The following is a 450,614-nucleotide window of genomic DNA, read 5'->3' as shown; positions in this document are numbered from 1 at the left end:
CCACCTTGAGGCCATCGGCCTGAAAATCGCGTCTGATCGTGCCGCGCAGCTCGCGCGTGACATTGAGATCGATCAGCTTGGTGCCGAATCCCGTCCGCGATGGCGCCTCTACCCTCTTCTTCCCCGCCTCCCGCCAGTTCAGCGCCAGCGTCCGCTCGCGCCCCCGCCCTTCCAGCGACCAGTTCACCTTGAGAGCGCCAACGAAATTGCCGGCTTCGCCGTATTTCAGCGCGTTGGTGGCGAGTTCATGAAAGGTCAGCCCAAGCGCCTGCGTCGTTGTTTCATCGAGCAGCACCTCCGGGCCTGACAGGAGCCCGTCCGGCAGTTCCTTGCCGAACACCTGGCCAAGCTCGATGCGCAGCAGATCAGCAAGGTCGGCTTTCTGCCAGCGCGAGCGCGTCAACATGTCCTGCGAGGCGGCCATCGCCTGCAGCCTGGCCGAGAAGGAAGCGGAAAACTCATTGACGTCGGTTGCCCGCGAAGCCGTCTGCCGCGCGATCGCCAGCACCCTGGTGATGGAGTTCTTGATGCGATGCTTCATCTCCTGCAGCATCAGGTCCTTTTCGAGCAGGCTTTTTTCCGTCGTCTCGTGCAAGGCCGACACTGCGTCATAGGCTCGCTCCTGATAGCGCGCCACCAGCGCGATGGCGCCTGCCAGGAGCAGGCCGAACAGCCCCAGCATCACGGGGATGGCGCGCGAAGAGGGTTGCGAGAAGGCGCTGGTTGGCCTGAACAATACCGTCCAAGGGCGTCCCGCCACGGTCATCTTGCGGGTGACCAGCAGCCGGTCTCCCAGGGATGAGGCCGGTGGCGTCTCCGAGCGGAACAACAGGTTGTCGCCGTTCACCGCTCCATCATAGATCTCGGTGTTGACCGGCAGCAGCGGCGCACGGCTGAGCGCGATCTGGAACAGGTCCCGGGCCCGAAAGGCCGCATAGAGAAAGCCGGCGGTCGAGGACCGCGATGCGTTGATGACCTCCGGTGCGGTTTCCACATTGAGCCGCACATAGACCAGGAAGCCCGTGAAAGTCTGCGCCACGCCCGTGCCCTGGCCGAGTTGCACCAGCCCGCTCGCATGCTGCTGGTCATCGGCCATGGCTTTTTCGATCGCCGCACGCCGCACCGGCTCGCTGAACATGTCATAGCCGATGATGGTCTGGTTGGACGGATCGAGCGGCTCGAAAAGCGCGATCGGCGTGCGCCAGGCCTGCGTCGTATCCGGATAGACCGGATGACTGGCGCCGAAATCGTGGAGGGTGTCGCGTTCCACCGCTGCCTCGTCGCCCGTCCTGACCAGCCGCAGGAAGCCGATGCCTCGCAGGCCGGCGAAATTGTTGTCGACATCCAGCGCCTTGAAGAATGCCTTGAACTCGTTCTGGGAAATATCGCCGTTGCGTGCGTCGAACAGGGCCTGTGTCGAGCGCAGCAGCGACAGGTGCAGGTCGATGCGGCTCTCGATCCGGTTGAGGGCGTCATCGGCCGCCCCTTCGAACTTGATGCGGGCGGCTTCCTGCGTCGCGAAATAAGCGAACCCCGCCATGGTCATGCTGATCAGTGCAACGGCAATGAACGCGACGATTGGAAAAAGCTTCTTCAACGGATGATGCGGTCCATGAGCAAAACAGGACCTTTTATGGGCAAGTCGCCGGGCCAACACAATGGTCAGGCCACACCATCGTGATCACTGGCATATCACGTGACCGGCAACGGGGCGTGCCCGAAGCGGCCTGACCGGCCTCAGGCGGCGATCTTCAGCGCGCCCGGCCCCGGTATGGCACCTGGAGGACATTTGCCCAGGATGATCATCCCAAGCACCTCGTCCTGCGTGACGTCAGTCGTGCGGGCGGTACCGACCACCTGGCCATTCTTCATCACGCAGACACGGTCGGCCAGCTCGAACACGTCGTGGATGTCGTGGCTGATCAGGAAGATGCCGATGCCATCGGATTTGAGCTGCCTGACCAACTCGCCGACCTGGGCGGTTTCCTGGGGCCCAAGTGCCGCCGTCGGCTCGTCCATGATCAGGATGCGGGCATTGAACAGGATCGCGCGGGCGATCGCCACCGATTGCCGCTGACCGCCTGACAGCTTGATCACCGGCTCCTTGAAGCGCTGGAAGCGGGGATTGAGCCGCCCCATCACCTTGCGCGCCTCGGCCTCCATGGCGACGTCGTCGAGCGTGCCCCAGGCGGTCATCAGTTCGCGGCCGAGGAACAGGTTGGCGGCGGCATCGACATTGTCGGCCAGCGCCAGCGTCTGGTAGATCGTCTCGATACCGTATTTCTTGGCGTCGCGCGGGTTGGAAATCGCTGCCTCCTCGCCATTGACGAAGATCTGGCCCGCATCGCGCTTGTAGGCGCCGGACAGGATCTTGATCAGCGTCGACTTGCCGGCGCCGTTGTGGCCGAGCAGTGCCACGACCTCGCCGGGGAAAAGATCGATCGAGGCGTCGTCGACGGCGCGGATGCCGCCGAAGGCGATCGAGATGTTGCGCATGTCGACCAGCGGCGTGCCAGTGAGCGCAGTTGTGAGGGCCCTTACGGGAGCGGTTTTGTCAGCCATGGTCGTATCCCTAAACCCGCTTGCGATAGACGGTGTCGAGCCAGACGGCGATGACCAGCACGGCGCCGACGACGATGCTTTGCAACGGCGAATCGACACCGAGCAGCACCATGCCCGACTGCAGCGACTGCATCAGCAATGCACCGAGCATGGCGCCGATGATGGTTCCCGAGCCGCCGGCAAGCGAGGTGCCGCCGATGACGGCCGCGGCAATGACCAGCAGCTCATCCAATGTTCCCAGCACATTGGTGGACGAGTTCTGCCGGGCCGACGAAATGGCGGCGGCGATCGTGGCCAGCACGCCCATGATCATGAACACCTTCATGGTGATCCAGCGCGTGTTGATGCCGGCGAGATTGGCCGCTTCCGGATTGCCGCCGATAGCAAAGACATAACGGCCGAAACGGGTGCGGTTGGTGATGAAGGTCATGACCAGACCGACGGCGACCGCCATCAGCACCGGTATGGCGATGCCGTGGGCGATGAACAGCCCGCCCTCCGGCACGGTGATGTTGTTGGCGGCCGCGTACCGGTTCACGATCCCGATCGGCCATGGATAGGAGTTGGCTAGCCAGACCGCGCCCATGATGACGGCGCAGGTGACGACGCCGAGCAGCGTCTCGGCCCAGATCGGCCGCAGGGGGAAGCGGAAGCGCTTGCGCTGGACCCGCCCGTTGAACAGCGCGAACACGACGGCCAGGCAGGCGACGATGCCGACGACCCAGCTCCAGGTGGCGCCGATCGATCCGGCCGGTCCGCCGCCCATAAGCTGGAACGTGGCGTCGAGCGGTGCCACCGTCTGGCCTGACGTGACCCACCAGGCGGCGCCGCGCCAGACCAGCAGGCCACCCAGCGTGACGATGAAGGCCGGCACTTCGAGATAGGCGATGACGAAGCCCTGGAAGGCGCCGATCAAAAGCCCGAGCGCCAGACCGATGACCAGTGCCAGGACCCAGATCCATGGGTTGCCGAGTTCAAGTCCTACGAACCGAACCAGGAAATGTACCTGCGCAAAGCCCATGACCATGCCGATCAAGCCCTCGGCGGAACCGACGGACAGGTCGATGTTGCGCATGACGATGACCAGCACCATGCCGCAGGCCATGATGGCGACCGCGGACGTCTGCACCGACAGGTTCCACAGATTGCGTGGCGTGAGGAACGTGCGGCTGTCGAAATCGAGCGGATTGACACCAAGACGCAGGCTCGAAATCACATGCAGCGCGACCCAGATCAGCAGCAGCGCGCCGATCATGCCGAGCATGCGGGTATCGATCTCGGTCGCCTTCAGGAAACGCGCGACCGCGCCGAGTTCCGACGCACGCGCCGTATCGGCCTGCGAGGTTGAGGTCGTGTCGGTCATGATGTCCTCCCAGCGGCTTGCCGTCTGACGCGGAGCCGGACCAGAGCCCAGAAGTTAGCCGCCAGCGGCGGAAACACAAATCTTGTCGGGAAAACGCCGCGGCTTGGAAGCAATTCCAGGAAAAGTGCGTAAGGGTTTTTGTCCGGAATTGCGAAGACAAGGAAATTGGAACGGCCAGTGTTCAGAACACTGACCGTTCCACGCCGCGGCGTTTCCGACTTTTCAGGCGATCAAGCTCAGTTGCAGGCCGCGACGCTGCCCGCGGCAACGCCCGTGCAGACTTCGTCCTTCTTGATCCAGCCGGCGTCGATGACGAGGTTGAGATTGTCCTTGGTGATGGCCACCGGGGTCAGGAACAGCGACTTGACGGTGTTGCCGCCAGGCGTCGTGAAGTCCTTCACGCCGGCGATGTCGGTCATCTTCTTGCTGTCGGCGAGTTGCGAGGCGATCTCGGCGGCGTTCTTGCCGAGTTCGCGCGCGTCCTTCCACACCGACACGGTCTGGGTGCCGAGCGCGATGCGGTTGAGCGCGGCGTGGTCGCCGTCCTGGCCGGAGACCGGCACGGTGCCGGCGAGCCCCTGCGCCGTCAGCGCCGCGACGACGCCGCCGGCGGTGCCGTCATTGGCGGCGACCACGGCGTCCACCTTGTTGTCGTTGGCGGTGAGGAACTGTTCCATGTTCTTCTGGGCGTTGGCGGGCAGCCAGCCGTCCGTATAGGCTTCGCCGACATTCTTGATCTTGCCGCTGTCTATGGCCGCCTTCAGCACTTCCATCGAGCCCGAGAACAGGAAGTCGGCATTCGGATCGGCGCCGGAGCCCTTGATGAAGACGTAATTGCCCTCAGGCTTCACCTTGAACACTTCGCGGGCCTGCATGCGGCCAACTTCCTTGTTGTCGAAGGTCAGGTAGAAGACGTCCTTGTTCTCGATCAGGCGGTCATAGCCGACGACCGGAATGCCCTCGTCGAGCGCCTTCTGTACCGCCGGGCCGATGGCCGACGCGTCCTGCGCCAGGATGATCAGCGAATTGGCACCCTGCGAAATCAGGCTCTCGACATCGGTCAGCTGCTTGCCGGGATTGGACTGCGCATCGGCGGAAATGTACTTGTCGCCCGCGGCCTCGATCGCCTTCTTCATGGCCGCCTCGTCGGTCTTCCAGCGCTCCTCCTGGAAGTTGGACCACGACACGCCGATGACCTTGTCCTTTGCCTGCGCGACCGACGCCAGCGTCAGCGACATGGCGACACCCGCCAGAATGGCGACTGTGAATCTCTTCATGATATCCTCCCTGCGCCCGCGTGTGGCGCGACCAAACTGGCCCTAAGGCCGGCACAAAGGCCCTAATTTTTTCGAGCCTCGAAAAAACACTGGTCCATCGCCGGAACACTGTCAACATCGATTCTGACGGATTTTGAGGTGCCGGAAGCCTTTTTTCGAGCCCCGCAATAAATAAATGACAGCCCCAGCCGCTTCTGCCAGTATTCGACCCGTTGCCGGAGGTGTTCGAGGGGGCGTCAAGAACCGCGGCGACGGGGAGGGAAATCATGTCGGTCGGAATCCGCCACGACGATCTGCGCCGGCGCAACCGCGCAATGGTGATTGGAGCCGTGCGCCGGGGTGGCCAGCCCTCGCGCACCGAGATCGCCGCCACCACCGCCCTGAGCCACTCGACCATATCGGCGATATCAGCCGACCTGATCGGCGAAGGTATCCTGAGCGAAGGCAAGCCGAACGAGGCCGGCTCACTGAAACGCGGCCGGCCGCAGGTTGGCCTTGGTCTCAACCCCGAGGCCGCGGCGGTCATGACCGTGGTGCTGTCGCTGAATTTCCTCTCCGTCGCCGTCATCGACTACGCCGGCCAGGTGATATCGGAGGAGCAGCGCCGGCTGGACACGCTGACCATGTCCCGCGAGGCGCTGATCGGCGAATGCGTGGCCATCGTCCGCCGCCGCCTCGAAGATCCCGACCTCGACGTCGCCAGCATCGCCCGCATCGCGCTGGCGATCCAGGGTATCACCGACACCGAGGCGCGCGCCATGCTGTGGTCGCCGATCACGCCGCAGACGGACATTGCCTTCGCCGACATACTCGAAGCCGAATTCGGCATCCCCGCCACCATGGAGAACGACTGCAACATGATGGCTGTGGCGCTGCGCTGGCGCGACCCCGAGCGCTACCGCGACGACTTCATCGCCATCCTGCTCTCGCACGGCATCGGCATGGGGCTGGTGCTGAAGGGCGAGCTGTTCACCGGCACCCATTCCTCGGGCGGCGAGTTCGGCCACATGATCCATCGCCCCGGCGGCGCGCTCTGCCGCTGCGGGCGGCGCGGCTGCGTCGAGGCCTATGCCGGCAACTATGCCATCTGGCGTAATGCAGGACAGCTGGGTGAGGACGCCAAACCGGTCGACGTCAGCGACGCCGACATGCGCGCATTGGCGGCTACGGCGCGCGAAAGAGACGGACCGGAGCGCGAGGCCTATCGCAAGGCCGGCGAGGCGCTGGGCTATGGCCTTGGCAGCCTGTTCGCGCTGATCGATCCGGCGCCGGTTGCGATGGTCGGCGTCAGCGCCGCCGCCTTCGATCTGATCGAGCCGGCCTTGCGCGAGGCCATCGCCCAGACCGCCGGCGGCCAGCATTCGAAATCGATTTCCTTCGATACAGAGCCGAACGAATTGCCGCTGATCCGCGAGGGCTGCGCCATGCGCGCGCTCACCTTCGTCGACCAGGAGATTTTCGCGCCGGGCGTGCAGGTGAGATCCGGCAAGAACGTGGCCTGATCTCAATCCTCGCGGATTGCGTAGCCTGCGCCACGGATGGTGCGTATCACATCGGGCATGCGGCCATTGTTGACCGCCTTGCGCAGGCGGCCGACATGCACATCCACGGTGCGCTCGTCGATGTAGATCGTCTCGCCCCAGACATTGTCGAGCAACTGGCTGCGCGAGAACACGCGGCCGGGATGGCGCATCATGAATTCGAGTAGCCGGAACTCGGTCGGTCCGAGCCGGATCTCGCTCTTCTTGCGATAGACCCGGTGCGATTCGCGGTCGAGCACGATGTCGCCGACCTTGAGCACGCTGGACAGCACTTCCGGTTTGGCGCGGCGCAGCAGCGCCTTGACCCGGGCCATGAATTCCGGCGTCGAGAACGGCTTGACCAGATAGTCGTCGGCGCCGGTCGAGAGGCCGCGCACGCGATCGCTCTCCTCGCCGCGCGCCGTCAGCATGATGATCGGCAGTCGCTCCGTCTCGGGCCGCATGCGCAGGCGCCGACAGAGTTCGATGCCGGAAACCGCCGGCACCATCCAGTCGAGCACCAGCAGGTCGGGCACGTTTTCCTGGAGGCGTATCTCGGCTTCGTCGCCGCGTGTCACCACCTCGACCTGGTAACCCTCGGACTCCAGGTTGTAGCGGAGGAGCACGCCCAGCGGCTCCTCGTCCTCCACCACCATGATGCGTGGCGCGATCATCGATCGATCATCCCTGCCGTCAAGCCGCCGGCACCGACATCGCCGTCTCGTCCTGCTTCGGACGGTTGGCGGGCAGTTGCGTGCCGGTCAGCACATAATACGCATTCTCGGCGATGTTGGTCACATGGTCGCCGATGCGTTCGAGATTCTTGGCGCAGAACAAAAGATGCGTGCAAGCCGTGATGTTGCGGGGATCCTCCATCATGTAAGTCAGGAGTTCGCGGAAGACCGAAGTGTATTTGACGTCGATGCGTTCGTCGTCATTCCTGAGCTTGGCGAGGGCGGCGGCATCGCCGGCCGCATATTCCTCGACGACGCCCTGCACCTGGATCAGCACCAGCTGCGCCATGGAGTCGATGGAATGCGACAAGTCGCGCGGCGTGGCGGTGAGGCCTACCGAGCCGACGCGCTTGGCGATGTTCTTGGCAAGGTCGCCGATGCGTTCGAGATCGCCCGCCATGCGGATCGAGCCGACGACATGACGCAGATCGTCGGCCATCGGCTGGCGCTTGGCGATCAGGGTGATGGCGCGATCATCGAGTTCGCGCTGGCGCGCGTCCATGATGGCGTCGTCGGAGACGACGCGCTGTGCCAGCGCGTTGTCGGAATTCAGCAGCGCCTTGGTGGCGCCGCCGACCATCGTGCCGGCGAGATCGCCCATGTCGCTGATCAGCTTGCTGATCTGTCCGAGATCCTCGTCGAAGGCTGCGACTGTGTGTTCGGCCATGATCCTGGTCCTCGTATGCGTGAGATCAGCCGAAGCGGCCGGTGATGTAGTCCTGCGTGCGCTTCTCGCGAGGCGACGTGAAGATCTTCTCGGTCTTGTCGAATTCGACCAGCTCGCCCAGATACATGAAAGCCGTCTGCTTCGAGACGCGCGCGGCCTGCTGCATGTTGTGGGTGACGATGACGATCGTGTAGTCGGCCTGCAACTCGTCGATCAATTCCTCGATCTTGGCGGTCGACAATGGGTCGAGCGCCGAGGCCGGTTCGTCGAGCAGGATGACCTCCGGCTTGACCGCCACGGTGCGGGCGATGCAAAGCCGCTGCTGCTGGCCGCCCGACAGGCTGAGGCCGCTGGCATTGAGCTTGTCCTTGACCTCGTTCCACAGCGCGGCGCGTTTCAACGCCTGCTCGACACGGCCGTCCATCTCGGCCTTGCCGATCTTCTCATAGAGCCTGACGCCGAAGGCGATATTCTCATAGATCGACATCGGGAACGGCGTCGGCTTCTGGAACACCATGCCGATCTTGGTGCGCAACAGGTTGAGGTCCTGCGAGCGGTCGAGAACGTTCTGGCCGTCGAGCAGCACCTGACCCTCGGCGGTCTGCTTGGGGTAGAGCTCGTAGATGCGGTTGAAGACGCGCAGCAGCGTCGACTTTCCGCAACCCGACGGTCCGATGAAGGCCGTCACGCTGCGCTCGGGCAGCGACAAGGTGATGTCTTTCAGCGCCTTCGACTGGCCGTAGTAGAAATTGAGGTTCTTGACCTCGATCTTCGCCTTGGCGGCTGCCTCTGTCGCAATCGTCATGTCTGGAGACAACATCTGGCTCATTTGTCCTCTCTGCGTCCGGTCAGGCTGCGCGCAAAGATGCTGAGCGCGAGAACCGTCAATGTGATTATGAGTGCGCCGGTCCACGCCAGTTGCTGCCACTCCTCGTAAGGGCTGAGAGCGAACTGGAAGATGGTCACCGGCAGGCTGGCCATCGGCGCATTGAGATTGCTCGACCAGAACTGGTTGTTGAGCGCTGTGAAGAGTAGCGGCGCCGTCTCGCCGGAAATGCGGGCAATGGCCAGCAATATGCCGGTGACGATGCCGGACATCGCCGCGCGGTAGGCCACCGAACGGATCACCACCCAGCGCGGCGCGCCAATCGCCGTGCCGGCCTCGCGCAAAGCGTTCGGCACAAGGTTGAGCATGTCCTCGGTGGTACGCACCACGACGGGAATGACCAGGATGGCCAGTGCCACGGCACCGGCGATGGCCGAGAAATGCCCCATCGGCCGTACCATCAATTCGTAGACGAACAGGCCGATGATGATTGAGGGCGCCGACAGCAGGATGTCGTTGATAAAGCGCACCACGGTGGTGAGCTTCGAAAAGCGGCCATATTCGGCCATGTAGGTGCCGGCCAGCACGCCGATCGGCGTGCCGACGACGATGCCGATAATGGTCATCACGATGCTGCCGTAGATGGCGTTGAGCAGGCCACCGGCATCACCGGGCGGCGGGGTCATTTCCGTGAACACTGAGAGCGAAACGCCCGACAGGCCCTTATAGAGCAGCGCGCCGAGGATCAGCGCCAGCCAGGCAAGGCCGATGCCGGCGGCGATGACGCAGAGCGTCATCATCACGCCGTTCTTGCGCTTGCGGCTCTGGTGAAGCGATGCGGCTGTCGACATCGGTCAGACTCCGGTACGGGCATCGATGCGCATCAGCATGTAGCGGGCGACGGCAAGGATGAGGAAGGTGATGACGAACAGGATCAGGCCGAGCGCCACCAACGAGGAAGTGTAGAGATCGCCGACGGCTTCGGTGAATTCGTTGGCGATGGTTGCCGAGATCGTCGTTGCCGGCGCGAACAGCGAGGCGCTGATCCGGTGGGCGTTGCCGATGACGAAGGTGACCGCCATGGTTTCGCCGAGCGCGCGGCCGAGGCCGAGCATGACGCCGCCCATGATGCCTATGCGGGTGTAGGGGATGACGACGCGGCGTGTCACTTCCCAGGTCGTGCAGCCAATGCCGTAGGCGGACTCCTTCAGCACCGGCGGCACCGTGTCGAACACATCCTTGGTGATCGAGGTGATGAAGGGCAGCACCATGATGGCGAGGATCAGCGACGAGGTCAGCAGGCCGATGCCGTAGGGCGGACCGGCAAACAGGCTGCTAAGGCCGGGAATGCCATGGAACACGTTGATGATGAATGGTTGCACTGTCGTCTGCAGGAACGGTGCCAGCACGAACAGGCCCCAGATGCCATAGATGATCGACGGGATGCCGGCCAGCAGTTCCACGGCCATGCCGATCGGGCGCCGGAGCGGACGCGGGCAAAGCTCGGTGAGAAAAATGGCGATGCCGATACCGAGCGGCACAGCGATCAGAATGGCGATGGCCGAAGTGATGATGGTGCCATAGATCGGCGCCAGGGCGCCGAATTTCTCGGTGACGGGATTCCAGCTCTCGGTGGTCAGAAAGGAGAAGCCGAAGGTCGACAGTGCCTGCCAGGAACCGGCGAACAGCGAGATAGCGACGCCGCCGAGCAGCACCAGCACGAGAATGGCGGCGGCGCGGGTCAGCCCATGGAAGATCGAATCGGTCAACGCGAACCGTCTGACGGTGGCGTCGCGTGAACCTCGAATGGCTGGCAAGGCTTCGTGGGCAGCGCTCATGTCAAGCTCGGCTCTTTGTGTTGATTGAAAAGGAGCGCCGCGGGGCGGCGCTCCTCCAGAAAGATATTACTCGCCGGCGTAGACGGGCTTGCCGTCGGCCTTGATGTCGGCCTTCCACGAAGCCTTGATCAGGTCGACGACGCTATCGGGGATCGACACATAGTCGAGCGCCTTGGCGGTTTCCTTGCCGTCCTTGTAGGCCCAGGCAAAGAACTTGAGCGCTTCGCCGGTGGCCGCGGCATCGTCCGGGGTCTTGTGGATCAGCACCCAGGTCGAGGCAGCGATCGGCCAAGTGGCGTCGCCCGGCTCGTTGGTGATGATGACGTTGAAGTTCTTGGCGCCCTTGAAGTCGGCGTTCGAAGCAGCCGCGCCGAAGGATTCGAGCGACGGCTCGACGACCTTGCCGGCGGCGTTCAGCATCTTGGAGTAGGAGAGATTGTTCTGCTTGGCATAGGCATATTCGACATAGCCGATGCCGCCGTCGGTCTGCTTGACGGTGTTGGCAACGCCTTCGCTGCCCTTGGCGCCGACGCCGGTCGGCCATTCGACGGCCGTATCCGAGCCGACCTTGTCCTTCCAGTCGGGCGAGAGCTTCACGAGGTAGTCAGTGAAGTTGAAGGTCGTGCCCGAGCCGTCCGAACGATGAACGACGGCGATAGCGGTCGACGGCAGGGTGAGCGAGGGGTTCAGGGCCTTGATCGCGGCATCGTCCCAGGTGGTGATCGCGCCGAGATAGATCTGGGCCAGCGTCTTGCCGTCGAGGACGAGTTCGCCCGGCTTGATGCCCGTGAGGTTGACGATCGGCACGATGCCGCCCATCACCATCGGGAACTGCACGAGGCCGTTCTTTTCGAGATCGGCGTCGGACATCGGCTTGTCGGTGGCGCCGAAGGTCACGGTCTTGGCGATGACCTGCTTGATGCCGCCGCCCGAGCCGATCGACTGATAGTTGAGGCCGATGCCAGTATCCTTCTTGTAGGTGTCGGCCCATTTGGCGAACACCGGATAGATGAAGGTCGAGCCGGCGCCGGAAAGGTCAGCTGCCATTGCTGCGGAAAGGGTGAGGGTGGACGCCGCAGCCATTGCAATCGCAACGGCCGCCGAGCGGATGAAATGTCTCATGTGGCCTGCTCCTGTTCGGAAGATGGTCTCTCGGCGCCACTTCTTGCCGGCGCCCGCTGAGGCCAATAGCCTTCGATTATAACAGTCGCATGACAGTTTCATGTCAGCCCGGTAACGCGTTGCCGGTAACGCGAAAGACGCCGGTCTCGGGCGCTCGCGGCGCGGTCCGAGTTTGCCGCCGGAATCAGGGGCTTGAGCCCTCCGACGGCTGGAATCACCCCGGACTCGACCAGGCTTTCCCAAATGAAGAAAATCCGGACGGGAGCGCGTTGCTCGCAGCCAGAGCGTGTCATGGCCGGGCCATCGCCAAAAACAGGTCCGTTGGGGTAGAGTGACACTGTTTCTTGCAGGCGGTCGCTGCTCCCGCCCGTAACTGAGAAGAGCGGAATTCGATTTCGCTATTGTTCCGGCTGGACACCGCCTTTGATATGGCGCGATCGCACCATAGTCATTGCACGCAGCGGTAGCAGCGAATCTCCTGCTGATTCCTTGATTGCCTCGCCGGACCCGCAATCCAGGCGACGCGGGCTCTATCCCGCGTTGCGGTGGACCTGACGGCCGGCGCCGACCCAGCGCTCGACCTTCTCGAGCAGGGCCCTGGGGCTGATCGGCTTGGGCAGATAGTCGTCCATGCCTGCCTCCAGGCAGCGCTCGCGGTCGCCCTTGAGCGCATGCGCGGTGACGCCGACGATCGGCACATGCGTGCCGGTCTCCTGCTCCAGCAGGCGGATCGCGGCCGTCGCTTCGAGACCGCTCATCTCCGGCATCGAGACATCCATCAGGATCATGCACGGATTGAGCGTACCGAAGGCGTCGAGCGCCTTGCGGCCATTGCCGACGATCTCGAAACCATAGCCGGTCTCGCCGAGGATTTGCGTGAACACCATCTGGTTCACCTCATTGTCCTCGGCCACCAGGATATCCAGCCTGTGCCCGCCGGCCGTCGCAGGCAACCTGGGGCGAACCTGTGGCAGCTGCAATTGCGCGCGCTGCTCGGATGGCGCCAGGGGCGGCGGCCGGGAAGCCTCGGACGCCTCGCCCGCGAGCGGTTGAACGGCGTGGCCGCTGGTGGCGTGGCGATGGCGCTGGATGGTCGCGACCAGTGTTTCCAGGAGCACCGAGGAGCGCGCCGGCTTGATCAGCTGGGCGTCGATGCCAAGATCGCGGTAGCTGGTGTTGGCAAGCGACTGGTCGACCGATGTCAGCATGATGATCGGCGTGTCCGCGAGGCCCTCGGTGTTGCGCACGATACGCGCCATTTCGGCGCCGCTCATCTCAGGCATCTGGTAGTCGAGCACGACGCAGTCGACCGCCACGCCATAAGCTGCCGCGGCGATCAGCACCTTGAGACCTTCGGCGCCGCTTTCGGCCGCGCAGGAATCGAACGTCCACGAGGTCATCTGCTCGGTCAGGATGGCGCGGTTGACGGCGTTGTCATCGACGATCAGCACGCGTGCGCCCGTCACGTCCACCGGCGTGATGCGCTGCCCGCTCTGCTGCCCGGCCCCTGGCAACGTTACGGTGAACCAGAAGGTTGACCCCTTGCCTTCGGCGCTCTCGACGCCAATGTCGCCGCCCATCAGGTCGACCAGCCGCGAGGTGATGGCAAGGCCAAGCCCGGTGCCCTCGTGGCGCCTTGTCGAGGACGTATCGACCTGGCTGAATTTCTCGAACACCAGTTTCAGTTTTTCCTCGGGGATGCCTATGCCGGTATCGGTGACCGAGATCGTCAGCCTGGTTCCCGTTGGAACCCGTTCGCCGGTCACGTCGACCAGCACGTGGCCCTCATCGGTGAACTTCACCGCATTGCCGAGCAGGTTGGTGACGATTTGCCGGATGCGGCCGACATCGCCGATGAACAGACTTTCAAGCCGCGGCTCGATGCGCACGATGAGCTCAAGATCCTTTTCCTTGGCCCGTGTCGACACCAACGTCGCCACGTCCTCGATCGCCTCGGCGAGATTGAATGGCGCCGGGTCGAGCACCAGCTGGCCGGCATCGATCTTGGAGAAATCCAGGATGTCGTTGATGATGGTCAACAGCGCGTTGCCCGATTTGACGATGATGTCGGTGAATGTCTTCTGCTTCGGATCGAGATTGGATTTGGCCAGGAGTTCAGCCATGCCCAGTACGCCGTTCATCGGCGTGCGGATCTCGTGGCTCATATTGGCGAGGAACTCCGACTTGGCGCGGTCGGCGAGCACGGCGCGCCGGCGCGCCTCGCTGAGCTCCGCCTCGCGCTGCTTGAGTTCCGTGATATCGGTGGTCGAACCGATCAGGTAGAGCGAACCGTCGGAGGCGATCATTGCGCCCTTGCGGGCGAACTGATGCCTGACGCTGCCGTCTGGAAGGCGCACCGTCTCCTCGATCTCCTGGGTTTCGCCTGTACGCAGCACGGCGAGATCGCTGGCCACGAAGGCCTCGCCATCCGGCCCGAAGATCTCGACGTCGGTCTTGCCGATCGCCTCCTGCTTGCTGAAGCCGGTGAGATCGCACCAGCCCTTGTTGACATAGAATTGCCTGAGATCGGAGCGCTTGGCGTAGATCGACACCGGCACGTTGTCGATCAGGCTGCGGAACACCTCGTTCTCGCGCATGCTCTCTTCCAGAGCTTGCTCGCGCGCCTTGACGTCGGTGATGTCGGTGCTGGAGCCGACCAGATGCACCGATCCGTCCGTGGCCACCAGGCGGCTCTTGCGCGTCATCAACTGCCGCACCGTTCCGTCACGATGAGTGACGGGCTCCTCGACCTCGCGCACATTGCCATTCGTCACGACATCGGTATCGTCCTGGCTGAAGCCCTCCGCTTCCTCGCCGCTGAACAGCTGACGGTCGGTCCGGCCGATGACGTCGTCCTTGGCGAGACCGGTCAGCGCGCACCAGGCCTTGTTGACGAATTCGATGCTCAGGTCCTGCGCCTTGATGAAGGCGGCTACCGGCAACTCGTCCATGACATGGCGGAAGAGATCGATCTGGCGCATCGAGTCATGAAGCGCCGCCTCGCGGCTCTTGAGGTCGGTGATGTCGACGCGCACCCCGATGAACGTGCCGTCGCCTGTGCGCATGTCGTAGACCTGGTACCAGCGGCCATCCGCATTGAGGCGCTCATAGGAGGAATTCGGCAGACGGTAACGCGCCAGGATGCCGTCAAGCCAGCGTTCGGAATCGCCTTCGTACAGGCTGTCGATCCCAGGATCGCCGCTCGAACGGAAATAACCCACCGAATGGCCGAACTCCAGCGCTTCGCGGAAGGTGCGGCCGGGCTGCCAGAAAGGCTTCAGCGCCGGCAAGGTATCCTGCAGCCTGTGGTTGGCGAAGACGAACTTGTCGTCGCGGTCGTAGATGATGACCCCCGCCGGCAGCGATTCCAGCACGCTGGCGAGATGCTTGCGCGCATCTTCGGCTTCGGTCTCGCGCCGTTTCATGTCGGAGATGTCGAACAGAAAGCCGGCGACATAGTCGCGGCCGCTTGCCATGCGGACGCGGTTCTTCCTGACGATACGCGAACGGGTGCCGCCGCCGTCCTCGAAGCTTTCTTCCACTTCGTATTGCTGTCCGCCGGCCAGCACCTCGCGTTCGCTGCTTTCGAACAGCGCGACCTCGTCCGGCCCGAGGAAATCGCTTCCCGGCCTGCCAAGCATGGCTTGCGGCGCCTGCTTGAACAGCGCCGCGAAGGCCTCGTTGACGAAGACGAAGCGCAGATTGTCGTCCTTGACGAAGATCGGATCCTTGACCCCGTTGATTACTGCTTCCGCCAGCCGCGCCTTTTCCAGCGCTTCGGCAAGTTCGGCCTCGCGATCCTTCATGTCGGTGACATCGACATAGGAAATGAACCGCTTGCCGCCGGCCAGCGGCGCCATCGACGAGATCAGCGTCCTGCCGTCATTGCGCGGGAACTGCCTCGCTCCAGCTGTGCCGGCTCTGATTTCAGCCTCGCGTTCGGCGACATGCCGGTGCCATGTCGCGTCGTCCGAACCATACGGGTCGATGTCGCGGCTGGCTTCCATCAGATCGCGGAAGCTGCAGCCGGTCTCGGCGCGCCGGGCGTCGATCTGCCAGAAATCGTAAAAGGCGCGGTTGATGACCTCGGCACGCATGTCGGCATCGAGGACAAGAACACCGATCGGCATCTGATCGACCATGGTGCGGAGATTGGCGAAAGTCTCGGCTATCTTGGCGTTGGCATTCTCGATCTCGGCGTCCCGCCGCTTGACCTCGGTGACCTCATAGTAGGTCAGCAGGCGTTTGCCTCCCGACAGAGCCGTGACGGAGAACATCATGGTGCGCCCGTCGGTGTGGGCAAACTCCCGAGGTGCGACGGTGCCGGCCTTGATCTCTTCGATGCGCGTGGCGAGGTAGCGCTGCCATTGCTCTTCGTCGATGTCGCCATAGATGCCGTTGCGGCGATTGAGTTCCATCAGCAGGCTGAACGGCGCGCCTACCGTCACGGCCCCGTCCGGAATCCTGGAGAGATCGCGATAGGCCTTGTTGACGATGAGCGTATCGAGCCTGGCGTCCAGAAGCACGACGCCCATATGCATGGCATCCATCGTCCGCTCGAGATCGGCGAGATGCTGGACGGCATCGCCGCCAGCCGCCGGCTGCATGGCCTCGAAGGCGCTGGCCAGCGCGGTGACGTTGCGGCCCAGGCCGCGATAGCCGACGAATTTTCCCTCGCTGTCGAAACGCGGGAAGCCTGACGTCAGCACCCAGCGGCAGTCGGGGCGGCCCCCCTTCAGTTCGTAGACGAAGTCGCGGAACGGCCGGTGCGCCTGCAAATCCTCCAGATGCGCCGCCGCACCGCGGTTGCCCTTCAGGACCTGGTTGAGAAAATCGAAGCGGAACCGGCCAAGCACCATTGCCGGATCGATACCGGTTGCCGCCTGGTAATCTTGAGAAAGCCAGGAAAAGCGCAGTTCCGCGTCGGTTTCCCAAATCCAGTCCGAGCCCGTTTCGACGAGTTGGCGCAGCGCGGCGGCGCAATCCATGTCGACGCCGGATGGCCCATCGCCGCCATGCGCGGCTGCCTTGCCGGGCTTGCGCTTGCCGCGCACGCCGATTGCTTCGTCCGATTCCGCCATGCTGTCCCCACCCCGAAAATCAAGGCCGAACCCTCCCTCCGCGGTCCGTCGGCGGAATGTGCCGCAGAAGCATTAACGATCCGCTAACCTTAACGGCGCAACCGGCCTGTTCCTGCTGCGTTATTCCGTCCGGTTGTGGCGCGGAGCAAGGCCGCGCTATAAGCATGCACAGGGGTGTTGCTAATGTACGGACGGATAGGGCCTTTCTTGCTGGGCGTGGCGCTGCTTTTCGGCGGCGGCTGCTCTCGCAGCTATGACGGCACGGTGGTTATTCCGCGGCCGCTCGACGCCAGGCGAATCTGGGACCGGCCGCCGCCCAATGTCGACTACCAGCCGCAGGTCGACAACAGCGCCTTTCCGGGTCCACCCCAGCCTCCTGGGCGGTTTTACGAGCGCAGGGTCGTTAAGCCTGCGCCTCACAGACGGTCTCAGACCAGGGCGACAACGTCCTCTCCTCCGTCATCGGGCCCCGAAAAACAATTGGCATGCAGGAACGTAAGCGCTCCCGGCCAAAGAGTTCGCATGGTTTGCGACTAATGCATAAAAACAAAGACCTAAAGCGCGGCGCCTGAATCCGCTTCGACGCGGCGTGCTTTGGAACGGTTCGGCTCTATAGCGTTGCCGCGCCCTTCCTCGGTTCCTTGGCGCCGAGCTTGTCGAGAGCAAGCCGAACCTGGCGCAGATCGTCCTGCCAGCCGTCATCGTCGCCCATCGGGCTCTCCGACGCCGCCCGTTGCAGCCCGCGCGCCTCGGATTCGATCTTGCGCAATTCAGCGATCTTCTGGTCGGTAGTCAGGGAGCCGTCTTCGACGATCTCCAGTACCCGCATTTCCCTGAACGTGGCCATGGCGCTTCTCCCTGCCTGATATCGACCACAACGCCGGGAAGCGGGCCCCTGTTCCGAAGACGGCCGTTCCCGCGAGAACACTCGTGGGTCATTCAGCCGGGAAAAAGGCGGGGCCGACCACACGCACCGTCCGCTGGCCGGCCTCGATCGACTGGAGCTGGGTGGCCGTCGGCGGGCCGATGCGTCGAGCCTGCGATCAATCAGGCGTTACCGGTGTCCGGCACTGAAACCTTTGCCCGCACTGCCGCGTTGAGGCGCAAAGGAGAACGCGCGATGTCGATGCATTTCACCGTATCGGAGCTGACAAGAAACCTTTTTCACTCCCTCGGGCTGGATCACGGGCGTGCCCCACGGCCGCTCAACCCCGAGCAAAACCTGTTGCTGGAGTGCTATCTGGCCGGGCAGATTCCGGAGTCGGCCTGGAGCGACTACGTCTTCGAGACCCCGGATCTGGCACGGCATGCCGAAGCACGGCGCCTGAGCCATTGATCTGCGGCGATCGGGGGGAAACGACACCCGACCCGGTTCTCCGGTTCGACGAACCACCCGTGCCGATGCCCGTTCTATGGCAGGCGTTTGGGCGTTACCGCTATTGCTTGGGCGAAACGAATTGCTGCGTGAACACGTTGCCGGCAATCCCTTGCGACAGCTCCGGCGATAAACTCAGCGGCGTGCAATTCTTCACCGCCGCTATTGCCGCATCGATGAACGCCTTACGTGCCTTGTCGTCGCCAGCCACCTTGGCGGCGGTTGGTCGCGGCGGCCCTATCAGAGTACCGTCGCGCTTGAAACTGAAACTCAGGGTTACAGTCGAATCTCCGGCACCGGCAGGCGGTGTCCAGCAGGACTGGATCGCGGTCCCGACATCGTCCATGGTGTTGAGCGTTGCGGCAGATGCGCATACGACACCTGCCGACATCACACCCGCAATCGCCAGTTTTGCAGCACGTTTCATCGCAAGCCCTCATCGTCACGACGGTCCGGCAACCCGCCGGACTGCTGTGATCGATGGTAGAGCCGACATGGGCAATGACAATATCCCTTGCCAAAAAGTTGTTCGAAGAAAGCCGACTGCGAAGCCGCCCTGGCGCCTGGCCGATGCGAGCCATGTAGCCCGAAAAAGCAAAAAGGCCGGCACGGAGCCGACCTTTCCTTTCCGCCTCGACAACTGCGCCAGTACATCCGTGGTCGCAGGCTGAAAGCGAATTGTCCCCAGTAGACAGGCTATTGGTAAACCAAACCTTAACCTGCCTGCCGTCCCCACCCGCAAGGCTAGGAATAGATGGCCGCGAACTCCATGATTGTCGCGATATGACGGCCTACGCGACGGCCCTGAACTCGGTTTCTGGTATCGTTCCAAGCCCGGCACACTGCGCGCATATCATGGTCTTTCCCGGGCAACCGCTTTGATGTGTCCCGTGCGGGCAGCAATACCCTTTTGAGGCACGCCATCTCGAGCAGTCGAAAACCTTTCCACCGCCATGGCAGTGCGTGCATGTCGTCCCAACAGAGGCCATTCCAAACTCTACCCGACCCGAAACCCGCGTTGCCGCGAAAGCTATTCCCGCACCGCAAGTATCAGGGATCGCAGTGCTTTCAAGCGTCGCGGCTTGACTTAAATTGGGTGGATTCGGGGTATGGGAAGCCCGGGCTCTCGCAGGCTTTGCGTGCTCTTTCGATGTATGCGGAGCCCATGCGGGACGGGTCCGAAACTGCAGGATTGTCTGGAGGTCAACGACAGGACCGTTGCCTGGTACGCCCAAGGGGAATCGAACCCCTGTTCCCGCCGTGAGAGGGCGGTGTCCTGACCGCTAGACGATGGGCGCGCTCAAGAAGGGGCGATATAGGCTGACGGCCGGGAAAAAGCAACTGGGGTTCGGCGGCTTTGCCGCATCGAATGAAAAGCCGCCCCCGCGTTACCGTTTCGGCTGGATCAGGTCCCACAGATTGCCATGCAGATCGGCGAAAACCGCCACCGTGCCATAGGCTTCGTGACGCGGCGCCTCGCGGAATTCGACGCCCTTGTCCAGCATCGCTGCATGGTCGCCGGCAAAATCGTCGGTTTCGAGGAAGAGAAAAACCCGGCCGCCGGTCTGGTTGCCGATGCTTTTCCTCTGCGTCTCGTCGGACGCCTCGGCCAGCAGCAGCCTGGCGCCCTGCCCGTCTGACGGCGCGACCGTGACCCACCGCTTGCCGCCGCCGAGATCGATATCCTCCGTCAGCGTAAAACCCAGCCGCTCGACATACCAGGCGATCGCCTCGTCATAGCTGGCGACGACCAGCGCCACTGTCGCGACACGACGATGTTCGGCGAAGCCGGTCATGTCCGTGGCAAATGTGTTTGCCGCATTGGCGCCTGCCTATTTGTTGCGGATCGCAAAACGGCCAATCAGGCGGCGCTCGGCGATATCGTAGACGAAGATCGCACGGCTGCCGTCGGCAAGCTCGGCGTCGATCGAAAGGCGGCTGCCCGACAGTGACTGACCGACCACCTTGGCGCCAACCGGCAGCACGATGTCCCCGCTGAGCGGTTCGCCGGCGGGCACCTGGATGTCACCGGCCAGCGGCGGGCTCACCGGCGTTGCCTTGCGTGATTTGTAGACAATCGCCGCGATCACCACCATAAGAGCCAGAAAGAGCAGGCCGAGATTGATGGCCATGAAGCGGATGAGCTTGCCGCGCAGCTTGTCGACTTCGGGGGCGAGCGGCTTTTCCTGCTCTTCATCGGCATCGGGCCGGGCCATGGCAAACATTCCGGAATGGTTTTTCGATGAGCGCTCATAGCGAAGAGGCCTCCGAATTGATAGAGGACCTGTTGATAGAGGCCGCGCCCACCTTGCTGGTCGCCGGCGCGGATGCGGCCGGCCAACGGCTCGATCAGTGGCTGGCGGCAGCCCTTGGCCCGGACATGTCACGCAGTCGCGTGCAGATGCTGATCAGGCAAGGCGCCGTCGTCATCGACGGCAAGCCGGTCGACGAAACCAAGCGCAAGATGCGCGCGGGCGAAAATGTGTCCGTAGCCATGCCGGAACCGGAGCCGGCGCAGCCGCAGGGCGAGAACATTGCGCTCGACGTGCTCTACGAAGACGACGAGTTGATCGTCATCAACAAGCCGGCGGGGCTCGTCGTGCACCCCGGCGCCGGCAACTGGACCGGCACGCTGGTCAATGCGCTGATTCATCATTGCGGCGACAGCCTGTCAGGCATTGGCGGGGTGCGCCGCCCGGGCATCGTCCATCGCCTCGACAAGGAGACCAGCGGCGTCATGGTGGTCGCCAAGACCGACCGTGCCCACAAGGCTATGTCGGAGGCGTTCGCCGACCACGGCCTGACCGGCGATCTCGAGCGCGCCTACCTGGCGCTGGTCTGGGGCATACCGCAGAGGCCGACCGGCACGATCGATGCACCGCTTGGCCGCGCCTCCGACCGGGTTCGCCGCGCCGTGGTGCCGGAAAGCCGCGACGACGCACGCCACGCCGTCACCCGTTTTGCCGTGCAGGAGCGTTTCGGCGAGGGCCAGCGGGAATTCGCTGCCGCTAGCCTCGTCGAATGCCGGCTGGAAACCGGTCGCACCCACCAGATCCGCGTCCACATGGCCCATATCGGCCATCCCGTGATTGGCGACCCGGACTACGGGCTAGCCTTCCGCACCAAGGCCAATCGGCTGCCCGAACCGCTGAAACGCCAGGTCGAGGCATTTTCCCGGCAAGCTTTGCATGCATGGCTCCTTGCATTTCGGCACCCGACTACCCATCTAACGATGAGGTTCGAGGCGCCGTTACCGGGGGACATGGAGGAACTCGTCGGCGGCTTTCGCAAGCTCTGAACCTGCCATCAAAAAACCTGAGTGGCATTGTTCACTTCAGCGTGACACACTGTTTCGTGTTGAACAAATGCCTGTCTTTTCTGGTTTTGTTCCTGTATAAGATCTGTTGTCGCGAGCGAGCCTTTTGGTGTTCGCGTCACATGCCTGCCGCGTTTCGGGGGCATCACTCCAATAGAGAGGGGGCGCTATCATGGCCCAGTCATTACCCAGTATCGTTTCCGGTGAAGGCGGCCTCAGCCGCTATCTGGAAGAAATCCGCCGCTTTCCCATGCTTCAGCCGCAGGAAGAGTACATGCTCGCCAAGCGTTACGCCGAGCATGAAGACACCACGGCCGCGCACAAGCTCGTCACCAGCCATTTGAGGCTCGTCGCCAAGATCGCCATGGGCTATCGCGGCTATGGCCTGCCGATCGGCGAAGTGATCTCGGAAGGCAATGTCGGCCTCATGCAGGCCGTCAAGAAATTCGAACCCGAGCGCGGTTTCCGTCTCGCCACCTACGCCATGTGGTGGATCAAGGCCTCGATCCAGGAATACATCCTGCGCTCGTGGAGCCTGGTCAAGATGGGCACGACCGCCAACCAGAAGCGTCTGTTCTTCAATCTCCGCAAGGTGAAGGGCAAGATCCAGGCGCTGGACGATGGCGACCTCAAGCCCGACCAGATCGCCGAGATCGCCACGCGGCTGAACGTTTCCGAGGCCGAAGTGGTGTCGATGAACCGCCGTCTGTCCGGCGACGCGTCACTCAACGCGCCGATCCGGGCGACGGAAGGCGAGTCCGGCGAATGGCAGGACTGGCTGGTCGACGACCACGAAAGCCAGGAAGAGATGCTGATCGAGCAGGACGAGCTGGAAAACCGGCGCGGCATGCTGTCGGGCGCTCTGGCCGTGCTCAACGATCGCGAGCGGCGCATCTTCGAGGCGCGCCGCCTCGCCGAGGAGCCGCTGACGCTCGAGGAACTGTCGGCCGAGTTCGACATCAGCCGCGAGCGCGTGCGGCAGATCGAGGTGCGCGCCTTCGAGAAGGTGCAGGATGCGGTCAAGGCCGCCGCCAAGCGCCAGATGCAGGCGCTGCGCACCATCGAGGCACAGCCGGCGGCTTAAAGCCGGCTTCGCGCAGGAAATAGCAGGGCGGCGTCAGGAAACTGACGCCGCCTTTTTTGTACGCCGCAGCAGGAGCCACGGTTGCCTCAAAGCGAATCCAGCGGAAATTTGAGGTAGCGCCGACCATTGGCTTCCGGCTCCGGCAGCCGCCCGCCATTGATGTTGACCTGCAGCGCGTGCAGGATCAGCCGCGGCATCGGCAATGTGCGATCGCGCGCCTCGCGTAGCGCCACGAACTCGGCCTCTGTACGCGCGGCGACAAGATGGATGTTGGTCGCCTTCTGCGCCGCGACCGTGCTTTCCCACATCGGTTCGCGCCCGCCGGCCTGGTAATCATGGCCGACGAACAGCCGGGTTTCCTCCGGCAAGGCCAGGATGCCCTGGATCGAGCGCCACAACCGCGCGGCGCTTCCACCGGGAAAATCCGTTCTTGCCGTGCCGCTGTCGGGCATGAACAGGGTGTCGTGGATGAAGCCGGCGTCACCGATCACATAGGTGATCGATGCCAATGTATGTCCAGGCGAGAACAGCACCCTGACCGGAAGGGTTCCGATCCGGAAGGTCTCGCCCTCGGCGAACAGCCTGTCCCACTGTGAGCCGTCTGCCGGAAAGTCCGGCCAGTTATAGATCACCTTCCACAGTGCCTGGACGTCGACGACCTTGTCGCCGATCGCCATCGGCGCGCCGGTCCTCTGTTTCAGGTAATGCGCCGCCGAGAAATGGTCAGCGTGGGGATGGGTATCGAGAATCCACTCGAGCTCCAGCCCGTTTTCCCCAATGAAATCGAGCAAGCTATCCGCGCTCATCGTACTCGTCGCGCCGGATTTTTCATCGAAGTCGAGGATCGGATCGATAATGGCGCATCGCTTCGTCGCCGGGTCAGCGACGACATACTGGATGGCCCCGGTCGGCTTGTCATAAAAGCCGCTGACCTGCGGCTTCGCCAAAGTTATCTGCACGTCCGGCTTCCCCAGACCTAGCCGGCAGGAACGATTTTCTCCGCCGGAACCCACCGTGAGCATGGTTGTCCGCCCCGACGAACCAGTCAAGCATGACTTGGTTCGCAGGAGCGGAAAACGCCGGAAACCATTCCGCGTGCTGGCTCAGGCGGAGGGCTGCTTGGTCTTCCTGAGATAGGGCAGGATGGTCTCGTAGGCGCCGAAGCGCTTGATCGCATCCTCGTTGGAAACGGCGGCGGTGATGATGACGTCCTCACCCTGTTTCCAGTTCGCCGGCGTCGCCACTTGATGCTTGGCGGTGAGTTGCATGGAATCGACCGCCCGCAGGATCTCGTCGAAGTTGCGCCCCGTGGTCATCGGATAGGTCAGCACAAGCTTGATCTTCTTGTCCGGCCCGATGACGTAGACCGAGCGCACGGTGGCGTTGTCGGCGGGTGTGCGGCCTTCCGAAGTTTCGCCGGCACCGCCTGGCAGCATGTCATAAAGCTTGGCGACTTTGAGGTCCTTGTCGCCGATCAGCGGGTAATGCACCGAATGGCCGGTCGCCGTCTTGATGTCGTCCTGCCATTTGCCATGGCTTTCGACCGGGTCGACCGAAATGCCGATGATCTTGACGTTGCGCTTCTTGAACTCGCCCTCGAGCCCGGCCATCGTGCCAAGCTCGGTCGTGCAGACCGGCGTGAAATTCTTCGGATGGCTGAACAGGATCGCCCAGCCGTCGCCGATCCAGTCATGGAATTTGATGGCTCCCTGCGTGGTCTCGGCGGTGAAGTCCGGCGCGATATCGTTGATACGAAGACTCATGACCTATCCCTACCCCTTGTGAATGTGGCCGGATCTTCGCCGCCCGGCGCCCGGCACCTGATCGTAGCACCGCAGCGCGACTGATTAAACGCTGGAGATGACGGCCATTCACTCGATGGGCAAAAATTTTTCCCCACACGCGGGATCAGGCCAAAAAAATACGTCGTGGTATCGGGCATGAGACAAGCGGCAGGGATCAGCGAAGACGCCTCAGGCCTTGTTGATTGCCAGCGTCGCCGACAAATCTTCCATACGCTGCGCCAGGGCGCCGAGCGCGCTGGTCAGCACGCTGTCGCTCTTGTCGGCCTTGGTCAGCGCCTCGTCGCGCGTCTTGCGCAAGGTCAGCACTTCGCTTTCCATGCCCTTGACGCGCTTCTGCAGCTCGGAAAGCTCGTCCATCACCATGATGCCGGCCATGACGGTCAGCCGCTGGTCGCCGATCTCGCCGAAGGAATCCTTCAGGTGCGAGACATAGCGGTCGAAACGCTCGGCGAGATCAATCAGATGCTCTTCCTGGCCCTCGTCGCAGGCCATGCGGTACTGCTTGCCGTCGATTGAAACCGTGACCTGTGCCATCGGGCCAGCTCCTATCTGTCCAACACAGCGCGGATGGTTTCCATCGCGGTCACCAGCCGTCGCGACACTTCCTTGTTGGCGTCTTCCAGCCGTTCGGCGCGCGCTTCGGAATTGTCGAGTTCCTGCGCCAACCGCGAGCGGTCGGCATTCATCCGCTGCACTTCGGCTTCGGCTTCCGAATAGTCGCGTTCATGCTCGAGCTTGGCCGCGACGGCGTTTTCCAGCCCTTCGATGGCCTTGCTCAGCCTGGCGATCACTTCCTTGAGCGTGGTTTCCCCGGTCATGGCTTCGTCCTGTGCCCTGCCCATCACCGAATCGTTCGCGTTCAGAACGCGTTATCCCGGAAACATTAGGCACCGGGTGAAGGCAACGTCAATAAAGCTCTCGCGACTGTCCCCCGCTAACGCTAAAGTAGGTCCACCGCCGACATCACAAGACCGGCAAATCTGCACCCGATTTGTTGACTAAAAGCCCGCGCCTGCTATGTGTCGCGCACCCTTTTCAAGGGCTCTCCCAAGCCCCCAAACCCCCACCCTGGAGGTACCATGACGTCGCGTGAACAACATGACCGGATGGCCAATGCGATCCGTTTTCTCTCCATGGACGCCGTCGAGAAGGCGAATTCCGGCCATCCCGGCCTACCCATGGGCTGCGCCGACATTGCCACGGTGCTGTTCACCCGCTTCCTGAAATACGATCCCAAGGCCCCGCATTGGGCCGACCGTGACCGCTTCATCCTGTCGGCGGGCCATGGTTCGATGCTGCTCTATTCGTTGCTGCACCTGACCGGCTACGAAGACATGACCATCGACCAGATCAAACACTTCCGCCAGTTGGGCTCGAAAACCGCCGGCCATCCCGAATATGGCCACGCCACCGGCATCGAGACCACGACCGGCCCGCTCGGCCAGGGCCTCGCCAATTCGGTCGGCTTCGCGCTCGGCGAGCGTATCATGAACGCCGCCTTCGGCAACGACCTTGTCGACCACTACACCTATGTGCTGGCCGGCGACGGCTGCCTGATGGAAGGTGTTTCCCAGGAAGCCATCGCCCTTGCCGGTCACCTCAAGCTCAACAAGCTGATTGTCTTCTGGGACAACAACAACATCTCGATCGACGGTCCGGTGTCGCTCGCCGACAACACCGACCAGGTCGCGCGCTTCCAGGCCTCCGGCTGGAACGCCAGCCACATCGACGGCACCGATCCGGAAGCGATCGCCTATGCCATCGAGGCCGCCCGCCATTCCGACAAGCCGACGATGATCGCCTGCAAGACGACCATCGGCTTCGGTGCCCCGACCAAGGCCGGCACCAACAAGGCGCATGGCTCGCCGCTCGGCCCAGACGAGATCGCTGGCGCGCGCAAGTTCTTCAACTGGGACTCGCCGCCCTTCGAGATCCCGGCTGACATTCTCGATGCCTGGCGCTCCGCCGGCAAGGCCGGCGTCAAGGCGCGCACGGACTGGGAAGGCCGCCTGGCCAAGGCCGATCCAAAGCTGAAGGCCGAGTTCGAGCGCCGCACCAGTGGCAAGCTGCCGGCGAATTTCGACGCCGTCATCGCCGACTACAAGAAGAAGCTTTCAGCCGACAAGCCGAAGGTCGCGACCCGCAAATCGTCGGAAATGGCGCTGGAAGTCATCAATGGTGCGGTGCCGGAAACCATCGGCGGCTCGGCCGACCTGACCGGCTCCAACAACACCAAGACCAGCCAGACCAAGAACATCACGCCGGACGATTACGGCCAGCGCTATGTCCATTACGGTATCCGCGAACACGGCATGGCTGCCGCGATCAACGGCCTGACGCTGCATGGCGGCCTAATCGCCTATGGCGGCACCTTCCTGTGCTTCTCCGACTACGCCCGCCCCTCGATGCGGCTTGCCTCGCTGATGGGCATCCGCTCGATCTTCGTCATGACCCATGATTCCATCGGTCTGGGCGAAGACGGGCCGACCCACCAGCCGGTCGAGCACATGGCGGCCCTGCGCGCCATTCCCAACCACAATGTGTTCCGTCCGGCCGACGCGGTGGAAACCGCCGAATGCTGGCAGATCGCGCTCGAATCCGAAAAGACGCCGTCGACCCTGGCGCTGACCCGCCAGAACCTGCCGACGGTGCGCACCGAGTTCACAGAAAAGAACCTGAGCAGCCAAGGGGCCTATGAGCTCGCCGCCGCCAGCGGCGAGGCCGCCGTGACGATCTTCGCCACCGGTTCCGAGGTCGAGATCGCGCTTGGCGCACGCGACCTTCTGGAAAAACATGGCCATCCGACCCGTGTCGTCTCGGTGCCTTGCTTCGAACTGTTCGACAAGCAGACCGACGCCTATCGCAAGAAGACGATCGGCGACGCACCGATCAAGATGGCGATCGAGGCCGGCATCCGCCAGGGCTGGGATCATCTCATTGGCTCGGACGGCATCTTCATCGGCATGACCGGCTTCGGTGCGAGCGGTACGATCGAACAGCTTTATCCGCATTTCGGCATCACCGCCGAGGCGGCCGCCAAGGCGGCGGAAGCCCGCCTGCACGGCGGATGAGGCCCCGGCATGTCGCCCAAAAGTGTGTCGCGGTCTTGAGATAACGACATGCACGAAACAAAATACCCGGCGAGATCGCGTGAAAAGCGGTTTTGCCAGGCTGGCCCAACCTAATCGATTTAAATCCAGCCCGCTGCGGCTGGATTCTTTGCCCGTCCGCCGCTATGAAGCTGCGGATCAATCGTCTGCCCTCCAGCTCCCCGGGAGAGAAAAATGACTGTCAGAGTTGCCATCAACGGATTTGGCCGCATCGGCCGCAACATCCTGCGCGCCATCCATGAGTCCGGCCGCAAGGATATCGATGTCGTCGCCGTCAACGATCTCGGTCCGGTCGAGACCAACGCCCACCTGCTGCGCTTTGACAGCGTGCACGGCCGCTTTCCGCATGAAGTGTCGGTCGACGGCGACCAGATCAGCGTCGGCAAGGAGAAGTTCAAGGTCACCGCGATCAAGGATCCGACGCAGCTGCCGTGGAAGGAACTCGGCATCGACATTGCGCTCGAATGCACCGGCATCTTCACCGCCCGCGACAAGGCCGCCGCGCACCTGACCGCCGGCGCCAAGCGCGTGCTGGTCTCGGCGCCCGCCGACGGCGCTGACTTGACCGTCGTCTACGGCATCAACCACGACAAGCTGACCAAGGACCACATCGTCATCTCGAATGCGTCCTGCACCACCAACTGCCTGGCGCCGCTGGCGGCCGTCCTGCATGAGACGGTCGGCATCGAAAAGGGAATGATGACGACGATCCATTCCTACACGGGCGACCAGCCGACGCTGGACACCATGCACAAGGATCTCTACCGCGCCCGCGCCGCCGCCCTGTCGCAGATCCCGACCTCGACCGGTGCCGCCAAGGCGATCGGCCTCGTCCTGCCCGACCTCAAGGGCAAGCTCGACGGCATCTCGATCCGCGTGCCGACGCCGAACGTCTCGGTCGTCGACTTCAAGTTCATCGCCAAGCGCTCGACGACGGTGCAGGAAATCAACGAGGCGGTCATCGCCGCCTCCAACGGCAAGCTGAAGGGCATCCTCGGCGTCACCCATCACCCGAACGTGTCGATCGACTTCAACCACGATCCGCGCTCCTCGATCATGGCGCTCGACCAGACCAAGGTGATGGACGGCAACTTCGTTTCGGTGCTGTCCTGGTACGACAATGAATGGGGCTTTTCCAACCGCATGGGCGACACCGCGGTCGCTTTCGGCAAGACCATCGCCTGATCGAAGATCGATCTTCCCGACACTCGAAACGCCCGGCCTCGTCCGGGCGTTTTCATTTGCCGGAGCAGCAACGCGAAAATCGGCGGCGCCGGGCAAAAAACCACCCTCCCGCCTTGCACTGGTCACGCCTTCGCCCCACTCTGCCGTGAAGCCAGGAGGCAGAGGAATTCGAGGGGCAAATCACGGATGGAGCATGCGATCTATCTCGTTACGCTGGTCGGCACGGCGCTTGTTGTCGCCGCGGCGTTTTCGAGCCTGATCGCCTTTCGCTTCGGCGCTCCGCTCCTGCTCCTGTTTCTGTGCATCGGGCTCGCCACCGGAACCGACGGGCTCGGCATTCAGTTTGACAATGCCCGCATCGCTTATTTTGCCGGCTCACTGGCGCTCGCCGTCATCCTGTTCGATTCCGGTTTCGGCACGCCGCTCAACGCCCTGCGGCAGGCGGCAGGACCAGCCCTGTCGCTGGCGACCTTCGGCGTCCTTCTCACCACCGGCCTGTTCGGCGCCGCCGCCTACTACCTGCTCGACCTCAGCTGGCTGGAATCCTTCCTGCTTGGCGCAGCCGTCGCCTCGACCGACGCGGCGGCGGTGTTCTTCCTGCTGCGCGCCGGCGAGATCAATCTGCGCGAGCGCGTGCGCTCCACGCTTGAGGTGGAATCGGGCACCAATGATCCGATCGCCATCTTCCTGACCATCACGCTGGTCGAGATCATCGCCGCCCACGCCAACCCCGAAGCCAATGTCCTGGTCACCAATCTCATCCTCGGCTTCCTCATCAACATGGGGCTTGGCGCGATCGTCGGCGTGCTCGGCGGCCTCGCCATCGTGCGCCTTGTCGACCGGCTCAACCTCGACCATGGCCTGCTGCCGATCTTCGTGCTGACCCTGTCCTTGATGGTCTTTGCCGCCGCCGGTGCCATCGGCGGCTCCGGCTTCCTGGCGGTCTATATCGCCGGGCTCATCGCCGGCAATTCCGACATCCGCGCTGTCACCATCCTCAAGCGCTTCCAGGACGGCATGTCGTGGCTGGCGCAGATCATCATGTTCCTCATCCTCGGCCTGTTCGCGACGCCCTCGCAGTTCCCGGCGATCATGGTGCCTGCGATAGCGCTTGGCCTGTTCCTGATGTTCGTCGCCCGTCCTGTCGCGGTTTGGCTCTGCCTGGTCCCGTTCCGCCTGCCGCGTCCCGAAGTCGCCTTCGTCTCCTGGGTCGGCCTGCGCGGCGCCGTGTCCATCCTGCTCGCCATCACACCGCTGCTCGGCGGGCTGGAAAACGGCCGCACCATCTTCAACGCCGCCTTCATCATCGTTCTGGTGTCCCTGGTCATCCAGGGCTGGACCGTCGGCCCGCTGGCGCGGCGCCTCGGCCTGATCGTGCCGGCCCGGCTCGGACCGCTGGACAAGGTCGAACTGGAACTGCCCGGCTCCGCGCACCACGAACTCCTTGCCTATCGTGTGGCGCCGGGCAGTCCGGTGGCGCGCGGCGAACGCATCCCGCGCTGGGCGCGGCCCTCGCTGGTGCTGCGTGACGGCCGCTCGATGCGTTTCCAGGACATGGGCCGGCTCGCCGCCGGCGATCAAGTCTACATCTTCGTGCCCGATCGCTATCCCCGCCTGCTCGACAAGCTGTTCGCCAGCCGCGCCGTCGTCGATCCCGAGGATGCCGATTTCTTCGGCGCCTTCGCCGTCGATCCAGCGCGTTCCGCCGCCGAACTGGAAGCCGCCTATGCGCCCGGTCTCAGCGAGGCCGAGCAGAAACAGACCGTCGGTGCGCTGGTCACGGCGCGGCTCGGCGGCCATGCCGAATATGCCGACCGCGTGCTGCTTGGTCCGATCGAGCTGATTGTGCGCGACGTCGACGACAAGGGCAAAATCACCGGGCTCGGCCTGTCCTTCGAGCCGACCGCGCCGGTGGCGCGCGTGCCTGTCTTCCTGAGCGCCGGCGAGATCGGCGACCGTCTCGCCGCCTTTATCCGCAGCTGGCGCAAGCCGGCTGAGGCGCGGGGGGCAACACAGGCGGATGACGCCCCTGAGCCCCCGGTCGAGAAAGCGTCGGCCGAAAGCTGAGGCGGGCGACCGTTTGCCCGCTGACATAGGCCGGGCGGTCTTCACGGACTATGTCCCCGTCCGCCTCAAAATTTCGCACCCGGCCCCAGCCAAAGCCTTGCATCGTCATTGATGCGAGGTATGGTCCCGGCGATTTCAGACGAAAGGGAACCGGCATGGCTGTCTTCAAGACACTGGACGATATCGGCAACATCAGCGGCAAGCGCGTGCTGGTGCGCGTCGACCTCAACGTTCCCGTCGCTGAGGGCAAGGTCACCGACGCCACCCGCATTGAACGCATCGCGCCGACCATCGCCGAATTGTCCGGCAAGGGCGCCAAGGTCATCCTGCTCGCCCATTTCGGTCGGCCCAAGGATGGTCCCTCGCCTGAATTCTCGCTGGAGCCGATCGCCAGGGCGACGGCTGAGGTGCTCGGCCGTCCCGTTGGATTCGCCTCCGACTGCATCGGCGACACGGCAGGCAGCGCTGTCGCCGCAATGGACAAGGGCGACGTGCTGCTCCTGGAAAACACCCGCTTCTACAAGGCCGAAGAGAAAAACGATCCCGCTTTTACCGAACGGCTCGCCGCCAATGGCGACATCTTCGTCAACGATGCCTTTTCCGCCGCCCATCGCGCCCATTCGTCGACTGAAGGGCTGGCGCACCTCTTGCCCTCCTTCGCCGGCCGCACCATGCAGGCCGAACTCGAGGCGCTGGAGAAGGGCCTGGGCAACCCGGTCCGTCCGGTCGTTGCCATCGTCGGCGGCGCCAAGGTCTCGACGAAGATCGACCTGTTGATGAACCTGGTGAAGAAGGTCGATGCTCTCGTCATCGGCGGCGGCATGGCCAACACCTTCCTCGCCGCGCGCGGCACCGATGTCGGCAAGTCGCTGTGCGAGCACGACCTGGCTCCGACCGCCAAGCAGATCATGATCGAAGCGGCGGAGGCCGGCTGCGCCATCATCCTGCCGGTCGACGGCGTCGTGGCCAAGGAATTCAGGGCGGGTGCGGCCTGCGAGACCATCGCCATCTCCGACATGCCGGCCGATGGCATGATCCTCGATGTCGGCGCCAAGACCGTGACGACGATCGGCGAGTGGATCGACCGCGCCGCGACGCTTGTCTGGAACGGACCGCTCGGCGCCTTCGAGATCGAGCCGTTCGATCACGCCACGGTGGCGGCGGCCAAGCATGCGGCGGCGCGCACAAAGGCGGGCAAGCTGGTTTCGGTCGCCGGCGGCGGCGATACCGTGGCTGCATTGAACCACGCCGGTGTCGCCGACGACTTCACCTATGTCTCGACCGCCGGCGGCGCCTTCCTGGAATGGATGGAAGGCAAGCCATTGCCCGGCGTGGACGTGCTGAAGCGCTGAGGGCACCACGGCTCACCGGCAATTCGATCAACTCGAAGGGAGCTGGCGGCAGCGCCGGCCATTTTCGCTCGATTCGAGCTTTCCGGCGTCATTCCTTTGGCGGTAGTGTCCTGCTGGCCGATACCAACCGGTTAGGAGAAGCATGATGAGCGAACGTCTCGAAGACATTGCCGCCGCGATTGTGGCCAACGGCAAGGGCCTGCTGGCCGCCGATGAAAGCTCCGGCACGATCAAGAAGCGCTTCGACGTCATCGGCGTCGAATCTACCCCCGACAGCCGCCGCGACTACCGCGAGATGATGTTCCGCGCCAAGGACGCGATGGCCAAATACATTTCCGGCGTCATCCTCTATGACGAGACCATTCGCCAGAAGGCCGCCGACGGCACGCCGCTGGTCGACATCATCAAGGCGGCGGGCGCAATTCCAGGCATCAAGGTCGATGCCGGCGCCAAGCCGCTGGCCGGCTTTCCCGGCGACACCATTACCGAAGGCCTCGACGGCCTGCGCGAGCGGCTTGCCGACTATTACAAGCTCGGCGCCCGCTTCGCTAAATGGCGCGCGGTGATCGACATCCATATCGGCAAGGGCGTGCCTTCGGTCAATTCGATCAACTCGAACACCCATGCGCTTGCCCGCTATGCCGCACTTTGCCAGGAGGCCGGCATCGTGCCGATCGTCGAGCCCGAAGTGCTGATGGACGGCGCTCACGACATCGACACTTGTTTTGAGGTCTCCAAGGCGACGCTGATAAAACTCTATGACGAGCTCCACGCTGCCGGTGTTGTCCTCGAAGGCACGATCCTGAAGCCCAACATGGTGCTTTCTGGCAAGAAGTCGGGCACGGTGGACAGTCCTGAGCAAGTCGCGGAGAAGACGATAAAGCTGTTCCGCGAGACGGTGCCGGCCGCGGTGCCGGGCATTGCCTTCCTCTCCGGCGGTCAGGAGGACGAGGAGGCGACCGCCAACCTCAATGCCATCAACGCCATCGGCCCGCATCCGTGGAAGCTGACCTTCTCCTATGGCCGCGCGCTGCAGGCCGCCCCGCAGAAGGCATGGAGCGGCAAGGCCTCGAACATCGCCGCCGGCCAGGCCGCCTTCACCCACCGCGCCCACATGAACCACCTGGCGGCACTTGGGAAATGGAAGGCGAGCCTGGAACAGGCTGCCTGAAGCCCCTGCTATCCTTCCCTTCGAACCCGGGCAGACGTGCCCGGGTTTTGTTTGGCGCACCGGCCTTGGGTCAAGGCATTCGAATTCTTATTTTCTCTGAGCATTCCTGACAGCGGCGATGTCGGGGCGAGCCCATCCCGTACGTCCTTGGGGTGCAGACAGGGAGAAGTTCATGCATCGCAACAAGGTCGTTTCGCGCGAAGAATGGTTCGAGGCTCATAAGGCACATCTGGCCCGCGAGAAGGAACTGACGCGGCTTCGCGAGCGCGTCGCGGCCGAGCGGCGCGAACTCCCCTGGTTGAAAATTCGCAAGGACTACGTCTTCGAGACCGAAAGGGGGCCGAAGAAACTTGCCGATCTGTTTGGCGCCAACAGCCAGCTGATCGTCTACCATTTCATGTTCGGGCCGGGCTGCGTCAATCATTGCGAAGGCTGCTCCTTTCTTGCCGATCATATCGACGGTGCCAACCAGCACCTCATGCACCACGACGTATCGCTGGTAGTGATCTCGCGCGCGCCGCTGGACGAGCTTGTAGCCTACAGGCAGCGCATGGGCTGGAAGTTCGACTGGGTGTCGTCCTATGCGTCGGATTTCAACTTCGACATGCAGGTCTCCTTCACCGACAGGCAGATCGCGGCTGGCGACACCACCTACAATTTCGAGACCCGACCCCGGACATCGAAAGAGCTTCCGGGCGCCAGCGTTTTCTACAGGGACGAGAACGGCGATATCTTCCTGACCTTCGTTTCGCGTGCCCGTGGCGGCGAACAACTGATCGGCGCCTACCACTATCTGGACCTGACGCCGAAGGGCCGGGGTGAGACCGGCCTCTACCGCAATCTGATGGATTGGGTGCGGCTGCATGACGAATATGCAGGCGAGCCGCAAGCGGAGCACGATTGCCACGATGGCTGACCAGCAAAAGTGCGGAGCGCCTTCGGAATTGCGTAAAACAAAGGGGTAGAGCGTTCGAGGCGATCCTGTTTTCGCCGGAAATGCTCGTTCACCTCTCTCGCGACATGCGTTAGATGCTGGTCGCAAACCAGTTCAATGGACCAGCGATGCGACGCTTTCCGACCTTCCTCACCTGGCTCGCCTTCCCGATCTATGTCTGGCAGGGCTTGGGTGTCCGCCGCCGCACCTCGCGCATGCTGCCGGCGCGGGGACCGGTCATGCACGAGATCTCGGGCCAGGCTCCGGCGATCTCGCTGTTGGTGCTGGGCGATTCCTCCGCCGCCTCGGTCGGCATCGGCAATTCCGAAAACGGGCTTGCCGCGCAGCTTGCCGTCATGATTGCACAGCGCACCGGCGGCGCTGTGCGCTGGCGTGCCGCCGGCTTCAATTCGGCGACATCTGGTCAGATCCGCGACCATGTCCTGCCCAATCTGTCGGCTGATCCGTGGACGCATATCGTGCTCGCCATCGGCACCAACGACACCAAGAATTTTCATTCCGTGCCGCGCTTCAAGAAGGAGTTCGGCGGCCTCCTCTACGCGCTGCGCGCCAAATGGCCGGAGGCGCGCGTGGTATGGTCGCCGGTGCTGGAGTTCACGCGTGCACCGGCCATGCCATCGCTGCTCGGCAAGATCCTCGAGATCCGCGCCACCGCGATGAACCGGATGGGCGAGCGCCTCTGCCTGGAGCGCGGCGCGGTGCCGGCGCCGCGCCTGCCGATCACCAACCCCGAGGCCGGTTTTGCTTCCGACGGGTTTCATGCCTCGGAGGCCGGCTACCGGGCCTGGGCGGAACATCTCGTCGGCCCAGTGCTTGCCGGCTGAAGAGCGACCGCAGCTGTCGCCAGGCTTATGTCAGGTGCCCGAGCACGGCCGCCAGTGAAATCGCCGCCATGGCGAGCAATGCCAATTTCCAGAAATCGCCGCGGCGCCTGAGCCCCGGCCAGCCGAGCGGCTTGATGAGCTGGATGACCATGAACCCGACGATGACAAGGGCAAGGAGTTTCGTCATGCTGCCTTTGACCAGCAACGCTTGCGCCTGTCAAAGCGGTTCGTTCGGTCTCCGGGAAGAAAAGGCGCCGCGAACCCGAAGCGGAACGCGACGCACGCCTTGACCGCGCAGCAATCTACTTCAGCGGCTTGAGGCCAGCCTCGATCGATGCGCGTTTTGCCTCCAGGAACGGCGGCAGGGCAAGGCTTTCGCCCAGCGTCTCCAGCGGCTCGTCGGCTGTGAACCCTGGCCCGTCGGTGGCAATCTCGAACAGAATGCCGTTCGGCTCACGGAAATAGAGCGAGCGGAAGTAGTAGCGCTCGACCTCGCCGCTTGACGGCAGCCGGAATTCCGCCAGGCGCGCCGTCCACTGATGCAGCGTCTCCTCGTCTGGCGCCCTGAAGGCGACATGGTGAACCGCACCGGCGCCTTGCCTTGCGGGTGCCAGCCCGGGCTGCACGGCCACATGAAGCTCCGCCGCCGGCCCGCCCGCGCCCATTTCGAAGACGTGGACCTGGCCCTCGCCATCAGGCGAGGCATAGTCGCGGACCTTGCGCATGTTCATCACCCCGGCCAGCACCGCCTCGGTGTTGGTGATGTCGGGAACACTGATAACGATCGGCCCCAGTCCGCGGATCTGATGCTCGGCCGGCACCGGGCTTTGCGCCCAGGGATGGCTGCCGCCCTTGCCGCCATCGCTGACGAGCCGCAGGCGCTGGCCTTCGGGGTCCTCGAAATCCAGTGACTTGTAGCCGCCGATATCGGCAATCTCTCCTGTCACGATGCCCTCGCTGGCAAGGTGCTGCTTCCACCAGCCAAGGCTCTCCTGGCTGCCGACCCTGAGGCTGGTCCGCGCGATGCTGTGTGTGCCGCGCCGTTCGCGGCCGATCGGCCAGTCGAAGAAGGTGAGGTCGGTACCCGGCGTTGCCTGAACTCCGGTCACTTCGCTGAAGGCCGCCTATCCCGACAGTCCGTCGCCAAGCTATGAACAATACTGCCTCGATTAGCCCTTCCTTAGTGAACAATCCGCGCTCGCGTGACCCGTCACGACAAGAACGGAACAGTCGCCACACGACCTGCCATCCTCCTGACAGACTGCTGTCAGGAGGGGTGTGCGATAGTGTCTCCGGTTAGAGAGAGGAGATTGGTCATGAACGGTTTTACCATTCTGCGCGGCATGCAGCATTATGTCGGCAAGATCCGCACGATGCGCAACGAGATCCGGACCCAGCGGTTCATGAACGCGCTGCCCGCAGACATTCGCAAGGATATCGGCTGGCCGGACATGTATGCCGAGCGTCGCCATCACGGCAATTGAGACGAAATTTTCAACGCAGCGGTTGGATGCTCACGCGTCAGCACCCAGATATCAAGTCCGGCGCGCGAGGGATGGAGCGAGCTCATGCCCGATCAGAAGACAATCGGCTTTCTGTTCATCGAAGGTTTTGCCGACTGGGAATATGGGCTGCTGGCGGCCTCGGCGGTCGAATGGTTCGGCGCTCGCGCTGTGTCGCTGACGCCCGACGGCAAGCCGGTGACCGGAATCAGCGGTTTTAAGCTGACGCCAGACCGCTCGGCCAGCATCAATGAGAATACCGATCTCGATGCCGTGGCGGTCATCGGTTCCGACCACTGGGCGGACACGGCGCCGCCGGATGCTGCCGAACTGCTGATGGCTGTCGCATCGCGCGGCGGTATCGTTGGTGGCATCTGTGCGGGAACGCTGGCGCTGGCCCGAGCCGGCATGTTCGAGAACGCCAGACATACCAGCAATGGCCGTGACTGGATTAGCCGTCACGAGTCCGGCTATGCCGGCGACGGCAATTATCAGGATGTGCCACATGCCGTGGCCGACGGCAAAATCGTGTCCGCGCCAGGTTCGGCGCCCGGCACTTTCGCCCTTGCCTTCCTGCAGACGCTCTACCCGGAAAAAGGCAGCGAACTCGCGCAGATGCGGACGCTGTTCGCCAAGGAGTATGCTGAAGCCTCCTGACAGCATGCTGTCAGGAGGTGCGTGCGATGGTGAGATAATGCGCATGGCCGGCCGAGGACGATCGATGAAAAACTGGAACGACAGGCTGAACGCGCCTGGCATCAACGGCGTGAAGCCAACGCCGCGCACGGTAGGGGACGTTATCGAAGGCCAGCCCATGCTGGTGCCGACCGCGCGTCAGGTCGACGATTTCATCCGCTCCATCCTCGAAGGCGTCGAAATGGACGTTCTCGCGCTGCGCACGGCCCTTGCCATCGAGCATGGCGCCGAAGTGACATGCCCGGTCACCATGGGCTATCATCTGCGTACGGTCGCCGAGGCTGCCAAGGAGGATCTCGAGCGCGGCATGACGCTCAGCGACGTCGCTCCCTTCTGGCGCGTTCTCGATGCGAAGACGCCGACAACGAGGAAACTGTCCTTCGGCGCGGAATTCGTCGCCGCGCAGCGCAAGCGCGAAGGGCTGAAGCCGTAATGCATGTCATGTGGAAGTGGATCCGGTCAGGGAGCCACGGCATGCATGGGAAAAACACTGGGGAAGCAAACGATGCGCCGCGCCGACAGGCTCTTTCAGATCGTGCAGCATCTGCGTGGTGGCCGCCTTGTCACCGCCCAGAAGCTCGGCACATGGCTCGAGGTTTCCGAGCGAACCATTTACCGCGACATAGCCGACCTGCAGTCGACCGGGGTGCCGATCGACGGCGAGGCTGGCGTTGGCTACATGATGAGGGAGGGTTTCGACCTTCCGCCGCTGATGTTCACGCGTGACGAGATCGTGGCGCTGGTGGCCGGCGCCCGCATGGTGCGCGCCTTTGGCGGCGCCGCCATGGCGCGGGCCGCCGACGAGGCACTGGTCAAGATCGGTGCCGTGCTGCCCGATGCCGAGAAAGACCGCATCGCCCGCACCGAGATCCACACGCCGATGTGGGTGGTCAGCGATGCCGCCCGCGAGGCGATCGACCTGATCGAGCGCGCGGTCGAAAAGCGCCAGGTGCTGACCATCGACTACTCGGACGAAGCCGGCCGCGGTACCGCGCGCGATATCAGGCCGCTCGGCCTGTGGTTCTGGGGCAAGGTGTGGACGCTGGTCGCCTGGTGCGAGATGCGCGATGATTTCCGCGCCTTCCGCATCGACCGCATTGCCTCCGTGGTCATCGCCGGCCGGATCTTCAAGCCGGAGCGCGGCAAGCAGCTTGCCGATTTTTACCGGGCGGTGGAGCGCAGCGAGGACTACGGCATGGCGCCCGACCGCGCGGCGCGAAGCTGAGACTTGCCGGCCGCACAAAATAGCCCGCTCGAAGCGGGCTATTTTGTTGCGTTGGCGAAAAGTCTATTCCTCGTCGTCCGTATCGGTGTCCTTCGACTTCAGCGCCGACAGCTTGGCGAAGACGGCGTTTGCATCGAGCTCCGCGTCCTCGTCCTTCGGCTTCTCCGGTGCAGGCACCAACCGCTCGGTCAATGCCGCCGGCAGCAGCGTGTCGCCGACCGGCTGCGCCTGCTCGCGGCCGCGCGAGGCGCGGTTGACTTCCATGTCGAGGTCGATCTGCGAGGCGAGACCCAGCGTCACCGGGTCCATCGGCTGCAGATTGGCCGAATTCCAGTGCTTGCGTTCGCGGATCTGCTCGATCGTCGACTTGGTGGTGCCGACGAGGCGCGAAATCTGCGCGTCCTTCAGTTCGGGATGATTGCGCACCAGCCACAGGATGGCGTTCGGCCGGTCCTGACGTTTCGACAGCGGCGTATAGCGCGGACCCTTGCGCTTGGATTCGGGTACCCGCACCTTGGGGTCGGAAAGCTTCAGGCGCTGGTTCGGATCCTTCTCGGCGCGCGCGATCTCGTCGCGGGTCAGCTGGCCGGTCATGATCGGATCCATGCCCTTGATGCCTTGCGCTGATTCTCCGTCGGCGATCGCCTTGACCTCGAGCGGATGCAGCCCGCAGAACTGCGCGATCTGCTCAAAGGAAAGCGCGGTGTTGTCGACCAGCCAGACGGCGGTCGCCTTGGGCATAAGCAGCGTATTGGCCATGTGCAAATCCTTCTCGTTCGCCCGCGTTCCCGCGCGGGCGGTGGTTTAGAGCCACCAAAATGGGAAATTCGCGGCCTGTATAACTGCTCTCAGGTCGTTTCGCAACGTTTTTGGAAGAGCTGGGAACGACGTGGCCAACCAAGGCACGCGGTGACGGCTAACGTTTGCCACGGCAGTCCCAACCCTGCCGCCGCATTTGCCGCGGATCGCCATGGCATATCACGCCGAAGCCGAGATGAATCCAATCCCCCCAAAAGACAAAACCCGCCGGACAGGGTCCAGCGGGTTTGGAACCGGCGACGACAAGCGTCTGCGGCGGCTCTGCATTGCGACCCTGCCTTGCGGCGGGTCGCGCTTGCAATCAGATCGCCTGACGGGCGATCCGCTCGATGTCGCCGCGGTTGATGCCGAGGTCGCTGAGCTGACGGGCGTTGAGGCGGTTCAGTTCGCGAACGGTCTCGTTGTACATGCGCCAGTTACGGAAAGCACGGATCGGGTTCATGGTAGTCCTCCTGAATTGGGTTCGTTTCGATGATGCTCAAATAGTGATCATCGGGCGGGACTTGAACAGCCGATTTTGCATAGCAATGATGCAAATGCTGCATTGCACCATTAAGCTTCTGTTCATCTTGTAGGCAGGGGCGAAGGACGCTGGCCAGACCGTGTCGAGATCCGGTCGGGCCGAGCCGAAAATGCTGGCGTCCTAGCCGACGTCGAGCACGATCTTGCCGATATGCTCGCCCTCCTCCATCCGCTCATGCGCGCGCCATGCGTCGGTAAGCGGGTAGATCATGTCCATCACCGGTGCCACCTTGCGCGTGCCCAGCAGAGGCCACACCTGTGCCTCCAGCGCCGCCGCGATCGCCGCCTTGAATTCGACTGTGCGCGGCCTGAGCGTCGAGCCCGTATGGGTCAGCCGCTTGACCATGACCTTGGAAAAATCGGCACTGGCGACAGCGCCTGCCTGAACCGCGATCTGCACGATCCGGCCCTCGACAGCGGCGGCCTCGTAGTTTCGCTGGACATAGTCGCCGCCGACCATGTCGAGGATGACGTTGGCGCCTCGGCCTTCGGTCACCTCCTTGACCGCGGTGACGAAATCCTGCTCGCGGTAATTGATCGCACGGTCGGCTCCGATCTTCAGGCAGGCGTCGCATTTCTCCTGGGATCCGGCGGTGGTGATCACATAAGCGCCGAAGGCCGAGGCGAGCTGGATCGCCGTGGTGCCGATGCCGGACGAGCCGCCATGGACGAGCAGTGTCTCACCCTTCTTCAGGCCGCCGCGTTCGAACACATTGTGCCAGACGGTGAAATAGTTTTCCGGCACCGCCGCCGCTTCCGTGTGGGTGAAGCCCGCCGGCAGTGGCAGAACGCTGCCTGCATGAACCCTGACATATTCGGCATAGCCGCCGCCGGGCGTGAGCGCGCAGACCCTGTCCCCGATGCGCCAGCGCGATATCTGGTCGCCAAGAGCGGCCACTTCTCCCGACACCTCGAGGCCAGGCAGGTCCGATGCACCGGGCGGAGGCGGGTAGGCCCCCTTGCGCTGCTGCACGTCCGGCCGGTTGACGCCGGCGGCATGCACCTTGATCAGGATTTCGCCGGGGCCGGGCTGCGGTACGTCGCGCGTTTCCGGTTTCAGCACCCGTGGGCCACCCGGCTCCGAGATAACGATCGCCGTCATCCGTGCCGGAATTTTCTGTCCGCTCGCCATGAAGTTTTCCGTCTTTCCTCGCCGCACTCTTACCGGCTGTTTGCATCGACGCCCTTGCCCTATGTATGCTCATTGCCAAATCAGGCAAATGGCCAATCTGGTCTGGCGGAGGAGGAGCAGCCATGGCGATCTTCGACGACGAACCCAAGAAGAAGGCACGTCCGCACGAGATCGGGCAAGACCTGTCGCTGCTTTCCGTCGGTGAACTGTCCGAGCGCATCGGCATCCTGCGCGACGAGATCGCCCGGCTGGAGGCCGAACTCAAGACCAAGGACACCACCAAGTCGGCTGCCGAGGCGCTGTTCCGTCGCGGATAAGTTCGCTGAGGTAACCGCCCGCCGCCGAAAACCGAATGCGACTGCCTTCAAACCTGCGTCCCCGCCCAGTCCCCAGCCGGATCAAAAAATGCTCGCAGCCTACAGACCGATCCTTTCCCTGCTTCGCGGCACCGCCTTTCTTCTGGCTGCATCGGGACTGCACGGGCTGCTGCTGCCCTTGCGCGGCCAGGTGGAAGGGTTCTCGACCGCTTCGCTCGGCCTGATGGGCACGGCTTGGGCCGGCGGCTTCGTCACCGGCTGTTTCTTTGCGCCGCGCATCGTGCGCCGCGCCGGACATGTGCGCGCCTTCGGCGCCTTTGCCGCGTCCGGCGCGATCGTGGCACTGCTCACCGGCCTGATCATCGACGAGTATGTCTGGATCCTGCTGCGTGCCTTTACCGGCTTCACCATGGCCGGCGCCTTCATGGTCATCGAAAGCTGGCTGAACGAGAAAGCCACCAACGAGAACCGCGGCACCGTCTTCGGCCTTTACATGATGGTCACCTATGCCTCGATCATGGGCGGCCAGATGATCGTCGCCGGCGGCGACGTGAAATCGGCGTCGTTGTTCATGATCACCGGCATCCTGTTTTGCCTGTCACTGATCCCGACGGCCGTGTCGACCGCCTCGCATCCCAAGCCGCTGCAGGACGTCAAGCTCGACGTCAAGGGACTCTACGCCAACTCGCCGGTGTCGGCGATCGCTTGCCTTTTGATCGGCATCGCCAACGGCGCCTGGGGCACGCTCGGCGCCGTCTACGGCGCCCGCATCGGAATCTCCACCGCCGAGATCGCCTTGATGATGAGCCTGGTGGTCGTCGCCGGCGCCGCCATGCAACTTCCGGCCGGGCGCCTCTCCGACAAGACCGACCGGCGTTTCGTGCTGGCCGGTGCCGCCTTCGGCGCGGCGCTGTTTGCGCTGCTCATCTTCCTGTTCGAGCCGCGCTCGGCGGTCTTCGTCCTCGTCTTCACCGCCGCCTACGGCGCTTTCGCCTACACGCTCTATTCGATCGCCGTAGCGCATGCCAACGACCACGCCCGGTCGGAAGATTTCGTCAAGGTGTCGGGCGGGCTGCTGCTGCTTTACGGCTTCGGCACCATGATCGGGCCGTTGCTGGCCGCCGCCCTGATGGGCTGGATGCGCCCGGAGGGCCTGTTCCTGGCGACAGCCTTCGCGCATCTGTCGCTGGCCGGCTACACGCTGCTGCGCATCAGCCGCCGCGCGCCGGTGCCGATCGGAGATCGCGATGCCTTCAAGACGCAGCCGGCCGACCGTTCGGTGACCCCCGAAGCATTGCGGCTCGATCCGAGAAGAAAAGCAGAAGCAAACAGTTGAGATTTGAAAAACTTTGCCTCACAAATGAGGCATGATGTTTTCCGACGCCTTCATGGCGATCGCCGATCCCAATCGGCGCCATCTTCTGGAAGAACTTCGACGCGGTCCGAAGACCGTCAACGAATTGGCGGCCGGGCTGCCAGTCTCCCGCCCGGCGGTATCACAGCATCTGAAAGTGTTGCTCGACGCCGGACTGGTCAATGCCAAGGCTGAAGGGACGCGGCGTGTCTATACGGTGAGCAATGCCGGCTTCCTCAGACTCAACATCTGGCTCGATCAATTCTGGGAAGCCTGATCCTCTTCGGTCAGCGGCCACAACGATCAGGTTTCCATCCGCAAAAACTTGCCGAGAAGATCGAGCAACACCCCGGTCCCATGCTCGCGTGTGCCGGACGTGTCATGGCCATCCAGGAAAGCGCCCTGCTCGGTCAGCACCAGGCGCGTGCTCTTGTCTTCGGCAAAAAGTTCGATCGTGGCCAGCGACACCGAAATTCTGATATCGCCGAACAGCATGTCGTAGCTGTAGACGATGCGCTGGTCGGGCACGATATCCCAGTAAGTGGCGGTGTAGACGTGGATCGGCCCATCCTTCGGCCCTCCGGCATTGATCTCCTTGCCGCCGACGCGAAAGTCCAGTTCGTATCGGCTGGGCATCGGGTTGCCCGGATCGGTGAACCAGTGCCGCTTGGCGTCCGGATTGCTGAGCGCGAAAAAGACCTTCGATGGCGCCGCGGGATAGAGGCGCTCGATAACGAAGGTGGAGTGGACGACGGAACGTTCGGTCATGGCTTGGGTCCTCGCTGGTCAACTCGATTGGTTCGGCGGAATGAAGACACCGTTGCGATAGGCAGCGCCGAAATAGACCTCGACACTGCGCAGCCGGTCGCCGCGAAACACGTGTAGCTCGGTGTTGCGGAAGGATTTTCCGTCCACCGTTTCGCAGCCATACAGAACGAAGGCGGCAGCCCCGTCTTCGCAAATCCGCTCGATCGTCATCGACCGGAACAGCTTGCCATTCGGCCAGCAGCGCTCGAAATAGGTCGTGCGATCGATGGCGTCGTCATAGGGGCTGGTGAAGGTGAAGTCGCCGGCCAGCGCTGTCTCCATCACGGCGCGGTCGCTGGCCTGAAAGGCCGCGAAATTGCCGCGGACGAGGTCGGATTTGCTCTTTGACATGGCATGCTCCTCTTCAATTCTCCGCAAGAAAATCGCCGAGCCGATCCAGCCGGCGTTCCCATGAGAGGCGCCGCTCGTTGATCCAGTGTTCGGCCGCGCGCAGCGCCTTCGGCTCGATCTGGCAGGTGCGCACCCGTCCGACCTTTTGCGTGCGCACGAGGCCGCTCGCCTCCAGGAGATTGAGGTGCTGGACGACCGCCGACAGCGACATCGCCAGCGGCTCGGCCAACTGGCTCACCGACGCCGGGCCGCGTGATAGCCGGTCGACCATCTGCCGCCGCGCCGGATCGGCGAGCGCCTGGAACATCAGGTCGAGTTGGGCGGGATCGTGCAGCATCGCGATCAGCCGTTGTTGTAGGGAAAGAACTTGAAGTAAGGCTGCGCCTCCTCGATCACCCTGGTGAAGGCGGCGCGCTGCAGCAGGCGGTCGTGATAGCGCTTCACGGCGGGATAGCTGTCGCCGAACGGCTCGACCTTGTTGGCATAGAAGAGCGCCGGAGACGCCGCGCAATCGGCCATGGTGAAGATATCGCCCACAGCCCATTCCCTCGACAGCATCTCCCGTTCGATGATGGCGTAGGAATTGCGCAGCTGGCTCCGCGCCTGCTCGACACCGAATGGATCGGTCTTGTCCTGCGGCCGCAACCTGTCGCCGACGATCTTCTGCATCGGCTCCTGCACATAGAAATCATAGAAGCGGTCGGCCTGGCGGACCGCCAGCGCCAGGTCGATGCCTTCGGGAACGAGGTCAATCGGTCCCGGATAGTGCGCGGCCAGATATTCCACGACGATGGTCGATTCCAGCACCGTCCGGTCACGCGCCTCGTCGCGCAGCGCCGGCATCTTGCCGGTCGGCGAAACCTTCAGAAAGGCCGCGCGCGATTGCTCGTTGCCTAGGTCGACGATGACGGGCGCAAAAGGCGTGGCGTTCTCGTAGAGCGCGATCAGCGGCTTCCAGCAAAAGGAGGCCAGCGGATGGAAATGCAGCGTCAGGGACATTCTTGTGCTCATCTGTTCTGTGGAAAAACTGAAGCATTTACTTAACTATTGCGGCAGGCCTCGCTCGTCAAGGCTCGCCCACGAAGTCTCAGCTGGATCGGACATGCTCGACAATGGCGGCTTCTATATCAGGCCAGTCATCCGGATGCAGTTCGTGACCGCCGCCTTCGACACGAAGGAGTTTCGCGCCGGCAACTGCTTGGGCCAAGGCCTCGCCATGCTCGACCGAAAAGATCGGATCCGACGTGCCGTGGATGACCAGAAGCGGCACCGCCAGTTCGTGCAGGCGACCCTTCCATTGGTCATTGCCCTTGAGCATGAAATGATTGGTGGCGCTGAGCAAGCCGCCGGACCTGGTATAATCCCGCTCGATGAACGCCCTCATCCCGGCCTCGTCGAACCGATGCGCGGTGCTGGCGGTCGCGCGTGCATCGCTGACCATGAAGTCGATGACCTGGCGGCGGTCCGCCCAGTCGACTTTGGCCCCATCGGCCGAATGCTCCATATAGACGTCGGTCGTTTGCGGCAGATGCGACGTGTCGGTCCCCACGGGCGAACTGCTGATCACGGTCAGCGAAGCGACGCGCAAAGGGTGCCGGAGCGCGACGAACTGCGCGATCATGCCGCCCATCGACATGCCCGCGACATGCCCCTTGCCGATGCCGTAACTGTCGAGAACGGTTATCGCGTCGTCAGCCATGTCGTCGAAAGTGTAGGGCGGCTGCCCCACCTGATATTTGGTCGACCGACCGGTGTCGCGATTGTCGTAGCGGATCACGTAAAGGCCGGCATTCGCGAGCTTCCGGCAAAACGCCTCCGGCCACCACAGCATCGAGGCCATCGCGCCCATGATCAGCAGCAGCGCCGGATCCGCCGGATCGCCAAAGGCTTCCGATACGATCTCGGGACGGTCTTTGCTCGTCATTTCATGGCCTCCTCATCTGCTTGCATTTTGCAATCGGTTGCACGATAATAAAACCGATACAATAATGCAACCGGTTTTTGTGGAGAAAATGGAATGACCCTCGATCGCCGGTCCGGCTGCCCGATCAACCTTTCGCTCGAGGTGTTCGGCGACCGCTGGAGCCTGATCATCCTGCGCGATATGATTTTCGGCGGCAGGCGCCATTTTCGCGAGCTGCTCAACGGCTCGATGGAGGGTATCGCCTCCAACATCCTCGCAGACCGTTTGAAGCGGCTGATGGAGCTCGGCATGCTGACCAAGGCGGACGACCCGAGTCATAAGCAGAAGGCGATCTACAGCCTGACCGAGATGGCCATCACGCTGGTGCCCATCCTGGCCCATCTCGGCGCCTGGGGCCGCGTCTGGCTGCCGACAAGCGAGGAACTCTCGATCCGCGCCGAACTCCTGGAAAAGGGCGGACCTCCAATGTGGGAGAAATTCATGGACGAATTGCGCCATGAGCATCTCGGCACCCCCCTCGACACAGCGCCCGGCTCCTCTGTCCGCGCGACGCTGCAGGCCGCCTATGAAGCGGTGGTTGCCGAAAAGGCCCGCAACGCCAGCCCGCCCGCCTGACCAACTATTTTCCCCGTTGAAAGGCCGGCTCTGCTACAAAGGATGGAAATCACACTTCACGGGATTGGATAGGCTCTTGGTTGAGAACTCTAGGGACACTGCCCGCGCGCGTGCCGATCTGCGCTTCAAGAAGCAGGAAGAGGCGGCGACGGTCCGGCAGAAAGCCATGGCCGAATACGTCGCCGAGAGCGATGCCCGCAAGGCCAAGACCGACAAGCTGCGGGCGCTGCGGCTGGCCAAGGAAGCCGAAGATCTAGCCAACGCGCCTGCCGCACCTGCCAAGAAGCCGGCCCGCGCCAAGAAAAAATAACCCCTCGTCTCTCCGCCAATGCCTTGCCCTGGATCGAGCGTCGTGACGCATCCGACAGGCACGCCTTCGTCCCGCTGCTTCGCGGGAAGCAATTTCAACCGAAAGCGGGATTGCCTGGTCCGGCTGGCCGGCGATGATTGGGCTGTTCAACAGGAGATTGCCATGACCGCGTTGCCGCTCGAAAAAGCCGTAGAGATCATCAATGCCGCCTTCGCCAAGGGCGCTGATCTCAAGCTCAAGCCGCTCGGCGTCTCGGTGCTCGACGCCGGCGGGCACCTGGTCGCCTTCCAGCGCCAGGACGGCGCCTCGTTCCTGCGCCCGCAAATGTCGGCCGGCAAGGCTTATGGCGCGCTGGCGATCGGCATGGGCTCGCGCAGGGTCGAGGCCTTCGCCAAGGAGCGCCCGCATCTGGTTGCCGGCATTTCCGACGTGTCGGGTGGACGCGTGCTGCCGGTCGTCGGCGGCGTGCTGATCCGCGACAAGGCAGGCAGTGTCATCGGCGCTGTCGGCATTTCCGGCGACACGTCTGACAATGACGAGGCGGCCGCGATTGCCGGCATCGAAGCCGCCGGCTTCGCCGCCGATCCGGGCTGAGGCTCCGGTCTAATTCAAATTGATGTCGCGGCTGGCCGACCGCATCGACACCGCGAACCCGGCCAGCACGTCGAACAGCGCGATGATCATCAGCGTGAAGAAGATGGAGTGCGCGGCACCCTTCACCAGCAGGAACTCGACCAGGAAAGCAACGAAGACAAGCGTCGACAACAGATGGTCCATGATCGAGGCGGTGGTGGTGCGCGCCGACTTCACCATTTCAAGGAACAGAAAAATCAGCCCGATCAGCACGATCAGGTCGCCGAGCGTCATCGAGAACACCCCGCCCGACATCATGCGGAACGAGAACATCTCGCTCGCCCACGGATCGTCGCCGCCGCCGAATATACCGAGCAGGCCGAGATTGTAGAGCACGAAAGGCACGATCAAAAGCGGGACGGCACCGAACATTTGGCGTCTCCATATGGGGGCACCTTCTGTAGAATGCTCCACAGGCACGGCGTCAAGATTTTTCGTGCGCGGCCGCAAACACGGTCGAATACCGGATGCAACAACCATGTCAGCCGGTTGCCCGGCCGACATGAAAGACGAGACAAAAAAGCTCAGCGCTTGAAGTAGCCGGCGCGCACGGCAAGGCCAAAACGCAAAAAGACCGGCCAGAAGCCGGTCTTTTGTAACTCGGTTGCTTGGGAAAAGCTGGTCTCAGCTTTCCTTGGGCGTCAGCACCTGGCGACCGCGATACATGCCGGTCTTCAGGTCGATGTGGTGCGGGCGGCGCATTTCGCCGGAGTTCTTGTCCTCGACATAGGTCGGGGCCTTGAGGGCGTCGGCCGAGCGGCGCATGCCGCGCTTGGACGGAGAGGTTTTGCGTTTCGGAACGGCCATGGATATGCTCCACTACATGGTCAAAAGCCCCGCCCGCCCTCGTGAAAGGGCCATGTCGGGGCCTAAATCTGAGAAAGTCGGGTGCCTATACACGCCTGACACCGTTTTGGCCAGCACTGTGGTGAATCTTTTTTATACCGGCTAGTCCAGGCAACCGACATAGGCGCCGGAGCGGCCGGCGCGCCGCTCGATCAGATTGGCGAGCCTTCTCAAGCCCGGCCCTGGTTTTGCCGGATTGCGGGCGATCGGATTGGGCAGCGTGACGGCGAGAAGGGCCGCCTGCCGTCTGGACAGCTGCTTTGCCGAAATGCCGAAATGGTGCCGCGCCGCCGCCTCGATGCCGTAGATGCCGGGCCCCCACTCGGCGATGTTGAGATAGATCTCCATAATGCGCCGCTTCGACATCACCGCGTCGAAATAGACGGCCAGCGGCAGTTCGACGACCTTGCGCACCGAGCCCAGCGGCCGCGACCACAGGAAGAGGTTCTTCACCGTCTGCATGGTGATGGTCGAGGCACCACGCGTCGCCTCGCCGGCCAGCGCATCGTCGACGACCCCCCTGAGCTCGCCAAGATCGACGCCGCGATGAAAGCAGAACTGCCCGTCCTCCGACATGATGACCGAATGGGCGAGCACAGGCGCGACATCATCGATCGACACCCAGCGCCGGTCGTAGCCGGAGAATGTCGCGAGATCCTTCAGCATCAGCGTCGACACTGGATGCACGAAGGACGGCAGGTAGAGAAAGGTCAGCACCACCGGGATGAGCGCCAGCACGGCGGCCACGACGATGCCGCGCCGGACCCAGCGCTTGAGACTGCGGCGGCTCACGCCTCGCGATCTCGTCGCCATGTCCAGCTTTTCGGTCTCATGATCGACGATCGGTTCCGCCAAGCCGCCCAACCCATGCCAGAGAACTCGCTTTGAAACTGGCTCCTGTGAGTCATGTGACGGTGTTTTCGAGGACCGGAGCGGAGCGTACCTTCGAGTACGTGAACACCGGAAGCGCGGAAAACGCCTTCAGATGACCGCAGGAGATGAGTTTCCAAACGGGCCCTTACCGCCCCGGCATAATGGCGCTTGCCTTCTTGCGCAACGTCTGAGTGTCGGCTACCGGTCCCGGCCATGACGAATGACGACGAAATGGCGTTCGAAATGGCGCTCATCAGGCGCGCGGCCGCCGTCGAGGTGATGCTGCGTCGCTTGCTCGACGACCGACCGCTTTCGGGTGAGATCGCTCGGCCCGATCGTCTGATGGCGGCGATGCGCCATGGCGTGTTGAACGGCGGCAAGCGCCTGCGCCCCTTCCTGGTCATGGAAAGCGCCGCCCTGTTTTCCGCCGATGGCGAAGCGGCGTTGCGCGTCGCGGCGGCGCTCGAATGCGTGCATTGCTATTCGCTGATCCACGATGACCTGCCGGCGATGGACGACGATGACCTGCGCCGCGGCCAGCCGACCGTGCACAAGGCCTTTGACGAAGCCACTGCCATCCTGGCGGGCGACGCCTTGCTGACTCTGGCCTTCGACATCATCGCCGGCGAAGCGACGGCGCTCCCGGCCGAACGGCGCGCAGCCCTGGTGCTGGCGCTCGCCCGCGCCGCCGGGGCCGGTGGGATGGTCGGCGGCCAGAAGCTAGACCTCGAAGCCGAGCAAGTGCGACCGGACGAGGCCGGCATCATAACGCTGCAGGCGATGAAGACCGGCGCGCTGATCCGCTTCGCCTGCGAGGCGGGTGCGATCCTGGCCGGCGCACAGTCGGATGACCTGGAAAGGCTTGCCGAGTTCGGTTCGGCGATCGGCCTGGCCTTCCAGCTCGCCGACGACCTGCTGGATGTGACGGCCGACGCCAAGCAGATGGGCAAGGCGACCGGCAAGGATGCCGCCGCGGGCAAGGGTACGCTGGTGGCCCTGCACGGCGCGGATTGGGCACGCAAGCAGCTCGACGGCCTCGTCGGCCAGGCGCACGCGCTGCTCGAGCCCTATGGCGAAAAGGCTGCCCTGCTGAAGGCCGCAGCGATCTTCGTCGCAACCCGTAACAGCTGACGGCAGGCTCATGTCGGTTGCGCGGTGCACCTGCGGTCCACCAACGAAATCTTAATGTAAATGAAGCGTAATCCCAATCCTTAGAATGATGCGTATGTGTTGGGGTTGCGCATGCCGGAATATTCTTCCTTTATCCGGTCCGTCCGGATACGTTATCTTTCAGGATTGTTGGTTTTCGCGCTGGCTTCAGCCGCCATCATGGTTGCGCTCAATCGCGTCAATTCCTTGCGCCATGAAATCGATGCGCTGAGCAGCAATCTCGTCATTTTCACCCGCGATCTGCGCAACGCCACCAGCTTCGCCGAGACAACCAGTTCCGCCTGGCGGATCGAGACGCGCGATGCGCTGACGGCTTCGGCGCGCGACCATTCCGAGCGGCTGACCGGCGAGATCGAGGCACTGACCGCCCAGCTCGCCGCGATCCGCCCGCGCCTGTCGGCCAAGACCGTCAACGAGCTCGCGGCCGCTTCGGTCAATGGCGACCTGTTCTGGTCGCCGCGTGACATGGTTCGCAACTTCAACCTGATGTCGGTGGCGCAAAAGACCGATGAATGGAGCACTCGCGAGATCCGCAACCAGAACGACCTGTTCGTTCAGCCCATGCTGGTGCGTGTCCGCACCGCGATGGACGACGAACGCCATCAGGCGGACGCGTCCAGCGACCGGCTGCTTTTGTGGGCAAGCGGCTTGTTGTTTGCCGTCCTAGGCATCGTCGCTTTCTGGATCTTCCGCCCGATGGAACAGGCGATCCGTCGCGCCTTTGCCCAGTCGGCCGAATCCTTGTTCAAGGCAGAGGCCGCCGACCGCGCCAAGTCGGAATTCCTGGCCAATATGAGCCACGAGATCCGCACACCGATGAACGGCGTGCTCGGCATGGCCGAATTGCTGGCCAAGACCGAGCTCAACCCGCGCCAGAAGACGTTCACCGACGTTATCGTCAAGTCGGGCAACGCGCTGCTCACCATCATCAACGACATCCTCGACTTCTCGAAGATCAATGCCGGGCAATTGACGCTCGACCCCGCCCCCTTCCGCCTCTCGGAAGCGGTGGAGGACGTGGCGACGCTTGTCTCGGCGCGCGTCGCCGAGAAGAACCTGGAACTCATCGTGCGCGTCGACCCCAGGCTGCCGGCCTATGTCGTCGGCGACGCCGGCCGCTTCCGGCAGATCGTCACCAACCTGGTCGGCAATGCGGTGAAATTCACCGAGAAGGGCCATGTGCTGATCGATGTCGGCGGCGAAACCGTCAACGACGTCGTCCAGCTCAAGCTGCGCGTCGAGGACACCGGCATCGGCATCCCGGCCGAGAAATTGCAGAACGTGTTCGAGAAGTTCGCTCAGGTCGATGGCTCCTCGACCCGCCGTCACGAAGGTACCGGCCTTGGGCTCGCCATCGCCGCCCGCCTCGTCGACCTGATGGCCGGCAAGATCGGCGTCGAGAGCGAGATCGGCCGCGGCTCCGTCTTCTGGTTCGCCGTGCCGCTGCCGGTCCACCGTGCCGAGGCGCGCGACGCCATCGTGCCGGTCGACGTCACCGGCGCGCGTGTGCTGGTCATCGACGACAATCCGGTCAACCGCGAGATCCTGCTAGAACAGCTCAGAAGCTGGAGCTTCGACTGCGCCGCCGCCGAAAGCGGCGCGGTTGGCCTCGCCTTCCTCGATCGCGCCTGCCAGCTCGGCGCCAGCGTCGACTGCATCATCCTCGATTATCAGATGCCCGGCATGAACGGCGCCGATGTCGCCCGGGCCATCGCCGCCGACAGCCGGCTGTCCACCATCCCAGTCGTTATCCTGACCTCGGTCGACCAGGTCGATTTCGGCAAGATGATCATCGACTTCGGTATATCGGCGCATCTGACCAAGCCGGCGCGCTCGGCGGTCCTGCTCGGCACCGTCATCTCGGTCATCCAGAAGGCGCGCTCGCAGGTCGGCAAGGCGCACTTCATTCGCGAACCGATCCAACCGATGCCTCAGCCGGCTCCGCCGGCCTTCACGGTTATCCGCGGCCCCGCCATGCCGATCGCGGCAGTGCCGGAATCGAATGCCGCGCCGAACAGCCCGATCGACATCCTCATCGCCGAGGACAATGACGTGAACCAGATGGTGTTCGGCCAAATCCTCAATGGGCTGGGCTTGAGCTACCGCATCGCAGGCAATGGCCGCACCGCGGTCGAGATGTACCGGTCGCTGCATCCGAGGCTGGTTCTGATGGACGTCTCGATGCCGGAAATGAACGGCTACGAGGCGACACGCGCCATTCGGGCGATCGAGGCGTCGTCGGGTGGCCACATCCCGATCATCGGCGTCACCGCGCATGCGCTGAAGGGCGACCGCGACAAGTGCATCGAGGCCGGCATGGACGACTATCTGCCCAAGCCCGTTTCGCCCGATCGCCTCGGCGCCAAGATCGGCACCTGGCTAAGCGAGACGGTGGTGGCCAAGACGGCCTGAACTCCGTCCGGCGTCAGACGGTTGCGTCCAGATGGTAGCGTCGCATCCAGTCGAGGCTTGTCGCGTCGGCGAGCTTCGCGACACCCGGTTTCACATCCCCGGCGTTCGGCGACTGTACGCCCAAGGCCTGACAGATGGAAATCAGTGTCGCCGCCGGGCTGCTTGAAAGCCGCTCGTAGCCAATCCGCAGCGGCGTTATGTCTTGCTCGGCGAACCATGTGTTCCACGCTGCGTCATAGGCTTCGAGCTCGGCGACTTCGTCCCTGATACGCTGGAAGTCGTACCGCGGTTCTCCTGGCGATCCGACCCTTTCGATCTCCGTTCCATCGGGAGCGACGTGCCAAAGGCCGGTCTGCTCCGCCTTGACCAGGGAGACAGCCTGCGCAAGCTTGTTCTCACGCGACAGATGCACGTAGAGAACGCGACCGAAAGCCTTTTCGAAACGCGCTTTGCCCGACGCAAGCCCCGGAAAAATCCGGTCGAGGATCGCTGAAAGCTCGTCCAGGTTTTCCCGCATCAGGCGCAGACCGAAGATTTCCGTACCACCCTTGCCGGCATCGATCGCCGCATTGAGATAGGCAAGCTGGAATTCAAGCTCGCCCATCGTGTCGCGAGGCGGCAGGTTCCATTCTTCGGCCCACTCCAACACATCCTCCCGCCGATAGAATGAGTGTGGATCGCCGGTCGTTCCAGTGGCCGCCAGCAATTTGCACAGCAAGGTGCTGCCGGTTCTGGGCGTGCCGCAGATAATGTACGCGTCGAACATCGCTGTCCCAGTAGCTGTCGAAGGCGGGCCAGCCCACCGGCCCGGCGCCGCTATAGCTGAAATCGTTGCTGGATACGATGGGCACATTCCAACGGCGTGTGCCCCGTGCAGCCCAACCCTCCTCGGCTACCGGTTGCGCACCACCACGCAGGCGCCACCGATGCTTTGCAGTTTCTGGCAGATGACATTGGCGGCGGCGCGGTCGTCGACGCCGATCCGGACCGCGTAGATGCCGCGCCGGCCGATCGGCGTACGCACTCGGCTGACCACCGGATCATGCCCGGCAAGCAGGGCTGGAAAACGGCCCCGTACCCTGAGCCATTGGCTGATCGCGGCGCTGCGGCGGAAATTGCCCGCCACCTGAATGCCCCATGGCTTGATGTTGATTGAGGCCATCGCCACGGTTCTGGACATGATCACCGGCAGCTTGCGGCAGGCGACCGCGAAATCCAGCTTGGCGTCGAGTGGCTCGACTTTGCCGGCATAGGCCCGGTCGGTGAACTTGTCGACCGGCTCGCCCATCACGTCGAAGACATAGCTTTCCGTCTCCATCGGCAGGAAGCCACCGGAATTCAGCCAGCGCGACACCCGGCTCTCGCCGGCATTGTAGGCAGCGGCCGCCAGACCGAGATTGCCATAGCCGGCCTTCATTTCGGCGAGATATCTGGCCGACGCCGGAATTGCCTGGTTGATGTCGAAGGAATTTTCCAGCCCCCGCATCTTGGCGGTGCCCGGCATGAACTGGGCAATGCCTTCGGCGCCGACAGGGCTCACGGCGTTGGGATCGAACCGGCTTTCCTTCCAGATCAGGCGGGCGAAGAAATCCCGGGGCAGGCCGTTCTGGTCGGCATGCGCCTGGATCAGGTTACAGACCTTGTCGATCAGCCGCTGCTTGGCCGATTGCGGTGGATCCGCCTGGGCAAGCGTCGACCAGGCCATACCACACAGGAAAATCAGCGCCACCCACGGGAAACGCCGCATCTGGCTTACTCTGCCGCGGCTTTGCCGCCCCGACCGAAGCGCTGGTCAATATAGTCGGCGACCATTTTCTCGAAATCCGCCGCGATCGACGGCCCGCGCAGCGTCGCCGCCTTCTTGCCGTCGACGAAGACCGGCGCGGTCGGCGTCTCGCCGGTGCCGGGCAGCGAAATGCCGATATCGGCATGCTTGGATTCACCGGGACCGTTGACGATGCACCCCATCACCGCGACCTTGAGGTTCTCGACGCCCGGGTATTTCTCCCGCCACACCGGCATGTTCTTGCGCAGGTCCGCCTGGATGTTCTGCGCCAGTTCCTGGAACACGGTGGAGGTGGTGCGGCCGCAGCCCGGGCAGGCCGCGACGATCGGCACGAACTGCCGGAAACCCATGGTCTGCAGCAGTTCCTGCGACACCTGCACCTCGCGGGTGCGATCGCCATTGGGCTCCGGCGTCAGCGAGATGCGGATGGTATCGCCAATGCCTTGCTGCAAGAGGATGCCCATGGCCGCGGAAGACGCGACGATGCCTTTGGAGCCCATGCCGGCCTCGGTGAGGCCGAGATGCAGCGCATGGTTGGAACGGGTCGCAAGCTCGGTGTAGACGGCGATCAGGTCCTGCACGCCGCTGACCTTGGCCGACAGGATGATTTTTTCGCGGCCAAGACCAATTTCCTCGGCCATCTCGGCCGACAGGATCGCCGACTGCACGATTGCCTCGCGCGTCACTTCCTGCGCCGTCAGCGGGAAACCCTTGTCCTGGTTGTCGTCCATCAGCCGCGTCAGGAGCTCCTGGTCAAGCGAGCCCCAGTTGACGCCGATGCGCACCGGTTTGTCATGTTTGATCGCCATCTCGACGATCGCCGCGAACTGCCGGTCCTTCTTATCCTTGAAGCCGACATTGCCGGGATTGATGCGGTACTTGGCCAGCGCCTCGGCGCAAGCCGGATGATCGGCCAGGAGCTTATGTCCGATATAGTGGAAATCGCCGACCAGCGGCACGTTGATGCCAAGCCGCTGCAGCCGCTCATGAATGCGCGGCACGGCGGCGGCACTTTCATCGCGGTCGACGGTGATGCGCACGATCTCGGAGCCGGCGCGGTGCAGCGCCGCGACCTGCGCGACTGTCTGGTCGATATCGGCCGTGTCGGTGTTGGTCATCGACTGAACGACCACCGGCGCGCCGCCGCCGACGACCACGCCGCCGACATCGACGCCGACCGAGGTGCGGCGGGGGAAGGGAGAAGAAAAATATCCGGTCATGCCGGCAGCCTTTTGTCTCTGGAGCGCTATGCGTCTCTCTGAAGCGCGTGCGTCCACCTGGACGCACAAGCCGGGGCCGATGCGTTGAAGTCCGGCATGAGGTGGAGGAGCAAAGATGGCTTGTCAATGGCGACAGGTCGCCACTGGCAGCAATTGGTCCCGGCCGGGACCTGAAACAGCACACGAGCTGGCAGCGGCCAAGCGGGCAAGATGGGTCCGAAGGATATTAGTTTCCGCTTATGGTGCAGCGCTGAAAATCGCAATCACTGCACCGGCGGCTGGCGCCGCCGGCAAGGAAGACCGCCAGTGGTGAGCGGCTATGTCAGGTGAGGATCAATGCGTGGTTGGTTGCGCCCTCAGTTTCTCAATCGCATCCTTGAGTGCCAGCTTGCGTCGCTTGAGATTCCCGATTTCGAGGTCATCAACCGACGGGTGATTCATCGCGTCATCGATTTCGCGTTCGATGTCGCCGTGTTTCCGCTGCAACTCATCAAGATGGGATGCAAGAGACATGATTGGTTCTCCCTTTCATGGTTTCCTCGATTGCAGCCGCCAAGGCACGTCCACCGCAGGTCGTATCTGTGACGGCACAATGACAGTGTGCCACCATCGAGCAGCGATGTCGAATGCTGCGTGGTAGCATTCCACGACAACGTGAAATGTGATATGGGCTGCGCGCCGGTGGCAGAAATTGCCGCCCCCGCCCAACCAGGCCCAGTTTTGGGCGCCGCAGACGTGCAGACGGTAGAGAATGTCCGATCAGGAACAGGCCGATACTCGCCTCGAATTTTCCCGGCTGAAGCAGGAACACGCCGATTTCGATGCCGCGATCAACGCGATGATCGCCATGAATTGCGACCCGCTGCAGATCCAGCGCATGAAAAAGAAGAAGCTGTTCCTCAAGGACCGACTGATGAAGCTGGAAGACAGGATCATTCCAGACATCATCGCCTGAGACGGAATCGCGCCGCCGGCACTTTCCGCCTATGCGCCGATCGAGAGCCCGGCGGCGCGGCCGCGCAGCAGGCCGATGAGATCGGCGGTCCGCTCCTCCGACGTATCGATCGGAACCACCAGGCACATCGTCGCCTCGACCTTGCCTGGCGCTGAAAAGACCGGCACGGCGAGGCATTTCGTATAGGCGTCGACCAGGCCCGAGGTGACGCAGTAGCCGGTCACCCCTGCCTTTGCGATGTCGGCGATGAAATCGTCGAGCCGCAGCTTGCGCCCGTCAGGCAGCACGAGATCGTCATCAGACACCATGGCTTCGATCGCAACTCTATCCAGCCCCGCAAGCAATAGCCGGCCAGACGCGGTCCAGGGCAGCGGTATCTGCAGGCCGGTGGCCGAACTGATGCGGAACGGCCTGGTACCAGGGCTGGAATGGACGATCGTATAGCGGCCGCTCTGCAGCATGCACAATTCCGAGGTCTCGCCCGTCTCGCGCGACAGATGGTCGACCTCCTGGCGCCCGCGCCGCAACAGGTCGTTGCCGCGCACATAGTCCATTCCGTAGAGGTAGAGCTTCTTGCCGAAATAGACGCGATTGCCGTCGCCGGCCATTTCCAGAAGGCCGGCGTCGACCAGCGACCGCACCAGCGTGTAGGTGGTCGAACGCGGCGCATTGACGCCCTTGGCGAGATCGCCAATCCCGATCGCACGCTGCGTCATGTGAAGGAACTCCAGGATCTCCAGGACCCGGTTGAGGCCCTTTTCACGGGACCCCGGCGCCTTCTCGTCGGCCGAAGCAGCCAAAACACTACCATCTTGCATTGTCGATTCCCGGTGCTAGTATCTGTCTTGTACAGGATACATGCGTCTCTTGTAAGAGACAATCTTTGATAATCACTGCCGCGTGTATGGGCTGTGCATAGGGGAACACAACACGAAAGGAGGTCGCCGTGAACGACACATCCGGAAGACGTGATTTTCTGAAATTGGGAATGGCGGGACTTGCCACGGCCGGCGTGCTGGCAGCCGTCGATGCGCAGAAGGCCGCCGCACAGGCCGCATCCGACAGCCTGCTGCGCACCGTGCTCGACAGAGGCAAGCTGATTGTCGGGACCGGCAGCACCAACGCGCCCTGGCATTTCGAGAACGATGCCGGCGAACTGGTCGGCATGGATATCACCATGGGCCGCATTCTCGCCAAGGGCCTTTTCGACGACCCGACCAAGGTCGAGTTCGTCATGCAGGATCCGGCCCAGCGCATTCCCAACGTGACCACCAACAAGGTCGACATCACCATTCAGTTCATGACCATGACGGCGCAGCGCTCGCAACTGATCAATTTCTCCCGGCCCTACTATGTCGAAGGCGTTGCCTTGCTGACCCTGCCGACCGCCGAGAACAAGACCTTCGACAAGCTGCTGGCCGGTGGTTCGGCGACACGCATTTCCATCCTGCAGAATGTCGACGCCGAAAGTTCCGTCCACTACGCTCTGCCGCAGGCCCAGGTGTTGCAGATCGACACCCAGGCGAACGTGCTGCAGGCGTTGGAGTCCAAGCGCGCCGACGCCGCCGCGGTCGACCTGTCCACCGTGCGCTGGCTCGCCTCGCGCAATCCCGACAAGTATTTCGATGCCGGCAAGAGCTGGTATTCGATGCTTTACGGCGCCGCACTGCGGCAAGGCGATTTGGACTGGCTGACCTTCGTCAACCAGACTTTCACCATCGCCATGTTCGGCCATGAATCGGCGCTCTACGACGCCGCCTTCAAGGACTATTTCGGCCAGGAGCCGCCGGCGCGTCACCCCGGCTTCCCGGTCATCTGATCCCGGATTGCGGAAGGGTGGCGTTGTCGCCCTTCCGTTATCGACTCGACGTCCTTCACACCGAGGCGGATGCATGGGCTATGCCCTCAATTTCAACCTGATCTGGCGGCATTTCGACAAGCTCTGGGGCGGCCTGCTGCTCAGCCTCGAGCTTGCCGTGATCTCGATCGCCATCGGCGTTGTCATCGGGCTGGTGCTCGCTGTCTGGTACGTCTCGGCCGGACGCGTGGTGCGGGCGGTGATCGCCGCCTATGTCGAATTCATCCGCAATGTGCCGCTGATCCTGCTGGTTTATCTCGTCTTCTACGGCCTGCCGACCGTGGTCGACCTGGCCTACAGCGCACCAACCTCGTTTGTATTGACCCTGTCGGTCTATAGCGGCGCCTATCTGGTCGAGGTGTTTCGCTCCGGGCTCGAGGCTGTCCCGCGCGGCCAGCTCGACGCCGGCAAGGCGATCGGCCTGACCCCGTGGCAGAGGCTGTTGCACGTGCGCCTGCCGACCATGCTGCGCATCACGCTGCCGGCGCTCTCCAACACCTTCATCTCGCTGTTCAAGGACACCTCGATCGCCTCGGTCATCTCGGTGCCCGAACTCACCTTCGGCGCGCAGTGGATCAACTTCAACACGTTCCGCATCGTCGAGGTCTACCTGGTCACCACGGCGATGTATCTGGTAACCGGCTATGCGCTGCTTTTCGGGCTGCGGCTCGTCGAGCGCCGGTTCAGGGCGGCGCGCTGACATGCTTGGCCAGATCCTCTACGCACTGCCCTTCCTTGCCCAGGGCTTCGCCGTGACCTTGTGGGTCTCGCTGTTGGTGGTGGTGCTGTCGCTCATCGCCGGCGTCCTGCTGGGCGTCGGCCTGGTCTATGGTCCCGCCCCTTTGCGCTGGGCGGTGCGCATCTTCTCGGACACCATTCGCGGTATTCCGATCCTGGTGCTGATGTTCTTCGTCTATTACGGCCTGCCTGCAATCGGGCTGCATCTGCCATCGTTCTGGGCCGCGGTGTCCGCGCTCACCCTGTTCAAGACGGCGCAGGTCATCGAGTATCTCAGGGGCGCGGTCGGCTCGATCCCGAAGGGACAGTCCGAAGCCGCGATGGCGATCGGGCTGACCTTTCGCCAGAGGCTCACCTACGTCATCTTTCCGCAGGCCTTCAGGCGCTTCCTGCCGCCCTGGATCAATGGCGTCACCGACGCGGTCAAGGGCAGCGCGCTGGTGTCGCTGCTCGGCATCACCGATTTGATGCAGGCTATCAACCAGGTCATCGGCCGCACCTATGAAGCGATGCCGCTCTATATACTGGGCGCGCTCCTCTATTTCGCGGTCAACTACGCACTCTCGCTCGCCAGCCGGCGGCTCGAGCGGCGTTTCTCCTTCATCCGGGAATAGCAACGATGTCCGAAGCCCCAAACGCCAGTCCCGCGCTGCTCGACGTGCGCGATGTCTCCAAGGCCTTCGGCGCCGTCGACGTGTTGCGCTCCGTCAGCCTTCAGGTGAAGCGCGGCGAAGTGGTGACCGTCATCGGCCCTTCCGGCAGCGGCAAGACCACGCTGCTGCGCTGCGTCAACTTCCTGGAGAGCTACGACAGCGGCTCGATCCGCATCGACGGCAAGGAGGTCGGTTTTCGCGAAGCCGGAACGCGTCAGCGCCGTAGCGAACGCGATCTTGCCGCCATGCGCGCCGAGACCGGCATGGTGTTCCAGAGCTTCAACCTCTTCCCTCACCTGACGGCGGCCGGCAACATCATGCTGGGTCTGACCAAGGTGCGCGGAAAAAAGGACGCCGAGGCACGATCGATCGCCGAACACTGGCTCGGGCGCGTCGGCCTTGGCCACAAGGCCGACAGCCTGCCGGCCGAACTCTCCGGCGGCCAGCAGCAGCGCGTCGGCATAGCCCGCGCCGTGGCCATGGAACCGAAGATCCTGCTGCTCGACGAGATCACCTCCGCGCTCGATCCCGAACTTGTCGGCGAGGTGCTGGCCGTGGTGCGCAGCCTCGCCGAGGATGGCATGACCATGCTGATGGTAACCCACGAAATGGCCTTTGCCCGCGACGCTTCTAGCCGCATCGTCTTCATGGCCGATGGCGGCGTCAGCGCCGTCGGGCCGCCGAAGGAGATCCTCGCGGCGGAGACCAGCAACGAACGCCTCCGTACTTTCCTGGCGCGCTTCCGAGCCTCGCATTTCTAAACTCAGGCGGCCAAAGCCGCCCAAGGAGCCTTCATCCATGACGCCTTATATCAGGCTCGCCGAACTCGGCCTGACGTTGCCCGAGCCGCCGACGCCGATCGCCAACTTCGTCACCCATGCCGAGAGCGGGCGGCTGATCTTCCTCTCCGGCCAGGGGCCCCTGCGCGCCGACGGCACGCTCTGCACCGGCAAGGTGGGCGAGGACGTGACGGTCGAGCAGGCCTATCAGCATGCCCGGCTGACCGGGCTCAACCTGCTTGCCGTCATGCATGCCGCCGCCGGCGATCTCGGCCGTATCGTACGCGTCGTCAAGCTGCTCGGCTTCGTCAACGCGACGCCGACCTTCAGCGACCATCCGAAAGTGGTCAATGGCTGCTCGGACCTGTTCGCCGATGTCTTCGACAAGATCGGCGGCCATGCCCGCTCGGCGATCGGCGTCGGCTCGCTGCCTGGAAACATCACCGTCGAAATCGAAGCGGTCGTCGAGATCGCCGCCTGACCTGCCACCCACGGGATTAGCTCACATGAAAACCTCTTCCGACACCGGCTCCAACACCACCATCCGCGAACGGCTGGGATTGCGGCCGATCATCAACGTCTCGGGCACCATGACCGCGCTCGGCGCCTCGATCATCGTCCCGGAAGCGATCTCCGCCATGGCTGAAATGGCCTCGCAATGGGTGGAAATGGACGATCTGCAGCGCGCCGCGAGCACGGTCGTCGCACGCCTCACCGGCGGCGAGGCCGGCTTCATCACCGCCTGCTGCGCCAGCGGCATCACCATGGCGATCGCCGGTGCGATGACCGGAACCAGCCTGCTCGCCATCGAGCGCCTGCCCGACGACACTGGCGACCTCAAGTCGGAGGTCGTCATCCAGCTCGGCCACATCGTCAATTACGGCGCCCCGATCGACCAGTCGGTCCGCGTCGCCGGCGCCAGGGTGGTGCCCGCCGGCACGGTCAGCGTGACCCAGGACTATCATGTAAGCGAGGCGATCAACGAGCGCACGGCGGCGGCCCTCTACGTCGTGGCCCACCACACGGTGCAATACGGCATGCTGTCGCTGGAGGAATTCTGCGATATCTGCCACGCCAAGGGCGTGCCGGTGATCGTCGACGCCGCGTCCGAGTATGATCTGCGCGGTTTTCTGGCGCGCGGCGCCGATGTCGTCATCTACAGCGGCCATAAATTCCTGAGCGGGCCGACCAGCGGCATCGTCACCGGCCGCAAGGATCTGGTGCGGGCCGCCTATCTGCAGAACCGCGGCGTTGCGCGCGCCATGAAGGTCGGCAAGGAAAGCATCGCCGGCACCATGGCGGCACTCGAAGCCTGGGAGAAGCGCGACCATGCCGGCATCCGCCGGCGCGAGGAAGCAGCACTGAACCTGTGGAAGGACGCGCTGCAGGGACTGCCCGGCATCGCCGCCATCATCATTCCCGACCCCACCGCCAATCCGCTCGACCGGCTGCAGATATTCGTCACGCCGGAGAGCCGCTTCACCGCCGCCGGTCTTGCCTCGGCCCTTGCCGCCGGCTCGCCGCCGATCATCGTGCGCAACCACGAGGTCGAGCGCGGCCATTTCTTCCTCGACCCCTGCAACCTTCACCCCGGCGAGGCGGAGATTGTCGCCGAACGTCTGCGCGCCGTGCTGACGGCGAAGGAGCGCCCGGCCGACGCGATGAAGGTCGCCCGCAAGGATTCGTCAGGCGTCTTGCGCTGGCCGGATTGATTGCTAAACCGACCATGCCGAAGGCATCGGCTGATCACGCGACTGTGAACAGCCGGAATTTGCCCACGCGGGAATAAATCCTCTCTTCAACAAGTCTCCTCGACATACGCCACGGCTGGCGTGAGGAGACTGGCATGCCCCATCATTGCGAACACAGCGAACACGGCTGCGGCGTCAGCCGCCGTCATGCGCTGCCGAGCATGATCGTCATCAGTCCCTTCTCCATGGCGCCCCTCCTTTTCATAGCGCCCCTCATAGCGCTTGACACTGGTGACGCAGATGAATTCACTTTCAGCAAGGCAGACGACTTTGCCCGTTTCCGGGGGCTTTGCTCCTGCAAGCCAGGCAAAATCGCTGTCGCATCTTGAGGCGGCACGGCCTGTCCGCTCCGGAGGGGATCATGGTGCTGCTTTGAGCGACAAGGCCCTGGCAGAGCGCTTCAACCAGGTGGTGCTGCCGCATCTTGGCGACGCGCTGGCGCTTGCCCGCTGGCTGACCGGCAATGCCGCCGACGCCGAGGATGTCGTTCAGGACGCCTGCATCAAGGCGCATGCGGGCATATCAGGCTACGCCGGCGGCAATGCCCGTGCCTGGCTGCTGACCATCGTGCGCAACACCTCCTACACCTGGATGGCGCGCAACCGGCCGCGCGGCATGATGGCCGTCGGCGACCTCGGCGATCTCGACGACATGGCGGCGGCCCATGGCACCAGCCTGCCGCACGAGGACGGTCCGGAAGCGAGCCTGATCGCCAGGGCCGACACGGCGGCACTGGAGGCTGCGATCGCTGCCCTGCCGCAGCCGTTTCGCGAAACGCTGGTGCTGCGCGACATCAACGGCCTCAGCTATCGCGAGATAGCGGCCATGCTCGACGTGCCGATGGGTACGGTGATGTCCAGGCTGGCCCGCGCCCGCGGCCTGCTGGCGTCCGAACTGGGGAGAGCGCCATGACCGGCCATGACGATGGACTGCCCAATGATCCCGAAGGTGTCAGACTGATGATCCACGCCCTTGTTGATGGCGAGCTTGATGCGGCGGCGGCCCTTGCGGTGGAGCGTCGCATCGCCGCCGATCCCCGGCTTGCCGCCGAACATGCCCGCATCCTTGCCTTGCGAGGCGCGGTCAGCCGCCTGCCGCGCCCCGACGTGAGCGACGCCTTTCGGGCCCGCATCGCGGCGATCGGCATGGCCAGCACCGAGCAGCCGGCGACAGCCGAGGCAGCAGAGCCGCAGCGCGGCACGCCGTCGGCGCTGCCGGGCTTGATTGCCGGCGCTGGCGTCGGCCAGCGGCGTGAAGCCGGGACGCGTCCTTCGCTGGCGCGGAGATCGCCGAGGGCAAGCCGCTTCGGCTCGTTCGACTGGCGCGCCATGGCGGCATCGATCATGATCAGCGCGGTGCTGGCCAGCGGCGCGACGCAATGGGTAATGTTCAACGGCGCCGAAGACGGCTTGGCCGCGGCCGTCGCCAGCGGCCATCGCCGCAGCCTGCTCGCCGCGAGCCCGATCGACATCGTCTCCTCCGACCGCCATACGGTCAAACCCTGGCTGGACGCCCGCATCGGCGTCTCGCCGCCGGCGCCGGATCTTGCCCAGGAGGGTTTCGCTCTTATCGGCGGCCGGGTCGAGGTGATATCGGGCCGGCCGGTACCGGCACTGGTCTACCGCCACCGCGAGCACCTGATCACCCTGATCGCCGAACCGCAGCAGGGCGGCAAGACCACCCAGCCGGACGATCTTTCCTCCGGCGGCTTTTCGATGGTGCACTGGAGCGACGGCGCCTTCTCCTATTGGGCGATCTCCGACATGGAGCGCCCCGAGCTCGACGACTTCGTCGCTCGCTTCCGCAAGGCGGCGGCATGAGCCGGAATGTGGCCGTCGGCATCTCGCCGATGGCCTGAAATCCTTGCGGCCCCGCGCGAATTCCGCTAAGGCGCGCCTTTGTCGCCGGGGAGCAGAAGCTTGGACGATCAACGCGCCGACGTCGCCATCATCATGGGCAGCCAATCCGATTGGGCGACGATGCGCCAGGCAGCGGAGACGCTGGAGGCGCTTGGTGTGCCCCACAAACGGCTGATCATCTCGGCGCACCGCACGCCCGACCGGCTTTACGAATTCGCCAAAGGCGCCAAGGCCGCCGGCTACAAGGTCATCATCGCCGGCGCCGGCGGTGCCGCGCATCTGCCCGGCATGACGGCGGCGATGACACCACTGCCGGTGTTCGGCGTGCCGGTGGAATCGAAGGCGCTGTCGGGCCAGGATTCGCTGCTCTCGATCGTCCAGATGCCGGCCGGCATTCCTGTGGGAACGCTGGCCATCGGCAAGGCTGGTGCGGCCAACGCCGCCCTGCTGGCCGCCGCCGTGCTGGCGCTCAACGACGACAAGCTTGCCCAGCGCCTCGATGCCTGGCGCGCCTCGCAGACCGCCAAGGTCGCGGCCGAACCGACGGATACGCCGTGAGCCTGCCCGCCGGATCGACCATCGGCATCATTGGCGGCGGCCAGCTTGGCCGCATGCTGGCAATGGCCGCCGCCCGGCTCGGCTATCGCACCATCGTGCTGGAGCCTCAACCGGATTGCCCGGCGGCACAGGTCGCCAACCGGCAGATTACGGCCGCCTATGACGATCCGGCAGCACTTGCCGAACTGGCGGCTGCAAGCGCCGTCGTCACCTACGAGTTCGAGAACGTGCCGGTCGCCGCCGCAACCGCGCTTGCCGCCAAAGTGCCGGTCTATCCGCCGCCGCGGGCGCTTGACGTGGCGCAGGACCGGGTGAGCGAAAAGACATTCCTCAACGGCATCGGCATCGCCACCGCCGCGTTCCATCAAGTCGACACCGACGACGAGCTGGCGGCGGCGCTGAAGGCCTTCGGCGGCAGCGGCATCCTGAAGACGCGGCGAATGGGTTACGACGGCAAGGGCCAGCGCGTCTTCCGCAACATGGAAGCCGGCGGTTTCGCCGGCACCTGCGAGGGGATGGGCAATGTGCCGCTGATCCTGGAAAGCTTCGTGCAGTTCGAGCGCGAGATTTCCGTCATCGCCGCGCGAGGGCTGGACGGCACTGTCGCCGCCTACGATCCAGCCTGGAATGTGCACCGCGACGGTATTCTGCACACATCGACCTTGCCGGCCGGCGTTGCGCCGGCGACCGCGCGGGACGCGAAAGACGCGGCGACGAAAATCCTGTCGGCGCTCGACTATGTCGGCGTCATCGGTGTCGAGTTCTTCGTACCGGCCGACGGCTCCCTGCTGGCCAACGAGATCGCGCCCCGCGTCCACAATTCCGGCCATTGGACCGAAGCCGCCTGCATCGTTTCGCAGTTCGAGCAGCATATCCGCGCCATTGCCGGCCTGCCATTGGGAAGCTCGAACCGTCATTCCGATTGCGTGATGGAGAACCTGATCGGCGACGACGTGCTGCGCGTTCCCGCCTTGCTCGCCGAGCCCGACCTGATGCTGCACCTCTACGGCAAGGCCGAGGCCCGGCCCGGTCGCAAGATGGGTCATTTCACCCGCATCAGCCGCCGCGGCTGATACCAGACACGCCTATTGCACCTCGTCGCTGTCCGCGTCGGGGCTGGCGCAACTTGCATCGCCTTCCTCGCAATTGGCGGAGGCGGCGAGCTGCTTGATGCGATCATTGGTCAGCCTGGTCAGGCATTGCGAGACCTCCATCGCATGGATGGACCCGCCCTGGCTGGCGGCGGTGTTATGCGCGCATTCGGCATCCCGGAAGCTGATCCAGGCGCGTTGTGCCACCTGAAGCAATCTCTTGCCATCGGCATCATCGGAGCCAATCAGCGCCTGGTAGGCCGCATTGAGCCTGGCGTCGGCCGCCTGATAGTCCTCGCCGGCACAGATATTCATCATCTGCTGGCTGTCGTCGGAGCGGTCGCATTCTTGCCCTCGGGCAGCCGAGCTCGCCGCCAGGATGACGAGGCAGGAGGAGAGGAATATTCGGCGCATGGTCGTTCCCAAATCGCTTGCGATGGACGACATCATCCCAGCCGGCTCATGGCCGCGCAATGCCACGGGGCCGACATGGCGGATATTTGATGATATCGGGACGCGGAGCGCGCTTGCGGTTGACTTACGGTTGACATGGGCAAGTCTCCTCGTTTATGAGCCACCCACCGTTCAAAAGGCGCGTCTTCTGGCGCGCCTTAAAAATTCGACCCCGAACCGGGTCCAGACCGACAGGCAAGACCATGAAGATCAAGAATTCGCTCAAGGCGTTGAAGGCGCGTCACCGCGACAACCAGCTGGTTCGCCGCAAGGGCCGCGTTTACATCATCAACAAGACCGCCCCGCGCTACAAGGCGCGCCAGGGTTGAGTTTTCGGCCGGAGGCTTTTTCGTCTCCGCCCACTGATGCTTGTCGGCCAGCCGACCTTCCCACGCTAAAATCACTTTGATGTTCCGCCGCCCGGGATTAAACTCGGGCGATGCGGATTCTTTTTGTATTCTTGACGACTTTGCTGGTTTCCGGCGTCATCCCCCTGCCGGCCCAAGCCGGTGATCGGCCGATCGCGGTGGCGGCCGCGGATGGTCAGCCGGCGCCCGCCGATGCCCAGCCAGCGGCTCCGGACACTCCGGCCACGCCGATGACGAAACAGGCCCGGCTCGACAAATTGTTCTCCGACCTGAAGCGCGAGCGCAACGAAAAGGCCGCCGAGCGCATCGCCGGCAGCATCTGGAACGAATGGTTCCAGTCCGGCAGCGCCTCGATCGACCTGATGATGCAGTGGTCGCAAAAAGCGATGAATGATCAGAAATTCGACGTCGCGCTCGATTTCCTGGACCAGGTGGTGACCTTGCAGCCTAGCTACGCCGAAGGCTGGAACCGTCGCGCCACCGTGCATTTCATGATGAAGAACTACGGCAAGTCGATGGCCGACATCGACCGCACGCTGCAGCTCGAGCCACGCCATTTTGGCGCGCTGTCGGGCCTGGCCCAGATCATGGCCGAGACCGGCCACAAGCAATCGGCGCTCGAGGCCTGGCAGAAGGTGCTGGCCATCTACCCGATGATGCGCAGCGCCCAGAACCAGGTCGCGACCCTGTCGGAAGAGCTTGCCGGCGAAGGCATTTGATAGATCAGGAAATAGCCATTAGGCGCTGGCGCTGGAGCCAGCCCTACTGCCCTACCCCACAACTTATCCCCCTCCATCCCCGTATACCTGCATGCACCTGATCTATGCCGCGCTCGCCTTCCTGATGGCGCTTGTCCTTGCCCTGGTCGGCGTCACCCGCGCCGGCTCGTGGCTGATCGAGCGCCGCGGTCCTTCGGTCGGGGCGTTCGCCGACATCGACGGTGCCCGCATCCACTACGTCCACCTCCCCGCCCCAGCCAGTGCGGATCTGCCGCCGATCGTCTTCATCCATGGCGCCAGCGCCAATTTGAAAGACCAGATGCTGCCACTCAGGCCGCTGCTTGAAGGCCGCGCCGAAATGCTGTTCTTCGACCGGCCTGGTTTTGGCTGGTCCGGCCGCGGTCCAGGCAACAATGAGGACCCATCGGCGCAAGCCGCAACCATCGCCGCCCTGATGGACCGTCTCGGCATCAAGAAGGCAATCATCGTCGGCCATTCCTTCGGCGGCGTGGTGACGGCGGCTTTCGGCCGCGAGCATGCGGACAAGACGCTCGGGCTGGTCTTCCTGGCGCCGGCGACCCATCCCTGGCCGGGCGGCGCGACGTCCTGGTACTACGACCTGACCACCATTCCGGTGATCGGCCGGCTGTTTTCCGAGACGCTGACCTATCCTGCCGGGACGCTGTGGATGGCGGACGCCACGACCTGCGTCTTCTCACCCAACAAGGTGCCCGACAATTATCTCGCCGCAACCTCGATCCCGCTGGTGCTGAGGCCGTCGGCCTTTCGCGCCAACGCCACCGACGTTGCCGGCCTCTATCGCTATGCGCTCGCCGCCGCACCGCACTACAAAGAGATCACGGCCCCGACCGTGGTCATCTCCGGCGACCGCGACAAGGTCGTCTATGCCCGGATCCACTCCGTCGGCCTGGTGCGCGACATCCCGGGTGCCGAGCTCGTCTGGGTGCATAATCTCGGTCATAAGCCGGACTGGATCGCTTCCGACCTCGTCGTCGGCGCCATCGAGAAAGTCGGCGGCAAGGATATCGATCTGGAAGCAATCGCCAGGACGGTGGAGGCACGGATTGCCGGCGACACGTATGGCACGGGCAAATGCGCCGACATCAAAGAACCTGAAGCGGAGCTCGCGCCGACCTGATGCGTGCCATCCGAAAACGGCCACCGCAGCCCGCCATTGGGATCAGAGCGGCATGTACGTCCTGAAACACGGCATAAAGAGAAATCCGGAAAAGCGATGGGCGCTGCCGGATCGCATCTTCTTCGGTCACGGCGCATGCGCCATTCTCGCCGGCACCTTCCTCAAGCATCCGCCTTTGGAGGGATTTTACGGCGAACGGATCATTCCTGACGAAGGCTTTTCAGGAAACCATATCTATGTGATGAACGGCCTGATCGCTTTCGACTATCATGGCTATTGCGCCCGAGAGCGGTTGCTCGAACACCATGAAAGAAGCTGGGCTTCGCGCAACGCCGGATGGCGTTGCACGATTGCGAAAGTGGATTTCGATCTGCTCGATAAGACCGAACTCAACCGGCGAAAGATGCTCGGCCCGGATCAGTATCTGCATGACCCCATTCCTCGCGCGCGACGGTTCCTCCAGCGAAAAAACCACGCGGAAGCCGCGGTAAGAGCGCTCAGGACTGCAACGACGCTGGGGGCCGACTACCGGCCGGCTGTTTCCGATCCGACATAGGCGATGCGCAGCATGTTGGTCGATCCCGGAGTCCGCAGCGGCACGCCTGCGGTGATGATGACCCGGTCGCCCGGCTTGCCGAAGTCTTCTTCCAGCGCGATGCGGCAGGCGCGGTTGACCATGTCGTCGAGATCGGTGGCGTCGGGCGAGACGACGCAATGCGTGCCCCATAAAAGCGACAACCGTCGCGCCGTGTTGAGGATCGGCGACAACGCGATGATCGGCACCTGGGGACGCTCGCGCGCGGCGCGCAGGCCGGTGGTGCCCGATGCCGTGTAGGTGATGATCGCCGACAGTTTCAGCGTTTCGGCGATTTCGCGGGCGGCCAGCGAAATGGCATCGGCGCCGGTCGCTTCCGGCTCGGAGCGTTGCGCGTTGATAATGCCGGCATACGTCGGATCGGTTTCGACCTTGGCGGCGATGCGGTTCATCATCGCCACCGCCTCGACCGGATAAGCGCCCGCTGCCGATTCCGCCGACAGCATGATCGCGTCAGCGCCTTCGAAGACGGCGATCGAAACGTCGGACACTTCGGCGCGGGTCGGCACAGGGGCGGTGATCATCGATTCCAGCATCTGCGTGGCGACCACCACCGGCTTGCCGGCGCGGCGCGCGGCGCGCGTGATCTGCTTCTGGATGCCGGGCACCGCCTCCAACGGCATTTCGACGCCGAGATCGCCGCGGGCGACCATCAGCGCGTCGGACAGTTCGATGATCTCGGCCAGCCGGGCCACGGCCTGCGGTTTTTCGATCTTGGCCATGATCAGCGCCCGGCCACGGGCGATCTTGCGCGCCTCGGCCAGATCTTCCGGCCGCTGCACGAAGGACAGCGCGACCCAGTCGACGCCCGTGGCGAGCACCGCGTCGAGATCCTTGCGGTCCTTCTCGGTCAGCGCGCCGACCGGCAGGTCGGTATCGGGCAGGCTGACGCCCTTCTTGTCGGAAATGGTGGTGCCGGCAATAACGGTGCAGACGATCGACTTGCCGTCGCTCTTTACCGCCTTCAGTTCGAGCTTGCCGTCGTCGATCAGGAGGCGATGGCCAGCCTCGACCGAGCTCAGGATTTCAGGATGCGGCAGGTAGACCCTTGTCGAGGTGCCGGGCTCGGGATTGTCGTCGAGGGTGAATGTCTGGCCCAGCGTCAAGACTTCCTTGCCATTGGCGAACTTGCCGACGCGCAGCTTCGGGCCCTGCAGGTCGGCCAGGATGCCGATCGGCCTGCCAACTCTTTCCTCGACCGCGCGGATGCGGGCGACCAGCGTGCGCATCAGCTCATGATCGGTATGGCTCATATTGATGCGGAACACATCGGCGCCGGCTTCGAACAGCTTTTTCAGCATCTCCTCGGAGGAAGATGCCGGACCGATTGTGGCTAGGATCTTGACCTTGCGGCTACGTCTCATTGACTGTTCGTTCCCGGGGCGGCTGGAGCGCCTCCCGTTGCGGGCTCGTCGGTGAGCTGGACCATCCAGCTTGCCTGCTCGCCCGTGTCATATTCCTGGAATCCGGCGCGCTGGAAGCCCCTGGCGACGCAGTCGCTTACGCCGGCAATCTTGAACTCTTTTTCAGCCACGCACATGTTGATCGGGCCGTCCCAGCGTCCACCGCGCTCGGCGTCTTCTGCATAAAGATAGTAAAACCTTGATGACAGCGGTCCTTCGATCAACGTCTTGCAACTCGATCCCTCGATGTGCCACCAGCCCTCGGTGATCCAGCCGGCCTTGGCCCGATAGCCGATACCGACGCCGACCAGGTTCTGCGTGGCGTTGCAGACGCGAAAGTCGGCGCGCGCCGGTGAAGCTGTGACCATCGCTGACAGTCCCACGGCGAGCGTCAGGAGCGGCATGGCTAAGGCAAAGCGCGCGCGCTGCCCGCCGTCGGAACCCATCCTAAAACCCCTCAAGAACCACATCAGCATCTCTCTGCGCCCCTTTTCGGAAAAGTCCGGGCGCATGTCAACGCGCCGTTTTGACCAATTCCAATCGATTTAGGAAGGCTCCCGGCGCACGACCGTCGCCCCGTGCCAGATTTCCCGGGAAACCTTGGCTAAACAACGGCATTGCGTACACGTCGTCTTCGTGGAATGACGATAGCATCCTCCCCGAAGGCCAGCGAACGACCATTTTCCGCCAATGACCCGATCCACAGTTTTCGCGCCCTTCGACATCGTCGAGGGCGACCGCAAGCGAGGCATCGTGCTTCTGGCGGATCACGCCCGCCGCGACCTGCCGGAAGAATATGGCAGCCTGGGGCTGCCGGCGGCCGAATTCGACCGCCATATCGCCTATGACATTGGCGTCGAAGCGGTGACGCGCGAACTGGCGGCCCTGCTCAATGCGCCGGCGGTGCTCGCCAATTTCTCGCGGCTGCTGATCGACCCCAACCGAGGCGAGGACGATCCAACACTCATTCGCCAGCTTTACGACGGCACCATCATTCCCGGAAATTATCCCCTGGCGCAGGAGGAACGCGAAAGGCGGCTCGATCGCTTCTACCGCCCTTATCACGACGCGGTCGGCGCCATGATTGCGTCAGTCGCGCAGGCTTCAGGGCAAGCGCCTTTCATCTTCTCGGTGCATTCCTTCACCCCTGCCATGCAGGGCAAGCAACGTCCGTGGCATGTCGGTATCCTGTGGGACAAGGACGACCGGGTGGCGCGACCGCTGATCGATATGCTGGCCGAGGACAAACAACTCGTGGTTGGCGACAACGAACCGTATGATGGCGCGTTGCGCGGCGACACCATGTTCAGGCACGCCATCGTCAATGGCTATGCCCACGCGCTGATCGAAATCCGCCAGGATCTGATAGCGGACCAGAAGGGCATTGTCGCCTGGGCCGGGCGGCTCGCACCGATCGTTGACGCGATCGACCGCCGTCCCGATATACATGCGGTAAAGATGTTCGGCTCGCGCACCGGGCCGCTATGACGGAGGTTTCGATGACCGAACTCAGCAACGAACAGAAGCGCGACTTCGAGGCCGCCGCCTTTCGGCGACTGGTCGAGCATTTGCGTGAACGGGGCGACGTGCAGAACATCGATCTGATGAACCTCGCCGGCTTCTGCCGCAACTGCCTGTCGAACTGGTACCGCGAAGCAGCCAATGCCGAAGGCGTCGAGCTCGGCAAGGAGCAATCGCGCGAGATCGTCTACGGCATGCCCTATGCGCAATGGCAGGCGCTCAACCAGATAGAGGCTTCGGACGCCAAGAAGGCGGAATTCGAAGCACGGCGCCCCAAGGATCACTGAGCCCGTTTAGCCCAAATGCTTTGCCACAACAGCGCTTGACTGAAAATTGAATCGATCTAATTTGCCGCGCAAAGCCATTTTCTGACCGGATTCGTGCCATGAACGCTTCGAACGCCATGCAGACTGCCATTCGCGGGCGATGGGCCGTGGGGGCCATTTTCCTCGCCAATGGTTTCCTGACCGGCAGCTGGGCGCCGCAGATTCCTGTCTTCCTGACCCGGCTGGACATCTCGAAATTCACGCTCGGCCTGCTGATCCTTTTGTTCGGCGCCGGCGCGGTCACCGCCATGACATGGTGCGGCCACCTGATCTCCAAACACGGCTCGCGCACCGTGCTGCGCTGGTTCGGCCTGTGCGGCAGCCTCGGCCTGCTGGTCGTGGCGCTGGCACCCGACGTGCCGCTGGCGGCCATCGCCATGTTCATATTCGGCGGCTCCATCGGCGGCATGGATGTCGCCATGAATGCGAATGCGGTGGTGGTGGAACGGCGGCTGGGGCGCGCCATCATGTCCTCGTCGCACGGCTTCTGGAGCCTCGGCGGTTTCGCCGGCGGCGCCCTCGGCGGCTTCGCCATCCAGACCTATGGCCACCTCGCCCATGCCGCGGTGGTGACCGTGCTTGCCTTCGCGGCAATCGCGGCGGCGGTGCCCCACATCGTGGCCGAAAACAAACCGCAGGCGGTCGAGCATCATAAATTCGCTCTGCCGGCAAACCCATTGGTCTACCTCATCGGCCTGATGGCCCTGCTGACGATGATTTCAGAGGGCGCGGTGCTCGATTGGGCGGCGCTGTATCTACGGCAGGAACTCGGCGCCGACCTCGCCGTCGCCGGTCTTGCCTATGCCGCCTTCTCCGGCGTCATGGCGATCATGCGCTTTTTCGGCGATGGCGTCCGCAACCGATTCGGCGCGGTGATGACACTGCGCGGCTCGGCCATCGTCGCGGCCGCCGGCATGCTGATCGCCGGCCTGTCACCTTCGCCTTGGCTCGCCATATCAGCCTTTGCGCTTTGCGGCTTCGGCATCGCCAACATGGTGCCGATCATCTTTTCCGCCGGCGGCAACCAGGAGGGCATGTCGTCGGGCACCGGCATGAGCGTCGTCACCACCATGGGCTATTCCGGCATTCTGGTGGCGCCGTCGGCGATCGGCTTCGTCGCCGAGCATTCCAGCTTCGGCCCGATCTTCATCGCCATGTCGGCTCTGCTGATCGTCGTCTTGCTGATGGCCGGTTTGGCTCACCGCGCCGAATTCGCTCCGGATGCCGCGCCTGCCGAATAACGTTTCAATTCCTCGTGGAGAAAATCAGCCACGCGGCGGATGCGCACGCTGGTGCGCACGTCGCGATGCATGGCCAGCCATACCGGCAGGGCAGGCAAGGGCAGGCCGGGTAACACCTTCTCCACCAGCGGATCGCGGTCTGCCAGCGGCTCCTGGCCAAGACCAACGCCGTTTCCCGCCCGCACGGCTTCCCAAAGCACGATCTGATTGTCGGCCCTGAAACGAAAGCTGTTTCGGGTGACCGGGATGCCATACTGGGAAAAGGCCCGGATCATCTCGTCGCTGCGATCGAAGCCGATCAGGGCGTGATTGACGAGGTCGGCCGGCCCCACCGGGCGCCCGCACCTGTCGAGATAGGATATGGCCGCGCAGGCGCAGAGTGCGATATCGCAGACCTTGCGCGCCACCAGTTCGTTCTGCGCCGGCTTGACCATGCGGATGGCAATGTCGGCATCCCTGCGCAGCAGGTTCTCGACCTGGTTCGAGGCAACGATCTCGACCTCGATGCCGGGCTCGTCGACGCCGAGCCGCGCCATCATGTCGGGCAGCACATAGGCCGCTACCACCTCACTGGCCGCGATGCGCACCGTGCCTTCGATCGCCTCGACCGAACCCAGAGCGAGCCGTGAAAAGGCGCTTGCCTGCTCGCTCACCGTCTTGCCGCGCTCGAACAGCGTGGCTCCCGCTTCGGTCAGCGCATAGCCGCTTCGGCCGCGCCGGAAAAGCGTGACGCCGAGCGCCTGTTCCAACTCGCCGATGTGACGGCCAAGCGTCGGCTGGCTTGCCGACAGCTTTCGCGCCGCGGCCGACAGGCTGCCGGTTTCCGCCACGGTGACAAAGCTCTTGATCAGGTTCCAGTCAATGTCTTCCATTCAATAATGAATATCAAAACTGCATTCGTAGTCAATTTTAATTCATCGATGAAGCGATCATATTCACCCTGCAAACACCGATACCGACTGCAACAACCAATCAGGAGTAATCCAATGACCAAGATCGCAATCGCAACCGCCGCCCTCCTCATCGCCGCCAACACGGCTTTCGCCGGCAGCGACAAGTTCGGCTCGGACAATGCCAGCCAGCCAACCGTCGTCACCACCGACAATGTGACCACCACGTCGATCAGCAAATCCGAGGCGACCAATCAGAAGCCAGCCGTCCAGGGCAGCAACCGCGACCTCTTCGGCAGCCGCTGAACGTCGGCCCTCGAAAATCCAGAAGCGGCGGGCTCGTCCCGTCGCTTCTGGGCAAACCCCGCACTTGAAAACAAATAAGGAGACGAAGAATGACCAAGATCGCAATTCTCGGCGCCAATGGCCGGCTCGGTCGCGTGGTTGCCAAGGCCTTCATCGACGCCGGCTTCGACGTCCGCGCCGTCACCCGTACCGGCATGGTGCCGGCCGAGCTTGAGGGCGCCACGGCGGTTGCCGGCGATGCGCTGGACCGTCAATCGCTGATCCAGGCCACCGAGGGCGTCGACATCATCTTCAACGGCCTCAACCCGATCTATACAGACTGGGGCAAATGCCTGCCAATGGCCGAAAATGTCATGGCCGCCTGCCATGCCAACGGTGCGCAGCATCTCTTCCCCGGCACCGTCTACAATTACGGCTCGCCCATGCCGGCGGTGATATCGGAAGACACGCCGTTCCATCCGACGACCGAGAAGGGCCGCATCCGCTGTGCCATGGAGGATCTGTTCCGCCGTGAGGCCGAGGCCAGACGGGTGCGCACCATTGTTCTGCGGGCCGGCGATTTCTTCGGCGGCACCGGCAGCGGCTCCTGGTTTGACCTGATCGTCGCCGCCAAGATCAACAAGGGCATCTACACCGCGCCCGGTCCGGCCGACCTCGTGCATGAATGGGCCTATTTGCCGGATTTCGCCGTCGGTTTCGTCGCGCTGGCCCGCAATCTCGACAAGCTCGGCTTCTATGAGGCGCTGAACTTTCCAGGCCATGCCGTCACCGATCTCGAGATCAAGGTGGCCGCCGAGAACGCCATCGGCCATCAACTCAAGATGACTTCCATGCCTTGGTGGGTGCTGCGCGCCGGCAGCCCGTTCGTGGCGATGTGGCGCGAGATCGTCTCGATGTCATACCTGCGCTTCGAGCCGCACCGGCTGGCCTCGACGCGGCTGGCAGGCATCATCGGCGAAATCCCGCATACGCCGCTCGATCAGGCGGTGAACGAAGCCTTGCAGGATATCGGCATCGCCGTCGCGCCCACCCGTCGCCAGGCCGCCTGATCGAGCTTGCTGGCAGGTGAGAACGGCTGCGCTCGGTAAGGGTCCGGCGGCGGATCGTTGCCGGTCAGATCCTGCCCAGCACAAGCAGGATCAGCACCACGACCAGGATGACGCCGACAATGCCCGATGGTCCGTAGCCCCAGGAGCGCGAATGCGGCCATGCCGGCACAGCGCCGATCAGGATCAGGATCAGGATGATAACGAGAAGTGTGCTGATCGTCATTTTGAGCCCTCGCCGTCTGGTTGCATTCGAGGGAACAATGCAAAAGGCCGCCCGGTTGTTCCCGGACGGCCTTTGTTGCTTGGCCTGCGAAACGCTCTATTCCGCCGCCTTCGGGAAGCTGACTGCCGGCTCGGCGCCGACATCTGCCAGAGGCCCTTGGGACGAGATCTCGCCCTTGCCGCGCCGGAAGAGACGGCTGATTAAGCCGCGTCGCGCGCCGGGTTTGATCTTGGCGCGGGTGAACACCATCAGCATCGACGGCGTCACGACCAGCGTCAGAATGGTGGCGAAGGACAGGCCGAAGACGATCGCCGAGGACAGCGAAATCCACCATTGCGTCGACGGCGCATTGATCGTCGTCTCGTGATGGAAGATTTCGAGCCCAAGGCCGAAGGCGATCGGCAGCACGCCGAGAATCGCCGACACCGCCGTCAGCACAACCGGTCGCGCACGCTCGCGGCAGGTCTGCAGCACCGCGTCCATCTTGTCCCAGCCCTCCTCACGCAACCGGTCGTAGGTGTCGATCAACACGATGTTGTTGTTCACCACCACGCCGGCCAGCGCGATGACGCCAATGCCCGACATGACGATGCCGAACGTCTCGCCCGTGATCAGCAGTCCAAGGAACACGCCGATTGTCGCCATGACCACGCAGGACAGCACCAGCCATACGCTGGTGAACTTGTTGAACTGCGCCAGCAGCACCAAGAAGATCAGGAAGATCGCCGCGCCGAAGGCCTTGCTGAGGAAGGCGCTGGCTTCCGCGCTGTCCTCGTTCGATCCGGCGAGCTTCCAGCGTATTCCGCTGCCCAGATTCATATCGGTGACGGCCTGGGTGACCTGCTGCTGGACTGCCGCGACCTGTTGGCCGGCGGCAACATTGGCCTGCACCACCACGGTTCGGGCACCGTCGATGCGGTTGAGGATGCCGACCGTCGGCTCGGGTTTGCGCACGACGAAGTTCGAGATCGGCACCGACCCTTGCGAGGTCTGCACCCTGAGCTCGTCCAGCGTCGACAGCGTGCGCCGGTCTTCCGGAAGACGCAGGCGGATGTCGACAGCGTCATCGGCACCAGCAGGCCGGTATTCGGAGAGCTTCAGTCCGTTCGTCACCAGCTGCACCACGGTGCCGACCGAAGTCGGGCTGATGCCGTATTGCGCGGCCTTGGCGCGGTCGACCTCGAGAGCCCAGTCGACGCCGGGCGGCGGCAGGCCATCGGAAACATCGATGACGCCCGGCACCTTGGCGATACGCGCCGCGACGGCGCGCGCCTTGTCGTCGAGGCCGGCTGGATCGACGGCCGATAGCCTGATCTGGATCGGCTTGCCGGTCGGCGGACCGGCTTCCGGCACGCGCACCTCGACGTCGACCCCGGGAATGCCGGCCATCACGCCGCGCAGATCGTTCAGGATATCGTTCGCCGATTTGCGTTCGCGCCAGTCGATGAATTCGTACTGGATGACGCCGACGACGTCCTCGGGCACGTCCTGGCCGCCGCCCTGCGTCTTGCCGACGCGGGTGTAGACCGACTTCACGCCAGGCCACCCGAGCAACCGGCTCTCGGCGATCTTGGTCGCCGTATCCATTTCGGCCAGCGAAAGGTTGCCGCGGGCATGCACGTAAAGCAGGCCGTAGTCGGGTTCGACGCTCGGGAAAAACTCGACGCCGGCACCGTACTTTGAATAGCCAACGAAAATACCGGTCAGCAAGACGACGGTGAGCACCATCACGGTGATGGGAAAGCGCACCGCCTGCTTGACGACAGCCATGTACCAGCCGTCGCGATTGCCATCCTCGTGATGCTGCGGCGCCTTGGCGAATATAGCGCCCAGCGTCGGCGCGAAGACCAGCGCATAGAGCATCGAGGCCGACAGCGTGACGATCAGCGTGATCGGCATGTACTTCATGAAATCGCCGATGATGCCGGGCCAGAACAACAGCGGCGAGAAGGCGGCGATACGCGTCATCGTCGCGGCGATGACCGGGCCGGCCATGCGCTTGGCGGCGAGCGCGAAGGCTTCCTGCTTCGGCACGCCTTCGCTCATCCTTCGTTCGGCGAACTCGGTGACGATGATGGCGTCGTCGACCAGCATGCCGACCGCCAGGATGAGGCTGAACAGCACGATCATGTTGATCGTGTAGCCCATCATGGCAAGCAGCAGGATACCGATTAGGAAGGACGACGGAATGGCCAGGCCAATCAGCAGCGAGGCACGGCCGGACAGCGCGTAGAGGATGACGATGAACACCAGGATGACGGCGATCATCACATGGTTCTGCAAGTCCCCCAGCAGCTGGTTGACGAAGACCGACTTGTCCTGCGTGTAGGTGACGTGCATGCCCTCGGGCATGGTCTTGACGAAGGCATCCGACACCTCCCTGACCTTGGTCAGCGTATCGATCAGATTGGCGCCGATGCGCTTTTTGACTTCGATGGCGATGGCCGGCTTGCCGTTGAGGCGCGTGATTGTCGTCGCGTCGGCGAAGGTCGAGCGTATCGTCGCGATGTCCTTGGCCTGCACCACGGCATTGGGCCCGGCGACCACGGGAAGTGCCGCCACATCCTCGGGTGTCTCGATCAGCGACGGCACCTTGACGGCATATTTGCCTTCCGAGCCCTCGATGTTGCCGGCGGCGACCAGGCTGTTGGAAGCACCGACCGCGCCGATCAGCTGGTCGAGCTGCAGGCCATAGGACGACAGCTTCATCGGATCGATGACGACCTCGACCAGATCGTCGCGCGAGCCCTGCAACGAGCCTTCGAGCACGCCGGGCACTTCCTCGATGCGATCACGCAGTTCGCGCGCCGCGGCAGCCAGCACGCGTTCGGGCAGTTCGCCGGACAGCGTGACGACGAGCACCGGAAATTCGGAAATGTTGACCTCCGTGACGACAGGCTCCTCGGCCGCCTGCGGCAGGTCGGCCTTGCCGTCCTGCACCTTGGAGCGTGTGTCCTGCAGTGCCGTCGCCAGGTTCGTCTGCGGCTGGAACTCGACCAGAACGTAGCCGCCGCCCTGGAAGGCGGCCGAGCGCATCTCCTTGAGGCCCTTCAGGCTTTTCAACTTGCTTTCCATCGGCCGCAGCAGAAGACGCTCGGAATCCTCCGGCGAAATGCCTTGATAGATCAGGCTGACATACATCATCGGAATCGGAACGTCGGGTTCCGCTTCCTTCGGTGTCGATTGATAGGCGACCCAGCCTGCAATCAGCAGGAAGACCAGGACCGAGATGGTCAGGCGGGCATTGTTGATTGCGAGTCTGACGATATCCATGACTTATGCCTGCTGTTGCTTTCGGGAGTGGCGAACGGACATGCTGTCGCCGGACAAGGCCCGGCGCCGGCGCCCATGCGCTACTGCGTCCCAGCGGTGGCTTCGCCGATCAGTTTTTTGATGGTCGCCTGGTCGGCCTCGACCGGATGGACCTCGTCGCCTTCCTTCACCAGTTCCTGGCCGGCAACGATGATGCGCGCATCGGCCGGGATGCCCCCAAGCACGAGACCGGTCGGCGTATCGTCGACCAGATCGATCGGGAAGAACGCCACCTTGTTGTCCTTTCCGACGGCGCGGATGCCGAGGTCGCCCTTGTCGCCGAGCGTCACCACCGAGCGCGGCAAAAGCACCGCGTCGGTCGGCAGCGCGCTGAGCTGGATTTCGGCCGTCATGCCGGCCGGCACCGAGCCATCGGCATTGGGGATGGCAATCTCGACACGGAAGGTGCGGGTCGCCGACGAGGCGTCGCGGCTGATATAGCGCACGGTGCCTTCGACGGTCTGGCCGCTGACCAGCCGAACGCTGGCCTTGTCGCCGATCTTGAGATAGCCGAGGTCGCGCTCGCTGATTTCGCCGCGCGCGATCACCGGATCGAGCTTGAGGATCGTCGCCACCTCGCCGCCCTGCATGACGGAGCTGCCGAGTTCCACCGGCACCCGGTCGATGACGCCGTCGAACGGCGCCTTCACTTCGTTGCGGTCGAGCTCGGCCTGTGCGGTGTCCAGCTGCGATTGCGCCTGGGTCAGGTTGGAGCGGGCGGTGTCGAGCTGCAGCTTCGGCAAATTGCCTGTCTTGGCCAGACGCTCGGCGGCGTCGAGTTCGGCCTTGCGCTGCGCCACAAGCTGCTTGGCGTTGTCGACCATCGAGATCTTTTCCTCGGCGGCGAGCATCAGCACCAGGTCGCCGGTCTTGACGTGGTCGCCCTGCTTGACCGGCAGCTTGTCGATGACGCCGGCGACGCGGGTTGCCAGCACCGCGCGCTTGTCGGCTTCGGTCAGCCCGGAAATGCGGATGGCGCGCGCATAGGTCTTTCGCGGCGGCGTCACCACAGCGACGGTACGCAGCGGGGCCTTCGGTTCGGCTTCCGCCGTCTTCGGCTTGCTCGCGTCCGGCGTCTTGCCCTGCTCGGCTTCGGCTGCCTTGGCCTTGTTCGCCGCTACGCTGCCGACCGACGAGAACTCGCCTGTCGCCATCCACGCCGCGAAACCGATGAGCACAACAATGGCTGCAAGCTTGTGAAACCTGATTTTAGGCATCGTCATTTTTCCACTGCGGGTTCGGCCAGCACCGCGTCTGATGACGCGGGCGCGTCGCCGATATGGGTGCGCGCTCGACCGTGTTCAAATTGCCGTGATCGGCGAGCGCGCTTCTACATCAAAGTTGCATCGCAATATAGCCCCAAAGTTGCAGCAGCATTGCGTAGCCGAACAAGGTGTGGCCGCCATGAAACGGTACTTCGTCACTTGCCAGGCTACTTGGTGAAGCCGGCCGCCGGCTCACGATCCGGCTCTGAAACATCGTCCACCGGAGACCAGCGCGGCTCGCCACAGGCCCGCCCGGCCGTCTCCGAAATATAGCCGCGATCCGCATTGCGTCGCCGATCGAAGTGCAGGCACAAACCGACGATCCGCGTCAGTGTGATCGGCGAGGGGCAATGATCGAGACACCATAACACTCGACTAAAGGGCTGGAATTGTTCGAAAAAAAGGCACGGCAACCTTTCAGGTCAGGTTTGCCGCCGCCAAGGCCCCGAGGTCGAACCTGATGCTGAAAAACTCAACGCGCCCGCATTCTTACGCCTTGGACCATCGCGTCGCGATACGCGCGACATAGGGCTCGGCACGAGACAGGTGCGGGAACACCGGGTGTGTTTCGTCCCATTCGCAATTCGGGTCGAGCATTGCGCCCGATCCCTTCGGACGTCTTCCGCCCGGCGTCATCTGACCATTGGTGGCAACAGGCGTCAGCATGATGACGGCTCTTCCGCACGCCAAGGTTGCTGTCACGCCAGCAGCGCTGGACTACGCGCTGCTGCGGAGACCCCGCCATGCCGCCGGCGGGCTCAGGCCCGACGGCGCTCTGCCTCCGGATTCTTGCGAACGGCGAGAAACTCCTTCACGCGACGGCCCGGTGCTGGACCGCGGACCGGCTTGAAACCGTCGTCGAGTTCGCCCGAGAGATCGAGCGTGGCATGCTTGCCGACGGCAGCGTAATTCTCTTCAAGCCAGTCGCTGGCGGCGGTGCGGCCGAGGTCGCGCAGATAGGTCAGGAAGGCCCATTCGGCATTGACCTTCGAGGATGCCGACAGATCCTTGAACGCCTCGTCGGCATCGATGCGGTGCATGCGGATGTCCCGGTATTCGCCATGCGGCAGACGCCCGGCGGCGATCAGTTCCTTGACGAAGGCGATCGAGCGGAATTCGCGCAGCAGCCCGGCATTGAAGGTGATCTCGTCGATGCGGTTCTGGATCTCGTTGGCGCTTCTCGGTGTTCCCTCGCGCACCACCGGGTTGATCTGCACCAGAAGCACGTCCTCGGTCGCCGCCGTCTTGAAGAATGGATAGAGCGCCGGATTGCCGCCATAGCCACCATCCCAATAGGGCACGCCCTTGATCTCGACAGCACGGAACAGTTGCGGCAGGCAGGCCGAGGCCATCACTGTGTCGAGATCGATCTCGCCATCGGAAAACACTCGCAACTGCCCTGTCTCGACATTGGTGGCGGAGATGAACAGTTCCATCGGCTTGCAGGCATGGACATTCCCGAAATCGATCTCCCGCGCGACGACGTCGCGCAGCGGATTGAGGCCGAGCGGGTTGGCGACATAGGGCGAGAATACCCGCGACATGGTGTCGAAGAAGACATAGCCCGGCGTGTTCTCGATCGACCAATTGCCCCAGGCGACATCCCACGGCATGCGTTGCACCGGGCTGAACCGTCCCTTCGCCGCCACCGCGCGCCAGAAATCGTCCAGCTTCTTGCGCGCGCCCTCGACCCCGCCTCTGACAAAACCGTCAGCCAGCGCCACCGCGTTCATCGCGCCGGCACTGGTACCGGACACCGCCGATATCTCCAGCCTGCCATCCTCCAGCAGCCGGTCGAGCACGCCCCAGGAAAAGGCGCCATGCGAGCCGCCACCCTGGAGAGCGATGTTGATCTTCTTCTTTTCCTCCTTGCCGTTCTTCGTCATGGCGTTCCTGTCATCCTGATACGCCAGCCCGCCCCCCAACGTCATTCGAAGGAAGCAGCTATCGCCAGCTTATGTTGCAGTGCAGCATATAAGGATGGGCCAAGGCAAGAACACGAACACGCTCGCGTGATCACATGAAATTTCGGTCATGCGAAAGCCAATCGCTGCATGCGGAGAGACCGCGGCTTTCGAAACAGACATGAAGCCAGGCAAATGGGAGCTAGGCGACGAGGTCCGGCACAGGCCCGATATAGCGTGACTGCGGACGGATCAGCCGTCCGGTGGTCTGCTGCTCGCGCGCGTGCGCGACCCACCCGGCGACGCGTCCGGCTGCGAAGACATTGCTGAACGCCTCGGGCGGAAACCCTGCCGCTTCCAGCACCAGTGCGGTGTAGAATTCGACATTGGTCTGCAGCGAACGCTGCGGCTTGGCGACCCGGAGCACGTCGAGCGCGGTTTGCTCGACCGTCTCGGCGAAAGCCAGCCGCCTGCCGGTGTCGCCCTCACCGCCAAGCTTGCGCACCACCGCTTTCAGGACATCGGCACGCGGATCGCGCACGCGGTAGATGCGGTGACCGAAGCCCATGATGCGTTCGCCATGCGCGATCTCGTCGCGCAGCCAGGTGGCCGCATCGCCATGCGCGGCGATGGCGTCGAGCATCTCGATGACCGGGCCGGGCGCGCCGCCATGCAGCGGCCCCTTGAGCGCGCCAAGCCCGGCCAGCACCGACGATGTCAGGCCCGCCAGGGTCGAAGCGACGACGCGGGTGGCGAAGGTCGAGGCATTGAGGCCATGATCGCAAACGGTCACCAGATACGTGTCGAGCGCGTTTGCCAATGCCGGCGACGGGACCGATCCCCTGAGCATCCGCAACATGTCGGTGGCATGATCCGCCTTGCCGTCGGGTGCGATCGGCTGCTCGCCGCGCCGCAGGCACAGCAGGGCCGGCGTCAGCACCGCCGGCGCAGCGATCAGCCGCAAGGCGTCCGCCAGCGTTTCGCCATCCGGCAGCAAGGCCATGCCGGCGCGCATGGCGCTGTAGATTTCGAGCGGCGCCAGCAGGCGCAGCGAAGGCGCGAGCCGGTCGAAGACCTCGGTGCGTGCCTCGCCCAACCTTGCCGCCAGTTCGGCGTCACCGGGCAGATCGTCGAAGAAGCCGTCCAGCAGCAGGCGGACGACCCGGGCGTAACTCCATCGTCCAGCCAAGTCCCCAAGCGAATGGCCTCGGATCGTCAGGCGGCCGCCCAGGCCATCCACGTCGGACAGCACGGTTTCGGCCGCCACCACATCATCGAGCCCGTTCGCCATGGCCTTGTCTCCTTGAAGCTTTTCCTGGTGGGAGATAAGGATGGGCGCCATAAGCATCAATCTTGATCAATAGAATCAATATCCGAGCTCGATATGTCCGAATGGTTGTCGCGGGAAGAGGCGCTGGAAAGGCTCCGGGTGAGGCCGCAGACGCTCTATGCCTATGTCAGCCGCGGCCGCATCGGCATGCGCCCGGATCGGGCCGATCCGCGCCGCAGCCAGTACCGCGCCGACGACATCGCGGCGCTGGCAACGCGAAGGGCGCGCGGGCGCAGCCCCTCGGCCATTGCCGAAAGCGCGATCGCCTGGGGCGAGCCGTCGCTCGTCACCGCGATCTCGACCGTCTGGCACGGCAACCTCATCTATCGGGGCCGGGATGCCGTTGCGCTGTCCGACCATGCCACGCTGGAAGAAACCGCTGGACTGCTCTGGGCTCTGTCCGGCCCGGTCCATTTCGAAGCATCGCCACCAGATGCGCCGCGCCCGACCGGCCGCGCCCAGGCGTTCGTGCAACTCGCTTTGCTTGCCGGCCAGGCGCGGTCTTCGCTTGGACGAAATGCTGCCTCGCTGTGCACTGATGCCGCACGCGCGATCGGTGTGCTGGCCAGCGCCCTCGGTGCCGAGGCGGGGCCGGAACCGGTGCACCAGCGATTGGCGCGGGGCTGGTCGGTGGACGATGAAGGCGCGGATGCGATCCGGCGTGCGCTTGTGCTGCTTGCCGATCACGAACTCAACGCGTCGACCTTCGCGGCCCGCGTCGCCGCCTCGACCGGAGCCTCGCCCGCCGCTTGTCTGCTGGCCGGCCTGACGACACTGTCAGGTCCCCGCCACGGCGGCGCCGGCGAAGCCGTGATGCAACTCGCCGAAGACGCGGGACGGCATGGTGCCGATGCCGCGATCCGGCGCTGGCTTGGCCACGACCGGCCACTGCCGGGATTCGGCCACCAGCTCTATCCCGAGGGCGATCCCCGGGCCACGGCGCTTCTGGCGGCCTTCGACAACACCGATGAAACATTGCGGTCGCTGGAAACCGCCGCCATGGCGGCGACCGGCGCCCAACCGAATATCGATTTTGCCCTGGCCGTGCTGGCGCGCAGCCTTGGCTTGCCGCGCGATGCACCGTTCCACCTCTTCGCGCTTGGACGCAGCGTCGGCTGGGCGGCACATCTGGTCGAACAGATCGTGAGCGGCAGCATCATCCGGCCGCGCGGCCGCTATGAGGGATTGCTGCCGTAAATCGCGTGAGCGCTATGCGCTCATGACATCGTGTCGAGCTTGCGCTGCATGGCCGCGATCTGGTCCTTCAACTGCTGCAGATCGTCGGACTTCTCCGGCGCGTCCTTCCTGGCCGGCTCGGCGGGGGCCGCTGCCGGTGCCGGGCCCGCGGGCGGAAAAGGCGTGAACAGCCGCATCGCGTTCTGGAACATTTCCATGTTTCGGCGCGTCTGTTCTTCCAGCGCCTTGATCGGTGTCGCCATTTTCATAACGTCCAGTGGCGACTTGCCGATGGCGCCCTTCATCTGCTCGCGGAACCGCTCTTGTTCCTTGGAAAAGGCGATCATCGATTGCTCGAGGAAACTCGGCACGATCATTTGCATCTGGTCGCCGTAGAAGGCGATCAGCTGGCGCAGGAACGGGATCGGCAGCATGTTCTGCCCGTCCTTGTTCTCCAGCTCGAAGATGATCTGGGTCAGCACCGGATGCGTGATGTCGTCGCCGGTCTTGGCGTCCTGGACGGTGAACTCCTCGCCCTTCTTGACCATCTCGGCCAGATCCTCGAGCGTCACATACGTACTCGTCCCCGTATTATAGAGGCGGCGATTGGCGTATTTCTTGATAATGATAGGGTCGTCTTTTGCGGCCATCTGCATCCTCCCCGGACACCGGCGCGCCTGAGTAAGCAGCCGGTAACGATTGCGCCTTTTTCGAGGATATGCGCAAAAGCCTCATAATTCCAAGCAGTTTGTGCACTGCGGGATCACATAATGCTGCATAGCAGGCAAAATATGCTGCGCGGCAGCGACCGGACCGCCGACACCGCGATGCGCGGCCCGCTTGCGGCGCATCGGCGCCATGCCGATTTCCGGTTTGACTTGGGGTTGGGAAAGGGCAAAAAAGTCCTCAACGGCACAACAACACCCTTGAAGTCTGGAGAAGAAAATGTCCGCTTCCATTGTCATTGCCAGCGCCGCGCGCACGGCTGTAGGCTCCTTCAACGGCGCCTTCGCCGCCACGCCCGCGCATGAGCTCGGCGCCGTCGTCGTGCAGGAACTTTTGGCGCGTGCCGGGGTCGAACCGGCCGAGATCGACGAGGTCATCCTCGGCCAGGTGCTGACCGCGGCGCAAGGCCAGAACCCGGCCCGCCAGGCCTCGATCCTTGCCGGACTGCCCAAGGAGACCACCGCCTGGGGCCTCAACCAGGTTTGCGGTTCGGGCCTGCGCGCCATCGCGCTCGGCATGCAGCAGATCGCCACCGGCGACGCCAAGGTGATCATTGCCGGCGGCCAGGAATCGATGTCGCTGTCGCCGCACGCCGAGCACCTGCGCGCCGGCGTCAAGATGGGCGACTACAAGATGATCGACACCATGATCAAGGACGGGCTGTGGGACGCCTTCAATGGCTACCACATGGGCAACACCGCCGAGAACGTCGCCCGCCAGTTCCAGATCACCCGCGACGACCAGGACCAGTTCGCACTGGCCTCGCAGAACAAGGCCGAGGCCGCGCAGAAGGCGGGCAAGTTCAAGGACGAGATCGTCGCCTTCACCATCAAGGGCAAGAAGGGCGATACGGTTGTCGATCAGGACGAATACATCCGCCACGGCGCCACGATCGATGCCATGACCAAGCTGAAGCCGGCCTTCGACAAGGATGGCACGGTGACCGCCGCCAATGCCTCCGGCATCAATGACGGTGCCGCCGGCGCGCTGCTGATGAGCGAAGCGGAAGCCGCAAGGCGTGGCATCACCCCGCTGGCGCGCATCGCCTCCTGGGCGACCGCCGGCGTCGATCCGGCGATCATGGGCACCGGACCCATTCCCGCTTCACGCAAGGCCTTGGAACGGGCCGGTTGGTCGGCAGGGGATCTCGACCTTGTCGAGGCCAACGAGGCGTTCGCCGCACAGGCCTGCGCCGTCAACAAGGACATGGGCTGGGACCCCTCGATCGTCAACGTCAATGGCGGCGCCATCGCCATCGGCCACCCGATCGGCGCCTCGGGCGCCCGCATCTTCAACACGCTGGTCTTCGAAATGCGCCGGCGCGGCGCCAAGAAGGGACTGGCCACCCTATGCATCGGCGGCGGCATGGGCGTCGCCATGTGCGTGGAGGCTTTCTGATAGACTTTGGACGGGCGGCGCAAGCCGCCCGTTTCACATGTGGTGCCTGTAGCAAATCCAGTGCCTGCCAAGCCCGACAACAGGGCAATTTCAAAAAGGGGAAATGCATGACCAAGGTTGCAATCGTCACGGGTGGATCGCGTGGCATCGGCGCGGCGATCTCGATCGCTTTGAAGAACGCCGGCTATTCGGTTGCCGCGAACTACGCCGGCAACGACGAGGCGGCGGCGAAGTTCAAGGCGCAGACCGGCATTCCGGTCTACAAATGGTCGGTCGCCGACTATGACGCTTGCGCGGCCGGTATCAAACAAGTCGAGGCCGACCTCGGCCCTGTCTCGGTGCTGGTCAACAATGCCGGCATCACCCGCGACGCCATGTTCCACAAGATCACCCGCGAGCAGTGGAAAGAGGTGATCGATACCAATCTGTCCGGTGTCTTCAACATGACCCATCCGCTGTGGGGCGGCATGCGCGACCGCAAGTTCGGCCGCGTCATCACCATCTCCTCGATCAACGGCCAGAAGGGCCAGGCCGGTCAGGTCAATTACTCCGCCGCCAAGGCCGGCGACATCGGCTTCTCGAAGGCGCTCGCCCAGGAAGGTGCCCGCGCGGGCATCACCGTCAACGTCATCTGCCCTGGCTACATCGCCACCGAGATGGTCAAGGCAATCGACGAAAAGGTGCTCAACGAGCGCATCATCCCGCAAATTCCGGTCGGCCGCCTTGGCGAACCGGAAGAGATCGCGCGCTGCGTGGTCTTCCTCGCTTCGCAAGATGCCGGCTTCATCACCGGCTCGACCCTCACCGCCAATGGCGGCCAATACTTCGTCTGAGACGTCTGCTCGCGCAGTCCAACGCTGCGGATCCATGCGTGCCCTGCGATAAGCGGACCGGAAAATCGGTCCGCTTCCAAATGGCGCCTGACTCTTGGAAGACGCCGCTGTGACGCAATGCCCCAATCCGGCACGCAAAGGTTAATGCCGGTAGGCGCGTCTGCGCGAACCCTGTGATTAAGCCTGTGGATTCTCGGTGGATAAGCTGTTCACAAGACAAGATATTGAGGGAACAAAAAGAGAAAATACGGCCGGCGCTGCTTTGTCGCCGATTCGTTCCGGCTTTGAGCCCAATGTTAAGATTAATGGCTGGGATAAGCTGCTATTCTTTAACGTCGAGTTTAGAAAGATTAACAGTTTCATAAGTTTAACGGGCGCGCACCGAATCGCCCTCATCGTTCCCGGCGAAAGTTAACGGCAGGACCCGCCCAGCATAAAACGGGCCAGTTCGGTGATTCAGCATGTGGTGAGACTCGTGGTCACGAAATCCATATCTAGCCGTGAACAAAAGCTGAATCTTACGGAGTCGCCGATTCGTCGCTGATTCGTTCCAGACTCGTTCCAACTGTTAAGCAGGGGCTGATTTGCGGAGTGAGGCGGGCGTCTCCGGAACCCTGCCGGAACATTCTGCTTTCGCTTCGCGCCCGAAATCCCTATGTGTCGGCTGTCATACGCGCCGTCCTGGCACGCTCCCGACCACGAGAGGCCAGAAAGCCTTATTTCCGAGCCGATGAACATCCAGCCGAAACACACCGAGCCGCTGATCCTGTCGGGCCGCGACGTGACCGCCGTGCTTGGGCCGACCAATACCGGCAAGACCCATCTCGCCATCGAGCGGATGGTGGCGCACGAAACCGGTATCATCGGCCTGCCGCTGAGGCTGCTGGCCCGCGAGGTCTACACGCGCGTCTGCGAAAAGGTCGGTGCCAACAAAGTGGCGCTGATCACCGGCGAGGAGAAGATCCAGCCGCCGGGCGCCAGATATTCGGTCTGCACCGTCGAAGCCATGCCGCGTGAAACCGACGCCGCCTTTGTTGCCATCGACGAGGTGCAACTGGCCGGCGACCTCGAACGCGGCCATATCTTCACCGATCGCATCCTGCATCTGCGCGGCCGTCAGGAGACGCTGCTGCTTGGTGCCGCCACCATGCACGGTATCCTGCAGCGCTTGCTGAAAGGCGTCTCGGTAGTGACGCGGCCGCGGCTGTCGCATCTGGCCTATGCCGGCTCCAAGAAACTGACCCGCTTGCCCAGGCGCACCGCGATCGTTGCCTTCTCCGCCGACGAGGTCTATGCCATCGCCGAACTCATCCGCCGCCAGCAGGGTGGTGCGGCCGTCGTGCTCGGGGCGCTGTCGCCCCGCACCCGCAATGCTCAGGTGGCGCTGTTCCAATCGGGCGATGTCGACTATCTCATTGCCACCGATGCGATTGGCATGGGCCTCAACCTCGACCTCGACCATGTCGCCTTCGCCCAGAACCGCAAGTTCGACGGCTACCAGTACCGCAATCTGACGGCGGCCGAACTCGGCCAGATCGCCGGCCGCGCCGGCCGGCATCTGCGCGATGGCACGTTCGGCGTCACCGGCCAGGTCGATCCGCTGGACGAGGACCTCGTCCAGAAGATCGAGGGCCATGACTTCGACCCGGTGAAGGTGCTGCAGTGGCGCACCGCCCAATTCGATTTCGCCAGCCTCGATGCGCTGAAGCGCTCGATCGAGACCAACGCCCCGGTCGAGGGCCTGACACGCGCGCTGCCGGCCGTTGATGCGCAAGCGCTCGAACATCTCTCCCGCGACGAAGACATCCGCGCGCTCGCCACCAACGCCAAGCGCGTGGCGCTGCTGTGGGAAGCCTGCGCCCTGCCCGACTATCGCAAGATCGCGCCTGCCCAGCATGCCGACCTCATCGCCTCGATCTACATGGACCTCGCCCGGCAGGGCCATGTCGACGAGAACTACATGGCCGAACAGGTGCGCCGCGCCGACACCACCGAGGGCGACATCGACACGCTGTCGCACCGCATCGCCCAGATCCGCACCTGGACATTCGTGTCGAACCGGCCCGGCTGGCTGGCCGATCAGGCACACTGGCAGGAAAAGACGCGCGAAATCGAAGACAGATTGTCGGATGCGCTGCATGAGCGGTTGACGAAACGCTTCGTAGACCGCAGGACTTCCGTCCTCATGCGGCGCCTTAGAGAAAATACCATGCCTGAAGCCGAAATCAGTCCTACCGGAACCGTCCTTGTCGAAGGCCATCATGTCGGCGAGTTGCAAGGGTTCCGCTTCACCGCCGACCAGACCGCCGGCGGCGAAGACGCCAAGGCCGTGCGCACTGCCGCGCAAAAGGCGCTTGCCGCCGAGTTCGAGGCACGCGCGGAGCGCTTCGGCGCCTGCGCCAATGGCGATCTCGCGCTCGGTTCGGACGGCACGCTGCGCTGGATCGGCGCGCCGATAGGCACGCTGGTCTCGGGCGAAGACGCGCTGAAGCCGCGCCTGGTGTTGCTGGCTGACGAACAGCTGACGGGCCCGGCGCGCGACAAGGTCGCGGCGCGCGCCGAACGCTTCGTCAATTTCCAGATCGAGTCGTTGTTGAAGCCGCTGGTCGATCTGAAAAACGCCGAGCAGATTTCCGGCATCGGCCGTGGCATCGCTTTCCAGCTGGTCGAGAATTTCGGCCTCATCAACCGTCGTGACATCGCCGAAGAGATGAAATCCTTGGACCAGGAAGGCCGCGCGGCGCTGCGCCGGCTTGGCGTCCGCTTCGGTGCCTACCACGTGTTCGTGCCGGCGCTGATCAAGCCGGCACCCGCCGGGCTGGTGACGCTGCTGTGGGCGTTGAAGAACGACGGCAAGGACAAGCCAGGCTTCGGCGACGTCGTCCACGCGCTGGCGTCGGGCCGCACCTCTGTTGTCATCGACCCGGCCTTCGACAAGGCCTTCTACAAGCTCGCTGGCTACCGCAATCTCGGCCGCCGCGCCGTGCGCATCGACATTCTGGAGCGGCTGGCCGACCTGATCCGCCCGGCGACCAACTGGAAGCCCGGCCTTGGCCAGCGTCCGGACGGCGCCTATGACGGCCAGTCCTTCATGGTGACCCCGCCGATGATGTCGATCCTTGGCGCCACCGCCGACGACATGGAAGAGATCCTCAAGGGTCTTGGCTATCGCGCCGAGCCGAAGCCGGCCGCGGAAGTCAAGGCACGGCTGGAAGCGCAGGACAATGCCGCGCGGGAAGCCGCCGCGGCCAGGCAGGCAGCCGAAGAAGCAGCCCGCGCGGAACAAGCCAAGGCGGCGGAAGAGGCGGCTTCGCCGGCCGCCGAGGGAGTTGAACTGGTGCCGGATGCGGCAACCGACGTGGAGACGGAGGTTCCAGCCGAAGTCGCCGCCGACGCGCCGGTGGAAGCTGTCGCGCAAGAGCAGGCGGAAGCCACCGCTGAAGTTGCGGAGGAACCTGTAGCCGAAGCCGCTGTTGAAGCCGCCGAGCCGGCGCCGGTTGAGCCGCGGGCCGAACCTGAAACTGCCGAGCCCACCGAGGAAACCGCAGCGGCGGAGCCCGCCGTCGAAGCCTCCGCGTCGACTGAAGCCGCCGAACCGGCTGCAGTGGCGGAAGCCGCCGGCGAACCCGTGCCGGAAGCCGAAGCGCCAAAGCCGATCCTGCTGTGGCGCCAAGGTCGCTTCGACCAGCGTCCGCGTCATCGCGACGGCCGCAACAACCGGCCGCAAAACGGACAGGCGCGCGGCCGAAGCAACGCGCCGGCCGGCGGCGAACAGGCAACAGCCGCGCCCGCGGACCGTCCCACACACGAAGGACGCCGCGACGGCGCCGGAAAGCCGCGCTTCGACCGCTCGAAGTTCAAGCCCAAGCCGCAAGCTGAGGGTGCTGAGCGCCGCGACGGCCGCCCGCAGGGCGAGCGTCCCGAGCGCCGCGAAGGCCGGCCAGACTGGAAGGGCGGCAGGCCGGAAGGCAAGGGTGCCGATCGCGGCGGAAAGCCCGCTTTCCAGCCCAAGCCGCGCGAGGAGCGCCCGGTGCGTTTCGATCCGGACTCACCCTTCGCCAAGCTCGCCGCCTTGCGCGACCAATTGAAGAAGTAAACTCGCTTCGATGGTTGCTGAAGGCCGTCAGCGCATCGACAAATGGCTGTTCTTCTCGCGCGCGGTGAAATCGCGCTCGCTGGCGGCCAAATTGGTGGTCGCCGGCCGCGTGCGCATCAATCGCGACAAAGCAGCGCAGGCCTCCGATCTGGTCAAGCCAGGCGACGTGCTGACCATCACACTCGACCGGCGTATCTTCGTCTGGAAGGTGCTCGGCGCTGGCGCGCGGCGCGGCCCGTCCGACGAAGCCCGCACCCTTTATCAAGACATGTCGCCCCCGCCCGCACCGAAGGGCGACGCCCCGCCCGATGCTATCGCGGCGCTGCGCCAGGCAGGCAGCGGCCGCCCCACCAAAAAAGAGCGTCGCCAGACCGACCGATTGCGCGACGAAGATTGAGCCTGCCGATCGACGCAGATGTGCGCTCCCGCGGCAACGGCAACCAAAGCGAATTTTGCACCGGCAAACCAACGTCGGTGAGGGATGCGGGACCGTCGCGGCACCGCCGACCTGAAATTCAATTCCCAAACTCTGGCGCCGCTGGGAATGGCTACCCTTGCAAGCAGCCCATAAAGGCGTTACCTCACGGAAAAAGCCAACAAAAACGGGACGTCCCGGAGCCGACCGATGACCTATGTCGTGACCGACAACTGCATCAAATGCAAATACATGGACTGCATCGAGGTCTGTCCGGTCGACTGTTTCTACGAAGGCGAGAACATGCTCGTCATCCATCCCGACGAGTGCATCGACTGCGGCGTCTGCGAGCCGGAATGCCCGGCCGACGCGATCAAGCCCGACACCGAGTCCGGCCTCGACAAGTGGCTGCAGATCAACACCGAATATGCCGATAAATGGCCCAACATCACCGCCAAGAAGGAGCCGCCGGCCGACGCCAAGAGCTTCGACGGCGAGGCCGGCAAATTCGAGAAATACTTCTCCGCCGAGCCCGGCGAAGGCGATTGACAACACCGCTGTAAAGGCTTGTATGACGCAGCGTAACAGGCACGCCGGATTAACCGCCTTGACAGGCGGCGATTGGTTGTGGCCTTCGCTTACGCAGCAAAACCTTGATTCTTCCGACTTTTTGTGTTACATCAGCGAAACATGCCGGTGACACAACGTCGATTTATGGCGCAGACGCCCCAAATCACTGAAAGGTGAAAATCCCATTCCGGACCAGAGCGATCTGGGCCAGGCGGTCGCAATTCTTGCGGTTTGCCGGTCCCGGCTTTTCCGGTGGGTTCATCTGTTGTGCGGCTAATGATCGGTGACCCCGATCACGTGAGTTCAGCCGGCACCGCCGCCGGCCCACAACAAGGAGTTCAGGGCGTAATGGCAACGATCACCCCGCAGAAGAAGTCCACAGCTGCACGTCACGGTTTCAAGACCGGCGAGTTCATCGTCTATCCGGCGCATGGCGTCGGCCAGATCGTCTCGATCGACGAGCAGGAAGTGGCCGGCCACAAGCTGGAACTGTTCGTCATCGACTTCCAGAAGGACAAGATGCGCCTGAAAGTGCCGGTCGCCAAGGCGACCTCTATCGGCATGCGCAAGCTGTCGGAAGAGGATTATGTCGAGCGCGCGCTGAAGGTCGTGCAGGGCCGCGCCCGCGTCAAGCGCACCATGTGGTCGCGCCGCGCCCAGGAATATGATGCCAAGATCAATTCGGGCGACCTGATCTCGATCTCGGAAGTCGTGCGCGACCTCTATCGCGCCGACAACCAGCCGGAGCAGTCCTATTCCGAACGCCAGCTCTACGAGGCGGCACTCGACCGCATGGCCCGCGAGATCGCGGCCGTCAACCGCATGTCGGAAACCGAAGCCGTGCGCCTGATCGAGGTCAACCTCAACAAAGGCCCCAAGCGTGGCGCCAAGGCCGACAATGAGGAAGCCGAGCAGGAAGAAGCTGCCTGAGCTTTTTCGCATTCAAGTTGACGAAAACCCGGCCTCGCGCCGGGTTTTTGATTTCGGGGAAGGCCGCGATTGTCGCGCCTATGCGCCTCCCTCCTTCTCCGCCGCCTCTTGCTTCAGCGTGGCGATAAACCGCTTGGTGCGTTCGCGCTCCGGATTGCCGAACAGCTTGGTGGATGGCCCCTGCTCGACGATGACGCCGGCGTCGAGGAACATCGCCTCCTGGGCGATCTTGGAGGCCAGGCGCAAATCATGCGTCGCCATCACCATGGTCGTTCCCTCGCTGGCGAGCTGACCCAGCACATCGACCACCTCCTGCGCCAGCTCAGGGTCGAGCGCCGAAGTCGGTTCGTCGCACAGCAGCACCTTCGGCGACGGCGCCAAGGCGCGGGCGATCGCTACGCGCTGCTGCTGGCCGCCCGACAGCGTCGCCGGCCAGGCATCGGCCTTATGCACCATGCCGACCTTCTCCAGCAGCGCGAGTGCCCGCTCATGTGCCTTCTGCGGCGACCATTTGAGCACCGTAACCAAGCCTTCCATGACATTTTCGATGGCGGTGCGATGCGGAAACAACTGGAAATTTTGAAACACCATGCCGGTCTGCAGGCGCAGACGCCTTATGTCCGCCGCCGGCACCTTCCCGCCCGGGCGGAACTCAAGCGTCTCGTCACCGATCCGCACCGTGCCCGAGGTTGGGATCTCCAGCAGGTTGATGCAGCGCAGCAGCGTGCTTTTCCCCCCGCCGGAAGGGCCGACAAGCGCGGTGACGCTGCCTTCGGCGATGGCGACAGTCACCCCCTTCAGCACGAGATTATCGCCGAAACGCTTTTCGATGTTGGTGAGGCTGATCATGAGCGTGCCTCCAGGAAGCCGCCATAGCGGTTGAGCCGCTCCTCCAGTCGCGTCTGCAAGGCCGACAGTACCGAACTCATCGCCAGATAGAGGATCGCCGCCTCGACATAGAGGATGAGCGGCTCATAGGTGGTGGCGACGATGCGTTGCGCCGCCTGGAACATTTCCGGCACGGTGATGGCGGCGGCCAGCGACGTGTCCTTGACCAGCGAGATGAAGGTGTTGGAGAGCGGCGGCACCGCCACCCGTCCGGCTTGCGGCAGAATGGTGCGCCGCATCGCCTGGCTCCAGGTCATCCCGATCGAATAGGCGGCCTCCCACTGGCCCTTGGGCACCGAGCCGATGGCCGCCCGGATGATTTCCGACGTGTAGGCCCCGATGTTGAGCGTGAAGCCGATCAGCGCCGCGGTGAAGGCGTCAAGCAGGATGCCGACCGACGGCAGGCCGTAGAAGATCAGGAAGAGCTGCACCAGGAGCGGCGTGCCGCGGAATATCCACACATAGAAGCGCACGAGCGCCACCAGAGGCTTCGGGCCGAACAGCCTGCCGAGCGCCGCGCCCAGCCCTACCGTCAGGCCGAGCACGAAGGACAGCAACGTCAGCGGCACGGTAAAGATCAACGCTGCCCACAGCAGCGAGGGCAGCGAGTCCAGCATCAGTTGCAGCCAGTGCGGCACGAAAGATCCTCCGGAATGGACGGGGAACGTCATCGAAGCGCGAATGCGCCAGCCATATCACGACAAAAGCGGCGAGCCGTCAAAAACGACTCGCCGCTGGATACGTCACAGGGCGACAGCCGGCCCCGCCTAGTGAATTACTTCGAGACGTCCTGGCCGAAATAGGTGTTGGCGATCTTCTGGTAGGTGCCGTCCGCCTTGATGTCGGCCAGCGCCTTGTTGATGGCCGCGACCAGCTCCGGATCGCCCTTGCGCACGATGACGCCGGAGTAATCGGCATTCTCTTCCTGGGCGGCGATCTTCACATTGGCGTCGGGCTTGTGCTTCTTGAAGTCTAGGAACGACAGGCTGTCATTGATGGTAGCGTCCGCACGGCCGGTCAAAAGCAGCTGGATCGACTGGTCGAAGCCGTCGGTGCCGACCAGTTCGGCGCCATTGGACTCGGCCAGCTTGCCGAAATTGGATGTCAGCGACTGCGCCGACTTCTTGCCCTTGAGGTCGGCGAAGGTTTTGATGTCGGTGTTGTCGCCGCGCACGATCAGCACTGCCTTGGACGCGATATAGGGATCGGAAAAGTCGTACTTGGCCTTGCGGGCGTCGGTGATGCCGACTTCGTTGATGACGGCATCATAACGGTTGACGTCGAGGCCGGCGATCAGCCCGTCCCACTTGCCTTCGAGGAACTCAGCCTTGACGCCGAGCTTATCGGCGATCGCCTTGGCGATCTCGATATCGAAGCCAACCAGCGCGCCGGAAGCGTCATGGTAGGTGAAGGGAGCGTAGGTGCCCTCCGTACCGACCTTGATGATTCCGGCCTGCTTGATCTGGTCGAGATTGGCGCCGGCGTGGCCCGATGCGACGGCCAGGGCCTGCAACGTTCCGGCGATGATGAGTGACTTGAGCCATTTCATTTTTCTGTGATCCCGTCCTTGGCCGGTAACCCGGCATGTTGTGAGGGCTGGAAAATGACAGATGCAGGTCGAAAAAATAAGGAATGAAATTTCAAAGAGAGCGTCTTCCAGAAATCAAATTCTCCGGAAGGAATTCATTCGCAGGCTCGGAAGTTGCAGACAGCTGCGCGGACGCTAGCGCTCGCCCTGCCCGCACCGGCGGAACCTTTCTCGCGCATGACAGTTTTGGCTGTTGTAGGGCACGCCGCCGTCATTTCAAGCCGGTGTCTGCCATTTGCCTCGCCGAGCCACGGAGCGCCTTATGATGGAAGACACGGCAGGACGGATCATGGTCCGCGCGGCAATGAAGGCGCCCTATCTCGAGCGCGAGGAGGAGCATCGGCTGGCATTGCTCTGGAAGGAAGACAACGACCAGAACGCGCTGCACAGCATCACCGTCGCCCACATGCGGCTGGTTATTTCCATGGCCTCGAAATTCCGCCATTACGGACTGCCGCTCGGCGATCTGGTTCAAGAGGGCCATGTCGGACTGCTCGAGGCCGCCGCCCGTTTCGAACCGGAGCGCGAGGTGCGTTTCTCGACCTACGCGACGTGGTGGATCCGCGCCTCGATGCAGGACTACATCCTGCGCAACTGGTCGATCGTGCGTGGTGGCACCAGTTCGGCGCAAAAGGCCCTGTTCTTCAATCTCAGACGCTTGCGTGCGCGTCTCGCGAACGGCGCCGAGCCGCTCTCCAACACAAATCTCTACCGCGAGGTTTCGGTTGCGCTTGGTGTATCCGAGGCTGATGTGGCGATGATGGATTCACGGCTGTCGGCTCCGGATTCTTCGCTGAACGTGCCGCTGGCCGATGACGCGGGCGGCACCGAGCGGATGGATTTCCTGGTCTCGGACGATCCCTTGCCGGACGAAATTGTCGGCGACAAGATCGATGTCGCGCGCCGCTCGCTTTGGCTGAAGGAAGCGCTTCACGCGCTCAACGCGCGCGAACTCAGGATCATCGAGGAACGCCGGCTGAATGACGAGGGGGCCACGCTCGAGGCGCTCGGCGAGACGCTCGGCATCTCCAAGGAACGTGTCCGCCAGATCGAGGCGCGCGCCATGGAAAAGCTCAAAGTCGCGCTGGTGAAGCAGAATCCGGAATTCATGGCGACCGCCGCCTGATCTCCCGCTCGGGCTTTTATTTGTCGGTGACGATCTTGACCTTGTCGCCGGCCGAAACCGCGGCCCCCGGCGACAGCGCATTGAGCACGCGGAACAGGTCGAGCTTGCGGTCGACGCCAACCATCTGCGCGGCAAGCGATCCCATGGTCTGTCCCGGCTGCACGGTGAGCACACGAATATGCAGTGGCTTCAGTGCCGCCTTCTCGGCGGGGCTGAGGATGCGGAAGGAGCCGCTGACCGAGCGCGCCACCGTTTCAAGCGAGGTGCTGGCCGAGGGGGCCGCGGTCAGCAATCGGTAGACCTGGCCGCCGGCGCGGATCACAGCGATATCGAACTGCCAGCCTTCGGCGCCTGCATGCGCGGTCGCCGCCTCATTGCCGTTGATGGTTTCCTGCTTGACGGTGCTGTCGTCGAGGCCGGCCACCCAGCCGCTTCTGATATAGTCGGTCAGGGCGCGGTTCTTGTCGATCGAAACGCCGTCGAAGCGGATCGCTATGTCGCCGGGACCGGTCGCCGTCACAGCCGCCGCCGAATTGTCGATGATGAAACCGTCCGGCACCGTGAACGACACGCCCAAGCCTGGATGCAGGAAGGTTTCGCCGCGCACATAGCCTTCTTCCGGCGTGTCGCCGTAAAGCAGGCCGTCTATGCCGGCGAGGAAGGAATCGCGGTCGCGTGTACCGAAGCCGGGCGCACCGAACTGGCGGGCGTGCCGCTGTGCCAAATCGATGCGTTGCGGCGTGTTGGGGTGCGTCGCCAGGAAGTCGAGGCTGGCGTCGGTGGCGCCGCTGATCGAGCGGAAATCGGTATAGGCCGACATCGACTGCAGGAAGCGGCCGGCGGCATAGGGATCGTAGCCGGCTTCGCCGATCGACTTGATGCCGATGGCGTCAGCCTCAAGCTCCTGGTTGCGCGAGAACTGCGCCAGCCTGAGCTTGCCGCGGATGAGTGCAGCCTTGGCGGTCGGGCTGTCGCCAAGCACATCGGAAACGACCTTGGTCGCCAGACCTTCCTCGGCCTCCAACTGCTGGCGCTGCAGCCCATGATTGGCGGTGACGTGGCCCATCTCATGCGCGATGACGGCGGCGAGCTCGGACGAATCATTGGCCAGCGCCAAGAGGCCGCGCGTTATGTAGAGATAGCCGCCCGGCAGCGCGAAGGCGTTGACGTTGGGCGAATTGAGGATGGTGATGCGATAGGTCTGGGTTGGGTTCGCCGACACCACGGTCAGATTGCCGACCACCTTGGCGACCATGCGTTCGAGCTTGGGATCGGAATATTCGCCGCCATAGGTCGCCAGGATGCGCGGATGCTGCGCCTTGGCGAGCTCCGCGAGCTTGTTGTTGGCGGCGACATTGTCGACCGTGATCGGCTTGTCGGATGGCTGGAAGCCTGATTCCTGGACTTCCGGAGGCGTGAACATCTGGCAGCTTGCCAGCGCCACGGCAAAGCCGGCCAGCGCCAGAAAGCGCGCCAGCGGGTTCATTCGTAGCCTGTCAACGCCGATCGCCAGAACGGCTTCCTTTCAGGTCCCTGCGCATGACCACATGCGCAAAACAAACTGCTACAGTATCCGTCACGCGCCCCTCGGAGCATGCGACGGAAGCTGTAGGCAAATCACGGCCTGTGCCGGACCGGTATCGAGCGGACCTAGCCACACTACTCCAGTCATGGCAAGCAAGCGCCACATCGCATCGAGCCGGTTTGAGCGTAAATTATGTCCGCTTCCGGGCAATATCTCGTGATAAGGAATCCCCGGCACCGGCTCCGATATAGCGCCGGAATGCCTCCGGACCAGCCCCGGCAAAGAAATCATCCGCCGTGCCGATAGCGGCGACGGCGCCGTTCTCGAGAAACACCAGCCTCTGACCGATGCGGCGGGCATCTTGCGGCTGATGCGTGACGAACAGCACCGTCATGCCACGCTCGGCATGCAGGCCGGCAACCAGGTCGAGCATATCGTCTCGCAAGGCGGGCCCAAGCGAAGCGAAGGGCTCGTCGAGCAGCAGCACCGGGCGGTCACGCACCAGCACGCGAGCCAGGGCGACGCGCTGGCGCTCACCGCCGGAAAGTTCGCGCGGCAGCCGCTTCTCCTTGCCGGCAAGGCCGGTGCGCGCAAGCGCATCGGCGATCGCAGCGCGATCGGCTTCGGCCAGCCGCAACGATGGCGAACGGCCGAGCCCGACATTCTGCTCGACGGAAAGATGCGCGAAAAGGTTGTTTTCCTGAAAAACCATCGACACTGGCCGCGCCGCCGGTGGCGCGGTGCTGACATCGGCCCCGCCGATCAGCACGCGGCCGGATCGCGGCGGCTCGAACCCGGCCACCAGATTGAGCAGCGTCGACTTTCCGGAGCCGCTCGGTCCCATGATGGCGGTGATTTGCCCCGCCGTGAACTCGGCATCGAAGGCGAACGACGCCTCGCCATAGCTGAACGAAACCTTGTCCAGCCGCACCGAAACCCCTTTGCCGCCAGCCGCCCCGTCAGACATTGCGGGCCGTCTCCTTTCCCAGCCGGTCCGCTGCCAGCACCAGTGCCAGGCAGACAAGGCCGAGCAGCAGCGCCAAGCCGGCGGCGTCCTCGGTTCGGTAGCTGCCCATGCGCGCCAGGAGAAGGTAGGGCAAGGTCTGCACGGAATCACTGCCGAACAGGGCGATGACGCCGAGATCGCCGAGCGACAGTGCCATGGCGAAGGCAAAAGCGGTGGCGAGCGGGCGCCGCAACGTCGGCCAGTCGACCAGCCACAGTCTTGACCAGCCGGAAATTCCGAGCTGCGCGCAAAGCCGCTCGTGACGCTCGCTTGCCGCGTCATAGGCGGGACGGATGGCGCGCAGCGCAAAAGGCATCGCCATGACAGCGTTGACGGTGACGACCATGAGCGGCGCGATGGCAAAGACATCGCCGACATGGCGCAGCAACAGGAACCAGCCGGCGCCGACGACGATCGGCGGCACGACCAGGACAAACCCGGCGCCCGTATCGGTGGCATGTTCGAGCAGTGTCCTTGCCCCGAAGCGGCGGTTCGACGCCAGCGCCCTGCGCGCCATGGTCAATGCCAGCGAAAGCATCACCGAAAGCAAGGCCGAAAGGAAAGCGAGCACGGCACTGGTCAGCGTCGCCTGACGGACAGTGGCCTCGCCGGCAAGCCGGCCGAGGTCGGCGCCAAGTCCGGCCGCCACGGTCGCCGCCATCGGCCCGGCAACGAAGAGCAAGGCCAACACGATGAGCGTCGCGTTCAGCCACGCTTCGGTCCTGTTGACGGAGAGGTAGCGGCGCGGCGCGACCGGCAGGTTGACGTCGCCGACGACGTCGGCTCCGAGCCGGGTCAACCCCAGCAACACGATGAAGGTCAAGGCGATCTGCAGCAGCGTCAGAGCGACAGCCCTCGCGGGATCGAAATCGAAGCGCAATGCCTGATAGATGCCGACTTCGAGCGTCGTCGCGGCCGGCCCGCCGCCGAGCGTCAGCACGATGGTGAAGGATGTGATGCACAGCATGAAGACAAGTCCGGCGACACCGGGCAGCGCAGCACGCAGCGTCGGCCATTCGATCAGCCGGAATGCCGGCCGCGCCCCCATGCCGAGCTGGCTCGCCAGCCGCCACTGGTCGGAGGGAATGGTCTGCAGCGCCTCGAGGAGCAGACGTGTGGCCAGCGGCAGGTTGAAGAAGACATGGGCGACGAGAATGCCGGACAGGCCATAGATGCCCGGCCAACCCTGGCCGCCGACGACGCTGAGAAAGCCGGAGAAATAGCCGGCGCGGCCATAGAGCGCCAGGATGCCGAGCGCCGCGACGATCGCCGGCAGCGCCAGCGGCACGGCGAAGAGCTGCAGGATCAAGGCGCGGCCGAAAAACCGTGGATGCCGCGACAGCGCCCGCGCCACGAGCAGGGCCGGCCCGACCGAGAGCAGCGTCGACAGGGCCGCCTGCCAGAGCGTGAAGCGCACGACCCGGAACAGGTAGGGATCGAACGCAGCCCAAGCGCCGGAAAAATCGCGAGCGCCTTCGACAAGCAGCCCCGCAAACGCGCCGCCGATCAAAATGGCGATGGCGGCGAGCCCTATCACGCCAGCTGTGATGCGGGGATCAGAGCGGGTTTGCACACCGCACATCAACGATTGGGTGAAGCTTAGGGAGCGTCGCCGTAGAGCGTTCATCTCACGAGATTAGCCCACAAAACCTACTTGCTCATCACCGCCAGCCATTCATCGACCCATGCCTTGCGGTTGGCCGCCACCTCCTCCGGGCTGAACAGCAAGGTTTTGGTCGGCTTGACCAGTTTGTCGAAGGCGGGGTTGAGCGGCTTGTTGGTCTTGCCGGCCGGGAACATCCAGTTGGTCTCGGGGATGGCGTCCTGGAATTTCGGCCCGGTCATGAAGGCCATGAACTTTTCCGCCAGCGGATTCTTGGCGCCGGTCGTGGTGATGCCCGCGACCTCGATCTGCAGATATTCGCCTTCCTCGAACGAGGCCGCCTGATAGCGCTCGGTGTTCTCGGCGACCATGTGGTAGGCCGGCGAGGTGGTGTAGGACAGCACCATCGGTGCCTCGCCCTTGGTGAACAGGCCATAGGCTTCGCTCCAGCCCGGCGTCACGGTCAGGACCTTGGTCTTGAGCTTGGCCCAGGCCTCCGGCGCCTTGTCGCCATAGACCGACTTCACCCACAACAGCAGGCCGAGGCCGGGCGTCGATGTGCGCGGGTCCTGGATGACGATCTTGTCGTCGGCGCTGCCCTCGACCAAATCCTTCAGGCTTTTCGGCGGCGATTTCAGCTTCTGGGTATCGTAGACGACGGCGAAGTAGCCATAGTCGAAGGGAACAAAAGTATCGTCGCTCCAGCCACCCGGCACGTTGACGTCCGTTATTGCGCCATGTGGCGCGAACAGGCCCGAGGCCTTGGCATCGGCGGTGAGATTGGTGTCGAGACCGAGCACGATGTCGGCTTTGGTCGAAGCGCCTTCCAGCTTGACGCGGTTGAGCAGCGCCACGCCATCGGCGACCGAGACGAACTCGAGATCGCAGCCGCATTCTGCCTCGAATTCCTTCTTCACCACGGGACCTGGACCCCAGTCGGCGGTGAAGCTCTCATAGGTGTAGACGGTGAGCTTGTCCTTGGCCAAGGCCGGCCCGGACAGGGTCACTGCCGTGGCGGCGATCAGAGAATATAAAAGCGTGCGCATCGGCGCCTCCTTCGTTTGCGTTGAAAGGAATTGAGGCGTCGGAGTGTCCGAAACGTCTAATCCCTCCGCCGGTACAAACCGGATCAGGTTCAGCGGGTTGGCGACACTGCCTCTCAGCCGGCCCGCGAAATTCGCGTCCGGCACCCCGTTAGAGCGTTTCGACACATAGGCCGGGCCGATGACCCGCGCAAGTGGGACTTTGCCGCCTTCCGTTTCCCGTGCCGGGCTGGTAAGGCGACGGGATATGAGCACATTCACCATCCTGCTTGGCGGCGACCTCATCCGCACGCCTCGGCTCGACCGCCAGGTCGAAGGCTCGCGCGTCATCGCCGCCGACGCCGGCATCGGCCATGCGCGGATGCTGGGCCTCGTGCCGGAACTGTGGGTGGGTGATTTCGATTCGGTCCCGGCTGATCTGCCCGCCGACCTCGCCGCCGTGCCGCGGCAAACCTTCCCGGCGGAAAAGGACAAGACCGACGGAGAACTGGCGATCGCGGCCGCACTGGAGCGCGGGGCGACCCGCCTTGTGCTGGCGGGCGCCTTCGGCGGCAAGCGCGCCGATCACGCCTTCCTGCATCTGGCGCTTGGCCTGCGGCTGGCCGAGGCCGGAATGGATGTGCTTCTGACCAGCGGCGCCCAGGAAGGTGTTCCCTTGCCGCCCGGCAGGGCCGGCTTCGATTATGCCGACGGCACGCTGTTCTCGATTCTCGGCTTCTCCGAACTCTCCGGCCTGACCGTCACCGGCGCCAAATGGCCGCTCGACAAGGTCGAGGTGGCGTTCGGTTCGTCGCTGACCATTTCCAACGAGGTCAAGTTCGGCAAGACCGGGGGCCGCCTCGACATCGCGCTCGGCCATGGCCGCGCGCTGCTGCTCGCCCATCCCTATCCATTGCCCGAAAGCTGACATGGCCCCGCCTCTTCTCAATCTCGACGGGATAAGACTGACCTTCGGCGGCGCGCCGCTGCTCGACGGCGCCGCCTTGACCGCTTCGGCCGGCGACAAGATCGCGCTGGTCGGCCGCAACGGGTCCGGCAAGTCGACGCTGCTCAAGATCGCCGCCGGCCTGATCGAACCACAGGACGGCGAGGTGTTCCGCCAGCCTTCGGCGACGGTGCGTTATCTGCCGCAAATGCCCGACATGGACGGCTTTGCAACCGTGCGCGCCTATGTCGAGGCCGGGCTCGGGCCCGCCGACGATCCCTACCGCGCCAGCTATCTGATGGAGCATCTCGGCCTGTCGGGCGAGGAACGGCCTGGCGACCTGTCCGGCGGAGAGGCCAGGCGCGCCGCGCTTGCCCGCGTCATGGCGCCGGAGCCTGACATCCTGCTTCTTGATGAGCCGACTAACCATCTTGATTTATCTGTCATCGAATGGCTGGAAGAAGAGCTCGTCCGGACCTCCTCGGCACTCATCGTCATCTCGCATGACCGCCGCTTCCTCGAGCGCGTGTCGCGCGCCACAGTCTGGCTCGATCGCGGCCAGACGCGCAGGCTGGACAAGGGCTTTGGCCATTTCGAGGAATGGCGCGACCTGGTGCTGGAAGAGGAAGAGCGCGAGCAGCACAAGCTCGGCCGCCAAATCGTGCGCGAGGAGCACTGGCTGCGCTACGGGGTGACGGCGCGGCGCAAGCGCAATATGCGGCGTCTGGGCGAATTGCAGACCATGCGTCAGCGTTTTCGCGGCCATCGCGGCGCCGAAGGCACCGCGACAATGGTGGCAAGCGACGCCGCCGAATCCGGCAAGCTGGTGATCGAGGCCAAGAACATCGAGAAGAGCTTTGGCGACCTCACCGTCGTCAAGGGGTTCTCGACCCGCATCCAGCGCGGCGACCGCGTCGGCCTTGTCGGGCCGAACGGCGCCGGCAAGACGACACTTCTGAAGATGCTGACCGGCGAATTGGCGCCGGACGCGGGTTCGATACGGCTTGGCACCAATCTGGAGATCGCCACGCTCGACCAGAAGCGCGAGGCGGTCGACCCGCAAGAGACGCTGGCGCAATATCTGACCGACGGGCGCGGCGAGAACCTCGTCATCAATGGCGAGCAGCGCCATGTCGTGTCCTATATGAAGGATTTCCTGTTCAAGCCGGAACAGGCCCGCACGCCGGTGCGCGAGCTGTCCGGCGGCGAACGGGCGCGGCTGATCCTGGCGCGCGTGCTGGCACGGCCTGCAAATCTTCTGGTTCTCGATGAGCCGACCAACGATCTCGACATGGAGACGCTGGAACTGCTGCAGGAACTGGTCGCCGGCTTTGCCGGCACCGTCATCCTGGTCAGCCACGACCGCGATTTCCTCGACCGCACAGTCACCAGCATCATCGCGCCGGACGGCGGCGGCCGCTGGGTCGAATATGCCGGCGGCTATTCCGACATGCTGGCGCAGCGCGGCGGCACCAGGCTTGACGACCGCAAGGCGCGCGCCAAGGCGGAAGCCGGCGATGCGCCGGCACCGGGCAAGAGCGATCCGGCGGCGCCAAAAGGGCCGGCGAAGAAATTGTCGTTCAAGCAGAAGTTCGCGCTGGAGTCCCTGCCCAAGAAGATCGAGGCAGTGACCGCGTCGATCTCGCGGCTGGAGAACAACATCGCCGACCCGGCCTATTACGAACGCGACCCGGCCTCGTTCCAGAAGACGATCGCCGCCCTCGACAAGGAGCGTGCGACCTTGGCCGCGCTCGAGGAAGAATGGCTGGAACTGGAGATGCTGCGCGAGGAGATGGAAGGGTGAAGAGCGGTCGGCCGTGGGCGGATCGATCGACAACGATTTGTCGATTGAAGCGACGGAGCGCCCTGAGCCATAGCGGGCGCTCCGTCTGCTGCGCCTGAGCATTGCCTCCACATCGCAATGCGCATACATTATGCGCATTGCGGAGGCCATTATGCGTAAGATTGCCTTGAATGCGATCCGTCAGCCAGCAAATCTGTCGATCGACTCGAACCTCATGCGGGAAGCCAAGGGGCTTGACGTGAATGTCTCGCGCGCTGCGGAAGCCGGCATCGCGGAGGCGGTGGCAGCTGAAAAGACGCGGCTGTGGAAGCTTGAGAACCGTACCACGATGGATGCGTGGAACGACTACATCGACAAGAACGGCATCCCGTTGGAAGAGTATCGGCAGTTCTGATGCCCCGCTATGATGTCTTCGCCGGTCGCGTTGAAGGCAACTATTTGCTCGACGTCCAATCCGACCTGCTCGACAATTTCAAGACGCGGGTTGTCGTTCCGCTTCTGCCGGTCGCAACGGTGCCGCCGCCAATGCGAAAGCTTCATCCGATCTTCGAGATCAATGGACGGAAGCTGGTCATGGCGACACACCTGATCGCCACCGTTCCCGCAAGCGAATTGGTTGAAAGTCGGCTGAACCTGGCGAAGCATCACGATGACATCGTTGCCGCGCTCGACATGCTGTTCCAAGGATTCTGAACGGAGGCGACCGTTACGCCGCCCGTCTCAGCCCGCCGTCTTGGCCTGCCAGGCCTTGATCGCCTCGTCGAACACCTTCTCGCCGGGAATGCCCTTTTCCATGGTCAGCAGTGCCCGCCGTCCGGTCTTGTAGACGACCGGCACGTCGATCCAGTCCTGGCCGCGCAACAGGGTCATGTTGGCGTCTTCGTCGGCCTTGGTGTCGTTGAGCGCGACGAGGAAGAAGCCGTCGGCGATCTTGGCCGGGATGCCGATCAGCGGGCTGCCGGCGTCCTGTTCCGAACTCTTCATGGCAACGCGCAATATATTGTCGACGCCGCCGCCCTCGAACCCGTCTGGGGTCAGGAAGATCATCTCGATGATATGGCTGGCCGGCAGGGTCTGGTCGGTGTTGCGACGGATGGTCATGCGCAACTGGATGTCCTTGCCGGGAATGGTCGCCTCGGCACGGATCGCCGGCTCGGGCGGCAGGTCGCCGCCGGGCGATTCCTGCACCAGCGACCAGACGATGCTGCCGGGCTCGGCTGAACCCTGCGCGGTGCTGGTGCGCTCCTCATAGAAGATCGCCTTCTGGCCGACCGGAACCGAGGTTGGCGCCACAGCCGGTGCCGCCGGCGGCGTTGCGGCTGCCGGTGCGGGCGGCGGCGTGGCTGCGGCATCGGCCAGCGCCGCGGGCGCGGTTCCGTTGGCGGGTGGTGTCGCGGCCGGGGTGCCCGCCGCGGGCGTGGTCGCGGCTGGTGCGCCTGCCGCGGGCGTACCGGCAGCGGGCGCATTGGCAGCGGGCGTATTGGCAGCCGGCGCGGGAGCCGCCGGCGCTGCCGTGGCCGGCGCATTCGTTGCCGTCGGCGGTGTCGTCAGCGCGGCGACGGATTCGCCCTCGCCTACGCCGCTTTGCCCACCGGCTGGGCCGGGGTCGGTTTCGCCGCCTTCAGGCGTCAGCCGCTGCGTGAATTTCGTGCCTTCCGCGCCGGTCGCGAGCGCCGGCGGCGTGGCCGTGGTATCGGTCGCCGGCTTGGCCGGCGTCGTTTTCACCGGTTCGGTCTTGGCAACAACCTTGCTGCTCTCCAGGCCCAGCATCTTGCCGAAGGCATCCTTGTTCAGCCAGATGCCGTAGCCGCCGCCGGCAACGACCAGCAGTGCGACCACGGCGGCGATCAGCCCGCCATAGCTGCGTTTGCGTTCGGCCGGCCGCAAACGCTCGAAAGTGTCGGTGGCGGCAGGCGCTTCGTCATCGGCAAAGACGTCGTCCTGGTCGTCGTCCCGATCCGCGTCCATCCCCGGCAAGGTCTTCTCGGAAAAGTCCGGAGCGGGCTGCACCGGCGCCGGCCTTTGCCAGCCAGGCTCGACCTTGGCGGCTGGAGCGGGCCGGTAGGGCTCGGCATTGGCAACGGGCTGCGCCGGTTTGTATGGCTCCGGGCTGGCCGCGGCAGGAGCGGGCCGATACGGAGACGGAGCGGGAGCCGGTTCCGCCTTGGCCGGCTGCTTGACGTGGTTCGACTGGTTCTTGTTGCGGTCGATGGAGGAAAAGATGTGTTCCAGTTCCGCGAGCGGATCCGGCTCGGGCACACTCTTGACATAGCCCCGCTCGACGCCGGCAATGGCGTCGTCCAGCGCGCGTTTCTGTTTGTCTATGGCCTCGGAAGCCAGCGGCGGCGAATATTCCGCCAGCTTCTTCGCCAGCATGGCGCGCACGCTGTTATAGATGCGCGTACGCTTCTCGGGCGTCTCGTCGCCGTGCTTCTCGAACGCGTTTTTCAGAACAGCAACGAAATCTGCCATGCTTCAGTCGACCTGTATTTTTTGCCTCCGCGCCGGCCCCCGCAAATCAGCCGCGATGCCCGGAAAGGCTTCAGAAACTAGTCTTGAAACGGATCGGTCACAAGTATCGTGTCGTCCCGTTCCGGGCTGGTGGAGAGGAGTGCGACCGGCGCGCCGATCAACTCCTCTATGTATCGGACATATTTGACGGCCTGGGCCGGAAGGTCGTTCCAGCTGCGTGCGCCGGCGGTGGTGCCCTTCCAGCCTTCCAAGGTCTCGTAGATGGGTTCCACGCGAGCCTGGGCGCCCTGGCTTGCCGGCAGATAGTCGATCGTCTCGCCGTCCAGCCTGTAGCCGGTGCAGACCTTGATCTCATCCAACCCGTCGAGCACGTCGAGCTTGGTCAGCGCGATGCCTTTGATGCCGTTGACGGCAACCGCCTGGCGCACCAGCACCGCGTCGAACCAGCCGCAGCGGCGCTTGCGCCCGGTGACGACACCGAATTCATGGCCGCGCGTGCCGAGGAATTCGCCGATCTCGTTCTTCTGCTCGGTCGGGAACGGACCTTCGCCGACACGCGTCGTGTAGGCCTTGGTGATGCCGAGAACATAGCCGATGGCGCCCGGGCCGACGCCGGAGCCGGCGGCGGCCTGGCCGGCGACCGTGTTGGACGAGGTGACGAACGGATAGGTGCCGTGGTCGATGTCGAGCAGCGTGCCTTGTGCGCCCTCGAACAGGATGCGCTCGCCGGCGCGGCGCTTGTCGTCGAGCACCTTCCAGACGCGGTCCATGTAGGGCAGGATGTCGTTCGCGACCGAGGTCAATTCCTGCATGATCGCATCATGCGTGACTTCGTCATGGCCGAGCCCGCGACGCAGCGCATTGTGGTGCGTCAGCAGCCTGTCGACCTTCAGGGGCAAAGTTTCCAAATCCGCCAGATCCATCACCCGCACCGCGCGCCGCCCCACCTTGTCCTCGTAGGCGGGGCCGATCCCGCGTCGGGTCGTGCCAATCTTTGTTCCGGAATTCGAAGCGGCATCCTCGCGAAACCCGTCCAGCTCCCGGTGTACGGACAGGATAAGCGCCGTGTTTTCGGCTATTTTCAGGCGATCCGGCGTCACGTCCACGCCCTGGCCTTTCAGTTTCTGCACCTCGGCGACGAAAGCATGAGGATCGAAGACCACGCCATTGCCGATGATGGACAGCTTGCCTTCCCGCACGACGCCCGAAGGCAGCAGCGACAGCTTGTAGACCTTGCCGTCGACGACCAGCGTGTGGCCGGCATTGTGGCCGCCCTGGAAACGCACCACGACATCGGCGCGCTCCGACAGCCAGTCGACGATCTTGCCCTTGCCTTCGTCGCCCCACTGCGAGCCGACGACCACCACATTGGCCATGTTTCTTTTCCCTTGAGACGCCGCCGCGCGGCTTGGATATGGTTCGAAACGACAGGCCTCTATAACGTCAAGACCTCGCGAGTGCGACCTTTCTTTGCCGCCGAAAATGCCCTGAGGCACAACAATTTTCGGCTTTGACATCATTTACTTGGGCTGACCGGGGCAATAGGCCGGCAAACACCGCGGCCCATCCCGCGGCCGGAAGCCAGCGATGCATCGAAACGCCTACATGTTCCTGCTGCTCACCACCTTGCTGTGGGGTGGCAATTCGGTGGCCGGCAAGCTGGCGGTCGGCCACGTCTCGCCGATGACGCTGGTCTTCCTGCGCTGGATGCTGGCCGTGGCGATCCTGCTGCCGATCGGCTGGCGCACGATCCAGGAGGATTGGCCCGTCGTGCGCCGTCACTGGCTCGTGCTGGCGGCGCTTGGCGCCAGCGGCTTCACCCTGTTCAACACCATCTTCTACACCGCACTCAACTACACCACGGCGATCAATGTCTCGATCGAACAGGCGGCGATGCCGATCCTGATCATGACAGCCAATTTCGTTTTCTTCCGCCTGCGCGTGAACTGGGCGCAGATCGCCGGCGTGATGCTGACCGTCTTCGGCGTCATCCTGACCGCCTGCCATGGCGATCCGCGCCGGCTGCTGACGCTGGAGCTCAATTTCGGCGACGCCATCATGCTGGTCGCGGTCGTTCTCTACAGCAGCTATTCGGTCGGGTTGCGGCTGAAGCCGGCGATGCGCTGGCAAAGCCTGATGCTGGCCATGTCGTTCGCCGCGCTCATCACCTCACTGCCCTTCTTCCTGTGGGAAGCCGCCGCCAGCAAGGTGATCGTGCCCGACGCCCGCGGCTGGGCGGTCATCGTCTACACCGCGATCGGCGCTTCGGTCATCTCGCAGATAACCTATATCAGGGGCAACGAACTGATCGGCGCCAACCGCGCCGGCCTGTTCATCAATCTGGTGCCGATCTTCGGCACGCTGCTTTCGGTGCTGATCGTCGGCGAGACCTTCCAGCTCTATCAGGCGCTGGCGCTGATCCTCGTTCTGGGCGGCATCGGGCTCGCCGAATACAGCGGGCGCAAGATGGCGTCTGGCTTCTGACGCGCGCCGGGATTACTGCACCAATTCCTTGCGCACCACCGCGATATCGTCCGACGAGACCGCCGGAGCGGAATTGCCCCAGCTGCCGCGCACATAGGTCAGCACGTCGGCGATTTCCTGGTCCTTCAGCCGCCATGCCAGCGAGGGCATCGAAGGCGTCGTCGGCGCACCGGCCGTGTGCACCGCCTGGCTTCCGGCGAGAACGACGCGGGCCAGGGTCTCGGGATTGCCCTGCGCGACGATCGAGTTGCCGACAAGCGCTGGGAAAAGCGCTCCGGCCCCGGCGCCATCGCCGCCGTGGCAGGCCGAGCAATTGTCATGATAGATCGCCGCGCCCGCCACCATACGCGCCTCGTCGGGCTTGGGCGCCTGCGCATTGCCGGTGTCCGGCCCCAGGCTCTTAAGATAGACGGCCACGGCCTTGAGGTCGGGATCCGTCATTTTGGAGGTCGAGTTCTCGATCGCCTCGGCCATCGGACCGGATGCGATCGAATGCGCGTTGACGCCGGTCTTGAGGTAGGCGACCACATCCTCTTGCGACCATTGGCCCAGGCCGGATTGAGCATTGTTGGTGATGTCGGGGGCGAACCAGCCCTGCAGCGAGGCGCCTTGCAGGAAGCCGCTGTCTTGGTCCGCTCCAAGGAACGATTTGGGCGTGTGGCAGGTGCCGCAGTGCCCGGCGCCCTGGACGATGTAGGCGCCGCGGTTCCATTCCGCCGATTTGGAGGGGTCGGCCTGGAAGCTTGCCTCGCTGAAGTTGAGGAGGTTCCAGCCCCACATCGCCAGCCGGATGTTCAGCGGGAACGGCAGCTGGTTGGCTTCGACCTTGTTCGAGACCGGGTCGACCGTGGTCATGTAGGCCCACAGGTCGGAAATGTCCTGCTCGTTCATCCTGGTATAGGCGGGGTAAGGCATGGCGGGATAGAGCCGCACGCCATTATGGCCGACGCCGGTCTTCATCATGTTGCGGAAATCGGCCTCCGACCAATTGCCGATACCCGTCTCGTGGTCGGGCGTGATGTTGGGTGGTACCAGTGCGCCGAAAGGCGTTTCGAGCGGCAGGCCGCCGGCCAGCGGCTTGCCGCCCGGCCTGGTATGACAGCCGGCGCAATCGCCGAGCACGGCCTGATATTGGCCACGGATGATCTGGTCGGCCTGGTCGGCGGCGAGCGCCGGCGTGATCGCCAGCACGGCGGCGCCAGCGGCGGCGGCGGCGGCGGCGGCGGCGGCGGCGGCGGCGGCGAGCGTCCTCATGCCTGCACCAAGGGGGCGCCGGGATTGCGCAAATAGTGATTGCGGATGCCGTCAGCGGCGCGGTAGGCGAGCGCGCCGACCGTTCCCGTCGGATTCTTGCCGGCATTCTGCGGAAAGGCCGAGGCGCCGATGACGAAGACGTTGGGCACATCCCAGCTTTGCAGGAAACTGTTGACCGCACTCTTCCTAGGGTCCGTTCCCATGATGGCGCCGCCCGTATTATGGGTGCTTTGATAAGGGACGCTGTCCCAGCCCTTCTTGCGGCGGCCGACATTGTACTGCTTGCCCCCAAGCGTCTTGGCGATCTCCTCCATCCGGTCGCAGAGATAATTCGACATCCGGATATCATTGTCGGGAAAATCGAAGGTCATGCGCATGAGCGGCCGGCCGAAGCGATCCTTGTAGGTCGGATCGAGGTCGAGGTAGTTGGTGCGCGTCGCGTAGCTGCTGCCCTGCGAGGAGAAGCCAAGCGTGCTTTTGTAGCCCGCGACGGTCGCCTTCTTCCAGGCACTACCCCATTTCGGCGTGCCGGGCAGCGTCGGCCTCGTCCCGATCGGACGTCCATTGGTGGGAATGCAGTTGATGCCCGCGCCGCCGACGAAATCGAGGCCGCCATGGTCGAAGGCGTCGCCATTATAGTCGTCGATCGTCTGTCCGAGCGCGCCCGCGGCAATGAATGGGTTGAAGTTCTTGTCGTCGAAGAACACCTGCACGCCGGCATTGGTCTGGTAGCAATAATTGCGCCCGACGGTGCCCTCGCCGGTAGCGGGATCGTAGATCTTGCCGATGCCCGACAGCATCATCAGCCGGGCATTGTGCAGGCCGTAGGCGCACAGAAGCACGAGATCGGCCGGCTGGAAGAATTCCTGCCCCGACGTATCGACGTAAGTGACACCTCGCGCGGACTTGCCGCCGGCGGCGAGATCGACATGCAGCACCTCGCTGTCGGTGCGCACCTCGAAATTGGCCTTCTTCATCAGCACGGGAAGGATGGTGGTCTGGGCGCTGGATTTGGAGTAGTTGGCGCAGCCGAACCGCTCGCAGAATCCGCAGTAGGTGCACTGCCCCATGGTGATGCCGAGCGGATTGACATAGGTCCGCGACATGTTGGCGGACGGTGTCGGGAACGGGTGCAGTCCCATGGACCGGCCGGCATTGGCGAACAGGGTCGGCGCGTAGGTCATCTCCATTGGCGGATTTGGGTAATCCCGGGACCGCGGATCCTCGAACGGGTTGCCACCTTCCTGTATCTGCCCCTTGATATTGCCGGCCTTGCCCGAGATTCCCGCCAGATATTCGAACTGGTCGTAATACGGCTCCATCTCGGCGCCGGTCACGCCCCAGTCCTCGACCTGGAGATCGGCGATCCGCGCCGCGCCATACTTCTTGGTCAGGTTGGTCTTGATCTGGAAGTCGGAGTCCCAGAACCGCCAGGTGTGGCCGTTCCAATGGACGCCTGCGCCGCCGACGCCGTTGCCGGGCAGGAACGAGCCGAAATCGCGCATCGGCAGCGCCGTCTGCGAAGGGTCGTTGCGCATCGTCATGGTTTCGACGGCTGGCTGCAGGAACAGGTCGCGCCGCACGCTGTAGCGCAACTCGTCCTGCGCATAGCCGATGTTGAAATCGGTCGCCGTGTCGCGCCAGGGACCACGCTCGATGGCCAGCACGTCCAGGCCCTGATCGGTCAGTTCATGCGCAAGGATGGACCCCGTCCAGCCGAGGCCGACGATCACGACGTCCTTGCGGGGCAGTATCGTCGTCATGGTCAGCTCCTTTTTACGAGCCATTCCGGGCTGCCCTCGATCGAGACGGGCGGCCGCGGATAGGGCTGATTGTGCTTGCTGACGTGATCCCGGTAGTCATAGCGCGCGCCGGGGAAACCAAGCATGCGCCACGACACCATGTCCTTGTTGCCGCCATACACCGGATCGGCAAAGAACCCTTCCATCGTGTTCTGCAGCAGAAGTCCGAAGAAGCCGGCAGCCTTGACTTCATTGGGCAAGTCGACCTTTCCAGCTTCCATCGCGGCCAGGAACGTATCCTGATCGGCCGGCTGGAGTTCGGCGAATGTCTTGCCATCGCGCTGCTTCAGGAAAGCGTCGATGGCGGCGAGGCCGGAGCGGTAGCGCTGGGCGGGGTTTGCCTCGCCCTGGTAGCCCTGCGTGGGCAATCCCGGCAGAAACGGTCCTTTTGTGTAGAGCCGGCTCGACGTTCCGAACGCGCCCGTCAACTGACGGTCTATATAGACGGCGCAGCCGGCCTCCTTGCCGCCCATCGACAGATCGTCGGCGGGGATGATGCGGTCGACGATAGCCTCGACCAGCGCGGCTTCCTGCGGCGTGAAGAACTGCCAGCCGCCGGACACCACCTGCATCGGAGGATCGGAAGACAGCGGTGCCCAGGGCAGCGAGCCGGACAAGGATCGGGCAAAACCTGCCGATGTTGCCGTCACTGTAAACATCGCAGCCGAAGACAGAAAAAGACGCCGGCTCAGTCGGACAGTATTGCGATGATCCATCGAAGGCACCCCGACAGCAACAGAGGCGCGCCGGATGTTGCGCACAAAATTATGACCAACTCAGTTAAGTTTAGATCGCATCCATCAATTGACCGCAGCGTGCGAAAAGAAACCGGGATCGTCAAGCAGATCACAAAATCGTTAGATTGGGCCAGACCTTATGCTTATCTACATCCGCTAATGTACTGACGGCTAAAAAGGATATCTTGCAGCAGCTTGACGCAAGGACGCCGTTGGCGCGACGCCTGCTGCGGCGCCCGCAACGCCGCAAACCCTCGGGCGGCGCCAGCGGTCGTGGAAACGCCCCGCATGCATGCCGGCAAACGGGGCGTCTGATGTACGGCTTGTCACCTTAGAAGGTGTGGAGAGCTAGATCCCGCCCACATCGAACCGCAGCCGCTTTGCCGAATCGATCGACTTGTGGTCGCGCACCTGCTCCAGCACTTTCTCCGGGAACGGGGCGTCGAGATAGAGCAGTGCGATAGCGTCACCGCCCGGCCGGTTGCGGCCAAGCTGGAAGTTGGCGATGTTGACGTCGTTCTCGCCGCAGACAGTGCCGAGCAGGCCGATAATGCCGGGCGCATCGGCATTGGTCGTATACAGCATGTGTTGGCCGACCTCGGCGTCGAGATTGATGCCCTTGATCTGAATGAAGCGCGGCTTGCCGTCCGAAAAGCAGGTACCGGCGATCGACCGGGTCATGTGCTCGGTCTTGACGGTCAGCTTGATATAGCCGTCGAAGACGCCAGATTTGTCGCGCTTGACCTCGGCGACGATGATGCCGCGCTCCTTCACCATGATCGGCGCCGACACCATGTTGACGTCGGCGACCTGCGGCCGGATCAGTCCGGCCAGGGCGGCACTGATCAGCGCCCGCGTGTTCATCGTCGCGGTCGAGCCGTCGAACAGGATCTCGACTTCGCTGATCGGATCCTCGGTGACCTGGCCGACAAAGGCGCCCAGCACTTCGGCGAGCTTGACGAACGGCTTCAGCCGCGGTGCCTCTTCCGCCGTGATCGAGGGCATGTTGATGGCGTTGGAGACCGCGCCCTTGATCAGGTAGTCGGCCATCTGCTCGGCGACCTGCAGCGCGACATTCTCCTGCGCTTCCGCCGTCGAGGCGCCAAGGTGTGGTGTCGCCACAACGTTCTCCATGCCGAACAGCGCATTCTGCTCCGCCGGTTCGACCTCGAACACATCGATGCCGGCGCCTGCCACCTTGCCGCTCTTCAGCGCCGCGACCAGGTCGGCCTCGACCACCAGCCCGCCACGCGCGCAGTTGATGATGCGCACGCCATTCTTCATCTTGGCGATCGCCGCCGCATCGATGATGTTGCGGGTCTTGTCGGTCAAGGGCGTGTGCAGCGTGATGAAGTCGGCGCGGGCGAAGAGTTCGTCCAGTTCCACCTTGTCGACGCCGAGCTCCTCGGCCCGCTTGTCCGACAGGAACGGATCAAAGGCGACGACGTGCATCTTCAGCCCGACGCCGCGTGTGGCGACGATCGAACCGATATTGCCGCAGCCGATGACGCCCAGCGTCTTGCCGGTGATCTCGACGCCCATGAAGCGGTTCTTCTCCCATTTGCCGGCATGGGTCGAAGCGTTGGCTTCCGGGATCTGGCGGGCGAGCGCGAAGATCATCGCCACGGCGTGTTCGGCCGTCGTGATCGAATTGCCGAAGGGCGTGTTCATCACGATGATACCCTTGCGGCTTGCCGCCGGGATATCGACATTGTCGACGCCGATGCCGGCGCGGCCGACGACCTTGAGATTGGTGGCCGCGTTGATCAGCTTCTCGGTGACCTTGGTCGCCGAACGGATGGCGAGACCGTCATACTTGCCGATCACTTCGAGCAGCTTTTCCTTGTCCTTGCCGAGGTCGGGCAGATAGTCGACCTCGACGCCGCGATCCTTGAAGATCTGCACGGCGGTGGGAGAGAGTTTGTCAGAGACGAGAACGCGGGGCGCCATGGCGGCCTCCTTGAAAATGAAATTGATCCGGGAACGGACGGCCCTCGGGGCCGCCACGGAAACTCTCAGGCGGCCGCTTTGAGCGACGCCTTCTGGCTGGCAAAGGCCCAGTCGAGCCAAGGCAGCAGCGCTTCGAGATCGGAGGTCTCGACGGTTGCGCCGCACCAGATGCGCAATCCCGGCGGGGCATCGCGATAAGAACCGATGTCGTAGGCGACGCCTTCCTTGTCGAGCGTCGAGACCACGCCCTTGGCAAACGCCGCCTGTCCATCAGCGTCGAGCGCCGCGATATCGGGGTCGGTGAAGGACAGACAGACCGACGTGTTCGAGCGTGTCGCCGGGGCCACCGCAAGATGGCCGAGCCAGGATGATCTTTCCACGAACCGATCGAGCACGGCGGCATTGGCATCCGCCCTGGCAATCAGCGCATCGAGGCCGCCGACCGACTTAGCCCAGTTCAACGCGTCGAGATAATCCTCGACGCAAAGCATCGACGGCGTGTTGATGGTTTCGCCCTTGAAAATGCCCTCGATCAGCTTGCCGCCCGAGGTCAGGCGGAAGATTTTCGGCAGCGGCCATGAAGGCTTGTAGCTCTCCAGCCGCGCTACGGCGCGCGGCGACAGGATCAGCATGCCATGCGCGCCCTCGCCGCCCAGCACCTTCTGCCAGGAGAAGGTCACGACATCGAGCTTCTCGAAGTCGAGCCTTTGCGCGAAGGCCGCGGAAGTAGCGTCGCAAATGGTCAGGCCCTTGCGATCGGCGGGAATGAAGTCACCGTCCGGCACGCGCACGCCCGAGGTCGTGCCGTTCCAAGTGAAGACCACGTCGCGATCGAAATCGATCTTGGCCAGATCCGGCAGCGCGCCGTAGCCAGCCTCGATCTTGCGCACATCGGCGAGCTTCAATTGCTTGACGACATCGGTGATCCAGCCGGAGCCGAAGCTTTCCCAGGCGACCATGTCGACGCCGCGCTCGCCGAGCAGCGACCACAGCGCCATCTCGACGGCACCTGTGTCGGAGGCCGGCACGATGCCGATCCGGTAGTCGGCAGGAACCTGGAGTATCTCGCGCGTCAACGCGATCGCCTGCTCGATCTTGGTCTTGCCGATCTTGGCGCGGTGGGAGCGGCCGAGCGCGGCAGCTTTCAGCGCCTCGACCGACCAGCCGGGACGTTTTGCGCAGGGACCAGAGGAAAAATTGGGATTTGCCGGACGGAGTCCGGGCTTCGTAAGCGTCGTCATCGTGGTCTATCCTTCCAGATAGTGGCCCCTCGTTGGGGAGGGGTGGCCCACGGACGGCGATATGCGTTCAGGCTTCGGGCGTCAAGAGGAAAGTTTTTGTCGCTGCCGGGATACCGGATGCATGTCGCCCAAAAGTGCGCGGCGGTTTTGGGGCTACGGCATGCATCGAGAAGAAGGCCCGCAAGCAGTATTTCGTGATTCAAACGCAAACGGCGGACCACAGGGATCCGCCGTCAAAGCCCCGTCTTTCCCAAACCTTACCAGAGGTCGTAGCGTAGCCCGAGCTTGACCGTCTGGTAGTCTATGCCCTTGTGAATGTTGAAGGCGCCATTGTCATAGGCGACATACTTGCCGTCCGGCACCGAGAAATACTCATAGCCCAGATCGACGGAAACGTTCTTGGTAACCTGATAAGATAGCCCGGCGCCGATCGAGTAAGCGAAGTTGAATTTGGCAGCCGTATCGGTTTGGCCATCATACCCTGCGGGATCATTGCAGAAAAACCCGCCAGTTCCGGCGGAGTTGACCGGTGTTTCCACGCAATCCTTCGCGCCGATGCTCTTGTAATATTTGTTGTACGCAAGGCCGATGCCGCCGCCGATATAGGGAGTGATCCCAACATAAGTGCCAAGGTCGACATAGCCATTGGCCATGAGACTGTACGCTTTGTTATTGCCATTGTCGACCTGATCGCACAACTGCGATGCGGGCGCGGAATTGATCGTTCCGAAACCGTCATCTACGAGCGTAGTGCCTTTGCAGGTGGTGGAAAGTTTCTGGTGATCGGCGAATTTATTGGTCGGCAGAATCCCGCCATTCAGTTCCACACGAAGATAGTCGTTGACGTGATAGCCCATGCCGACGCTGCCCGTAAAAAGGCTGCTCTCGGACGTAAAGCTGTTCAGAGGCCCGCTCGAGACCTCCTCGTGATCGAATGGATGGCTGAACGCATATCCTACATCGCCGCGCAGGTACCAGCCGGAGCCGACCTCGACCGGCACATAATCCGGCGCCTGGTCGACATAGATCGGCGGATCGTAGTCGGCGGCGATTGCAGGCGCCAGCGGCAACAGCAGTGCGGCAAGCGCCAGCGCCATACGCGATATTGATATCATGGTCCCCGGCTCCCGAATTCGGCGCCGTCAAACAAGCAACGGCGGCCAACGTTTCATGAGCCATTGTTAACCATAGTGGTTAAGTGCCGGTTAAGGCTAACAGAGGGTTAGCGAATTGATTTCGAACGGGCTGACCTCGGCTCATCTCAAACGAAAACCGCCCGGCTGATGCCGGGCGGTCGACGAATTCCTGGAAACTTCGAAGCGATTACTTGGTGTAGATCGGCTCGGGCTCCGGCTGATAGGCCACCACCGGCGCGGCGCAACCGTTGTTGCCGCCGAACTGGTAACGCAGACCGCCGCGCACCTCGTGGGTGTTGAAGCCGTGATCGAAGCCCGGCCCGGCGCCCGGCGTGGCGCCGGCTGGACCATACTCGAACATGCGACCGCCTTGGATATGGGAGAAACGGTAACCAGCATCGAGGATGACTTTGTCGGTCAAGCAGTAGGAGGCGCCGGCCATTACCGCGTACGCGAAGCGCCAGCTGGATGTTCCGGGGTTGGACTCGGTTGCGCCCGGGGTCGGGTCGTAGACAGTATCCCATTTGACGCGCGCTCCGCCGATACCGGCGCCGACATAGGGCGTGATGCCGTGCCAGGTGCCGATATCGACATAGGCATTTGCCAGAAGCAGCAAGGCGCTCATCTTCGACGACTCGACCGAGACCGTGGTGAGATCCGAGGTGCCGCCGTTGAAGTTCGACTTGAACCAGTAGTCGGCGGTCAGGTCGGTGCGGAAGTGTTCATTGATCTTGTAGCCGACGCCGCCGCCAAGCGAGAAGCCGCCCTTGAGCTTGCCATAGTCGAAGGACTTGCTCCCGGCGACCCCGACAGGAGGCCCGCACGGGCAAGGCGCGGCGCCGTAGGTGATGTAGTCGATGTCACCGACCTTCGACTTGTGATAGTCGAGGTCGCCACGGATATACCAGCCGCCGACATCGACCGGTTGCTCATAGACCGGCGGCGGCGCTTCTTCGACTTGCGGCTCGGGCAGGTCAGCTGCGAACACCGGCCAGGCCAAGCCCGCGAACAGCAGCGCGAACAGGGCCTTTCTTGCTGTATTGAACATGCTTGTCACCCCTAGAAACCTCGGAACGGCGATCGCGTCCGAATAAGATTGGCTTTCAGGCGTGGATAATGAATTGCAAAAGTTAAAAGGCGTTTAACCCTGTCGATTAACCACGAATCTCCAGAATCCCGGAGATCTGGCAAGGATTTCGACAGAAAGAGACCGATCCTTTGCCAACAAAAAAGCCCGCCGGAGGGGCGGGCTTCGATGCAATGAAGGCGGCGGCGTGACGCCTTCGAGGCTGGCGGGGATCAGGCGGCGCTGCTGCGGGTTTCCGAGATGACCCCGACGATGTCGTTGACGACGGCCTCGACCAGTTGCGGATCGTCGCCCTCGGCCATCACACGGATCAGCGGCTCGGTGCCGGATGGACGGATGACCAGCCGCCCGGCCTTGCCGAGACGATGGCGGGCGTCCTCGATCGCGGCCTTGACCGGGGCTTCCTCCAACGGTTTTCCGCCGGCGATGCGAACGTTCTTCAGCAGTTGCGGCACCGGCTCGAACTTCTTCGACAGTTCGCTGACCGGGCGGCCTTGCCGCTTGATGCAGGCCAGCACCTGCAGTGCCGAGACCAGCCCGTCGCCGGTGGTCGAGAAGTCGGACAGCACGATGTGGCCCGACTGCTCACCACCGACATTGAGCCCATGCGCGCGCATATGCTCCACGACATAGCGGTCACCGACCTTGGTGCGATGCAATTGCAGCTTCATGTCGCCGAGAAAGCGCTCGAGGCCGAGATTGGACATGACCGTCGAAACGACGCCACCGCCAGCCAGCCGCCCGCTCTGGTGCCAGGACTCGGCAATCAGCGCCATGATCTGGTCGCCGTCGACGATGGCGCCGTTCTCGTCGACGATGACGACCCGGTCCGCATCGCCATCAAGCGCGATGCCGATGTCGGCGCGCACTTCGTGCACCTTTTTCTGCAGATCGGCGGGATGGGTCGAGCCGCATTCCTTGTTGATGTTGAAGCCATTGGGTTCGACATTGATGGCCACGACTTCGGCGCCCAGTTCCCACAGCGCCTCGGGCGCCACCTTGTAGGCCGCGCCATTGGCACAGTCGACGACGATCCGCAGACCCGAAAGCGACATCGAGCGCGGCAAGGTGCGCTTGGCGAATTCGATGTAACGGTCATGCACGCCGTCGACGCGCTTGGCGCGGCCAAGCCCGTCGGAATCGGCGAGCGCCAGTTCGATATCCTTGTCGAGCATGCTCTCGATGCGCTCTTCGATCTCGTCGGACAGCTTGTAGCCGTCTGGGCCGAACAGCTTGATGCCGTTGTCGTAGTAGGGATTGTGAGAGGCCGAGATCATGACGCCAATGTCGGCGCGCAGCGAGCGCACCAGCATGGCAACCGCCGGGGTCGGGATCGGGCCGAGCAGAAACACGTCCATGCCGGCGGCGCAAAGGCCGGCCACCATCGCGTTTTCGATCATATAGCCGGACAGCCGGGTGTCCTTGCCGAGCACGACACGATGGCGATGGCTGCCGCGCTGGAACGAAAGGCCGGCGGCCATGCCGACCCGCATGGCGATTTCCGCGGTCATCGGAAACTTGTTGGCGCGCCCGCGAATGCCGTCCGTGCCGAAGTAATTCCCTGCCATGCCAGTCAGTTTCCTTGGTTGTCCTTAGCCGGCACGTCATGCCACAATTGGCCGTCGTGCCTCGATCACATTGTGTGATTATATGTTACCAATCCTTAGAAAATCATTGTTGTGCGTTGCACACAACATGGCCGCAGCCTAGCACGGAGACGCTATGGCGTCACATATACCAGTTTTGCCAGCCATTCGGCGCGGATACATCCCGAGAATTCTTGCCTCGGCGGCAGTCAGGCCGAATGATTTCATCACCTTGTCGTTAGAAAGCGATTTCGGCGATATATAAGCCGCCTGGCATCTGGCGCAACCGACCGTTGAGCGTTATTGATTCGCTGGGACGTATAATGGGCTGCAGCCACGGAGAAACGCTATGCTCATCCACCGAATTGCTACTCTGACCGGCCTTGCGGTCGCGACGTTGTTCCTGGCCGCGCCAGCCAACGCGCTGACGATGGCCGAGTGCAGCACGAAGTACAACGCCGCCAAGGACGCTGGGACACTTGCCGGGGCGACCTGGAACCAGTTCCGCAAGGCACAGTGCGGCACCGACGCCGCCGCCACCACCGACACCAAGGCGGCCACGACCAAGGCTGCTGAAACCAAGCCGGCCGAAGCCAAGCCGGCCAAGACCACCAAGGCCGCCGCAGCGGCCAGCGACAGCACGGCCAAGGGCCTGACCGCCAAGGAATGCAGCACCAAGTACCAGGCGGCCAAGGCCGCCGGCACATTGAACGGCATGAAGTGGAACGACTTCCGCAAGGCCGAATGCGCCGCTGGCGCATCCGCCGCCGCCGACACCGTCAAGCCGGCGACCACGACGGCCGCAGCTTCCGGCAAGGGCCTGAGCATGGCCGAATGCAGCACCAAGTACCAGGCTGCCAAGACGGCGAACACGCTGAAGGGCATGAAGTGGAACGACTTCCGCAAGGCCGAATGCGGCGCCAGTGCCTCGGATGACGACAGCGTGCCCGCTCCAAGCGAGGCGAGCTACACCAAGGAACCCGCAAAGCCGACGACGGTTGCCCCCAAGGGCGTCACCTTCCCGTCCGCGATCTCGGCGAAATATGCCAGCGAGACCCCCGGAAAAGGCCGCATGCATACCTGCCTTGACCAGTACTATGTCCTCAAGGACGCCAACGCACTCGGCGGCCTGAAGTGGATCCAGAAGGGCGGCGGCTTCTACAGCCTCTGCAATGCCAAGCTGAAGGGCTGAGCCGCGCATAGCATTCCCCCCGGATCGATGGGGCATGACGGTGAATTGAATTAGATGAAATCTGGCAAGGCCAGGCAAAGGCCCGCGATGCATCTGCTTCGCGGGCCTTTTGTTGCGCACGAAGACGCCAGGGTCTTGCTCGCGTCTGCATATCGCGGAAGCTGCCTGCATCATCAATTCGCTTACACTCCCCGCCGCGAGGCTGATTGGTAACTCATGAAAATTCTGATTGAACATATCAGGAACAAACAGTATACAAAAGACGTCTGAACTTGTCATCAACCAGGAGGATCTTATGCCCAGTTTAAAATTGGCGGTATTGGCTGTGACGGCATTGGTTGCTTGCGGCGTCGCCCCTGCAAGCGCATTGACGATGAAGGAATGTGGCGAGACCTATCGGACAGCCAAGGAGAGCGGCACTCTGAATGGCATGGACTGGGCCGCTTTCCGCAAGGAGAAATGCGCGACGTCGGCTGCGGAGAGTGTCAGCGCGGATAAGGTCGAAACCGCACCGCAGCCGAAAAAGGAAACCAGCGCGGCACTTGCCCCCACCGTAGCGCCAGCGGGCGTAACATTCCCGACCACCCTCGCCGCCGAGTTCGAGACCGAAAAGCCCGCGAAGGCACGGATGAAGACCTGCCTGCAGGGTTACCATGGCAACAAGGAGGCAGGTACGTTGAACGGCCTTCGCTGGATCCAGAAGGGCGGTGGTTATTACAGCCTGTGCAATGCGCGGCTGAAAGCTGAATCATAAAAAGCGATAACGGCGGAAAGCGGTTCACCGTTTTTCCCGCAGACGTGGCCGTTATCCTCAGGCTGTCCCGAGGATCTGCTGCCGGGCGACATCTGGACCTCGGGCTAGCCTGAGGTTGACGTTCCAAATGTACGTCCGGCCAGCCTCCTGATGCGATGTCGCCCAAAGGTGGTTTGGGGGCGACGACATACTTAGAAGCAAAGACTTAAAGCGCGTCGGGGATAGCGTCAAAGAACAGAGCGGTTCTGCGTTCCGTGAAACGGTGAACCGCTCTGGTCTAGCTTGACGGCTGTGGCTCCATGCCGCCTTCGGGCTCGGGACCCTTCTTGCGGCGGCCGCCGGACTTCGGCACGGCCGAGCCACGGCTCGGCGGCGTGTCGTCGCCGAGGTCGCGCGAGGGCTTGTTGCCCGCGATCAGCTGCTTGATCTCCTCGCCCGACAGCGTCTCGTATTCGAGCAGGCCCTGCGCCAGCGCGATCCATTCCTTCTTCTTCTTGGTCAGCACCGACTTCGCCGTCGAATAGGCCTCGTCGATCAGGCGGCGCACCTCGCCGTCGATGATCTGCGCGGTCTCTTCCGAAATGTTCTGCGTGCGCGCCACCGAATGGCCGAGGAACACTTCCTCCTGGTTGTCGCCATAGGCGACATGGCCGAGCTTGTCGGAGAAGCCCCAGCGCGTGACCATGGCGCGCGCCAGCTTGGTCGCCTGCTCGATGTCGGAGGAAGCACCGGACGTGATGTTCTCCTTGCCGAACTTGAACTCCTCGGCAACGCGGCCGCCCATCATGATGGCGAGGCGCGAGACCATGTATTTGTAGCTCATGGAATAGCGGTCGCCTTCCGGCAACTGCATGACCATGCCGAGCGCGCGGCCGCGCGGGATGATGGTCGCCTTGTGCAGCGGATCGGCCGACGGCACGTTGAGCGCCAGGATGGCGTGTCCGGCCTCGTGATAGGCGGTCAGTTCCTTCTCGGCCTGGGTCATGGCCGACGAGCGGCGCTCGGCGCCCATCATGATCTTGTCCTTGGCGTCCTCGAACTCGGCCATGGTGACGAGGCGCTTGTTGCGCCGCGCGGCCATCAGCGCGGATTCGTTGACCAAGTTCATCAGGTCGGCGCCGGAGAAGCCGGGCGTACCACGGGCGACGACCTTGAGGTCGACATTGGGCGCCAGCGGCACGTTGCGCACATGCACCTTGAGGATCTTCTCGCGGCCGACGATGTCTGGGTTCGGCACCACCACCTGGCGGTCGAAACGGCCTGGACGCAGCAACGCCGGATCGAGCACGTCGGGCCGGTTGGTGGCGGCGATCAGGATGATGCTTTCGTTGGACTCGAAGCCGTCCATCTCGACCAGCAGCTGGTTCAGAGTCTGCTCGCGCTCGTCATTGCCACCGCCGAGGCCGGCACCGCGATGGCGGCCGACGGCATCGATTTCGTCGATGAAGATGATGCAGGGCGCATTCTTCTTGGCCTGGTCGAACATGTCGCGGACACGGGATGCGCCGACGCCGACGAACATCTCGACGAAATCCGAACCTGAAATGGTGAAGAACGGCACGTTGGCTTCACCGGCGACCGAGCGGGCAAGCAGCGTCTTGCCGGTGCCGGGAGGGCCGACCAGCAGCACGCCGCGCGGAATCTTGCCGCCGAGGCGCTGGAACTTCTGCGGATCGCGCAGGAATTCGACGATCTCTTCGAGGTCTTCCTTGGCCTCGTCGACGCCGGCGACGTCCTGGAAGGTGACGCGGCCATGCGCCTCGGTAAGCAGCTTGGCCTTCGACTTGCCGAAGCCCATGGCGCGCCCGGAGCCGGACTGCATCTGGCGCATGAAGAATATCCACACGCCGAGGATCAGGATCATCGGCAGCCACGAGATCAGATAGCCGAACAGCGAATTGGAGCCGTCGGTCTCGGGCCGCGCATTGATGGTGACGTTCTTGTCCTGCAGCCGCGAGACCAGCTGGGGATCGCCGGGCGAATAGGTCTGGAAGCCGCTGGAATTGTCGGTGTAGTTGCCGGTGATGCGGGCGCCCGCGATGGTCACCGTCTTGACCCGGCCGGCCGCGACGTCCTGCAGGAACTGCGAATAAGGCACATCGCTCGAAGCCCCGCGCGTCTGCGGCGTCTGGAACAGATTGAAGAGGGCGATGAGCAGGACCGCTATGATCGCCCAGAGCGCGAGGTTGCGATAGTTCGGATTCATCAATTGTCCCGTTGGCGTCCGCGAGCGGACAGCATCATGAGAGGAAACTTGGGCCTAACATAGGGAGAGCGTACCCCCTTGCCAAGCAGAACAGCATGTCTGGGTTAAGCTTTCGCCCAGCATCAACCGGCACTAGGGCCACGCAATGGCAGGGCGGGAAGCGGTGCCGCGCCGATCAACCCGGCGACGGCGCGCGCCGGGGCCAGGTCGAAGGACGGCAGGAAGTGGGCAAAGGGAGCAACGACCGGCGAGGCCGCGAACCCTTGCGATGTCGGCCAATCGGGCTCCGGACCCACCTTCTCTGCGGCTTGCAGCCAGCCTGGTTCCGTCGCCAATGCCGCGCGCACCAGGCTTGGCGGGGTTTCGTCCCGGCCTACAGCCAGCCGCTTCGCCGCCATTGCCCCGAATGGCGCGATCAACAATGCGCCGCCGGCGTCGTTCAATGTGATTTGGCGGCGCCCATCCCAGATGGCGCCGTCGATCGTTGCCGCCGCCGCCGGCAAATCGCGCATCTCCCGACGCAGGAAGATGCCGGCGCGCCGGAAGTCGACCACTGTCCGCGACAATGTGGCGCAAAGAAATCCGGCTTTCAGCCGGGCGAACAACGCCTCGCCGCGGGCTTGGTCCGGCAGGAAGGCAATCCCGCCTGACGTCGCCAGGAGAACGCGCAGTGCGTATATCGCCGCCCGATCGGCGCCGGCGCCGAGCAGGGCCGGATCGAGCCGGATGAGGCCCGCCGCCGGCTGGCTGGCAAAGCGCTCGATCAGACGGGCGGCCTCACCGCCAAGCCGCGTCCGGTCGCCTGCCTGCCGCGCGGCCAACGCCAGCGCGTCGTTCATGCGTTGTGCGCCGGCCTGCCCGGCAAGGGCTGCGCGCATGCGCGGCCGCTCGAAGGCTTCATCGGCATTGGTCGGGTCCTCGGCCCAGCCGACCTGTTGGCGCCGCAGGAAATCGCGCAGCGCATGGCGCCGCACGCCGAGAAGCGGTCGCACGATCCAGTCGCGCCAGTCATGCAGGGTGGCGGGCGCCATGCCGGCGAGGCCCCGCCCCTCGTCGCGGATCGCATCGTTGCGATCGCGCCGCATCAGCACCGTCTCGGCCTGGTCGTCCGCTGTATGTCCGGTCACGATCAGGCCGACGCCTTCCGCCCGGGCGGCGCTGGCCAGCAGCCGGTAGCGCGCCTCGCGCGCCGCCGCCGGCAGGCCGGTCGACGGCTTGGCGCCGGACCAGGCCAGGATGCGGTGGGCGATGCCGCGTTCCGCGCAAAGCTTCGCCACGGTCCGCGCCTCATCGGCCGAACCCTGTCGCAACCCGTGGTCGATCGTGACCGCGAGCAGCTTCGCGGACGGTGCGGTTTTGTCGAGGTGCTGTTTGAGAAGGAGAAGGAGCGCAGTCGAATCGCTGCCCCCGGATACGGCCGCGACGGCGCCGTTGGAAAAATCGATATGCGAAAAGAGTCCGGTCGAAAGATCAGGCCCGGTATCGAGCATCAATCCATGTCGCCAAAAAGCGGTCCCGGTTTTGGGACTACGAGACCCCCAGAAAAAATCAGCACGCAGCCAGGGCCTTCTCCTGCTTGACGCGTTCCTTGAGTGTGCTGGAAATATCGGGATAGCGCTTGCCGACCTCGCTGAAGGTGGCGCAGGCAACATCGTGCTGCTTGAGACCGACCAGCGACACGCCCAGCTTCAACAGCATGTCGGGCGCCTTCTTGGCTTTGGGATAATCCTTGCTGGCGGCGAGGAAGACTTCCGCCGCATCGCGATATTTCTGCTGGCCAAGCAGCGATTCCCCCAGCCAGTAATGCGCGTCCGCCGCCTTGGCGTCCTTGGGGAAGCGCGAAATATGATCGCGGAAACCCTGTTCGGCGGTGCCGTAGTCACCCGACAGGATGAACTGGTAGGAGTTGCGATAGAGCTCTTCGGGATTGTTGGTCGCGGGCAGCGCCGCGACCACCGTGCCGCCGGCCTTGCCGGCCTTGGCCGGCGCGCTGGCGGCTGGTGCCGTGTCCTGTGCCGGCGCGGTTGCCTGCGTGCTGCCGCCGGCATCGATCACATTGCCGTTCTTGTCGACAGTGATGGACCCAAAGGTCTTTTCGGGCGCTCCCTTGCCGGGGATCACCTTGCCGGGGTCACCGTCGGGTGACTCGACGATGACGTCCTCGACCGTCTTGCCGCCTGTGGATTGATCGCCGCCGGGCGCGGCCCCGGCATCGGCCGGCGCCTGGGTTGCCGGGGCCGAGGCCACGTCGGTGTTGGTCCCGGTGGTGGCATCTGATTTCTTCTGCGCCGGCGGTTGTCCACCTTGCGAGCCGCCTTCAAGCTGCTGGAAGCGGAACTCGTTGTCTTCCTGCTGTTTGCGGATCTGCTCCTGCATCTGCAGGATCTGGAAATTGAGTTCCTCGACCTTGCCGGTCAGCTGCCGCATTTGGTCCTCGAGCCCGGTCACGCCGGCGCCGCTCGACTGGGCGAGCTGGACCTGATCTTGCTTTTTCTTCTCGCCGAAAAGGCTGGGCAACTCGAGTGTCGGCAGATGGAAGGAAAAGCCGGTCTCGGCTGTTTGCCCTGTACCGCTCGCCGAAGCGGTTACGCCTGATAGGAGCAGCAGCGCCAGCGTGCCGCTTAGAACCGATCTCAAATGCATGTGTCTCTCGCCGTCCAATCGTTAGCTTGTTCGCGCCTTCCAATCGATGTGAGACCAGCCAAGCGCCCTCGGCTCATAGCAGGGCGCGAGACTTCGGCCAAATTTTGTTTCGGGTGTCAGGATATGAAAAAGGCGGCCCGAGGACCGCCTTTCGCAAAGATGTGTTGTATTTTTGCCATCTGTGCCGTGCGCGCCTTTCGGCGCGCGACGCCTCAGGAACCAGCGCCGCTGAGCGTGGTGACGGCGCGGCGGTTCTGCGACCAGCAGGAGATGTCGTCGCATACGGCGACCGGACGTTCCTTGCCGTAGGAAATCGTCTTGAGACGGCTCGCCGAAACGCCCTTGGAAACCAGGAAGTCGCGCGTGGCGGCGGCACGGCGGGCACCGAGCGCCAGATTGTATTCGCGCGTGCCGCGTTCGTCGGCATGGCCTTCGACGACGATGGCATACTGCTTGTACTGGTTCAGCCACTGTGCCTGGCGCGACAGCGTCGTCTGTGCGTCGGCACGGATCGAGGTCGAGTCCGTATCGAAGAAGATACGGTCGCCGATGTTGACGGTGAAGTCCTGTGCCGAGCCGGGTGTTGCGGCACCCGCGCCATTGAGGCCAAGGTCAGCGGCGCTGTTCGGCGTCTTCTTCGAAGCGCAACCGGTGATGGCGAGCATCGCCACCAGCGCGATCATGGCCGGGTTTCTGGTCAGTGCTGCGATACGGCCCATGCCGCCTCTCCTTCGTATTCGAGTGATCATGTTTCGAGTGATTTCGTTGATCACCCAGTAACCACGTTTGGGTTAACCGGCATTCAAGAAACACGGTTAAAATTTGGTTTAGGCTGCCCGTCCGCAGCTGTTTTGTCATAGGCCACAGTTGGCGCGGACCCTAGGCGGAAATGCGGCCAAAACGCGACAAAGGCATGGAAAAGGGGAATGTAAGGGGGAATTGAAGAGTTGGAGAACTGAAGAATTGAAGAAGGATGTTCACCCTAGCTTCACTCTGAGGTTCACCAGCATTCCGTACACCTGGCCATACGATTGTAGCCACTCGTCCCGTTGCGCCTGCGAGATGTATTCGAGATCGAACGCGTATGAAATCCACGTCTCCACTTCACTGCACGAGCCTATGGCCATCGAAATGAACCGGGCAAATTCAGCTTTGGAGTGGGTCTGTTTGGCAAATCCCTCGGCCAGATTGGCGCAAATCCCTTTGCTGGAACGCCGCAACTGATCGGCCAGCGCGTATTGCTCTATCTTGGGAAAAGCGAGGGTGGCCTTGTGAACCGCCAGAGAGACCACGTAAGCGCGCTTGTAGACCTCTAGATCCTTTGCTCGCTTAACGTAGCCCTCTGCTTTCACCATTTCTTCAATTCTTCAGTTCGCCAATTCCCGTTCTATTCCAGCAGCGGCGACCAGGCCGGATCCGAAGCAAAGTTCGTCGTCGGGATCGGCTGCTCGTTGCGGCCGGTGAGATCGACGGAAACCAGTTTCGGGCCGCCATTGGCGTCGCGGAAGAACATCAGCACGCGGCCGTTCGGCGCCCAGGTCGGGCCTTCCTGCTGGAAGCCGGACGACAGGATGCGCTCGCCCGAGCCGTCGGTCTTCATGACGCCGATCTGGAATTCGCCGCCGCTCTGCTTGGTGAAGGCGATGAGGTCGCCGCGCGGCGACCACACCGGCGTCGAATAGACGCCGTCGCCGAAGGAGATGCGGGTCTGGCCCGATCCGTCGGCGCCCATGACGTAGATCTGCGCGCGACCGCCACGGTCGGAGGTGAACACCACCTTGCTGCCGTCGGGCGAGTAGGAAGGCGAGGTGTCGATGGCGGTCGAGTTGGTCAGCCGCGTCGTCGAACGGCTGCGCAGGTCCATGGCGAAGATGTTGGAATTGCCGTCGTCGCGCAGCAGGCTCATGATCACCTTCTGGCCGTCGGGCGAGAAGCGCGGTGCAAAGGTCATGCCTGGAAAATTGCCTACCAGTTCACGCTGCCCGGTCTCGATCTGCAGGAGATAGACCCTGGGCTGGCCGCTCTCGTAGGACATGTAGGTGATTTCCTGCCGGTTCGGCGAGAAGCGCGGCGTCAGCACGATCGACCTGCCGTCCGAAAGGTAGCGGACGTTGGCGCCATCCTGGTCCATGATGGCGAGGCGCTTCTTGCGCGCGTTCTTGGCGCCGGACTCGTCGATGAACACGACACGCGTGTCGAAATAGCCCTTCTCGCCGGTCAGCCGCTCATAGATGGCGTCGGCGATGATATGGGCGACGCGGCGCTGATTGGCGTCGTTGGCGAAGAACTGCTCACCGGCCATCTGCTGCCCCGCGAATGTGTCCCACAGCCGGTACTGGGCGCGGATGCGGCCGTCTGCTTCCTTGCTGACGCTGCCGGTGACCAGAGCCTGCGCATTGATCACCTTCCAGTCGTCGAAGCGGGGGGTTGCGTCCGGATTGGCGATCTTCTCGATGAAGGCGCTCTTGTCGATCGGCGCGAACAGGCCGGAGCGCTTCAAGTCGGCGGTGACGATCTGGGAAATCTGCGCGCCAAGTGCGTCGCCGCCCTGGAAATCGGTGATGGCGATCGGCAACGGCTCGACATTGCCCTTGTTGACGTTGAGTTCGACCAGCGCCCAGGCAGGCATCGGAACGATGGCCGTCATGCCCAGCGCCATGGCTGCAATGGTCAGGAGCGGCTTGAGGATTGATTTCATGTCTTCTCGCTTCTCATACTGATCTTCGGATATCAGGGCCTAGAGGCCGAGCATCTCCCTTGGGTCGAATGTGACCCGGATGTCGTTCCAGATGTCCTGCTTGCCGGCGGGAACTTGCAGGCCGGCCATGTCGCATTTCTGAACCGCGCGCACCGCGCTCTCGTCGAACTGCCTGTTGCCGCTCGACGTTTCAACGGAAGGACGGCCGTCGAGCTTGCCGGAGTTGTTCAGGTTGAAACGGACGACGACGACGAAATTCTCCGAACCTTCAAGCCCGGCCGGCAAGGTCCAGCAACCGCCGAGCTGGCTTTCCAGGGCGCCCTGCTCCGACTTCGACAGCTTCTGGCCCTGATCCTTGTCGCCGCCGAGCGACGCTTGCTGCGTCGAGCGCTTGGCGCCGCCGCCGGACGGCTTCTGCTTGTCGAGCAGCGCCGAAATCTCGTTGGCGTTGAACTGCTTGTCGTCCGACTTTGGCTTGGACGAGGCTTCCTTGACCGGCTTGTCGGCATCCTTGCGTTCAGGCGCCTTGGCGCTTTCGGCCTGTGCCGGCTGCGGCTTCGGCCGGGCCTCCGGCGCGGGCGCCGAATTCGGCAACTGCGTCTCCTCGGTGGGCGGGTCCTTGGCTATGGCCTCGGCGACGGCGTCGGGCTTGACCTCGGGCGTCGGATCGATGGCGGCGGTCTTGTCCTGCGGCGGCGGTGTCGGCGCGGGCTTTGCCGGAGTGGGCTTCGGCTCGGTCTGCTTGACCGGCTCAGGCTTGACCTCTTCCTTGGGCGTCGGCGCTGGCGCCACTTCCGTCGCCGGAATGGGCTTGGGCTTTTCCTGCGGCTTCGGCACGTCCTCGGTCTTCGGGATTTCCTTCGGGGTCGGCGCGGGCGCCGGAGCCGAGGTCGTGTCGACGGGTTTCGGCTTGGCCTCAGGCGTTATCGGCTTGTCGGTGTCGACGCTGTTTTCGCCGACCTTCTGTGCATTCGGCACGATATCGGGACGCTGCGTCGGCAACGGCGCCGGCTTTTCATGCATCACGGCCTTCTTGTCGCCCTGCAGGGTCTGCGCAATGGCTTCCATCGGCACGATATCGACCGCGACGGACTCGACATCGGCGGACGGAAGCGCGGCCGGCGCCGACAGCGTGAACAGGCCGAAGGCCAGCACCGCCGTGTGCAAGATCACCGATGTGGTGAGGCCGGTCCTCATCGTGCGTCTATTGATCCTGTTCCTGCAGTGAAACCAGGCCGATGTTCTTGTAGCCAGCGGCCGAAATGCGGGCCATCACCTTCATCGCCGTGCCGTAGTCGGTCGACTTGTCGCCTCGGATGAAGATGCGCTCTTCATAGCCGGTCTTCGAGATCGCCTGCAGCTTGGCCACCAGCTCCTCGATCGGAATCTCGGTTTCCTGCAGGAAGATCTTGCCGGTCGCATCGATCGACACGGTGATCGGCTGGGTGTCGGCATTCATCGCCTTGGCCTGCGTGTCGGGCAGGTCGATCGGCACGCCGACCGTCAGCATCGGTGCGGCGACCATGAAGATGATCAGCAGCACCAGCATCACGTCGACCATCGGCGTGACGTTGATCTCCGACATCAATGCATGGTGACGGCCGCGCCGTCGATGACCCCTGCCGCCACGTCCACCACCTGCGCCTACAGACATTCCCATGATCGTCCCTCAGGCCTTCGGCGCGACTTTTTCATCGATTTGGCGCGAGAGTATGGCGGAGAACTCGTCGGAGAACCCCTCCATCCGCACGGCGATCTTGCTCGCATCCGATGACAGCTTGTTATAGGCGATGACCGCCGGAATGGCGGCGAGCAGGCCGATGGCCGTCGCCAGCAGCGCCTCGGCGATGCCGGGCGCGACCACCGCGAGACTGGTGTTCTTTGAGCCGGCGATGGCCTGGAACGAGGTCATGATGCCGATGACGGTGCCGAACAGGCCGATGAAAGGTGCCGCCGAGCCGGTGGTGGCGAGAAAGCCGAGGCGGCCCTCCAGCTTTTCCATCTCACGGGTCAGCGCCAGGTCCATGGCCTTGTCGATGCGGGTCTGCAGGCCGAGCGGCGACTTGGCGCCTTTCTCGAAACTCTTCTTCCATTCGCGCATGGCGGCGACGAAGATGGCGCCCATGCCTGTCGTCTTGCGGTCGGCAAGAGTGCGGTAGAGTTCCTCCAGCGACTGCCCGGACCAGAAAACCTGCTCGAAGCGGTTCAGCGCCAGGCGCATGCGGCCGTAGGCAACCAGCTTGTCGACGATGATCGCCCAGGTCCACACCGAGGCGCAGAGCAGCCCGATCATGACCAGCTTGACCACCCAGCTGGCCTGCATGAACAAGGCCCAAATCGACAATTGCGCGCCCGGTTCGGCGAGTGCGATATTTTCCATCGTTACGTCCTTAAGATTTTCCGGGCGAAGCTGGCGGCTGGCCCATGGCATCCCTTGTGGTCGGTTCGCACGAAGCTACCGGACACCCCAAACCGTGCCGTTAGCGGCCTTTTCGGGGCAAATATTGGTCAAAGGAAGGCGCTCGATAACGCCAATCTTCACCAATCTCTTCATGAACCGTTATGGTTAAGGATGGGTTAGTCCATAAGGCGCGGCGCATTGCCGCGCCCCGGCACCGCGCCGGCGAAGTCAGCACGCGATCCGTCCAATCAGTCCTGGGGAACGACCTTGGGTATGAACGCCGCCACCCATTCCTTGGGAAAACGCCTCGGCCGGCCGTTTTCGCCGATGATCGCCGCCTCGACCTTGGCCTCGACCAGCACCTCTTCGCCGCGCTTGAGCTGCTGCGCCATGAAGATACGCGCGCCGGAAATGGTCTCGGTGCGGGTGTCGACGGTCAGGATGTCATCGATACGGGCGGGGATGCGGAAGTCGATCTCCATGCGGCGCACCACCCACACGATCTTCTCGCCGTGCTTGCCGTCGGCGAGTTCGGTGTGATGCACGCCGGTGAGCCTGAGATAGTCGGAGCGGCCGCGCTCGAGGAATTCCAGATAACGCGCGTGATAGACGACACCCGAGAAATCGGTATCGGCATAATAGACCCGCGCCATCAGCCGGTGGCCGAACGCGGTCAGCGCACCGGAAAGCCCTGCCAGCAATGCCGCGGATTCACCATGATCGCCCATTGCGCTTCCCTTTTGGATGCCGACGCGGCAGGTATTTTTTGGCGCATGAACCCGATGGCACTGTTGACGACGATGATCAAGACCTTGATGGCGGTCGTGCTGGCGCTGGCCGCTTCTACACTCTCGGGCGAGGCGGCGACCTTCTCCATGAAGGGCGGTCTCAATCTCGACCAGTGGGTCACCTGGCCCGGCGAGGACCAGTGGGGTGATGCCAAGGCCATCCTGCCCTACCCGGAATGGCGCAAATTCCTCAACGAGGACGACCTCAAGGCGCTGAAGGATGCCGGCTTCGATTTCCTGCGCATGCCGGTCGATCCGTCGCCTTTTCTCTCGGACAAGACAACGGACCTTCGTGACCAACTCTATGCCAGCGTGCTGGACTCGGCGCGCATGATCAATCGCGCCGGACTGAAGGTCATCGTCGACATGCACCTGATCCCGGCCGGCGGCGGCCGCAAGATCGGCATGGGCGAAGTGATGGACGACCCCGCGACCTTCGACCGCTATGTCGAGGTGGTTCGCGGCATGGCGCGCACGCTGGCCGCCGAAGATCCCGAGAAGGTCGCTTTCGAACCCATGAACGAGCCGATCGTCGATTGCGACAGCGACGGCACCAGCCTGTGGCCCGACCGCCAGCGCAAGCTGTTCGCGGCGGCGCGCGCCTCGGCGACGAAACTGACGCTGATCCTGACCGGAGCTTGCTATTCCGCTGCTTCGTCTCTGGAAAAGATCGACCCCAAGACGATCCCCGACGACAACGTCATCTGGACCTTCCACTCCTATGACCCGTTCCTGCTCACCCATCAGGGCGCGACCTGGGCCGGCGACTTCATTCCCTATGTGACCGGCCTGCCCTATCCTTTGACCGCGGTGCCGAAGGCGCAGCTTGATGTGACGCTGGACACCATCCGCGCCCGGATCAAGGCCGAGGCGCCGTGGACACGGCAGCATGGCCTGCCTGCCTACCTCGACGAGCAGGTCGCCAGCATGGACAGCGCCGACAAGCTGCTTGGCTTGATGGATGCGCCGTTCAAGGCTGTCGAGGCTTGGGCGAGGGCCAACGGCATCAAGCCGGAAGACATCACGCTGGGCGAGTTCGGCATGATCCGCCAGGAGTATGGCAATGCCTACGTGATGCCGGCCGAATATCGGGCCGCCTATGTCAGGGACATGATCGCTCGGGCCGAAGCGCATGGCTTCTCATGGTCGGTGTGGAGCTATGGCGGGGCTTTCGGCATCGTCGACGCATTCAATGGCGACAAGGCCGAGCCTGACGTGCTGGACGCAATCCGAAGCCTGCCATGACCCGAAGCCTGCCATGACGCGCCGGTCAGCCGAGGTCTATCTGCAGGATTTCCGGGCGCATTCCGAAACGGATCGGCAAATTGCTGAAGCCAAGCCCGCCCGAGACGATGAGGTTGCGGTCGTTCTCGACGACATGGCCATAGGCGTAGCGATTGCCGAACTGGGATGGCACGATCGGCGAATAGCCGAACAGCCGCACCTGCCCGCCATGGGTGTGTCCCGATAGCGTCAGCGACACACGCCACGGCACTTTTGGAAAAATGTCCGGTTCGTGCGCCAGCAGGATGACGGGCGCGGCATCGCTGATCTTGGCCAGCGTGCCGTCGAGATCGTCCAATCCCCTGGGAGGCTCGTGTTTCTTTTTCGGCAACAGCGCCAACTGATCGGCGAGGCCCGCGATCCAGACGCTATGTCCGTCCTTTTCCAGACGCACGGCGTCGTTCTCCAGCACCGGGATGCCGGCTTTCTCCAGAGCCTTGCGCGCGATCGTCGGGCCGACTTCGGCACGCTGCGCAAAGCCGTCGGCCCACCAGTCGTGATTGCCGAGGATCGACACCACGCCGAGCGGCGCCTTGAGGCCCGACAGGGCGCCAGCCCATTCCGGCGGCGTCACCCTTTGCGACACCAGGCGCATGCCGGCTATGTAGTCGCCAAGCAGCACGATCAGGTCCGGCTGCAAGGCATTCGCCTCTTCGGCAAGCGACGCGATCCGCTCCGGCGTCATCCACGGCCGGCAAGCATGGATGTCGGCGAGCGCGACGACGCGCAGCTTCAATCCGGCGGGCCAATGCGGTGGCGTCAGCGCATAGCGCTTCACATGCGTCAGCAGCATCGGCTCGATACCGACGGCGTAGGCGCTGAAGGAGGCGACCGACAGGAACGACCCGCCGATAAAGCGCAGGAACCCGCGTCTGGTTATCATCAAGTGGCTCCGGCACCTCATTTCGGCATGCGCTGCTACATGTCGCCCAAAAGCGATCTCGGTCGGGAGGAGGACATGCATGGATGCAGCGAACCCGATACAATCCAGCAATACGCCGGTAAGCCGGCGAAGATGAGGAGAATTTGCGCAGGCCCGTTCACTGATGCTTGATCGCTAGTCCGCGAAACCCGCGCCTGATCGCTTGCGTGGCTATTCTTCCTGGAACAGATTGATCTGCTGCTGCGCCAAATCCTTCGGCGCATCGAGGCCGAGATGGCGCCAGGCATTGGCGGTCAGCATGCGTCCGCGTGGTGTGCGCTGGATGAACCCCTGCTGGATCAGATAGGGCTCGATGATGTCCTCGATGGCATCGCGCGGCTCGGACAGGCCGGCGGCGATGGTCTCGATGCCGACCGGACCGCCGCCGAAATTACGGGCGATCATGCTGAGATAGCGGCGGTCGAGGGCGTCGAGGCCAAGCGCGTCGACTTCGAGCCGGGTCAAGGCCTCGTCGGCGATCAGGCGGTCGACATGGCCGTCGCCGGCCACCGAGGCGAAATCGCGCACGCGCCGCAGCAGCCGTCCGGCAATGCGTGGCGTGCCGCGCGCGCGCCGCGCGATTTCCAGCGCACCGTCGTCGCCGAGTGGCATCTGCAGGATGCGCGCGCCGCGCCGCACGATCTGCTCCAACTCCTCGACGGTGTAGAAGTTGAGCCGCACCGGGATGCCGAAGCGGTCGCGCAGCGGATTGGTGAGCAGGCCGAGCCGCGTGGTGGCGGCGACCAGCGTGAAGTGCGCTAGGTCGATCTTCACCGAACGCGCCGCCGGACCCTCGCCGATGATCAGGTCGAGCTGGAAATCCTCCATCGCCGGATAAAGGATTTCCTCCACCGCCGGGTTGAGCCTGTGGATCTCGTCGATGAACAGCACGTCGCCTTCTTCGAGATTGGTAAGCAATGCCGCGAGATCGCCGGCCTTGGCGATGACCGGCCCGGAGGTCGAGCGGAAATTGACACCGAGTTCGCGCGCCATGATCTGCGCCAGCGTCGTCTTGCCCAGCCCCGGCGGTCCGACGAACAGCACATGGTCGAGCGCTTCCTTGCGGCCCTTGGCGGCCTCTATGAAGACCTTGAGATTGGCCCGCACCGCCGCCTGGCCGACGAAATCGTCAAGCGTTTGCGGCCGCAGGGTCTGCTCGGCATCCTCGCCGCGCTTTTCCGGTGCAATGAGGCGGGGGGAAAGGCTCATGGGACCTTCCTTGCACAGGGCAGCGCCCCGGACAAGCGATGGCTCACCGTGCCAGTTCCTTCAACCCAAAACGGATCAGTTTGGACGCATCGGCGCCCTCGCCCGCCGTCTTCAGCGCTGCTGACACGGCGTTGGCGGCGGTGTCGCGGGAATAGCCGAGATTGACCAGCGCCGAGACGGCGTCGGTGATCGGCGCCGGCGCTACGCCTTCGCCGAGTTCCTGCTTGAGCCCAATGGTGCCGGTGGCGGTGCCCGCATAGGCCGGCGCCTTGGCCTTCAATTCGGTGACGATGCGCTCGGCCACCTTCTTGCCGACGCCGGGCGCGCGGGAAACCATGGCGATGTCGCGCAGTGCAATGGCATTGGCAAGGTCAGCCGGCGCCAGCGTCGACAGGATGGCCAGCGCCACCTTGGCGCCGACACCCGGCACATTGTTCATCAGCAGCCGAAACCATTCGCGCTCGAGCTGCGACTGGAAACCATAGAGCCGGATCATGTCCTCTCGCACATAGGTCTCGATGAACAGCACCACCGCTTCGCCAGGCGAAGGCAGCGCGGCAAGCGTGCGGGTCGAGCAGTACGCGACGTAGCCGACGCCGTGGATATCGACGAGACAATGGTCTTCGTCGACCTCGTCGAGCGTACCCTTGAGCTTGCCGATCATGCCAGATCTTTCATGGGAGATAAGCCCTCATGGGTGCGTTTCCGGAGAGATGATATCGAGATCGGGGAAATAACTGCGATAGCGCGCGGCGTCGCGGGTCAAAAGACGATGTCCGGCAACAGCCGCATGAGCACCAATAAAGAAATCAGGCAAGATGCGTTCCCGAACGCCGCCGGCCCGGCGATAGCGGGAATGCGTGACGCCCGCAAGGAATGCCGCGTCCCAAGGTACAAGTTGGCGATCCATTTCGAGCATGTCGACGGCTCTTCGAAGCGCCGTCTCCGTCGGGATCAGCGGCGCGAGCTCAGACCAGACGATTGTATTGACGACCAATGCGCCGTCGCTACGGCATGAAACGATTGCAGACGCTGACCATTCCGTCAGCGGCCCGGTTGGCCCCCAAACGTCGATGAGGACATTGGTGTCAATCAACGTCGAGATCTTCACGCGGGCCTCTCAACCACTCCATGTAAGCGTCAGCGGTCATGCCTCCCAGATCCAGTGTGCCCGCCATGCCGTGGAGAATATTCCTGAACCTGCGCGCGACTTCTTCATCGGACAGGTTTTCATTGACGGCAACGAGCCGAGCCCCTTCCTCAGTGGCCACGAACTCAACCTCGGAGCCCGGTCCGATGCCCAGATGGTCCCTTATCGGCTTGGGGATTGTGACTTGGCCCTTGGTGGTCACGCGCATGGTAATACCTCTAGGGTATTACTACACGCGCAGCGTGAACAAGTCAAGAACATTGCTATTCGGCAAGCGCCATCCGGTAAGCGGCACTTTGCCGGTGATGCGCGTGACAAATCGCGATGGCCAGCGCGTCGGCGGCATGTTCGGTGTCGAAGATCGCTTTCGGCAACAGCACCTTCACCATCATGTGGATCTGCTTCTTGTCGCCATGACCGACGCCGATCACCGCTTTCTTCACCGCGTTCGGCGCATATTCGGCGACGACGAGGCCGGCGCGCGCCGGCACCAGCATGGCGATGCCGCGCGCCTGGCCGAGCTTCAGCGTCGCCACGGCATCCTTGTTGACGAAGGTCTGTTCGACCGCGGCTTCATGCGGCATGGCCCGGTGCAGGATCTCGGCAAGCCCGTCATGCAGCTGGCAAAGCCGCGTCGCCAGCGCCGCCTTGTCCTCCGAGCGCACGGTGCCCGCAGCAACAAAGCGCAAGGAATTGCCGAGGCTCTCGACGATGCCCCAGCCGGTGCGCCTGAGCCCCGGATCGATCCCGATGATGCGAATCGCGTCCCCCATGCCGTGAGTGTACCTCCGGCGGACAGCGATGCCAGCGAAAAGTGAACAAACCGGAAACATTTGCCCGACCAACCGGGAAGGCCTCGACGTTCTCAGTTTCGAGCGAACGCCGTGTTGAGCAAGCTGATCTGGTCCGATACCGGATTGGGCCGGCGAGCCACGGGCTGCATGTCGACCACGGCGCCTGCGCCATATATCTCTTCGTCCATGCGGCGCACCAATGCCTGCAGGCGCAACGACCGGTTGACGAGATCGAGAAAATCGGTCGGCAGTTCAGCCCAGCCGGCCGCCTCGTCATGGGCGGAAGCGGTGTCGAGACGCACCTTGGATTTTTCCGAAGCGACCTGATCGCGCGTCATCTCGCCGGAATTCGCCGCACGCTGCAAAAGCAGCCACGAGGCAACCTGCATCAGCCTGGTGGTCAGCCGCATCGATTCGGCCGCGTAGAGCGTGGCCGCCAGCCGCGACAGTTTCTTGGCCTCTGCCCGGCCCTTGCCGTCGAGATACTCCGCCGCCTGTTCGACCAGGCCCATGCCTTCCTGGTAAAGCGGTTTGAAGGAGTGCGAAAACACCCGGCGTTCCGCCAGCTTGACGGTTTTCGCAATGCCCTTCGAAGGCTCGTTCATTGATACGCCCCTGCACTTGCGACCGGCCGATTCGGCTCTCTGCCGATACACCCGTGACCCTATAAAACTGAAGCTTGAAAATGCGCTTCGTCCGGGGTGAAGGCAAGCACATGTTTAACAGAAGGTTAACGGCGTTCGGCCGTGCGGAATGCCGCCTGGGTGCGGACAAAAAAAGAGCCGCGGATAAGGCGGCTCTCAGGAGTTTAACAGGGAGGCGTCAAACAAAGTGGCTCCAACCACTCGGTAAGAATCCAGATCACTGGATGGACATAGTAAACGCCTGTAAAGCTTAATGAACCCTTAACGGCTCTGATGTTTTTTTACCCAACACCGTGCTCCTGTGCCGTAACAACACAGCCGCACCGGCTGGGTTTCAGCCTTCACTCAGGCTTTTTTTCCACACCACCGGCAAGGCGATGAAGGCAAACAGCAGCATGCCTGCGTAGAAGCCGATCGAAGATATCCCCAGCAACGGCTCGATCCCCGGATTTCCGGCAAGCAGTATATAAAGGCCGATCATCAGCCCGATGCCGCTGATTGCCGTCAGCCAGAAATGGACAAGGGCCAGCGTCTTTTGCCCGGCAGCCGGAAACAGGTGGTAAAAGAACGCGAAAACCGCCGACATCAACCAACCGGCCACCATCGTGTGGGCGTGGGTCGGCATCTGGCCGTGGTCTTCGCTGATCGCCATGTGGATGCCGAGCGCCATGCCGCACAACGCGTAGATGATCGCCAGCGTGAAGAAATTCCGTGCTACCCCTTGCATATTAGTCCCCCGAATTGCCTTTTTCCCAAGCTGGGAATGGGTTGATCGTCAGGCGAGCGCTGTCGCCGCCGGACTTCCGGCGTCGGCACTAGCATCGGCAGTGTTTCCGGACGATGTCGCTCCCCGACGCTGCCGACGATAGCAGAAAACCGGGCGGTGGGTTCATCATATTAGTCTCTCCTTTCGTTAGCCGGCAGCCTGAAACACAGCCGGTTTTTCCACGACATCGTCCTGAAACAGCCGCGGCGCTAAACGCTGCGGCATCGAAGCGGCGGGCGGGCAATGGCGCGGCCTCGCCAGCAACCATTGGACATCGGGGAAAAAGCCATGGATTGGTATTCCATCATCAAATTGCTGCACATCCTTTCGGCGATGCTTTGGGTCGGCGGCGGCTTCACGCTGATGGTGCTGGCGACGCTGGCGGATCGCGCCGGCAACATCCAGGGAACGCTGCAGGCGATGCGCGCCACTGGCGAACTGGGCAACCGCTTCTTCGCTCCGATGTCGATGCTGACATTGGTCTTCGGATTGATCATGTGCTCGTTCTGGGTCGGCTTCTCCGATCTCTGGGTCCTGATCGGGCTTGCCGGCTACGCCACGACCTTCTGCATTGGCATGTTCGTCTTCAAGCCGACCGCCGACCGCATGGGCGCGATGATCGCCAGGGATGGCGTAACGCCTAAGGCACTTGGCTATGGACAGCGCATCCTGCGGGCGGCGCGCTTCGACTATGCGGTCATGCTCATCATCATCACCGACATGGTTCTGAAGCCTACCCTGCACGACGTCGGGATTCTCGCCGGCATGGTGGTGGTCCTTGCCGCCGGTGCCACAATGGCGCTCAGCCGGCCAAGACGCATGGTGCCCAGCGCCGCCTGACGCGGCTGGAGCGCTACATGATGCCGGCGATCCCGTCCCACAGAAGCTTCACTGCCACGACCGCCACGGTCGCATAGGTGAAGGGATAAAAAATTTCTGGCCGCATCCGCCGCACCAGCCAGGCACCGGCGATGGTCGACAGTGGCGCCAGCGGCATCAGCACGGCGGACGCCGTCAGATTGGCGGTGTCGAACTGGCCGAGCGCGAAATACGGGATGAGTTTCAGCGCGTTGGTAGCGGCGAAGAAGATCGCTGCCGTGCCCGACAACACCTTGGGGTCGAGCCGGATCGGCAAGGCATAGACCTGGAAGGGCGGGCCGCCGACATGGGCGACGAAGCTGGTGAAGCCTGCGACCGTGCCCCATATGGCCGCGGCCACGCGATTAGGTGCGGCCGCATGGTCGGAACCATGACGAAATTGCAGGTAAAGCCAGCGCAGCACGAAGATGATGGCAACGGCGCCGACGATGAGCCGCACCGCTTCCTCGGTGACCAGTGCCGCCGTCAGCCAGCCAAGCCCGATGCCCACGATGGCGCCCGGCATCATGTCGACCAGCATCTTGCGGTCGTACACGCCCCACCATGTCCACACCGAGACGATGTCCATCAGGCACAGGATGGGCAGCAGGATGGCGGCCGCTTGAACCGGCGGCATGGTCAGCGCCATCAGCGGCACGCCGACGAAACCAACCGCGCCGCCGAAGCCGCCCTTGGACAGGCCGACCAGGATGACCGCCGGTATGGCGGCCGCGTAGAACCACGGATCGAGAAGCAGGCCTGACATGAGGAGGAACTGATCTGGAGGGAAAGCGCGTCGACGCCTGAATAGCCCACAATCTTGAGTCGAGCGACAGCAAAAGCAACCCGCGCGCCTCGCCATGCCCCTATTCTATCGGCACGCCGAAACCAGCAGGAACATCGGCCGCTCGAGTTCTTCCGCCAGGTCCGGTCTGGCCGCGATCTGCGCGTCCGTCGGACGGAATTCCTCGACATGCTCGATCGTGAAACCCGCGCGGATCAGGGCGTTGAGCGTGGTGCCGATGGTGCGGTGATGTTTCACCACCCCCTTGGCCAGCCAGTTGGTCTTGCGCGGCCCTTCCACCAGATACTGGTCGACAGGCCAGGTCCTTTTCCCCCCATCGATCGACCAGCCCGGATTGGTCGGCGCCATGTAGATCGGATGCTCGGTCGAGAAGACGAAATGCGCGCCGGGCGACAGGGCTTCGTGCACGGCCCCGAACAGGCGCTCAATATCTTCGACGTAATGCAAGGCGAGCGAACTGTAGGCGAGGTCGAAGCCGCCTTGCGGCAGGCTGAGATGGTCGAGGTCGGCTCTCTCGTAGGTGATGCCGGTGTCCGGGCCGGCCGCTCTCGCACGGGACAGCATCTTCTCCGACAGGTCCAGCCCAAGGACTTCCCTCGCTCCATTTTCATGTGCCCAGCGGCAGAACCAGCCAAAGCCGCAGCCGAGGTCGACGACCCTCAGGCCACCGACATCGGGCAGCATCGCGCGCAACGCCGGCCACTCGGCGGCACCATCCAGGCCTTCGACGGAGCGGCCAAGCTGGCTGTAGCCCGCAAAGAAATCGGGTTGATCGTAAATGTTCTGCGCCATCTTTTTTTGGCTCCTCGGACGGTCATCCGGCGGAAGACCGACATTTGGTGGACTGGCCGCGCCTTCCACCACTGCCATGCCGTGTCAAGCCTACGAGGCCGCCGGCAACCCCAGTGGCGGCGGTCGCCGCCGGATCGGCTGTGCCTTGATAATGGCGGTGCTGGTCTCGGCCTTGTCGGCGATGCGATCGAGAATGCCGTCGAGGTCGCCGATCGAGCGCACGAACAGCCGGGCGACGAAGCAGTCGTCGCCGGTCACCTTGTCGCATTCGCCAAACGCCTCAATCTCCTCGATCAATTTCTGAACGATGTGCAGCTTGCCCGGCAGAGGCTTGATCCGCACGATCGCCTGCAGCGTATAGCCGAGTGCCAGCGGATCGATCTCGACGGTAAACGCCCGGATGACGCCGCGCTCCTCGAGGCGCCGCAGCCGCTCCGAAACGCTCGGCGACGATAGCCCGACCTGGGCCGCCAGATCCTTCAGCGAGGTTCGCGCATCCCTGACCAGGATTTCCAGGAGATTTCGGTCCAAATCATCCAGCATTTTCTATTTCTCGTTGATTTCAAGCGGATGCCTAATTTAATTAGGCACTATCATTATATTGGCTTTCCTAGGAGATGGATAGCCCAGACCTCACATGAGATTATGCCGCCTCAACGGGTTCAGAGGCTTATTATGAACGATACGGTACGAGGCACGGTCGAAATGTCGGCCGCAATGGCGATCCTGGGAACGATCGGCTGGTTCGTCATCATGTCCGGTCAGCCGATCATGGATGTCGTGTTCTGGCGCTGCGCGTTCGGCGCGCTGACGCTGCTCTTCATCTGCGCTTCGCTTGGATTGGTGCGCAACAGGCTGTCGTTGCGCGTCATCGGCCTTGCCGCGCTTGGGGGTGCGGCGATCGTCATCAACTGGCTGCTCTTGTTCAGCGCCTTCTCGCGCGCGTCGATCTCGATCGCCACCGCCGTCTACAACACGCAGCCTTTCATGCTGGTCGGCTTCGGCGCGCTCTTGTTCGCCGAGCGGCTGACATTGACCAAGCTGACATGGCTGGCAATCGCCTTCGCCGGCATGCTGCTGATCGTCGCCGCTGCTCCCGATGCCGCTGATGTCGGCACGAACTATTTCGCCGGCATCCTGATGGCCCTGGCCGCCGCCTTTTTCTGGGCCGTCGCGGCAATCGTCACCAAGAAGCTCAAGGGCACGCCACCGCATCTGATCGCGCTGATTCAGGTCTGCGTCGGCGTCGTCATGCTCGCGCCCTTCGCCAATCTCGCGCATCTCCCCGGCGATCCATGGAGCTGGGCCATGCTGGCAACGCTCGGCATCGTCCACACCGGCCTGATGTACATCCTTATGTACGGCGCCATCCAGAAGCTGCCGACGCATCTGCAGGGGTCGCTGTCCTTCATTTATCCGGTCGTTGCCATCCTGGTCGATGTCACCGCCTTCGGCCACCGGCTGCACCTCAGTCAGGTCGCCGGCGCCGCCGCCATCCTGATCGCGGCCGCCGGCATGAACCTCGGCTGGACATTGTGGAAACCGAGACCGGCCGCCGCGAGCCCCGAGCCGATCAGGTAAGGCGACGCGCCGGCTGTCCGGCGGATCAAAAATCGCGATCCCGGCTGCCCGCCTGTTCAAAGCGGGCAGTTTGCTCTATGCCGCAATCCAACCATCTTCGCCCGGCATAGGCGAAACCCGGGATCGAAGAACCATGAATGACGCAACGCCCCCCAACCGCTGCCGCATCGTGCTGATCGCGCCGTCCGGCGTGTCGGCGGATCGGATCACGGCCGCATTCGACGGCGGCGATGTCGCCTCGCTGATCCTGCCCGAGAACGGCATGGACGAGGCCTCCTTCCAGGCCTTCGCCGAGCGTATCGTGCCGGCCGCGCAGGCCGCCGGAGTGGCCGTCATTATCGCTGGCGACACCCGCATCGCGGGCCGCGTCCAGGCCGACGGCATCCATGTCGAGGTCTCCAAGGCCGAACTCGCCGAGACGATCGAACATTTCCAGGCGAAAATGACGGTCGGCGCCGGCGGCGCCAAGACGCGTGACGACGCGCTCGAACTCGGCGAAGCCCGGCCCGATTACATTTTCTTCGGCCGGTTCGGCTACGACAACAAGCCCGAGCCGCATCCGCGCAACCTGTCATTGGGGCAATGGTGGGCGCAGATGATCCAGATCCCCTGCATCGTCGAGGCCGGTTCCGATCTTGCCTCTGTCGAAACCGTGGCCGCCACCGGCGCCGAATTCGTCGCGCTGTCGAGCGCCGTGTTCGCCGACGGCATCGATCCGAAGGTGGCGATCGCCCGGGCCAATGCGCTGCTCGACGAAACAGCGCCGCGCCTCGAGGACTGACGTGTTCCTGGCAAGGCTTTCCCTTCAGGCCCTGCTCGCGGCGGTGATGATCCAGGCCGCCGCCGCCGAAACCATACCCTTGCCGCAGCCCAAGCCTGAAACCGGCGTGCACACCGACAAGCCGATCGAAAAGCAGCTGCCGCAGCCCGCCACTACATCCGAGCCCGCGCCGTTGCCATCGGCCGACAGCGTCAATCCCGACCGCTTTGGCGCCAAGCCGGCGGACGCTGCCTATGGTGCCTTCCAGCGTGGTCTTTACAAGACCGCCTATAATCTGGCGCTGGTCCGCGCGCAGAATGGCGATCCGGCGGCGCAGACGCTGGTGGCCGAGATCCTGTCGCGTGGGTTGGGCGTGCCGTTGAACGCGGCCGAAGCCGCGAAATGGTATGCGCTTGCCGCCGAGCAGGGTGTGCCGGAATCGCAGTTTCAATATGCGCTGATGCTGCTCGACGGCCGCTACGTCAAGAAGGACGCGAAGGAAGCCTATGCCCTGATGCAGGCTGCCGCCGAGGCCGGCAACCAGCTGGCGCAGTTCAATTTCGCGCAGATGCTGGTCCAGCAGGATCCCGGCAACGCCGGCCTGGCCAAGGCGGTTTCCTACTATGAGCGTGCCGCCGCGACCGGTCTCGCCGACGCGCAGTACGCCATGTCGCAGATCTATGCCAACGGCGTCGGCGGCAAGCCGCGCGACGATGCACAGGCACGGCGGCTGCTGGCGCAGGCCGCCCGTCAGAACTACGACACCGCGCAGATCGATCTCGCCGCCTGGATGATCGAGGGCCGCGGCGGCGCGCGTGACCTGAAATCGGCCTTCGGCTGGACGAAGCAAGCCGCCGAAGGCGGCAATGTCGCGGCGCAGAACCGGCTGGCAAAACTCTATATGCAAGGCATCGGCACCGATCCCGACCTCGTGCTCGCCGGCGCCTGGTACATCGTCGCCCGCCGCGCCGGCCTCATCGATCAGCAGATGGACGATTTCCTGCAAGGGCTGAGCGACGACCAGACCAAGCAGGCCCTGCAGAAGGCCAACCGCCTGCCCTGATGGCGGTAGGCGGAACCGGCCCCGTTGCTCAGCTGCAACCCGCCCTCCCTTGCCTCTCCGGGCGATTTGTGGTCTTGGAGCCTTAAATCGCCTGTCACGGCGAACATCCCATACCAATGGCCCGGCCGTTGGCAGCATCCCGGATCCCATCATCATGGCCAAGATCAATGGCAACGAAATCCGCCCCGGCTACGTCATCGAACACGATGGCGGCCTCTGGGTGGCGGTCAGGACCAACACCGTCAAGCCCGGCAAGGGCGGCGCCTACAACCAGGTTGAGCTGAAGAACCTCATCAACGGCACCAAGCTCAACGAGCGCTTCCGTTCGGCCGAGACGGTCGAGCAGATCCGGCTAGACCTGAAGGACTTCTCCTTCCTCTACGAGCAGGACGACGCGCTGGTGTTCATGGACACCCAAAGCTACGAGCAGCTCGAACTGAACAAGGATTTCGTCGGCGACCGCGCCGCGTTCCTGCAGGACGGCATGATGGTGACGGTTCAGCTCTACGAGGAGCGGCCGATCGGCATTTCGCTGCCCGATTACGTGACACTGACCATCACCGAGGCGGATCCCGTGGTGAGAGGCCAGACGGCGGCATCCTCCTACAAGCCGGCGGTGCTGGAAAATGGCATTCGCGTGCTGGTGCCACCCTTCATCGGTGCCGGCGAACGCATCATCGTCGACACCAACGAAATCACTTACGTGCGCCGCGCCGACTGATGCATGCATGTCGCCCGGAAGCGGCCCCGGTTTGGGTCACCGGCATGCATCGAGACAGAATTTAAAGCGCCGCACCAGGAAGAAGCACTATGGCACGCTCAGCCCTCCTCAACGTCATGGTTCAGGCCGCAATGAAGGCCGGCCGCTCGCTGTCGCGCGACTTCGGCGAGGTCCAGAACCTGCAAGTCTCGATGAAGGGCCCCGGCGACTATGTCAGCCAGGCCGACCGCAAGGCCGAGGACATCGTTTTCGCCGAACTGTCGAAGGCACGTCCTGGCTACGGCTTCCTGATGGAAGAGCGCGGCGCCATCGCCGGCGATGACAGCCAGCACCGCTGGATCGTCGACCCGCTCGACGGCACCACCAATTTCCTGCACGGCATCCCGCTGTTCGCCGTCTCGATCGCACTGGAGCGCCAGGGCCAGATCGTGGCGGGCGTCGTCTACAATCCCGCCATGGACGAGCTCTACACCACCGAGCGCGGCGGCGGCGCCTTCATGAATGATCGCCGCCTGCGCGTTGCCGGCCGCACCAAGCTTGTCGACACGGTGATCGGCTGCGGCGTGCCGCATCTCGGCCGGGGCCATCATGGCAATTTCCTGGTCGAACTGCGCAACGTCATGGCCGAGGTCTCCGGCGTCCGCCGCATGGGCTCCGCCTCGCTCGATCTTGCCTATGTCGCCGCCGGCCGCATGGACGGCTTCTGGGAAGTGGGCCTGTCGGCCTGGGACATGGCCGCCGGCCTGCTCTTGATCCGGGAAGCGGGCGGCTTCGCCTCCGACATGGATGGCGGACAGGACATGCTGGACACCGGCACGGTCGTCGCCGGCAACGAGATCATCCAGCGCGCATTGCTGAAGACGGTGAAAAAGCCGCTCCCGCCGCGCTGAAGCAATTCCGGAAAAATGTTCGCGGTTTGGCATCCAGAATTGCGGTCAAGGCAAAGCGCGCAGTCGTAAAACCGCAAACAAAGCTTGAAATACTGTCCGTCGGTTGCCCAGATATGGGGTGATGCAGGACGATAGATGACCGACACCCCGCCACAGATCGAGATTCCGTTCATCGGACGCTGGCACTATTCGCGCGCCGAGATGATCGCCGACGGGATCGTCCATGCTGTCGGGATCGTGCTGGCGATCGCGGCCGGTTCGGCGCTGCTGGCGCTCGCCGCCTTCCGGGTCGGGCCCGGCGAATATATCGCCGCCGCCTTCTATGTCGTGTCGCTGCTCACCGTGCTCTCGGTATCGCTGACCTACAATCTGTGGCCGGTGACCTCGCCCGCGAAATGGATCCTGCGGCGCTTCGATCATGCCGCGATCTATCTGTTGATCGCCGCCACCTACACACCCTTTCTCGCCCAGTTGGGAAACTCGCCGCTGGCGCGCTGGATGATCGTCCTGGTCTGGGCCGCGGCCGCAACGGGCATTGCCATCAAGGTGTTTTTCCCCGGCCGTTTCGACAGGCTGGCGATCGTCTTCTATCTCGCCATCGGCTGGAGCGGCATCGTTCTCGTCAAGCCGCTCGTCGAGACGCTGCCGACCACGTCGATCGTGCTCATCGTCGCCGGTGGCGTCGTCTATTCCTGTGGCGTGATTTTCTTCGCCTGGAAGGCGCTGCGCTTCCACAACGCACTGTGGCACGGCTTCGTCGTCACCGGCGCCGGCCTGCATTTGGCGGCCATGGTCGACTGCCTCGTCATCAACCGCCTCTGATGCGCCGGCTCCAAAGGCCGCCTGTGGCAATATTGCCAAGCACCATTCAATTTGGTCATAATTCCGTTTAGAGTTGCCAACTACGTGATCGGCGGCAGCGGCAGCGGCATCGGAAACGGGGCACGGATGGCTTTTCTCAGATCCTTCGGCATGGGCAGGCGCTCCGACGTGCTGATCTACGACCCGCATAAACTGTCCAGTCCGCAGGTCTTCCTGCTGACCATGGTCATCTTCCTGGCCATCGTCGCTTTCATCGCCGCCATCCTGACCCGCCAGGTCACCACCGCTTTCGTCACCAACCCCGGCCTCAACGGCCTGATCGTCGGCGTGCTCGTCGTCGGTATCCTGCTGGCCTTCACGCAGGTCGGGCGGCTGTTTCGCGAGGTCCGCTGGGTCAACTCTTTCCGAGCCGGCTCCGAAACCACCGAACCGGTGCTGCTGGCGCCGATGAAGGCGATGATCGGCCGTTCCTCGTCCATGGCCTTTTCGACCTCATCGATGCGCACAATGCTCGATTCCATCGCCACCCGCCTCGACGAAAGCCGCGACACCTCGCGCTACCTTGTGGGCCTTTTGGTGTTCCTCGGCCTGCTTGGCACTTTCTGGGGCCTGCTGAATACGATCGGCTCGATCCGCGAGACCATCGAATCGCTCGATCCCGGCACGGGTGACGCCGCCGCGGTGCTCGATTCGCTGAAACAGGGCCTGTCGGCGCCGCTGGCCGGCATGGGCACAGCCTTCTCATCCTCGCTGTTCGGCCTGTCCGGCTCGCTCGTGCTCGGCTTCCTCGACTTGCAGGCCGGCCGCGCCCAGACGCGCTTCTACACCGAGCTCGAGAACTGGCTGTCCTCGGTCACGGATCTGTCGTCCGACATCGTCGTTTCCGACCCGGCCAAGGCCGACTCTTCCGACGAGATCCGCGTCCTGTCGGAGCGGCTGCGCAGCATGCAGGAGAATGGCGGCGGCTCCAACCCGCGCGTCGCCACCGCCATGGCCAATCTCGCCGACGGTATTTCCGGCTTGGTCAAGAACATGCGCTCCGAACAGCAGATCATGCGCGACTGGGTCGAAGCCCAGTCGGACGAACAAAAGGCGATGCGCAACACGCTGGAAAAGATCGCCGACGCGCTGAAGAAGCCCGGGGTGCACTAGCATGGCGCTTGCCAGGGGCCGGCGTACCGATCGCCGCATCGACTATTGGCCGGGCTTCGTCGACGCGCTGTCGACGCTGCTGCTCGCCATCATGTTCCTGCTCACCGTCTTCGTGTTGGCGCAGTTCCTGCTCGGGCGCGAAATCTCCGGCAAGGACACGGCGCTGTCGCGCCTCAATTCGCAGATCAACGAACTGACCCAGCTTCTGGCGCTGGAGCGCTCGACGGCGCAGGACAAGGACGATTCGCTGGCCAACCTGCAGGCGTCGCTGTCGGCGGCGGAGGCGGAGAAGAGCCGGCTCGAACAGTTGCTGGCGCAAGGCGCGGGTGCCGGCGACGCCGCCAACCAGCGAGCCGCGGCGCTGGGCGGCGAACTGGACAACCAGCGCCAGATCAGCCAGCAGGCGCTGAGCCAGGTCGAGATCCTCAACCAGCAGATCGCGGCATTGCGCAAGCAGATCGGCGCGCTCGAGGATGCCCTCAACGTCTCCGAAACGCGCGACCGCGATTCCAATACCAAGATCGCCGATCTCGGCCGTCGCCTGAACGTGGCGCTGGCGCAGCGTGTGCAGGAACTGAACCGCTACCGCTCCGATTTCTTCGGACGTCTGCGCGAAATCCTGGCCGATCGCGAGAACATCCGCATCGTCGGCGACCGCTTCGTGTTCCAGTCGGAGGTTCTGTTCCCGACCGGATCCGAAGTGATCAACGATGCCGGCAAGGTCGAGATGAAGAAGCTCGCCGACGCCATCATCGAACTGCAGAAAGAGATCCCGCCGGAGATCAACTGGGTGCTGCGCGTCGACGGCCACACCGACAACAAACCGCTGTCCGGCACCGGCCGTTATCGCGACAATTGGGAACTGTCGACGGCGCGCTCGACCTCGGTGGTCAAGTTCCTGATCGAGAATGGCGTGCCGGCCAACCGGCTCGTCGCCGCCGGCTTCGGGGAATTCCAGCCGCTCGATCCCGCCGACACCGAAGAGGCGCGCAACAAGAACCGCCGCATTGAACTGAAGCTCACCGAACGTTGATCCATCATCACGCGAACTCACGCGAAATTGTTCGCCGGCTCAACTCTAGGGCGCAGGCATCCGCCGGCAAGGCCTGAAAAGATTATCTTTTTTTAATTACACTTCGCGCCGAAGCGCTCCTAGCTTGCCGCGCAGGGCCGAGAACCGCCGGCGATGCCTCCCATCGCGACGCGACGGGACTGGACGACCCAAAATGGCCGGAAGGCGAGGCGGCGCGGCCGCTCTCCCTTCCCAGCAGGAGGAAGCGCACCATGCGCTCATCAGCATCTCTCAAGACTGCAACGCTTGCCGCAGTTCTCATTGCCGTCCCGCTCGCCGGCGCCTATGCCGCGGGCCACCACAAGGGTGCTCTCGACGCGACCGCCCCCACCGACATGGCAGGTCCTCGTGTCGAGGCGCTCGTAGAGCAGGTCCAGGGTGTTCATCAGGGCATCGTCGACGCCAGGCAAGCCAACCACATCACCCCGGCCGTCGCGGAGCGCCTGGAAATGCGCACCGCCCGCATCAGTCAGGTCGCCGAGAGGATAGCCGCGTCGGATCACGGCAGGATCCCGGCCGCGCAATACCATGACCTGCTGCGCCGGCTCGACAATGTGGATCAACGTCTGATGGTCGACACCGGCAGCGGTTTCCTGATGGGTGATGGTGCCGACGGCGGGAACTATCCGAACGGCTGAGGGCTATTCCGGCCTGCAAACGTCCTCGGGGAAGGGACCCATTGACGCCTTCGGGACCCCAATCCCGCTGGCGTCCTTTTTCTTTCCTTACCAGCCCATCCTGCCTACCAACCGAGCCAGGCCGCGACCAGGGCGACCACCGCCGGCACGGTCTGGATGTACAGGATCTTGCGGCCGACCGTCGCCGCGCCATAGAGACCGGCAATGGCCACGCACAACAGGAAGAAGGCCTTGACCTGGAAACCGGCGGCGCCGAGGTAAAGCCCCCAGATCAGGCCGGCGGCGAGAAAGCCGTTATAGAGACCCTGATTGGCGGCGAGCACTTTGGAGGCGCCGGCGAATTCCGGCGTCAGGCGGAATGTCTTGTGCCCGCGCGGCGTGTCCCAAAGCACCATCTCGAGATAGACGATGTAGACATGGATCAAGGCCACCAGCCCGACCAGGATGTTGCCGATCATTCTGCTCCCCCTTCATCCATCGCCGGCAGCATTTCATGCCCAACCTCGCTTGCGCAAGCTGCATCTGCCGGATGGTATCCGAGGGTTGCCAATGCTTTTGCGTTGGTGTCTTTTCGCCCCGTCCTCAACCACGGAAGCCGCCATGTCCTTTCACAAACTCGACGATCTCGGCCACAAGCTCGAAGCGCTTGAGCATGCGCTGGCCATCCTCGGCGCCGATGAGGCGACCCACATGGCCGTCGGCGGTGGCGAGAAGCGCGCCGAGGCGATGGCGGCCCTTGCCGGCATGTATCACACCAGGGCGACCGCGCCGGAAATATCGGACTGGATCGCCGCGGCCGAAGGCGAGGCATTGGACGATGAGCAGCGGGCGGCTCTCGCCGAGCTGCGGCGGCAATACACCAACCTGACCTGCCTGCCGGTCGAATTCGTCGAGCGCCAGACGACGGCGCGCATGCGCTGCGAGCAATTGTGGCGTGCCCTGCGCGCCAAGAACGATTGGGCGGGTTTTCAGCCGGCGCTCGAAGGCGTGGTGGCGCTGGTGCGCGACGAGGCGGCCCTGCGCTCGGACGTGCTCGGCCTTGCCCCCTATGACGCGCTGATGGAACAATACGATCCCGGCAATCGCACGGCCGACATCACGCCCGTCTTCGCCGACCTCAAGGCCTTCCTCAAGGGCTTCGTGCCGGAGGCGTTGGCGATCCAGGAAGCGCGGCTGCGCAAGCATCCGCTGAAGCCGCTTTCGGGTACCTATGCCATCGACCGGCAGCGCGAACTCGGCCTTGCCATGATGGCGGCGGTCGGCTTCGACCTGACGCACGGCTCGCTGTCGGTATCGCACCATCCGTTCTGCGGCGGCGTGCCCAGCGACGTGCGCATCACCACGCGCTACAAGACCTCGGATTTCCTGTCGGCGCTGATGGGCGTGCTGCACGAGACCGGTCATGCGCTCTACGAACAGAACTTGCCCAAGGCGTGGGCGCACTGGCCGCTCGGCAAGGCCCGCGGCATGGCCGTGCATGAGAGCCAGAGCCTATTCGTCGAAAAGCAGATCGGGCGCAATCCTGCCTTCTGGCGCTGGGCGCTGCCGGTGGTGGAGAAGCATCTCGGCGAAGCCTGGTCGCTCGACGATATCCTGCCGCATGTGCATCGTGTCGAACGTGGCCTGATCCGCGTCGACGCCGACGAGGTGACCTATCCCTTGCACGTCATCCTTCGCTACGAACTGGAGCAGGAGCTTGTTTCGGGCAGCCTCGAAGTGGCTGATTTGCCCGAAGCCTGGGATGCCAGGATGCGCGACTATCTTGGTCTCTCGACCATCGACAACCCCGCCGACGGGCCGATGCAGGACGTCCATTGGCCGGGTGCCGCCTTCGGTTATTTCCCGTCCTATACGCTGGGCGCGATGATGGCGGCGCAGCAATGGGCCGCGCTGACGCGCGAGCATCCTTCAGCCGACGAAGACCTTGCAAAGGGGAATTTCGAGGCGATCAACGGTTGGCGCCGCGAGAAAATCTGGTCGCAGGGGTCGCGCTGGTCGACGCCGGACCTGCTTGAGCGCGCCACCGGCGAAAAGCTCAACGCCAAGCATTTCGTCAACCATTTGAGGCAGCGCTACGGCGGCTGAGATGCCGCCTGGGACGACAATTGTCCTTACGCCGAGGCGAACTGAACCTACTACTCCGCCGCGCCCCTGAAGGCGCTGGCGCCGGTCTCGAACTGCAGCTTGGCGAGCCTGGCATAGATGCCGCCCTTGGCGACCAGGCTCTGATGCGTGCCTTCCTCGACGATGCGGCCGCCATCCATGACCAGGATCCTGTTGGCCTTCAGCACCGTCGCCAGCCGGTGGGCGATGACGATGGTGGTGCGCCCCCGCATCAGCCGCTCGAGCGCGGTCTGCACCAGCGTCTCGCTTTCGGCGTCGAGGGCCGAGGTGGCCTCGTCGAGCAGCAGGATCGGCGCGTCGCGCAGGATGGCACGTGCAATCGCCACACGCTGGCGCTGGCCGCCGGACAGCGTCACGCCACGCTCGCCGACCTGGCTGTCATAGCCGTTCTCGAGCCTGAGGATAAACTCGTCGGCCAGTGCGTCCTTGGCCGCGGCCTCGATCTCGGCCTCGCTGGCGCCTGGCCGGCCGAAGCCGATATTGTCGCGCGCGCTCGCCGCGAAGATGGTGACGTCCTGCGGCACGATGGCGATGCGCTGCCTGACCACGACGGGATCGGCCTCGCGCACATCGACGCCGTCGATCAGGATCTTGCCGGTTTCCGGATCGTAGAAGCGCAGGATCAGCGAGAACACCGTGCTCTTGCCGGCACCCGAGGGACCGACGATGGCCACCGTCTCACCGGGCATGACTTGAAAACTCAGGTCGTGGACGGCGGCACGATCGGGCCTCGCCGGATAGGAGAAGGACACATTCTCGAAGACGATCGCGCCCTTGGCAACCGCCGGCAGCGGCTTCGGATCGGCCGGCGCCTGGATTGCCGGCGTCTCGGCCAGGATCTCGGTCAGCCGTTCGGCGGCGCCGGCGGCTTGCGCGAGTTCGCCCCAGACTTCCGACAGCGCGCCGAGCGCGCCGGCGGCGAACACCGAATAAAGGAGGAATTGGCCAAGCGTGCCAGGCGATATCGTGCCGTCGAGCACGTCGCGCGAGCCGAACCACAGCACCGCCACGACCGAGGAGAAAATGGTGAAGATGGCAAAGAAGGTGAGGAAGGAGCGCGCGAAGATCGAAGCGCGCGCTGCCTCGAAGGCCGCTTCCACCGCGCCCGAGAATCGTCCGGTGACCAGTCTCTCATTGGTGAAGGCCTGCAGCGTGCGCACCGCGCCGATCTGCTCGCTGGCATAGGCCGTCGCGTCGGCAAGCGTGTCCTGGGCCTGCCTTGACTTGCGCCGCACCGAGCGGCCGAAGGCGACCAGCGGCAGCACGATCACGGGGATCGCCCCGATGACCAGGCCGGAGAGTTTCGGGCTGGTGACGACCATCATGCCCACCGCGCCGAGGCCGAGGATGACATTGCGCAGCGCCACCGAAGCGGTGGCGCCTACCGCCGACTTGACCTGCGTGGTGTCGGCGGCGAGCCGTGACACGATTTCCCCCGATTGGGCGGTGTCGAAGAAGGCAGGCGACAGCGTCGTCACATGGGCAAAGACATCGCGCCTGATGTCGGCGACGACGCGCTCGCCGAGCGTGATGACGAAATAGTAACGGCCGGCCGACGCCGCGGCCAGCACGGCGGCCATCGCCACGAGGGCGCCGAAATATTCAGCGATGAAGGTGGTGCTGGCCGACGAGAAACCGTGGTCGATCATGCGCCGGACGGCCAGCGGCAGTGCCAATGTCGTTGCCGCGGCGATGGCCAGTGAAATAAGGGCGCCGATGACCAGCGTGCGATATCCGGCGATATACGGAAACAGGCGCCTGAGCGGCTTGAGCGAGCGTCGGCGCTCGTCTGCGCTGCTTGATTGCGCCATCTCGGTGTTCCTCTAGCCACTTCAGCCTATGCGCCTCAATATGCGCTTGCCGCGGCCTTGTGATTCAATTCCGGCTGATGTATAGGCACGCCGACCGTTTTAGAAGCCGTGGCTCCTCAATAGCTGCGGCTTCGAGTTTTAAAAAGAGGCGCATCGACGCAGGCTTATGCCCGTCCGCCGCGCCGGCAAGCCAGGAACAGAGCCATGAAGAGCGCAATCCATCCCGACTACCACACCATCAAGGTCGTCATGACCGACGGCACCGAATACACGACCCGTTCGACCTGGGGCAAGGAAGGCGATACGATGAACCTCGATATCGACCCGACCACCCACCCGGCCTGGACCGGCGGCCAGCAGACCCTGCTCGACCGCGGCGGCCGCCTGTCGAAGTTCAAGAAGCGTTTCGAAGGTTTCGGCCTCTAAGGCGAAGAGCTTTTTCGCGGATCAAGAGCCCGCCCTTGTGGCGGGTTTTTTGTTGCTTGGCCGAAGGCTGGGTCTTCGGCCCTATTCGGCCAGCAATTCCCTGAGTGCCATGCGCTTGTAGGCCGCGACCAGCCTGTCGCCCTCCTGCCTGTCGACCGAGATCGCCAGCCGCATGGCCGCCTCGCCCATCTGCCACACCAAGAATGCCGTCGTGTCGAGCGCCACCGGATCGGCATCGGGCCGCAGGCGCTTGAGTACCGCGATCAGAAATTCCGCGTTCGCGCGGCTGTCGGCGAGTTCGAGCTGGCGCAGCGCCTTGTCGGCCTGCGTGCCCGACCAGATGTCGCGCATCACCGGCTCGGCCAGGAACAGCTCGTAGTAAATATCGACCAGCTCCGAGAAAGCCTGCCGCAGGCCTTTGGCGTCGCTGACATCCCTGAGTGCCGCCGAGATACAAGCCTGGCTTTCCGCTGTGTAGCGTTCGGCCAGCGCCCAGACGATCGCCCTCTTGTCCGGAAAGAACTGGTAGAGCGAGCCGATCGACACCCCAGCCCGCTCCGCCACCTCGCCCATGCGCATTGCGTCGCTGCCTTGTTCGGCAATCAGCGCCGAGGCGGCGGCCAGCATGCGCTCGACCCGCTCGCGGCTGCGCTGCTGGCTTGGCGCCCGGCGCGGCGAACCGATCCGCTCATTGGTTTGCGTGCCTTCCATGACCGTCTCCAACAAACGCGCCCGGCAAAATCGCCGGGAACGACTTGACTTACAAAATACGAGGGTTTATCACGTTTTGCAAATGTGAGGTATGCTCACATTTTAGAGAGCAAACCGCCGCAACCGGCGTCTGGAGCAACTGAGATGATCAAGCTTCTTCCAACCCTCACCTTCATTGCCGCGATCGGCGCGGGCGTCGTCGGTGGCGTATTCTTCGCCTTTTCCAACTTCGTCATGGCGGCCCTTGCCCGGCTGCCCGTCCCAGCGGGCATCGCCGCGATGAATTCGATCAATGTCACGGTGATCACCCCGACCTTCATGACAGCGCTGTTTGGCACCGGCCTCATCTGCCTCGTTCTCATTGCCGCCGCTCTCTTGGGCTGGAGCCAGTCCGGCTCGTACTGGTTACTGGCCGGCGCGGTGATCTATCTGGTCGGCAACCCTATCGTGACCATGGTCTTCAACGTGCCGCTCAACGATGCTCTCGCCGCCGTCGACCCGGCCAGCAGCAACGGCGCTGCCGTGTGGGCGAACCATCTGAGCCAATGGGTGATGTGGAACCACGTCCGCACCGTCACCGCCATCGTGGCGATGGCGTGCTTTATCTTCGCATTGCTCTGAAGAGGTCTAACGAGACGCAAAAAACTCCGCTCAGGCGAGGTCTTTCTGCGTGTCACCCTTGTGGCCTTTGCGGTCGGCGTGACCGAGATCCCGATCCGGATCGATCACGTCGCGGACCAGCTGCTTGAGTTTGGCCGCGTCAGGGAAGCCGCCGTCGCGCTTGCGGTCCCAGACCAGCACATCGTTACAGGAGATGGTGAAGATGCCGCCGGTGCCCGGCACCAGCGTCACCTCGCCGAGATCGGTACCGAAGGTGGACAGCAGCTCCTGCGCCATCCAGCCGGCACGCAACAGCCACTGGCATTGCGTGCAGTAGGTAATGCGGATGGCCGGCAACTGAGCTTTGCTCATATCGGACGACCTTCGCTCACGCCGCGCTGAGCTTCGCCATCGTCTCGTCGTCGACTTCGAAGTTGGCGTAGACGCTTTGCACGTCGTCATCATCCTCGAGCGTGGCAACCAGCTTCATCAGCGATTGCGCCCGCTCTTCGTCGACGGGGACATTGTTCTGCGGCTTCCAGATCGCCTTGACCGATTCGGCCTCGCCGAGCGAGGTTTCAAGCGCCTTGGACACCTCGCCGAGAGTCTCGAAGGAGCAATAGATCGTGTGGCCTTCCTCGTCCGATTCGACATCGTCGGCGCCGGCTTCGATCGCCGCATCCATGATCTTGTCGGCGCTGCCGGCCGAGGCCGGATAGTAGATTTCGCCGGCGCGGTCCCACATGAACGACACCGATCCGGTTTCGCCGAGCGCGCCGCCGGCCTTGGTGAAGGCGGCGCGCACATTGGACGCCGAACGGTTGCGGTTGTCGGTCAGCGCCTCGACGATCACGGCGACGCCACCAGGCCCATACCCTTCGTAGCGCACCGCTTCGTAGTTTTCGGCGTCGCCCATCGAGGCCTTGTTGATGGCGCGCTGGATGTTGTCCTTGGGCATCGACACCGCCTTGGCGTTCTGGATCGCCAGGCGCAGGCGCGGGTTCATCGATGGGTCCGGCGTTCCGCTCTTGGCGGCGACGGTGATTTCGCGCGCCAGCTTGGAAAACATTTTCGACCGCACCGCGTCCTGACGGCCCTTGCGGTGCATGATGTTCTTGAACTGTGAATGGCCAGCCATGGCACCCCTGTCGTGTTCGGCTAGAGCGTCTTGCCGCGAGATGCGTCATCTCGCCTTTGCAAAAGGCTCGAATTCAATTTCAGAGCGTCCGGGTGAACGTACGGCGCCCTGTGTCGGAATGGCCGGCTTATAGATAAATCGGCTCAATTCGTCCAGCCGCGCCGCGTTGCCGGGCACTCGGCATGCGGCGGCCCGGCAAGCAGGCTTTGCCCGGCCTTTGTCCTACCCTTAGAGATCGGAGTCCTACCCTTCCAGATCGGACTTCAGCCGGCCGATGATGCTGAGCGCATGGCCGGCATACTGGCTGATCCAGCGGTCGTGTATCTGCTTGATTGGCAACGCATTGAGATGGTTCCAGCGCTCGCGTCCGTCGCGGCGCGCGACGATCAGGTCCGCCTCCTCCAGCACCTTGAGATGCAGCATGACCGTGCAGCGGTCGATATCGGGAAAGGCTTCGCACAGCATGCCGGTGGTCTTTGGCTCGTCTTTCAACCGATCCAGCATTTCGCGCCGGCGCGGATGCGCCAGCGCCTTGAAAACATTGTCGTCCTGCGATCGGCTTGACATGTTATGTTTCTATAACACATCGTCGGCTCATTCAAGCAAGGAGCTGTGGATATGTCTCTTGGATTCAGCGTTGCAGGGCGCATCGGCAAACCGGTCGCCGAAGTCTTCGACGCGGTCGTCAACCCGAAGAAGCTGAGCGGCTATTTCACCACCATCGGCGGTGCGAGCGCGCCATTGGTGGCCGGTTCGGCTGTCGTCTGGTGGGGCAAGGTGCCGGTCGAGGTCGACGAAGTGGTCAAGGACAGCCGCATCGTGCTGCGCTGGGATGCCACCGACGCCGTCGGCAAGCTCGCCTACAAAACCCGCATCGAGATGAATTTCGAGCCGCTCGACGATGGCGGCACCTTCGTCACCATCGCCGAGAGCGGCTGGCAGGAAGGCGCGGTCGGCCTGAAGAAGTCCTACCTGAATTGCGAGGGCTGGTCGCAGATGCTGGCCTGCATGAAGGCCTATGTCGAATACGGCATCAATCTGCGCGACGGCTATTACCGCAGCGAGATGAAGGGCGAACCCGCCAGCGAAAACAACATTTGAAAAACGGAGCCCAGTCATGACCGCGAAGATCACCGGCGGCATCAACATCGCCATGAAGGTGCCATCGCACCAGTACGAAGCGACGATCGCCTTCTACCGCGATGTCGTCGGCCTCAAGCCGTTCACAGCCAAGGCGCCGGCCATCGGTTTCGAGTTCGGTCCCAACAGGCTTTGGATCGACGAGGCGCCGACGATGAGCCAGGCCGAGATCTGGCTGGAGCTTTTCACGCGGGATTTTCCGGACGCCGCGGATCATCTGGCCAAGGCGGGAATTGTGCGTTGCGATGCCGTCGAGCCCTTGGACGCGGGTTTCCGAGGTGGTTGGATCACCAATCCGGCCAACATCATCCATATGGTGCGCGAACCCGACGCCTGGTGAGGGCGTATTCGAAAGGAGATCGCCATGGAAATCCGTGAGACACCGACAGCCGAAGCCGCCATGCTGATCCGGCGGCCGGTCGCTGAGGTTTTCGAAGCCGTCGTCGATCCGGCGATCACGACCAAATTCTGGTTCACCCATGGCAGCGGCCGGCTTGATGGCGGCAAACCGGTTCAGTGGGAGTGGCGCATGTATGGGGTCTCGACGACAGTCGAGGTCAGCGAGATCGTCAGGGACAAGAAGATCGTCATGACGTGGAGCGATCCGCCGACCACGGTGGTCTGGACCTTCACCGAAATGCCTGGCGAAGCGACATTCCTCGAGGTCCACAATTTCGGCTTTGCCGGCAATGGCGACGAGCAGGTGAAACAAGCGGTCGGCTCAACCGACGGCTTTGCGCTTGTGCTCGCCGGCGCCAAGGCCTGGCTGGAACAGGGCCTGACGCTCGGCTTGATGGGTGACCGCCATCCGAAGGGTGTTCCGGGGCACTAGGCTCGCCCCGGCCGACCAGTATCAGTGGCCGTCGCCGGTTTTCGCTTTCTTGCGCCGCCGCGCCAGCATGTTGAGCCCCTCGACCAGCGCCGAAAAACCCATCGCCGCATAGATGTAGCCCTTGGGCACATGATAGCCCATGCCGTCGGCGATCAGCGTCATGCCGATCATCAGCAGGAAGCCCAGCGCCAGCATGACGATGCTGGGGTTCTTGGCGATGAAGTCCGCCAGCGGTCCGGCCGCCAGCATCATCACGGTCACGGCCGCGATGACCGCGATATACATGATGGCGATCTCGTCGGTCATGCCGACGGCGGTGATGATGGAATCGATGGAGAAGACGAGGTCGAGCAGCAGGATCTGGAAGATCGCGCCGGCAAGCGAGATCTTGAGCGTTTCGCCCAGCATCGTGTCCTGATGGTCGTCGGGATCGACCGTGTGGTGGATCTCCTTGGTCGCCTTCCACACCAGGAACAGACCGCCGGCGATCAGAATCAGGTCGCGCCAGGAGAAGCCGTGGCCGAACGCCGTGAAGACCGGCGTCGTCAGTTGGACGATGATGGAAATGGTGGCGAGCAGCACCAGGCGCATGACCAGCGCCGCCGAGATGCCAAGACGCCGCGCGCGAGCTCTCTGCTCCACGGGCAGCTTGTTGGTGAGGATCGAGATGAAGATCAGGTTGTCGATGCCGAGCACGATCTCGAGCACCACCAGCGTCAGCAGCGCGACCCAGGCGGTCGGGTCGGAAACGAATTGAAAATGCGGCGCCAGGAATTCGATAAGCTGCATGGAGGTCGTCCCCTACGATCTAGAGCAGTGTCGCCGGCAATTAGGTACTGCGACCCCCTATATCAATGTCACGCCCAGAAGGACGGAGCCGTTTCTTCCAGCCTTGGCCCGCGACGAAACGGCGCGATCTTCTCGGTCAGCCCCGTGCGGTCGGAAATATCGACGCCGACGCCGCACAACGTCGCCGGTCCCGTCGCTGCCTCGAAACGCCCTTTCGGCACTTTCGACAGGAACCGGTTGAGCGGTTCTTCCTTGTCCATGCCGAGCGAGGAATCATAGTCACCGCACATGCCGGCATCCGACAGGTACCCGGTGCCGCCATTGAGGATCTGGTGGTCGGCGGTGGGCTGGTGCGTGTGAGTGCCGACGACGAGACTGGCGCGGCCATCGACAAAATGCGCGAAGCACATTTTTTCCGAGGTTGCCTCGGCGTGGAAGTCGATCACCACCGCATCCGCCTGCTCGCCGAGCGGACAGGCGGCAAGCTCGCGTTCGCCGGCCTGGAAGGGATCGTCGAGTTCCGGGTGCATGAACACCCGGCCCATAATGTTGGCGACCAGCACGCGCGCGCCGTTTTTGGCGATGTAGACACCCGAGCCGCGCCCGGGCGTGCCTTTGGGGAAATTGGAAGGCCGCAGGAACCGCTGCTCGCGCGGCGCGAAGGCCAGAGCGTCGCGCTGGTCCCAAACATGGTTGCCGGTGGTCACGACATCGCAGCCCGCCGCGATCGTCTCACGCAAGATCTCTTCGGTGATGCCGAAGCCGCCGGCCGCGTTCTCGCCGTTGACGATGACGAAATCGAGCTTGAAGTCGGAGATCAGGCCAGGCAGTTGTTCCCATACCGCGGTGCGGCCCGTCTTGCCGACCATGTCCCCGAGGAAAAGAAGTCGCATCTATGCTGATCCCGAAAAGTTGCATGACTTTTCGGCAAAGATCATGCGTTTCAAAGAACTATCTACAATTTTGGCGCAAAGCGGCGCAACCCGCTCTCGGTGAGTATTTCCGGGATGACGACGTCATGGGGCTCGTCTGGAACTTGCGAAACTTCTTGGCAGTCGAAGGCGATGCCGATCAGCCGGGGCGCGAGCCCCTTGTCGACGAGCTTCGCGATCGCCCGGTCGTAATAGCCGGCGCCATATCCGATGCGGTGACCGCGCGCGTCGAAGGCGGCGAGCGGCACCAGCACGACCGAAGGATCGAGAACTTCGGCCTCAGCATGCGGCCCGACCGTGCCAAAGCCCATGTCGACCATCGGCGCGCCGCGAACCAGTTCGCGAAAGACGATGGTGGTCTTGTCGAGAATGGCAGGCAGGCAGAGCCGTGCGCCCTTCTCTCGCAAGGCGAACATCAGCGGCCTGACATCGACCTCCGAGCGCATCGGCCAGAAACCGGAGACGATCTGACCGGGCCCGATCTCCAGATGGTCGCGCGCCGTCTCCGCCATTTCGAGCGCAGCCTCCACCCGCCAGAATGCATCGAGACCGTCGCGGCGGGCGAGTGCCTCGAGACGCAGCTTTTTTTTCAAGTCTTTGGGAGAGGTCATGCGGCCAAGGTAGAAAAGGTCAGAGCTGTGCGGGGTCTCAAGTGCGACGTTTTCCACCGCATCATCCACCAAGATGCGTGGACACGTTGCGACAAGTGACGATCCACACAACCGGTGGAGAGAGCGATCCCGGGAACCTACAAAGTAGGTGGGCGCCGTGTGAGAAAACCCACGGGTCTTCCCAGGGACAGCTCCCTAAGGATCGTTAAGGCCCCGGGGAAAATGTTCTCCTGCCGGGAAGCACAGACCGTCCTGCCCAATATAGGCCGCTGGTGGCTCAAGCGCCAGTGACGCAGGCAGTCTCGGTGGCTTTATTCGCCATCCGCACCGCACCCTTGCACAGCCGCGGCGGCGTCCTTACGGTCGCGACGACCAACCAAGGAGCAAAAATGCGTTTCGAAGGCACGGCGGCCTATGTCGCCGACAAGGATCTGATGGTGGCGGTCAACGCGGCGATCGCGCTGGAGCGGCCCTTGCTGGTCAAGGGCGAGCCCGGCACCGGCAAGACGGAACTCGCCCGCCAGGTGGCGGCGGCACTCGGCCTCGACCTGATCGAGTGGCACGTCAAATCGACGACGCGGGCGCAGCAAGGCCTCTACGAATACGATGCGGTGTCACGGCTGCGCGACAGCCAGCTCGGCGATGTCAGGTTCAACGACATCAAGAACTACATCAAGCGAGGCAAGCTTTGGGAGGCATTCGCGGCCGACAAGAAGGTCGTGCTTCTGATCGACGAGATCGACAAGGCCGACATCGAATTCCCCAACGACCTGCTGCAGGAACTCGATCGGATGGAGTTCTTCGTCTACGAGACCGGCGAGACCATCCGCGCCGCCGTTCGCCCGATCGTCATCATCACCTCCAACAACGAGAAGGAGTTGCCGGACGCTTTCCTGCGCCGCTGCTTCTTCCACTACATCCGCTTTCCCGACGTCGACACGCTGCACAGAATCGTTGACGTGCACTATCCTGGCATCAAGCAGAACCTGGTGCGCGCGGCCCTCACCCAGTTCTATGAAATTCGCGACGTGCCAGGCTTGAAGAAGAAGCCATCGACCTCCGAGGCGCTCGACTGGATCCGCCTGCTGGTCGCCGACGACATCGCGCCGGAGGATTTGCGCGCCGACCCCAAGAACGCATTGCCTAAACTGCATGGCGCCCTGTTGAAGAACGAGCAGGACGTGCATCTGTTCGAGCGGCTGGCATTCATGGCGAGAAGACAGCAATAGGGCAGCGCTTTCCCCGGCTGTGGACCGTTGCCGCGGGCCGAAGAGAAGGTCAGCTTCGGCCAGAACCCTTCGGAGGAGATAAAATGTCTGAGATCGTTGTCCGCCCGCTCGCGCAATCCGACCACGCCGACTGGCACCGCCTGTGGACCGATTATCTGACCTTCTACGAAACCAAGCTGCCGGAAGAGGTCTATGCCATCACCTGGAAACGGTTATTCACCGAAGGCGAGTTCGAGCCGAAGGGTTTTATCGCCACATCGGGCGGCAAGGCCGTCGGCCTCACCCATTATCTCTACCATCGCTCCGGCTGGTCGGAGAAAAACAACTGCTACCTGCAGGATCTGTTCGCCGACCCGGATGTGCGCGGAAAGGGCATCGGCGCGGCCCTCATCGAGGCGGTGAAGCAGGAGGCCGGCAAAATCGGCGTGAAGAACGTCTACTGGATGACGCACGAAACCAATGCCACCGCCCGCAAGCTCTACGACCATGTCGCGCGCAGGACGGGCTTTATCGAGTATGATTTGCTGTAACCGGCCATGTTCATCCCCTTCTTCCTCGAGCTGAAGGCAGCGCGCGTTCCCGTCTCGCTCAGGGAATACCTCTCTCTGCTGGAGGGGCTGGCCGCCGGGCTGGTCGATTACGACGTCGAGGGTTTTTATTATCTCGCCCGTGCCGCTTTGGTGAAGGACGAACGCCATATCGACCGCTTCGACCAGGTCTTCGCGCATGTCTTCAAGGGCGTCGAGGCACTGGGCGGGCCGGATGCGGTCGACGTCGCCAATATTCCCGAGGAATGGCTGCGCCGGCTCGCCGAAAAGCACCTGACCGAGGAAGAGAAAAAGCTGGTCGAGGCGCTGGGCGGTTTCGACAGGCTGATGGAGACGCTAAAGCAGCGGCTCGAGGAACAGAAGGGCCGCCACCAGGGCGGTTCGAAATGGATCGGCACCGGCGGCACCTCTCCCTTCGGCGCCTATGGCTACAACCCCGAAGGCGTGCGCATCGGCCAGAACGAAAGCCGCAACCGTCGCGCGGTGAAAGTCTGGGACAAGCGCGAGTTCCGGAATCTCGACGATGCGGTCGAACTCGGCACCCGCAACATCAAGATCGCGCTGAAGCGCCTGCGCCGCTGGGTGCGCGAGGGCGCCGAGGAAGAATTCGACCTGCCCGGTACCATCCACGCCACCGCCGAGCACGGCTATCTCGACGTCCAGACACGGCCCGAGCGCCGCAATGCGGTGAAGCTCCTGATGTTCTTCGATGTCGGCGGCTCGATGGACGATCATATCAAGAGCGTCGAGGAGCTGTTTTCCGCCGCCCGCGCCGAATTCCGCCAGCTCGAATATTTCTATTTCCACAACTGCCTCTACGAAGGCGTGTGGAAGGACAATCGCCGCCGCCATGCCGAGACGATCTCGACCTTCGATCTCATCCACAAATATGGCCCCGACTACAAGGTCATCGTCGTCGGTGATGCCTCGATGAGCCCATACGAGATCGCCCACCCAGGCGGCTCGGTGGAACACTGGAACCCCGAGGCCGGAGCCGTCTGGCTCGGCCGGCTGCTGCGGCAATGGCCGAACGCGGTGTGGCTTAACCCCGAGAACGAGAAGAACTGGGGCTTTACTCATTCGATCGCGATAATCCGTGACATCTTCGGCGGCCGCATGTTCCCGTTGACACTGGCCGGACTGGAGGGCGCCACGAGGCAATTGTCGCGCAAACATTGAGATATCCGGAGCGGTCGGACTGGGCAGGTCTGTAACAAACCCCTATCTTGTTGCGAATATCCGGTTGCAACCAAGAACGAGCCGCCAAGGCTGAGGAGATCAAATGGACACCCACACCTACCCCGTCACCCGCACCGACGCCGAATGGCGCGCCCGGCTGACGCCGGAGCAATACGCCGTCATGCGCAACCATGGCACCGAGCGGCCGGGAAGCTGTGCCCTGCTGTACGAGAAGCGTGCCGGTACTTTTTCCTGCGTCGGCTGCGACCAACCGCTGTTCCAATCCACGCTGAAATTCGAGAGCGGCACCGGCTGGCCGAGCTTCAACGATCCCGTGCCGGGCTCGGTCGAGAACACCGTCGACCGCAGCTACGGCATGGTCCGCACCGAATGCCATTGCGCCCGTTGCGGCAGCCATCTCGGCCATGTCTTCGAGGACGGCCCGCCGCCGACCGGCCTGCGCTACTGCATCAATGGCGTGGCGCTGAAATTCGAGCCGGCCGGCTGAACAACGCGTCGTGAATGCTTGCCAAGGGCGGCTCCGGCCGCCTTTTTCGTGCGGGCAGCTTCGTCAGACGACGATCGTGGCGATCAGCCAGAGCGCTGATCCCAGCATGAAGAGGGAAGCCCTGGCACCACCGGCCTTCTCAGCCGTGCGCCAGACCGCCAAAGCCAGGAAGATGCTGTAGGGCACCGGTGCGAAATGCACCGCAAGGACAAGGCCGAGCGGCATCTTCAGCCCAAGCAAGATCAGCGCCCCGGCAGACGACGCAATATTGATCGCGGTTCCGACAAGCATCATGTCGCGCCAGAACAGCCGGTCGATCGGCACCTCGCCAAGCCAACGCGAGCGGAAGAAATCCGCGATCACTTACCCCTGCCTCAGCACTTCGGTCACGGCGCACTCGACCCGCGAGCATTCCGTCACCAGCCAGTCGGTCATGGCAGGCCAGTTGTCCTCGGCAAAGCAGTTGACGCGCCACATCGAATTGATGCCAAGGCCTTCGCAGCTTTGTTCCGGCCTGAGCTTCAGCCTGTCTTCGATCGCTGGTCGGAACGGCTTCAGCCGCGACCAGCTTTGCGTGGCGCCGAACTTCTCGTTGCGGCCGAAGAAGACACCGACATGGTTCTGCGCCGGCGCGACATACATGGAAAGCACCAGAGCGAAATCGGGCAGTCCGCGCTGCCAGAACCAGGGCCCGCGCCGCGCCAGCCGGGCTCTTTCTTCCGGATGCCGTTCGGCAAACAGCAACCAGAAGCCGCGATGGCGGAATTCCGAGGCGCGGCGGCCGCCGAAGTCGAATTCGCTCATGGTTCGAACCGTATCACCGGCAACCGCGTCGGGCACCGGCCGGTTAGTCTTACACCATGCCGAGGGCGGCCATGTACAGATCGAGGATGGCGTCCTCCTCCTGGCGCTCGGCCTGGTCCTTCTTGCGCAGACGGATGATGGTGCGGATTGCCTTGGTGTCGAAGCCGGTGCCCTTGGCTTCGGCGAAGACTTCCTTGATGTCGTCGGAGATCGTCTTCTTTTCTTCCTCGAGCCGCTCGATGCGCTCGATCAAGGCACGCAGCTGGCCGGCGGCAACAGTCTGGCTGGTCTCGGTGATATCGTCGGCCATGTTTTCTCCAAATCGGTTCCGCGCCGCGACTCGGGGAACGTGCCGCGACGAATTTCAGCGGTTCGATGCCCGACCGGAGCCGGCGGGTCAAGCCGTTATCGAACAGCTCGCCAAGGCCTGCCGTCATGAGCCGACAGCCTGCCCGTTCCTTGCGAGCTCTCAGTTGAAGGCGATCAGGAGATCCTTCGCATCGATCTGGTCGCCGGCCTTCACCAGCACCTCGGCGACCGTCCCGTCGCGCTCGGCGTGCAGCGCCGTCTCCATCTTCATCGCTTCGATGGAGAGCAGCACGTCACCGGCCTTGACCGCCTGGCCGGCGGCGACCGAAAGTGCGGAGACCACACCCGGCATCGGCGCCCCGACATGCGCCTCGTTGCCGGGCTCCGCCTTGCGACGCGCCTTGGCCGCCGACGCGCCATGCGCGCGATCGGGCACCTTCACGCGCCGCGGCTGGCCGTTGAGCTCGAAGAACACCGTGACCATGCCCTTGTCGTCGACATCGCCGAACGCCTGGCAACGCACGACCAAGGTCTTGCCCCTTTCGATATCGACGAAAATCTCGTCTTCCGATTTCATGCCGTAGAAATAGGTCGGCGTCGGCAGAACGCTGACCGGGCCGTAGGTCTCCTGCGCGGCGACGAAGTCGGAAAACACCTTCGGATACATCAGCCACGAGGCGAACTCGTATTCCGACAGCTTGCGCTCGAGCTTGTCCTCGATCTCCTTGCGGCTCTTCTCGAGGTCGGCCGGCTTGAGCAATGAGCCGGGCCGCGCCGTGATCGGCTTGTCGCCCTTGAGTGCCTTCTTCTGCAACGCCTGCGGCCAGCCGCCAGGGGATTGGCCAAGATCGCCGCGCAGCATCGAAACCACCGAGTCCGGGAAGGCGATGTCGCGGGCCGGGTTCTCGACATCGGCAACGGTCAGGTCCTGGCTCACCATCATCAGCGCCATGTCGCCCACGACCTTAGAGGACGGCGTCACCTTGACGATGTCGCCGAACATCAGGTTGACGTCGTGATAGGTCTGCGCCACCTCGTGCCAGCGTGTCTCCAGCCCCAGCGAACGCGCCTGTTCCTTCAAATTGGTGAACTGCCCCCCCGGCATTTCGTGCAGATAGACCTCGGAAGCCGGGCCTTTCAGGTCGCTCTCAAAAGCAGCGTACTGATTGCGAACGGCTTCCCAGTAGAACGAGATCTTTCGGATCCATTGCGGGTCGAGGCCTGGATCGCGCTCGGTGCCTTTCAGCGCTTCGACGATTGAACCCAGGCACGGCTGCGAGGTGTTGCCGGAGAAGGCGTCCATCGCCGCGTCGATGGCGTCGACACCGCTTTCCACGGCCGCCAGCACGGTTGCCGCCGACAGACCCGATGTGTCGTGGGTGTGAAAATGGATCGGCAGGTCGGTCGCCTCGCGCAGCGCCTTGAACAGCACGCGGGCAGCACTCGGCTTCAACAGGCCGGCCATGTCCTTGACGGCGATGATATGGGCGCCGGCGGCCTGCAATTCCCTGGCGAGCCCGACATAGTATTTCAGGTCGTACTTGGCCCTCGCCGGATCGAGGATGTCGCCGGTATAGCACATCGCCGCTTCGATCAGCTTGCCCTCGGCGCCGACCGCGTCCATGGCAACGCGCATGTTCTCGACCCAGTTCAGGCAGTCGAAGACGCGGAACAGGTCGACGCCGCCCGACGCCGCCTGCTTGACGAAATGCTGCACGACATTGTCGGGATAATTGGTATAGCCGACGCCGTTGGCGCCGCGCAGCAGCATCTGCAGCAACAGGTTGGGGGCGGCTTCCCGCACCAGCGACAGCCGCTCCCATGGATCCTCGGTGAGGAAGCGCATGGCGACGTCGAAAGTGGCCCCACCCCAGCATTCGAGCGACAGCAACTGCGGCAAGGCACGCGCATAGGTGCCGGCGATGCCGGCAATGTCATGCGTGCGCACACGGGTGGCGAGCAGCGACTGGTGGCCGTCGCGCATCGTCGTGTCGGTGACCAGCACCTCCTTTTGCTCGCGCATCCAGGCGGCGAACTTTTCCGGCCCGAGCACGTCGAGCTTCTGCTTGCTGCCGCTCGGCACATTGCCGTTGAGATAGGGCACCACGGGCGGCGCCGCGTCGGCCTTTGGCGTCGGCCGGCCGCGCGTCTCGGGATGGCCGTTGACGCTGACGTCGGCCAGGTAGTTGAGCAGCTTGGTGGCGCGGTCCTGGCGCTTGACCTGCTGGAACAGCTCCGGCGTCGTGTCGATGAACCTGGTCGTATAGGAATTGTCGGCGAAGCTCGGGTGATTGATGATCGCTTCGAGGAAGGTGAGGTTGGTGGCGACGCCGCGGATGCGGAACTCGCGCAGAGCGCGGTTCATGCGGGCGATCGTCTCGGCCGGCGTCGGCGCCCACGCCGTGACCTTCTCCAGCAGCGGATCGTAGAAGCGGGTGATGACCGCGCCGGAATAGGCCGTGCCGCCATCGAGGCGGATGCCGAAGCCGGTGGCGCCGCGATAGGCGGTGATGCGGCCGTAGTCCGGAATGAAATTGTGTTCGGGATCTTCCGTGGTGATGCGGCACTGCAAGGCATGGCCGTTCAGCCGGATATCCCTCTGCGCCGGCACACCCGATTCCGGCGTGCCGATGGCGAAACCGTCGAGGATGTGGATCTGCGCCTTCACAATGTCGATGCCGGTCACCATTTCGGTGACGGTGTGCTCGACCTGGATGCGCGGATTGACCTCGATGAAGTAGAACTTGCCGGTATCCGCGTCCTGCAGGAATTCGACGGTGCCAGCGCCGATATAGCTGGTCTCGCGCGCGATCTTCAGCGCGTAGCCGCAAAGCTCCTGGCGCAGGTCCTCGCTAAGATAGGGCGCCGGCGCGCGCTCGACGACCTTTTGGTTGCGGCGCTGGATCGAGCAGTCGCGCTCGAACAGGTGGACTGCATTGCCGTGCGTGTCGCCAAGCACCTGCACCTCGACGTGGCGGGCGCGCTCGATCAGCTTTTCGAGATAGACCTCGTCCTTGCCGAAGGCGGCCTTCGCCTCGCGCTTGCCTTCCATGACCTCGCGGGCGAGGTCGGCCTCGGAGCGGATGGCGCGCATGCCGCGGCCACCGCCACCCCACGAGGCTTTCAGCATGACCGGATAACCGACCGTCTTGGCGAGTTCCTTGACCGCCTCCATGTCGTCCGGCAACGGATCGGTCGCCGGCACCACGGGCACCCCGACCTCGATGGCTAGATTGCGCGCGGCGACCTTGTTGCCCAGCCGGCGCATCGTGTCGGGTTTCGGGCCGATGAAGGTGATGCCTGCTTGAGCGCAGGCTTCGGCGAATTCGGGGCTTTCCGACAGCAGCCCGTAGCCGGGGTGGATGGCATCGGCGCCTGAAAGTCTGGCGACGCGGATCACCTCCTCGATCGACAGATAGCTCTCGATCGGACCCATGTCCTTGCCGAGATGCGGGCCGCGCCCGACCTGGTAGCTCTCGTCGGCCTTGAAGCGGTGCAGCGAGTATTTGTCTTCCTCGGCCCAGATCGCCACGGTTTTGAGGCCCAGTTCGTTGGCCGCGCGAAAGACGCGGATGGCGATTTCTGACCGGTTGGCGACGAGGATCTTCGTGATGGCCAAGGACTGGGCTCCAGCAGCGGAAGGAACGGGAAATCGGGGCAATGATTAGCGCGAAAATGCTGCAGTGCAAACAAAATCGATGCTGATTTAAACCGATTTAGATCGATTGTCCGGCCAACACTCGCATGCATCGGTTCGAACGGACGGAACAATGGCGACAATTTCGATCCTGGATGCGATCTTCCTGGTTAAGGAAGGCTCGCCGTGACGTAACCCCGCTGCCGCCGCGCATCAAAAGAAAATGCCCGGCGCGAGGCGCCGGGCATCATTGGTTTCGGATCCGAATGAATTACGACTTCGGGAACCAGGAATACTTCCCGTCGTCCTTCTTCTTCCATTCGTACATGATGTAGCCCGGCAGCTTCGGATCGCCCTTGGCGTCATAGGCGAGATCGCCCAGAACGGTCGGGAACGGTCCGCTTTCATGCATCGCCTTGGCGACCGCCTGCGGATCGTTCGTCTTGGCGGCAGCGGCCGCCTCGGCCACCACCTGCACGGCGGCATAGGCGTAGAGCGTGTAGGCTTCCGGCTCGAAACCCTGCGCGCGGAACTTCTCGACGAGTTCCTTATTGGCTGGGATCAGGCGCGGGTCGGGGCCGAACGTGTTGAGGGTGCCGGCGACAGCGTCGCCCGCGATGGCGGCGAGTTCGTCCGTCACGATGCCGTCACCCGACATCATCGGGGCCTTGAGGCCCTGGTCCGCCGATTGACGGATGATCAGACCGGCTTCGGTATGCAGGCCACCCCAGTAGATCAGGGTGACGCCGGCTTCCTTCATCTTGGCGATCAGCGCCGAGAAGTCCTTGTCGCCGACATTGACGCCTTCATACATCACTTCCTTGATGCCGGCGGCGTTCATCGCCTTCTTGGTTTCGTCCGCGAGGCCCTGGCCATAAGGGGTCTTGTCATGGATCACGGCGACTTTGGCATCCTTGAAGTTCGCGGCGATATAGGCGCCAGCGATGCTGCCCTGCTGGTCGTCGCGTCCGCAGGTACGGAACACATTCCACAAGCCGCGCTCGGTAAACTTCGGGTTGGTTGCGGCCGGCGTGATTTCGACGATGTTGTTTTCGGCGTACACTTCGGAGGCCGGGATCGACACGCCCGAGTTGAAGTGGCCGATCACGAACTTGACGCCGTCGCCGACGAACTTGTTGGCGACCGAGATGCCCTGCTTCGGATCGGAGACATCGTCGCCGACTTCGAGCTTGATCTGCTCGCCATTGATGCCGCCCTTGGCATTGATCTCGGCGACCGCCGCTTCGGCGCCCTTCTGCAGCTGTGCGCCGAAGGCCGCGTTCGGACCGGTGATCGGCCCGGCGACGGCGAACATTACATCAGCCCACGCGTTGCCGCCGAACGCGACGAGCGCGGTCAGGGCCACGGCGGACAAAAGTGACTTTTTCATTTAAACGCTCCCATTAACGGAGTGGGCGTGGATGAAGCTTTCATGCGATGCCCACCCTTATCGCAGAAAGCATAGTTTGCCGATTTTCAGGCACTTGTCACGCCGATTCATCCCTGACGCGGCGTTAATGATGAACGTCAACCTTTCGGTTTCCAGCTCAAGATTGAAGCTCTTTCGTAGAGCCAATTATACTGTGTGACCATCTGGTTGGTTCGTGTGTATTGATAGCCGACGAAGCCCAGTATCATCAGCACGATGGTGTCAACGATATAGTAATGCAGCGAGAACATCGTGCCGTCGAACAGCGCGTGATGGATGAAGCGGATTCCAATGCCGAGCCCGAGCAGATAGGCAAACAGCTGGATGAAGCTGCGCCATGTCTGGGCACTGGCCTTGCCGGTCATCCATGCCGCCCATCCGCCGAGCAGGCAGGTGACGAAGAAGAACTGCCAGATCGACGGTTCCTCGTAGAGAATGCCTTGCATGGGAAGTCTCCTGAACTCAGTGATGTCCGCCTTCGAGATAGGCGGCGCGCACTTCCGGATTGGCGAGCAGCTCCTTGCCGGTGCCGCTCATCGTCACATTGCCGTTGACCATGACATAGCCGCGCGTGGCAAGCTTGAGCGCGCCGAACGCGTTCTGCTCGACCAGGAACACGGTCAGCCCTTGGGTGCGGTTCAACTCGCGGATGGCATCGAAGATCTGCTTGACGATCAGCGGCGCCAGGCCCAGCGACGGCTCGTCGAGCAGAAGCAGTTTCGGCCGCGCCATCAGTGCGCGTCCGATCGACAGCATCTGCTGTTCGCCGCCCGACAGCGTACCGCCACGCTGGGCGATGCGCTCCTTCAGCCTGGGGAACAGCGTGAACACCTTCTCGACGTCCTCGCCATAATATTTGAGGTTGTCGAGGCTGGCGCCCATCTGCAGGTTTTCCATCACCGTCATGCGCGGAAAGATGCGCCGGCCCTCGGGCGACTGGGCAATACGCATGCGCGCGATTTCGTGTGTCGGCAACTGGGTGATATCGGTCCCGTTGAAGGTGATGGTGCCCGTGCGGGCGCGTGGAGCCCCGAAGATGGTCATCATCAGCGTCGACTTGCCGGCGCCGTTGGCGCCGATCAGCGCCACGATCTCACCCTGCTTGACGCTGACATTGACGCCGTTCAGCGCACGGATATTGCCGTAGTAGGTCTCCACGCCCTTGATATCGAGCAGCGTTGTCGTGGCCATCACTTGCCCCCTCCACGCTTGCCCTGAACGGGCTTGGCTGTGCTCGCCTTGGCTTTGCCGGACACATGACTGGTCGCCACCTTGCCTGCATCGACGCGGCGCGAGAATTCCGTATCCTTGCCTTGGCCGAGCAGCTTGGCCTGCTTGACCCACTCCTCGCGCGCGATGCGTCCGTCAAAGGCCAGGTAGGCCTCGACCGCCTCGACATCTGCCTTCTTCCAGGCGCCGATCTGGTCGAAGTGGAAGATGCCGTGTTCGTTGAGCTTCTTCTCGTTGACCGTGCCGATGCCCTTGATGCGGGTCAGATTGTCGGCCTTGCCGCCACGGGGGGCAGCGAGGCGGTTCGAAACGCCTTCGGCCTTCGCGGCGGGCGCCTTGGCCGCCGTTTTCCTTGGTGCCGCTTTCTTCGCGGCGGGCTTGGCCGGCGCCGGTGTCGGGGCAACAGGCCTGCTTGCCACGCTGGCGCCGCGGGCATCGACCTGCGCTGCCTTCGAGGCGCCTTTCGACACGGTTACGCGTTCGCCTTGGCTATGGCCGACGGTGTCGCTCACCGGCCCGGCCAGATACGATGACGATGTCCCCGGGCCATGCGCGGAATCGGGGCCGATGTCGAGCTGTTCGATGACGTCCTCGTCGCCGACTTCGGTAAGTACGGTCTCGACCTCCTCGTCGTCGACGCCAAGATAGGCAGCGATGACGCGCGGGTCGGTGCGCACCGACTGCGGATTGCCGTCGGAGATCTTGCGGCCATATTCCAGCACCACGACATGGTCGGAGATCTGCATGACCACCGACATGTCGTGCTCGATCAGGAGGATCGAGGTGCCTGTCGTGTGCTTGATCCCCATCAGCAGTTCGTTGAGAGCCGCCGATTCCTTCGGATTGAGACCGGCCGCCGGTTCGTCGAGGCACAGAAGCTCGGGACCGGTGCACATGGCGCGCGCGATCTCGAGCCGCCGCTGTGCGCCGTAGGGCAAGTCGCCGGCCGGATCGTCGGCGCGATCAACGAGATCGGCCTTTTCCAGCCAGTGCTTGGCAAGCTCCACCGATTCGGCCGAGGCCTTGCGGTAGCCGCTGAAGCCGAACAGGCCCAGGATCGTATACCCGGACGCCTTCATCAGCTTGTTGTGCTGGGCGACGAGCAGGTTCTCCAGCAGCGTCATGCCCGAGAACAGGCGGATGTTCTGGAAGGTGCGCGCCACCTTGGCGCGCGCCGGGATCTCATGGTTGGGCAGCCGTTCCAGCAGGTAACTGGAGCCGTCGGCCCGGTTGAGCGTGATCATGCCTTCCGACGGCTTGTAGAAGCCGGTGATGCAATTGAACACGGTGGTCTTGCCGGCGCCGTTGGGGCCGATCAGCGCGGTGATTTCGCCGCGCCTGGCGGTGAAGGACAGGTCGCCGATGGCGACCAGGCCGCCGAACTTCATCGACAGATGATCGACCTGCAGGATGGCGTCGTTCATTTGTGCGTTCGCATTCATCAGCCGTGACCCTCCTTGGTGAAGGAGCTTGAGACAGCCCTTCGCTCCTTGAGGAAGGCTGTCGGTTCACGACTGCCGACAAAGCCCCGCGGCTTCCACAGCATGACGATGACCATGGCCATGCCGAACAGAAGCATGCGGTAGAGTTCGGGGGTGAAATCTTGCCCGAAGACCTGTTTGAGGAAGTCGAGTTCGCGCAGTGCCTCGGTGCCGCCGATCATTACCATCGCGGCGACGGCGATGCCGACCAGCGACCCCATGCCGCCAAGGACGACAATGGCAAGGATGATGGCCGATTCCAGGAAGACGAAGGATTCCGGGCTGACGAAGCCTTGCCGCGCGGCGAAGAATGCCCCGGCAAAACCGCCGAACATGGCACCGGTGGCAAACGCCGTCAGCTTGGTCGTGGTGGTGTTGATGCCGAGCGAGCGGCAGGCGATCTCGTCCTCGCGCAGCGCTTCCCAGGCACGCCCGACGGGCATGCGCCTCAGCCTGATGGTGACGAAGGCGGTGAGCATGCAAAGCGCCAGGATCAGGTAATAGAGGAAGATCTTGTAGTAGGCGCTCGAGGTCGCGAGGTGCAGGACCTTGGCGATGTAGTTGGGGTCCGAGACGTTGAAGGTCATCAGGCCGAAAAAGGTGACTTTCGGAATGCCGGAGATACCGGCCGAACCGTTGGTCACATCGCGCCAGTTGATCAGCACCAGGCGGATGATCTCCCCGAAGGCAAGGGTGACGATCGCCAGGTAATCGCCGCGCAGGCGCAGCACCGGAAAGCCGAGCAGCACGCCCCAGAACGCGGCCATGGCGCCGGCCGCCGGAAGCAGGATCCAGAACGACAGGCCGTAGGTTGTGCCAAGCAGCGCATAGGCGTAGGCCCCGACGGCGTAGAAGGCGACGTAGCCCAGATCGAGCAGGCCGGCGAGGCCGACGACGATGTTCAGCCCCCAGGCCAGCATCACGTAGATCAGGATCTGGATGCCGAAATTGTCGACCCATTTCAGCGAGCCCTGCAATCCGGTGGCGACCGACCACGACATCAGCGACAGCACGACGATGACAAGGATCGGATAGAGCACCAGCGCGGCAATGCCGAGCTTGGTGAAGTTGGCGTGGATGAAGCCGCGGTAGTAGTAGATCACGCAGGCCAGCGCATAGATGATTGCGAGCGCGCGCAGGAACTGCAGATAGCCGGCCGCCTCTGCTCCTATCCATCCGGGAAGCGAGCCGTTGAACACGAACAGCAGCACCACCGCGATGATCGCCACGACAAACGCCGGCAACAGGAAGAAGCGCGACGCCGCACTGGCCGGCAACAGGCCGGTGGCGACATCGGCGATCTTCTGGTTGGCCATGAAGGGTTGACCATAGGCGATATAAAGGAAACGGCCGATAGCCGTGGCGATCACCACGGCGGCCAAGAGGCCCCAGCGCTTCACCAGGACCAGTTCATTGGAGATGTTCTGGTCTGTCTTGAGGCCGATGAACAGCACGAACAGGCCAAGCGAGATGGCGCCGGCATAGAAGCCCTCGCGCAGCGCGCGCTGCATGGGGCTGGCGACGGTGTCGCGCTCTGGAGATACGGTCACGGCCATGGTCTCAGACCTTTTCGACTTCTGGCCGGCCCAATATGCCGGAAGGCAGGAAGATCAGCACGATTGCCAGGATCGAGAACGCGGCGACGTCCTTGTAGTCGATCGAGAAATAGGCCGACCACATGCTCTCGATGAAGCCGATCAGGAGGCCGCCCAGCACCGCACCTGGCAATGAGCCGATGCCGCCAAGAACCGCCGCCGTGAATGCTTTGACCCCGGGGGTAAAGCCGTCCGAGAAGGCGATGACGCCGTAGTACATCAGGAACAGCGTGCCGGCGACAGCGGCAAGAGCGGCGCCCATGATGAACGTGATCGAGATGGTGCGGTCGACGTCGATGCCCAGCAGTGCGGCCATCTTGCGGTCCTGCTCGCAGGCGCGTTGCGCCCGGCCAAGCGAGGTCTTGTTGACCAGGTACCAGAACAGCGCCAACAGCAAAGCCGTGACGATGACGATGATGATCTGCTTCAGCGAAACGCTGACGCCGTTGATGTTGTAGACTTGGCTGACCATCGGCGGGATCGGCTTGTTGCGCGGGCCTTGCGTCACCTGGACGAAGTTCGACAGCGCGATCGACATGCCGATGGCGGTGATCAGCGGCGCCAGCCGGAACGAACCGCGCAGCGGCCGGTAGGCCACTTTCTCGATCGTCCAATTGTAGAGGCTGGTGAGCAGCATCGCCACGATCATCATGACCAGCAGCGCGATGACCACGGGCACCGAATAAAACAGCGCGCCGAGTATGAGGAAGACGATCAGCGCCGTGAAAGCGCCCACCATGAAGATGTCGCCATGGGCGAAATTGATCATGCCGATGATGCCGTAGACCATCGTGTAGCCGATCGCGATCAGCCCATAGATCGATCCCAGCGTCAGCCCATTGATAAGCTGCTGGACAAAGTACTGCATGTGTACATGGCTCCCCTGGAATGTCGCCCATGCAGACGCATTCCTTTTCGTATTTCCCCTAGTCGTAAAGTTTCGAGCCCGGATTGCAACGTGATTTTTTTGACCGCTCCGCGTGTTTGCAAGTCACGTCTTCCCGATCGCCCGCTTTTCGCACCCAGCCCCTGGACTATCGCGGACCCTATCATTGGCATAACGCAATGTCTTTGACGATTGAGCCGCATCATGCGCTCCGTTTCGAAGAAATCACCGTCAAAATTAGGTGATGAGAGGAATCGTTGCATTCCTGACACGGTTCGTTTTTTCGTCACACTCCTTTCCGCAGGGTCAGGATTCTCCTACTTGACCACGAAACCATGCGCGAACGGATCGCGGTCGTCGATGAAGATCGTGTTCAATCCAGTCATGCGGGCCCAGCCGCCGATCGAAGGGATGATGGCCGGCTTGCCGGCGACGGTGACGTCCTTTTCAACCTTGCCCTTGAACAGCGAGCCGATGATCGATTCATGGACGAACGCATCCCCCGCCTTGAGCTTGCCCTTGGCATGGAGTTGCGCCATGCGCGCCGAGGTGCCGGTGCCGCATGGAGAGCGGTCGATCGCCTTGTCGCCGTAGAAGACGGCATTGCGGGCATCGGCTCCCTCGACCGTCGGCTTGCCGGTCCACAGCATGTGCGACAACCCGGTGATCCCGGGATTCTCCGGATGCACGAAGGAATACTTCTCGTTGAGCCGCTGCCGCACCACTGGGCTCCAGGCGATGAGGTCGCCGGCGGAATAGTCGGCCATATCGCGATAGTTCGCCTGCGGCTCCACGATGGCGTAGAAATTGCCGCCATAGGCGACATCGACGGTGATCTCGCCGAGCCCCGGACATTCTACCGCCAGTCCTTCAGCATAAAGGAAGGACGGCACGTTGGTGATGCGCACCTCCTCGACATACTCGCCGACCTGCTTGTATTCCGCGATGACCAGGCCGGCGGGCGTGTCGAGCCGCAGCACACCCGGCGTCTTCGGCTTGATCAGCCCATGTTCGATCGCCATCGTCACCGTGCCGATGGTGCCGTGACCGCACATCGGCAGGCAGCCGGACGTCTCGATGAACAGGATGGCGATGTCGCAATCCTCGCGCGTCGGCGGGTAGAGGATCGAGCCTGACATCACGTCATGGCCGCGCGGTTCGAACATCAGGCCGGTGCGGATCCAGTCGTATTCGGCCAGGAAATGTGCCCGTCGCTCCATCATGGTCGAGCCCTGCAGCAGCGGGCCGCCGCCGGCGACCAGCCGCACCGGGTTGCCGCAAGTGTGGCCGTCGATGCAGAAGAAGGATTTCTTGGCCATGTCGCTCCTCGAGATCAAAACCGTTGTGGACTGAAGGGGGCCAGATCAACGGATGAAGTCTGCCCCAGAACGAATTCCCTGATCAACCGCCCGGTTGCCGCGGCCTGCGTCAGGCCGAGATGGCCGTGGCCGAAGGCGTAGATCACGGACTGGCTTCGCGCCGCCTTGCCGACGACGGGCACCGAATCCGGCAGGGAGGGCCGGAACCCCATCCATTCGCGCCCGCCCGAGGGATCGAGCCCCGGCAGGAATTCCCGCGCTTTCCGCAAGAGCGCCTTCGACCTGTTGAAATTGGGCGGCCGCTCGATGCCGCCGAGTTCCACGGCACCGCCGACACGCAGGCCGGTTTCGAGCGGGGTGATGACGAAGCCATGGCCGGAAAAGATCAACTGTCGCCTCACGTCGAAGGCGCTCGTCGGCAGCGTCGTGTTGTAGCCGCGTTCGGTCTCCAGCGGAATGCGATCGCCGAGTTGCCGCGCCAGCAGATGCGACCAGGCGCCCGCCGCGATGACAAGGCGCCTGGCTTGCCTGCTCGTGCCGTCGGCCAGCGTCAGCGTCACGGCATCCTGATCCGCCGCGACGCGGTCGATGCGGGCCATCTCGAAGCGGGCGCCCTTGGACTGCGCGTACGCCCACACCGCCTTGCCGAGCAGTTTTGGATCGGCGACGGTCTTCCATCCAGGCACGAAAGTGCCCTTGACGAAGCGCGGTGACAGCCCCGGCTGCAGGTCCGCCAGGATCTCGCCCTCGACATGGCGGAAGCCGATGCCGAAGCGCTCGCGCGCCGCCCAGCCCGACAGCGAGGCGCGGAACTCGGCCTCGCCTTCGTAGAGTTCGAGCGAACCGTCCTCGCGCAGCATCGGCCGGGTGCCGGAACGATCGAGCAGATCCATCCATTCGGCCTCGGCAAGCTTCATCATGCCGGCCTGCGCCGTCAAGCTCGCCTCATATTTTCCAGGCGCGCCGGCGCGCCAGAACCGGATCAGCCAAGGCAGCAGCTTCGGCAGGTAGGCGGGCGGAATGCTGAGCGGGCCGAGTGGATCGGCGAGCCATTTTGGCAGCTGCCGGATCATGCCCTTGTGCGCCAGCGGCAGCACGTCGGAGAAGGCAAAGGCGGCGGCATTGCCGGAGCTCGTCTCCTCGCAGATGCCCGTGCGGTCGAAGAGCGTGACGTCCAGTCCCGCCTCGGCAAGGAAGGCAGCCGCGCAAATGCCGATGATGCCGCCACCGACGATGGCGATGTCTCTCCCTTCTCCCCGTTCACGGGGAGAAGGTGCCCGCAGGGCGGATGAGGAGCGCCGCCCCTTGTCTGTCGATTTGGACTTTCCTTGCACCTGGGCGCTGCCTCTCATCTGGCTGCCGCCACCCTCTTTAGAACTGCGGCAGTGTCGGCCGCGCCGCCAGCGCATCCTTGATGATCTTCTCGACAGCCTTGCGGCGTTCGCCCGACAGCGGCATGCGCGGCATGCGCACGCGGTCATTGGTGTTGATTGCGAACACTTCGGCAAGCTTGATGTTCTGCACCAGATAGGTCGAGACATCGAGGTCGAGCAGCGGCCGGAACCAGCGGTAGATGGCGAGCGCCTCTTCGCGGCGCCCCTGCTTCATAAGCTGGTAGATGGCGACGGTCTCGCGCGGGAAGGCGGTGACCAGACCGGCCACCCAGCCGATGGCACCCACGGAGAGCGCCTCGAAGGCCAGGTTGTCGACGCCGGTGAACAGGTCGTAGCGGCTGCCCAGGCGGTTGATGATCTCGGTCGAGCGGCGGATGTCGTCGGAGGATTCCTTGATGGCGACGAAGCGCTTGTCCGACGCCAGCTCCTCCATCTGGTCGACGCTTACATCGACGCGGTAGGCGAGGCGGTTGGAATAGATCATGACCGGCAAGTCGCCGGCTTCCGCCACTGCGCGCAGCGCCACCACCGTCTCTTCCGCGTTGGTGTGGTAGATCGGGCTCGGCACCACCATCAGGCCATTGGCGCCTTCCTTGGCGGCGCGCTTGGCGATACTGGCGGCCTCGCGGGTGCCGGCCTCGTTGACCGTCAGCAGCACCGGCTTCTTGCCAGCGATCTTCTGCGCGGTCTTCAGCACCTCGATCTTCTCGTCAGGCGACAGCATCGGTCCCTCGCCCAGCGAGCCGCAGACGATGATGCCATCACAGCCGGCATCCATTTGCAGGCCGAAGCAGCGCTCCATCTCGGCGTGATCGAGCCGGTCGTCGGCGGTGAATTTGGTCGTGACGGCGGGGAAAACTCCGGTCCACATAGTTTATCTCTCCATCTGATATATCAGCCGTATATCTGTTAGGAAAGCTGCTGTCAATGCGGAATCTGTTATGATATATTCTAGATATATCAGGAGAGAGCCTTTGATATCCATGGAAGCAAGCATCGTGTCGGAGCCCGCGGCGACCAAGGCCTATCGCGTCCTCGAAAACATGATCGTCACGCTCGAACTGGCCCCGGCGAGTTTTGTCACCGAGGGGTCCCTGATCGAGCGGCTGGCGCTCGGCCGCACGCCGGTGCGCGAGGCGATCCAGCGGCTGGCCTGGGAGGGATTGCTAGACGTCAGGCCCCGCGCCGGCATCGCGATCGCGCCACTGCACCCCGGCGACTGGCTGCGTGTGCTCGACGCAAGGCGCGGCGTCGAGGTGGTGCTCGCCCGTTCGGCCGCACGCTTCGTCACCCGCGAGGCCGCCGACCTGTTCCACGAGGCGGCGCTCGCCATGCAGAAAGCAGTGATATCAGGCAATGTGCTCGCCTTCATCCAGGCCGACAAGGCGCTCGACGAGGCGCTGGCGCTGGCCGCCGACAACCCGTTCGCCGCCCGGCTGGCCGCCCCCCTGCAGACCCACAGCCGCCGCTTCTGGTTCCGCTACAAGGCCGACACCGGGCTGGCGGAGTCCGCCGAGCACCATGTTGCATTGATCCGCTCGATCCTGGACGGCGATGAGGAAGGCGCCGCCAAGGACGCCAAGAAACTGATGGCACTGCTGCGCGGCCATGCCGAGGTCGCCGCCACGCGCTAGTTGCAAGAGCGCGAAGGCAAATCGCTCAGGCGCCCGGCAAGGCCGCCTTGAGTGTCGGGCTGTCCCAGCCTTCGCCAACCGACAGGATACAACTCTGGCCTTTCGTATCGGAAGCCAAGACCGTCCAGCTGCCTTGTTCCGAAACGAAGACCTCGAGGACCACATTGGGGTTGATCAGGCCGCGCCCGGCTTCGCTTTCGTGGAAGTTCTCGCCGAGCGCCTTCACGATATCGGCGCGTGGCGCGCATTGCCCAGCTGCATTTGCCTGAGCAGCGCACGAGCACATCGCCATCGCCGCAACGAACATTGTCGCCGTAAGACGTCGTGTCATTTGACACCTCCTTGCGCCGGACGATGCAATGCCACCGGCCCGCCGTCGGCGCCCTGGTTGTCTGCCGCGCCTCCTCCACGGCAGGATTGCAGCCCTAAGTCGCGCAATCCCCCACCGGTTCCATCACATTAGCGTTTGCAAAAACAAAAGGCCTAAGTCCGGGGACTTAGGCCTCAGGTTCAATCGATCTTCTCATCCGCCCTGCAGCGAGGAAGACCAGATAAAAAAGCGTCCGGTCAATTCATCGTCGGGATAACGAACTCGGCGCCGTCCTTGATGCCGGACGGCCAGCGCGAGGTAACCGTCTTGGTCTTGGTGTAGAAGCGGAACGCGTCCGGGCCATGCTGGTTGAGGTCGCCGAAGGAAGACGCCTTCCAGCCGCCGAAAGTGTAATAGGCGATCGGCACCGGGATCGGTACGTTGACGCCGACCATGCCGACTTGGACACGGCTGGCGAAGTCGCGCGCGGCGTCGCCATCGCGGGTGAAGATGGCGACGCCATTGCCCATCTCATGATCGTTGGCGAGTTTGATGGCGTTCTCATATGTCGGCGCGCGCACCACCGAGAGCACCGGCCCAAAGATCTCTTCCTTGTAGATGCGCATATCGGCCGTGACATTGTCGAAAAGGCAACCGCCCATATAGTAGCCGTTCTCATAGCCCTGCATCTTGAAGCCGCGGCCGTCGACGACAAGCTTGGCGCCTTCCTTGACACCGGTGTCGACGTAACCCTTGACGCGCTCCAGCGCCTGAGCGGTAACCAGCGGGCCGAAATCCGCTGCCGAATCCGTCGACGGGCCGACCTTCAGGCTTTCGACGCGCGGGATCAGCTTTTCCATCAGCCGGTTGGCGGTGTCGTTGCCGACCGGAACGGCCACCGAGATAGCCATGCAGCGCTCGCCGGCCGAGCCGTAGCCGGCGCCGATCAGTGCGTCGACGGTCTGGTCCATGTCGGCGTCGGGCATGATGATCATGTGGTTCTTGGCGCCGCCGAAGCACTGCACGCGCTTGCCGGCCGCCGTGCCGCGCGAATAGATGTAGTGCGCGATCGGCGTCGAGCCGACAAAACCGATGGCCTTGATATCCGGATCGTCGAGGATGGCGTCGACGACATCCTTGTCGCCGTTGACGACATTGAGGATGCCGGCCGGCAGACCGGCCTCGATGAACAGTTCGGCAATGCGCATCGGCACACCCGGATCACGCTCCGAAGGCTTCAGGATGAAGGCGTTGCCGCAGGCGATCGCCGGCGCGATCTTCCAAAGCGGGATCATCGCCGGGAAATTGAATGGCGTGATGCCGGCGACGACGCCGAGCGGCTGGCGCATCGAATAGACATCGATGCCGGGGCCGGCGCCGTCGGTGAACTCGCCCTTCATCATGTGCGGAGCGCCGATGCAAACCTCGACCACTTCCAGGCCGCGCTGGATATCGCCCTTGGCGTCGGCGATGGTCTTGCCATGTTCGCGCGCAAGAATCTCAGCCAGTTCGTCATAGTCGCGGGCAACCAGTTCGAGGAACTTCATCAGCACGCGCACGCGGCGCTGCGGATTGGTCGCGGCCCATTTGGGCTGTGCGGCTTTGGCGTTCTCGACCGCCGCGCGCAATTCCGCCTGCGAGGCCAGTGCCACCGTGCCGCGCACCGTGCCGTCCATCGGCTGCATGACGTCCTGCTTGCGGCCGCTGGTGCCGGCGACACGCTTGCCGCCGATGAAATGACCGTAGTCGATCATGATTTCTCTCCCTGGGTTGTGATGTCGCATTGTCCGCCTTTGGGCGGCCGATGGCAACGCGAGGGAGAACGCAACCGTTGTGCGCAAAATAGATATCGATTGACGCGCGAGCATCAATTCTCGCAATACTCGCCCGAGATCGCCATCAGGGGAACGCCATGAACTGGGATGACGTCCGCATCTTCCTCGCCGTGGCGCGGGCCGGCCAGATCCTTGGCGCCGCCAGGCGGTTGGAGCTGAACCACGCCACGGTCTCGCGCCGCATCGCGGCCCTTGAAGACGCGTTACGCACGAAACTCTTCCGCCGGCTGACCACCGGCAGCGAACTGACCCCGGCCGGCGAGCGCTTCCTCGACATCGCCGAGCGCATGGAGGGCGACATGATCGCCGCCCGCTCGACCATATCGGGCGAAGGCGACGACGTGTCCGGAACCGTGCGCATCGGCGCGCCTGACGGCTTCGGCGTCGCTTTCCTGGCCAAGCGGCTGGGCGAACTCACCGCCCAGCACCGCGAACTCACCATCCAGCTCGTCCCGGTGCCGCGCTCCTTCTCCCTGTCGCGACGCGAGGCCGACATTGCCATAACCGTCGAGCGGCCGACCGAAGGCCGGCTGGTGGCGGGAAAACTGGTCGACTACTCGCTCGGGCTGTTTGCCTCCCGCGGCTATGTAGACGCGCATGGCCTGCCCAAAACCGCCGCCGAACTTGGCCAGCACACCCTCATCGGCTATGTGCCTGACCTGATCGTCAGCCCGTCGCTCGACTACGCCGCCGAATTCAGCGCCGATTGGCGGACCAGCTTTGCCATCTCCTCCGCACTTGGTCAGGCCGAAGCGGTGCGCTCGAGCGCCGGCATCGGCATCCTGCACACCTTCGTCGCCCGCTCGATGCCGGAGTTGGTCGCCGTCGATGTGGTCGCGCCCATCCGCCGCGCCTACTGGCTGGTCTATCACGAATCGGTGAGACCGCTGCGCCGCGTCCAGATCGTTGCCTCCTTCATCACCAAGGCGGTGGAACGGGAGCGGGGGTTGTTTACCTGATTTCGCCCAGATGCCTGCGGGTTTCGCGCCCTTCAGGCAGGGTGCCGACATCACAATAACGCGGGCCTGGATCACGCACGCCGCCTTTTCCTTGCCACAAAACCGACCAGTGTGGCATCAGGCGTGCGGTCGCCGGCCATGGGACAGGTCGGGTGGGGAAATCTTTCAGAAAGCTGGCGCGGATAGACATGCGAGCCGTTCTTGCCATCCTGCCGCTGCTGTTCGTCTCCGCATGCGCCAACCCATGGACAAAAGTTCCGGAAGCCGAATTGCCGAAACCGATCCGCTACGCAATGGCGCGTCCCTCGCCTTTCGTGATCGGCAATTACTGCGGTCCCGGCACCCGCACCGGCGATCTGTCGGCCCGGCCTGTCGATCGCCTCGACGCCGTTTGCCGAACCCATGATGCCTGCTACATCGCCCGCCGCAACCATTGCGACTGCGACGGCGCCCTTGTCGCCTCGGCGAGGGCGATCCGCGATGACATGACGGCGCCCCGCAAGATGCGCGGCGAGGCGGACCTGCTGATCGCCACCTTCGCCATCCCTGTCTGCAAGGTTTTCCCGCAAGGTTTCATGCCGCCCCGCGACCCGGCGCAGTTGAGCGTCATGAAGGCCGGGGCGACGGGGTGAACATCCGCACGGCCATCCTCGCCCTGTTCGGGCTGGCCGCCCTTGCCGGCTGCGGTGCGGGCCGCAATGCCTGCGAACTATCGGCCGGGCAGGAGGCTTGCGCACGGCCCTCGCTGTCGGCTGGCACGCCCGGGTCGCGGGTCGCGGCTGAGCAGTTCTTCGGCAATGACGGCGGCAGCGACTATGAAAGACGGTTCCTGGCACTGCTCGCCCACAACCAGCTCGGCGCCATGGACCGTGCCAACGGCACCGGCCCCTTCGGGCGCAACCGCCTCGATGTCCAGAACCGCGATTTCCAGGCGACCTATTCGACGCTCCAGCACCTGGCCGGACCGGTCGCCAACGCTCATCTGCCGCCGGTCGGTGGGGGCAGCGGTGACGGTCATTTCGACGGCCGCTGGCGGGTGTCGCGGCAGACGCTCTATATCGATGCGGCGGCGCGGCCCTCGGCCGCCAGGATTTTCGATTTCTCCGGCTTGCAGGCACGCAGCACCGAGATCGTCGTGCGCCAGGCGGGCAAACAGCCGGCCGACATCGAAGGCAGTTGCGACGGCGCAGTGGCGCTCCGCGCTGGCGGAGCCTCACGCACCATCGCCGCCGGCGCGGCATTCCACTTTCACCTCTCCGGCGAGGACGACACGGTCAGCCTGTTCCCGGGCGACGCCCTGAACCGGTGCACGGCGAGGATCCGCTCCAGCCTTGCGCCCACCGGTACACCGCTCACCATCCGGCGTGAAGAAACCGCGGATCCGGCGCTTGCCAGCTTGGACAGCCGCTACCAGCGCTGCCCAGTCCCCGGCGATGCAGGCCTCGATGCGCTCGAGCGCGCCTTCTATGCCAGCCGCTGGCTGTCGCAGACCTGCGCCATGCCGATCGGCGAGCCCAGGCTGCTGCGCAAGTCGCGCGACGGCTTCAACGCCAAGGTCGAGGCGCTGATGGGCGCGCCGCTGTCCAATGCGGCAATAGACAAGGGCGATCCGGAACTGCCGCTCGATTTCTCGAAGGCGCCAAGGCTGAAGCTGATCTATCTGTCCTCGCTGGAATTCAAGGCCGACTTTTCCGGGCGCGTCATCGAACGGCTGATCCGCCATCATGCAGCGCTTGGCACCAAGGTGCGCATCATAGTCACCGACGTGCTGGAGCGCGAAAAGGACGACGCCATGCTGCACCGGCTGGCCGCCGAATTCCCCAATGTGGAGCTGCAGGAATATCGCTGGCGGGCGGACCACGGCGCGCCGATCGACGAGCAGATTTCACAACTGCACAAGGTCCATCATGTCAAGATGCTGGCCACGCTGGCGCAGGACCCCGCGCGCTCGCGCGTCATCATCGGCGGCCGCAACATCCATGACGGTTTCCTGTTCCACCAGCCGATCGATCTGTCGCGCTATCCGGACCTCGAGCAATACGGCAAGACCGACGGGTTTTCGCTGAATTACTACTCGAACTGGAGCGACTTCGACATCGAGTTCGCCGACCGGGCGACGGTCGAGACGCTCGCCGCGCAGCTGTCGACGATATGGCTGCGCGACGCCGACACCAACCTGGCGCGCCCCTTCTCCATCCCGGTCCGCGGAGATGGCCCCCGGGGCAATGCCCGGCATTTCATCTCGATGCCCTATGAGGATGACCATGCGCTGGAGGCCTATTTCGTCGAACTGGTCGATGCCGCCCGGCACCATATCCAGATCGTCAACCCCTACCTCAATCTGACGCCGAGCCTCGCCAAGGCTTTTGACCGGGCGCTCGCCCGCGGCGTCAGGATCGACGTTGTCGGCCGCATCGACCTCAAGGGCGATATCGGGGGCAGGTTTCTCACCGCGCTCAACAAGCTGTTCGTCGAGAAATATGGCGACCGTATCGATATCCGCGAGTTCAAGGCGCCTGACGTGGTGCTGCATTCCAAAATCATGATGATCGATGAAAGGCTGGTTGCCATCTCCTCGGTCAACCTCAACAACCGCAGCTTCTTCCACGATTCGGAGAACGGCATGATGGTGCTCGACCGCGCCTTCTACGCCAGGATGAAGCCGGTCTATGACGACTACCTCGCCCACTCGAACCCGGTCGCCACCAATGTGACGATCCCGTGGGCCTACCGGCTGCTGTTCGACGAGGCGTGGGTCAGGCAGGCGTTCTGATATCGCCCCGGTTCCGGGGCAACGACATAAGCAAAGAATAAAGCGCGAGACGCGCGGGGGCTATTTCAGGTAACGCTCCTGGGCCAAGGCACGCACGTCGATATCGGGCACCCGGTTGGAGATGATGTCGGCCAGAACCTTGGCCGAGCCGCAGGCCATGGTCCAGCCGAGCGTGCCATGGCCGGTGTTGAGATAGAGGTTGGACAGCTCCGTGCGGCCGATCAACGGCGGTCCGTCAGGCGTCATCGGCCGCAGCCCGCACCAGAACGTCGCATCGCGCATCGCGCCGGCTCCCGGAAACAGGTCGCCGACCGAGTGTTCGAGCGTGCGCCGGCGCGATTCATGCAGCCTGAGGTCGAAGCCGGAAATCTCGGCCGTGCCGCCGACGCGAATGCGGTCGCCGAGCCGGGTGATCGCGACCTTGTAGGTTTCGTCCATCACGGTCGACACGGGCGCGGCGGCGGCGTCCTTGATCGGCACCGTGATCGAATAGCCCTTGACCGGATAAACCGGGATCGGTCGCTTCATCCGGCGCATGAAACCAGCCGAATAGCTGCCCAGCGCCATCACATAGGCGTCGGCGGTCAGCCAGCCCTTGCTGGTGCTCATATTGTTGACGCGGTTGCGGCTGCGGATGACGCGCCATATCGTCGTGTCGTATTCGAACTTGACGCCGCGCGCCACGCAGAGCTCGGCCAGCCTGTCGGTGAACATCTTGCAGTCGCCGGTCTCGTCGCCCGGCAGTCTCAGGCCGCCGACGAATTTTTCACGCACCCCCGCCAGCGCCGGTTCCGCCGCGATGCAGCCGTTGGGATCAAGGACCTCATAGGGCACGCCATATTTCTTCAGCACCTCGACATCGCCTGATGTGCCGTCGAGCTGCTTTTGCGTCCGGAACAGTTGGAGCGTGCCCTGCGTCCGCTCGTCATAGGCGATGCCGGTCGCCTCGCGCAGCGCCTTCAGCGTGTCGCGGCTGTATTCCGCCAGCGGCACCATGCGCGATTTGTTGATCGCGTAGCGCTCGGCGGTGCAGTTGCGCAGCATCTTGACCAGCCACGTCCACATATGCGGATCGAAGGCCGGCCGCACCACCAGCGGACCATGCTTCATCAAGAGCCACTTGATCGCCTTGAGCGGGATGCCGGGGCCGGCCCAGGGCGAGGCATAGCCGGGCGAAATCTCGCCGGCATTGGCAAAGCTGGTTTCCAGCCCCGGCCCTTTCTGGCGGTCGATCACCGTCACCTCGTGGCCGGCCTCGGCGAGATAATAGGCCGTGGTCACCCCGATCACGCCACTGCCCAGCACCATGATTTTCATCATTCACTCCTTGCCGCGCCGAGCGTCCTCAGGACGCCCGTGGACGTGGCCGTATTTTTCGATTTGCGCATGATCCCGAGCGAAAATCGATGTCGATCTTCGAGACCACGCGCTGTTGCCCATTCACGCCGCCGAGGGACCGGGGTCGTCGTCTTCTGTCTGCCGCATTCCGGCCGTCTCGCCAAGAGGCCTCCAATCGGCTGCGGCACTGTAGACAAGCCTGAGCCCGTGCGGTCGCTGCGCGTCAGCCTGGTGTTTCTGCCTGACCGTGCGCCGGGCAGCCTCCGGCTGGTAAAGCACGGCCCGGATCAGGATCGACTCCCGCCGGCCGTCGGCGTGTTCGACCATTGCAGTCTGGCCTTGCGCCATGCCAAGCATGCAGAGCCCGCGCCTCGTTGCGACCGACAGGCTGGAGCCGACCGGCCCGCGCACCTCGTGCTGCACCAGGGTTCGCGTCTCCGCGGGACCGGTATCGACGCCGAACACCACCCTGCTGTTCAGCGTGATGATGTCGGGGCCTACCGAATCGATCGGCACGACATCGGCGCATGAAAGCTTGTGTTCGAGCATGCGCACGATCGGATCCGCGAATGCCCGCCGGCGCTCCAGCATGACTTCGAGAACGGCAAAGTCCTTCGTCGTCAGGCAGCAATTCGTGCTCGTCATCACCGCCTCCGCCATCAAGCTCGTTGCGGGCCGGAAGCCGGCGTATCGACGGCCTCGACGGTCACGGACAGTTCCCGACCACCACGACCGCTCCAGCAAACCGCCTGCCCAACGCTCGCGCCGATGAGCGCGGTTCCCATCGGCGTCAGCACCGAGATCCGGTTCTCGGCTATGTCGGCCTCGCCCGGGTAGACCAGCATGATGCGCTGGATGTCCCCGCTTTCGCCGCGCACCATAACCGTCGAGCCCATTCGCACCACACCGGCCGGCATCGCCGCCGCGTTCGTGACGACGGCCCGGTCCATTTCCGAAAGCAGCTCCTCGGCCGTCTCGGGCGCGCGATCGAGCAACGCCCTCGCCAGGCCGGTCAGCCTGTCATGGTCGGCTTCGCTGATCAGAATATGGCTGTTTGGACGCAGTTCTTTTGCATGTTGCATGGCAAACCTCATGGATCGGCGCATCGAACGGATGCGCGCCTGCCGCCGCACTGATGGCGGCGTGATGAAAGGCCGGCAGCCGCGAAGGGCTGTTCGGCTTGCGATTGTGCATGTATGGATGCCCCGGTACGGACGGACGCCAGAAGGCGGCCGCGCCGGGGCTACGATCCCGCGATCGGGCAGACCCTGAACAAGGTTGTGCTATAAGCGAGGTTGCTCATGCGCCGAACCTTGCCGACAGGCGTCCGCTTGTCAAGCGCGGCCAAACCGCTCAGCCGCCGACATAGCGCCGGTGAAACCGCGTTCCGAAGCTGGCCAGGATTTCGTAGCCGATGGTGCCGGCATGGCCGGCGGCATCGTCGACGCTCTGTGAAGGGCCGAGCAGTTCGACGAGATCCCCTTCGCGGAGCCTGCCGGGCGGCAAGGCCGAGATGTCGAGAATGATCGAATCCATCGACACGCGTCCGAGGAAGGGCAGGCGCGCGCCCTCGAACCAGGCGGCCGACGCGGACCGGCGCAGCCAGCCATCCGCGTAGCCGAACGAGATCGTCGCCAGGCTGAGCGGCCCTTCCGCGTGGTAGGTGTGGCCATAGCCGATGCCGGTGCCCTTTTCGACGCCGCGCGTCTGCGCCACCTTGGCCTGCAGCCGCACCACGGGCAGCATCGGGTTGGGTTCGGCAGGCGTCGGATTGATGCCGTAGAGCGCGGCGCCAGGGCGGGCGAGATCATAATGGTAGGACGGTCCCAGAAAGATGCCGGAGGAATTGGCGAGCGAGGCGGGCGCCCCGGGCAGCATGGCACGCAACCGCTCGAAGGCCCGCCGCTGCTGTTCGTTGGCGGGATGGTGCGGCTCGTCGGCGCAGGCCAGGTGGCTCATTACATACCTGATGGCGATGCCATCGAACGCGGCGGTGTCGCCGGCCATGGCCTCGACTTCGGGCGGCGCCATGCCAAGCCGCGACATGCCGCTGTCGATCTGGATCGCGGCCGGAAGTCTTTGGCCAACGCGATGGGCCGCCGCGCGCCAGGCCCTCAACTGTGCGCCACTGTTGATGACCGCGCAAAGACCAGACGCGACCGCTTCCCCCTCGGAACCTGGCGGCAGACCGTTCAGCACATAGATCGCGGGTCCGGCCCCGATCGCCTTGCGGAGCGCGATTCCTTCGTCCAGCAGAGCGACGAAGAAGATGTCGCAGCCTTCTTTCATCAGCGCCGATGCCACTTGGCTCGCACCCAGACCGTAGCCGTCGGCCTTGACCACGCCCGCGCAGCGCACGCCGCCCAGCCGCGCCTTCAGTCGCCGGTAATTTTCACGGATCGCGCCAAGATCGATGGTGAGGATGGCCCCGGCAGCAGCCTCGCTCGGGGCGTCGGCTTCCTCGGGCAGTGATCTTTTGGGGGCGTCGTACATGGCGGCCCTTCTTGTGACGGACAGACATCAAATCAATAAGGCGGTCGAACCGGCGCGGCAACCGCGGGCGTTTGAACCGCGGCCGGAGCCCGTCCAGCTATGGCACAAGGTGACGGAACGCGCCCACCACCTCTTCATAGACCTTGCGCTTGAACGGCACGATCAGGTCGGGCAGGTCTTGCATCGGCCGCCATGACCATTTGTCGAATTCGGCTGTGTGGCCGCCCGGCGGCGGATTGATCTGGATCTCGCTGGCATCGCCGTGGAAGCGGAAGGCGTACCATTTCTGCGTCTGGCCGCGATACCGCCCCTTGAAGGCGATACCGACCAGATGGTCCGGCAGGTCATAGTTGATCCAGTCCGGCGCTTCTGCCAACAGCGAGACGCTGCGCATGCCGGTCTCCTCGTAGAGCTCGCGCTCGGCGGCCCGCAACGGCTCCTCGCCCTTGTCGATGCCGCCTTGCGGCATCTGCCAGAGCTGCGTCGTGCCGGCGAACTCGCTGTCGGGTTCGGCAATGCGATGCCCGACCCAGACCAGCCCCTCGCCATTGAGGATCATCAGCCCGACACAGGGTCGGTAGGGCAGCGTTTCGCGGTCGACTTTTTTCGTCTGCGGCATCACTTAGTCTCTCCAGTCGCCTTCCGAAGGCCTTGGCTAACCCTTTTGCGGATCGACGACCACCGCTGAAATCGGCACGATCTCGATGCCGCGCTTCTTGGCCTCGGCCACCCATGACGAGACCGTGTCGACCGTCAGGTCGAAAGCCGAGCCGATGCCGACGGCCGTGCCTTTGGCACGCGCGGTCGCTTCGAGACTGTCGAGCTTCTTCAGGATGGCGCCGCGATCCTGCACCGCGTCGATCGCCGTGTCACCGGCGACAAAAGGCACGCCATTCCTCAGCGCCATGTCCGGCGCCAGGCTGCGCGCCGACGAGCCGTCGTCGATATAGGCGAGGCCCCTTTTGCCAAGTTCGGCCATGAACGGCTCCATCGCCGCGGAGTCGGCGGAAAACCGCGCGCCCATATAGTTCATGACACCGGTATAGTTCGTCGTCCGCGACAGCGCCCAGTGCAGGTTCTTCAGGTTTTCTTCCGCGCTCGCCGCCACCGTCAGCGTGTTGCGGCCGGGGTTGACTTTGGGATAGTCGAACGGCTCGAGCGGCACCTGCATGACGACCTCGTGGCCGCTCTGCCTTGCAGCCTGCATCCAGCGGCCGATGCTGTTGCCCTGTGGCGCGAAGGCCAGCGTCACTTCCGCCGGCAGCTTGGCGATCGCCGCCTGGGTACCAGTCTGTGAAACCGCGAGCCCGCCGATGATGATCGCCACACGCGCGCCACGCGTGCCGGACCATGGCCGCGCATAGACGTCGAACGGTCGCCTTCCGTCGGCGGAGCGCATCGGCAAGGGCCCGGTTTCACTGGTTTCGATCAGCGCCTTGTCGGGAATATGCGCGATCTTGAGGTTCTGGCCGACGGTCGATGGATCGCGAATGACGATTGCCGCCTTTGGCGGGCCATCGCCTTCTTCGGTCTGCACATGAATGATCTGCGGACCGCCCGTCTTGGCCGGCATCTCCACCTTTGGCGCCGCCGCCGGGGCCAATGCGGGAGGCGACGCGGCGGGCTCGGCCGCCGCGGTCACTTTCGGCGTCGAGACGGCGACTTCCTGCGGCTTTCGAAACGGCTTTTCCCTGAACGCGATCGCGGCCGAGACGCCGACCACGGCAAGCACGATCGCGCTCGCCGCGATCACACCGACGCTGATCTTGCCGGCGCCGCGAGGCGCCCGGACGGCCTGTCCAAGCGGGCGTTCGATGTCCTTGCCGATATCAGCCAAGCCCTATCCCCGATGCACGGTTCCGAAGGCGACCTCCTTCGGCAACACATGCACGAATTGATCAATCCTGGCGCCTGGGCGCCATATCTGGAGGCCTGGTCCTGCCCCCCGAATCAAACTGCCGGAACCTTTCGGTCCCGGCAGCATCGCATTGCTTCGTTCAACCGGCCAGACCGGTTGCCTTACTGGTTGAGCACGGCCTTTTCCGGATTGGGCGGGAAGGCCGGATCGGTCTTCTGGCCGCGCAGCAACTGCTCGGCATAGATGAGCTGCAGGTCGTCCTTCGGATCCGGTGGCACATAGGCCGCGGAGCCCGAGCCGGTCTTGCTCTCGTCGGCGCCCTTGATATGGCCCTTGAGATCGGATTCGCCGCGCGTCAGGTCCCTGCCCTGCAGTTCGGGCGGCAGGGGCTGGTCGACCTTGATGTCGGGCGTGATGCCCTTGCCCTGGATCGATTTGCCCGATGGCGTGTAATAGAGCGCCGTCGTCAGCCTGAGCGCGCCATTCTCGCCGAGCGGGATGATGGTCTGGACCGAGCCCTTGCCGAAGGACTGCGTGCCGACCACCGTGACGCGGCGCAGGTCCTGCAGCGCGCCGGCGACGATTTCCGAAGCGCTGGCCGAGCCGCCATTGACGAGCACGATCATCGGCTTGCCGTTGATGTCGTCGGTCTGCTTGGGCTTGGCGTCGAAGCGGGTGACGTCCTTTGGATCGCGTCCGCGCGTCGAGACGATCTCGCCGCGCTTGAGGAAGGCGTCCGACACGCTCACCGCCTGGTCGAGCAGGCCGCCCGGATTGAGGCGCAGGTCGAGCACATAGCCCTTCAGCTTGTCGTCCGGCACCTGCTTCTTGATGGTCTCGATGGCGTTCTCGAGGTCGTCATAGGTCTTTTCGGTAAAGGAGGTGATCTTCATGTAGCCGATATCGTTCTCGACCCGGAACTTGACCGCCTTGACCTTGATGATGTCGCGCACCACCGTCAGCTCGATCGGCTTGTCGGCGCCCTGGCGCAGGATGGTCAGCTTGATCGGCGTGTTGACCAGGCCGCGCATCTTGTCGACCGCGTCGTTGAGCGTCAGGCCGCGAACCTCCTCGCCGTCGATCTTGGCGATATAGTCGCCGGCCAGCACGCCAGCCTTGGCGGCCGGCGTATCGTCGATCGGCGTGATCACCTTGACCAGGTCGTTCTCCATGGTGACCTCGATGCCGAGGCCTCCGAACTCGCCCTTGGTCTGCACGCGCATGTCCTGCGCCTGTTCGGCGTTCATGTAGGAGGAGTGCGGGTCGAGCGAGGAAAGCATGCCGTTAATGGCGTTCTCGACCAGCGACTTGTCGTCGGGCGGGGTCACATACTGCGCCCGCACCCGCTCGAAGATGTCGCCGAAGATCGCCAGTTGCTTGTAGGTCTCCGATCCCGCAGCGTTCGCCGCCGAGCCGGGTGCGCCATAGACAAGGCTCATGGCGGACGCGCCCATCAGCGCACCGGCAAACAGAAGCGACAGTTTCCGCATCATTTCACGTCCTTCCAGAAAAACGGTCCGCCCACCATGGGGCCGGATCGACGGGTTTTCCATCCTTGCGGAACTCGACATAGAGCTCCGGCGTGGCATTTCCATTCTTCGAAACCGAGGTGCTTGCCACCCGGGCTTCTCCCATCGCGCCGACCGGCTCTCCTGCAAGCACCGACTGGCCAGTCGCGACGCTGATTCTGCTCATCCCAGCCAAGACGACATGATAACCGTCGCCGGCATTGAGGATCAAGAGTTGACCGTAGGAGCGAAACGGCCCCGCATAAAGCACATTCCCATCCGCCGGCGCGGTAACGATGGCTCCCGATTGTGTCGCAACCATGTCCCCAAGCATCAAGGCGCCGTTACCGTCGTCGGCGCCAAACCTGAGTTTGATGCGGCCGGTGACCGGCAGGGCGACCTGCCCTTGCAGCGCCGAGAAAGGCGCCGCGGCGGTCAACCTGTTGCCTTCGGGAACCGGCAGCGATGCCGTCTGGTCGCCACCGGGGTCGGTGCCGCCGGCCTGGCCGGCGGCGGCTGCCTTTGCGGCGTCCGCGGCCTTGCGGTTCTTGTCCGCCTGCGCTTCGAGCGAGGCGATCAGATCCTTCAGGCTGCTGGCTTTGGCCGCCAATTGCTCGGAACGCTGCTGTTCGGCCGCCATCTGCGCCTTCGTGTCGGTCTCGAGCTTCTGCTTGGCTTCGAGCAGCATGCCGAGCCGCTTCTTCTCCGCCGTCTGATCGCCGACCGCCGCCGTCAGCCGCGCCCGTTCGGCCTCGATCGAAGCCGTCACCCGGGTCTGCTCCTTGAGATCGGCCAGCAGGCTGTCGGTCTGCTGGCGCAATTCAGGCACCACGGCGCCGAGCAGGATGGCGCTGCGCACCGACGACAGCGCATCTTCCGGCTTGACCAGGATCGCCGGCGGCGGGTTGAGCCCCATGCGCTGCAGGGCGCCCAGCACTTCGGCCAGCACATCGCGCCGCGCCGCCAGCGAAGTACGGATCTTCTGTTGCTGGCCCTTCAGCCCTTCCAGCTTGGCGCCGATGTCCTCGATGTCCTGGCCGAGCTTCTGCTCGGTCATCGCCGACTGGATGAGTGCCGCGGTGATCGAGGCGTGGTCCTTCTTGACCGCGGCGATGTCGGCGGCGAGCTTGGCCAGCCGTTCGGACGACAGCGTTATTTCCTTCGAAACCTGCTCGTATTCGGCACGGCTCTGGTCCGGATCGGGCGCCATGTCGAGCGTGTTTTCGGCCCGCACCGCATGCAGCGACAGAACCGCCGCCGCCGCGGCGATACCGCAGCGCACGCGCCAGGAGCCCCCCGTCGATGGGCCCGTCGTCGATTTCCAGCCTTCAGACATTCGCGATCGATTCTATCCGCGCCTTCGTTAACGAATCATCAACCATGTTAGCGCCTGTCGCCCAAAGGGTTCGCAATAACGCAATGCAACGGAAAAACAGGCCCACGTCGAATCTTGCGCGGCATTTGGGGCCAAATTCGGTGCGATCCGGCGGCTTTCAGGACCTGTGGTAGGGATGACCCGACAGGATCGTCGCCACCCTGTAGAGTTGTTCACCCAGCATCACCCGCACCAGCTGATGCGGCCAGGTGAGCGCCCCGAACGACATCACCAGCTCGGCCTGGCCGCGCAGCGACGGATCGTGGCCGTCGGCGCCACCAATGGCGAGGACCAGCGCCTTGCGTCCGCCGTCGCGCAACTGTCCCAGACGGCCGGCGAAATCCTGTGAAGACAGGCTCTTGCCTCGCTCGTCGAGCAGGATGAGGGCCGTGCCTGGCTGCAGCTGTGCCTGCAGCCGCGAACCCTCGTCGCGCTGGCGCTCGGCGGCGCTCTGCGCGCGGCCCTCGACGATCTCGGTGATTCCGGCGAATTCGAGCCCCACGCCGGGTCCGCTCTTGGCGAACCGCTCGAAATAGCGGTCGGCCAACTCCCGCTCGGGGCCGGCTTTCATTCGGCCCACGGCATGAACTGAAATCTTCATCCTCGCCTCTATAAGCCCCGCGAAAGGCTTAGTGGAGGGTCTCTTCCTCGAGATCCGGCGCCTGCCACATCTTTTCGAGATTGTAGAATTCGCGGACTTCGGGACGGAAGACATGGACGATGATATCGCCAGAATCGATCAGGACCCAGTCGGCGCCTGACAGTCCCTCGACGCGCGCGGTGCCGAGACCGGCATCCTTGAGCGCCTTGAGGAGATGGTCGGCGACAGCCGCGACATGACGGTGCGATCGGCCCGACGCAACGACCATGTAGTCGCCGAGGCTCGATTTCCCCTGAATGTCGATTGAGACAATATTTTCGGCCTTGGAGTCTTCCAGACTGGCAAGGACTGTCTTGATGGCACGGGACACGGCGTCGTCTACGCTGATCCTGGCCGGCGAAGGCACTATGTCGGCCTTCTTCCGCAGTGCTGTTCTCAGTGTATTTCCTTTCGCAGCAAGAACAACCAAATCACCCCTTAAAGCAGGTGACACCACTTAGATAGGCAGAGTTCCGTTGCAGTTTCAAGACGGAGCCCCGATGGACGCGAACTCGCCGAGTGGAATGTTGTTCCACGGGTGACGCGAAAACATCGGAACCCAGGCCTTCCACAGCGGTTACCGGCTGACCGACCAACCGGAATCCCGCCATGCCGATCGACCCGCAAAACACCCTTCTCACCGTCCAGACCGGCCTCGCGCAGCTGAGTACGCTGATCGTCTCCTATTCCTTTTCCGCCATCGGCGCCGTCATCCTCCTGGTGGTCGGCTACATCGTTGCCAACCTTGCCGAGCGCTCGATCTCGGCTGGCCTCGGCCATATCCATGGTTTCGACGCGACGCTGCGGCATTTCTTTTCAAAGATCGCGCGCTACGCCATTCTGATCCTCGTCGTCATCATGGTGCTCGGCCAGTTCGGCGTGCAGACTGCATCGATCATCGCCGCGATCGGCGCCATCGGCCTCGCCATCGGTCTCGCCCTGCAAGGCACGCTGCAGAACATCGCCGCAGGCATCATGCTGCTCGCGTTGCGGCCATTCCGCATTGGCGAATCCGTTGAGGTCGGTTCCATTGCCGGTTCGGTCGAGGAAATCGGCCTTTTCGCCACCAAGCTCAGGACCGCCGACGGCATCTACATATTGGCACCGAATTCGACGCTGTGGAATCAGCCGGTGCGCAATTTCACCCGCAACGGCGTGCGCCGCACCGACATCACGCTCAGCATCGGCTCCTGGAACGACATAGACGGCGCCCAAAAGACATTGCTTGCCATTGCCGGTGCCGAGAAGCGCATCCGCCGCGAACCGGCGCCGATCGCCTTCGTGGCCGGGCTTGGCGATACGACCGTTTCGCTCACCTTGCGCTACTGGACCGCGGCGGCGGACCATTTCGCCACCCAGATCGACATGACGAAACTTGCCAAGCAGGCCTTCGACAGCGAGGGCATCTCGATCCCGCAGCCGCCTCCGCAGGCACCGCCAGCCGAGGCCCGCAAGCAGTAATCAGTCGCCCCTGTGGCGGATCACTTCGTCCGGCGCGAAGGCGAGTTCGACCGGCAAGGGCGCTTGCGCCGACATCGGCGCGAAACTGCCCGTGGCGGCCGCCGGAACGCGGCCCGCCGCGATCACCCGCCACAGCACGAAAAGGCAGAATACCGAGGCGATGACGATGCCGACATAGATGAAGGTTGCCGTGCCGAAGACGGCGGAAAGCGCCGTGACAATGCCCGGCACGATGAAGCCGGCGAGCGACCAGGCAAACAGCATCGAGCTCGACAGCGCCAGCAGTTCATCCTTCCTGGCGCGGTCGGCGGCATGCGCGCTGGAGAGCGCGTAGATGGATTCCGCCGCCCCGTCCCAGATCAGGTAGATCACCACCAGCGCCATCAGCGCACCGCCGTCGAAGGCGATGGCGAGCACGCTGGCAACGACCGCCAGCGCCGCGGCGCCGGCAAGCACGTAGCGCCGATCAGTACGGTCGGAGAGCCAGCCGAGCGGTATCTGCAGGATCAGCGTGCCGACCGGCATTGCCGACAGCAGCAGCGCGACATCGGCCTGGCTGTAGCCCTTGGCCGTCGCGTGGATGGGCGCGAAGCCGGAAATGATCATCGACAGGCCGCCGACCGCCAGCATGCCGGCGACGCCGACCGGCGAAATCCGCCAGGCTTGGCGCAGGGCCACCGAAGCCGCCTGCGGCGCCGGCGGCTGGGCAAGGCGTGTCATGCCGACAGGCAGGATCGACAGAGCGGTAAAGGCGATGCCGATCAGCGACGCGGCGGCCGTGTGGATGTCGATCACGGCAAGCGTCGCATAGCCGACCCCAAGACCGGCAATGTAGGCGACATAGAACACGGCCATCACCCGGCCCCGTACGGCGTTCGGCAGCGCGTCGTTGAGCCAGCTTTGCGCGACGATGAACAGGCCGCATATGGCAAAGCCGTAAAGCGCGCGCGCCACGATCCACAGCAGCGGGTGCGGTCCGGCGCCGATGGCGGCATTGGACAGCGCGATCAGCGCCGACAGCACCATGAAGGCGCGGGCGTGGCCGACCCGGCGCACCAGCGGACCGGTCAGGATACAGCCGGCGAGGCCGCCGGCCGACAGGCCGGTGACGATCAGCCCTGCCCAGACCGGATCGAACCCTTCGACGCCGAGCCGGACGGGGATATAGGCGAACATCAGCCCGTTGCCGATGGCAATCAGCGCCATCGACACGATGACACTGGCAATCGCGATCAGCGGCGCAGGCGTGCTGCCCTGGTCGGGATCGATCGTGGGATGGGTTTTCTTGTGAATCGCCATGGCTGGTCAGCATCGCCCATGGGTCAGGCGGGCGCCGCTGTAAAAACGACATGGCCGGATGGACGAGACGCTCAACCCTTCGCCATCTTCCGGATCGCGCTCGACGACAGCAAGGAACGCGGACCGTGGATGAAGGTCCAGGCCGGCGCCTTCATCCGCGCAAGCCTTGGCGCGTCGCCTTCGTCGATGCGGGCGTAATCGAAGGTCTTGGCGACAACCGACGACAGAAAGGACAGTGTCGCGCCGGGTCGGTCGATGACCGCGATCGGAAAGGTCATGACGATCTCGCGCCAGCGCTGCCAGCGATGGAAGTCCCGCAGGGAATCGGCGCCCATGATCCAGACGAAGTCGACGCCGGGATTGCGTGCCTTGACCAGCGCCAGCGTGTCGGCGGTGTAGCGCACATTGTGTGCCGCCTCGAAGGCGGTGACCTTGATCTTCGGGTTCTTGGCGATCTTCTCGGAAAGTGCGATGCGCTCGCCCAGCGGCGCCAGTTCGCGCGTGCTCTTCAGCGGATTGCCTGGGGTCACCATCCACCAAAGCTGGTCTAGCGCCAGACGCCGCAAAGCGATTTCGGCGACCAGCGCGTGGCCGGCATGCGGCGGGTTGAACGAACCGCCGAACAGTCCGACGGCCAGCCCCTTCTCGGCATGCGGCATCTTCAGATAGCTGGAGGGTGTCGCCGGTTCGGAAGAGGCCAGCATCGCTTCAGGCTCTGGCGATCAAAAGCTTCAAGGCCTCACCTGTCCCGACCCGCGCACGCGATATTTGAACGAGGTCAACTGCTCGACGCCGACCGGCCCGCGCGCGTGCATCTTGCCGGTGGCGATGCCGATCTCGGCGCCCATGCCGAACTCGCCGCCATCGGCGAACTGCGTCGAGGCGTTGTGCAGCAGGATCGCCGAATCGATCTCGTTGAAGAACCGTTCGACCGCCTTCGCGTCCTCGGCGACGATCGCCTCGGTATGATGCGAGGAGAAGGTTTCGATGTGATCGATCGCACCAGCGATCCCGTTGACCAGCTTCACCGCGATGATCGCGTCGAGATATTCGGTCACCCAGTCCGCATCGGTCGCCGGCTTGGCGTCGAAGAACATTTTCATCACTTCTTGATCGGCATGGATCTCGCAGCCGGCGGCGCGCAGCGCGTCGAGGATCGGCACCAGATGGGTGGCGGCGACCGCACGGTCGACCAGCAGCGTTTCGGCGGCACCGCAGACGCCGGTGCGCCGCATCTTGGCGTTGACGGCGATCCGCACCGCCATGTCGAGCTCGGCTGAGCGGTCGATATACAGATGGCAGATGCCTTCGAGATGGGCGAAGACCGGCACCCGCGCCTCGCTCTGCACCCGCCCGACCAGGCTTTTGCCGCCGCGCGGAATGATGACGTCGAGATTGCCGCCAAGCCCCTTGAGCATCTCGCCGACCGCGGCGCGGTCGGTGGTCGGCACCAGCTGGATGGCATCCCCGGGCAGACCGGCCGCCTTCAGTCCCTCGACCAGGCAGGCATGGATCGCCGAGGAGGAATTGAGTGAATCCGAGCCGCCGCGCAAGATGACCGGATTGCCGGCCTTGAGGCAGAGAGCGCCGGCATCCGCCGTCACGTTCGGCCGGCTTTCATAGATGACGCCGACAACACCGAGCGGCGTACGTACGCGCTCTATGCGCAGACCGTTCGGCCGCTCCCACGCGGCGATGACATCACCCACTGGATCGGGCAGGGCAGCGATTTCGCGAATACCGTCCGCCATGGCGCGGATGCGTGCCGGATCGAGCTTCAGCCGATCCATGAAAGAGCCGGAAAGCCCGGATTCGTGGCCATTCGAGACATCGATGGCGTTGGCGTCGAGAATGTCCCGCTCGCGGGAAATGGTCGCGTCGGCCATAGCGACAAGAGCGGCGTTCTTGGCGGCGGCGGTGGCGATGGCCAGCGGTCGGGCGGCAGCGCGGGCGCGGCGCCCGATATCGGCCATCAGCGCCACGGTGTCGTCCCCGGATTTTTCATGCAGCTTCAGCATGGCTCATCCTCCGCTTGTGTCGCTTCCGGCGTGACTTACGACGAGATCGTCGCGGTGGATCATCGCCGAACGCGCCTCGTAACCGAGCACCGTCTCGATCTCGGCCGTCTTCAGGCCTGCGATCCTTACGGCATCGGCGGCATCGTAGGCAACCAGCCCGCGCGCGATCTCGCGGCCTTCGGGCGACAGGATCGCCACCGTGTCGCCGCGGGAGAAATTGCCGCTGACCAGCTTGACGCCGGCCGGCAGCAGCGACTTGCCCGAAATGAGCGCGCCGATGGCGCCGGCATCGACGGTCAGCCGCCCGGCCGGTTCGAGCTGGCCGGCGATCCAGGTCTTGTAGCCTTTCACCGGATTGGCGCTGGGCTTGAAGAACGTCGCGCGCTCGCCGCGCTCGATCGCCATCAGCGGCGACAGCCTTGTGCCGGAGGTGATGATCATCGCCGTGCCCGCCGCATTGGCGATCTTGCCCGCATCGAGCTTGGTACGCATGCCGCCGCGCGACAGCTCGGACGCGGCGGCTCCCGCCATCGCTTCGATGTCTGGTGTGATGCGGTCGACCACCGGAATGAACTTTGCACCGGGGTCCAACGCTGGCGGCGCGGTGTAGAGCCCGTCAATGTCGGAGAGCAGCACCAGCAGGTCCGCGCCCATCATGGTGGCGACGCGGGCCGCCAGCCGGTCATTGTCGCCATAGCGGATTTCGGAGGTCGCCACCGTGTCGTTCTCGTTGATGACCGGCACCGCCTTCATCTTGAGCAGCGTCGATATGGTGGCCCGCGCGTTGAGATAACGCCGGCGCTCCTCGGTATCGCCGAGCGTCAAAAGGATCTGGCCCGATTTCAAGGCACCCTTGCCGAGCGCGTCCGACCATGCGCCGGCGAGTGCGATCTGCCCGGCGGCGGCGGCGGCCTGGCTCTCCTCGAGCTTCAGGGCGCGCTTGCCAAGGCCAAGGATGGTGCGGCCGAGCGCGATGGCGCCCGACGACACGACGAGGATTTCGGCTCCTCCCTGGGCAAGCACCGCGATGTCGTCGGCGAGCGAGGCCAGCCAGTCGCGCTTCAGGCCGCTCGCGCGGTCGACGAGCAATGCCGAGCCGATCTTGACGGTGATGCGCCGGTATTTCCTGAGCGGCTGCATGACTTTACTTTTCCCAGCGCGTCTCGATCGGCGCGGCGATCCGCGCACGCGCCTCCGCGATGACAGCCATCAACGCCCGCTGCACCGCCTCGACGCCCTCGCCGGTGACCGCCGACAGCAGCATCGGCGCGCGGCCGGCGGCACGCTTCAGCGAGGCAACCTTCTTCTTGCGCGCGTCTGCGTCGAGCGTGTCGACCTGGCTCAGCGCCAGGATCTCGGCCTTGTCGGTCAAGCCGTGGCCATAGGCCTCGAGCTCGGCCCGCACGGTCTTGTAGGCCTTGCCCGGGTTCTCTTCCTGCGCGGAGACCAGGTGCAGCAGCACGCGCGTGCGCTCGACATGGCCGAGGAAGCGGTCGCCGATGCCGACGCCTTCATGCGCGCCTTCGATCAGACCTGGAATGTCGGCGATGACGAATTCGCGCGCATCGATGCGGGCGACGCCAAGGCCCGGATGCAGCGTCGTGAACGGATAGTCGGCGATCTTCGGCTTTGCCGCGGTGACGGCGGCAAGGAATGTCGACTTGCCGGCATTGGGCAGCCCGACCAGACCGGCATCGGCAATCAGCTTCAGCCTGAGCCAGATGTTGAGTTCTTCGCCGGGGAGGCCGGGATTGGCGCGGCGCGGCGCCTGGTTGGTCGAGGTCTTGAAGTGCTGGTTGCCGAAGCCGCCATTGCCGCCCTTGGCCAGGAGAAAGCGCTGGCCGACGACGGTGAGGTCGCAGATCAGCGTCTCATTGTCCTCTTCGAAGACCTGCGTTCCGGCCGGCACTTTCAGCGTCACATCGGCGCCCTTGGCGCCGGTCATGTTGCGGCCCATGCCGTGGACTCCGGTCTTGGCCTTGAAATGCTGCTGGTAGCGATAGTCGATCAGTGTGTTCAGCCCGTCGACCGCTTCCAGCCAGACATCGCCGCCGCGGCCGCCATCGCCGCCATCCGGGCCACCGAACTCGATGAACTTCTCGCGCCGGAACGACACCGAACCGGCGCCCCCGTCACCGGAGCGGACATAGACCTTGGCTTGATCGAGAAATTTCATGGGACTGCAGTTTCTTTTATTGGCCTTGCGGCATTGCTCTAAACCTTGGGCCTTGCTCTAAACCAAGGCGCGGCGAAGGGCGAGGCCGTTTTGTGACGATGGCCGCGCGGGGTTGGCCGGAGAGACGTCGGAATGAAGCTTGTAACCTACAACATCCAGTACGGCATCGGTCTCGATGGACGCTACGATCTCGGGCGCATCGCCGACGCGGTGCGCGGCGCCGACGTAATCGCGCTGCAGGAGGTCACCCGCAACAATCCCCGGAACGGCAGCCGCGACATGGTGGCCGAGATCGGCGAGGCGCTGCCCGATTATTTCGCCGTCTATGGCAGCAATTTCGAGGCCAATATCGGCTCGCGCATCGAGGACGGCCGCGCCATCACCACGACCTTCCAGCTCGGCAACATGGTCTTGTCGAAAACACCCATTCATCTGTCGCGCAACCTGCTTCTGCCGCGCAGCCGCAGCTTCGAGATGATGAACTTCCAGCGCGGCGCGCTGGAAGCCCTGATCGAGACGCCGCTTGGTTTCATCCGCTTCTATTCCATCCATCTCGATCACCGCAGCCCGGTCGAACGCGCCAGCCAGATCCAGTTCCTGCGCCAGCGCCTATTGAACTATGCGCTCGAAGGCGGTGCGCTGTCCGGCGTCGCCGAGATCGGCCTGCCGGAACTGCCGCATCCGGAAGCCTTTGTCGGCATGGGCGATTTCAACATGCTGGCCGGCTCGCCCGAATATGTCGAACTCGCCGGCCGGCCGGACCATGAATTCGGCATGCCGCTGACCGCCGACTTCGCCGTCGATGCCGCCCTGCGCCTCGATGTCGCCGGCGACGATCTCGTCTCCTGGGTCGATCCCAACGACCCCACCAACGCCAGCCGCCACAAGCGCATCGACTATATCTTCACCAGCGCCTCGCTTGCCCGGTCGCTGAAGCGCCTGTGGGTCGATAGACAGTCAGTCGGTTCCGACCACCGGCCGGTCTGGGTCGAACTGGGCTAGGCCCAAGTCTGGTCCCCAGCTGATTTGTCCTGTTCCGCCCCACGCGCCAAGGTGTGCCGATATTCAGGTCAGGCCGGCCCCACCTGAACATCGACGCACCTAGAAGTGGATCCAATTGCGCAGGCTCGTCCAGGTTTTCCTGTCGAGCCGATAACGTTCGACCGGCACCTGGCCGGCGACGATCGAATTCAGCATGCCCTGGCCGGCATATTGGAAGCCGCATTTGTGGATGACGCGGCGTGAAGCCGGATTGATGACCCTGGTCGAGGCCTGCAGCACCTGGATCGACGTCTTCTGGAAGGCGAGGTCGACCAGCGCGTGCGCGGCTTCCGTGGCGTAGCCCTTCTTCCAGTAGGGCTCGCCGATCCAGTAGCCGAGCTCAAGGCCGCGATCGGTGGTGTTCAGCCCGGCGCAGCCGACGAAAGTGTCGGTGCCGGCCAGCGTCAAGGCATAGGCGATGCCGGCGCGCCGCGCCTTGGTCATGGCGAGGAAAGCACGTCCCTCGGCCTCCCCATAGGGGTGCGGCATGCGCGCCAGCATCTCGGCAACGTGACGGTTGTCGGCAAGTTCGACCAGTTGCGCGATATCCCGCTCATCGGGAGCGCGCATCACCAGCCGCTCGGTGACCAGCACCGGGCAATCTATCGCGTAACTTTCGTCTTCTGAATCTTCCGCTTCGGCAACCATTTGAAGTCCTCCAGGCACAAGAAAAAGGGGAGATGGAAACCCATCTCCCCTGATCCTTTTCCTGGTTTTGCCAGACACCGGTCCCGAGATGGGCGCCGGTGTTCTAGTGCGGAACCGGCTACTCCGCGGCTTTGGTAATCGGGTTGACCGATACGTAGGTTCGGCCGTTGGCTTTTTTGTTGAACGTCACGGCGCCGGTTTCGAGCGCGAAAAGGGTGTGGTCCGTGCCCATGCCGACATTGAGGCCGGGATGCCAGGTGGTGCCGCGTTGACGAATGATGATGTTGCCCGGGATGACGGCTTCGCCGCCGAACTTCTTCACGCCCAGACGCTTGGAATGCGAGTCGCGACCGTTGCGCGACGAGCCGCCAGCTTTCTTGTGTGCCATCTAACTAACTCCGATGCGCCCATGGGCGCTTGAATGGTCTTATGAACGCGTTCGCGTTCCGTTTCAAGTCCGATCCGGCGACGTTTCGCGCCGGTTCGCCTTACTTCTTGGCCAGTTCCTTGGCCTGCTCGCGCCAGTCCTTGATCTGGTCGGCGCTGAACGGCATGTTCTCGTCGATCTTGGCAACGTCCTTCTCGGTCAGCTTGGCGAGCTGCGCGAAGGTGATGATGCCCTGCTCGGCGAGATCCTTGGCGGCGACCGGGCCGATGCCCTTGATCACGGTCAGGTCGTCCGGCTCGCCCTTCGGCGCCTTGAACAGCGGCGCGGCGACGGCCTCGGCCCTCGCGTCTTCCTTGGGGGCGGCGTCCTTCTTGGCCTTGGCTTCCTTCGGCGCGGCCTCAGCCTTGGCTTCCGCCTTGACGGCCGCCTTCTTGGCGGGCTTGGCGCCACCCAGCAGGATCTCGGAGATCCGCACGGTGGTCAAAAGCTGGCGATGGCCGATCTTGCGGCGCGAATTCTGGCGGCGACGCTTCTTGAAAGCGATGACCGTGCGGTTCTTGCCCTGCTCGACGACTTCGGCGGTCACCAGGGCGCCATCGACGAACGGCGCGCCGAACGTGACATTCTCGCCCTCGCCATGAGCGAGCACGTGGCCGATCTCGACGATGTCGCCGACATTGGCTTCGACTTTTTCGATCTTCAGGAGATCGTTGGCGGCAACGCGATACTGCTTACCGCCCGTTTTAATGACTGCGAACATTTTTTGCCTTTCGCTGTTCGGTCGGCCTTGATGAACCGCCTCTGGCGGTTCGGCCGTCTTTTTGTCAGTCTGCGGGTTCAAAAAACAAGCGGCGTGGAAGAACCCTCCACGCCGATTGCGCGCTGTCCCTAACCGAAGGTTGCGTGGGAGTCAAGGCAAACGGGCGGGGTTCCCTGCCATGCGGGCCAGACTCCTGCCGAGGACGGAGCGTGGCACTCCGAACGAGGCCCGGACAGGAAGCTGAATTTCCGGTGGATTTGGCCTTGTAACCTGCCCGTTCAGCCGTTATCTAGTGCGCCGCGCCGGCAACGGCCGACCATGACCGCGGAGAGGTGGCAGAGTGGTCGAATGCACCGCACTCGAAATGCGGCATGGGTGCAAGCCCATCGGGGGTTCGAATCCCTCCCTCTCCGCCAAACCATCACGGTAACTTCTTGAAATCACAGCTCTTTTGTGAGATCGATTGAAGACTCCCCATTTTTGTCCCCACTTGTTGTGCGCCTATGGTCTTCTGGTCTTCGATCAAAGGTCGTCAGGTACCCCGCTTTCGATTCTCGTAACATTTGTCTGCCCACCCCCTCCCCACCCCCGCTTATGACCGGGGAGTCTTCAGCCGTTGCAGACAAATCTGAGCGAACGCACGCAAAAAAATTACCAAAAAAATGCGCTGACACCGACCCGCTGTCGGCCCAAGAGCATCCTGCAGAAATTCATATTACAGAGATTGCAACCAATGTCTGTTGGACGTTTTACGACGCAGACGCTACGGCTTAAGGAGTGCCCAGAGAGAGGTGAAAGTCACTGAACCGACCGTGAGGCAACAAGGACAGTCTTCGCTTTTCGCCTACTTGGCTCTGCAAGACCAACCGCAGCTTCTATCACTGGATGCACTCAGATCGGCGCTCCGGCAGGCTTCGTGCGGCTCTTCTGTGACATTACCTCTGAGCAGATTGCTATCGCGGCTTCACACTAGGTTGCGGCGCTCATCTGAGCCCGCTGTAACAAGAGCTGATGCAACGTAATTGCGTAGGCGTGACATCAGCATGCGGCATTGCCATTCCCAATCCGTTCGAGTCTATTGCCGCGAAAAGCAGTGGCAAGGGGGTACCATGGCGGCGGGTCGCGTAACGCAAGCGGAAATCAACAAAGCGGCATGGGCCGCCTGTGACACATTCAGGGGCACGGTCGACGCGTCTGTCTACAAGGACTACGTGCTCACCATGCTGTTCCTGAAATACATTTCCGATGTGTGGAAGGACCATTACGAGACCTACCGCCAGGAGCACGGCGACCATCCCGACCTCATCGAGGCGCTGATGAAGAACGAGCAGTTCGTGCTGCCCAAGGGTGCGAGCTTCCATGATCTCCATCGCGACCGTCACAAGGCCGGCAATGGCGAGCGCATCGACAAGGCCCTTCACGCGATCGAGGAAGCCAACGGCAACAAGCTGCGCGATGTGTTTCAGGACATCTCCTTCAACGCCAACAAGCTCGGCGACGAGGAAGAGAAAAACGATATGCTGAGGATGCTCTTGGAGGATTTCGCCAGGGACAGCCTGGACCTGAGGCCGAGTCGGGTTGGCAGCCTCGATGTAATCGGCGGCGCTTATGAATTTCTCATTGGCGCGTTTGCTGCGTCGGCGGGCAAGAAGGCGGGCGAGTTCTACACGCCGGCCGAAGTTTCCATGTTGATGGCGCGGCTGGTCGAGCCCCAGGAAGGCGACGACATCTGCGATCCGACATGCGGTTCTGGCTCGCTCTTGATGAAATGCGGTCAGGAGATCACCCGTAACACCGGCTCAAGGAAGTACGCCCTCTATGGCCAGGAAGCGATCGGCTCGACCTGGGCGTTGGCCAAGATGAACATGTTTCTGCATGGCGAGACCAACCATCAGATTGAACGCGGTGACACCATTGGCAATCCCAAGCTGCGCACCACGGATGATCATCTCCGCCACTTCGATGTTGTCGTTGCCAATCCGCCATTCAGCCTTAAGAAATGGGGAGTAGAAAAGGCAGCTAATGACCGCTTTGGCCGGTTCCGCCGGGGCCTGCCGCCAACGACCAAGGGCGATTATGCTTTCATCCTGCACATGATCGAGACCATGAAGCCGAAGACCGGCCGTATGGCTGTCGTCGTGCCGCATGGCGTTCTCTTCAGGGGATCGAGCGAGGGCGAAATCCGCCGCAAGCTGGTCGAAGAGAACCTTCTAGATACGGTCATCGGTCTGCCCGAAAAGCTGTTCTTTGGCACCGGCATCCCCGCCGCCATCCTCGTCTTCCGCAAAAAGAAGCCCGACGACACCGTACTGTTCGTCGACGCCAGCCGCGACTACGAGGAAGGCACCAACCAGAACCGGCTTGGTGAGGAGCAGCTACTAAGAATCTTCGCCGCTTTCGATGACCGCGTCTCTATCGACGGGTACGCCCATTTGGCAACCAAGAAAGAGGTCGCCGACAACGACTTCAATCTTAACATCCCGCGCTACGTTGACAGCTTCGAGGCTGAGGAAGAAATCGACCTGAGGGCGGTGCGGGCGGAGCGCCTGAAGCTGAAAGCCGAGATGGCGGAGCTTGAGGCGAAGATGCAAGGCTATCTGAAGGACCTCGGTTATGGTTCCTGAGGGGTGGCAGGTTGAGGCGCTTGGTGAGATTGCAACATTCCGAAACGGACTGAATTTTTTGAAGGACAGTGGAGGTCAAGAGGTCCGCGTCGTGGGCATCCCGCATTTCTGGCAACGTCAGGTCATGGAGTCATTCGATGAGATTCAGCCAATTCCGATCGGGCATCTTGGCAAGGACGATCTCCTCCAATCCGGTGATTTGTTATTCGTCCGATCCAACGGAAACAAAGAACTAATCGGCCGCTGCATGTTCTTCCCCAAAGTTGAAGAACCGGTGTCGTTCTCGGGCTTCACAATCAGGGGCAGGATGAACCCAGCTCGCATTTTGCCGGAATTCGCGGCTGGGATGATGCAAACTCGCCAAGTAAAGGATCAAATTGCTAGGGGCGGAGGTGGGACCAACATCTCCAATCTCAGCCAAGCTATCCTGTCGGCAATCACCATTCCAGTTCCACCACTCCCCGAGCAAAAAAAGATCGCCGAAATCCTCTCGACCTGGGATGCGGCCATCGCGACGACCCGGGAGTTGATTGCAAATGCCGAAGCTCAGAAAAGTGCCCTCATGCAGCAACTGCTTTCGGGTAAGCGGCGGTTGAGGGGTTTCGAGCGACGGGAATGGAGGCTAACAACGTTTGGAGGGGTGTGTCGGCTTAGCAACCAAAAATTCGATCCAAGAACCGCCGGCGACGATGTGCGGTGCATTGAGCTCGAACATATAGAGAGCGGCACCGGGGCACTGCTCGGTTCCATCTCCGCTTCGCATCAATCGAGCATCAAAAACGTCTATGGACCAAATGACGTACTTTTCGGAAAGCTGCGTCCTTACCTTAGAAAATACGTGGGTCCTCAAAGTAGCGGCGTCTGTTCAACGGAAATATGGGTGCTGAAGCCCCGCGAGGGCATCGTCTTAAGAGACTACCTTTTCCTCCTCGTACAAAGTGAAGGTTTCATTCAACAGGCTAACAAATCATCCGGGTCGAAAATGCCTCGTTCAGATTGGAACGTCGTGAAAGACTATGTGATACGACTTCCCGAGATTGCAGAGCAGGCAGCGATTGTCGAAGCAGTCACCGCATCAGCCGAGGAGGGCGCAGGTTATTCAAGACAACGGTTACTTCTCAAATCTGAGAAAACCGCCCTCATGCAGCAACTGCTGACGGGAAAGCGGCGGGTGACGGCGTGAACGCTCCCGAGCGCCCACGCACTGATGAGGAGACACAGGCCAAGGTTCCGGCGCTCGCTTTGCTTTTGAAACTCGGCTGGTCCTATTTGTCGCCGGCCGAATGTCTCGGCCTGCGGGGCGGCGAGCGCCCGGTGTTGCTCGAAGCCGTATTGCGCGACTATCTCTCCGCCTCGCGCTTTTCCTATCACGGCGCGAACCATGCGCTCTCCGCAAGCGGCGTAGCCCAGGTACTGAAGACACTCAACGACACCGGCCTCAATGAGGGTCTGACGCCGGCCAATGAGCGCGTCTGGAAGCATCTTGCCCTTGGCGTGACCGTCGCCGAATTCATGCCGGACGGACACAAGCATTCCGTCACCGTGCCGCTGGTCGACTTCGCGGACCCCGCGAGTAATCGCCTCCAGGTCACCGAGGAGCTTTCCGCCGAACGCGAGGGCGGGCATGGCCGCTTCCGGCCCGACATCGTGCTCTATGTCAACGGCATTCAGCTCGCCATCATCGAGGCCAAGCGGCCGACTGGCAGCCATGCCGCAAAGCTGATGCTGGCCGAGGGCGTCTCGCAGCACCTCCGCAACCAGAAGCCGGACGGCATCCCCGCCCTCTATGCCTATGCTCAGCTCCTGCTCTCCATCTCGGGGCAGGATGGTAAATACGCAACCACCGAGACCCCGGCGAAATTCTGGTCCATGTGGCGCGAGGAGGAAATTCCCGCCGCCGCGATCGACACGATAGTCAACGCAAGGCTGACGGCCCAGCAACACGCCGCCCTTTTCGCCGAGCGGCCAGCCCATATCCGCGCCTTCTTCGATGGCCTTTGGTCGAAGCCCGTCGCCGCGACCGGGCAGGACCGGCTCATCGTCTCGCTGTTGCGGCCCGATCGCCTCCTGGAGTTCGTCCGCTATTTCCTGCTCTTCGACCGCAAGCTCGGTAAGATCGCCGCCCGCTATCCCCAGGTCTTTGGCATCAAGTCGATGCTGGAGCGGATGGAGAAGCGCAACCGGGACGGCGGGCGCGAGGGCGGCGTCATCTGGCATACCACCGGCTCGGGCAAATCCTTCACCATGGTCTTTCTGCTGAAGGCACTGCTGATCCACGACGCACTTGCTCGCTGCCGCATCATCGTCATCACCGACCGGGTCGATCTGGAGCGCCAGCTATCGACCACCTTCATGGCGGGTGGAGCTTTCGGGTCTGCCGTGGCGACGAAGAAGGACGGAGAAAACGCCAAGGCGTCGTCCGGTCGTGACCTGGCGCAGCGCATCGGCTCCGGCACCGAACGCATCATGTTCACGCTGCTGCAAAAATTCAATTCGGCGACACGCTTCAAGGAATGCCACAACGCCTCCGAAGACCTCATCGTGCTGGTCGACGAAGGCCACCGCAGCCATGGCGGCGAAAACCATGAGCGGATGCGCAAGGCGCTGCCCAACGCCGCCTTCATCGCCTTTACCGGCACGCCGCTGCTGAAGGAGAACAAGACACAGAACAAGTTCGGGCCGATCCTTCACGCCTACACCATGCAGCGGGCGGTGGAGGATGGGACGGTCACGCCGCTGCTCTACGAGGAGCGCCGGCCAGTGGTAGACGTGAATGCCGATGCGATCGACAAATGGTTCGACAAGATCACCACGGGCCTTTCCGACAAGCAGCAATCGGACTTGAAGAAGAAGTTCGCCACCCGTGGCAGCGTCTACCGCGCCGGCAACCGCATCGACCTTATCGCCTGGGACATCGCCACGCACTTTTCGCAGAATTTCAAGGAACTTGGCACCGGGCTGAAGGCCCAACTGGCGACCGATAGCAAGCTCTCCGCAATTCGCTACAAGCAGGCGCTCGACGCCACGGGCCTTGTTACAAGCGCAGTCATTATCTCCCCGCCCGACACGCGCGAAGGCCATGAGGACACCGACGAGGCGAAGACCCCGGAAGTCCAGAAATGGTGGGCGGCCAATGTCGGCAACGATGCGGAAGGATACGAGCGGCGAGTCATCGAGGATTTCGCCACGCCCGGCAGGCCCGACATCCTCATCGTCGTCGACAAGCTGCTGACCGGCTTCGACGAGCCGCGCAATGCGGTGCTATACATCGACAAATACCTCAAGGAGCACAATCTGCTCCAGGCCATCGCGCGAGTGAACCGGCTACATGAAGCCAAGCAGTTCGGCTTCCTGATCGACTATCGCGGCATCCTGACAGAACTCGACACGTCGCTGAAGGACTACCAGGACCTCGCCGAGCGCACCCAGGGCGGCTACGACATCGAGGACATCGAAGGCACCTTCGCCAGCGTTGCGACCGAGTACAAGCGCCTGCCTGGCCTCCATGCCTCGCTGTGGGCAATTTTCGGCAGCGTCAAGAACAAGGGCGACCGCGAGCAGTTCCGCCTTGTGTTGACCCCGGACTCGGTTCTTGGCGAAGACGGCGCAAGCTACGATCGCAATCAGAAAGTGCGCGAGGATTTCTATGCTGCGCTGACCGAGTTCGGCATGTGCCTGAAGCTGGCACTTTCATCCCGCGCCTTCTTCGAGGACGGCTCCTTCAGCGAGGCGACGATCGCCGGCTATAAGAAGGACCTGAAGTTCTTCACCGAGCTGCGCATTCAGGCCAAGCAGGACGCCATGGAGACGGTCAATTTCTCTGCTTACGAGGAGCAGATACGCAAGCTGGTCGACAAGCAGGTGGTCGGCGTCGAGGTCAAGGAATCGGAAGGGGTCATCGACCTCACCGGCTTCACCGACAACAAGCAGGCAGGCTATGACGCCGGCTGGAGCGACGACAAGACCCGTGCCGAGACCGATGTCATCAAGACCCGGCTGACCAAGACCATCGAGCAGGCCCTGGCCGACGATCCCTATGCGCAGACCGTCTTTTCGGACCTGTTGCGACAGGCGATCAAGGAGGCGGAATCTCTCTTCGATCATCCGCACAAGCAATACATCCTGTTCAAGGAACTGGAGGAGAAGGCGAGGATGCGGGCCAACCCCCATGTCCCCGACCGCTTCCCGGACAATCCTCATGCGCAGGCCTATTTCGGTCTCTTCCCGATTGTTCTGGGGGAGGTTGCAGCACGGGATCGCGGCGAGGATTGGCTTGTCGGCGAGGCATTCCATATCGACGGGATTGTAAGCAACGCGGTGGCGACATTCTCGATTAACCCGGCCAACATCGAAGCCGACATCAGGAACAAGCTCCTGCCGCGCTATTTCAAGGCGCTGAGCGGGCTGGACAAGGCTGGGGCGCTCGTAGACCGCATCGTCGAGATCGTTCGCCTGGGAGCTTCCCGTGGCACTCTCTGAGCGCAACCTGTCGACGCTGCGCTATGGCGACGAGAACATCGCCTATTCAGTGAGCATCAATCCCGCCCGCCGCGAGCGCATTGCCATCCATGTCCATGCCGATGGCGCCGTCGAGGTCGAAGCCCCCGAGGACGCCAGCGAAGAGGCCATCCGCAAGGCCGTCAGGAAACGCGCCCGCTGGGTCCTCCGGCATGTCGCCGATGCAAGGAAGCGCTTCGCCCATGTCCTGCCCCGGCAATATGTCAGCGGCGAGCAGGCGCTCTATCTGGGCCGCCGTTATGTGCTGAAGGTCATGCAGGTGCCCAAGGCCGAGCGGTCCATCAAGCTGAAGCGCGGCCTCCTCGTCGTCGCGACGGACAACACCGAGAAGGCGGCGCTCAGGGCTCGCCTCCGCGCCTGGTATCGCCTCAGGGCGCGGGACTACTTCGCCGGCCGCATGGAGGTAATTTCAAAGGCGCTGCCCTGGGTCCAGGAGCCGCCACGCTTTCGCCTGCTCGACATGAAGCGGCAATGGGGAAGCTGCGCGACGGGCGGCTCGGTCACGCTCAATCCGTTCCTAGTCAAGGCCCCGCGCGAGGCGATCGACTACGTCATCACCCACGAGCTTTGCCACCTTAGGGAGCACAATCACAGCCCCGAGTTCTTCCGCCTTCTCACCCGCGCCATGCCCGGCTGGGAGGCGATCAAGTCGTGCCTCGACCACAGCGCCGAGATCATCCTGAACGATTAACACGCGCAGATTTGCCAGACTAGGAGCCTTCGGCACCGTTCGGTCGCACGAGCTCCACATGGCTCACACCAAGAGCGTGCGCGAGTTCGAAGAGCGTCACGACTGTTGGGTTTCGCTGACCGCGCTCAAGGCCGCTGAGATATTGCTGGCTGAAGCCTGACCGCTCTTCAATCTGCTCCTGGGTAAGGCCTTTCTCCCGCCTTATACGGGCAAAGTTCTGGCCTACCAGCTTGCGCATATCCATGCGCTGAGGGATCGCAGTTTACAGGTTTTGAGTTTATCAACTAAAGTATGTAAACCGCTCAACTCTCACCTGAGTGTTTCGCGGTTGCAACCTCTTCTGCCGCCGATGAAAGGCAAAGAACCCATGTTGAAGCGGCTTAGCAACCGACTATTAATCCGCTTGGCCCTCGCAACTCTCGCCGGCGTCCTCGTCGAGCTTTCGAGCACCTGGCCCTCGAAGGCTGATTTGCTTATCTCCTGCGCGGACAATGGTGAGGGTGCCAAGGAAGTCGGCAGGTTCGCGTCCGACTACCAATGCATGACTTGCGTCAACGAGAGTGCCATCAAGAAGTTCATGCTTAGTGCTGTCTACGGCGCCGATACCTGCCCCCCACCCGCTTTTTTGGATGTGCACATCATAGGGAGTATCAATTTTGCCGACGCTTACTTTTTCTCCAAGAATGCAGAGTTTACTCAAAAGTCCGGCCGTAGTTTCTTCAGAAGGCTTTTTCTGAATAGCGATGGCGGACAAGTTGATGCGGCACTCCAGATTGGCGCCGTCGTTAACAGCGTCACCGATACCGCGATTGTCAAAGGCCACTGCTATAGTGCTTGTGTTCTAATCCTGATGGCAGCAAACAGGAGAGTTTATATAGACGAGGACGTTGGAATTCATAGAATGTCTGTCGATGAGCTGCCAAGCGATCTGGTCATCAATCAAGAGAATGTGAGCGGGTACTTTGCTAAGAAGTACGAGGAGATAGCTGGCTACGCGGAAAGAAACGGCGTGGACAAGTCAATTGTCGACTCGATGAAGGCGGCGCCATCTACGCAGATCAGGAAACTGACGTACAGACAACTAAAGGAACTTGGTCTTGGCTATATAAACACTACATATGCGGAGATTACCCGATACAGGATTGCTAGACGATACGGCCGGGACGGCGTCATCAAGTACGCGGAACTTCTCTCAAAATTCGAGGCTTGCGTCGAGGACCTCGGGGGCGCTTGCTCGGGGAAAGCTCTGGCTCGGTACGACGAGGAAATCCGCGAGTTGGAAAAGGCAGCTTTCGGCCCACAGTGACGTTCGTGGCGCTCACGTCCAGACTCCTTCTTTAGAGCACCACCGACGGCGAACGTGAAGTAACGTTTGTTCCGCCGGTATCCCTTACGCGTACGGTCAATACCAAGGGAGGCGGGCTTCCGAGCGCCACTGCCAGACCAGTCACGCCCTCGCGTCCGATGACCCCGGCTTCGCTTTGATCCGCCGCCCAGCGTGGCGACCACGGAAGCAATACCCGCCTCTGGAAGATAGACAAATTTGATGGGCTCAACGCAGCGCACTCCGACGTTCCGCTGTTGGCCAAGGGCAAACTTGGTCGGCCTGGGTGGGTGGCGGTCTCGGCGTATCTGGCACGTTGCAGGGCCTTCAGGAGCAGTTCTCGCCGTTGTCATGTGCCAGCGAGTCGATCACCAAGATTGTCGTAATCCTTGCCCTGTTAAGCGCTGCTCCTCTTGGGAGGCGCTGCCGACGGCTGGTACGCCAACCAGAAGACCAAGCCCCTTGCGGCCGCGCTGGGTGGCGAGGTGCCAGCGTGAAGCCGCTTGTCGTCTTCATGCTGGGTGCCGCTGCTGGTGCCGCCCCATCATCTGGGCGGCCATCGCCTTGGCCGCCTCGGGTGCTGCGCTCGGGATCTGTGAGCTCATCAAGCACAAGGGCGCCGACGAGGTTCGCGCCAAGATCGAAAACGAAAATCAGGATGCGATACGCAAGGGCATTGAGGCCAGCCGGAATTTTGAGGACTGCACTTCTGCTGGCGGGTTGTGGGACTTCCGGCGTCAACGGTGTTCCAGCGCTCCGGGCGGCGATCGGTACCAGCCTCGCCGGCGCGCAGGGGAAGACGGTCGCCGATCAGAATAAGATCGACCGCACCATGGCGCCTGGCTGCGCGGTGAAGCTCTCCACGCCGGCCGAATGCGACCGGCACACTGTTGCCAGCGCCGCGCGCCGGCAAGAACTGAAATAGGACGGGTTGGAAGGCAGCGGGGCTGATGGCGGACGATATGGCTGAAGAACAGCGACACTACCAAGATCCGATCCAGGCGCAGCTTGGCGAGCGCGTCACCAACCTTGGCCGGCGGCAGACCGACCTTGAAGCGGAGATGCGATCGGGCTTCCGAAATATCGAGCAGTCGTTCGCCTCGTTCACAAACGAGACGCGCAGCTCGATCGCAGCCTTGGGCACATCGATATCCGAGCGCAGCCGGCCACAGTGGCAGGCGCTCGGGGTCATGGTGTCCGTTATCGTCGTCCTCGGTGGCCTGGTCTATTGGCCGATCCGCGAGAGCACCAATATCTGAAGGCGCAGGACATCGAGACCGGACGCCTGATCCAGAGCCTGACCAACGAGACATCGAAGGCGATCCAGAGCGTCGCCGCCAACACGGTCTCGCGGCAGGAAATGGACTGGCGGGCCGCCCGAGGCGCTGAAGACCGCACGCGCAGGGAAACGGCTATCGGCGATCTGCGCGGCAACACCGTGGCGCGCGCCGAATGGATGGAGCGCAACCGGGCTTCGGATCAACAGGCTACTGAATTCACACACCGGCTTGACGAACTACGGCAGGACTTCGGCGCGGTATATGGGACGCGCGACGTCATCCAAGACATGAAGAGGGAGATTGAGCAGCTGAGGCGCGCCCGGCCCGCAGCTGTAAGCTCCGCCGGCCAATGACCGGCGGAGCCTGTAAAGGTCTACGCGACAGGTCGCGGGAGTTGTTTTCCAGTCTTTCTGAAGAGCTCCAACTGCCCCTTGGCGAACTTGTCGGCATCTGGGCGCCGGGGACCGACGCCGGTATAGCCGGGGAACACCGGGAATTCATACTGCGCGACGAGTTCCTTCAATTTCTCCAGCAGCCGGAGCATTGAGACCTGCTTGCCCTGGATGGCCATCCCCTCGGCGTACAGCAACCAAGCTTCACCAATAAGCTCCATTTTGCGAAGCTCATCCGGCGAGCAGTAGTTTTTCGCCACGGTAACGTCTGCCGCCGTCGGTGTTCGGTTCCCCAAGGCGGTCAGGCCCATATTGGGCTTTCTTGCGTCGGCGCGGGACATGATGATCTGCACAGCTGTCTGTTCAGCTGCCGCAAAATGAAAGGTATCCTGACTGGTCGAAAAGAACCTCCGGGCGGCGGGATCGTCCTTATCGTAGTCGATCGAGCACTCGGCAAACGTCTCGCGAACCTGGGTATAGAGGTTTTTCTCGGAAGTCCGGATCGCCCGAACTTCGCGAGCCAACTTCAGCAACGCTGCGGGGTCGCTGTTGAGCCGTTTGCCATTGAGAGCATAGCCGTCCTGAATAAAGCCCTTCAGGACCGTCGATGCCCACTTTCGGAATTCGGTGGCTCTCTTGCCGCTGACGCGGTAACCGACTGCCAGAATGACGTCGAGATTGAAGTGCTCAAGGGTGCGGCGAACGTCCCTCACGCCCTCCCGGCGAACCACTTCCATTTTGGAAGTAGTTCCGTCCTTCGACACCTCGCCTTCCGCGTAAACGTTGGACACATGCTTGATAATGGCAGGAGTCTGGGTCCCGAACAGCGCGGCCATCTGGTCGTAGGTCGCCCAGACTGTGTCGGCATCGAAATCGATCGGAAAATCGATCTCATTGTTGCCAGACTTGAACCTGGCAAAGGCATCGAACTGGACGGCACCCTTGACTATTTCGACCGCTTTCGCGGCCCCGTCCCGAACCTTTTGAACGATGGATTTTTTCGGCGGCTTCACTGCATCAGTCTGCATAAGACATAATCCTTTTGATATGTCCTTATGCGGTCGGTGCCGAAAAACGCTTGACATGGGGGAATGATACCCCACATATCCGCCAAGTGATCACGACACCCACCGCCAAGGTGGTTTCAATAAAGGCCCGGTCGATGTTACCAGCATCTTCCGGGCCGCTCTGTTTCACCGAGACTCGGTAAACCGACATCATATGTTGACGGACGCGGCATCCTACAAGAGATGGCCGCAATTTTTTTACGCAAAAGTAACCTTGGTCGAAATAATCGACTCAGCAATTCGGATGTACACTAACAATATTTCACGCTGCGGAAGCCGCAACCCCCTCGCCACCCGTTGACCTATGCTGGTTGATCCCAGCGCACTCCAGACCGTCCCGCTGCCGAAAGGTGGCGGGTTAAGTCGTTGCCTTGGTGGAACGGCGCTTTCGCAGGTGGAAGGCTAAACTCCCGAGGAGGATACCCGCCACCAGTGAAGGCAACCAACTCGTCCATAGGAAATAGGCTTGACCGACGGCATACCCCAACTCGAATTCGAACTCGTGCTGGGTTGGAAAGATTGGAACCAATCCCAAGACGTCTATGAGCGTGAGCGCGGCGCCTAGTAACGCTCCATACCTTGGGCCGAGCAAAGCCGTAGAAAGAAGACCGAGCAGAGCCGGAACCACAAACACGACTACGTTTACATAGTTCATTGTCCCGCGCCCGTCTGCTCGCGTGTGAACGCTACCCGTGACCTGTCATTCTAGCAAGGGCGCACAAACGCCGAAAGACAACGAATCCCCGCTGCCGGAAAGGATACCTGGATGTTTCAAGGCTGCGGAACATCTGGCTGCAGCCAAGGTTCGGGAACCGGCCGCACCACTCCCGGCGGCCTTCCCAAGTGGCTTGCCCGCTGGCTCCGGTCAGCGGGCTTTTTGCTTGCGCCAGAAAAGATCGGGCAAGGGGTCTTCTTCCTGGCGCTAATTGCGTCGTTCCCCGGCGGGCTTTTTCCGTTTAGGGTAGCAGAGGCGATTGTCTTGTCGGCGATACAGGCTGGCACCTCTGAGGGCAATTAAGTGGCGCTACCCCTGCCGTAGGCAAAAACGAAGAGGCACTGATATGGTGCACGTCATGAATCAGAAGATCATAGGCTATGGGCGCGGCGGGGCGGTTGGCGTCTTCCTCGGGCATATCTTGTACATGATTTTCAACGGTGACGACCTGCGCAGCATCGCAGCAAGCGCCGCAATGTATGCCGCGATCGGGATATGCATCATTCTGCTTATCGAACGCGGTTTTCGGCGGTGGAGCACCAAGCAGCCCTAGCCTCCACCATGGGCGCTACCCAGCCGTAGAGGAATGGCTAATCCCATGAGCGGAACCTAATATCTCCGGGCGGCTTCTTTGGGCATGAGCCCGCGCGGCGTCAATTTTCTCGACAAGTGGCTGAGCAGCAATGTGTCAGGTCTGGCAAGTTCAGACGTGATTTCGGTGGCGGAGGCTATTCAGAAGCTTTTCGCCGACGCGAAGGCGATCGGGATCAGCAGCACCGAGATCGAGGAAGAGACCGGCAGCGTCTATGAAACAGTGCTCGATGCCATCGTCCACCACGATGCCGGGTTGGCGGACTGAGCGGCCCGCTCACCGCTCTTTCTTATTCCGTTTGGGAAATTGTATCACCTTGGCCTCGGGCTCTGGCTTCATCGGAGCGTGACCCTGTTCTTCATGCCAGAACACCTGGCGGAAATCGCGCTGGTCAACCCGCTGACCGCATGCCGGGCAATTGAAGAAATGATCTTGCTCGTCTTCGAGTTCGGCCCCGTGCACCTTGCCACGAATCGGCGGACCGAAGTCGGCGCTTTCGGCCCATGCCAGGAAATCCGGTCGTTGGTCAGGTCCAACCATGCTGTATCCATATTCGGTGGACCTCTCCTCATCGACCACTCGGAACCAATGATCCTGCAAAACCCCTGGCGACACAGACTGACCGGCCAACGTCTCTGCGGCCCTCCTTGGATCGGTCTCCACAACGTCGCCAGAGACCACGACTGTGTCGCCGTAGATCTCTTCCACCCGGTATTTCGTCATCGTCGCCTCGTTTTCCGGGTGGCAACGCGTTTAGCTTTGTTGCATCGCGCCTGCTATCTGCGTTTGGGAACCATTTTAGCTAAAGCTTATTGAATGATAGGTTTCGTGAGTGAGTTGATGCGTCTGAAGTTCATTAAGCCGATGGAGCCCGAACTGGTCGACACCCCGCCCCAAGGCGATGAGTGGATTCATGAGATAAAATTCGATGGGTACAGGACCCAGGTCATCAAGGATGACGACGGGATTCGGCTGATCACCAAGAATGGCTATGACTGGACCGGGCGCTACATCCAGCTTGCCGGCGAAGCAGCGGCGATCGAGGCGAAAGACTTCATCATCGACGGCGAGGCGATTACCATCAACGAAGCTGGCCTGTCTGACTTCCATGCACTGCAATCAGCCATCACGAGCCGCAAGCCATCGCGCGATCTGTATCTAGTGGCGTTCGATCTCCTGCACCTCAATGGCCACGACTTGCGCGACATGCCGGTGGAAAACCGCCGCGACATCCTTCAGGCATCGATCCCGACCGGTGGTCGTATCCAGTTCAGTGAAGCAATGCCTGGGACCGCCGATGCCGTCTATCACCTTGTCGACCAAGCCGGCCTGGAGGGCATGGTTTCAAAGCGCAAGGACAGCACCTATCGCAGCGGGCCGACGATGAACTGGCGCAAGATCAAGTGCTATGCCGAAAAGGAAATGGACATCATTGGCGTGCAGCGTGAGGCCGGAAAGCCCGCGATGGTCCTCATGGCCGACAAGGGCCGCTACGCCGGCGGCGCCTTCGTCACGTTCAAGGCTCACAAACGGCAAGCGCTATGGGAGCGCGTGCAGGGGAAGGTCGGCGGACCCGTTCCGATAGGCTTGGCCAAGGCAAAGGCAGAATGGCTGAAGCCCGGCCTGGTCGGCCGCGTGAGGTTCCTGAAGGGCGAGGAGAAGCTGCGTCACGCCAAGCTGCTCGATTTCCGGGATAAGCAATAGCCAACGCTTGCCTGCCGTCAGGAAAGCCGAGGCTGTCGGCGAGGGCGACGCGATCGAATAGCCATCCAACTAGGATGGTCAGCTTCGTCTCGGCGAGCTGGGCTTGGTCCCCGATGGGCTCGGGATGGTGGAGGCCGCCTGTCTGCTGTCAGCGCCCACGTAGCAGGCCTTCTATGATACAGTTTCGACCAAGGCGGATCACATGGAGGGCCATTCCAGTGACTGAGCTCGCATCGGACGTTCCCACCCCGGCAGCCCAATACATCCGCATGTCCACAGAGCACCAACGCTATTCGCTGGACAATCAGTGTGCGGCCATAGCGGAGTATGCCGAGCGCCGTGGCTTTGCCGTCGTTAAAACGTATGCAGACGCCGGCAAAAGTGGGCTGAGCCTTAAAGGAAGAGCGGGCCTGAAGCAGTTACTGACCGACGTTGTGGGTCAACCTACCTACTCGGCCATATTGGTGCTCGACGTGAGCCGGTGGGGGAGATTCCAGGATACGGACCAAGCCGCCCACTATGAATTTATCTGCCGCGATGCAGGGGTCGACGTGCATTACTGCGGCGAGCCGTTCGAGAATGACGGCAGTATGGTCGCTAGCATAATGAAGAGCCTGAAGCGGGTGATGGCGGGCGAGTACAGCCGCGAACTCTCTGCCAAACTGTCCCGAGCACACCATCAGCAGGCTCGGCTTGGGTTCAAGCAGGGCGGTCCCGCGCCGTACGGGACCAGGCGCTTACTGGTCAGCGACGACGGAACGCCGCGATGCCTGCTCGAACCGGGCCAGCGGAAGGGATTGCATTCAGACCGGGTGATTTACGTCCATGGCCCTCAGGGTGAGCTTAAGGTTGTTCGCCGAATTTTCCGGATGTTTCTGCAGAAGCGAAGCATTTCGCAGATTGTTGAGACGCTGAACAAAGCCAATATTCCGTCCCCAAATGGCCCATGGAGCTGGGCTAGAGTTAAGGGCGTTCTTCGATGCGAGCTGATGATCGGGAACTACGTCTTCAATCGGACGAGCCGGAAGTTGAAGAAGCCACTCACTCACAACCCTCCGGAACTTTGGATACGCACCAAGGTGATGGAACCTATAGTGGCTCCCAAAACGTTTGCTCGGGCGCAGCGGGAGCTTCATTCGCAACGGATCTATCCCTTGCAGGAAGCGGACATGCTGAAGAAGCTGAAGCGGCTCTTCCGATCGAAAAAGAAGCTCTCACAAGATATTATCAACGAGTGCCCCTACACACCATCCTCGCATGCGTATTCCGCGCACTTCGGCAGCCTCCTGACCGCCTACAAGGCCGTTGGTTTTGAGTGTCCGCCAACTGGCCTACGGGGCAAATACTACTCAGATGATGAACTTCTAGATGGCGTCCGCCGACTGCATGCCGAATTTGGATTCGTCACGATGGCTTTGATCAACGCTGCCAGCGGCCTGCCGAAATACAAGGTTTTCACGAAGCGCTTCGGCTCGATTGTGAATGCCTACGGCCTTGCTGGGTTCCCTACGACGAAGAGCGAGAGGATCGCAGCGGCGCGGCAGCGAGCAAGCGCTAGACGCGAGAATAAGAAGGTTGTCGCAGTATCGGCAGAAGAAGTGCGGCTCCCTTAGAGACCATGTTGTCACTGTGCACAAAGCAGTTGGAACGGCGCCTTTGAGCGCACGCCTAAGACCAGGTCTCGAAGCGATGCGGCAGATTTCGCGCAGTCTGGCCGCAAACCCGCAACGTTTGGTCGGAACCATTTCGATTTCATACTGTCGTCAGATCGCTCTACCTTGTTCGCGGCGTTAAGCGTGAAGGATTTGGTGCCCTCTTCGGTCAGCAGCCCCACCAGGAACGCCGTCGGCATGTCCTTGTCATCCACGTCCAGCGTGCATCCGCGCACCGGTGGCAGCATTTCACAATTCGGTTTCCTAGCCGTCTTACCTCACAAGCAACGCTCGCCATCGGTGTTCGAAACAGAACCAATTGCGGCTCCTGGCGAGATACCTCTGCAACCTGGCTGGCGTGCCTAAAGGCGTCCCTGATGCCCGCAGAGCGCCACTGTCGTGCGCCTAGCACTTCGTAGCGCGTCCGATCTGACAGTGGGTGCTGTTCTTCTGGCCTAATTGCGTGAATGGGGTGCAGCATCTTCTGGTTAACGTGGTGCAGCCCAGTCCTCAATGCTGCCCTAAAGGTAGAAGACGCGACATCGATCGTGGTGAAGGCGGACTTTCGTGTCGACGGTGTGTATGGGGAAAACGGTAGCTCGGTGGACTGACCGCGATGCTGGCCGCACTCCACCTATCTCGGCTATTCCCCATTTATGAGTTCGCGGCCTAATATCAATCGCGCTTTTGGCGTGCGCTGGTCGACGAGCCACGACGTCAGTCACTGTCGTCTAGCTTTCAAGCCCCGTGTCTCGGACCGGGCTATGGTGGTCACCAAGCTCCAGATGGCACCAGGGTTCTTCCCCCGGGGTGCCCGGAAATGCGGTTCGAGGGCTCTGGTGAGGCACCAACCAGATAAGCCGCTGTGTGAGCTGAGCATTTCGGTTGGCTTCGCGAACTCGCAAGCTCTCAAGAGCCCTGCGAGCTACCACTATGTCGCCCAAAGAACCGCAGCCGACTTTTGGCATGCTAATGATGCAATCTAACGAGGCCCGAGTGTCCTTGATTCGGGCGTACTTAGACAACCAAAAGGGCCTCCATTCATAGTCAGTTTGTGCATGGAGGGTCTTCCTGACGACGCGGATACCTAGCCTCGCCAGCTATCGCTATCAGCAGCTCAGCCCGGCCCTGTTCATTGAAGCAAATGCGCCCGGTCTCCTGAAGCGCCGATTCCGCCTGTCCGGCCCGAGTGCCGCCCCAGCCCAGCCGCTGCATCGCCATGCCGTAGGACATTGGCCCGTAGTGGCGCAGGGCATCGGCATACAGGTCAGGGTCGGACGGAATCGGCGGGGTCGGGGCCGCGATCCCCTTGGAGGCTTCGGCATTTGTTACAGTTGCTACGTTTGCTACGTTCTGCCGAGGATCAAGAGAAGGTGTAGCAGATGTAGCATGTGTAGCGGACGCCGGTGTCGTATTCGGCAGCCTGAAGCGCTGATAGGCCACGCCTTCACGTCTCCCTGACAAGCCTGATCTTGCGAGGGCGAGCGGATACTTCCGTGACCCAGCCGTGGGCCGACAGGGTAGACAATGCCGCTTCGGCCGCATTTTTCGTGCGGAACGGGTTCGGGCCGGACTGGACTATTTCCCGGAAAGAGATCGTGGCTTCGTCCCGCGCGAGCATCCAATCGAGAAGCTTCTGCGCGGCCAACAACTTCGGATCGAGGCGATTGACGCGCTGAAGGCGGACGGTCTCGTTCAGATACCAGTCGGCCAGCATCAGGGCCGAGTGCATGGTCTCGATTCCGATCTTGGTGGCGCGGACGTCCTCCACAATCGTCAGCACGCCGGCGATGCGGGCAGCGTGCTCAGCAATCTTGGCCGCGAAATCCTGCACCGGCCACAGATCCTTGCCCGGCCCGCACTGCCCTTCCACATGATCATGGAAGGCGCGCCACGATTTGGCGGCATCGTCGCCAATGGTGAGAGCGCGCGGCTCAAGTTCGTTCTTGCGGCCCTCGGCGAGCGGCCACGGTGATTCGAGGATCGAGAGGATACGCTCGCCATAGGACAGGATGGCGGCGTTGTCCTCGGGCTCCGCATCGCGATAGAAGCGGGTGCCTGCGATGCTCTCCGGCGAGGTCACGAGCACGCGAGACAAAAGACCCTGATCCCGCAACTGCGAATCAGCGAGGAACTGCGCCGCCACCGCGTGCTGCACCATCAGGTGCATGGACAACCGCCGGCCGTAGAGGATCGAGACGCCGTCGAGTGAGCGAATGCGCTTGATCGGGTGCCCGTCCCACATCTGCGAATAGCCGGCGGCGGTGCGAAGCCGGTTGTCCTGAGACATGCCGTGCCCGCCGATGAACATACCACCCTCGGCGGTGAAGATACCCAGCGCCGCCGGCGCTGTAGACCACGCCTTCACCAGGCCCTCGATCGTCGGCTCAGGCGCGGTGAGGAAGGGATGAAGCGGGCGCTTCGGTTCCGGGCCTAGGTTGGTCAGCGCCGCTCGCCGAGCGTCGAAGTCCATCTTGCGGTTGCCCTCAATCTTCTTCTTCTCAGCGTTCCAGGCCGCAATCGCAATCGACCACAGGCAATGCTCGTTCTCGTGCTCTTCTCTCAGCACCGTCTCGCGCTTCCGGATCGGCCAGAGCGCTTCGTTGTCGGCGCTGGACTTCCTATCACCCGACGCGGCGACAGTCACGAAGAAGAGCGACAAGGGCCGCGTTTGGCCGTAGGGCAACATCACGTCGGCGTGGGCCTGCGAAGCAAGCGCCGCGACGGCGAGCACCGATTGCGCGGCGATGGCTTCCGGCACCTGCACCTTGCGGGAGATGGCGGCAGCGGCGCGAGACAGAACAGGGCCAAGCGCCTCGATTGGAAACCGCTCCGCCTCGGGCACCGATGGGAAAAGAGGGATTGGTCCATCGGCCGCCGCAGGCCTGGCCTCTGTGAGGGCGGCGACAACATCGGCGTCGGTGAGGCCAACAGGAAGATCGTCCGCCAAGTCCCACCCCTTGGGCAGTCCTTCGGGCAGGTTTACTGTTCGGACAACGGCCGCACCAGCATTGCGCGCCATGTCGGCAGCCTCAGCAGCATAGGTTTTGCCGGGGTCGTTGTTGTCCGGCCAGATCGTCAGGCGCCGGCCTGCCACGGCCCTCCAGTCCGCCTTACGGGCGGCATTCGAACCGCCGGACGTGGTGATGACGACATGATCCGAAAAACGCCTCTCGGCGGCGTCGGCTGTCTTTTCGCCTTCGACCACGAGCACCGGAGCTTCCGGGCGGGCGGCGAGACGGTCAAGGCCATAGAGAGGGCGAGGGTCGGGGAAGCCCTTGCACCGCCATTCGCGCTTGCCGCCTGGCAATTCGCAAAAGGTGAAAGGCTTCACCTGCTTGTCGGCGGGTAGGCCGTTGGCCGGGCGGTCGTAGCGGACAACATAACCGAGAAGCCGACCCTGGGCGTCAACGTAACGCCAACATGTGTTGCAGACGTATCCCTCCGGCGCGCAGCGGCGTATCAGGTCGGTGGTGAGTGCCGCCGCGTCCGCAGGCACAGGCAGCATCGGGCTCCACTGATTATCACCGTGATTGACCGGGTGGTCGCTGGCCCAGGCCTTTTCGTCACGAGGAGCGAAAGTCTTGTCCATGATCTTTGCGCCTCTATCGGAAATGCCAAGCATCGCCGCGAGGCGGTCAGCGGCCTCGGTTTGAGAAAGTCCGAAGAGGTAGGCCGCCAAGCTGATGGGGTCGCCACCTTTGTCGCCGGCAGCGAAGTCGGCCCATTTGCCGGTTTTCATGTTCACCCTGAACGAGCCTGCATGATGATCAGCACGCGTGGGATTAAGGGCGATCCATTCGTGGCCGCTGCGCCGGCCGCCCTTCAGCCAGCTAGCAAGCAACGAAGGCAGTGCCGACATTGCAGCGGCGTTGATGCTGTCAAAGTCCATCATCAGCGCCCTCTACCGCGAGAGGGCGACTGTGCCCGATCGTGAGGGGACGAAGCGCAGGGGGTGTCTTCTTCCTTTGGGTGCTTGCCGTTCTGCAGACCGGAGCCGACAGGCAAGGACTGAAGCCACCTGTCCGCAACATGCGAGAGAATCAGGGTGCGCCGACCGGCCTTCCTGACTTCGAGATTCCCCCGCGCGACCTCCTTGTAGATGAAGGAGCGGCTGACGCCGTAGATGCGAGAAAACTCTTTAATAGTATAGGCGTTCGGCGAATTTTCGATGGGCTGCATGAAAAGCTCCACGAAGAGGAAAGTATATTTGACCGGACAGCTTGCCCAATTACTGTGAGCAAGTATTGCCATCTCTAGCGTTTGACCGGGTCGAGGAGGAGCAAAGGCTCAAAAATACCTCATTGTGAGGTACTCGGCGCAGGCTCTATATCTGGACGACACCAGGTCGGCCAGGCAGGAAGGGCGTATCCACTGGAATCAACCCTGTCCAACTATACATTATCATGTCCATTGACGGACTGCAAAGCAGTAGAAGGAATAATTACGCCTACTGCTAGTCGGCACAAGAACATATTTGCGAAGTGACCGAATGTGAAGCAACGTAAGGTTAAATACTCAGATTCAGGAATGTACGCCCAGCCTACGAAGTGGGCTGGTGCCTTGTCAGGCAGGACGCTTTAAAATGCATCGACACGACGAAAAGGCCGCGCGTTCGCATGCCGACGGTCCGGGATGGTCGGCGTAGGCAAGCGGCCAATCTGACCGCTGCTTGGTAAAGAGGACCCGCTCCGTACCGCTTGCCATCCGCTTGACCGCAGTTTGCCCTAGGAGCAACCTTGCTATCACCAGCCGGCACGGGAGAGCAAATTATGGGCAAATTCGGTTCGCGTGACAGAGCGTCTTTTGCTTTTATGGCATTCCCACATATGTGCCTGATGAGGGCCGCGCTTCTCGCTGCAAGCTTCTCGGTGTTAGCGGCGACCGCGGCGTTGGGGGCAGAATTGCAGAGAAGCTGCATAGAGCCGCCCGCGACTGTAATTAAGATCACCGGTGTTGACACCAGACACGCACGCGCGTTGGCAAAATTCACGGAGCCGGATATCGTCCAGGCATGCCATGAAGGATATGTAAATCAGGGTGGCTATGCGTCGCCTGAAGAATGCATTCGCGCCACAAAAGCGAGCCTTCTCGGCCACGGCGTCGCTGCGGAAGCAAACTGCAGTAGCGGCATCATCAAGTTGGGGCAAATGTCCTTCAAGATGCCCGTTGAAAACAACTGTGCCTCGGGTGGGATTTTTGCGGGGCCAGCCTTTAAAATGCTCTGCCCCCGATATCGAGGCCGAATTGTGAATGACTGAACAACCATTGGCTGTTGCAGGCTCGGTAATTAGCCAACCAGCGATGTTTGATGCGCCTTAGTGAGCAACGCCGCGCTTGTTCAAAAATTCTGCCCAGGCCGTCATCAATTTACGGCGTCTCTCCACGGCATCGGCCCGCCGATATGCTCGCTCGGTGGCATCACCTATTCGATGAGCCAGCGCAGCTTCCGCTATCTCTCGCGGAAAACCCGTTTCGTCACCCGCCCAATCTCGAAACGCGGACCGGAACCCATGCACGGTGTAGTCAACCTTCATACGCCTCATAAGCATTTCCATCGCAGATGACGACAGAGGACAATCTGTCCGCTGACCAGGGAAGACGTACTTCTTAGACACCCGGCTTTCCTGCAGTGATTTGACGGTGGCCAGTGCTGAATTCGAGAGCGGAACCCGGTGCTCTGCAGCAGCCTTCATGCGCTCTGCGGGGATAATCCATACCCCTTTATCGAGATCAAACTCCGACCATTCGGCACCATAGACTTCACCCGAGCGGGCGGCCGTTAGAATCAGAAATTCCAGTGCCCTTGCTGCCATGGCTTCGGCACTGCGAAGGCGCTTCAGGAAAGCCGGCACTTCGACATAGGGCATGGCCGCATGATGCCCTCTGGAGAGCTTTTGGCGCGCCGGGAGCACGTTCTTGAGATGCCCCCGCCACAAGGCCGGATTTTCACCTATGCGCCACCCCTTGGCCTTTGCGTAGTCAAGAACCCGTTCAATCCGGCCACGAAGGCGAGAGGCGGTCTCAGCTTTGCTGTTCCAGATCGGCTGAAGGATTTCCAGCACATCGTCCGTGTCGATTTCGGAAACCGGTTTTGCGCGAATGATTGAGCAATACTCGGTCAAGGTCATCCGCCACTGCGAGCGGTGCTTATCGTTCCGCCAAGACGCCTCCATCGAAGCGAGAAACTTGTCGGAGCATTCGCCGAACGTGGGCTCCGCCTCCTTGGCCTTCTCGGCAATCGGATCGCGACCTTCGGCAACTGCGGCCCGGTACTCGATGGCTTTTTTTCGGGCGCTGGCCAGCGTAATGCCAGGGTAGGCGCCAAAACCCATTTCCCGCCGTTTGCCTTTCTTCACCCACATGAAAAGCCAGGACTTCGAACCGGACGGCGAGACATTGAGGTAAAGGCCGCCTCCGTCGCTGTGACGGCCCACCTTGAGAGAGTCTGATTTCGCTCTTGTGTCAGAGAGTTTTTGAAGTGTGCGGGCCATTGCTTCCCCATTTCTTTCCCCAATTTTGAGTGGGGATAATAGGCGACAATGGTAGACAATACGGGACAACTTGTAAAGAAAAATGACCTATTTGCAATAGGTTAATAGACACAAGAGGACGATCAGGGACACTGGTTCGGCGGACTCCCTCTCCGCCATTCCCCCAAATAGAAAATGCCGGCGGCATCGGCTACCGCCAATTCGCGGGTTCGTCCCCATCCTCGGCGATGATGATCGCCGACAGGCGCCGGCATGCGTGCGGCGGGACGCGACCGGCTGTCGCGGGTCGGAAAATAAGAAGCGATGCCGAGGAACCAAAGCATGTCCCTCAAGTTCGATATCCGTTTCCAGGGGAGATCGAGTTCAGCATGCAAGGTCGAGGGCCAATCAAGGCAGCACTTCGAGCACAGGCCGATGAGGTACGCATCCGCATCGGCATCCTCCAGCAGGAGTTGACCACCAACCGCAAAAGCATGGGAGGCACATTGCGGTTGGGGTACGAGATAAAGTCGAGGAAAGTCCTTCTGGCGCGTCTGGAAAGGGTACTGGCGCAGTACTCGCCGGGCTGCCTGCTTGACGACGTCCCGACGCTGCGGCGCTCCGAGACAGGCCCGCGATCGCAAGGCTCCCATTGCAGCCTCTGACGCAGCAGCCGTTCGAGACAACGCCCAACCCAGACGAATGGTCAGGGCCTGACGGCGCTTTCTGCAGACAACTGTGCCGCACGGCAGCCTTCGCCGACGCGCTCGCGGGAACCTGCGTTACCGTGGAAAGTTCCTGCTGATGGCAAATCACCCCATTACCGGCGCGCTCACCTCGATCGGCACGTGGACCTCTCGTCCGGCAGCATTCCTGGTCCTGCTGGCCTATGCGATCTTCTGGATCGTTTTCGACCGGCAAAGCTTGAACTGGCATGGCGCGGCTACGCTCCTCACCTGGGCCATGACGCTCTTCATTCAGCGGGCTGAACATCGCGATACCCAGGCCATTCATGCCAAGTTGGACGAAATGCTGAGATCAAACAGTTCGGCTTCGACCATCACCCGCATCGACGATGAAGAGCCCGAGGACATCGAGAAACATCGCGATCGCAAGCAGCAGGGCGACTAACATGCGCGCTGCCGGTCTCGTGGCGTTCCTGAGGGGCGCGAAGCCAACGCGGTTGGATCGAAAATTCAGCCCGCTGCTCAAGGGATTAAGCTATGTGGCCGTTGCGGTTGTCGCCGGTCTGGCCACGTTGGCGGCCATAAACCTGACCCCTGAACCGCGGGTTTTGCGGACGATTGTCCCGCATCGCTTCGACGCATCGGATCCGCAGTTCGCGAGGTCGATGAGCAGCTACTCGCTGGGACAGATGTCAAACGCGAACGCGGTGCAGACCCTTGTGAACGGCGACGAGATTTTTCCTTCGATGCTCCAGGCGATCGGCGCGGCCCGGTCCACCATCGATTTTGAGACCTATATCTATTGGTCTGGGGCCGTTGGATATGAATTCGCACAAGCCTTGGCGGCCAAGGCGCGGCAAGGTGTCGAGGTCCGGGTGCTCGTCGACTGGGTCGGCAGTCTGCCTTTCGATGAAAACTTGATCCATATCATGACAGGAGCCGGCGTGAGGTTCCAGCGCTACCGGCCGATCCATTGGTATACGTTGGACCGCGTGAACAACCGGACCCATCGCAAACTGCTCATCGTCGACGGACGGGTGGCCTTTACGGGCGGCGTCGGCATCGCCGACAAATGGCGGGGAGACGCCCGCAATCCGGATGAATGGCGCGATACGCACTATCGGATCGAAGGGACCGCCGTGCCTGCTTTCCAGGCAGCCTTTGCCGAAAATTGGTTGGAGACGACCGGTGAGACATTGCAGGGTCGGAAGTTCTACCCTCCGCCCGAACCGGCGGGGTCGCTCGGCGCCCAGCTGATACTTTCTTCGCAGCCAAATGGCTCGGAGAACATGGAATTGATGATGCTGGCCGCGATAGCCGCCGCGAGGGATCACCTGCGAATCGGAATGGCCTATTTCGTCCCCGACGACATCGCCCTCCAGCAGATCCTGGACGCCAGGAAGCGAGGCGTGTCTGTCGATGTGATCGTTCCGAATGCGCTCACCGACGTGCCTTTGGTTCGGAAGGGCTCGCGCTATTTCTGGGGCGACTTGCTTAGGGCTGGAGTGCGTATCTACGAGTTTCAACCCACCATGTATCATCCCAAGCTGCTGATCGTTGACGACATCTGGACGAGCTTTGGTTCCACCAATCTGGACGAACGCTCCTTGCGGCTGAACGATGAAGCCAGTCTGAACGTCTACGGCAGGGATTTCGCGAACACGCAGATCGACCTGTTCAACCAAGACCTTGGGAGATCCCGGCAAGTTACCCTGGCCGAATGGGAAGCGCGTCCCCTGCGGGAAAAAATTTCGGACTGGCTGGCCAGCAGGCTGCGCTCCCAACTTTGATGGCCTGGCTTTTACTGCTCATTCGACCAGCCTGATCAGCCCTACCGCTCGCCATCAAGCTTTCAATCAGGCTGTTGCGCGGCGATCGCGGCCAGGAAAACCGCGCCGAACTCCTTGAGCTTGGCCCCTCCCACGCCATTCACTTCGGCAAAGGCGTCGAGGTCGCGCGGGCGGCGGTCGGCCATGTCGATGAGCGTGCGGTCGGAAAACACCACATAGGCCGGGACCTGTCGCTCCTTGGCGAGCCGTAGCCGCAGCGACTTGAGCGCCGCCAGCAGCGAAGCATCGACGCCCTCGGCTCCGGCGGCGGCGCCTTCCCCGGAACGCTTCCTGCCGCGCGCCAGAGGGTCCCGCGTCTCGACGCGATACTGGAATGCAATCTCGCCACGGCCGAGCGCGCGGCCGCTTTCGGAGATGGCGAGACCGCCATGGCCCTCGGGATCCGGCATCAGGAACCCGCCGGCCACCAGTTGCCGGACCAGCGACAGCCACACTGTCTTCCTGTGCGCGGCGCCGGTGCCGAAACTGCTGAGTGTTTGATGAGCTCTCGCCAGCACCTTCTCGGTCTCGTGGCCAAGCAGGATATCGATGACATGGGCCGCGCCGAAGCGCTCGCCGCTCTCTGTGACCGCCGCCAGGATCTTCCGCGCTTCGGCACTGCCATCGGCGCGCGGCGCCTGGTCGAGGCAGTTGTCGCAATTGCCGCAGGCCTGGGCCTCTTCGCCGAAATAGCCGAGCAGCACCTGGCGGCGGCATTGCGCCGTCTCGCAATAGCCGATCAGCGTGTCGAGCCGGCGGTGCGACCGCCTCTTGTGCTCTGACGAGGCATCCTCGTCGTCGATGAACAGCCGGCGCATGCGGATGTCGCCAAGGCCGTAAAGCATATGCGCCTCGGCCTCGCGTCCGTCGCGGCCGGCACGGCCGATTTCCTGATAATAGGCTTCCAGGCTGCCCGGCATATCGGTGTGGAAGACAAAGGCGACATCAGGCTTGTCGATGCCCATGCCGAACGCGATGGTTGCCACCATGACGACGCCGGACAAGGTCATGAAGGCGTTCTGATTGGCTTCACGCGCCTCCTTGCTCATGCCGGCGTGGTAGGCGAGCGCGGTGACACCGTTGCGCTTCAGAAAGGCCGCCATCTCTTCCGTTTTCTTGCGCGACAAGCAATAGATGATGCCGCTCTTGCCCGCATGGCGCTCGATGAAGCCGAGCAGCTGGCGCTTGCTGTCCTGCTTGGGCGCGATGGCCAGCTTGATGTTGGGCCGGTCGAAACCGAGCACCAGCGTTTCGACCTGCTCGGCGAACAGGCGGGCGGCGATGTCGGTACGCGTGCTCTCATCGGCAGTCGCCGTCACCGCGATGATCGGCACATTGGCAAAGATACCGCGCAACCGGGACAGATCCTCATATTCGGGCCGGAACGCCGGACCCCATTGCGAGATGCAATGCGCCTCGTCGATGGCGATCAGGCTGACGTGGAGCCTGGAAAGGGCGCCCAGCATGCGCTCGGTCATCAGCCGCTCCGGCGCCAGATAGAGCAGCCGCGTCTGGCCAGATGCCACACGGCGCCAGGCCGCGACATTGGCCTCGCGGTCGAGCGAGGAATTGATCGTATCGGCCGCCACGCCGGCAAGCCGCAGCGCCGCGACCTGGTCCTGCATCAGAGCCACCAGCGGCGAGACGACGAGGGTGAGCCCGCCCAGAACCAGCGCCGGAACCTGGTAGCAGAGCGATTTGCCCGCGCCCGTCGGCATGACGGCCAGCACATGGCGCCCGCCAAGCACTGTATCGATCACGTCGGCCTGGCCGGGGCGGAAATCGTCGAAGCCGAACACCTCCTTCAGGACGCGCCGCTTGGGATCGTCGGCCCTGATACCCGCCGCCTTCGCCGGCATCAGGCCGCCACCTGGCGGCAAGTGATTTTTCGCGTACGGGAGAGATCGGGCAAGATGGTCAAGGGCGACTCCTTGTGAGGCCTTGGAGTAGCCCACCGCTCATCCCATCACAACAGCCCCTTCAATGCCCTCGGCAACACCGCCGGCACCGCCTTCCCCTGCGGCACACGCACCCCTGATGGATTCCGCCGCGTTGCGATGTAAGCTTGCCCTCGCCGATACGCCACGGAGGGCGCGATGCTGCAGGTGAGACAGGATTTGCTGGGCGAGCGGTTCCGGCTGCAGCGCGCCGCCTTCAAGGCACAACCCTTTCCCGACCTTGGCGCCCGCAAGGACCGGCTGAGGCGCCTGCTGGCGCTGACCGAGCGGCACGAGACTGAAATCTGCGCTGCGATCGATGCCGACTTCGGCGGCCGCTCGGCGCATGAGACCCGCCTGGCCGAACTGTTCGTCGTGCGCGCCGGCATTCGCCATGCGCTCGCCCATGTCGGCGGCTGGATGCGGGAGCGCCGCGTTGCCACCACCTTGCCGTTTCTGCCAGGCCGGAACCGCCTCGTGCCGCAGCCGCTCGGGGTCGTCGGTATCGTGTCTCCCTGGAATTATCCTTTTCAGCTCGCCGTCGCGCCGGTTACGGCCGCGCTTGCCGCCGGCAACCGCGTGCTGGTCAAGCCTTCCGAACTGACGCCTGCTTTTTCCGGGCTGCTGACCAGGCTGGCTGGCGAACATTTCGCCCCGGATGAACTCAGCGTCATCGCCGGCGATGCCGATACGGGGAAAGCCTTCGTCTCGATGCCGTTCGATCATCTGCTGTTCACCGGTTCGACGGCGGTCGGACGCCAGGTTGCGATCGCCGCCGCCGCCAACCTGACCCCGGTCACGCTCGAACTCGGCGGGAAGTCGCCGGCGATCCTCGACCCCTCCTGCGATCTTGACACCGCGGTCGCCAGCGTCGCCTATGGCAAGCTGTTGAATGCCGGGCAGACCTGCATCGCGCCGGACTATTTGCTGGTGCCGAAGGGACAAGCAGGTACGGTCGCCGCGAAGCTCGCGATCGCCATGGCGCGGCTCTACCCCTCGTTGCGCGACAACCCCGACTATACCGCCATCATCAGCGATCGGCATTACCAGCGTCTGCGCGCCATGATCGTGGAAGCCCGCGACGCGGGTGCCGATGTCACCGAAATCAACCCGGCCGGCGAAGACCTCGGCAATGCGGGCCGGAAGCTTTTGCCAACCCTGGTCAGCAACGCCGGCCCGGACCTAAGGCTGATGCGCGAGGAGATTTTCGGCCCGGTGCTGCCGATCGTCGAATACGCCACGCTCGACGACGCGATCGCTTATGTGAACAGCGCCGAACGGCCGCTGGCGCTCTACTGGTTCGGCAACGACGGCGGCAACCGCCAGCGCATCCTGCGCGAGACGGTCGCCGGCGGAGTCACCATCAACGACTGCATGCTGCATCTGGTGCAGGAGAACCAGCCCTTCGGCGGTGTCGGCGCCAGCGGCATGGGCGCCTATCACGGCGAATGGGGTTTCCGCACCTTCAGCAAGGAGAAACCGGTCTTCCTGCAGTCGCGCTTGAGCGCGGGGAGCCTTCTGCGGCCACCCTATGGCAAGACGTTCGAACGGCTTTTCGGCCTGCTCAGGCGCATCACCTGACGCGCATTAAGTCTATCTTCACCATGATGCGGCAGCTTTCGCACCCTGCGGTGATGTTTTGAGTACCGCGGCGCCATTGGCGCCCAGGCAACAACCCGCGCTTCCCTGGAGGCGCGGGTTTTTCGTTGGCCGAGCAATCGTCGGTCAGGCGAGGAAATCGGCGCGGTGCGGCGTAAAACTGTCGACCAGCCGCCCCGCCTCGAGCGCCTTGACGCCGTGCACCAGGCCGGACGGCACGATGAAGCTGCCGCCGGTCTCGACGATTTCGGTCCGGCCGTCGATGGTCACCTCAAAACGGCCTTCGGCTACATAGCTCGCCTGCACATGCGGATGCGAATGCAGGGCGCCGACACCACCCCTATCGAAACCGAATTCGACCATCATCAGTTCGTCGGTGGTGAGGAGAACCCGCCGGCGATTGCCGTCCGGGGTCGGCGTCCAGGCACCCTGGCCGGCATGCGCGAAAATCTTCGGCTCGGTCATCGTCTTCTCCTCATCGCGCCAGCCATCCCCCATCCACCGGCACCACCGCGCCATGCATGTAGTTCGAGGCCGGCGCCAGCAGGAAGACGGCGGCATCGCCAATGTCTCCGGGCTCGCCCCAGCGGCCGGCGGGAATGCGCCCGAGGATGGCCGCGCTGCGGTCGGGATCGGCGCGCAGCGCCTGCGTGTTGTTGGTGTCGATATAGCCCGGCGCTATGCCATTGACGTTGATGCCCTTCGCCCCCCACTCGCAGGCGAGCAGCCTGGTGATGCCGAGCACGCCATGCTTGGACGCCGTGTAGGACGCGACGCGGATGCCGCCCTGGAAACTCAGCACCGAGGCGATGTTGACGATCTTGCCCTGGCGTCCACCGGCAAGGAGGCGCCGCGCAAAGGACTGACACAGCAGGAAGACGGACTTCAAATTGACGTCGATCACGTCGTCCCAGTCGGCTTCGCCGAGATCGATGGCATCCGCGCGCCGGATGATGCCGGCATTGTTGACCAGCCCGTCGATCGGACCGTTTTGATCCCAGACGCGGTCCAGCATCGGTCCGACTGCTGCCGTGTCGGCAAGATCGATGCTCACCGCCTCGAATTGGCCGCCCACAGCGCCTACCTTGCTCGCGGTATCGTCCATCGATGAGCGGCCGACGCCGATCACGGCGCCACCGGCGCGCGCGATCGAGATGGCAATGCCTTGGCCGATGCCGGTGTTGGCGCCGGTCACCAGGATGCGCTTGCCGGCCAGGCTGAAGGCGGAGAGGTCGCTCACCGCAGCATGTCCATCGCCACCGGATCGACATCGGTGTAGTCGACATTGTCGCCGGCCATCGCCCAGATGAAGGCATAGTTGGACGTGCCGGCGCCAGAGTGGATCGACCAGCCCGGCGACAGCACCGCCTCCTCGTTGCGCATGACGATGTGGCGTGTCTCGTCCGGCTCGCCCATGAAGTGGAAGACGCGGGCCGCCTCGGGCAGGTCGAAATAGAGATAGGCCTCCATGCGCCGGTCATGCACATGGCACGGCATGGTGTTCCAGATCGAGCCCGGCGCCAGCTGGGTCATGCCGACGACGAGCTGGCAGGTTTTTGTTCCCCCGGCATGGATGAACTGGAAGATCGAGCGCTCGTTGCAGGCCTCCTTGCTGCCGAGATCGAGGCGCTTGGCGTCATCGAGGCGGATCAGCCGGCTGGGATGAGGCTGATGCGCCGGGGCGCTGAGCAGATAGAACTTGGCGGGGTCGTTCCTATCAGCAGAAGCGAAGGAAACCGTGTCGGTGCCCATGCCGAGATAGAGCATGTCGCGCGCCCGCAGGTCGAAGGACTGGCCGCCGGCTTCGATCGTGCCGGCACCGCCGATGTTGACGGCGATCAATTCGCGCCGGTCGAGAAACCCCTTGGTGCCGGTCGGCTTGATCGCTTCCAGTGGCAATGCCGTTGCCGCAGGCACGGCGCCGCCGACGATCATGCGGTCGTAGTGCGTGTAGGTCAGGCTGATGCGCCCGGGCTGGAAGAGATCCTCGATATGGAAATTATGGCGCAGCTCATCCGTTCCCATGGCGGCGGCGGCCGCCGGGTCGATGGCGAAGCGCGATGTGTAGTCGGTGTGGTTCTGGCTCATTTCTGTCCTGGCTTTCGGTGGATCATTCGCCCGCGGCCGCCTTGACCGAGCTGGCGTAGTAGGCCTGCCGCGCCTGCAGCCGCTCGCGGTAACGCTGCTGGCTGGCGCCGAGATGGGTGCGCATCGCCTCGCGCGCGGCTTCGGCATCGCCCGCCGTGATCGCGTTCAGGATCACCAGATGCTCGCGCTGCAGCCCGCGCTGGTAGCTGTCGGACTGCGCCAGTTCGGTCGACCAGGGCGAGGTCACGTCGCACGGAATGGCGCGCCGGCCGAGCACGTCGAGCATCTCGACATAGAAGGGGTTGTTGGTGGCGCTGGCGATGGCGCGATGGAAGGCGAGGTCGGCCGGACCGGTCGGCTGGCTGCCGAGCAGCAGCCGCTCGAACTCGAAGAAGGCTTCCTGGATCGCCGCCTCCTGCGCGGCGTTGCGACGGATGGCAGCGAGCCCAGCCGATTCGATCTCGATCGCCAGCCGCACCTCGAGCACGTTGAGCGCGACCGAATCCTTGGCTCCCATGTCGGCGGCGAGCGCCCCGAACATGGTCGAAATATGCTCTGTGACGAACACCCCGGCGCCCTGCCGCGGCTCGACCAGACCGTCGGCGGCAAGCTTGGCCAGCGCCTCGCGGATGACGGTTCGGCTGACGCCGAAGGTTTCGGTCAGCTGGCCCTCGGTCGGCAGCTTGTGGCCGGGCGGGATCTCGCCCGCCTGCAACTGCTTGCGGATCGCCCCCACGACGGTTTCCGACAGCTTGGGTTTTCTCTCGACCCTGAGGTCGTTTGCGGTATCGGACACCTCGGTGACCTCCTAGTGCAATTCCACGAAAAGTGCGTAGCGGCTTTCCGCCTGGAATTGCGTAAACACAAAGAGTTAGAGCGGTTCAACGATTCTAACGATCGCCGAACCGCTCTAATGGAACAGGCCCGGCAGCCACAATGAGATTTCCGGCACATAGGTGACAAGCATCAGCACGGCGAAGGCGGCGCCGTAGAATGGCCAGATCGAGCGCATCGCGGTCCAGATCGGAATTCGCCCGATGGCGCAGCTGACGAACAGAACAGCGCCGACCGGTGGCGTGCAAAGCCCGATGCCGAGATTGAGGATGAGGATCACGCCGAAATGCACGGGATCGACCCCATAGGCCATGACGACAGGCAGGAAGATCGGCGTCGTGATGATGATCAGCGGCGACATGTCCATGAAGGTGCCGAGAATGAGCAGGACGACGTTGATCAGCAGCAGGATCACCAGCTTGTTGTCGGACACCGACTGCAGAAAGGCGACCAGTGCCGCCGGTACCCTAAGATAGGCGAGCAACCAGCCGAAGGCCGCCGCGCAGCCGATGATCATCAGCACCATGGCCGTGGTGCGCACCGACGCCGTCGTCGCCGCGACGAAGTCGCCCCAGCTCATCGAGCGGTAGATGATCAGCGTCACCAGGAAGGCGTAGACGATGGCGATGCAGGAACTCTCGGTCGCGGTGAAGACACCGGACCTGACGCCACCGAAGATGATGGCGATCAGGATGAGCCCGGGAATGGCGGCGACAAGCAGTTGCAGGGCCCGGCCGAAGCCGGCGAAAGGCTCCGTCGGATATCCCCGGCGGCTGGCGACCCAATAGGCCGTTGTCATCAGCGACAGCGCCAGCAGCAGACCCGGCAGCACGCCAGCCGTGAACAGGTCGGCGATCGAGATACGGCCGCCGGCGGAGATCGAATAGATGATCATGTTGTGGGACGGTGGAATGAGAAGCGCGATGATGGCCCCGACCGAGGTGATGTTGACGGCATAGTCGACGCCGTAGCCGCGCGCCTTCATCTGCGGGATCATCAGGCCGCCGACCGCCGACGCATCCGCCACCGCCGAGCCGGAGATGCCACCGAACATGGTCGATGCGGCGATGTTGACCTGCCCCAGGCCGCCGCGCAAATGACCGACCAGGGAGCCTGCCAGCGCGACCAGCCGCGCGGCGATACCACCTCGCACCATCAGGTCTCCGGCGAAGATGAAGAACGGGATGGCCATCAGCGAAAAGACGCTGACCCCGGAATTCAGCCGCTGGAACACCACGACCGGCGGCAAGCCAAGCGTGAGGATCGTGGCAAAGCTGGCGACGCCGAGACAGAAGGCGATCGGCGTGCCGATGATCAGCAGGAACACGAAGGTGCCGAAGAGGACGATCAGGGCCATGGTTCAGGGCTCCTCGCCGGTTGCATGGATGTCGGCGTCGACGGGCAGGCCGGCAAAGCGCCCGGCCAGCCGTTCCAGCGAAAACAGACAGACCAGCGCCCCACCCAGGATGACCGGCAGGAAGCTGACGCCGCCCGGCAGGGCAAGTGACGGCATGACCGTGTTCCAGGTCAGCCTGGCCAATTGCACGCCATAGACGATCATGCCGGCGCCGAAGGCCAGCACGACAAGGTCGGAAATGCTGCGCAGTACCGCCTTGGCCGAAACAGGCAGGACATAGAGCAGCACGTCGAAGCCGAGATGGGTGCGTTCGCGCACGCCGACGGCGGCGCCGAGAAAAATGAACCAGCCCATCAGCAGAACCGAGAAGGATTCCGTCCAGCTCGGCGAACGGTTCAGCACATAACGCGAGAAGACCTGCCAGAAGATGATGATCGTCATCAGCGTCAGGCCGGCGCCGCTGATCCAAAGCGCCAGCCTGGCAAGCCCTGACAGGACCCGCTCCGCACCCAGCCAGAATCCTCGCATGGCGGACGCGTCCGAAGGCAGCGCGGGGGCCTCCGCGCTGCTCGATCCATTGCCCCTGCCGTTCATTTCTCGGCCTGTATGCGGGCGGCCAGGTCCTTCAGTTCGGGCGTCGACAAGTACTTGTCGTAGACGGGCTTCATCGCGTCGATCAGCGGCTGTTTGTCGATCTCGCTGACCTTGACGCCCGCGGCCTCGACGATGCCGCGCGACTTCTTCTCCTGCGCGTCCCACAGTTCGCGCATCTTGACGACGCTGTCCTTGGCTGCCTGGCGCACGATCGCCTGGTCTTCCGGCGAGAGCTTGTCCCAGCTTGCCTTCGACATGACCAGCACTTCCGGCACGATCTGGTGTTCGTCCATCGTGTAATGCTTGGCCACTTCGTAGTGCTTGGCGGATTCGAAGCTCGGCCAGTTGTTTTCGGCGCCGTCGATGACGCCGGTCTGCAGCGCCGAATAGACTTCGCCATAGGCCATCGGCGTGGCGTTGGCGCCAAGCGCGTTGACCATGTCGACGAACACATCGGACTGGATGACGCGGAACTTCATGCCTTTCATGTCCGCCATCGAGGTAATGTCCTTCTTGGTGTTGTAGAAGGACCGAGCACCGGAATCGTAGAAGGCGAGGCCGACGAGATCATGCGCCTCGAACGCCTTCAGGATCTGGTCGCCGACAGCGCCGTCCATGACGTGCCGCATGTGCTCGACGGAGCGGAACATGTAGGGCAGCGACGGCACGGCGGTCTCCGGCACGATGCCGTTGAACGGTCCCATCGAGACGCGGTCGAGGTCGATGACGCCGGCCTGGGTCTGCTCGATTGTGTCCTTTTCCTCGCCGAGCTGCGCCGAGTGATAGACCTCGATCGAATAGCGGCCGGCGGTGCGCTGCTTGATCAGGTCGCCCATGTACTTGACCGCCTCGACGGTCGGGTAGCCGTCCGGATGGGTATCCGAGGATCGCAGCACGGTTTCGGCGTTGGCAGCGCCGATCAGCAGCGAACCGATGGCGAATGTCGCCGCCGTCAATTTCGAAAAATGCAACATGACTTCCTCCCTTTGAAAATCGAAACGCCCGGCTCAGAGCCGGTACGCATTCTTGGCAAGCGTGTAGGCAAGCTCCTTCGCGAGTTCATGCGCCTCGTCCTCACGCAGCCTGTGCTCGGCGACGAGACGCGCCAGGAACGCACAGTCGACCCGCCGCGCCACGTCGTGGCGGGCCGGTATCGACGGAAAGGCGCGAGTGTCGTCGTTGAAGCCGACCGTGTTGTAGAAGCCGGCGGTCTCGGTGGTCATCTCGCGGAACCGGCGCATGCCTTCCGGGCTGTCGTGGAACCACCAGGCCGGCCCGAGCTTCAGCGCCGGATAGACGCCGGCCAGCGGCGCCAGTTCGCGCGCGTAGCTGGTTTCGTCCAGCGTGAACAGGATGACGGTCAGGTCGCGCTCAAGCCCGACGCAGTCCAGTAATGGCTTCAACGCCGTGACATAGTCGGTCCGGGTCGGGATATCGAAACCCTTGTCCCTGCCGAATTTCTGGAAAGCAGAAGCCGAATGATTGCGCATGGAGCCGGGATGGATCTGCATGACCAGCCCGTCGTCCCGGCTCATCTTGGCCATCTCGGTCAGCATCTGCGCGCGAAACAATTTTCGCTCGCGCTCATCCTGCGAGCCGGCGCGAACCCGGTTGAACAGCTCCTGCGCCGCCGCATCGGAAAGATTGGCGGTCTCCGCCGTGGGATGACCGTGATCCGACGAAGTCGCGCCGAAGCTCTTGAAAAAGGCGCGCCGCTGGCGATGTGCGTCGAGATAACCGGCCCAGGTCCCGGTGTCGCAGCCGGTGATCTCGCCGAGCCGATCGAGATTGGCCGAAAAGCCTTCGAATTCGGGATCGACGACGGCGTCCGGCCGATAGGCGGTGACGACACGGCCCTCCCAGCCGCTGTCGCGGATCATCTGGTGCCATTTGAGATCGTCGAGCGCGCCTTCGGTGGTCGCGATGACCTCGATGTTGAAGCGCTCGAACAGCGCGCGAGGGCGGAAGTTCTCCCACTGCAGCAGCGTTGCGATCGTATCGTAATGGCGGTCGGCGGTCGCGGCGCTCAACGGCTCTTCGATGCCGAACAGATGCGCAAGGACATGGTCGAACCACAACCGGGTCGGCGTGCCGCGGAAGAGATAATAGTGTTCGGCGAACAGCCGCCAGATAGCTCTGCCGTCGGTCTCGACGGGCGCACCATCAAGGGTCGGCACGCCGAGAGCCTCCAGCCGCACGCCCTGGCTGAACAGCATGCGAAAAATATAGTGGTCCGGCACGATGAGCAGTTGCGCGGGATCGGGGAACGGCTCGTTCAGCGCATACCAGCGCGGGTCGGTATGGCCGTGCGGGCTGATGATGGGCAGGTCCTTGATGCCGGCGTAGAGGGCGCGGGCAATCGACAGCTGACGCGCCTCGGCTGAAAACAGCAAATCCGCATTGGTCAGTGCCACGGCCATCCTCCGGCTCCATGGGTAGGATCGGTCAGAAATAATGTCAACATACAAAAATCGGATTGTTGTATGATGACTCCTAGGCAAAGCTGAGCATTGTCGGCGGACGCCGTCAGTGTTACCCCGCAAATCGTTCCACGAGATGAGTGCCGAACCGATGACAGACCGCCGCCTTTCCAACCGCATGGCGCAGGCATTGCCGGCCAAGGTCGCCGCGCCTCGATATGATCGTGGCGCAATCACGCCGGGCATCGTGCATCTGGGCGTCGGCGCCTTTCACCGCGCCCACCAGGCCGCTTATATCGATGAATGCCTGGCGGCCGGAGAAACGGACTGGGGCATATCAGGCGTGTCGCTGCGCAGCGCGGAAACGCGCGACGCGCTGGCGCCGCAGGACGGGCTCTACACCTTGGCTGTGCGCGGCAGCGGCGGCGAGAAGCTGCATGTCATCGGCTCGATCGGCTCGCTGCTGGTGGCGCCGGAAGACCCGGAAGCGGTGCTGGCGGTGCTGGCCGATCCGCGTACCCGCATCGTGACGCTGACGATCACCGAGAAAGCCTATTTGCGGGCGGCCGGCGGCGGATTGGACGCAGCGCATGCCGACATCGTCCACGACCTGGCCAATCCGCGAACACCGAAGACGGCGCATGGTTTTCTGACCGAAGCGCTCGCCCGGAGGCGGGGCGCTGGCACCCCGCCCTTTACCGTGCTTTGTTGCGATAACCTGCCGGCCAACGGCGCCACCTTGCACCGGCTGCTGATCGAATTCGCCACGCTGCGCGATGCAAGTGCCAGTTCGGCGGGCAATGCCGGAATGGCCGACCACATCGCCAGTCACGTCGCATTTCCCTCAAGCATGGTCGACCGCATTGTGCCAGCCACGACCGACGCCGACAGGGCGCGGATAGCGGGCGAACTTGGTATCGACGACGCCTGGCCCGTGATGACGGAACCCTTCCGCCAGTGGGTGATCGAGGACGATTTCCCGACGGGCCGTCCGGCCTGGGAAAAATTCGGCGTCACCATGGTTGGGGATGTCGCTCCCTTCGAGGACATGAAGCTGAGGCTGCTCAACGGCGCGCATTCGGGCATCGCCTATCTCGGCCTGCTCTGCGGCCACGCGACGGTCGACAGTGCCTTCGCCGATCCGGCGATCCGGCTGTTCGTCGACGCGCTATGGCAAGAGGCCATAACAACATTGCCGGACGATGCCGGCCTCGACCCATCAGCCTATACCGCCGAGCTTGCCGAGCGCTTTTCGAACACGGCACTTGCCCACCGCACGGCGCAGATCGCCAATGACGGCAGCCAGAAACTGCCGCAGCGCATTATCGCCTCGGCTGTCGAGTGCCTCGAAGCCGGCACCGAGCTGGTCCATCTCACGCTGGTGGTGGCTGCCTGGATCGCCGCCTGCGCGGCGCGCGGAAAGACGTTGCCGGAAGGCCATTTCACCGATCCGCTCGATGCGCCGATGACCGCGCTTTTGGACCAGCAGCTGCCGGCGAATGAAACCGCGACAGCGGTGTTTGACATGGCCGGCTTCGCCCGGGATCACGCCGAGCGCCAGACGCTGATCGAACTCGTGGCCGTCCATCTCGTCCACCTGCGACGAGACGGCCCGACTTTGGCCTTCGCCGCGCTCGGCATAGAAGCCGAAGGACAGTAAGGCGCGAGCGGTACAGAACCTTGATGTCGGCGGCGCAGCGCCCCCTCTGTCCTGCCGATGTCGCGCAACTCCGGCACCGCCGCCACATCAACTCTCACGCCATAATGTCCCGACAAACAAAAAAGCGGGGCAATGCCCCGCTTTCAATCCGTTGTCCCGCGACGCGTTTCAGGCCGGCAGGATCGCGCCTTCCAGCGTGGTGAGCTGGCTAAGGAATTGTTCGGCCTTGCCGCGCGCCTGGTCGTCCTTGGCGTCGGCAGCATCTTCCCTGGCTTCCTGGATGCGGCGGGCGAGATCGGCGCGGTCGACATCCTTCACCGCGACAGCCGATTCCGCCAGCAGCGTGCAGCCGGCCGGGACGATGTCGGCGAAGCCGCCGAACACGACATAGCGTTCTTCGCTGCCCGAGGCGCTCTTCACCGTGACGACACCCGGCTTGATCGTGGTCATGACCGGTGCGTGATGAGCCATGACGGTCATCTCGCCTTCGGCGCCTGGAATAACGACGGATTCGACCTCGGCGGAAACCAGCAGGCGTTCCGGGGAAACCAGTTCGAACTTGAAAGCTTCAGCCATGTCAATTTAGTGAGTAGGGAATAGTGAGTAGGAAGTAGGGCGAGAGAACAACTATCCGACTCGCCCAGCTGCTATTCACTACTGACTACTGACTACTCCCTATTCGCTTTATTTACGCCGCTTCTGCCGCGAGGCGCTGTGCCTTCTCGACCGCTTCCTCGATGCCGCCGACCATGTAGAAGGCGGCTTCCGGCAGGTGGTCGTAATCGCCGTTGCAAAGGCCCTTGAAGCCCTTGATGGTGTCGGCGAGGTCGACCAGCTTGCCCGGCGCGCCGGTGAACACTTCGGCGACGAAGAAGGGCTGCGACAGGAAGCGCTCGATCTTGCGGGCGCGGGCCACGGTCTGCTTGTCCTCTTCCGAGAGCTCGTCCATGCCCAGGATGGCGATGATGTCCTGCAGCGACTTGTAGCGCTGGAGGATCGACTGCACCTGGCGGGCGACGCTATAATGCTCGTCGCCGACGACCAGCGGGTCGAGCATGCGCGAGGTCGAGTCCAGCGGATCGACGGCCGGATAGATGCCCTTCTCGGCGATCGAACGGTTCAGCGTCGTCGTCGCGTCAAGGTGGGCGAACGAGGTCGCCGGCGCCGGATCGGTCAAGTCGTCGGCCGGCACGTAGATCGCCTGCACCGAGGTGATCGAGCCCTTGGTGGTGGTGGTGATGCGTTCCTGCAGCGCGCCCATGTCGGTGGCGAGCGTCGGCTGGTAGCCCACGGCCGACGGGATGCGGCCGAGCAGAGCCGACACTTCGGAACCCGCCTGCGTGAAGCGGAAGATGTTGTCGACGAAGAACAGCACGTCCTGGCCCTGGTCGCGGAAATATTCGGCGACCGTCAGGCCGGTCAGGCCGACACGGGCGCGCGCGCCCGGCGGCTCGTTCATCTGGCCGTACACCAGCGCTGCCTTGGAGCCTTCACCGCCGCCCTTCTTGTTGACGCCGGATTCGATGAACTCGTGATAGAGATCGTTGCCTTCGCGGGTGCGCTCGCCGACGCCGGCGAACACCGAATAGCCGCCATGTGCCTTGGCGATGTTGTTGATCAGTTCCTGGATCAGCACGGTCTTGCCGACGCCGGCGCCGCCGAACAGGCCGATCTTGCCGCCCTTGGCGTAAGGCGCCAAGAGGTCGAGCACCTTGATGCCGGTGATCAGGATCTGGGCTTCCGTCGACTGCTCGACATAGGTCGGAGCCGGCTGATGGATCGAGCGCATTTCGATTGCGTCGACCGGGCCTTCTTCGTCGACCGGCTCGCCGATGACGTTGATGATGCGGCCGAGCATGCCTGGGCCGACCGGCACGGTGATCGGAGCGCCGGTGTCGCGCACTTCCTGGCCGCGCACCAGGCCTTCGGTGGAGTCCATGGCAATGCAGCGCACGGTGTTTTCACCCAGATGCTGGGCAACTTCGAGCACCAGGCGGTTGCCGACATTGGTCGTCTCGAGCGCGTTCAGGATCGCCGGCAGGTGATCGCCGAACTGCACGTCGACAACGGCGCCGATGACCTGGCGAACCTTGCCGACAACGCCGGTGGCTTTCGTGGCCATGGCCTGCGTCTTGGCGGCCACGGCCTTGGCCGGCGCCGCTGCTGCCTTGGCCGGAGCAGCCTTTGCCGCCGCTGCCGGAGCCCTGGCCGCTTTCACTGGGGCTGCTGCCTTGGGGGCTGCCGCCTTCGGAGTTGTCTTCTGGGGGGTCGCTGCTTTCGCCATCGTCTTTACCCTTTTCGTCCTTTGTTTCTCACGCGGTCCGGTTCGCGGGACAGTCACCCGCGGACCGCGCCTAGAGCGCCTCGGCGCCCGAAATGATTTCGATCAGTTCCTTGGTGATCTGCGCCTGCCGCTGGCGGTTGTAGGTGATCGATAGCTTGTTGATCATCTCGCCGGCGTTGCGCGTCGCATTGTCCATGGCGCTCATCTTGGCGCCCATTTCGCCGGCGGCGTTTTCGAGCAGCGCCCGGAAAACCTGCACGGAGATGTTGCGCGGGATGAGGTCGGAGAGGATTTCGCCCGGCTCCGGCTCATATTCATAGACGGCGCTGCCGCCATCCACCGCCGCGGCCGGAGCCGAAGCGGTGCTGGCCGGGATGATCTGCTGCGCGGTCGGGATCTGGCTGATCACCGACCTGAACTGCGAGTAGAACAGCGTGCAGATGTCGAAGGCGCCCTCGTTGAAGAGATGGATGACCTTCTTGGCGATCGCATCGGCATTGACGAAGCCGAGCGTCTTGACCTCGCGCAGATCGACACGGTCGATGATCATCGATGCATAGTCGCGGCGCAGGATGTCGAAGCCCTTCTTGCCGACGCAGATGATCTTGACCTGCTTGCCGTCGGTCAGAAGCCGGCGGATGTGATCGCGGGCAAGACGGGCGATCTGCGAATTGAAGCCGCCGCACAGGCCGCGCTCGGCGGTGCAGACCACGAGCAGATGCACGGCGTCCTTGCCGGTGCCCGTCATCAGCGCCGGGGCATCGCCGCCACCGCCGATCGCCTGGGTGATGTTGGCCAGCACGGAACCCATGCGCTCCGAATAGGGGCGCGCCGCTTCCGCCGCCTCTTGCGCACGGCGCAGCTTCGCCGCGGCGACCATCTGCATCGCCTTGGTGATCTTCTGCGTCGCCTTGACCGAGGCGATACGGTTACGAAGGTCTTTTAATGAAGGCATGCTTCAAACCTGATCCCGTCTTGTCTCATCCGGACTGGCGCTTCGCTCAGGCGAAGGTCTTGGCGAAGGCGTCGATCTCGGCCTTGAGCTTGGCGCGCAGATCGTCCGAAAGCGCCTTTTCCTTGCGGATGGCGTCGAGAACGTCCTTGCCCGCCGCACGCATGTGGCTGAGCAGGCCGTGCTCGAACTTGCCGACCTGGTTGACCGGCAGCTTGTCGAGATAGCCGTTGACGCCGGCGAAAATCACCGCGACCTGCTCTTCCGTCTTCAGCGGCGAGAACTGCGGCTGCTTCAGGAGTTCGGTCAGGCGCGATCCGCGGTTGAGCAGGCGCTGCGTGGCGGCGTCGAGATCCGAGCCGAACTGCGCGAAGGCAGCCATTTCGCGGTACTGCGCGAGCTCGCCCTTGATCGAGCCGGCGACCTGCTTCATCGCCTTGATCTGCGCGGCCGAGCCGACGCGGCTGACCGACAGGCCGACGTTGACGGCCGGACGGATGCCCTGGAAGAACAGGTTGGTTTCGAGGAATATCTGGCCGTCGGTGATCGAGATCACGTTGGTCGGGATATAGGCCGACACGTCGTTGGCCTGCGTCTCGATGATCGGCAGGGCGGTCAGCGATCCGCCACCCAGATCGTCGTTGAGCTTGGCGGCGCGCTCGAGCAGGCGCGAGTGCAGGTAGAAGACGTCGCCGGGATAGGCTTCGCGGCCCGGCGGGCGGCGCAGCAACAGCGACATCTGGCGATAGGCGACAGCCTGCTTCGACAGATCGTCATAGCTGATCAGCGCATGCATGCCGTTGTCGCGGAAATATTCGCCCATGGTGCAGCCGGCGAACGGCGCCAGGAACTGCATCGGCGCCGGGTCGGAAGCGGTGGCGGCGATGATGATCGAGTATTCGAGCGCGCCGCGCTCTTCCAGAACCTTGACGAACTGCGCGACGGTCGAACGCTTCTGGCCGACGGCGACGTAGACGCAGTAGAGCTTTTCCTTTTCCGGGCCGTTGTCGTGCACCGACTTCTGGTTGAGCATCGTATCGAGGATGATGGCGGTCTTGCCGGTCTGGCGGTCACCGATGACCAGCTCGCGCTGGCCGCGGCCGACCGGGATCAGCGCGTCGATGGCCTTGAGACCGGTCGACATCGGCTCGTTGACCGATTTGCGCGGAATGATGCCCGGCGCCTTGACGTCGACACGCTTGCGTTCGGTCGCCTTGATCGGCCCCTTGCCGTCGATCGGGTTGCCGAGCGCGTCGACGACGCGGCCGAGCAGGCCGGGGCCGACGGGAACGTCGACGATGGCGCCGGTGCGCTTGACGATGTCGCCTTCCTTGATGTCGCGGTCGGCGCCGAAGATGACGACGCCGACATTGTCGGCTTCGAGGTTGAGCGCCATGCCGCGGATGCCGCCGGGGAACTCGACCATTTCGCCGGCCTGGACATTGTCGAGGCCATAGACGCGGGCGATACCGTCACCGACGGACAGCACCTGTCCGACTTCGGAGACCTCGGCCTCCTTGCCGAAATTCTTGATCTGGTCTTTCAGAATTGCGGAAATTTCCGCGGCGCGGATGTCCATCAGCCGACCTCTTTCAGTGCAAGCTTGAGCGAATTGAGTTTGGTTTTGAGCGACGTATCGATCTGGCGCGAGCCCATCTTGACCACCAGCCCGCCGAGCAGCGACGGATCGACGGTGACGGAAATGGTCACGTCCTTGCCGGCAACGCCCTTCAGCGCCGCCTTGAGTTCGGTCTGCTGGGCCGCGGTCAGCTCATGAGCCGACGTCACGTCGGCGGCGGCCTCGCCACGGTGTTCAGCGGCGATCTGGCGGAATGCCTTGATCATGCCGGGCACCGCGAACAGGCGGCGGTTCTTGGCGACGACGCGCAGGAAATTGCCGGTCAGGCCGGTGATGCCGGCCTTGTCGGCGATCGCCCCGATGGCCTTGGCCTGGTCCTCGCTGGAGAATACCGGGCTGTTGATCAGCCGGGTCAGGTCGGCACTGCCCGCGAGCATGGCCTCGAAACTGGTGAGGTCGGCCTCGACCTTGGCCACGGAATTTGCCTGCGATGCCAGTTCGAACAGCGAACCGGCATAGCGTTCTGCGACACCTGAGATTGGCGATGACGATTGAGCCACGGACCGTCTTTTCTCTTGTCTGACAGGCCGCAGATTGTTGGCGCGAGCAAAAACTCTGGCTAAATCTTTGACCTTACTGCATTTTTCCAAGCACGGAGGCGCGGCTTCCGCTATCCCCGGCCGAAAGTCGATTGCCGTCTAGCACAGGCATTTTAAGACCGCAATGCGTCGTTCCGCATGGTTTTCAGGCACTATTGTCGCATCCGGCGAAAGATCAGCGTCCTGCGCGCCTGAATACCCCAGGATTCAGGGCACAAAGCCGAAGGCAAAGGCGAGCGGCAAGGCCGCGAGCGCCAATTCCACCACAATGGAAACCCAATTGAAAGGTGTATTGGCGCCGTCCGACATCATCGACAGCAGCCGGCCGAAGGCGGTGAACAGCCAGGAAAATCCGAGCGCCATGTAGACCAGCGGCTGCGCGAGCAGGATGCAGCACAGGCCGACTCCGAGATAGAAGCCCGACATGCGGCCGCGCCCCTCGGCGATCGCCGCCGCCTTCTCGGGTTTCGCCTGCAGGCGCAGGATACGGAACGCCAGCCCCGGCGCCAGGAAAAACAGAAGACCGAGCAGCACGGTGAAGACCGCGCTCGACCAGGCCAGCCATTCGCCCTGGCTCGTCGGCCATGGAAGCGCAAAATCCATCGTGTCCCCTCGAAATGCCTGTTTTGAAAAATCGCCGACATTCTAGCGAAGGAAAGAACCGGCGCCAGATGGCTTCAGCCACTTTAGGAGACGCGCATCAACCGAGTGCGAATTCCACCGCCGCCCCGGCATGGATGCGCGTCGTGTCGAAAATCGGGATGTCGAAATCATCCTGGCCGATGAGCATGGTGATCTCGGTGCAGCCCATGATCAGGCTGTCGGCGGCTTCGTCGCGGCGCAAGCGGTTTGCCTCGGCGACATAGGCCGCCTTCGAGGCTTCGGTGACGATGCCCTGACAGAGTTCCTCGTAGATGACGCGATGCACCATGTCGCGCCCGGCCGAATCCGGTACCACTGGCGACAGGCCATATTTGTCGGCAAGCCGGCCCTTGTAGAAGTCCTGCTCCATGGTGAACCGCGTTGCCAGCAGCGCCGGCCGCCGCAGGCCGGCCTGCCTGACCGTGGCCGCGGTGGCGTCGGCGATATGGATCAGCGGGATCGACACAGCCGCCTGCACCTGGTCGGCCAGTCTGTGCATGGTGTTGGTGCACAGAAGCAGGCCCTCCGCACCGCCGGCCTCAAGTTTGTGTGCGGCATCGATCAGCAGCGCACCGGCACCGTCCCAGTCGCCATCATGCTGCCGTTCGGCGATCTCGGCGAAATCGAACGACCAGAGCAGCAGCCTCGCCGAATGCAGACCGCCCAGCCGCTCGCGCACGATCTCGTTGAGCAGGCGGTAGTAGATGGCGGTCGATTCCCAGCTCATGCCGCCGAGCAGGCCTAAGGTTTTCATGAGATCTTCCGTTTCTCTCGTCGAGGCAGCTGTAGCTGAATTTGTGTTCCTACAAAAAGCTCTGCGGGTCGATGTCCACCTGCACCCGAACCGAGCCGCGCTGTTTCGGCCCGTTGGCCAGCATGGTGCGGATGAAGCTCTGCATGTCGGCGCGCCGTTCGCCCTGGATCAGCAGGCGGAAGCGGTGGCGACCGCCGAGCAACGATAATGGCGCTTCCGCCGGCCCGAGCACGAACAGATCCGGCGCCTCCGGTGCGGAGCGGCGCAGGCCGCGTGCATGGCCTTCCGCTTCCGCCCGCGTCACCGCGCTGACGATGACGCCTGCCAGCCGGCCGAAGGGCGGCAAGGCAGCGCGTTCGCGCTCTGAAATCTCGCGCTGGTAGAAAGACTCGGCATCGCCGGAGACGATCGCCCGCATCACCGGATGGTCGGGCTGGAAGGTCTGCAGCAGGCCAAGGCTCTTCTTGCCGGTGCGGCCGGCACGGCCGGTCACCTGGCTGAGCAGCTGGAAGGTGCGCTCGGCGGCGCGCGGATCGCCATTGGCAAGGCCCAGATCGGCATCGACGACGCCGACCAGCGTCATGTTCGGGAAATTATGACCCTTGGCGACCAGTTGCGTGCCGATGACGATATCGGCCTCGCCGTTGGCTATAGCCTCCAGTTCCAGCCGCAACCGTCGTACACCCCCCATTATATCCGACGACAGCACGATGGTACGCGCGTCCGGGAAATGCGTGACGACCTCTTCGGCGATGCGCTCGACCCCCGGCCCGCAAGCGACCAGGTGGTCGAGCGTGCCGCATTCGGGGCAGGCTTCCGGACGGCGCTCATTGTGACCGCAATGATGACACACCAACTGGCCGCGAAAACGGTGCTCGACCAGCCAGGCCGAGCACACCGGGCAGCCGAAACGGTGGCCGCAGACCCGGCACAGCGTCAGCGGCGCATAGCCGCGCCGGTTGAGGAACAGCAGCGACTGTTCCTGCTTCTCCAGCGTCTTGCGCATATGGTCGATCAGCACCGGCGACAGGAAGCCGCCACGGGCCGGCGGCGCGCGGCGCATGTCGATCGACTTGAGATCGGGAAGTGCCGCCTCAGCGAAGCGGGCGGAAAGAACAGCCCTGGCATAGCGGCCCTGGCTTGCGTTGACCCGGCTTTCGACCGACGGCGTCGCCGACGCCAGCACCACCGGAAAGCCGCCAATATGCCCGCGCACGACAGCCATGTCGCGCGCATTATAGAAGACACGGTCTTCCTGCTTGTAGGCCGGGTCGTGCTCCTCGTCGACCACGATCAGGCCAAGTTCCTTGAACGGCAGGAACAGCGCCGAGCGTGCGCCGGCGACGACACGCACGCCCCCTTCCGCCACTTGCCGCCAGACTTTTTCGCGCATCCTGGGCGGCAGATCGGAATGCCATTCCCCCGGCTTGGCACCGAAGCGCTGCTGGAAGCGTTCGAGGAAAGCATGCGTCAGCGCGATTTCGGGCAGCAGGATCAGCACCTGTTTTCCCTGATCGAGCGCGGCCGCCACCGCCTCGAAATAGACCTCCGTCTTGCCGGACCCGGTGACGCCGTCGAGCAGCGCGACATTGAACGCACCGGTCGCGACATTGGCGCGCAGCATCGACGCGGCGTCGTTCTGGTCCGGCATCAGGTCCGGCACGGCATAGCTTGGGTCGGGTGCGGCCACCACCGGGCGCGGCGGGATCATCACCGTTTCGAACACGCCTTGCGCTTTCAGCCCCTCGATCACCGTCGACGACACGCCGGCGGCATGCGCCAGCCCGGAGCGCGTCCAAGCCAGCCCGCCTTCGGCTGTCTCCAGCACCCGCGTCCTCGCATCCGTCATCCGATCGGGCATGACGAGCGTCCGCTGCAGCCCTTCGATCCAGGGTTCGGGATCGAAAGCTTCCGGCGCACGCAACAGCATTCGCGCCACCATGCCCGGCGCCGACAGCGTGTATTGCGCCACCCAGTCGACGAAGCGGCGCATGGCGCGGTCGATCGGCGGACAGTCGAAAACCTGTTCGATCGGGCGCAATTTCCTGGCATCGACCTGCTCGATCACGCCGTCCCAGACGATACCCGCGACCTGGCGCGGCCCGAGCGGCACGCGCACGATCGAACCCGGCACCACCCGCATGCCGTCCGGCACGGCATAGGTGTAGGGGCGTTCGGCCGGCATCGGCACCAGCACCGGTGCGGCTGCGACAAAGGGCGAATCTTCGATCATGAGGCGTGACCTTGCCCCGACTTTGCTCTAGATCAAAGGGCAACGCTGAACGTGCCTTCGCAGGCGCCACGAAATCGTCAGGAGACCGCCATGAAATTTTTTGCCGACACAGCCGATATCAAGGAAATCCGTGAACTGATCGATCTGGGGTTGCTCGACGGCGTCACCACCAACCCGTCGCTGATCCTGAAATCGGGCGGCAAAATCGCCGAGGTCACCAAGCAGATCTGCGACATCGTCGAAGGCCCGGTTTCCGCGGAAGTCGTGGCGACCGAATACAAGCAGATGATGGCCGAGGCCGAGGTGCTGGCCAAGATCGCGCCGAATGTCGCCATCAAGGTGCCGTTGACGCTGGACGGATTGAAGGCCTGCAAGACGATCCGCACCGAGATGAACCGCATGGTCAACGTCACCTTGTGCTTCTCGGCCAACCAGGCGCTGCTCGCCGCCAAGGCAGGCGCCTCCTTCATCTCGCCCTTCGTCGGCCGCATCGACGATACCGGTTCTGACGGCATGGAAGTGATCCAGGAGATCCGTCAGATCTACGACAATTACGATTTCCAGACCGAGATCCTGACCGCTTCCGTGCGCACAGTGAACCACGTGAAGCAGGCGGCGCTCATCGGCGCCGATATCGTCACCGCGCCACCCGCGACCCTGAAGGCGCTGGTCAATCACCCGCTGACCGACAAGGGCCTTGCCGCCTTCCTCGCCGACTGGGCAAAGACCGGCCAGAAAATCGGCTGAGCGAGCTTATGCCCGATACGAAAAAAGGCCGGGCAACCGGCCTTTTTTATGCGTTGCGGATCAAGGGGCCGATCGATCCGTGCCGTCATCCCCCGGGATGGTTACCGGTGGGCGCTTGCCCGCCATGATCTCGCGCTTGCCGACATGGTTCGGTGCGCCGACCAGACCCTCCTTCTCCATCCGCTCGACCAGTGAAGCGGCGCGGTTGTAGCCGATGCCAAGGCGGCGCTGGATGTAGGACGTCGAACATTTCTTGTCGCGCAACACCACCTTGACCGCCTCGTCATAGCTGGAATCGCCGTCCTCGGCGGCAACGGCTCCCTTGTCGAAGACCGCTCCCTGGTCGTCTTCCTCTTCCTCTTCATCCTCGTCGGCCGTCACGGTCTCCAGATATTCGGGGCGGCCCTGCGCCTTCAGATGCGCCACGACATGCTCGACCTCGGCGTCGGACACAAAGGGGCCGTGCACGCGGGCGATGCGCCCGCCGCCCATCATGTGCAGCATGTCGCCCTGGCCGAGCAGCTGCTCGGCACCCTGCTCGCCCAAAATGGTGCGGCTGTCGATCTTGGAGGTGACCTGGAAGGAGATGCGGGTCGGGAAGTTGGCCTTGATCGTGCCGGTGATGACGTCGACGGAAGGCCGCTGCGTTGCCATGATCAGGTGGATCCCGGCGGCGCGCGCCATCTGCGCCAGGCGCTGGATTGCGCCTTCGATCTCCTTGCCGGCGACCATCATCAGGTCGGCCATCTCGTCGACGATGACGACGATGTAGGGCATCGGCGCTAGGTCGATCTCCTGCTGTTCGAACAGCGGCTCGCCGGTGCCCTTCTCGAAGCCGGCCTGCACGGTCATGACGACCGTCTCGCCCTTGTCGCGGGCAGTGGCGGCACGCTCATTGTAGCCGTCGATGTTGCGCACGCCGAGCCGCGCCATCTTGCGATAGCGGTCTTCCATCTCGCGCACTGCCCATTTGAGCGCGGTAACCGCCTTCTTGGGATCGGTGACGACGGGCGTCAGAAGGTGCGGGATACCGTCGTAAACTGACAGCTCAAGCATCTTCGGGTCGACCATGATCAGCCGGCATTCTTCCGGCTTCAACCGGTAGAGCAGCGACAGGATCATGGTGTTGATGGCGACCGACTTGCCGGACCCGGTGGTGCCGGCGACGAGCAGATGCGGCATTTTCGCCAGCTCGGCGATGACAGGTTCGCCGCCGATCGTCTTGCCAAGGCAAAGCGCCAGCTTGCAGCTGGTCTTGCGGAAGCCCTGCGATTCGATCAGTTCACGGAAATAGACGGTCTCGCGTGTCTCGTTCGGCAGCTCGATGCCGATGACGTTGCGGCCGGGCACCACGGCGACGCGCGCCGAGACCGCCGACATGGAGCGAGCGATATCGTCGGCGAGACCAATCACGCGGGAGGATTTGACGCCCGGCGCCGGTTCGAACTCGTAAAGGGTAACGACCGGGCCGGGGCGAACATGGATGATCTCGCCGCGCACGCCGAAATCCTCTAGCACGCTTTCCAGGAGATCGGCATTCTGCTCGAGCCGCTCCTGCGACATGTAGAAGCCTTGCCCTTCCGGCGGCTGCTGCAGCAGCTCCTCCGAGGGAAGCGCGTAGCCTTCGCCCGTCACCGGCTGCACAACCTTTCCGGCCATGGGCAGCGACGGCGAACGCACGGCGGGAACGGTTTCCTCCACGCGTTGCAAAAGTGGCGCCGGGGCGGCGCTGGCTGCGGCAGGCGCCGTCGCGGCTGTTGTCCGACCCAGCCGGGCGGCTCTGCCCGCCGGGACGGCCGGCTCGACCACCACCTTGTTGGAGTTGGCCGGAAAGACGTCCGGCAGGGCAGGTGGAACCTGGCCAGGAAGGCATTCGATGACACGGAACAAGGCGGTGACATCGGCCACCGCCGGTCCTGAGACATCGGCCCGGGCGGCGGCAACCGGCGGAGCCGGCACCGGTGCATGCGGGACCGGGCTGACTTGGCGGGCGGGCGTCACGTCGACCAGAAGCGGCGCCAAGCCCTCGAAGAAGGCGTGATCCGAAAGATAGGGCCGCCGCGCTTTTTCAGCGGGGGCTGCTTTGACCGGCGCGCCATTCCCGCCAACGGGCGCCGGGCGCGTGGCCGCCCGTGCCGTTGCTGGCACCTTTAGAGCCGCCGGGGCAACGCCTTTCGCCGTCTCGCCGCTACGCGCCGGCTGAGCGGGCCCGGCCGGTGCCGGTCCGCGATGCATGACGGTGCCAGGACCGACCTGCTGCGTCGGGAGCGCCTGCCGTGCGTCCTGCTCGGCAACGTCGTCCTGCGGTTGGCGGTGCTTTGGCTCATAGTCCGGCGTGCGTGTAAAACGCACATTGGGCGCAAGGAAAAAATACTCCTGCCAGGCCGGGCTTTCGGTGTCGCCACCCTGCGGGAAAGAAGCGCCGGACTGGCGGACATCGACCTTGCCGCGCGGGCCGCCGGAACGCTCTCCTTGGGGGTCATCGGGCGCAGCTGTGTGCAACGAATTGATCCGAGAAAAACGCCTGGCTTCCATGCTCAAGACTCACTGTGAAACGACTGCCGAGCAATAGGGAGCGAGTGGTTAACAGTTGCTTCCCGTCAGCGTCGCTGGAGCGATCGAGACGCATCTTTCGCGGCGAAGCGCTGGGCTGGAAAGCGGAGCGAACCTTGGTCACGTGAAAAACCCGCGGACAGCATTCACATGGCGCCAAAAGCCCGGCTGCCGGCGCGTTTCCATCGCCGGACACAGCATCAGGATATCGAGAGAATGAGAGAGGGCGTTCGGCCCTCTTTTGAGACGGCGAACGCGCTAGCTGGCCGCCTTGCCGTGCCGGGCCAGATCCTGGGCGATCGACAGCTGCAGGGCTTCAGCCAGTTCGCGCGCGGCGCGGTTCTCGGCGTCGATCTGCGCCCGGTAGGAGGCAAACTCCTGACGCGGCCTGTCGAAGGAGGAAGTGATCGCCCGCTTGCCGACGGCGATCACCGCGCCGGTTTTCACATCGGTCAGCGTGTAGCCTGCGGTCAGCGTCACCGAACCGGCGGTCGGCTCGTCCTGATCGGTTCCATTCTGTACCAGCGCCGAGGATTCAACGCCTTCGCTCACGCCGAGGTCGAGCGAATAAAGCGGCGAGGCGGGCTCGCCGGCGCCGCGCCCGAACCCGAAGATCAGATTGTTACGCACCTGCTGGGCATAGCGCGTCCGGACCGGCTTGACCGCGATCGATGCCATCTCGGCATTGGCGGTCGAGCCCGTCGACAACGGCGCGCTCGAATAGAGCGGCCGCACCTGGCAGGCCGAAATGAGCGCCAGCGAACCGACGAGGCCGGCAAGCGCGATGCGGCGCAGCAGACGGCCCAGCTCTGTCTTTTCCCGATCAGGCAACGACATTGACGATCCTCTGCGGCACGATGATCACCTTGCGCGGAGCCTTACCTTCAAGTGCTTTCTGCACGAAGTCGAGAGCCAAGACCGCTTTTTCGACCGCACCTTGGTCCGCGTCGCGGGCAATTGTCAAATCCCCCCGCTTCTTGCCGTTGACCTGCACCGGATAGGTGACTTCGTTGTCGACGACCAGTGCCGGATCGAAGACCGGCCACGGCCGTTCGGCCACCAGATCGACGCCGCCCAGCGTCTCCCAGCACTCTTCGGCCAGGTGCGGCATCACGGGCGCGATCAGATGCACCATGATCTCGACCGCCTCGCGGCAGGCGCTTTTCAGCGCCGGAACGGCCTTGCCTTCCGCCACTTCGTTGAGCGGGGCTGTCAACGCGTTGGCAAGTTCATAGATGCGAGCAATGGCGCGGTTGAAGGCGAGCTTCTCGATGTCTTCGCCGACCGCCTTCAGGACCTTGTGCGCGGCCTTGGAAACCGCCCCGGCCTCGCCGTCATCGGCCGCCTTGGGCGTGACCCCTGCCAGCGTCTCGGCCGCCGTCGACACCAACCGCCAGATGCGCTGCATGAAGCGATGCGCGCCGGCGGCACCGTCGTCGGTCCACTCGACATCGCGCTCGGGCGGCGAATCCGACAGCATGAACCAGCGCGCCGTGTCGGCGCCGTAGCCATCGGTGATGTCTTCCGGGCTCACCGTGTTCTTCTTCGACTTCGACATCTTCTCGAGCGGGCCGATGGTGACCGCCTCGCCGGTGGCGACGTCGATGGCGCGGCGCTTGCCGTCGACGTCCTCCAGACGAACCTCGGTCGGCGCCAGCCAGCGCCCATTCGACGCCGAGCCGACACGGTAGGTTTCGTGAACCACCATGCCTTGCGTGAACAGGCCCTTGAACGGCTCGGCCAGGGCAACATGGCCGGTCTCGCGCATGGCGCGGGTGAAGAAACGCGAATAGAGCAAATGCAGGATCGCATGCTCGATGCCGCCAATATATTGGTCGACCGCCAGCCACTCGTTCGCTGCCTTGGGATCGGTCGGTTCATGCGCCCAGGGCGCGGTGAAGCGGGCGAAATACCAGGACGAATCCACGAACGTGTCCATCGTGTCGGTTTCGCGCCGCGCGTCCTTGCCGCATTGCGGGCACTTCACATGCCGCCAGGTCGGGTGACGGTCGAGCGGATTGCCTGGCCGGTCGAAATCGACATCGTCGGGCAGCTTGACCGGCAGATCGGCCTTCGGCACCGGCACCACGCCGCAATCCTCGCAATGGATCATCGGGATCGGGCAGCCCCAGTAGCGCTGGCGCGAAATGCCCCAGTCGCGCAGGCGGAAATTCACCTTGCGCTCGGCCATTGGCCGGTTGCCGATGGTCTTTTGCTCCAGCAGCCTGGCGACTTCATCGAAAGCGCTGTCCGGCGTCATGCCGTCGAGGAACCGCGAATTGATCATCGCGCCATCGTCGACATAGGCCTCGTCGACGATCTGGAACGTCTTGGCATCGGCGCCATCAGGCATCACCACCGGCACCACCGGCAGGCTGTATTTGTTGGCGAAGTCGAGGTCGCGCTGGTCATGCGCCGGACAGCCGAAGATGGCGCCGGTGCCGTACTCCATCAGCACGAAATTGGCGACGTAGACAGGCAGCGTCCAGCTATCGTCGAAGGGATGGACGACGCGGATGCCGGTGTCGAAGCCCTTCTTCTCGGCCGTCTCGAGCGCCGCCACCGAAGTGCCCATATGGCGCACTTCGTCGATGAACTTCGCCAGGGCCGGATTGGTCTCCGCGGCCTTCTTGGCCAGCGGATGATCGGCGGCGATTGCCATGAACGAGGCGCCGAAAATGGTATCCGGCCTTGTCGTGTAGACTTCCAGCTCATGCTCGCCGGAGATTTCCGAGGCCAGCGGCCAGCGGATCAGCAGGCCCTCCGAACGGCCGATCCAGTTCTGCTGCATCAGCTTCACTTTTTCGGGCCACTCGTCGAGACCGTCCAATGAATCCAGCAAATCCTGGGCAAAGTCGGTGATCTTGAAGAACCATTGCGTCAGCTCGCGCTGTTCAACCAGCGCACCGGAGCGCCAGCCGCGCCCGTCGATGACCTGCTCGTTGGCGAGCACCGTCATGTCCTCCGGATCCCAGTTGACCTTGGAGGATTTGCGCGTCACCAGCCCCTTCTCGACGAAGTCGAGGAACAGCATCTGCTGGCGGTGGTAGTAATCGACGTCGCAGGTGGCGAATTCGCGCGCCCAGTCCAGCGACAGGCCCATTACCTTGAGCTGCTCGCGCATGGCGGCGATGTTCTGGTAGGTCCATTCCTTGGGATGCACCTTGTTCTGCATAGCGGCGTTCTCAGCCGGCATGCCGAAGGCATCCCAGCCCATCGGATGCAGCACGTTGAAACCCTTGGCGCGCTTGTAGCGGGCCACCACGTCGCCCATCGTGTAATTGCGGGTATGGCCGATATGGATGCGCCCCGACGGATAGGGGAACATTTCCAGCACGTAGTATTTCGGACGCGGATCGTCATTGTGCGCTTCGAAAAGCTTCTTCTCGGCCCAGGCCTTCTGCCATTTGGGTTCTGACGCGCGCGGGTTGTATCGTTCGGTTGCCATGGGACGTTTTTCACTTAAAAGCATACGGACTGCGGGCAAGAGCCCGGCAGTTCATGAAATGTGGTCCGGGTGTTCACCATGGTTTGGCAAACCCGTCAACCATATGGGCATCGCGGCTGACAAAAACGCGGGTCAAAACAGCGGGATTTGCATATGGGCGACACCGTTCAGCAGTTTTTCGCGGTCAAGGCGAAGATCGCCGCCGCCGAGCGGGAGGCCGGCCGTAAAGCCGGCGCGGTGACGCTGGTGGCAGTCTCCAAGACCTTCGACGCCGCCGACATAGGCCCGGTCATCGAGGCCGGCCAGCGCGTCTTCGGCGAAAACCGCGTGCAGGAAGCGCAAGGCAAATGGCCTGACCTGAGGGAAGCTTTCCCCGACATCGAACTGCACCTGATCGGTCCGCTGCAGTCGAACAAGGCGAGGGAAGCGGTGGCTCTGTTCGAGGTCATCGAGACGGTCGACCGCGACAAGATCGCCGCGGAGCTCGCCAAGGAAATTGTCCGGCAAGGCCGTGCGCCAAAACTCTATGTCCAGGTGAACACCGGTTCCGAACCGCAGAAAGCCGGGATCGAACCGAGCGAGGCGGTCGCCTTCGTCAGACGCTGCCGGGAAGTGCACGGCCTCGGCATCGAAGGCCTGATGTGCATCCCGCCGGCGGACGAGAACCCCGGCCCCCACTTCGCCTTGTTGGAGAAACTCGGCAAGGAAGCCGGGGTCGCCAAACTGTCGATGGGCATGTCCGGCGACTTCGAGACCGCGATCGCCTTTGGCGCCACCAGCGTCAGGGTCGGTTCGGCGATTTTTGGAAGCCGGTAGTCCGAATTTCCAGCTTGCCGTGCATATCGCTGGGCCTGATCCACGAGCACCATTATACCAGTGCTTGAAACGAAACGTGCCGTTCCTATTTGCCTTGATGTCACCGCACATCCTCCTGGAGTCTCACGATGCGTTACAATCAGCTTGGAAACACGGGGCTATTCGTCTCCGAACTTTGCCTCGGCACCATGACCTTCGGCGCCGCCGGCCAGAACGCCCAATGGGGCCTGATCGCCAGCCTCGACCAGAAGGGCGTCAACGAGATCGTCGGCCGCTCGATCGCCGCCGGCATCAACTTCTTCGACACGGCCGACGTCTATTCCGTCGGCGAGTCCGAACGCCTGCTTGGTCAGTCGCTTAGGGATCTCGGTGTTGCCCGGTCAAACGTGGTCATCGCCACCAAGGTCCACGGCGCCATGGGTGAGGGACCAAACCAGCGCGGCTCCTCGCGCGGCCATATCATGGATTCGGTCGACGCCAGCTTGGAGCGGCTGCAGCTCGACCATATCGATCTCTATCAGTTGCACGGCACCGATGCGGTGACGCCGATCGACGAGACGCTGCGGGCACTTGATGATCTCGTCTCCAGCGGAAAGGTCCGCTATGTCGGCGTCTCCAACTGGCAGGCTTGGCGCATCGCCAAGGCGCTCGGCGTCGCCGACCGCAAGGGCTTTGCCCGCTTCGAGACCGTCCAGTCCTATTATTCGATCGCCGGCCGCGACCTCGAACGCGAGATCGTGCCGCTGATCAACGAGGAGAAGCTCGGCCTGATGGTGTGGTCGCCGATGGCTGGCGGGCTGCTGTCCGGCAAATATGGGCCCGGCGCGCCGGGCAATGGCGAGGGCCGCCGCGCGTCCTTCAACTTCCCGCCGGTCAACGAGGACCGCGCCTGGGCGGCGGTCGCCGTCATGCGGGAGGTCGCCGAGAAGCATGATGTCGGCGTCGCGACCGTGGCGCTCGGCTATGTCCTGGCCAAGCCTTTCGTGATGAGCGTGATCATCGGCGCCAGCCGCATGGACCAGCTCGAGCAGAACCTTGCCGCCACCAGCCTCAAGCTTGATGCCGACGATCTCGCCAGGCTTGACGAAGTGAGCGCACTACCCGCCGAATATCCCGGCTGGATGGTCGAACGCCAGGGCGCCGGCCGTCGTCCGGGGCCTTTCGTGCCGAAGGCATAGCGCGTACCGCTGGCAAGTCGGTCCTTCAACGCCGCGCGTCTCATCGACGCGCGGCTTCGATTACAGCCGAACGGTCTCGGCAAGAAAGTCGAGAAAGGCCCGCACACGTGCCGGCAGGTGTTTGCCCTGGCCGACATAGACGGCATGCGTCGGCTCTTCGTCGCCGGGGTTGAAATCTTCCAGCAGCGGCACCAGCCGGCCGGCGGCAATGTCGGGTTCGACATGCCAGCGCGCCAGTCGGGCGATGCCGGCCCCGGCGACGGTCGTTTGGCGCATCGCCTCGCCATCGGTCAATGCCAGGTTTCCGACAACCGGGGTGATCACCGGCGCGCCTGCCGTATCGATAAAAGGCCAGCCGTCGATATGCCGCGCGAAACTGAAGGCGAGCATGTTGTGACGCCCGAGATCGGACAGCGTGCGCGGCGTGCCATGTGCTTCGAGATATGAAGGTGCCGCGACCACCACCATTCGGCTTTGACCGAGCTTGCGCGCCACCAGCCTCGATTCGCGCAGCGGCCCGGCGCGGATCGCGACATCGGCCCGCTCTTCCAGCAGGTCGATCACGCTGTCGGTCAGCACAGCCTCGACGAAAATTTCGGGATAGCGCTCCAGAAAGCGCGGCAGCAGTTCCATCAGCCGGTGTTGGCCGAACGGCACGTAGCTGTTAACTCTCAGCCTGCCGCGCGGCGCGGCTCCTGCCGCCGCTTCACGCTCGGCCTTATCCATGTCGGCGAGCACGCGCACGCCGCTGTCGTAGAACGCCGTCCCTTCCGGCGTGAGCTGGAGCTTGCGCGTCGAGCGGCTGACAAGCCGCGCCCCAAGCCGGGTTTCGAGCCGTGCTATCAGCTTGCTCACCGCCGATGGCGTCATCCGCAGCCCCCGCGCCGCGGCCGAAAAACTACCCGCCTCGACGACGCGCACGAAGACTTCGATCTCGCCGGAACGGTTGATGTCGGGCCTAGCCATCTGTGAATCTATTTCACAAGAAGTATGCCTTGGGCAAGTCTGGTTCACAACATCGCGGATCACGATCTTCCGGGCCGGGGCGCGGACTGAGCGTCCTTCGCCGACAGATGGGACCATCGCCATGCCTCTTGCTCTTTATGCCCTCGCCGCCGGTGCTTTTGGCATCGGTGTTACCGAATTCGTCATCATGGGCCTGCTTATCGATGTCAGCAAAGACCTCGGCGTGTCGATCTCCGCCGCCGGCCAATTGATCTCTGCCTATGCGCTCGGTGTCGTCATCGGTGCACCCTTGTTGACCATTGCCACGGGCAACTGGCCGCGCAAAACCGTGCTGCTGGCGCTGATGGCGATCTTCACGATTGGCAACCTCGCTTGTGCGCTGGCGCCCGATTACTGGACGCTGATGGGTGCCCGCATCATCACCGCCTTCGCCCACGGCACCTTCTTTGGCGTCGGCTCGGTCGTCGCCACTGGTCTGGTCGCGCCCAACAGGAAGGCTTCGGCGATCGCGCTGATGTTCACCGGCCTGACCATCGCCAACATCCTAGGCGTGCCCTTCGGCACCTGGCTCGGCCAAGCCTTTGGCTGGCGTGCGACCTTCTGGGCGGTGACCGCCGTCGGCCTGGCGGCCTTCGCCGTCATCCTCGCCCTGGTGCCGCGCGGCCAGGCAGCGCCCGAGAAGAGCGATCTGCGCGCCGATCTCGCCGTTCTGCGCCGCACGCCCGTCCTGCTCGGCCTCGCCACCACGGTGCTCGGCTATGCCGGCGTCTTCGCCGTCTTCACCTACATCGCCCCGTTGCTCACCGAGATCAGCGGCTTCAGCGAAGCCGCTGTATCGCCGATCCTGCTCGTCTTTGGCGGCGGCCTCATCGCCGGCAATCTCGCCGGCGGCAAGATCGCCGATCGCTGGCTGGTGCCGGCGGTGCTCGGCAGCCTCGTGGTGCTGGCGCTGGTGCTTGCCACGATGAGCTTCGCCATCCACAGCCAGGTCATGGCCGTGATCTATGTCGGCCTGCTCGGCGCCGCCGCCTTCGCCACAGTGGCGCCGCTGCAGATGTGGGTGCTGGAAAAGGCGCAAGGCGCCGGCCAGAGCCTGGCCTCATCGTTCAACATCGCCGCCTTCAATCTCGGCAATGCGGCCGGCGCCTGGCTTGGCGGCGCGGTCATCGCCCATGGCCTTGGACTGGGTTCGCTCACCTGGGTCGCCGCCCTGCTGCCGCTCGCGGCGCTCGCCGTGGCTGGACTGGCGCTGCACCTTGATGGTGGCACCACATCAGGTGCGCCTGTCTCCGTCCGGTCGTGACGCCAGCCGGCACCCGAATCCTCTCGACCTCTTTACAAACCACCAGGAGCAAGAAAATGGACTATCGACGTCTCGGCGCATCGGGCCTGAAAGTCCCGGCGCTTTCATTCGGCGCGGGCACCTTCGGCGGCTCCGGCCCGCTGTTCGGCGCCTGGGGCAACAGCGACACGCAGGAAGCGCGGCGGCTGATCGACATCTGTCTCGAGGCCGGCGTCAACCTGTTCGACACGGCGGACGTCTATTCGAACGGCGCCTCGGAGGAGGTGCTCGGCGAAGCGATCAAGGGCCGTCGCGACGCGGTGCTGATCTCGACCAAGACGGCGCTGCCGATGGGCGACGGGCCGGGCGACTACGGCTCCTCGCGCTCGCGGCTGATCAAGTCGGTCGACGCCGCGCTGAAGCGCCTCGGCACCGATTATATCGACCTGCTGCAACTGCACGCCTTCGATGCGGGCACGCCGATCGAGGAAGTGCTGTCGACGCTGGATGACCTCGTTCGCTCCGGCAAGCTGCGCTATGTCGGCGCCTCCAACTTCTCCGGCTGGCAGGTGATGAAGTCGCTCGGCTTGGCGGAGAAGCACGGCTATCCCCGCTACGCCGCGCATCAGGTCTACTATTCGCTGCTCGGCCGCGACTACGAATGGGAGCTGATGCCGCTCGGCCTCGACCAGGGCGTCGGCGCGCTGGTGTGGAGCCCGCTCGGCTGGGGCCGCCTGACCGGCAAGATCCGCCGTGGCCAGCCTCTGCCGGAAAAGAGCCGGCTGCACGAGACGGCTGATTTCGGGCCGCCGGTCGGGGACGAGCATCTCTATCGGGTCATGGATGAGCTCGACGCGGTGGCGCAGGAAACCGGCAAGACCGTGCCGCAAATCGCCATCAACTGGCTGCTGCGGCGCCCGACCGTTTCCTCCGTTATCATCGGCGCTCGCAACGAGGAGCAGCTGCGCCAAAACCTTGGCGCCGTCGGCTGGGCGCTGACACCGGAGCAGGTGAAGAAGCTCGACGCCGCAAGCGAAGTCACCGCGCCCTATCCGTACTTTCCCTATAGGCGTCAGGAAGGCTTCGCCCGCCTCAACCCGCCGGCGGTTTGAGCCGCGCTGGCGTTGAAGCTGCCAATCTCCCCCCTTGCGGGGGAGATCAGCTGTATCACCGCTCAATGCAGCACGAACTCCCCATCCACCTTGCGCCATTCATTCGGCGCGATCAGCTTCTGGTGCGTGTAGACCACCGAATGCAGTGGCCCGTCGAGCTTGGCTTTCCAGAATTCGATGAACCGGATCAGCACCGGAAACCTCGGAGCGATGTCGTAGTCCTGCCAGACGAAGCTCTGCAGGAGATGCGGGTGGTCGGGGAAATGATAAAGAATCTTGGCCGTGGTCAGGCCGTAGCCTTTGAGCATCAGGTCCATTTCAAGATGGTCGTGCATTATGGTCCCCTTGGGCGGTCCCCTGGTTGATTCTCCTTTCCTCCCAGCTGCCAATTGTGCGCGCCGTTACTTAACTGTCTATTGATTTTTGTTGATCTCAAAGGGAAGTTTTCGCGTAAAAACATGCGGTTAGCAGCGAACCGCGTCGAGTGCTGACAGTTCCGGAAAGCGCCCCTGCGGCATCCCGCCGCGCGAATCCAACGTCTAATGTTGCCGTCGCGACGGAACTGGTAATAATGCCGCCGAATTCGCGGCTGCGTCGCCGCGATCCCGCGGGCGTTTCAAGCCGGCGGACTGGTTCGGGAGGAAAGCCAAGAGATGTCCGAGGTTCATGTCCATCGCGTCCAGCCGGCGTGGAAGAAGAACGCCCTGATCGACAATGACACCTACCTCAAATGGTATGCCGATAGCGTGAAGAACCCAGACAAGTTCTGGGGCAAGCACGGCAAGCGCATCGACTGGTTCAAGCCTTTCTCCAAGGTCAAGAACACCTCCTTCGACGGCAAGGTCTCGATCAAGTGGTTCGAGGATGGCCAGACCAATGTCTCGTACAATTGCATCGACCGCCACCTGAAGAAGCGCGGCGATCAGACCGCCATCATCTGGGAAGGCGACAACCCCTACGACGACAAGAAAGTCACCTACAACGAACTCTACGGGCATGTCTGCCGGCTCGCCAATGTGATGAAGAAGCACGGCGTCAAGAAAGGCGACCGCGTCACCATCTACATGCCGATGATCCCGGAAGCGGCTTATGCGATGCTGGCCTGCACGCGTATCGGCGCTATCCATTCGGTCGTCTTCGGCGGCTTTTCGCCGGACGCCTTGGCCGGCCGCATCGTCGATTGCGAATCGACCTTGGTCATCACCGCCGATGAGGGTCTGCGCGGCGGCAAGCCCATTCCACTCAAGGAAAACACCGACAAGGCGATCGACATCGCCGCCAAGCACCATGTCAAGGTCAAGACCGTTGTGGTCGTGCGCCGCACCGGCGGCAAGATCGGCTGGGCGCCGGGACGCGATGTCTGGTATCACGACGAAGTCGCGACGGCTAAGTCTGATTGCAAGCCGGAGAAGATGAAGGCGGAGGATCCGCTGTTCATCCTCTACACGTCGGGCTCGACCGGCAAGCCGAAAGGCGTGCTGCACACCACCGCCGGCTACCTCGTCTATGTGTCGATGACGCACCAATATGTCTTCGACTATCATGACGGCGACATCTATTGGTGCACCGCAGATGTCGGCTGGGTGACCGGCCACAGCTACATCGTCTACGGGCCGCTCGCCAACGGCGCCACCACGCTGATGTTCGAAGGCGTGCCGAACTACCCCTCTCAGTCGCGCTTCTGGGAAGTCATCGACAAGCACAAGGTCAACATCTTCTACACCGCGCCGACGGCGCTGCGCGCGCTAATGGGTGCCGGCGACGCGCATGTGAAGAAGACCTCTCGCAAGTCGCTGCGCGTGCTGGGCTCGGTCGGCGAGCCGATCAACCCGGAAGCATGGGAGTGGTATTTCAACGTCGTCGGCGACGGCAGGGTCCCGATCGTCGATACATGGTGGCAGACCGAGACCGGCGGCATCCTGATCACGCCGCTGCCGGGCGCCACCGACCTCAAGGCGGGTTCGGCGACACGGCCCTTCTTCGGCATCAAGCCGCAGCTGGTCGATAGCGAGGGCAAGGTGGTGGACGGTGCGGCCGACGGCAACCTCTGCATCACCGATTCCTGGCCCGGCCAGATGCGCACCGTCTATGGCGATCACGACCGTTTCGTGCAGACCTATTTCTCCGCCTACAAAGGAAAATACTTCACCGGTGACGGCTGCCGCCGCGACGCCGATGGCTACTACTGGATCACCGGCCGCGTCGACGACGTCATCAACGTCTCCGGCCACCGCATGGGCACGGCCGAGGTCGAATCGGCCCTGGTCAGCCATGACAAGGTTTCCGAGGCCGCCGTCGTCGGCTATCCCCATGATATCAAGGGGCAAGGCATCTATTGCTACGTCACCCTGATGGCCGGCGGGCAGCCGAGCGAGGATCTGCGCAAGGAGCTTGTCGCCCATGTCCGCAAGGAGATCGGCGCCATCGCCACGCCTGACAAGATCCAGTTCGCGCCGGGCCTGCCCAAGACGCGTTCGGGCAAGATCATGCGCCGCATCCTGCGCAAGATCGCCGAGGATGATTTTTCCGCACTCGGCGACACCTCGACGCTTGCCGATCCGGCCGTGGTCGACGACCTCGTTGCCAACAGGCAGAACAAGAAGGGCTGATGCGGGAAGACGCGGTATTGGGCACCGTCACTCAGTTGTGGCGCTATCCGGCAAGTTCGCTCGCCGGCGAGCGCCGGGACACCATACTGGTTGGACCGGCTGGGATCGAGGGCGACCGCCTGTTCGGCCTTGTCGATGCTTCGGACAATGAGATCGCCCGGCCGGATCGCGACGTGAAATGGCACAAGGTGCCGCGCATCCGCACCCGGCTGAGCCGCGACAGCGAACTGGAAATCGCCGTCCCCGATGGCGACTGGCTCGCCGCCCCCGGCGCCGAATGCGACCGCGTCGTGTCGGCCTATCTCGGCTTCGGCGCCTCGATCCGGCCGTTCCACGGGGAGAACGCGGCCGGCTATGCCGGGCCGCTGACCGAGGAGCGCTACCGCAAGGCGCCGATCCATCTCCTGACCACCGCCTCGCTAGCACGGCTGGAGGCGCTCCATCCGGAGGGGGTCGCCGATCCGCGCCGCTTCCGTCCCAACATCGTCGTCGACATGGCTCCGGTCGACGGCTCGTTTCCTGAAACCGAATGGATCGGCAAGAAGCTCGCCATCGGCGACCTCGTCCTGACCATCTCGGAGCCGTGCCGCCGCTGCGGCTTCACCATCATCGCCCAGGATGGTTTCGACCATGACCCCGCCATCCTGCGCAATCTGGTCCGCCACAACGCCCACAATCTCGGCGTCTACTGCACCGTCGACCGGCCCGGTCGTGTCGAGACCGGCGCGCCGATGCGGTTCGTCTGACCTTCCGGCCCAAGCCTATCGATAAAGATCCGCCCGCGTCGGTGGCAGGCCGCTCGGGCCTCGCGCGCGTTTGGTGGCGACAGTCTGGAATATCTGCGCCGAGGCGCGTTCGAAGGTGATGGAGCAGCCGCTCAGGTAAAGCAGCCACAGCCGCGCCTTGGCTTCGCCGACCTCGGCGATCGCCTCGTCGAACCGCGCCTGCAGACGCTCGGCCCACAGCCTGCAGGTGCGGGCATAGTGCTCGCGCAAATTCTCGACGTCATAGACGAGGAAGCCGTGTGCTTCGAGATTGCCTGATGTCATGCCGATCGTGTCGAGTTCGCCACCCGGGAAGATGTATTTGATCAGCGCCTTGTATTCCGGCCCCTTGCGCAGGGTCTTCTTGACGTCGCCCTTGCTGCGCCTTGTGATGGCGTGATGCAGATAGATGCCGCCCGGTTTCAGCAGCCGGTGGACAGCGGAGAAATAAGCGGCATGGTTTGCCAGGCCCAGATGCTCGAACATGCCGATGGACGATATCTTGTCGAAGGTGCCGGTGAGCTCCGCATAGGACTTTATCTCGATGGTGATTTTGTCCTCCAGACCCTCGGCGCGAATGCGCTCGCGCGCTAGTGAGGTCTGGGCTTGCGACAGCGAGACGCCGTGTCCGACGACACCATAGTTTTTCGCGGCGTGGATCAGCATCGCGCCCCAGCCGCAGCCGATGTCGAGCAATCTTTCGCCGGGCTTCAGCCGAAGCTTGCGGCAGATATGGTCGAGCTTGTCGACCTGCGCTTCGTCGATGCCGTTTGCGAAATCCTGGAAATACCCGCAGCTATAGACCATGCGCTCGTCGAGAAAGAGCCCGTAAAAGGCGTTCGAGATATCATAGTGATGCTGGATCGCCTCCTTGCTGGAGCCGCTGACGAACGGGTTGCGCCCGGCGAGATCAACTCGCGACGCCATCTGCTTTCTCGAAAACAGCACCGCCGGCAAGTCACGCAGAAGCGCCCGTTTCGGCAATGCCTTCAGCTTCGACCGCAGCTTGCCCGTCGAAGGCAGGGCATAGAAATCGAACAGCGATCCGTCCTCGATGTCGACGGCCTTGGATATCCACATCTCGATAAGGGTCGACAGGGACGGTCGGCGAACGATCTGCCAGACAATGTCGTGGTCGTTGATGACCAGCACGGGGCCGGTGGCGGGGCCGATCCGCTCGCCGGTCCACAGCCTGATCGCGAAGCCGGGCTTGATCGCCTCGACTACCGTTCGAACGATGCGCGCAGCTCTTTCGGTGGCGTCCATGCCCTTCCCCGCGGTCGATGACGCGATGTTGTCCTTTTGGGCCGCGGATCGCAAGCACGTCACGCTTTTTCCACCCGGCATCTTGTCATTTGCTGCAACGCACCCCATCATGAGTGTGTGTTCAACAAATCGAAAGGAGGTGATCCGATGTCGAGTGATTTCGTTTTCCAGAACGTGGGCTCAGCGGATTGCACTTTCGGGAAGCAGTCTTCCCGTTAAGGCGCGAGATGCGCGGTCGGTGACGTAAGCGTCACCACCATTGAGCCGCGCCATGGACGGAAACACGGAAGGCCGCCGGCTTCGAAAGAAGCGGCGGCCTTTTCCTTTTTACGGTCTATTGGGTCAGTACGACCTTTTCGGTGTTGCGGATGATTTCCTGAAAGGCATTATCCAATTCCAGCCCGGTGGACACCTCGAAATAATGTCTCTCGGCGGCGGAGGCGTCTTTCGAAGAACAATCCTTTAGCACCGCCTTTGCCTGATCCCTCTCGGTTGCCGACATATCCTTTTCGTTGAGGTCGAAGCCGATGGTGAAAATCTCGATGTCGTCATTTTTCATATTGTCGCACAGCGTTTCAGCATTGCCGCGCGCAAGATTGCCCTGGCTGTTGTATCTCCCAGCAACACCCGCGAAGGCGGTATTGAACTGGCCATCGGTCATCAGGATCGCAACCTTGGCGACCTTCTTCGCATCGGCGTTCGAAGCGCCGTTGCCGAGACCGGCATTCTCGATCGCAGCGCGCCATTGCGGCGACAGCATGTAATAGGTCCACTGAATGGCGATCGCGCCGGCCGTATAACCATCGGCCTGGAAGTCGTCGATCGAATCAAGCAATGCCTCCGAATCCGCGGTCAGCGGGATCACTTGCGCGTCAGGACACTTGTTCATTCCCTGGTCGCTGAGATGATCGTCCCGATTCACCAGGGCATAATATTTCTTGCCGTTCCTGTCTGTGCGAACCGTGTCAGGGCCATCGGCGCTCAAGTCGGCATCGCCGTTCTTATTCTTGCGCTCTGTGGCGCAATTATCCGGGTGTGGCATGGCCGCCCCAACTATGGAGACGTAGTCGCTGAAGGTCGGCAGCAGATTTTTGCCCGTCTTGGCAACGAGAAGCGAACTGCCGGCGACGGGTGGCAGTTCGGAACTCCCTTGCTTCTCGGCATAGACGTTTTCGGCCAGTTTTCCGGCGTTCACGCCAGATGCGTAGGGCACAATCGCGACACGGACGCGGGGGTTCTTCGGGTCTTGGTTCTCGAGCATCGTCTTGACGGCGTTCGTCGCAGCGACTTTCAGATCGCCGATCTTGTTGACGTTGCCCCGCTTGGCCATCGATCCCGTTATGTCGAGCATCATGGCCACCTCTATCTGCTTGTCGGAATAGAGCGCTTTGGTGGAAGCGCCGACGCGCTGCATGTCACCGGTGCTGAACAACGGGAAATAGAGGCCGACATCGACGTGGGCATCCGCCTGGACCGTGTTGGCGGTCCTGTCGACGATCAGCTTGTCGAGCACGATCTGGCCAGCGTGCAGAATGCCCCCCGTGCCGTTGGCGTCGAGAAAGGCCTGCACGGATTTGTTTGCGTCGGCCTCCTTGATGGCGCCGGTGGTCAGGTCACGTGCCGTCGATGTCACTGCCGCGTCGAGCACGCCCTGCAGGCTCGATCTGGCGTTGTAGAGCTGCGTGATATTGACCGAGAAGCCTGCGGCCAGCGCCAAGACCGAGGCAGCAAAGCCGAACAGGACCGCGAAATTTCCACTGCGGTCTCTGGCGAAGCCGCCGACCGCGTGAACAAGACCCCCGTAATTCCGCATCCAACAGCCTCCACTTGCCTCGGCCTCGTCGCCGCATCGGGGGCAATGCAGGATTCCAGCCGGAACGGGAGGCGACCCGATCCGCGATCGGGAATTCACCAGCAGAACATTGCTTTCATTGGATTTTCACGGGGTAAGGAGGTGAACGGTCGGTAAACGTCAGCGTGTATCCGCGCGCACCTTTACCGGACGCTTACCATGCCCAGACCGAAGTGCTGGTCCGGTGTCTGGCGACGTCTTGTTGCGGCACAGCATCTCTGTCCCGAAGCGGGCCAACTGTCCCAGGATTGCGAAGCATGTCGAGGCACAAACCCGGCCAGGTGTGTTGAGATTCAGGTCAGGCCAAACCATTTGCAGCCCGGCCTCACCTGAATATCAACGCAGCTAGGCCAGCATCCGCGCGCTGACCGTCCTGTCGATGCCGTGATAGGGTGGATTGAACAGCCTGCCTTCCTGTTCGTAGGTCCATACCTTGAACAAGCTCAGCCGGTGCGGGCCGAAACTGTGCAGCAAGGGAACGTCGGTGGCGTCGCGGCCGCGCGCAATGACAACGCGACCGGTCCTCGGCCGGTTGTGGCGCGGGTCGAACGTATACCACTTGCCGTCCAGGAAGGCTTCCATCCAGGCCGAGAAATCCATCGGCGCGGGATCCGCCGGCACGCCAATATCGCCGAGGTAGCCGTTCACGTAGCGCGCCGGAATGTTCATGCAGCGGCAGAGCGTGATCGCCAGATGGGCAAAGTCTCGGCACACCCCGACACGTTCCTCGTGCGCTTGCGCGGCGGTGCGGGTCGAACGGGCATAGCCGTAGCCGAAGGACAGGCGGTTATGGACATAGTCGACGATCGCCTGCACCCGCGCCCAGCCGGAAGGAAGATGGCCGAAGAGCTGCCAGGCAAGGTTACTCAGATGATCCGTCTCGCAATAGCGGCTGCCCAGGAGATAGAACAGCACCTCGTCGGGCAGCTCGGCGACGGGCATTTCCCGGGCCAGCGTATTGACCTCATCCGTCTCGCCGCTGTCCTCCACGACCGCGTCATAAAGGATGCGAAAGCCGCCGGCCGGCGCCGTGAAGCGGCGGCAGGCATTGCCGTGCAGGTCATGATAGAGTCTGGTCGGCACCGAAGGCGAGGTCAGGACACGCGTCTGCCGCTTGATGTCGGCCTGCCTGTCCTTGTGAATCTCGAGCAGCGAAATCACCGGAGTGGCCTCGGCGCATTCGATGGCAATCTCATAGCCGAGGCGTATCAGCATGGGCGTCGTCCCTTGGTTCGCGTGGTGGGAATTGTACGTTTGAAACGTTGCAAGGTGACGGTGGTTCCCTGGATCGCGCCCCAAATGCGCTCGCGCGCCTTTCCCCAAATGCGCTCGCGCGCCTTTCCATGTCAGCGCCTTGGCGTTACGGTTGCGTCCTCCCTCGACCCCTCCCCCGCACTTCAAGGAAAATCATGTTTGCTGGCAGAAAATTCGCCGCCTTCCTCTTCGATATGGACGGCACGCTCATCAATTCCATCGCCTCGGCGGAGCGGGTCTGGGGCGATTGGGCGCGGCGCCACGGCCTCGATGTCGCGGCCTTCCTGCCGACGATCCACGGCGTACGGGCGATCGAGACCATCACCGCCCTGGCGCTTCCGGGCGTCGACCCGAGACACGAAGCGGATCTGCTGCTGAAGGCCGAGGCCGACGATCTCGACGGCATCGTCCAGATCGCCGGCGCCGTGGCATTCCTCAATTCCCTGCCGCCGGAGCGCTGGGCGATCGTAACCTCGGCGCCACGCTCGTTGGCGCTTGCACGCATGAAGGTCGCCGGCATTCCCGTCCCCGCGGTCCTCGTCGCGGCGGAGGACGTTTCCCGCGGCAAGCCGGCGCCAGATTGCTTCCAGCTCGGCGCAAGACGCCTTGGCTTCGACGCGCGCGATTGCCTGGTGTTCGAGGACGCCCCGGCCGGCATCGCGGCGGCGGAGGCGGCGGGCGCTTCGGTCATGGTGATCAACGCCACGCACCAGCACCCCCTGGCAACACAGCACGCCGCGATATCAGGTTATGACGCAATCGGCATCACCGTCGACGAGCGAGGCTGGGTTGCGCTCGAGCCGCAGCGCAACGCTGCTTGAGATCAGTCGCTAGAAATCACTGGTCAGGCCTTTGACCTCCCAGTCACCATAGCGGCCGGGCTCCTTGCCGCCACGGCCGCCGATCTCCCGCGGAAGTGCTGCTTCCTTGCGGCGGTAGTCCTGCCGCCTTGCCTCGGCTTCCTGCAGCGCGCGGCGGGCGGCGGGCGTCAGCTCCCGTGGCGGCGTGCCATCGTCCGGGCCGGGCGGCGTTTTACTGGTTTCGTCGTTCATGCGATATTTCCAGTGGATTGAAACGGGAACGGGCGTTTCCCATCATATAGCGATGACCTCACGAGGATCGAGCCTTTTTCACCACCATCCGGACAGGAGCAGACGATGAACACCATTCGCACCGCCATGCTTCTCGCCGCCATGACGGCGCTGTTCATGGGCGTCGGTTTTTTGATCGGCGGTTCGGGCGGCATGATGATCGCGTTGGTCATTGCCGCCGGCACCAATTTGTTCAGCTACTGGAACGCCGACAAGATGGTGCTGTCGATGAATCGCGCCGTCGAGGTCGACGAGAAAAACGCGCCGGAATATTACGCCATCGTCCAGGCGCTGGCCAAACAGGCCGGCCTGCCGATGCCCAGGACCTATCTGATCGACAATCCGCAACCGAATGCCTTTGCCACCGGCCGCAATCCGCAGAACGCGGCGGTCGCCGCCTCCACCGGCCTGCTGCAGCGGCTGACCCATGAGGAGGTCGCCGCCGTGATGGCGCATGAGCTCGCCCACGTCCAGCACCGCGACACGCTGACCATGACCATCGTCGCCACCTTTGCCGGCGCCATCTCGATGCTCGGCAATTTCGCCTTTTTCCTCGGCGGCAGCCGCGAAAACAACAATCCGTTCGGCTTTGTCGGCGTGCTGGCGGCGATGATCGTGGCGCCCTTCGCCGCCATGATCGTGCAGATGGCGGTCAGCCGTACTCGCGAGTACGAGGCCGACCGGCGCGGCGCCGAAATCTGTGGACACCCGCTGTGGCTGGCCTCCGCGCTTGACAAGATCGCCCGCGGGGCCGAACGCATTCCCAATCCCGATGCCGAGCGCAATCCGGCGATGGCGCATCTCTTCATCATCAACCCCCTGCATGGCGAGCGCATGGACAGTCTGTTCTCCACCCATCCGAGCACCGACAACCGCATCGCCGCGCTGCAGGCGATGGCACAGCGGATGGGCGAAGGCGCTCCGCCAGCCACGCAGCGCCAAGCGCCGATGTCAACGCAGGCTGACGAGCCGGAGATGACCGGACCGTGGGGCAAGCCAACCGCGCCAGAACGGGCGACCGGGCCGGCCAGCCCAAAATCCAATCCGTGGGGTCGCAATCCGACCGGGCCCAAGGGCCGGTGGTCGTGAGCGTCGCGGGCAGGGCACCTCGACGCACGGTTTCAGGCGATCAGGATCACAATGCCGGCGGCGAATTCGTTGCCGGCCTTGCCGCGCGCAAGGCGGCGGCGCGACTGCTGGCCGCCGTCATCGACGCCCGCACACCGCTCGACGGCCTGACCGATCACGAGAACGGCCATCCGCAATACAAGGCGCTTGATCTGCGCGACCGTGGCCTGGTCCGCGCCATACTGGTCACCGCGCTGCGCTACCGCATGACCGTAGCGGGGCTCCTGGCGCGGCGCCTGGAAAAGCCGCTGCCGCCCAACGCGACCGCCTTGTCGCATATCCTGCATGTGGCGGCGGCGCAGATCCTGTTCCTCGATATTCCCGACAGCGCCGCCGTCGACCTCGCGGTGACCCACGCCAAGTCCGATCCTCGCACGCAGCGCTTTTCCGGCCTGGTCAACGGTGTGCTGCGCACGCTCGCGCGGGCCAAGGAATCCGAGCTTCCGGCCGCGCTTGCCGCCACCGACGAAGCGCCGAAATGGTTTTCCGACCAGCTGAAGGCCGCCTATGGCGCCGAAAAGGCCCGGCAGATCCTGGCTGCCCACCGCCACGAGGCGCCGGTTGATTTCTCGGTCAAGGCCGATCCCGAACTCTGGGCCGAAAAGCTTGGCGGCATTGTCCTGCCGACGGGCACGGTTCGGGTGGAGAAGCTTGCCGGCGCCGTCACCGAATTGCCGGGCTTCGCGGGGGGTGCATGGTGGGTCCAGGACGCGGCGGCCAGCTTGCCGGCAAGACTGTTCGGCGATGTCAGCGGATTGCGCGTCGCCGATCTCTGCGCCGCGCCCGGCGGCAAGACCGCGCAGCTCATTCTCGCCGGTGCCAAGGTCACCGCCGTCGACACTTCGAAGAACCGGCTGGCGCGGTTGACGCAGAACCTTGCGCGCCTCGGCCTCTCCGCCGAAATCGTCCAGGCCGATCTGCTCAAATACGAGCCGGCGGAGTTGTTCGACGCCGTGCTTCTCGACGCGCCATGTTCCTCGACCGGTACCGTTCGGCGACATCCCGACGTGCCGTGGACCAAGACGGCGGCGGACGTCGAAAAACTCGCCGACCTGCAACGCAGGCTGCTCGCCCGCGCCGTGATGCTGGTCAGGCCCGGCGGCCGGATCGTCTTTTCCAATTGTTCGCTCGATCCGCGGGAAGGCGAGGAACTCTACCGCGCCTTCCTGGTCGACAATCCGGGGGTGACCACCGATCCGATCCGGCCGGGTGAATTTGCCTGTCTCGACCCGTTCCTCACATCCGATGGCGCGCTGCGCACCACGCCCGCCGACATGGTGCTGGGCGCACCCGCGATTTCCGGCCTCGACGGCTTCTACGCGGCCCGCATGCGGCGTGCCGGCTAAAGCAATCCCAGGAAAAGCGTGTAACGGTTTTCCGTCCGGAATTGCGTGAAGACAAAGAGCTAGAGCGGGCGGCGATTCCATCGAACGCTGAACGCTCTAAAGCATGTCATCAAGGCTCCAATGATTGCCCCAGCGGGCATCGATTTCGTCGTCGACATTCTGGTAGCGGATATCCGTCGACAGCCGGATCAGCCCATCGAGGCTCTGGTTGGTCGTCGAGGCATGGATCATGTAGGGCGAGTGAAGGACGATGTCGCCCGCTTCGAAATCCGCCATCAGCCAGCGCGTGTCGAACCGCTCCGCCATATCGGGCAGGTCCTTCGACACCCAGCCGCCCTCACTCATGTTGCGATTATAGGCACTGATGCGCTCCTGCGGACTGAGAGCGGAATTGTCCTTGTTGAACTGTCTCTCCAGGGCGACGCCGACGGCGTGTGATCCCTCCAGGTAGACCAGGCCGCCCATGTCGATGGTCGCGTCGCCGATCGGTATCCAGGTCGTCACCACCCGGTTGGTGCCGCCGCGCAGATAAACGAGATCGTAATGCGCCGGCGTCGCGGTGGCCGTTCCAGGCAAGGTGAAGCGCATGATCTTGCGTTTGTGCAGATAGGATAGGCCGCCCACGAAACCATCCATCAAGCGCGACAGGCGCGGCTGCGCGCAAAAGCCTTCATAACCGGTTGACCGGACCACCGACATCAGCCGGCGCTCGGCGAGCTGACGGTCGATGGCACGATCCGAAGCGATGCCGAGCGAGGGATCCGTCCCGGGTTCCAAAAGCCCGCTCTCGGCAAGATGGGAAAGCACCCAGCCACGAAAATCGGTCACTTCCCTGCGGGGCAGAAGGCCCTTCAGCCAGACATAGCCTTGGGTCGCATAAAGATGCCGGATGGCTTCAATGCCGACGGACGGGTCGGTCGCGGAAAGGTATCCGAGCCTGTTCGGCATTGTCGACAGCAGCTTGCCGTCAGCTGTGAGGGCAACCGGCGGGGTGTCCGGAAATGCCTGCTCATCCGTTGATACCGACATTTCAATCACCTGGATCGGTTCGACCTTGGCCGGAGAATATCTTATCATTCGGCCCCCTTCCTATGGATAGGAAACCGACCTCCATTTGCTCACGCCGTTTCAGCCGCGCATCCTGTTCGCGAGGCAATTGCGGCGGCTACCGATTCGATCGAACGGTCGCGACGAGGGTCTATATCGGCGATGCCTTCCGCGTTCCGCGGCCCTTTCGGGACCGCGAAAACTGTTGGCCCAGCGCGTTTGGCCGCCGCCGCAAGAAGACATAAGTCGCAGGAAAACCGGCTGTATGGCCCGGAAAAGACGTGACTTTTTTAGGGGCGACCCGGCCACGGCCCCGTTGCGCGCCTTACCGAGGCGAAATCCGCCTTCGCATAAGTTCTTGAATCATATAAGCTTGTGCTTGGGATAGAGGACGACCAGGAGGGGTTTTGGCACTTGCTGCCGGCAACACGACGCGTCTGTGGACGCTGGTCGCGAAGGAGTTCTGGCGCAAGACGCGCCGGCGCCTGCGCGCCGGGCCGATCTATCGCTGGCGCTATTCGGGCCGCACGCCCGAACGTGTCCTGATCGCACCGCCGGACCTGCGCCTCGCCGATCCGCAGATCGCGCTCGAGATCTACTACGGCCGTTATCCCCTGTCCGGCCACCTGGTCGAGACCGGCGGCAAATCCCCTTTCCAGATTAATGTCCCCAATCACGGTTGGCAGAAAACGCTGCATGGCTTCCGCTGGCTGCGCCATATGCGCGCCGCCGGCACCGAGCTTGCCGCCGCCAACGCCCGTGCCCTGGTTTCGGACTGGATCGCCATGCATGGCAATCATATTTCGGGCGTTGCCTGGGAGCCAGGCACGACCGCCAAACGCATCATTGCCTGGCTGCAGCACTCCTCCATCGTGCTGCAGGGTGCCGAGTTCCCCTTCTACCGCGCTTTCCTGAAATCGCTGGCCATGCAGATCCGCTATCTCAGGTCGATGGCGCGCGAAATGCCCGACGGCAAGGACCGGCTGCGCGCCCGCATCGCGCTGGCCTTCGCGGCGCTGTCCCTGCCGGCGCCGGCCTCGGCGCTGCGCGGCGCCACCCGCAACCTCGCCGGGGAACTCAATCGCCAGATCCTTGCCGACGGCGGTCACATCTCGCGCAATCCAATGGCGGTGCTGGAAATCCTCGCCGACCTCCTGCCGCTGCGCCAGACCTATGCCAACCAGGCCGAAGCGCCGCCGCAGGCGCTGATCGGCGCCATCGACCGCATGCTGCCGGCACTGCGTTTCTTCCGCCACCAGGACGGCAGCCTCGCCCGATTCAACGGCATGGGCGCCACCATCCATGACCGCATCGCCACCATCCTGCGCCATGACGACACCGCCGGCGCACCGCTGCTGCATGCACCGCATTCGGGCTATGAGCGGCTGGCGATGGGCGGCACCACCGTCATCGCCGATACCGGCCTGCCGCCACCGGTCGACGTGTCCAATGCAGCGCATGCCGGCTGCCTTGCCTTTGAACTGTCGTCGGGCCGCCAGCACTACATCGTCAATGCCGGCATCGACACCTACGGCGCCGCCGAGTTCCGGCCGCTGGCCCGCGCCACCGCCGCCCATTCGACCGCCACCATCAACGACACGTCTTCGGCGCGTTTCACCCACGCGCTGCGGGTAAACGATCAGTTGGGTTCACCGTTGATCGGCGGCCCGCAGCAAGTGCAGTGCAAGCGCATCGACCAGAAGGGCGTCCACGGCTTCGTCGCCCGCCATGACGGCTATCTCCAGCGTTTCGGCTTCCTGCATGAGCGCGAGTTGAAACTCTCCTCGGACGGCAATGTGCTGGCGGGCCGGGACCGGTTCCAGCGGCCGGGCAGCACAGCGATCCGCAACAATGGCCGCGATTTCATCACCGTGCGCTTTCACATCCACCCCGACATCAATCTGCTGCAGGACGAGCAGGAGCGGCTGGTCCTGACCGGCGATCAGGCCGATACCTGGGTGTTCACCTCCAGCGAAGTGGTGCCCGAAGTTGAGGAATCGATCTATTTCGCCGGTCTTGGCGGTCCGCGCCGCAGCCGCCAGATCGTGCTCGCCTTCAAGGCGTCCGAAATTGCCGACGTCCACTGGCAGCTGACCCGCACAAAGATCGCCGGTTATTCCGAAAACAATTGAGCTTGCGGCGGCAATGGCATGCCGCGAAAAGCCAACGCTTGATTTCCGAGCCTCATGTGCTACGGCGCGGGCACGCTCCTCCAGACATGAAAGGCCGCCAGCCATGGCCGTTCCTGCCAAGAACATTCCCGCCCCGGACCTCGTTCCGGTCCGCCGTGCGCTGCTCTCCGTCTTCGACAAGACGGGCTTGATAGACTTTGCCAGGGCACTGGCCGCGGCCGGCGTCGAGCTGGTCTCCACCGGCGGCACGGCAAAAGCGATCGCCGAGGCCGGCATGGCGGTGCGCGACGTCTCCGAGCTCACCGGCTTCCCCGAGATCATGGATGGCCGCGTCAAGACGCTGCACCCGTCCGTGCATGGCGCGCTGCTTGGTGTGCGCGACGACCCCGAGCACGCATTGGCGATGCGCAAATACGGCATCGAGCCGATCGATCTCGTCGTCTCCAATCTTTACCCGTTCGAGGAAGTCCGCCGCTCCGGCGCCGACTACGCGGCGATCGTCGAGAACATTGACATTGGCGGCCCGGCGATGATCCGCGCGTCGGCCAAGAACCACGCCTATGTCGCCATCGTCACCGATCCCGGCGATTACGCCGCTGTGCTCAACGCGCTGGAGATGAACATCGGCTCTCTGTCGTTGGATTTCCGCAAGAAACTGGCCGCGAAGGCCTTCGCCCGCACCGCCACCTACGATGCGGCGATCTCGGGCTGGTTCGCCGAGGCGCTGGAAATCGAGCATCCAACCTGGCGCGCTTTTGGCGGCAGGCTGGCCGAGGTGATGCGCTACGGCGAGAACCCGCACCAGGGCGCCGGCTTCTACGTCAATGGCGACAAACGGCCGGGCGTCGCCACGGCGCGGCAGTTGCAGGGCAAGCAGCTATCCTACAACAACATCAACGACACCGACGCCGCCTTCGAACTGGCCGGCGAATTCGATCCGAACCGCTCGGCCGCCGTCGCCATCATCAAGCACGCCAATCCGTGCGGCGTAGCCGAAGGCACATCGCTGAAAGCGGCCTACGCCAAGGCGCTCGCCTGCGACCCGGTCTCGGCCTTCGGCGGCATCGTCGCCTTGAACCGCACCCTTGACGCCGAGGCGGCCGAGGAAATCGTGAAAACCTTCACCGAGGTGATCATCGCGCCCGACGCCACCGACGAGGCCGCGGCAATCATAGCTGCCAAGAAGAATTTGCGCCTGCTGGTCACCAGCGGCCTGCCGGACCCGCGCACGGCCGGCACGACGGTCAAGTCGGTTTCAGGCGGCCTGCTGGTCCAAGGCCGCGACAATGCCGTGGTCGACGACCTCGACCTGAAGGTGGTGACGAAGCGCGCGCCGACGCCGGCTGAAATGGCCGATCTCAAATTCGCCTTCCGCGTCGCCAAGCACGTCAAGTCGAACGCCGTAGTCTACGCCAAGGACGGCGCCACGGTCGGCATCGGCGCCGGCCAGATGAGCCGGGTCGATTCTTCGCGCATCGCCGCGCGCAAGGCGATCGACGCAGCGGAGACGGCAGGCATGGCCGAGCCGTTGACCAAGGGCTCGGTGGTCGCTTCGGATGCCTTCTTCCCCTTCGCCGACGGCCTGCTGTCGGCCATCGAAGCCGGTGCCACCGCCGTGATCCAGCCGGGCGGTTCGATGCGCGACGACGATGTCATCGCCGCCGCCGACGAACACGGCATCGCCATGGTCTTCACCGGCGTGCGGCATTTCCGGCACTAACCTGCCGCTCGGCGGCCAGTGGGGCGAATTATCGAAGCATCTACTCCGGCCGATCCGCCGGATATGGCGTGCGAACCAGGATCGCCATGCCGATGGCCAGGAACAAAATAATCGCCGCCATGCCAAGCCGGGCCGAGCCGCTGGTGGCGGTAATCGTCGCCACCATGAACGGCGCCAGGAAACTGGTCGCCCGACCGGCCAGCGCATAGATGCCGAAATAGCGACCGGATTCGGCTGCGGTCACGCTGCGCGCCATGTAGGAGCGCGACGAGGCCTGCACCGGCCCGAAGGCCAGGCCGATCAGCAGGCCGTACATGATGTAGGCCTTTTCGGCCGCCGTACCGAACAGGCCGCCTGAATCGGAGGTCGAAAGCTGGATCAGGCCGAGCAGCGTGAATCCAGGCCCGGTCGAGACCACGCCGATAGTGGCGATGGACAGCATGACCAGCGAAATCATCACCACCGCCTTGGAGCCCAGCGCGGTGTCCAGGCGGGCGGCGACCCAGCAGCCGAAGATGGCGACGATATTGAGGATGATGCCGAACATCCCGATCTCGGTGATCGACCAGTGGAACATGCCCGCCGCGAAGGTGCCGCCCAGCGCCAGCAAGGCATTGACGCCATCCTGGTAGATCATGCGGGCGACGAGAAAGCGGAAGATGCCGCCGCGCTTGCGCACCTCGGCCAGCGTCGATTTCAGCTCCGACAGGCCCTCGCGCACCGCCGGCCCGATCGGGATGCCCTTGATGGCGTCGGGCGTAAAGAAAAACATCGGCAGGATGAACAGGAAATACCAGCCGGCCGACAGCGGCCCTGTGGCGCGAGCATCCTCGCCCAGCTGCGGATCGAGCCCGAACAGCGGGGTGATGCCGATGATCGTCTTGCCGGTCTCCGGCGAGCCGGCCAGGCAGGTGACGACGAAGATCAGTGCGATCATGCCGCCGAGATAACCGAGGCCCCAGGCCACGTTGGAGATGCGGCCGATCTCGCTCTTCGGGACCAGCCGCGGCATCATGGAATCGTTGAAGACAGTGGAGAACTCCGCTGCCACCGAGGCCAGCGAGAAGAGCGCCACGACCAAGAACAGGTTGGAACCCGGCGCGGCGAACCAGAGCAAGGTGAGACTGGTGATCTTGATCGCCGCGAAAAACGCGATCCACGGCTTGCGCGGCCCGGTCTGGTCGGCGATCGATCCGAGGATCGGCGATAGCACCGCGATGACCAGCCCGGCTGCGGCGATGCCATAACCCCAGACGGCCTGGCCAGTGGTTGGATCGCCCGCCATGCGCGAAACGAAATAGGGGCCGAAGATGAAGGTGGTGACGACCGTGAAGAACGGCTGCGCCGCCCAGTCGAAGAACATCCAACCCCAGATGCCGCGCCCGGATGCCCGCTGCACTGTCTCTACCGCCATAGTGATTCCCCCGGCGTCCGCTCCGCCCATTTCGGGCGCCATGTCTGCATGTTTCGAATGATCATGCAAACGGACAACCGCTGGCTCACATGCCCGTCAGATCGCTCATCAGCCCCGATGCAACCGACAGCCGCGACACGGTGATGTCGCCGCCCTCCGTCAACGCCTGCAGCCGTTCGCGGATGCGCGCCACCCGCTCGCCACCAGCTTCGAGCCAGGCCGCCACCGGATCGGCCGCCTCGGCATGGCCGGTAAGCGCGGCGATAGCGATACCGCGCCGCGCCGCGCCGATCGTGTCGGTGGCGCGGGACAGAGCGAGCTGGTCATAATAGTCCGATGGCGTGATCGAGCGCGCGGCATCCTCGACGCGCGGGATGCGGAAGGCATCGCTGACGGCGAAGAACGCCTTGGCCGCCGCGACGATATCGGCGCCGGCGATGCGGGCCGTCAGCGCGACGTCGGGGATGAGTTCCGCCGCCTCGCTCATCGCCAGCTGCTCGGCCAGCTTTTCCGGTGCGCCCGCCTTGAACAGCGCGTGCCGCTTCTCCTCGATCCGCTCGCGCGAAAAAGCCGGCAGCAGCGAAACGAGCTTGGGCTCCAGCGCCTTGCGCGCATCCTGCAGTTCGGCGATGCGCTGGCCGAGCGGTGCCGTGCCGGCATCGTTCTTCAGATACCAGCCGCTGCTCATGTAGATAAGCCGGCTCACCATCTGATAGAGATCGAGTTGCACCTGGCCGTCGATCTGGTTGTCGAGCGCGTCGATCTCGCGATAGAGCGCGGGCAGCGCAAAGCCATCGCGCACCACGGCGAAGGTGCGCACCACATCTGCTGCGGTTCGCCCCGTCGCCTCCTGCAGCCGGTTGACGAAGGACGGCCCGCCGCGATTGACCAGATCGTTGGCGACGACACGCGCGATGATCTCGCGGCGCAACCGGTGGCCATGGATCTCGGAAGCGTATTTCTTCGCCATCCGGTCCGGGAAATAACCCATCAGGTCGCGGTCGAAATGCGCATCGTCAGGCACGTCGCTGGCGACGATGTCGGAAAACAGCACGATCTTGGCATAGGCGAGCAGCACGCCGAGCTCGGCCCGGGTCAACGGCTCGCCGCGCGCCTCGCGCTCGGCAAGCGCTGCCGGCGACGGCAGTGTTTCCACGACACGATCGAGCAGGCCACGTGCTTCCAGCGCCGTCATGAAGCGGCTCTGATGCGCAATGTCGGCGAGGCCGCGCTTGCGGGCGATCGAAAGCGCCAGCGTCTGCTGGTAGTTGTTGGACAGCACCAGCCCGCCGACCTCGTCGGTCATCTCGGCCAGCAGCTTGTTGCGCGCCGGCCGCGTCAGCGATCCCTTGCGCATTGCCGACGCCAGAGCGATCTTGATGTTGACCTCGACGTCGGAGCAGTTGACGCCGCCCGAATTGTCGATCGCGTCGGAGTTGCAGCGGCCGCCATTCATGCCGAACTCGATGCGCGCCCGCTGCGTCACACCCAGGTTGGCGCCCTCGCCGATCACCTTGGCGCGCACGTCGAGCGCCGTGATGCGGATGGCGTCGTTGGCACGGTCGCCGACCTCGGCATTGGTCTCGGTCGATGCCCTGAGATACGTGCCGATGCCGCCGAACCACAAGAGGTCGACCGGCGCCTTGAGAATGGCGGTCATGATCTCGACCGGCGCGGCGGTCGTCTTGGCAAGTCCGATCGCCGCCGCCGCGGCAGCCGGCAAGGTGATCGATTTCTGGCTGCGCGAAACGATGACGCCGCCATCCGACAGCTTGGTCTTGTCATAGTCCTGCCAGCTCGAACGCGGCAGCGCGAACATGCGCTCGCGCTCTGCCATCGAGGCCGCCATGTCGGGATCGGGATCGATGAAGATGTCGCGATGGTCGAAAGCGGCGATCAGCCGCGTTTTCGGCGACAACAGCATGCCATTGCCGAACACGTCGCCCGACATGTCGCCGACGCCCACGACAGAGAAGGGCGAGGTCTGGATGTCGCGGTTCATCTCGCGGAAATGCCGCTTGACCGCTTCCCAGGCGCCCTTGGCGGTGATGCCCATCTTCTTGTGGTCGTAGCCGGCCGAACCACCGCTGGCGAAGGCATCGTCGAGCCAGAAGCCGTGCTTTTCGGAGATGGCGTTGGCGGTGTCGGAGAAGGTTGCCGTGCCCTTGTCGGCGGCGACGACGAAATAAGGATCGTCCTGGTCGCGGCGCACGACACCTGCCGGTGGAATGACGCCGTCCAGGCCGATATTGTCCGTGATCGAGAGCAGGCTGGAAACGAAGTTCTCGTAAGCCGATGTGCCGGCCTCGAAGATCGCGTCGCGTCCGGCGCTCATCGGCAGTTTCTTGGGATAGAAGCCGCCCTTGGCGCCGACCGGCACGATGACGGCGTTCTTGACCTGTTGCGCCTTGACCAGGCCGAGCACCTCGGTGCGATAGTCCTGGGCGCGGTCGGACCAGCGCAAGCCGCCGCGCGCCACCGGGCCAAAGCGCAGGTGCAGGCCTTCGACCTCCGAGCCGTAGACGAAAATTTCCCGCCATGGCCGCGGCGCCGGCAATCCCTCGACCGCCTGCGACTCGAGCTTGATCGCCAGCGACTGGCCTTTTTCTCTCGTATCGGCAACGAAATGATTGGTGCGCAGCGAGGCTTCGATCAAATTGAGGTAGCGGCGGATGATGGTGTCGTCGTCAATGTTGGGCACATCCTCCAGCGCATCCTTGATCTTGGCCTTGAGGTGCTTTGCCGCTACCACGCCTTCGGTTTCGGCCGTCGGGCCTAGCCGGGCGATGAACAGCGCGTGCAGGCCGCGCGCGATCTCGGGATAGCGGTTGAGTGCGGCGGCGATGAAATCCTGGCTCTGCGGAATGCCGACCTGCTGCAGGTAACGGCCATAGGCACGCAGGATGGTGATCTCGCCCGACCACAGGCCGGCGGTCTGGGCGAGGCCGTTATAGCCGTCATTGTCGACGTCGCCCCGCCACACCGACAGGAAAGCGTCCTCGAACAGCGCGCCGCCGTCGGCGAGGTCGATCGGCTTGCCGTAGCTGTTCTCCAGTTCCATGTCGTGGATGAAGACCAGGCCCGACTGGTCGTCGCCGACTTCGAAAGTCCGCTCGCTGATGACGCGGAAGCCGATGTTCTCCAGCACCGGAACGCGCCGCGACAGTGCCACCGGGCTGCCATGGTGATAGATCTTCAGCGCCGCCTGGTGCGGCTTCTGCTCGGCATGGCGGTAATAATCGATGGCGATCGGATTGCCGGCGCTGATCTTGGCGATTCGTCCGGCATCGGCCAGCGCCACGCCAGCGCTGAACGTATCCCGGTAGCTCTCTGGCAGCCGCGCGGCGATGGCTTTCAACGCCGGGTCGCTGCCGCTGGCTTCGGCCGCATCGGCAAGCGCATCTTCCCAGGTGCGCACGATGTCGCGGATCGCCGCCTCTATCGTCGCCTGCTCGACCTTCGGCGTCTTGCCGCCGGAGCGGCCGATGATGAAGTGCACGCGCGCCAGCCCGCCTTCCGGGAAAGCCGGGTAATAGGCCGACAGCCGGCCCTCGAACGCAGTTTTCAGATAGGTGCCGATCTTCTCGCGCACGACGCTGTCGTAGCGGTCGCGAGGCACGAAGACGAGGATCGAGACGAAACGGTCGAACTGGTCGGCGCGCACCAGCGCCCGCACGCGCGGCCGCTCGACCAAGCCCAGAATGGCAGCGGCATGCTTGCGCAGGATCGGCACCGGAACCTGGAACAGCTCGTCGCGCGGATAGCTTTCCAGCACGTTGATCAGCGCCTTGCCGGAGTGGTCGTGGCGGTCGAACCCCGACTTGGCGATGACGGTTTCGGCCTTGGACCTGAGATACGGGATCTTCATCACCGAGCGCGTGTATGCGGTCGAGGTGAACAGGCCGACGATGCGCAGTTCGCCCGCCAACGTGCCTTTGGCGCTGTAGGTCTTGACGCCGATGTAATCGAGATAGATGCGCCGGTGCACCAGCGACTTGGCATTGGCCTTGGTGACGATCAGCGGCTCCGGTCCGTGCAGGAAAGCGCGGATTTCCGGGGTCGTCGTCACCGCCTCGGTGCCGCGTCTCAGCACCAGCACGTCCGGGTCGGTCAGGATGCCGAGGCCGGGTTTTTCGGCCCGCTCCAAATTGCCGCTTTCCTCGCCGCCGGTGTATTTGAATTCACGCATGCCAAGGAAAGTGAAATTGTCGTCGCGCAGCCACTCCAGGAAGGCGATCGCCTCGGCGACGCTCTTCTTGTCGAGCGGCACCGCCGAATAGCGGAATTCGGAGATGGCCTGATCGAGCCGGGCCAGCATCGGCCGCCAGTCGTTGACGGCGGCATGGACCTGGCCGAGCATCTTGCGCAGCCGCTCGGCCAGGCCATTTGCTTGTTCGGGCGTCAGCCGGGGAATATGGACATGGATCACGCTGAGCCGGTCGTGGCTGCCGTCATCCCTGGCGAAATTGCCATCGCCGAGGATTTCGTCGACACCCGTCTTGCCATGGCGGACCGTAATCACCGGATGGGTGACCAGGGTCGGTTCGCCGGCGGTTTCTGTAACCTCGCCGAGGATGGAATCGAACAGGAATGGCATGTTGTCGTTGACCACCGTGATGACGGTCACCGGACGGCCTTCGCGAACCACGCCCGAATCGGCGTCGACGGCGACGACGCACTCACCCTTTTTGTGGGCGGCGACCGCCTGGCCGGCGAGATCGGCGGCACGCTCGAGGTCGGCCACGTCATAGGCGGCGATATCCTCCGCCGGCGCGCGGGCGAGCAGGTAATCGGCGAGCCTGGCCGGTCTGTCATCGGCCTTTGCCGCAGGTGCCTTCTTCTTCGACTTAGCTGCGGATTTTACGCTGGCCATGACGCTTCTTCCCTCCCGTCGCATGCTTTTGCGGCTATGGTAGCAGATGACCGCTGTTTGGCGACAAAGGTTTGACGGCTTGCCAAGAATTCTCGGAATTCGGCGGCAAGGCTTCGCATGACGAGGAGAAATGACACGATGACCGGCAAAATCACCGCGCTAGACCTGGCCGCCGGAGAGCTGAGCGAGCCGACAAAAGCCTATTTCGCCAAATGCGAGGAAAAGCTCGGCCTCGTCCCCAACGTGCTCAAGGCCTATGCCTTCGACGACAAGAAGCTGCGCGCCTTCACCGACATGTACAATGATTTGATGCTGGGCGAGTCCGGCCTGTCGAAGCTGGAACGCGAGATGATCGCGGTCGCCGTCTCCTCCATCAACCACTGCTACTACTGCTTGACCGCGCATGGCGCGGCGGTGCGCCAGCTCTCGGGCGATCCCCTGCTTGGTGAGATGATGGTGATGAATTTCCGCGCCGCCGACCTTTCGCCGAAGCAAACGGCAATGCTCGAATTCGCCGTCAAGCTGACCGAGGAGCCGGCCACGATCGTCGAGGCCGACCGCGCCGCCCTGCGCCAGGCAGGCTTCAGCGATCGCGACATCTGGGATATCGCCTCGACCGCGGCCTTCTTCAACATGTCGAACCGTGTCGCGGCCGCGATCGACATGCGGCCGAACGACGAATACCATGCCATGGCGCGATAGGGCCACGCGCGTTCCACCATCGGTCCTACTTCGCATCAAGCGTTGACAGGCGAATGCCGCCGGCTAGTTTTCCGGGAAACAAAATTTCCGAGGGGTGAACTTGATGCCCGAGGCCAACGCTTCGTGAATGGGAGTCCCCCTATGCTTGATGCAATTGCCAAACCCGGGGTTTTTCTCCGCGCCCTGACCATGACGCTGGCGCTTACCACTCCACCCGCCCACGCCTTCGAGGCGGTGACAGCCTACCAGCCCATTTTCGAGACAGCCGCGGCCAAGACGATAACGCTGACTGGCCATGACCTGACCGTCGAACAGGTCATCGACATCGCTCGCAACGGCGCCAAGGTCGAGCTCAGCCCCGAGGCGCTGCAACGTTCGGCGGACGCTTATGGCCTGCTGCTCGAAGGTGCTGCCGAAGGTGTCACCATCTACTGGTTCAACCGTGGCGCCGGCGACCAGCGCGAGACGGTGATCTTCTCGGGCGATCCGACGACGCCGGAAAACAGCAAGCTGCTCAAGGATCAGCAGCTCGCCCGCTTCAAGGGCGGCGTCAACAGAGGCTACGGGCCGGAGCTGCAGGAAGAAGCGCTGGTGCGCGCCATCATGGCGATCCGCGCCAACACCATGTCCTACGAGCCTGCCAGCCCGCAGCTGACGCATATGCTGGTCGACATGCTGAACAAGCGGGTGACGCCGGTCGTGCAATCGCGCGGCACGCTCGGCGAAGGCGACCTCGCGACGCTCGGCAATATCGGCGCGGCCATGGTCAGCGAAGGCGAAGCCTATCTCGACGGCGTCCGCATGCCGGCCACACAGGCCCTTTCGCAGGCCGGTCTGAAGCCTCTCGAGCCTTTCGCCGCCGACCAGGCCGCGCTGATCAGCACCAATGCCTACGCACAGGCACAGGCCGTGCTTTTGCTGGAGGACGCCCGAAAACTGCTGGAGTGGACCGACCTCAGCTACGCCATGGGGCTGAACGGCATGAATTCCAGCGTGACGCCGATTTCCGCACCCGTCCAATCCATGCGGCCTTACCCATGGCTGACATGGGATGCCGCGCGGGTCATGGACATGATCAAGGGCAGCTATCTCTTCGACGAGGATCAGGCCCGCATCATCCAGGATCCGGAAAGCATGCGCGCCTCCAGCCAGCGCCAGGGCTCGGCCTGGCAGGCCTGGGCGGATCTGCGCCAATCCGTGCTGCTCTCCATCAATTCGTCGGATCACAATCCGGCCGTGCTGCCGGGCCTGACGCCGCAGAGTTCGCCGGAGCTGAGCACGCCGCAATTCATGAAATATTACATCAAGGGCGGGCCGCTGAGCGGCGGCAAGTCCGGCTACATCTTCTCCAACGCCAACTGGGATCCCTATCCCATGGCCAATCAGGTCGAGGCTTTCACCATCTCTCTCACCAATCTCGGTGTCGCGGTGGCGCAGCGCATCGAGCGCTTCCGCAATCCCTTCTTCACCGTGATCAAGCCGACCGATGCGCTGAAGCCCGACGAGCGCAAGGACATCCCGACCTTCGACGGCTATCTGCCGACCGATCTCTGGCAGGAACTGGCCGACCTCGGCACGCCGGTGACGCCGAATGGCCAGGCGATCGTCGCCACCGTCGAGGACCTGGAAGGGCAGACCCGCATCAAGACGCAACGCGCCCGCGAGGCGGTCGACATATCCTTCCATCTCTTGGCGCAGGACCTGTTGACGGCAAGCTATTGGATGGAAATCCGCAAGGCGCAGAACCCGCAGCGGAAATTCGGCGAGGCGCCAACCGCGGCGCTCGAGGCGCTGCGCCAGGTGATCCCCTGGCACCAGGCGGCATCGGAACGGCAAAAGCGGCCGCTCGGCATGGTCGCCTACGATTTCATGCAGGAGAACCCGGCCTCGAAATTCTATTCCGGCGGACCGCAGGCGCCGAAGGCGGCCGCCATGCCTGCGGCCGGCGTCTTGCCCAGATAGCCTTACCGCGCCGCGATGGCCGCCGCCGCACCGGCCATCGTCGTGGCGCTGACGCGGTTGGCGATCTTCATGGCGCGCTTGCTCCTGAGGAGCTTGCGCGCCTGCGAGGCGGCGAGCACCCAGGCGAGATCGATGGCGATCAGCACCACCGCCATGGTCGCCGTCAGTTCGACCCAGCCGACGAGACTGACCGAAGCGAGGTCGATGATGGTCGGCAACAGCGCCAGGTAAAACATCATGATCTTGGGATTGCCGAGCGTGACGGCCATGCCGGCGAAAAAAAGCTTGCCGGCCGAATCCTCACGCGGCATCTCGCCCTCCTTGGCGTCGACAGGCGCCGTCCACATCTTCCAGGCGAGATAGGCCAGGTAGAGAACGCCGATCCATTTCACAACGACGAAAGCGAGATGGAAGGTCTGCGCCACCACGGCCAGCCCAAACACCGCCAGCGACAGCCAGATGCCTTCGCCAATCCACATGGCAAGCAGGAACGGAAACACATCGCGAAACCCCTTCGAGATAACGCGCGCGACAAGCGCCGCGATCGATGGGCCAGGCGAACCGGCGGCCACGAACAAGGCGGCGGCGAAAATCAGCAGCGAGGCGAGGTGCATGGCGAGGGTCTCCGCGTCAGGGCTTCATCAATCACAATAACCCGACAGCTGCGTCTCTGGCAAAGGCAAGACAATATGAGCCATGGCGCTGACCCCCTCAGCGTGACTTGCGGAGCCCCTTGCAGCCCCAGCGTCACGCCGCTAGAAGGGCCGCCGCGAAACAATTTCGAGCTTCACTTTGCCCCAGTAACCACCGGTCTCGTCAACTCCCCCGACACACCTGCATGGCGCTGCATCAGCGGTGCCTGTTTGTTTTTTTGATGTGTTCCTCTGGGCGGCGGTTCGAGACCGGTTTGGCACTGCTGAACCGCTGTCGCTCGGCTTACCGCCAGCGACACCTGACGTCACAATCTCCGCAGCCGCCCGCCACGCCGCGCCCGCATGGGCATCTCGATAGCGCCGACCGGATGAACTTCCCAACGGGAAGGACTTACCGGCATGTCATCGGCCCTGCGCGTCCACTGGACGATCGCGCCTGAAATCGCACCACGACCCCTGATCAACTGCAATCGCTGCGGCTTCGTGAAAGCCTACCGCTGCAGCGAGAAATTCCGCGTCAACGCCAACGGCAAGCGCATCGACGTGTGGCTGATCTATCGCTGCGTCGACTGCGACAATTCCTGGAATTTCGGCATTTTCGAGCGCTGCAACCGGCGCGATATCGCGCCGGCACTGCTGGCGGCGCTCGAAAGCAATGATCCGGCACTGGTCCGGAGCCATGCCTTCGACATCGTCGCCCTGCGCAACCAGGTGGGACGCGTCGAAGAGTTCCCTGACGCCGTCGTGCGCAAGCAGGTGATCGGCGGGATTAAGCAAGGCGCGACGGTGCTGGAGCTCCGACTTGGTCTGGAAATGCCGGTATCGTTGAGGCTTGACCGGCTGCTCGCCAACGAACTCGGCATCTCGCGGTCGCGCCTTCACGCACTGGACGAGCGGAGGCTGCTGACCATCGAGCCGGATGGAGCAAAGGCCCTGCGCAAACCGGCCCGAGAGGGAGCGACAATCCGCATCGATCTCGCCAGCGAGCCCGACCGGCGGACCATCATCTCGGCCGCTGGTGGATGAACGAAAGAGGGCGGAGAACAAGTGCTCCGCCCCCTCAAACTCTCGGAAAAGGGAAACTTTACGCCGCGCCGACCGCCTTCGACGACTTCTCGAAACGCTTGCGCTCGTTCGGGTCGAGATAGAGTTTGCGCAGGCGAATGGTCTTCGGCGTCACCTCGACCAGTTCGTCGTCCTGGATCCAGGCCAGCGCGCGCTCCAGCGTCATGCGGATCGGCGGGGTGAGCTTGACCGCCTCGTCCTTGCCGGCGGCGCGGATGTTGGTCAGCTTCTTGCCCTTCAGCACGTTCACTTCGAGATCGTTGTCCCGGCTGTGAATGCCGATGATCATCCCCTGATAGACCTTGACGCCGGGATCGATGACCATCGGACCGCGATCTTCAAGGTTCCACATGGCGTAAGCCACCGACTCGCCCTGTTCGTTGGAGATCAGCACGCCGTTGGTGCGGCCAGGCAACTCGCCCTTGTAGGGCTCGTAGGCATGGAACAGCCGGTTCATCACGGCGGTGCCGCGCGTATCGGTCAACAGTTCCGATTGGTAGCCGATCAGGCCGCGCGTCGGCGCATGGAAAACGATGCGCTGGCGGTTGCCGCCCGAGGGACGCAGCTCGACCATTTCGGCCTTGCGCTCCGACATCTTCTGCACGACGACGCCGGCATGCTCCTCGTCGACGTCGATGACGACTTCCTCGACCGGCTCCAGCAATTCGCCATTCTCGCCCTTCTGCATGACGACGCGCGGACGCGAGACGGCGATCTCGAAACCTTCGCGGCGCATGGTCTCGATCAGGACGGCGAGCTGCAATTCGCCGCGGCCGGAAACGAAGAACGAATCCTTGTCGGGCGATTCTTCGATTTTCAGCGCGACATTGCCTTCGGCCTCGCGCAGCAGACGGTCACGGATGACGCGACTGGTCACCTTGTCGCCTTCGGTGCCGGCCAACGGGCTGTCGTTGACGAGGAAGGACATGGTCACGGTCGGCGGGTCGATCGGCTGTGCATGCAGCGCTTCGGTCACCGCCAGGTCGCAGAACGTGTCGGCGACGGTGCCCTTGGACAGGCCGGCGATGGCGACGATGTCACCCGCCTGCGCTTCTTCGATCGGCTGACGCTCGAGGCCGCGGAAAGCGAGAATCTTTGAAATGCGGCCGGTCTCGATCTGGGTGCCGTCATTGTGCAGCACCTTGACCGCCTGGTTGGACTTCAGCGTGCCGCTCTCGATGCGGCCGGTGATGATGCGGCCGAGGAACGGGTTTGCTTCCAGGATAGTGCCGATCATGCGGAACGGGCCGGGATGAACGGTCGGCGCCGGCACATGCTTGATGACGAGGTCGAACAGCGGCGCAAGCTGCTGGTCCTTCGGGCCTTCCGGATTTTCCGACACCCAGCCGTCGCGGCCCGAACCATAAAGGATCGGGAAGTCGAGCTGCTCGTCGGTGGCGTCGAGCGCGGCGAACAGGTCGAACACCTCGTTGACCACCTCGACATGGCGCGCGTCCGGCCGGTCGATCTTGTTGATGACGACGATCGGCCTCAAGCCGACCTTGAGCGCCTTGCCGACGACGAACTTGGTCTGCGGCATCGGCCCTTCGGCGGCGTCGACCAGCACGATGGCGGAATCCACCATCGACAGGATGCGCTCGACCTCACCGCCGAAATCGGCGTGGCCGGGCGTGTCGACGATGTTGATGCGCGTGTCCTTCCAGTCGACCGAGGTCGCCTTGGCCAGGATGGTGATGCCGCGTTCCTTTTCGAGATCGTTGGAATCCATGGCACGCTCGGCGACGCGCTGGTTGTCGCGGAAGGAGCCGGACTGTTTCAAAAGCTGGTCGACCAGGGTGGTCTTTCCATGGTCGACGTGCGCGATGATCGCGATATTACGGAGGTTCATGATTCTGGTCTCGGAAGCGTTGCAGGCAGCAGGCCAAGGGCGCTGCCTCTTTCGGTTGCGCGGCTCATACAGGGTTTTTCGCAGTTGCGAAAGGGGACGCGCGACACCAAATACTCATCAAATCTTAAGCATCTGCGTGTGAAATGATTTTGTTAACCAAGGCGGGAACCTTTTCAGGGCCCGGACAGTTCGAACGTGATGACCGATAGACTCAACCGATTTTGGCCACTTATCGCGTCCGCCGCCTTTGCGATGCTGCTGGCGGCCAACGCCGCGCAGTCGGCCGCGACGCTGAAGGAAACGCGGCCTGCCCTGCCGACCGATGCGCCTTCCGCGCAACAGGCCTTTGCCGACGCGCCCGACGGCGTCGACCCCGTGGTGACCGGGCCGGTCAGTGCCGCCTTCAAGCAGAGACAGGCGAGCGCCAACTGCGACGCGGCGGTCTGGCCCAACATTCCAATGGCCTGCTACCCCGACTGACCGTTCGCGCCCGTTCTTACACGCTGAGGTGTGTTGAGATTCAGGTCAGGCCGGGCCGAAAATAATGGTTTTCGAGAATCCGAGCGGAGCGTACATTTTGTACGTGAGCTCCGTTCTACTGCGACGCAGTAGAACGGAGAAGCGCAGGAATCCGCCGTTTGCAGGCCGGCCTCCCCTGAATTATCGACGCGCCTCAAGCCGCCTGCGGTTCGGGATCGAAGGCCGGCCGGCTGGTGTTGATCAGGAGCGAAATACAAGCCGCCGCGATCGCCGTCATGCCGGCAATCAGGAACGCCAGTTCGTAGTTGCCCTGCAGTTCGCGCATGGTGCCGCCGAAGGCAGCAGCGGTGGCGGCACCCACCTGATGGCCGGCCACGATCCAGCCGAACACGATCGGCCCGCTGCGGTCGCCGAAGGCTTCGTTGGCGAGCCTTAAAGTCGGCGGCACGGTGGCGATCCAGTCGAGGCCATAGAGCACCGCGAAGATGATCAGGCTGGTTGCCGAGAAACCTGAATAGGGCAAATAGATCAGCGACAGGCCACGGATGGCATAGTAGACGCCGAGCAGCTTGCGCGGATCGTAGCGGTCGGTGAGCCAACCGGACAGCGTGGTGCCGATCAGGTCGAAAATGCCCATCATCGACAACAGGCCGGCGGCCTGCACCTCGCCGATGCCCATGTCGCCGCAGAAGGCGATCAGATGGGTGCCGACCAGCCCGTTGGTGGTGAAGCCACAGACGAAGAAGGTGGCGAACAGGTACCAGAAAACCCGCGTGCCAGCGGCGCGGCGCAGCGTGCTGAGCGTATGCGCCAGGAAATTGCCCTGTGACGCGGGCGAAGTCGGCGGCACATCATCCGCCTCGGCGCCATAACGCACCATGCCAATCGAGGCCGGGCGCTCCGGCACCAGCAACCAGACCAGAGGGATCAACGCCGCGGTGGCGATCGCGACAGCGATGACGACAGGCTGCCAGCCGCCTGTCTGGGCGAGCGAGGCGATCAGCGGCAGGAAAATCAGCATGCCGGTGGCGCTGGAGGCCGACATCAGCCCCATGACAAGACCGCGATTGGTCTTGAACCAGCGGTTGACGATGGTGGCGCCAAGGACGCTGGCGACAGCGCCGGATCCGATGCCGGAAAAAACGCCCCAGGTGATGAACAGATGCCATGGCTTGGTCATCAGCAGGCTGAGCGTGGTCGAAGCCGACATCACCACCAGCGACGCCAGCAGCGTGCGGCGCAGCCCGATGCGCTCCATGAGCGCGGCGGCGAACGGACCGGTCAGCCCATAGAGCAGGATGCCGACGCCCGCGGCCAGCGAAATGACGTCGCGCCGCCAGCCGAAGCTGTTTTCGAGCGGCAGCATCATGACGGAAGGCGCCGAGCGCAGGCCGGCCGCGATCAGCAGGCAGAGGAAGATGACGCCCACCACCACGAAAGCGTAGCGCTGGCCAAAGGGACGGGATTGAGCTATCATGTTACTGACCGGTACGTTGCAAGATGGGAGCATGTATACGTACCGATCGGTAACATTGTCAATCGAGTCCCATGATGCCAAGCGACAAAAATATTGAACTGACCATCAGCGACGGTCATGCGTCGGCGCCACCGAAGGCCGCCAAGAAGATCCTCGACGTGGCCTATGACCTGTTCTACCGGCGCGGTATCCGGGCGATCGGCGTCGACGAAATCGTCAAGCGTGCCGGCGTCACCAAGCCCAGCCTCTATCGCAGCTTTCCCTCCAAGGACGAGCTGGCCGCTTCCTACCTCAGGCAATACGATCGTGAATATTGGGAGCGTTTCGACGAGGCCGTCGCCGCCAATCCCGGCGACCCGCGCGCTCAGATCAAGGCTTTCCTGACCCGCATCGGCAAGCGAACGCAGGTGGCGGACTATCGCGGCTGCGGCATGACCAATGCGGCGGTCGAATATCCCGACCACAGCCATCCGGCTCGCGTCGTCAGCGAGGCCAACAAGCAGGAATTGCGCCGCCGCCTGCGCGCCATGGCGGCTGCGATGGGCGCGCAAGACCCCGACACGCTGGGCGACGGGTTGCTGCTGCTTATCGAAGGCGCCTATATCAGCGGCCAACTGTTCGGCCTCGGCGGACCCGCGCAGTCGGTTGCCCGCAACGCCGACCTGCTGATCGAAGCCAGCTTGAAGAAATAGCGATTGGCGATACGCTGGGACGACCTCCAACTGAGATCTCCGCCATGCGCAGCCTGTTGATCCCGCTCACCTTCGCCGGCCTTTGCCAGGCGGCACAGGCCGGCGACATATCCAGCACCTACACCGACCTCGACTGGAAGAAGGACTGCGTGACCTATGCGCAGGCCGGGCAGGGCGACGGCGACTGGGCCGACCTCGCCTGCTCCGGCTATCGCGGCTATCCCGTGCTGGTCGGATATGACGACGCCCGCGAATCGCTGTTCTATGGTTTTCCGCCCGGCGGCGACATGACGTCCACCTGGGAAAGTTTTTCCGCCTTGAATTCGTCCGGAGCCAAGGTCGAGTGGCGCGTCGAAACCAATGGCGACAAAGCCGTGCCGTTCGCGGTCATCCACCGCCGCTCGATCAGCAATGGCGAGGACGAGACCAAGAAGACCGAGGTGCTGCTCGTCGCCAAGGTCGCCCAGATGGACGCCCGGGACGGCTGCACCGTCGGCCTGGTGTTGGCCACCGGCAACCCCGCCGCCAACGACCAGGCGCGCAAGATCGCCGACGAGAAGGCGAAAGGCTTCGCCTGCGGCAAGGACAAGCGCGTGGTGATTGGCGACGTGCCGGCTTTCGGCCGGGTCGATAACTGACCGCTCGAGCTACTTGCTCGCCTTCGCCCGGTCGATCGCGTCCATGATCATCCTCTTGGCGTATTTGGAATCATGCCAGCCCTCGATCTTGACCCATTTGCCGGGTTCCAGATCCTTGTAGTGCTCGAAGAAGTGCTGCACTTGCTGGCGCGTGATGTCGGGCAGCTGCGTGTATTCGGTGACGTTCTCGTAGCGCAGTGTCAGCTTCGGTGACGGCACCGCGATGATCTTTTCATCCTGGCCGGCATTGTCTTCCATGATCAGCACGCCGATCGGCCGCACGTTGATCACGCAGCCCGGCACCAAGGCGCGCGTGTTGCAGATCAGCACGTCAATCGGGTCGCCGTCGCCCGACAGCGTGTGCGGCACGAAACCGTAATTGCCGGGGTAGCGCATCGAGGTGTGCAGGAAGCGGTCGACGAACAGCGTGCCGGCCTCCTTGTCCATCTCGTACTTGATCGGCTCGCCGCCGATCGGCACCTCGATGATGACATTGACGTCCTCAGGCGGATTCTTTCCGGTGGCTATAGCTTCGATGCGCATGTCTTTTGTCCCTCTCTCGGTCGGCAGGAGATAGCGGGCGGCGCAAAATGGTGCAATGCGGCGAATGGTGCTTACAGGCGTCCGGCGAGACGCGATGGCGGTCGACCCGTTCAATCATCGGCACAAGATGTTTCAAGGTCGTGATGTGCGTGAGCCCGGGACCACACCTTCCGCGATTATCCCCAGGCGGTCACTCCCAGACGAAGGCGACCTTCTTCAGCGCCTTCTGCTCGAAAATCTCGACCCCTTCGGCGATGTCGCGGCCGCCGGCCCCGGCATAGAAGGCAAGTGCGTTCTGATTGTCTTCCAGCGCCCACACCACCATGCCTTTCAGCCCATGGTCGGCGAGACGTGCCCTGGCCGCCGAAAACAGCCGCCTGCCGAGCCCGATGCCCTGATATTCCGGGCGCAGGTACAATTCGTAGATCTCGCCCTGCTGCTTGAGTTCCTTGGCGCGGTTCTTGCCGATCGTCGCGTAGCCGGCGATCGTGCCGCCGATCTCGACGACCAGGACGGTGGCGGCGCGGCGGATAGCGTTGGCCCACCAGTCGCTTCCGCGACGGTTGATCATAGATGTCAGCGTGCGGTGCGGAATGATTCCGCTATACGCGCCGCGCCAAGCCTCGAGGTGCACTTCGGCGATGGCGCCGGCATCGCGCGGGTCTGCCTTCCGAATGTCGATCGTCAGCGTATTCATGATTTGTTAACCATAAACCCGCATCGCCCGATTGCAAGAGTCCCGGCGGCCGATGGTCCGCTTTCGCACAGACGATCATGACACTGCCGACATTGGCCAAAGCCAGCCTGAAAACGCGCTCAGCCGAGGCGGATGGCGCGGCTTTCGAGTACCGAAACCCAGCGGACTTTTAGGTCCGTGGGCATCGGAAGCGCAGAAAGCCGCGTCAGGCGTCCGGCTGAGTAGCGTTTGCAGGTAGGGCTTTTCAGATTTCGACCAGATGGTCGTCGAGCTCGTTGGTATCGCCCGAAGTAACCGGAAAGTGCTCGGCCAGCACGGCCCCGACCCCCTCGATCGCCTTGACGAAACCGTCGGCAAGCCGATCGTGGCCGGCATGCGCGGTCAGATCGCGCACCACGCCATCCCAGACATGCTGGCCGACCTTGGCGGCGATGCCCGAATCGGCGACCACTTCGGCGTAGCGCTCGGCGATCGAGACGAAGATCAGCACGCCGGTGCGCGCCGTGGTGCGGTGGACGTTGCGGGCGAGGAATTGCTTGACCGCATTGGCGTGCGCAGCCTGATAGCGCAGCCGACGCGGCACCATATGGATGCGCAGGCCGGGCAGCGTCCACAACAGGGCCAGCACGCAGGCCATGGCCAGCAACTGAGCGGTGATGAAATGTGGCAGGCGGATGGTGAGCCACCAGGCCTCCAGCCCATAGGCGACCGCGAGGCTGACGACCAGCATGCCGAGGGTCGCCATCAAGGCTGCGGGAGCTAAGTAGCCATCGCTGGCATGCGCCACGACGCAGTAGATCTCGCCGTCGGTTTGCGCTTCGGCGGCGCGGATCGCAGCGGCGATGCGCTCATGATCCTGCGGGCTGATCGGTCGTGTCGCCATGATCTTGTCTCACCAGCTTCCTGAAGAACCGCCACCGCCGGACGAGCCGCCGCCACCGGAAAACCCGCCGCCACTGCTTGACCCCGACGACCAGCCACTGCCGGAACCACCCGAGGACCAGCCGCCGCCCGACGACCTCGTCCAGCCGCTGGCTCCGGATGATCCGCCCGCACCCTGGCCATAACGAAACGTCATGCCCAGCCATCGATACACGCCCGGCGACAGCTTTGTGCCGAACATCGGCGGCAGGAAGGCCATTGCCAGGCCACCGAAGAACATCGTCGCCCACAGGATCAGGAACACCGCGACGACCGGATCCATGGGGGTGCTGCTGTCGGCGGGATTGCGCCGGCCGCGCGCCTCCAACTCCTCCGGATTGCCGTTCAGCACCATGATCATGTCGTCGACGGCCTGGGAGATGCCGCCGGAGAAATCGCCGGCGCGGAAGGCCGGCACCATGTCGTTCTCGATGATCAACTTGGTGTGCAGGTCGGTCAGCGTGCCTTCCAGCCCATAGCCGACTTCGATGCGCATCTTGCGGTCGTTTGGCGCGACCAAAAGCAGGACACCGTTATTCTCCTTGGCCTGGCCGAGCTTCCAGAAGCGGAACAGCCGGTTGGCGTAGGGCTCGATCTCCTCGCCGCCGAGGCTGGGAATGGTGGCGACGACGATCTGGTCGGAGCCCTTGGTTTCGAAGTCCGCCAGCTTCTGCGTCAGCGCGGCACGTGTGCCGGCATCGATGATGCCGGCATTGTCGACAACGCGGCCGGTGAGAGCCGGAAGGTCGGCGGCCACGGCGGCGATCGAGGCAAGCAGCAGAGACGCCAGGATGATTAAGGCCAGGCGCAGCCGCGAAGCGCATTGGCCGGGCATTGAAGGGACGGCAGCTCTGGCCATGGCCTTACCAGCCTCCCGAGGAGCCGCCGCCGCCGGACGAACCGCCGCCGCCCGAAAAACCGCCACCGGAGGCCCCTCCGCCGGAGGACCAACCGCCGCCGCCGGACGACCAGCCGCCGGACGATGATCGCCGGTGCGGCTCGAAGGTCATGCCGAGCCAGCGATAGCGCCCGGGCCCGAGTTTCTGGCCGAAGATCGGCGGCAGGACCGAGGCCGCGATGCTGCCGAAGAAAATGATCGCCCAGATGCCGATAAAAATGGCGAAGAACAGGTCGTCGGAATTGAATGGTGCCTGCTCGTTGCGCTTGCCGCGCGCTTCCAATTCTTCCGGATTGCCCTCCAGCACCATGATCATGTCGTCGACGGCCTTGGAGATGCCGCCGGAGAAATCGCCGGCGCGGAAGGCCGGCACCATGTCGTTTTCGATGATCAGCTTGGTGTGCAGGTCGGTCAGCGTGCCTTCCAACCCGTACCCGACCTCGATGCGCATCTTGCGGTCGTTTGGCGCGACCAAAAGCAGGACGCCGTTGTTCTCCTTGGCCTGGCCGAGCTTCCAGAAGCGGAACAGCCGGTTGGCGTAGGGCTCGATCTCCTCGCCGCCGAGGCTGGGAATGGTGGCGACGACGATCTGGTCCGAGCCCTTGGTTTCGAAGTCGGCGAGTTTTTGGGTCAGCGCCGCACGTGTGCCGGCATCGATGATGCCGGCATTGTCGACGACGCGGCCGGTCAGCGCCGGAAGATCGGCAGCGAAGGCGGCGAACGGGAGGAAGAGGATGCTGGCAAGAAGGCCGAGAAAGGAAAGGTAGGCGTTCCGCAGCGCCCCCCTTGAGGAGGAGATGTCCGGCAGGACAGAGGGGGGTGTTTGCACGCCGGCGGTCCGTCTTTTCGGGAATTCGTTCCGAGGACAGTCGCCGTTCACCCGCCCTGCTTCGTGCCGAAATCGACCTTCGGCGGCTGCATCTTGTCTTCGTCGACGGTGAAGTTGGCGAAGGGCTCGTTGCCGCGGAACCAGAATGTCGCCCACAGTACCGACGGGAAGGTCTTCAGCGTCAAATTGTAGTCCCTGACGGCCTGGATGTAGTCGCGCCGCGCCACCGCGATGCGGTTCTCCGTGCCTTCGAGCTGCGCCTGCAGCGCCAGGAAATTCTGGTTGGCCTTGAGGTCGGGATAGGCTTCCGACACCGCGATCAGCCGCGACAGCGCGCTGGTCAGCCCGGCCTGGGCATCCTGAAACTTCTTGAGGGCTTCCGGATCCTTCAGCGTTTCGGGCGTCACCGTGATCTGCGTCGCCTTGGCGCGCGCTTGGACGACGGCGTCGAGCGTGTCCTTTTCATGCGAGGCATAGCCCTTGACCGTCTCGACCAGATTGGGAATGAGGTCGGCGCGGCGCTGATACTGGTTCAACACCTCGCTCCATGCCGCCCTGGCGTTTTCTTCCGCCGTCGGGATCGTGTTGTAGCCGCAGCCGGCAAGCAGCGGCAGCACGATTGCCATCATCAGGAAGGCGGGCAACGTGCGAAATGTCGATGGTCGAGCAAGGCGCTGGGCAAGCATGAAGGGATCCCTCGATAGAAGTTGCATCCGAAGCATTACCACAATCGGCGCGCAAGAAAACGGCCTCGGCCTCTGAAGCAGGCTCGGCATGAATTGTGCCCGCGCAAGGCCCTGTGATTGGCCCGGTGAACGCGATAAGGTTCGATCAGAACGGGATATCATCATGGCGAAACGCCAGGACAGCGACAGCGAATCGCGCCGTATCCTCCAGCGCGTCGCGCAGGAGACCGATCCGGCCGGCAATTCTTTCGTGGCACGGACGACGAAAGGCATGCGCGACCACGTCTCCGCGGCCGATGCCGATCGCACGGATCCGATCGAAGTCTGGGGCACGCGTGTTGGCAGGATACTCGGCCTGCTTCTGGCGCTGGGCCTGATGGTCTGGCTCGTGCTTTTCCTCACCCGGGGCAGCTAGGAATCAAGAGACAATGAGCGCCGAAAAAGCCGACGCGCCGCGCGCGGTCATCGTCATATCCAGCCATGTCGCCCGCGGCTCCGTCGGCAACCGCGCGGCCGTCTTCGCGCTGGAGACACTGGGCTTTCCGGTCTGGGCCGTACCTACGGTCACCCTGCCCTGGCATCCCGGCCATGGCCGCGCGACCCGCATCGTGCCGCCGCTCGACCAGTTCAAGGCGCTGATGGCCGATCTGGAGCGCGCGCCGTGGCTGGGTGAGGTCGGGGCCGTGCTGTCGGGTTATCTCGGCGAGGCCGGCCAGGCCGAGGCGGTCGCCTCGCTGGTCGCCGCGGTCAAGGCGAGGACGCCCGATGCCGTCTATATCTGCGATCCGGTGATGGGTGATTCCGGCGGCCTCTACGTGCCCGAGCCCACCGCCGCCGCCATGCGCGACCGGCTGATGCCGATTGCCGACATCGCCACCCCCAACCGCTATGAGCTGGAATGGATGGCCGGCGCGCCGCTGCCCGATCTGAAATCGGTGATCTCGGCCGCACTCCACGCCGGACCGTCGACCATGCTGGTCACCTCGGCTCCGTCGATGATGTCAGGCGGCACAGGCAATCTGCTGCTCGACGGCACCCAGGCGCTGCTGGCCGAACACCGCCTGATCGACAAGCCGCCGAACGGCCTTGGCGACTTGACGGCAGCGGTCTACCTGGCGCGCATCCTGTCCGGCCAGCCGGCGATCAAGGCGCTGCAGTCGACGACGGCGGCGGTCTACGAAATCCTGGCGCGCACCGCAAAACGCGGCGGCGACGAACTGCAGCTCGAAACCGACGCGCAGAGCCTGTCGCACCCGATGGCCATGGTCCAGCTTCGCCACCTCACGCATCCGGGGCGGGATCGCCGGGCGTGACCCCGGCCAAGGTCGTGCTCGTCGGCGCCGATGGCTGCAAGGCCGGCTGGATCGCCGTGCGGAGCGAACCCGGTTCGACACGTCGTGACCCAGATACGGCGCCTTCGGTCGATGTCTTCCCTTCGTTCGCCGCCCTGCTGGCGGCGATCCCCGATGACGCGATCGTCGCCGTCGACATGCCGATCGGTCTACCGGAATTTTCGCAAAAGGGCGGACGCGGGCCGGAGGCGCTGGTGCGGCCGCTGCTTGGCGCTCGCCAGTCCAGCGTCTTCTCGATTCCGTCCCGTGCCGCGCTCTATGCCGACACCAGCGGCTTCACCACGATCGAAGCCTGGTACGCGGCGCATATCAGGGCAAGCGAAGCGGCCAAGGCCACATCCAACCCGCCGCGCGGCGTTTCCATCCAGGCCTTCGGCATCTTTTCGAAAATCCGCGAGATCGACACATTGCTGATCGCGCGGCCAGAACTGCGCGGCCGCATCTTCGAATCGCATCCGGAAGTCGCCTTCTGCCGCCTGAACGGCGATCAGGCCATGCTGTTGCCGAAGAAGATCAAGGGCAGCGTCAATCTGGCCGGCATGGCGGAGCGCAAGGCGCTGCTTTGCCGGCACGGCTATGACATGGATTTCCTCGACCGACCGCCGCCACGTGGTGCGGCCGCCGACGATTTTCTGGACGCCGCGGCGATGATGCTGATTGCCGGCCGTATCGCCAGCGGCGAAGCGAAGCCGTTTCCCGACCCGCCTCGCGCTGACGGTTTTGGCATACCGGTCGCTATCTGGGCGTGACAATGTCAGCGGGCGTCCCGCTTTGGCGCATGGCATTTATAGCTAGCTCCTACAATTCTGCATTGCTCGTAACGGGCTTTTGCCGTTAGAGGCTTTCCTCGACCGCAACGAGCTGCCGCCTCCAACCCGGAAAGGCCTTAGCCGCCCATGCCTCATCTTCCCGAACACCTCCTCGCCGGCTACCGCAATTTCATGAACGGCCGCTACCTCACCGAGAGCGGCCGCTATCGCGAGCTCGCCCGCGAAGGCCAGGCGCCCGAGACCATGATCGTCGCCTGTTGCGACTCGCGATCCGCGCCCGAGGCGATCTTCGACGCCGGCCCCGGCGAACTCTTCGTCTTGCGCAATGTCGGCAATCTGGTGCCGCCTTACGAGCCGGACGGCGAGTTCCATTCGACCTCGGCCGCGCTCGAATTCGCGGTGCAGAGCCTCAAGGTCAAGAATATCGTTGTCATGGGCCACGGCCGCTGCGGCGGCATCCGGGCCGCGCTCGACACCAACTCCGCGCCGCTATCTCCCGGCGACTTCATCGGCAAGTGGATGAGCCTGATCGCGCCGGCCGCCGAGACGGTGTCGGCCAGCACCTTCATGACGGCGACGGAACGCCAGACGGCCCTGGAGCGCATCTCGATCCGCTACTCCCTCGCCAATCTCAGGACCTTTCCCTGCGTCTCGATCCTTGAGGGCAAGGGGCGGCTGTCATTGCACGGAGCCTGGTTCGACATTTCGACCGGCGAGCTCTGGGTGATGAACAAGGAGACCGGCGATTTCGAGCGGCCGGTGCTGGAATGAACGGTAGGGCGCGCCAGGCGATGAGCGTCCGGCCGGTCGTTTTCACGGCGGCCGCGCTGATGATGGCGATCGTTGCCGCTCGCGCCGACGACCGCGCCGTCATAAGCCGCTGGTATTCGGCGCTGCTGGTCGCCGATCGCACCGAGCTGGCGGACCTGCTCGCCGACGACGTCCGCATCAAGCTCGACGACCTCGGCGTTGTCCAGAGCAAGCAGGAATTCATCGCCTCGCTCGACGAATGGAAAGGTGCGGTTGCGGGAGCTGCGATCCGCCACCGCATCGAGAAGACCGAAGGTGGGGTCATCACCGTGATCGCCTGCTACGACTTCCCCAACAATGACATGCTGATGCAGGAGACCTTCGCGGTGAGCGACAACCGCATCACCGCCAGTTCGCAGGCGGCAATCGCTGAAAACTGCGAGGGCTATTGAGGCGGAGCGGCCAACTGGCATATTGCGGGCCCGCGGACCGCGCCCTACATCGGTGACACCCTCCTTCCTGACGCCAGCGAAAGACCCTCCATGCCCTCTCCGAAAGCCGTCGATCTCGCCGCCCATCCGTTGACCGCGTGGCGAGGGCCGCTCGGCCTGCCCGATTTCGCCCATATTGGCGACGGTGATTTTTCTCCCGTTTTCGACGCCGCGCTGAAGGCGCATGAGGCCGAGATCGACGCGATATCAGGCAACAAGGATGCGCCGAGCATCGAGAACACGCTTGCCGCGCTTGAGCTCGGCGGCGAGGCGCTGGATCATGTCTCATCGATCTTCTGGTGCCGCGCCGGCGCTCACACCAACGAAACCATCCAGGCCCTGGAGCGTGACATTTCGCCGAAGATGTCGCGGCACTTCTCGGCCATCTCGATGAACGAGAAGCTGTTTGCCCGCATCGACGATCTCTACCAGCGCCGCGAGAGCCTTGACCTCGATCGCGAGACGCTGCGCGTCCTGGAGAAGACCTGGAAAGGCTTCGTCCGTTCCGGCGCCAAGCTCGACGCCGACGGCAAGACGCGGCTGGCCAAAATCAACGAGGAGCTGTCGTCGCTCGGCACGACTTTCGGTCAGAACGTGCTGGCCGACGAGCGCGACTGGGCGCTGTTCCTCGACGAGGCCGATCTCGCCGGCCTGCCGGATTTCGTGAAAAGCTCGATGGCCGAGGCCGCCGAGATGCGCCGCCAGAAGGGCCGCTACGCCGTCACCCTGTCGCGCTCGATCTATGAGCCGTTCACAACCTTCTCCGAACGCCGCGACCTGCGCGAGATCGCCTATCGCGCCTTCACCATGCGCGGCCAGAACGGCGGTGCGTCAGACAACACGTCCGTGGTGCGCGACATGCTGAAGCTGCGCGCCGAAAAGGCGAAGCTGCTCGGCTACGCCTCCTTCGCCGCGCTCAAGCTCGACGACACCATGGCCAAGACACCGAAGGCGGTGCACGCGCTGCTCGACCCGGTTTGGGAAAGGGCACTGGAAAAAGCCGCCGCCGACCAGAAAGAGCTGGAGCGTCTGGCGGCCGAGGCCGGCAGTAACGAAAAATTCGCCGCCTGGGACTGGCGCTTCTACCAGGAGAAGCTGCGCGCCGAGAAGTTCGCTTTCGACGAAGCGGAGCTGAAACCCTATCTGCAACTCGACCGCGTCATTGACGCCTGCTTCGACGTCGCGACACGGTTGTTCGGCGTCACGTTCGAGGAGAAGAAAGGCATCGCCGCCTGGCATCCGGACGCGCGCGTCTTCGTGGTCAAAAATGCCGACGGCAGTGAGCGCGGCCTGTTCCTCGCCGACTATTTCGCGCGGCCGTCAAAACGCTCCGGCGCCTGGATGAGCGCGCTGAAGTCCGGTTACAAGCTTGGCCATGGCTCGAAGCCGGTGATCTACAACATCATGAACTTCGCCAAGCCGCCAGCGGGCGAACCGGCTTTGCTGTCGGTCGACGAAGCGAAGACCTTGTTCCACGAATTCGGCCATGCGCTGCATGGCATGCTGACCGACGTCACCTGGCCGTCGGTGTCAGGCACCTCGGTCAGCCGCGACTTTGTCGAACTGCCCTCGCAGCTCTACGAGCACTGGCTGACGGTGCCGGCGGTTCTGGAAAAGCACGCGCTGCATGTCAAGACCGGCAAGCCGATGCCGAAGGCGCTGCTCGACAAGATGCTGGCCACACGCACCTTCGGCGCCGGCTTCGCCACCGTCGAGTTCACCGCCTCTGCCTTGATGGACATGGCCTACCATGCACGGCCCGACGCGCCGGAAGAGCCGCTTCGTTTCGAGGCCGAAACGCTTGCGACGCTGCATATGCCGGATACGATCGCCATGCGCCATCGCACCCCGCATTTTGGCCATGTCTTCGCCGGCGAGGGCTATTCGGCCGGCTACTATTCCTACATGTGGTCGGAGGTGCTGGACGCCGATGCTTTCGCCGCCTTCGAGGAAACCGGAGACCCCTTCAACCCGGCGCTGGCCGAGCGGCTGAGGAAGAACATCTACGCCGCCGGCGGCTCGAAGGATCCGGAAGAGCTCTACACGGCGTTTCGCGGCATAATGCCGTCGCCGGAAGCGATGATGGTCAAGCGCGGATTGGTGTAGGCAATCGCCGAAGTCGGCGCCGACGTTAACCTCGTTATCCTTGGCTGCCGACCCAAGGATCCTTTACCCTTGGCCACACCGGCCGCGTCAGCTTCGTGTAATTCGTCGTCGCCGGATTGCTGGGATAGGAACTCGGCGCCGCGACATAGATGATCTCGGCGGCGATCGGCTCGAAGCCGGCGTAGAAATGGTTTGTCGACTTGATCAGCAAAATGTCTTTCGACAGCGGATCGATGCCGATGTTGGAGAAGACATCCGGCTCGAAGGTCTGGGTGCGGTTGGTGTTCAGGATCACATCGACTTCGGTGCCCTCGATGCGCACCACCGCTGATGGTCCCAATGTCACCCGGCTCGGGCCAAAACTCTGCCAGCCCTCGGCAACCGCTTTCAGTACCTTGACGCGTGCATCGATCGGTTCGCCCGCCTGCGGGCCGGCCTTGCCGCCGAAACGCAGGTCGATGACGGCGCCCTCGCCGGCCGCCTGGCAGAAAGTCACCGCGATCGGATCCCAGATCGTCGCCACGCCGAACTTGTCCAGGCCCCGCGCCAGCATCTGGCGCAGCACGAAGGTGCCGTCGCCGGGAACGCCGCCGCCGGGATTGTCCCAGATATCGGCAATGATCACCGGCTTGCCCGGTCTTTGCTTGCGCACGGCCAGCGCCCGATCGATGCCGTCGGCCGTACTCAGCATCGTCATCGCGGTCGTTTCGCGCATGGCATAGAGCTCGCGTCCAAGCCGCTCCGCCAGCGCATCGCCCTTGGCCTTGTCATTGTCGGTAACGACAAGGATGCGCGTGCCCATTTCGGGCACGTCGGCGGCCATGAAGCCGTGGATGACCGAGACCGACAGCACGCCGTCCTTGCCGTGCAGCGCCTTGATGCGGTCGACGAAGGAGCGCATCGGCTCGCGGCTGGTCGGCAGCACCTGGATCATGCGGCAGTCGAAGGTCGAGATGACCGGCTTGATCTCGCCGCGCGCCGCAGCCAGGCCAAGCTCGACGACATGCTCGCCGCGCTCGTAGAAATCGGTGTGCGGGAATTCGAGGAAATAGGCCATGATGTCGGACGCCGCCACGCGCTTCGGTGTCAGATGGCTGTGCGGATCGAACTCGCAGGCAATCACCACCTCAGGCCCGACAATGCCACGCACGCGCTCCAGCAGGTCGCCCTCGCAGTCGTCATAGCCTTGCGCCACCATGGCGCCATGCAGGCCCAGGATGACGGCATCGACCGGCAATGCAGCCTTGAGCTGGCCGAGGATTTCCTCGCGCAGCGCCTCATAGGTCTGCCGCTGCACGAGGCCGCCGGGCTCGGCCCAGGTGGCGGTGCCCTCGATCACGGTCAGGCTTTCGGCGGCCGCGCGGCGGCGCAGCGCCACGATCGGCGAGGAGCACAGGGTCGGCGTTTCCGGATGCTTGCCCGGCTCGGCATAGAACGCCATCTCGAAAGAGGCCCGGTCCGTTGGCACAGGCGAGAAGGTGTTGGTTTCCGTCGCCAGCGAGGCGGTGAAGATACGCATGAAAACTCCACGGGCTTCTTGTTTTCGCAATTCCGGACGGACAACCGCTGGGCACATCCCCCGGTATTGCTGGGATTGCTATTTGACAGCCCCGAGCGCCAAGCCCCGGACAAGATAGCGCTGCAGCCAGATGAACAGAATCGCCACCGGCAGCGTCGCCAGCAGCGTCGCCGCCATGACATGGTGCCATTCGATCGTGTAGCGCCCGGCAACCAGCGAGAACACCTGGATCGGCAGCGTATAGCTCTCCTGGCTGCGCAGCATGGTAAGCGCCACGACGAATTCGTTCCAGGCATTGATGAAGGTGAAGATCGCCGTCACCGCGATCGCCGGCAGGCAGAGCGGCAGGAACACTTTTCGCAGCGTCAGCCAGCGGCCGGCGCCTTCCATCCAGGCCGCCTCCTCGAGGTCGCGCGGAATGGTGTCGAAATAGCTCTGCAGCATCCACACGGTGAAGGCGACGTTGAAGGCCATGTAGATGAAGCCGAGCGCGGTGGTCGATTCGACCAGTCCCCAGGCAGCCATCAGCCGGAACAGGCCGAGCACCAGCACGATCGGCGAGATCATCTGTGAGATCAGCAGGAACTGGCGGAACGCTCCATAGCCGGCAAAGCGGAAGCGCGACATGGCATAGGCCGCCGGGACGGATATGAGGATGGCGCCAACGGTGGCGATGACAGACACATAGAGCGAATTGGCCAGCGCCCGGCCGAAGCCTGTCGCCACCCACATGTCGGCAAAATTCGACCACCGGAACTCGCTCGGCCACCAGGTCGGCGTCAGCACTTCGGTACGCGGCTTGACCGCTGTCAGGAACATCACCGCGAAGGGAAAGATCGTCACCACGATCAAGGGCGCCAGCAGCAGCCAGGCGATGATGGTGCGCTTCAGCTTGGCCTTCATGCGCGCTGCTCCCGCATCGCAAGGCGCACATAGATCATGGTGAAGATCAGCAATATGGCGAACATCACCAGCGAGACCGCCGACGCCTCGCCGAGTTTGCCGATACGGAATGCCAGCTTGTAGAGGTGGGTGACCAGTATGTCGGTCGAGTTGGCCGGCCCGCCCTGCGTCATCACCCAGATGATCGGGAACGAGTTGAAGACGTAGATGGTGTTGAGCACGATGGCGATGTTGATGAAGGGTTTCAGGAGCGGAAAGGTGATCTCGCGGAACTGCTGCAGCGGCGTTGCCCCTTCGAGCGCCGCCGCCTCGTAGAGATCGTCCGGGATCGACGACAGGCCGCCGAGAAAGATCGTCGTGGTGAACGGCACCGTCACCAATATGCCGATCAGCACCTGCATCGGAAACGCCGTCTCGGCGCTCGCAAGCCACTGGATGTTGTGGTCGATCAGGCCAAGTCCGATCAGCGCCGAATTCAGCATGCCGCTTTCACCGCTCAGCGCCCAGCGCCAGACCACGGCCGTCATGGTCAGCGACACTGCCCAGGGCAGCATGATGATGACGCGGGCAAGGCCACGCCCATAGAAATCGGTGTTGAGGATCATCGCCACCGGGACCGAGAGCAGCAGCGCGCCGCCGACCACCAGCACCGTCCACAGCCCCGTGCGCCAGAGCGCGGCGACGAAGTCGGGATCCGCGGCCAGCGCGGCGAAATTGGCAAGACCGCTGAACTCGCGCAGCTGACCAAAGCGATTGACGTCATGCGTGGCGATCTGGATCAGGTCCCAGACCGGCCAGAAGATGACCACCGCCGCCAGGAACAGACTGGGCAAGGTCAGGAGGTAGGGCAGGAAGCGATTTTGCATCGGCTGATTTTACACCGCGTTGCGAGGCATCAGTAGCACTGGTTGGCCAGTTGACCTGTTCTTCCCAGGCGCTCGGTTTCGAACTCTTCCCCGGCGTCGGCGCCGCCCCTCACCTGCCTGCCGGCATCCTCTCCCGTATAGAGACGGGGAGAGGGGAGCTTTCATTACCGCTTTCGCCAGTCACCAGCGTCCAGAAAGGGCTCCGAGATGCCGGCCGCCCTTTCTCCCCGTCACTATACGGGGAGAAATGCCCGGCAGGGCAATGAGGGGCGGCGCTGACGTCGACAATTCGTCCAAAGTGGTTGCTTGTCAGTCTTCGTTATTTACGTGGAGCGCAGCCAAATGTCTGTTTTGGAAATGTGGCGCGCCCCACCTGAGTCGGGGGCGCGCCACGGGCGCAGGGAGATACGCCCTATTTGTGGGGCGCGGCCCCTACTTCTTCAGCACTGCGTTGGCCTTCGCCGCCGCTTCCTTCAAGCCTGCTTCGGGATCGCCGCCGAGATAGATCTTCTGCATGGCATCCGACGTGATCTGGGCAACTTCTTCCCAGCCTGGGATGACCGGCGCGAAACGGGCATCCGGCAGCAGGGCGGTAAAGGCGGCCAGGTCGGCGTTGTTGACGTAATAGTCCATCTTGGCCTCTTCCTTGTTCACCGGCAGGAAGCCTTCGCCCTGCGTGAACTTGGCGCGCTGTTCCGTGGTGAACAGGAAGTCCATCAGCTTCCAGGCCTCGTCCTTGTTCTTGGAGTTCTTGAACATGATCATGGAGTCTGTGACGCCATAGGTGCCGCGCGCACCGGTCGGACCGGCCGGAATGGCGGCAACGCCATATTTGAGGCTCGGCGCCTCGTCCTTGATCTGGTTGGACAGGAAGGGCGCCGTGATCATCATGCCGACCTTGCCCTGCTTGAACAGGTTCTGCACGTCCTCGCGATTGTTGGAGGTGACGCCGGGCTCCGTCAGCCCCTCGTCGATCATCGACTTGTAGAGCTTGGCCGCTTCGAGCGCGCCCGGCGTGCTCAGGCCCGACGTGCCGTCCTTGTTGAGGATCTCGGTGCCCTGCGACCACATCGCGTAGTAGTAATAGACGTCGGTCTCGATCTCCTTGCCCTGAAGGCCGAAACCGAAGGCACCCTGCGCCTTGATCTTGCGAGCATCCTCCTGCAATTCGGTCCAGGTTGCCGGTGGCTTGGCGATGCCGGCCTTCTCGAACAGCTCCTTGTTGTAATACATGGCGCGCGCCGAGGCGGCGATCGGCAGGCCGTAGGTCTTGCCGCCCATGATCGAGGGCGACAGGAAGGTGTCGATGAAGCGACCCTTGAATTCGGGCGTGATGTAGCTGTCGAGCGGCTCGGCGACGTCCTGCTGGACGAAGTCGATCAGCCAGCGCGTGCCTATGATGGAGAGATCGGCGTTGGTGCCGGCGGTGATGTCGGTGGTCAGCTTCTGCAAGAGCACATCCCACGGCACCACCTCGAACTTGACCGTGATGCCAGGGTTCTTCGCCTCGAACTCCTTCTTGACCTGCTCGAAATACGGACCGGTCTTGGCGCTGTATTCGGCGACGGTAACCCGCACTTCGCCGGCCTCTGCCTGCGCCGCGAAGGCCAGAATGCCCATTCCGGCCATCAGGCCGGCAGTCCATTTCGCAAGGTTCATCCGATCTCTCCCATTGTTTCGCGCATTCGCGCTCCTTGTGCCGGTGCCGGCACAAGATTTATGTGACTTTCCTACATTATCGATGAATTCCCCGCGCGCAAGCGGATTAATATGTTGCTTAATTACATCCTGTTCTTTAGCCTCTCCGGCATGTGCCTGACCTGCGGGAGGAGCAAGCGCCGTGATTTCGAGAGCCGAATTCGAAGGCAGGACCGCCGTCGTCACCGGCGCCGGTGGCGGCCTTGGCTCGGCGATCGTCGCACTGCTGGCCGGCAGGGGCGCGCGGGTGGTCGGCTGCGACCAATCAGAGGAGGCGCTGGCGAGCCCGCACCTTGCCTCGCGGCATGTCTTCGACCTTCTCGACCGGGCTTCCATCGAGGCGGGGATCGCCGCCGTTCTCGACCGGGACGGCGTGCCAGATATCCTGGTCAACAATGCCGGCTGGACGCGCGCCGAAACGCTCGATGCGCTGACGGCGGACACGATCGAACATGAGCTCGACCTCAACCTGACCGGTGTGATGACTTTCGCCGACCCGCTGGTTAAGGCGATGGCTGCACGCGGTTCGGGCAGCGTTGTCTTCATTTCTTCCGTCAACGCCATCGCGCATTTCGGCAATCCGGCCTACGCCGCCGCCAAGGCCGGCATCAACGCCTATGCCAAGTCGATCGCCGTCGAGCTCGGCCGTAGCGGCGTGCGCGCCAATGTCGTCTGCCCCGGATCGATTCGCACCGCCGCCTGGGACCATCGCCTTGCCAAGAACCCTGACATAATCGGCAAGCTGCAGCGGCTCTATCCGCTCGGCCGCATCGTCAACGCCTCCGAAGTCGCCGAAGCGGTGACTTTCCTTGCCTCCGACCGCGCCTCGGGCGTAACAGGCGTGGTGATGCCCGTGGATGCGGGATTGACCGCCGGCTGCCTGCCGTTCATCGACGACATACTGGGAGCGTGACCATGACCGACGTCGAGTTTCGCAACCTCTCGAAATCCTTCGGCCAGCACAAGATCCTCGAGGAGATCAGCCTCGACATCAAAAGCGGCGAGTTCGTCGTGCTCGTCGGCCCGTCCGGCTGCGGCAAGTCGACCTTGCTGCGCATGCTGGCGGGCCTGGAGACCATCAGTTCCGGCGACCTCCTGATCGGTGGCACGCGCGCCAACGAGCTGCCGCCGCAGCAGCGCAACATCGCCATGGTGTTCCAGTCCTACGCGCTGTTCCCGCACCTGAAGGCTTCCGACAATATCGGCTTCGGTCCCAAAATCCGGGGCGAGAGCCGCACCGCCATCGACCAGAAGGTCAAGAAGGCGTCCGGCGTCCTCAACCTGTTCTCCTATCTCGACCGGTATCCCCGCCAGCTCTCGGGCGGCCAGCGCCAGCGTGTCGCCATGGGCCGCGCCATCGTGCGCGAACCCTCGGTGTTCCTGTTCGACGAGCCGCTCAGCAATCTCGACGCGCAGTTGCGCGTGCAGATGCGCACCGAGATCAAGGCGCTGCACCAGCGGCTGAAATCCACCATAGTCTACGTCACCCACGACCAGATCGAGGCCATGACCATGGCCGACCGCATCGTCGTGATGGACCGCGGCAGGATCCAGCAGGTCGGGCCGCCGCTGGAGCTCTATGACAGGCCGGCCAACAAGTTCGTCGCCGGCTTCCTCGGCTCGCCGTCGATGAGTTTTGTGTCCGGGGCACTGAAGACGACGCCCGGGACGACCTGGTTCGAGTCGGTCGGCGGCGGCCGGCTTGCGCTTGCCGGCGACCCGGTGCCGGCAGGCAGTGTCGTTGAGGCGGGCATCCGGCCGGAGCATTTCATCGTCGGTGAAGCCACCGACGCCATGACGCTCAAGGTTGATGTGGTCGAGCCGACCGGTTCCGAAACCCATGTCTACGGCGCCATTGGCACCGATACGGTGCGCGCCGTGTTCCGCGAACGGGTGCCGGTGCGGCCGGGCGACCTGCTGCCGGTCTCGGTCGACCCCGGCAACATCCATCTGTTCGACACGGCGACGGGCCTGCCGCTGAGATGACGGCGGAAACGCGGATATGAAGACGCCGGCCGATATCATCACGCGGCTGCAGCTGATGTCGCAGGACGGCACCAAGTCGGATCGCCGGCTGGCGAGCCTCGTCCTGTCCGACCTCGACTTCGCCTCCAAGGCCGCGATCTCCGAGATCGCCGCGCGGGTCGGCGTCAGCGAACCGACGGTCACCCGCTTCTGCCGCAATCTCGGCTGCGAGGGGTTGCGCGACTTCAAGTTCTACCTGGCCCAGGCCATCGCCATCGGCGGCCAGTATCTGTCGCCGGAGCCACTGAGCCGCGACGCCCGCGAACAGCGCATTGCCTCGACCATCACCGAAGCGGCGGTTACAGCCATCCAGCGCGCCAGCGAGAACCTCGACATGACGACGCTGGTCGACGTCGCCGCGCGGCTTGCGGCATCAGGCAATGTGCTGTGCATAGGTTCGGGTGGCATTTCCTCGATGATGGCGACCGAAATGCAGAACCGGCTGTTCAGGCTCGGCCTGCCGGTTCTGGCACAGATCGACGGACAGTTGCAGCGCATGTATGCCGCCGTTGCCACGCCAGACACCACGGTGGTCGCCTTCTCGGTCTCCGGCTATGCGCGCTCGGTCATCGAGGCGGTGCAGGTCGCCCAACAATATGGCGCCGCCACGGTGGCGGTCACCGCGCCCGACTCCGCACTGGCCAAGGTCGCCGACACTGTCATCCACCTGCAGCCGTTCGAGGACGGCAACATCTACAAGCCGACATCGTCACGTTACGCGTTGCTGGCGATCGTCGACATGATCGTGACCTCGGTCGCCGAGACACGCGGACCGAAGGTGCTGGAGAACCTGCGCCGCATCAAGCAGAGCGTGAACACGCTGAAGGTCGACGACCCCCGTTTGCCGCTGGGCGATTGATGAGCCGGCGCCGAAACCGCCAATTTCTCCCCAAGCGGGGATAAGGAGTGGTCCGCGCAGCGGACGGAAGCCAACTGATTGGCTTCCGAACGACCAATGCCCGGAGCGACGGCGCAGGACCGGGTCCGGCAGGAGAGAGGGGGGCGCTGTCTGCCTGCATCTCAATTTTGGAAAAGCGCTTCGACACCTGTTACCAGCGCCTCCGGATCACCCAATATTCGCAACGTCTTGAGGCGGGCCGTACCGCCGGCGACCGAAACGGCCGATGCCGGAACACCTAGCGCCTTGGCGACCAGCCTCTCCAGCGCTTGATTGGCGGCACCATTTTCCGGCACGGCGCGGACCCGCGCCTTCACGTGACTTCGTCCGTCCGCCAATGTTTCTACAACGTCGAGCCGGTCCACGGAAGACTTCGGCGTCAGCCGCACGAACAGATCGACGCCGTTCTCGCGCATGCGGAACGGCGCGCTCATGCGATCGTCAGGCCAGCAGCAGCGGCGCGACCGTGGTGAGAATGAACTGCCTGAGGAAGAACAGGATCAGCAACAGGATGATCGGCGAGATGTCGATACCGCCAAGATCGGGCATGAAGCGGCGGATCGGCCGCAGCGCCGGCTCGGTCAGGCGGTAGAGCATGTTCCCGATGCTGCCGACGAACTGGTTGCGCGAGTTGACGACATTGAAGGCATAGAGCCAGGAAAAGATCGCCGAGGCGATGATCACCCACCAATAGAGGTCGAGCGCCATGACGATGGTTTGTATGAGGGCGAGCATGCCGGACTCCAATTGTTGCCGACATGTAGCCATTACGCGCCAAACCGGCAAGGGCAGGGTTCCGCCACGCGACCGGCAGCCGGTTTTTCGGTGAAGCGCCGCCTTGACAGGAAACCGCGGCGCCCGATAAATGCGCCATCCGCTGGACGGGGCTGTAGCTCAGCTGGGAGAGCGCGTCGTTCGCAATGACGAGGTCAGGAGTTCGATCCTCCTCAGCTCCACCAGCGGAATAATCGTCCGGCTTTTGACCGTCCCGGCAAGGCGCGGCCGGCATCCGCCACGGCGCGATGCAAGGCGTAGCCCCGATCCCCCCAAAAATGGCCAAATGGCATTTCGCCGTTTCCGAGGCGAAATGGTTGTCAATTGGACTTATGGCGATGGCCGGTGTCCGGTAGGCGCTATTTTTTTTGGAAGCCGCCCCATTAGAGTGGCGTTCTCAAATCAGTTTTTTCTGTGTGTTGTGACAGGGCGTTTCGGCGGGGCCGACCGAAAGCGCTATACGGATTCCGAGTCGAAATGAAGTATCCGCCTGCGAAAGCAAACTAGTGTCCATTCGCCAGAATCTTGCTGCAAATCTCAGGCGGCTCTGCAAGGACCATGCTTCTGTCAGCGCGGTATGCCGCGAGCTTGGCATCAACCGCACACAATTCGAGCGTTACCTGCAAGGGCAGACCGTGCCCAACAAGGCCACCGCCAAGCTGATCTGCGATTATTTCCGCGTCGACGAAGCCGAGCTGTACCGGGACCCCGGCGCCCCCTCGCCCGCGGCTCCCGGTCTGCCGCCGATCTCCGAAAGCCTGTTCACCCAGATGATCCGGCCGCCCGCTCCGTCGATTGCGGGCGGCACCTATTTCACCTATTTTTCGATCCCCGGCAGATCCGATCTGCTGGTGCGGGCGATCACCTTCGTGCGTCGCGAAGCCGAGCTGGTCACGTTCCGCAGGGTCACCGGATGGTCGGAGCATCATGGCTCGACATGGGCGCGGGCACGCGGCAATCATTATGGCGTGGCGATCTCGCGCCTTAACTGGATCTATTTCAGCGGCGTCAACCGCCGCCAGACAGGCGAGCCGTCGCTGATCTCGGTGCAATGGGCGCCTATCTCCGAACCGGTGCTGACAGGCAAGGCCATGCTTCTGACCGAAGCCGGGCCGGCATTCGTGTCGGTCATCATGCGGCAGGATAGGTCCAATATCCGGCCCAGGCATGCGATCCGCATGGCGCATGTCGTCAGGCTCGATGATCCCAGCCTCGACCAGCTCGTCGTCAGCCTCGCTCGGGACGGGCTGGGTTAGCCGCTTGCTTACGCTGAATAAGAACAAGAATATCCCGAAAAAGCGTATGCCAGCGATTGCCTACTCCATATCTGAGTAAAATCGATTTTTTAGACTTTCTAGCCAAGAAAGATATTTTAGCTCATAGCTGATTTACTACAGTTTTAACAAACCAGTAACTCTTCCGACCTTACCTTTCTTCCGCGGATCCCTTTCCGGGATCTTTCAACAGATCCCTGGGGGTCGGGGAAAGGGACGAAAATGACCAAGAAAGTGAACATTGGCCAGAACATGACGTTGGCGGCAACAAGGCACGGCTTGTCGGCCTGCCCCACGGCGGCGCTGAGCCATTCGGCGATCAAGCGCCTTCTGGGCCTCGACCGCCTCACCGACGCGCCCATCTATGCGTTGACCCTCTCAATCCCGGAACTTGATCCGCATTCGGCCGGTCGATCGATCAATTAGCCGGCGTAGTACATCTAGTGCAGCCAGTACGCATTCCCTAAAGTTCCATTCGATGACAGGAGCAGAACATGTCAAATCAGGCCTTACGTCAGTCAGAGCTCGACAGTCTCCAATATATCGCGACGATGACCAATGAGCTGGTGCAGATGGCCGAAGCGAGCCGCTTCCCCATGATCTCCTATCTGCTCGGTATGGCCTATGCCGAAGCCTTCGACGTCTTGCGCGGCGCACGGCCGGCACGACACGCGCAGCTCAGCGGCAATCCGATGCACCCCAAGGCACACCCGAAAGACAACCACGCTCAGCCAAGAACAGCGTAGCGCGATGCAATTGTCGGGCTTGCGGGACGGCTCGCACGGATTTGAGGGGCATTAGTCCCGCAAACTGAACACGAATGGCGCTGTACGGCTGACGCGCGGGCCGAGTTCCGCCGGTGGCGCCGGCACGGTCGCGCCCTGCAGCACCGCAAGTGCTGCTCGGTCGAGTTCGGCATCGCCGGACGAACGGGCGACCCGGGCCGACAGAACCCGGCCGGATGGGTCCATTGTAAAAGTCACGTTCACATTGCCCTGCGCGCGCCGGGATTTCGCGGCGCTCGGATAGCGCTTGTGGCGATTGATCCACGCCGTCAGCCGCGATTCCCATTTGGCCGGGCTGACACCCGAGAACCCGGCCGCCGATCTCGGCGCCGCCGCCTTGGCGGCAGGCTTGGCCTCGGCGCTGGCGGTACTTGCCGTCTTCGGTGGCTCGGCCTTTTCCTTCTTCGGCCTTGGCTTGGGCTTGTCGACCGGCTTTTTGACCTTGGCTTCGGCCGGTTTCTTTTCCTTGCGCCGTTCCGTCGGTTTTGCCCGCGGCAGCGGAAAGACAGCCTCCGGCGCGACGGTCTCGACATCGGGGACGACCTGTTGCAGCGGCGGCTGTTCGACCGGTTCGGCCTTCGTCATCTCCGTTAGCTCGTTCGGCGGCACCATCTCCGCTTCGGCAACAGGCTCCGCTTGCTCGACCACCTTGTCAGGCTCGGGCTCGGCTGCCTTCTCGGTCTGTTCGACTGGCTCGGCCCGGTCGGGAATGGCCGCGTCGGGCATCGCGGCCTGTTCGGGCACCGCCGGCGTCACCATCATCGGCGCCATCTCGACCACTAGGGCCGGCGGCGGTCCGCCATCCGACAGGTCGACTGGATTGAAATTCTGCACGGCATACGCGACCGCGACATGAGCCCCAAGCATCAGCACCGCCGCGCATGCCCATAGGCCAAGGTCGCGCCAGTCGAAGCGCGACAGCACCACCGTGGGCGAGGCGGCGGATGGCGTCATGGAGCGGCCGCTTTGCCTGGCGCCGGTGCGGCGATATCACCTGCCGGCGCGGCCTCCAGGCCGACCAGCGCGATCTTCAGATAGCCGGCGGCCCGCAGCAGGTTCATCGCCTCCATCAGCTCGCCATAGGCGACCGCCTTGTCGGCTCGCAGGAATATCCGCGTCTGCTTGTCGCCCTTGGTGCGGCTGTCGAGCGTGGCGGCAAAAGCCGGGCGCGGCACCGTGTCGTTGCCGATCGCCAGGCTGAGATCGTTCTTCAGCGTCAGGAACAGCGGCGTCTCCGGTCGCGGCGCCGGCGTCGCGGTCGAACCGGGCAGGTCGACATTGACATCCACCGTCGCCAGCGGTGCGGCGACCATGAAGATGATCAGGAGCACAAGGATGACATCGATGAAGGGCGTGACGTTGATCTCGTGGCTTTCCTCGAGGTCGTCGTCCAGGGTCTGTCGAATTCTGCTCCCCATGGCGTCGCTCCCGCTACTCCGCCGCCAAGGCTGTCGCCGGCGCTATCGTGCGGAAATCAAGGTCGCGGCTGACCAGCCGTTCGACGCCGGCCGAGGCGTCGGCGAGGATCTGCCGGTAGCCGGCTATCGAGCGGGCGAAAACGTTGTAGATCGCCACCGCTGGGATTGCCGCGACCAGACCCATCGCGGTGGCCAGCAGCGCTTCGGCGATGCCCGGCGCGACCACGGCGAGATTGGTGGTCTGAGCCTGCGAGATGCCGATGAAGGCGTTCATGATGCCCCAGACGGTGCCGAACAGGCCGACGAAAGGCGCGGTGGAACCAATCGTCGCCAGCAGGCCGGTGCCGCGCGACATGCGCCGCGACGCAGCCGCCTCGATGCGCGACAGGCGCGAGCTGACCCGTTCCTTCAGTCCGTCGCCGCCGACGTGGTCGAGCGCATTGGCCGAAAGCGCGGCCTCTTCTTCCGCTGCCCGCACCAGGAGCGCGCCGGGATCGCCACAGCGGTCGAGCGCGCGGCTCGCCTGCTTCAGCGTGGCGGCATCGCCGATCGCGCGGACGGCACGGCGGAGGCGCAGCTTGCCGCCGAAAATCTCCAGCGATTTGGCCAGCCATATCGTCCAGGTAACGAGCGACGCGAAAGCCAATCCAGTCATCACCGCCTTCACGATGATGTCGGCGGCCTTGAACATGCCCCATGGCGACAGGTCATGCGGCAGGTTCAGGTCCATCGTCCCGGCAGGCGCGACCTCGGCCGGCGTTGTCGCGCTCGGCTGGCCGGCTGGCTGCACGGGCGCCATGGCAGCCGGTGCAGCTTGTGCCGGCGCGGCAGGGGCCTCAACCGCTGGAGAAGAGCCGGCCGGTTGCTCCTGGGCCGTGGCGCCGGTCGCCCCCAGGACAAGCGATGCGACCAACGCCGCCAACAAACCATATCTCGACATGAGCTTCTTCCTTGTTCTCACGGCGGCCAGCCGCTTGCCGGTTCCTGCAACCGCCGGCGACGACTTCACTGCACATAGCCGACGGGTTGGCCAGTGACGGGATGCGCGAACACACCCATCTCGACGCCGAAAATGTCCTTGAGCACATCGCTCCGCATGATCTCGCCCGGTGTGCCGCGCGTCAGCAGCCTGCCGTCCTTCAGCGCGATCAGCTCATCGCAGTAACGCGCCGCCATGTCGGGGTCGTGCAGCACCACGACGACGCACAGGTCGCGCTTGCGGCTGAGCTCCCTGACCAGGCCCAGCACCTCGACCTGATGCGCGATGTCGAGCGCCGAGATTGGCTCGTCGAGCAGCATGACGCCGGCATTCTGCGCCACCAGCATGGCCAGCCAGGCGCGCTGGCGCTCGCCGCCGGATAATTCATCCACCAGCCGCTCAGTGAACCCTTCCATGTCGGTCAGCACAAGCGCCTGCTCGACATGGCGCCTGTCCTCGGCGCCGAAACGGCCAAGCGCCCCATGCCATGGATAGCGTCCGAGCGTTGCCAGCTCGCGCACGGTCAAGCCCGTCGCCGCCGGCGTCGTCTGCGGCAGATAGGCAAGAGCCCGCGCCAGCTCGCGCGCGCCCCATTGCGATAGCGGCCGTGCGGCGAAAGTGATGGCGCCGGAGCTTGCCGGCTGCTGGCGCGCCAAAAGCTTGATCAGCGTCGATTTGCCCGAACCGTTATGGCCGATCAGCCCGTAGACGCGCGCGCGCCGCAATTCGAGCGAGACCGGACCGAGCAGCGTCCGTTCGCCGACGGCGAAACGCACGGCATCGATATCGAATGCGGTCTGGCTATCGGCTTCGGCCATGGTCACGGCATTTCTCCAGCCCCGCCGCCGCATTCCCATCCTGGCTGCGGAGGCAGGTGCCCGGTTGACTATGAAACTTGATATTACTAGTCAAGATTTAAGATGGGAATGCACCGCAAAAACCTGAAACGCTCCGGGGCCGGTGCCATTGTTGCCGCGTACGGGCCCTCACCCGCGCAGCCGGCCGATCCGCGCCGGCGACCTCGGTCCCGGGCCACACGATGTCGGCATCCGGTGTCGCCGCATCGATGCGGACACGCTAGGGTGAGCCGGCGGCAAGGAGCTCCGGATGATCAAGGCGACACCCTTCGACTACCCCTATGACGGCAGGCTGGTTGCCGAAAACACCGCGCTCGTCGTCATCGACCTGCAACAGGATTTCCTGTCGACATCGGGCTATTTCGCCAGGAAGGGGTATGACCCCTCGCCGCTGCGGGCGATCCTGCCCGCCGTGAACCGCCTGATCGCGGCCGCGCGCAAAGCCGGCGTCACGGTCATCCACACAAGACAGGGTTACCGCGCCGACATGGCGGACATGACGCCCTACGAGAAATGGCGCCGCAAGCGTTCCGGCCTCGACGGCACCGACGTCCTGCTGCGCTCAGGCGCTGGGTTCCAGATCGTCCCGGAGATCGACGTCGCGCCGCACGACATCATCGTCGACAAGACCTGCAACAGCGCCTTCACCTATACGGATTTCGAGCTTGTGCTGCGGGCGCAAGGCATCACGCATCTGATGTTTTCCGGATGCACGACGGACGTCTGCGTCCACACCACGCTGCGCGAGGCCTGTGACCGCAATTTCCAGTGCCTGACGGTTTCGGACGCCTGCGCCAGCGGCGACAGACAAGCGCATGAAGCGGCGTTGCACATGGTGACGGTCGAGGACGGCGTCTTCGGCGTGCTGGCCGATTCGGACGCCGTCATTGAAGGCCTGTCGCGGCTTGGCGACAGCCTGAAGCAGCAGACGATTGATGGGCTTCACCCCGCTGCTCGCGTCTCCAATCCTGAGCGAGGCGCGTAAGCTCCAGGCTGGAACTCGCTGGCCTCCCGGCGCGCCAGGGAGTTGCGCAGCAGCGCCAATGTTTCCCGGCCGGCCGTCGCGATTTCGAGTGGCGTGTCGACGCCGACGATCATGAACTCATCGATCCCGAGCCCGGCATAGGCGAGCAGCGACAGCGCGACTTGGGCCGGCGGGCCGGATAGGTCGACCGCCTTGTGGCCGGCGGCGGAAACACCCTGGTGGATCCTGACCGGAAGCGCGAAGCGCAGTTTGCCCGCACGGCCATGTTCGGCCGCGGCGCCACGTGCCCGCTCCATCAATTGCCTGATATCGTCGATCGGCCCCGGCGCCAGTTCGAAGACATCGGCATGCCGGCCGGCCACCTTCAGCGCCGTTCCGGATTGCCCGCCCATGCGGACCACGAGGTCGGCGCCATGCGGGCCCTTGCGCGGCACATAACCACTTTTGATGCTGTAGAACGCGCCTTCGTGATCGAAGGGCCGGTCGTTCGACCATAGCCGCTTCAACAGCACCAGATATTCGTCGATGCGCTGCCAGACGACGCCATGTCCGACCGGCCGTGTCTCGGCATCGTCGTCGTTCAAGGGCTCGCTGATCATCCTGAGCGTCAGCCGTCCGCCGCTCTCCCTGTCGATGGACGCCAGCTGGCGGGCAGCGACCGTGGGTTCGATCACGCCGGCCCAGTGGGTGAGCACCACTTCCAGCGAAGCGGTGCGGTTGAGCACCTGCGAGGCCAGATCCATGTTGGTCAGCAGCCCGGCGGAATCGTCGACGACGATCTTCTGGAAACCGCCGTCCTCGATCAGCCCGAGCTTGGTCGAGGTCTCGGCGAAGTCATAGAAAAACGGAACCGCCGCGTCGGCGGTCTTGCCGGGTACATGCGTGAATTCGATCGGCATTGTCATCTCCTCCATCACTGGAATCACTGATGCTGTGAAATGCGAATCCTCAGGCGCGCGAGACGCTCCGGGATCCGGTTCAACTCCGATTGCCTGAAAGCTGTGGGGCAGCAGCCCCTGTCGATCCCGCGCCTTAGGGAATAAGGCCCAGCACGACTGCCCCGGTGAACACGAACGCAAGGGCAAAGACGAGGTAGGCGAAAGCGCCGGCATAGGCCGGGCGAAAGCCCTGGGCATTGGCCACTCGCTGGCCGTTGCTGTCGGTCTGGGCGTTCTGGAAATAGGACATGTCGACCTCCGTCTCGCCGCTTAATCTATAAAACTTGTAGACTTTGTCGATTGCTATTTTTGGGCAACTGGCAGAATTATTTTCTCGTCGACCGCCAAAAATTGGTGTGAAGTTGCTGGGAGCATGGGGTTCCAGGCAATCGATCGGAAGAGCGCGGCGGTATGATGTGAGCGTCCCAAGGTCCAGGTTCTTTATTCCGGGACAGCTTGACGCCCTTCCTCTCCCCCTCCGGAGGATAGGAAGGACACCAAATCCTACTCGCCTAACGCTCTTCCCTTCGAAACGGCTTGAGCAGCGCCGATGGCGCCACCGCGTTGCGCGACATGACGGCCATGGCGACGATGGTGAAGATGAACGGCAGCATCAGGAACGCCTCATAGGGGATGTGTCCGAGCCCACTCGCCTGCATGCGCAATTGCAAGGCATCGACGAAGGCGAACAGCAGCGCGGCCCCTGCCGAGCGCCAGGGATCCCAACGGCCGAAGACGACCAGCGCGATCGCCACCCAGCCGCGCCCGGAAACGACGCCGAAGGTGAAGGCGTTGAACTGCGCCATCGACAGGAAAGCACCAGCGAGCCCCATCAGGGCGCCGCCGAGAATGACGGCCTGGAAGCGCGTGGCAATCACGCCGACGCCGGCGGAGTCGGCGGCGCGCGGGTTCTCGCCGACCATGCGCACCGACAGCCCCCACGGGGTGCGATAAAGGATGAAGGCCGCCAGAGGAATGGCCAGGATGGCCATGTAGACCAGCGCGAACTGGTTGAACACCGCAGGTCCCAGCACGGGAATGTCCGAGAGCACCGGGATCGGCAGCGTCTGAAAACCCTTGATGCTCGGCGGCACCGATTGCTGGCCGAAGATCAGCCGGTAGAGGAAATAGGCCAGCCCCGACGAGAACAGGGTGACGCCGATACCGCAGACATGCTGGCTGAGGCCGAGCACTACCGTGAACAGCGCATGCAGCGCGCCCATCAGCATGCCGGTCAGCACCGCCACCAGGACACCCAGCCACAGGCTTCCACTGAGGCTGGTGGCGGTGAAGCCGGTCATGGCGCAAAGCAGCATGATGCCTTCGATGCCGAGATTGAGCACGCCGGCCCGTTCGGAGAACATCTCGCCGAGCGTGGCGAAGGCCAGCGGCGTGGCGATGCGGATGATGGCGGCGAGAAAGCCGACCTGAAAAATCTGCTCGAACACCGCGCTCATCCGGCGGCTCCGACGCGGCGGATGCGATAGGCCGTGAACAGCAGCGCCACCAGCATGGCGAGCAGCGCCGTGCCCTGGATGACGTCGCTGAGGAAGGCCGGCACGCCGGTCGCGCGCGACATCGCCTCGGCGCCGGTCATCACGGCTGCAAGGAAGATCGCCGCCGGCACGACGCCGAGCGGGTTGAGCCGCGCCAGCATGGCGGCGACTATGCCGGAATAGCCGTAGCCCGGCGAAATATCGCTCATCACCTGGAAATGCACGCCGCCGACCTCACCGACGCCGGCCAGCCCCGCCAACGCGCCCGACAGCAGCGCCGTCGACAGCAGCACGCGCTCGACATGGATGCCGCCATAGCGTGCCGCTTCCGGGTTTTCGCCGGTGACCCTGATCCGGAAGCCCAGCGTCGTGCGCACGATCAGGAACCAGATAACCGGGGCCGCGATCAGCGCCGCGACGACACCGAGATGCAGCCGTGTGCCTTCGATCAGCACCGGAAAGTTCGCCGAATCCTCGATCGGCGGCGAGATCGGATAGCCGCTGAAGCTGTCCTTCCACGGTCCCTCGATCAGTGCCATCAGGGCATAATAGATGACCGAGTTGAGCAGCAAGGAGCTCACGACATCGTCGACCTTGAACTTTACCCGCAGCGTCGCAGGCACCAGCGCGACCGCCGCGCCCGCGGCCGCCCCCGCCAGCGCCATGAAAAGCATGGCAAGCGATCCTGGCATCGGGATCGCACCAACGAAACAGCTCGCCACCGCGCCGGCCAGCAATTGCCCTTCCGCGCCGATGTTCCAGAACTTTGCGCGGAAGGCGACCGCTACCGCAAGTCCGGTAAAGATCATCGGGGCGGCGCGGACCAGCGTTTCGGTGACGGCGTAGCTGTCGCCAAGCGAGGCCGTGAACATCACGCCGTAGGATTCGAACACCCCGGCCCCGGCCAGCGCGATCAGGCCGCTGCACAGGATGAGCGTGGCGACGATCGCCAGCAGCGGCAGCGCGAGGTTGAACCAGGCGGGCGTGGACGTGCGGACTTCGAGGCGGAACATCAGTGGCCCTCCGCGCCGGTCATCAGCAGGCCGAGCCGGGCGACGGTCGCATCGGCACTGTCCAGCGTGCCGACGATGCGGCCCTCATACATCACCGCGATGCGGTCGCAGAGCACCAGCAGTTCCTCCAGATCCTCGCCGATGACGATGATGCCGCAGCCCTTGGCGCGCATGTCGAGGAATTTTTCATGGATGAAGCGCGCCGCACCGATGTCGAGGCCACGTGTCGGCTGTGAAACGATCAGCACCTTCGGATCGAAAGCAAGCTCGCGCGCCAGAAGCGCTTTCTGCAGATTGCCACCGGACAGCGCGCCGGCGCGCGTCATCGGCCCGGGACATCTGATGTCATAGGCCTTGATCTGTTCCTCGGCGAAAGCGCGGATCGCATCCGGCTTGAGCAGGCCCTTGGCGGAGAAGGCTGAAGTGCCGATGCGCGGCAGCACCATTGAATCGGCGAGCGGCAAATTGGTGACCAGCCCCGTCGTCATGCGATCTTCCGGGATGCGGCCAAGGCCGAGCGCCTGCACCTCGCGCGGCGAGAATTTTGCCACCTGTTTGCCGGCTATCGTCATTCGGCCCGTCTCGGGCGCCAGCACGCCGGAGATCACCTCCGCCAGCGCCCGCTGGCCATTGCCGGAGACGCCGGCGATGCCGAAGATTTCGCCGGCACGAACCGCAAGCGACACATCGCACAACGCCGTGCCGGAATGCTTCGAGGTAGAAATGCCGTCGAGCGTCAGCACATCGGCGCCGGGCGTCGACGATCCCCTTGCCGGCGGCACGATCTCATGGCCGCACATCAGTTCAGCCATTGCAGCCGACGTCGTGTTGGCCGGATCGTCGACACGGCCGGCGACGCGGCCATGCCGCAGCACGGTGCAGCGATGCGTCAGCGCCCGCACCTCGTTGAGCTTGTGCGAGATGAAGATGATGCCCAGGCCTTGCGCCGCCATCGAGCGCAGGGCCGAAAACAGTCCGTCTACCTCGCTCGGTGCCAGCACCGCCGTCGGCTCGTCAAGGATCAAGAGCTTGGCACCGCGAAACAGCGCCTTGACGATCTCCAGCCGCTGCTGCTCGCCGACCGACAGCGCCGAGACCGGCAGATTGGGATCGAGCGTCAGCCCGTGCCGGCTGCTGATTTCGGCAAGCCGCGCCAGCCCGCCGCCGCGGTCGATCCGTCCCGATTTGCCCGGAATACCAATGAGCAGATTTTCCAGCACGGTGAGCCGTGGTGCCAGATGAAAATGCTGATGCACCATGCCGATGCCCGCGGCCAGCGCATCGGCCGAGCTGGTGATCCTGACTGGCTGGCCCTGGATCAGGATCTCACCGGCATCCGGCGCGTAGGCACCGAACAGCACGTTCATCAATGTCGTCTTGCCGGCGCCGTTCTCGCCGAGCAGCCCGAGGATTTCGCCCGGCGCCACGCTGAGATCCACAGCCTCGTTCGCCTTGACGGCGCCGAAGGTCTTGGTGATGCCGCGCATTTCAATGAGAGGGGCGGACAAGAATGCTCCTGATTTTTCCGATCCGGCCTTAGCTGCGGAGGGCGGCGCTGCACCCCCCTCTGTCCTGCCGGACATCTCCCCCTCAAGTGGGGAGATTGGCAGCTTCGCCGACTTCGCTTATGTTTCAAGGTCGGCGATTGGCGAAAGCCGAAGTGACATCTGATCTCCCCCCTTGAGGGGGGAGACGGCCGGCAGGCCAGAGGGGGGCGCCACGCGCCAGCCCCTCAATCATGGCGTCAATCCGAGACCGGCGTATTCTCGTCCACATCCACCCGGAAATTGCCTTCCAGGATCTCGGCCTTCTTCTTCTCGACCAGATCCTTGACCTCGGCGGGCAAAGTCTTGTCGAACTTGTGGAAGGGCGCCAGATACGAACCGCCCTTGGCCATGCGCGAGAAATCGCCATAGTCTTGCGCGGTGTAGACCCCGGCCTTGACCAGCTTGATCGCCTGCTCGACCGTCGGGTACATGTCCCAGACCGGACCGGTGATGACGGTGTCGGGGCCGAGGCTCGACTGGTCGGACATGTTGGAGATGGCGAAGATCTTCTTTTCCACCGCCGCCTCGATGACGCCGAAGCGTTCGGCATAGATGACATCGACGCCGGCATCGATCTGCGCCACCGCGGCTTCCTTGGCCTTGGGCGGATCGAAGAAGGAGCCGATGAAGGCGACCTTCCTCTTGACGTTCGGGTTGACCTCCTTGGCGCCGGCGAAGAAGGCGTTGACCAGCCGGTTCACTTCCGGAATGCCCATCGCCGCCACCGCGCCGACCGTACCCGACTTCGACATCTTGCCTGCGATCATGCCGGAGAGATAGGCGGGCTCGTGGATCCAGTTGTCGAACACGCCGAAATTCGGCTCGGCCGGCCCGGCGCCGGAGCCGAACAGCCAGGCTGTCTTGGGGAACTGCTTGGCCGTGCGGCGCGATTCACGCTCGGCGGCGAAGGCATCGCCCAGCACCAGCTGGTAGCCGCCCTGCGCATATTCGCGCATGACGCGGCTGAAGTCGGCGGTCTGGACCTTCTCCGACCATTTATATTCTATGCCCAGTTCCTTCTCGGCCTTCTGCAGGGCGACGTGGATCTGGTTGTCCCAGGGTTCCTCGATCGGCGTGGCGAAGATCGCCGCCACCTTCAGTTTTTTGCCCGCCGCGAAGGCCGCACCCGGCAGCATCGTCGCGGCCAGGCCAAGCGCGCCCAGCTCCAGCACGTTGCGTCGCGACAGCCCTTCGCGCATCGAATGAGATCTGTTCTTCCGGTCTTCCATTGAAGTGCCCCTCTGTTTGACAGCCGTGTCGAGCCGGCCGTTCCTGAAATCAGACGGGGAACTATGGAACGGGTCCGGACTTTTGTCCACATGGTCAAATTTGGCAGGATCGAGCATATCCACTCTCCTGGCCTGCCAGGAAGAGCGATTGCTCAGGCCCGTTCGAGCGCGATGGCAATGCCCTGGCCGACGCCGATGCACATGGTGGCCAGCGCATAGCGGCCGCCGCGCTCGCGCAGCTCCAGCGCCGCCGTGCCGGAGATGCGCGCGCCCGACATGCCCAGGGGATGGCCAAGTGCGATGGCGCCGCCATTCGGGTTCACGTGCGGCGCATCCTCGGCGATGCCGAGTTGGCGCAGCACGGCGATGCCTTGCGAGGCAAAGGCTTCGTTGAGTTCGATGACATCGAATTGTTCCGGCGTCAGGCCAAGCCGCGCACAAAGTTTCTGCGTCGCCGGCGCCGGACCGATGCCCATGATGCGCGGCGCGACCCCGGCGGCGGCCCCGCCAAGAATACGGGCGATCGGCGTCAGCCCGCATGTCTTCACCGCCGCTTCCGAGGCAACAATGAGCGCCGCAGCGCCGTCATTGACACCAGACGCATTGCCGGCCGTCACCGTGCCACCTTGCCGGAACGGCGTCGGCAATTTGGCCAGCGCCTCGACGGTTGTGCCGGCGCGAGGATGTTCATCCTTGCTGATAGTGACCGCATCTCCCTTGCGCTGTGGGATGGTCACCGGGGTGATCTCCTTCGCCAGCCGGCCATTGGCTTGGGCCGCGACCGCCTTGTCCTGGCTGCGCACGGCAAAGGCATCTTGGTCCGAGCGGGAAACAGCGAAGTCTTCCGCCACATTCTCGCCGGTTTCCGGCATGGAATCGACGCCGTATTGCTTCTTCATCAGCGGGTTGACGAAGCGCCAGCCGATGGTGGTGTCATAGATCTCGGCATTGCGCGAGAACGCCGTGTCAGCCTTGGGCATGACGAAAGGCGCGCGGCTCATCGATTCGACACCACCCGCGATCATCAGTTCCGCCTCGCCGGCCTTGATGGCACGCGCCGCGATGGTCAGCGCGTCCATGCCCGAGCCGCACAGACGATTGACCGTCGAGCCTGGTATCTCCTTCGGCAGCCCAGCTAGCAGCAAGGCCATGCGCGCCACGTTGCGGTTGTCCTCGCCGGCCTGGTTGGCGCAGCCATAGACGACGTCGTCGATCCGCTGCCAATCGATCCCGGGATTCCGCTCGAGCAAAGCCTTCAGCGGGATGGCGGCAAGATCGTCGGCACGAACCGAAGACAGCGAACCGCCGAAGCGGCCGATCGGCGTGCGGATGTAGTCGCAGATGTAGGCCTCGGCCATTTTATGCAGCCTTTGTTTTTCCGGTTCCCTCATGCGCCGCCTTGGTGCGGGCCTGCAGGTCGCGCAATGTCTTCAGTTCGAGTTCGCTTGGCGCGGGTGTTTCGTCAAGCGCCTCGGCGAACTTAACAACCCAGCCACAGCTCTCCTGCACCTGCTGACGGGTTACCTTGGGGTGCAGCGACACGACCGTGAATTCCTTGGTCACCGGATCGGGCTTCCAGATGGCAAGATCGGTGATCAGCAGCGTGGGGCCCGCGGTCTCGATGCCCAACCGCTGTCGATGATCGCCGCCCTCGCCATGGCCGAAGGAGGTGACAAAGTCGATCTTCTCGACCATGCCGCGCTTGGTCTGCGCCATAGTGATGTAGATCTCCTTCGACGATGTCGCGATCTCCGGCGCGCCGCCGCCGCCGGGCAGTCGGGTCTTGGGATGGAAATAGTCGCCTATCACAGTGGTGTTGATGTTGCCGAACTTGTCGAGCTGCGCCGCACCGAGGAACCCGATGGAAATGCGGCCGCCCTGCAGCCAGTAGCGGAACATCTCCGGCACCGCGACGGTGGTGACGGCGGTTTCGCACAATTCGCCATCGCCGATCGACAGCGGCAGCACGTCGGGCGCCGTACCGATCGTGCCGCTCTCATAGATCAAGGTGATGTCGGGCGCATGCGTCAGCCGCGAGACGTTGCATGCCGCGGACGGCGCGCCGATGCCGACGAAGCAGACATCGTCATTCCTCAGCGCCCGGCTCGCGGCGATCGTCATCATCTCGTTGGGGGTGAAGCCCAGCTGATTGTCGCTCATGCCGCGTTCCGCAGATGCGAGACCCGGGCCGCGAAATCGTCGGGACTTTTCTCGATCACGTTTGCCTGCATCCAGGCCCGGAATTTCTCGCGGTCGGCCGCGACCTCGTCCCATTCGATATAGGCGGCATTGTCGCGCGCATAATAGCCATGGGCATAGGAGGGGTGCGAGCCGCCGGGCACGACCGAGATCGCCGCGATCGTCCAGCGGGGCAGCACAGTCAGATTGGGGTGAAGATCGTCAAAATTGTCGACCACCTCCTCCACCGTCACCACCGCGCGCCTCGCCGCCAATACCGCCTCCTTCTGGACGCCGATGATGCCTTCGACCAGCACATTGCCTTTTCGGTCGGCTTTCTGCGCATGGATGAAAGTGACATCGGGCCGGATGGAAGGCACGGCCGCCAGCATCTCGCCGGTGAACGGACAGGTCACCGCTTTGATGTTCGGATTGACATCAGCCAGCCCCGTGCCGCGATAGCCGCGGAACACCGCGCAGGGCAGGCCGGCCGCACCCGCCTCGTAGCCATTGGCCATGCCGGCATGGCTGTGTTCCTCGACCGCGATCGAGCGGGGAAAACCGTTCTCGATCGCATCGCGGGCGCGCCGCAGCAGGCCGACACCGGGATTGCCGACATAGGAGAAGACGATTTTCTGGGCCATGCCCATGCCGATCATCTGGTCGTAGATCAGGTCCGGCGTCATGCGGATCAGGGTCAGGTCGCGATATCCCTGGCGGATCGCCTCATGCGCCGCAGCCGTCGGGATCAGGTGGGTGAAACCTTCGAAGGCAGCGGTGTCGCCATCGTTCAGGTTCTCGGCCACGGCCTGTTTGAGCGGCAGGAACTTGACCATCGCGGCGACTCCCAGAGTCCAAGAGTTCGTATTGCGAACACATGTATTGAATGCGATACTTTCTAAACTCCGTTGAGCCGGGGTGTCAATCGTGGCGAGATCGCCCGGACCGAGAGATGAGATGGACAACGAGACCGTTTCCCGTGATCACGTCGGCTCGCTCGAGCGCGGACTCGGCGTGATGGAGATATTGGCCCGCCATCCCTCCGGCATGACCCTGACCGAAATGGCCGAACAAGCCGGCCTGACCCGTGCCGGCGCCCGGCGATTCCTGCTGACGCTCACCGCTACCGGCTATGCGACGCAATCGGGGCGTGTGTTCTCCCTGTCCCCGCGCTTGCTGACCGTTGCCCGCACCTGGCTCGGCGGCGCCTCGCTGTGGAGCTTCGCCGCGCCGATCATGCGCGCGGTCGCCGCGCAGCTGAACGAGGCCTGCTCTGCAGCGATCCTGTCGGGCCAAGATGTCGTCTATGTCGCCCGCATTCCCGGCCGGCGGATCCTGAGCGTATCGCTCGATGTCGGCACCAGGCTACCCGCTTATTGCACCTCGATGGGGCGGATGCTGCTGGCGGGGCTGACACCGGCGGAATTGGACGCGTTCTTCCGTAAGGCAACGGTCGAGCGGCGGACGCCGAAGACAATTGTTGAAAGACCGTTGCTGGCAAAGGCCATTGCCAAAGCCAGAATGGATGGCTTCGCCATCGTCGACGAAGAGCTGGAACTCGGCCTGCGCTCCATCGCCGTGCCGATCCGCGACCGCGCTGGGCGCACGGTCGCGGCGATCAATGTCTCGACCCAGTCGGCACGGTTTTCCGTCGCGGATATGGAGCGGGAGATCTTGCCTGCGCTGCTTGAGGCCAGACAGCGTGTCGAGGATTTCTTTGTCGTCTGAAAGAGGGCTGTTAGGCTTCCCTGGCGTTGGCCCGCCAGCGTCTAAATAGCGCCCTCAATGCTTGATCCGGTCGCGCATCGCGTACCACAGCATGCCCAGCACATAGAGCGGCCCGCGCAGCGCCGTGCCGCCCGGGAACGGCATTGGTGTCAGCGTCGAGAACAGGTCGAGCCGTGAGGCATCGCCGGTGATCGCCTCGGCCAAAAGCTTGCCCGAGAGCGTCGACAGGATGACGCCCTTGCCTGAATAGCCGTGCGCGAAATAGACCTCGCCATAGTGCCCGACATGCGGCAGCCGCGACGTCGTTACCGACACCAGCCCGCCCCAGGCATGGTCGATGCGGCAGCCCTTGAGTTGCGGAAAGGTGCTCTCCATGTGCGGCCGCACGAAGCCGGCAATGTCGGCCGGCGGTGACGGCGTGTAGCGCTCGCCGCCGCCGAACAGCAGGCGTCCATCGGCGGACATCCGGTAATAGTTGACGACGAAGCGTGTGTCGGACACCGCGACATTGGCCGGGATGACGTTGCGCGCGCCCTCCAGCGGCTCGGTGGCGACAATGTAGTTGCCGACCGGCATGATGCGACTGTTGACGCGCGGCTCCAGCCCGTTGAGCAGCGCGTCGCCCGCCAGCACGACATGTCTGGCCCGCACCGATCCCTTTGCCGTCGAGACCCGGATCGAGGGCTCGCGCTCCAGCTTCACGGCCACCGAGTTTTCGTGGATGACCACCCCGGCCGCGACAGCCGCGCGGGCAAGCCCAAGCGTGTAGTTGAGCGGATGCATGTGGCCGCCGAGCGGCTCATACATGGCGCCATGATAAGGCGCGTCGGCCTTGGCCCGAGCCGCCGCCGCCGAGAGTATCTCGACATCGCGGAATTTCATCACGCTCTCGAGGCACTTGGCCTCTTCTTCCAGATCCCTGAGGTCGGATCCGTTGACCGCGCCGACCAGATGGCCGGTCAGCCTGAGATCGCACTCGATGGCATTGCGTTCGATGATGTCGAGCACCAGGCCGCGCGCCTCGAAAGCGAGGTCGAACAGCACCTTGGCCCGCTCGGCTCCGTAGAGCTTGACCAGACCCTTGGCGCCCTTGCGCAGGCCGGGGATCATCTGGCCGCCATTTCGGCCCGATGCGCCCCAGCCGATCTTGCCGCCTTCGAGCAGCACCACCTTCAGCCCGCGTTCGGCGGCGTGAAGGGCGGCCGACAGCCCGGTGCAGCCGCCGCCGACGACGACCAGGTCGGTTTCGGCATCGCCGACGAGCGCTGGATGGTCCGGCGCCGGATTGGCGGTGGCGACGTAGTAGGATTTGCCGATGTCGAGACCGGAATTGAAACCCGTTGAAGATGCCATGATCACACCTTCAGCAAGAGATGGTCGCGTTCCCAGCTCGTCACCACGCTTTGGAATAGGTCGAGTTCGACGCTCTTGACGCGCAGATAGGTCTGGAAGAAGTCCTCGCCGAGCAGCTCTCGCACCGGGGCACAAGCCTCGAAACGATCCAGCGCCTCCTCCATGGTCTTAGGCAGCGTGCTCCTGATCTTGTAGGCATTGCCCGACGCCTCGGCCGAGCGCGCCAATTTCTGCTCGACGCCCAGATAGCCGGCAAGCAGCGACCCGGCGATCGCCAGATAGGGATTGCAATCCGCCCCAGGCAGCCGGTTCTCCACCCGCCGCGCTGCGCGTCCCCCCGCCGGCACGCGGAGGCCGCAGGAGCGGTTGTCATGCGACCACTCGATATTGGCGGGTGCGCTGTGGTTGGGCCTTATGCGGCGGAAAGAGTTCACGTTTGGCGCGAACAGCGGCATGATTTCCGGAACGTATTTCTGCAAGCCGCCGATGAAGTGGCCGAACATCCCGGTGTCGGCATCGTCGCGGCTGGCGAAAAGCGCATTGCCGGCCTCGTCGACGACCGACATGTGCAGATGCATCGAGTTGCCGGCCTGGGCCGCGATCGGCTTGGCCATGAAGGTCGCATGCATGCCGCATTGCTGCGCGGCCTGGCGCGTAAACCGCTTGAATAAAAGCACCTGGTCGGCAAGCGGCAGGGCGTCGCCATGCAGCAGGTTGATTTCCAGCTGCGCCGTACCCGATTCATGGATCAGCGTGTCGAGCGGCAGACCGGCCGCCGCTGAATAGTCGTAGATGCGCCGGATCACCGGCTCGAATTCTTCCAGCGCGGCCATGTCATAGGGATGCTGCACACCCTCGGCGCGGCCATTGGCGCCGACCGGGGCGGTGAGGGGCTTGTCCGGATCGGGATTCGGTGCGGTCAGATAGAATTCAAGTTCCGGCGCCACCACCGCGCCCCAGCCGCGCTGGCGATAGAGATCGAGCACGGCGCGCAGCACATGGCGTGGCGAGGCCATCCATGGCCTGCCGTCCATGTGGAAGGCGTCGGCGAAGACATAGGCCTTGCCCGCCCCCGCACCCGGCGCCAGGCATAGCGTCGAGAGATCGGGCACCATGCGCATGTCGGGGTCCGAATAAGCAAAACCCTCGTCGATAGAGCCGGAATAGCGACCGTCGATGCTGACCAGGAAGGCGCTGCTCGGCAGGTAGAGCGCGCGGTCTTCCAGCGCCTTGAGGAGTTTGGCGGTCGGCAGCGCCTTGCCGCGCAACACGCCGTTCATGTCGGGCACCAGGCACTCGACCTCGGTGATGCCGTGCTGCGTGAGCCAGGCCTTGGGGTCGTTGATTGCGGTATTCGTGTTCTTATCAAGCATTTCGTTCATGTCCGTATCGGGGAGAGAATGGCTTGCGCGGCCACGTCCGTTCCGGATTTCAGCGCCATCTCGGCTGCTGCATTGTCCCTGAGGCGGGCGGGCGTGGCGTCATCGGCCAGCAGGCCGAGAATGGCTCTCTTCAATCCCCCTTCGGTCCAGCCGTCGCGGCCGATATGATCGCCGGTCTCTCCGGCGCGTTGCGCATTGTCGCCCCAGCAATAGAGCATGATCAGCGACGGCACGCCGAAGCGCAGCGCCTCGCAAAAGCTTTTATTGCCGCCGTGGTGGATGAAGGCTGGGCGCCCCGGGCGCGCAAGGCCTGTGCGATGCCAATGCAGTTCAGCGCGGCGCCAGAGCCCGCCTTGGAAAACAGCGCGATGGTCGGGCTGGCTTTACGCGTCAATTCATCCTCTTCAATCCGGCCGGCTGATCACGCCGAACAGTGCGGCCCCGTGCCTGGCCGCCTGCGGCCGCCGGCTGCGGGAGAGGCGCAGGTGGATGCGAAACAGATCGGCACCCATTTCATATCGCCGGTTGTCGAGATGGTCGAGTGTATTGAGGTGCTCGCGCAACGATTGCTTCGGCCGGAAGACGTTGATGCATGACCCGGAACGGCTCATTGGTACTGCCGCGCTCGCCGGTCCGGTCTTGTCGCCGCATTTCCAGCCTCTCGGCAGGCCCGCCCTGATGCGCTCACCACCGGTCTTGTGGGCCACCAGCCAGTCGACAAGCCGCGCTCGGCTTTTTTCGCCGACAATCAGGTCGAAGCGAGGAGCGGTTCTGCGTTGTGGTTGAACGGAAGGGCTCCAGGAGGAAAACAATGCCGCCGGGCCAAGCCCAGCGGCATCTCCTTTGGTGACTACTGCCTTTTCAGCGACGAACCGCTACGGCGTCGTTCCCGCCTGAAGCTTGGCCGCCGTCTGGTCGATCTTGCCGGCAAGAACACCTTGGGCCCAGGCCGTGACCTCGGCGTCGACCGGCTTGTTGGCCATGTCGGTCAGCGCCGCATCGAGCGATGCATCATCGGTGCCGACCGCTGCCGCCGCAGCCGCGGCCGCAGCCTCATCGGCCGCAGTATTGTCGGCGTCGACCACCGCCTGCTGGGCAGTGATGTCAGCCTGCAGAGCCGATATCTGGCCGGGCAGGGCCGCCTGCTGTTCGGCTGTCATGGCGTCGATTTCGGCCTGAGACAGCGACGTCAGTGCGCTCAACTGCGAATTCAGCGTATCCAGTTGAGCCTGGGCCGCGGCAGCTGTGGCAGCGGCCGCCGCAGCCGCGGTCTGCGCGTTCTTGGCTTTCGCGGACTGCGTCACGAATGCCTGAACGGCGGCGAACTTCTTGCTCTTGGAGTTCATATAGGCGTTGACGTTGCGCTGCAGCGAATTCAGCCGGCCAAGCTTGGCGTGGATATTCTTCTCCTTGGGCACGGACGAGACCTTTGTGTTCGTATCGACCGTGGCGTCGGCCGTTGTGTCCGTGTCCGTCTTGGCTGCCCGTCCCGGTGCCGACGATGACTTGCCGTGCGAAGCACCGCTGTTGCCGTTGCCATTCCCATGGGTGCCGCCATTGCCGCCGCCATTGCCGTTGCCGCCGCCATTGCCTCCAGCATTGCCGCCGCCATTGCCATGCCCATTGCCGGCGAGCGCCGGAGACGCCAGAAGCGCCAATGCGGCCACGGCCGCGAACAGTGTTTTCCGGTTTGTCATGCTAATCTCCTCGGGAATCGCCGCACTCGCCCACCGCTGAACCACCTGCGTATGAGAAATCACTAATCATACCCGGTAAACTTTAGACAAATGCGGTCTCAATCCGAGAGCGCGCGCTGCATCGGATCAATAACCAATTGAAAAGACAAGGAAATATACCGCTTTGACCTGGCTTGGCACTGAAGTCCCATGCCCGCCAGACCATGGTCTTGTGCCGTCCGGCATCCCGCGAAACGACAGAAAAAGCGGGGCTGAACTGGGAAAGGTCGATCGATCAAAGCAGCGTCAGCCGATGCTCTCGCCGCCGTCGATCACCAGCGCTTGCCCGGTCATGAAGGATGAACGGTCCGAGACCAGGAACAGGATCGCCTCGGCGATCTCTTCGGCCACCGCCCAGCGCCCCATCGGGATCTTGGTGCGGACATAGGTTTCGATCGCCTCGCGTCCGCCCATCTGGGCGATGAACGGCTCGTTGAATGGGGTGTCGACCCAGCCCGGGCAAAGCGCGTTGACGCGCACATTGTGCCGGGCATAGTCGAGCGACATCTGCCTGGTCATCGCCACCACGGCATGTTTCGACGTCGCATAGGCGATCATCTCGCGGTCGTAGAACACACCCGAATTCGAAGCCGTGTTGAGGATGACGCCACCGCCTTGCGCGATCATCGACGGCATCACGATCCTCGCCGCGAGGAATTGCGCCCGCACATTGACCCGCCAGGATGCGTCCATGCCGGCGGTCTCGACCTCGGTCAGCGTGCCGCCGACCTGGATGCCGGCATGATTATGCAGGATGTCGATGCGCTGATGTCTGTCGAGCGTGCCGACGATGAGTTGGTCGATCGCATTGTCGTTCGAGACGTCGGTCGCGATCGCCTCGGCCCGGCCGCCCGCCGCCCGGATATCCGCGGCCGTTGCCTCGCCGGCGGTCCCGTCCCTGTCGGCGATGACGACCACCGCGCCTTCCCTGGCCATGATCATGGCGCCGGCACGTCCGATGCCGGAGCCGGCGCCTGTCACCACGGCGATGCGGTCTTTGAGGATCATGGAGCGGCTTTCAGTTTGACGGCTTGCGCTGGCGCAGTTGCCATTGGGCAAGCACCACGAGCAGGACGGAGGCGACGAGCACGATCGTCGCGATGGCGTTGATCTCCGGCGTTACGCCGCGCCGGATAGAGGCAAAGACATAGATCGGCAGCGTCGTCTGCGCGCCGGCGACGAAGAAGGCGACGATGAAGTCGTCGAAGGAGAAGGTGAAAGCGAGCAGGAAACCGGCGACCACCGCCGGCATGATCTGCGGCAGGACGATCGAGCGGAAGGTCGTCAACGGCGTGGCGTATAGATCGCTGGAGGCCTCGACCAGATTGCGATCGAGGCTGCCGAGCCGCGTGCCGACGATCATCGTTACCAGCGCCATCGAGAACAGGCCATGCGCGGCGATGATCGAGCCGTAGCCAAGCGACAGGCGCGGCGGCTGGTCGCCCGGCCAGACCGAGGCGAGGAACGGATTGACGACCGCGAACAGCTGAACGAGCGCGACCAGCGTCGAGATGCCGATGACGACGCCCGGAACGACGATCGCCGCGCCAAGCAGGCCGTCAAAGACGGCGCGGGTTCTGGCGCCGACACGCGCCAGGCCAAGCGCCGCCGCGGTGCCGAACACCGCCGCCAGCAGGGCGCTGGTGCTGGCGATGAACAGGCTGTTCTTCAGCGCCTCGACCAGGAACGGGTTGGACAGGGCCTTGCCATACCACTGCACCGAGAAACCGGTGAACTCGCTGGCATGGTGGCCGGCGTTGAAGGAAAACAGCACGACCAGCACGATCGGCAGATAGAGGAACGCAAAGACGGCAATGACGAAGGCGCGCATCAGATGAGGTCCACCCGGCGAGCGCCAGCAACGCGGTTCGAAATGCGGTTGGCGACAATCAGCACCACCACCGAGACCAGCACCAGCGTGATCGCGATGGCCGACCCGAACGGCCAGTTGCGCGACTGCAGGAAGAGGTCGACCAGCGCGTTGCCGATGAAGAACACCTTTCCGCCGCCAAGCAGCGTCGGGATCAGGTATTCGCCGAGCAGCAGGATCATGACCAGCGAGAAGCCGGTCATCACGCCCGGCAGCGACAGCTTCAGGGTCACGCCGAGAAAGGTCGACAACGGCCTCGCGCCGAGATCGGCGGAGGCCTCCAGCAGCCTTCGGTCGAGCCGTTCGAGGCTGACATAGATCGGCAGGATCATCAGCGGCAGATAGCCGTAGACGATGCCGAGCAGGACCGCGCCCGGCGTGTTGATCAACCTGACATCCTCGATGCCGGCAAAGGCGAGCAGCGCCGGGATGCCGCGTCCACCTAGAATGTACATCCAGGCATAGGTCCGCATCAAAAGGCTGGTCCAGAACGGAATGACGACCAGCGCGAGCAGGATCAGCCGCCAGCGCTGCGGCGCCTGCAAGGCGAGGTAATAGGCGACGGGATAGGCGACGAGCAGGCAGGCGAGCGCGCCCACTGGCGCCAGCACCATCGTGTTCCAGAACGCGGTCGCCCGTGCCGGGAGATTGGCATACTGCGCCAGCGTGAAGGCTGCCTGGTAGCCGCCCTCGGGCGCCCGCTCGCCGACGCTGAACACGGCGATGGCGATGAATGGCAGCACCAGGAAGACCACCAGCCATGCCGTCGCCGGCGCGAGCAGCAAGGCGGTCAGGAAATTACGCCGAAATCTGTTGCCGTGCATCGAAACCGCCCCGGTGCCGGCGAGCATGGGCCCGCCGGTCGATTGTCTTTATCCAGGCCAGTCTCAAGCCGATTTGAAGCGCGCCATCAGTTCGGCACGGCCCGGGTCGGTCAGCGTTGCCGCCGCGCCGAATTCGAGCGGCGTCAACAGCTCCGCCGCCGGATAGAGGATCGGATTGTCGAGCACTTCCTTGGGCAGCAGCTTGTTGACGCGCGCATCCGTCGAAGGCGCGCCGTTGGCGAGGTGCTCCTTCACCGCGACCTGGGGGTTCATCAGATAGTTGAGCAGCGCGTAACCGGCGGGCTTGTTCGGCGCATCCTTCGGGATGGCATAAAAATCGGTCCAGATCTCGCCGCCTTCCTTGCCCAGCACGTAGGCGATCTCGGGAATGTCGCGATGCAGCTGCGCACCGTCATTGGTCCAGCACATCGTCATCCAAGCATCGCCCGCACGCATACCCGGCTGGTAATCGGACGAGACGGCGAACAGATGCGGCTTGACCTTCAGCAGCAGTTCCTCTGCTTTGGCGAGCTCGTCCTGCTTAAGCGAATTGAACGAATAGCCGTAATATTTCAGCGCGTTGCCGATGGTGGTGAGCTGGTAGTCGTGCACCATGGTGCGGCCATCGCCCTCGGCCATGGCGGTATCCCAGAACTCCTTCCAGCTCGTCATCGGCTTGGTCAGCTTCTTGGTGTTCACTGCAAAGCCCGTGGTGCCCCAGTTCTTCGGCACGGCGTAGATCACCTTGTCGATCGTGCCCTCGGAGGTGAAGCGCGGATCTTCCTGGGTGCCGTCGAAATTCGGCAGCTTCGCCATCTCCAGCGGCTCGATGATGCCGAGCTTCTTGTAGGTCGAGATCGTATAATTGGTTGGCACGAACAGGCTCCAGCCCGAGGCGCCGGCCTGCAGCTTGGCCAGCATCTCCTCATTGGAGCCGAACACGTTGACCTCGACGGCGACGCCGGTGTCCTTCTTGAAGTTCTCGAAGGTCTGCGGGTCATGGTAATTCGGCCAGGTGGCGATCGACATGCGGTCGCCAAGGCTTTCGGCGGCGAAGGCAGGGGTCGGCATGATGCCGATCTCGCGCGCCATCACCGCCGTTGCGATGCCAAGGCCGGTGAGGCCAAGGAAGTCGCGGCGGCCGATCGAGCCGCGCTTCAGGCGCATCAGCTGGTCGACGAAATTCTCTGGGCTTATCGGCAGTCCGTCACGATATGATTTCGACATGTTTGTTTACCCTCTGGTTGATCCCGTTGTTCTTGGTTTCCGGAAACGCCAGCGGCGTTCCCATGGCATAGCCGATGGCGACGGGTTCACCCGGCTTGAAGAGATTGCCTTGGCCGATCAGGTGATCAGCCTTGGCGAGCAAAGTGCCGATGCCCTGCACTTCGATCGCGTATTCCGCGGTCGAGCCGAGGAATATCCGGTTACGGACGATGCCTTTGAGCGGACCGCTTTCGGGAGCGCCAAGGCTGAGTGATTCGGGACGCAGACTGACCGAGACGGTCTCGCCTTGTCGAAGCGCGGTTCGCTTGCGCGCCGCGACCACAGTGCCGTCCGCCAGCGCCACGTCCACCAGGTCGCCCGTGTGCCCGGCGACGGTGCCGCTCAAGAGATTGGTCTTGCCGACGAAATCGGCGACGAACAGGTCGGCCGGCTCGTCATAGATCTCGCTCGGCTGGCCGAGCTGGACGATGCGCCCGCCATTCATGACGCAGACGAAATCGCTCATCGACAGCGCTTCCTCCTGGTCGTGGGTCACCAGCACGAAGGTGATGCCGATCTCGCGCTGCAGGTTCTGCAGCTCGATCTGCATGTCGGTGCGCAGCTTCTTGTCGAGCGCCGCAAGCGGCTCGTCGAGCAGCAGCACCGCCGGCTTGTTGACCAATGCACGCGCCAGCGCGACACGCTGCTGCTGGCCGCCGGACAGTTCGTGGATCTTGCGGCCGCCATAGCCGGCGAGTCGCACCATTTCGAGCGCTTCGCCAGCCCGCAGGCCGATATCGCGCGACGACAGCCGTGGCCTTGCCTGGCGCAGCCCGTAGGAAACGTTGGCTTCGACATCGAGATGCGGAAACAGCGCGTATTGCTGGAACACCATGTTGACCGGCCGTCGGTAGGGCGGCGTGCCGGCCATGTCCTGGCCACGGATGAACACCTGGCCTTCGCTCGGCTGTTCGAACCCGCCGATCATGCGCAGGCAGGTGGTCTTGCCGCAGCCGGACGGTCCAAGCAGCGCAACGAAGGCGGAGGGCGGCACGGCAAGGTCGATGCCGCTGACCGCGGTCACCGCGCCATAGCGCTTGGCGACGCCGCGAAATTCGATGTCGGGCACTGCGGTCAAGGCTGCGGGCTCCAGGACGATGCGATTTCAAGACGCTACCAGAGCTAATGGCAGCTAGTATATACCTCGCAGGTGGTATATCTGATCTATTTTCCCGTTTAAGGGGGTATTGGATTGAGCGCTTCCCGCAGCGACGAATACCGCCGGCTCGCCACGCTTGTCGCGGCGACGCGGGAGACGAGCGGGGATGTCTTCGGCCAAGCGATGGTCGATTGGCTGCGGCAGCATGTCGGCTTCGACCATTGCGTGATCTTCGGTTATCGGGGTGCCGCGCGCCCGCCACTGCTGTTCGAGACCTTCACGCCGGCCGAAAGCCACGTCTTCGTCGCGCTCTATCAGGAAGGCCCCTATCTGCTCGACCCCTTCCATCACGCGGCGGTCGAGCGCAAGGAAGGGTTCTGGCGCATGCGCGAACTGGCTCCTGATCGTTTCTACGCCAGCGAATATTTTCGCTCCTATTACAGCCAGACCAGGCTGGCCGAGGAAGTCGGCTTCTTCGTGCCGCTGCCGGGCAAGGATGCGCTGGTGCTGTCGCTGATGCGGCTTAGCGCTTCCGGTCCGTTCGGCACCGCCGATGCCAGGCTGCTGCGCGACATGGCGCCGGCGGTGATCAGCTTCACCAGGTTGCGCTGGCCAACTCTTCCCGCCGACGAACCGGCCGAGACGAAGCAGGACGAGGAAATCACCGAGGTCAACGAGTTCGACCGCGCCCATATCTGGAAAAGCCTGTCGCTGACGCCGCGCGAAAAACACGTCGTCGACCTGGTGCTGCAGGGCCATTCGACGGAATCGATCGCCAGGGCCATGCGCATCGTGCCGGGAACCGTGAAGGTCCATCGCCGCAACATCTACCGCAAGCTCAACATCAAGTCGCAGGCTGGCCTTTTCGCCCGCTTCGTCGAGATCATCGACGCGCGGATCCGGTGATTCCCGCAGGCCGCTGACTACGCCGGATCAGGCTTCCCATGAGCCGGTTTCGGCCATCCGCTCGAGCAAGGGCGCCGGTTTGAAGACATCCTTGCCCGTCTGCTCATGCCAATACCTGAGTCGCCCGACGATCCTGGCCGCGCCTTCGAGGCCGGCCCAGAACATCGGGCCGCCCTTGCCGATGGGAAAGCCATAGCCATTGACCCAGACGACATCGATGTCGGACGCACGACCCGCGATGCCCTCTTCCAGAATCTTCGCGCCTTCATTGACCAGGGGATAGAGTGTGCGCTCGATGATTTCGTCGGCGCCTATCGTGCGCGGCACGATGCCCTTTTCCGCCGCCTTGTCGCGGATCAGCGCCTCGACCTCGGGATCGGGCACCGGCGTGCGCGAGCCGTTCTCGTAGAGATAGAAGCCACGGCCGGTTTTCTGGCCGAAACGCCCCTGTTCGCACAGCGTGTCGGCGATGACGGCCGTCAGGCCCCGCGCCTTGCGGTTACGCCAGCCGATGTCGAGACCGGCAAGGTCGCCCATCTGGAACGGACCCATCGGCCAGCCAAAATCGGTGAACGCCTTGTCGATCTGGCTGGGGGTCGCACCTTCGAGCAGCAGCGCTTCGGATTCCGAGCCGCGCGCGGCCAGCATACGGTTGCCGACGAAGCCGTGGCAGACGCCGACGACGACAGCCACCTTGCCGATCCGGCGCGCAAGGTCGATCACGGTCGCCAGCGCATCGGGCGCCGTTTTTTCAGCGCGCACGATCTCCAGCAGCTTCATGACGTTGGCCGGCGAGAAGAAATGCAGGCCGAGCACATCCTGCGGCCGCGAGGTCGAGGCGGCGATTTCGTCGATGTCGAGATAAGAGGTGTTGGTGGCGAGGATGGCGCCCGGCCTCGCCGCTGCGTCGAGCTTCCCGAAGATTTCTTTCTTGACCGCCATGTCCTCGAACGCCGCCTCGACGATCAGGTCGCACTCGGCGAGATCGGCATGGTCGATCGTGCCTTTGAACTGGGCGAGCCGCTGCCGCTTGGCATCCTCGCTCAAGGAGCCGCGTGCAACCGAGACGGTGTAATTCTTCTCGATCGTCGCCAGCCCGCGCCGCAGCGCCTCCTGGCTGGTTTCCAGCAAGGTGACGGGAAAGCCGCCATTGGCGAAGGCCATGGCAATGCCGCCGCCCATCGTGCCGGCGCCGATGACGCCGACGCGGGCGATCCTGCGCTTGACGACGTCCTTGCCGGGAAGCTTGGCCGCCTCGCGTTCGGCGAAAAACAGATGCCGTTGGGCGCGCGACTGGTCGCTGGCGACAAGCTTGACGAACAGCGCCCGCTCCTCCGCCAGCGCCTCGTCGAAGGGCAGCGTGACGGCATTGCGCACCGCCTGCGCACAGGCAATTGGCGCTTCGAGGCCACGCGCTTTGCGGGCAAGATCCGCAGTCTCCGCATCGAAGGCGGCAAGGTCGGTTTCCTTCAGGACGTCATCGCGGTCGCGCACCGGCGTGAACGGACCGCCCTTGCGGGCCATTTCGCGAGCGAAATTCACGGCGTGGGTGGTCAGATCGCCTTCGAAAACGGCATCCACCAGGCCGGCGCCGTATGCCTCATCGGCACCGATCGGTGTACCGGAAACGATCATCTTCAATGCCTTGGTGGCGCCAACCAGGCGCGGCAGCCGCACCGTGCCACCGCCACCGGGCAGGATGCCGAGCTTCACCTCGGGCAGGCCGAGCCTTGCGCCTTGATCGGCAACCCGGAAATGGCCGCCGAGCGCCAATTCCAGCCCGCCGCCGAGCGCGGTACCGTGGATGGCGGCGACCGTCGGCTTGGCAATGGCTTCCAGCACCGCCACGATGGCGCGCAATTCCGGCTGCTGCATCGGCTTGCCGAATTCGGTGATGTCGGCGCCGGCAACGAAGGTCCGGCCGGCGCAAGCGATGACGATGGCCGCGACCGATGCGTCATCGCGCAAAGCGACCAGAGCCTGCATCAGCGGTTCGCGGACGTGGAAACTCAGCGCGTTTACCGGCGGATTGTCGATGGTGACGATGGCGACGCCACCCTCGTTCGCGACGCTGACAGAACTGGACAAGTGGGGGCCTCCCAAGACCGACTGAGATCGGGGACCGGTTTACAAGGCCACGCCGCGAATGGGAACCGGCTGGTCCAATGGTTGGCGGATAGGCTGCGGTCGCGCCGGAGACGTTGCGGTCAGCGCACCGCCTTCTCGCCGCCCGCAGCCGTAATCACCCCTACGATGATAAGCCCGGTCAGCAGGAGACGCACCCCGGCGCTGACGCCGAATGTGTTGAGCATGGTGAGCAGCAGCACCAGGAACAGCGCCGCGCCCCAGACGCCCGGCACATTCGCCTTGCCGCCCGCCACCGACGTGCCGCCGATGACGACCACGGCGATCGAAGCGAGCAGGTATTCGTTGCCGATGTCGACATTGGCGCCGCGGAAATAACCGGCGAGCAGCGCGCCATCGATGCCGCCGAGCGCGCCCGACAGCGTATAGGTGAGAAAACGGATCCGCCCGACATTGACGCCGGCGAGCCAGGCGGCGCGGATGTTCTGGCCGATCGCCAGCACCGAGCGGCCATAGATCATGCGCTGTAAGGCGATGGCCGCACCGATGGTGAACAGCACAGTGAGGATCGCCAGCACGGGCACGCCCAGCACCTGCCAGTTGGTGAAATCGGCGAAGCCAGGCGGCGGCTTGATCTGCAGTCCGCGCCCATAGCTGATGTCGACCGACTGGATGATGAAGCTCGCCGACAGCGTGGCGATGATCGGCGGAATGCGCAGCGCCCAGATCAAGAGATAGTTGATGGTCCCGATCGCGGCGCCACAGGCGAGCGCCGCCAGCAATCCGACCAGGATCATGGCATCGCTGCCGCCCATCACCTTCATGGCGACCGCGCTGGCGAGGCCGATATTGGCCGGCAGCGACAGGTCGACATTGCCAGGTCCAAGCGTAATGACGAACATCTGGCCGACGCCGACGATGACGGTAAACACGGCAAGCGACAATGCCGCCGTGACCATGCCGCCGCCGCCATAGCCCCCGGTGAAGGCGATCGTCGCCAACCACACCAGCAGCGCACCGACAAACGACCAGATCCAGGGTTTTGTGAGCAGGGTTTTCAGCGAAGCCATCGCTCACCTTTCCCTGCGGCTGATCAGCACCCGCGCCGCAAGCACGATGATCAGGATGGCGCCGTTGGCGGCCACCTGCCAGTCGGGCGGAATGTGCATGAAGGTGAGCAGCGGCGAGGCGGCCAGCGCCAGCGTCAGCGCGCCGATGACGGCGCCGATCGGCGAGACCCGGCCGCCGACGAACTCGCCGCCGCCGAGGATGACGCCGGCGATGGCCAGCAGCGTGTAACCATTGCCGATATTGGCATCGGCCGAGGTGGTGATGCCGATCAGCGCCATGCCCGACAGAACGCCGAACAGGCCGGCCAGCGCAAACAGCACGATCTTGGTCTTGAGCAGCGACCAGCCGGCGCGCTTGAGCGCCGCGGGATTGCCGCCCGAGCCGCGCAGGATCACCCCGTAGGAGGTACGCATCAGGCCGAAATGCACGACGGCCGCGATCAGCAGCGCGGCGATGATCGGAAACGGAATGAAAGGCGGCTTGAACGACATGATCGCCAGCAGCCAGTCCGGCGCCTTGCCGCCCGGTTTTGGCAGGACGAGAATGGCGAGGCCCTGCCAGACGAAGCTCATGCCGAGCGTCACCACGATGGAGGGCAGGTTGCGCAGATGGATCAGCGCGCCGAGCAGCGCATAAATGCCGATCGATCCGGCGAGAATGAGGATGCCGATGAGCGGCGCATCCTTAAGCCAGGTCGCGGTGACGCAACCGACAAAACCGACAAAGGTGCCGATCGAGAGATCAAGCTCGTTGCCGGCGATGACGAACATCTGCGCGATCGTCGCCAGCGCGATCGGAATCGCCAGGTTCAACATCAGGCTGAAGCCGAAATAGCTGATGGCGCGCGGATTGAGCCAGGCGATCGCGAGCAACACCAGCGCCAGCGATAGCGCGGGCAGCAGGCCGCGCAACAGCCGCGCCCGCGCCGCCGCATTGCGTGCCGCCGATCCCTTGAAGCCATTGTCGATTGGCGTCGCCGTCATCTCAGGCCGCATCGCCGAAGGAGGACTGGATGATCTTCTCTTCGGTCAGCTCGTCGCGCGTCAGATTGGCGACGATGCGGCCGTTCTTGAAGACATAGATGTGGTCGCAATTGTCGAGCTCTTCGGTTTCGGTCGTGTACCAGAGGAAGGTGCGTCCGCGGCCCGCCTCCTCGCGCACGAGATCGTAGACCTCCAGCTTGGTACCGATGTCGACGCCGCGCATCGGGTCGTCCATCAGCACGATCTGGGCATCGGAGCCGAGCGCCCTGGCGAACAGCGCTTTCTGCTGGTTGCCGCCCGACAGCGAGAAAATATTGTTGTTCATGTCAGGCGTGCGGATGCCGATCTTCTTCTGCCAGAACGCGGCCAATTCGGCCTCACGCTGGGGTGAAATCAACAGCCCGTTGCGCAAGCGCGCCAGCGAGCGGATGCCAATGTTTTCGGCAATCGACCATTGCGGGAAAATGCCATCGGACTGGCGGTCGCCTGCCACCAGGGCCACCGGCGCCGTCACCTCGATGCCGGTCTTGGCGCGTGCGGCGGCGTCAAAGATGCGCAGCAGCAAGTCGGTCTGTCCGTGACCGGCCAGGCCGGCAAGGCCGATGATCTCGCCCGCGCGCGCGACGAGGTCCTTGCCATCCGCCTGTCCGGCCGGCCGCGCCCGCACGCGCAGCGGATTGGCGCCTGTGTTGGCGGCGGCGGCCTGCGCGGCGGTCTTCGCGCGCGCCTCGGCTCCGCCCATCACGGTCACCAGCCGGTCGCGATCGAAGACACCAGCCGCGTCCGACGCCACCACCTTGCCGTCGCGCATCACAACGATCCGGTCGGCGTTCCGCAGCACCTCGCCCAGCACGTGCGAGATCAGGATGCAGCTTTTGCCACCGGCGACGAAGCGGCGCACGAAGGCCAGCAACTGGCCTGATGTGTGCGCGTCGAGCGACGAGGTCGGTTCGTCGAGGATGACCAGGTCGAGCCTGTCCTGCGTCACGGTGAAGGCACGCGCCACCTCGACCATCTGGCGCCGGCCGATCGACAGATCGCCGACAATGTCCCAGGCCGAGATGCCATGGTCCGGAAAGATTTCATCCAGCTTGGCGGCGATCAGCTCTGCCGCCTTGCGCCGCCAGCCGAAGCCGGTGAGCGAAGCATGGTTGATGCGCGTGTTTTCGGCGACGCTGAGATTGGGGCACAGCGACAGTTCCTGGAACACGCAGCGTATGCCGAGCTGCTGCGCCCGCGACACCGAGTAGTTGTCCTCGATGCCGCCATGCACGGTGATCGTGCCGCTGTCGGGCGTCGAGGTCCCGGCCACCATGTGCATCAGCGTCGACTTGCCGGCGCCGTTATGGCCGACGAGGCCGACGCATTCGCCGGGCCAGACATGGAAATCCACCCCGCCCAGCGCCCTGACGGCGCCAAAATGCTTTTCTGCACCGTCAAGTCTTACGATATCAACACTGGCGGCGCCGAATTGGTTTTCGGCGCCGCCCAGTCTGATGATGTCCGTGTCGCCTGCAGCCATGCTCAACGATATCCGCTCGGTGATGCCCGCGGCAACGCGTCTGCGACTTTCACTTGATATTGGCTTTGATCGCCGCGATGGCATCTTCCTGCGTGTATTCGTGGGTGGCGACACCGCCCTCCTTGATCTTGGGCAAGGCCGCCTCGAAATCGTCCTGGGTGAAGGCCAGATACGGCACCAGCAGATCGTGCGGAATGTCCTTGCGGCCATCGAGCACCTGCTGCGCCACCCAGAAGGCGAGCGTCGAGACGCCCGGCGCGATCGAAGCCGACCAGGTCTGATAGCCGTCCTTGTCCTTCTGTTCCTTCCACCACTTCAATTCGTCCTGCCGGTTGCCCATGATGATGGTCGGGCGCGGCTTGCCGGCGGCGGCGAAGGCTTGCGCGGCGCCATAGCCGTCACCGCCCTGGTCGACGATGCCGACGACGTCGGGCAGCGACGGCAGGATGGTCGCCACCGCCTTCTGAGCCGTGGTCTGGTCCCAGTCGCCGGTGACAGAGCCGACGATCTTGAATTCGGGATGCGCGGCCACGCCTTCGAGGATGCCTGCATGGATGGCATCGTCGATCGAGGTGCCGGCAAGCCCCCGGATTTCAAGCAGATTGCCGCCCTTGGGCTGGAACTTGGCCATATGCTCGACTTCCTGCTTGCCCATGTCCTTGAAGTCGACGACGACGCGGTAGGCGCAGGGCTCGGTGACGGTGCCGTCGAAGGAGACGACAGTGATGCCGGCATCGCAGGCCTGCTTGATGGCGCCGTTGAGCGCATCCGGCGAGGCGGCGTTGATGACGATGGCGTCATAGCCCTGCAGGATCAGGTTCTGCACCTGGGCGGCCTGGGTCGGCACCTCCTTGTCGGCGGTGGTGAAGACATCGGCCGCGCCGACGATCTTGTCGTCGACGGCCTTCTTGGTGACGATGCCATAGCTGTCGAGCATCGCCTGCCGCCACGAATTGCCGGCATAATTGTTGGAGAACGCGATCTTCTTGCCGCTGGTGTCGGCAAAAGCCGTACCGGCCGCGAGCACCGCCGCAAGCGTGCTGAGAACCAATAGTTTCTTCATGTGAGACTCCTCCCGAGAGTTGCTGATCAGTTTGATTGTCGACGAATTTCGCGATTGCGATCCTGTTTTTTATCTATTGTCAGACAAAAGTGCAGAAGGCCGGCGGGCTGTCAACTGCAATCCGATGTGCGCCGCCGATCAACTTGCGGTGCGCTGATTGAAATGGCTTCGTTTGATGGCTAGGCATGCGGGCCAGGAGAGCGAACAAGCATGGCAGTGACGCCGATTGTGCCGCCGGGCGCGCCGGGAATTCCCGCGCGCTGGACCTCAAGCGCCAAGAGCGGAGTCGGCTCGGCGCTTTCGCCGTCCGGCCGCGTCTGGTTCACCACCAGCCACGGCATCCTGAACGAGGTGTACTACCCGCGCGTCGACAGCGCCTGCACGCGCGACCTCGGCCTGATCGTCACCGGCATGGATGGCTATTTCTCCGAGGAGAAGCGCGATGCCTCGCACGGCATAGAGCCGTTCGAGGACGGCGTGCCCGCCTACAGGCTGGTCAATACAGCCGACGACGGCGCCTACCGGATCGAGAAGCGTATTCTGGCCGATCCGGCGCGCCCGACCTTGCTGCAGGAAATCACCTTCAGCCCGCTCAAGGGCTCCGCGGCCGATTACTGCGTCTACGCGCTTCTGGCGCCGCATCTGGTCAATGCCGGCATGGGCAACACCGCCTGGGTCGGCGAGTACCAGGGAAAGCCTGTCCTGTTTGCCTCGGGGCGCGGCACCTGCCTGGCGCTGGCCTCGTCCCTGCCCTGGCGGGATTGCTCGGCCGGCTATGTCGGCTTCTCCGACGGCTGGCAGCAACTCGACAATACCGGCAAGCTCGATACGGCTTGCCGGCGTGCCGAGGACGGCAATGTCGCGCTGACCGGCGAGATCGGCTTCACCGCCGCCAACACAAAAACCGTGCTGGCGCTGGGTTTTGGGACGACACCGGACGAAGCCGCCGAAAACGCCTTCGCCAGCCTGAAGCGGGGCTTTGAGCCGGCGGCGAAATCCTACGTCGAACAATGGCGCAAATGGCAGGCGGGGCTGCTGCCACTGGACCGCCACGCGGTCCCCGGAGTGAACAGCTATCGCGTCTCCACCGCCGTGCTGGCAACCCACCGGTCGTCGGCAATGCCCGGCGCTGCGGTGGCCAGCCTGTCGATCCCGTGGGGATTCAACAAAGGAGACGATGATCTCGGCGGCTACCATCTTATCTGGCCGCGCGACCTGGTCGAAACGGCGGGCGGCTTTCTCGCCGCCGGCGATGTCGCCTCGGCACTGCGGATCCTGGAATATCTCCGCTCCGTCCAGCAGCCGGACGGCCATTGGCCGCAGAACGCCTGGCTCGACGGCACGGCCTATTGGCCCGGCATTCAGATGGACGAATGCGCCTTTCCCTTGCTGCTGGCGGATGCCCTGCAGCGCGCTGGCCACTTGCCGCGTGCCAGGGTGAAGGCCTTCCTGCCGATGATCGAGCGCGCCGCCTCCTATGTCGTGCGCAATGGTCCGGTCACCGGCGAGGACCGCTGGGAAGAAGACGCCGGCTATAGCCCGTTCACGCTGGCCGTCGAGATCGCGGCACTGCTTGCCGGCGCCGACCTGCTCGATGCCTGCGGCAAAGCGGCGGAGGCGGCCTACCTGCGCGAAACCGCCGACTGCTGGAACGACCAGGTCGAACGCTGGACCTATGTCACCGGCACCGCCATCTGCAAGGCCGTCGGGGTCGGCGGCTATTACGTCCGCATTGCGCCGCCAGACGACCCCGAAGCCGGCTCGCCGAAGGACGGCTATGTCCCGATCAAGAACCGGCCACCAGGCGACACCGACCGACCGGCCGAGGAAATCGTCAGCCCTGACGCGCTGGCCCTGGTGCGCTTTGGCCTGAGAGCCGCCGACGATCCGCGCATCGTCGACACCGTCAAGGTCATCGACGCGCAACTGCGCTGCGAACTGCCACAAGGGCCGCTCTGGTACCGCTATAACAGCGACGGCTATGGCGAGCACGAGGATGGCACGCCCTTCGACGGCACCGGCCAGGGCCGGCCGTGGCCCCTGCTGGCCGGCGAAAGGGCGCATTACGAGCTGGCCGCCGGGCGCAAGGACAAGGCGTCCAGCTTGCTCGATGCGCTGGAGCGGTCGGCCGGGCCTGGCGGCCTGCTGCCCGAACAGGTGTGGGACGGCGCCGATATTCCCGAGCGCGAGCTGCTGCATGGCAAGCCATCGGGCAGCGCCATGCCACTGGTCTGGGCGCATTCCGAACACATCAAGCTGGTGCGCTCGCTACGCGACGGCGCCGTCTTCGACATGCCGCCGCAAGGCGTGAAGCGCTACATCCAGGACAAGACCGTATCGTCGTTCAGGGCATGGCGCTTCAACAACAAGATCCGCGCACTGCCCGAGGGCAAGACATTGCGCGTCGAGCTGCTGACGGCGGCCACCGTCCACTGGAGCACGGACGATTGGGCAACCGCCCACGACAGCCGGACAGCGGAAAACGCTTTCGGCCTTCACCTTGTCGATCTGCCCACGGCCAGCCTCCCCAACGGAAGCACGCTGATCTTCACTTTTTTCTGGCCCGGAACCGGCGATTGGGAGAATGTCGACTTCTCCGTCATGTCAGGCGCGCAGGACAGCCAATAGATCCTTCCTCGACAACCCCAGAAAATCTCTAGGAAACAGGGACGAAACCATGCAGATCGGAATGATGGGACTGGGCCGGATGGGCGCCAACATGGTGCGGCGGCTGATGCGCGACGGCCACGAATGCGTCGTCTATGACATCAACCCGGCCAGCGTCGCGGCTCTTGTGAGCGACGGCGCCTTGGGGGCGGCATCCCTCGAGGAATTCGTCGGCAAGCTGGCCAAGCCGCGCTGTGTCTGGCTGATGCTGCCGGCGGCGATCACCGGCAGGATCATCGATCAGGTCGCGACGCTAATGGAGCCTGGCGACATCGTCATCGACGGCGGCAATTCGTATTATCACGACGCCGTCGACCAGGCCGCGAAACTGGCCACCAAGGGCATGCATCTTGTCGATGTCGGCACCAGTGGCGGCGTCTGGGGGCTGGAGCGCGGCTACTGCCTGATGATCGGGGGTCCCGACGTGGCGGTGCAGCACCTCGATTCGGTCTTTGCCACGCTGGCGCCTGGCGCTGATGCCGGAGCGCCCACCCCGGACAAGACCGCCGGCACCGCGCCCTATGGCTACCTGCATTGCGGACCGAGCGGCGCCGGCCATTTCGTCAAGATGGTGCACAACGGCATCGAATACGGCGTCATGGCCGCCTATGCCGAAGGCATGAACATCCTGAAGTCGGCCAATGCCGGCAAACGGCAGCGGACGGCGGACGCCGAGACAAGCCCGCTGGAAAACCCGCAATACTACCAGTTCGACATCGACCTTCCGCAGGTGGCCGAGGTGTGGCGGCATGGCAGCGTCATCGGCTCCTGGCTGCTCGATCTCACCGCCGGTGCGCTGAAGAGCGATCCGGGTCTGGCGCAATTCGGCGGCCGGGTCTCGGATTCCGGCGAGGGCCGCTGGACGCTAAAGGCGGCGATCGACACCGGCGTGCCGGCACCGGTGCTGTCGTCGGCCCTGTTCGACCGCTTCTCCTCGCAAGGCGAATCCGAATTCGCCGACAAGCTGTTGTCCGCCATGCGCTATGCCTTTGGCGGCCACATCGAAAAGCCGAAGGGCGGCAAGTGACGGCGACAGGGGAGACGCACGCATGAGCCAGGAACGGTCCGATACGCTGGTGCTCTTCGGAGCGACCGGCGACCTCGCCCACAAGAAGATATTTCCAGCGCTTTACCAGATGGTCGCCAAGGGCACGCTCACCGAACCGGTGATCGGCGTCGCCTTCGACGCCTGGGATTTGAAGCAGTTGCAGGACCGCGCCCGCGACGGCATCGTCCATGCCCTCGGCGCCGTCGATGAGACGGTCTTCGCCAAGTTCGCGTCGCTGCTGCGCTATGTCAGCGGCGACTATCGCGATCCCACGACCTTCGAGAAGCTGAAGACGGCACTCGGCAGCGCCCAGCGGCCGCTGCATTACATGGCGGTGCCGCCGTCCATGTTCGAGACCGTCGTGCAAGGGCTGGAGCAATCCGGCACCGCGCATGGCGCACGGCTGATGGTCGAAAAGCCGTTCGGCCACGATCTGCAGTCGGCACGCTGGCTGAACCGGGTGCTGCACCTGGTGTTCGACGAACAGTCGATCTTCCGCATCGACCACTATCTCGGCAAGGAGGCGATCCAGAACCTGCTCTATTTCCGCTTCGCCAACTCCCTGCTGGAGCCGATCTGGAACCGCAATTACGTCGAGAGCGTGCAGATCACCATGGCCGAGGATTTCGGCGTCGAGGGGCGCGGGCGGTTCTATGACGATGTCGGCGCCATCCGCGACGTCATCGAGAACCATCTGCTCAACATCCTGCTGCTCCTGGCCATGGAGCCGCCGGTCGGCCGCTCCGCCGACGACCTGATCGACGAGAAGGTGCAGGTGTTGCGCGCTATCCGCACCTTGACGAAAGACGATGTCGTGCGCGGCCAGTTCACCGGCTATCTCGCCGAGCCCGGCGTGGCGCCGAACTCGCCGGTGGAGACCTTCGCGGCGGTGCGCTTCTTCGTCGACACCTGGCGCTGGCAGGACGTGCCGTTCTTCATCCGCGCCGGCAAGAACATGCCGGTGCATGTCACCGAGGTGGTGGTGCGGCTGAAACGGCCGCCGCTCGACGTCTTCGACCCGATCAAGCCCGCCGACCAGAATTACGTCCGCTTCCGCATCGACCCGCAGGTGATGATCGCCATCGGCGCCCAGCGCAAGGCGCCGGGCGACGACATGATTGGCGAGCAGGTGGAACTCACCGCGCTCGACGATTCGAAGGGCGACATGCCGCCCTATGAACGGCTGATCGGCGACGCCATGAACGGCAACGGCCAGCTCTTCACCCGCCAGGACGCCGCCGAACTCGCCTGGCGCATCGTCGGTCCGGTGCTCGGCGACACCACGTCGCCGCATCTTTACGAGCCGAAGACGTGGGGGCCAGCGGACGCCATGGCCGGCTTCGGGCCGCCCAATGGCTGGATCGACCCGGTCGCATGAGTGGAGGGGACGAGATGGCCAAGGTGGTTAAGAAGGCTGCGTCGGACACCGGGCAGGTAGTCCTTTCGATCGATATTGGCGGGTCGCACGTCAAGATCCTGACCAGCGACGGTGGCACCGAGCGCCGGACGGATTCCGGGCCTGACCTGACGCCAAGGCAGATGATCGACAAGGTGAAGAAGCTCGCCGACGGCCTGTCCTATGACGTCATTTCGATGGGGTATCCGGGCCCCGTGCGTCAAAACAAGCCGGTGCTCGATCCCATGAATCTCGGCAAGGGCTGGGCCGGCTTCGATTTCACCGCTGAGTTCGGCAAGCCGGTCAAGGTGGTCAATGACGCGCTGATGCAGGCCCTCGGCAGCTATGAGGGCGGGCGCATGCTGTTCCTCGGCCTCGGAACCGGCCTCGGTGCCGCGATGGTCCTCGACAATGTCGGCCAGCCGATGGAACTCGCCCACCTTCCCTACAGAAAAGGCCAGAGTTTCGAGGACTATGTCGGTGAACGTGGCCTCGTAAAGCGCGGCAAGAAGAAGTGGCGCGGTCATGTCTTCGACGTCGTCAACCGGCTGCGCGCCGCCCTGCAGCCAGACTATGTCGTCATCGGCGGCGGCAATGTCGACAAGCTCGACGAATTGCCCCCCGACTCCAGGCGCGGTGACAACACACGCGCCTTCGAAGGCGGATTTCGTCTGTGGCGCGACAAGGCCCTGATCGTCTGATATTATTAAAACTTAGTATAGTTGTTCAAAATGCCGTGTTATGTCGCGGCGATAGATTGCATTGCGCAGATTTGCCGACTAGGAAGTCAGCCCCACTACATCGCGTCGCGCGCGACGCACGAAGACGACCCACTTTAATTTTGCGCATCATCCCTTTTGAAAACGGCCCCCTTTTCGAGGTTATGCGCCATGGATGGAGGAAATAGATTGACCGACGAAAACAGCCACGCCAGCAAGACCCTCGACCTTCTCGAGCTGACGGCCCATATCGTATCGGCCTATGTCGAGAAGAATCGCCTGCCTGCGTCGGGCCTTCCCGAGCTGATCGCCAGCGTCAGCGCCTCGATCAGCGGGCTCGGCCAGCCGGTCGCCCCGGTGGCGGCACCGCTGGTCCCGGCCGTCAACCCGAAGAAGTCGGTGACGCCGGATTTCATCATCTGCCTCGAGGACGGCAAGAAATTCAAATCGCTGAAGCGTCATCTCGGCGTGCATTTCGGCCTGACGCCGGACGCCTATCGCGCCAAATGGGGCCTGCCTTCCGACTATCCGATGGTTGCCCCCAACTACGCGGCTTCGCGCTCCGAACTGGCGAAGTCGATCGGCCTTGGCCGCAAGGCCGCCGTGGTCGCCCCCGTCAAAGGCAAGGGCCGGAAGGCCAAAGTCCCGGCCTGAGGCTATTTGGACGCTGAGCCAATTGTTAGGACGACTGGAATAGAAGCCTGCCGGCGAATTCGCCTTGGCAGGCTTCGTGCTTTTGTGGCTTGGATAACCTGGGACAAGACGATCTGGGGGAAGCCATGAACTACACCAGGATGGTGATCGAGAAAGAAGCGCCGGAGGAGTACGGTTACGACCGCATCCGTTACAACCTCTCCGAAAGTTCGATCGCCGATCAGAAACTCTCCGACATCGGCCTCTCGCTGCCTGATCTGACCCTCTTCTATGGCGAGCATCGCGGCGACAGGGAATTGCGCGCGCTGATCGCCGCGCAGGATGCCGGCATCGCGCCCGACGATGTGCTGGTCACGGCCGGTGCGGCCGGCGCGTTGTTCATCATCTCCACCTCGCTGCTCTCGGCCAGCGATCACCTCGTCGTCATCAGGCCCAACTACGCCACCAACATCGAAACGCCGCGGGCGATCGGCTGCGCCATCAGCTTTGTCGACCTCGCCTTCGACGAAGGCTTCGCCATCGACGTCGAGCGCGTCAGGGCCGCGATGCGGCCGAACACGAAGCTGATCAGCGTTACTTGCCCGCACAATCCGACCGGCACCATGATGAGCCGTGCCGAATTGGACGCGCTGGTCGCGCTCGCCGAGACCAGCGGCTGCTATCTGCTGGTCGACGAAACCTATCGCGATCTCTCCTATGGCAGGCGCCTGCCTTTGGCGGCCTCGCTGAGCAAAAAAGCCATCAGCGTCTCGTCGCTGTCGAAAGCCTTCGGCATTCCCGGCATCCGCATCGGCTGGCTGATCACCAGGGATGCGGCCCTTCAGGAGACATTTCTGGCCGCCAAGGAGCAGATCGGCATCTGCGGCAGCGTCATCGACGAAGGCATAGCGCGCGGCGTGCTGGAGGGCCGGGACGCTTTCCTGGCAAAGCTGCTGCCCGAAATGGCCAGGCGCCGGGACATCGTCCAGGCCTGGATCGACCGCGAGCCGCTGGTCGACTGGGTGCGGCCCGAAGGCGGTGTCGTCGGTTTCCCGCGCCTCGATGTAGAACCCGGCTTCGACCTCGACCGCTTCTATGTCAGGCTGCTGGAAGATCACGGCACCTATGTCGGGCCCGGCCACTGGTTCGAAATGGAAAAGCGCTTCTTCCGCGTCGGCTTCGGCTGGCCGAGGGAGGCCGAGTTGAAAGGCGGGCTGGACGCGATTTCAGCTGCGCTGCGGCAGTAACTTCCGCGTGCTATCGGTGGTGCGGATCGAAAGTCGCTTGATCCGGACCTGATTTTAAAGCATATCCGCCCCGAACTTTACCAAGTTCCATTGGTCGAACAGCGCCCATTCGGGAAGTGCCCCGCGAGCCGATGCCCACCGCAACGGGGCCTCACTCCATGATACCAGAACAAACCTTGCCGGAGCAGCGCTATGCCGCTTTCCGGCACAGAGCCTTCCTCAGCTACTGGACGGCGCGCTTTCTCACCACTTTCGCGACCATGATCGTTTCGGTGGCCGTCGGCTGGCAGGTCTATGATCTGACGCGCGATCCGTTCGATCTTGGCATTGTCGGCATCGTCCAGTTCCTGCCGTCGCTGCTTCTGGTGCTGGTTACAGGTGTCGTCGCCGACCGTTTCGGCCGCCGGCTGATCATGACCCTGGCGACCTTGGTCGAAGGCGCCTGCGCGCTGGCTCTGCTGTTTCTGACCCTGCGCGGCCTTACGACCCCGCTGCCGATCTTCGCCGTGCTGGTCATGTTCGGCATTGCCCGCGCCTTCTACGGGCCGGCTTCGTCCTCCCTGTTCGCCAATCTCGTGCCGCAGCGCGATTTCGCCAATGCCATCGCCTGGAACTCCTCCGCCTGGCAGACCGCGACGATTGTCGGCCCGGTCGCCGGCGGCTTGCTCTATGGCGTGTCGGCGGAAGTGGCCTATGCGACGGCCGCAGTCCTGATGCTCGCCGCCGCGTTGCTGATCGTCACCATTCCCAAGCCCGCGCAACAGACCGCCACCGACAAGCCGACGATGGAGACGCTGTTTGCCGGCTTCCGCTACATCTGGAGCGAGAAGATCGTACTCGGCGCCATCTCGCTCGACCTCTTCGCCGTGCTTCTGTCCGGCGCCTCGGCACTGTTGCCGGTCTATGCCCGCGACATCCTCCAACTTGGCCCCTGGGGCCTCGGCCTGCTGCGTTCGGCGCCGGGGATCGGCGCCATCTGCGTCGCCGTCTGGCTTGCGGGCCATCCGATCCGCGACCGTGCCGGCAAGATCATGCTGAGCTTCGTGGCGGCGTTCGGCGCCTGCACCGTGCTGTTCGGCCTGTCGACGCTCACCTGGCTCTCGATTGTGGCACTTGCCCTGCTCGGAGCCACCGACATGTTCAGTGTCTACATCAGGGAGACGCTGATCCAGCTGTGGACGCCCGACGAGGTGCGCGGCCGCGTCAACGCCGTCAACCAGGTCTTCGTCGGCGCCTCCAACGAGGTCGGCGAATTTCGCGCCGGCACCATGGCGGCGCTGATCGGCACGGTTCCGGCGGTGGTGATCGGCGGCGTCGGCGCCGTCGCGGTTGCCGGCCTGTGGGCCTATCTGTTCCCGGCGCTGCGCAAGGTGAGGCACCTCAAAGGACGAAACTGACGGGGCAGCGAATCTATGCTAAGCCGCCGCCGAACCAACCAAAGGACGACACAAGTGAGCGAACCGACCGTGGCCGAAGCGACCGAAAACATCTATGCGTCGCTGCGGGCGGACAATGCCGACATCGATGCCCATATCGCGACGCTCAAGGCAGCGCTGGCGCGAGAGGGGATAAAACAGGCGGTGTTCGATCCTGCCAAATTGGCGCAGAGCAACCGCTCGGGCCGCAAGTTGATGCAGGCTTATTTTCGGCAGCGCGGCGTGAGCGTGACGTTTTCGGACTAGTTTTTAGGCTCCGAAAGCCGGTCGTCAGAAGCCGGCGGGTCGGAGCACCGGCCAGGCTCTAACGCGCCACGGGCTCGCCAAAAATCGCGCGCAAAAACTCGTCGAGCCAGCGCTTCAAATGCATGTCCCAGATCAACCGGCCGCCGAGATGGTCGCGGCCGGGCTGCGCACCGGGCAGCTCGAAACGATGGGCGCCGCGCACCACCCAGCGCTGCATCATCACTCGGGTCAGTTCGCCGTGGAACTGGATGCCCCAGGCATTATCGCCATAGCGGAAGGCCTGGTTGGGATAGGTCTCGTTCGTGGCCAGCAGCGTCGCGTCGCTCGGCAGCGAAAAGCCTTCACGATGGAACTGGTAGACCATCTCTGGCCAGTGCATCAGTTTCTTGCCGGCCTCGGTCGCTTTCAGGGGATACCAGCCGATCTCGACCAGCCCTTCGCCATGGCCCTCGACCTTGCCGCCGAGATGATTGGCCAGCATCTGCGCCCCAAGACAGATGCCGAGCAGTGGCCGGTTCTCCCTGAGTGGAATCTGCAGCCAGTTGGTCTCGCGACGGACGAACTCGTCCTCGTCATTGGCGCTCATCGGACCGCCGAAGACGACCGTGCCGGCGTGGCCATCCAGCGTTTCCGGCAAGGCGTCGCCGAGCGGCGGGCGGCGGATGTCGAGATCGAAGCCCTCTTCGAGCAGCATGTGGCCGACGCGTCCGGGGCTCGAATTCTCCTGATGCAGCACGATCAGGACTTTTGGTTTCGACCTCGTCTGGCGCGGCATGGACGGCGAAAATCCTATTCGTCCGAGGATGTTCCAGTGGCGCCCGGAGCGTGCGCCGCCGCCTTGCGGCGCGCCTCGACGCGGTCGTGGCGTTCGACGCCGATCAGCTCGGCGACACGCCACACCGTGTTGTCCTCCAGCTCATGCAGCTCGCCATCGGCATAAACGATCTCCCACATCAGGCCGATGAACGCCTTGCGCCCCTCCGCGTCGAGGTGGCGCTTGAGCACGCTGGTGAAGGCGTAGAGGTCGATTGCCTCGTTGTCGGCCCGCTCGCCGGCGGCGGCGAGTGCTTCGAGTTCGGCGCCGCTGATCGAATAGCTTTGCGCCAGCACCGCCTTGAACCGCTCCCATTCGACATCCTGGCGCACGCCGTCGGCATTCATCACGTGATAGAGCAGCGCCGAGGCCGCGACGCGCGGATCGTCCGTGCTGGCATGGCTGCCGGAGCCGGCCGGCAAATCCCTGAGAAACGACAGAACGCGCTCGAACATCAATTCATTCCCAAACGGCCCAACGGCCTGCCCAAAATCAAAACAGCCGGAACCGGCGGGGCGACTTTTCCGCCTCGTCGTCCGGATCGACGCCTGGATCGTCCGGCAGCCGCGCCAGTTCTGCCGCCGGCTCGACGGCCTCGGCGTCGGCGGGCACCGCGGCAAAGGCGGCGGCCGTGACCGGGGCGACATGATCCTCGCGGCTTTCGGCGTCTTTGCCCGTCGCCTCGTCGCCCGGTGCGGCGTGATCGATCACCTCGACCGGCCTTTCCGGCCTGCCCGGCGCCTCGATGGCCACTGCCGGGGCGTCCGGCTCATCGTGGCTGTCGATCAGCTGGCCAAGCCGCTCCATCGGCGCGCGCCATTCGAAGGCGTCGAGCCGGCCGGTGACCGGCGAGACCGGCGCCCAGCGCTCGGAGATGACGCCGTCGGCGACCCAGGCCGGATCGCGCGGGGCTCGCACCGCCTTGGACAGCAGTTGCCGCACCTTGCCCTGGTCGCCGGTCTCGGCCTCCTCGATGTCGGCGAGCAGCAGATAGGCGCCCTCGCGTCGGTCCATCCGGATCGCGGCCTCTGCCTCGCGGCGGGCGGTTGAAAAATCCTGCGCGTCGAGCGCGGCACGCGCCACCGTCATTGACGATTCAGCGTGGTTCTTCTTCATCTCCTGCAGCTTCTTTGCCCGGTTGAGCCGATCGAGCACGGCGTCACCCGGCCTCGCATGGGTGTAGAGCTCGGCAATCTCGGGATGCGGGTCGGCCTTCCACGCTGCTTCGAGGATCCTCGAACCCTTGCGCACGTCGTTCTGCCTGAACAGCGCCGCGGCGGCGGCAACGGCGGCGGGGGCAAAATCCGGCTGCAATCTGTTGGCCTCGATCGCCGCTGTCCTGGCAGCCGCGGGATCGCTGTCCGCAAGCGACTGCGCCTTGGCGGTCAACAGCACCGCGCGGCGGCGGTTGGCGGCGTCACGCTCGATCTGCCGCGTCGACTTCTGCGCGTCGACCAGTTTCAGCGCGCCATCCCAGTCGCCGCGCGCGGTCATTTCCTCCAGCGTCGATTCGGCCGCCCAGGCCAGTTGCGGCGCCACTGCGGCGGCACGGCCGGCATAGTGCCGGGCGGCGTTGCGGTCACCCAGTCGTTCGGCTTCCAGGTAAAGCCCACGCAGGCCAAGCAGCCGCATTTCGGGATCGTCGAGCATGCTCTCGAATTTTTGGCGCGCGCCTTCATGGTCGCCTTCGAGCAGCGATGCCTGTGCCTCGAGCAGATGGATCAGCGGCTCCTGGTCGGAGCGGATCAGCTTGGCCGCTTCCTTGGTCTTCTTGCGGGCCAGCGCCCCGTCGCCGGCGCCGGCGCCGATCATGCCGGTCGACAGCGCCTGATAGCCACGGTCGCGGCGGCGCACGCGAAAATAGCGGGAGATGGTGTAGGGACTGTTCCACAGCGACTTGATGAGCCACCAGACAATCATCACCGCGGCGACGACAGCGACGACGGCAACCGCCGCCACCATGAGGCTCACCTGGTACTGATAGCCGTTGAAGGTGACGACCATGTCGCCCGGCCGATCGGCCAGCCAGGCAAAGCCCAGCCCGAGCGCGAAGACGACGATGAGGAAGGCGAGCAGGCGGATCATGGTGTTGCCCTCATGCCTTCATCGCGCCGGAGATCAGCGCGTCGACCTGGGTTTCGACCTCGATGCGCGCCTTCAGTTTGCCGGCAAAGTCGGCGCCCGCGGCCTTCGCGGCTTCCGGCAGCGTGTCATATTCGCTGAGTGCCTTGGCATAGTCGCCCTGCGTGACCGCAACCTCCATGCGCGCCACGGTTTCCGGTGCGCCGGGGCCTTCGACGGCACCGATCGGCCGGACCTTGACCAGCGATTCAGCGCTCGACATCAGATTCTGAAGGAAGCCGGCATTCTGATCGACCGGGGTCGCGGCGGCGACCATGGCATTGGCGGCGGCATCCATCTGCGATGCGATCTCGGTACGGGTCGGCACGCCCTTTTCGGCATAGGGCCGCAAGGTCGCGAGTTCAGGTGCATTAGGCGAAATCGCGGCCAGCGTATCGAGTTCGGCTGAAAACGGCGCGCCGCGGTCGAGCGCCGCCTTCAGCGCCGAGGCCGCGATGGCGAGTGCGATCTTTGGCTGCGACGCCTGCGCATCGACCTTGCCGGAAAGCTGCGACACCGACTGCTCCAGCGCGGAGAGACGGCCTTCCTGTGCCTTCGCCGCCTCGCCCGTCGACTTCACCAGCGCATCGAGACCCGCCAGCTTTTCGTTGAGCGGGCCGAGATCGACAGGCGCCGCGCCGCCGGCCTTGCCGAGGGCGGCCACCGAGGTTTCGATCTGCTTGACTTTGTCGCCCATCGCGGCAAGCCCGGCATTGTCGCCCGCGCCACCCTGTTCGACCGCTGATTTCAGCGCCGCGACATCGCTCTTGACCTGATCCAGCGCCGACGACAGGCCGTCGACCTTGGCCGATGCACCGCCGCTGCCGCCGGCTTCCCTCATATCCGCGATTTCGCTTTTCAACGAGGCGATCTCGCCATTGACGCCGTCGAGCGAGACACCGGGAGCGGCACCCGGCGCACCGAGCAGGCCGGCAAATTGCAGGCCACCGGCGCCGACCAGGGCGATGACACCACCGATGATGCCGGCGGCGATGCCGTTGAGGCCGCCCCGCTTCGGCTGCGTGGCCATCGGTTCGCTCCTTGCGTCGGTTTTACCGGAAGCCGCCTTGGTCTCGGCGGTTTTGGCGGTTGCATCCTCGAAATTGTAGTCGGAAGCCTTGGCGCGGTTGGGGGGTGTATCCGAACCGGGATAAAGCATTTCCGGCTCAGTGGATTTGGCCTCGGCTTGCGGTGGTGCGTGGGTGCCAGGCTGCCCGGCGGCTGCATCGCCATGCTCCCAAGGTTCGAGATCCGCCTGATCGGCATGTACCGGCTCGTCCGGCGGCTCTGGCCGCGAGGCGTTCGCCGCTTCCTCGGCCTTCGCCTCATCGGTCTGGGCGGTATTCTTGGCGGCATCCTCGTCGACGATGCGTGAGACGGCGCCCGGATCGAGATCGATGGTCACCGGCTCGCGGCGGCCTTTCGAGTGTCGCATCTTCGGCGTCTTGACCATGCAGGGGCTCCGCAAATTCGCTTCGTCTCAACGCCTGGCGGCGCGTGATGGTTCAGAAAGGGTCTAGCACATCACCAAGCGGTGAAAAGGGGCGGTGTGATGACGCGGGTCAGGGCCGTGCCCGCAAAAGTGCCAGCAGCGCCTCCTCGTCGGGCCGCGCGGCAACGTGCATTGCTTTGCCGGTGCCGTCGCCGAAAGCGGCGGCAATGCGCGCGGAAAGAGCGAAAAAACGGGTCTTTTCAAAGGCCTGCTGCAGGGCAGGTCGCCTGGCCAGTGTCTGCATTTCGGCAGCGGCCATGGCCGAATAGAGCAGCACCGCATCGACGGATTGGCCTGATATCAGAGGAAGGATCGCTTCGTCCGAATAGCTCACCGCAAGCGTGTCATAAGTCTCGACGGCATGGGCCTGGGCGTGAGCTGCTTCCAGCTTCTGCTCGAAGGCGGGAAATCGCACGCGCCCGCAGAAATAGACGATTGTTTTGCCGGAAAACGCGATTGCCATGCCGTCGGCCAGCGCCTCGGCATCGCCGGGCCCCTCGTTGACCGAGAGAAAGCCGGCTTTGCGCGCGGCCTCCGCGGTCCTCCTGCCGACAGCATGACAAGGCAGATTGGACAGCACCGCAATCAGATCTCTGGGGGCGTGGCGCACCGCATTAGCGCTGGTGATGGCGACGACTGCCACGTCTTCCGGAATCGCCTTGGCATCGACCGGCAACGCCTTCGTCTCCGTCAAGGGCAGGAGAAGAGGCTCAAAACCCATCTCCTCCAGCTTTCGCGCGGTGCGCGACGCACCCGGCTCCGGTCTGGTGACCAGCACGCGGAGCATCTTCAGAGCCAGCCGTGGAAGAACTTTTCGCCGGCCTTGGCACGCACCGTCCGCGCCGCTTCATCACCGATGCGGGCGGCGTCCTGTGCCAGCCCTTGTAGCTCGACCGCGTGCGACTGCGTGCCGTCGGGCGAGATGATCAGCCCGGCGAAAGAGAGCTTTCCGGCCTTGATCGCGGCATAGCCGGCGATAGGCGTGCGGCAGGAACCATCGAGCGCCGCCAGGAAAGCGCGCTCGCAGGCGAGTGCCTGCCCTGTCGCCACATCGTGGATCGCCACCAGCATCTTCCCGACATCGCGGTCGCCGATCCGTGTCTCGATGCCGATCGCACCCTGGCCTGGTGCCGGCGGGAAGCTGTCTAGCGGCATCAAATCGGTGGCAACATCTTCCAGGCCCAGCCGCTTCAGGCCGGCATAGGCAAGGATGGTGCCGCTCACGACCTCTTCGTCGAGCTTGCGCAGCCGCGTCTGCACATTGCCGCGGAACATCACCACGTCGAGGTCCGGCCGCATGCGGCGGATCAACGCCTGCCGCCGCAGCGACGAGGAGCCGACTTTCGCCCCTTGCGGCAGTTCCGCGATCGTCTTCGCCGCCCTGCCCACAAAGGCATCGCGCGCATCCTCGCGCGGCAGGAAGGCGGAGAGTTCCAGGCCGGGCGGCAATTGCGTCGGCATGTCCTTTGACGAGTGCACGGCGATGTCGATCGCGCCGGCGAGCAGGGCTTCCTCGATTTCCTTGGTGAACAGGCCTTTGCCGCCAGCCTCCGACAGCGGCCGGTCCTGGATGCGGTCGCCGCTGGTCGAGATGACGACGACCTCGAACGCCTCCGCCGGCATGCCGTGCGCGGCCATCAGCCGCGCCTGTGTTTCATGCGCCTGCGCCAATGCCAGCGGGCTGCCGCGTGTTCCGATTTTCAAGATTGTTTGCATGGCGCGCGGTCCGTGATAACCCCCGGCTGGCTTTGCGTTTCCGGGCACTCTCCTAACGAGGAACGCCCTGACATACAATCTCTGGAGAGAGCGACGAATTGATCCGCGTTCTGGGCATTGAGACGAGTTGCGATGAGACCGCCGCCAGCGTCGTGGCGCTGGAGGGCGATGCCGCGCCGAAAATCCTGTCCAACATCGTGCTCTCCCAGATCGAGGAACATGCCGCCTTCGGCGGCGTCGTGCCGGAGATCGCCGCGCGCGCCCACGTCGAGGCACTGGACGGCATTATCGAGGCCGCACTCGCCGATGCGGGCGTGGCGCTGGCCGAGCTCGATGCGATCGCCGCGACCGCCGGACCAGGCCTCGTCGGCGGACTGATCGTCGGGTTGATGACGGCCAAGGCGATCGCCGCGGCGGCCGGCAAGCCGCTGATCGCCGTCAATCACCTCGAAGGCCACGCCTTGACGGCGCGGCTGACCGACGGGCTCGAATTCCCCTATCTCTTGCTGCTGGTCTCCGGCGGCCATACGCAGATTCTGGCCGTGCGCGGCGTTGGCGACTACCAGCGTTGGGCAACCACCATCGATGACGCGCTCGGCGAAGCCTTCGACAAGACCGCCAAGATGCTCGGCCTGCCCTATCCCGGCGGTCCCAATGTCGAGAAAGCAGCGCTGTCGGGCAATGCATCGCGTTTTGCCTTCCCACGGCCGATGAAAGGCTCGGCACAGCCCGATTTCTCCTTCTCCGGCCTGAAGACCGCGGTACGCCAGGCGGCGACAGCTATCGAGCCCTTGAGCGACCAGGATGTCGCCGACATCTGCGCCTCGTTCCAGGCGGCCGTCGCCGATGCGCTCGCCGACCGTGTTTCTCGCGCGCTGGAACGCTTTCGCGAAACATTCCCTGGCACGAAAAACCCGGCGCTGGTCGTCGCCGGCGGCGTCGCCGCCAACCGCACGGTCAAGACAACGCTGGAGCGGCTTTGCACTGACGCCGGTTTCAGCTTCGTCGCGCCACCACTGAAGCTTTGCACCGACAACGCGGCGATGATTGCCTGGGCCGGTATCGAACGCCTGCGAGAAGGCATGGCGCAGGAGAACGGCTTCGATTTCGTGCCGCGCTCGCGCTGGCCGCTGGACAGCGTCTCGGCGCCAATGGTCGGCTCCGGCCGTCGCGGAGCCAAGGCATGACCGATCGAGCCATGAAGGGTGGGGGTCCGGGCAAAAGCGGCTGGCATGTCGCCGTGCTCGGCGGCGGCGCCTGGGGCACGGCGCTGGCGCTGGCCATGCTGCGCGCCGGCCATACGGTGCGGCTGTTCGCGCGTGACCCTGAAACCGTGGCTGCGATCGGCCGGGGCGAGAACCCACGCTATCTCCCGGGCATCGCCATCGCGCCCGGCATCAAGGCGACGAGCGACATGGAGGCAGCCCTCACTGGGGCCGATTGCGTGCTGACGGTGACGCCGGCTCAGGCGTTGCGGGCCACGCTGGCCGCCGCCAGGGATCATATGCCGGCCGGCATTCCGCTCGTGCTCTGCGCCAAGGGCATCGAGCGCGACACCGGCGCCTTGTTGTCGGCAATCGCTGCGGAAATCTTGCCGCCAAACCCGGTCGCAGCGCTGTCGGGGCCGAGCTTTGCCAGCGATGTCGCCCGCGGCCTGCCGACGGCGGTGGTGGTGGCCGCCGGCGACGAGGCGCTTGCCGCCAACCTTGCCGCCCGATTTTCGGCTGAAAACCTGCGCTGCTATTCGAGCGACGACTTGATCGGCGTCGAGATCGGCGGCGCCTTGAAGAACGTCTTCGCCATCGCCGCCGGCGCTGTCACCGGGGCCGGGCTCGGCGCCAGCGCACAGGCGGCCATGGTGACGCGCGGCTTTGTCGAACTGCGCCGCATCGGTGCCGCCTTCGGCGCCAGGCCCGAGACCCTGATGGGGCTTTCCGGGCTTGGCGACCTGCTGCTTACCTGCTCGTCGGCGCAGTCGCGCAATTTCGCCTATGGGCTGGCGCTCGGACAGGGCAAGGCACTTTCCGGATTGCCGCTGGCCGAGGGCGTGCCGACCGCGGCGATCGCCGCCCGCATCGCCGCCGAGCGCGAAGTCGATGCGCCGATCATCGCCGCGGTCGCCGCCATACTGGATGGCACCATCACCATCGGGCAGGCCGTGACGGCGCTGATGACCCGGCCGCTGAAGACCGAAACCAACGATTGATCCCACACTCTGATCCAATCACCCAGGAGAAAGACCATGCTGTTTGCTCTGATCTGCAAGGACAAGCCCGGAGGCCTGCAGGTGCGCCTCGACACGCGGCCCGAGCATGTCGCCTTTCTCGAAGGGCTGAACGGCGACAAGAAATTGGCCTTTGCCGGCCCGTTCCTCGACGCCGACGGCAAGCCCAATGGCAGCCTCGTGGTGGTCGAGGCGCCTGATCTGGCCAGCGCGCAGGCTCTGTCGGCCGCCGACCCCTATGCCAAGGCCGGCCTGTTCGAAAGCGTCGAAATCCGCCAGTGGAACTGGACGTTCAACAAGCCGGCGGCTAGTTAATTCGCGGCGCCCGCGACTGGGCCGCAAGGAGGAGAGAAAATGAACTACTGGCTGTTCAAATCCGAACCCTCGGTTTTCTCCTTCGAGGCGTTGAAGGCCAAGGGCAAGGCCGGCACCCAATGGGACGGCGTGCGCAACTACGCCGCCCGCAACAACATGAAGGCCATGCAGGTCGGCGATCTCGGCTTCTTCTACCATTCCAACGAGGGGCTGAACGTGGTCGGCATTGCCGAGGTCTGCGCGCTGGCCCATCCCGACACCACGTCGGATGATCCGCGCTGGGAGTGTGTCGACATCCGCGCCGTGAGGGACATGCCGAACCCGCCGACGCTGGAAGAAGTCAAAGCCAATCCGAAACTGGCCGAGATGGCGCTGGTGCGGCTCGGACGGCTTTCCGTGCAGCCGGTGACCCCGGCCGAATGGAAGGAAGTCTGCCGCATGGGCGGCCTGATGCCTGCGCCGTGACGGCACTTACGCCCGATAGCGCCAAGCAATTCATTCTCGACAACACGGCGCTGATGGCGCCGCCGCATGTGCCAGAAATTCGCCTTCACCTCGCCGACGAAGCGCATGATCTCTGGCAGCGAACAGAGGACGAACTTGTCGAGATCGGCCTGCCGCCGCCCTTTTGGGCGTTTGCCTGGGCGGGCGGCCAGGGCCTCGCCCGCTATGTCATCGACAATCCCGATATGGTCCGAGGCAAGCGCGTGCTCGACTTCGCCTCGGGCTCCGGACTCGTCGCCATCGCCGCCGCCAAGGCGGGCGCTGCCGAGGTAACCGCCGCCGACATCGACCCGTTCTGCGCCACCGCGATCCGCCTCAACAGCGAGGCCAACGGCGTCGGCATCGGGTTCCTCGGCACGGACTGTGTGGGCACCGATGCGGGCTGGGACCTGGTCCTGGCAGGCGACGTCTTCTACGACAAACCCTTCGCCGACCGGCTGATGCCGTGGTTTTCGACGCTCAAACGGCGTGGCGCCGACATTCTGGTCGGCGATCCCGGCCGGTCCTATCTGCCGCGATCGGGGCTGGAGCCGCTTGCCGTCTATCAGGTGCCGGTGACAAGGGCGCTGGAGGATGCCGAAGTCAAACGCACCACGGTATGGCGACTGCTTGACGCCATCGCCGAACAGGCGTTTCCATAAAACCGCACAGGAGGGGAACTCATGGATTTTTCAGCGGTGAATTGGCTGGCGGTGATCGCCGCCGCCGTCGTGGCCTGGCTGTTCGGCGCCGCCTGGTACATGGCGTTGAGCAAGCCCTGGCTGAAGGCCGCCAGGCTCGATCCGGCGACGATGAAGAAATCGCCTCTGCCCTTCGTCATCTCCTTCATCGCCGAACTGCTGATGGCCTACATCATGGCCCTGGTCGTCGGCGCGATGACGGGTGGTGAGCCGACCTGGCTGGCCGGACTGATCTTCGGTTTCGTGCTTTGGCTGGGTTTTGTCGCCACGACGCTGTCGGTCAACCATCGCTACGAGAATTTCGGCTGGGACCTGACTGTCATTGACGGCGGTCACTGGCTTGGCGTGCTGTTGATCATCGGCGCGGTGATCGGCTGGTTCGGCGCCGCTGCAAGCTGACGGTGCGTTGACGATGGCGGATAAGTCCGGATTTCCCCGCGACCTGGTGTTCACCAGGATCTGTCACGTCAAGCAGGGCTACGACGACCGGCGCCGGCACATCGTGCGCGAGTTCGACCGGCGCGGCGTGCCGGTCACCTTCTACACCGACTGGGACAGGGCGGATATCACCCCGGAAATCCGTGCTGAATTGGTCGCTCCCGATTTTGTCCACCCGGCGCAGGTCTCGCTGGCGCTGAAGCATGTCGGCATCTGGCGCGACTTCCTCGAAACCGACCTGCCCTATTGCCTGGTCTTCGAGGATGACGTCTTCCTCGCGCGCGACTTCGTCGCCAAATTCCGGCAAGGGCTGGCCGAACTCGGCAGCCCGATGCGCAAGGCCGTCATCTATTTCGGCAACGGCAGCAACTACTACACGCCGAGCTGGAAATTGCGCCGGGGTCAGAGGCTCTACCCGGCACTGCATGCCAGGTGCGCGGATTCCTATCTCATCACCCGTCCGGTCGCCGAAGCGCGCTGTGCCTGGATCGATCAACACAAGATCTACACCGTGATCGACCACCAGATCGAGCAGATGGACGAAAAGCTGGGCGTTGAGATGCTGTGGTTCGAGCGGCCGATCGTCGAGCAAGGCAGCGAAAACGGCGCGTTCCAGACTTCCGTCGCCGGCAAGATGCAGCCGCTGCTCTACAAGAAGCTGAAATGGAACGTGAAGAAATACCGACGCATGATCTTCGGCCACAACGCCCGGTCCTGAAGGTCTAAAGTTTGTCCGTCGTTCGCGTCCTGGAAACTTCCTCGAGGATCCATTCGCGGAAGGCGACAATGCGGGGATCGTCGGCCATGGCCTGGGGATAAACCAGGAAATAGGCATATTCCGGCGCAACCCTGATGCTGAGTTCGAAGGGCCGCACCAGCCGGCCCTCGGACAGGTCGTTTGCCACCATGGCGAAATCGGCGAGCGCGACGGCATTGCCGTCGAGCGCTGCCTGGACCGCATCCGTCGATGTACCGAAGACCACGGTGCGGCTGTCGTCGAAATCGTTGATGCCGGCCGCCGCCATCCACATGCGCCAGTTTGGCCATGTCACGCCCTGGCGAGCCCATTCGATATGGGCAAGCGTGTGGTTGAACAGGTCGCGCGGCTCGCGCAGGGGCGGCCCCGATGTCAGGAGGCCCGGACTGCACACCGGAATGATGATGTTGTCGAACAGGCGGTGTGCGCTGAGCCCCGGATATTTGCCGGCGCCGAAGCGGATGCCGACATCGACGTCATCGAGATCGAAATCGCGCAAGCCATAGGCGATGTCGAACCTGAGTTCGATGCCCGGCCGCTGCTGGCGGAAATTCTCGACGCGCCGCATCAGCCATTTCGCCGCGAACTGCGCGTCCAGCGTCACCTTCAGGAATTCGGTGCCGCGCGCCATCTTGCGCGCCCGCATCACGGCGCGGCCAAGCAGGTCGAGCGTGTCGGTCGCCGCCTCGTAAAGCACCGTGCCCGCCTCCGTCAGCCGGATGGTGCGGCTGGTGCGGGTGAACAGCACGATGCCGAGCTGATCCTCGATTTCCTTGATCTGGTGGCTGACGGCGGCAGGCGTCAGGCCGAGCTCGTCGGCGGCGCGGGTGAAATTGAGGTGCCGGGCCGCCGCCTCCAGCGTCCTGAGCGCCCGCGTTCCCGGCAAGAGCGCTGCCATCAGCGTGCGGCCTGATCGAAGCGGCTCATGGAGCCTTAATCCTCAAATAAAACTTGATGATCAGCCAAGAACTACTCGTTTCCCGTTGGTTTTTCAATACGGCATGATTGCAGCATCAAAGACAGCATCAAACCGGATTTGATCTCCGGGGAATACGGATCACCTCATGTCTCACATCGCTCTTCGCCCTGTATACATCGCCCGGCCAGACTGGCTGTCGGCTGCCCGTACCTGGCTGCGGCAGGCCAGGGTCGCGGTCAACCTTCCTCACCAGAACGTCGAGGACCTCTCCGATCGCCAGTTGCGCGATATCGGAGCCGGCCGCAGGGACATCGCCCGGGCCATGGACCGCGAGACAGGCCGGTTGGGCCTTCTCGACATCGGCTGGCAGCGGAACAGGAAGGGATAAGCGAGCAGGGGAATAGGATGATACAGTTTGAGCGTGTCTGCTGCCGCTGAAGACTTCCCTATTCCCTATTCCCCCTATCTCACCACCCTTACCACCGTCCGGTCCGACAGCAGCGGCAAGAGCCGCGCCATCGTGCGCGCGGTCACCGCCACGCAGCCTTCCGTCGGCGTGAAGCCGGGACGCGCCAGATGGAAGAAGATGGCGCTGCCGCGCCCGCGCCGGCGCGGCGCGATGTTCCAGTCGAGCACCAGGCAGGCGTCATAGAGCCGGTCGTCGCGCCGCATGCGTTCGTGGCTGGCGCCGTAGGGAATCTTGACCGGCCTGTTATAGTTGCGGTCGTCAGGCACTTCGCACCAGCCGAGGTCCGGCCCGATCGACGCCATCGCCAGCCGCGTTCTGCGCCCGGCGGCAAACTGATCTCCCCGGAAATAGCCCGTCAGTATGCGCATCGAAGCGAGCGGCGTGGCACCGTCGCCTTCGCGTTTGCCGGCCGAGATGCCGCCACGCCCCAGCGCGCACGCAAACACCGTTTTGCCGGCCTGCAGCAGGCCCTTGCTTGGATGGCCGGGGCGAGCCCGCACGGTCAGCACGCGCAGCCCTTTTGCCAAAATTGCGCCGGCTGCATTGCGATCGCGTTTTTTCTTGTATGATCGTGCCACGGAACAAATCACTGTGATCGGCTATTGTGCCGGCCAGCTTCCGCATAAATACGCAGCGGTCAACTGAATTCACTTTTCAAAACAACGGATTGATCCATGACCTCACGTACCATCCTGATCGTCGATGACGATGACGACCTGCGCGGCACACTGGTCGAGCAACTGTCCCTCTATGAGGAATTCGATGTGCTGCAGGAAGCGACTGCGGCAAAAGGCGTCACCGCTGCGCGCGGCGGGCTCATCGACCTGCTCATCATGGATGTCGGTCTGCCCGACATGGACGGCCGGGAGGCGGTGAAGATCCTGCGCAAGGGCGGCTACAAGGCGCCCATCATCATGCTGACCGGCCACGATACCGATTCGGACACGATTCTGGGTCTCGAGGCCGGCGCCAACGACTATGTGACCAAGCCGTTCCGCTTCGCGGTGCTGCTTGCCCGTATCCGGGCGCAACTGCGCCAGCATGAGCAGAGCGAGGACGCGACCTTCTCGGTCGGCCCCTACACCTTCAAGCCCAGCCAGAAACTGCTCATCGATCAGCGCGGCGGCAAGGTGCGGCTGACGGAAAAGGAAGCCTCGATCATCAAGTATCTCTATCGCGCCGACCAGAAGGTGGTGACCCGCGACGTGCTGCTGGAGGAAGTGTGGGGATACAATTCCGGCGTCACCACGCATACCCTGGAAACCCATGTCTACCGTCTGCGCCAGAAGATCGAGCGTGATCCTTCCAATGCTGAAATTCTTGTGACAGAAAGCGGCGGCTACAAGCTGGTTCCTTAAACATTTCACCATTCAAATGAGCGGTTCGGGCGGGGCCGCTTTCGGGTACGATCCTGTTGGAGGGGGATTCTGGGACCGTACCGCAGAGGAGGGATTGGACTGACCGTTCGGGGACACAGCTAGATGGCGCTGGATGACGACATCCGCATCCTGTCCGCCGTGAGGCTTTTCGAGGGCTTCACGCAGGAACAGTTGCGCCTGCTCGCCTTCGGTGCCGAGACCACTTTGGTGCAGGCCGACCACAAGCTTTATCGCGAGGACGATGTGGCCGACTCGGCTTATGTCGTGGTCAGCGGGCGTATCGTGCTCTATCGCGAGCAGGATGGCGAGCGCATCCCGATCGGCAAGGTCGGCCCAGGCACGATGCTCAGCGAGCTGGCGCTGATCGCCGATACCAACCGGCTGACCAGCGCCTCGGCCGAAATCGACTCGGAAGTGATAAGGCTGAGCCGCAAGATGTTCCGGCGCATCCTGGAGGAATACCCGGAATTGGCGGTGAAGCTGCATCAGCGCATCTCCGAGGAATTCCACGACATGATCCGCCGCATCGAGGAATTGGCGCCACGATTTTCGGGTTGACCTGGCATTTGACGCCGCAGGTGTCGAGATTCAGGTCAGGCCGAGGCGAAAACGGCGGACTCCGAGAAGCGTACTAAAGTACGTGAGCACAGTTCTACTGCGACGTAGTAGAACTGGGAAGCGCAGGAAGCCGCCGTTTGCAGGCCGGCTTCACCTGAATATCATAAACTTAATCCAGGGCGAACCGGGCAATCACTGGCACATGGTCCGACGGCCGGTCCCAGCCACGGGCGGCTCTAAGGATCTCATAGCCGGCAAAACTGGGCACCAGGTTTGGTGACGACCAGACATGGTCGAGCCGCCGGCCGCGATTGGACGCCTCCCAATCCTGCGCGCGATAACTCCACCAGGTATAGAGCTTCTGTTCCGGTGGCACGTTGTGCCGCATCAGGTCGACCCAGCCGCCGGCGCGCCGCATCGCCTCGAAGTTTTCGGTCTCGACCGGCGTGTGGCTGACCACGTTGAGCAATTGCTTGTGCGACCAGACATCATGCTCCAGCGGCGCGATATTGAGGTCCCCGACCAGCACCGACGCCGATACCTCGCCATGCTCGGCCCGGATGGCGTTCATCTCGGCGACGAAATCGAGCTTATGCCTGAACTTCCTGTTGATCTCGGGATCCGGCTCGTCGCCACCTGCGGGCACGTAGAAATTGTGCACCAGGATGGTCTTGCCGCCGGCCTGTACCGTCACCGACAGGTGGCGGCTGTCCTCGATGTCGCAGAAGCGGCGCTTTTCGACCACCTCGATCGGCCGCCGCGCCACCGTCGCCACGCCGTGATAGCCCTTCTGGCCATGGAACGCGATGTAGGGATAGCCGACTTTGCGAAAGGCTTTTTCGGGAAAGAGCTCGTCCGGGACCTTGGTTTCCTGCAGGCAGAGCACATCGGGCGCGTACTCATCGAGCAGGCGTTCGACGATCGGCATGCGCAGGCGCACGGAGTTGATATTCCAGGTGGCGATCGAAAAGGGCATGCGGAGGGGTCCGGCAAGAGATCGCCATTCTACTGCCAGCCGCGCGCCGCAAAAACAAGCCAGCCCGCTCCGCTAACGGGCCTGGCTCTATCGGCGGGCCTACCGCGTCTTGGTGTTCAGCTCGCGATTGGCCGTATAGTCGATGGCAAAGGTATCGGGCGCGAAGCTGACGCCTTCCTTGGTGTTGAAGATCATCACCGTCGTGTCCTTGCCTTGCGCGTCGGTGATCGTCCACTGCCGCAAATCATAGGTTTTCGGGTCGAACATCATGGTGATCCGCGCATTGCCGAAAACCGACTTGTCGGAAAGCTGGATGGTGGTGAGGTCGTCTTCTTCCTTGACGCTCTTGACGCGGTTGCCGGAGAGGTCGATGCGATCGTCGAGCAGCAGTTTCAGCGGCGTCTTCGACAGCGGATAAAGGTCCGACGTGTTCAGTTTCTTGTTGAGTATGGCGACCGATCTGCCGTCGGAAATCACCCGGAAATTCGAGGACCCGTCATAGTTGAAGCGGATCTTGCCCGGCCGTTCCAGGAAGAATTTTCCGCCGGTCTGCTCGCCCTTGGGGCCGAACTGGACGAATTCGCCGCTCATCGATTTGACCGCCGAGAAATGGTCGGCGATCTTCTGTGCCGCCGCGGGCACGGCCGCCTGCGCCGAGGCCAGCAACTCGAATCCGGGCACCACGTTAAGGGCGGCGGCACCCGCGAAGACCAGGCCGAGGCCAAGCAACTGGCGGCGTGTCGGGGCAAAATTGCTGAGCGCTGAAAGATCGTTTTTCATATCGGTCACTCTCGTCCGGTTCCTGATTTGGTCGCTGTCGTGAACCCCCAGTTGGGCTGAAGTTTGGCGAGGCGATCGCTGCTCAGTCGGTGAACGCGCCAGAAGGTTCAAAGTTGCCGTGAACTCTGCGCTATCAGAACTTGTCGTCTTCTGTCGGCACCAAGATTTCGCGTTTTCCGGCATGGTTGGCCGGGCCGACAATGCCTTCCTTTTCCATCTTCTCGATAATCGAGGCGGCTCTGTTATAGCCGATGCCCAGACGCCGCTGGATGTAGCTGGTCGAGGCCTTGCCGTCGCGCAGCACCACCGAAACCGCCTGATCGTAAGGGTCGTCGGAATCCTCGAAATTGCCACCGCCGCCGCCGCCGCCCGAACCGCCCTTGCCGGACGACTCGTCGTCGTCCTCGCCGTCGTCCTCGGTGATGGCGTCGAGATATTCCGGCACGCCCTGCAGCTTCAGGTGCCCGACGATCTTCTCGACCTCGTCATCGGAGACGAACGGCCCGTGCACGCGCTGGATGCGGCCGCCGCCGGCCATGTAGAGCATGTCGCCCATGCCGAGCAGCTGCTCGGCGCCCTGCTCGCCCAGAATGGTGCGGCTGTCGATCTTGGACGTCACCTGGAAGGAGATGCGGGTCGGGAAATTGGCCTTGATGGTGCCGGTGATGACGTCGACCGAGGGACGTTGCGTGGCCATGATGACGTGGATGCCGGCGGCACGCGCCATCTGCGCCAGGCGCTGGACGGCTCCTTCGATGTCCTTGCCGGCGACCATCATCAGGTCGGCCATTTCGTCGATGATGACGACGATATAGGGCATCGGCTCGAGATCGAGATCCTCGGTCTCGTAGATCGCCTCGCCTGTCTGGCGGTCGAAGCCGGTCTGCACGGTGCGCGAGATCTTTTCGCCCTTCTTCTCGGCCTGCTGCACGCGTGCGTTGAAGCCGTCGATGTTGCGCACGCCGACCTTGGACATCTTGCGGTAGCGGTCCTCCATCTCGCGCACGGTCCATTTCAGCGCCACCACCGCCTTCTTCGGGTCGGTGACCACGGGCGTCAGCAGATGCGGAATGCCGTCATAGACGGAGAGTTCGAGCATTTTCGGATCGATCATGATCAGCCGGCACTCCTGCGGGGTGAGGCGGTAGAGCAGCGACAGGATCATGGTGTTGATGGCGACCGACTTGCCCGAACCGGTGGTGCCGGCGACCAGCACGTGCGGCATCTTGGCGATGTCGACGATGACGGCTTCGCCATTGATGGTCTTGCCCAGCGCCAGCGCCAGCTTGGCCTTGGTCGTCTCGAAGTCGCGGCTGGCCATGATCTCGCGGAGGTAAACCGTTTCGCGCTTGGCGTTGGGCAGTTCGATGCCGATGGCGTTGCGGCCCGGCACCACGGCGACGCGGCAGGCGATCGCGCTCATCGAACGGGCGATGTCGTCGGAAAGGCCGATGACCCGCGACGACTTGATGCCCGGCGCCGGTTCGAGTTCGTAAAGGGTGACGACCGGACCCGGGCGGACGGCAATGATCTCGCCCTTGACGCCGAAATCCTCCAGCACGCCTTCGAGCAGGCGCGCGTTCTGTTCCAGCGCGTCCTTGGAAAGACTTGGGTCGCGCGCGACATTCTTCGGTTCGGACAGGAAATGCAGCGACGGCATTTCGAACGTGTCGGAGCCGATCAGCGAGGTTTGCGCCTCGCGCTGGACGCGGGCGCCCGGCACGGGTCGCGCCGCCGGCGCCTCCACCCGGGTGGCGGCATCGGAGCGGAACTGCTGGACCTTGGCCGTGGGAGCACGCCGCTGCGCGACGGGCTCGTCATCGAAATCCATATCCGCGTCGTCGCGGCCGAAGACATCGTCGTCGTCCGGGTCGACGGAGACGCTGCGGTCGTTGACCATGGCGGCGAAGAATTCCGGTTCGACACGGGCGCGGCCGTCATGGCTCATGCGCTGCTCGGCGTACTCGGCCGACTCGACGCGTTCGGCGGCGCGGCGCCAGGCGCTGGCGCGCGGCTCCATCTCCGGTTCGAACTCGTCGCGCTCCTGCCTGCGGCGCACCGCCCGGCGATGCATCCACGCGCGGAAAGAAAGCCACCAATGGGTGATTGCGCCGAGCGCCAGTATACCCTCGTCGCCGCCGTCCTCGTCATTGTCGAACAGAAGCTCGTCCTCGCGCGGATCCGCGGCGGCCGGTTCTTCCATCACGGCGAAGCCGTTCTTGCGCCCGAGCAGCGCCGCGCCATGGGCGAACAGCCAGAGCGCGGGCGCAGCCAGCACTATGGCGAGCACGCTGGCCACCAGCCCGGTTGGATAGCCGCCGATGAGGACACCGGGGATCTTTAGCACCATGTCGCCGAAGACGCCGCCGAGGCCGGTGGGCAGCGGCCAGGTCTTGGGCGGAACGATGCAGCCGGCGATGGCGGCGGCGAGCAGCGCGAAACCGAACCAGAACAGCCCGCGCCTGGGCAGCCGGTCGACGCCGCGCGCCGAAAACAGGAGGTATCCCCAGATCACTGCCGGAACCAGCGCGGCGACCGCGGCAAGGCCGAAGAACTGCATGGCGAGGTCGGAGAACACCGCGCCGGCATAGCCCATGGCGTTGGTGACGATGTTGGCGGTGGCATGCGAGAAGCTTGGATCGGCGACGTTCCAGGTCGCGAGGCTGGCGACGGCGAAGGCCGTGAACGCGAACAGGCCGGTGCCGATCAGCCGGCCGACCTGGCGCCGCGCGAATGCCTGGATGCCGTGCCCCGTATCGGTCAGCGCGAGCGGTGCTGAAGCCCCTGAACGCATGCTCTTCCCCGTCAGTGATTGCCTGGCCGCAGCGCATGACGCACTCCGGCAGATTCGGATGTCAGACTAGGCGTGGGAAGGTTAAGGGCGCATTAACTATAAGACCGTGGGGGCCGTCCTTTTGGCACCGACATCTACCAGTGACCGCACCATAAGAAAAATGGCGGGCGCCCTGGCCCGCCATCCATTCGTTGGGCTGGGCAGCGTGCTACTTGCTGGCGCCGCCGAGCATCTTCACATTGGCGCAGAACTCGGCGTGCGGCTTGCTCATCGCAGCGTCCTGGCATTCCTTCATCATGGCGTCCTGCTTCTCCTTCGGCATGGCCATGAAAGCTGCCTTGAATTCCTCCATTGGCTTCATGGTCTTCATGCTGGAATCGGTGAAGAACGGCGCCATGTTGTCCGGCTCGTCCAGTGCGCCGGCAAATGCAAAGCCGCTGACCATGGAAAGTGCGAGTGCCCCGAGGCAGATATTCTTGAGGTTCATGAGAAAATTCCTTCCCTGTTTCAAAATCACGAGCGTCAGAACGACGATCGCCTCCTGAGTTCGGCGACAGAGCGGTCGATGTTTCCTCGAAAAGCTTCTTCACGCGAACGTGATTGCGTGGACTCGGACGAAGCGAGAACGAATTTGCAAAAAAAGAGGCCCGGAGCGATCCGGGCCTCAAGGCGTGACCTCCTTGCGGGAGCATCACGACGGGATCCTTTCAAAGCAATTCCAGCAGAAGGGATTCGCGGTTTTCCCTCCGGAATTGCGCGGCAAACATGGGGCCGGCGGGAGGAGGGTTCCGCCGGCCCGTTGGCAAGGATGCCTTACGGCACCACTTCGCCATGCTGGGAGATGTCGAGGCCTTCGACTTCTTCCTGGGTCGTCGGACGCAGGCCGACCAGCGCCTTGACGACGTAGAGGATGACGAAGGTGGCAACCGCCGTCCAGACAATGGTGACGGCGACACCGTAGATCTGCTTGCCGAGAGAAGCGCCCGACGAGAGGCTGTTGATCGCCGGGTCGGCAAGCACGCCGGTCAGCAGGGCGCCGACCACGCCGCCGACGCCATGCACGCCGAAGGCATCGAGCGAGTCGTCATAGCCGAACATGTGCTTCACCTTGACCGCCGAGAGGTAGCAGACGACGCCGGCGACGATGCCGACGATGAAGGCGCCGGTCGGGTTGACGAAACCGGAAGCCGGCGTCACCGCGACGAGGCCCGCGACGGCGCCCGAGATGATGCCGAGCACGGAAGGCTTCTTGGCGATGATCCATTCGGCGAACATCCAGGCCAGTGCCGCGGCGGCGGTGGCAACCTGGGTGTTGAGCATGGCGGCACCGGCAAGGCCGTCGGCCGCCAGTTCCGAACCGGCGTTGAAGCCGAACCAGCCGACCCACAGCAGCGATGCGCCGATGACCGAATAGACGAGGTTGTGCGGCGCCATGTTGGTGGTGCCATAGCCTTCGCGCTTGCCGAGAACCAGTGCACAGACGAGGCCCGCGACACCGGCATTGATGTGAACGACCGTGCCGCCGGCGAAGTCGAGCACGCCAGCCGTACCGAGGAAGCCGCCACCCCAGACCCAATGCGCGATCGGCACATAGACGATCAGCAGCCACAGTGCCATGAAGATCAGCAGTGCCGAGAACTTGAAGCGTTCGGCGAAGGCGCCGGCAATCAGCGCCGGCGTGATGATGGCGAAGGTCATCTGAAACATCGAGAAGACGAATTCAGGGATGTTGGCCACACCCGGCAGCCACAGGCTGGCGGTGGTGATGCCGTGGTGGAAGAATTTCGAGGTGCCGCCGAGATAGGCATTCATGCCGCCGCCGTCGGAAAAGGCCAGCGAATAGCCGAACATGAACCATAGCACCGTCACCAGGCAGGTGATGGCGAAGCTCTGCATGACGGTGGCGAGCACGTTCTTCTTGCGCACCATGCCGCCGTAGAACAGCGCCAGGCCCGGGATGGTCATCATCAGCACCAGCGCCGTGGAGGTCAGCATCCAGGCGGTGTTGCCGGTATCGAGCACCGGGGTGGGCGCGGCGGCAGGTGCCGCGGCAGCGGCAGCGGGTGCGGCTTCCTGCGCGAAGGCGGCGACGCTGCCCAGCGCTGCGAGAGCGAGCGTGCCCAGAAGGGCCGCCCGTCCCGTCGTCTTCAAGGTGGAAGGAATATTCATTGAACTCTCCATTGGAATACGTGTTCGCCGCTCAGAGCGCGTCGCTGTCTGTTTCGCCGGTGCGGATGCGCACCGCCTGGTCGATGCCGAAAACGAAGATCTTGCCGTCGCCGATCTGGCCGGTCTTGGCCGCGGCGGTGATGGCTTCGACGGCCTTGTCGACCATGTCGGCCGCGACCGCGACCTCGATCTTGATCTTCGGCAGGAAAGAGACCGCGTATTCCGCCCCCCGATAGATTTCCGTATGCCCCTTCTGACGCCCGTAGCCTTTGACTTCGGTGACGGTCAGGCCCTGGATGCCGACGGCGGTAAGCGCTTCGCGTACCTCGTCCAGCTTGAACGGCTTGATGATTGCCATCACGATTTTCATAGGTTCACCCTTTGCTGTTGCGGTGCCCCGCGTTTGCACGACTTCACCGATCCCAAAGAGCCGGAGAGTGCCCCCAAGGATTCAAGCTCCGTGCCAAGTGCCGAAGCAGGGCGTTAACCTATTGGAAACAAAGGGAATGGAGCGCCCGCCGCCAATTGCTGTATGCATGTGCGGCACGCCGCATGCTCAAAATTTAAGCAATTTTGTGAAATTGCCTAATTTGCCGGCTTTGAGCATGATCAGGAAAAATGGAATCGGCTTTCGCGAAGAATCTTGCTCAAACAAGACTCGCGAATGCTCAACGCTTGAGCCGGATCAACCCTTCCTGTGCCATCGAGGCGATCAGCGTGCCGTCACGGGCATAGAGCGTGCCGCGGCTGAAACCGCGCGATCCCGAACTCGAGGGGCTGTCCTGCGCATAAAGCAGCCAGCCGTCGAGCGAATGCGGCCGATGGAACCACATCGAATGGTCGAGGCTGGCGGCCTGGATGTCGGGATCGAACAGGCCGCGCCCATGGGCGAAGGTCGAGGTGTCGAGCAGCGTCATATCGGAGAGGTAGGCGAGCAGCACCGACTGCAGCGCGCGGTCGTCGGGAACCGGCCCGGCAAGGCGGATCCAGACGTTCTGCCGGGGCGGCAGCTTGTCGCGGCTTTCATAGTGCTGGAGGTTGACCGGCCGCAACTCCAGCGGCCGCTCGCGCGCCCAGAAACGGCGAACCGCCTCCGGTACCCGGTCGGCCGTTTCGAGCAGCTGGCGCTGCGTCTTCAGCCCTTCCGGCGGCGGCACGTCGTCAGGTAGCGCGAACTGGTGCTCGAGCCCCTTCTCGTCGACCTGGAACGAGGCTTCCAGCGAAAAGATCGCCTGTCCGTGCTGGATTGCCAGCACCCTCCGCGTGGTGAAGGAACCGCCGTCGCGGATGCGATCGACCTCGTAGATGATCGGCACCTTGATGTCGCCCGGGCGCATGAAATAGCCATGCAGCGAATGCACGAAACGGTCGGGCTCCACCGTTCGCTGCGCCGCCACCAGCGCCTGCGCGATGGTCTGGCCGCCGAACACGCGCTGCCACTCCACCTGGGGGCTGCGACCACGATACAGATTGTGTTCCAGCTTCTCGAGGTCGAGAATGCGCAGAAGCTCGTCGATCGCCGCCGTCATGTTTTGTGACCTCGCCGCAAAATTGCTATGGCGGTTTCCGACAGGAAGAACGAGCCGTCAAGGGCGCAAGCCCCGTAGCCGCGCAAGGAGCCAAGACAATGGAACGCAAGGCGGACGCCAAGGCCAGATCCGGGATCGATGTTCTCGTCGCGGGTGCCGGCTATGTCGGCCTGGCCGCCGCGGTCTCGCTGAAACAGGCTCGCCCGGGCCTCGCCGTGGCGCTGGTCGACGCGGCGCCCGCCGGTTCCTGGCAAAGGGATGGCCGCGCTTCCGCCATCGCCGCGGCGGCCTGCCGCATGCTCGACCAGCTCGGCGTCTGGGCCGAGATCGCGCCGAAGGCGCAGGCGATCACTGAGATGATCATCACCGATTCACGCAGCGCCGATCCGGTGCGCCCGGTCTTCCTGACCTTCGGCGGCGAGGTGGCGCCGGGTGAGCCTTTCGCGCATATGGTCGCCAACAGGGCGTTGAACGGCGCCTTGCGGGCCAAAGCCGAACAGCTCGGCATCGACATCATCGAAGGCGTGGCGGTGCAAGGTTTTGAGACCAATGGAGCCGGCATGTCAGTGCATCTGGCGGACGGCGCCACGTTGGCGGCGCGGTTGCTGGTTGCCGCCGATGGTGTCAATTCGAAACTGCGCGACATGGCCGGCATCAAGACGGTCAAGTGGGACTATGGCCAATCGGGCATCGTCTGCACCGTGGCCCATGAACGCCCGCACAACGGCCGCGCCGAAGAGCATTTCCTGCCCGCCGGCCCGTTCGCCACGCTGCCGCTGATACCCGACGAGGACGGCACCAACCGCTCTTCGATCGTCTGGGTCGAACGGGCGGAAGATGCGAAAACGCTCGTCGAAGGCGACGATCTCGTCTTCGAACACGAACTTGAACAACGTTTTGGGCTGAAACTTGGAGAAATCCGCGTCGCCGACAAGCCGCGCGCCTGGCCGCTTGGTCTCACCATCGCGCGCGCCTTCGTGGCACCGCGCATCGCGCTTGCCGGCGATGCCGCCCACGGCATCCATCCGATCGCCGGCCAGGGGCTCAATCTCGGCTTCAAGGATGTGGCCGCCCTTGCCGAGGTGATCGTCGAGGCCGACCGGCTCGGCCAGGACTTCGGCGCGCTCGACGTGCTGGAACGCTATCAGCAATGGCGCCGTTTCGACACGGTGCAGATGGGCATCACGACCGATGTGCTGAACCGGCTGTTTTCCAACGACATCACCCCGCTGCGCACCGTCCGCGACATCGGTCTCGGTCTCGTCGAGCGTATGCCGCGGCTGAAGGAGTTCTTCATCCGCCAGGCATCGGGATTATCCGCGGGCACGCCGCGCCTGCTGAAGGGCGAGGCGATCTGATCGTCTCGCTGACTTGACGTCGCGGCCTGTGGGCTGCGCCGCGTCGCTTCGCTCCTTGCTCCGCCATGGGGATGAGAATGCAGCGGGAGTTTCGCGCCAATCGCCGAGGCTGGCGATCTCAGTTCACTTCAAAACCAAGCTTCTGGCGCAGCCGCAGCATGCGCTGGTCGGGTATCTTCAGGCTCTGCTCTCCGCCCTGAGCCACCCGGTTCAGCATTTGCAAGAGATCGTCCCGTTCGTTCGGGTCGAGGCGTTCGCGCAGGAAGGGCGCCAGCTTGTCGATGACGATGGTGGTGTCGTCTATCTGGGTCGCGGCCCACTTGGCATAGACAACCGCCTCGTCGGTCTTCTTCGGCCCGGCTGCGATCTGCGAAATCACCTCGCGAATGACGGCCTCGCGCCGCGGCAGAACAGGGCCATCTTCCGAAACGATCGCGGTGATCAGCGTCGCTGCCGCCACCACCGGATCATCGATCGCCGTCAGCGGCGAAAGCGCGGCCTGCTTGCGCAGCTTCTTGCGCCGGATGTTGCCTTGAACGCGCCCGACGACTTCGGCGACCTCGCGCGCGGCGTCGTTCATCGCCTTCATCCGGTACCACCACAATGCCGCCGCTCCGAGCACGCCAAGGACAGCAATCAGGAAAGGCATGTCCAAATCCCCCAAAGTCTTGGGCGACGATAGGAGAACTCGTGGCTTGCTTCAACACGCAAGAATTGAGCCCCGGCAAGACGGGACCTTCGCTCTACCGAACGCCCAGGTTTATAAGGGAGCGCAACGCATGACAGGGAATTAAGACCCCGGCACGTTGTAGATCGCACGCACTTCGATCGTACCGATTTCAGCCAGCGGAATCTCGCTGGCGATATCCAGCGCCTCGTCGAGATCCTGCGCTTCGATCATGACGAAACCGAGCAACTGCTCCTTCGTTTCCGCGAACGGGCCGTCGGTGATCAGCTGCTTGCCCTTGCGCCGCCGTACGGTCTTCGACATCTTCACCGATTGCAGTGCCTGCGCGATGATCAGCTTGCCTTGTTGATCCAATGACCTGTCATAGGCCAGCGAGTCGGCATCGAGCTTGGCGGCACCCTCGGCGGTCAGCGCATGGAGGTCTTTTTCCTCACCATAGACCAGGCAGACATATTTCATCTCGAGCTCCCTTCTTGTGACAAATCATAGGCTGCGGCGACAACCATGTCAGCCTTGCCCGAGATCGGTCCCGCATGGTCGAGAAGGCATGCCGCGACCGTGATGATGGCAATCGCCACCAGCAGCCTGCCGAGGCCGGACGCCGGCGGGTCCAGCCAGAAGTCCTCCTGTCGCCCAGGCCCGCGGCCTGGCCTCTTCCACAGCGCGAAAAACAGATTGTCCATGTCAACCTCCATCCGGCCACAAATCCCGTGGCCTCCCGCAGGACGGCCGGCCCGGATGGAAGCCGACATTTTTGCGTGGGTATTTTTTCGGCGGAAAAGGCCGTCATCGTGCCGTGGTCCAAACAGCGCAGTGGTCTTCGGCGACGTCCGCGCTATAGTTGGCCGGACGCTGGCTCACCCAGGACAAGTTCACGACAACCCAGGAGGACTTCATGGACCGCACCGCAAACGCCGTCTGGAAAGGCAATTTGAAAGAGGGCAAGGGCACGCTCGACACGCAGAGCGGGACCCTGAAGGGTACGCCCTATTCGTTCAAGGCGCGCTTCGAGGACGAAAGCGGCAAATCCGGCACCAATCCGGAAGAACTGATCGCGGCCGCCCATGCCGGCTGCTACGCCATGCAGCTCTCGCATTTCCTCGCCGAAAACGGCACGCCGGCGCAAGAACTCGACGCCAAGGCCGTGGTCACGCTGGTTCCCGGCACCGGCATCACCGGCAGCGCCATCACCCTGGTCGGCAAGGTGCCCGGCATCGATGCGGCGAAGTTCAAGGAATTGGCCGAGAAGGCCAAGGCCGAATGCCCGGTCTCTCAGGCGCTCGGCGCGATCAAGGTTTCGCTCGACGCCAGGCTTGGCTGAAGGGCTTGGCCTGAAGCGACAAACGCCGGCTCCAGGGCCGGCGTTTCTGCATCGGAGATTGGCGAAAGCGGTCGCAGATCCAATGTTCCCCTCGTGGGGAGATGCCCGGCAGAACAGAGGGGGGCGCCGTCCCGCCGACGTCTCGGATTGGTGGCCTCAACCCCCCAGCGCATCAAGCCGGGCGCGAAGGGCCGCGACTTCCTGCTCCAGCGCCTCCAACCTCGCTTCCAGATGGGAGGCAGGCGCGGCCGGCGCACTGCGCTGAGCCGAGAGGGCGGCAACATCCACTGGACCGGCGAGCAGATGCACGTAGCGGTCCTCGCGCTGGCCCGGCCCGCGTGGGATTTCCTGGACCAATGGCGGCCGGCGGCCGATCAGCATGTCGAGTTCGCCGCGCAGGTCTTCGATCGATGAAAACCGCGCCATGCGCTCAGCTCGCGCCAGGAGTTCATGTGCCGTCTGCGGTCCGCGCAGCAAGAGCAGACCGAGCAACGCGGTCTGCGGCGTGGTCAGTGAGAAACGCTGCGCCATCTGATGCTCGTAGCGCTCGACGCGCGAACCGAACATCTGCCGGACCAGTCCTTTCTGCTCCAGCAGCTTCAACGCCCTGTGCACCTCCGTCTGTTCCAGCGTCATGACAGGCTCGCGCGCCGTCTTCTGGTTGGCCGCGGCAAGTGCCGCGTTGAGCGTCAGCGGATAGACGTCCGGAGTCAGCTCCTTCTTCTCGATCAAGCAGCCAAGCACGCGGGCTTCGGCGGGAGAGAGGATGGGAAGGTCTTCGCTCATTGGATTGGTTATTTTCTACCGATTCTTGGACAGCATGATTTTGACAGACATCCGAGAAGCGCGACAGAGCAGAACTCTTGATCTCGGCGATCGCCTTGACCGGGTTGAGGCATTGGGCAGGTAGGCGCTATCTAGCATCGAACACATGCAGGCGCATTAACGCGACTCAGCCTCGGACGCCACGACAGTCCGTGTCGGTTTCAACTGCCAGAATGACCTGACGAGCACATCGTCGGCATAGATAGCGTTATCGAACTGGTCCTGTCCAAGTGCCCGGCTCAGCGTCGGTCGATCCCCAAGCAGCGAAACGCCAAGGGCAGCCTGGTCATTCGAGAGCGGCACCCCCAGCGCGTCAAGAATGGTGGGAAATATGTCAATCGTGCCCGCAAGCCCGGTATAGGTTTTGGAAGGAATGCCATCGCCCGACAGCGAGAAGAAGTTGCGGCGTTCATAATTGTTCAAGCGATCCGTTACCGTGCTCGGCGCGCTGAGGTGGTCGCTTTGCAAGGCCAGGACAGTGTTCCTCATCAGACCCGCGGCTTCGGCTTTGTGAATGAAGTCCGCGATGAGCATGTTCGTGCATTTCACGGCATGGAGAATGTTGGGGGTCTGCGGAGGAAGTCCCGTCTTGCCGATGCATTTGTCGGTCAGGTAGCCGTCCATCGCATGCCCGCCGCTGACGGCGATCGTGAGCGAGAACGGTTTGCCGTCCCGCTGCACTCGGCGCAAGACGCCGAAGCTCATATCCAGAACTTCGGCGTCGTCGGCGCCAAAAGCGTTGCCGCGCCCCGCGATGGCGGCCACCACTTCGGATCCCCCAAAAAGCGATGAGTAGCCATGGGTGGAATAGAATGTGCCCTGACCGGTGAAGTTGAGCGGCCAACCGGTAATAAAGTTCTGCTGATAGCCCCGCGCCTTCAGAACGTCGCCCAGGCAGGTCAGTCCTGGCAGGAATTGCGAATTCTCCTCCAGATACTGGCGCGTCGTGAAGAACGATATCAGCAGCGGCGTTCCACAGTTCGCAGCGACCATCCCTGAGATGGAGTTGTTGGTATAGGCAAGTTGCACCATGTTGGTCGCCGAAACGCCACGCCTGTCGAATTCAAGCAGCGGACCCATGACGTCGCCGAACTCCGCCTCGTTCATGTAGGTGCGCTCGGCGCTCTCAATGAAAATATGAATGAGGTTCTTTGGCGCGGCGGTCGCGGACGCTGTTTCAGCCGGCTTTATCAAAGAAGTGACATCGACGAACTGCTTGGACAGGAAATCATGCAGCGGGTTGGGATGGATCGCTGCCGCGATCGGACGTGTCAGCATCGGGTTTGCCGCCAGGAAGAATGCCATCAAGGCAACGTCCAATCCTCTTGTCAGCGTGCCGCGCGCCTTCAGTGCGCCAAGACCGAAAAGACCGGCGGCAATGATCAGGATCGTGCTTCCAGTATTCATCAAATACTCAAGAACGACACTGGGGGTGAGAACTCCAGCGTCGACATGCATGAACATCGCGGCCCAATCGAAATAACCGAAAACATTTTCGAGGTAGACATAGACAAGGAAGAAAAAGCACGGAACGAGCGATAAATAAGCTCTGAACCACCCGCTTCTTGGCTGATCCGTCCTTGCCCCCTGGAGGCGATCCAGCAAGACAAGCGCGATCAAAGCCACTAGGCCGACGACCAGGATCAGCCTCTTCTCCTGAAAATAGACCAGCGAGGTGAGCCAGGTGAGCGATCCCACCGTCGCGGCGCTAACCAACGGTCCTATTGGCCAGTAACGAACCGCAGGAAATCCTCTCATACTCTGTACTCGAGCGACGACTTCCGAAGTATCTATCGAGAACCGCTTAACGCTATACTAACATAATGCCGCGTCATAGTGTATAGATGACAGTTTGCTTATAAGGCGCCTCTAAAGTAAGCCACCCCAATAATCACCTCGGCTTTGGGCGAGCAACGTGCATGATAGCAATGATGGGCGCGTCACATATCCAGGCCATGCCGTGGCGCCTGGTAGCCGCTTCGACGACGCTGAGGTGAGGCGATCCTCCGCCGAACCTAAACCCGCCGCTCCACCATCATCTTCTTGATCTCGGCGATCGCCTTCGCGGGATTGAGCCCCTTCGGGCAGGTCTGCGCGCAGTTCATGATGGTGTGGCAGCGATAGAGCCGGAACGGGTCTTCGAGATTGTCGAGCCGTTCCCCCTTGGCTTCGTCGCGGCTGTCGATCAGCCAGCGATAGGCCTGCAGCAGCGTCGCCGGGCCGAGATAGCGGTCGCCGTTCCACCAGTAGCTCGGGCACGAGGTCGAGCAGCAGGCGCACAATATGCACTCGTAAAGCCCGTCGAGCTTTTCGCGCTCCTCGTGGCTCTGCAGCCATTCCTTGGCCGGCGTTGGCGACACCGTCTTCAGCCATGGCTCGATGGAGGCGTGCTGGGCGTAGAAATTGGTAAGATCGGGCACCAGATCCTTGATCACGGGCATATGCGGCAGCGGATAGATCTTGATCGCCCCCGATATGTCTTCGCAGCCCTTGGTGCAGGCGAGCGTGTTCGAGCCGTCGATGTTCATGGCGCAGGAACCGCAAATGCCTTCGCGGCAGGAGCGGCGCAAGGTCAGTGTCGGGTCGATCTTGTTCTTGATCCACAGCAGCGCGTCGAGCACCATCGGCCCGCAATCGTCCATATCGACGAAGTAGGTGTCCATGCGCGGGTTCTCGTCGTCGTCCGGCGACCAGCGATAGATGCGGTATTCCCTGAGATTGGTGGCACCCTCCGGCTTCGGCCAGGTCTTGCCCTGCTGGACCTTCGAGTTCTTTGGGAGCGTGAGTTCGACCATTACCTCAGGTCCTTTCGGATGACGAGCTTCAGCCCGGACCAGATTTCGTTCACGGCGGCGACCTTGACGTCGACAAGGTCGAGCTTGAGCGCTTCAGCACGGACAACGCCCTCGGTGACGTCGGTGGCCACTTTCGAGGCCTTCTTTGGCCAGGAGACCCAGACCATGCCGTCGCGCTTGATCGCCGCCTCGAGTGCGCCGAGGCGATCCTCGATCTCGGCGCGCTGTCTGGTGAAGGCGTGGACGGCGTCGTATTTCAGCACCGCGCCCGAAATGTCGGACCATTCGGCCAGCCGGTCGGCCTCGGCGAAATCGACGGCCTCGGCGAGGTCCGTGAGTTCCGGCGGCAGGGCGATGAAGGCAGCCATCATCCCATCCTTCAGGCCGAGCTTGGCCGGAAGGGACGTACCGGAATATCCCGCCGCCGTCGCCATCCTCAGTACACCCTGGCCTTCGGCGCTATCTTGGCCAGACTGATGCCGCCGTCCTTTTCGGCCAAAAGCGGCTCGGTGTGCACCGGCCGATAGGTCAGCGTCACCGCGCCGTCCTCGCTGAGATGGGCGAGCGTATGCTTGCGCCAGTTGGCGTCGTCGCGGGCGGAAAAATCTTCCCGAGCATGCGCGCCTCGGCTCTCCTTGCGCGCCTCGGCGCCGTAGACGGTGGTGATGGCGTTGGCCATCAGGTTTTCCAGTTCCAGAGTCTCGACCAGGTCCGAGTTCCAGATCATCGAACGGTCGAAGACTTTGACATCCTTGAGCTCGGTCCAGATTTCCGAAATACGCTTGCAGCCGTTTTCGAGCGATTCCTGCGTGCGGAACACGGCGGCATCTTCCTGCATCGCCTTTTGCATCTTTTCACGAAGGACAGCCGTCGGCGTCGAGCCGTTGGCGTGGCGGAGCCGGTCGAAGCGATCCATGATCTTGTCGACCGAAGCCTGGTTGGGCGACGGGATCGCCGCCTTGCGGTCGATGACCTGGCCAGCTCGGATCGCCGCGGCGCGGCCGAACACCACCAGGTCGATCAGCGAGTTCGAGCCAAGCCGGTTGGCGCCGTGCACGGAAGCGCAACCGGCCTCGCCGACCGCCATCAGGCCGGGCGAGACCCGGTCGGGGTTGTCCGCGTTTGGATTGAGCACCTCGCCCCAATAGTTGGTCGGCACGCCGCCCATATTGTAGTGCACCGTCGGCAGCACCGGGATCGGCTCCTTGGTCAGGTCGACGCCGGCGAAGATTTTCGCCGACTCCGAAATGCCTGGAAGCCTTTCGTGCAAGACCGCCGGATCGAGATGATCGAGGTGCAGGAAGATGTGGTCCTTGGCCTTGCCGACGCCGCGGCCTTCGCGAATTTCCAGCGTCATGCAGCGCGAGACGACATCGCGCGAGGCGAGGTCCTTGGCCGACGGTGCGTAGCGCTCCATGAAGCGTTCGCCCTCGGAGTTGACGAGATAGCCGCCCTCGCCGCGCGCGCCCTCGGTAATCAGGCAGCCGGCGCCATAGATTCCGGTCGGGTGAAACTGCACGAACTCCATGTCCTGCAACGGGAACCCCGCCCGCGCCGCCATGCCGCCACCGTCGCCGGTGCAGGTGTGCGCCGAGGTCGCCGAAAAATAGGCGCGCCCATAGCCGCCGGTCGCCAGCACCACCATCTTGGCCGAGAAGCGGTGGATGGTGCCGTCGTCCAGATTCCACGCCACGACGCCGGTGCAGGTGCCGTCCGGTTCCATGATCAGATCGAGCGCGAAATACTCGATGAAGAACTGCGCGTTGTTCTTCAGCGACTGGCCGTAGAGCGTGTGCAGGATGGCATGGCCGGTGCGGTCGGCGGCCGCACAGGTGCGCTGCACCGGCGGCCCGTCGCCATAGTTCATCATGTGGCCGCCGAACGGCCGCTGGTAGATCTTGCCCTCTTCGGTGCGCGAGAACGGCACGCCGTAATGTTCGAGTTCGTAAACGGCGGCCGGGGCTTCGCGCACCAGATATTCCATGGCGTCGACGTCGCCCAGCCAGTCCGAGCCCTTGACGGTGTCATACATGTGCCACTGCCAGGAATCCGGGCCCATGTTGGACAGCGACGCGGCGATGCCGCCTTGTGCGGCAACCGTGTGCGAGCGGGTCGGGAACACCTTGGTGATGCAGGCGGTGCGCAGGCCCTGTTCAGCCATGCCAAGCGTGGCGCGCAGCCCGGCGCCGCCGGCGCCGACGACGACCACGTCGAACTTGTGATCGACAAAGGTGTAGCCTGCCGCGTTGGCTGATTTCGTGTCCTGGGCCAAGACTTCAGCCTCCGAATGCCAGTTTCAGCAGGGCGAACAGCGAAGCGACGCCAACTGCTATGGTGAAGAATGTGTTGAGGGCGATCAGCGCCAGCTTCATGCCTTCGCCATGCACATAGTCCTCGATGATCACCTGCATGCCGATACGCATATGATAGAGCGGCGAGATGAGCACCAGGGCCATCACCAGCGCCACGAACGGGTTGGCGAGCGCTGCCCGCACCTGTGCATAGCCGGCGCCGTTGAGCGCGATCAGGAACCCGGTGAAAAACAGGATCAGCGGGATGTTGGCGATCGCCGTCAATCGCTGGCGCCAGAAATGCCCGGTGCCTTCGCGGGCAGAGCCCAGGCCGCGCACCCTGGCCAGCGGGGTACGCATGTCGGTGTTCTTCGCACTCATCACAAGGCTCCCCGCGCCATGGTGCCGGCGACCCAGATCAGCAGGGTGAGCAGAACCGAGCCGGCAAGCGTCGCCCAGGCGATCTTCGAGGCGGTGTGTTTTTCCAGCCCGGCGCCGGTGTCCCAGATCAGATGGCGGACACCGCCCAGCATGTGATGCATCAGCGCCCAGGTATAGCCAAACAGGATCAGCCGCCCGAGCCAGGTACCGAAGGCCCAGTTCACCCAATCGAAAGCCGGCTGCGAGGATGCCGCCGCCATCAGCCAGACGGCAACTAGCAGCGTGCCGAAGTAAAGCGCGCCCCCGGTGATGCGATGGATAATCGACATCGTCATGGTGATCGGCGGCCGGTACACGCTCAGGTGCGGCGAAAGCGGCCTTTCGCGTCTGGCTTGGGTGGCTGGTGATTTGCTCATGGCTGCCCCAGTTCGGCGTCTGCCGCCTCAGGTGGAAATGCGGCAATGCCGCTTCCGGTTGCGACTTCGGACAGCCGGTTTCTAATGCTCTTTTTGCACCGCGTCAAAGCCAGAAAACCGTTTCGAAAACGTAATTTAGTCTGACTAAAAGCCCGGATGCGGCTTCAATCGATTAGCGGGCGAACGGCCGAAGCCGGCTTGATATCGCTGCAGTGCAGCATGTCTCGCCAGGGGCGCGGCCGTGTCGAGATTTGGCTCACCGGGTGCAGGTCTGCGGCGTCGATCCCTTCTTCATCACCAGCGCCTCGCGTCCGTCGATCACGATTGCGTCATGCGTGACCGCCTGGTAGCGGCTGCTCTGGTTTGCCGGTGACGCCGCGAACTCCTCGGTGGCGCCTTCCTGGCCGACCACGCGCAGCGACGTGCCGAGATTCTGAATGGTGATCATGCCGCCATTGCCGCATCTGTAGGTGGCCGTGCCCGTGGTGAAGCGTGGGGCGGTGAGGTCGGTGGTGATCTTGGTCGCCAGTCGCGCGGACTGTTGCTGGACGGGAGCAGCAGGCGCCACCACGGGTGTCACTGTGTTGGCGGCCTTGGGCGCGCCGTCCTCCGGCACACAGGCGCCGGCCGCGAGAAGCAGCGGAATAGCGAACGACATCCGAAGCGTTCGGTCAAACATCATGTGCTGCCCCCTCATGGCTGGGCACGCTAGCCACGCGGCGCGCCAAGATCAAGTTCACCCCGGATTCGAGCGGCCATGTCGTCCCGTTGGGACATCGGCGGCGACCGCGAAATTAACCATCTTCATTAAGAAACGGCCGTCGGGCCGCTCCTCCCCTTAACAAAGGTTAAGAAAGGGTTAATTTCCGATTCGGACCAGATCGGGGCGCGATCTCTCTCGCGCCGACAAAGGGAGAGCGACATGCGTTCTAAATCAGTGCGGGCTAAATCAGTGCGGACAGGCCTCGCGGCCCTCACGCTGGCAGCGCTTGCCGTCACGGAGGCCGCGCCGGCCGAGGCCGGCTTGCGCCATCATGACCGCGTCTACGCCGATTCGTTCGGCAATCTCGTCATCGACAGCGCAGCCGGCTACAAACGCATCATCGTCGGCGAAGGCAAGCTGGCCAGGCAATTGTCCGACTACACCAGCGCCGGCCAGCCCAAGGTGATCTACCAGAACGAATCCGACGACATATCGGGTGAAGGCGACTGCTATCGCCCGCCGGTGTTCGTCAAGGGCCGCTCCTATATGTACGGCCTGTCCGACGGCGAAATGCCTGAGCTCAGCCCCTGCCGTTGATGCGGGCCTGGCCGATTTTGAACACGGCCAGCCCATCGGCCGGCCCGGTGGAGACACGCACGCAGTCGCGCCCGGCATTCTTTGCCAGGTAGAGCGCTTCATCCGCGCGCCGCATCAGGTCGGAAAACCCCTCGCTCACGTGGAGCTCGGCAATGCCAAAGCTCGACGTGCAGCGGTTGTCGGCCGGCAACCCGCTGATGGGCAATGCGCCGAACGCGTGGCGGGTGCCTTCCGCGAACAGCCGGGCGGCTGCAAGGTTGGCGCCTGTCAGGATAACGGCGAACTCCTCGCCGCCGATGCGGCCAACCACGTGATGGTCCTCGGCCGCTTCTCGCAGCAGACCGGCAAAGGCCTCGATCACCCGGTCGCCGGACGCATGGCCGAAGCTGTCGTTGACGGACTTGAAATGATCGAGATCGGCAATGACCATCGCCACCGGCACGCCCAGGCGCGTGGCGTCGTGTACGGCCAGCTCCGCATGACGCGTGAAGCCGCCACGGTTGAGCAGGCCCGACAGCGTGTCCACCTCCGACTTCGACGTCACTTCGGCAAGCACATCGCGAACGAGAATGCCCAGCGTCAGCAGCGCCAGTGCCAGGGCAAAGACAGTGCCCAGCGACTGCGACACCAGCGCGTAGCTGCTTTGCAGATAGGCCTGCGGATTGGCGCCCCAGCCGCCGAGCGCATGCGCGATGAACGGCTTTGAGGCAAACTGCAGGCCGCTGGCCGCCACCACCGCCATCAGGATCAGATCGAGGCGACCGCGGCTTTGCCTAGACGCCCAGACGATGCCAAGGCCAACGAACTGCATGGCGGCGTAGGGAAGCTGGTAGGCCATGATGCGGGTGAGCGACTGGCGCGGCAGATCCTGCACGAAATAGACCGCGATGGTGGTTGCGGCCAGGAAGAACAGCATCGGCGTCCATGGCGGCGCCACGCCATATTTGCGGGCAAGTCCGCCGTTGAAGGCAATGGTGGCGCCGAGGAAAACGGCAAAGGCCGTAACCACAGGAAGCCGCGCATCGTTGAAGGCCGGAATGCTGAATTCGATCGCTGAATAGACCACGCCCAGGACATAAGCTGACGCCATCCAGCGTGCCGGCGCGCGGCCGGCATCATGGAACGAGACAGCCATGAAGGATGCCGCCAGCAGGGCGGCAACCGCCAGATTGATCAACAGGATGAAGTTGGCGCCGCTCATCTATCCTCAAACCCCCGCCGATAGCTAAACATCGACGGGCGAAAAAGACGTTAACGCGAAGCGCGGACGCGGCGGTCAGCTGGCCCTGAGCGGCTCCGGCACGAACACCGTCTCCGGTCGCTCGTAGGAGAGGCGCACGCTGTCGCGACCATTTTTCTTGGCCTTGTAAAGCGCCTCGTCGGCCCGTCGCATCAACGGTTCCAGCGTCTCGTCGCCGCTGCGGGCCGCCACGCCGAAGCTGGCGGTAACCTTGGTGCCGGCGGGAAGCCCGTCGACGCCGCCGGCCGAATAGAGTGTGCGCACCGCCTCGGCGAAGAGCCGCGCCGCGGCGAGATCGGTCAGCGGCAAAAGCACGGCGAATTCCTCGCCGCCGATGCGCCCCGCGGCACCTCGCGCTCCCGTGGCCGAGCGCAGCTTCCCGGCGAAATCCGCGATCACGCGGTCGCCGGCGGCATGCCCGTGCATATCGTTGAGCGCCTTGAAATGGTCGAGGTCCGCCAGCACCAGCGCCACCGGGAATTTGGCCACGGCGCAACGCTGCAGCAGCATGGCGGCCCGCTCCTCGAAACCCCGGCGGTTGAGCAGCCCCGAAAGCGGGTCGGTGTGGGTTTCCGTCTTCAGCGCCTTCATCACGTCGAGCGCGGCGGCGGTGAAGAGGCAAAGCGCGATCAGCAGCGACAGCAGCGCGTGCGACAGCAGCGCCGTCGTCCAGTAGGACGAGCCGTAGAAGCCGTCATAGCCGGCGAAGGGCCCGTGCGCGATGACGACCGCCAGGGTGCGCACGAAGAAATTGACGCTGGACAGCAGCGACAGCACGAACAGGATCTTTTCCGTCGGACCATTGTTGCGCACCGGGCGCAGTTCGGCGGCGACGAGCAGGCTGACGCCGCCGAAACCGAAATTCATCGCCAGGATGCGCCAGGTGAGATCCGGGGTGACGAACAGGAACCACGCGAATGCCGCAAGGCCGCCGCCCGCCAGCACGGCGATCCCCACGCCGGGCACCTTCCGGCCGTAGCGGGCGATAATGGCGCCGGACAGGCAGCAGGCAGCGATGGTGAAGCAGATGTTCGACACCAGCTTGGTCAGCGTCACACCGATGGGCAAGGTGAAATATTGGAACAGGAAGCCGGGCGCCGAGACGCAGTAGCTGAGCGCCAGCACCGCCAGATAGGGGCGATGGCGCTGATGGAACCACAGCATGAGGAAGGCCGCGCCGAGCGCCAGCGCGATCGTCGGGTTGAGCAACGCAATGAACAGGCCGGTGTCCAAGGGACTGTGACTTCCCCTCTGTTGACGTCGCGGAAGACCTTAGAGGGCAAGCCCAAACAAGCCGTTAAGCCTGGGCTGTCGGCGCCGTATGTTTGCGGGAACCCGGTGCTGTCGGAAGCGTTCCTGAATTCACAATCCAGGAGCAGGCCATGGCCGACACGATCACATTGACCGACCACGATGCAATCCGTTCATGGGCTGCCGGGCGTGCCGGCTTTCCCGCGATCGTCGACATATCGCCCGAGGCTGGGACGCAGCCCATGCTTAGGCTGGTCTTCGGCCAGCACGCCTATCAGGATCAGGACCAGCCGGAACGGGCCGTCAACGCCGGCGGCTATGAGCTTGTCGAATGGGACGAGTGGTTCAAGCTCTTCGACGAAGAGCAGCTGGCGCTCGTGGTCGCGGCGGACGAACCTGGGCGCCGCGAGGAATTCCATGAACTCATCCGGCGCGACAGGAAGGCCTGACCCGAGCCCCGCAAAGGCTCGGGTCAACCCCAGCGTGGCTTATTTCCAGTCGCGAATGTCGACGAAGTGGCCGGCAATCGCCGCCGCCGCCGCCATGGCCGGCGATACCAGGTGGGTGCGGCCCTTGAAGCCCTGGCGGCCTTCGAAATTGCGGTTCGAGGTCGAGGCGCAGCGCTCATGCGGCTTCAGCCGGTCGTCGTTCATGGCCAGGCACATCGAACAGCCCGGCTCGCGCCAGTCGAACCCGGCGGCGCGGAAGATCTTGTCCAGCCCCTCGGCTTCGGCCTGCTCCTTGACCAGGCCGGAGCCCGGCACGATCATGGCATCGACATGCGGGCTGACTGTCTTGCCCTCGACCACCTTGGCGACGGCGCGCAGATCCTCGATACGGCCGTTGGTGCAAGAGCCGATGAAGACGCGGTCGAGCGTGATGTCGGTGATCTTCGTCCCCGGCGTCAGGCCCATATAGTCGAGCGCGCGCAGCTTGGAGGTGCGCTTGTTCTCGTCGGTGATGTCTTCCGGGTTCGGCACGATGCCCTGCACGGAGACGACATCCTCGGGCGAGGAGCCCCAGGAGACGATCGGCGGCAGCTTGGCCGCGTCGAGCACGATCACCTTGTCGAAATGCGCGCCTTCGTCGGTCTGCAGCGTCTTCCAGTATTCGAGGGCCGCGTCCCAGGCCGCGCCCTTCGGCGCGCGCGGCTTGTCCTTGACATAGGCGAAGGTGGTCTCGTCGGCCGCGATCAGGCCGGCGCGCGCGCCGCCCTCGATCGACATGTTGCAGATCGTCATGCGGCCTTCCATCGACAGCGCACGGATCGCCTCGCCGGCATATTCGATGACATAGCCGGTGCCGCCGGCGGTGCCGATCTCGCCGATGATGGCAAGGATGATGTCCTTGGCGGTGACCCCTTCCGGCAGCACGCCATCGACGCGCACCAGCATGTTCTTGGCCTTGCGCTGGATCAGCGTTTGCGTCGCCAGCACATGCTCGACTTCGGACGTGCCGATGCCATGCGCCAGCGCGCCGAAAGCACCATGGGTGGAGGTGTGGCTGTCGCCGCAGACGATGGTCATGCCGGGCAGCGTAAAGCCCTGCTCGGGGCCGATGATGTGGACGATGCCCTGGCGGATATCGTTCTCCGAATAATATTCGACGCCGAAGTCCCTGGCGTTCCTGGCCAGCGCTTCGACCTGGATGCGGCTTTCCTCGTTCTTGATGCCGAACTTGCGCTCGGGCGAGGTCGAGACGTTGTGGTCGACCACGGCCAGCGTCTTTTCCGGGTGACGGACTTTCCGGCCGCTCATGCGCAGGCCTTCGAAGGCCTGCGGACTGGTCACCTCATGGACGAGGTGGCGGTCAATGTAGAGCAGGCAGGTGCCGTCGTCCTGGCGGTCGACGACATGGTCGTCGAAAATCTTGTCGTAGAGGGTGCGCGGTGCGCTCATGTGCGTAAATCCGTAGATATGAGAATGGGAAGGTGCTGATGCCGCAAGCCCGCGGCAGGCCGGCAGGGATCAGCGAAGTCGGCTGGTCAGGGCGCCGGACACGCGCGCGGAAAAGCGCGACGGCAGGCGTTTTCTGTCCTGCAGCACGAACCCCTTGTAGGCAGGATCGCTGAAAAGCTTTTCCATGGCGGGCTAGATAGCAATGTTTTGGCTTTTCGGCAATTGCGGCGTGGCGCCAGCACTTCTCCCTCGGCTTACATCACCTCAAACACAAAAGTCTTCACCAGTGCGTCGGGCTCGGCGATGGCGTAACAGCGAAACCACGGGCTTGCCTCAACCGCCCGCCATTTCGCTGCCTGTTCCAATTCGTCGAACACGGCCTGAAACCCGCCGCTCTCAAACACCTGGTCGCGCACCGTGAAGATGGCGTGGCCGCCCTTTTTCGTGATGCGCACCAGTTCGTGCAGGCCGGTGGCCGGCGCGTGGCTGATGGTGAACACACCGGTGGAGAAGAAGGCGCGGAAATACCCGTCCGGCCATGGCAGCGGCCCGCCCAGGATTGCCTGCTTCAGCTCGCTGTAGGCGTTGCGGCTGCCGGCGATCTTGAGCATGTCGTCCGACAGGTCGAGTCCGGCAATGTCGCTATAGCCGAGCGCCTTCAGCGACGGTCCCGACAGGCCCGTGCCGCAGCCGGCGTCGAGCAGCGGCCCTTCTCCCGCAGGCACGTGGCGGGTAACCCAGGCGGTGATCAGGAACGGCAGGAGATACCCGAGCGAGGCGGTTTCGCCATCATAGGTCGCGGCCCATGCGGCATAGGCCCGCGCCAGCGTTTCGGGCGTATCGGCCGTGTAGACCGAATCCAGCGCCGCATTGGCCTTGTCGATGTTCACTGGCAGCTCCTCCTCCGGCAAGCACCGAGCGTAACGCTGTCCCGGCCCAAAAACTATTCCTCGCGCGTGCGGCGCAGCCGCCGCTCCAGCGCCCTGAGCGCCAGCGACAGGCCGACGGTGAGGATGAGATAGATATAGGCTGTTATCGAATAGGTCTCGAAGAAGCGGAACGAGCCGGCGGCATACACTTTGCCCATCTGCGTGATGTCGGCGACGCCGAGCACCGAGACCAGCGAGGAATCCTTGACCAGAGCGACGAAATCATTGCCGAGCGGCGGCAGGATGGTGCGGATCGCCTGCGGGAACACGACCAGCCGGAAGCGCTGCGCACGGCTCAGCCCCAAGGCCTTCGCTGCCTCGATCTGACCTTTCTCGACCGACTGGATGCCGGCGCGAAAAACCTCGGAGATGAAGGCCGAATAGCCGATGGTCAGCGCCATGATGGCACGCCACAGCAACGACACGTCACGCACCAGCAATTCACCGAGGACGCCGGCATTCTGCAATGGCGCGGTCAGCGCGTTCCAGGCCGCGACGAAGGCCGGCGCGCCGGCAAAGGCTATCCAGAACAGCAGCACCAGGATCGGCACGCCGCGAATGATCTCGACATAGAAGCGCGCGATCTGCCGCAGCCAGGCCGAACCCGACAGTCCCATCAAAGCGATGCCGAGGCCGATCACCGACGCCAGGACAAAGGCGATCACGGTGACGAAGACGGTGATGCCGATGCCCTTGGCGACAGTGGCGAAGACCTGCGCATAGAGATCGCTGGCGGCGATGGCGAGGGCGGCCGCCAGCGCAAGGACACCGGCAACGGCGAGCCACCAGGGGAAGTCGGGTTTGGAAATGCTGGGGGCTGCCATTAGCAGGGATCGGCGACGCAAGAACTGCGAGAGGGACGCAGACTCAACGCAAATCCCTGCCCATCAGACCGGGCCCTCAACAAGATTGGCTCACTGCCCCATCTTGTAATCAAGGAACCACTTCTTGTTCAGCGCATCGAAGGTGCCATCCGCCTTCAGCGCTGCGATCGCCGCGTTGACCGGCTTCACGAGGTCGGAGCCCTTGGGGAAGATGAAGCCGAAATCCTCGGTGCCGAGCGGGCCACCGATCAGCTTCAGCTTGCCATCCGAAGCATCGACATAACCCTTGCCGGCGGTGCCGTCGGTCAGCACGACATCGACGTCGCCGGACTTCAGTGCCTGGACGGTGGCGCCAAACGTCTCGAACAGTTTGATGCGCGGGTTCTGCTCATTGCCGTCGAGCACACTGTAGACGGCGGTGTAGAAAGGCGTGGTGCCGGCCTGTGCGCCGATCAGTCCGTCCTTGAAGGCGCCGAAGGTCTTGGCGTCGGTGAAGCGGCTTTCATCGCCGCGCACCAGCATGAACTGTTCCGAGCGCATATAGGGGTCGGAGAAATCCACCTTCTGCTTGCGGTCGTCCTTGATGGTGATGCCGGTCATGCCGATGTTGTACTGGTTGTCGGAGACCGCCTGGATCATCGCATCCCAGGATGTGTTCTGGTACTCGACCTTGAAATTGAGCCGCTTGGCGATCTCGTTCATCGCGTCATATTCCCAGCCGATCTGTTTTCCCGTCTTGGCATCGATGAACTGCAGCGGCGGATAGGCGTTCTCGGTCACCACCACCACTTGTCTGCCGCCGAGATCGGGCAGCGCCTGCGCGAAGGCGGCAACGGGCGCCAGGACCAGCGCCAACAGGCCGGCCAGCAGCAATTTCGATTTGGTCATGACACACTCCCCGAAATGATTGGCCGCGCGATGCTTGCGCGGCAGAGAAATCCGGCGCCGACTTTAGCTTTCCGCAAGCGCCTTGCAAGACGGGTCCACCGCGACCTTGCGCGTTGACGTGGATTCCAGTGCTTCCGGGAGGCGGTTTTTGAGGACGATCCTTGCCGCGATCAATCTTGCTCGGTCGCGGCTTCGCGCAATCCCGCGACAAGGCGGGTGAGCGTGCCGTGAAGGGTTTTGAGCTCGTCCCGCTCCAGCGGCATGCCGCAATCGAGCGCCGCCTGCACATCCTTCATGTTCGCGCGCAGCGCCTGGCCCTTGGCCGTCGGCTCGACCAGGACCCGGCGCTCGTCGTCGGCATCGCGTCGGCGGGTGACGAGGCCGCCCGCTTCCATTCGCTTGAGCAGCGGGGTCAGCGTCGCTGAATCCAGGCCGAGCGCTTCGCCAAGGTCGCCCACCGTGCTCGGCGCGCGTTCCCACAGCGCCAGCATCACCAGATATTGCGGATAGGTCAGGCCGAGCGGATCGAGCAACGGCCGGTAGAGCTTGGTCATCAATCCGCTCGCCGAATAGAGCGCGAAACAGAGCTGTTGGTCGAGCCGTGGCACCGGGTGCGCCCGGGCGGCCTCCGCCGGGGCTTCTCTGGCTTTCGTTTCGACCTTTGTCGTCATGCCGCCTGTACCGAAAGCGCCACCTCGACATTGCCCCTGATGGCATTCGAATAGGGGCAAATCTGATGCGCCGCCGATACAAGCGCTTCCGCCGCCGCCTGATCAAGGCCTTTCGTCTCCGCTGCCAACGCGACGCCGAGCTTGAAGCCTTCGCCATTGGGGAGCAGGCTGACGGTGGCCGCTACCGCTGCATCCTCGAGCGGCAGCTTCTGCTTGCGCGCCACGAAGCGGATCGCGCTTTCGAAGCAGGCGGCATAGCCGATGGCGAAAAGCTGTTCGGGATTGGTCGCGCCACCTGGTCCGCCGAGCTCCTTGGGCATTGCCAGATCGACCTTGAGCAGGCCATCGCTGGTTTCGCCATGGCCGGCGCGACCGCCCGTCACGTGGGCCTGTGTGGTGTAGAGTGCCATCTTCCATTCTCCAATTAGATTGTGCACGATTAGTTAGTACACAATATGATTGGGCGTCAATTGCCGACCCCGATCTCCGAGGCTGAACCCGTTCACAGTTCGGTGAAACGAAAAAAAGGCGGCCGAAGCCGCCTTTTTCAAATTCCTTCGTCAAACTCTTATTCGGCCGGGGTCGCTTCGGCGGCAGCCTTGGCTGCTGCTTCAGCCTCGGCGGCTGCCTTCTTCTCGGCGGCTTCCTTGGCGGCCGTCTCGGCGGCCAGCGCCTGGGCGGCTGCGACCTTCTCGGCCTCGATGCGCGCCTTCTCGGCGTTCAGCGCGTCGCGCTCCTCATCATTGAGCTTGCGGGCGCGCACGCCGGTGTTTTCCGAAATACGGGCCGACTTGCCGCGACGATCGCGCAGGTAATAGAGCTTGGCGCGACGTACCTTGCCGCGGCGCACGATCTCGACGCCTTCGACCATCGGCGAGTAGACGGGGAACACGCGCTCGACGCCTTCGCCGTAGGAGATCTTGCGGACGGTGAAATTTTCCTGGAAGCCGGAACCGGCGCGGGCGATGACGACGCCCTCATAAGCCTGGACGCGGGTGCGGGTGCCTTCGGTCACGCGGACCTGGACGCGCACGGTGTCGCCGGGCTGGAATTCGGGAAGCTTGCGCTTGGCTTCGATCTTGGCGGCCTGTTCGGCCTCGAGCTGACGGATGAGATCCATCTAAAAATCCACTTCTTGTTCTTCCGACAGTCAGAGCGCCCTACGCTCGCCTTGCAGTTCCATTGACCGCTCGGCTATGTCCTTTGTCTCCAAGACATTTGTCTCCCAGACATCGGGCAGGGGCGACTACACCGTCATTGTTGACGGGTCCGGCAGATTTGTTCTTGCCGGTACGGGCGGGCACATACAGCTATTTCGGCGCTTTGTCACGCCTTGCCCATGCATTTTTTGCCGGCATGGCTCCCGGCATGGCACCATCTTAATCCTGCCGTGCCGGGTTGCGTCTGTCCACCAAGCTTCCTAAGCCAGAATAGCACACTTCTTCACGGCGGCCATCCATGTCTGTTTTCGACGCCATCCTGCTCTTCCTGGCGGGCTTTCTGTCAGGCGCCGCCAACGCGGTTGCCGGCGGCGGCACCTTCATCACCTTCGGCGCCATGACACTGGTCGGCGTCCCCCCGATCGTGGCCAACGCCACCTCCTCGGTGACGCAGTTCCCCGGCTACATCACCTCGACCCTCGCTTACTGGGCCGACATCAGGCACTTCTGGCGCGGCGCGCTGCTGCTCTGCCTGATCTCGGCCGTCGGCGCGCTAGCCGGCGCCCTGATCCTGCTGGCGCTCGACAATCCGTCCTTTCGCGTCCTGGTGCCGTGGCTGCTTTTGGGCGCGACGGCACTGTTTGCCGCCGGGCCCTGGCTGAAGCCGGCGCCGAAACCCGGACACGAAGCGGCTGTCGGCTCACTCGCCGGCTCCCTGGCGCAATTCGTCACCGCCATCTATGGCGGCTTCTTCGGCGCCGGCATGGGCGTGATGATGCTGGCCACCCTCGGCCTGACTCAAGCCGGCGACTACCACCGCCTGAACGCGCTGAAGAACATGCTGGCCGTGGTCATCGCGGCTGTCGCCATCGTCGTCTTCGTCTCGGGCGGCGTCGTCGCCTGGCCGGAGGCGATCGTCATGATCCCCGGCGGCGCGCTCGGCGGCTATGCCGGCGTCTGGATCGCCAAGCGCGTACCGCAGAACGTGGTGCGCGGCTTCGTCATCGCCGTCGGCCTGTTTCTGGCTTTTTACTACTTCAGCAAAGGCTGATCGCCGAACAGATCGGGTCGCCGCTCTTTCGTCAGCGTCTCCGACTGCGCGCGGCGCCAGGCGGCGATCTTCTTGTGATTGCCGGAGATCAGCACTTCGGGAATCTCCCGGCCCTCGAATTCCTGCGGTCGCGTATAGTGCGGATGTTCGAGCAGGCCGTTTTCGAAACTCTCTTCTTCCCCGGAGACCGCATTGCCCATCACCCCGGGCAACAGCCGCACAACAGCGTCGAGCAGCACCAGCGCCGCCGGCTCGCCGCCGGACAGGATGAAATCGCCGATCGAGACTTCCTCCAGTCCCCGTGCATCGATCACCCGCTGGTCGACGCCTTCGAAACGGCCGCACAGGATGACCGCGCCCGGCCCGGCGGCGAGTTCGCGCACGCGAGCCTGCGTCAGTGGTTTGCCGCGAGGGCTCATCAGCAGCCTTGGACGCTCATCGCCCGGCGGCGAAGCATGGTCGATTGCCTTCGCCAGGACATCGGCACGCATCACCATGCCGGCGCCGCCGCCGGCCGGCGTGTCGTCGACGGTGCGGTGCTTGTCGGCGGCGAAGTCGCGGATCTGAATCGCCTCCAGCGACCATGTGCCCGCCTCCAGTGCCCGTCCGGCCAGCGACAGGCCAAGCGGGCCCGGAAACATCTCGGGATAGAGTGTCAGCACCGACGCGGCAAAACTCACCGGTTGCCCCCGGCGTCGCGCGGTCCGCGCGGCCGGCCCTTCGGGTCGAAATCCTCCTCGCGCGGCGCGTCCGCGTCCTCGTCCTCGACCAGTCCAGCCGCCACCGGATCGACGCGGACAAAGCCCTCGGCGATCGACACGGCAGGCACGGCGGCCTGCGTGAACGGGATCAGCACACCCTTGCGCCCGGCGAGCGTCACATCGAGGATGTCGCCGCCGCCGAAATTGTGCACCGCGACCACCTTGCCGATGGCGGCGCCGGTATCATCCCGGATCTCCAGCCCGATCAGGTCGGCATGGTAGAATTCGTCCTCCTCGCCATCATCGGGCAGCATCGAACGGTCGACGAACAGCTCCGTACCGGCGAGCGCCTCGGCCGCATTGCGGTCGCTGACACCCTTGAACCGCACCACGACAACGGTGTTGGCGGGCCTTATGTCGGTTATCTGGAAGGCTCGTCCATCCCTGGCGTAGAGCGGCCCATAATCCGCCAGCGCCATTGGCTCGCCGGTGAAGGTTTTCACCCTGAGTTCGCCCTTGATGCCGTGCGCGGCGCCGATTACGGCCATCTGGACGGGGTTCTGCGGCTTGCTCATGGGCGAAAATCCTTTGTCCCTGCTCTAGCGCCGCCTCGCCGTCATTTCAATAACGGGCTCTTCACCGCTTCCTAACCCGGCTGCCGGAAAATGACGGCGAACCGGAACAGACCCGATGCAGGAATTCCTCATACCGGCAAAGGCCGATCTCCAGGCCGCGCGCGAAAGCTGGCTGAAGATGCTCGCGCGTGAACGTCGCCTGTCACCCGAGACAGTGGAAGCCTATGAGCGCGATTCACGCCAGTTCCTGCATTTCCTCACCGGCCATATCGGCGGACCGCCCGGCATTTCCGATATCGCCGATCTGCGCCCGGCCGACCTGCGCGGCTTCCTCGCCGCCCGCCGCAATGCCGGCGCCGGCGCACGCACGCTTGGCCGTGGCCTGGCCGGCATCCGCTCGCTGCTGCGGTTCCTCGAGCGGCGCGGCCTCGCCAACGCGGCAGGTGCGGCGGCCTTGCGCGCACCGCGCCAGCCCAAATCGCTGCCCAAGCCACTGACGGCGAGCGATGCCAGGCACGTGGTCTCCGTCGAGGGTCAACTGGCGGAAGAACCCTGGATCGCCGCCCGCAACGCCGCCGTGCTGACGCTGCTCTACGGCTCGGGCCTGCGCATTTCCGAGGCGCTTGGCCTCAACGCCGCCGATCTGGCGTCGGAAGCCGACACCGTGCTGCGCGTCACCGGCAAGGGCGGCAAGACACGGCTGGTGCCGGTGTTGGCGGTGGCGCTCAGGGCGATCGCCGAATACCGCCGGCTCTGCCCCTATCACCTCGATCCGAAGGGTCTCCTGTTTCGCGGCGCGCGCGGCGGTCCGCTCAACCCGGCCATCATCCAGCGTGACATGGCGAAGCTGCGTTCGGCGCTCAACCTGCCGGACACGGCGACTCCACATGCCTTGCGCCATTCCTTCGCCACCCATCTGCTCGGCCGAGGCGGCGATCTGCGCACCATCCAGGAACTCCTGGGCCACGCCAGCCTGTCGACGACGCAGATCTACACCGGCGTCGACACCGCAAGGCTGCTGGAAATCTACGAATCGGCCCATCCCAGGGCATGAACGTCGGTAAAGCCATGCAGTATCGGTGGCCCATTATAAACATTCGCGATTGGCCGAAGCCTTCCCAACTTCGTCATCCTAGGGCGAAGCAGGAGCGAAGCTCCGTCGCGGAGACCCTGGGATCCATGCCGTGACATCAGCCGTGGAATGCAGCGGAGCTGAATTCTGCACCGTGGGCGGTGCTCTGAAGTCGCGGCATGGATCCCTTGGGCTGCGGAGCAGCTCCAGGGGTCTGCGCCGCGTCGCTATGCTCCTTGCTCCGCCCGTGGATGACGAAGAATGGGCGGTTAGGACAATTTCATAACCCCGATTAACGGTTTTGCCGCTTTTCAGTCCTAGGAATGGGACCATGAAACGTGTCATTGCCATCGCCGACCGTGCGGCTTCCGTCTCGCTGAAACTGCTTGTCGCGCTCAACGTGCTGTTTTTCCTGTCCTTCGTTGCTGTCCTGCTGTTCGCCGCCGGCAGGGCGCACGCGGAAATCCCGACCTGTACCGGCGCCGACATGCTGTCGGCCTTGCAGAAGAACAATCCCGCCACCTACGGCAAAATCGAGGCCGAGGCGGCTGCCACGCTGAACGGCAAGGGACTGCTGTGGAAGCTGGAAAAATCAGGCGAACAGCCATCCTACCTGTTCGGCACCATGCACATGACCGATCCGCGCGTCACCACGCTGCCGGCCTATGCGCAGAAGGCCTTCGATGCAGCCGGCACCCTCATCATCGAGACCACCGACGTGCTCGACAAGCAGAAGATGATGGCGGCGATGCTGAAGGAGCCGGACCTGATGATGTTCACCGACTCCACGACGCTTTCGTCACTGCTGTCGCCGGACGACGCGGCGGCCATGAACGCCGCGCTCGATGCGCGCGGCATCCCGCCGGCGACGGTCGCAAAAATGAAGCCGTGGATGCTGTCGGCCATGATGGCGCTTCCGGCTTGCGAACTCGCCCGCCAGTCCGGCGGCGCGCCGGTGCTCGACGTCAAGCTGGGGGAGAACGCCAAGGCGGCCGGCAAGCCGGTGGAAGGATTGGAAACGGCCGAGAGCCAGCTGCGCGCCATGGCCTCGCTGCCGCTCGCCTTTCACATGAAGGGTCTGGTCGACACGCTGAAGCTGGGCGACAAGGTCAACGATATCAACGAAACCATGATCGTGCTTTACCAGCGTGGCGACACCGGGATGTTCTGGCCGCTGTTCCGCGCCGCCATGCCCGAGGAGCAGGACGACCCCGCGGGCTACGCCGCCTTCGAGGAAACCATGATCACCAGCCGCAACAAGGTGATGGTCGATCATGCCGGGCCCATCCTGGCCAAGGGCAACGCCTTCATGGCGGTCGGCGCGCTGCACCTTCCCGGTCCAGAGGGACTGGTCGAGGATTTCCGCAAAGCCGGCTATACTGTCACCGCCGTCAATTGAGTCGGACGGCAGCGGAGGCACGCAAACGCCGCGTTTCCGGCGTTTTCCTCCGCTAGCGTGAAACCCATTCAACGGTTGCGCGTTGATGGATGTTGATTGACCTTTTTCATTTTCCCGGAGGACACATTTATGGCGAACACACCAAACCCAAACGATCCTTACAATTCGACCACCAATGCCCCTCGGCCGAGCGGCGGCGGCGGCAGCCCCTGGCTGATTGCACTGGTCGTCGTTATCCTGGCGATTGTCGCGTATTATGTTTTCGGAAGAAGTGGTGGCGAGCACCCGGCACCCGCCGAGCCGCCAGCGGCCAGCACACCGGCTCCGGCGCCCGCACCGGCTGAACCGATGAAGCCCGCCGAACCGGCCAAGCCAGCCGAACCAGCGCCTGCTCCTGCGCCCGCCCCGGCTCCTGCACCAGCGCCGGCTCCCGCACCAGCGCCCGCCCCGGCACCAGCGCCGGCCCAGTAAGGGGCTCGATATCAAAGACCAACGGCCTGCTGAAAGGCGGGCCGTTTTGTTTGGGCGATGACCGGTGGGGGGCCTTGGCGCCAAGCCACCCCCGCTCGTTCGTCATCCTCGGGCTTGACCCGAGGATCCATGCCGCGACCTCGGCCGGTCTAAGCCGCGTCGCTTCGCTCCTTGCTCCGCCATAGGACGACGAAGCGTTGGGCACCCTTAGATGTGGATCGGCTTGAAGAAGGTGGCCAGCGCCGCTTCCTTCACCGCTTCCGACATCGTCGGATGGGCGTGACAGGTGCGGGCCAGATCTTCCGACGAGCCGCCGAACTCCATCAGCACCGCCGCCTCATGGATCATCTCGCCGGCGCCGAAGCCGACGATATGGACGCCGAGCACGCGGTCGCTCTGCTTGTCGGCCAGGATCTTCACGAAACCGTCGGTATGCAGCATGGCGCGCGCGCGGCCATTGGCGGTGAAGGGGAATTTGCCGACCTTGTAGTCGATGCCGGCCTTCTTCAGCTCTTCCTCGGTCCTGCCGACCGAGGCGATCTCCGGACTGGTGTAGACGACGCTCGGAATGACGTCATAGTTCACATGGCCGGCCTGGCCGGCGATGGTCTCGGCCACCGCCACGCCCTCGTCCTCGGCCTTGTGCGCCAGCATCGGCCCGGCGATGACGTCGCCGATGGCGTAGATCCCGGGAACATTGGTCCTGAGATGCCCGTCGGTCTTGACCCGGCCGCGCTCGTCGACCTCGACGCCGGCCTCCTTCAGCCCGAGGCTGTCCGAAAAGGCGCGGCGTCCCGTCGAGATCAGCACGGCATCGGCCTCGATGGTTTCGGCAGCACCCCCCTTGACCGGCTCGAAGGTCACGGTCGCGCCCTTCTTGACCTTGGCGACGCCGGTCACCTTGGCGCCGAGCTTGAACTCGAAGCCCTGCTTGGAGAGCAGCCGCTGGAACTGTTTCGATACCTCGCCGTCCATGCCGCCCAAAATGGTGTCGAGGAACTCGACCACAGTGACCTTGGCGCCGAGCCGTGCCCAGACCGAGCCGAGTTCGAGGCCGATGACACCGCCGCCCACCACCACCAGATGGCCAGGCACCTTCTCCAGCGACAGCGCGCCGGTCGACGACACGATGATTTTTTCGTCGAAGTCGACCTTGACGCCGGGAATGCCGGCGACGTCGGACCCGGTGGCGATGACGATGTTCTTGGTCTCGATCTCCTCGACCTTGCCGTCCTCGCCGGTCACCGAGACCTTGCCTGCGGCAACCACCTTGCCGGTGCCGCGGAAGGCATCGATCTTGTTCTTCTTGAACAGGAAGGCGACGCCATTGACGTTGGACGACACCGTCGCGTCCTTGTGCGCCATCATTTTCTTCAGGTTCAGCCTGGGTGCCGGAATTTCGACGCCGAGCGTGTCGAAGGAATGGCCGGCCTCGGCGAACATTTCCGAGGCATAAAGCAGCGCCTTGGACGGGATGCAGCCGATGTTGAGGCAGGTGCCGCCGAAGGTCGCGTTCTTCTCGACCACCGCGACCTTCAGCCCAAGCTGTGCCGCCTTGATGGCGCAGACATAGCCGCCGGGTCCCGAGCCGATGATAACCACGTCATAAGCCATGTTTGTTTCCCTTTTGCTTGGGGTTCAGCGGCCGCCGCTGACATTCAGGATCGCGCCCGTCGTATAGGACGCGGCATCGGATAAAAGATAGAGGACCGCACCGGCGACTTCATCGGCCGTGCCCGCCCTTTTCATCGGCAGCAGATCGCGGAACCGTTCTATCCGGTCCGGCTGGCCTCCGGAGGCGTGGATGTCGGTGTCGATGATGCCCGGCCGCACCGCATTGACACGGATGCCTTCCAGCGCCACCTCGCGGGCAAGCCCGATGGTGAAGGTGTCGATGGCGCCCTTGGAGGCGGCATAGTCGACATATTCGCCCGGCGAGCCCAGCGTCGCCGCCGCCGACGAGATGTTGACGATCGCACCGCCCGACCCGCCATGCCGCGTCGACATGCGCTTCACCGCCTCGCGGGCGCACAGGAACGAGCCGACGACATTGATGCGCATCATGCGTTCCAGCCGCGCGACATCCATCTCGTCGACGCGCGCCTTGACGTCGACGATGCCGGCATTGTTGACGAAGGCGTCGAGCCGGCCAAAGGCGCGGTCGACGGCGCCGAACATGGCCACGATATCGGTTTCCTTGCCGACATCGCCCCTGACGGCAACGGCTTCGCCGCCGCCGTCCTTGATTTCGGCGACCAGCGCATCGGCGGCGGCCTTGTTGGAGGCGTAATTGACCGCGACGCGATAGCCCGCCTCCAACCCCAGCCGGCAGATGGCGGCGCCGATGCCGCGGCTGCCGCCGGTGACCAGCAGCACTTTTTGCGCCGCGCTCATTCCTGGCATCCTTTCATCGCGAACACATCCGACGGCACTTTCGAAAATCCTCCGCCGCCATACGCTCGGGATTGCCTAAGCACCGGCCCGAGATCGGGCAGGATCAGCGTTTTCGGCGCCTCGACGGCCTCGGCCGGCAAAAGCCCGACAGTGCCCTTGTCGTCGGACGTATAGATGACGCCGTTCCACAGCGTGCAGGCGGCGAGCTCCTCGCCGGTCACGTCGCCTTCCGGGCACTTATACATTAGCGCGCCGTTCGGCCGCGCAACATCCGCGGTCCACATGACGATGCCGTTCAGCACCACATTGTTGTCGAGGATCAGCCGGAACGTATTGGTGACAACAGCCGATGTGCCGGTCGGGGTAAAATCGATCTCGCTGCCGCTCTGGCTATCCCCATAGACGGCGAGTTCGATCGGGCAGGCGGCTTGGGCGGCTGCGGTAGCCATCACGATACCGATCATCAGCACAACCGGTTTGGTGGCTCCAAGCAAACGCGCCATCATTGGCCGCTCTTTGCCGCAAGCCGCCATCCGACCGCCTCACAGATCGAGCACCAGCCGTTCCGGATCCTCCAGGCTTTCCTTGACCCGCACCAGGAAGGTAACGGCTTCCTTGCCGTCGACGATGCGGTGATCGTAGCTGAGCGCCAGATACATCATCGGCCGGATCACGATCTGGCCGCCGACCACGACCGGCCGGTCCTGGATCTTGTGCATGCCCAGAATGCCCGACTGCGGCGCATTGAGGATCGGCGTCGACATCAGCGACCCGTAGACGCCACCATTGGAGATGGTGAAGGTGCCGCCCTGCATGTCGGCGACCGACAGCTTGCCGTCGCGCGCGGCGATGCCCAGCCGGCCGATGTCCTTCTCGATCTCGGCGATCGACATCTGGTCGGCATCGCGCACGACCGGAACCACGAGGCCCTTTTCGGTGCCGACCGCGACACCGATATGGGCATAGTTCTTGAAGATGATGTCGGTGCCGTCGATCTCGGCATTGACCGAGGGGATTTCCTTCAGCGCGTGGGTGACCGCCTTGGTGAAGAAGCCCATGAAGCCGAGCTTCACGCCGTGCTTCTTCTCGAAAACGTCCTTGTACTTCGTCCTGAGCGCCATCACCGCCGACATGTCGACTTCGTTGAAGGTGGTCAGCATGGCGGCGGTCGACTGCGCCTCCTTCAGGCGGCGCGCGATGGTCTGGCGCAGCTTGGTCATGCGCACGCGCTCCTCGCGCGATGCATCATCACCCGACGACGGCGCCCGAACCGCGATCGGTGCCGGCGCTGCCTTTGGCGTCTCGGCCGGCTGCGACGGCGCACCCTTGGAGATGGCATCCAGCACGTCGCCCTTCAGCACTTGGCCGCGCTTACCCGAGCCGGAGAGCTGGTCGACCGACAGATTGTTCTCGGCGATCAATTTTGCCGCCGCCGGCGCCGGCGGCATGGTGCGCGGCTCGACCGGTCCGGCATCGCCGGCAACCTTGGCGGTCTCGGCCGCGGCCTGCTTGGTGGTGGATGCCGCGTCGGGGCTGGACGCCTGCGCGACCGCTTGCGGCTTGGTCGCGGGAGCAGCCGCGCCACCGGCCGAAATCGACCCGAGCAGGGCGCCGACGCCGACCGTCTCGCCTTCCCCAACCGTGATTTCACCGAGCGTCCCGGCGGCGGCGGCGGGCACCTCTACCGTCACCTTGTCGGTTTCGAGCTCGACCAGCGGTTCGTCGGCGGCAATGGCATCGCCGACCTTCTTGAACCATTTGCCGACGGTCGCTTCGGTGACGGATTCGCCGAGTGTGGGAACGCGGATTTCGGTAGCCATTGTGCCTGTCCGTTCTTTCGGTTCTGTTCTGCTTATTCGCCGAGCGCGTCTTCGAGCAAGGCGGCGAGCTGGGCGAGGTGCTTCGACATCAGCCCGGTCGCCGGCGAGGCGGCCGCCGGACGGCCGGTGTAGCGCACCCGCTGATGCTTGGCGTCGATATGCGCCAGCACCCATTCCAGATACGGATCGATGAACGACCAGGCACCCATGTTCTTGGGCTCCTCCTGGCACCACACCATCTCGGCGTTGCGGAAGCGTGACAGCTCGGTGATCAGCGCCTTGGCCGGGAACGGATAGAGCTGTTCGACGCGCAGCAAGTAGATGTCGTTGATGCCGCGCTTCTCGCGCTCCTCATAGAGGTCGTAATAGACCTTGCCCGAGCACAGCACGACGCGGCGTATCTTGGAATCCTTGGTCAGCTTGATCGCCTGGTTGGGCAACAGCTGGGCGTCGTCCCACAGCAGCCGGTGGAACGAGCTTTCGCCCGAGATTTCCGGCAGCGTCGACACCGCCCGCTTGTGGCGCAGCAGCGACTTCGGCGTCATCAGGATCAGCGGCTTGCGGAAGTCGCGCTTCAGCTGCCGGCGCAAGATGTGGAAGTAGTTGGCCGGCGTCGTGCAGTTGGCGACCTGCATATTGTCTTCGGCGCAAAGCTGCAGGAAGCGCTCCAGCCGGGCGGAAGAATGTTCCGGGCCCTGGCCTTCATAGCCATGCGGCAGCAGGCAGACGAGGCCAGACATTCTGAGCCACTTGCGTTCGCCCGACGAGATGAACTGGTCGAACACCACCTGGGCGCCGTTGGCGAAGTCGCCGAACTGCGCCTCCCACAGCGTCAGCGCCTTCGGCTCGGCCAGGCTGTAGCCATATTCGAAGCCCAGCACCGCTTCTTCCGACAGCATCGAGTTGATGACTTCGTAACCGGCCTGCGCCGCCGACAGATTGTTGAGCGGGATGTAGCGGGTCTCGTCGCGCTGGTCGTAAAGCACGGAATGGCGCTGCGAGAAGGTGCCGCGCTCGGAATCCTGTCCGGACAGCCGGATCGGATTGCCGTCGAGCAGGATCGCGCCGAAGGCCAGCGCCTCGGCCGTCGACCAGTCGATGCCTTCGCCGGACTCGATCGCCTGGCGCCGGTTTTCGAGGAAGCGGATGATCGTCTTGTGCGCTTCGAAGCCCTTCGGCACCTCGGTCAGCTTCTTGCCGATTTCCTTCAGCGTCTTGACCGGTACCGCTGTCTTGCCGCGCCTTGTCTCGTCCTGGTTGTCGGCCGTGCGCAGGCCTGACCAGGCGCCGTCGAGCCAGTCGGCCTTGTTGGGCTTGTAGTGCTGGCCGACTTCCCATTCGGCTTCCAGATGCGCGCGCCAGTCGGCCTTCATCTGATCGAGCTCGGCCTGGGTGATGTGCCCTTCGGCGATCAGGCGATCGCCATAGATCTGCACCGTCGTCTTGTGGGCGCGGATGTTGCTGTACATGAGCGGCTGCGTGAAGGCCGGTTCGTCGCCCTCATTGTGGCCGAAGCGGCGGTAGCAGAACATGTCCACGACCACCGGCTTATGGAACTTCATGCGGAATTCGATCGCCACCTTGGTGGCGTGCACCACAGCCTCCGGATCGTCGCCATTGACGTGAAAGATCGGTGCCTCGATCATCTTGGCGACATCGGACGGATAGGGCGATGAGCGCGAGAAGCGCGGATTGGTGGTGAAGCCGATCTGGTTGTTGATGATGAAGTGCAGCGTGCCGGCGACGCGGTGGCCACGCAGGCCCGATAGGCCGAGGATCTCGGCGATCACGCCCTGGCCGGCGAAGGCGGCGTCGCCATGCAGCAAGAGCGGCAGCACCTTGGCCCGCTCTTCCAGCGGCACGATCTCCTCGCGGCCGCGGCCGAACAGGGAATCCTGCTTGGCGCGCGCCTTGCCCATTACCACGGGATCGACGATCTCCAGATGCGAAGGGTTCGCCGTCAGCGACAGGTGAACCTTGTTGCCGTCGAACTCGCGGTCCGACGAGGCACCGAGATGGTACTTCACGTCGCCCGAGCCCTCGACCTCGTCGGGGGCCGCCGAGCCGCCCTTGAATTCGTGGAAGATGGCGCGGTGCGGCTTGGCCATCACCTGGGAAAGCACATTGAGGCGGCCGCGATGGGCCATGCCGAGCACGATCTCCTTCATGCCGAGCTGGCCGCCGCGCTTGACGATCTGCTCCAGCGCCGGGATCAGCGATTCACCGCCGTCGAGACCGAAGCGCTTGGTGCCCTTGTACTTGACGTCGATGAACTGCTCGAAGCCTTCCGCCTCGACCAGCTTCTGCAGGATCGCCTTCTTGCCGGTGGCGGTGAACGAGATCTCCTTGTCGGCGCCCTCGATGCGCGCCTGGATCCAGGCCTTTTCCTCGGGATCGGAAATATGCATGAACTCGACGCCGAGCGTCGAACAATAGGTGCGGGTGAGGATCTCCAGCATCTGCCGGATGCTGCCGAATTCGAGCCCCAGCACATTGTCGAGGAAGATCGGCCGGTCGTAGTCGGCTTCGGTAAAGCCGTAATTTTCCGGCGACAGTTCGTTGTAATCCTCGAGCGTGTTGATGCCGAGCGGATCGAGATTGGCGTGCAGATGGCCGCGCATGCGGAAGGCGCGGATCATCATGATGGCGCGCACCGAATCGCGTGTCGCCTGGTGCACATCGGCGTCGGACAGCACGACACCGTTGGTGACGGCCTTGTCCTTGACCTTCTTTTCCAGGTGCTTTTCGACGATGCCCCAATTGCCGTCCAGCGCCGACACCAGCTCGCCATTGGCCTGCAGCGGCCAGGATGGTTTCGCCCACGAAGCGCCCTTGGCGTTCCTGCGCACATCGCCGGCATCGTCCTTCAGTCCGGCGAAGAACTCCTGCCACTCGGGATTGACCGAGGCGGGATCGTCCTCATACGCCGCGTAGAGAGCGTCGATGTAATCGGCATTGCCGCCATAAAGGAAAGAGGTGAGCGAAAATTGGTCGTTGGCCTGATCTTGTCTTGCCATGTCGTTTCAGCGGAGCCTGGCTCCGTCTCCTTTCGAGGGAATAGTGAGTAGCCGGTAGTGAGTGGAAAATGGAATTTTCCGCTCAGCTGCTACTCACCCGTTCTTCCCTTCTTCACTACTGACTACCTGCTACTCACTACTGGCTTAACCCTTGATCGCCTCGACCAGCGTCGTGCCCAGCCGCGCCGGCGACGGCGAAACTTTTATCCCGGCCGATTCCATCGCCGCGATCTTGTCTTCCGCGCCGCCCTTGCCGCCGGAGATGACCGCGCCCGCATGGCCCATGGTGCGTCCGGCCGGCGCCGTGCGCCCGGCGATGAAGCCGGCCATCGGCTTCTTGCGACCACGCTTGGCTTCGTCCTTGAGAAACTGCGCGGCGTCTTCCTCGGCCGAACCGCCGATCTCGCCGATCATGATGATCGACTTGGTCTCATCATCGGCCAGGAACATCTCGAGCATGTCGATGAACTCGGTGCCCTTGACGGGGTCGCCGCCGATGCCGACGGCAGTGGTCTGGCCGAGGCCGACATTGGTGGTCTGGAACACAGCCTCATAGGTAAGTGTTCCCGAGCGCGAAACAACGCCGACCGAGCCCTTGCGGAAGATGTTCCCGGGCATGATGCCGATCTTGCATTCGTCGGGGGTAAGCACGCCCGGGCAGTTCGGTCCGATCAGCCGCGAAGCCGAGCGATCGAGCCGCGCCTTGACCTTGATCATGTCCATCACCGGAATGCCTTCCGTGATGCAGACGATCAGCGGGATCTCCGCCTCGATCGCCTCGATGATGGCTTCCGCGGCGCCCGCCGGCGGCACGTAGATGACGGAGGCGTTGGCGCCTGTCTTTTCCTTGCCTTCGGCGACGGTGGCGAAGATCGGCAGGCTCTCGCCTTTCGAGCCTGTCCAGGTCTCGCCGCCCTTCTTGGGATGGATGCCGCCGACCATCTTTGTCCCGTGATAGGCCAGCGCCTGCTCGGTATGGAACGTACCGGTCTTGCCGGTCAGGCCCTGCACCAGCACCTTGGTATTCTTGTCGACGAGAATGGACATGGCCGCCCTTTTTAAAAACCGTTGATCGAGGAAGGCGAGACGCGCCGGTAGACGCCGCTCACCATGTCTTGCCAGCCATCGCTGCCGGCAGGTTTGAAATGCAATCGCATGCGGTAGGTGTCGGCATCGTCGAAAACATACGTCACCCTCGCAAAGCCGCGCGGCGACGACCGCTCCAGCACCAGCTCGCGGCCGTTCCATGTGCCCGTGGCGGGCGAGGACGGCACAAAGCCCATCGAATCGAACTGGTGCATGGTGACGACGCTGTTCTGCTGGTCGAAGCCGAATACATTGTGCGCGCCGAAGGAGACCGTGCCATCGCGGCGCTGTTTATAGCGCTGCACCACGAACAGACCGCCGAACTGTGCTTCCGCTGTCACTTCGCTCGTCGCCATGCCGCCATCGGCCCACTGCGTATCCGCCACCTCCTCCTCGCCGCGCCAAGCACCGACCAAAGCCTGCAGGAGCTGGTGATCGGCCGAGAGCGAAGAGAAGGATGAGGCGTTCATCGGTCAGAGCCGCTTCAGATGGGCGACCGTCAGATCGCTCTTGGCATTGCCGGTGTTGAGTGTCGTCGCCGGTTCGAACATCAGCACCACCGGCTCTGATGTCAGCGAACGCGGCCGATGCTCGACGCCGCGCGGTACGACGATGAAGTCGCCCTCGCCGAGCTCGATCGGCCCGTCGCGAAAATCAATGGCGATCCTGCCGCGCAGCACGAGGAAGGCTTCGTCTTCATTGTCATGCGCATGCCAGTCGAAGACCTCGCCGAACTTGGCGACCTTGGCCTGGCTGTCATTCACGTCGCCGGCGATATGCGGATCGAAGACCTCAGTGATGGTCCGATCCGCCGCCTCGACCAGGTTTATCTTGCGTGGAGGCACCGGCTCAGCCCTTCACCGCCGCCACGATCTTCTTGGCCGCGTCGTCGAGATCGTCGGCCGAGACGACGTTCAGGCCGCTGTCGTTGATGATCTTCTTGCCAAGCTCGGCATTGGTGCCTTCCAGGCGCACGACCAGCGGCACCTTGAGCCCGACTTCCTTGACCGCGGCAATCACACCCTCGGCGATGATGTCGCACTTCATGATGCCGCCGAAGATATTGATCAGGATGCCCTTGACCGCCGGATCCCTGGTGATGATCTTGAACGCGGCCGTCACCTTCTCCTTGGAAGCGCCGCCGCCGACATCGAGGAAGTTGGCGGGTTCGGCGCCGTAGAGCTTGATGATGTCCATCGTCGCCATGGCAAGGCCGGCGCCGTTGACCATGCAGCCGATATTGCCATCGAGCGCGACATAGGCGAGGTCGTATTTCGACGCCTCGATCTCCTTCTCGTCCTCTTCTGACGTGTCGCGCAGTTCGAGCACATCTGGGTGGCGAAACAGCGCGTTGTTGTCGAACGACACCTTCGCGTCGAGCACGCGCAGATGCCCATCCTTCATGACGATCAGCGGGTTGACCTCGAGCAGGCTCATGTCCTTCTCGACGAAGGCCTTGTAGAGGATCGGGAACAGCGTGCCGCCGTCCCTGGCCGCGTCGCCGTCGAGCTTCAGCGCGTCGTTGAGCGCCTTGACGTCCTCAGCCGTAACGCCCTTTTCCGGATCGATGGCGACGGTGATGATCTTTTCCGGCGTGTCGTGCGCGACGCCCTCGATGTCCATGCCGCCCTCGGTCGAGACGACAAAGGCGATGCGGCCGACCGAGCGGTCGACCAGGATGGAGAGATAGAGCTCGCGCTCGATGTCGGCGCCGTCCTCGATATAGAGGCGGTTGACCTGCTTGCCGGCCGGGCCGGTCTGCTTGGTCACCAGCGTATGGCCGAGCATCTCGTTGGCGTTGGCGACCACCTCGGCGACGGACTTCGCCAGCCGCACGCCGCCCTTGGCGTCGGGGCCGAGTTCCCTGAATTTGCCTTTGCCGCGGCCGCCGGCATGGATTTGGCTCTTCACCACATAGAGCGGGCCGGGCAGCGCCTGTGCAGCGGCTTCCGCCTCGCTTGCCTTGAAAACCGGCACGCCTTCGGCCACCGGCGCGCCAAAGCTCTTCAGCAGCGCCTTGCCTTGATATTCATGGATGTTCATCGGGAACTATCTCCAGGTCGTTTTGCCGGGGTGACGTTTGGGCGGGGTTACTTCGAGGCGAGCTGCGGCGCGATCTTGACGCAGGCCTCGGTCAGGCCCTGCACGGTCGCCACCGATGCCTCGAACATCTTCTGCTCGGCCTTGTTGAGGTCGATCTCGATGACGCGCTCGACACCGCCGGCGCCGATCACCACGGGCACGCCGACATAGGTACCCTTGACGCCATACTGGCCGGAGAGGTGTGCCGCGCAAGGCAGCACGCGCTTCTTGTCCTTGAGGTAGGATTCGGCCATCTGGATCGCCGAGGCCGCCGGCGCGTAATAGGCCGAGCCGGTCTTCAGGAGGCCGACGATCTCGGCGCCGCCGTCGCGGGTGCGCTGCACGATCTGGTCGAGCTTTTCCTTCGAGGTCCAGCCCATCTTGATCAGGTCGGGAAGCGGAATGCCCGACACCGTGGAATAGCGGATCATCGGCACCATGGAATCGCCGTGGCCGCCGAGCACGAAGGCGGTGACGTCCTCGACCGAAACCTTGAATTCCTCGGCCAGGAAGTAGCGGAAGCGCGCGCTGTCGAGCACGCCGGCCATGCCGACGACATGGGTCTTGGGCAAGCCCGAAAACTTCTGCAGCGCCCACACCATGGCGTCGAGGGGATTGGTAATGCAGATGACGAAGGCCTTCGGCGCGTACTTCTTCAGCCCTGCGCCGACCTGCTCCATGACCTTCAGGTTGATGCCCAGCAGGTCGTCGCGGCTCATGCCCGGTTTGCGCGGCACGCCGGCGGTGACGATGCAGACATCGGCGCCCTCGATGCCGGCATAGTCGTTGACGCCGGTCAGCCGGGAATCGAAACCATCGACCGGCGACGACTGCGCGATATCGAGCCCCTTGCCTTGCGGGATACCCTCGGCGATATCGAACAGGACCACGTCGCCGAGATCCTTGAGGCCGATCATGTGGGCGAGCGTGCCGCCGATCATGCCAGAGCCGATAAGCGCTATCTTGTTGCGTGCCATGTGAGGATGATTTCCCTTTGTCTGTGACGCGCCAACACGGCGTCGAGGAAGAGGCCGGACTGCTGCGGGGAACCGCGAATTTCCCGCACCCAATAACTCTGGTGCGGAATAAATTCAAACGATTATTTCGACCCCTGCATTTTCAATCGGTTAGTGACTTCGGGATTTACGTAAACGTCAAAGCTTGTAAGCCGACTTGGGAGAATTTACACAATGGCGATTGAGATCAGAAGGCTTTATCCCGGAGATGACGCCCTTGTGATGCGGATTGCCGACGACGTGTTCGACGAGCCGGTGCGGCCCGATCGCCTGGCAAGCTATCTCGCGCAATCGGGCCATTTCATGATCGTGGCCTTGGCTGAGGACGTTGTCGTCGGCCAATGCGCGGCGGTCATGCACCGCCATCCGGACAAGGCGCCGGAACTCTATGTCGACGAGGTCGGCGTCTCGCCAGCCTTCCAGCAGCAGGGCATCGCGCGCAGAATGCTCGACGCCATGTTCGCGCTCGGCCGCGAGCATGGCTGCGAAGAGGCCTGGGTCGGCACCGAGCCGGACAATCTGCCCGCCCGCGCACTTTATGAGGGGCGCAAGGAGGCGCATGGCGAGGCGGAGACCTTTGTGATGTACGTCTATCGGCTGTAGCGATTGGCCGACGCCTCCGGTCCTTCCAGGACGACGACACGATGGCGACCGCTCAATTTGGCGCGAGTCCGCTCAAGTTTGGCGCGAGCGGATGAAGTCCGCGAAGGCTGACAGGCCATCGCGAATTGCCCGCACGTTTGCCGGCTCTCGCAGGATACTTTCAACCTCCGCCGGCTTCTTGCCGAGGAGCGAAACCTCGAGCATGGCTTCTTCGCAAAGCGCGAACGACATGGTGCGCATGATCTCCGCCAGCGCCGTGCGGGCGTAGAGCGAGCGTGGCGAGGCGTGCGCCAGCATCGCCGGCTTGCCGACGGCGGCGTCACGCGAGACCAGCCAGTCGAGCGCGTTCTTAAGGCCGCCAGGCACGCCATGGGCATATTCGGGACAGGAGACGACGACACCGTCCGCGCCGGTGACGGCCTCGATCAGATCGGAGGCCTCGCGCGGCGTCCGCTCGCCCTCGTCGTCGGGATTGAAGATCGGCAGCCGGCCAAGCCCGTCATAGACGGTGACGCGACAGCCCGCTGGCGTGTTCAGCGCCAGTGCCGCGACCAGGGCCGAATTGGTGGAGGCCGCCCGCAGGCTGCCGGATATCGCAATGAGGTTGAGCAAGGCGGACCAGTCCGGACGAATCGGGGGCCGACAACCCTACCACATCGTCTGTTTGTACTCGCCGTCGAGCCAGCGGTCGGTCGCCTCGGCCGAATCGGCCAGTGCCAACTGGTCGCGCAGGATCTGGCCGAGCGTCGGCAGCGTGGCGCGATCATGCCAGCTGTCGGGCTTCCACAAATCGGAGCGCATGAAAGCCTTGGCGCAATGCATGTAAGCGGCCTTGACCACGATCACGATAACGCTTTGCGGCTCCTTGCCGTCGACCGCAAGGCGCTCGCGCAAGGTGGCATCGACGGTGATGCGGGCATCGCCATTGACGCGCAGCGTCTCGTTCATGCCTGGTATGAGGAAGAGCAGCCCGACCGAGGGATTGCGGATGATGTTTTCCAGCGTATCCAGCCGGTTGTTGCCGGGCCGGTCGGGGATGGCGATGGTGTTCTCGTCGAGAATGGCGGCGAAGCCGGGCTTGTCGCCTTTCGGGGTGACGTCGGCATTGCCTTCGCCATCGGACGAGCCGATCAGCACGAATGGGCTCTTGCCGATGAAGGAGCGGCAATGGGCGTCCAGCGCCTTCAATTCCTTGCGGATCGAGCCATCGGTCGGGCGCGGCGTCTTGTAGATCGTCCGCAGCTCCTCCTGGGTGGTGACGAATTCCATGGCTCTCCCCTTTGCAGCCCTATTTGCCGACTTTCTCTTCGCCGCCGGCCTTGTCGTCCAGCGAGTGGCGCAGGATCAGCGGCATCTGGCTGAAGGTGAAAAGAAGCGTGATCGGCATGATGCCCCAGACCTTGAACGTAACCCAGGCGTCGGTGGAAAAATTCCGCCAGACGACTTCGTTGACGAGGGCCAGGAACAGGAAGAACAGGCCCCAGCGGAAGGTGAGCTTGCGCCAGCCTTCGGCATCGAGCTTGAATGCGGACTCGAAGACATAGCCGAGCAGCGAGCGGCCGAAATACAGGCCGCCAAGCAGCACGCCGCCGAACAGCGTGTTGACGATGGTCGGCTTCATCTTGATGAAGATATCGTCCTGCAGATAAAGCGTCAGCGCGCCGAAGATGAAAACGACGACCCCCGACACCATCGGCATGATCGGCAAGGTGCGGGTGAGCAGCCATGAGGCGATCAGCGCGATGGCGGTCGCGGCCATGAACAGGCCTGTGGCGACGAAGATTGGGCCGCCGAATTCAGCCAGCACGGGCAATTTCTGCGTCAGCCACTCGCCGCGCGCATTGGCGAAGAAGAAGACGAGCAGCGGCCCGAGCTCCAGCGCCAGCTTGAGCACGGGATTGATGCCTTCCTTCTTCTCTTTCTGCGGGTCGGACGGATCGCGTTCGAGAATGGGTGGGTTCATGGTTTCCTTCTAACGCACGATCCAATCCGGAAGCCTCACTTCCGGCATCGTGCCTTGTTCAAGCCACTCCAGCGATCGCCCTGGCGAATTCGCTTGCGGAAAACGGTTCGAGGTCGTCGACCTGTTCGCCGACGCCGATGAAATAGACCGGCAATTTATGTTTTGCCGCGATCGCCACCAGAATACCGCCCCGCGCCGTGCCGTCCAGCTTGGTCATCACTAGGCCGTTGACGCCGGCGATATTGCGGAAGATCTCGACCTGGTTGAGCGCGTTCTGGCCGGTCGTGGCGTCGACCGTCTGCAGCACGGTGTGCGGCGCTTCGGGATCGAGCTTGCCCAGCACGCGGACGATCTTTTCCAACTCCGCCATCAGTTCGGTCTTGTTCTGCAGCCGGCCGGCGGTGTCGATGATCAGCACGTCGGAGCCGGCTTCCTTTGCCCGCTCGAAGGCATCGTAGGCGAGACCGGCGGCGTCGGCGCCGAGCTTGGAGGCAATGACGGGCGATTTCGTGCGTTCGCCCCAGATCTTCAGCTGTTCGATGGCGGCGGCGCGGAACGTGTCGCCGGCGGCCAGCATCACCGACAGGCCGCCATCGGTCAGCTTGGCGGCGAGCTTGCCGATGGTCGTGGTCTTGCCGGTGCCGTTGACGCCGACCACCAGGATGACATGCGGCTTGTGCGAGAGGTCAAGCTCGAGTGGTTTCGCGACCGGCGCGAGCACCTTCTCCACCTCGGCCGCCATGACGGCGCGCACTTCGGTATCGGAAACATCCTTGCCGTAGCGGCTGGAGGCCAGTGAATCGGTGACGCGCAGCGCCGTTTCGACGCCGAGATCGGCGCGGATCAGCACGTCCTCCAGGTCCTGCAGCGTCTCCTCGTCCAGCTTGCGCTTGGTGAAGACGCCGGCGATGTTGCCGGTCAGTTCGCGCGAGGACCGGGCTAGCCCGTCCCGCATGCGCTGGAACCAGGATTGCCTCGGCGCCGGCTCCGGCGCCTTCTGTGGCTCGGCCTTCTGCTCGACCTTCCTGGCGACCGTCACCTTGCCGGGAACGGGTCTTGGCTCCGGGGTGGGCCGCGGGACCGATTGAGGCTCGGGTGCGACCTCGGCAACGACCGGCTGCGTCTCGACCGGTGCAGGCTGGCGAATGGGAGGGGCGATTTCAGCTGGTGGCGCTTCGAGCCCCGCTTCGACGGCAGGTCCGCGCTTTCCTTCATGCTCTCCCCGCAAACCGGGCGAGGACGGTGCTGACGCCCCTTCCTTCGCCCCGTCCCTATACCGGGAGGTGCCGGCAGGCGGATGAGGGGCAGCGCCGGCCCTTGAAGGCTGCTCGACGGCGGCCGCCGACGGAGGCACTTCAGCCGGCGACGCCGATGGCACCTCGACCGGTGCGGGTATCTCGGCCGGCACTTCGACTGGCGGCGTCGGCACTTCGACGGGCGCGGGTTCCGGTCGCCTCTCCGGAGGCGAGGGAACGATCTCCGGCTCCGATGGCGCCGGCGGGATCTCCTGCGGCTGGGGTTCGGGCGTGGGCTCGGGAGCAACCGGCGGCGGCGGGACCTCTTCGGGCGCAGGCGGTTCAGGCGTCTCGGGCGCGGGTGCCGGTTTCTCTTCCGGCGCAGGCTCCGGCTGCCGCTCCGGTTCTGACGGAACAGTTGGCTCCGGCGCGGGCGGAATGGTCGGCGCAGGCTCGGGTGTGGGTTCCTCGGGTGTGGGTTCCTCGGGCTGCGGTCCGGGCGCGGCCTCGACCGGAGCAGGCACGGTCGCCGGCGCGGCTTCCGCCACAGGCTCCTCGCGCTTCAAAAACTCCGGCAAGGCCTGCTCGGCCGCCGGCTTCAGCGCGTCGAGCTGGTCCCATTTGATCGGCGGCAGCGGGGCGGTCTCGTCGATGCGCTCCTCGACCACCTCCTTCTTGCCGAACGAAAATATCTTCTTGAAAAAACCAGCCATGCTTTTGTGTTCTCAGGCGGCGCGGGCGGCAAGGGGGGTGGCTATCAGCCTGATCCCGTCGTGGCCGGTTATATCAGCCTCGACTATCTCTCCCGGCGCGCCGGTGCCGAGTGCGGCAAGCGTGAACCCTTCGGTGCGGCCAAGGCCGTCGCGCTCGATCAGGACCGACTGACGGCTGCCGGCGAGCGAGGACAGATGGCGCTGGTAGGCCGCTTCGCCGGCGGCGCGCAGCCGGGCGGCGCGCTGCTTGACCAACTCGCGGCGGACCTGCGGCATGCGCGCGGCGGGTGTGCCCTCGCGCGGCGAAAATGGGAAGACGTGGAGATGGGTCAGGCCGCACTCCTCGACGATCTCCAGCGAATTCTCGAACATGGCTTCTGTCTCGGTCGGGAAACCAGCGATAATGTCGGCGCCGAAAACAATGCCGGGCCGCAGTTTGCGCACATCCTCGCAAAAGCGGATCGACTGATCGCGCAGATGCCGGCGCTTCATGCGCTTCAGGATCATGTCGTCGCCCGACTGCAGCGACAGATGCAGATGCGGCATCAGCCTGGCTTCCGTGGCGAGCGCATCGAGCAAGTCGTCGTCAGCCTCGATCGAATCGATGGAGGACAGCCTGAGCCGCTTTACATCGGGCACCTGACGCAGGATGGTCTTCACCAGCTTGCCGAGCTTCGGCGCGCCTGGCAGGTCGGCGCCGAAAGACGTCATGTCGACACCCGTCAGCACGATCTCGGCATAGCCGTTGCCCGCTAGCCGCTTGACCTGCTCGACCACGGCGCCCATCGGCACCGAGCGCGAATTGCCGCGGCCATAGGGGATGATGCAGAAGGTGCAGCGATGGTCGCAGCCATTCTGCACCTGCACGAACGCGCGGGCCCGGCCCTCGATGGCATCGACCATGTGGCCGGCGGTCTCACGCACCGAAAAGATGTCGTTGACGCGCGCCTTCTCGGTATCGTTGACGCCAAAATCGGGCAGCGCGCGATAGGAATTGGCCTTCAGCTTCTCTTCATTGCCAAGCACGAGATCGACCTCGTCCATGGCGGCGAATTTTTCGGGCTCGGTCTGCGCGGCGCAGCCGGTGACGATGATGCGCGCGGCCGGGTTGTCGCGGCGCGCCTTGCGGATCGCCTGCCTGGCCTGGCGCACCGCTTCGCCGGTGACGGCGCAGGTGTTGAAGATGACGGCGCCGCCATCCAGCGCGCCGAGGCCGGCATTTTCGGCCTCGCGCCGCATCACTTCGGACTCATAGGTGTTGAGACGGCAGCCGAAAGTCACCACGTCGATGCGGCCGGCCTCCTTCGCCACGTCGACGTCCTTGGCAAGGGCGGACATCACGCCGCGCTTTCGGTGTCGCGGGCCCATTGTCCGGTCGACGGATCGAAGCTGCCGGAAAATTCCCACTCGGCCGCGCCGGTCAGGATGACGTGGTCGTCCTCGCGCCACTCGACATGCAGCGTACCGCCGCCGGGGGTCAAAAGGTTGACGCTGCGGCCCGTGCGCCTGGTGCGCGCGGCGGCAACGACAGCCGCGCACGAGGCGGAGCCGCAGGCCTTGGTCAGGCCGGCGCCACGCTCCCAGGTGCGGATGATCATCGAGTCGGGCGAGGTCACCTGCGCGATGGTTATGTTGGCGCGCTCGGGAAAGATCGGATGGTTTTCGAGCAGCGGGCCGAAACGATCGAGTTCATAAGTCCAGACATCGGCGTCGACCCAGAAGATGGCGTGCGGGTTGCCCGTCGAGACCGCCGAAGGCGAATGCAGCACCGGCGCGTCGATCGGGCCGACCTGCAATTCGATCATGCGGGTGTCGCGGAACTCCTCGGCCAGCGGGATGTCGCGCCAGCCGAAGCGCGGCGTGCCCATGTCGACCGAGATCGAGCCGTCCGCGTGTTCGCAGGCGTTCAAGATCCCGGCCACGGTTTCGAAGGTGAAGGTCTTCTCGCCGGTCTCGGCGGCCAGCGCCTGGACGACACAGCGCATGCCGTTGCCGCAGGCCTGCGCGCCCGACCCGTCGGAATTCAGGATGTCGACGAAATAAGCGGTGCCCGGCGTCCTGGCGTCGTGGATCGCCATGATCTGGTCGAACCGCGTCGAGGCATCGGCGTTGAGCGCGATGGCAGCCGCGGCCGTCACCCGATCCGCACGGCCACGCATGTCGGCAACGATGATCTCGTTGCCGATGCCGTTCATCTTGGCGAAAGGGGCCGTGCCTGCCATTGCTCCGAAATTTCCATGTCCGTTCGGCGCTATATGGCGGAAACGGGCAGGAATTACCAGTGCGCAGCCGCTTTCACGGCGAAGGTGCGGGACTTACGTTACCGCAAAGACCCCAAGCAAGATCAACAGGAAGATGATGAGCACGATGCCGATGAGAATGCGCGCGCCAGTGGCGGCCGCGCCCGCCAGCGCCGGCATGCCGAGCAGGCTCGCCGCGGCGGCGATGATCAGGAGAATGATGATCCATTTGAGCATGGGAACGCCTCGCAAGCCGGACACATTGAAACCGGTTGAAAAACGCGGCTGTCGTGCTTGGGTTCCCGAGGCCGGGAGATAGCGTCGGCGATGTCGAGGCAGCCGAGGTCGTAGAAAGTGCAGTTCTGATTGATGAAGACATTGCGCCCGACGCGGATTTCGTCCCCGCCGGTGCCGTCTCCATCGGACATCGGTGGTTTTCCCGGCATCGCCTCAGCCGGCGATCTCGATATCCGTGCTGAAGGGGGCCGTCTTGCTCGAATTCTCGTCATGCATGACGAAGTTGCACCGGTATTTGCCGGCCGGCAGGCCGTCGAGGGAGAGGTCGAGTTTGAAGAACAGTTCGCGATTGTGCGAGCGAGAGGCGATCTGAACACGGCCGACTTTTTCCATTGTGCCGAGCGTTTCGCCGGCTGCGGACACGACGGTGATGTCGACAGAGAGCGCGATCATGCTGTTGCCGAGGCCGTCCTTGCCATAGCCATAGCCGACCGGCTCCATGTACAGCACGATTTTCTCACCGGGCTTGTAGATGTGGTTGGCGCGCTCGCTGTAGATACCGAAGCCGGAGGCCGTGTCGACCTGCCTGACGTTCAGGACGCCAAGCGGCATCGCTTGCCAGAGCGCTTCCTGGGCGCTGCTGAATTTCTCCAGCGCACCGGCGCCATCACCCGACTGGAGCAGCTTCTCGGCCTCGGCCGCCCGATCGCTGATCTCGCCCGCGAAAGCCGCTGGCACAGAGACCGCCAGCACCAAGAGACCTGCCATGATTGACTTCATCTGATTCCCCTATCCTGTCCGCGGATGACCATCAGCGAAAACCATGGCAGCGTAAACGGTCATTCCAGCCATCGAGGCGATCATATCCGGGGCACTTCCCAGATCTCGCCGGGCCGCAAGGCGCGAAAGCGCTCCTGTGGGATGCCTCGGCCGTCCAGCGCCTCGGCCAGCTTCCGCACCGGTTCGTCGAACGGCTCGTCGGTGAGCTGGAACGTGCCCCAATGGCAGCCGGCGGCGAAGGCTGCGTTGCACAACGACATGCCCTGGACCGCTTCCTCGGGGTTCTGGTGCTGCGGCGCCATGAACCAGCGCGGCTCGTAGGCGCCGATCGGCAGGATGGCGAAGCGGAAGCCGCCATGCCTCTCCGCCATCAGCCGGTAGTTGATGCCGCCGTGGAAGCCGGTATCACCGGCGAAATAGATTTTTCCGCCCGGCGTCTCGATGACGAAGCCGGCCCACAGCGCCATGCGCCGGTCGCGCGCCCCGCGCGCCGACCAGTGATGCGCGGGCTCGACGTGGATAGCGGTGCCGTCGGAGACATCGACCCTGTCGCCCCAGTCATGCGCGGAAAGCCGCGTCCCGGGCACCGCGGCGGCGATGATGGCATCGTTGCCGAGCGGCGTCACCACCAGCGGATCGTGCTTCTCCTGCAACTGCCTCAGCGTGGCAAGGTCGAGATGGTCATAGTGGTTGTGGCTGACCAGCACGAGGTCGATCGCCGGCAGATCGCCAAGGGCGATACCCGGCGGATTGACGCGCCTGGGTCCGGCAAAGGAGAACGGCGATGTGCGCTCCGACCAGACCGGATCGGTCAGGATGTTCAGCCCGGCTGTCTGGATCAGCAAGGTCGAATGGCCGACCATGGTCACGACCAGATCGGCGCCTTCGACCGCCGCCGCCGGCTTTGCCTGCGCAAAGGGGCTCGGGCTGGCAGCCGGCCATTTCGAGCGCTGGCCGCTGAACTGCCATTTCAGCAAATCCTTGAAGGGGCCGGGCATCCGGCCGCCGGGATTGAAGAACAGGCTGCCGTCGAAATGGTCGCTGGACGGGCCGCTGTAGTAGCGGTTGGCGGCTTTCTTTCTGGCGGCCAAGGTCTGCGCTCCGGCGGGTTTCGGTGAACTCTTTGTTTTCACGCAATTCCCAGGGGAAAGTGCTGCGCGTTTTCCCGGGGAAAGCGCCACACACCTTTCCTGGAATTGCCATAGACATAAGCCCTGACGCGCCTGGCGCAAGCGTTTGCCGGCCGAAGGCCAAGGGCGGCAAGGCGGTCCCGGCTAGGATCGCGGCATCAGGAGGAAGATGCCATGGCGATGAAGCGGACAAAGACACCCTGGATGAAGGCCGAGGATTTCGGCCGCTCGCTGCCGCGCGGCATCGGCGTCAATCTGCTGGTATCGGACATGGCGGCGATGGAAGCCTTCTGCGGCGACGTGCTTGGCGCCCGCATCGTCTATGCCGACGAGGATTTCGCCGCGATCGAGCTTCTGGGATCGGTGTTCATGCTGCATGCGGACCATTCTTATCTCGACAATCCGATGACGGGCTCCATCGCGGGTGCGGAGACGCGCGGCGCCGGCATCGAACTGCGTCTCTATGGCGCGGAGCCCGACGCGATCGAGGCGGCGGCGCTGGAGCATGGCCACATCGTGCTGGCCGGCGCGATCGACAAGCCGCATGGTCTGCGCGAGTGCTATATCGTCGGACCGGACGGATATGTGTTCGTGCCGAGTGCGCCGCTCGCCGGGTGAGTGCGATAAATTTGCAACAATTCATACCACAAACCCTATTTTAACCATATCGGGTTGAAATTTCGCCACCTTCTCCATCTTGGTGGAGGTGAGATTGCGCGGACGGTTTCCCCCCAGCCGGATCCGACGGAGGTTGTAATGAATTTTTCGAAAGGCGGCCTGGTGGCCGTATCCCTGGCGGCACTCGTTGCGAGCGGCTGCTCAACCTCACGCTTCTCGTCGATGGACGACCAGCAACCGGCGCCGCTGCAGCCAGCCCCCGCCGGCCAGGTGAGTTCCAACCAGCTGCCGCCGCCGGCCTCGCCCGGCACCACCGACCCGTCGCGGTTCCCGACCGCGCCGGCTAACACGCAAGTTGCTTCGCTGCCGCCGGACGGCGCGGCGCCCGCGGGTGCCGCCGATCTCAGCGCGGCGGCCGTCGCCGGTGTCTGGAACGTCAGCGTCTCCGGCCAGAGCTGCAAGGTGGCGACGCCGCAGACCAAGTTCGGCGCCGGTTTCCGCGCCGGGCCGCTGCATTGCCCGGCGCCGATCGACGGCATCAAGTCGTGGAACGTCGCCGGCAAGCAGCTGACGCTTTATGACGAGAATGGCGGTTCGCTGGCGCGGCTCTATTCGTCGGGCGGCTCGAAATTCGACGGCCAGACTTCCAACGGGCAACCGATCTCGCTTACGAGGTAGGAGATGCCGACATTCAGGTGATGCCGGCGGCGTGACCTCAATCTCGGCGCACCCTTTCTCTGGGCATCCTGCTCTGAACAATGACGTGATCGATGCATCTGCGTGACGGCCTTCAGACCCATCCGACCGTCCGGCAGCGCTACGACCATCTGGTGGTATCAGGCGCGATCGAGCGCGATGCCGCGCAGGAAGAGATCGCCGCCGCGCTCGACCGGCTGACCGTCGAGATCTCGGCCAAGCGGCTGGCGCACAAGTCCAGTGCACTGGGCTGGCTGTTTGCGCGCAAGCGCGAGACGCATGAAGCGGTCAAGGGCCTCTACATCCATGGCGGCGTCGGCCGCGGCAAGACCATGCTGATGGACATGTTCTTCGAGCTCCTGCCGGTCAGGCGCAAGCGCCGTGTGCATTTCAACGACTTCATGGCCGATGTGCAGGACCGTATCCAGAAACACCGGCAGGCGCGCAAGGAAGGCACGGTCAGGGAAGACGATCCGATCCCGCCGGTGGCCAAGGCGCTCGCCGAGCAGGCCTGGGTGCTGTGTTTCGACGAGTTCTCGGTCACCGACATCGCCGACGCCATGATCCTGTCCAGGCTATTCTCGGCACTGTTTGCCAACGGGGTCGTGCTGGTCGCCACCTCGAACGTGGCGCCGCAAGATCTTTACCGTGACGGGTTGAACCGCCAGCTTTTCCTACCGTTCATCGCCATATTGGAACGCCACGCGCAGGTGCTGTCGCTGGACAGCGACAAGGATTACCGGCTGGAAAAGCTCGCACGCACGCCGGTCTATGTCACACCGGCCGATGCGGCGGCCGACCAGGCGCTCGATGAGGCCTGGCAGTCGATGACGCGCGGTGCGCCGACGGCCGAGACCTCGCTGACGCTGAAGGGACGCAAGGTGGTGGTGCCGGCCGCCGCTGGTGACGCTGCGCGTTTCACCTTCGCCGACCTCTGCGAAAAGCCGCTCGGCGCGCGCGATTACCTGGCGATCGCCGGGCGGTTTTCGACTGTTTTCATCGACCGTGTGCCGGTGTTGGGCGAAGGCAAGCGCAACGAGGCCAAACGCTTCATCCTGTTGATCGACACGCTTTACGACCATCATACGCGGCTGGTGGTGAGCGCCGAGGCGCCACCGCACGCGCTTTATGTGGCCAAGCGCGGCGTCGAGGTGTTCGAATTCGAGCGAACCGCATCGCGGCTGATCGAGATGCAAAGCCGCGACTGGCTGGAGAGCTGGGCGAAGCGCCGGCCGGGTGAAGGTACGGTCGGCGGACGCACGGCAGGCGCGGACACGGCCGCCGCACCTTCCTGAGCAGAGCCCGGATTTGCGGCGCTCATCGCGCCTTGGGATTATTTCTTGCCTCTCAACGTCTCCACGTCGGTCTTGCCGACGTACCAGTCGCGGGCATTGACCTCCTCGAAGACCACCCAGACATCGTCATTGCTAAGCCCGGTGGCGTCCATGATGGCCGCCGTGACTTTCCTGGCGATGTCAGCCTTCTTGCCGGCCGGATCGGCGGCGATCACTTCCTTGACGATGCGGATGTTGACGAATGGCATGACGCCCTCCCCTTGAATTGTGTCTGATACCGCGGACAGGCGGCTTCGAACTCCGCTCCGGCGAACCGCAGGATGGTGGCTCCGGAAGCCGCGGCGAAGCGGGCGCTGTGGCTACCCGCAAAACGGCCAATAAGGGACGCCAGAGAAGCGTTTCCAGCAGACTCAATAGGTCTTGGCCCCATTCACCATCAGCCGCACCGAATAAAGCGAGGTGGTGCCGGCGATGTAGAGACAGTTCAGCTTGGCGCCGCCGAAAACGCAATTGGCGGTCACCTCCGGCACCTTGACCTTGCCGATCAGCGTGCCGTCGGGATCGTAGCAATGGATGCCGTCGGCGGCACTCGTCCAGATACGCCCATCGGCGTCGAGCCGGAAGCCGTCGAACAGTCCGGCCGTGCAGTCGGCGAACACCTTGCCTCCGGAAACCTTCTTGCCGTGCTTGCCGACATTGAACACCCGCATATGCGCCGGGTTCTCGGCGCCATGCGTGCGGCCGGTGTCGACGACATAGAGCAGGCTTTCGTCGAGCGAGAAGGCAAGGCCGTTCGGCCTGACCATGTCGGTGATGACAGCCTCGATATCGCCCGTGTCGGGATCGACCCGGTAGACATGGCAGGCGCCGATTTCACTCTCGGCTTTGTCGCCCTCATAGTCGGTGTCGATGCCGTAGGTCGGATCGGTGAACCAGATCGAGCCGTCGGACTTCACCACCGCGTCGTTGGGCGAGTTCAGCGGCTTGCCCTTCCATTTGGCGGCGATGGTGGTGATCGAGCCGTCATGCTCGGTGCGGCTGACGCGCCGGCCCGAATGCTCGCAGGTGACCAGCCGGCCTTGCCGGTCGACGGTGTTGCCGTTGGAATTGCCGGACGGCTGACGGAAGACACTGACGCTGCCGTCCGTCTCGTCGTAGCGCATCATGCGGTTGTTCGGAATGTCCGACCAGACGACATAGCGGCCGGCGGCGAACCAGGCCGGCCCTTCCGCCCACCGGCAGCCGGTGAACAGCTTCTCCACCTGCGCGTTGCCGTTGAACAGGCGCCCGAAACGCGGATCGAGAACTTCATAATAATCTGCGGCCGCCATGTTTCCTCCAGGCATCAGGTGACATTGGATCAAGCCAGCCCGCAATCGATCTGGCAAGACGGGGTAACGCTAATTTGTAAGACAAAATGGGAGGCGGCTCGCCTGCCGGCCCGGGCCGCGCGTCGTGCGGGAGCTTAGGAAGCCATTAACCGGCTATGCGCTGGCTGCAATGGTGCATTGCAACATCTTCTTTTTGCAACGCACCATTCCTATGTCATGATCCGTACCGATCAAGGGAGGAAGAAACGGCCGCGCCGAATGCGGCACAGAAGGAACCTTGCTATGATCTTCAACGACCTCGTGACCCGCGCTCGCACCAGCATCGCCAAGCGCAAGCACTACAATCGCCTCATCGCCGAAATCGACAGCTTCTCCAGCCGCGATCTGGCCGACATGCGCGCCGACCGTTCGGAAATGCTCTACCAGATCCACAAGCAGATCTACGGCTGAGCAACCCATCACGTTTGTCGTCCTCGGGTCGCCGCGACGGAGCTTCGCTCCTGCTCGCCCGTGGATGACGAAGGTGGTCGGGCCTACTGAAAATTACGCCCTTTGGGCATGACCCTCTCCGCCTCTTCCGACAGCGTTGCGAGATCCCGTCCGTCTTTCAGCATCGCGGGCCGAATTGCGGGTTGGCCGGAGCGGTCCGAAGGATCGGCGGCCGGCAGTGCGGCCGCACCGACCTTCTCCAGCAGCACGGTCAGCCAGGGCGTCAGGTCCTCGATCTTCTCGGCGACGATATGGACGACACCTGATTCCGACTGCAGTTTCCCGGTGACCTTCACAAACCGGGCACCCATGACGATGGGCCGGAAACGGGTGAAGGTCCTTTCCCAGAAGATGACGTTGGCGACGGCCTTGTCGTCTTCCAGCGTGAGAAAGATCGCGTTGCCCTTGCCGGGGCGCTGGCGCACCAGCACCAGCCCGGCAACGGAGACCCGCCTGCCGTCGCGCACGGAAGGCAGGCTGGCATTGGGAGTGATGCCGGCGCGGTCGAGCCGCTCGCGCAGGAAGGCGACCGGATGCGCCTTCAGCGACAGGCCGAGCGAGCGGTAGTCATGGATGACATGCTCGCCGAGCGGCATTTTCGGCAGCTTCGTCTCGGGCTCCAGCTCGCGCAGGCTGAGCGCCGGCTGGTCGAACAGCGGCAGCTTCTCGGCGGCACTCTTGCCGTCGAGCGCGCGGACCCCCCATAGTGCCGCGCGGCGGTCGAGGCCGATGGAACGAAAGGCGTCGGCTTGCGCCAATTTCTCGATCTCGTCGACATTGAGGCCGGAGCGCAGCCAGACATCCCGGACCGTCGAGTAGCCGGCGCCGCGCCGCTCGACGAAAACCTCCATGCGTTCCTTGGAAAGTCCCTTGATCTGCCGGAAGCCGAGCCGCACCGCATGCTGAGTCTCGATGACACCGCGCATTTCGGCATGACGCGGCAGGATGCGGGCCGGGTCGAAAAGCGCCTTTTCCAAAGTGCAGTCCCAGACGGAGAAATTGACGTCGACCTCGCGGATGTCGACGCCATGGTCGCGGGCGTCACGCACCAGCTGCGCCGGCTGATAGAAGCCCATCGGCTGCGAATTCAGGATCGCGGCGCAGAACACGTCCGGGTAGAAGGTCTTGAACCAGCAGGAGGCATAGACGAGCAGGGCGAAGGAGGCGGCGTGGCTTTCGGGAAAGCCATACTCGCCAAAGCCCTCGATCTGCTTGAAACAGCGCTCGGCGAAGTCCTTTTCGTAGCCTCGTCCTGTCATGCCGTCGATCATCTGCTGGCGATAATTGCCGATCGTGCCGGTGCGCTTGAAGGTGGCCATGGCACGGCGCAGTTCATCGGCCTTGCCCGGTTTGAAGCCGCCGGCGACGATGGCGATCTTCATCGCCTGCTCCTGGAACAGCGGCACGCCCAGCGTCTTGCCGAGAATCTCTTTCAGCTCCGCCTTGGGATATTCGGGTTTTTCCTTGCCTTGCCGCCGGCGCAGATAGGGGTGCACCATGTCGCCCTGGATCGGGCCCGGCCGTACGATCGCCACCTCGATGACGAGGTCGTAGAATTCGCGCGGCTTGAGACGCGGTAGCATCGACATCTGAGCACGCGATTCGATCTGGAAGACGCCGAGCGTATCGGCACGGCAGATCATGTCGTAGACACGGGAATCCTCCTTGGCGATCGTATCCAGGGTCAATGGCCTGCCATAATCGTCTCTCACGCCGTAATGGGTCTCGAGCAAAGTGAAAGCGCGCTGCAGGCAGGTCAGCATGCCGAGCGCCAGGATATCCACCTTGAGGATTTTCACCGAATCGAGATCGTCCTTGTCCCATTCGACCATCTTGCGCTCGTCCATCGCCGTCTTGACGATGGGGACGATCTCGTCGAGCCGGTCCCTGGTGATGACGAAGCCGCCGACATGCTGGGAGAGGTGGCGGGGAAAGCCCATGATCTCGTTGGCGCGTTCCATCACATGCCGTGACACCGGATCCCTGCGGTCGAGGCCGCCGGCCCTGGCTTCCTTCTCGCCGAGTTCCGAGGTCGACCAACCCCAGATCGAGCCGGAGAGAGACGCCCTGACATCCTCCGAAAGGCCCATCGCTTTCGACACTTCGCGCAGCGCCGAACGGCCGCGATAGCTGATGACGGCGGCGGCGAGTGCCGTGCGTTTGGAGCTGTATTTCGTATAGATGTACTGCATCACCTCTTCGCGCCGTTCATGCTCGAAGTCGACGTCGATATCCGGCGGCTCGTTGCGTTCCTCGGAAATGAAACGCTCGAAGAGCGTGTCGATCTTGTCCGGCCCGACCTCGGTAATGCCAATGCAGAAGCAGATAATCGAATTGGCCGCGGAGCCGCGGCCCTGGCAGAGAATGCCTTCGCCTCGGGCGAATTTGATGATGTCATGGACGGTCAGGAAATAACGGGCGTAATTCAGCCGCTCGATCAGGGCGAGCTCTTCCTGGATTCGTTTTATCACGCTGGCGGGGATACCGCCGGGAAAGCGCCGGGCCGCACCTTCCCGAGCCAGTCGCTCCAGCTCCGCCTGCGGTCCGAGACCCGATTCCGTCGGCTCGTCGGGATAATTGTACTGAAGGTCGCCGAGCGAGAAGGTCAGCTCTTGCGCAAACCGCAGCGTCTCCGCCAGCGCTTGCGGATACCGGCGGAATAGGCGCGCCATTTCCAGCGGCGGCTTCAGATGGCGTTCGGCATTGGCGGTCAGTTCCAGCCCCACCTCGGCGACCGGAACATTGAGGCGGATCGCGGTCAGCACGTCCTGCAGCGGGCGCCGTTCGGCCGTGTGGTAGAGCACATCGTTGGTCGCCATCAGCGGGATGCCGGTGCTCTCGGCGAACGCCGCCGCCTGCTCGATCCGGAAGCGATCATGGCCGGCATAACAGGGTGAGACGCCGAGCCGCAGGATCCTGCCGAAGCGATCCCTGAGTTCACGGAGCAAAGCCAGACTGTCTTGCGCGCCGGCCGCCAGATCGGGCAGGACCGCCAGCGACATCCGGTCCCCCCATTCGAGCAGGTCGTCGCGCCGGAGCAGGGTGGCGCCCTTTTCGGTCTCGTCACGCAGATTGGCCTGGGTGAGCATGCGGCACAGATGGCCCCAGCCCGCACGGTCCCTGGGATAGGCGAGAATGTCCGGCGTGCCGTCGCCAAAAACCAGCCGGCAGCCGGGATGGTAGGCAAGCTTTTCGACCTTGGCCTGCTGCCAGGCGCGCACCACGCCGGCGACGCTGTTGCGGTCGGCGAGCCCGATCGCGGAGAAGCCCATGAGCTTGGCCGCGACCACCAGCTCCTCGGGTTTGGAGGCGCCGCGCAGGAAGGAGAAATTCGACTGGATGCCGAACTCCGCATAAGGAATGACGGTCAGCGCGTTCATGCGAAGACCCCATGCATGAACCAGCGCGGCGGGGTTTGCGAGACGCCGCCGTAAAGGCCTTGCCGGTAGAGCCAGTAGCGGCGGCCACCGGCATCCTCGATGCGGAAATAATCGCGTGTCGACGCCGCCGCGTCGCCCGGCGCCTCGCGCCACCATTCGGCGGCGATGCGCTCCGGCCCTTCGGCGCGCGTCACACGGTAAAGCGCGCGGCGCCAACGAAAATGCAGCGGCGGTCCCTCCGGCATTTCGGTGGCCGGCACCTCGATGGGCTCGGGCGAACGGAACAGCCGGATCGGTCGTTCCGGCGGGAAGATGGTCATCGGCGCCTGCATCCTGTCCGGCTTCTTGGGTGGTGTGGTCCGGCGCGGGGCTTCGGTGAAGGGAATGACGGCGACGGCGCGTTCCGGCAGGTGGCTTTCCACGGGAACCGGCTGCAGAACCGCGCCCTCGCCGAGGCGGGCGCGGATACGGTCGGCGAACAGGGCGATGTCGGCGCCGTCATCGGCCGCTTCGCCGGTCAGATCGGCCTGCTGCATGTCGAAAGCGGCGACGGCCAGCACCGAGAGGCGCACTAGGTCGAAGCCAAAGCCGGCATCGATATGCTGCTCGAGTGCCGCCAGCCTTTCATGGAACAATTTCCGGATCAGCAAGGGTTCGCGCATCGGCCGCGAGGTGCCGAGCGCGATGCGGCTGACGGCGCCGTCGACGCGAAAAAGCAGTAGCGCCAGGCTCCTTGCGCCTTCGCCGCGGCGTTCGAGGTCGGTCTTCAAGGTCGTCGCCAGCATGCCCACCAGCCGCTCTATCTCCTCCGTCAGCGTGACGGGCTCGGCGAGATGACGCTCGACCGAAAGCGGCGCGACGGGAAGACGCGGTGAGATCGCCTCGTCGAGACGGCCAAGCGCCTGGTCGAGGCGCTGGAGCAGCAAAGCGCCGAAGCGGCGGGCGAGCGGCGCGCGCGGTGCCGCCATGACGGCACCCGCCGTGCGCAGCCCCACGCTTTCCAGGCTGGTACGGGTTTCCGGCGCTATGCGAAGGGCGGCCAGCGGCAAGGGCGCGAGCAGGGCTTCCTCCTCGCCTGATGGAACGATGCGGTCGCCGCAAAAGCGGGCCGCCGCCCAGGCCGCCCCGGGCGTGCCGGCAAGCCCGGCGCGGACGTCGAAACCCTGCTGGAAGAAGCGCGACAGGATTTCGTCCAGCATGGCGCGTTCGCCGCCGAACAGATGGGTGCAGCCGGTGACGTCGAGGAACAGGCCGTCGATGCCGTCCAGCGCCACCAGCGGCGTGTAGCGGTCGCACCAGTCGGCAAGGCCCTCGAGCAGGCGCCGGTCGGCCTCCGGATCGGCTTCGACGATGTCGATCGACGGATGCATGGCGCGCGCATCGGCAATCCCCATGTCGCGCTTCAGGTGCAGCGCCTCAGCCCGCGCGTCGAGGGCCGCGATGCGCTGCGCGTTGCCCTGGCGATGGCTGATCACGAGCGGTGGATGAGATGGCTGCGGATGATCCGGCGGCCGGGAACGCCAGGATTTCCCCAGACGCTGCCGCAGGATCCTTTCGGTCGCGAGATAGGGAAACCACAGGGACAGGATTCTCTGCCCATTCGTTGCTTGCCCTGCTTCTTTCCTCGCCCCTTCTTTCATCGAATCTGCATTCATCGGGGTTCCACTCCAGTGTGAATTGTCCAGGCAGGGCCGTGCGGCTCTTGCCGATGCTGATGGTGAAGGCCGGGTGACCGATCGAGCCGGCGAGCGGCCCGGCGACTGTTTCGCGCGGCACGGCCGGCGCCGAAGCGACAATCAGACGAACAGGCGCCGCCGTCGGTTCGGGCTCGGCCGCTTGTCGCAGCAGGAACACCGGCCGGCCGGCACCTTGCGCCCGCGCATGCAGGCGGCGTGTCGCGGTCAGGTCCAGCCGCTGCGGATTGCCGCGGATCTCCAGAATGACGGCTGCAAGCGCGGTCATGCGGGCCGCCTCCTCGGCGATCCACAGCGCATCGACAAGCCTGGGCGCCTCGGAAAACAGCAATTGCTGGGGCTCGATGCCGAACGAGGCATGCAGCCCCCTGGCATAGGGAAAGCCGGCCTCATGGAAAATTTCCGATGTCCCGATCCACAGGATGGGCAGCCCCTGCGCCTGGTTGAGGATCAGGCTGACGATCGACAGAGCGAAACCGGCGACGGCGCCCGCATCGCGGGTTTCCAGGCCATGGATTTCGGTCAGGGCGGCTTTCGGCAGGCCGCCGCTGAGCGCGGCATCGAGCCGCTCGATGCCGATGGGCAGGAAAGCATCCGGCAAGGCCGCGGCAAGCCCGCGCCGGACGATCGTCAGATCGCTGCCGGCGTCAGCAAGGGGCGCGCCAGCCGGCGCCTGCAGGCGCTCGGGCAGTGTTCCCTCGATCTTCGCGATCTGGCGGCGCAGGGCAAAAACAGTCTCCCGCGCCACGGCGGTCATCGCCATGACGGTCAGCTTTCACTCACGATTGTTCCTGTTATGTTCCTATAGATTCCAGAGGGGATCGGAAGAGTCAAGCAGAGTCATCAAGGAATTTATTCCTCTTCTTGCGCGACACCGGCGTACAGGCGTCATTTGCCTAGACCAGCGCGAAAGCCTATATGCCGGGATCAAAGGACAAAGCATGGCCCGCATCTACAAGACCCGCACCTGGCATGGTGAACTTGCGCCCTCGATGGAGGAATTGGAGTTCCTGGCCCTGGAGGCCTACGCCCACCTGCCGGAGGATTTTCGCAAGCTGACCGGCGAGATCGTCATCCAGATCGCCGAATTCCCGACCGACGAGATCATGGACGACCTGTCGCTGGAAACGCCGTTCGACCTGCTCGGCCTGTTCGAGGGGCGCGGCATCGCCGAACGCTGGAACCCGCAGACAGGCGAAGGCCCGAACCGCATCACGCTCTACCGCCGCGCCATGCTCGACTACTGGGCCGAAAACGAGGAAACGCTGGGCGACATCGTCACCCACGTACTGGTCCACGAGATCGGCCACCATTTCGGCCTGTCGGACGATGATATGGAGAAGATCGAAGAGGCGGCTGAATAGCCCGTACCTTCGTCTTCCTGCTCTATGCCGCTTCGCTTCTTCCTTCGCCCTAGGTGACGAAGAGAGAGGTTACCGCGCTTCCCTTCTCAAGCGACTGGAAGCCGATGACGACGGTCGGCCCAGGTGTGCGGGAAATCCGCGTCCGCGACGCCACCGGCGCGTTCCGGGTGCTTTACGTCGCGAGCATAGGCGACGCTGTCTATGTGCTGCACGCCTTCCAGAAGAAGACGCAACAGACAGTGAAACGAAACTTGGATCTTGCCGCATCCCGGTTCAGACAAATCTAGTGGAGGTAAGAACGATGGACCGTCAGAGTTTTGAAAACGTGTGGGACGCACTGGAGGAGACTCCGGCCGAGTCCGCCAACATGACCATGCGCTCCAACTTGCTGATCGCTATCGAACAGCGGGTGCGGAGTTGGGACGTTACCCAGGCCGAAGCAGCCAACCGGCTTGGGATTACCCAGCCACGCCTTAGCGACCTCCTGCGGGGCAGGATCACGAATTTCAGTCTGGACACGTTGATCAATCTTGCCGCGCTGGCCGGACTTACCGTGCGTCTTGATATTGTCGAGGCCGCCTGATGCTCTCCTTGCCAGCGGCTACCAGTCGCTGAGCTTCGTATCCGGCCCGTATTCCTGGCCATCGACATCCTTCACCACGGCCTGGCCGCAGCGCATGGTCTTGGTCTTCTTGTCGTAGGCGTAGGTCGGCGAGCCGAACAGGTGCCAGCCCTTGTTCAGCGCCGCCGTCACCTTATGGCAGAAGCTGGCGTCGTCCGGGGCGGTGAGAAAGCGGTAGAGTTTCATCGTTCAATTCCTGTCGTGTATCCCAAATCGGCGAATATCATGCGCCGATGGCGGCCGCTTTCGCCAGAAGTTTCTCGGCCTGCGCCAAGTGCAACCGCTCGACCATCCTGCCATTCAGCGCGATGACCCCCTTGCCACTGTTTTGCGCAAGCGCGAAGGCATCCTTCACCGCGCGCGCCTCGGCCAGCGCCTGCGCCGACGGGGCGAAGGCACGGTTGGCCGCCTCGACCTGCGATGGATGGATCAGCGTCTTGCCGTCGAAGCCCATGGCGGCGGCCTGCGTGCACTCACGCGCGAACGCATCCGGGTCGCGGAAATCGTTGAACACCCCATCGAGCATGTCGATCCCGCCGGCGCGTGCCGCCAGCAGCATCTGCATCAGCCATGGCAGCAGATAGGCGCGATCCGGCGTCGCCAGCACGCCGGTATCCTTGATCAGGTCATTCGTTCCGGCGATGAAACAATCCAGGCGCGAGGCGGAGTCGCGGCCGAGTTCGGCGATGGCGCCGATGTTGAGCATGGCCTTGGGCGTCTCGATCATCGCCCATAGTTTCACGCTGTCCGGGGCAAAATTATCGTCCAGCACATCGCCGACTTCAAGCACGTCACGCGGCGTGTCGACCTTCGGCAGCAGGATGCCGTCCGGCTCCGCCTTGGCCACGGCCGCAAGGTCGTCAGTGCCCCATTCGCTGGACAGCGCATTGACGCGTACCACCATCTCGCGTTGCCGGCCATTGGCATCAGGGCGGTTGGCGAAAATGCCGGCCAGTTTTTCGCGCGCGGCGATCTTGTCGGCGGGGGCGACGGCGTCCTCGAGGTCGATGATGACGGCGTCGCAGGCAAGCTGCGCGATCTTGGCCAGCGCCTTGTCGTTGGAGGCCGGGACATAGAGCACGGAGCGGCGCGGGCGGTAGATTTCGGTCATTCCAGATCTATGCCGTGTGTGATTGGTCGAGGCAAGCCGCCAGCCCTGCACGAAAACTGCACGCGCCTGCGGAAAACCTCCTCCGATCCGCCGCATCGCTTTCCTGCAGGCCTGCGAGACGGGCGGCATGCACAAGCAAGCAAAACCCCGTCTGCCTTACCGGCTGCGCAGCGAAGGCTGGTGGCTGGTCGACCCGCAACGCGCCAACCCCGCTGCAACTCCCATCCCATTTGTCCGCAAGAGCCCATCGCCATGGCGATGGGACGCCATCAGGAAGATCAGGCCATGACCTCTTTCTTCCGCGCCGCGCCAAGCTATCGCAGCCGCTTCGGCGTCGCCGTGCTGCTGGTCGCGCTCGCCGATTTCCTGTTCTACGGCCAGCCCGCCGGCATCACGGTTCCGCTGTTCGCCATCCTGATTGCCGCCGCGATGGTTGCCGTGCATCCCGCCGCCTTCAGCGACGGCAAGGTGTGGCTCAAGTCGGCCGCCTTGCTTGTCGCGCTGTTGCCGCTGGCCGAGACTGTCAGTCCCTTGTCTGTCTGGATCGCTCTTGCCGCGCTGGTGGCGTTCGCGCTTTCGCTGCGCGGCCGGCTGCGACACCGCACGCCGCGCATTGCCGGCCAGATCGTGCTGTTCGGACTGGCGGCGCCGGTCCGGTTCCTCGGCGATTTTCTCCAATGGCGAAGAGCGGCGCGGCGGTTCGGCGGACATCGCATAAGGCTGGCGGCAATCGCGGTCTGGGTAATGCCGCTGACGCTGGGCGCGGTCTTCGTCGCCCTTTTCGGCGCCGCCAATCCGGTCATCGAAGACTGGCTGTCGCTGATCGATCTGATGAAGCTGCTCGAGCTTATCCAGCTGACGCGGATTGCCTTCTGGCTATTCGTGCTTGCCGGCGTCTGGGCCTTTCTGCGGCCACGCCTGCCGCGCTTTCACCGCCGCATCGCCAGGCTAAATCACCCTCCTGCCGATGCCCAGCCAGCGGCCGACAGGCACGCCGTCGAGGATATCGTCTTCGGCAAGGCCGCCATCCTGCGCGCGTTGATCGTCTTCAACATTCTGTTTGCGCTGCAGAGCGGGCTCGACGCCACCTATCTGTGGGGCGGGGTCGCGCTTCCCGATAGTTTGAGCTACGCCGCCTACGCGCATCGCGGCGCCTATCTCTTGATCGCCACCGCGCTGCTGGCCGCCGGTTTTGTCCTTGCGGCGCTGAGGCCCGGCAGCGAAACATCGGCCGACCCGCTCATCCGTCGGCTGGTCTATGCCTGGGTGGCGCAGAACATCATGCTGGTCGTCTCGTCGATCCTGCGGCTCGACCTCTATGTCGGCATCTATGCGCTGACCTACTGGCGCGTCGCCACTTTCGTCTGGATGGGACTGGTGGCGGCCGGCCTTGCGCTGATCATCGCCCGTATCGCGCTCGGAAAATCCAGTGAATGGCTGCTCTCCGCCAATCTTCTGACGTTATCCCTAACGCTGTATGTCTGCTCTTTCATCAACTTCGCAGCCATGATCGCCACCTACAATGTCGACCATTCCCTCGAAATGAGCGGCCAAGGCATCCCGCTCGACGTCTGGTATCTCCGCTCGCTCGGGCCGGACGCGTTTCCAGCGCTCGATCGCTTCTTCGATCCTCAGCGCGGGACGGCCAATGCCGGTGCCGTCGGCGAACTGGCAAGGTTGCGCGGTGTCGATGAAGGCTGGTATCGCGGCCTGCAGGAAAACTGGCGAAGCTGGAGCTTCCGCGACTGGCGCCTGCTTCGCTATCTCGACAACAGGCGGCCTATTGTTCCCAGCGCCGCGGAACCCGTGCCGGATCGCTAATCCATGCCGCATCACATCCTCGTCGCCGACGATGACCCGCATATCCGCGAAGTGATCTGCTTCGCGCTGGAAAAGGCCGGCATGAAAACGGCTGCCGTCTCCGATGGCGCCGCCGTCCTGCAGGCAATCGAACGAAGCACACCCGACCTTGTCGTGCTCGACATCGGCATGCCGGAGATGGACGGGCTGGAGGTCTGCCGGCGGCTGCGTCACACATCAGACGTGCCGGTGTTGTTCCTGTCCGCGCGCGACGAGGAGATCGACCGCATCCTCGGGCTCGAAATGGGTGGCGACGACTATGTCACCAAACCGTTCAGCCCGCGCGAACTCGTCGCCCGTGTCAACGTCATCCTGCGCCGCGCCCGTCCGGCGGCGCCGGAACCGGCCGACGACAGGCAGTTCGCGCAGGGAAAGCTCACCCTGGCGTCGGCCAGCCACGCGGCCGCCTTCGACGGCAAGCCGCTCGCCCTGACGGCGATCGAGTTCTCGATCCTGAAAGGGTTTCTGGCGCGGCCCACCCATGTGCTCGACCGCGACGCGGTGATGGCCAACGCCTATGCCGGCAAGATCCATGTCGCCGACCGCACCGTCGACAGCCATATCCGCAACATCCGGGCCAAGCTGGCGGCCGTGGGGTGCCCGGAGGTCATCGAGACCGTGCACGGCGTCGGCTTCCGGCTCGGCCGATGCGGCTGACGACATCAAGCAAGTCGATTGGCAGCAAGTGGATCGGCCGCAAATGGCGGCCGCGCCTCGCCACGGTCGTCGTCGCCATCCTGATCCTGGTGATGTCCCTGCCGCTGGTCGGCCTGTTCTTCTTCCGCCTCTATGAGAACCAGCTGATCCGCCAGACCGAGGCAGAACTGATCGCACAGGGCGCGGCCGTCGCCGCCATCTATGCGCAGGAGGTCCGCGACGCCGGCATTTCACCGGAAAAGCTTGGCGTGGCGATGCCGCCGGCCAATGGCTATGCGAGCCGAGGCGCCAATCTCGATTCGCCCTATCGGCCGATCGAGCCGCAGCTCGATCTCGCCTCGGACTACGTGCTTGCGACCCGGCCGGCGGGGATCCCCACCACGGTCGATCCCGCTTTCGCCACGATCGGCGCGCGGCTGGCGGGCATTCTCGACGCGACGCAGAAGACCACGCTGGCCGGCTTCCGGCTGCTCGATCCCCAGGGTGTGGTGATTGCCGGGCGCGACGAGATCGGGCAGTCGCTTGCCGGGGTCGAGGAGGTGCGCGCAGCACTTGCCGGGCGCTATGCCAGCGCGCTCCGGCTGCGCATCCCCAACCAGCCGGCGCCTCCGCTCTATTCGGTCAGCCGCGGGACCAAGGTGCGCGTCTTCGTCGCTTTGCCGGTGGCCGTGAGCGGCCAGGTCGCCGGCGTGGTCTATGTCTCGCGGACGCCCAACAACATCATAAAACATCTCTATGGCGAACGCGGCAAGGTGACGGCGGCGGCGATCGCCATTCTCGGCGGCACGCTGCTTATCGGCCTCGTCTTCCTGCGCACCGTCAGCCGGCCGATCTACGCGCTGATCGACCGCACCCAGCGCATCGCCGCCGGCGAGCGCGACGCGATCCGGCCTCTCGACCACCATGGCACGCGAGAAATGGCGGAGCTTTCCGCCGCCTTTCTCGATATGGCCGAAAAACTGCAGGCGCGCTCGGACGCCATCCAGACCTTCGCCACCCATGTCTCGCATGAACTCAAATCGCCGCTGACGGCGATCCAGGGCGCGGCCGAACTGCTGCGCGATTCAGGCAGCGCGATGGGCGATGACGAGCGGCGGCGCTTCTCCGACAATATCGTCACCGATGCAGGGCGGCTCAACCTTTTGGTCCGGCGGCTGCTCGACCTGGCGCGGGCCGAAAACCTCGCACCCAGCGGCGAAAGCACCTCGGTCGGCGCGGCGCTGGCCCTGCTTCCCGTCGACACCAGGTTGGCGGTTGAAGTCAAGGCCGGTGGCGACCTGGCCTTGCGCATCTCGGCCGAGAACGCGGCGATCGTGCTTACCAACCTCATCGACAATTCCGCCAGGCACGGCGCGACGCTGGTTTCGATCACCGCCGCAAGCGCCGGCGGCAAGGCGACCGTGCTGGTCAGCGACGACGGCGCCGGCATCTCGCCAAGCAACCAAGCGCGCATCTTCGAGCCGTTCTTCACCACGCGACGCGATACGGGCGGCACCGGCATGGGGCTTGGCATCGTGCTGGCCCTCCTGAAAGCGCATGATGGTACGATCCGGCTGGTTGACTCCGAGCGCGGCACGCGCTTCGAGATCACTTTGCCGGTCGCGTAGATTGCGGGCGGCGGATCGGAGAAAAAAGTGCGCTACGACATCGTCATCATCGGCGGGGCCATCGTCGGGTCCTCGATCGCCTACTATCTGCGCGAGGAAGGGTTTTCCGGCTCGATCGCGCTGATCGAGCGCGACCCGCAATTCGCCCATGCGGCGACGACGCTGTCCATGGCCTCGATCCGCCAGCAATTCTCCATTCCGCAAAACATCCGCCTGTCGCAGTTCACGCTAAAACTGTTCCGGCGGCTGAAGGAAGAATTCGGCACCGACGCCGATATCGGTTTTCGCGAGGGCGGCTACCTCATCCTTGCCGGCGAGGCCGGGCTGCCGATCCTGAAAGCCAACCACGAAGCGCAGGTCGCCGAGGGCGCCGACATCCTGCTCGAGGACGCCGACCAGCTGACGCGCCGCTTCCCCTGGCTGTCGGCCGAAGGCATCACCGCCGGCGCCTATGGCCGGACCGGCGAGGGCTGGTTCGACGCGCATGCCATGCTGATGCTGTTTCGCAAGGCGCTGCGGCAGAAGAAGATCGACTTCATCAGCGCGTCGGTCACCGGCGTCGAGCGGCAGGGTGACCGCGTCACCGGCGTCAGCCTCGACAATGGCGATCGGCTCGAGGCCGGCACCGTCATCAATGCCGCCGGGCCGAATGCTGGCAAGGTCGCCGCCCTTGCCCAGCTTTCGCTGCCGGTCGAGCCGCGCAAGCGCAACGTCTTCGTGTTCGACGCGCGGGACAAATTCACTGACATGCCATTATTGGTCGATCCCTCCGGCATCTATGTCAGGCCGGAAGGCTCGGTCTACCTCACCGGCGGCGCCGAGCCGGAAGAGGGCGACGGCCCGGCCGACCCCGGGGACTTCGACGTCGACTGGCCGCTGTTTGAAGAGGTGATCTGGCCGGTGCTGGCAACCCGCATCCCGGCCTTCGAGGCGATCAAGGCGACGCGCGCCTGGGCCGGGCACTACGATTACAACACGCTGGACCAGAACGCCGTGATCGGCCCGCACCCGCAAGTGACGAATTTCCTGTTCGCCAACGGTTTCTCCGGCCATGGCCTGCAACAGGCGCCGGCGGTCGGCAAGGCGCTGGCCGAACTGATCGTGCATGGCGGCTACCGGACGATCGACTGCTCGGCATTTGGCTACGCGCGCGTCGCCGAAGGGCGGGCCTTCCGGGAATTGAATGTGATTTGAGGTCAGGGGCTGCCTCGCGGGTTTGCCAGGCGCTCAGTTTCTTCGTCATTCCAGGGCGGAGCAGGAGCGAAGCGACGTCGCGGAGACCCTGGAATCCATGCCGTTACCGTTGTCGTAGTGTTCTAACGGCGCAGAACGAAGGGGGTGCCGATTGGCGCGTATTGTCGCGACAAGTCGACGTCGCGGCATGGATTCTAGGGTCTGCGCGACGTCGCTGCGCTCCTTGCTTCGCCCTAGAATGACGAAGTCTGGGCGTCAACCTTGAGCGCGTTGCCCAGCGCATTGCCTCCGGCCGTGTTGTCGAAGATTCCCCAGACCTCGGCACCCGAAGCGGCCGCCGCCTCGACTTGCCGGCTGAATCGGTCGAGGCTTTCAGCATCGTAGTCGGAATAGTAGGCGCGCGGCGCGCCGTGCCAGCGGAAATAGGCGATGCCGGGCCAGCCGCCCGGCATCGCCGCAGGTGGCACCGGAGCGGGATCGGCGGCAACGCGCGCGATCCGGCGATCGGCCAGAAGCGCTTCAGCCTCTGCTTCGAACCAGCTGGGATGGCGCGGCTCGCAGACCAGCCTAGTTTCGGTTCGGGTGCCCACCATGTCGAAGAAAGCGCTCGCGACATCGGGCTCGAAGGGCAGGCTCGGCGGCAGCTGCACCAGAAGCACGCTGAGCTTTGCGCCGAGACCTTCGACCTCCTGGAGAAAGCTTTGCAAAGGGTCGTTGCAGTCCACGAGACGGCGCTCATGCGTGATCGCCTTCGGCATCTTGACCGCGAAGCGGAAGTGCTGCGGCACGGCGTGTGCCCAGCGTTCGTAAGTCTCGCGACGGTGCGGCTTGTAGAAGGACGTGTCGATCTCGACGATCGGAAAGTGCCGGGCGTAGCGTTCGAGATGCGATCCGGGTTGCGGGAAATTATTCTTGTATCGTGTCGGAATGCCCCAGCCAGCCGTGCCTATGAAACATGCCTGTTTTCCCATGCATGGGATGTGGACCAGAACAGGCGTGGGTCAAGGCGTGCGGAGGGGCGTGACGTCGCTCCGCACGCCGATCAGGCCGCAGCCAGCCTTCCAGCCTCGACATGCGCCTGCAGCCAGGCCAGCACCCGGGCCCAGTCCTCGGCATGTTCAGCCGCCGCCTCTTGCCGCCCGCCAAAGCCGCCATGGCAGATGGTGACGCGCGTGCCGTCGGCGATAGGCTCCAGCAGCCAGGCGACCCTGGTTTGCCGCCGGCCAAGCGTGGGATGGTCCCAGCCATGGGCCCACGTCTGCACGATCCGGCGCGGTGTTTCGATTTCGAGGAATTCGCCGCCGGCCGGCAGGTCCCTACCGCCGGCCGTGCGCACGACAACAGTCCAGCGGCCGCCGACGCGAAGGTCGGCCGACCAGTCGACCATCCGGTAGGTATCGGCTGACCCCCACCATTGCTCGGCTTCCTTGCCGACCAGCGCCTTGAAGACGCGTTCGGGAGGCGCGCCGATCTCGGCCGATGCCATGATCGTCTCGCCATTGGTCATGCTCCGCACCCTGAGAGCGTGCATCATCGATGCCTCCACGTGAAATTTGTTCCGCTAGCGAAACGAGTTCAAGCTTTCGATGGCGGACGCTCGAATCCCTTGCCGGTCTCGAGCAGGCTCTTCAGGCTGGCCAGCACCAGCGGCCAGCCTTTGGCGACATTGCCGATCAGCCTGTGCGGGCCGTCCGCCTCATGGGTGACGGCAAGTTTCATCAGCTCGCCGTCGGGCTCGATGGTGAAGGTGCAGCGCGTGTAGCCGTCTTGCCTGATCTCGGGCATCCATTCATTGCGCCATTTGATGACCAGGCGTCGTGGCGAGTCGATCTCGAGAATCTCGCCACTGTCGGCGACACGGCCGTCCGGGAAGATCAGCTTCCAGCTGGAGCCCACTTTCCAATCGCTCTCCTGATAGGAGCAGAGGAAAAACTGCCGGTTGAACTCCGGGTCGGTCAACGCCTCCCAGAGTTTCTCCGGCGTGGTGCGGATATAGGTCACGTAAACGAAGCTGTTGCTCATCAGTCTTCCCTTTCGAGGCGTTTCTTCAGATCACTCAATGCATCAAGCCGGTGGCGCTCGAATTTGCCGATCCAGCGTTCGGCGATCTCATTGATCGGAACCGGGTTGAGGTAGTGCTCCTTCCCTCGGCCCCGGCGGATGGTGGTGACGAGGTTCGCCTCTTCCAGGATCGCCAGGTGCTTGGTCACCGCCTGGCGGGTCATGGCCATCTCCGCGCACAGCGCATTGAGCGTCTGTCCGTTCCCGGCATGCAGGCTGTCCAGCAATTGCCGGCGTGTCGGGTCGGCCAGGGCGCGAAAGACGGCATCCATGCTCATGGCTTTAATATGCAACCATTTGGTTGCATGTCAAGCGACAAGGTCGCTCACCGTTGACGATGGATGGATCACAGAGGAAAAGTCAGCGCTGGCGGGAGATCCAGAAGGCGTCGGGCATGCGCTTCATGCCGATGCGTTCATAGAATCCGACAGCGTCGGGCATGGAAATCAGGCTGATGGCGACCGACGGTCCGAGCTGCCGGGCCACCTCGTCCATCAGTCCCTTGCCGATGCCCAGGCCTTGCGCCTTGGCCGAGACGGCAAGATCGCTGATGTAGCAGACCCAGGAAAAGTCGGTCAGGCAGCGGGCAACGCCAATCAGCGGCCTGCCTCCCATGTCGAGACCGGCCATGTCGAGACCGGCCCTGTCGAGACGGGCCATGTCGAGACGGGCGGTCACGATCAGGCTGGCGCCCTCCAGCATCGCCTTCAGCCTTGCCTCGTCATCGACGGGCCGGACTTCGCCGAGACCGGATTCCACCAGCACGCGGCGGAATTCGGGAATGCCGAGCGCCAGTTCGCGCGCATAGAGAACGTGGGAGTTTTCCACCATTGGACCAGACTGCACCATCGGGCGGTGAATTCGAAGCTGTTTTGCACAGCGCCCTCGTGCCGGCGCGCACGAACAGTTGCCTTTTATTTGCCCGCGGCTTTGTGTAAACCGAGCCTCAGCAAATCCCCCCGCAACGAAAACACGGGCCAAAGCCATGGAAAAATTCACCAAGCTCACCGGCGTCGCCGCTCCCATGCCGATCGTCAATGTCGACACCGACATGATCATCCCGAAGGATTATCTCAAGACGATCAAGCGCACCGGGCTTGGCACCGGCCTCTTCGCCGAGATGCGCTACAAGGACGACGGTTCGGAAAATCCGGATTTCGTGCTCAACAAGCCCGCTTACCGCAAGGCGCAGATCCTGGTTGCCGGCGACAATTTCGGCTGCGGCTCGAGCAGGGAACACGCGCCATGGGCGCTGCTCGATTTCGGCATACGCTGCGTCATCTCGACCTCGTTCGCCGACATCTTCTACAACAACTGCTTCAAGAACGGCGTGCTGCCGATCACCGTCAGCCCCGAGGACCTGGAGAAGCTGATGGACGACGCATCGCGCGGCTCCAACGCCACCCTGTCGGTCAATCTCGAAGCCAAGGAAATCCGTGGCCCGGACGGCGGCGTGGTCACCTTCGACCTCGACGACTTCAAGCGGCACTGCCTGCTCAATGGGCTCGACGATATCGGCCTGACCATGGAAAAGGCAGGCGCCATCGCCTCGTTCGAGAAGAAGAACGCCGAACTGCGCCCCTGGGCCTGAGCGGCCGCCAGGACCGGCCCTTTCCGGGCCGGGTCGAGGGAGGGACAGTCATGAGACATCAGCTTCTTGCCGGCGTTTGCGGGCTGGCCTTGTTGCTGGCGCCCGCCGCGAGCGGGCTCGCGCAGACCCAGACGCCCGCCGCGCAACAGGCGCCGGCGGTGGAAAAGCCGGCCACCGATCAGGATGCGGGAGCCAACGCCGCCGACGCCGCCGATGACGACAAACAGGCGCCGGTGCCGTTCGAAGGCGGCCACCTCACCATCACGCAGCCGGAGCAGGACGGCGAGAAGGTGCTTGCTTATGACGGTAAGCAGCTGGCCAGCAATTACGATCTCTTCTTCGACAAGATTGTGGAGGTTGGCGGCATCAAGGTGGCCCTGTTCGATGTTGGCGATGGCGGCAATCAATGCGGCCCGGCGACGGTGATCGTCTGGAAGCCGGAAGGCGGCGCCA

General features: G+C 63.6%; 445 protein-coding genes, 3 tRNA genes, 1 other RNA gene, 5 pseudogenes and 1 riboswitch (2 of these 455 running past the window's edge). Of the genes and pseudogenes, 177 read left to right on the top strand and 277 right to left on the bottom strand.

Annotated features, from left to right (window positions below; genetic code table 11):
• The 4 genes from FJ943_RS05135 to xylF all read right to left on the bottom strand — a co-directional run.
• On the bottom strand, positions 1–1,597 hold the 5' portion of the coding sequence (locus FJ943_RS05135; RefSeq protein WP_140662975.1) for a CHASE domain-containing protein. The gene continues 26 nt to the left of window position 1, outside the view; 1,597 of the gene's 1,623 nt are visible here — the first part of the coding sequence; the start codon lies at positions 1,595–1,597; its stop codon lies beyond the left edge, outside the window.
• 140 nt (positions 1,598–1,737) lie between these two features.
• A complete protein-coding gene (locus tag FJ943_RS05130; RefSeq protein WP_140720105.1) occupies positions 1,738–2,562 on the bottom strand; it encodes an ATP-binding cassette domain-containing protein in 825 nt (274 codons plus the stop codon).
• 10 nt (positions 2,563–2,572) lie between these two features.
• Positions 2,573–3,925 carry a sugar ABC transporter permease gene (locus FJ943_RS05125; RefSeq protein WP_015315390.1) on the bottom strand — a complete coding sequence of 451 codons (1,353 nt, stop codon included), beginning with the start codon at positions 3,923–3,925 and terminating at the stop codon, positions 2,573–2,575.
• Positions 3,926–4,161: 236 nt separating this feature from the next.
• Positions 4,162–5,202, bottom strand: a complete 1,041-nt coding sequence (gene xylF, locus FJ943_RS05120; protein ID WP_140720103.1) for a D-xylose ABC transporter substrate-binding protein — start codon at positions 5,200–5,202, stop codon at positions 4,162–4,164.
• A gap of 266 nt (positions 5,203–5,468) precedes the next feature.
• Between xylF and FJ943_RS05115 the strand changes: the two genes are divergently transcribed.
• Complete coding sequence (locus FJ943_RS05115; protein WP_140720102.1) at positions 5,469–6,704, top strand: ROK family protein; 1,236 nt, start codon at positions 5,469–5,471, stop codon at positions 6,702–6,704.
• 2 nt (positions 6,705–6,706) lie between these two features.
• On the opposite strand, the gene phoB is transcribed toward FJ943_RS05115, so the two are convergent.
• The 8 genes from phoB to FJ943_RS05070 form a co-directional block, all read right to left on the bottom strand.
• Positions 6,707–7,396 carry a phosphate regulon transcriptional regulator PhoB gene (gene phoB / locus FJ943_RS05110; RefSeq protein ID WP_010911896.1) on the bottom strand — a complete coding sequence of 230 codons (690 nt, stop codon included), beginning with the start codon at positions 7,394–7,396 and terminating at the stop codon, positions 6,707–6,709.
• Between the two features lie 19 nt (positions 7,397–7,415).
• Positions 7,416–8,123, bottom strand: a complete 708-nt coding sequence (phoU, locus tag FJ943_RS05105; RefSeq protein ID WP_140662983.1) for a phosphate signaling complex protein PhoU — start codon at positions 8,121–8,123, stop codon at positions 7,416–7,418.
• A 25-nt stretch (positions 8,124–8,148) separates the two neighbouring features.
• A complete protein-coding gene (pstB, locus tag FJ943_RS05100) occupies positions 8,149–8,952 on the bottom strand; it encodes a phosphate ABC transporter ATP-binding protein PstB (RefSeq protein WP_140509733.1) in 804 nt (267 codons plus the stop codon).
• Positions 8,949–9,800: a phosphate ABC transporter permease PstA gene (gene pstA / locus FJ943_RS05095; protein WP_015315385.1), complete on the bottom strand. Its 852-nt coding sequence runs from the start codon at positions 9,798–9,800 to the stop codon at positions 8,949–8,951. The genes pstB and pstA overlap by 4 nt, the downstream gene beginning before the upstream one ends.
• A 3-nt stretch (positions 9,801–9,803) precedes the next feature.
• The gene (gene pstC / locus FJ943_RS05090) at positions 9,804–10,787 is read right to left on the bottom strand and encodes a phosphate ABC transporter permease subunit PstC (protein WP_140720100.1); all 984 of its coding nucleotides are present in this window, start codon (positions 10,785–10,787) and stop codon (positions 9,804–9,806) included.
• 66 nt (positions 10,788–10,853) lie between these two features.
• Positions 10,854–11,909 (bottom strand): phosphate ABC transporter substrate-binding protein PstS, encoded by a 1,056-nt coding sequence (pstS, locus tag FJ943_RS05085; protein ID WP_140662988.1) that lies wholly within the window; start codon positions 11,907–11,909, stop codon positions 10,854–10,856.
• A 530-nt stretch (positions 11,910–12,439) separates the two neighbouring features.
• Positions 12,440–16,990, bottom strand: coding sequence for a PAS domain-containing protein (locus FJ943_RS05080; RefSeq protein WP_181174492.1), 4,551 nt, complete (start codon positions 16,988–16,990; stop codon positions 12,440–12,442).
• Positions 16,991–17,600: 610 nt separating this feature from the next.
• Positions 17,601–17,837 carry a hypothetical protein gene (locus FJ943_RS05070; RefSeq protein ID WP_015315381.1) on the bottom strand — a complete coding sequence of 79 codons (237 nt, stop codon included), beginning with the start codon at positions 17,835–17,837 and terminating at the stop codon, positions 17,601–17,603.
• 273 nt (positions 17,838–18,110) lie between these two features.
• On the opposite strand from FJ943_RS05070, the gene FJ943_RS05065 reads away from it, so the two are divergent.
• Complete coding sequence (locus FJ943_RS05065; protein ID WP_140720378.1) at positions 18,111–18,326, top strand: hypothetical protein; 216 nt, start codon at positions 18,111–18,113, stop codon at positions 18,324–18,326.
• 100 nt (positions 18,327–18,426) lie between these two features.
• Here the strand turns inward: FJ943_RS05065 and FJ943_RS05060 are convergent, their stop codons facing one another.
• The 4 genes from FJ943_RS05060 to FJ943_RS05045 all read right to left on the bottom strand — a co-directional run bounded on the left by FJ943_RS05060 (position 18,427) and on the right by FJ943_RS05045 (position 20,581).
• The gene (locus FJ943_RS05060) at positions 18,427–18,792 is read right to left on the bottom strand and encodes a hypothetical protein (protein WP_140720097.1); all 366 of its coding nucleotides are present in this window, start codon (positions 18,790–18,792) and stop codon (positions 18,427–18,429) included.
• A 796-nt stretch (positions 18,793–19,588) separates the two neighbouring features.
• Positions 19,589–19,663, bottom strand: a tRNA-Glu gene (locus tag FJ943_RS05055).
• A gap of 90 nt (positions 19,664–19,753) precedes the next feature.
• On the bottom strand, positions 19,754–20,161 hold the full coding sequence (locus FJ943_RS05050) for a VOC family protein (protein ID WP_015315378.1): 408 nt from the start codon (positions 20,159–20,161) through the stop codon (positions 19,754–19,756).
• A 36-nt stretch (positions 20,162–20,197) separates the two neighbouring features.
• Positions 20,198–20,581, bottom strand: a complete 384-nt coding sequence (locus FJ943_RS05045; RefSeq protein WP_140720095.1) for a fimbrial protein — start codon at positions 20,579–20,581, stop codon at positions 20,198–20,200.
• Between the two features lie 26 nt (positions 20,582–20,607).
• Between FJ943_RS05045 and FJ943_RS05040 the strand changes: the two genes are divergently transcribed.
• Together FJ943_RS05040 and rpoH are read left to right on the top strand one after the other, a co-directional pair.
• On the top strand, positions 20,608–21,663 hold the full coding sequence (locus FJ943_RS05040) for an RluA family pseudouridine synthase (RefSeq protein ID WP_140720093.1): 1,056 nt from the start codon (positions 20,608–20,610) through the stop codon (positions 21,661–21,663).
• 190 nt (positions 21,664–21,853) lie between these two features.
• Positions 21,854–22,765, top strand: coding sequence for an RNA polymerase sigma factor RpoH (gene rpoH / locus FJ943_RS05035; RefSeq protein WP_015315375.1), 912 nt, complete (start codon positions 21,854–21,856; stop codon positions 22,763–22,765).
• Positions 22,766–22,851: 86 nt separating this feature from the next.
• Here rpoH and FJ943_RS05030 read toward each other — a convergent pair whose 3' ends face one another.
• From FJ943_RS05030 to FJ943_RS05015, 4 genes are all read right to left on the bottom strand, one after another.
• Positions 22,852–23,724 carry an MBL fold metallo-hydrolase gene (locus FJ943_RS05030; protein ID WP_140720091.1) on the bottom strand — a complete coding sequence of 291 codons (873 nt, stop codon included), beginning with the start codon at positions 23,722–23,724 and terminating at the stop codon, positions 22,852–22,854.
• A 144-nt stretch (positions 23,725–23,868) separates the two neighbouring features.
• Positions 23,869–24,528 (bottom strand): peroxiredoxin, encoded by a 660-nt coding sequence (locus tag FJ943_RS05025; protein WP_015315373.1) that lies wholly within the window; start codon positions 24,526–24,528, stop codon positions 23,869–23,871.
• Positions 24,529–24,738: 210 nt separating this feature from the next.
• A complete protein-coding gene (locus FJ943_RS05020) occupies positions 24,739–25,104 on the bottom strand; it encodes a cell division protein ZapA (protein WP_015315372.1) in 366 nt (121 codons plus the stop codon).
• An 11-nt stretch (positions 25,105–25,115) separates the two neighbouring features.
• Complete coding sequence (locus FJ943_RS05015) at positions 25,116–25,388, bottom strand: DUF4164 domain-containing protein (protein WP_015315371.1); 273 nt, start codon at positions 25,386–25,388, stop codon at positions 25,116–25,118.
• A gap of 261 nt (positions 25,389–25,649) precedes the next feature.
• On the opposite strand from FJ943_RS05015, the gene tkt reads away from it, so the two are divergent.
• The 7 genes from tkt (at position 25,650) to FJ943_RS04980 (ending at position 35,234) form a co-directional block, all read left to right on the top strand.
• Positions 25,650–27,641, top strand: a complete 1,992-nt coding sequence (gene tkt / locus FJ943_RS05010; RefSeq protein WP_140720089.1) for a transketolase — start codon at positions 25,650–25,652, stop codon at positions 27,639–27,641.
• A 213-nt stretch (positions 27,642–27,854) separates the two neighbouring features.
• Positions 27,855–28,865: a type I glyceraldehyde-3-phosphate dehydrogenase gene (gap, locus tag FJ943_RS05005; RefSeq protein ID WP_015315369.1), complete on the top strand. Its 1,011-nt coding sequence runs from the start codon at positions 27,855–27,857 to the stop codon at positions 28,863–28,865.
• Positions 28,866–29,051: 186 nt separating this feature from the next.
• Positions 29,052–30,932 carry a potassium/proton antiporter gene (locus tag FJ943_RS05000; RefSeq protein WP_140720087.1) on the top strand — a complete coding sequence of 627 codons (1,881 nt, stop codon included), beginning with the start codon at positions 29,052–29,054 and terminating at the stop codon, positions 30,930–30,932.
• Between the two features lie 155 nt (positions 30,933–31,087).
• Complete coding sequence (locus FJ943_RS04995) at positions 31,088–32,284, top strand: phosphoglycerate kinase (RefSeq protein ID WP_140720085.1); 1,197 nt, start codon at positions 31,088–31,090, stop codon at positions 32,282–32,284.
• Positions 32,285–32,429: 145 nt separating this feature from the next.
• On the top strand, positions 32,430–33,455 hold the full coding sequence (locus tag FJ943_RS04990; RefSeq protein WP_140720083.1) for a class I fructose-bisphosphate aldolase: 1,026 nt from the start codon (positions 32,430–32,432) through the stop codon (positions 33,453–33,455).
• 172 nt (positions 33,456–33,627) lie between these two features.
• Positions 33,628–34,371 carry a thioredoxin family protein gene (locus tag FJ943_RS04985; protein WP_015315365.1) on the top strand — a complete coding sequence of 248 codons (744 nt, stop codon included), beginning with the start codon at positions 33,628–33,630 and terminating at the stop codon, positions 34,369–34,371.
• A 146-nt stretch (positions 34,372–34,517) separates the two neighbouring features.
• Positions 34,518–35,234 (top strand): SGNH/GDSL hydrolase family protein, encoded by a 717-nt coding sequence (locus FJ943_RS04980; protein WP_015315364.1) that lies wholly within the window; start codon positions 34,518–34,520, stop codon positions 35,232–35,234.
• Positions 35,235–35,259: 25 nt separating this feature from the next.
• Here the strand turns inward: FJ943_RS04980 and FJ943_RS04975 are convergent, their stop codons facing one another.
• Together FJ943_RS04975 and FJ943_RS04970 are read right to left on the bottom strand one after the other, a co-directional pair.
• The gene (locus tag FJ943_RS04975; RefSeq protein WP_015315363.1) at positions 35,260–35,421 is read right to left on the bottom strand and encodes a hypothetical protein; all 162 of its coding nucleotides are present in this window, start codon (positions 35,419–35,421) and stop codon (positions 35,260–35,262) included.
• A 115-nt stretch (positions 35,422–35,536) separates the two neighbouring features.
• Positions 35,537–36,328 (bottom strand): annotated as a pseudogene (locus FJ943_RS04970) (ring-cleaving dioxygenase); the annotation flags it as partial.
• A 222-nt stretch (positions 36,329–36,550) separates the two neighbouring features.
• Between FJ943_RS04970 and FJ943_RS04965 the strand changes: the two are divergent.
• From FJ943_RS04965 to FJ943_RS04950, 4 genes are all read left to right on the top strand, one after another.
• Complete coding sequence (locus FJ943_RS04965; protein ID WP_015315361.1) at positions 36,551–36,718, top strand: hypothetical protein; 168 nt, start codon at positions 36,551–36,553, stop codon at positions 36,716–36,718.
• An 84-nt stretch (positions 36,719–36,802) separates the two neighbouring features.
• Positions 36,803–37,393 carry a DJ-1/PfpI family protein gene (locus FJ943_RS04960; protein WP_140663009.1) on the top strand — a complete coding sequence of 197 codons (591 nt, stop codon included), beginning with the start codon at positions 36,803–36,805 and terminating at the stop codon, positions 37,391–37,393.
• A 64-nt stretch (positions 37,394–37,457) separates the two neighbouring features.
• Positions 37,458–37,865: a hypothetical protein gene (locus FJ943_RS04955; RefSeq protein WP_140720081.1), complete on the top strand. Its 408-nt coding sequence runs from the start codon at positions 37,458–37,460 to the stop codon at positions 37,863–37,865.
• Between the two features lie 72 nt (positions 37,866–37,937).
• The gene (locus FJ943_RS04950) at positions 37,938–38,657 is read left to right on the top strand and encodes a YafY family protein (RefSeq protein WP_013529238.1); all 720 of its coding nucleotides are present in this window, start codon (positions 37,938–37,940) and stop codon (positions 38,655–38,657) included.
• A 63-nt stretch (positions 38,658–38,720) separates the two neighbouring features.
• Here FJ943_RS04950 and FJ943_RS04945 read toward each other — a convergent pair whose 3' ends face one another.
• The 3 genes from FJ943_RS04945 to FJ943_RS04935 form a co-directional block, all read right to left on the bottom strand.
• Positions 38,721–39,416: a DUF1013 domain-containing protein gene (locus FJ943_RS04945; RefSeq protein ID WP_015315358.1), complete on the bottom strand. Its 696-nt coding sequence runs from the start codon at positions 39,414–39,416 to the stop codon at positions 38,721–38,723.
• 361 nt (positions 39,417–39,777) lie between these two features.
• Positions 39,778–39,918 (bottom strand): DUF1127 domain-containing protein, encoded by a 141-nt coding sequence (locus FJ943_RS04940; RefSeq protein ID WP_013892619.1) that lies wholly within the window; start codon positions 39,916–39,918, stop codon positions 39,778–39,780.
• 201 nt (positions 39,919–40,119) lie between these two features.
• Entirely contained in the window at positions 40,120–41,130 is a 1,011-nt protein-coding gene (locus FJ943_RS04935; RefSeq protein ID WP_140712681.1) for an NAD(P)H-quinone oxidoreductase, read from the bottom strand.
• A gap of 122 nt (positions 41,131–41,252) precedes the next feature.
• On the opposite strand from FJ943_RS04935, the gene FJ943_RS04930 reads away from it, so the two are divergent.
• The 3 genes and pseudogenes from FJ943_RS04930 (at position 41,253) to FJ943_RS04920 (ending at position 43,078) form a co-directional block, all read left to right on the top strand.
• Positions 41,253–41,447: a DUF1192 domain-containing protein gene (locus FJ943_RS04930; protein ID WP_015315356.1), complete on the top strand. Its 195-nt coding sequence runs from the start codon at positions 41,253–41,255 to the stop codon at positions 41,445–41,447.
• 76 nt (positions 41,448–41,523) lie between these two features.
• Positions 41,524–42,783, top strand: a pseudogene (locus FJ943_RS04925) (MFS transporter); the annotation flags it as partial.
• Positions 42,784–42,814: 31 nt separating this feature from the next.
• On the top strand, positions 42,815–43,078 hold the full coding sequence (locus FJ943_RS04920) for a metalloregulator ArsR/SmtB family transcription factor (protein ID WP_010911936.1): 264 nt from the start codon (positions 42,815–42,817) through the stop codon (positions 43,076–43,078).
• 26 nt (positions 43,079–43,104) lie between these two features.
• Here the strand turns inward: FJ943_RS04920 and FJ943_RS04915 are convergent, their stop codons facing one another.
• The 5 genes from FJ943_RS04915 to FJ943_RS04895 all read right to left on the bottom strand — a co-directional run bounded on the left by FJ943_RS04915 (position 43,105) and on the right by FJ943_RS04895 (position 45,883).
• Positions 43,105–43,569 carry an SRPBCC family protein gene (locus FJ943_RS04915; RefSeq protein WP_140616692.1) on the bottom strand — a complete coding sequence of 155 codons (465 nt, stop codon included), beginning with the start codon at positions 43,567–43,569 and terminating at the stop codon, positions 43,105–43,107.
• A gap of 18 nt (positions 43,570–43,587) precedes the next feature.
• Positions 43,588–43,959, bottom strand: a complete 372-nt coding sequence (locus FJ943_RS04910) for a DUF4440 domain-containing protein (RefSeq protein ID WP_140720079.1) — start codon at positions 43,957–43,959, stop codon at positions 43,588–43,590.
• 13 nt (positions 43,960–43,972) lie between these two features.
• A complete protein-coding gene (locus FJ943_RS04905) occupies positions 43,973–44,296 on the bottom strand; it encodes a metalloregulator ArsR/SmtB family transcription factor (protein ID WP_015315351.1) in 324 nt (107 codons plus the stop codon).
• A 5-nt stretch (positions 44,297–44,301) separates the two neighbouring features.
• A complete protein-coding gene (locus tag FJ943_RS04900; protein ID WP_140720077.1) occupies positions 44,302–44,958 on the bottom strand; it encodes a glutathione S-transferase family protein in 657 nt (218 codons plus the stop codon).
• Positions 44,959–45,046: 88 nt separating this feature from the next.
• Complete coding sequence (locus FJ943_RS04895; RefSeq protein ID WP_140720075.1) at positions 45,047–45,883, bottom strand: alpha/beta hydrolase; 837 nt, start codon at positions 45,881–45,883, stop codon at positions 45,047–45,049.
• 93 nt (positions 45,884–45,976) lie between these two features.
• Between FJ943_RS04895 and FJ943_RS04890 the strand changes: the two genes are divergently transcribed.
• The 3 genes from FJ943_RS04890 to FJ943_RS04880 all read left to right on the top strand — a co-directional run bounded on the left by FJ943_RS04890 (position 45,977) and on the right by FJ943_RS04880 (position 47,402).
• The gene (locus FJ943_RS04890; protein ID WP_140720073.1) at positions 45,977–46,498 is read left to right on the top strand and encodes a helix-turn-helix domain-containing protein; all 522 of its coding nucleotides are present in this window, start codon (positions 45,977–45,979) and stop codon (positions 46,496–46,498) included.
• A gap of 76 nt (positions 46,499–46,574) precedes the next feature.
• Positions 46,575–46,808 (top strand): hypothetical protein, encoded by a 234-nt coding sequence (locus FJ943_RS04885; protein WP_023773965.1) that lies wholly within the window; start codon positions 46,575–46,577, stop codon positions 46,806–46,808.
• Positions 46,809–46,970: 162 nt separating this feature from the next.
• The gene (locus FJ943_RS04880; protein ID WP_140720071.1) at positions 46,971–47,402 is read left to right on the top strand and encodes a heme-binding protein; all 432 of its coding nucleotides are present in this window, start codon (positions 46,971–46,973) and stop codon (positions 47,400–47,402) included.
• A 9-nt stretch (positions 47,403–47,411) separates the two neighbouring features.
• Here the strand turns inward: FJ943_RS04880 and FJ943_RS04875 are convergent, their stop codons facing one another.
• The 3 genes from FJ943_RS04875 to FJ943_RS04865 all read right to left on the bottom strand — a co-directional run bounded on the left by FJ943_RS04875 (position 47,412) and on the right by FJ943_RS04865 (position 49,151).
• Positions 47,412–47,813: a hypothetical protein gene (locus FJ943_RS04875; RefSeq protein ID WP_023773963.1), complete on the bottom strand. Its 402-nt coding sequence runs from the start codon at positions 47,811–47,813 to the stop codon at positions 47,412–47,414.
• Between the two features lie 252 nt (positions 47,814–48,065).
• The gene (gene rpmF / locus FJ943_RS04870) at positions 48,066–48,248 is read right to left on the bottom strand and encodes a 50S ribosomal protein L32 (RefSeq protein ID WP_008834724.1); all 183 of its coding nucleotides are present in this window, start codon (positions 48,246–48,248) and stop codon (positions 48,066–48,068) included.
• Between the two features lie 141 nt (positions 48,249–48,389).
• A complete protein-coding gene (locus tag FJ943_RS04865; RefSeq protein WP_140720069.1) occupies positions 48,390–49,151 on the bottom strand; it encodes a transglycosylase domain-containing protein in 762 nt (253 codons plus the stop codon).
• 222 nt (positions 49,152–49,373) lie between these two features.
• Here FJ943_RS04865 and FJ943_RS04860 point away from each other — a divergent pair, with 222 nt between their 5' ends.
• The gene (locus FJ943_RS04860; RefSeq protein ID WP_140720067.1) at positions 49,374–50,291 is read left to right on the top strand and encodes a polyprenyl synthetase family protein; all 918 of its coding nucleotides are present in this window, start codon (positions 49,374–49,376) and stop codon (positions 50,289–50,291) included.
• Positions 50,292–50,402: 111 nt separating this feature from the next.
• Positions 50,403–52,742 carry a response regulator gene (locus FJ943_RS04855; RefSeq protein WP_140720065.1) on the top strand — a complete coding sequence of 780 codons (2,340 nt, stop codon included), beginning with the start codon at positions 50,403–50,405 and terminating at the stop codon, positions 52,740–52,742.
• 13 nt (positions 52,743–52,755) lie between these two features.
• On the opposite strand, the gene FJ943_RS04850 is transcribed toward FJ943_RS04855, so the two are convergent.
• From FJ943_RS04850 to FJ943_RS04835, 4 genes are all read right to left on the bottom strand, one after another.
• Entirely contained in the window at positions 52,756–53,508 is a 753-nt protein-coding gene (locus FJ943_RS04850) for a Stf0 family sulfotransferase (protein ID WP_140720063.1), read from the bottom strand.
• Between the two features lie 126 nt (positions 53,509–53,634).
• The gene (locus FJ943_RS04845) at positions 53,635–54,489 is read right to left on the bottom strand and encodes a lytic transglycosylase domain-containing protein (RefSeq protein ID WP_140662712.1); all 855 of its coding nucleotides are present in this window, start codon (positions 54,487–54,489) and stop codon (positions 53,635–53,637) included.
• Between the two features lie 5 nt (positions 54,490–54,494).
• Positions 54,495–55,748, bottom strand: a complete 1,254-nt coding sequence (ispG, locus tag FJ943_RS04840) for a flavodoxin-dependent (E)-4-hydroxy-3-methylbut-2-enyl-diphosphate synthase (protein WP_140616683.1) — start codon at positions 55,746–55,748, stop codon at positions 54,495–54,497.
• 333 nt (positions 55,749–56,081) lie between these two features.
• Positions 56,082–56,261 (bottom strand): YdcH family protein, encoded by a 180-nt coding sequence (locus tag FJ943_RS04835; protein WP_015315338.1) that lies wholly within the window; start codon positions 56,259–56,261, stop codon positions 56,082–56,084.
• Positions 56,262–56,499: 238 nt separating this feature from the next.
• On the opposite strand from FJ943_RS04835, the gene FJ943_RS04830 reads away from it, so the two are divergent.
• Positions 56,500–56,703 (top strand): YdcH family protein, encoded by a 204-nt coding sequence (locus FJ943_RS04830; RefSeq protein WP_015315337.1) that lies wholly within the window; start codon positions 56,500–56,502, stop codon positions 56,701–56,703.
• A 29-nt stretch (positions 56,704–56,732) separates the two neighbouring features.
• Here the strand turns inward: FJ943_RS04830 and FJ943_RS04825 are convergent, their stop codons facing one another.
• Positions 56,733–57,521, bottom strand: a complete 789-nt coding sequence (locus tag FJ943_RS04825; RefSeq protein ID WP_140712663.1) for an IclR family transcriptional regulator — start codon at positions 57,519–57,521, stop codon at positions 56,733–56,735.
• Positions 57,522–57,691: 170 nt separating this feature from the next.
• Here FJ943_RS04825 and FJ943_RS04820 point away from each other — a divergent pair, with 170 nt between their 5' ends.
• The 10 genes from FJ943_RS04820 to FJ943_RS04775 all read left to right on the top strand — a co-directional run bounded on the left by FJ943_RS04820 (position 57,692) and on the right by FJ943_RS04775 (position 65,972).
• The gene (locus tag FJ943_RS04820; RefSeq protein ID WP_174361987.1) at positions 57,692–58,522 is read left to right on the top strand and encodes a transporter substrate-binding domain-containing protein; all 831 of its coding nucleotides are present in this window, start codon (positions 57,692–57,694) and stop codon (positions 58,520–58,522) included.
• 73 nt (positions 58,523–58,595) lie between these two features.
• The gene (locus FJ943_RS04815; protein WP_015315334.1) at positions 58,596–59,261 is read left to right on the top strand and encodes an amino acid ABC transporter permease; all 666 of its coding nucleotides are present in this window, start codon (positions 58,596–58,598) and stop codon (positions 59,259–59,261) included.
• 1 nt (position 59,262) lies between these two features.
• On the top strand, positions 59,263–59,913 hold the full coding sequence (locus FJ943_RS04810; RefSeq protein ID WP_140720061.1) for an amino acid ABC transporter permease: 651 nt from the start codon (positions 59,263–59,265) through the stop codon (positions 59,911–59,913).
• Positions 59,914–59,918: 5 nt separating this feature from the next.
• Positions 59,919–60,713, top strand: coding sequence for an amino acid ABC transporter ATP-binding protein (locus tag FJ943_RS04805; protein WP_140712659.1), 795 nt, complete (start codon positions 59,919–59,921; stop codon positions 60,711–60,713).
• A 37-nt stretch (positions 60,714–60,750) separates the two neighbouring features.
• On the top strand, positions 60,751–61,212 hold the full coding sequence (locus tag FJ943_RS04800) for a RidA family protein (protein WP_015315331.1): 462 nt from the start codon (positions 60,751–60,753) through the stop codon (positions 61,210–61,212).
• Between the two features lie 25 nt (positions 61,213–61,237).
• Entirely contained in the window at positions 61,238–62,443 is a 1,206-nt protein-coding gene (locus FJ943_RS04795; protein ID WP_140662709.1) for an aminotransferase class V-fold PLP-dependent enzyme, read from the top strand.
• A 411-nt stretch (positions 62,444–62,854) separates the two neighbouring features.
• Positions 62,855–63,394, top strand: a complete 540-nt coding sequence (locus tag FJ943_RS04790; protein ID WP_140712657.1) for a sigma-70 family RNA polymerase sigma factor — start codon at positions 62,855–62,857, stop codon at positions 63,392–63,394.
• Positions 63,391–64,302 (top strand): anti-sigma factor, encoded by a 912-nt coding sequence (locus FJ943_RS04785; RefSeq protein WP_140720059.1) that lies wholly within the window; start codon positions 63,391–63,393, stop codon positions 64,300–64,302. The genes FJ943_RS04790 and FJ943_RS04785 overlap by 4 nt, the downstream gene beginning before the upstream one ends.
• A gap of 99 nt (positions 64,303–64,401) precedes the next feature.
• Complete coding sequence (purE, locus tag FJ943_RS04780; protein ID WP_023773946.1) at positions 64,402–64,899, top strand: 5-(carboxyamino)imidazole ribonucleotide mutase; 498 nt, start codon at positions 64,402–64,404, stop codon at positions 64,897–64,899.
• On the top strand, positions 64,896–65,972 hold the full coding sequence (locus FJ943_RS04775; protein WP_015315325.1) for a 5-(carboxyamino)imidazole ribonucleotide synthase: 1,077 nt from the start codon (positions 64,896–64,898) through the stop codon (positions 65,970–65,972). The genes purE and FJ943_RS04775 overlap by 4 nt, the downstream gene beginning before the upstream one ends.
• A 12-nt stretch (positions 65,973–65,984) precedes the next feature.
• Here the strand turns inward: FJ943_RS04775 and FJ943_RS04770 are convergent, their stop codons facing one another.
• Positions 65,985–66,404: a lysozyme inhibitor LprI family protein gene (locus FJ943_RS04770; RefSeq protein WP_015315324.1), complete on the bottom strand. Its 420-nt coding sequence runs from the start codon at positions 66,402–66,404 to the stop codon at positions 65,985–65,987.
• A gap of 242 nt (positions 66,405–66,646) precedes the next feature.
• On the opposite strand from FJ943_RS04770, the gene ykgO reads away from it, so the two are divergent.
• The 4 genes from ykgO (at position 66,647) to FJ943_RS04750 (ending at position 69,245) form a co-directional block, all read left to right on the top strand.
• Positions 66,647–66,772, top strand: a complete 126-nt coding sequence (gene ykgO / locus FJ943_RS04765; protein ID WP_006327841.1) for a type B 50S ribosomal protein L36 — start codon at positions 66,647–66,649, stop codon at positions 66,770–66,772.
• Positions 66,773–66,882: 110 nt separating this feature from the next.
• Entirely contained in the window at positions 66,883–67,530 is a 648-nt protein-coding gene (locus FJ943_RS04760; protein WP_140616674.1) for a hypothetical protein, read from the top strand.
• Between the two features lie 91 nt (positions 67,531–67,621).
• Positions 67,622–68,689 (top strand): alpha/beta hydrolase, encoded by a 1,068-nt coding sequence (locus FJ943_RS04755; RefSeq protein ID WP_140720057.1) that lies wholly within the window; start codon positions 67,622–67,624, stop codon positions 68,687–68,689.
• 52 nt (positions 68,690–68,741) lie between these two features.
• A complete protein-coding gene (locus tag FJ943_RS04750) occupies positions 68,742–69,245 on the top strand; it encodes a hypothetical protein (RefSeq protein WP_140720055.1) in 504 nt (167 codons plus the stop codon).
• Here FJ943_RS04750 and pyk read toward each other — a convergent pair.
• Positions 69,215–70,648, bottom strand: a complete 1,434-nt coding sequence (gene pyk, locus FJ943_RS04745; protein ID WP_140616672.1) for a pyruvate kinase — start codon at positions 70,646–70,648, stop codon at positions 69,215–69,217. The genes FJ943_RS04750 and pyk overlap by 31 nt on opposite strands.
• A complete protein-coding gene (locus tag FJ943_RS04740) occupies positions 70,645–71,091 on the bottom strand; it encodes a DUF1036 domain-containing protein (RefSeq protein ID WP_174361986.1) in 447 nt (148 codons plus the stop codon). The genes pyk and FJ943_RS04740 overlap by 4 nt, the downstream gene beginning before the upstream one ends.
• 286 nt (positions 71,092–71,377) lie before the next feature.
• Between FJ943_RS04740 and FJ943_RS04735 the strand changes: the two genes are divergently transcribed.
• From FJ943_RS04735 to FJ943_RS04725, 3 genes are all read left to right on the top strand, one after another.
• Positions 71,378–72,175 (top strand): N-formylglutamate amidohydrolase, encoded by a 798-nt coding sequence (locus FJ943_RS04735; RefSeq protein ID WP_140720053.1) that lies wholly within the window; start codon positions 71,378–71,380, stop codon positions 72,173–72,175.
• Positions 72,176–72,186: 11 nt separating this feature from the next.
• Positions 72,187–72,495, top strand: coding sequence for a DUF1244 domain-containing protein (locus tag FJ943_RS04730; protein ID WP_015315317.1), 309 nt, complete (start codon positions 72,187–72,189; stop codon positions 72,493–72,495).
• A gap of 98 nt (positions 72,496–72,593) precedes the next feature.
• Positions 72,594–73,775 (top strand): MFS transporter, encoded by a 1,182-nt coding sequence (locus FJ943_RS04725; RefSeq protein ID WP_140720051.1) that lies wholly within the window; start codon positions 72,594–72,596, stop codon positions 73,773–73,775.
• Here FJ943_RS04725 and FJ943_RS04720 read toward each other — a convergent pair.
• A complete protein-coding gene (locus FJ943_RS04720) occupies positions 73,733–74,647 on the bottom strand; it encodes a LysR family transcriptional regulator (RefSeq protein ID WP_140720049.1) in 915 nt (304 codons plus the stop codon). The two genes, FJ943_RS04725 and FJ943_RS04720, sit on opposite strands and share 43 nt — an antisense overlap.
• Positions 74,648–74,761: 114 nt before the next feature.
• Between FJ943_RS04720 and FJ943_RS04715 the strand changes: the two genes are divergently transcribed.
• Together FJ943_RS04715 and FJ943_RS04710 are read left to right on the top strand one after the other, a co-directional pair.
• Positions 74,762–74,971 (top strand): DUF680 domain-containing protein, encoded by a 210-nt coding sequence (locus FJ943_RS04715; protein WP_140720047.1) that lies wholly within the window; start codon positions 74,762–74,764, stop codon positions 74,969–74,971.
• A gap of 89 nt (positions 74,972–75,060) precedes the next feature.
• Positions 75,061–76,020 (top strand): SDR family oxidoreductase, encoded by a 960-nt coding sequence (locus FJ943_RS04710; protein WP_140720045.1) that lies wholly within the window; start codon positions 75,061–75,063, stop codon positions 76,018–76,020.
• 64 nt (positions 76,021–76,084) lie between these two features.
• On the opposite strand, the gene FJ943_RS04705 is transcribed toward FJ943_RS04710, so the two are convergent.
• The 6 genes from FJ943_RS04705 to FJ943_RS04685 form a co-directional block, all read right to left on the bottom strand.
• On the bottom strand, positions 76,085–76,243 hold the full coding sequence (locus FJ943_RS04705) for a DUF3309 family protein (protein ID WP_015315312.1): 159 nt from the start codon (positions 76,241–76,243) through the stop codon (positions 76,085–76,087).
• Positions 76,244–76,339: 96 nt separating this feature from the next.
• On the bottom strand, positions 76,340–79,516 hold the full coding sequence (locus tag FJ943_RS04700) for an efflux RND transporter permease subunit (RefSeq protein WP_140720043.1): 3,177 nt from the start codon (positions 79,514–79,516) through the stop codon (positions 76,340–76,342).
• A gap of 80 nt (positions 79,517–79,596) precedes the next feature.
• Entirely contained in the window at positions 79,597–80,772 is a 1,176-nt protein-coding gene (locus tag FJ943_RS04695; protein ID WP_140720041.1) for an efflux RND transporter periplasmic adaptor subunit, read from the bottom strand.
• 537 nt (positions 80,773–81,309) lie between these two features.
• Positions 81,310–81,486 (bottom strand): hypothetical protein, encoded by a 177-nt coding sequence (locus tag FJ943_RS29540; RefSeq protein ID WP_181171150.1) that lies wholly within the window; start codon positions 81,484–81,486, stop codon positions 81,310–81,312.
• A gap of 92 nt (positions 81,487–81,578) precedes the next feature.
• Positions 81,579–82,706, bottom strand: a complete 1,128-nt coding sequence (locus tag FJ943_RS04690) for a patatin-like phospholipase family protein (RefSeq protein ID WP_140720039.1) — start codon at positions 82,704–82,706, stop codon at positions 81,579–81,581.
• A 220-nt stretch (positions 82,707–82,926) separates the two neighbouring features.
• Positions 82,927–84,015 carry a citrate synthase/methylcitrate synthase gene (locus FJ943_RS04685; protein WP_140720037.1) on the bottom strand — a complete coding sequence of 363 codons (1,089 nt, stop codon included), beginning with the start codon at positions 84,013–84,015 and terminating at the stop codon, positions 82,927–82,929.
• A 93-nt stretch (positions 84,016–84,108) separates the two neighbouring features.
• Between FJ943_RS04685 and FJ943_RS04680 the strand changes: the two genes are divergently transcribed.
• The gene (locus FJ943_RS04680; protein ID WP_140720035.1) at positions 84,109–85,251 is read left to right on the top strand and encodes a citrate synthase; all 1,143 of its coding nucleotides are present in this window, start codon (positions 84,109–84,111) and stop codon (positions 85,249–85,251) included.
• A 20-nt stretch (positions 85,252–85,271) separates the two neighbouring features.
• Here FJ943_RS04680 and phaR read toward each other — a convergent pair whose 3' ends face one another.
• A complete protein-coding gene (phaR, locus tag FJ943_RS04675; protein WP_140662681.1) occupies positions 85,272–85,880 on the bottom strand; it encodes a polyhydroxyalkanoate synthesis repressor PhaR in 609 nt (202 codons plus the stop codon).
• Between the two features lie 81 nt (positions 85,881–85,961).
• Positions 85,962–86,189 carry a hypothetical protein gene (locus FJ943_RS04670; protein WP_140662680.1) on the bottom strand — a complete coding sequence of 76 codons (228 nt, stop codon included), beginning with the start codon at positions 86,187–86,189 and terminating at the stop codon, positions 85,962–85,964.
• Here FJ943_RS04670 and FJ943_RS04665 point away from each other — a divergent pair.
• The 7 genes from FJ943_RS04665 (at position 86,176) to FJ943_RS04635 (ending at position 94,198) form a co-directional block, all read left to right on the top strand.
• Entirely contained in the window at positions 86,176–87,354 is a 1,179-nt protein-coding gene (locus tag FJ943_RS04665) for an acetyl-CoA C-acetyltransferase (protein WP_015315306.1), read from the top strand. The two genes, FJ943_RS04670 and FJ943_RS04665, sit on opposite strands and share 14 nt — an antisense overlap.
• Positions 87,355–87,461: 107 nt before the next feature.
• Complete coding sequence (gene phbB / locus FJ943_RS04660) at positions 87,462–88,187, top strand: acetoacetyl-CoA reductase (RefSeq protein ID WP_015315305.1); 726 nt, start codon at positions 87,462–87,464, stop codon at positions 88,185–88,187.
• A gap of 196 nt (positions 88,188–88,383) precedes the next feature.
• Positions 88,384–88,602: a hypothetical protein gene (locus FJ943_RS04655; RefSeq protein ID WP_140720034.1), complete on the top strand. Its 219-nt coding sequence runs from the start codon at positions 88,384–88,386 to the stop codon at positions 88,600–88,602.
• A gap of 315 nt (positions 88,603–88,917) precedes the next feature.
• Positions 88,918–92,283: a helicase-related protein gene (locus FJ943_RS04650; protein WP_140720032.1), complete on the top strand. Its 3,366-nt coding sequence runs from the start codon at positions 88,918–88,920 to the stop codon at positions 92,281–92,283.
• 10 nt (positions 92,284–92,293) lie between these two features.
• Complete coding sequence (locus FJ943_RS04645; RefSeq protein ID WP_140720030.1) at positions 92,294–92,680, top strand: RNA-binding S4 domain-containing protein; 387 nt, start codon at positions 92,294–92,296, stop codon at positions 92,678–92,680.
• Between the two features lie 228 nt (positions 92,681–92,908).
• Entirely contained in the window at positions 92,909–93,247 is a 339-nt protein-coding gene (gene fdxA, locus FJ943_RS04640; RefSeq protein ID WP_015315302.1) for a ferredoxin FdxA, read from the top strand.
• A gap of 369 nt (positions 93,248–93,616) precedes the next feature.
• Positions 93,617–94,198 carry a CarD family transcriptional regulator gene (locus FJ943_RS04635; RefSeq protein WP_015315301.1) on the top strand — a complete coding sequence of 194 codons (582 nt, stop codon included), beginning with the start codon at positions 93,617–93,619 and terminating at the stop codon, positions 94,196–94,198.
• Between the two features lie 78 nt (positions 94,199–94,276).
• Here FJ943_RS04635 and FJ943_RS04630 read toward each other — a convergent pair whose 3' ends face one another.
• The 3 genes from FJ943_RS04630 to FJ943_RS04620 form a co-directional block, all read right to left on the bottom strand.
• Positions 94,277–95,047, bottom strand: a complete 771-nt coding sequence (locus FJ943_RS04630; RefSeq protein ID WP_140720028.1) for an amino acid ABC transporter ATP-binding protein — start codon at positions 95,045–95,047, stop codon at positions 94,277–94,279.
• Complete coding sequence (locus tag FJ943_RS04625) at positions 95,044–95,724, bottom strand: amino acid ABC transporter permease (protein WP_027141826.1); 681 nt, start codon at positions 95,722–95,724, stop codon at positions 95,044–95,046. The genes FJ943_RS04630 and FJ943_RS04625 overlap by 4 nt, the downstream gene beginning before the upstream one ends.
• A gap of 137 nt (positions 95,725–95,861) precedes the next feature.
• A complete protein-coding gene (locus FJ943_RS04620; protein ID WP_140720026.1) occupies positions 95,862–96,635 on the bottom strand; it encodes an amino acid ABC transporter substrate-binding protein in 774 nt (257 codons plus the stop codon).
• Between the two features lie 301 nt (positions 96,636–96,936).
• Between FJ943_RS04620 and FJ943_RS04615 the strand changes: the two genes are divergently transcribed.
• The gene (locus FJ943_RS04615) at positions 96,937–97,800 is read left to right on the top strand and encodes an RNA polymerase factor sigma-32 (protein WP_015315297.1); all 864 of its coding nucleotides are present in this window, start codon (positions 96,937–96,939) and stop codon (positions 97,798–97,800) included.
• 16 nt (positions 97,801–97,816) lie between these two features.
• On the opposite strand, the gene FJ943_RS04610 is transcribed toward FJ943_RS04615, so the two are convergent.
• The 4 genes from FJ943_RS04610 to thiB form a co-directional block, all read right to left on the bottom strand.
• Positions 97,817–99,286, bottom strand: a complete 1,470-nt coding sequence (locus tag FJ943_RS04610) for a M48 family metalloprotease (RefSeq protein ID WP_023784820.1) — start codon at positions 99,284–99,286, stop codon at positions 97,817–97,819.
• 229 nt (positions 99,287–99,515) lie between these two features.
• On the bottom strand, positions 99,516–100,292 hold the full coding sequence (gene thiQ / locus FJ943_RS04605) for a thiamine ABC transporter ATP-binding protein (protein ID WP_140720024.1): 777 nt from the start codon (positions 100,290–100,292) through the stop codon (positions 99,516–99,518).
• Complete coding sequence (gene thiP / locus FJ943_RS04600) at positions 100,285–101,913, bottom strand: thiamine/thiamine pyrophosphate ABC transporter permease (protein WP_140720022.1); 1,629 nt, start codon at positions 101,911–101,913, stop codon at positions 100,285–100,287. Before thiP ends, thiQ begins: the two co-directional genes overlap by 8 nt.
• A 68-nt stretch (positions 101,914–101,981) precedes the next feature.
• Complete coding sequence (gene thiB / locus FJ943_RS04595) at positions 101,982–102,980, bottom strand: thiamine ABC transporter substrate binding subunit (RefSeq protein ID WP_140720020.1); 999 nt, start codon at positions 102,978–102,980, stop codon at positions 101,982–101,984.
• Between the two features lie 43 nt (positions 102,981–103,023).
• A riboswitch (TPP riboswitch) is annotated at positions 103,024–103,138 on the bottom strand.
• 86 nt (positions 103,139–103,224) lie between these two features.
• Here thiB and FJ943_RS04590 point away from each other — a divergent pair.
• From FJ943_RS04590 to FJ943_RS04575, 4 genes are all read left to right on the top strand, one after another.
• Positions 103,225–103,884: a thiamine diphosphokinase gene (locus tag FJ943_RS04590; protein WP_140720018.1), complete on the top strand. Its 660-nt coding sequence runs from the start codon at positions 103,225–103,227 to the stop codon at positions 103,882–103,884.
• A gap of 1 nt (position 103,885) precedes the next feature.
• Positions 103,886–105,706: an ABC-F family ATP-binding cassette domain-containing protein gene (locus FJ943_RS04585; protein ID WP_140720016.1), complete on the top strand. Its 1,821-nt coding sequence runs from the start codon at positions 103,886–103,888 to the stop codon at positions 105,704–105,706.
• Positions 105,707–105,857: 151 nt separating this feature from the next.
• Positions 105,858–106,100 carry a type II toxin-antitoxin system CcdA family antitoxin gene (locus FJ943_RS04580; protein ID WP_140720014.1) on the top strand — a complete coding sequence of 81 codons (243 nt, stop codon included), beginning with the start codon at positions 105,858–105,860 and terminating at the stop codon, positions 106,098–106,100.
• Positions 106,100–106,399, top strand: a complete 300-nt coding sequence (locus FJ943_RS04575) for a CcdB family protein (protein WP_140662662.1) — start codon at positions 106,100–106,102, stop codon at positions 106,397–106,399. Before FJ943_RS04580 ends, FJ943_RS04575 begins: the two co-directional genes overlap by 1 nt.
• A 27-nt stretch (positions 106,400–106,426) precedes the next feature.
• Here the strand turns inward: FJ943_RS04575 and FJ943_RS04570 are convergent, their stop codons facing one another.
• Complete coding sequence (locus FJ943_RS04570) at positions 106,427–108,178, bottom strand: hypothetical protein (RefSeq protein WP_140720012.1); 1,752 nt, start codon at positions 108,176–108,178, stop codon at positions 106,427–106,429.
• Between the two features lie 77 nt (positions 108,179–108,255).
• Complete coding sequence (locus tag FJ943_RS04565) at positions 108,256–109,554, bottom strand: adenylosuccinate synthase (protein ID WP_015315287.1); 1,299 nt, start codon at positions 109,552–109,554, stop codon at positions 108,256–108,258.
• Between the two features lie 211 nt (positions 109,555–109,765).
• Between FJ943_RS04565 and FJ943_RS04560 the strand changes: the two genes are divergently transcribed.
• Positions 109,766–110,662, top strand: coding sequence for a DMT family transporter (locus FJ943_RS04560; protein ID WP_140720010.1), 897 nt, complete (start codon positions 109,766–109,768; stop codon positions 110,660–110,662).
• A gap of 12 nt (positions 110,663–110,674) precedes the next feature.
• On the opposite strand, the gene FJ943_RS04555 is transcribed toward FJ943_RS04560, so the two are convergent.
• From FJ943_RS04555 to glmM, 8 genes are all read right to left on the bottom strand, one after another.
• The gene (locus tag FJ943_RS04555; protein WP_181174491.1) at positions 110,675–111,916 is read right to left on the bottom strand and encodes a cytochrome c; all 1,242 of its coding nucleotides are present in this window, start codon (positions 111,914–111,916) and stop codon (positions 110,675–110,677) included.
• On the bottom strand, positions 111,913–113,679 hold the full coding sequence (locus FJ943_RS04550) for a GMC family oxidoreductase (RefSeq protein WP_015315284.1): 1,767 nt from the start codon (positions 113,677–113,679) through the stop codon (positions 111,913–111,915). The genes FJ943_RS04555 and FJ943_RS04550 overlap by 4 nt, the downstream gene beginning before the upstream one ends.
• Before the next feature lie 2 nt (positions 113,680–113,681).
• Positions 113,682–114,377 (bottom strand): gluconate 2-dehydrogenase subunit 3 family protein, encoded by a 696-nt coding sequence (locus tag FJ943_RS04545; protein WP_246671825.1) that lies wholly within the window; start codon positions 114,375–114,377, stop codon positions 113,682–113,684.
• Positions 114,378–114,803: 426 nt separating this feature from the next.
• Positions 114,804–116,405, bottom strand: coding sequence for a phosphoglycerate dehydrogenase (gene serA / locus FJ943_RS04540; RefSeq protein WP_140616645.1), 1,602 nt, complete (start codon positions 116,403–116,405; stop codon positions 114,804–114,806).
• 65 nt (positions 116,406–116,470) lie between these two features.
• Positions 116,471–117,646 (bottom strand): phosphoserine transaminase, encoded by a 1,176-nt coding sequence (locus FJ943_RS04535; protein ID WP_140720008.1) that lies wholly within the window; start codon positions 117,644–117,646, stop codon positions 116,471–116,473.
• A 257-nt stretch (positions 117,647–117,903) separates the two neighbouring features.
• On the bottom strand, positions 117,904–118,743 hold the full coding sequence (locus tag FJ943_RS04530; protein WP_318011828.1) for an outer membrane beta-barrel protein: 840 nt from the start codon (positions 118,741–118,743) through the stop codon (positions 117,904–117,906).
• 226 nt (positions 118,744–118,969) lie between these two features.
• A complete protein-coding gene (locus FJ943_RS04525; RefSeq protein ID WP_015315279.1) occupies positions 118,970–119,830 on the bottom strand; it encodes an outer membrane protein in 861 nt (286 codons plus the stop codon).
• Between the two features lie 251 nt (positions 119,831–120,081).
• Positions 120,082–121,437, bottom strand: coding sequence for a phosphoglucosamine mutase (gene glmM, locus FJ943_RS04520; RefSeq protein WP_015315278.1), 1,356 nt, complete (start codon positions 121,435–121,437; stop codon positions 120,082–120,084).
• A 367-nt stretch (positions 121,438–121,804) separates the two neighbouring features.
• Between glmM and FJ943_RS04515 the strand changes: the two genes are divergently transcribed.
• Positions 121,805–122,647, top strand: coding sequence for a hypothetical protein (locus FJ943_RS04515; protein ID WP_140720004.1), 843 nt, complete (start codon positions 121,805–121,807; stop codon positions 122,645–122,647).
• A 295-nt stretch (positions 122,648–122,942) separates the two neighbouring features.
• Positions 122,943–123,401, top strand: coding sequence for a hypothetical protein (locus tag FJ943_RS04510; protein ID WP_015315276.1), 459 nt, complete (start codon positions 122,943–122,945; stop codon positions 123,399–123,401).
• Between the two features lie 277 nt (positions 123,402–123,678).
• On the opposite strand, the gene ftsH is transcribed toward FJ943_RS04510, so the two are convergent.
• From ftsH to ybgC, 10 genes are all read right to left on the bottom strand, one after another.
• The gene (ftsH, locus tag FJ943_RS04505; protein WP_015315275.1) at positions 123,679–125,607 is read right to left on the bottom strand and encodes an ATP-dependent zinc metalloprotease FtsH; all 1,929 of its coding nucleotides are present in this window, start codon (positions 125,605–125,607) and stop codon (positions 123,679–123,681) included.
• A gap of 122 nt (positions 125,608–125,729) precedes the next feature.
• The gene (tilS, locus tag FJ943_RS04500; protein WP_140720372.1) at positions 125,730–127,097 is read right to left on the bottom strand and encodes a tRNA lysidine(34) synthetase TilS; all 1,368 of its coding nucleotides are present in this window, start codon (positions 127,095–127,097) and stop codon (positions 125,730–125,732) included.
• A gap of 58 nt (positions 127,098–127,155) precedes the next feature.
• A complete protein-coding gene (ybgF, locus tag FJ943_RS04495) occupies positions 127,156–128,250 on the bottom strand; it encodes a tol-pal system protein YbgF (RefSeq protein ID WP_140720002.1) in 1,095 nt (364 codons plus the stop codon).
• A 212-nt stretch (positions 128,251–128,462) separates the two neighbouring features.
• A complete protein-coding gene (gene pal / locus FJ943_RS04490; protein WP_015315272.1) occupies positions 128,463–128,969 on the bottom strand; it encodes a peptidoglycan-associated lipoprotein Pal in 507 nt (168 codons plus the stop codon).
• A 258-nt stretch (positions 128,970–129,227) separates the two neighbouring features.
• Entirely contained in the window at positions 129,228–129,605 is a 378-nt protein-coding gene (locus FJ943_RS04485; RefSeq protein WP_140662648.1) for a four helix bundle protein, read from the bottom strand.
• Between the two features lie 32 nt (positions 129,606–129,637).
• Entirely contained in the window at positions 129,638–130,909 is a 1,272-nt protein-coding gene (gene tolB, locus FJ943_RS04480; protein ID WP_224531044.1) for a Tol-Pal system beta propeller repeat protein TolB, read from the bottom strand.
• 78 nt (positions 130,910–130,987) lie between these two features.
• Positions 130,988–132,145, bottom strand: coding sequence for a TonB family protein (locus FJ943_RS04475; protein ID WP_015315269.1), 1,158 nt, complete (start codon positions 132,143–132,145; stop codon positions 130,988–130,990).
• A 7-nt stretch (positions 132,146–132,152) separates the two neighbouring features.
• The gene (tolR, locus tag FJ943_RS04470) at positions 132,153–132,608 is read right to left on the bottom strand and encodes a protein TolR (protein ID WP_023784270.1); all 456 of its coding nucleotides are present in this window, start codon (positions 132,606–132,608) and stop codon (positions 132,153–132,155) included.
• A gap of 9 nt (positions 132,609–132,617) precedes the next feature.
• Positions 132,618–133,328, bottom strand: coding sequence for a protein TolQ (tolQ, locus tag FJ943_RS04465; protein ID WP_015315267.1), 711 nt, complete (start codon positions 133,326–133,328; stop codon positions 132,618–132,620).
• A gap of 269 nt (positions 133,329–133,597) precedes the next feature.
• Positions 133,598–134,077 carry a tol-pal system-associated acyl-CoA thioesterase gene (gene ybgC, locus FJ943_RS04460; RefSeq protein WP_140720000.1) on the bottom strand — a complete coding sequence of 160 codons (480 nt, stop codon included), beginning with the start codon at positions 134,075–134,077 and terminating at the stop codon, positions 133,598–133,600.
• A gap of 54 nt (positions 134,078–134,131) precedes the next feature.
• On the opposite strand from ybgC, the gene FJ943_RS04455 reads away from it, so the two are divergent.
• Positions 134,132–135,382, top strand: coding sequence for a cellulase family glycosylhydrolase (locus tag FJ943_RS04455; RefSeq protein WP_140719998.1), 1,251 nt, complete (start codon positions 134,132–134,134; stop codon positions 135,380–135,382).
• Positions 135,383–135,407: 25 nt separating this feature from the next.
• Here FJ943_RS04455 and FJ943_RS04450 read toward each other — a convergent pair whose 3' ends face one another.
• The 8 genes from FJ943_RS04450 to FJ943_RS04415 form a co-directional block, all read right to left on the bottom strand.
• Entirely contained in the window at positions 135,408–136,304 is an 897-nt protein-coding gene (locus FJ943_RS04450; RefSeq protein WP_140719996.1) for a metallophosphoesterase, read from the bottom strand.
• A 210-nt stretch (positions 136,305–136,514) separates the two neighbouring features.
• Positions 136,515–137,552, bottom strand: a complete 1,038-nt coding sequence (ruvB, locus tag FJ943_RS04445) for a Holliday junction branch migration DNA helicase RuvB (protein WP_015315263.1) — start codon at positions 137,550–137,552, stop codon at positions 136,515–136,517.
• A 43-nt stretch (positions 137,553–137,595) separates the two neighbouring features.
• Positions 137,596–138,216: a Holliday junction branch migration protein RuvA gene (gene ruvA, locus FJ943_RS04440; RefSeq protein ID WP_015315262.1), complete on the bottom strand. Its 621-nt coding sequence runs from the start codon at positions 138,214–138,216 to the stop codon at positions 137,596–137,598.
• Between the two features lie 27 nt (positions 138,217–138,243).
• Positions 138,244–138,663, bottom strand: coding sequence for a type II toxin-antitoxin system VapC family toxin (locus tag FJ943_RS04435; protein WP_140719995.1), 420 nt, complete (start codon positions 138,661–138,663; stop codon positions 138,244–138,246).
• Positions 138,641–138,910, bottom strand: a complete 270-nt coding sequence (locus tag FJ943_RS04430; RefSeq protein WP_015315260.1) for an AbrB/MazE/SpoVT family DNA-binding domain-containing protein — start codon at positions 138,908–138,910, stop codon at positions 138,641–138,643. The genes FJ943_RS04435 and FJ943_RS04430 overlap by 23 nt, the downstream gene beginning before the upstream one ends.
• Before the next feature lie 55 nt (positions 138,911–138,965).
• Positions 138,966–139,475 carry a crossover junction endodeoxyribonuclease RuvC gene (gene ruvC, locus FJ943_RS04425; protein ID WP_140719994.1) on the bottom strand — a complete coding sequence of 170 codons (510 nt, stop codon included), beginning with the start codon at positions 139,473–139,475 and terminating at the stop codon, positions 138,966–138,968.
• Between the two features lie 92 nt (positions 139,476–139,567).
• Positions 139,568–140,101, bottom strand: coding sequence for a DUF1465 family protein (locus FJ943_RS04420; RefSeq protein WP_015315258.1), 534 nt, complete (start codon positions 140,099–140,101; stop codon positions 139,568–139,570).
• 373 nt (positions 140,102–140,474) lie between these two features.
• Positions 140,475–140,867, bottom strand: a complete 393-nt coding sequence (locus FJ943_RS04415) for a hypothetical protein (protein WP_015315257.1) — start codon at positions 140,865–140,867, stop codon at positions 140,475–140,477.
• A gap of 327 nt (positions 140,868–141,194) precedes the next feature.
• Here FJ943_RS04415 and FJ943_RS04410 point away from each other — a divergent pair, with 327 nt between their 5' ends.
• The gene (locus FJ943_RS04410; RefSeq protein ID WP_140719993.1) at positions 141,195–141,746 is read left to right on the top strand and encodes a DUF2269 family protein; all 552 of its coding nucleotides are present in this window, start codon (positions 141,195–141,197) and stop codon (positions 141,744–141,746) included.
• A gap of 13 nt (positions 141,747–141,759) precedes the next feature.
• On the opposite strand, the gene FJ943_RS04405 is transcribed toward FJ943_RS04410, so the two are convergent.
• The 3 genes from FJ943_RS04405 to FJ943_RS04395 all read right to left on the bottom strand — a co-directional run bounded on the left by FJ943_RS04405 (position 141,760) and on the right by FJ943_RS04395 (position 143,904).
• Complete coding sequence (locus tag FJ943_RS04405) at positions 141,760–142,530, bottom strand: sulfite exporter TauE/SafE family protein (RefSeq protein WP_015315255.1); 771 nt, start codon at positions 142,528–142,530, stop codon at positions 141,760–141,762.
• A 105-nt stretch (positions 142,531–142,635) separates the two neighbouring features.
• Positions 142,636–143,361 (bottom strand): class I SAM-dependent methyltransferase, encoded by a 726-nt coding sequence (locus tag FJ943_RS04400; RefSeq protein ID WP_140719991.1) that lies wholly within the window; start codon positions 143,359–143,361, stop codon positions 142,636–142,638.
• 90 nt (positions 143,362–143,451) lie between these two features.
• Positions 143,452–143,904, bottom strand: coding sequence for an Lrp/AsnC family transcriptional regulator (locus tag FJ943_RS04395; protein ID WP_015315253.1), 453 nt, complete (start codon positions 143,902–143,904; stop codon positions 143,452–143,454).
• 132 nt (positions 143,905–144,036) lie between these two features.
• Between FJ943_RS04395 and FJ943_RS04390 the strand changes: the two genes are divergently transcribed.
• The 9 genes from FJ943_RS04390 (at position 144,037) to FJ943_RS04350 (ending at position 152,060) form a co-directional block, all read left to right on the top strand.
• Complete coding sequence (locus tag FJ943_RS04390) at positions 144,037–144,942, top strand: DMT family transporter (protein ID WP_140719989.1); 906 nt, start codon at positions 144,037–144,039, stop codon at positions 144,940–144,942.
• A 133-nt stretch (positions 144,943–145,075) separates the two neighbouring features.
• The gene (locus FJ943_RS04385; RefSeq protein ID WP_140719987.1) at positions 145,076–145,723 is read left to right on the top strand and encodes a thiamine phosphate synthase; all 648 of its coding nucleotides are present in this window, start codon (positions 145,076–145,078) and stop codon (positions 145,721–145,723) included.
• 1 nt (position 145,724) lies between these two features.
• A complete protein-coding gene (locus tag FJ943_RS04380; RefSeq protein ID WP_015315250.1) occupies positions 145,725–146,765 on the top strand; it encodes a tetratricopeptide repeat protein in 1,041 nt (346 codons plus the stop codon).
• A 154-nt stretch (positions 146,766–146,919) separates the two neighbouring features.
• A complete protein-coding gene (efp, locus tag FJ943_RS04375) occupies positions 146,920–147,486 on the top strand; it encodes an elongation factor P (RefSeq protein WP_015315249.1) in 567 nt (188 codons plus the stop codon).
• An 89-nt stretch (positions 147,487–147,575) separates the two neighbouring features.
• The gene (locus FJ943_RS04370) at positions 147,576–148,376 is read left to right on the top strand and encodes an inositol monophosphatase family protein (RefSeq protein WP_140616630.1); all 801 of its coding nucleotides are present in this window, start codon (positions 147,576–147,578) and stop codon (positions 148,374–148,376) included.
• Positions 148,377–148,511: 135 nt separating this feature from the next.
• Positions 148,512–149,198, top strand: a complete 687-nt coding sequence (locus FJ943_RS04365; RefSeq protein WP_140719985.1) for a hemolysin III family protein — start codon at positions 148,512–148,514, stop codon at positions 149,196–149,198.
• Positions 149,199–149,324: 126 nt separating this feature from the next.
• A complete protein-coding gene (locus FJ943_RS04360; protein WP_041163650.1) occupies positions 149,325–150,350 on the top strand; it encodes a MotA/TolQ/ExbB proton channel family protein in 1,026 nt (341 codons plus the stop codon).
• 1 nt (position 150,351) lies between these two features.
• Positions 150,352–151,383, top strand: a complete 1,032-nt coding sequence (locus tag FJ943_RS04355) for a peptidoglycan -binding protein (protein WP_023771699.1) — start codon at positions 150,352–150,354, stop codon at positions 151,381–151,383.
• A gap of 251 nt (positions 151,384–151,634) precedes the next feature.
• Positions 151,635–152,060 carry a hypothetical protein gene (locus FJ943_RS04350; protein ID WP_140719983.1) on the top strand — a complete coding sequence of 142 codons (426 nt, stop codon included), beginning with the start codon at positions 151,635–151,637 and terminating at the stop codon, positions 152,058–152,060.
• A gap of 104 nt (positions 152,061–152,164) precedes the next feature.
• Here the strand turns inward: FJ943_RS04350 and FJ943_RS04345 are convergent, their stop codons facing one another.
• Positions 152,165–152,518 carry a DUF1304 domain-containing protein gene (locus FJ943_RS04345; protein WP_140719981.1) on the bottom strand — a complete coding sequence of 118 codons (354 nt, stop codon included), beginning with the start codon at positions 152,516–152,518 and terminating at the stop codon, positions 152,165–152,167.
• Positions 152,519–152,660: 142 nt separating this feature from the next.
• Between FJ943_RS04345 and FJ943_RS04340 the strand changes: the two genes are divergently transcribed.
• On the top strand, positions 152,661–154,145 hold the full coding sequence (locus tag FJ943_RS04340; protein ID WP_140719980.1) for a carboxypeptidase M32: 1,485 nt from the start codon (positions 152,661–152,663) through the stop codon (positions 154,143–154,145).
• Positions 154,146–154,195: 50 nt separating this feature from the next.
• Here the strand turns inward: FJ943_RS04340 and FJ943_RS04335 are convergent, their stop codons facing one another.
• Positions 154,196–155,995, bottom strand: coding sequence for an ABC transporter transmembrane domain-containing protein (locus FJ943_RS04335; RefSeq protein WP_140719978.1), 1,800 nt, complete (start codon positions 155,993–155,995; stop codon positions 154,196–154,198).
• Between the two features lie 204 nt (positions 155,996–156,199).
• On the opposite strand from FJ943_RS04335, the gene rpmE reads away from it, so the two are divergent.
• Positions 156,200–156,421, top strand: coding sequence for a 50S ribosomal protein L31 (rpmE, locus tag FJ943_RS04330; protein WP_010912060.1), 222 nt, complete (start codon positions 156,200–156,202; stop codon positions 156,419–156,421).
• Between the two features lie 81 nt (positions 156,422–156,502).
• Here rpmE and FJ943_RS04325 read toward each other — a convergent pair whose 3' ends face one another.
• Entirely contained in the window at positions 156,503–157,132 is a 630-nt protein-coding gene (locus tag FJ943_RS04325) for a TetR/AcrR family transcriptional regulator (RefSeq protein WP_140616624.1), read from the bottom strand.
• Between the two features lie 144 nt (positions 157,133–157,276).
• Here FJ943_RS04325 and FJ943_RS04320 point away from each other — a divergent pair, with 144 nt between their 5' ends.
• Entirely contained in the window at positions 157,277–157,753 is a 477-nt protein-coding gene (locus FJ943_RS04320; RefSeq protein WP_015315239.1) for a DUF1772 domain-containing protein, read from the top strand.
• A 30-nt stretch (positions 157,754–157,783) separates the two neighbouring features.
• Here the strand turns inward: FJ943_RS04320 and FJ943_RS04315 are convergent, their stop codons facing one another.
• The 3 genes from FJ943_RS04315 to FJ943_RS04305 all read right to left on the bottom strand — a co-directional run bounded on the left by FJ943_RS04315 (position 157,784) and on the right by FJ943_RS04305 (position 159,437).
• Positions 157,784–158,104, bottom strand: coding sequence for a SelT/SelW/SelH family protein (locus FJ943_RS04315; protein WP_015315238.1), 321 nt, complete (start codon positions 158,102–158,104; stop codon positions 157,784–157,786).
• A 16-nt stretch (positions 158,105–158,120) separates the two neighbouring features.
• Positions 158,121–158,870 (bottom strand): YebC/PmpR family DNA-binding transcriptional regulator, encoded by a 750-nt coding sequence (locus FJ943_RS04310; protein ID WP_015315237.1) that lies wholly within the window; start codon positions 158,868–158,870, stop codon positions 158,121–158,123.
• Between the two features lie 243 nt (positions 158,871–159,113).
• The gene (locus tag FJ943_RS04305; protein WP_140719976.1) at positions 159,114–159,437 is read right to left on the bottom strand and encodes a helix-turn-helix domain-containing protein; all 324 of its coding nucleotides are present in this window, start codon (positions 159,435–159,437) and stop codon (positions 159,114–159,116) included.
• Between the two features lie 51 nt (positions 159,438–159,488).
• Here FJ943_RS04305 and FJ943_RS04300 point away from each other — a divergent pair, with 51 nt between their 5' ends.
• From FJ943_RS04300 to FJ943_RS04290, 3 genes are read left to right on the top strand one after another with little or no spacing between them, the layout of a single operon-like run.
• Positions 159,489–159,971 (top strand): SRPBCC domain-containing protein, encoded by a 483-nt coding sequence (locus FJ943_RS04300; protein ID WP_140662618.1) that lies wholly within the window; start codon positions 159,489–159,491, stop codon positions 159,969–159,971.
• Between the two features lie 16 nt (positions 159,972–159,987).
• Positions 159,988–160,350, top strand: coding sequence for a hypothetical protein (locus FJ943_RS04295; protein WP_140662616.1), 363 nt, complete (start codon positions 159,988–159,990; stop codon positions 160,348–160,350).
• A gap of 24 nt (positions 160,351–160,374) precedes the next feature.
• Positions 160,375–160,842 carry an SRPBCC family protein gene (locus tag FJ943_RS04290; protein ID WP_140662614.1) on the top strand — a complete coding sequence of 156 codons (468 nt, stop codon included), beginning with the start codon at positions 160,375–160,377 and terminating at the stop codon, positions 160,840–160,842.
• A gap of 21 nt (positions 160,843–160,863) precedes the next feature.
• On the opposite strand, the gene FJ943_RS04285 is transcribed toward FJ943_RS04290, so the two are convergent.
• From FJ943_RS04285 to ssrS, 4 genes are all read right to left on the bottom strand, one after another.
• Entirely contained in the window at positions 160,864–161,631 is a 768-nt protein-coding gene (locus FJ943_RS04285; protein WP_015315232.1) for a TerC family protein, read from the bottom strand.
• Positions 161,632–161,699: 68 nt separating this feature from the next.
• Positions 161,700–162,524: a YmdB family metallophosphoesterase gene (locus FJ943_RS04280; RefSeq protein WP_015315231.1), complete on the bottom strand. Its 825-nt coding sequence runs from the start codon at positions 162,522–162,524 to the stop codon at positions 161,700–161,702.
• 62 nt (positions 162,525–162,586) lie between these two features.
• Positions 162,587–163,174 (bottom strand): 5-formyltetrahydrofolate cyclo-ligase, encoded by a 588-nt coding sequence (locus tag FJ943_RS04275; RefSeq protein ID WP_041163649.1) that lies wholly within the window; start codon positions 163,172–163,174, stop codon positions 162,587–162,589.
• 96 nt (positions 163,175–163,270) lie between these two features.
• A non-coding RNA gene (gene ssrS, locus FJ943_RS04270) (6S RNA) lies at positions 163,271–163,426 on the bottom strand.
• Positions 163,427–163,563: 137 nt separating this feature from the next.
• Here ssrS and FJ943_RS04265 point away from each other — a divergent pair.
• From FJ943_RS04265 to msrB, 4 genes are all read left to right on the top strand, one after another.
• Complete coding sequence (locus FJ943_RS04265; protein WP_140719974.1) at positions 163,564–164,403, top strand: MoxR family ATPase; 840 nt, start codon at positions 163,564–163,566, stop codon at positions 164,401–164,403.
• An 83-nt stretch (positions 164,404–164,486) separates the two neighbouring features.
• Entirely contained in the window at positions 164,487–164,933 is a 447-nt protein-coding gene (locus tag FJ943_RS04260; RefSeq protein WP_015315228.1) for a GNAT family N-acetyltransferase, read from the top strand.
• A gap of 6 nt (positions 164,934–164,939) precedes the next feature.
• Positions 164,940–166,130 (top strand): VWA domain-containing protein, encoded by a 1,191-nt coding sequence (locus tag FJ943_RS04255; RefSeq protein WP_140719972.1) that lies wholly within the window; start codon positions 164,940–164,942, stop codon positions 166,128–166,130.
• A 103-nt stretch (positions 166,131–166,233) separates the two neighbouring features.
• On the top strand, positions 166,234–166,638 hold the full coding sequence (msrB, locus tag FJ943_RS04250) for a peptide-methionine (R)-S-oxide reductase MsrB (RefSeq protein WP_015315226.1): 405 nt from the start codon (positions 166,234–166,236) through the stop codon (positions 166,636–166,638).
• Between the two features lie 63 nt (positions 166,639–166,701).
• Here msrB and FJ943_RS04245 read toward each other — a convergent pair whose 3' ends face one another.
• The 13 genes from FJ943_RS04245 to FJ943_RS04185 form a co-directional block, all read right to left on the bottom strand.
• Positions 166,702–167,001, bottom strand: a complete 300-nt coding sequence (locus FJ943_RS04245; RefSeq protein ID WP_140616614.1) for a hypothetical protein — start codon at positions 166,999–167,001, stop codon at positions 166,702–166,704.
• A complete protein-coding gene (locus FJ943_RS04240; RefSeq protein ID WP_140719970.1) occupies positions 167,002–167,442 on the bottom strand; it encodes a hypothetical protein in 441 nt (146 codons plus the stop codon).
• A 49-nt stretch (positions 167,443–167,491) separates the two neighbouring features.
• Positions 167,492–167,752: a DUF2312 domain-containing protein gene (locus FJ943_RS04235; protein WP_015315223.1), complete on the bottom strand. Its 261-nt coding sequence runs from the start codon at positions 167,750–167,752 to the stop codon at positions 167,492–167,494.
• A 159-nt stretch (positions 167,753–167,911) separates the two neighbouring features.
• Positions 167,912–171,370: a pyruvate carboxylase gene (pyc, locus tag FJ943_RS04230; protein WP_015315222.1), complete on the bottom strand. Its 3,459-nt coding sequence runs from the start codon at positions 171,368–171,370 to the stop codon at positions 167,912–167,914.
• 289 nt (positions 171,371–171,659) lie between these two features.
• Complete coding sequence (locus FJ943_RS04225) at positions 171,660–172,778, bottom strand: branched-chain amino acid ABC transporter substrate-binding protein (RefSeq protein ID WP_015315221.1); 1,119 nt, start codon at positions 172,776–172,778, stop codon at positions 171,660–171,662.
• Positions 172,779–172,915: 137 nt separating this feature from the next.
• On the bottom strand, positions 172,916–173,263 hold the full coding sequence (locus FJ943_RS04220) for a DUF6867 family protein (RefSeq protein WP_013892487.1): 348 nt from the start codon (positions 173,261–173,263) through the stop codon (positions 172,916–172,918).
• A 16-nt stretch (positions 173,264–173,279) separates the two neighbouring features.
• The gene (locus FJ943_RS04215; protein WP_015315220.1) at positions 173,280–174,008 is read right to left on the bottom strand and encodes an ABC transporter ATP-binding protein; all 729 of its coding nucleotides are present in this window, start codon (positions 174,006–174,008) and stop codon (positions 173,280–173,282) included.
• Positions 174,008–175,489 (bottom strand): ABC transporter ATP-binding protein, encoded by a 1,482-nt coding sequence (locus FJ943_RS04210; RefSeq protein WP_015315219.1) that lies wholly within the window; start codon positions 175,487–175,489, stop codon positions 174,008–174,010. Before FJ943_RS04210 ends, FJ943_RS04215 begins: the two co-directional genes overlap by 1 nt.
• Positions 175,489–177,084 carry a high-affinity branched-chain amino acid ABC transporter permease LivM gene (livM, locus tag FJ943_RS04205; protein ID WP_140719968.1) on the bottom strand — a complete coding sequence of 532 codons (1,596 nt, stop codon included), beginning with the start codon at positions 177,082–177,084 and terminating at the stop codon, positions 175,489–175,491. The genes FJ943_RS04210 and livM overlap by 1 nt, the downstream gene beginning before the upstream one ends.
• A gap of 4 nt (positions 177,085–177,088) precedes the next feature.
• On the bottom strand, positions 177,089–177,991 hold the full coding sequence (locus FJ943_RS04200) for a branched-chain amino acid ABC transporter permease (RefSeq protein ID WP_015315217.1): 903 nt from the start codon (positions 177,989–177,991) through the stop codon (positions 177,089–177,091).
• 335 nt (positions 177,992–178,326) lie between these two features.
• Positions 178,327–179,328, bottom strand: a complete 1,002-nt coding sequence (locus FJ943_RS04195) for a 4-hydroxyproline epimerase (protein WP_015315216.1) — start codon at positions 179,326–179,328, stop codon at positions 178,327–178,329.
• Between the two features lie 14 nt (positions 179,329–179,342).
• A complete protein-coding gene (locus FJ943_RS04190) occupies positions 179,343–180,680 on the bottom strand; it encodes an FAD-dependent oxidoreductase (RefSeq protein ID WP_181174489.1) in 1,338 nt (445 codons plus the stop codon).
• Positions 180,681–180,699: 19 nt separating this feature from the next.
• Positions 180,700–181,593, bottom strand: coding sequence for a dihydrodipicolinate synthase family protein (locus FJ943_RS04185; protein ID WP_140719966.1), 894 nt, complete (start codon positions 181,591–181,593; stop codon positions 180,700–180,702).
• 70 nt (positions 181,594–181,663) lie between these two features.
• Here FJ943_RS04185 and FJ943_RS04180 point away from each other — a divergent pair, with 70 nt between their 5' ends.
• A complete protein-coding gene (locus FJ943_RS04180; RefSeq protein ID WP_051041241.1) occupies positions 181,664–182,356 on the top strand; it encodes a GntR family transcriptional regulator in 693 nt (230 codons plus the stop codon).
• Positions 182,357–182,381: 25 nt separating this feature from the next.
• Here FJ943_RS04180 and FJ943_RS04175 read toward each other — a convergent pair whose 3' ends face one another.
• Positions 182,382–182,687: a hypothetical protein gene (locus FJ943_RS04175; protein WP_015315212.1), complete on the bottom strand. Its 306-nt coding sequence runs from the start codon at positions 182,685–182,687 to the stop codon at positions 182,382–182,384.
• 236 nt (positions 182,688–182,923) lie between these two features.
• Positions 182,924–184,420 carry a CoA-acylating methylmalonate-semialdehyde dehydrogenase gene (locus tag FJ943_RS04170; RefSeq protein ID WP_015315211.1) on the bottom strand — a complete coding sequence of 499 codons (1,497 nt, stop codon included), beginning with the start codon at positions 184,418–184,420 and terminating at the stop codon, positions 182,924–182,926.
• A 158-nt stretch (positions 184,421–184,578) separates the two neighbouring features.
• Between FJ943_RS04170 and FJ943_RS04165 the strand changes: the two genes are divergently transcribed.
• The 3 genes from FJ943_RS04165 (at position 184,579) to FJ943_RS04155 (ending at position 188,233) form a co-directional block, all read left to right on the top strand.
• Positions 184,579–185,460 (top strand): LysR family transcriptional regulator, encoded by an 882-nt coding sequence (locus tag FJ943_RS04165; RefSeq protein ID WP_140662594.1) that lies wholly within the window; start codon positions 184,579–184,581, stop codon positions 185,458–185,460.
• 188 nt (positions 185,461–185,648) lie between these two features.
• Positions 185,649–186,092, top strand: coding sequence for a hypothetical protein (locus FJ943_RS04160; protein WP_015315209.1), 444 nt, complete (start codon positions 185,649–185,651; stop codon positions 186,090–186,092).
• A complete protein-coding gene (locus FJ943_RS04155; RefSeq protein WP_140719964.1) occupies positions 186,089–188,233 on the top strand; it encodes a phosphatidylserine/phosphatidylglycerophosphate/cardiolipin synthase family protein in 2,145 nt (714 codons plus the stop codon). Before FJ943_RS04160 ends, FJ943_RS04155 begins: the two co-directional genes overlap by 4 nt.
• Positions 188,234–188,293: 60 nt before the next feature.
• Here the strand turns inward: FJ943_RS04155 and FJ943_RS04150 are convergent, their stop codons facing one another.
• From FJ943_RS04150 to rsfS, 10 genes are all read right to left on the bottom strand, one after another.
• Complete coding sequence (locus FJ943_RS04150) at positions 188,294–189,550, bottom strand: D-amino acid dehydrogenase (protein WP_140720368.1); 1,257 nt, start codon at positions 189,548–189,550, stop codon at positions 188,294–188,296.
• Between the two features lie 123 nt (positions 189,551–189,673).
• Positions 189,674–190,216 (bottom strand): nucleoside-diphosphate kinase, encoded by a 543-nt coding sequence (locus tag FJ943_RS04145; RefSeq protein WP_140719962.1) that lies wholly within the window; start codon positions 190,214–190,216, stop codon positions 189,674–189,676.
• A gap of 14 nt (positions 190,217–190,230) precedes the next feature.
• Positions 190,231–190,653, bottom strand: a complete 423-nt coding sequence (rnk, locus tag FJ943_RS04140; RefSeq protein ID WP_140719960.1) for a nucleoside diphosphate kinase regulator — start codon at positions 190,651–190,653, stop codon at positions 190,231–190,233.
• Between the two features lie 271 nt (positions 190,654–190,924).
• Positions 190,925–192,064: an alanine racemase gene (alr, locus tag FJ943_RS04135; protein WP_140719958.1), complete on the bottom strand. Its 1,140-nt coding sequence runs from the start codon at positions 192,062–192,064 to the stop codon at positions 190,925–190,927.
• A gap of 97 nt (positions 192,065–192,161) precedes the next feature.
• Positions 192,162–192,683, bottom strand: coding sequence for an RNA pyrophosphohydrolase (locus tag FJ943_RS04130; protein WP_140719956.1), 522 nt, complete (start codon positions 192,681–192,683; stop codon positions 192,162–192,164).
• A gap of 36 nt (positions 192,684–192,719) precedes the next feature.
• The gene (locus tag FJ943_RS04125; protein ID WP_140719954.1) at positions 192,720–193,901 is read right to left on the bottom strand and encodes a divergent polysaccharide deacetylase family protein; all 1,182 of its coding nucleotides are present in this window, start codon (positions 193,899–193,901) and stop codon (positions 192,720–192,722) included.
• A gap of 182 nt (positions 193,902–194,083) precedes the next feature.
• A complete protein-coding gene (locus FJ943_RS04120) occupies positions 194,084–195,415 on the bottom strand; it encodes a S41 family peptidase (protein ID WP_015315201.1) in 1,332 nt (443 codons plus the stop codon).
• Position 195,416: 1 nt separating this feature from the next.
• On the bottom strand, positions 195,417–196,766 hold the full coding sequence (locus FJ943_RS04115) for a murein hydrolase activator EnvC (protein ID WP_140719952.1): 1,350 nt from the start codon (positions 196,764–196,766) through the stop codon (positions 195,417–195,419).
• A 157-nt stretch (positions 196,767–196,923) separates the two neighbouring features.
• Positions 196,924–197,406, bottom strand: coding sequence for a 23S rRNA (pseudouridine(1915)-N(3))-methyltransferase RlmH (gene rlmH / locus FJ943_RS04110; protein ID WP_140616598.1), 483 nt, complete (start codon positions 197,404–197,406; stop codon positions 196,924–196,926).
• Positions 197,407–197,434: 28 nt separating this feature from the next.
• Positions 197,435–197,812 (bottom strand): ribosome silencing factor, encoded by a 378-nt coding sequence (rsfS, locus tag FJ943_RS04105; protein ID WP_015315198.1) that lies wholly within the window; start codon positions 197,810–197,812, stop codon positions 197,435–197,437.
• A 242-nt stretch (positions 197,813–198,054) separates the two neighbouring features.
• Between rsfS and FJ943_RS04100 the strand changes: the two genes are divergently transcribed.
• Positions 198,055–198,906: a mechanosensitive ion channel domain-containing protein gene (locus tag FJ943_RS04100; RefSeq protein ID WP_140719950.1), complete on the top strand. Its 852-nt coding sequence runs from the start codon at positions 198,055–198,057 to the stop codon at positions 198,904–198,906.
• Here the strand turns inward: FJ943_RS04100 and FJ943_RS04095 are convergent, their stop codons facing one another.
• The 5 genes from FJ943_RS04095 to obgE form a co-directional block, all read right to left on the bottom strand.
• Positions 198,907–200,205 (bottom strand): MFS transporter, encoded by a 1,299-nt coding sequence (locus tag FJ943_RS04095; RefSeq protein WP_140719948.1) that lies wholly within the window; start codon positions 200,203–200,205, stop codon positions 198,907–198,909. It abuts the gene before it with no gap.
• Between the two features lie 71 nt (positions 200,206–200,276).
• Positions 200,277–200,864, bottom strand: coding sequence for a nicotinate-nucleotide adenylyltransferase (locus tag FJ943_RS04090; protein ID WP_041163647.1), 588 nt, complete (start codon positions 200,862–200,864; stop codon positions 200,277–200,279).
• A gap of 72 nt (positions 200,865–200,936) precedes the next feature.
• Positions 200,937–202,223: a glutamate-5-semialdehyde dehydrogenase gene (locus FJ943_RS04085; protein ID WP_140719946.1), complete on the bottom strand. Its 1,287-nt coding sequence runs from the start codon at positions 202,221–202,223 to the stop codon at positions 200,937–200,939.
• Positions 202,224–202,226: 3 nt separating this feature from the next.
• Complete coding sequence (gene proB, locus FJ943_RS04080; protein WP_140719944.1) at positions 202,227–203,363, bottom strand: glutamate 5-kinase; 1,137 nt, start codon at positions 203,361–203,363, stop codon at positions 202,227–202,229.
• 4 nt (positions 203,364–203,367) lie between these two features.
• Complete coding sequence (gene obgE, locus FJ943_RS04075; RefSeq protein ID WP_140719942.1) at positions 203,368–204,399, bottom strand: GTPase ObgE; 1,032 nt, start codon at positions 204,397–204,399, stop codon at positions 203,368–203,370.
• Between the two features lie 132 nt (positions 204,400–204,531).
• Here obgE and FJ943_RS04070 point away from each other — a divergent pair, with 132 nt between their 5' ends.
• A complete protein-coding gene (locus FJ943_RS04070; RefSeq protein ID WP_015315191.1) occupies positions 204,532–205,401 on the top strand; it encodes an endonuclease/exonuclease/phosphatase family protein in 870 nt (289 codons plus the stop codon).
• 99 nt (positions 205,402–205,500) lie between these two features.
• Here the strand turns inward: FJ943_RS04070 and FJ943_RS04065 are convergent, their stop codons facing one another.
• From FJ943_RS04065 to FJ943_RS04055, 3 genes are all read right to left on the bottom strand, one after another.
• Positions 205,501–206,088, bottom strand: a complete 588-nt coding sequence (locus tag FJ943_RS04065; RefSeq protein WP_140712513.1) for a GNAT family protein — start codon at positions 206,086–206,088, stop codon at positions 205,501–205,503.
• A 118-nt stretch (positions 206,089–206,206) separates the two neighbouring features.
• A complete protein-coding gene (gene rpmA, locus FJ943_RS04060; RefSeq protein WP_140719940.1) occupies positions 206,207–206,476 on the bottom strand; it encodes a 50S ribosomal protein L27 in 270 nt (89 codons plus the stop codon).
• Positions 206,477–206,576: 100 nt separating this feature from the next.
• On the bottom strand, positions 206,577–207,236 hold the full coding sequence (locus FJ943_RS04055) for a 50S ribosomal protein L21 (RefSeq protein ID WP_140719939.1): 660 nt from the start codon (positions 207,234–207,236) through the stop codon (positions 206,577–206,579).
• Positions 207,237–207,562: 326 nt separating this feature from the next.
• Between FJ943_RS04055 and FJ943_RS04050 the strand changes: the two genes are divergently transcribed.
• The 5 genes from FJ943_RS04050 to FJ943_RS04030 all read left to right on the top strand — a co-directional run bounded on the left by FJ943_RS04050 (position 207,563) and on the right by FJ943_RS04030 (position 215,069).
• Positions 207,563–207,652 (top strand) — tRNA-Ser (locus FJ943_RS04050).
• Positions 207,653–208,345: 693 nt separating this feature from the next.
• Complete coding sequence (locus tag FJ943_RS04045; protein WP_140719937.1) at positions 208,346–209,860, top strand: type I restriction-modification system subunit M; 1,515 nt, start codon at positions 208,346–208,348, stop codon at positions 209,858–209,860.
• Positions 209,850–211,043, top strand: a complete 1,194-nt coding sequence (locus tag FJ943_RS04040) for a restriction endonuclease subunit S (protein ID WP_140719935.1) — start codon at positions 209,850–209,852, stop codon at positions 211,041–211,043. The genes FJ943_RS04045 and FJ943_RS04040 overlap by 11 nt, the downstream gene beginning before the upstream one ends.
• The gene (locus FJ943_RS04035; protein ID WP_140719933.1) at positions 211,040–214,339 is read left to right on the top strand and encodes an HsdR family type I site-specific deoxyribonuclease; all 3,300 of its coding nucleotides are present in this window, start codon (positions 211,040–211,042) and stop codon (positions 214,337–214,339) included. The genes FJ943_RS04040 and FJ943_RS04035 overlap by 4 nt, the downstream gene beginning before the upstream one ends.
• Positions 214,326–215,069, top strand: coding sequence for a SprT family zinc-dependent metalloprotease (locus tag FJ943_RS04030; RefSeq protein WP_140719931.1), 744 nt, complete (start codon positions 214,326–214,328; stop codon positions 215,067–215,069). The genes FJ943_RS04035 and FJ943_RS04030 overlap by 14 nt, the downstream gene beginning before the upstream one ends.
• Positions 215,070–215,088: 19 nt before the next feature.
• Here the strand turns inward: FJ943_RS04030 and FJ943_RS04025 are convergent, their stop codons facing one another.
• The gene (locus FJ943_RS04025; protein WP_140719929.1) at positions 215,089–215,313 is read right to left on the bottom strand and encodes a helix-turn-helix transcriptional regulator; all 225 of its coding nucleotides are present in this window, start codon (positions 215,311–215,313) and stop codon (positions 215,089–215,091) included.
• Between the two features lie 123 nt (positions 215,314–215,436).
• Between FJ943_RS04025 and FJ943_RS04020 the strand changes: the two genes are divergently transcribed.
• The 4 genes from FJ943_RS04020 (at position 215,437) to FJ943_RS04005 (ending at position 218,026) form a co-directional block, all read left to right on the top strand.
• Positions 215,437–216,375: a hypothetical protein gene (locus tag FJ943_RS04020; RefSeq protein ID WP_140719927.1), complete on the top strand. Its 939-nt coding sequence runs from the start codon at positions 215,437–215,439 to the stop codon at positions 216,373–216,375.
• A gap of 712 nt (positions 216,376–217,087) precedes the next feature.
• On the top strand, positions 217,088–217,318 hold the full coding sequence (locus FJ943_RS04015; RefSeq protein ID WP_246671824.1) for a hypothetical protein: 231 nt from the start codon (positions 217,088–217,090) through the stop codon (positions 217,316–217,318).
• Positions 217,319–217,343: 25 nt separating this feature from the next.
• Positions 217,344–217,652 (top strand): hypothetical protein, encoded by a 309-nt coding sequence (locus tag FJ943_RS04010; protein WP_140719923.1) that lies wholly within the window; start codon positions 217,344–217,346, stop codon positions 217,650–217,652.
• A complete protein-coding gene (locus tag FJ943_RS04005) occupies positions 217,622–218,026 on the top strand; it encodes a hypothetical protein (RefSeq protein WP_140719921.1) in 405 nt (134 codons plus the stop codon). Before FJ943_RS04010 ends, FJ943_RS04005 begins: the two co-directional genes overlap by 31 nt.
• Positions 218,027–218,046: 20 nt before the next feature.
• Here FJ943_RS04005 and rhuM read toward each other — a convergent pair whose 3' ends face one another.
• Positions 218,047–219,093, bottom strand: coding sequence for a RhuM family protein (rhuM, locus tag FJ943_RS04000; protein ID WP_181174488.1), 1,047 nt, complete (start codon positions 219,091–219,093; stop codon positions 218,047–218,049).
• Positions 219,094–220,205: 1,112 nt separating this feature from the next.
• On the opposite strand from rhuM, the gene FJ943_RS03995 reads away from it, so the two are divergent.
• Both FJ943_RS03995 and FJ943_RS03990 read left to right on the top strand, forming a co-directional pair.
• Positions 220,206–220,400 (top strand): hypothetical protein, encoded by a 195-nt coding sequence (locus tag FJ943_RS03995; protein ID WP_140719917.1) that lies wholly within the window; start codon positions 220,206–220,208, stop codon positions 220,398–220,400.
• 84 nt (positions 220,401–220,484) lie between these two features.
• Positions 220,485–220,706 (top strand): DUF768 domain-containing protein, encoded by a 222-nt coding sequence (locus tag FJ943_RS03990; RefSeq protein WP_140719915.1) that lies wholly within the window; start codon positions 220,485–220,487, stop codon positions 220,704–220,706.
• Between the two features lie 9 nt (positions 220,707–220,715).
• On the opposite strand, the gene FJ943_RS29870 is transcribed toward FJ943_RS03990, so the two are convergent.
• Positions 220,716–221,162: a hypothetical protein gene (locus tag FJ943_RS29870; protein WP_246671823.1), complete on the bottom strand. Its 447-nt coding sequence runs from the start codon at positions 221,160–221,162 to the stop codon at positions 220,716–220,718.
• 117 nt (positions 221,163–221,279) lie between these two features.
• Here FJ943_RS29870 and FJ943_RS03980 point away from each other — a divergent pair, with 117 nt between their 5' ends.
• Positions 221,280–222,143, top strand: coding sequence for an ATP-dependent DNA ligase (locus FJ943_RS03980; RefSeq protein WP_140719913.1), 864 nt, complete (start codon positions 221,280–221,282; stop codon positions 222,141–222,143).
• Positions 222,144–222,361: 218 nt separating this feature from the next.
• Positions 222,362–223,756 carry a recombinase family protein gene (locus tag FJ943_RS03975; RefSeq protein WP_181174487.1) on the top strand — a complete coding sequence of 465 codons (1,395 nt, stop codon included), beginning with the start codon at positions 222,362–222,364 and terminating at the stop codon, positions 223,754–223,756.
• An 11-nt stretch (positions 223,757–223,767) separates the two neighbouring features.
• Here the strand turns inward: FJ943_RS03975 and FJ943_RS03970 are convergent, their stop codons facing one another.
• From FJ943_RS03970 to FJ943_RS03965, 3 genes and pseudogenes are all read right to left on the bottom strand, one after another.
• Positions 223,768–224,043 carry a hypothetical protein gene (locus FJ943_RS03970; protein WP_140719909.1) on the bottom strand — a complete coding sequence of 92 codons (276 nt, stop codon included), beginning with the start codon at positions 224,041–224,043 and terminating at the stop codon, positions 223,768–223,770.
• A gap of 799 nt (positions 224,044–224,842) precedes the next feature.
• Positions 224,843–225,076: pseudogene (locus FJ943_RS30225) on the bottom strand (hypothetical protein); the annotation flags it as partial.
• Positions 225,077–225,242: 166 nt separating this feature from the next.
• Positions 225,243–227,690, bottom strand: coding sequence for a DUF3987 domain-containing protein (locus FJ943_RS03965; protein WP_140719908.1), 2,448 nt, complete (start codon positions 227,688–227,690; stop codon positions 225,243–225,245).
• 877 nt (positions 227,691–228,567) lie between these two features.
• Here FJ943_RS03965 and FJ943_RS03955 point away from each other — a divergent pair.
• On the top strand, positions 228,568–229,056 hold the full coding sequence (locus FJ943_RS03955) for a hypothetical protein (RefSeq protein ID WP_140719904.1): 489 nt from the start codon (positions 228,568–228,570) through the stop codon (positions 229,054–229,056).
• A 57-nt stretch (positions 229,057–229,113) separates the two neighbouring features.
• Here the strand turns inward: FJ943_RS03955 and FJ943_RS03950 are convergent, their stop codons facing one another.
• A complete protein-coding gene (locus tag FJ943_RS03950; protein WP_140719902.1) occupies positions 229,114–230,289 on the bottom strand; it encodes an integrase arm-type DNA-binding domain-containing protein in 1,176 nt (391 codons plus the stop codon).
• A 717-nt stretch (positions 230,290–231,006) separates the two neighbouring features.
• Between FJ943_RS03950 and FJ943_RS03945 the strand changes: the two genes are divergently transcribed.
• Positions 231,007–231,399 carry a low affinity iron permease family protein gene (locus tag FJ943_RS03945; protein WP_318011701.1) on the top strand — a complete coding sequence of 131 codons (393 nt, stop codon included), beginning with the start codon at positions 231,007–231,009 and terminating at the stop codon, positions 231,397–231,399.
• 1 nt (position 231,400) lies between these two features.
• Positions 231,401–232,744: a phospholipase D-like domain-containing protein gene (locus FJ943_RS03940; protein WP_015315186.1), complete on the top strand. Its 1,344-nt coding sequence runs from the start codon at positions 231,401–231,403 to the stop codon at positions 232,742–232,744.
• Positions 232,745–232,806: 62 nt separating this feature from the next.
• Here the strand turns inward: FJ943_RS03940 and recQ are convergent, their stop codons facing one another.
• Complete coding sequence (gene recQ, locus FJ943_RS03935; protein WP_140719900.1) at positions 232,807–234,642, bottom strand: DNA helicase RecQ; 1,836 nt, start codon at positions 234,640–234,642, stop codon at positions 232,807–232,809.
• Positions 234,643–234,879: 237 nt separating this feature from the next.
• On the opposite strand from recQ, the gene FJ943_RS03930 reads away from it, so the two are divergent.
• Positions 234,880–236,301, top strand: coding sequence for a coniferyl aldehyde dehydrogenase (locus FJ943_RS03930; protein WP_140719898.1), 1,422 nt, complete (start codon positions 234,880–234,882; stop codon positions 236,299–236,301).
• Positions 236,302–236,445: 144 nt separating this feature from the next.
• Here FJ943_RS03930 and FJ943_RS03925 read toward each other — a convergent pair whose 3' ends face one another.
• From FJ943_RS03925 to uxaC, 8 genes are all read right to left on the bottom strand, one after another.
• Positions 236,446–236,784 carry a cupin domain-containing protein gene (locus FJ943_RS03925; protein ID WP_140616587.1) on the bottom strand — a complete coding sequence of 113 codons (339 nt, stop codon included), beginning with the start codon at positions 236,782–236,784 and terminating at the stop codon, positions 236,446–236,448.
• 10 nt (positions 236,785–236,794) lie between these two features.
• Positions 236,795–237,559: a 2-dehydro-3-deoxy-D-gluconate 5-dehydrogenase KduD gene (gene kduD, locus FJ943_RS03920; RefSeq protein WP_140616586.1), complete on the bottom strand. Its 765-nt coding sequence runs from the start codon at positions 237,557–237,559 to the stop codon at positions 236,795–236,797.
• Positions 237,556–238,407 carry a 5-dehydro-4-deoxy-D-glucuronate isomerase gene (gene kduI / locus FJ943_RS03915; RefSeq protein ID WP_140616585.1) on the bottom strand — a complete coding sequence of 284 codons (852 nt, stop codon included), beginning with the start codon at positions 238,405–238,407 and terminating at the stop codon, positions 237,556–237,558. The genes kduD and kduI overlap by 4 nt, the downstream gene beginning before the upstream one ends.
• Before the next feature lie 22 nt (positions 238,408–238,429).
• Complete coding sequence (locus FJ943_RS03910; RefSeq protein WP_140616584.1) at positions 238,430–239,203, bottom strand: FadR/GntR family transcriptional regulator; 774 nt, start codon at positions 239,201–239,203, stop codon at positions 238,430–238,432.
• 114 nt (positions 239,204–239,317) lie between these two features.
• Positions 239,318–240,598, bottom strand: a complete 1,281-nt coding sequence (locus tag FJ943_RS03905; RefSeq protein WP_140719896.1) for a TRAP transporter large permease — start codon at positions 240,596–240,598, stop codon at positions 239,318–239,320.
• A 3-nt stretch (positions 240,599–240,601) separates the two neighbouring features.
• Positions 240,602–241,126 carry a TRAP transporter small permease gene (locus FJ943_RS03900; RefSeq protein WP_041163297.1) on the bottom strand — a complete coding sequence of 175 codons (525 nt, stop codon included), beginning with the start codon at positions 241,124–241,126 and terminating at the stop codon, positions 240,602–240,604.
• A gap of 62 nt (positions 241,127–241,188) precedes the next feature.
• The gene (locus FJ943_RS03895) at positions 241,189–242,166 is read right to left on the bottom strand and encodes a TRAP transporter substrate-binding protein (protein WP_140719894.1); all 978 of its coding nucleotides are present in this window, start codon (positions 242,164–242,166) and stop codon (positions 241,189–241,191) included.
• A 33-nt stretch (positions 242,167–242,199) separates the two neighbouring features.
• The gene (uxaC, locus tag FJ943_RS03890; RefSeq protein WP_181174486.1) at positions 242,200–243,612 is read right to left on the bottom strand and encodes a glucuronate isomerase; all 1,413 of its coding nucleotides are present in this window, start codon (positions 243,610–243,612) and stop codon (positions 242,200–242,202) included.
• A 151-nt stretch (positions 243,613–243,763) separates the two neighbouring features.
• Here uxaC and FJ943_RS03885 point away from each other — a divergent pair, with 151 nt between their 5' ends.
• Positions 243,764–245,272, top strand: a complete 1,509-nt coding sequence (locus FJ943_RS03885; RefSeq protein ID WP_181174485.1) for a mannitol dehydrogenase family protein — start codon at positions 243,764–243,766, stop codon at positions 245,270–245,272.
• Between the two features lie 168 nt (positions 245,273–245,440).
• Here FJ943_RS03885 and FJ943_RS03880 read toward each other — a convergent pair whose 3' ends face one another.
• The 8 genes from FJ943_RS03880 to FJ943_RS03845 form a co-directional block, all read right to left on the bottom strand.
• Positions 245,441–245,848: a F0F1 ATP synthase subunit epsilon gene (locus tag FJ943_RS03880; protein WP_140719892.1), complete on the bottom strand. Its 408-nt coding sequence runs from the start codon at positions 245,846–245,848 to the stop codon at positions 245,441–245,443.
• Between the two features lie 112 nt (positions 245,849–245,960).
• A complete protein-coding gene (gene atpD, locus FJ943_RS03875; protein WP_181174484.1) occupies positions 245,961–247,556 on the bottom strand; it encodes a F0F1 ATP synthase subunit beta in 1,596 nt (531 codons plus the stop codon).
• Positions 247,557–247,626: 70 nt separating this feature from the next.
• On the bottom strand, positions 247,627–248,511 hold the full coding sequence (locus tag FJ943_RS03870; protein ID WP_015315172.1) for a F0F1 ATP synthase subunit gamma: 885 nt from the start codon (positions 248,509–248,511) through the stop codon (positions 247,627–247,629).
• 46 nt (positions 248,512–248,557) lie between these two features.
• Entirely contained in the window at positions 248,558–250,087 is a 1,530-nt protein-coding gene (atpA, locus tag FJ943_RS03865; RefSeq protein ID WP_015315171.1) for a F0F1 ATP synthase subunit alpha, read from the bottom strand.
• The gene (locus FJ943_RS03860; protein WP_015315170.1) at positions 250,087–250,647 is read right to left on the bottom strand and encodes a F0F1 ATP synthase subunit delta; all 561 of its coding nucleotides are present in this window, start codon (positions 250,645–250,647) and stop codon (positions 250,087–250,089) included. The genes atpA and FJ943_RS03860 overlap by 1 nt, the downstream gene beginning before the upstream one ends.
• 246 nt (positions 250,648–250,893) lie before the next feature.
• Entirely contained in the window at positions 250,894–251,289 is a 396-nt protein-coding gene (locus tag FJ943_RS03855) for a DUF4345 family protein (protein ID WP_127275645.1), read from the bottom strand.
• Positions 251,290–251,386: 97 nt separating this feature from the next.
• A complete protein-coding gene (locus FJ943_RS03850; protein ID WP_140719890.1) occupies positions 251,387–252,082 on the bottom strand; it encodes an aspartate/glutamate racemase family protein in 696 nt (231 codons plus the stop codon).
• Between the two features lie 49 nt (positions 252,083–252,131).
• Positions 252,132–254,315, bottom strand: coding sequence for a primosomal protein N' (locus tag FJ943_RS03845; RefSeq protein ID WP_140719888.1), 2,184 nt, complete (start codon positions 254,313–254,315; stop codon positions 252,132–252,134).
• Positions 254,316–254,405: 90 nt separating this feature from the next.
• Between FJ943_RS03845 and fsa the strand changes: the two genes are divergently transcribed.
• Positions 254,406–255,062, top strand: coding sequence for a fructose-6-phosphate aldolase (fsa, locus tag FJ943_RS03840; RefSeq protein ID WP_015315164.1), 657 nt, complete (start codon positions 254,406–254,408; stop codon positions 255,060–255,062).
• Positions 255,063–255,122: 60 nt separating this feature from the next.
• On the opposite strand, the gene FJ943_RS03835 is transcribed toward fsa, so the two are convergent.
• The 3 genes from FJ943_RS03835 to leuS form a co-directional block, all read right to left on the bottom strand.
• Positions 255,123–257,597: a DNA translocase FtsK gene (locus FJ943_RS03835; protein WP_140719886.1), complete on the bottom strand. Its 2,475-nt coding sequence runs from the start codon at positions 257,595–257,597 to the stop codon at positions 255,123–255,125.
• 276 nt (positions 257,598–257,873) lie between these two features.
• The gene (locus tag FJ943_RS03830) at positions 257,874–258,452 is read right to left on the bottom strand and encodes an LPS assembly lipoprotein LptE (protein WP_015315162.1); all 579 of its coding nucleotides are present in this window, start codon (positions 258,450–258,452) and stop codon (positions 257,874–257,876) included.
• Positions 258,439–261,063, bottom strand: coding sequence for a leucine--tRNA ligase (gene leuS / locus FJ943_RS03825; protein ID WP_140719884.1), 2,625 nt, complete (start codon positions 261,061–261,063; stop codon positions 258,439–258,441). The genes FJ943_RS03830 and leuS overlap by 14 nt, the downstream gene beginning before the upstream one ends.
• 153 nt (positions 261,064–261,216) lie before the next feature.
• On the opposite strand from leuS, the gene FJ943_RS03820 reads away from it, so the two are divergent.
• Together FJ943_RS03820 and FJ943_RS03815 are read left to right on the top strand one after the other, a co-directional pair.
• The gene (locus FJ943_RS03820) at positions 261,217–261,879 is read left to right on the top strand and encodes a YggS family pyridoxal phosphate-dependent enzyme (RefSeq protein WP_140719882.1); all 663 of its coding nucleotides are present in this window, start codon (positions 261,217–261,219) and stop codon (positions 261,877–261,879) included.
• 128 nt (positions 261,880–262,007) lie between these two features.
• Positions 262,008–263,057 carry an aldo/keto reductase gene (locus tag FJ943_RS03815; RefSeq protein ID WP_140719880.1) on the top strand — a complete coding sequence of 350 codons (1,050 nt, stop codon included), beginning with the start codon at positions 262,008–262,010 and terminating at the stop codon, positions 263,055–263,057.
• 60 nt (positions 263,058–263,117) lie between these two features.
• Here the strand turns inward: FJ943_RS03815 and FJ943_RS03810 are convergent, their stop codons facing one another.
• Positions 263,118–264,023 (bottom strand): LysR family transcriptional regulator, encoded by a 906-nt coding sequence (locus tag FJ943_RS03810; RefSeq protein ID WP_140719878.1) that lies wholly within the window; start codon positions 264,021–264,023, stop codon positions 263,118–263,120.
• Positions 264,024–264,144: 121 nt separating this feature from the next.
• Here FJ943_RS03810 and FJ943_RS03805 point away from each other — a divergent pair, with 121 nt between their 5' ends.
• Positions 264,145–265,326, top strand: coding sequence for an MFS transporter (locus tag FJ943_RS03805; RefSeq protein ID WP_140719877.1), 1,182 nt, complete (start codon positions 264,145–264,147; stop codon positions 265,324–265,326).
• Between the two features lie 56 nt (positions 265,327–265,382).
• Positions 265,383–266,417, top strand: coding sequence for an aldo/keto reductase (locus FJ943_RS03800; RefSeq protein ID WP_140719875.1), 1,035 nt, complete (start codon positions 265,383–265,385; stop codon positions 266,415–266,417).
• A 62-nt stretch (positions 266,418–266,479) separates the two neighbouring features.
• Here FJ943_RS03800 and FJ943_RS03795 read toward each other — a convergent pair whose 3' ends face one another.
• The gene (locus FJ943_RS03795; protein WP_140616568.1) at positions 266,480–266,752 is read right to left on the bottom strand and encodes an aspartate-semialdehyde dehydrogenase; all 273 of its coding nucleotides are present in this window, start codon (positions 266,750–266,752) and stop codon (positions 266,480–266,482) included.
• Between the two features lie 318 nt (positions 266,753–267,070).
• On the opposite strand from FJ943_RS03795, the gene acs reads away from it, so the two are divergent.
• Together acs and FJ943_RS03785 are read left to right on the top strand one after the other, a co-directional pair.
• A complete protein-coding gene (gene acs, locus FJ943_RS03790) occupies positions 267,071–269,026 on the top strand; it encodes an acetate--CoA ligase (RefSeq protein ID WP_140719873.1) in 1,956 nt (651 codons plus the stop codon).
• Positions 269,026–269,772 (top strand): MOSC domain-containing protein, encoded by a 747-nt coding sequence (locus FJ943_RS03785; RefSeq protein ID WP_140719871.1) that lies wholly within the window; start codon positions 269,026–269,028, stop codon positions 269,770–269,772. The genes acs and FJ943_RS03785 overlap by 1 nt, the downstream gene beginning before the upstream one ends.
• A gap of 15 nt (positions 269,773–269,787) precedes the next feature.
• On the opposite strand, the gene FJ943_RS03780 is transcribed toward FJ943_RS03785, so the two are convergent.
• The 3 genes from FJ943_RS03780 to FJ943_RS03770 form a co-directional block, all read right to left on the bottom strand.
• Positions 269,788–271,056 (bottom strand): cyclopropane-fatty-acyl-phospholipid synthase family protein, encoded by a 1,269-nt coding sequence (locus tag FJ943_RS03780; protein WP_140719870.1) that lies wholly within the window; start codon positions 271,054–271,056, stop codon positions 269,788–269,790.
• Between the two features lie 334 nt (positions 271,057–271,390).
• Positions 271,391–272,869 (bottom strand): TadE/TadG family type IV pilus assembly protein, encoded by a 1,479-nt coding sequence (locus FJ943_RS03775; protein ID WP_140719868.1) that lies wholly within the window; start codon positions 272,867–272,869, stop codon positions 271,391–271,393.
• 384 nt (positions 272,870–273,253) lie between these two features.
• Positions 273,254–274,123 carry a transglutaminase family protein gene (locus tag FJ943_RS03770; protein WP_015315150.1) on the bottom strand — a complete coding sequence of 290 codons (870 nt, stop codon included), beginning with the start codon at positions 274,121–274,123 and terminating at the stop codon, positions 273,254–273,256.
• Between the two features lie 194 nt (positions 274,124–274,317).
• Between FJ943_RS03770 and FJ943_RS03765 the strand changes: the two genes are divergently transcribed.
• Positions 274,318–274,983: an HAD-IA family hydrolase gene (locus FJ943_RS03765; RefSeq protein WP_140719866.1), complete on the top strand. Its 666-nt coding sequence runs from the start codon at positions 274,318–274,320 to the stop codon at positions 274,981–274,983.
• 9 nt (positions 274,984–274,992) lie between these two features.
• On the opposite strand, the gene FJ943_RS03760 is transcribed toward FJ943_RS03765, so the two are convergent.
• A complete protein-coding gene (locus FJ943_RS03760) occupies positions 274,993–275,214 on the bottom strand; it encodes a DUF1674 domain-containing protein (protein ID WP_015315148.1) in 222 nt (73 codons plus the stop codon).
• Between the two features lie 105 nt (positions 275,215–275,319).
• On the opposite strand from FJ943_RS03760, the gene htpX reads away from it, so the two are divergent.
• Together htpX and FJ943_RS03750 are read left to right on the top strand one after the other, a co-directional pair.
• Positions 275,320–276,342, top strand: coding sequence for a zinc metalloprotease HtpX (gene htpX / locus FJ943_RS03755; protein ID WP_140719864.1), 1,023 nt, complete (start codon positions 275,320–275,322; stop codon positions 276,340–276,342).
• Complete coding sequence (locus FJ943_RS03750; RefSeq protein WP_181174483.1) at positions 276,339–277,727, top strand: RsmB/NOP family class I SAM-dependent RNA methyltransferase; 1,389 nt, start codon at positions 276,339–276,341, stop codon at positions 277,725–277,727. The genes htpX and FJ943_RS03750 overlap by 4 nt, the downstream gene beginning before the upstream one ends.
• Positions 277,728–277,823: 96 nt before the next feature.
• Here the strand turns inward: FJ943_RS03750 and FJ943_RS03745 are convergent, their stop codons facing one another.
• Entirely contained in the window at positions 277,824–278,756 is a 933-nt protein-coding gene (locus FJ943_RS03745) for a phytanoyl-CoA dioxygenase family protein (protein ID WP_140720360.1), read from the bottom strand.
• Positions 278,757–279,181: 425 nt separating this feature from the next.
• On the opposite strand from FJ943_RS03745, the gene FJ943_RS03740 reads away from it, so the two are divergent.
• Both FJ943_RS03740 and purH read left to right on the top strand, forming a co-directional pair.
• On the top strand, positions 279,182–280,906 hold the full coding sequence (locus FJ943_RS03740; protein ID WP_140719860.1) for a heparinase II/III family protein: 1,725 nt from the start codon (positions 279,182–279,184) through the stop codon (positions 280,904–280,906).
• A gap of 103 nt (positions 280,907–281,009) precedes the next feature.
• Positions 281,010–282,626: a bifunctional phosphoribosylaminoimidazolecarboxamide formyltransferase/IMP cyclohydrolase gene (gene purH / locus FJ943_RS03735; protein WP_140719859.1), complete on the top strand. Its 1,617-nt coding sequence runs from the start codon at positions 281,010–281,012 to the stop codon at positions 282,624–282,626.
• 40 nt (positions 282,627–282,666) lie between these two features.
• Here purH and FJ943_RS03730 read toward each other — a convergent pair whose 3' ends face one another.
• Together FJ943_RS03730 and FJ943_RS03725 are read right to left on the bottom strand one after the other, a co-directional pair.
• A complete protein-coding gene (locus FJ943_RS03730; RefSeq protein WP_140719857.1) occupies positions 282,667–284,040 on the bottom strand; it encodes an MFS transporter in 1,374 nt (457 codons plus the stop codon).
• A gap of 85 nt (positions 284,041–284,125) precedes the next feature.
• Positions 284,126–288,913, bottom strand: coding sequence for an NAD-glutamate dehydrogenase (locus FJ943_RS03725; protein ID WP_140719855.1), 4,788 nt, complete (start codon positions 288,911–288,913; stop codon positions 284,126–284,128).
• Positions 288,914–289,051: 138 nt separating this feature from the next.
• On the opposite strand from FJ943_RS03725, the gene FJ943_RS03720 reads away from it, so the two are divergent.
• Together FJ943_RS03720 and FJ943_RS03715 are read left to right on the top strand one after the other, a co-directional pair.
• Positions 289,052–289,615, top strand: coding sequence for a peroxidase-related enzyme (locus FJ943_RS03720; RefSeq protein WP_140719853.1), 564 nt, complete (start codon positions 289,052–289,054; stop codon positions 289,613–289,615).
• Positions 289,616–289,756: 141 nt separating this feature from the next.
• Entirely contained in the window at positions 289,757–291,577 is a 1,821-nt protein-coding gene (locus FJ943_RS03715) for an aromatic amino acid ammonia-lyase (RefSeq protein ID WP_140719851.1), read from the top strand.
• A gap of 2 nt (positions 291,578–291,579) precedes the next feature.
• Here the strand turns inward: FJ943_RS03715 and FJ943_RS03710 are convergent, their stop codons facing one another.
• On the bottom strand, positions 291,580–292,191 hold the full coding sequence (locus FJ943_RS03710) for a LysE family translocator (RefSeq protein WP_015315138.1): 612 nt from the start codon (positions 292,189–292,191) through the stop codon (positions 291,580–291,582).
• 438 nt (positions 292,192–292,629) lie between these two features.
• Here FJ943_RS03710 and FJ943_RS03705 point away from each other — a divergent pair, with 438 nt between their 5' ends.
• On the top strand, positions 292,630–293,256 hold the full coding sequence (locus tag FJ943_RS03705) for a DUF1062 domain-containing protein (RefSeq protein ID WP_140719849.1): 627 nt from the start codon (positions 292,630–292,632) through the stop codon (positions 293,254–293,256).
• A gap of 58 nt (positions 293,257–293,314) precedes the next feature.
• On the opposite strand, the gene typA is transcribed toward FJ943_RS03705, so the two are convergent.
• Positions 293,315–295,144, bottom strand: a complete 1,830-nt coding sequence (gene typA / locus FJ943_RS03700; protein ID WP_015315136.1) for a translational GTPase TypA — start codon at positions 295,142–295,144, stop codon at positions 293,315–293,317.
• Between the two features lie 198 nt (positions 295,145–295,342).
• Here typA and FJ943_RS03695 point away from each other — a divergent pair, with 198 nt between their 5' ends.
• The gene (locus FJ943_RS03695) at positions 295,343–295,624 is read left to right on the top strand and encodes a hypothetical protein (protein WP_140719848.1); all 282 of its coding nucleotides are present in this window, start codon (positions 295,343–295,345) and stop codon (positions 295,622–295,624) included.
• Between the two features lie 193 nt (positions 295,625–295,817).
• Here FJ943_RS03695 and FJ943_RS03690 read toward each other — a convergent pair whose 3' ends face one another.
• Positions 295,818–297,101 carry an MFS transporter gene (locus FJ943_RS03690; RefSeq protein WP_181172862.1) on the bottom strand — a complete coding sequence of 428 codons (1,284 nt, stop codon included), beginning with the start codon at positions 297,099–297,101 and terminating at the stop codon, positions 295,818–295,820.
• Between the two features lie 74 nt (positions 297,102–297,175).
• On the opposite strand from FJ943_RS03690, the gene FJ943_RS03685 reads away from it, so the two are divergent.
• On the top strand, positions 297,176–297,793 hold the full coding sequence (locus FJ943_RS03685) for a TetR/AcrR family transcriptional regulator (protein WP_140712373.1): 618 nt from the start codon (positions 297,176–297,178) through the stop codon (positions 297,791–297,793).
• A 44-nt stretch (positions 297,794–297,837) separates the two neighbouring features.
• Positions 297,838–298,431 (top strand): hypothetical protein, encoded by a 594-nt coding sequence (locus FJ943_RS03680; RefSeq protein WP_140719846.1) that lies wholly within the window; start codon positions 297,838–297,840, stop codon positions 298,429–298,431.
• A gap of 9 nt (positions 298,432–298,440) precedes the next feature.
• On the opposite strand, the gene ppa is transcribed toward FJ943_RS03680, so the two are convergent.
• The 6 genes from ppa to FJ943_RS03650 form a co-directional block, all read right to left on the bottom strand.
• A complete protein-coding gene (gene ppa, locus FJ943_RS03675) occupies positions 298,441–298,974 on the bottom strand; it encodes an inorganic diphosphatase (protein WP_015315132.1) in 534 nt (177 codons plus the stop codon).
• A gap of 190 nt (positions 298,975–299,164) precedes the next feature.
• Positions 299,165–299,671, bottom strand: a complete 507-nt coding sequence (locus tag FJ943_RS03670) for a GNAT family N-acetyltransferase (RefSeq protein ID WP_015315131.1) — start codon at positions 299,669–299,671, stop codon at positions 299,165–299,167.
• Between the two features lie 244 nt (positions 299,672–299,915).
• Positions 299,916–300,554, bottom strand: a complete 639-nt coding sequence (locus FJ943_RS03665) for a TPM domain-containing protein (RefSeq protein WP_140719844.1) — start codon at positions 300,552–300,554, stop codon at positions 299,916–299,918.
• A gap of 9 nt (positions 300,555–300,563) precedes the next feature.
• Positions 300,564–301,451 carry a YgcG family protein gene (locus tag FJ943_RS03660; protein ID WP_181174482.1) on the bottom strand — a complete coding sequence of 296 codons (888 nt, stop codon included), beginning with the start codon at positions 301,449–301,451 and terminating at the stop codon, positions 300,564–300,566.
• Positions 301,452–301,455: 4 nt separating this feature from the next.
• A complete protein-coding gene (locus FJ943_RS03655; RefSeq protein WP_246671832.1) occupies positions 301,456–302,268 on the bottom strand; it encodes a YgcG family protein in 813 nt (270 codons plus the stop codon).
• A gap of 98 nt (positions 302,269–302,366) precedes the next feature.
• Positions 302,367–303,005 (bottom strand): LemA family protein, encoded by a 639-nt coding sequence (locus FJ943_RS03650; protein WP_015315127.1) that lies wholly within the window; start codon positions 303,003–303,005, stop codon positions 302,367–302,369.
• A gap of 163 nt (positions 303,006–303,168) precedes the next feature.
• On the opposite strand from FJ943_RS03650, the gene FJ943_RS03645 reads away from it, so the two are divergent.
• The 6 genes from FJ943_RS03645 to FJ943_RS03620 all read left to right on the top strand — a co-directional run bounded on the left by FJ943_RS03645 (position 303,169) and on the right by FJ943_RS03620 (position 308,474).
• A complete protein-coding gene (locus FJ943_RS03645; RefSeq protein ID WP_015315126.1) occupies positions 303,169–303,420 on the top strand; it encodes a hypothetical protein in 252 nt (83 codons plus the stop codon).
• A gap of 13 nt (positions 303,421–303,433) precedes the next feature.
• Positions 303,434–304,318 (top strand): pyridoxal kinase PdxY, encoded by an 885-nt coding sequence (pdxY, locus tag FJ943_RS03640; protein WP_015315125.1) that lies wholly within the window; start codon positions 303,434–303,436, stop codon positions 304,316–304,318.
• On the top strand, positions 304,315–305,106 hold the full coding sequence (locus FJ943_RS03635) for a DUF429 domain-containing protein (protein ID WP_140719843.1): 792 nt from the start codon (positions 304,315–304,317) through the stop codon (positions 305,104–305,106). Before pdxY ends, FJ943_RS03635 begins: the two co-directional genes overlap by 4 nt.
• Before the next feature lie 147 nt (positions 305,107–305,253).
• A complete protein-coding gene (locus FJ943_RS03630) occupies positions 305,254–305,898 on the top strand; it encodes a carbonic anhydrase (RefSeq protein WP_140616544.1) in 645 nt (214 codons plus the stop codon).
• The gene (locus FJ943_RS03625) at positions 305,895–306,329 is read left to right on the top strand and encodes a nuclear transport factor 2 family protein (protein WP_140719841.1); all 435 of its coding nucleotides are present in this window, start codon (positions 305,895–305,897) and stop codon (positions 306,327–306,329) included. Before FJ943_RS03630 ends, FJ943_RS03625 begins: the two co-directional genes overlap by 4 nt.
• A gap of 90 nt (positions 306,330–306,419) precedes the next feature.
• Positions 306,420–308,474, top strand: coding sequence for a M3 family metallopeptidase (locus FJ943_RS03620; RefSeq protein ID WP_140719840.1), 2,055 nt, complete (start codon positions 306,420–306,422; stop codon positions 308,472–308,474).
• A gap of 34 nt (positions 308,475–308,508) precedes the next feature.
• Here the strand turns inward: FJ943_RS03620 and FJ943_RS03615 are convergent, their stop codons facing one another.
• The 4 genes from FJ943_RS03615 to FJ943_RS03595 all read right to left on the bottom strand — a co-directional run bounded on the left by FJ943_RS03615 (position 308,509) and on the right by FJ943_RS03595 (position 313,421).
• Positions 308,509–309,993, bottom strand: coding sequence for a M81 family metallopeptidase (locus tag FJ943_RS03615; RefSeq protein WP_140719838.1), 1,485 nt, complete (start codon positions 309,991–309,993; stop codon positions 308,509–308,511).
• Between the two features lie 78 nt (positions 309,994–310,071).
• On the bottom strand, positions 310,072–310,896 hold the full coding sequence (locus FJ943_RS03610; RefSeq protein WP_015315119.1) for a carbohydrate ABC transporter permease: 825 nt from the start codon (positions 310,894–310,896) through the stop codon (positions 310,072–310,074).
• On the bottom strand, positions 310,893–311,762 hold the full coding sequence (locus tag FJ943_RS03605; RefSeq protein WP_015315118.1) for a sugar ABC transporter permease: 870 nt from the start codon (positions 311,760–311,762) through the stop codon (positions 310,893–310,895). Before FJ943_RS03605 ends, FJ943_RS03610 begins: the two co-directional genes overlap by 4 nt.
• A 432-nt stretch (positions 311,763–312,194) precedes the next feature.
• The gene (locus FJ943_RS03595) at positions 312,195–313,421 is read right to left on the bottom strand and encodes a sugar ABC transporter substrate-binding protein (RefSeq protein ID WP_140662496.1); all 1,227 of its coding nucleotides are present in this window, start codon (positions 313,419–313,421) and stop codon (positions 312,195–312,197) included.
• A gap of 181 nt (positions 313,422–313,602) precedes the next feature.
• On the opposite strand from FJ943_RS03595, the gene FJ943_RS03590 reads away from it, so the two are divergent.
• Genes FJ943_RS03590 through FJ943_RS03580 form a run of 3 tightly spaced genes read left to right on the top strand, consistent with a single transcriptional unit; the run spans position 313,603 to position 316,344 of the window.
• Positions 313,603–314,373, top strand: coding sequence for an SDR family oxidoreductase (locus tag FJ943_RS03590; protein ID WP_140719836.1), 771 nt, complete (start codon positions 313,603–313,605; stop codon positions 314,371–314,373).
• A 2-nt stretch (positions 314,374–314,375) separates the two neighbouring features.
• A complete protein-coding gene (locus FJ943_RS03585; RefSeq protein ID WP_140719834.1) occupies positions 314,376–315,446 on the top strand; it encodes an ABC transporter ATP-binding protein in 1,071 nt (356 codons plus the stop codon).
• 16 nt (positions 315,447–315,462) lie between these two features.
• Entirely contained in the window at positions 315,463–316,344 is an 882-nt protein-coding gene (locus tag FJ943_RS03580; protein ID WP_140662492.1) for a MurR/RpiR family transcriptional regulator, read from the top strand.
• A 161-nt stretch (positions 316,345–316,505) separates the two neighbouring features.
• Here the strand turns inward: FJ943_RS03580 and FJ943_RS03575 are convergent, their stop codons facing one another.
• Together FJ943_RS03575 and FJ943_RS03570 are read right to left on the bottom strand one after the other, a co-directional pair.
• Entirely contained in the window at positions 316,506–316,817 is a 312-nt protein-coding gene (locus tag FJ943_RS03575; protein ID WP_140719832.1) for a DUF167 family protein, read from the bottom strand.
• A gap of 7 nt (positions 316,818–316,824) precedes the next feature.
• A complete protein-coding gene (locus tag FJ943_RS03570) occupies positions 316,825–317,118 on the bottom strand; it encodes a YggT family protein (protein ID WP_015315112.1) in 294 nt (97 codons plus the stop codon).
• Between the two features lie 148 nt (positions 317,119–317,266).
• Between FJ943_RS03570 and FJ943_RS03565 the strand changes: the two genes are divergently transcribed.
• The 4 genes from FJ943_RS03565 to FJ943_RS03550 all read left to right on the top strand — a co-directional run bounded on the left by FJ943_RS03565 (position 317,267) and on the right by FJ943_RS03550 (position 319,177).
• Positions 317,267–317,342, top strand: a tRNA-Ala gene (locus FJ943_RS03565).
• 321 nt (positions 317,343–317,663) lie between these two features.
• A complete protein-coding gene (locus FJ943_RS03560; protein WP_140719830.1) occupies positions 317,664–318,413 on the top strand; it encodes a helix-turn-helix transcriptional regulator in 750 nt (249 codons plus the stop codon).
• A 240-nt stretch (positions 318,414–318,653) separates the two neighbouring features.
• The gene (locus tag FJ943_RS03555) at positions 318,654–318,857 is read left to right on the top strand and encodes a nitroreductase family protein (RefSeq protein ID WP_246671822.1); all 204 of its coding nucleotides are present in this window, start codon (positions 318,654–318,656) and stop codon (positions 318,855–318,857) included.
• 68 nt (positions 318,858–318,925) lie between these two features.
• Positions 318,926–319,177, top strand: a complete 252-nt coding sequence (locus FJ943_RS03550; RefSeq protein WP_015315110.1) for a hypothetical protein — start codon at positions 318,926–318,928, stop codon at positions 319,175–319,177.
• 51 nt (positions 319,178–319,228) lie between these two features.
• Here FJ943_RS03550 and FJ943_RS03545 read toward each other — a convergent pair whose 3' ends face one another.
• The 4 genes from FJ943_RS03545 to FJ943_RS03530 form a co-directional block, all read right to left on the bottom strand.
• Positions 319,229–320,170 (bottom strand): energy transducer TonB, encoded by a 942-nt coding sequence (locus FJ943_RS03545; protein ID WP_140719828.1) that lies wholly within the window; start codon positions 320,168–320,170, stop codon positions 319,229–319,231.
• Positions 320,167–320,634: a TonB system transport protein ExbD gene (gene exbD, locus FJ943_RS03540; RefSeq protein ID WP_140616534.1), complete on the bottom strand. Its 468-nt coding sequence runs from the start codon at positions 320,632–320,634 to the stop codon at positions 320,167–320,169. Before exbD ends, FJ943_RS03545 begins: the two co-directional genes overlap by 4 nt.
• A 13-nt stretch (positions 320,635–320,647) precedes the next feature.
• The gene (gene exbB, locus FJ943_RS03535) at positions 320,648–321,574 is read right to left on the bottom strand and encodes a tonB-system energizer ExbB (RefSeq protein WP_140719826.1); all 927 of its coding nucleotides are present in this window, start codon (positions 321,572–321,574) and stop codon (positions 320,648–320,650) included.
• A 65-nt stretch (positions 321,575–321,639) separates the two neighbouring features.
• The gene (locus tag FJ943_RS03530) at positions 321,640–322,431 is read right to left on the bottom strand and encodes an ATP-binding cassette domain-containing protein (RefSeq protein WP_181174508.1); all 792 of its coding nucleotides are present in this window, start codon (positions 322,429–322,431) and stop codon (positions 321,640–321,642) included.
• Between the two features lie 289 nt (positions 322,432–322,720).
• On the opposite strand from FJ943_RS03530, the gene FJ943_RS03525 reads away from it, so the two are divergent.
• Positions 322,721–323,455 carry an isochorismatase family cysteine hydrolase gene (locus tag FJ943_RS03525; RefSeq protein WP_140719822.1) on the top strand — a complete coding sequence of 245 codons (735 nt, stop codon included), beginning with the start codon at positions 322,721–322,723 and terminating at the stop codon, positions 323,453–323,455.
• Here the strand turns inward: FJ943_RS03525 and FJ943_RS03520 are convergent.
• From FJ943_RS03520 to FJ943_RS03480, 9 genes are all read right to left on the bottom strand, one after another.
• Positions 323,413–324,354 carry an LLM class flavin-dependent oxidoreductase gene (locus tag FJ943_RS03520; protein WP_140719820.1) on the bottom strand — a complete coding sequence of 314 codons (942 nt, stop codon included), beginning with the start codon at positions 324,352–324,354 and terminating at the stop codon, positions 323,413–323,415. The two genes, FJ943_RS03525 and FJ943_RS03520, sit on opposite strands and share 43 nt — an antisense overlap.
• A 133-nt stretch (positions 324,355–324,487) precedes the next feature.
• Positions 324,488–324,643: a hypothetical protein gene (locus FJ943_RS03515; RefSeq protein ID WP_015315103.1), complete on the bottom strand. Its 156-nt coding sequence runs from the start codon at positions 324,641–324,643 to the stop codon at positions 324,488–324,490.
• 262 nt (positions 324,644–324,905) lie between these two features.
• Positions 324,906–325,850 carry an ABC transporter permease gene (locus tag FJ943_RS03510; RefSeq protein ID WP_140719818.1) on the bottom strand — a complete coding sequence of 315 codons (945 nt, stop codon included), beginning with the start codon at positions 325,848–325,850 and terminating at the stop codon, positions 324,906–324,908.
• Positions 325,847–326,902: an ABC transporter permease gene (locus FJ943_RS03505; protein ID WP_140719816.1), complete on the bottom strand. Its 1,056-nt coding sequence runs from the start codon at positions 326,900–326,902 to the stop codon at positions 325,847–325,849. The genes FJ943_RS03510 and FJ943_RS03505 overlap by 4 nt, the downstream gene beginning before the upstream one ends.
• Positions 326,902–328,410, bottom strand: a complete 1,509-nt coding sequence (locus FJ943_RS03500) for an ABC transporter ATP-binding protein (RefSeq protein WP_140719814.1) — start codon at positions 328,408–328,410, stop codon at positions 326,902–326,904. Before FJ943_RS03500 ends, FJ943_RS03505 begins: the two co-directional genes overlap by 1 nt.
• 236 nt (positions 328,411–328,646) lie before the next feature.
• Complete coding sequence (locus FJ943_RS03495) at positions 328,647–329,678, bottom strand: BMP family protein (protein WP_140616526.1); 1,032 nt, start codon at positions 329,676–329,678, stop codon at positions 328,647–328,649.
• A gap of 152 nt (positions 329,679–329,830) precedes the next feature.
• Positions 329,831–331,036, bottom strand: coding sequence for a 3-oxoadipyl-CoA thiolase (gene pcaF, locus FJ943_RS03490; RefSeq protein ID WP_140719812.1), 1,206 nt, complete (start codon positions 331,034–331,036; stop codon positions 329,831–329,833).
• 1 nt (position 331,037) lies between these two features.
• The gene (locus FJ943_RS03485) at positions 331,038–331,838 is read right to left on the bottom strand and encodes a CoA-transferase subunit beta (protein WP_140719810.1); all 801 of its coding nucleotides are present in this window, start codon (positions 331,836–331,838) and stop codon (positions 331,038–331,040) included.
• Positions 331,835–332,692, bottom strand: coding sequence for a CoA transferase subunit A (locus tag FJ943_RS03480; RefSeq protein ID WP_140719808.1), 858 nt, complete (start codon positions 332,690–332,692; stop codon positions 331,835–331,837). Before FJ943_RS03480 ends, FJ943_RS03485 begins: the two co-directional genes overlap by 4 nt.
• Positions 332,693–332,813: 121 nt before the next feature.
• Between FJ943_RS03480 and FJ943_RS03475 the strand changes: the two genes are divergently transcribed.
• Complete coding sequence (locus FJ943_RS03475) at positions 332,814–333,584, top strand: IclR family transcriptional regulator C-terminal domain-containing protein (protein ID WP_140719806.1); 771 nt, start codon at positions 332,814–332,816, stop codon at positions 333,582–333,584.
• 54 nt (positions 333,585–333,638) lie between these two features.
• On the opposite strand, the gene FJ943_RS03470 is transcribed toward FJ943_RS03475, so the two are convergent.
• From FJ943_RS03470 to FJ943_RS03420, 9 genes and pseudogenes are all read right to left on the bottom strand, one after another.
• Complete coding sequence (locus tag FJ943_RS03470) at positions 333,639–334,937, bottom strand: FAD-binding oxidoreductase (protein WP_181174480.1); 1,299 nt, start codon at positions 334,935–334,937, stop codon at positions 333,639–333,641.
• A 2-nt stretch (positions 334,938–334,939) separates the two neighbouring features.
• Positions 334,940–336,310: a glutamine synthetase family protein gene (locus tag FJ943_RS03465; RefSeq protein ID WP_140616880.1), complete on the bottom strand. Its 1,371-nt coding sequence runs from the start codon at positions 336,308–336,310 to the stop codon at positions 334,940–334,942.
• A 5-nt stretch (positions 336,311–336,315) separates the two neighbouring features.
• Positions 336,316–336,603: pseudogene (locus FJ943_RS30220) on the bottom strand (glycosyl transferase family 1); the annotation flags it as partial.
• A gap of 591 nt (positions 336,604–337,194) precedes the next feature.
• A complete protein-coding gene (locus FJ943_RS03445) occupies positions 337,195–338,016 on the bottom strand; it encodes a hypothetical protein (RefSeq protein WP_140719804.1) in 822 nt (273 codons plus the stop codon).
• Positions 338,017–338,301: 285 nt separating this feature from the next.
• Positions 338,302–339,063 carry a glucose 1-dehydrogenase gene (locus tag FJ943_RS03440; RefSeq protein WP_015315091.1) on the bottom strand — a complete coding sequence of 254 codons (762 nt, stop codon included), beginning with the start codon at positions 339,061–339,063 and terminating at the stop codon, positions 338,302–338,304.
• A gap of 10 nt (positions 339,064–339,073) precedes the next feature.
• Positions 339,074–339,886 carry an ABC transporter permease gene (locus FJ943_RS03435; protein WP_015315090.1) on the bottom strand — a complete coding sequence of 271 codons (813 nt, stop codon included), beginning with the start codon at positions 339,884–339,886 and terminating at the stop codon, positions 339,074–339,076.
• On the bottom strand, positions 339,886–340,776 hold the full coding sequence (locus FJ943_RS03430; RefSeq protein ID WP_181174478.1) for an ABC transporter permease: 891 nt from the start codon (positions 340,774–340,776) through the stop codon (positions 339,886–339,888). The genes FJ943_RS03435 and FJ943_RS03430 overlap by 1 nt, the downstream gene beginning before the upstream one ends.
• A 36-nt stretch (positions 340,777–340,812) precedes the next feature.
• Entirely contained in the window at positions 340,813–341,976 is a 1,164-nt protein-coding gene (locus tag FJ943_RS03425; RefSeq protein WP_015315088.1) for a spermidine/putrescine ABC transporter substrate-binding protein, read from the bottom strand.
• The gene (locus FJ943_RS03420) at positions 341,957–343,093 is read right to left on the bottom strand and encodes an ABC transporter ATP-binding protein (protein ID WP_140719802.1); all 1,137 of its coding nucleotides are present in this window, start codon (positions 343,091–343,093) and stop codon (positions 341,957–341,959) included. The genes FJ943_RS03425 and FJ943_RS03420 overlap by 20 nt, the downstream gene beginning before the upstream one ends.
• Before the next feature lie 114 nt (positions 343,094–343,207).
• Between FJ943_RS03420 and FJ943_RS03415 the strand changes: the two genes are divergently transcribed.
• Positions 343,208–344,020, top strand: a complete 813-nt coding sequence (locus FJ943_RS03415) for a LuxR C-terminal-related transcriptional regulator (RefSeq protein WP_140719800.1) — start codon at positions 343,208–343,210, stop codon at positions 344,018–344,020.
• 27 nt (positions 344,021–344,047) lie between these two features.
• Here the strand turns inward: FJ943_RS03415 and FJ943_RS03410 are convergent, their stop codons facing one another.
• From FJ943_RS03410 to FJ943_RS03390, 5 genes are all read right to left on the bottom strand, one after another.
• Complete coding sequence (locus FJ943_RS03410) at positions 344,048–346,108, bottom strand: 3-hydroxyacyl-CoA dehydrogenase NAD-binding domain-containing protein (RefSeq protein ID WP_140719798.1); 2,061 nt, start codon at positions 346,106–346,108, stop codon at positions 344,048–344,050.
• Positions 346,109–346,227: 119 nt separating this feature from the next.
• The gene (locus tag FJ943_RS03405) at positions 346,228–347,175 is read right to left on the bottom strand and encodes an ABC transporter permease (protein ID WP_015315084.1); all 948 of its coding nucleotides are present in this window, start codon (positions 347,173–347,175) and stop codon (positions 346,228–346,230) included.
• Positions 347,176–347,178: 3 nt separating this feature from the next.
• A complete protein-coding gene (locus tag FJ943_RS03400; RefSeq protein ID WP_015315083.1) occupies positions 347,179–348,159 on the bottom strand; it encodes an ABC transporter permease in 981 nt (326 codons plus the stop codon).
• Position 348,160: 1 nt separating this feature from the next.
• Complete coding sequence (locus FJ943_RS03395) at positions 348,161–349,681, bottom strand: sugar ABC transporter ATP-binding protein (RefSeq protein WP_246671820.1); 1,521 nt, start codon at positions 349,679–349,681, stop codon at positions 348,161–348,163.
• Positions 349,682–349,730: 49 nt separating this feature from the next.
• The gene (locus tag FJ943_RS03390) at positions 349,731–350,744 is read right to left on the bottom strand and encodes an ABC transporter substrate-binding protein (protein ID WP_140719796.1); all 1,014 of its coding nucleotides are present in this window, start codon (positions 350,742–350,744) and stop codon (positions 349,731–349,733) included.
• Between the two features lie 210 nt (positions 350,745–350,954).
• Between FJ943_RS03390 and FJ943_RS03385 the strand changes: the two genes are divergently transcribed.
• From FJ943_RS03385 to FJ943_RS03350, 8 genes are all read left to right on the top strand, one after another.
• Complete coding sequence (locus tag FJ943_RS03385) at positions 350,955–353,372, top strand: glucan 1,4-alpha-glucosidase (protein ID WP_140719794.1); 2,418 nt, start codon at positions 350,955–350,957, stop codon at positions 353,370–353,372.
• Positions 353,373–353,421: 49 nt separating this feature from the next.
• A complete protein-coding gene (gnd, locus tag FJ943_RS03380) occupies positions 353,422–354,438 on the top strand; it encodes a phosphogluconate dehydrogenase (NAD(+)-dependent, decarboxylating) (protein WP_140719792.1) in 1,017 nt (338 codons plus the stop codon).
• A gap of 22 nt (positions 354,439–354,460) precedes the next feature.
• Positions 354,461–355,837, top strand: a complete 1,377-nt coding sequence (gene zwf / locus FJ943_RS03375) for a glucose-6-phosphate dehydrogenase (RefSeq protein WP_140719790.1) — start codon at positions 354,461–354,463, stop codon at positions 355,835–355,837.
• Between the two features lie 14 nt (positions 355,838–355,851).
• Positions 355,852–356,556 (top strand): ROK family protein, encoded by a 705-nt coding sequence (locus tag FJ943_RS03370; RefSeq protein ID WP_015315077.1) that lies wholly within the window; start codon positions 355,852–355,854, stop codon positions 356,554–356,556.
• A gap of 207 nt (positions 356,557–356,763) precedes the next feature.
• The gene (locus tag FJ943_RS03365) at positions 356,764–357,228 is read left to right on the top strand and encodes a MucR family transcriptional regulator (RefSeq protein ID WP_140618397.1); all 465 of its coding nucleotides are present in this window, start codon (positions 356,764–356,766) and stop codon (positions 357,226–357,228) included.
• Positions 357,229–357,353: 125 nt separating this feature from the next.
• Positions 357,354–358,454, top strand: coding sequence for an aminotransferase class I/II-fold pyridoxal phosphate-dependent enzyme (locus tag FJ943_RS03360; RefSeq protein WP_140712311.1), 1,101 nt, complete (start codon positions 357,354–357,356; stop codon positions 358,452–358,454).
• 158 nt (positions 358,455–358,612) lie between these two features.
• Positions 358,613–359,851, top strand: coding sequence for an MFS transporter (locus tag FJ943_RS03355; RefSeq protein ID WP_140719788.1), 1,239 nt, complete (start codon positions 358,613–358,615; stop codon positions 359,849–359,851).
• Positions 359,852–359,866: 15 nt separating this feature from the next.
• Positions 359,867–360,136 (top strand): hypothetical protein, encoded by a 270-nt coding sequence (locus FJ943_RS03350; protein ID WP_051041236.1) that lies wholly within the window; start codon positions 359,867–359,869, stop codon positions 360,134–360,136.
• A 58-nt stretch (positions 360,137–360,194) separates the two neighbouring features.
• Here the strand turns inward: FJ943_RS03350 and FJ943_RS03345 are convergent, their stop codons facing one another.
• The 6 genes from FJ943_RS03345 to hemC form a co-directional block, all read right to left on the bottom strand.
• A complete protein-coding gene (locus FJ943_RS03345; protein ID WP_140719786.1) occupies positions 360,195–360,911 on the bottom strand; it encodes a glutamine amidotransferase in 717 nt (238 codons plus the stop codon).
• Positions 360,912–360,925: 14 nt separating this feature from the next.
• Positions 360,926–361,405: a TerB family tellurite resistance protein gene (locus tag FJ943_RS03340; RefSeq protein WP_015315071.1), complete on the bottom strand. Its 480-nt coding sequence runs from the start codon at positions 361,403–361,405 to the stop codon at positions 360,926–360,928.
• Positions 361,406–361,442: 37 nt separating this feature from the next.
• A complete protein-coding gene (locus FJ943_RS03335; RefSeq protein WP_140719784.1) occupies positions 361,443–363,035 on the bottom strand; it encodes a heme biosynthesis protein HemY in 1,593 nt (530 codons plus the stop codon).
• 10 nt (positions 363,036–363,045) lie between these two features.
• Positions 363,046–364,524, bottom strand: a complete 1,479-nt coding sequence (locus tag FJ943_RS03330; RefSeq protein WP_140719782.1) for a COG4223 family protein — start codon at positions 364,522–364,524, stop codon at positions 363,046–363,048.
• A gap of 109 nt (positions 364,525–364,633) precedes the next feature.
• Positions 364,634–365,350: a uroporphyrinogen-III synthase gene (locus FJ943_RS03325; RefSeq protein WP_140719780.1), complete on the bottom strand. Its 717-nt coding sequence runs from the start codon at positions 365,348–365,350 to the stop codon at positions 364,634–364,636.
• Positions 365,351–365,352: 2 nt separating this feature from the next.
• Positions 365,353–366,279 (bottom strand): hydroxymethylbilane synthase, encoded by a 927-nt coding sequence (hemC, locus tag FJ943_RS03320; protein ID WP_140618384.1) that lies wholly within the window; start codon positions 366,277–366,279, stop codon positions 365,353–365,355.
• 101 nt (positions 366,280–366,380) lie between these two features.
• Between hemC and tsaD the strand changes: the two genes are divergently transcribed.
• The 7 genes from tsaD to FJ943_RS03285 are packed head-to-tail and all read left to right on the top strand — an operon-like array spanning position 366,381 to position 371,158.
• Positions 366,381–367,466, top strand: coding sequence for a tRNA (adenosine(37)-N6)-threonylcarbamoyltransferase complex transferase subunit TsaD (tsaD, locus tag FJ943_RS03315; protein WP_181174507.1), 1,086 nt, complete (start codon positions 366,381–366,383; stop codon positions 367,464–367,466).
• Positions 367,463–368,485, top strand: a complete 1,023-nt coding sequence (locus tag FJ943_RS03310; RefSeq protein ID WP_140719776.1) for an NAD(P)H-dependent glycerol-3-phosphate dehydrogenase — start codon at positions 367,463–367,465, stop codon at positions 368,483–368,485. Before tsaD ends, FJ943_RS03310 begins: the two co-directional genes overlap by 4 nt.
• Before the next feature lie 36 nt (positions 368,486–368,521).
• Positions 368,522–368,818 carry a YciI-like protein gene (locus FJ943_RS03305; protein WP_140719774.1) on the top strand — a complete coding sequence of 99 codons (297 nt, stop codon included), beginning with the start codon at positions 368,522–368,524 and terminating at the stop codon, positions 368,816–368,818.
• A gap of 39 nt (positions 368,819–368,857) precedes the next feature.
• Positions 368,858–369,283 (top strand): EVE domain-containing protein, encoded by a 426-nt coding sequence (locus tag FJ943_RS03300; RefSeq protein ID WP_140719772.1) that lies wholly within the window; start codon positions 368,858–368,860, stop codon positions 369,281–369,283.
• Entirely contained in the window at positions 369,238–369,963 is a 726-nt protein-coding gene (locus tag FJ943_RS03295) for a methyltransferase (protein WP_181171362.1), read from the top strand. The genes FJ943_RS03300 and FJ943_RS03295 overlap by 46 nt, the downstream gene beginning before the upstream one ends.
• A gap of 21 nt (positions 369,964–369,984) precedes the next feature.
• The gene (locus tag FJ943_RS03290) at positions 369,985–370,401 is read left to right on the top strand and encodes a DUF1761 domain-containing protein (protein WP_015315061.1); all 417 of its coding nucleotides are present in this window, start codon (positions 369,985–369,987) and stop codon (positions 370,399–370,401) included.
• A gap of 13 nt (positions 370,402–370,414) precedes the next feature.
• On the top strand, positions 370,415–371,158 hold the full coding sequence (locus FJ943_RS03285; RefSeq protein ID WP_140660473.1) for a glycosyltransferase family 25 protein: 744 nt from the start codon (positions 370,415–370,417) through the stop codon (positions 371,156–371,158).
• Between the two features lie 4 nt (positions 371,159–371,162).
• Here FJ943_RS03285 and gcvA read toward each other — a convergent pair whose 3' ends face one another.
• Complete coding sequence (gene gcvA / locus FJ943_RS03280; RefSeq protein ID WP_140719770.1) at positions 371,163–372,095, bottom strand: transcriptional regulator GcvA; 933 nt, start codon at positions 372,093–372,095, stop codon at positions 371,163–371,165.
• A gap of 166 nt (positions 372,096–372,261) precedes the next feature.
• Here gcvA and FJ943_RS03275 point away from each other — a divergent pair, with 166 nt between their 5' ends.
• Positions 372,262–372,504: a hypothetical protein gene (locus FJ943_RS03275; RefSeq protein WP_140719768.1), complete on the top strand. Its 243-nt coding sequence runs from the start codon at positions 372,262–372,264 to the stop codon at positions 372,502–372,504.
• A gap of 74 nt (positions 372,505–372,578) precedes the next feature.
• Here FJ943_RS03275 and FJ943_RS03270 read toward each other — a convergent pair whose 3' ends face one another.
• Positions 372,579–373,115: a L,D-transpeptidase gene (locus FJ943_RS03270; RefSeq protein WP_181174506.1), complete on the bottom strand. Its 537-nt coding sequence runs from the start codon at positions 373,113–373,115 to the stop codon at positions 372,579–372,581.
• A gap of 144 nt (positions 373,116–373,259) precedes the next feature.
• Between FJ943_RS03270 and FJ943_RS03265 the strand changes: the two genes are divergently transcribed.
• Together FJ943_RS03265 and FJ943_RS03260 are read left to right on the top strand one after the other, a co-directional pair.
• The gene (locus FJ943_RS03265) at positions 373,260–373,943 is read left to right on the top strand and encodes a response regulator transcription factor (protein WP_015315056.1); all 684 of its coding nucleotides are present in this window, start codon (positions 373,260–373,262) and stop codon (positions 373,941–373,943) included.
• A 123-nt stretch (positions 373,944–374,066) separates the two neighbouring features.
• Positions 374,067–374,522, top strand: a complete 456-nt coding sequence (locus tag FJ943_RS03260; protein ID WP_015315055.1) for a cyclic nucleotide-binding domain-containing protein — start codon at positions 374,067–374,069, stop codon at positions 374,520–374,522.
• A 169-nt stretch (positions 374,523–374,691) separates the two neighbouring features.
• On the opposite strand, the gene FJ943_RS03255 is transcribed toward FJ943_RS03260, so the two are convergent.
• The 7 genes from FJ943_RS03255 to tesB form a co-directional block, all read right to left on the bottom strand.
• Complete coding sequence (locus FJ943_RS03255) at positions 374,692–375,498, bottom strand: exodeoxyribonuclease III (protein ID WP_015315054.1); 807 nt, start codon at positions 375,496–375,498, stop codon at positions 374,692–374,694.
• Positions 375,499–375,597: 99 nt separating this feature from the next.
• On the bottom strand, positions 375,598–376,278 hold the full coding sequence (locus FJ943_RS03250; RefSeq protein WP_015315053.1) for an outer membrane lipoprotein carrier protein LolA: 681 nt from the start codon (positions 376,276–376,278) through the stop codon (positions 375,598–375,600).
• 133 nt (positions 376,279–376,411) lie between these two features.
• Positions 376,412–379,072 (bottom strand): DNA translocase FtsK, encoded by a 2,661-nt coding sequence (locus FJ943_RS03245; RefSeq protein WP_140719765.1) that lies wholly within the window; start codon positions 379,070–379,072, stop codon positions 376,412–376,414.
• Between the two features lie 208 nt (positions 379,073–379,280).
• Complete coding sequence (locus FJ943_RS03240; RefSeq protein ID WP_015315051.1) at positions 379,281–379,559, bottom strand: hypothetical protein; 279 nt, start codon at positions 379,557–379,559, stop codon at positions 379,281–379,283.
• A gap of 326 nt (positions 379,560–379,885) precedes the next feature.
• Positions 379,886–381,241: an ammonium transporter gene (locus FJ943_RS03235; RefSeq protein WP_015315050.1), complete on the bottom strand. Its 1,356-nt coding sequence runs from the start codon at positions 381,239–381,241 to the stop codon at positions 379,886–379,888.
• Between the two features lie 31 nt (positions 381,242–381,272).
• Positions 381,273–381,611: a P-II family nitrogen regulator gene (locus FJ943_RS03230; RefSeq protein WP_015315049.1), complete on the bottom strand. Its 339-nt coding sequence runs from the start codon at positions 381,609–381,611 to the stop codon at positions 381,273–381,275.
• 298 nt (positions 381,612–381,909) lie between these two features.
• Positions 381,910–382,770, bottom strand: coding sequence for an acyl-CoA thioesterase II (tesB, locus tag FJ943_RS03225; RefSeq protein WP_015315048.1), 861 nt, complete (start codon positions 382,768–382,770; stop codon positions 381,910–381,912).
• A gap of 98 nt (positions 382,771–382,868) precedes the next feature.
• On the opposite strand from tesB, the gene FJ943_RS03220 reads away from it, so the two are divergent.
• Positions 382,869–384,128 carry a ubiquinone biosynthesis hydroxylase gene (locus FJ943_RS03220; RefSeq protein ID WP_140719763.1) on the top strand — a complete coding sequence of 420 codons (1,260 nt, stop codon included), beginning with the start codon at positions 382,869–382,871 and terminating at the stop codon, positions 384,126–384,128.
• A gap of 118 nt (positions 384,129–384,246) precedes the next feature.
• Here the strand turns inward: FJ943_RS03220 and FJ943_RS03215 are convergent, their stop codons facing one another.
• The 3 genes from FJ943_RS03215 to FJ943_RS03205 all read right to left on the bottom strand — a co-directional run bounded on the left by FJ943_RS03215 (position 384,247) and on the right by FJ943_RS03205 (position 385,499).
• Positions 384,247–384,777, bottom strand: a complete 531-nt coding sequence (locus FJ943_RS03215) for a hypothetical protein (RefSeq protein ID WP_015315046.1) — start codon at positions 384,775–384,777, stop codon at positions 384,247–384,249.
• A 141-nt stretch (positions 384,778–384,918) separates the two neighbouring features.
• On the bottom strand, positions 384,919–385,275 hold the full coding sequence (locus FJ943_RS03210) for a YciI family protein (protein ID WP_140719761.1): 357 nt from the start codon (positions 385,273–385,275) through the stop codon (positions 384,919–384,921).
• Positions 385,272–385,499: a hypothetical protein gene (locus FJ943_RS03205; protein WP_140618360.1), complete on the bottom strand. Its 228-nt coding sequence runs from the start codon at positions 385,497–385,499 to the stop codon at positions 385,272–385,274. The genes FJ943_RS03210 and FJ943_RS03205 overlap by 4 nt, the downstream gene beginning before the upstream one ends.
• A gap of 212 nt (positions 385,500–385,711) precedes the next feature.
• Here FJ943_RS03205 and FJ943_RS03200 point away from each other — a divergent pair, with 212 nt between their 5' ends.
• Entirely contained in the window at positions 385,712–386,137 is a 426-nt protein-coding gene (locus FJ943_RS03200) for an OsmC family protein (protein WP_023771884.1), read from the top strand.
• A 156-nt stretch (positions 386,138–386,293) separates the two neighbouring features.
• Here the strand turns inward: FJ943_RS03200 and FJ943_RS03195 are convergent, their stop codons facing one another.
• The 8 genes from FJ943_RS03195 to FJ943_RS03160 all read right to left on the bottom strand — a co-directional run bounded on the left by FJ943_RS03195 (position 386,294) and on the right by FJ943_RS03160 (position 393,527).
• Positions 386,294–386,923 carry a DUF480 domain-containing protein gene (locus FJ943_RS03195; protein ID WP_140618358.1) on the bottom strand — a complete coding sequence of 210 codons (630 nt, stop codon included), beginning with the start codon at positions 386,921–386,923 and terminating at the stop codon, positions 386,294–386,296.
• A 156-nt stretch (positions 386,924–387,079) separates the two neighbouring features.
• Complete coding sequence (locus tag FJ943_RS03190; RefSeq protein ID WP_246671819.1) at positions 387,080–388,660, bottom strand: LTA synthase family protein; 1,581 nt, start codon at positions 388,658–388,660, stop codon at positions 387,080–387,082.
• Positions 388,661–388,977: 317 nt separating this feature from the next.
• Entirely contained in the window at positions 388,978–389,757 is a 780-nt protein-coding gene (locus FJ943_RS03185) for a succinate dehydrogenase iron-sulfur subunit (protein ID WP_140719757.1), read from the bottom strand.
• Positions 389,757–390,191 (bottom strand): DUF3052 domain-containing protein, encoded by a 435-nt coding sequence (locus FJ943_RS03180; RefSeq protein WP_140660464.1) that lies wholly within the window; start codon positions 390,189–390,191, stop codon positions 389,757–389,759. The genes FJ943_RS03185 and FJ943_RS03180 overlap by 1 nt, the downstream gene beginning before the upstream one ends.
• A 2-nt stretch (positions 390,192–390,193) precedes the next feature.
• On the bottom strand, positions 390,194–392,029 hold the full coding sequence (gene sdhA / locus FJ943_RS03175; protein WP_140719756.1) for a succinate dehydrogenase flavoprotein subunit: 1,836 nt from the start codon (positions 392,027–392,029) through the stop codon (positions 390,194–390,196).
• A 4-nt stretch (positions 392,030–392,033) separates the two neighbouring features.
• A complete protein-coding gene (gene sdhD, locus FJ943_RS03170; protein ID WP_023771889.1) occupies positions 392,034–392,429 on the bottom strand; it encodes a succinate dehydrogenase, hydrophobic membrane anchor protein in 396 nt (131 codons plus the stop codon).
• Complete coding sequence (sdhC, locus tag FJ943_RS03165) at positions 392,429–392,845, bottom strand: succinate dehydrogenase, cytochrome b556 subunit (protein WP_140618350.1); 417 nt, start codon at positions 392,843–392,845, stop codon at positions 392,429–392,431. Before sdhC ends, sdhD begins: the two co-directional genes overlap by 1 nt.
• 256 nt (positions 392,846–393,101) lie before the next feature.
• Positions 393,102–393,527 (bottom strand): hypothetical protein, encoded by a 426-nt coding sequence (locus FJ943_RS03160; protein ID WP_181174477.1) that lies wholly within the window; start codon positions 393,525–393,527, stop codon positions 393,102–393,104.
• Between the two features lie 255 nt (positions 393,528–393,782).
• Here FJ943_RS03160 and FJ943_RS03155 point away from each other — a divergent pair, with 255 nt between their 5' ends.
• Entirely contained in the window at positions 393,783–394,145 is a 363-nt protein-coding gene (locus tag FJ943_RS03155) for a hypothetical protein (RefSeq protein ID WP_140720354.1), read from the top strand.
• Here FJ943_RS03155 and FJ943_RS03150 read toward each other — a convergent pair.
• Together FJ943_RS03150 and FJ943_RS03145 are read right to left on the bottom strand one after the other, a co-directional pair.
• On the bottom strand, positions 394,129–395,346 hold the full coding sequence (locus tag FJ943_RS03150) for a GGDEF domain-containing protein (RefSeq protein WP_140719754.1): 1,218 nt from the start codon (positions 395,344–395,346) through the stop codon (positions 394,129–394,131). The two genes, FJ943_RS03155 and FJ943_RS03150, sit on opposite strands and share 17 nt — an antisense overlap.
• A 75-nt stretch (positions 395,347–395,421) precedes the next feature.
• Complete coding sequence (locus FJ943_RS03145) at positions 395,422–396,618, bottom strand: GGDEF domain-containing protein (RefSeq protein WP_140618344.1); 1,197 nt, start codon at positions 396,616–396,618, stop codon at positions 395,422–395,424.
• Between the two features lie 149 nt (positions 396,619–396,767).
• On the opposite strand from FJ943_RS03145, the gene FJ943_RS03140 reads away from it, so the two are divergent.
• On the top strand, positions 396,768–397,085 hold the full coding sequence (locus FJ943_RS03140; RefSeq protein ID WP_140719752.1) for a hypothetical protein: 318 nt from the start codon (positions 396,768–396,770) through the stop codon (positions 397,083–397,085).
• Between the two features lie 39 nt (positions 397,086–397,124).
• On the opposite strand, the gene leuC is transcribed toward FJ943_RS03140, so the two are convergent.
• The 7 genes from leuC to rplS form a co-directional block, all read right to left on the bottom strand.
• Entirely contained in the window at positions 397,125–398,534 is a 1,410-nt protein-coding gene (gene leuC, locus FJ943_RS03135) for a 3-isopropylmalate dehydratase large subunit (protein ID WP_140719751.1), read from the bottom strand.
• 254 nt (positions 398,535–398,788) lie between these two features.
• The gene (locus FJ943_RS03125) at positions 398,789–399,424 is read right to left on the bottom strand and encodes a class I SAM-dependent methyltransferase (protein WP_140719749.1); all 636 of its coding nucleotides are present in this window, start codon (positions 399,422–399,424) and stop codon (positions 398,789–398,791) included.
• Between the two features lie 53 nt (positions 399,425–399,477).
• Entirely contained in the window at positions 399,478–400,287 is an 810-nt protein-coding gene (locus tag FJ943_RS03120; RefSeq protein WP_140719747.1) for an amino acid ABC transporter permease, read from the bottom strand.
• 90 nt (positions 400,288–400,377) lie between these two features.
• Positions 400,378–401,175 (bottom strand): transporter substrate-binding domain-containing protein, encoded by a 798-nt coding sequence (locus FJ943_RS03115; protein ID WP_140719745.1) that lies wholly within the window; start codon positions 401,173–401,175, stop codon positions 400,378–400,380.
• A gap of 170 nt (positions 401,176–401,345) precedes the next feature.
• The gene (locus FJ943_RS03110) at positions 401,346–401,846 is read right to left on the bottom strand and encodes a MarR family winged helix-turn-helix transcriptional regulator (protein ID WP_140719742.1); all 501 of its coding nucleotides are present in this window, start codon (positions 401,844–401,846) and stop codon (positions 401,346–401,348) included.
• Positions 401,843–402,256, bottom strand: a complete 414-nt coding sequence (locus tag FJ943_RS03105; RefSeq protein ID WP_140719741.1) for an organic hydroperoxide resistance protein — start codon at positions 402,254–402,256, stop codon at positions 401,843–401,845. The genes FJ943_RS03110 and FJ943_RS03105 overlap by 4 nt, the downstream gene beginning before the upstream one ends.
• Positions 402,257–402,414: 158 nt before the next feature.
• The gene (gene rplS / locus FJ943_RS03100; RefSeq protein WP_013892267.1) at positions 402,415–402,966 is read right to left on the bottom strand and encodes a 50S ribosomal protein L19; all 552 of its coding nucleotides are present in this window, start codon (positions 402,964–402,966) and stop codon (positions 402,415–402,417) included.
• A 338-nt stretch (positions 402,967–403,304) separates the two neighbouring features.
• Here rplS and FJ943_RS03090 point away from each other — a divergent pair, with 338 nt between their 5' ends.
• Complete coding sequence (locus FJ943_RS03090) at positions 403,305–404,057, top strand: sulfite exporter TauE/SafE family protein (RefSeq protein WP_140719739.1); 753 nt, start codon at positions 403,305–403,307, stop codon at positions 404,055–404,057.
• Here the strand turns inward: FJ943_RS03090 and trmD are convergent.
• Together trmD and rimM are read right to left on the bottom strand one after the other, a co-directional pair.
• The gene (gene trmD, locus FJ943_RS03085) at positions 404,039–404,737 is read right to left on the bottom strand and encodes a tRNA (guanosine(37)-N1)-methyltransferase TrmD (protein WP_140719737.1); all 699 of its coding nucleotides are present in this window, start codon (positions 404,735–404,737) and stop codon (positions 404,039–404,041) included. The genes FJ943_RS03090 and trmD overlap by 19 nt on opposite strands.
• The gene (gene rimM, locus FJ943_RS03080) at positions 404,734–405,333 is read right to left on the bottom strand and encodes a ribosome maturation factor RimM (protein WP_015315021.1); all 600 of its coding nucleotides are present in this window, start codon (positions 405,331–405,333) and stop codon (positions 404,734–404,736) included. Before rimM ends, trmD begins: the two co-directional genes overlap by 4 nt.
• Before the next feature lie 115 nt (positions 405,334–405,448).
• On the opposite strand from rimM, the gene FJ943_RS03075 reads away from it, so the two are divergent.
• Both FJ943_RS03075 and FJ943_RS03070 read left to right on the top strand, forming a co-directional pair.
• Positions 405,449–406,387 (top strand): tyrosine recombinase XerC, encoded by a 939-nt coding sequence (locus tag FJ943_RS03075; RefSeq protein ID WP_140719735.1) that lies wholly within the window; start codon positions 405,449–405,451, stop codon positions 406,385–406,387.
• A 349-nt stretch (positions 406,388–406,736) separates the two neighbouring features.
• A complete protein-coding gene (locus FJ943_RS03070; RefSeq protein WP_140719733.1) occupies positions 406,737–407,804 on the top strand; it encodes a TraB/GumN family protein in 1,068 nt (355 codons plus the stop codon).
• A 678-nt stretch (positions 407,805–408,482) separates the two neighbouring features.
• Here the strand turns inward: FJ943_RS03070 and lpdA are convergent.
• The 10 genes from lpdA to mdh form a co-directional block, all read right to left on the bottom strand.
• Positions 408,483–409,889 carry a dihydrolipoyl dehydrogenase gene (lpdA, locus tag FJ943_RS03060; protein ID WP_140719731.1) on the bottom strand — a complete coding sequence of 469 codons (1,407 nt, stop codon included), beginning with the start codon at positions 409,887–409,889 and terminating at the stop codon, positions 408,483–408,485.
• A 24-nt stretch (positions 409,890–409,913) separates the two neighbouring features.
• On the bottom strand, positions 409,914–410,669 hold the full coding sequence (locus FJ943_RS03055) for an SDR family oxidoreductase (RefSeq protein ID WP_015315017.1): 756 nt from the start codon (positions 410,667–410,669) through the stop codon (positions 409,914–409,916).
• Positions 410,666–411,133 carry a hypothetical protein gene (locus tag FJ943_RS03050; protein ID WP_174361982.1) on the bottom strand — a complete coding sequence of 156 codons (468 nt, stop codon included), beginning with the start codon at positions 411,131–411,133 and terminating at the stop codon, positions 410,666–410,668. The genes FJ943_RS03055 and FJ943_RS03050 overlap by 4 nt, the downstream gene beginning before the upstream one ends.
• A gap of 78 nt (positions 411,134–411,211) precedes the next feature.
• Entirely contained in the window at positions 411,212–412,489 is a 1,278-nt protein-coding gene (gene odhB / locus FJ943_RS03045; RefSeq protein ID WP_140660449.1) for a 2-oxoglutarate dehydrogenase complex dihydrolipoyllysine-residue succinyltransferase, read from the bottom strand.
• 32 nt (positions 412,490–412,521) lie between these two features.
• On the bottom strand, positions 412,522–415,506 hold the full coding sequence (locus FJ943_RS03040) for a 2-oxoglutarate dehydrogenase E1 component (RefSeq protein ID WP_140618313.1): 2,985 nt from the start codon (positions 415,504–415,506) through the stop codon (positions 412,522–412,524).
• 144 nt (positions 415,507–415,650) lie between these two features.
• Complete coding sequence (gene sucD, locus FJ943_RS03035) at positions 415,651–416,553, bottom strand: succinate--CoA ligase subunit alpha (protein ID WP_023784122.1); 903 nt, start codon at positions 416,551–416,553, stop codon at positions 415,651–415,653.
• A gap of 11 nt (positions 416,554–416,564) precedes the next feature.
• Positions 416,565–417,062 carry a DUF1579 family protein gene (locus FJ943_RS03030; RefSeq protein ID WP_140719729.1) on the bottom strand — a complete coding sequence of 166 codons (498 nt, stop codon included), beginning with the start codon at positions 417,060–417,062 and terminating at the stop codon, positions 416,565–416,567.
• A 3-nt stretch (positions 417,063–417,065) separates the two neighbouring features.
• Positions 417,066–417,437, bottom strand: coding sequence for a cupin domain-containing protein (locus FJ943_RS03025; RefSeq protein WP_140618311.1), 372 nt, complete (start codon positions 417,435–417,437; stop codon positions 417,066–417,068).
• Between the two features lie 4 nt (positions 417,438–417,441).
• Positions 417,442–418,635 (bottom strand): ADP-forming succinate--CoA ligase subunit beta, encoded by a 1,194-nt coding sequence (sucC, locus tag FJ943_RS03020; RefSeq protein WP_140712255.1) that lies wholly within the window; start codon positions 418,633–418,635, stop codon positions 417,442–417,444.
• A gap of 47 nt (positions 418,636–418,682) precedes the next feature.
• Positions 418,683–419,651, bottom strand: coding sequence for a malate dehydrogenase (gene mdh, locus FJ943_RS03015; RefSeq protein WP_015315009.1), 969 nt, complete (start codon positions 419,649–419,651; stop codon positions 418,683–418,685).
• Positions 419,652–419,864: 213 nt separating this feature from the next.
• On the opposite strand from mdh, the gene FJ943_RS03010 reads away from it, so the two are divergent.
• Positions 419,865–420,293 (top strand): GNAT family N-acetyltransferase, encoded by a 429-nt coding sequence (locus FJ943_RS03010; RefSeq protein ID WP_140719727.1) that lies wholly within the window; start codon positions 419,865–419,867, stop codon positions 420,291–420,293.
• A gap of 72 nt (positions 420,294–420,365) precedes the next feature.
• On the opposite strand, the gene FJ943_RS03005 is transcribed toward FJ943_RS03010, so the two are convergent.
• The 9 genes from FJ943_RS03005 to FJ943_RS02960 all read right to left on the bottom strand — a co-directional run bounded on the left by FJ943_RS03005 (position 420,366) and on the right by FJ943_RS02960 (position 428,552).
• A complete protein-coding gene (locus FJ943_RS03005; RefSeq protein WP_140719725.1) occupies positions 420,366–420,905 on the bottom strand; it encodes an NADPH-dependent FMN reductase in 540 nt (179 codons plus the stop codon).
• 36 nt (positions 420,906–420,941) lie between these two features.
• On the bottom strand, positions 420,942–421,562 hold the full coding sequence (locus FJ943_RS03000) for a pyridoxamine 5'-phosphate oxidase family protein (protein ID WP_140660442.1): 621 nt from the start codon (positions 421,560–421,562) through the stop codon (positions 420,942–420,944).
• Between the two features lie 19 nt (positions 421,563–421,581).
• Complete coding sequence (locus FJ943_RS02995; protein ID WP_015315005.1) at positions 421,582–422,256, bottom strand: septation protein A; 675 nt, start codon at positions 422,254–422,256, stop codon at positions 421,582–421,584.
• Between the two features lie 58 nt (positions 422,257–422,314).
• The gene (ftsY, locus tag FJ943_RS02990) at positions 422,315–424,204 is read right to left on the bottom strand and encodes a signal recognition particle-docking protein FtsY (protein ID WP_140719723.1); all 1,890 of its coding nucleotides are present in this window, start codon (positions 424,202–424,204) and stop codon (positions 422,315–422,317) included.
• Positions 424,205–424,216: 12 nt separating this feature from the next.
• The gene (gene mtaB, locus FJ943_RS02985; RefSeq protein ID WP_140719721.1) at positions 424,217–425,542 is read right to left on the bottom strand and encodes a tRNA (N(6)-L-threonylcarbamoyladenosine(37)-C(2))-methylthiotransferase MtaB; all 1,326 of its coding nucleotides are present in this window, start codon (positions 425,540–425,542) and stop codon (positions 424,217–424,219) included.
• Positions 425,542–426,426 carry a diaminopimelate epimerase gene (gene dapF / locus FJ943_RS02980; RefSeq protein WP_140719719.1) on the bottom strand — a complete coding sequence of 295 codons (885 nt, stop codon included), beginning with the start codon at positions 426,424–426,426 and terminating at the stop codon, positions 425,542–425,544. The genes mtaB and dapF overlap by 1 nt, the downstream gene beginning before the upstream one ends.
• A gap of 93 nt (positions 426,427–426,519) precedes the next feature.
• A complete protein-coding gene (locus FJ943_RS02975) occupies positions 426,520–426,681 on the bottom strand; it encodes a DUF1328 family protein (protein ID WP_015315001.1) in 162 nt (53 codons plus the stop codon).
• 213 nt (positions 426,682–426,894) lie between these two features.
• Positions 426,895–427,449 carry a hypothetical protein gene (locus FJ943_RS02965; protein ID WP_246671818.1) on the bottom strand — a complete coding sequence of 185 codons (555 nt, stop codon included), beginning with the start codon at positions 427,447–427,449 and terminating at the stop codon, positions 426,895–426,897.
• A 92-nt stretch (positions 427,450–427,541) separates the two neighbouring features.
• A complete protein-coding gene (locus FJ943_RS02960) occupies positions 427,542–428,552 on the bottom strand; it encodes an MBL fold metallo-hydrolase (protein WP_140719716.1) in 1,011 nt (336 codons plus the stop codon).
• A 213-nt stretch (positions 428,553–428,765) separates the two neighbouring features.
• On the opposite strand from FJ943_RS02960, the gene FJ943_RS02955 reads away from it, so the two are divergent.
• From FJ943_RS02955 to zapE, 3 genes are all read left to right on the top strand, one after another.
• The gene (locus FJ943_RS02955; RefSeq protein ID WP_140719714.1) at positions 428,766–429,209 is read left to right on the top strand and encodes a VOC family protein; all 444 of its coding nucleotides are present in this window, start codon (positions 428,766–428,768) and stop codon (positions 429,207–429,209) included.
• Between the two features lie 138 nt (positions 429,210–429,347).
• Complete coding sequence (locus FJ943_RS02950; RefSeq protein ID WP_015314997.1) at positions 429,348–429,887, top strand: protease inhibitor Inh/omp19 family protein; 540 nt, start codon at positions 429,348–429,350, stop codon at positions 429,885–429,887.
• Positions 429,888–429,979: 92 nt separating this feature from the next.
• A complete protein-coding gene (zapE, locus tag FJ943_RS02945; RefSeq protein ID WP_140719712.1) occupies positions 429,980–431,200 on the top strand; it encodes a cell division protein ZapE in 1,221 nt (406 codons plus the stop codon).
• Between the two features lie 38 nt (positions 431,201–431,238).
• Here the strand turns inward: zapE and FJ943_RS02940 are convergent, their stop codons facing one another.
• Together FJ943_RS02940 and FJ943_RS02935 are read right to left on the bottom strand one after the other, a co-directional pair.
• On the bottom strand, positions 431,239–431,448 hold the full coding sequence (locus tag FJ943_RS02940; protein ID WP_015314995.1) for a 4-oxalocrotonate tautomerase family protein: 210 nt from the start codon (positions 431,446–431,448) through the stop codon (positions 431,239–431,241).
• 162 nt (positions 431,449–431,610) lie between these two features.
• Positions 431,611–432,531 carry an SMP-30/gluconolactonase/LRE family protein gene (locus FJ943_RS02935; protein ID WP_015314994.1) on the bottom strand — a complete coding sequence of 307 codons (921 nt, stop codon included), beginning with the start codon at positions 432,529–432,531 and terminating at the stop codon, positions 431,611–431,613.
• 282 nt (positions 432,532–432,813) lie between these two features.
• Here FJ943_RS02935 and FJ943_RS02930 point away from each other — a divergent pair, with 282 nt between their 5' ends.
• Positions 432,814–432,981, top strand: a complete 168-nt coding sequence (locus FJ943_RS02930; RefSeq protein WP_015314993.1) for a hypothetical protein — start codon at positions 432,814–432,816, stop codon at positions 432,979–432,981.
• Between the two features lie 83 nt (positions 432,982–433,064).
• Here the strand turns inward: FJ943_RS02930 and FJ943_RS02925 are convergent, their stop codons facing one another.
• The 3 genes from FJ943_RS02925 to FJ943_RS02915 are packed head-to-tail and all read right to left on the bottom strand — an operon-like array spanning position 433,065 to position 438,857.
• Positions 433,065–436,400 (bottom strand): error-prone DNA polymerase, encoded by a 3,336-nt coding sequence (locus FJ943_RS02925; protein ID WP_140719710.1) that lies wholly within the window; start codon positions 436,398–436,400, stop codon positions 433,065–433,067.
• On the bottom strand, positions 436,397–437,875 hold the full coding sequence (locus tag FJ943_RS02920; RefSeq protein WP_140719708.1) for a DUF6504 family protein: 1,479 nt from the start codon (positions 437,873–437,875) through the stop codon (positions 436,397–436,399). The genes FJ943_RS02925 and FJ943_RS02920 overlap by 4 nt, the downstream gene beginning before the upstream one ends.
• Complete coding sequence (locus FJ943_RS02915; RefSeq protein WP_140719706.1) at positions 437,817–438,857, bottom strand: hypothetical protein; 1,041 nt, start codon at positions 438,855–438,857, stop codon at positions 437,817–437,819. The genes FJ943_RS02920 and FJ943_RS02915 overlap by 59 nt, the downstream gene beginning before the upstream one ends.
• A 178-nt stretch (positions 438,858–439,035) precedes the next feature.
• Here FJ943_RS02915 and FJ943_RS02910 point away from each other — a divergent pair, with 178 nt between their 5' ends.
• From FJ943_RS02910 to FJ943_RS02900, 3 genes and pseudogenes are all read left to right on the top strand, one after another.
• Positions 439,036–439,458, top strand: a complete 423-nt coding sequence (locus tag FJ943_RS02910; RefSeq protein WP_140618287.1) for a metallopeptidase family protein — start codon at positions 439,036–439,038, stop codon at positions 439,456–439,458.
• An 89-nt stretch (positions 439,459–439,547) separates the two neighbouring features.
• Positions 439,548–439,745 (top strand): annotated as a pseudogene (locus FJ943_RS02905) (type II toxin-antitoxin system RelE/ParE family toxin); the annotation flags it as partial.
• A gap of 14 nt (positions 439,746–439,759) precedes the next feature.
• Positions 439,760–440,041 carry an XRE family transcriptional regulator gene (locus tag FJ943_RS02900; RefSeq protein ID WP_015314988.1) on the top strand — a complete coding sequence of 94 codons (282 nt, stop codon included), beginning with the start codon at positions 439,760–439,762 and terminating at the stop codon, positions 440,039–440,041.
• Positions 440,042–440,059: 18 nt separating this feature from the next.
• On the opposite strand, the gene FJ943_RS02895 is transcribed toward FJ943_RS02900, so the two are convergent.
• A complete protein-coding gene (locus tag FJ943_RS02895; RefSeq protein WP_015314987.1) occupies positions 440,060–440,266 on the bottom strand; it encodes a DUF1737 domain-containing protein in 207 nt (68 codons plus the stop codon).
• Between the two features lie 37 nt (positions 440,267–440,303).
• Positions 440,304–441,191 (bottom strand): CoA ester lyase, encoded by an 888-nt coding sequence (locus tag FJ943_RS02890; protein WP_140719702.1) that lies wholly within the window; start codon positions 441,189–441,191, stop codon positions 440,304–440,306.
• 285 nt (positions 441,192–441,476) lie between these two features.
• Between FJ943_RS02890 and FJ943_RS02885 the strand changes: the two genes are divergently transcribed.
• Genes FJ943_RS02885 through FJ943_RS02870 form a run of 4 tightly spaced genes read left to right on the top strand, consistent with a single transcriptional unit; the run spans position 441,477 to position 446,509 of the window.
• Positions 441,477–443,012 carry a DUF4173 domain-containing protein gene (locus FJ943_RS02885; protein ID WP_140719700.1) on the top strand — a complete coding sequence of 512 codons (1,536 nt, stop codon included), beginning with the start codon at positions 441,477–441,479 and terminating at the stop codon, positions 443,010–443,012.
• A gap of 3 nt (positions 443,013–443,015) precedes the next feature.
• The gene (locus FJ943_RS02880; RefSeq protein WP_140719699.1) at positions 443,016–443,708 is read left to right on the top strand and encodes a response regulator transcription factor; all 693 of its coding nucleotides are present in this window, start codon (positions 443,016–443,018) and stop codon (positions 443,706–443,708) included.
• Positions 443,699–445,315, top strand: coding sequence for an ATP-binding protein (locus FJ943_RS02875; RefSeq protein ID WP_140719697.1), 1,617 nt, complete (start codon positions 443,699–443,701; stop codon positions 445,313–445,315). The genes FJ943_RS02880 and FJ943_RS02875 overlap by 10 nt, the downstream gene beginning before the upstream one ends.
• A gap of 27 nt (positions 445,316–445,342) precedes the next feature.
• On the top strand, positions 445,343–446,509 hold the full coding sequence (locus FJ943_RS02870) for an FAD-binding oxidoreductase (protein WP_015314982.1): 1,167 nt from the start codon (positions 445,343–445,345) through the stop codon (positions 446,507–446,509).
• A 233-nt stretch (positions 446,510–446,742) separates the two neighbouring features.
• On the opposite strand, the gene FJ943_RS02865 is transcribed toward FJ943_RS02870, so the two are convergent.
• The 5 genes from FJ943_RS02865 to FJ943_RS02845 all read right to left on the bottom strand — a co-directional run bounded on the left by FJ943_RS02865 (position 446,743) and on the right by FJ943_RS02845 (position 449,401).
• Positions 446,743–447,480: a DUF72 domain-containing protein gene (locus tag FJ943_RS02865; RefSeq protein WP_140719695.1), complete on the bottom strand. Its 738-nt coding sequence runs from the start codon at positions 447,478–447,480 to the stop codon at positions 446,743–446,745.
• A gap of 71 nt (positions 447,481–447,551) precedes the next feature.
• A complete protein-coding gene (locus tag FJ943_RS02860) occupies positions 447,552–448,043 on the bottom strand; it encodes an SRPBCC domain-containing protein (RefSeq protein WP_140712227.1) in 492 nt (163 codons plus the stop codon).
• Between the two features lie 41 nt (positions 448,044–448,084).
• Complete coding sequence (locus FJ943_RS02855) at positions 448,085–448,531, bottom strand: SRPBCC family protein (RefSeq protein ID WP_140719693.1); 447 nt, start codon at positions 448,529–448,531, stop codon at positions 448,085–448,087.
• Entirely contained in the window at positions 448,531–448,848 is a 318-nt protein-coding gene (locus FJ943_RS02850) for a helix-turn-helix domain-containing protein (protein WP_140719691.1), read from the bottom strand. Before FJ943_RS02850 ends, FJ943_RS02855 begins: the two co-directional genes overlap by 1 nt.
• An 82-nt stretch (positions 448,849–448,930) precedes the next feature.
• Entirely contained in the window at positions 448,931–449,401 is a 471-nt protein-coding gene (locus tag FJ943_RS02845) for a GNAT family N-acetyltransferase (RefSeq protein ID WP_140719689.1), read from the bottom strand.
• A 154-nt stretch (positions 449,402–449,555) separates the two neighbouring features.
• Here FJ943_RS02845 and leuD point away from each other — a divergent pair, with 154 nt between their 5' ends.
• Together leuD and FJ943_RS02835 are read left to right on the top strand one after the other, a co-directional pair.
• A complete protein-coding gene (gene leuD / locus FJ943_RS02840) occupies positions 449,556–450,161 on the top strand; it encodes a 3-isopropylmalate dehydratase small subunit (RefSeq protein ID WP_140719687.1) in 606 nt (201 codons plus the stop codon).
• Positions 450,162–450,211: 50 nt separating this feature from the next.
• On the top strand, positions 450,212–450,614 hold the 5' end (the start) of the coding sequence (locus FJ943_RS02835; RefSeq protein WP_140719685.1) for a hypothetical protein. It continues 533 nt past the right edge of the window; 403 of the gene's 936 nt are visible here — the first part of the coding sequence; the start codon lies at positions 450,212–450,214; its stop codon lies off the right edge, out of view.

The sequence above is a fragment of the Mesorhizobium sp. B2-3-10 genome (assembly GCF_006442275.1).
Lineage (GTDB): Bacteria > Pseudomonadota > Alphaproteobacteria > Rhizobiales > Rhizobiaceae > Mesorhizobium > Mesorhizobium australicum.
The sequence above is the reverse complement of the archived record's forward strand: the minus strand, read 5'-3'. Positions and strand labels throughout refer to the sequence as shown.

Coding starts and splice junctions, on each gene's coding strand:
- FJ943_RS04455 (WP_140719998.1), top strand. CDS start 134,132: ATGGCACTGTTGACGACGATGATCAAGACCTTGATGGCGGTCGTGCTG.
- gcvA (WP_140719770.1), bottom strand. CDS start 372,095: ATGGCAGCGCTCTTGCCGGGAACGCGGGCGCTCAGGACGCTGGAGGCG.
- FJ943_RS02930 (WP_015314993.1), top strand. CDS start 432,814: ATGATCTTCAACGACCTCGTGACCCGCGCTCGCACCAGCATCGCCAAG.
- FJ943_RS03370 (WP_015315077.1), top strand. CDS start 355,852: ATGGCCAAGGTGGTTAAGAAGGCTGCGTCGGACACCGGGCAGGTAGTC.
- glmM (WP_015315278.1), bottom strand. CDS start 121,437: ATGGCAGGGAATTACTTCGGCACGGACGGCATTCGCGGGCGCGCCAAC.
- sucD (WP_023784122.1), bottom strand. CDS start 416,553: ATGTCCATTCTCGTCGACAAGAATACCAAGGTGCTGGTGCAGGGCCTG.
- ruvC (WP_140719994.1), bottom strand. CDS start 139,475: ATGGGGGACGCGATTCGCATCATCGGGATCGATCCGGGGCTCAGGCGC.
- FJ943_RS03950 (WP_140719902.1), bottom strand. CDS start 230,289: ATGGCCCGCACACTTCAAAAACTCTCTGACACAAGAGCGAAATCAGAC.
- FJ943_RS05025 (WP_015315373.1), bottom strand. CDS start 24,528: ATGAGTCTTCGTATCAACGATATCGCGCCGGACTTCACCGCCGAGACC.
- FJ943_RS03120 (WP_140719747.1), bottom strand. CDS start 400,287: ATGGCAGCCCCCAGCATTTCCAAACCCGACTTCCCCTGGTGGCTCGCC.
- FJ943_RS04510 (WP_015315276.1), top strand. CDS start 122,943: ATGCCCAGTTTAAAATTGGCGGTATTGGCTGTGACGGCATTGGTTGCT.
- FJ943_RS04735 (WP_140720053.1), top strand. CDS start 71,378: ATGACCCGATCCACAGTTTTCGCGCCCTTCGACATCGTCGAGGGCGAC.
- xylF (WP_140720103.1), bottom strand. CDS start 5,202: ATGAAGAGATTCACAGTCGCCATTCTGGCGGGTGTCGCCATGTCGCTG.
- FJ943_RS03180 (WP_140660464.1), bottom strand. CDS start 390,191: ATGGCGACGGCGGCGGGATATTCCGGTACGTCCCTTCCGGCCAAGCTC.
- FJ943_RS04560 (WP_140720010.1), top strand. CDS start 109,766: ATGCATCGAAACGCCTACATGTTCCTGCTGCTCACCACCTTGCTGTGG.
- FJ943_RS03760 (WP_015315148.1), bottom strand. CDS start 275,214: ATGAACGACGAAACCAGTAAAACGCCGCCCGGCCCGGACGATGGCACG.
- FJ943_RS03245 (WP_140719765.1), bottom strand. CDS start 379,072: ATGCGTTCAGGGGCTTCAGCACCGCTCGCGCTGACCGATACGGGGCAC.
- FJ943_RS04220 (WP_013892487.1), bottom strand. CDS start 173,263: ATGCAAGGCATTCTCTACGAGGAACCGTCGATCTGGCAGTTCTTCTTC.
- tolB (WP_224531044.1), bottom strand. CDS start 130,909: ATGGCGCTGGGCATGACGGCCATCGTTCCGATGCCTGCCTGGGCGCTG.
- FJ943_RS04985 (WP_015315365.1), top strand. CDS start 33,628: ATGCATCGCAACAAGGTCGTTTCGCGCGAAGAATGGTTCGAGGCTCAT.
- FJ943_RS04290 (WP_140662614.1), top strand. CDS start 160,375: ATGGAAATCCGTGAGACACCGACAGCCGAAGCCGCCATGCTGATCCGG.
- odhB (WP_140660449.1), bottom strand. CDS start 412,489: ATGGCTACCGAAATCCGCGTTCCCACACTCGGCGAATCCGTCACCGAA.
- FJ943_RS03745 (WP_140720360.1), bottom strand. CDS start 278,756: ATGTCGGTATCAACGGATGAGCAGGCATTTCCGGACACCCCGCCGGTT.
- FJ943_RS03925 (WP_140616587.1), bottom strand. CDS start 236,784: ATGACCGAGCCGAAGATTTTCGCGCATGCCGGCCAGGGTGCCTGGACG.
- FJ943_RS04590 (WP_140720018.1), top strand. CDS start 103,225: ATGAGCACATTCACCATCCTGCTTGGCGGCGACCTCATCCGCACGCCT.
- tolR (WP_023784270.1), bottom strand. CDS start 132,608: ATGGGAATGTCTGTAGGCGCAGGTGGTGGACGTGGCGGCAGGGGTCAT.
- FJ943_RS04190 (WP_181174489.1), bottom strand. CDS start 180,680: ATGAGAGGCAGCGCCCAGGTGCAAGGAAAGTCCAAATCGACAGACAAG.
- FJ943_RS02875 (WP_140719697.1), top strand. CDS start 443,699: ATGCGGCTGACGACATCAAGCAAGTCGATTGGCAGCAAGTGGATCGGC.
- FJ943_RS04255 (WP_140719972.1), top strand. CDS start 164,940: ATGTTCATCCCCTTCTTCCTCGAGCTGAAGGCAGCGCGCGTTCCCGTC.
- FJ943_RS03785 (WP_140719871.1), top strand. CDS start 269,026: ATGCGGGAAGACGCGGTATTGGGCACCGTCACTCAGTTGTGGCGCTAT.
- FJ943_RS04345 (WP_140719981.1), bottom strand. CDS start 152,518: ATGATCGGCAACATCCTGGTCGGGCTGGTGGCCTTGATCCATGTCTAC.
- FJ943_RS03965 (WP_140719908.1), bottom strand. CDS start 227,690: ATGATGGACTTTGACAGCATCAACGCCGCTGCAATGTCGGCACTGCCT.
- FJ943_RS03345 (WP_140719786.1), bottom strand. CDS start 360,911: ATGCCGCGCCAGACGAGGTCGAAACCAAAAGTCCTGATCGTGCTGCAT.
- FJ943_RS03445 (WP_140719804.1), bottom strand. CDS start 338,016: ATGACAAACCGGAAAACACTGTTCGCGGCCGTGGCCGCATTGGCGCTT.
- FJ943_RS03055 (WP_015315017.1), bottom strand. CDS start 410,669: ATGAGCGCGGCGCAAAAAGTGCTGCTGGTCACCGGCGGCAGCCGCGGC.
- FJ943_RS04525 (WP_015315279.1), bottom strand. CDS start 119,830: ATGTTCAATACAGCAAGAAAGGCCCTGTTCGCGCTGCTGTTCGCGGGC.
- FJ943_RS04295 (WP_140662616.1), top strand. CDS start 159,988: ATGACCGCGAAGATCACCGGCGGCATCAACATCGCCATGAAGGTGCCA.
- FJ943_RS04915 (WP_140616692.1), bottom strand. CDS start 43,569: ATGACCGAACGTTCCGTCGTCCACTCCACCTTCGTTATCGAGCGCCTC.
- FJ943_RS04835 (WP_015315338.1), bottom strand. CDS start 56,261: ATGTCTCTTGCATCCCATCTTGATGAGTTGCAGCGGAAACACGGCGAC.
- thiQ (WP_140720024.1), bottom strand. CDS start 100,292: ATGTCTGACGGGGCGGCTGGCGGCAAAGGGGTTTCGGTGCGGCTGGAC.
- FJ943_RS04235 (WP_015315223.1), bottom strand. CDS start 167,752: ATGGCCGACGATATCACCGAGACCAGCCAGACTGTTGCCGCCGGCCAG.
- leuD (WP_140719687.1), top strand. CDS start 449,556: ATGGAAAAATTCACCAAGCTCACCGGCGTCGCCGCTCCCATGCCGATC.
- phoB (WP_010911896.1), bottom strand. CDS start 7,396: ATGATCGCGCCACGCATCATGGTGGTGGAGGACGAGGAGCCGCTGGGC.
- lpdA (WP_140719731.1), bottom strand. CDS start 409,889: ATGGCTTATGACGTGGTTATCATCGGCTCGGGACCCGGCGGCTATGTC.
- ruvA (WP_015315262.1), bottom strand. CDS start 138,216: ATGATCGGCAAGCTCAAGGGTACGCTCGACGAGGTCGACGAAGACCAT.
- FJ943_RS03665 (WP_140719844.1), bottom strand. CDS start 300,554: ATGGCGACACGACCGATCAGCCCGCAGGATCATGAGCGCATCGCCGCT.
- FJ943_RS03305 (WP_140719774.1), top strand. CDS start 368,522: ATGCTGTTTGCTCTGATCTGCAAGGACAAGCCCGGAGGCCTGCAGGTG.
- atpD (WP_181174484.1), bottom strand. CDS start 247,556: ATGGCGAAAGCAGCGACCCCCCAGAAGACAACTCCGAAGGCGGCAGCC.
- FJ943_RS04350 (WP_140719983.1), top strand. CDS start 151,635: ATGCGCTCATCAGCATCTCTCAAGACTGCAACGCTTGCCGCAGTTCTC.
- FJ943_RS03195 (WP_140618358.1), bottom strand. CDS start 386,923: ATGAGCGAAGACCTTCCCATCCTCTCTCCCGCCGAAGCCCGCGTGCTT.
- FJ943_RS03650 (WP_015315127.1), bottom strand. CDS start 303,005: ATGCTTGCCCAGCGCCTTGCTCGACCATCGACATTTCGCACGTTGCCC.
- FJ943_RS03480 (WP_140719808.1), bottom strand. CDS start 332,692: ATGGTCAAGTTCCTGCCGCTCAAACAGGCCGTGGCCGAGAACCTGAAC.
- FJ943_RS03605 (WP_015315118.1), bottom strand. CDS start 311,762: ATGCAAAATCGCTTCCTGCCCTACCTCCTGACCTTGCCCAGTCTGTTC.
- FJ943_RS04850 (WP_140720063.1), bottom strand. CDS start 53,508: ATGTTCGACGCGTACATTATCTGCGGCACGCCCAGAACCGGCAGCACC.
- FJ943_RS04145 (WP_140719962.1), bottom strand. CDS start 190,216: ATGACGAGCACGAATTGCTGCCTGACGACGAAGGACTTTGCCGTTCTC.
- FJ943_RS04160 (WP_015315209.1), top strand. CDS start 185,649: ATGCGAGCCGTTCTTGCCATCCTGCCGCTGCTGTTCGTCTCCGCATGC.
- FJ943_RS02965 (WP_246671818.1), bottom strand. CDS start 427,449: ATGGCAGGTCTCTTGGTGCTGGCGGTCTCTGTGCCAGCGGCTTTCGCG.
- FJ943_RS03230 (WP_015315049.1), bottom strand. CDS start 381,611: ATGAAAATCGTGATGGCAATCATCAAGCCGTTCAAGCTGGACGAGGTA.
- FJ943_RS05060 (WP_140720097.1), bottom strand. CDS start 18,792: ATGAAACGTGCTGCAAAACTGGCGATTGCGGGTGTGATGTCGGCAGGT.
- FJ943_RS03880 (WP_140719892.1), bottom strand. CDS start 245,848: ATGGCTGAAGCTTTCAAGTTCGAACTGGTTTCCCCGGAACGCCTGCTG.
- FJ943_RS03160 (WP_181174477.1), bottom strand. CDS start 393,527: ATGATGTTTGACCGAACGCTTCGGATGTCGTTCGCTATTCCGCTGCTT.
- FJ943_RS04955 (WP_140720081.1), top strand. CDS start 37,458: ATGAAAAACTGGAACGACAGGCTGAACGCGCCTGGCATCAACGGCGTG.
- FJ943_RS03285 (WP_140660473.1), top strand. CDS start 370,415: ATGGCGGATAAGTCCGGATTTCCCCGCGACCTGGTGTTCACCAGGATC.
- FJ943_RS02935 (WP_015314994.1), bottom strand. CDS start 432,531: ATGGCGGCCGCAGATTATTATGAAGTTCTCGATCCGCGTTTCGGGCGC.
- FJ943_RS03300 (WP_140719772.1), top strand. CDS start 368,858: ATGAACTACTGGCTGTTCAAATCCGAACCCTCGGTTTTCTCCTTCGAG.
- FJ943_RS04420 (WP_015315258.1), bottom strand. CDS start 140,101: ATGAACGAGCCTTCGAAGGGCATTGCGAAAACCGTCAAGCTGGCGGAA.
- rnk (WP_140719960.1), bottom strand. CDS start 190,653: ATGCAACATGCAAAAGAACTGCGTCCAAACAGCCATATTCTGATCAGC.
- FJ943_RS04010 (WP_140719923.1), top strand. CDS start 217,344: ATGGCGGACGATATGGCTGAAGAACAGCGACACTACCAAGATCCGATC.
- FJ943_RS03485 (WP_140719810.1), bottom strand. CDS start 331,838: ATGAGCGACAATCAGCTGGGCTTCACCCCCAACGAGATGATGACGATC.
- FJ943_RS04430 (WP_015315260.1), bottom strand. CDS start 138,910: ATGCGCGTGACCACCAAGGGCCAAGTCACAATCCCCAAGCCGATAAGG.
- sdhD (WP_023771889.1), bottom strand. CDS start 392,429: ATGAGTGCGAAGAACACCGACATGCGTACCCCGCTGGCCAGGGTGCGC.
- FJ943_RS03515 (WP_015315103.1), bottom strand. CDS start 324,643: ATGTCCTATTTCCAGAACGCCCAGACCGACAGCAACGGCCAGCGAGTG.
- FJ943_RS05000 (WP_140720087.1), top strand. CDS start 29,052: ATGGAGCATGCGATCTATCTCGTTACGCTGGTCGGCACGGCGCTTGTT.
- FJ943_RS03205 (WP_140618360.1), bottom strand. CDS start 385,499: ATGGACAATCTGTTTTTCGCGCTGTGGAAGAGGCCAGGCCGCGGGCCT.
- FJ943_RS04585 (WP_140720016.1), top strand. CDS start 103,886: ATGGCCCCGCCTCTTCTCAATCTCGACGGGATAAGACTGACCTTCGGC.
- FJ943_RS03215 (WP_015315046.1), bottom strand. CDS start 384,777: ATGCCTTTCCTGATTGCTGTCCTTGGCGTGCTCGGAGCGGCGGCATTG.
- FJ943_RS05065 (WP_140720378.1), top strand. CDS start 18,111: ATGTCGATGCATTTCACCGTATCGGAGCTGACAAGAAACCTTTTTCAC.
- FJ943_RS03440 (WP_015315091.1), bottom strand. CDS start 339,063: ATGATCCTCAAAGACCGCATCGCCGTGGTGACAGGCGCCGGCTCCGGC.
- pdxY (WP_015315125.1), top strand. CDS start 303,434: ATGAGCGCCGAAAAAGCCGACGCGCCGCGCGCGGTCATCGTCATATCC.
- FJ943_RS03805 (WP_140719877.1), top strand. CDS start 264,145: ATGCCTCTTGCTCTTTATGCCCTCGCCGCCGGTGCTTTTGGCATCGGT.
- FJ943_RS03855 (WP_127275645.1), bottom strand. CDS start 251,289: ATGGATTTTGCGCTTCCATGGCCGACGAGCCAGGGCGAATGGCTGGCC.
- FJ943_RS05115 (WP_140720102.1), top strand. CDS start 5,469: ATGTCGGTCGGAATCCGCCACGACGATCTGCGCCGGCGCAACCGCGCA.
- FJ943_RS03710 (WP_015315138.1), bottom strand. CDS start 292,191: ATGCACCTCGCCTCGCTGCTGATTTTCGCCGCCGCCTTGTTCGTGGCC.
- phaR (WP_140662681.1), bottom strand. CDS start 85,880: ATGGCCGCAAAAGACGACCCTATCATTATCAAGAAATACGCCAATCGC.
- FJ943_RS04150 (WP_140720368.1), bottom strand. CDS start 189,550: ATGAAAATCATGGTGCTGGGCAGTGGCGTGATCGGGGTGACCACGGCC.
- FJ943_RS03625 (WP_140719841.1), top strand. CDS start 305,895: ATGAACGGTAGGGCGCGCCAGGCGATGAGCGTCCGGCCGGTCGTTTTC.
- FJ943_RS04670 (WP_140662680.1), bottom strand. CDS start 86,189: ATGGAAGCGGACATTTTCTTCTCCAGACTTCAAGGGTGTTGTTGTGCC.
- kduI (WP_140616585.1), bottom strand. CDS start 238,407: ATGAGCCAGAACCACACCGACTACACATCGCGCTTCGCCATCGACCCG.
- FJ943_RS02955 (WP_140719714.1), top strand. CDS start 428,766: ATGGCGATGAAGCGGACAAAGACACCCTGGATGAAGGCCGAGGATTTC.
- FJ943_RS04740 (WP_174361986.1), bottom strand. CDS start 71,091: ATGCCGCTCCTGACGCTCGCCGTGGGACTGTCAGCGATGGTCACAGCT.
- FJ943_RS05015 (WP_015315371.1), bottom strand. CDS start 25,388: ATGACCGGGGAAACCACGCTCAAGGAAGTGATCGCCAGGCTGAGCAAG.
- FJ943_RS04275 (WP_041163649.1), bottom strand. CDS start 163,174: ATGACCTCTCCCAAAGACTTGAAAAAAAAGCTGCGTCTCGAGGCACTC.
- FJ943_RS04325 (WP_140616624.1), bottom strand. CDS start 157,132: ATGGAAGGCACGCAAACCAATGAGCGGATCGGTTCGCCGCGCCGGGCG.
- FJ943_RS04755 (WP_140720057.1), top strand. CDS start 67,622: ATGCACCTGATCTATGCCGCGCTCGCCTTCCTGATGGCGCTTGTCCTT.
- rpmA (WP_140719940.1), bottom strand. CDS start 206,476: ATGGCACACAAGAAAGCTGGCGGCTCGTCGCGCAACGGTCGCGACTCG.
- FJ943_RS04685 (WP_140720037.1), bottom strand. CDS start 84,015: ATGGCGAACGGGCTCGATGATGTGGTGGCGGCCGAAACCGTGCTGTCC.
- FJ943_RS03265 (WP_015315056.1), top strand. CDS start 373,260: ATGACCTCACGTACCATCCTGATCGTCGATGACGATGACGACCTGCGC.
- FJ943_RS03780 (WP_140719870.1), bottom strand. CDS start 271,056: ATGGACGCCACCGAAAGAGCTGCGCGCATCGTTCGAACGGTAGTCGAG.
- FJ943_RS04225 (WP_015315221.1), bottom strand. CDS start 172,778: ATGAAAAAGTCACTTTTGTCCGCCGTGGCCCTGACCGCGCTCGTCGCG.
- FJ943_RS02860 (WP_140712227.1), bottom strand. CDS start 448,043: ATGATGCACGCTCTCAGGGTGCGGAGCATGACCAATGGCGAGACGATC.
- FJ943_RS03530 (WP_181174508.1), bottom strand. CDS start 322,431: ATGGCCGAAGCCGATAGCCAGACCGCATTCGATATCGATGCCGTGCGT.
- FJ943_RS03090 (WP_140719739.1), top strand. CDS start 403,305: ATGTCTGTTTTCGACGCCATCCTGCTCTTCCTGGCGGGCTTTCTGTCA.
- FJ943_RS03520 (WP_140719820.1), bottom strand. CDS start 324,354: ATGCCGATCGAATTCACGCATGTACCCGGCAAGACCGCCGACGCGGCG.
- FJ943_RS29870 (WP_246671823.1), bottom strand. CDS start 221,162: ATGACGAAATACCGGGTGGAAGAGATCTACGGCGACACAGTCGTGGTC.
- FJ943_RS04855 (WP_140720065.1), top strand. CDS start 50,403: ATGCCGGAATATTCTTCCTTTATCCGGTCCGTCCGGATACGTTATCTT.
- FJ943_RS04645 (WP_140720030.1), top strand. CDS start 92,294: ATGGTTGCTGAAGGCCGTCAGCGCATCGACAAATGGCTGTTCTTCTCG.
- FJ943_RS04165 (WP_140662594.1), top strand. CDS start 184,579: ATGAACTGGGATGACGTCCGCATCTTCCTCGCCGTGGCGCGGGCCGGC.
- FJ943_RS03355 (WP_140719788.1), top strand. CDS start 358,613: ATGATACCAGAACAAACCTTGCCGGAGCAGCGCTATGCCGCTTTCCGG.
- FJ943_RS05050 (WP_015315378.1), bottom strand. CDS start 20,161: ATGACCGGCTTCGCCGAACATCGTCGTGTCGCGACAGTGGCGCTGGTC.
- FJ943_RS04980 (WP_015315364.1), top strand. CDS start 34,518: ATGCGACGCTTTCCGACCTTCCTCACCTGGCTCGCCTTCCCGATCTAT.
- FJ943_RS04695 (WP_140720041.1), bottom strand. CDS start 80,772: ATGCCTAAAATCAGGTTTCACAAGCTTGCAGCCATTGTTGTGCTCATC.
- FJ943_RS03075 (WP_140719735.1), top strand. CDS start 405,449: ATGCAGGAATTCCTCATACCGGCAAAGGCCGATCTCCAGGCCGCGCGC.
- FJ943_RS02910 (WP_140618287.1), top strand. CDS start 439,036: ATGGCCCGCATCTACAAGACCCGCACCTGGCATGGTGAACTTGCGCCC.
- FJ943_RS04825 (WP_140712663.1), bottom strand. CDS start 57,521: ATGCAAGATGGTAGTGTTTTGGCTGCTTCGGCCGACGAGAAGGCGCCG.
- FJ943_RS04725 (WP_140720051.1), top strand. CDS start 72,594: ATGAACGCTTCGAACGCCATGCAGACTGCCATTCGCGGGCGATGGGCC.
- tesB (WP_015315048.1), bottom strand. CDS start 382,770: ATGACGGCGGCGATCGACGAGCTTCTGCGCATTCTCGACCTCGAGAAG.
- FJ943_RS04895 (WP_140720075.1), bottom strand. CDS start 45,883: ATGACGAGCAAAGACCGTCCCGAGATCGTATCGGAAGCCTTTGGCGAT.
- FJ943_RS03905 (WP_140719896.1), bottom strand. CDS start 240,598: ATGGCCCTGATCGTCCTCTTCGGCACCTTCGTGTTCCTGCTGATCATC.
- FJ943_RS03510 (WP_140719818.1), bottom strand. CDS start 325,850: ATGAGCGCGGTGTTCGAGCAGATTTTTCAGGTCGGCTTTCTCGCCGCC.
- msrB (WP_015315226.1), top strand. CDS start 166,234: ATGGACACCCACACCTACCCCGTCACCCGCACCGACGCCGAATGGCGC.
- FJ943_RS05040 (WP_140720093.1), top strand. CDS start 20,608: ATGAGCGCTCATAGCGAAGAGGCCTCCGAATTGATAGAGGACCTGTTG.
- FJ943_RS03465 (WP_140616880.1), bottom strand. CDS start 336,310: ATGCTTGATAAGAACACGAATACCGCAATCAACGACCCCAAGGCCTGG.
- uxaC (WP_181174486.1), bottom strand. CDS start 243,612: ATGGCCGTGGCACTGACCAATGCGGATTTGCTGTTTTCAGCCGAGGCG.
- FJ943_RS04195 (WP_015315216.1), bottom strand. CDS start 179,328: ATGGCCAAGAAATCCTTCTTCTGCATCGACGGCCACACTTGCGGCAAC.
- FJ943_RS03730 (WP_140719857.1), bottom strand. CDS start 284,040: ATGGCGGTAGAGACAGTGCAGCGGGCATCCGGGCGCGGCATCTGGGGT.
- FJ943_RS04760 (WP_140616674.1), top strand. CDS start 66,883: ATGCGGATTCTTTTTGTATTCTTGACGACTTTGCTGGTTTCCGGCGTC.
- FJ943_RS04700 (WP_140720043.1), bottom strand. CDS start 79,516: ATGGATATCGTCAGACTCGCAATCAACAATGCCCGCCTGACCATCTCG.
- FJ943_RS04635 (WP_015315301.1), top strand. CDS start 93,617: ATGGCAACGATCACCCCGCAGAAGAAGTCCACAGCTGCACGTCACGGT.
- FJ943_RS04200 (WP_015315217.1), bottom strand. CDS start 177,991: ATGCAGTACTTTGTCCAGCAGCTTATCAATGGGCTGACGCTGGGATCG.
- FJ943_RS02940 (WP_015314995.1), bottom strand. CDS start 431,448: ATGCCATTCGTCAACATCCGCATCGTCAAGGAAGTGATCGCCGCCGAT.
- FJ943_RS03715 (WP_140719851.1), top strand. CDS start 289,757: ATGCTTGATGCAATTGCCAAACCCGGGGTTTTTCTCCGCGCCCTGACC.
- pal (WP_015315272.1), bottom strand. CDS start 128,969: ATGGGCCGTATCGCAGCACTGACCAGAAACCCGGCCATGATCGCGCTG.
- FJ943_RS04070 (WP_015315191.1), top strand. CDS start 204,532: ATGAAGCTTGTAACCTACAACATCCAGTACGGCATCGGTCTCGATGGA.
- sucC (WP_140712255.1), bottom strand. CDS start 418,635: ATGAACATCCATGAATATCAAGGCAAGGCGCTGCTGAAGAGCTTTGGC.
- FJ943_RS04975 (WP_015315363.1), bottom strand. CDS start 35,421: ATGACGAAACTCCTTGCCCTTGTCATCGTCGGGTTCATGGTCATCCAG.
- phoU (WP_140662983.1), bottom strand. CDS start 8,123: ATGGCCGAACACACAGTCGCAGCCTTCGACGAGGATCTCGGACAGATC.
- FJ943_RS03335 (WP_140719784.1), bottom strand. CDS start 363,035: ATGATCCGCCTGCTCGCCTTCCTCATCGTCGTCTTCGCGCTCGGGCTG.
- FJ943_RS05045 (WP_140720095.1), bottom strand. CDS start 20,581: ATGGCCCGGCCCGATGCCGATGAAGAGCAGGAAAAGCCGCTCGCCCCC.
- FJ943_RS04575 (WP_140662662.1), top strand. CDS start 106,100: ATGCCCCGCTATGATGTCTTCGCCGGTCGCGTTGAAGGCAACTATTTG.
- FJ943_RS04620 (WP_140720026.1), bottom strand. CDS start 96,635: ATGAAATGGCTCAAGTCACTCATCATCGCCGGAACGTTGCAGGCCCTG.
- FJ943_RS03615 (WP_140719838.1), bottom strand. CDS start 309,993: ATGCGTATCTTCACCGCCTCGCTGGCGACGGAAACCAACACCTTCTCG.
- FJ943_RS03430 (WP_181174478.1), bottom strand. CDS start 340,776: ATGCTCGCCGGCACCGGGGCGGTTTCGATGCACGGCAACAGATTTCGG.
- FJ943_RS04365 (WP_140719985.1), top strand. CDS start 148,512: ATGACCGACACCCCGCCACAGATCGAGATTCCGTTCATCGGACGCTGG.
- FJ943_RS04795 (WP_140662709.1), top strand. CDS start 61,238: ATGAAAACCTCTTCCGACACCGGCTCCAACACCACCATCCGCGAACGG.
- FJ943_RS04730 (WP_015315317.1), top strand. CDS start 72,187: ATGACCGAACTCAGCAACGAACAGAAGCGCGACTTCGAGGCCGCCGCC.
- FJ943_RS04185 (WP_140719966.1), bottom strand. CDS start 181,593: ATGTGGACCGGAGTTTTCCCCGCCGTCACGACCAAATTCACCGCCGAC.
- recQ (WP_140719900.1), bottom strand. CDS start 234,642: ATGCCGGCGAAGGCGGCGGGTATCAGGGCCGACGATCCCAAGCGGCGC.
- ruvB (WP_015315263.1), bottom strand. CDS start 137,552: ATGAGCCTTTCCCCCCGCCTCATTGCACCGGAAAAGCGCGGCGAGGAT.
- ispG (WP_140616683.1), bottom strand. CDS start 55,748: ATGACCGGATATTTTTCTTCTCCCTTCCCCCGCCGCACCTCGGTCGGC.
- pcaF (WP_140719812.1), bottom strand. CDS start 331,036: ATGGCCGAGGCCTACATCTGCGACTACATCCGCACGCCGATCGGCCGC.
- FJ943_RS04550 (WP_015315284.1), bottom strand. CDS start 113,679: ATGACGACGATACTGCCCCGCAAGGACGTCGTGATCGTCGGCCTCGGC.
- FJ943_RS03260 (WP_015315055.1), top strand. CDS start 374,067: ATGGCGCTGGATGACGACATCCGCATCCTGTCCGCCGTGAGGCTTTTC.
- FJ943_RS04315 (WP_015315238.1), bottom strand. CDS start 158,104: ATGAGCAAAGCTCAGTTGCCGGCCATCCGCATTACCTACTGCACGCAA.
- mtaB (WP_140719721.1), bottom strand. CDS start 425,542: ATGTCCGCCCTTGCCAAGGACGTCGACGTGGCGAAGGAGGCCGGCCGC.
- FJ943_RS04910 (WP_140720079.1), bottom strand. CDS start 43,959: ATGTCAAAGAGCAAATCCGACCTCGTCCGCGGCAATTTCGCGGCCTTT.
- FJ943_RS04120 (WP_015315201.1), bottom strand. CDS start 195,415: ATGATGCGGAAACTGTCGCTTCTGTTTGCCGGTGCGCTGATGGGCGCG.
- FJ943_RS04485 (WP_140662648.1), bottom strand. CDS start 129,605: ATGGTGAAAGCAGAGGGCTACGTTAAGCGAGCAAAGGATCTAGAGGTC.
- thiB (WP_140720020.1), bottom strand. CDS start 102,980: ATGCGCACGCTTTTATATTCTCTGATCGCCGCCACGGCAGTGACCCTG.
- FJ943_RS03775 (WP_140719868.1), bottom strand. CDS start 272,869: ATGCGGAATTACGGGGGTCTTGTTCACGCGGTCGGCGGCTTCGCCAGA.
- FJ943_RS03680 (WP_140719846.1), top strand. CDS start 297,838: ATGCGCAGCCTGTTGATCCCGCTCACCTTCGCCGGCCTTTGCCAGGCG.
- leuC (WP_140719751.1), bottom strand. CDS start 398,534: ATGAGCGCACCGCGCACCCTCTACGACAAGATTTTCGACGACCATGTC.
- FJ943_RS04990 (WP_140720083.1), top strand. CDS start 32,430: ATGAGCGAACGTCTCGAAGACATTGCCGCCGCGATTGTGGCCAACGGC.
- FJ943_RS04310 (WP_015315237.1), bottom strand. CDS start 158,870: ATGGCTGGCCATTCACAGTTCAAGAACATCATGCACCGCAAGGGCCGT.
- FJ943_RS04960 (WP_140663009.1), top strand. CDS start 36,803: ATGCCCGATCAGAAGACAATCGGCTTTCTGTTCATCGAAGGTTTTGCC.
- FJ943_RS04845 (WP_140662712.1), bottom strand. CDS start 54,489: ATGCGGCGTTTCCCGTGGGTGGCGCTGATTTTCCTGTGTGGTATGGCC.
- FJ943_RS04180 (WP_051041241.1), top strand. CDS start 181,664: ATGATATATTCTAGATATATCAGGAGAGAGCCTTTGATATCCATGGAA.
- FJ943_RS03795 (WP_140616568.1), bottom strand. CDS start 266,752: ATGCACGACCATCTTGAAATGGACCTGATGCTCAAAGGCTACGGCCTG.
- rimM (WP_015315021.1), bottom strand. CDS start 405,333: ATGAGCAAGCCGCAGAACCCCGTCCAGATGGCCGTAATCGGCGCCGCG.
- FJ943_RS04920 (WP_010911936.1), top strand. CDS start 42,815: ATGATGTTTTCCGACGCCTTCATGGCGATCGCCGATCCCAATCGGCGC.
- FJ943_RS03585 (WP_140719834.1), top strand. CDS start 314,376: ATGACCGACGTCGAGTTTCGCAACCTCTCGAAATCCTTCGGCCAGCAC.
- FJ943_RS03435 (WP_015315090.1), bottom strand. CDS start 339,886: ATGCGCGCCTTCGTCATTGCCGTCTTTGCGTTCCTCTATCTGCCGATC.
- FJ943_RS02850 (WP_140719691.1), bottom strand. CDS start 448,848: ATGAGCATGGATGCCGTCTTTCGCGCCCTGGCCGACCCGACACGCCGG.
- FJ943_RS04410 (WP_140719993.1), top strand. CDS start 141,195: ATGGATTGGTATTCCATCATCAAATTGCTGCACATCCTTTCGGCGATG.
- FJ943_RS04950 (WP_013529238.1), top strand. CDS start 37,938: ATGCGCCGCGCCGACAGGCTCTTTCAGATCGTGCAGCATCTGCGTGGT.
- FJ943_RS04995 (WP_140720085.1), top strand. CDS start 31,088: ATGGCTGTCTTCAAGACACTGGACGATATCGGCAACATCAGCGGCAAG.
- FJ943_RS03940 (WP_015315186.1), top strand. CDS start 231,401: ATGCGCGCTGCCGGTCTCGTGGCGTTCCTGAGGGGCGCGAAGCCAACG.
- FJ943_RS02925 (WP_140719710.1), bottom strand. CDS start 436,400: ATGAACGCGCTGACCGTCATTCCTTATGCGGAGTTCGGCATCCAGTCG.
- FJ943_RS03495 (WP_140616526.1), bottom strand. CDS start 329,678: ATGGAAGACCGGAAGAACAGATCTCATTCGATGCGCGAAGGGCTGTCG.
- FJ943_RS02950 (WP_015314997.1), top strand. CDS start 429,348: ATGAATTTTTCGAAAGGCGGCCTGGTGGCCGTATCCCTGGCGGCACTC.
- FJ943_RS03720 (WP_140719853.1), top strand. CDS start 289,052: ATGACCGGCAAAATCACCGCGCTAGACCTGGCCGCCGGAGAGCTGAGC.
- FJ943_RS03980 (WP_140719913.1), top strand. CDS start 221,280: ATGCGTCTGAAGTTCATTAAGCCGATGGAGCCCGAACTGGTCGACACC.
- FJ943_RS03030 (WP_140719729.1), bottom strand. CDS start 417,062: ATGAACGCCTCATCCTTCTCTTCGCTCTCGGCCGATCACCAGCTCCTG.
- FJ943_RS04785 (WP_140720059.1), top strand. CDS start 63,391: ATGACCGGCCATGACGATGGACTGCCCAATGATCCCGAAGGTGTCAGA.
- FJ943_RS04335 (WP_140719978.1), bottom strand. CDS start 155,995: ATGGCGCAATCAAGCAGCGCAGACGAGCGCCGACGCTCGCTCAAGCCG.
- FJ943_RS04385 (WP_140719987.1), top strand. CDS start 145,076: ATGAATGACGCAACGCCCCCCAACCGCTGCCGCATCGTGCTGATCGCG.
- FJ943_RS04045 (WP_140719937.1), top strand. CDS start 208,346: ATGGCGGCGGGTCGCGTAACGCAAGCGGAAATCAACAAAGCGGCATGG.
- FJ943_RS04565 (WP_015315287.1), bottom strand. CDS start 109,554: ATGGCCAATGTGGTGGTCGTCGGCTCGCAGTGGGGCGACGAAGGCAAG.
- FJ943_RS04305 (WP_140719976.1), bottom strand. CDS start 159,437: ATGTCAAGCCGATCGCAGGACGACAATGTTTTCAAGGCGCTGGCGCAT.
- FJ943_RS03340 (WP_015315071.1), bottom strand. CDS start 361,405: ATGTTCGAGCGCGTTCTGTCGTTTCTCAGGGATTTGCCGGCCGGCTCC.
- FJ943_RS03240 (WP_015315051.1), bottom strand. CDS start 379,559: ATGAACCTCAAGAATATCTGCCTCGGGGCACTCGCACTTTCCATGGTC.
- dapF (WP_140719719.1), bottom strand. CDS start 426,426: ATGGCAGGCACGGCCCCTTTCGCCAAGATGAACGGCATCGGCAACGAG.
- FJ943_RS03405 (WP_015315084.1), bottom strand. CDS start 347,175: ATGGCTTCGCTGAAAACCCTGCTCACAAAACCCTGGATCTGGTCGTTT.
- FJ943_RS04945 (WP_015315358.1), bottom strand. CDS start 39,416: ATGGCCAATACGCTGCTTATGCCCAAGGCGACCGCCGTCTGGCTGGTC.
- FJ943_RS03525 (WP_140719822.1), top strand. CDS start 322,721: ATGATCAAGGCGACACCCTTCGACTACCCCTATGACGGCAGGCTGGTT.
- FJ943_RS03900 (WP_041163297.1), bottom strand. CDS start 241,126: ATGCGAGGATTCTGGCTGGGTGCGGAGCGGGTCCTGTCAGGGCTTGCC.
- FJ943_RS04360 (WP_041163650.1), top strand. CDS start 149,325: ATGGCTTTTCTCAGATCCTTCGGCATGGGCAGGCGCTCCGACGTGCTG.
- FJ943_RS03570 (WP_015315112.1), bottom strand. CDS start 317,118: ATGCTCGCCCTCATACAAACCATCGTCATGGCGCTCGACCTCTATTGG.
- FJ943_RS03660 (WP_181174482.1), bottom strand. CDS start 301,451: ATGGCCAGAGCTGCCGTCCCTTCAATGCCCGGCCAATGCGCTTCGCGG.
- FJ943_RS05020 (WP_015315372.1), bottom strand. CDS start 25,104: ATGGCACAGGTCACGGTTTCAATCGACGGCAAGCAGTACCGCATGGCC.
- FJ943_RS04860 (WP_140720067.1), top strand. CDS start 49,374: ATGACGAATGACGACGAAATGGCGTTCGAAATGGCGCTCATCAGGCGC.
- FJ943_RS03275 (WP_140719768.1), top strand. CDS start 372,262: ATGTCTCACATCGCTCTTCGCCCTGTATACATCGCCCGGCCAGACTGG.
- FJ943_RS03885 (WP_181174485.1), top strand. CDS start 243,764: ATGACAGACCGCCGCCTTTCCAACCGCATGGCGCAGGCATTGCCGGCC.
- FJ943_RS04285 (WP_015315232.1), bottom strand. CDS start 161,631: ATGCAGCTTATCGAATTCCTGGCGCCGCATTTTCAATTCGTTTCCGAC.
- FJ943_RS29540 (WP_181171150.1), bottom strand. CDS start 81,486: ATGCTGACGCCTGTTGCCACCAATGGTCAGATGACGCCGGGCGGAAGA.
- FJ943_RS04720 (WP_140720049.1), bottom strand. CDS start 74,647: ATGGAAGACATTGACTGGAACCTGATCAAGAGCTTTGTCACCGTGGCG.
- FJ943_RS03555 (WP_246671822.1), top strand. CDS start 318,654: ATGACCAAGAAAGTGAACATTGGCCAGAACATGACGTTGGCGGCAACA.
- FJ943_RS03690 (WP_181172862.1), bottom strand. CDS start 297,101: ATGATAGCTCAATCCCGTCCCTTTGGCCAGCGCTACGCTTTCGTGGTG.
- FJ943_RS03250 (WP_015315053.1), bottom strand. CDS start 376,278: ATGAAAAACGATCTTTCAGCGCTCAGCAATTTTGCCCCGACACGCCGC.
- fsa (WP_015315164.1), top strand. CDS start 254,406: ATGAAATTTTTTGCCGACACAGCCGATATCAAGGAAATCCGTGAACTG.
- FJ943_RS03870 (WP_015315172.1), bottom strand. CDS start 248,511: ATGCCTTCATTAAAAGACCTTCGTAACCGTATCGCCTCGGTCAAGGCG.
- FJ943_RS03705 (WP_140719849.1), top strand. CDS start 292,630: ATGTCATCGGCCCTGCGCGTCCACTGGACGATCGCGCCTGAAATCGCA.
- proB (WP_140719944.1), bottom strand. CDS start 203,363: ATGCAGCCGCTCAGGAAATACCGGCGCATCACCGTCAAGATCGGCTCG.
- FJ943_RS03695 (WP_140719848.1), top strand. CDS start 295,343: ATGACCGATAGACTCAACCGATTTTGGCCACTTATCGCGTCCGCCGCC.
- phbB (WP_015315305.1), top strand. CDS start 87,462: ATGACCAAGGTTGCAATCGTCACGGGTGGATCGCGTGGCATCGGCGCG.
- FJ943_RS04610 (WP_023784820.1), bottom strand. CDS start 99,286: ATGAACCCGCTGGCGCGCTTTCTGGCGCTGGCCGGCTTTGCCGTGGCG.
- FJ943_RS04830 (WP_015315337.1), top strand. CDS start 56,500: ATGTCCGATCAGGAACAGGCCGATACTCGCCTCGAATTTTCCCGGCTG.
- FJ943_RS03140 (WP_140719752.1), top strand. CDS start 396,768: ATGGCCGACACGATCACATTGACCGACCACGATGCAATCCGTTCATGG.
- ybgF (WP_140720002.1), bottom strand. CDS start 128,250: ATGCATTTGAGATCGGTTCTAAGCGGCACGCTGGCGCTGCTGCTCCTA.
- tkt (WP_140720089.1), top strand. CDS start 25,650: ATGACGTCGCGTGAACAACATGACCGGATGGCCAATGCGATCCGTTTT.
- rplS (WP_013892267.1), bottom strand. CDS start 402,966: ATGGATCTCATCCGTCAGCTCGAGGCCGAACAGGCCGCCAAGATCGAA.
- pyk (WP_140616672.1), bottom strand. CDS start 70,648: ATGAGACGTAGCCGCAAGGTCAAGATCCTAGCCACAATCGGTCCGGCA.
- FJ943_RS04100 (WP_140719950.1), top strand. CDS start 198,055: ATGCCGATCGACCCGCAAAACACCCTTCTCACCGTCCAGACCGGCCTC.
- FJ943_RS03990 (WP_140719915.1), top strand. CDS start 220,485: ATGAGCCCGCGCGGCGTCAATTTTCTCGACAAGTGGCTGAGCAGCAAT.
- FJ943_RS04515 (WP_140720004.1), top strand. CDS start 121,805: ATGCTCATCCACCGAATTGCTACTCTGACCGGCCTTGCGGTCGCGACG.
- FJ943_RS04935 (WP_140712681.1), bottom strand. CDS start 41,130: ATGGCGAGCGGACAGAAAATTCCGGCACGGATGACGGCGATCGTTATC.
- FJ943_RS04400 (WP_140719991.1), bottom strand. CDS start 143,361: ATGGCGCAGAACATTTACGATCAACCCGATTTCTTTGCGGGCTACAGC.
- FJ943_RS04170 (WP_015315211.1), bottom strand. CDS start 184,420: ATGATCGACTACGGTCATTTCATCGGCGGCAAGCGTGTCGCCGGCACC.
- rpoH (WP_015315375.1), top strand. CDS start 21,854: ATGGCCCAGTCATTACCCAGTATCGTTTCCGGTGAAGGCGGCCTCAGC.
- FJ943_RS04090 (WP_041163647.1), bottom strand. CDS start 200,864: ATGCCGCATGCCGAGAAGGGGCTGGCCGTCGGACTGTTCGGCGGTTCG.
- FJ943_RS04690 (WP_140720039.1), bottom strand. CDS start 82,706: ATGACGAAGAACGGCAAGGAGGAAAAGAAGAAGATCAACATCGCTCTC.
- FJ943_RS02880 (WP_140719699.1), top strand. CDS start 443,016: ATGCCGCATCACATCCTCGTCGCCGACGATGACCCGCATATCCGCGAA.
- pstS (WP_140662988.1), bottom strand. CDS start 11,909: ATGAGACATTTCATCCGCTCGGCGGCCGTTGCGATTGCAATGGCTGCG.
- tolQ (WP_015315267.1), bottom strand. CDS start 133,328: ATGGAAAATATCGCACTCGCCGAACCGGGCGCGCAATTGTCGATTTGG.
- FJ943_RS04810 (WP_140720061.1), top strand. CDS start 59,263: ATGCTTGGCCAGATCCTCTACGCACTGCCCTTCCTTGCCCAGGGCTTC.
- FJ943_RS03595 (WP_140662496.1), bottom strand. CDS start 313,421: ATGAACCTTGCGAAATGGACTGCCGGCCTGATGGCCGGAATGGGCATT.
- FJ943_RS04280 (WP_015315231.1), bottom strand. CDS start 162,524: ATGCGACTTCTTTTCCTCGGGGACATGGTCGGCAAGACGGGCCGCACC.
- FJ943_RS03580 (WP_140662492.1), top strand. CDS start 315,463: ATGAAGACGCCGGCCGATATCATCACGCGGCTGCAGCTGATGTCGCAG.
- FJ943_RS03185 (WP_140719757.1), bottom strand. CDS start 389,757: ATGGTCGAACTCACGCTCCCAAAGAACTCGAAGGTCCAGCAGGGCAAG.
- FJ943_RS04300 (WP_140662618.1), top strand. CDS start 159,489: ATGTCTCTTGGATTCAGCGTTGCAGGGCGCATCGGCAAACCGGTCGCC.
- FJ943_RS02845 (WP_140719689.1), bottom strand. CDS start 449,401: ATGGTGGAAAACTCCCACGTTCTCTATGCGCGCGAACTGGCGCTCGGC.
- FJ943_RS03070 (WP_140719733.1), top strand. CDS start 406,737: ATGAAACGTGTCATTGCCATCGCCGACCGTGCGGCTTCCGTCTCGCTG.
- FJ943_RS03200 (WP_023771884.1), top strand. CDS start 385,712: ATGGACCGCACCGCAAACGCCGTCTGGAAAGGCAATTTGAAAGAGGGC.
- FJ943_RS03105 (WP_140719741.1), bottom strand. CDS start 402,256: ATGGCACTCTACACCACACAGGCCCACGTGACGGGCGGTCGCGCCGGC.
- FJ943_RS03425 (WP_015315088.1), bottom strand. CDS start 341,976: ATGTCGAAATCATATCGTGACGGACTGCCGATAAGCCCAGAGAATTTC.
- FJ943_RS02865 (WP_140719695.1), bottom strand. CDS start 447,480: ATGGGAAAACAGGCATGTTTCATAGGCACGGCTGGCTGGGGCATTCCG.
- mdh (WP_015315009.1), bottom strand. CDS start 419,651: ATGGCACGCAACAAGATAGCGCTTATCGGCTCTGGCATGATCGGCGGC.
- FJ943_RS04545 (WP_246671825.1), bottom strand. CDS start 114,377: ATGTTTACAGTGACGGCAACATCGGCAGGTTTTGCCCGATCCTTGTCC.
- gap (WP_015315369.1), top strand. CDS start 27,855: ATGACTGTCAGAGTTGCCATCAACGGATTTGGCCGCATCGGCCGCAAC.
- FJ943_RS03830 (WP_015315162.1), bottom strand. CDS start 258,452: ATGTCGTTGCCTGATCGGGAAAAGACAGAGCTGGGCCGTCTGCTGCGC.
- FJ943_RS03235 (WP_015315050.1), bottom strand. CDS start 381,241: ATGAATATTCCTTCCACCTTGAAGACGACGGGACGGGCGGCCCTTCTG.
- rpmE (WP_010912060.1), top strand. CDS start 156,200: ATGAAGAGCGCAATCCATCCCGACTACCACACCATCAAGGTCGTCATG.
- FJ943_RS04940 (WP_013892619.1), bottom strand. CDS start 39,918: ATGAACCCGATCCGTGCTTTCCGTAACTGGCGCATGTACAACGAGACC.
- FJ943_RS05080 (WP_181174492.1), bottom strand. CDS start 16,990: ATGGCGGAATCGGACGAAGCAATCGGCGTGCGCGGCAAGCGCAAGCCC.
- FJ943_RS03150 (WP_140719754.1), bottom strand. CDS start 395,346: ATGAGCGGCGCCAACTTCATCCTGTTGATCAATCTGGCGGTTGCCGCC.
- FJ943_RS02975 (WP_015315001.1), bottom strand. CDS start 426,681: ATGCTCAAATGGATCATCATTCTCCTGATCATCGCCGCCGCGGCGAGC.
- zapE (WP_140719712.1), top strand. CDS start 429,980: ATGCATCTGCGTGACGGCCTTCAGACCCATCCGACCGTCCGGCAGCGC.
- ftsH (WP_015315275.1), bottom strand. CDS start 125,607: ATGAATCCGAACTATCGCAACCTCGCGCTCTGGGCGATCATAGCGGTC.
- typA (WP_015315136.1), bottom strand. CDS start 295,144: ATGAACCTCCGTAATATCGCGATCATCGCGCACGTCGACCATGGAAAG.
- FJ943_RS03995 (WP_140719917.1), top strand. CDS start 220,206: ATGAATCAGAAGATCATAGGCTATGGGCGCGGCGGGGCGGTTGGCGTC.
- FJ943_RS03930 (WP_140719898.1), top strand. CDS start 234,880: ATGCTGCAGGTGAGACAGGATTTGCTGGGCGAGCGGTTCCGGCTGCAG.
- FJ943_RS04390 (WP_140719989.1), top strand. CDS start 144,037: ATGAACGATACGGTACGAGGCACGGTCGAAATGTCGGCCGCAATGGCG.
- FJ943_RS03620 (WP_140719840.1), top strand. CDS start 306,420: ATGCCCTCTCCGAAAGCCGTCGATCTCGCCGCCCATCCGTTGACCGCG.
- FJ943_RS05130 (WP_140720105.1), bottom strand. CDS start 2,562: ATGGCTGACAAAACCGCTCCCGTAAGGGCCCTCACAACTGCGCTCACT.
- FJ943_RS04770 (WP_015315324.1), bottom strand. CDS start 66,404: ATGCGCCGAATATTCCTCTCCTCCTGCCTCGTCATCCTGGCGGCGAGC.
- FJ943_RS02890 (WP_140719702.1), bottom strand. CDS start 441,191: ATGACCGAAATCTACCGCCCGCGCCGCTCCGTGCTCTATGTCCCGGCC.
- FJ943_RS04215 (WP_015315220.1), bottom strand. CDS start 174,008: ATGGCCACGACAACGCTGCTCGATATCAAGGGCGTGGAGACCTACTAC.
- FJ943_RS03470 (WP_181174480.1), bottom strand. CDS start 334,937: ATGGCATCTTCAACGGGTTTCAATTCCGGTCTCGACATCGGCAAATCC.
- FJ943_RS04880 (WP_140720071.1), top strand. CDS start 46,971: ATGACCGCGTTGCCGCTCGAAAAAGCCGTAGAGATCATCAATGCCGCC.
- FJ943_RS04370 (WP_140616630.1), top strand. CDS start 147,576: ATGGCACGCTCAGCCCTCCTCAACGTCATGGTTCAGGCCGCAATGAAG.
- FJ943_RS04680 (WP_140720035.1), top strand. CDS start 84,109: ATGTCCGAATGGTTGTCGCGGGAAGAGGCGCTGGAAAGGCTCCGGGTG.
- FJ943_RS03290 (WP_015315061.1), top strand. CDS start 369,985: ATGGATTTTTCAGCGGTGAATTGGCTGGCGGTGATCGCCGCCGCCGTC.
- FJ943_RS04260 (WP_015315228.1), top strand. CDS start 164,487: ATGTCTGAGATCGTTGTCCGCCCGCTCGCGCAATCCGACCACGCCGAC.
- FJ943_RS04750 (WP_140720055.1), top strand. CDS start 68,742: ATGTACGTCCTGAAACACGGCATAAAGAGAAATCCGGAAAAGCGATGG.
- FJ943_RS04085 (WP_140719946.1), bottom strand. CDS start 202,223: ATGCTGAAGCTGCATGAAAAATCCGGGGACGACACCGTGGCGCTGATG.
- FJ943_RS03295 (WP_181171362.1), top strand. CDS start 369,238: ATGGAAGGAAGTCTGCCGCATGGGCGGCCTGATGCCTGCGCCGTGACG.
- FJ943_RS03330 (WP_140719782.1), bottom strand. CDS start 364,524: ATGGTCAAGACGCCGAAGATGCGACACTCGAAAGGCCGCCGCGAGCCG.
- FJ943_RS03545 (WP_140719828.1), bottom strand. CDS start 320,170: ATGACGCCATCCGCCGCCTCGCCCACGGTGGTGCTGTCGCGCTTCGAC.
- livM (WP_140719968.1), bottom strand. CDS start 177,084: ATGGCCGTGACCGTATCTCCAGAGCGCGACACCGTCGCCAGCCCCATG.
- FJ943_RS04095 (WP_140719948.1), bottom strand. CDS start 200,205: ATGGCGATTCACAAGAAAACCCATCCCACGATCGATCCCGACCAGGGC.
- FJ943_RS04665 (WP_015315306.1), top strand. CDS start 86,176: ATGTCCGCTTCCATTGTCATTGCCAGCGCCGCGCGCACGGCTGTAGGC.
- FJ943_RS03575 (WP_140719832.1), bottom strand. CDS start 316,817: ATGAGCGCGCCGTTCCGCATGCGCGAGAACGGCGTCGATCTGTTCGTG.
- FJ943_RS03040 (WP_140618313.1), bottom strand. CDS start 415,506: ATGGCAAGACAAGATCAGGCCAACGACCAATTTTCGCTCACCTCTTTC.
- FJ943_RS02885 (WP_140719700.1), top strand. CDS start 441,477: ATGACCTCTTTCTTCCGCGCCGCGCCAAGCTATCGCAGCCGCTTCGGC.
- FJ943_RS04530 (WP_318011828.1), bottom strand. CDS start 118,743: ATGGCGCTGGCGCTTGCCGCACTGCTGTTGCCGCTGGCGCCTGCAATC.
- FJ943_RS04820 (WP_174361987.1), top strand. CDS start 57,692: ATGGCGGGACTTGCCACGGCCGGCGTGCTGGCAGCCGTCGATGCGCAG.
- FJ943_RS03110 (WP_140719742.1), bottom strand. CDS start 401,846: ATGACGACAAAGGTCGAAACGAAAGCCAGAGAAGCCCCGGCGGAGGCC.
- FJ943_RS03210 (WP_140719761.1), bottom strand. CDS start 385,275: ATGAAATATGTCTGCCTGGTCTATGGTGAGGAAAAAGACCTCCATGCG.
- FJ943_RS05070 (WP_015315381.1), bottom strand. CDS start 17,837: ATGGCCACGTTCAGGGAAATGCGGGTACTGGAGATCGTCGAAGACGGC.
- pstC (WP_140720100.1), bottom strand. CDS start 10,787: ATGAGCGCTGCCCACGAAGCCTTGCCAGCCATTCGAGGTTCACGCGAC.
- pstA (WP_015315385.1), bottom strand. CDS start 9,800: ATGTCGACAGCCGCATCGCTTCACCAGAGCCGCAAGCGCAAGAACGGC.
- FJ943_RS03325 (WP_140719780.1), bottom strand. CDS start 365,350: ATGCTCCGCGTGCTGGTCACCAGACCGGAGCCGGGTGCGTCGCGCACC.
- FJ943_RS05125 (WP_015315390.1), bottom strand. CDS start 3,925: ATGACCGACACGACCTCAACCTCGCAGGCCGATACGGCGCGTGCGTCG.
- ppa (WP_015315132.1), bottom strand. CDS start 298,974: ATGCGCATCGAAGCTATAGCCACCGGAAAGAATCCGCCTGAGGACGTC.
- FJ943_RS03000 (WP_140660442.1), bottom strand. CDS start 421,562: ATGGAATTCGTCACCACCCAGGAGGAGCTGCGGACGATCTACAAGACG.
- FJ943_RS03400 (WP_015315083.1), bottom strand. CDS start 348,159: ATGACGGCGACGCCAATCGACAATGGCTTCAAGGGATCGGCGGCACGC.
- FJ943_RS03550 (WP_015315110.1), top strand. CDS start 318,926: ATGTCAAATCAGGCCTTACGTCAGTCAGAGCTCGACAGTCTCCAATAT.
- FJ943_RS04710 (WP_140720045.1), top strand. CDS start 75,061: ATGACCAAGATCGCAATTCTCGGCGCCAATGGCCGGCTCGGTCGCGTG.
- FJ943_RS03395 (WP_246671820.1), bottom strand. CDS start 349,681: ATGGCTGCAGGCGACACGGACATCATCAGACTGGGCGGCGCCGAAAAC.
- FJ943_RS03895 (WP_140719894.1), bottom strand. CDS start 242,166: ATGTTGCATTTTTCGAAATTGACGGCGGCGACATTCGCCATCGGTTCG.
- FJ943_RS03310 (WP_140719776.1), top strand. CDS start 367,463: ATGACCGATCGAGCCATGAAGGGTGGGGGTCCGGGCAAAAGCGGCTGG.
- FJ943_RS03010 (WP_140719727.1), top strand. CDS start 419,865: ATGGCGATTGAGATCAGAAGGCTTTATCCCGGAGATGACGCCCTTGTG.
- FJ943_RS04875 (WP_023773963.1), bottom strand. CDS start 47,813: ATGTTCGGTGCCGTCCCGCTTTTGATCGTGCCTTTCGTGCTCTACAAT.
- FJ943_RS04240 (WP_140719970.1), bottom strand. CDS start 167,442: ATGAGCGAATTCGACTTCGGCGGCCGCCGCGCCTCGGAATTCCGCCAT.
- FJ943_RS03385 (WP_140719794.1), top strand. CDS start 350,955: ATGGCAGTGACGCCGATTGTGCCGCCGGGCGCGCCGGGAATTCCCGCG.
- FJ943_RS03050 (WP_174361982.1), bottom strand. CDS start 411,133: ATGATCGGTATCGTGATGGCTACCGCAGCCGCCCAAGCCGCCTGCCCG.
- FJ943_RS03770 (WP_015315150.1), bottom strand. CDS start 274,123: ATGCTGATACGCCTCGGCTATGAGATTGCCATCGAATGCGCCGAGGCC.
- htpX (WP_140719864.1), top strand. CDS start 275,320: ATGAACACCATTCGCACCGCCATGCTTCTCGCCGCCATGACGGCGCTG.
- FJ943_RS02855 (WP_140719693.1), bottom strand. CDS start 448,531: ATGAGCAACAGCTTCGTTTACGTGACCTATATCCGCACCACGCCGGAG.
- FJ943_RS03390 (WP_140719796.1), bottom strand. CDS start 350,744: ATGAAGAAACTATTGGTTCTCAGCACGCTTGCGGCGGTGCTCGCGGCC.
- ykgO (WP_006327841.1), top strand. CDS start 66,647: ATGAAGATCAAGAATTCGCTCAAGGCGTTGAAGGCGCGTCACCGCGAC.
- obgE (WP_140719942.1), bottom strand. CDS start 204,399: ATGAAATTTCTCGATCAAGCCAAGGTCTATGTCCGCTCCGGTGACGGG.
- thiP (WP_140720022.1), bottom strand. CDS start 101,913: ATGTGCGGTGTGCAAACCCGCTCTGATCCCCGCATCACAGCTGGCGTG.
- ybgC (WP_140720000.1), bottom strand. CDS start 134,077: ATGGGCGATCATGGTGAATCCGCGGCATTGCTGGCAGGGCTTTCCGGT.
- FJ943_RS04405 (WP_015315255.1), bottom strand. CDS start 142,530: ATGTCAGGCCTGCTTCTCGATCCGTGGTTCTACGCGGCCGCCATACCG.
- FJ943_RS03115 (WP_140719745.1), bottom strand. CDS start 401,175: ATGACCAAATCGAAATTGCTGCTGGCCGGCCTGTTGGCGCTGGTCCTG.
- FJ943_RS03970 (WP_140719909.1), bottom strand. CDS start 224,043: ATGCTGCCACCGGTGCGCGGATGCACGCTGGACGTGGATGACAAGGAC.
- pstB (WP_140509733.1), bottom strand. CDS start 8,952: ATGAGCCAGATGTTGTCTCCAGACATGACGATTGCGACAGAGGCAGCC.
- FJ943_RS03475 (WP_140719806.1), top strand. CDS start 332,814: ATGGACAACGAGACCGTTTCCCGTGATCACGTCGGCTCGCTCGAGCGC.
- FJ943_RS04580 (WP_140720014.1), top strand. CDS start 105,858: ATGCGTAAGATTGCCTTGAATGCGATCCGTCAGCCAGCAAATCTGTCG.
- tilS (WP_140720372.1), bottom strand. CDS start 127,097: ATGCTCGATACCGGGCCTGATCTTTCGACCGGACTCTTTTCGCATATC.
- FJ943_RS03645 (WP_015315126.1), top strand. CDS start 303,169: ATGGCGAAACGCCAGGACAGCGACAGCGAATCGCGCCGTATCCTCCAG.
- FJ943_RS04450 (WP_140719996.1), bottom strand. CDS start 136,304: ATGATAACCAGACGCGGGTTCCTGCGCTTTATCGGCGGGTCGTTCCTG.
- FJ943_RS04115 (WP_140719952.1), bottom strand. CDS start 196,766: ATGTCTGAAGGCTGGAAATCGACGACGGGCCCATCGACGGGGGGCTCC.
- FJ943_RS03845 (WP_140719888.1), bottom strand. CDS start 254,315: ATGATCGAAGATTCGCCCTTTGTCGCAGCCGCACCGGTGCTGGTGCCG.
- FJ943_RS04965 (WP_015315361.1), top strand. CDS start 36,551: ATGAACGGTTTTACCATTCTGCGCGGCATGCAGCATTATGTCGGCAAG.
- FJ943_RS02995 (WP_015315005.1), bottom strand. CDS start 422,256: ATGAACCCACCCATTCTCGAACGCGATCCGTCCGACCCGCAGAAAGAG.
- rpmF (WP_008834724.1), bottom strand. CDS start 48,248: ATGGCCGTTCCGAAACGCAAAACCTCTCCGTCCAAGCGCGGCATGCGC.
- FJ943_RS03765 (WP_140719866.1), top strand. CDS start 274,318: ATGTTTGCTGGCAGAAAATTCGCCGCCTTCCTCTTCGATATGGACGGC.
- FJ943_RS03810 (WP_140719878.1), bottom strand. CDS start 264,023: ATGGCTAGGCCCGACATCAACCGTTCCGGCGAGATCGAAGTCTTCGTG.
- FJ943_RS04320 (WP_015315239.1), top strand. CDS start 157,277: ATGATCAAGCTTCTTCCAACCCTCACCTTCATTGCCGCGATCGGCGCG.
- FJ943_RS04615 (WP_015315297.1), top strand. CDS start 96,937: ATGATGGAAGACACGGCAGGACGGATCATGGTCCGCGCGGCAATGAAG.
- FJ943_RS04020 (WP_140719927.1), top strand. CDS start 215,437: ATGTTGAAGCGGCTTAGCAACCGACTATTAATCCGCTTGGCCCTCGCA.
- FJ943_RS04905 (WP_015315351.1), bottom strand. CDS start 44,296: ATGCTGCACGATCCCGCCCAACTCGACCTGATGTTCCAGGCGCTCGCC.
- FJ943_RS04930 (WP_015315356.1), top strand. CDS start 41,253: ATGGCGATCTTCGACGACGAACCCAAGAAGAAGGCACGTCCGCACGAG.
- FJ943_RS03685 (WP_140712373.1), top strand. CDS start 297,176: ATGCCAAGCGACAAAAATATTGAACTGACCATCAGCGACGGTCATGCG.
- FJ943_RS04475 (WP_015315269.1), bottom strand. CDS start 132,145: ATGAGGACCGGCCTCACCACATCGGTGATCTTGCACACGGCGGTGCTG.
- hemC (WP_140618384.1), bottom strand. CDS start 366,279: ATGCAAACAATCTTGAAAATCGGAACACGCGGCAGCCCGCTGGCATTG.
- FJ943_RS04025 (WP_140719929.1), bottom strand. CDS start 215,313: ATGGATATGCGCAAGCTGGTAGGCCAGAACTTTGCCCGTATAAGGCGG.
- leuS (WP_140719884.1), bottom strand. CDS start 261,063: ATGGCAACCGAACGATACAACCCGCGCGCGTCAGAACCCAAATGGCAG.
- exbB (WP_140719826.1), bottom strand. CDS start 321,574: ATGTCGAGATATGGTTTGTTGGCGGCGTTGGTCGCATCGCTTGTCCTG.
- FJ943_RS03670 (WP_015315131.1), bottom strand. CDS start 299,671: ATGAATACGCTGACGATCGACATTCGGAAGGCAGACCCGCGCGATGCC.
- gnd (WP_140719792.1), top strand. CDS start 353,422: ATGCAGATCGGAATGATGGGACTGGGCCGGATGGGCGCCAACATGGTG.
- fdxA (WP_015315302.1), top strand. CDS start 92,909: ATGACCTATGTCGTGACCGACAACTGCATCAAATGCAAATACATGGAC.
- FJ943_RS04395 (WP_015315253.1), bottom strand. CDS start 143,904: ATGCTGGATGATTTGGACCGAAATCTCCTGGAAATCCTGGTCAGGGAT.
- rlmH (WP_140616598.1), bottom strand. CDS start 197,406: ATGAAGATTTCAGTTCATGCCGTGGGCCGAATGAAAGCCGGCCCCGAG.
- exbD (WP_140616534.1), bottom strand. CDS start 320,634: ATGGGGAGCAGAATTCGACAGACCCTGGACGACGACCTCGAGGAAAGC.
- FJ943_RS04210 (WP_015315219.1), bottom strand. CDS start 175,489: ATGAATGCGAACGCACAAATGAACGACGCCATCCTGCAGGTCGATCAT.
- FJ943_RS04340 (WP_140719980.1), top strand. CDS start 152,661: ATGTCCTTTCACAAACTCGACGATCTCGGCCACAAGCTCGAAGCGCTT.
- FJ943_RS04815 (WP_015315334.1), top strand. CDS start 58,596: ATGGGCTATGCCCTCAATTTCAACCTGATCTGGCGGCATTTCGACAAG.
- FJ943_RS03360 (WP_140712311.1), top strand. CDS start 357,354: ATGAACTACACCAGGATGGTGATCGAGAAAGAAGCGCCGGAGGAGTAC.
- FJ943_RS04705 (WP_015315312.1), bottom strand. CDS start 76,243: ATGACGATCAGCACACTTCTCGTTATCATCCTGATCCTGATCCTGATC.
- FJ943_RS04800 (WP_015315331.1), top strand. CDS start 60,751: ATGACGCCTTATATCAGGCTCGCCGAACTCGGCCTGACGTTGCCCGAG.
- FJ943_RS02915 (WP_140719706.1), bottom strand. CDS start 438,857: ATGGCGATGACCGCCGTGGCGCGGGAGACTGTTTTTGCCCTGCGCCGC.
- FJ943_RS03505 (WP_140719816.1), bottom strand. CDS start 326,902: ATGTTCCGCCTCGAAGTCCGCACGTCCACGCCCGCCTGGTTCAACCTC.
- FJ943_RS04355 (WP_023771699.1), top strand. CDS start 150,352: ATGGCGCTTGCCAGGGGCCGGCGTACCGATCGCCGCATCGACTATTGG.
- FJ943_RS03850 (WP_140719890.1), bottom strand. CDS start 252,082: ATGAAAACCTTAGGCCTGCTCGGCGGCATGAGCTGGGAATCGACCGCC.
- sdhC (WP_140618350.1), bottom strand. CDS start 392,845: ATGAGCAAATCACCAGCCACCCAAGCCAGACGCGAAAGGCCGCTTTCG.
- ftsY (WP_140719723.1), bottom strand. CDS start 424,204: ATGGCTGGTTTTTTCAAGAAGATATTTTCGTTCGGCAAGAAGGAGGTG.
- serA (WP_140616645.1), bottom strand. CDS start 116,405: ATGGCGCCCCGCGTTCTCGTCTCTGACAAACTCTCTCCCACCGCCGTG.
- alr (WP_140719958.1), bottom strand. CDS start 192,064: ATGTACGACGCCCCCAAAAGATCACTGCCCGAGGAAGCCGACGCCCCG.
- FJ943_RS04065 (WP_140712513.1), bottom strand. CDS start 206,088: ATGGTTGCCGAAGCGGAAGATTCAGAAGACGAAAGTTACGCGATAGAT.
- FJ943_RS04805 (WP_140712659.1), top strand. CDS start 59,919: ATGTCCGAAGCCCCAAACGCCAGTCCCGCGCTGCTCGACGTGCGCGAT.
- FJ943_RS03630 (WP_140616544.1), top strand. CDS start 305,254: ATGCCTCATCTTCCCGAACACCTCCTCGCCGGCTACCGCAATTTCATG.
- FJ943_RS03220 (WP_140719763.1), top strand. CDS start 382,869: ATGGAACGCAAGGCGGACGCCAAGGCCAGATCCGGGATCGATGTTCTC.
- atpA (WP_015315171.1), bottom strand. CDS start 250,087: ATGGACATCCGCGCCGCGGAAATTTCCGCAATTCTGAAAGACCAGATC.
- FJ943_RS03800 (WP_140719875.1), top strand. CDS start 265,383: ATGGACTATCGACGTCTCGGCGCATCGGGCCTGAAAGTCCCGGCGCTT.
- FJ943_RS04535 (WP_140720008.1), bottom strand. CDS start 117,646: ATGACGACGCTTACGAAGCCCGGACTCCGTCCGGCAAATCCCAATTTT.
- FJ943_RS04555 (WP_181174491.1), bottom strand. CDS start 111,916: ATGAGGACGCTCGCCGCCGCCGCCGCCGCCGCCGCCGCCGCCGCCGCC.
- FJ943_RS03835 (WP_140719886.1), bottom strand. CDS start 257,597: ATGGAAGCCAGGCGTTTTTCTCGGATCAATTCGTTGCACACAGCTGCG.
- rhuM (WP_181174488.1), bottom strand. CDS start 219,093: ATGCAGACTGATGCAGTGAAGCCGCCGAAAAAATCCATCGTTCAAAAG.
- FJ943_RS04130 (WP_140719956.1), bottom strand. CDS start 192,683: ATGCCGCAGACGAAAAAAGTCGACCGCGAAACGCTGCCCTACCGACCC.
- efp (WP_015315249.1), top strand. CDS start 146,920: ATGGCCAAGATCAATGGCAACGAAATCCGCCCCGGCTACGTCATCGAA.
- FJ943_RS04890 (WP_140720073.1), top strand. CDS start 45,977: ATGACCCTCGATCGCCGGTCCGGCTGCCCGATCAACCTTTCGCTCGAG.
- FJ943_RS04175 (WP_015315212.1), bottom strand. CDS start 182,687: ATGACACGACGTCTTACGGCGACAATGTTCGTTGCGGCGATGGCGATG.
- FJ943_RS04900 (WP_140720077.1), bottom strand. CDS start 44,958: ATGTCCCTGACGCTGCATTTCCATCCGCTGGCCTCCTTTTGCTGGAAG.
- FJ943_RS04055 (WP_140719939.1), bottom strand. CDS start 207,236: ATGTTCGCAGTCATTAAAACGGGCGGTAAGCAGTATCGCGTTGCCGCC.
- zwf (WP_140719790.1), top strand. CDS start 354,461: ATGAGCCAGGAACGGTCCGATACGCTGGTGCTCTTCGGAGCGACCGGC.
- FJ943_RS03820 (WP_140719882.1), top strand. CDS start 261,217: ATGGGCGACACCGTTCAGCAGTTTTTCGCGGTCAAGGCGAAGATCGCC.
- FJ943_RS03815 (WP_140719880.1), top strand. CDS start 262,008: ATGCGTTACAATCAGCTTGGAAACACGGGGCTATTCGTCTCCGAACTT.
- FJ943_RS03610 (WP_015315119.1), bottom strand. CDS start 310,896: ATGAAGGCCAAGCTGAAGCGCACCATCATCGCCTGGCTGCTGCTGGCG.
- FJ943_RS04415 (WP_015315257.1), bottom strand. CDS start 140,867: ATGCAAGGGGTAGCACGGAATTTCTTCACGCTGGCGATCATCTACGCG.
- FJ943_RS03350 (WP_051041236.1), top strand. CDS start 359,867: ATGCTAAGCCGCCGCCGAACCAACCAAAGGACGACACAAGTGAGCGAA.
- FJ943_RS04040 (WP_140719935.1), top strand. CDS start 209,850: ATGGTTCCTGAGGGGTGGCAGGTTGAGGCGCTTGGTGAGATTGCAACA.
- FJ943_RS03255 (WP_015315054.1), bottom strand. CDS start 375,498: ATGCCCTTTTCGATCGCCACCTGGAATATCAACTCCGTGCGCCTGCGC.
- FJ943_RS02895 (WP_015314987.1), bottom strand. CDS start 440,266: ATGAAACTCTACCGCTTTCTCACCGCCCCGGACGACGCCAGCTTCTGC.
- FJ943_RS04650 (WP_140720032.1), top strand. CDS start 88,918: ATGAACATCCAGCCGAAACACACCGAGCCGCTGATCCTGTCGGGCCGC.
- FJ943_RS04630 (WP_140720028.1), bottom strand. CDS start 95,047: ATGATCAGCCTCACCAACATCGAAAAGCGTTTCGGCGATAATCTCGTG.
- FJ943_RS04265 (WP_140719974.1), top strand. CDS start 163,564: ATGCGTTTCGAAGGCACGGCGGCCTATGTCGCCGACAAGGATCTGATG.
- FJ943_RS04715 (WP_140720047.1), top strand. CDS start 74,762: ATGACCAAGATCGCAATCGCAACCGCCGCCCTCCTCATCGCCGCCAAC.
- FJ943_RS03725 (WP_140719855.1), bottom strand. CDS start 288,913: ATGGCCAGCGTAAAATCCGCAGCTAAGTCGAAGAAGAAGGCACCTGCG.
- acs (WP_140719873.1), top strand. CDS start 267,071: ATGTCCGAGGTTCATGTCCATCGCGTCCAGCCGGCGTGGAAGAAGAAC.
- FJ943_RS04570 (WP_140720012.1), bottom strand. CDS start 108,178: ATGGCAGATTTCGTTGCTGTTCTGAAAAACGCGTTCGAGAAGCACGGC.
- purH (WP_140719859.1), top strand. CDS start 281,010: ATGGCCGTTCCTGCCAAGAACATTCCCGCCCCGGACCTCGTTCCGGTC.
- FJ943_RS02900 (WP_015314988.1), top strand. CDS start 439,760: ATGGACCGTCAGAGTTTTGAAAACGTGTGGGACGCACTGGAGGAGACT.
- FJ943_RS03955 (WP_140719904.1), top strand. CDS start 228,568: ATGGGCAAATTCGGTTCGCGTGACAGAGCGTCTTTTGCTTTTATGGCA.